We start from the raw sequence: 461,373 nt of genomic DNA on the forward strand, positions 1-461,373 counted from the left end.
CTTGAGCTTTTTTCTGGATAGACCTGAACTGATCAACATTTTTCACATTCGGCTGAAAGACAGCGACTCGTGCAAGACCTTTCTCCAGCAGCAATTCATTTACCATTTTATCATCGATATAGGCGTAAGCAAGGAGACGGCTGTACTGGTCGCGTTCGGATACATCGAATTCAAGTCTGACTGTATTATCCGTAAGCAACTTTGTTATAAACGCACTCGCCTCTGGCCCGAAGGGCTGTACAGGTTTTGTTTCAGGAGTGTCGATTAGAAGGAGCCGCACCTTTTCAGACTTTCCGTCTAATTTGACTGTAAAGGTATCACCATCAGTAACAGCGGTGACCTTTGCTTCAATGGCATTTGCATTCATAGACAAGCTGGCAAGTTCAGCATTCTTCTGAGTTGTTTCAGATTTAAGTACATAAGTGTCAAGAACTTCCGTGTGGTCATCAGTCTTATTAGTAGCTTGTTCCAAGGGAGAGGCTTTTGGAATTGCAATCACGAACAAAATAAAAAATATAATAAACATAACAGCAGAATACTTGGTAATTGTTTTTCGATTTCCCCAGCGAACAATGGTCGGCTTAAACATTCCAACGAACCAAAAAATAATTACAGCAAGTGATGCAAGAAGAAAGTTCATCCCTAAGGCTTCTCTCAAGGACATGCCTGTAAAAATAGCAATTTCTAATAAAGCGATGATTCCGATGGAAATCAGAAGCTTTTTTGATCTAAACATTAAAATCCCCCTTTGTACGTCTACCTTTTAAACTATCGGTAATTTACAATGATTTGTAAATACTGTAAGGATAAAAACTCTCCTAATTTAGAATCGTAAGTATTTCCACCATAAATCGGCAATATGCCTCCTCAAAAAAAACAGTGGCCTACGGTACACTGAATCTTGTAAAAGAAACCTTTGAGAGGGGTACAGAGGAATGAAAAAAACAAAGAACCTGGCGCTGGCGCTGGTCTCCATCATGCTCATGAGCTCACTTGCGGCGTGCGGAGGAAGTAACAACGGCGGCAACAAGGCTGCCGAAGGGAATTCAGGTAACAAGGGAGAAAGTACAGCAGCACCCGCAGCTGAAGGAGACAAGACAGAGCCAGCAGAGAAGGTCGAACTGTCGTTCTGGACGCTGGGCAACGTGAACTATGAAGAGCTGGCGGCTGCCTACACTAAGGAACACCCTAACGTAACCATTAAAATTCAGAATACCGGTGACCAGACGGCTCACCACAACAATCTGACCACAGCACTCTCGGCGGGTTCAGGCGCACCTGATATTTTCCAGCTTGAGATCGGTTTCATGGAACGCTTCCTGGGAGCCCAGGACAAATTCTACAACCTGAATGACCTCGGAGCCAAAGACATCCAGGCCAACTATCTCGACTGGAAATGGAAGCAGGCTTCCTCCATCGACGGCAGCTTCCAGCTTGGACTTCCGACGGATATCGGCCCTACAGTAGTCTACTACCGTACTGACCTGGCTGAAGCCGCCGGCTTGCCGGCCGATCCTGAGGGCTTCGGCGCAGCCATCGATACATGGGACAAATTCGCTACGGTAGCGAAAGCGTTCAAAGACAAGACAGGCAAGTATTTCTCCGACTTGACCGACCTGACGTACAATGCGCTTCGTGACCAGTCGGCGGACGAGATCTATTTCAGCAAAGCAGACGGCAGCTTCATCGGCGATACCAATCCGCAAGTGAAGAAAGCGTATGACTTTACCGTTAAAGGCATTCAAGAGGGCTGGATCAGCAATGTCATGCTCTGGTCGCCTGAATGGGGCCAAGGCATGAACGATGGATCGTTCGCTGTCGTGATGGGTCCGGCCTGGATGGCCGGCAATATCAAGAGCAACGCACCGGACTCCTCCGGCAAATGGAGAATTGCCCAGCTTCCTGAGGGCGCCGGCAACTGGGGCGGTTCGTTCATCACGCTGCCGAAGGAAGGCAAGCACTCCAAGGAAGCCTATGATTTCATCCAGTGGCTCGTGAACAAGGATAACCAGCTGGAATCCTTCAAGACCAAAGGCCTGATGCCTTCTATCCCTGCACTGTACGAAGATCCTGCGTTCGTGGATTTCAAGGATGACTTCTTCGGCGGACAGCAGACGGCGGTGGAATTCGGCAAAGCGGCTAACCGCGTGAAGCCGGTATACTACGGACCGCTGCATGACCAGACCGATACCTTCTTCAAGAATGCACTGAAGAACGTGCTGGAGAAGAAAGCCGATCCGGCCAAAGAGTGGGACGATGCTGTCAAACAGTCAAAAACGCTTGCAGAACGCGGCTAACCTGTAATATGCGGGGAACAGACTTCCCCAAATGTCCGGATTCACGGAGTAATCTCTCTGTGAATCCGGATTTAGATATGAATTCTCTGGAGGTGTGACATGGCTGAGCCCGTAATTACGAGTCCGCATGCCGAGAGCAAACGACCTTTCTTCACTGAACAAAGACGGAGCCGCATCACTGCGTATACTTTCATTTCACCGTTCTTTATTCTGTTCTCGATATTCGGACTATATCCAATTTTCTTCACATTCTATTTATCGTTCTTCAAGTGGGATGCCTTAGGTCCAATGAAATACGTCGGCTTCAAAAACTTCGAGCTGATCACCACGGACCCGACCTTCTGGATCTCCTTCAGCAACACGCTGATTATGGGGCTGATGGGTACTGTGCCGCAGGTTATGCTGGCGCTGCTTCTGGCGGTGCTGCTGCATTCGGGGATGACCCGGTTCAAGAAGACCTTCCGCATCCTCTATTTCATGCCGAATATCACTTCGATCGTGGCGGTTACACTGGTATTCAGTACGCTGTTCGGTAATAACGGGATGATCAACTGGCTGCTTAACGGAATCGGGTTAGAGAGCATGGCCTTCAATTCCGGCTGGTGGGGGGTCAAAATTGCCATCTCCACGATGGTCATGTGGCGCTGGACGGGCTACAATGCGATCCTGTTCCTCTCGGGCCTGCAGAGTATTCCGATGGATCTGTATGAATCGGCCAAAATCGACGGGGCCAACCGCAGACAGCAGCTTTTCTTCATTACACTGCCCCTGCTTAAGCCGTTCATTATCTTCGTATCCCTGCAATCCACCATTGGTGCGCTGCAGCTCTTCACAGAGCCTTATGTCTTCCTCGGCCAATCCGGCACCGGATCTACCCGGCAGGAAGGGATTACGATGGTTACTTATTTGTACAGTGAGGCCTTCCGCAACGGCTTCTTCGGTACAGCGGCGGCTACAGCGGTTCTGCTGTTCCTCGTTACGATTCTGTTCTCTGTCCTCAATATGCTGATCTCCAGAGGCGGCGGCAGACAGACTGGAGGGAAAAAAGCGTGAGCACACTGCGTATGTTCAGAAAAAAACCGGATGATCTCGGCTTCTTCGGCAAGCTGGGCTTCTATCTTCTGCTGATTCTCGGAGCACTGGTCTCCATCTTCCCGTTCTATTGGATGTTTGTGGTCGGGACCAATGACAAGGGAGCTGTGTTCCATGTACCGCCGCTGCTCACCATCGGAGACCAGTTCTTCGAGAACTTCAAGCGGGTGCTGGACAAATCGGACTTCTTCCAGGCGCTTGGCAACTCGCTGTTCGTCTCGTCCATGGTGACGGTCTCGGTCGTGTTCTTCTGTACGCTGGCCGGGTATGCTTTTGCCAAATATGAATTCCCCGGTAAAAACGTGCTGTTCGTATTCGTTATTGCCACCCTGATCGTTCCGCAGCAGCTCGGCGTACTGCCAACCTATGTCATTATGGCCAAGCTTCACTGGATCGACAGCTTCAAGGCGCTGATTGTTCCGGCTATGGTCAATGCCTTCGGCATCTTCTGGATGCGGCAGTACATCTCCTCGGCCGTGCCTACCGAGCTGATTGAAGCCGGACGTATTGACGGAGGAGGCCACTTCCGGATTTTCTGGAGGATTGCCGTTCCGGTCATTACACCCGCGATGGCTACCCTGGGTATTCTGAATTTCATGACGGTATGGAATGACTTCTTCTGGCCGCTGGTGGTCTTGAAGAACAAGGAGCATTTCACGATTCAGATTGCATTGCAGCAGCTGTTCACTACACGTGACGGTCTTGATTACGGGATGATTATGTCCGCTACCTTCACGGCCACGCTGCCGCTGCTGGTTGTCTTCCTGCTGTTCAGCCGCTGGGTCATTGCCGGACTGACTTCAGGTGCCATCAAGAGTTAACTGTCTGTGTATTCAATAAGTAAGAGGATTTACAGAATGCTGTGAAGAATAATAATCAAGTGGAAACGGTTTTGCCGTCCTTTACAAGGACGGCATTCGTTTCAGCGAGAAATAGAAGGATAAGTTATCGTGTGAAACCTATGAATTCTTCTATTTGGACAGAGACCGCAGGAGGAAGGGACCCGTCATGAAGCTCCGCCGCAAAATCTTGTTCGCTATTATTCTTCTTGTATTCATTCCCGTGATTGTCATGGGGATTGTGACGTATGTGAATTATTCGAATGCTATGGAGAAGAAATCAAGTAATTTCTACTGGATCTCCCTGCTGGAGACGGACCGCAAGCTGAAGTTCGCCCTCAGTGAGATTTCATCGATCACCAATTCAGCTATTACGCAGCCTGCGATCCAGCAGTCGCTGAAGCAGCAGAATTTCGTCCTCACCTATGACCGCAAGCAGGAAATCAACAACCTGCTGATTAACCATCCGATGATCACCTCGTTCAGCCTGTACGGGAAAGACCGGCTGCTGTACCAATACAATGCGCCGATGTCTTTTGCGGATATGCACAAGCAGGTCTGGTTCGGAGCCATGGAGGCTGCCGAAGGGCGTCCTGTCTGGTCCGGTCCCGGAGAGAACGGCTCGGCCAGCGGCGATAAGCCGGTGCTGGTCCATGCCAGAGTGATTAAGGACTATTATTCGCTGGAGGATATCGGCTATCTGGTTGTATATGTGAAGCCGGATCTGCTTGATCAGATTTTCTGGGAGGCTGCGACCCTGAAGAAAGGGGATATCCTGCTGGTCAACAAGCAGGGCAATATCGTCTTTAACAAGTCCGGGGAGCATATCGGGGAACGGACGGATTTTCCTTTTTTGCAGGAGAATTATAACCAGGAGCAGGACTATTACATTGACAATTATCAAGGGGAGCGGTCACTGATCACTTTCCTGCCTTCACATAACGCGGACTGGTATCTGGCGGCCATTACGCCGATGAACCTGATCTCCTCTGAATCGGTCTCCATCCGCAATATTGCGATTATTCTCGGCATGGTGTCGCTGCTGTCGGCCTTCCTGTTCGACCGTTATTTCATCCGCAGGCTTGTCCGCAGCATTAACAGCGCCGTGAACGGCATGAAGCGGGTCAAGCAGGGGATCTTCACCCCGATTCCGGTACCGCTGCGGGCCAATGATGAGAGCGATTCCCTGATTGACGGCTTCAACCGGATGAGCTCGCAGATCAATGAGCTGATTGACCAGGTCCAGACCGAGCAGGGACGCAAAAAGGAAGCGGAGATGCAGGCGCTGATGGCCCAGATCAACCCGCATTTCATCTATAATTCACTGGAATCGATCAACTCCATGGCGGTGTTGGCAGGCAACCGGGATATCAGCAAAATGGTCATCTCGCTCGGCCGGCTGCTGCGGATCAGCATCAGCCAGAATCAGGAGCTGATCCCGCTGCAGATGGAGTTCGAGCATGTCCGCCATTACCTGGATATCCAGAAGTTCCGGTTCGAGGACAAATTCTCCTATGAGCTGGACTTGCCGGAGCCGCTGAAATACGTGATGACCCAAAAGCTGATTGTTCAGCCGATTGTGGAGAACGCTTTGTATCATGCCATTGAGCAGATGGAGGAGCACGGGACCATTACAGTCACCGCCCAGGAGAACGGCAAGGATATTATCATTATTGTGAAGGATAACGGGCCGGGCTTCGATCTTGAGGTGCTGATGAGCCAGTGGAACAAGGAGCGGAGCAATCCCAAGAAATACAGCGACAGCGGGGTTGGGCTGAAAAATGTGCATGAGCGCCTGAACATCCGCTTCGGCAATCCCTATGGCATTCTGGTCTGCTCCTCACCGGGCTTCGGATCAGCCATCTGCATCCGGATTCCGAGGATACAGCCGTCATGAGAGGGAGAAGCCAAATGAAAGATCAGCGACATGTGCTCCGATGGTTGACCAACTGGGGATGGATTCTCCTCTATATTGTGCTGATGTCCGGCGCCGTATGGTTCATTATGCAGGAGGACCGGGAGCAGATTGAGGATACTTCGCCCGAGAAGATCACATTGACCTTCCGGCATTTCTGGATCAAGGAGCATGACCGGCCGCTGCTGGCGATCTTCGAGGAGGTTGTGCGCAGCTACCAGGAGAGCCATCCGAATGTGAAGGTGAACTTCGAGGGGCTGGACCAGAATATCCACCGGGAGCAGAAGCTCAAGAGTGAGATGGTAACCGGCACACCGCCCGATATGTTCGTTCTGTTCGGCGGAGCGGAGATCGAGCCCTACGTGCGTTCAGCCCGGCTGATGGATCTGACCGATTTCACTGCCCAGAACGGTCTCAGCAACCAGTTCAAGGATCTGCATCTCTGGACGTTCAACAATCATATCTACGGACTGCCTATCGAGGGCAATGCGGAACCGCTCTATTACAATAAAAAAATCTTCACCAAGCTAGGCATTAATACTCCGGCTACGTTGGCCGAGCTGGATACGGTGATGGCGAAGCTGAAGGCAGCGGGGTATATCCCGTTTGCGCTGGGGAACGAAGACCGCTGGCCTGCGGGGATATTCGCCCATTATCTGATGGACCGCTACGCCGGACCGGAGTTGATTCAGAAGCTGGTTACTGGCGAGGATATGTCGAGCTTCCAGAACAGCGGCTACCTGGAAGCGTTCCGGCATCTGAACAGATGGGTGAAGGCAGGCTATTTCAGTGAGGACTCTAATGATACCTCCACCGAGGGTGCGGTCCGTCTGTTCACTGAAGGCAGGGCAGCCATGTATCTGAACGGCAACTGGGATATCAATTTATTCTCGGGGGACAATGCCCCGGACGATTTCCAGAGCCGGGTTGGAGTCATTCCCTTCCCCGCGCGGGAGGCCGGCACAGAGCCGTCTATCGCCGGAGGGTATACGATTGGCATCGGGCTGTCTTCGAGCCTCACCGGAGCGAAGCGGACAGCGGCACTTGAATTGATGAAGGGCTTCTATACGAAAGAGATTCAGACGCGGATTGTCTATGAGGGTCTCCGAATTCCGTCGATGCGGATTGCATTTGACCCGGAGAAGACCGGACCGGTCTTTGCCCAGGTGATGGATATGATGGAGGAGAATGAGCAGAGCTTCGTCCCGTATGACAATCTGTTATCGCCTGAAGTGAAGAAGACCTTCCTCAGTGTCATCGAGGAGATGATTGACGGAGGGCTGCAGGCGGAGCAGGCCTTGCAGCAGCTGCAGGATGCGTCCAAGCAGTATTGGAATCTGATCCGGAGTTCTTCGGGTCAATAAGCCTGGGGGTGTAAGTGATGAAGGAGCAGCAGGAGAAATATAAGGTACTGCTCGTAGATGATGAGCCGATTATACTGCGCAGCCTGAAGGTTGCGATTCCATGGGATGAGCTGGGCCTGAGCATTGTGGGGGAAGCGAAGAACGGGGAGGCCGCCTTGCAGCAGATTCAGCAGACCGCACCACACATCATTATCAGCGACATCCGCATGCCGGTGATTGACGGGATCACGCTGATGAAGGAGGTTCTGCCGCGCAGCGCCAAGCTGATCTTCATTTTCATCAGCGGCTACGGGGAATTCGAATATGCCAGGGAGGCCCTGCGGCTGGGGGCCTTTGATTACTTGCTGAAGCCGATTGACCATGACGAACTGGTGGAGATGCTTAAGCGGGCCAGGGAGCGCCTGAACCGCCAGAAGGAGAACGAGCAGCTAATGCTCTCGGTGCAGACCCTGTCGCTGCTGGCCCGCGAGCGCATGCTGGCCGAATTCACGCTGGGCAATCCGCGGCCGCTGCAGCACCTTGCGTGGCTGGAGAACAGCGAGCTGGAGGGAGAATACTTCATGGCCGTGGTCCGTCTGGACGACTACGCGGCCTTGACGGCGCAATGGAGCGCCGAGGAGAAGCGTCTGTGGCTGTTTGCCGTGCGCAATATCCTGGAGGAGTGGTCGCTTACGAACGGGGCTTTGTCTATCTTCCCGTTCTATAACGGAGAATGGATTCTGCTCTTCCCGGCCAGCCTGAATGATGATAAGCGGGAACTCGGGGAGCAGCTTATAGCCGGAATCAAGCGCTACTCCAAGCTGAACTGCTCTGTCGGCATCAGCAGAAGCACCAGCGGGATTGATCAGCTTAGCACGGTATACCCGTTAGCCTCCCAGGCGCTGTACCAGCGCTTCTATTCCGGTCAGGCCGGTGTCTTCCTGGAAGAGGAGACAGCAGCGGCAGGCAACCGCGAGGTGCAGTATCCGAAGGAGCTGGAGCTGTCGCTGCTTGAGAGCATCCGTACTCTGAATATGGAGCGGATGCTGACTCTTTTTGACGAGATGTCCGTTTTCATTGAAGCCCAGAGCTTGCCCCAGCCGCTGGCGGAGCGCCTGATGATTGAGATGAGTGTGGTGCTATACCGGCAATTCGAACATCTGAATACACATAATGACTGGTCCATTGAAGGGCTGTTCAGCAAGCTGAACGGACTGGGCACGTTGCCGGACATGATGAATGTCCTGAAGACCACCTTCCGCGACTGGCTGGAGCAGAGTCATAAGACCGCAGCCCGGGAGGACGGACGGAGTATCATTGAGAAGGTCCAGCGGTACATTGAATCCAATTACCATAAGGATCTCAGCATCGAGGAGGTATCCGAGGTGGCCGATCTCAGCATCAGCCATTTCTGCACCCTGTTCAAGCAAATCTCCGGCTACACGTTCCTCGAATTCGTCACCCACTGCCGGATGGAGAACGCCAAATACATTCTGCGCAGCAGCAATGTGAAAGTGTATCAGGTCGCACCGCTGGTCGGCTATCAGGACCCGAGATACTTCACCCAGGTATTCAAAAAAGCGACCGGCAAGACGCCCACAGAGTACCGTGAGGAGCATGTGAAGCAGGCTTAGCAGACCGGCAGGCAAGAAGCTGAGTAAACGCAGGATATACATAAAGGCCGGATAAGGAATCGGCCTAAGAGTCTGAGCAACTAAGAATCTAAGCACCTAAGCGACTAAGCACCTAAGCTAGTGGGTGCTTTTTTTGTCGTTCAAGGCGTTAATGCTGATTAATTTGCTACATCCTTGAAGAGTGGGATTAATCAAGAAATCTGGTGACGGGCAGCGGCCGGAAGTCCAAATGCTCACCGCAGTGACGGCGAAGCTTCAAGTTCAAAACTTAAGTGCGTCTTATATAAGTGGAAAAACTCCAACTCTTTCAGCCGAAATCTTTGAAACCGGTGAAGCAGTTGGATAAACGACACTTACTGGAAGCGAAATTGGAGCTTTAGCGGAATGGGGTCGAATTAGATGACAAAAATCCACGTAATCTTCTTACGGAAAGAAAAACGGATTTATTAAGTGTATAAAATCCAACTAAGGTGGCGAACAGGGGCTGCTTTTCGTTCATCATTACTGCTTCTGTATTGGAACGATTAATCATGCTACTATAAGTAATCAATAGACGAATTATAATATTATCCTTAAATATATAGACAAATAAATAAAACATCTATATATTAATATACAGATTAGATGTTTATCTATTTAGTCTATTTTGAATGATGGAGGATGTTAACGTGTTAAGTAACAAGTATGTACGGACGATTATGCTGTCAAATGTGCTATTGCAGCTCGGGGTATGGGTGCGGAATTTTGCGATTCTGCTGTATGTGACGGAGATTACGCAGAATGATCCTTATTATGTCTCGCTCATTTCGGTGGCTGAATACGGCCCGTTGTTTCTGTTCGCCATCATCGGGGGAACCTTCGCAGACCGCTGGCGGCCCAAACGGACCATGATCGTAAGTGATCTGCTGTCCGCTTGCTCAGTCTTTGCTGTGTTGCTGGTGGTGCTGTCGGGCTCATGGAGGGCCTTACTGTTCGCAACGCTGGTATCTGCCATCCTGTCCCAGTTCTCACAGCCTTCGGCGATGAAGCTGCTTAAGCAGCATGTGCCTGAAGAGCAGCTGCAGAGTGTAATGGCCATGTTTCAGTCGCTTACAGCCTTCTTCATGGTCATTGGACCGGTGATCGGCACCTTCATCTATAGTCATTACGGCATTGAGGTCTCACTTGCTGTGATGGGCGGGATGTTCATCGGCTCGGCGCTCATTCTGGTCAAGCTGCCCGCTGAACGGAGGGAGGAGACCGGACAGGCCCGCAGCGGGTTCCTGGCGGAGATGATATCCGGACTGAATTATGTGCGTGCAAGCCGGGTACTGAAGAACCTTGGAGTAACGTTTGCCTTCGCGGGGCTTGCCGCCGGACTGGTTCAGCCGCTGGGTGTCTTCATCATTATGGAGAATCTGGGCAGAGACAAAGGCTTCCTGCAGTGGGTGATGATGGCGAATGGAGCGGCGATGCTGCTGGGTGGAATGTTTATTATGAGTAAAGGCAAAACTATGAAGCCGCAGACAATGTTATCCCTAGGCCTGCTGATCAGTGCGGCAGGAACGGTAGGGGTAGGCTGGTCGCATCACACAGCGCTCACGCTGGTGCTCCAGACGGTTAGCGGATTCTTTTACCCTTGTATTCATATCGGTATCAATACCCTGCTGCTCCGTCACACAGAGACTGCTTATATGGGCAGGGTGGGCGGCATTATGGGGCCGATGTTCATGGGCTTCATGGTGATCGGAATGTCTGTAGCCGGCTACGCCAAAGGCACGCTCTCCCTATCCGCAGTCTTCACCGGCAGCGGCATACTGTTCCTGATTGCGGTGCTGATTCTGCTGCCGCTGCTCAGAACGAAGGAGGCGGGCAGACAAGCACTCCAGAGCCGACTATGACATTTGTCATATAGCAGAGTTGATATTTATGACTTACGGGGATGACACTTCTTTCTTTATACTGGAAATATAAGAAGTATCCTTGAATGGATGCATCCGAGGAGGAACCGATCCCGATGACCAACAACCAGATACCCCAGCTCTCTACATTGAAGAAAAGCGTAGCACCTTACGAGAAAACAGACCTCAACACGAGCATAAAACAGCTCATTAATACGCTTGGGCCCCTGGTGCTATTATGGACCGCTGCTTACTTAAGCTTATCCGTGTCCTACTGGCTGACGCTGCTGTTCGCTATTCCGGCTGCCGGCTTTGTCATCCGCACCTTTATTATTTTTCATGACTGCTGTCATGGGTCGTTCTTCAAGAACCGCAAGGCCAATGATATTGTCGGCACCATCACCGGTGTGCTTACCCTGGTCCCTTACCGCCAGTGGAAGCACAGTCATTCGATTCATCACGCCGGAAGCAGCAATCTCGACAAAAGAGGCATCGGGGATATCTGGATCATGACGGTGGATGAATATGTGGCTGCCAAGCCGCTCCAGCGGCTCTATTACCGGATCTACCGTAACCCGCTGGTAATGTTCGTCATCGGACCGATTGCCGTATTCCTCATCCAGTACCGGTTCAATGCCAAAGGGGCAAGACGCAAGGAACGGATGAATACGTACCTGACCAATGTGTCCATTGTGGGTCTATATGCTGGAATTATTCTGCTCATAGGCTGGCAGGCGTTCCTGCTGGTACAGCTGCCGATTGTGTTCGTGTCCGGCTTCCTCGGCATCTGGCTGTTCTATGTACAGCACCAGTTCGAACATACTTACTTCGAGCATGATGAAGAGTGGAGCTACGTGAACGCCGCTGTAGAAGGAAGCTCTTACTATAAGCTGCCGAAGCTACTACAATGGATTACCGGCAATATCGGATTTCACCATGTGCATCACTTGAGTCCGAAGGTGCCGAATTATAATCTGGAATTGGCTCACAATGCCAGCCCGCCTTTGCAAAAGGCAACCACCATTACACTCAGCACCAGTCTCGAAGCGCTGAAATACCGTCTTTGGGATGAAGAGCATAAGGTCTTCCTCAGCTTCAAGCAGTTGAAGCAGCGCTTGCGGAAGAGTGAGCCTGCCGTGAAAGAGGGGCTGAAGGTAATCAAACCTGGGTTCCAGAGCGAATAGAAGCGGTAACATGATAACATGCAGAAAGACAGATCCGGGGAGCAGGATGCCGGGTCTGGTCTTTCTTTTTAGAATACACACAGGTTGTTTCGAAGGTAGTTGCCGGTCGGAGGCTGGTTTATGTTAAAATGGGGGTATAAACTTGCTGGCAAAAAGGATGGCTAACATGCAGAAGTGGCATCATATTTTTCATAAAAGTACGGGACTGAGCCCTTATGTATGGGTTGTTTTTTACATTCTTCCGTTCTATTTTATCTTCCGATCCTCCTCGGCGGACCGCTGGGTGTATGGCATCCTGATGATTATGGTCTTCTTCGCCTGCTACGTGCTGTCGTTTAAGTCCAGGGGCTGGGTGGTCTATTTCTGGACCAGTGTGCAGATGATAGTTTCTGTTACGATGACGCTGCTGTTCGGGTACATGTACTTTGCGCTGTTTTTGGCTTTTTTTATCGGGAATATTCAGAAAAGAGCGGCCTTCTTCACCCTCTATCCGATCCATCTGCTGACGACGATTGTAGCCATTAACTATGAGCTGATTATGCGCAATCCCGTATTCCTCTCGCAGCTGCCGTTCGTGCTGGTCAGTATTATTGCCGTGGTGCTGCTTCCGGTCACAACCTATAACCGCAACAGGCAGGATAAGCTGGAGGAACAGCTGGAGGATGCCAACAAACGGATCTCCGAGCTGGGCATTATGGAAGAGCGTCAGCGGATCTCCCGGGATCTGCATGATACGCTGGGACAACGCCTGTCACTGATCGGACTGAAGAGTGACCTGGCCGGCAAGCTGATCACCAAGAATCCGGCACAGGCCATGATCGAAATTAACGATGTCCGCGTAACCGCCCGCAGCGCGCTTAAGGAAGTCCGGGAGATGATCACACAGATGCGGGGCATCCGGGTTGAAGATGAGCTGGTGCGCATCCGGCAATTCCTCCAGGCGGCGGAGATCGGTTATATACTGGAGGGTGATCCCGTTCTGACTAATACCTCGCTGATTACCGAGAATGTGCTGAGCATGTGCATGAAGGAGGCGGTAACCAACGTGGTGAAGCATAGCGGCGCCTCGCTGTGCCGGATACAGATTGAATCTTCACGGACCGATCTGGTCATCAAGGTGAAGGACAACGGCGGAGGGATTGAAGGGACCAAGCTGTATCATAAGGGGCATGGCCTGCAGGGAATGCGGGAGCGGCTTGAGTTCGTGAACGGTTCGATGGAAGTGATCCAGGATGAAGGAACTACAGTAGTGATTAAGGTGCCGAATGCGTCGCAGCAGCCGGACATGGAGGTGAACGCGCAATGATATCAATCGTGATAGCTGAAGACCAGCGGATGCTGCTGGGAGCGCTGTCGGCGCTGCTGGACCTGGAGGAAGACATGAGGGTGGTCGGCAAGGCGGGCAACGGGGAAGAGGCTGTGAAGCTGGTGAAGCAGCTACAGCCGGATATCTGTATTATGGATATTGAAATGCCGGCTATGACGGGCCTGGAAGCGGCAGAAGCCCTGAAGGGGGCAGGCTGCAAAATCATGATTCTGACCACGTTTGCCCGGGCAGGGTACTTCGAGCGTGCGGTCAAGGCCGGAGTGGATGCCTATCTGCTTAAGGACAGTCCCAGCGAGGAGCTGGCGCTGTCGATCCGCAGTGTCATGGACGGCAAACGGATGTACGCGCCGGAGCTGATGGATGAAGCCTACAGCAAGGAAGCGAATCCGCTGACCGAGCGGGAGAAGGAAGTGCTGGGGCTGATCGCAGACGGCAAGAACACGAAGGAGATCGCCAGCCAGCTCTATATCACCACCGGAACGGTCCGCAACTATATCTCGGTCATTCTGGACAAGCTGGATGTGGGCAACCGGATTGAGGCGATTACGCGGTTTAAGGAGAAGGGCTGGTTCAAATAAAATATCCCTTCGGGGAAGCAGGAACGGCAGCTGTCTTTTAGGAGGGCTGGCCGTTTTTTTGTAAATATAAGAATTTATATGTTGCACACGATAACTTATCCTTATATTTCTCGCTGAAACGGTACCGTCATTTAAAAGGACGGCAAAGCCGTTTCCACTTGTCGGCTATAGAGTGTACATAAACCGCTTAGAACGGAGCTTGACCAGAAGCGAATCTAGGACCTATCACCCATTTTTCATCTGAAAGCGGTTACTCTATTGGATTGGACGCCAAGATTTGCTAAAATAAATGCAAACATATGATCTTATTTGTAGTCGTTTCATGTGAAGTTGGGTAATAAATACTTGTGCCCCGTACGCACGTTTATTCATTCTGCTTACATCCTAATTCAGCCGGGAGGAATCTAATTTGCCAGAGCTAACATCCACGTACGTCGATTCACTTGCACCCAATGCTGCTGCGATCAAGAACGGCCAGGGGCTGGTCCGCAAAAAGAGCTTTGTGGAGCTCCATCAGTCGGAGAACGGAGAGCTATTATTCGGAAAATGTGCCGGAAGCGGCAAAACGCCCTATGAGTGCTCAGTGGACTTCATCGTACAAGACAGCCCGGTCTTCCGCTGCAGCTGCCCCAGCCGCCAATTCCCCTGCAAGCACGCACTAGGTCTGCTGTATGCCTATACCGAAGGCCAGACGTTCACACCTGCCCCGGTTCCCGAGGACATCGCATCGAAGCGCGAGAAGGCGGAGAAGCGGGAAGAGAACAAGGTGAAGCAGGCGGCTGAAGGAGCAGAGTCCAAGCCGAATAAGGTTAACAAATCCGCCCTGAAGAAAAAAATCAACGCGCAGCTCGAAGGGCTTGACCTGCTGGAAAAGCTGGTACTCTCCTTCGTACGCAGCGGCCTGTCCACGATTGACAAGTCTGCGGCCAAGACGCTTCAGGGGCATGTGAAGCAGCTCGGGAACTATTATTTGTCCGGGGCGCAGATTGAGCTGCGCCGCTTCGCGAATCTGATGTTCAGCGGCAACGATCAGGAGCAGAACTATACATATGCGGTGGAGCAGCTGACACGGCTACACGCATTTATCAAGAAGGGCCGGGCGTATCTGCTGGCCCGGAGCGAGGACCCGGAGCTGGCGCTCGATCACGAATCCACGATTGATGAATGGCTGGGCCATGCCTGGCAGCTTAGCGAGCTGAAGGAATACGGGCTGGTGAAGGAGGGGGCAGAGCTGCTGCAGTTATCCTTCTACAGCTACAACGATGCGGCCCGTCAGGAGTTCGTAGACCTTGGCTTTTGGCTGGACCTCTCTGCGGAAGGCGGAGAGATCCGCCGGACCTTTAACTACCGCCCATACAAGGCGGCGAAGCTGATGCGCGAGGAAGACAGCTTCTTCGACATTGCCGTGGTTCCTCAACTGTATACTTATCCTGGGGATATGAATGCCCGTATCCGGTACGAGTCCATGTCTTCAAGACCGGTGCAGGGTACTGATCTTGAGCGGGCGGCCGCCAAGGCTCACCGTTCATATTCGGAGGTCTTCAAGAAGGTGAAGAACCAGATCAAGAACCCGCTGAGCGGCAAGCAGCCGGTCATGCTGCTGCATGCCGCAGCTCTGGGCGTCACAGAGAACGGCCAGTATGTTATGACTGACGGGGAAGGAACAAGGCTCCTTCTGGAGGATATTCCGTCGATGCCGCAGGGCACAGTGGAACTGCTGCCGTTCCTTCCGGCAGGCGCCCGCGAAGATTGTACAGTTCTGGTCATGTTCGAGCATGACCTGGACCAGGGACGTCTGCGTGCCCAGCCGCTAAGTGTCATTAAGGACGAAGAGATCGTTCGTCTGCTGTACTAGAGTAATTCAACATAATCCACAAACCTTTATTCATATGGGAGGACAATCCATGAGCACAGCGTTATTGCAGGAGCTGCATCAGGAATACAGAAGACTGTATATTGCCGGAAGTGAGCTGGCGGCCGAAGATTTCCGCCTGAAGCGGCTGCTTCCGCAATTTCAGCAGCTAGGCGAGCGGTCACCGGTCTTTAAGAAGCTAGGCGAGGGAATCACGGCACTGATTGAACCGGGGAGCCCGGACGGTCCTGCCCCGGGCATTCAATTGCAGGAGAATACCCTGCTGCTGGAGTCCGTTCTGTATACTCAGGGAACGACAACCGTGGATGGAACTCCCGGACCCTTGCCGGTTCGGAAGTTCACCCTGCAGACGAATCAGACTTACCGGAAGCTTGCGCCTGTGCTGGAAGCACTCACCACTACCGGAAGCGGCAGATATGAGATTGTAGTGGATGCGTATAAGGGTGGGGTCTTCCAGGATCTGCGATTGCTGCCGCTGGCGGTCTCTGCGCTGAACGACCCGTATGCGGAGCTGGCGGAATATGCGATGAATCATATTCTCCCGTCCTACGGGCCGGTCATTGCCAGCCACCTGCTGGAGAGTCTTAATCTCTCAGGGGGAAGAAGTGAGGTCCGCAAACTGGAGGTAATCTGGAAGGTCGGTGCAGACGAATACCTGGATAAGATCTTCCACGCTGCCGAGAGTGGAAGTGAGGAGGTCCGCGCTGCAGCCATCAGATGCCTGGGCGGTTATGAACAATTCACGCCCAACCTGCTGGAGTGGTCCACTGACAAGAAGAAAGCCATCCGCGAAGCGGCCTATGCGGCGCTGGCGGCAGGCGGTACGTTACAGGGAGGGGAACGGCTGGTTGAGGCATTCATCCAGAAGAAGGACCGCGAGATTCTGGGCAGAGTGCTGGCGGACGGGCATTCCGCAGAGGTGAGTGCCCGTCTGGCGGCATTATTCATGGAAGAGCTGCAGGCAGCCCCGCAGAAAAATGACGGCGTGAAGCTGACAGACAAGATATGGAATGAGCTTCTTCCCTTCCTTACCGCTCTTCGCCGGGTACGGAGTCAGCAGCTGGATGAAATCTACAGCTATATCCTTCAAGAGTATCCCCGGTTCTCGTCACTGGGCTGGATTCCGCTTTTGGACCACGCAGCCTTGTATAAAGAGAAAACTCCAGACGGTGCTGCTCTGGCAGAGCTTGCAGAGCTGGAGAAGCGGAGCGTGCGTTTCCTGCCGCATTATTTCCATGCCGCCCAGCAGTCTATAAGTCCGAAGGAGCTATTCGACCGGTTCGCCGGCGGAACCTTCTTGGATAAACTCAAAGCGCTTGTGGGTAAGGAAGCCAAGGATGCGGCTCAGCGCTCCCAGCTGCTGATTAATACCATTGAGGATCAGGTTGTGGATATCCGCCGGAGGAATTATGAAGTAGAGTGGGATGCAGCGGGAATCAGACAGCCTTACAGCAGGGAGATGCTTCCGGTTGAGGAGATTGCCGCAGCTTGGGACCCCCGCTGGCTGGACTGGTTCATCCAGCACAATGCTGTGAATCTGGCCAGTGCCTTTGCCCGGCCGGGTCACAAGGGCGTGCGGAACTTTCTGGTTGATAAGCTGCAAGACCTGTCCAAACGCCGTGCCAGTGATTTCATTCCCAACATCTTCAAGGGACTGGAAAGGGCCGGGATGCCTGAGCCGGAGCGTCTGGAACTGTTGATGAGTGCCCTGGAGACTAAGAGTCCTCATAACCCGTATACCTTCGAATTGTATATATTTAAAATGATGGAGCGCTTCCCTGCCAGCTATGCCAGCCGTGTGGAAGCGGTTATTCCCAACTATAGATATGAATGCAAGCAGCAGCTGGAATATGTGCTGGACAGCCTGCGGAGTGCCAAGAATACCTGACCCTTATAACAGCTACCCTGTTCCTCAAAGCCATACATTCTTAACTTTAGCTTTTCACAAAACAGTTGCAAGGAGAGGTGTACATGTCAACAGAACAAGATCAGCTTCAGGATTACATGCGTCTGCCTGCCGAAATCCTGTACCAGGATGAGTTGGAGGCTCTGCGCAAGGAGGACACCGGGCGTATTCCGGCCGGATGGCAGATGTCCCCGCGTTCAGTTCTCACGTTCATTACTGGCGGCAAGGCGGGCAAGACCGTGATTACGCCGAAATACATCGGCAACACCAGGCTGATCGAGATGGCGGTTGCCACGCTGGTCACTGACCGGGCGCTGCTGCTGATCGGGGAGCCGGGCACCGCGAAATCCTGGCTGTCCGAGAATCTGGCAGCGGCGATCTATGGCAACTCGGGCATGGTTGTACAAGGGACGGCGGGAACAAGCGAAGAGCATGTGCGCTATTCCTGGAACTATGCCATGCTCCTGGCGAACGGACCGACGCCGGAGGCGCTGGTTAAGAGCCCGATTATGCGGGCGATGGAAGACGGCGGTATTGCCCGGTTTGAAGAAATCTCCCGCTGTGCTTCCGAGGTACAGGACGCGCTGATCTCGATTCTGTCGGAGAAGACGATCTCTGTGCCGGAGCTGGGCAAGGAGACCAGTGCCCGCAAGGGCTTCTCGATTATTGCCACGGCAAATACCCGGGACCGCGGAGTCAATGAGATGTCCGCTGCCCTGAAGCGGCGCTTCAATATCATTGTGCTGCCTGCGCCATCAGACCTTGAGACGGAGCTGTCCATTGTGAAGAAGCGTGTCGGCGAGATTGCCTCCTCCTATGAGCTGCAGGCTGCTGTTCCGGCGGATGAAGCGCTGCTTAAGGTGGTCACCATCTTCCGCGAGCTGCGCAGCGGCATGACGCTCGACAAGAAGGAGAAGGTGAAGACTCCAGCCGGTGTAATCTCCACGGCAGAAGCCATCTCGCTGCTCACGAACAGCATGGCTCTGGCGGCAAGCTTCGGGAGCGGAGAACTGACCGACGAGGATCTGGCAGCGGGACTCCAAGGGGCGATCGTCAAGGATGACGACAAGGATAAGCTGGTGTGGAAGGAATATCTGGATAATGTAATGAAGAAAAAAGGAGCGGACTGGCGCGGACTCTATCAAGCCTGTAAGGAGATGAACGAGTGAGCAGGGCAGCGGTTGCCGGCGTTCATGTTTTCGGAGTCCGGCATCTGTCTCCGGGCGGTGCCAGGCATGTCCTGGAATACTTGAACGAGCTGCAACCGACCGCCGTGCTGATTGAGGGGCCGAGTGATGCAAGCGGAGAGATCCGCCATTTAACCCATGCGGTAACGAAGCCGCCGGTGGCTATTCTGGCCTTCACCGAGGATCTGCCCGTACGGACGGTGCTCTGGCCGTTCGCTGTGTATTCCCCGGAATTTCAGGGGATGAAATGGGCGCAGGAGCACGGGGCGGTGGCAGAGTTCATCGATCTGCCTTCCTCCATAACCTTAGGCTTACAGGATGCGTTACGGCAGGATACCGGCGCCCGTCCGGAGCTGAAGCCTGCGGCTGAGGAGCAGGGGGAGCCGGTCGAAGAGGAAGTCAGTGAGCCGGAGTCCGTATACAGCCGGATTGCCCGGCTTGCCGGTGAGCATGACTATGATATGTACTGGGAGCGTAATTACGAGCATAACGCCAGCAGCGGCGCATACCGCGCCGCGATTCTGGCCTTCTCTGCCCAGATGCGGGAGCTGTCGGAGTCCACGGAGCGTGCAGAGCAGCCGCGGGAATATGCTTATAACGCGTTGCGCGAATCTTATATGAGGCGGAGAATTAAGCTCAAGATTGAAGAAGGGCATCTGCCGGAGAAGATTGTTGTGATCTGCGGTGCATACCACGCTGCCGCACTGGCTGATCTCTCGGAGGGGATGAGCGATACGGAGCTTGCGTCATTGCCTACACGCTCTACCAAGCTGACGCTGATGCCGTATTCCTACTATAAGCTCTCCACTATGTCGGGTTACGGTGCGGGCAACGCGGCTCCACACTACTTCCAGATGATGTGGGAGCTGATGGCCTCAGGCCGCGCTGAGGAGCTGCCCCATCTCTATCTCTCCTCTGTGGCCCGGATGGTGCGCAGAGCAGGGACACACCGCTCCACGGCCGAAGTCATTGAAGCGGTGCGGCTGGCAGAGTCGCTGGCGGCGCTGCACGGCGGAAGCGCACCTACGCTGCGCGATCTGCGCGATGCCGCACAGACCTTGCTCGGCCATGGTGATCTGGCCGTTATCGCCGATTCGCTGGCCCGGGTGGATGTCGGTACGAATATCGGAAGGCTGGCCGATGGCGTCAGCCAGACGCCGATTCAGGATGACCTGAACCGGCTGCTGAAGCGCTACAAGCTGGAGAAGTACAGATCGACTGTAGCCAGCGACCTGACGCTGGATCTGCGCGAGAACCGCCGGGTGTCAAGCAGTGAAGCGGCTTATCTCGATCTGCACCGCTCGGTGCTGTTCCACCGGCTGGAGCTGCTCGGTATCCACTTCGCCCGGAATGTGCCGAGCGGCCAGTCCGGGGCGACCTGGGCAGAGCACTGGGTCCTCCAGTGGGCGCCGGAGGTAGAGATTGAGATCGTGGAGTCTACACTGCTGGGCGAGACCATTGAGGTGGCGGCAGCCTACGTGCTGCGCGAGAAGCTGCTGGAATGCAGCTCTATCGCTGAGGCCTCTGCGCTGATTGTCACCGCCTGCGAATGTGCCATGACCACGCAGATGGAGGAGAGCAGCCGTGTGCTGCAGCGCCTTGCGGTGGATAGCCGCGATGTCGTCTCGATTGCCACAGCGGCCAGAGAGCTGGCCAAGATCATTGGTTATGGCGACATCCGCAAGGTGGATACGGCCCCGTTCGTACCGCTGCTGGAGGAGCTGTTCCGCCGGGGCTGCCTGTTCCTGCTGGATGCCAGCGGCTGCAATGATGAAGCGGCGGCGCTGATGATCAGTGCAATGAGTGATCTGAACAACATCTCGCAGGAGCATAGCGAGATTGCAGATACGGCCTTGTGGCTGCAGGAGCTGCTGCAGCTGGCGCAGCGGGATGACCGCAACCCGCGGCTGTCGGGCTTCGCCTGCGCGATCCTGATGGAGCGTGGAGCCATCCCTGCCGGGGAAGTAGCGGCGGAGGTGTCGCGCCGCTTGTCTCCGGGGATACCGGCGGACCTCGGGGCAGGCTGGTTCGAAGGGTTGTCCATGCGTAACCGCTATGGTCTGTTGTCGCGAATGAGCCTGTGGGAGCAGCTAAATGACTATATCAACGCCTTGGAGGATGAGGAATTCAAGCGTGCGCTGGTCTTCCTGCGCCGGGCGTTCAGTACCTTCTCCCCGCGTGAGAAGACGATGATCGCTGAGCTGCTGGGTGAGCTGTGGGGCGTGAACACAGAGCAGGCCGCCGAGATTCTGACAGGAGAACTGAAGGAGGAGGAAGCCAAAATGCTGGATGATCTGAATGATTTTGACTTCGGGGATCTGTAGATGGGTGAAGAAGAGCTGAAGGAAGAGCTGAAGGAGGATAATCAGAACGGCGCCCTTACACGCTGGCGGCTGATTCTGGGGCAGGAAGCGGAAGAGGCCTTGCCCGGCTATGGCCAAGGCAGCGGCCGGACGCTAAGTGAGGAAGAGCTGATTATGGATGCGGCACTGGCGGCTATCTATAATGAGACAGGCGCAGGCAAGGCAGAAGGGAGTGCCGCTGCCGCATCGAAGGGCAGAGGTGCAGGCTCGGGACATGCTGCGATTAACCTGTCCAAGTGGCTCGGAGATGTGCGGAATTTTTTCCCGGAGGATGTGGTCTCGGTCATTCAGACCGATGCGATGGAGCGTAAGGGCTGGAAGCAGCTGCTCTTTGAGCCGGAGCTGCTGGCGGCAGTGAAGCCGGATATCCAGCTGGTGGGTACGCTGCTGGCACTCAAGGGCAAAATTCCGGAGAAAACCAAAGAAACCGCAAGGATGCTGGTCCAGGCGCTTGTGGATGAGCTGGTCAAGCTGCTGGAGACCGATATCCGCCGTGCGGTTACCGGAGCGCTTAATAAGCGGCAGCATTCCCCTTTGCCTTCACTAAGCGGACTGGACTGGAAACGGACGATTGAGCGCAATCTGAAGCACTACGATGCGGAGCGGCGGATGATTATCCCCGAGCGCTTCTTCTATTTCGACCGGGCCCGCCGCAGCAAGGAATGGACGGTCATTGTGGATATTGACCAGAGCGGCTCGATGGCCAGCTCTGTGATCTGGGCGTCGGTGATCGGCTCGATCTTCGCCAGTATCCCGGCGCTGAACACGCGTGTCGTTGCTTTTGACACCGAGGTGGTAGACTTGACGGAGCAATGTGCGAATGATCCTGTTGACATGCTCTTCGGCATCCAGCTCGGGGGCGGCACGGATATTCATAAGTCGGTGAAGTATTGCGAGCAGTTCATCGAGGAGCCGAAGAAGACGCTGTTCATTATCGTATCGGATCTGTACGAGAACGGCAATCAGGCCGGTCTGGTCCGGCGGATGCGCGAGCTGCGGGAATCCGGGGTGCGGACGATGACGCTGCTGGCCCTCTCCGATGAGGGTAAGCCTTCCTATGATGAACGGCTTGCCGCTCAGCTCGCCCGTGACGGAACCCCTTGTTTCGCCTGTACTCCGGCACTGCTGCCTGTCCTGGTGGAAGGGGCACTGAAGGGCCAGGAGCTAGGTGAATTGGCGAAGCGGCTGGGGATGACGCGGTAATTTTATTAGAAGAGGAAACACTTACTTTGTAATCACATATTGTGTAACATGCCGCTATCATTTATAATCGGTTATTAAAAAGCACCTTTCGCTAGGCGCTGCTTGAAAGGAAATGAATTTCTTATGTCGAGGAAGCTCAGAGCGGGTATTGTTGGCGGTACCGGTATGGTCGGCCAGCGTTTCATTGCACTTTTGGAGAATCATCCATGGTTTCAGGTAACGGCGATTGCGGCGAGCGCGAATTCAGCCGGCAAGTCCTATGAGGAGTCTGTTCAAGGCAGATGGAAGCTCTCTACCCCTATGCCGGAAGCAGTCAAAGGCATTATGGTTCAAGATGCCTCCAAGGTAGAGGAAGTGGCTGCGGATGTGGATCTGATCTTCTGCGCCGTAGATATGAAGAAGGAAGAGATCAAGGCGCTGGAAGAAGCTTATGCGCGTACCGGAACTCCGGTGATCTCCAACAATTCGGCACACCGCTGGACACCTGATGTTCCGATGGTGATTCCCGAGATTAACCCGGAGCATCTGGAGGTTATCGCCCAGCAGCGCAAACGTCTGGGGACAGAGACCGGCTTCATCGCCGTGAAACCGAACTGTTCCATTCAGAGCTATATGCCTACTCTGAATGCACTTCATGAGTTCAAGCCTTCCAAGGTGGTTGTAACCACTTATCAGGCGATTTCAGGTGCAGGCAAGACCTTCGCGGACTGGCCGGATATGGTGGATAACGTGATTCCTTTCATCGGCGGGGAAGAAGAGAAGAGCGAGCAGGAGCCGCTGCGGATCTGGGGTAAGGTAACCAGTGAAGGGATCGTGCCAAGCGAGCAGCCGGTAATCACCACACAGTGTATTCGTGTACCTGTGGCTGACGGCCATATGGCGGCTGTCTTTGCTTCCTTTGAGCAGAAGCCTTCCCGCGAGGAGATTCTGGAACGCTGGAACAGCTTCCAGGGACGTCCGCAGGAGCTCGGTCTGCCGAGTGCTCCTAAGCAGTTCATCACGTATTTTGAGGAAGAGAACCGTCCGCAGACCCGTCTGGACCGCGATATTGAGAACGGCATGGGCATCTCCGCAGGACGCCTGCGCGAGGATTCACTGTACGATTACAAATTCGTCAGCCTGTCCCACAATACGGTGAGAGGCGCTGCCGGCGGTGCGGTACTGATCGCCGAATTGCTTAAGGCCGAAGGATATATTCAGCCTAAATAAGCCACTCTATGCTCTTGGATAGATACCTGTTATGCAGCCTGCCGGAGGCTCTCCGCGCAGGCTGTTTGCAGTTGGACCTGACAATCCGCCCGAAATAATGGTAAGATAGAGTAATGTACGACGAAAACTGAATATTGACGGAGTGATATTGTGGCAAAAAGTAAAGGCGGCGGCACAGGTAGAGGAACAGGCAGCAAGGGCTGGACCCGCTGGAATAAGACGGCAAAACCCGTGAAGCCGGCCCGAAGCGGCCCTCCCGGAAGCCCAGGTGCCAAAGGAGCCAAACCGGCTAAGAGCAGCAGCGGCAGCAACAAAACCGGAGGCGCTAAATAAGCGGACATCTGCCCATTGATAATTACCAAATATAAGGGTTATAGGTTGGAGGCAACATCTGATGGCTATGTGAATCAGGTGTTCTTTCATATGTAGGACCTGAAAGCGGGTACTTCATGAGAATTAACAAATACATCAGTGAGACCGGTGTCTATCCGCGCAGAGAGACGAACCGGCTGATTGCCGCCGGAAGGATCACGATTAACGGGAAGGTCTGTACGCCTGGAGCAAGCGTGGAGCCTGGAGATACGGTAGCTGTAGACGGAATTACTGTGACTCCAGACCGGGAGGAGCGGGTCTACCTGGCGCTGAACAAGCCGGTAGGCATTACCTGTACAGCCGCCCGGCATGTGGAAGGGAATATCGTAGATTATATCAACTATCCCTCCCGGATTTTTGCCGTCGGCAGATTGGACAAGCACTCGGAAGGGCTGATTCTGCTGACCAATGACGGGTCGATTGTCAACCGGATGATGCGTTCCGAGCATAGTCATGAGAAGGAATACCGGGTGAGCGTGGATAAGCCGGTCACGGAAGACTTTTTGGCGGAGATGTCAGCGGGTATAGATATTCTGGAGACCCGGACCAAGCCATGCCTCACCCGGCGGATCTCGGATCAGGAGTTCATGATTATTCTGACCCAAGGGCTGAATCTGCAGATCCGCCGGATGTGCAAGGCGCTGGGCTACCGTGTGCTCCGCCTGGAGCGGATACGGATTATGCATATCACGCTCAGCGGTCTTCCGCAAGGGCAGTGGAGACGGCTGACGGAGGAAGAGCTCGCAGAGCTTCATGCCAGACTGGAAGATTAGGGGCAACTCACATACCAGTACGGCTTCCGAAGCGGGCTCCCGGACAGGTATACAGGAAGTCATGCTACCACGACACGACATTTAGGAGGATTACATGCGGATTATTAGCTTATTGATAGCCTTAGCGATCATAGCGGGTTGCTCAAGAACAGGGGATGGCGGATCAGCAGATCCGTCTGCAGCGCCAGCCGCTTCCCCGGCAGCGGATCTCTCAGCAGCACCTGGAGGGCATCAGGAGGAAGACGCGGCTGCCGCAGCGCTCGCGGAAGTGTCCCCTGAGATTGCAGATGAGTATTCGGGATTCGTACATATGGATGCGGTTCAGTTGAACGGGCAGATTTTTCAGGTGTATTACTGGAATAAGGGAGAGTTCAGCTATACACAGTTCGCCATCGTTAAGGAGGGCAAAATGGTCTTTGACAGCAAGAAGGCCGGGCTTACCCTGGAAGGCGGCGGCATTTGGAATGAGGAGGAGCAGCTCTGGGCTGAAGCCGTGGTGCAGAACAACCGGAATACCTTCTTGTTCAGTCTGATGGACAACCGTCCCGCGTACGCGTCTATTGTAGTCGAAGAGATCGACGGAACGATGCAGGTAACGGTTAACGATCTGTTCAGCGTGTATTATGAGGATGTGGATCAGGACGGGAGCGAGGATCTGCTGGCCAGCCCTTATCCGGGTCAATCCCCCCTGGGTCCGGCGCTGATGGGCATCTACCAGCTGGAAGGGACGAATTATGTGCCGGATAAGCTGCTAACCAAGCAATATGCGGTAGATCAGCTTCAGCTCAGTGAGCAGGAGTATAAAAACAATCCGTCCGAGCAGACGTTAGAGCAGCTGCTGAACGCCTATCTGATTCTCGGGCAGCGCAGTGTCGCGCTGACGCGGTTCGAAGAGTTCCATGAGTGGGCCGGACAGCTTGCCGGTGACGGCGGTTATGTGGACGAATATCAACGGCTGCTGCGCAGCACGGAGACGGCTGAACAAATCAGCGGCTGGATAGATAAGCTGAAGCCGCTGCGTTCTACGCGATAAGCCGGACTGATCGCGGACAAGAAGAGAAGGGATTTCCGGGGCAGGTGATGCTGCTCCGGGAATCTCTTTTTCATGTGCTGCGGCCGCACCTACTGGCTTATGAATCTTCCCGCTGAAACTGCTTGTTGTACAAATCCCGGTATACCCCATTCTCTGCCAGCAGGGAAGCGTGCTGCCCCGACTCCACAATCCTGCCATCCTGAACAACCAGAATATTGTCGGCAGCCATGATGGTAGAGAGACGGTGGGCGATGACCATGCTGGTCTTGCCCCGCAGCAATTCATGCATGGCTTGCTGGATGTAATATTCCGATACCGTGTCCAGCGACGAGGTGGCCTCGTCCATAATGATGATGGGCGGATTCTTGAGCAGCACGCGCGCGATGGACATCCGCTGCTTTTCACCGCCGGACAGCTTGATTCCCCGGTTGCCGACAACCGTGTTGTAGCCCTCAGGCAGCTTCAGAATGAAATCATGAATAAAAGCAGCTTCGCAGGCGGCCGTCAGCTCGGCTTCCGTGGCTTCAGCTTTGGCATAGAGCAGATTCTCGCGGATCGTCCCGTTGAATAGGTACGTGTCCTGGGTGACTAGGCCAATCTGTGAGCGAAGCGAATGCAGCGTGAACTCGCGGATGTCCTTGCCGCCGATACGGATCACGCCTGAATCCGGCTCATAGAGCCGGGGAATCAGGTTGGTAATGGTGGTTTTGCCTGCTCCGCTGGGTCCGACCAGGGCAGTCAGTGATCCGGCGACTGCCGTGAAGGAGATCCCGCTCAGAGCGGGCTTGTCCGGGGCGTAGGCGAAATTCACCTGCTCGAAGACGATGTCTTGTCCCTCAACCCGGATTGGAAGAGCCAGCTTAGCATCCACAATCAGCGGGTCCATATCAAAATAGTCAAAAATCCGTTCAAACAGCGCCACCGAACGGTTCACATCGACATAGAGATTGGTCATCTGCATAACTGGAATATACAATCTGCTCAGCAGTGCCACGAAGGTGATAATTGCTCCAATGCTCAGCTCTCCCTGGATGAATAGATAACCCCCGTACAGATAAATCAGCATCGGCCCAATACTGGTGAAGGTGGTAAGGACCAGCATAAACCAGCGGCCGGCCATCGATTCGCGGATTTGCAGCCGTGTCGCCTGGGCGTTTACGGTCTGAAAGCTTGCCAGTGCGGTGTCCTCTCTGGTGAACAGCTTCATAAGCATGTACCCGCTGAGGCTGAGCGTCTCTTCAATGATCTGATTCTGCTCCGAGATCTTCTCCTGCGTCTCTTTGGCCAGCTTCCAGCGGACATTGCCCATTTTGCGGGTCGGCACGATGAATAAGGGAATGACCAGGATGCCTAGCAGCGCAAGCTTCCAGTTCATGATGAACAGGGTTAACGCTGTGGAGATCAGAATGAACAGATTGCTGGCACAATTGACGATGGTGCTGTTGAAGACGCCCTGAATTCCGGCAATGTCACTGGTCATCCGGGTGATGACCTCGCCTTGCTTGACGCCTGAGTAGAACTGCAGCGGCATGCTCTGCAGATGGCGGTACATCTGGTTTTTCATATCATGGACAATATTCTGGGAGATAAAAGAGTTCAAATAATTCTGCAGCACACCGAGCAGTCCTGACAAAACCGTTGTAGCCAGCGAGGCGGCAACCAGCAGGAAGAGCAGCTGCAGATTCTTGTCCGGGAGCGCCCGGTCAATGATCTGCTGAATCAGGATAGGAGGGAGCAGCCCCAGCACTGCGGAGATGCACAGCACGGTCATCACCAGCAGCGTCTGCTTCCAGTACGGAGCGAAATATTTGACGATGCGTAATAGCAGCGCTTTGGATATATCCGGCTTCGCCTCCTCCTCATTGAACTTTAATTTGCCATGCCCGAAGCCTCCTCCGGGTCCCATGGCTCTGAAGCCTCTCGACAATAGGGTCACCAGCTTTGCTTGAATTTTAGGGATACTATATATGTAAAAATAATCCTGCAACATGTCTGTCATGGGCATTATACGCCTGGATTTTCCGGAAGTAAATGCTAAACTGGATAGGTTGGTATGAACCGGAGAACGAGATTGCAGCCTTAAGCTTGGGAGGAGAGAAGCAGAATGATTATTGTTGCACAGGGATATGAAAATAAAGGGCTCCGCTACACGGTGAGATCCGCCTCACCGCAAGATGCCCTCCAGTTGTCCGCGCTGAGGCTGAAGATCGAGGGGGAGACGGAGAATTTAGACCGGGTTCAGGGGGAAGCATTCATCGGCCCGGAGGGCTTCGGGTCGCTTATAGCGGCGGATACGGCCAGCGGCACGAACCTGTTCCTGGTTGCCGAGGTTCAGGACAGGCTGGCGGGCTTCGCCAGATGTGAAGGAAGGCCGCTTCGCAGGCTGGCCCATCAGGCCGAGTTCGGAGTCGGGGTGCTGCAGGAATTCTGGGGATATGGAATCGGCAGGAGCCTGCTGGAGCAGTCTATCGGCTGGGCGGATACCATCAGTCTGGATAAGCTGAGCTTGAAGGTTCTGGAGAGGAATGACAAGGCGATCCGGCTCTATGAGAGCCTTGGCTTCGAGGTCGAGGGTGTCCTGCGCAGAGACAAGCGGCTGGCAGACGGACAATTCTATTCTACTATTGTTATGGGCAGATTACGCGGGGACAGAGGGGGTAGCGTAAGCCAAATGTAATCGAAAAACCGATCATAATTGGACAGGGCGCGCCGCGTAAGCCAAATGTATGCGGAAAACCGAACACAATTGGACCGGGAGTGTCGCGTAAGCCAAATGTATGCGGAAAACCGAACACAATTGGACTTGGCGTGTCGCGTAGGCCAAATGTATGCGGAAAACCGAACACAATTGGACTTGGTGCGCCACGTAAGCGGAATGTATGCGGAAAACCGAATATAATTGGACCGGGCGCGCCACGTAAGCCGAATGTAATCGGAAAACCGAACACAATGGGTATGCGCCCTGGTTAATGCTATATGTCGTCACAAAGCAGACGGGTGGAAAAGTGAGGTACACCCTATGCGTGGCATGAGGCACCCGCATCGTTCCACCAACATTGTTCCACCCGCAGCGTGCCTGGTTTTAAATTATGAAGAAGGAGCGGTGACGAGCTGCGCGAATCTCCGCGTAGTCTCGCGTATATCCTCAGCTCCGGCAATGGCCGAGATGATGGAGAGACCATCCGCTCCCGCCCGGATTACCGGTGGGGCATTCTCCAGGGTGATGCCGCCGATTCCCACCACAGGAATGCTCAGGCCGCTTCGTCTTAGCTCTTCAATGACAGTAGTTCCCCGGACGGCCTGGGCATCATCCTTGGACGAGGTAGGATAGACAGGACCGACTCCGAGATAATCGGCGCCGTCCGCGATAGCCTGCCGGGCTTCCGTCAGATTATGTGCGGAGACTCCGATGATCTTATGCTCACCGAGCTGCTCCCGGATCAGCCGGGCAGGCAGATCATCCTGGCCGACATGAATGCCATCGGCATCCAGCGCAGCGGCAAGCTCCAGATCATCGTTCACGATGAACGGGATGTTATAGGCCCGGCAGATCTGCCGGAGCTGTTGCCCTAGACGGAGCAGTGCGGCACCCTTGAGCGCAGCGGGACCCTTTTCCCGGAACTGGAATAGAGTGATGCCCCCAGCGGCAGCAGCGGTTAAAGTGTCCTCCGGTGATTGGCGGCAGTTCACACTGCCCATAATGAAGTACAGCTTCAGCAGTCTGCGCATGTCCTCGCTATCTATCCGTGTCATAGCAGTATCCCCCTAGTTCTCATCCGGTTCCCATAAGCAAAATGATTCGTCGGCCCCTGCCCGGCCCCGATATTCAGACTATCCTCAATCGCCGCTTGAATGAAGGCCTTGGCGGTATGGACCGCTTCAGGCATGGAGCGGCCCAGCGCAAGACCCGCCGTCACCGCAGCCGAGAAGGTACAACCGGTTCCGTGAGTATGCTTCGTCGCAATCCGCGGGCTGGACATATACTGGAATTCCCGTCCGTCATAGAGCAGATCCACTGCCTCATCTCCTGAGGAGTCATGTCCGCCTTTCAAGATAATGTACTCGGGTCCCATCTGATGAAGCAGTCTAGCCGCCTGTTCCCGGTCTTCCCGGCCCTGAATCTTCATTCCTGTGAGCATCTCTGCTTCTGGAAGATTGGGGGTGATGGCAAGCGAGAGAGGAAGCAGGCTTGTAATCAGCGCCTGTACTGCCTCCTGGAGCAGCAGCTGTGAGCCGCCCTTGGCGACCATGACCGGATCGATCACCAGCTTTTGCTGCCAGCCGTACTGCTGTACTTTACCGGCAACTACGCGGATGATGTCACCACTGAACAGCATCCCAGTCTTGATGGCATCCGGCGGCAGATCACTGCCGATCGAATCCAGCTGGGCTGCAACGGTCTCCGGCTCCATCGGATAGACGCCCTGGACTCCTAATGTATTCTGGGCGGTGAGTGCAGTAAGTGCAGACATGCCGTACACTCCCAGCTCCTGAAACGTCTTCAAATCCGCCTGAATCCCGGCCCCGCCGCCGCTGTCAGAGCCGGCAATGGTCAACGCTTTGCGTATGCTAGTCATCTTGTTCTCTCCTTTGAGGTGCGCTTTCTAGGCTTCGAGCAGCTTCAGCCGTGAGCGGCTGCTGTATTGCTCCGGGGTCACTAGTGACAATTGATTCAGGAACAAGGTCTGGAAGCTGCCCGGACCTTGGGCTTCAGCCGCCTCAGCGGCAAGCTCTGCTGCCACGCCGTAGAAGGAGAGGGCCTCGGCCGCCGCCTCAAGCACCTCCCCGCCGCTTACGGCAAGAAATGCACCCACCACCGCACTGAGCAGACAGCCGGTTCCGGTTACCCGGGTCAGGATGGAATGCCCGTTGCTGGCGATATAAGTGCGCTTGCCGTCCGTGATGATGTCTTCCTTGCCGGTGATAATCACGACACAGTTCAGCTTCTGCGCTGCCTTATTCGCCAGAGCTACTACATCGCCTTCGCCGGCCCCGGCATCCACGCCTTTGCTAGCCCAGCTCTCCCCGGCCACATTGGCAACCTCGGCCACATTGCCGCGCAGCGCAGTAAGCTGTAGCTCACTGAGCAGCTTAGCTGTAACATCCGTGCGGTAGGCGGTAGCACCGGCTCCAACGGGATCAAGCACGAGCGGTACATGGTGGCGGTTCGCAGCCTTTCCGGCCTCGATCATGGAAGCAATGGCAGCTTCATTCAGTGTACCGATGTTCAGCACAACCGCGCCGGACATGGCGGCGACATCCGCTACTTCTTCAATGGCATCGGCCATGAACGGCGAAGCTCCCAGGGCCAGAAGCCCATTAGCTGTGAAGTTAGCAACTACGATATTCGTGATATTATGCACCAGCGGGTTCGTCTGGCGTACTTTGGACAGATAAGACATATGAATTCCTCCTGAAAGATGTAATTAAAAATTAATAAAAGCATTCTTAACATCCACTTCGGCAGCCAGCAGACCGTTCTCACTCAGCCACTGGTTCACCTTCTCCCATGATGCGCTGTCCTGATAGCCGAAGGGCTGGGAACCGGCATCCATCAGCGGCAGCAGGATCTCCAGACTGCGCTGCTCAATGGCTTCATCCAGCGGTGCGGTATCCTCCTGATGGGTAAGCAGCAGCTTCAGCGCTTCATCCGGGTGATCGGCAGTATACTGCTGGCCTTTTCTGATGGCATCCACGAATTTGTGATAAAAGCCCTGCGAATCCTGCAGTCCCTGCTCACTGGCGACCAGCACCAGCTCATAATAGTCCGGGACCCCGTAATCCACAGGATTGAAGGAGCGGACCGGATGGCCCTCCTGCTCTAGAATCAGCTGCTCATGGTTGATGAACCCGCCCATAATGCCATCCACCCGTCCGGTGGAGAGAGCAGGGATCAGCTCATAGCCGACATCCACCAGCTTGAGGGAGGAAGGGTCCCCGCCGTCGCTTTTGACCATCGTGCTCAGCATGGCTTCATACAACGGGACGGAGGAATATCCGGCTTGCTTGCCGGACAGCTCTCCCGGGCGGGTAATGCCGCTGTCTGCAGCTACGATGAGATGATTCAGCGGGTGGCGCACCAGCGCAGCAATCGACTTGACCGGAATCTGCTCCCCCCGTGCCATCAATACCTGCGGCTGGTAACTGAGTGCCAGGTCCACCTTTCCCGCAGCAACAAGCTTCAGCGCATCATTGGTATCGGCCGGCATCTGAATATCAACCTCCAGACCTTCCTCAGCGAAATAGCCTTCAGCCTCTGCCGCATACAAAAAAGAGTGGACAGCATTGGGATACCAGTCGAGCATAATCGTCAGCTTATGGACTGCGCCTTCGGCTCCAGTCCCAGCTTCAGAAGTGGCTGTAGTCCCCGCCGAAGAGCCGGAGGCCGCCGGACTGTTCGTATTGGTGCAGCCTGCCAGGACGGGCAGCATACTGAGCAGCAGAGCAGACAGTAGAACGGTTGGCCTTGAAATCGCATGGTGCAGATAACGGAAATAGCGGATAGTAGTCATGAATAATGTCCTCTTTTCTTCAGAATAATCTTCTCCAGTGCGGCGACAGCCAGAAACAGCAGGATACCGAGCACGGATAACAAGACAACAGCGGCGAACATCTTGGCACTCTGGAGATTCCCTGCCATTCTGCGGCTGAAATAGCCCAGCCCCTGGCTGCCTCCAAGCCATTCCCCGATGGTTGCACCGATCACACAGTACACAGCCGACAGCTTCAGTCCGGAGAAAAAAGAGGGCAGGGCCAGCGGAACGCCCACCTTCCCGAGAATCTGCCAGCGGTTCGCGCCATATGTCAGCAGCAGCTCCCGGTAGGCGTCCGTGTTCTTGGACAAGCCGTCATAGGTGCCGATGACCACCGGGAAGAAAGCGGTCAGGAAGACAACAGCGACCTTACTCCATAGGGTGTAGCCGAACCACATGATGAACAGGGGAGAGAGCGCGATCAGCGGAACCGTCTGGCTGATAATTAGCAGCGGATACAGCGCCTTGGCCAGCGGACTGAACAGGTGCATGGCGATTCCCAGAAGGCTGCCGCAGACCACAGACAATGCGAAGCCTGTGAGCACTTCAAGCAGTGTAGCCGGCAGATGCACCCCGAATAACAGGCGGCGTTCCTCCACCAAGGCCTTGCAGACCGCAGACGGAGCCGGAAGAATGAAGGGAGGAACCAGGCCCAGCCGGGCTACAGTCTCCCAGACTGCAAGCGTCAGCAGGGCGAGCAGGGCAGCCGGACCGTAATGCTGGAGCAATCTTCTAGGAGCGGCGGTTCTCATATAGCTTCAGCTCCAATTCCTGGCGCAGGGCGGCGAACTGCGGTAGATAGTTCAGACTGTGATGACGCGGACGGGGGAGACCAGCTGGGAATTCCTGCATCCCGCCGCCGCCACTGCCCGTCATTAGATAGATTCTGTCACTGAGCAGCAGAGCCTCCTCCAGATCATGGGTGATGAACAGCACCGTCTTGTCCAGCTCCGCCCATAACTCGAGCAGCCAGCGCTGTAGTGAGCGCTTCGTAATGGCATCGAGCGCCCCGAACGGCTCATCGAGCAGCAGCAGGTCATTCCCCGCCGCCACGGTGCGGAGGACCGCCACGCGCTGGCGCATCCCGCCGGACAGCTCCTGGGGATAAGCCCCTTCGGTTCCCTCTAGGCCGAAGCGTTGCAGCAGGGTACGAATCTCGGCCACGGCGGCCGCTTTGGGACGGCTGCGCTTGAGTTCCCAGGGCAGCAGACAATTGTCCATTACGGTCCGCCAAGGCAGGAGGAGATCCTGCTGCGGCATGTAGGCCACACTGCCCAGCCTCTTCGCTGCTGTAGCGGACTCGGCTCCGTTCAGCGTAATCCTGCCGTTGTCCGGCTCCAGCAGGCCGGCGATGATTTTGAACAAGGTGCTTTTACCGCATCCGCTTCCGCCTACAACAGAAATGAATTCGCCGCGCTGCACATTCATGGATAGCTCTGAGAAGACGGGTGTCCGGGACGAACCGGTCCCGAAAGCATAAGATAGATTGCTAATGTTGATCATAAGACTATGTACAAGCCTCCCCGGATTGAAATAGAACCTGCACGGAGCACAAAAAAGCCCCATTCATTCCCGGAGGCAATGAATGGGGCGGAAGGTACAGTCGGCTGCGGCCCTGTGACGGGAACCACTGATACATTCTGCTCCACTTCCCTCCGCTGGTATGATCCAGATCAGGTTCAAAGGGTCCGGAGCTTAAGCTCCGTCTCAGTCGGCCGACTCCCCTAGTGAATAATATTGCTATTGAATTCGTAATTGCTACTTAATATACCACAAATTCCCCTCTTGTAAAGAGCAGGCGGTCAGCGCTTCGCCAGACCGGTCACGAACAAGGTGACGATGCCCCGGGAGATGTCCAGTTTGGAGGAGTGGTGCCGCTTTTGCTCATACAGGTACAGATCTGGGCTGAGGACAGAGATTAAGGCCGTGGCCGCAAAGGCAGGATCAATGTCAATAATCTCACCGCCCTCCGCAGCACGCTGCAGCAGCTCTGTCATCATCACCCCCAGCCGCTGAAAAAAAGGATGCTCAAACTGGGTCAGCTGCTTCTTACCGGTGAACTCGGCTTTGATCATATTCAGCAGCTCAGCATACTGCTCAATGAAATCGGCAATCTGCTCAATGCTGCTCTGCAGCTGAGCGAGAGCCGGAGCTTCACCGGCACTGGCAGCCACCTGCTGCTCCAGCCCGGACAGGAATTGATCTGCGCTGCCCTTCAGCAGTGCAGAACAGATCTCACCCTTGTCCGTGAAGCGGCGGTACAGGGAGCCTTGTCCTATGCCTGCCCGCTTGGCAATGCTGTACATGCTGACTGCCTCAAGTCCGCTCTCGGTGAACAAATGGCGGGCAGCTTCAAGAATCCGCTGTACATAAGGATCGGCGGACTCGGGCGGAGCGGATTCTTTGGCTTGCGGAGCTGAGCGCGGGAGCTGTGCAGCATCGGTGTCTGGCTTTTTCATGAGAACCCCTTTCAGAAATAAATCAGCGATTTACAGAAAAATAAATAAAAGAATTGACACAACGGACAATTGTCCGTAGACTATGAATTGCACTTACGGACAGTTGTCCGTTCACTCATTATATAGAACAATCTGCCCGCAGGTCAATGTAGAACGCGGACAGCTCAGGAGGAGAAGAGACATGGATCAGACCTTGAAGCAGGAAGCCGATTTCCGGCTGTCCAGCATTCTGGTTCCGCTGCTGGCCATTATTGCCGGAGTATTTATGGTTGTGCTGGACAGTACGGCGATGAATGTAGCCTTGTCCAGGCTGGTGGTGGATTTCAAGACGGACCTGCATACGCTGCAGTGGGTAGTTACCGGATATATGCTGGCTCAGGCTTCAGTTATTCCGCTGTCAGGCTGGCTGTCTGACCGGTTCGGGGCCAAGACGGTCTTCCTGACGGCGGTAATTGTGTTTACGATAGGCTCGATTCTGTGCGCTACACCAAGCAGCGCCGAATGGCTGATTGTTTTTCGGGTCATTCAAGGACTTGGCGGCGGCTGTGTGCTCCCTGTCGGGATGGCCTATGTGTACAGACTGGCTCCCAAAAGTAAGGTTGGCGTTGTCATGGGGATTATGGGCATTCCCGTCCTGTTCGCACCCGCTATTGGTCCGGTATTGTCGGGCTGGCTGGTTGAATACCATTCCTGGCGCTGGATCTTCCTCATTAATATTCCGATTGGCATCATTGCTGTGCTGATCGGACTGCGCAAGCTGCCGAATGCGGCGAAGAACAGCGTGCCCGGCATGGATAAGCTCGGTATGGTTCTTGGCCCGCTGGCGTTTGCTTCGCTCACTTACGGGGTCAGCCAGGGCGCGCAGAGCTGGACCTCTGAGAAGACGCTGATCGGGCTGCTGCTGGGCGCTGTGGCGCTGATCGCTTTTGTCATCGCTGAACTGCGCTCCAAGACACCGCTGCTGGAGCTGCGGATTCTGAAATCCGTTGATTTCACGACAGGGATCATCGTGCAGTGGATTGCCCAGTTCGGCTTATATGGCGCGTTATTCCTGCTCCCGCAATTTCTGCAGCAGGCCCGCGGCTTCGGCGCATTTGATACCGGCCTGACGCTGCTGCCGCAAGCGATCGCTTCCGGGCTGATGATGCCGGTTGCCGGAATCCTGTTCGACCGGATCGGTGTGCGCTGGCTCGTGGTCTGCGGTCTCAGTCTGGTCTCCGGTGCGTTATTCCAGTATTCCCATGTGGATCTTACCACTCAGAGCCGCGACCTGATCCTTCCGCTGATCATGTGCGGGGCCGGAATGGGTATGATGATGATGCCGATGAATACGCATCTGCTCAACAAGGCACCAAGTCATCTGGTGAACCGGGTAACCTCGCTGACGAATTCGATGCAGCAGGTGATTACCTCGCTGGCCGTCTCGACGCTGGTTACGATTCTGACGGCAAGAACAACGGCGCGCGGTACCGAGATGCAGGAGGCCGCTGCCGCTGCCGGAAAGAGTACCGCAGGCGCTTCGCAGGATGCCTTGCTGCTGGCTAAGCAGACGGTATTGTCGCAGGGCTTCGCGGACACGTTCCACATTATGATGTTTGTCGCACTTGGCGGTGCGGTCCTTGGACTGCTGCTGCGCCGGGGCCGCCATTCCGGAGCTGAGCGTTCCAAGGAAAAGGCGGCCCCGGAAATCATGCACGTATAGCTATGCCCACACAGAAGCAGAGCTTGTAACATCCATAGAGCAGCGATTCTCCTTTTGCCGGAGGGTCGCTTTTTTTTGTTGATTTCTGTTCTGAATATCCTGATGCAGGAGCAGAATTTGGGGCAAGCTAAGCTATGGAAAATCAATACAATATAAATCCGATGTATATAATCGGAAAAAGTTATTGACGCAGGTAACACCCCGGTGTTACGATTCATTTTGCCACTAATTACGGTGCCTGAAGAGAAGAAGATACGAGAGGGGATTCATCGAATGAAAAAACTAAGTCTAACTATTATGCTGCTCCTGACCATGGTCACGGCTGCGGCTTGCGGAAGCAACAATACGGACAAGACAGCAACGGGCGGCAACACTCCGGCTGAACCTACGGCTGCGGCTACAGAGGGTGCAGCTTCCGGGGAGCAGAACAGCCTGGAAGCCGTCAAAGCCAGCGGCAAGCTGCGCATCGGAACCGAAGGGACCTACGCACCGTTCACCTTCCATGATGCAGACGGCAAGCTGACGGGCTTCGATGTCGAGATCGCCGAAGAAGTCACCAAGCGCCTGGGTGTGAAGCCGGAGTTCATTGAGACGCAGTGGGACGGGATTTTTGCCGGGATGGATGCGAAGCGCTTCGATGTGATTTTCAATGAAGTCTCTATCACCGATGAGCGCAAAGTGAAATATGATTTCTCCGATCCGTATATTGTCTCCAAGGCTGTGCTGATCGTGCCGGAGGATAATCAGGATATTAAGACATTTGCTGATCTCAAGGGTAAAAAAGCCGGCCAGTCGCTCACCAGCAACCTCGGCAAAATCGCCACAGACAACGGTGCCGAGATCGTATCTACCGAAGGCTTCAACCAGGCGATTGATCTGCTGCTCTCCGGACGGATTGACGCCACTGTCAATGACGGCTTGTCTTTCCTAGATCTGAAGAAGCAGAAGCCGGATGTCAAGATCAAGCAGGTGGATGAGATTGCCGAAGGCTCGCATAGTGCCGCAGTCTTCCTGAAAGGGAATGACGAGCTGGTGCAGGCTGTGAACGAAGCACTGACCGCTATGAAGAGCGACGGAACCTACCTTAAGATCTCCGAGAAGTACTTCGGCACTGACGTATCGAAATGATGGATGACCGCCAAATACAAATATTTCTCGATTCATTGCTGCCTCTGTTCAAAGCAGGGGTGGCTTTTACCCTTCCGTTAGCACTGGTATCATTCATCCTGGGCCTGCTGCTGGCTGTAATTACGGCACTTGCCCGGCTGTCCTCCTGGAGGCTTCCGAGGCTGATCGCCCGCTTCTACGTCTGGGTGATTCGGGGAACGCCGCTGCTGGTGCAGCTGTTTATTATTTTCTATGGACTGCCCGCCGCCGGGATTGTGCTTGATCCATTCATCGCTGCTGTCATCGGGTTCACGCTCAGTGTTGGGGCCTACTCCTCCGAGATTGTCCGGGCTGCCATCCTGTCTATCCACAAAGGCCAGTGGGAGGCCGCGTTCTCGGTGGGAATGAGCCGGAAGCAGGCTCTGCGCCGGGTGATATTGCCTCAAGCGGCCCGTGTGTCGGTTCCGCCGTTATCGAATTCTTTTATTAGCCTGGTTAAGGATACTTCGCTTGCGGCCAGTATTACTTATGTTGAGATTTTCCGAAAAGCCCAGCAGATTGTGGCGACCTCCTATGAACCCCTGCTGCTGTATTGCGAAGCGGCGTTGTTCTATCTGCTGTTCTGTTCCGTGTTATCGGCGCTGCAGAATTACTTGGAGAAGCGGCTGGACCGGTATTCGGCCAGTTAAGGTTAAGGAGGCATACGCATGATTGAAATACGCGATTTACATAAGTCCTTCGGGCCGCTTGCGGTGCTAAAAGGTGTGGATCTCGCCGTTGAACACGGCCAGGTCATGGTCATTATCGGACCTTCCGGCTCCGGCAAAACCACGCTGCTGCGCTGCTTCAACCTGCTGGAGACCCCTGACAAGGGCAGTCTTACGCTGAACACGATTAAGCTGGATTTCACCCCGGGCGCCAAAATTCCACAGCGTACCGTACTGTCCCTGCGCCAGCAGACAGGAATGGTGTTCCAGTCCTATAATCTGTTCCCGCATATGACGGCGATCGGCAATGTCATGGAGGGACAGATCACGGTACAAAAGCGTTCCAAGGAGGAAGCGCGCAGCAAGGCGCTGGCACTCTTGGACAAGGTGGGTCTGGCAGACAAGGCAGATGCGTATCCGCATCAGCTGTCCGGCGGCCAGCAGCAGCGTGTAGCGATAGCCCGCGCCATGGCGGTCTCGCCGGAGGTGCTGCTGTTCGATGAGCCGACCTCGGCGCTTGATCCTGAGCTGGTCGGCGAGGTGCTGAAGGTCATCAAGCAGCTGGCCCGGGAGGGGATGACGATGGTTATCGTCACCCATGAGATGAAATTCGCGGCCGATGTGGCCGACCGGATCATCCTGATGGATAACGGAGTCATTCTGGAGCAGGGAACCCCCCGGGAGGTGCTGGAGCAGACGAAGAACCCGCGCGCACTTCAATTCCTGAACCGGCTCAGCGGGGAAGAGTGATTGCGGGACGGAGTATATTAAGGCAGACCGGGAGGGGAGTCCTGGTCTGTCTTTTTATTGTTTTGTAGGAAATTATAGTTACTGTCCATTGCGGATATAGTGTACATGCGTAAAACCGAGTGCAAATGGCTGGTACAACAGTTCATGAGCTAATGTATGTGAAAAACAGTATACATTGTGCTCGCAAGCAGACATACGGTCTGAATATATGTGAAAAACAGCATACATTGTGCTCGCAAGCAGGCACACGGTCTGAATGTATGTGAAAAACAATATACATTGTGCCCGCAAGCAGGCATATAGACCAAATGTATATGAAAAACAGCATACATTGTGTTTACGCGAAGATGAGGTGGTAGGCGAACGTAAACGAAGAAGTGCACTTGAATCCGTGTTTGTAACTCCCCTCTTAAACAGCGGAGCGGGCGGAATGATTGTGGAGAAGCGGAGCGGTCGCCTTTGTATCCGGATTTCACCGATTAGGGGAATGAAAAAAATCTGGATGCAAGAGCGATTGGAACAACATTCCGTTTGCGGAGCGTGCTCCTAAGCGTCGCCGTAATTTATACTCCATTACAAATACAATAAAAAAACAAGACTGCCCCTAGCCGTAACGGCTTCCGGGACAGCCTATTATCTATCATACGCGGGGGAGCGGTATGAACGAATCCAACTTTCCTTTACTTCTGTGTGCCGCCATCGCTAACGGACTTCAAGTAGTCCAGCGTGTTATATAGCATTACTGCTGCTTCAGCGCGGGTAATATTGCTCTTCGGATTGAACTTGCCGCTGGCATCGAGGGCAGTGATCTTGTATTTCAGCGCCCGCTGAATGCTGCCCTGATAGGAAGGGTCCAGCGCGTCTGCATCTGTAAGTTCAACTGGGACAAGATTGATCATCGGCAGGTTACCGGCCTTTTCCAAGGCTTGAACCAGCATACTGGTATACAGCTCTTTGGTAATCGGCTTGGCCGGGTCGATATTGGCCGGGATATTCACACCATTATAATGGGCATTGATGAAGGCTTCGGCGTACCAGGCATTGTCTTTTACTTTGGAGAACAGCGCACTTGCCTGTGGTGCCTTATTGAAATCAATCGCTGCCAGGCTAAGCTGGAGACCGCCGGAGATAAACTGTATCCCTTGCGCTGTAGTTACTGTGGATGCCGGAAGAAATTGGGTGTCGGAGATGCCTTTGATCAGGCCCTGCTCCTTCAGAGAGTTGATCTTATCCTTACCGGTCACCTGGCCGATATCCTTGAAGCTGCTGCCAGCTGCGAAAATTTGTCCGCCAAGAGAGAAGGAAAGGAGGGTTACTGCTGTAATAGCTGCGATCGTGTTTTTTTTCATACTCATCTGAATTCCACCTCTATTATAGGGTTGGGCCGTTTGGCCTGTATCAACTCCTCTAACGTAATGAGATCAGAAAAGGTTGCAAGCGAATGAATCCCGTGCTACAGGTCCGGCCAGCTACATCATTTCCTGAAACAGCAGATTGCGGTAGGGGTACCGGCTGAATCGGGTCTTGAACAGCAGGGCTATTCCGCTTTCTTCAATCGTTACGGATTTCAGTGACGTTGTTCTCACATGGCTGCGGACCATCGCCCTTACCGCCCGGTTGTCCTTACGCCGGATGGCGGCAGCCATCGCTTCCGCGAAGCTCCGGTTAACCGCAAGCTCGTGGTACAACGGGATGATGGAACGCGCTATGCAGCGGTGGGCGTCTGTATTGAAGGTGAACTGGGCGGTTCCCGGCGGAATCGTCGTTCCGTTAGTATAGAAGGCAACAGGCAGCGGGAAAGGGAAAGAGATGAAATAACCGATCCCGTTCGTTCCGTAATTCTCCGCATCCGCAAGTGCGGGGATACTGTGGAGCAAGCTGCCCATCAGGTCCAGGTCGGCAGTGACAATCGCGGTTGTCCATTGCCTGGCATAACTGCGGTTTCCGGCAATTTTCCGGTAGAACGGCAGCATGGCCGCAGCTACGCTGCGCAGTACACGGGCTGTTACAAGCCGCTGCGTCTGCTTAGGTTGTACTTTCGCCATCCGGATCATCCTCACTTTTTTACATATTCGTTTCAATATAAGCACCTATAGGTTTCATGTGATCTTGATATAGAGTATGGGGATAGCGGGCACTTCGGAATGGGCGGACCCGGTTTCGGCAGAAATATTATCTGTGCGTGGAGCGGCAGAGGGGGGGCTATTACGGGCAAGTGGTGTTATACTGGTGTCAGGACTTTTCTTTGACGGGCAAGTTTGTTATGCTTATATCGTAACGATTACTAATTATTCTGCGGGAATTGTTCTGCTTCCGGAAAGGTGGGAACCCGGGTGAACCGAGTGGCAAATATCAGCCAGCAGTTTGCGGCTCATAATTATAAGCTTACACCACAGCGTGAGGCGATAGTGAGGGTGCTGCTGGATAATGAGAAGGATCATCTAAGCGTGGAAGAGGTATATATGCTGGTCAAGCGCAGTTACCCGCATTTGGGGCTGGCGACCGTCTACCGTACCTTGGAGCTGCTGTGTGAACTTCATATTGTGCAAAAAATGAATTTCGGCGACGGCGTCGCCCGTTATGATCTGCGCGACGACGATCATGTGCATATGCATCATCACCTGATCTGCAATGTATGCGGTAAGCTGGAAGAGATCAAGGATGATTGGCTGGTGGAGCTGGAGGCGCGGGTAGCCCGTGAATATGGCTTCAGTGTGACTGATCACCGGCTCGATTTCAAAGGCACCTATAATAGCTGTCAAAAGAACGGCTGCAAGGGCGACAAGGACTGCCGCGCCGTCTCATAAGCACAACTGCAACGCACAGAAGGCGCAGGGCTGAAGTTCAGCCTGCGCCTTCTTGCAAATATTAAGAAGTTACGGAATCTGCGAAATGCCGCTGCTAGGAGCGGTTCGGAACGAAGGACTTGATCCAGGTTCCGAAGCTGCCGGGATTGCGGGTCTGAACCAGGATCACCCCTTCGCCGCGGAACCGGCAGACCAGGGCCTCGCCGCTGGTTAAGCTGTTCAGCCAGCCGGAGGCTGCTTTTTCCACCTTGTAATCCATATAGTCCGGCCAAGCTACAAGGTGTCCGTTATCGATGATCATCTCTTCGCCCGGTCCGAGGTTAATGGCGTGAATCGCTCCGAAGGAGGAGAGGAAGACGGTGCCCCTGCCGCTGATTTCCAGAATGAAGAAGCCTTCGCCGGAGAACAGGCCGCGGGTCAGATTCTGCATCTTGGTATTGACCTGAATGCCTTGGGTTCCCGCCAGGAAGCCGTCCTTCTGTACGATCAGCTTGTACGACCCGTCCAGCTCAATGGCCTGTACATCCCCGATAGAACCGGGTGAGAGCAGCACCTCACTCTGTCCGCGCGTGGCGGTCAGCTCCTGGAAGAAGAATTTCTCCCCGCTCAGCATGCGGCCCAGGCCGCGCATAATTCCGCCGTCCACGGTGCCCCGCAGCTCCACATTCGGTGACATGGCGACCATCGCACCCATCTCCGCCTTAACGCTCTCGCCCGGCTCCAGCAGGACCTTAAGCATGGCGAAGGCGCCGTCATACAGCACATCATATTTCATAATAGTGTTCCTCCTCATTCTTCCGGTTGTATTCCTATGATCACAGGTATGTAGCTTGCTCCTCAAGGATACTGTAACAGGCTGTTCTACTGCAAGCCGCGCTTTAGGCAACAAGGAGCTAACATGCGGTAAGAGATGATTATAGTGAAGAGTACCGGGCAGCGATTAAGATATTGTGTTAAAATTGAACAGACAGTGCAGCCGCACTGAATATACGATTGACAAGGAGTGTCGCCGCTTATGGCACGGACAAGAACGCAGAAGGCGCTGCTTAAGGCAGAGCGCTCAGGCACATGGTGTGCAGAAAGAAACCGCAGACTCAATCAGGATTACGGGGCCATCTCCCAGCATGTCAGAGTTACACCCGGCAAACGCCAGCAACTGAATAAGGTCAAACACAAGGAGCGGATCTTCCATGATGGCGCTCCTTTTGCATGCCTGGGAGCAGCGGGGTAATACTTATACCTGTGCCCTGCTGTGAATACGGTACTCCTTGGGCGACATGCCGAACCGGCTGCGGAAAATCCGGTGGAAATAGGTATAGTTCGCAAAACCGCAGGTCTCGGAGACATGCTCCAGCGGCATGGGGCTGAACGTAATCTTTTCCCGGGCCATATCCAGCCGTACATCATTTACATATTTGACAATCGTGGTGCCGAAGGCTTCCTTGAACAGATGAACCGCCCGGGAGACCGAGATATCCACATGTGCGGCCACATCCTCCAGCCGGAAGGCGTAAGAGGCGTGTTCCTCAACGTACTGCTTCATCCGGTAAGCCAGATAAGCCTTCGGTGAGATCGCGGGCTGATCAATCATCAGCCGGTCAATCTCCATACATAGAATCTGCAGATAACAAGCAGAGATATCCGGAGAGGAGTCCGACAAGCGGCGCTGCTCCAGCACAAGCTGGCGGAAGAGGCCTAGAATATGATCACTCATCGGCAGGCGGAGTACCGCCGGACGCTGCTTGCGTCCCCACCATTCTTCAATCCACGGGCCGCTGCAAAAGATATGATAGTCACCGCTCTCGATCCTCGGCTTGCCGACGGGATAGACTTCCTTGTCGATACTCAAGTAGTAGGGATCATTCGGTGCGAACAGCATGAGATCACCGCTCTCAACGGTCGTAATGGCTCCGTTCTCCCTGGTGCGGCTGCGCCCTTCAGTCTGGAGCCGCAGCAGATAATATTGTACACCCTCGCTGCGTGACATATGAAATGGTTTGCGGTGGAAGGAGAATCCGGCGGATAGAATGTGGCAAGCGGCAGATGTTGTCATGTGTCCCTCCTAGTCTAATAAATGATAAGCAGATTGTTCATGTTTTAATCATATTATTCATTTTATTATATACGCTTTCATATTACCATGTAGCTAAGCAAAAAACATATAAATGATGTGGAGAAGGCCGTATTGCGGCGCTAATCGCTACATTTACAAACTCTGGAAGCAGTGGATGAAACCATGAGAACGCTGCGTTCTCCAATGTTTACAGCCCGTTTGTTCAGGTGATGCGCTTCAGGGAAGGTAACCGGGAGTGCGGCGGCAGCAAGAACAGGATAACTCCGGATCATATAAGGAGTGGGAATAACAATGCTTAAGGTTGGACTGCAGCTGTACACGCTGAGAGAAGAACTGGAACAGGATTTCGAGGGAACTATACGTAAGGTAGCCGAGCTGGGTTACAGCGGTGTGGAGTTCTTCCACTATTTCGGCCGTACGGCCGGGCAGGTGAAGGCGCTGCTTGAAGAGACAGGGCTTGTTGCTGTCGGAGCACACCGCCCGTACGATGCGATGCTGAATGATACGGAGCAGGAGATCACCTTCAATCTGGAGATCGGCAACCGCAATCTGATCGTGCCTTATCTGACAGAAGAACAACGGAACTGGCCGGAGGTAGCCGCGGGTCTGCGGACCATCGGCGAGAAATGCAAGGCTGCCGGTGCTGTTCTGTCTTATCATAATCATGATTTTGAATTCACGGAGAAGGTTGACGGCCAGCCGGCCTTTGATTATCTGTTCGAAGCGGTGCCTGCTGAGCAGCTTCAAGTGGAGATGGATACATGCTGGGTGTATTACGGCGGATATGATCCGGCAGAATATATCCGTAAGTATGCAGGCCGCCTGCCGATCATCCACCTCAAGGATCTGAAGAAGAAAGAAGACGGCTCACCGGAGACTGTAGTACTCGGCGAAGGTGAAGTGGATCTGGCTGCGATCATTGAAGCAGCAGCTAGCGCTGGTGTGGAATGGGCAGTGGTGGAGCAGGACTTCTGCAGCCGCTCGCCGCTTGGTAGTGTCGCTGACAGCTTGAACTGGATCAAAACATATGAGAATCAAGGAGGAAGTATTCATGTCTAACAAACTCAAAATTGCTATTATCGGTTGCGGTGGTATCGCAAACGGCAAACATATGCCAAGCCTTGCCCGTCAGGAGGATGCCGAAATGGTGGCATTCTGTGATATCGTGGAAGAACGTGCCCAGGAGGCTGCCAAGACTTACGGCTCGGAAGGCGCTGCCGTATTTACCGATTTCCGTGAGCTGCTGGCAACGGGCGGATTCGATATCGTGCATGTCTGCACGCCGAATGACAGCCATTCCGAGATTACGGTTGCTGCACTGGAAGCCGGCAATCATGTATTGTGTGAGAAGCCGATGGCCAAGACCACTGCACAGGCTAAGGAAATGCTGGATGCCGCTAAGCGTACTGGCAAGAAATTGTCCATCGCTTATCAGAACCGTTTCCGCGCAGACAGTGAATATCTGAAGGGGCTGTGTGAAGAAGGGGAGCTTGGCGATATCTATTACGGTAAGGCTATTGCGCTTCGCCGCCGCGCGGTTCCAACCTGGGGCGTGTTCCTGGATGAAGAGAAGCAGGGCGGAGGTCCGCTGATCGATATTGGTACCCATGCGCTGGATCTGACACTCTGGCTGATGAATAACTATAAGCCGCGTATGGTAGTAGGCTCCACTTTCCATAAGCTGGGCCAGAAGAAGAACGCCGCGAATGCCTTCGGTCCGTGGGACCCTGAGCAATTCAAGGTTGAAGATTCCGCCTTCGGCTTCATTACAATGGAGAACGGTGCTACAATTGTACTTGAATCCAGCTGGGCGCTGAATGTGTCCGAATTCGGTGAAGCCAAGACCATGCTTGCCGGAACGGAAGGCGGAGCGGATATGAAGGACGGGCTGCGTCTGAATGGCGAACGTGCCGGCCGCCTGTATGAGACCAAGGTGGACCTGTCCTCCGGCGGTGTCGCCTTCTACAGCGGAGCTGCAGAGAATGAAGCAGACCGTGAAGCCCGTCTGTGGCTGGAAGCCGTAAGAGAAGACAAGGACCCGGTGGTTCTGCCGGAGCAGGCCTTCGTAGTTACCCAGATTCTTGAAGCGGTGTATGAATCAGCACGTACCGGACGCGCCGTATATTTCGACGGAAGTTCTGACAACTAAGAGCTTCTCCGGGTCACGCGACTATCAGACAAACAGGAGTGGAATCCATGAGTTCAATCAAACATACTGTAGCCATCGTTGGTTACGGCGGAATGGGAAGCTACCATACCCAATTAATCAAAGAGAGTGACCGGGTGGTAGTGACCGGTGCCTTCGATCTGCTGGCAGAGCGGCGCGCCTTGGCTGAGGAAGCAGGCTACACTGCGTATTCCAGCTTTGAAGAATTGCTGGCAGATCCGGCTGTGGACATCGTTCTGATTGCTACACCGAATGATGTGCACAAGGACATCGCCCTTCAGGCTTTTCAGATGGGCAAGCATGTAGTCTGTGAGAAGCCGGTTGCCATGTCCTCGGCTGAATTCATCGAGATGCAGGCTGCTGCGGAGGCGGCCGGACGGGTGCTGATGGTGCACCAGAACAGACGCTGGGATGAGGATTTCCGCGTAATCAGGGAGATGTATGAGCGGGGGACGATTGGATCACTCTTTCAGATTGAATCCCGGGTGCATGGTGCCAACGGAATTCCCGGCGACTGGCGTCATGTGAAGGAGCAAGGCGGCGGGATGCTGCTGGACTGGGGTGTGCATCTGCTGGATCAGCTGTTGTTCATGATTGACAGCAAGGTGAGCAGTGTCAGCAGCAGTCTGAGCTTTATCCTCGGCAATAACGTGGATGACGGATTCGATGCGGTGCTGCAGTTCGAGAACGGCATCAGAGCCATCGTCGAGGTAGGGACCACCAATTTCATTACGATGCCAAGATGGTATGTGAAGGGCACCGGGGGAACCGCTATTATTGAAGACTGGTCGCTGAGAGGCAGAATTGTAGCCCCTAACCACGAATCGGAAAAGATTGAACCGACACCCATCCGCGCAGGTGTAGGCTTGACTAAGACGATGGCCCCGCCTTCAGAAGGCTCGACCGTACTTGAAGATCTGCCTGCGGCATTAGAGATGACCTCCAGCTTCTATGATAATCTGGCCTCTGTCATCGAAGGCACGGCGGAGCCGATTGTCAAAAATGCCGAGGTGCTTCGTGTGCTGAAGCTTATTGAGGCGATCTTCGAAGCAGCAGAGCGTAACGAGACGGTTAAGAATTTCGATATCTACGGAGCTTAAGCAGGCTTCAATACAACCTTAGGAGAGGTGGAATCTGCAAATGAAACTTGGAGTATTTATGGTGTTGTTCGGCGGCCGCAAGCTGGAGGATGCACTGGATTATGTGGTCTCCAAAGGACTGAAAGCCGTTGAGATCGGTACCGGAGGGTACCCTGGAAACAGCCACTGCAATCCCAAAGAGCTGCTGGAGAATGAAGCGGCCCTTCAGGAATTCAAGCACGCGATTGAATCCCGTGGCTTGATCATCAGCGCGCTAAGCTGCCACGGCAACCCGCTGCACCCGCAGAAGGAGCTGGCAGACAAGGATCACGAAGTATTTGTAGACACCGTGAAGCTTGCACAGAAGCTGGGCGTCAAGGTTGTGAATACCTTCTCCGGCTGTCCGGGCGATCATGAAGGCGCGAAATATCCGAACTGGCCGGTTGCCCCATGGCCGAATGATTACCAGGAGATTCTGGCCTGGCAGTGGGAGAACAAGGTCATTCCTTATTGGACAGAGCAGGCGGCCTTCGCCACTGCACATGATGTGAAGATTGGTCTTGAGCTGCACGGAGGCTTCTCGGTACACACTCCGGCTACCCTGCTGAGATTAAGAGAAGCTGCCGGGGATGCCATAGGGGCGAACCTTGACCCGAGCCATATGTGGTGGCAGGGAATTGATCCGGTACAGGCCATTCATATTCTCGGCCGTGAAGGTGCAATCCATCACTTCCACGCGAAAGATACCGTTATTGATCCGGTGAACGTCAACAAGCATGGCCTGACGGACATGCAGTCCTATACGAATATGCTGGACCGCGCCTGGCAGTTCCGTTCCGTAGGCTACGGACACGATGTCAAGGTCTGGGCAGATATGATGAGCGCACTGCGTCTGGTAGGCTACGACTTTGTAGTCAGCATTGAGCATGAAGACGGCCTGATGTCCATTGAAGAAGGCTTCTCCAAAGCGGTTGACAATCTCAAGCAGGTGCTGATCGAAGAGCCGCTGTCTGAGATGTGGTGGGTCTAACCGGTGGAGAGCTTCACTAAAGTCCAATTGAACGACTGGCAGCTTAGTCTCTTGACTGCCGCAGCCTTTGGGACAGATGTGCAGATCGCCAGCAGCAGGGAGTTGACTGCCGGATTCTTCAATACGGCTTATGACCTGGAGCTTAGCGACGGCCGCTCCGTCATTCTTAAGGTGGCTCCGGACCCGGAGACAGAGACTCTTAGCTACGAGAAGGATATCATGCGTGCTGAGGTGGAGGCTCTCCGGCTGGTACGTGCTGCTGGCGGTGTGCCTGTGCCGGAAGTGTACAGCTATGACGACAGTCTGCAGCTGGTTCCGTGTCCGTATTTTTTCATGGAGAAGATTGAAGGGCAGCCGTATAACGAGGTGAAGGAGAGTCTCACTGAGGAACAGCGGTATTCCATTGAATACGAGCTGGGTCAGTATCAGCGGAGAATCAATGCGATTGAAGGGCCGGCCTTCGGGCTGTTCGGCAAAGAGTCTGACGGGAGCGGGCTCACCTGGAGGGAGACCTTCCGGTCTATGCTGCTGAACCTGCTTCAGGATGCGGTCAGACTGGGTGCACGATTGCCCGCAGAACAGCAGGAAATAGAACAGGTGCTGGAGCTGTATCTGCCTGCTCTGGATGAAGTGACGCAGCCGCGCCTGGTGCACTGGGATCTGTGGAACGGCAACATCTTTGTAAGGGATGGGGTAATCGTATCCATCATTGACTGGGAGCGGGCGATGTGGGGCGATGTGCTGCTGGAGTATTATTTCCGGCATTTCGAGAGCTCGGCAGCGTTCTATGAAGGGTATGGGTCGGCTTTTGCCAGCCGGAATGAAGGGCTGCGTAAGCAGCTATATGACCTGTATCTGGACCTTATCATGCTTATAGAATGTTATTCGCGCCAGTACAAGGATGAGAATCATGTGAACTGGGCGCATGACAATCTCGCTGAGTCCTGGAAGCGGTTCTCGGCTCTGGTACTATAGGATACACAAGAGGCCGGATCTCTTCTGAGATTCCGGCCTCTTGAGATTGTGTACAACAGACCAGATGAATGTCAGTCAGCAATCAGTAGCTGCTGTTCCGGATGGCAACAACCGGGCTGATGTCAGCTTCATAGTCAACGCCACCGGATTCGAAGCCGAACAGCTGGAAGAACTCGCGTCTGTAACCGGCCAGATCGGAATATTCGTAGACGTTCTCCGTGCTTAGCATGGGCCAGATCCGGTCCACTTCCGTCTGCACAGCATGGCTCATCTCATGGTCATCTATTCGGATGCGCCCTTGCACATCTACCGGAGTCCCTTCAGGGTTGTACAGGAAACCGGTATACAGCCGGTAGGCTTGCTCAATACAGCCTTCGTGCACTCCCTGTTCCTTCATGACCTTGTAGAGTACTGAAATGTATAGCGGGACTACAGGAATCGCCGAGCTGGATTGGGTCACCAGACCCTTACTGACTGCCACATAGGCGCGGCCGCCAGTTCGTGATAATTCTGCATTCAGCTGTAAGGCTGTAGCTTCCAGATGGTCTTTAGCCCGGCCGATGGTGCCTTCGCGGTAGACAGCCTGTGTAAGCTCTGGACCTACATAGGAAAAGGCGAGAGTGACCGCATCTGCTGCCAGAACCCCGGAATCCCGGAGCGCTTCAATCCATAGCTGCCAGTCTTCTCCGCCCATCACATGAACAGTAGCATCGATTTCAGCTTCGGTGGCCGGTTCAATCTGTACGGTGCTTAGTTCTCCGGTATGGAAATTAACGGTTGTATTGGTATAAGGGCTGCCGATGGGCTTCAACACAGATTGATAAACTTCTCCGGTCTGCGGGTCTGTTCTGCGCGCCGAGGCTACACTGTAGATGACCAGATCAACCTGTCCAAGCTCACTGCGGATCAACTTGATGGTCCGTTCTTTTGTCTCAGCGGTAAAAGCGTCCCCGCACACGCTATAAGAGCGCAGGCCCGCCGTGTGGGCCATCTCCTCAAACGCTGCGGAATTATACCAGCCTGCGGAAGCGGTCCGTGTCTCGCTGGCTGTACTCGGTCTATAGACACCTACAGTGGCTGCTCCAGCACCGAAGGCTGCTGCAATTCTAGCGCCAAGCCCATAACCAGTTGAAGCGCCGATAACGAGCACATTGCGGGGACCTGTAAACCTTTTTTGATTCAGTACATAGGTCACTTGCTCCTGTACCTGCTGCGCACAGCCTGCCGGATGGGCAGTCGTGCAGATGAACCCGCGGGTTCTTGGTTTTATGATCATTTTAGTGTTACCTCGCTTTCCTGGGTGGTCCTAGGATATAATTTACTTTATCGAGTGTTATCCCCGCAAGCAGGACAGTGACAGCAGAGAACATACCGGATGACAACTTTCACGGCAAAGGGACGGATGTTATGATGTTGAACTGGCTTCAAATACATATGGACGTAATAAGCTTGCTGTGGCTGCTGCCTGTAGTCTTTATGTTTCATGATTTTGAAGAGATTCTTACAGTGGAGTCTTGGGGGAACAAACATGGACCGGCTGTTACCGCATCGCTTTCCCCCTCCTTGCGGAAGCGTATGGCACCTATGATGGGCATGACTACGAGGAATTTTGCCATGGATGTGCTCTTCGTGTATATTCTGATAGTAGGGGTAACCTTTGTTGCGGTATTTTTAGAGTTCTACTGGCTCTACTTAGCTGTCCTCGCTGCGCTGCTGCTGCATGTCTTCACACATTTGGCACAAAGTATGGTTCTGAAGCTGTATACCCCAGGTGTTGTGACAGCATTGCTTGTGATATTTCCGTATTCCTTGTATGCTTTTTACCGTCTGCTTCATGAGGGTGTTGTCAGTGAAGCTGACATAGGGTGGTCGCTGCTGCTCATGTTGATTCTAACACCGCCGCTTGTATGGGGATTGATGAAGAAGCGGACAAGGCATAAGCATAGCGAAGAATGATGATTTTTTACGGTGACGTTTTCAGAAAAATCTTGACGTAAGCCCCTAAAGGTAGATAAAATAATAGTATTGCGTGTTTTTTGGAATCACTATCATAACTTGAAAAGAAACAGAGAGGGTGACAGGATGGAGCGCCTTTTAGAGGTAAAAGACCTGGCTATATCATTCAGAACACGCGGAGGAGAAGTTCAAGCAATCCGTGGTGTCAGCTTTCATGTAAATAAAGGGGAGACACTGGCGATTGTTGGCGAATCCGGTTCCGGTAAGAGCGTAACCTCGCAAGCCGTCATGAAGCTGGTTCCTCAGCCTGCGGGCGAATATAAGCGTGGACAGATTCTGTTCGATGGACAAGATCTGATCGGCAAGAGTGAGAAGCAGATGCAAAAAATCCGCGGCAAAGAAATCGGAATGATCTTCCAAGATCCGATGACTTCACTCAACCCGATGATGAAGGTTGGCCGGCAGATTACGGAAGTGTTGTTCAAGCATGAGAATATCACGAAGGAAGCTGCCTACAAACGTGGCGTTGAATTGCTTAATCTGGTAGGTATTCCGTCACCGGAACGCCGTTTCCAGCAGTATCCGCATGAATTCAGCGGCGGGATGCGCCAACGTGTTGTAATCGCTATGGCACTGGCTGCTAACCCTAAGCTCCTGATTGCCGATGAGCCGACAACCGCGCTTGACGTAACGATTCAGGCACAGATCCTCGATCTGATGAAGGACCTGCAAAAGAAGATTGATACAGCGATCATTTTCATCACCCATGACCTTGGGGTTGTGGCAAGAATGGCTGACCGTGTAGCTGTAATGTATGCCGGACAGATCGTTGAAATGGGTACTGCAGAAGAGATCTTCTACGATCCAAGACATCCGTACACTTGGGGCCTGCTGGCTTCCATGCCAAGTCTGGAGAGCAAGGGCTCGATGCTTACAGCTATCCCGGGCACACCTCCCGACTTGATCAAGCCGCCTAAGGGAGATGCTTTCGCTCTGCGCAGCACGTATGCAATGGCGATTGACATGGAGAAGGAACCGCCAATGTACAAGGTATCGGACTCCCATCTTGTGAAGTCCTGGCTGATGCATCCGATGGCACCAGCGGTGGAGCCGCCGGATGTCGTGAAGAAGCAGCGCCGCGTGTTGAGCAATGCCTATCCAGAGCCGGTACTTGTCGGCAACAGCAGCGAATACTAAGTTTGATTAGATCAGCGTCAGGCCATAATCGGCCTGGCGTTTTTTTGTTATATGGGGGGATTATACTTCATATAAACATAAAACAAAACTAACTAATATAAATAAAAGTGTTGACTTAATCTCATTTGCCCAGCAAAATGTAAGGGTATACATAGGGAGGTTATGATGAGATGAGAAAAAGATCCTTAACGGCGTTGATATCCTTATCCCTACTGTCAGCATGCAGTGGAGGGAATCCGGAGGGGCTGCCGGAGTTCGGGAATGTATCTGTACACGATCCCTCTGTGATTAAGGTGGAGGATACGTATTACGTGTTCGGTTCGCATCTGGCCTCGGCCAAATCCAAGGACCTGATGTCGTGGACGCAGATTTCTTCCGGCGTGACGGATGATAACGTGCTGATACCGAATGTAACGGAGGAGCTTAGCGAGACGCTTAGCTGGGCCCAGTCGGATACGCTGTGGGCACCGGATGTCATTCAGTTGGCAGACGGCAAGTTCTACATGTATTACGATGCCTGCAAGGGGGATTTCCCGCTGTCGGCGCTAGGTATTGCCGTAGCCGATGAGATTGAAGGTCCTTACAAGAATAAAGGCATTATTCTGAAGTCGGGAATGTCCGGCATCGGGGATGATGGAGAGGTGTACGATGCCACGGAGAAGCCGAATGTGGTGGACCCTGATGTGTTTTTTGATAAAGACGGCAAGCTGTGGATGGTCTACGGCTCCTACTCGGGCGGGATCTTCATCCTGGAGCTGGACCCGGCTACGGGCTTCCCGCTGGAGGGCCAGGGCTACGGCAAGAAGCTGCTCGGAGGGAATCATTCGCGGATTGAAGGGCCGTATATGCTATACAGCCCGGAGACCGATTATTACTATCTGTTCCTCTCCTACGGAGGGCTTGGTGCGAATGGCGGCTATAATATCCGTGTAGCGCGTTCCAAGCATCCGGCTGGCCCGTTCGAGGACTCGGAAGGTAAGGCTATGCTGGATGCGCAGGGGACGCCTGGAGTGCTGTTCGATGATCCGGCCTACGCACCTTACGGCGTGAAGCTGATGGGGAATTATGAATTTGTGAATACAGCTGAAGAAGCCGCCGGATCAGGTACAGGCTATGTCTCCCCTGGACATAATTCGGCGTACTACGACGAGACAAGCGGGCAGTATTATCTGATCTTCCATACCCGGTTCCCGGGTCTTGGGGAGCAGCATGAGGTTCGGGTTCATCAGATGTTCATGAATGAAGCAGGCTGGCCTGTTGTCGCACCACACCGTTACGGAGGAGAGAAGATCGGCAAGTACACTGCCAAGGATGTGACGGGTGCTTACATGCTGGTGAACCACGGCAAGGAGATTACGGCTGAGCTGGCGGAGTCGCAGTTGGTGGAGCTGAACACAGACGGCACGATAAGCGGAGAAGTAACAGGTACATGGGCCTTGAGCAAGGATCATGTGGCGAAGCTGACGATAGAGGGTGCGGAGTATAGCGGGGTGTTCCTGCGGGAATGGAATGAAGCGGCCGCAAGCGAGGTAATGACCTTCACGGCACTTTCAGCAGAAGGCGTTGCAGTCTGGGGCAGCCATGTGTCACCGGAGAAAAAGTAACCTGATCCCGTGAACAGTCAAGTCACAGCCGGCATCCTGGCCTTAACCATTACAAACAGCGGACCTCCCTTAGAAAGGGAGATCCGCTGTTTGCTGTACATAGGAATTAGCTGCGATTATGCTTCATACTTGCGCAGAACGATTACAGCGTTGTGGCCGCCGAAGCCAAAGGAATTGGAGATCCCGATCTTCAGCTCCGCTTGGCGGGCTACGTTAGGGACATAATCCAGGTCGCAGTACTCATCCGGCTGCTCCAGATTAATCGTCGGCGGGATGAGCCCTTCCTGCAGGCTTTTGAGCAGGGCAATAGCTTCCAGACCGCCGGCTGCGCCGAGGGCATGTCCGGTCATCGATTTGTTCGCCGTGACGGGAATCCGGTAGGCCTGCTCTCCGAACAGCTTCTTGATCGCCAGGGTCTCCGAACGGTCTCCGACGATTGTGCTGGTCGCGTGCGCGCTGATGACATCTACTTCCCCAGGAGTAATTCCGGCCTCGCTGAGTGCCAGCTTCATTGCCTGATAGGCTCCTATCCCCTCAGGATGGGTGGCTACCATATGATAAGCGTCCGAGCTGGCGCCATATCCGGTAACCTCGCCATAGATGACGGCATCTCTGCGCAGGGCATGGGAGAGGGATTCGAGGATCACAATAGCTCCGCCCTCCGCAATGACAAATCCGTCCCTGTTCCGGTCAAAAGGCCGGCTGGCCCCCTGCGGCTCCCCGTTCCGGGTAGACAAAGCGGTCGCATTCCCGAAGCTGGCCAGGGCAATCTCGGTCACCGCCGCTTCCGCCCCTCCGGCGATGATTACATCGGCCCCGCCGTAACGGATCAGGCGGAAGGCTTCGCCAATGGCCGTATTCCCGATGGAACAGGCAGTCACCGGCGAGAGTGTAGGCCCCTGCGCCCCCAGCTTGATGCTGATCATGGCTGCCGCCATATTGGAGATCAGCATCGGGATCAGGGTAGGGCTTACCCGCTCCGGCCCCCGGGAACGCAGCAGTTCGCCCTGGTCCATCAATGTCTGGATACCGCCTACGCCGGAGCCTACATAGACGCCCAGCCGTTCCCGGTCCAGCTCCTCCAGCCGGAGACCGGAATGCGTCCAGGCTTCCTCTGCGGCAGCAAGCGCGAACTGGCTGAACCGGTCTATTCGCCGGGCTTCCTTGCGCCCGAATCTGGCATCCGGGTCGAAGGCCTGTACCGAGCCGGCAATCTTGGTTTTGAAGTGAGTGGTATCAAAAGAATCAATCGGCGTAATCCCCGATTCTCCTGCCGTAAGGCGGCTCCAGAACTGGTCCACGGTATTGCCAAGCGGGGAGATGATACCCATTCCTGTAATCACGACACGTTCCATCTGCTATTCCTCCTGTTAATCTGAATAAGCTTATTTTTTCATGTTGCTTATCCTATTACAAGTTGTAGTTTATACTAGTATAATTACTACTACAATAACAGACAGACGAACTGTAAGGCAGGAGGAAGCATGATGTCCAATCAGAACAGGCTTCAAGCATTATCAGAATTCCTGAAAGCAAGACGCGCGGCCATCACCCCGGCAGCGGCGGGCCTCCCGGAGGGCACCCGCAGGCGGACGCCCGGGCTCCGGCGCGAGGAAGTGGCGCAGCTCTCGGGAGTAAGCAGCACCTGGTATACCTGGCTGGAGCAAGGGCGGGATATTAAAGTGTCTCCATCCGTTCTTGATTGTATTGCTGCAGCACTTCAACTGACGAAGGATGAGCGGAGTTACTTGTTCGCTCTGGCGCTGGAGAACGGGCAGGGAGTCACGGACTATACCCAAGAGGAGCCTTCGGTGATTCATCCGTCTCTGCAGAAGATATTGCAGGAGCTGAAGACCTGCCCGACAATCATCTCGGACCGGCACTGCGGCATTGTGGGCTGGAATGAGGCAGCGGCACATGTGTTTCTTGATTTCGCCAAGTTGGCTCCGCAGCAGCGCAATATGATCTCACTGCTGTTCGAGCGCAAGGAGTTCAGGCGGCTGGCTGTGAATTGGGAGCAGTTCGTCCGGGGATACCTATCGATCTTCCGCGCCTACTACGGGCAATACCTGGAGGACCGCTGGTACGATGAATTCATTGCGGAGATGAAGGAGCGGCATCCTGAATTCAATCATTTATGGGAAGAGAGCCGGGTCAGCTCCGCGCCGGATGTTGTACTGGAATTCCGGCATGCCAAAGCCGGCAAAATGCTGTTCCATCTAACCTCCCTACAAGTACAAGGTGCAGCGGATCTGCGCTGTAGCATCTACACGCCAGCCGGTGACTCTGGTACAGAAGCCAAGCTGAAGCAGCTCATGGAACCTAAGTAATACAGGTGATAGAATTTTCTTATTGATTCATAAAAAACTATAAATATGCAATATAGATTTTGCAGTTTATACTCCTAATATGATGAATTTCTTCCTGCGGGACCGGAAAAGGGGTAAAGATATAATGGCTAAAGTAACGGGATTAGAAGGCGTAGTTGCCGGAGAGACAGCAATTGGATTGGTAGATGGGGAGAAAGGGTATCTGGTGTACCGCGGGTATTGGGCGAAGGAGCTTGCGGTGAGCAAAAGCTATGAGGAAGTTGCTTATTTGCTCTGGAACGGACATCTGCCTGATGCGGAGGAGCTGGCGCAGCTCAAGGTGCAGATGGCAGCGGAGAGAGCGATTCCTGAATATCTCTGCAAGATGCTTGATCTGTATCCGGCGTCTGTACCGCTGATGCTGGTATTACAAAGTGCAGTGGCTGCGCTTGGGGATGAGGAGAACGCTACCTGGCCGCCCACACTGAAGCAAGCCGTGCGGCTGACGGCAATGCTACCGGCGATCATAGCTTACCGGTACCGCAGGCTTCAGGGCTTGCCGCCGCTGAAATCGCTTCCTGAGCTTGGCCATGCCGCGAATTATCTGTATCTGCTCACAGGCAAGCTGCCTGAAGAGGCTCATGTAAAGGCGCTTAGCGCCTATATGATCCTGTGCATGGAGCATGGCATGAATGCCTCTACCTTCGCCGGGCGGGTGGTGCTGTCCACGGAATCGGATATGTGCGCGGCCGTAGCCGGATCGATCGGGGCCATGAAGGGTCCGCTGCATGGCGGCGCGCCGTATGAAGTGATATCGATGCTGGAGGAGATCGGGACGAAGGAACGCGCGGAGCCTTGGCTGAGAGAGAAGCTTGAGGCCGGGGAGAAGCTGATGGGCTTCGGGCACCGGATCTACAAGACCAAGGACCCGCGGGCGGAAGCCCTGCAGATTGCGACCCTTACGATGGTCGGCAAGGATGCTTCCTTTGATCTTGCGCTTCATGTGGAGGCTACAGCGATAGCGCTTCTGGAGGAATATAAGCCGGGCCGCCGCCTGTTCACCAATGTCGAGTTCTATGCTGCGGCTATTCTGAAGGCGCTGGAGCTGGCGCCTGAGATCTTCACGCCTACATTCACAGCGGGAAGAATTGTCGGCTGGACGGCCCATTTGCTGGAGCAGTCAGCCCATAACCGGATTTTCCGGCCACAATCTACTTATATCGGACCTATGCCTGAATCAGAGACTGCCTTGTAAAAGCACATACCATCCGCCCAAACGGCGCACAAAACATCTCCAGTAGCCTAACAGCCGGGGCCAACCCGCAGCGAGGCGCATGGGAAATTTCCCGGAACGTAAATAATGCCCTTTACACTTCCTGCTGGGAAGGGAAAGGGCTGAAAAGTTTGCGTTCATGTTACTAGGAGGACTTGATGATACTTATTGACCGGCTGTATTTGAAGCCCAGACAGGATACCAGCCTAAACCCACGTTCTGTGTGTTGTAAAGAACTAAATTTCCGTCATCTTGAACGATTAGCAGGTCACCCACGAGGTTGACTGGTACATTCCCTTGTCCGTACCACGCTGTAGCCCATGCATTATTGTCTGACGTCCAAAATGGAGTATTATTCCAATCCATTAACTTAAGTCTGCCATTATATTGATCAATGACGAGCTGGGATATTCTAAAGTCGCTGGTATTGGTGTGCCATATCATGGTGCGTTTGTGATTATTCCATAACTGTATATCTCCTGAAGGCATAAAATTCAGGATATATTTCATGTTGTTTGATACTAGCGGGCTCGCATTCCCAATAAATCTTTCGCGAACCGTGAGACGTTCTCCAAATGCAAATGTTGCAGAAGCAATAGGGAGCTGGATCATGAGCACCGCAAATAAAAGCAAAAAAATCTTTTTCATAATAGCCTCTTTTCTGGTATATTTTATCATTTTCTCATCAACTATATCATAAATTTTATATAAATGAGAGATTAATCTAAAGATTGTAAAATATATTTCTGAATTGAGAGATTCAATCAAATAAGCGGAATGGATCGTATTTGTCCTGAAACGACAAAAAGATGGACTCCCCGGAATAGCGAGAAGTCCAAAAATAGTCAACAGAGCATGAGGGGATACTCTTACATTAGATTAGAAATCAGAGGTTGCCACTTCGATGGTGCCGAAGACTGCACCGGCAGCTGTGCTGAGAAGTCCGGCGACAAGCAGGGCATGAACAGATAGAGTGAGACTGTTAAATGCAGGGATCAGATAAGTGACCACTGGAGCGTTGACGCGGTAAATAACGAGATCCACGGGGAACCCGGAATTGTTGTTTACCGTCACAGCTGCGTTGATGCCACCTGCCAGATTTTCATAGTAAGATTTACCTACAGAAGCCGGCAGATTGAAGAATTGTTGCGGTAATAGGATAGCCATTGTAATGTCCTCCTTTTCCTTGTGATAGGATAGTATATTCGGCAAAACTATGATTGCTGTAACGTATGCCATGGGAGATTCACACATTTCAATAGGATGCCGGCAGATTCATAGACAAATAGACAACCCGAATCTATGGTACACTGGATGTAATCTAGTGACAGGTAAGGGGAAATGACAACGATGAAGCTGGTGTCCTGGAATGTGAACGGTCTGAGAGCTTGTGTGAATAAAGGGTTTAGCGAGTATTTCCGGGAGGTTGACGCAGATATCTTCTGTGTGCAGGAGACGAAGCTTCAGGAGGGGCAGATTGTTCTGGATCACGGGGAGGAATATGCTCAGTACTGGAATTATGCGCTCAAAAAAGGATATTCGGGTACGGCTGTATTCACTAGAATCAAGCCGCTATCCGTACGATATGGACTGGAGCTGGAGACGGAGGATGAGGGGCGGATTATCACCCTGGAATTCCCTGATTTCTATCTGGTGAATGTGTATACGCCGAATGCCAAGCGAGATCTGTCGAGGCTGGATTACCGGATGGAGTGGGAGGACCGGTTCCGCGCCTACTTGCTGAAGCTGGATGAGCATAAGCCGGTTGTCGTGTGCGGAGATCTGAATGTGGCGCACCAGGAGATTGACCTGAAGAATGCGAGATCGAACCGGGGGAATTCAGGCTTCACCGACGAAGAACGCGGCAAAATGACCACGCTGCTCGCAGCCGGCTTCGTGGATACCTTCAGATGGTTCTATCCTGAGCAGGAGGGTGCCTACAGCTGGTGGTCCTACATGCCCAAGGTCAGAGAGAAGAATGTGGGCTGGCGGATCGATTATTTTCTCGCTTCAGAGCGCTTGACTCCGCGTCTGGTGGACGCTGGAATTGAATGTAATGTCCTTGGCAGCGATCATTGCCCTGTGGTCCTTCATCTGGCGGATACGGTGGAAGCATAGACAGAATGTATATCTATGATATAAAAAGAGGCGGTATCCCGGAGTTCGGGATACCGCCTCTTGTGGTTGTGTCAGCGGCTGAGCGGAGGCTAACCAGGTTATTCTGACGCGCTACCTGGCTCGAGCACCGGCGGTCGCCTGTGCTTCGTGGCCTGTTCGTAACTATACGCAATCCCTAGCAGCATAGCTTCACTATGGGCTGAGGCACAGAAGGTGATGCCCTGCGGTCCCTTGGTAAGATAGCCGCCCGGCGTAACAATACCTGAGTCGGTGTAGCCGGCCGGAACTGTAATCAGCGGATAACCTGCTCTTGCTGCTAGTTCACATCCATGATCTCCGGGGAAGAGGATCACATCCAGACTGTAATGCTCCAGGGCATAATCAATTCCCTGCTTACCGGCTAATGAACGGGAAGACTGCAGCTGCTCCAGATATTGTTGCTCAGTAATGTCATCCCCGGAGGAATTCAGCCATTCCAGTTTTCCTTGGCCGTATTTCAGCGCCTGTCCGCTATGCTGCTGGTTGAAATCAAGCAGCTGCTGCAGAGAATGCACAGGAGCCGACTCCGGCAGGCTTCCCAGATAGCGGTTCAAGCCGTGCTTGAACTCATATTGTAGAATCGTAGGGTTCCATTCAGCATTCTGATTCTGATTGGGCAGCTCCACAGGGTCGATAATCTCTGCCCCCAGCTCCCGCAGGACCGCTATGGCAGATTCCATCATGTTCAGCGCTTCAGTATCCAGATCACTATAATAGAAGCGCGGAATTCCGATCCGCTTGGCTGTTAGTGCATCTACTTCCAGCCCTGCCGAATAATCCAGGGCAGCAGAGGAGGAAGAGCCGTCGTTCCCGGCCATCACATGCAGCAGGAGTGCGGCGTCTTTGACGGTTCTGGCCATGGGACCGGCGCTGTCCTGGCTGCCGATTCCCGGTATAATTCCCTTATTGCTGACCAGTCCCCAAGTAGGCTTCAGGCCGACAAGGGAGTTGTGAGCCGCCGGGCTGATGATGGAGCCGGAGGTTTCCGTTCCTACGGCCACGGTGACAAGGTTAGCGGCAACCGCTGCCGCACTTCCCGAGCTGGAGCCGCCAATGAACAGCTCCCCGGGACCGTAGGGATTAAGTACCAGCCCGCCGCGTGCGCTGTATCCGGCCCACATGGTAGGCGACATGAAATTGGCCCATTCGGTCATATTGGCTTTGCCCAGAATCACTGCCCCGGCTGCCCTTAGCCGTGTGATAAGCTCAGCGTCTTCTGCTGCTATGCAATCGGCAAGCGCCAAGGCTCCTGCACTGGTGTGCAGCTGATCTGCTGTGCCGATGTTATCTTTGACCAAGACCGGAATACCGTGCAGCGGTCCCCGGATGCCCTGATCCCTTCGTTCCTGGTCGAGCCTCGCGGCAATCGCAAGAGCCTCTGGATTCACCTCCAGTACGGAGCGGAGCAGACCGTCCAACCTCTTGATCCGTTCCAAATACCAGCCTACCAGCAGCTCGGAGGTTAAGCTCCCTTGTGCCATTTGCTCCTGAATGCTGGTGATGTCTGCTTCTATTAACCACTCTTGCTCATCTTGAGCAGGAGACTTGCGGTTGTTGTCGTTATGATTCATAAGGTTATTCATAAGGATGTTGTACCTCTATTCATTGTTTGTCGTGTTGTCCACGGTCTCGCTTTCCGCTGCCTGATGCCGCTTCGGCCAGCTGATTACATTGCGGGTTCTGCTAAGCTCCTCGTAGAGGAGCGGACGGTCACGCTTAATCAGCCGCAGCACCAGATGGATGAAGAAGGCCAAATCTGCCAAGAGGATGACTATTTTCACAAGAGCAGCCAGCGCTGTGCCGATAGAGACGAAGAAGGAGGAGTCAGGCATCAGGGAATTCATTCCGCCTAAGACGCCATAGAGTAATCCATATCGTGCCCATACCCCCCAGGGTCTGGCCGGGCCGCCGTCTTCACTTCTAAGCCGGATACGCACGACCCATTTGCCGAAGGTGCGCCCGCCTGTGAGCAGAGGAATGCTCAGGAAATAGACGATACTAACTGCCCACAACGAAATACTCAACGAGAGCAGATTGAGGAGAATGGTCACCGCGAGCAGCAGGATGGAATCCAGCAGGAAAGCAAGGGCGCGGCGGGTGTAGGTCACTCTTTTGGCGGAAAGGTCCTCTTGGCTGTCAAGCTTCTCAATCCTCGGCAGCAGGCCGGAGATCCATAGGGAGAGCTTGAATCCGATCATGCCGCCCAGCGTATTCGTGATCATGTCATCGACATCGAAGATCCGGTAGGGGTGGTCGAAGAACCCGTAAATGCCTGTAATTTGCGTAATTTCGAACAACAGCGACAGCGCAAAGGACAGAATAATGCAGACCACCCAGCGCGTGCGGAAGTAGTAGCCCAGGAACATACCGAAGGGTACGGTCAGCAGTACATTGAAGGCCGCCAGCAGAAAATCCGCTCCGGTTAGCACATTAAGGTAGCTGGAAGGGTCGCTGCGCGTAATTGGCGTATTGTGCAGAATATCCTGGATGAACTGCAGCGGCACGAACTGGAGCATGCTCCCGGCGGGGGCTGCATTATGCCTAGAATCAGGCAAGGGAAGCAGGACCAGGAAGAATGCGTTAAGCAGGTACAGCAGTAGCAAATACAGCACCAAGGCCCGGATTTTATTGATATAACCGTGCCGGCGGTATTGCACGATCAGCAGCGGCAAGGTGAAGAACAGCGCCGCAACCGGAAAAGCCATGAATGCATAGGAAATCGGAAATAGATAAGTCTGGAACATGGGTTCACCTGCTGTCAGTATTTTGTCACAACGACTTCATTATAGAATTAAACCTAAACCGTCTCAACAGAATTAATCATTCTAACCGTTCTTTCCTGCATAGACATGTTAGGAGAGGAGCGTGAGGACTATATGGAAAAGAAGGTTCAACAGTATTACAAGCTCAAGGCGAAGCAGAAGGAGCTGGAAAAGGAGCTGGCCGGACTCCGGCAGGAGATCCTTGCCCATATCAATGAAGCGGGGCAGACCGAAGCATTGTTCGGCAGCTACAAGGTAAAACTGGTCACTCAAAACCGCAAGGAATATGATGACGACAAGCTCTATCAGACCCTGTCCGACCCCGAACTGTGGCGACTGCTCTCCCGGGCAGATCCGGCCAAGGTGGCCAGCCTGACTAAGCTGAAAGTGATCGCTGAAGAGAAAATCGCCCATACGTATGATGTGAAGACCATTCAGCTGTTGCAGGTGGATAAGCAGTAGAGCAGCGTTGCCGGAAGCTTAAGCGTTACATCATGCTCAGCTTCCGGTTGTATATAGAGCATAGATAGGTGCCATCTTCCCGGTCTTCCGCTATAATTATAAAGAGACAGTGAAGATATGGAGGAAGAGAAGAAATGAAGGATTTTGAGCAGATGCTGGAGAAATACGCAGAGCTGGTAGTCAAGGTCGGTGTGAATGTGCAGCCGGGACAAGTGCTGATGGTTCACGCCCCGCTGGAGACCGCGGAGCTTACCCGGCTGATTGTAGGCAAGGCCTATGACGCCGGAGCGAAATACGTGCTTGTAGACTGGGACGATGAAGCGGTCACACGCATCCGTTACGAGAAGGCTCCTGAGGAATCGTTCGGGTATTATCCGCAGTGGCATGCCGATATGCTGGAGGGATTCGCTGAAGAAGGCGGGGCTATATTACATATAAAGGTGCCGGACCCGGAATTATTCCGCGGGATCGATTCGGCCAAGGTCTCCACTGCCGTTAAGGCGGCTGCGGTTGCGCGCAAGAAGTACCAGGCCTACACCCGCAACAGTAGAATCAGCTGGTCGTTGATCAAGGCGCCGACACGTGCCTGGGCGGACAAGGTGTTCGCCGATCTGCCGGAGGAAGAACGGATCGATGCTATGTGGGAAGCGGTGTTCCAGATGAACCGTGTGAACAGCGAGGACCCGGTGGCTGCATGGCGCAGCCATATCGGAGAGCTGAAGCAGAGCCAGGACCGTATGAACGCCAAACGCTACAAAAGCCTGCATTACCGCGCTCCGGGCACAGATCTGCGTGTCGAGCTGCCGGAAGGCCATTTGTGGCGCGGCGGCGGTGGGGAGAATGCGCGCGGCGTCTATTTTGTAGCGAATATGCCTACAGAAGAGATCTATACGATGCCCCATCGCACCGGCGTAAATGGCACGGTCAAGAGTACGCTTCCGCTGAATCTGAACGGGCGGCTCGTCGACGGAATTACTGTTACCTTCACAAACGGCAAGGTTACAGCGTATGACGCTGAATCCGGCCGCGAGCACCTGACTTCCTTGCTGGATACGGATGAGGGAGCCTCATACCTCGGAGAAGTGGCGCTGGTGCCGCATGACTCGCCGATCTCCCGGCTGAACAGAGTATTCTATAACACCGGAATTGACGAGAATGCCTCCTGTCATTTCGCACTGGGCAGCGCATATCCGGTTAATATAGAAGGGGGCACCTCCATGACAAGCGAAGAGCTGCTGTCCAGAGGTGCCAATGTCAGCCTCACGCATGTCGATTTCATGGTCGGCTCCGATGCGCTTGATATTGACGGGGAACTGGCTGACGGCACGATCGAGCCGGTGTTCCGCAAGGGGAATTGGGTGCTCTAGGTGTGTCCTATCGAGAAGTGAAGTAATCTACAGAACTAAGTCATCCTAACGGATGAATAGGATTACCTTCGCACCAGTGCAATGTATACTGTTTTCCACATACATTCGGGCCATACGCCCGCTTGCGAACACAATGTATACTGTTTTCCACATACATTCTGGGCCATACGCCCGCGCGCAGCACAATATATACTGTTTTCCACATACATTCAGGCCGAGTGCCTGCTTGGGAGCACAACGTATGCTGTTTTTCACATACATTTGGTCCAACACACCTTCTCCACAGCAGCAGGAAACTATAGTTTCCTATATAACAAGAAAGGCCGCAATATTCCCGGCAGCGGGGATTGCGGCTTTTCTGTTGAAATATAAGAATTTATAGGTTTTACGCTATAAATTATTCTTCTATTTCTCGCTGAAACGGTACCGTCCTTTAAAAGGACGGCAAAGCCGTTTCCACTTGTTCATGAGGATTATGAAATAATTGCCGCAGACTAAAACTGTTTGCACAACCTCTCCGTCTAATTCATGTAAAAGTGATGGAGAGGAGAGGGAGAGATGACGATGTCCGGGGCAGAGATGAAGCGGGTAACTGACGCTGTGCCGCTTGAAGAGACAGATTTCGTCAAAGCGGTGATGGAGCACAGCGACCAGTTATATTCTATTGCCCACAGTTATCTGGGCAACCGTAATGACGCGCTGGAAGCGTTGCAGGAGACGACTTGCCGGGCGTGGATGAAGCGAAGGACCCTTAAGGACTCAGGCGCGTTCAAATCCTGGCTGATCAGGATTCTAATCTATGTCTGCATAGACGAGCAGCGCAGAAGGAAGAAGGCGGTTCCCACAGCGGCAGAACATATGCAGGAGGCCGTCATTCATAACAGTACCGAATCTATGGAAATGCAGTGGGCGCTCTCGCAGGTGAAGGTGAAATACCGCCATGTGCTGCTGCTCAAATATTATAACGACATGACCTTGGCCGAAATCGCAGTCCTTCTGGGCAAGCCGGAGGGAACCGTCAAAACCTGGCAGCACAAAGGGCTGAAGCAGCTTAGGACCATTATGAAGAACCGGGGTGAGTGGGATGGACAGTAGTAGGGAAGAGCAGGCGATGCTGACGGATGCGGCACGTATACACAAGGAAGCCGGAGCGGACGCCGGAGGCAATGAGATTAGACAAGCTGTTATAGCCGGAATCGAGCTCGGACGCAGGAGAAGCTGGCAGGGCAGATTCACCAAAGGCTCCTTCCTCGGATTAGCCGCAGCCGCGGTTGCCGCAATCATTCTGTTCCTCATTCCGGTCATTCATGATGCGGCACCTCGTGCTGCCGGACCTGCCGGAGAAGTGAACTGGGGCGGGCTGGAAATGTTCAAGCGGCTCTATTCTTCTGATTCAGAGGCACCTACACTGGATACGGCCATCCGGCACGGCTATATTCAGGAAATTAATCAAAGCGTAGCCAGCGGGGATTACCGGATTACCCTGAATGCGGTAACGGCAGATGAGAATAAAATCATCTTTTTGTATACAGCTAATGTCGCGGAAGGACAGGAGATCTATAGTGTTAACAGTGCGAGAATCAAGAATCCGGCAACCGGCTATGATCTTGAGAACGGGGGCGGGATCGGCGCCCATGCTAAAAACAATGGACACGATGATAAGCGTATTTTTTACGGGCGCGGCGCCATCCTTCTGGACAGGAGCAAGCCGTTCCCGGAGCAGCTGGAAGCGGATTTCCAGATTGCCTCAATGGATAAAGGGAAAATGAAAGATCTGGCGAAGGGTGTCAATGTAGCCGATGTGCATTATTCCCCGAGACTCAAGATCAGCTTCAAGCTTGACCCGAAATTCAAAAAGCAGCAGACAGTCATTGTCCGGCCGGGGGAGGATTTCATGCTGGAGGGGATTCAAGTGACGCTCGAGCAGGTTGAGCTCTCTCCCTTGATGATCCGCACTGTAGTCAAAATTAAAAACGAGTCTGAGATTACATGGGAGAACAGGAAAAAGATATCTGGCGCTGTACACAGGAATGAAATTCAGTCGACAGCCAAGTACGGAACCACCGAGATATGGTCACCGACAGGTACTGGAACCTATGAGGGCTTTGAACATTATTTCGGCAGCAATCTGCTGGATAAGCCGGAATCGATGAACATGATTATGAAGACCGGAGAAGGCAAGAATACCAAGGAGATTAACTTGCCAATCCTGCCGTGAATCCTTGCATGTGGAAAAGGCTGACTGCCGGTATGCCCGGCAGGTCAGCCTTTTTGGCGGTTGGGTTAGAGTGGCCTGTAATCCCCGGTTATTAAACCTGAAGGCAAGCTTATGGCCGTCAAAAGTCTCTCCGCTCCGCTCCGAATATTGGCCCTTCGTGTAGCGGGAGACGGTCTTCCGCCAAAATTTCTGTCCGGTTATATTCTTCGCCGCCGGATTCGTGAACAGCTCCCATTCACCCCGAAATTGTTCAAACACCAGCACCGCCGCCTGTTCCGCGATTCCCGACCCTCTGAAGGGCTGCAGCAGAAAGAAGTCGTTCACGAAATAATCAACGCCCTGCGCGCAGTGAGGAGGGGTGGCGATGAGGGCAAAGCCTGCCGGCATCGCATCAGCTTGAATTAGGAAAGGGGACAGAATGCCCGGCTTGTCCCACCAAATATTCTGCACCTCATACTGATCTGCCAGCGTGCGGTATTCGTCTGTATCCTCAAAGATACCATGCCGGTTAGGAAGATGCCCCTCTACAAGTCCGTAATGTCCCGACAGATCATGCAGATAGAGCGGGTACATATTTTTGATAATGTGGGCTTCATCCGGTCCGGTTAGCTTGATTGCGATATTCATTTCCAGCCTACTTTCTGTAATTATCTATAACGCCTACTCCCACTGTATACCGGGAATGAAGTCTTTTCATAGGCAAGTCTCTGTTATAAACTGAACTTTATCTATTCGCATCTTAAAAAAGCCGAAACTTCCGATATCGGAAATTCCGGCTTATTCTCTCTCTAAATTACTTCGCGGAGACCAGTGCTAAGTAGCTAACCGGACCAGTGGAGAGCTTGATTTTGGTTTTGCCGTCATTGCTGTACCGGTACAGGCAGTCGTTATCCAGACCGTTGATATAATACAAACCGGGAATATCGTCTGTAATTACAGAGTAATCGGACTCAACGCCCGTCATTTTGGTCAAGGATGAATCGGCATTCAGGACGTAAGCATCGGCTGCGGTGAACAATACGGTGGTGAGCGTCGTTCCGTTCTTAACCGTTCTGATATCTTGAACATTCGTCAGCGGCAGCGCCTTGGAGGAGGAGATTTTGCCGTTAGCCAGCGTGCTGATGTAGGCTTTGCCTTTGGAATCTGCATAGACCAGCTTATTCGCGGCAATCTCGCTGATGCTGATCACACTGTTCTGGCTGAGCTGCAGGATCTTTCCGTTCTTATCCATCAGGAAGCCCTTGCCGGTGTTATAGTCCAGCTCATCGCCGGTGGCATCCACTTTAATGCCTTTGTTGAACAGAAAATAATGGTCGGACCAGCTACCGGCAGTGGCGGCATTGGATTCAAGCGGGTTTTTGGCATTGGCTGCTTTGGGAGCACCACCGCTTAGAGGTAGAGTGTAGAGTACCATTGAGTTCAGAGAATACTCGGTTTCGGCAGGTTTGTTGTCAATCATAAGGTTAATACTTGTAGCATAAGGATGATAAAATTTGCTCTTCTGAATCGCTCCGCTGGCAATCCACTGAATGGCTCCACTCCCGTCGCGGGACCTCGAAGCAACCCAGGTAGTGTTGTTCTTCAGCGCATTATAGTAGATCCGCCCGCCTGATACGTCGAAGGTCCGGAAATTCACATCGGCATTGTCTGCGATAAGGGTAAGCTGTGAATCATCGTCAGCGTCGGCCAAGGTGCGGTAGATGTGTCCTGTATCATCCAGGAAGTACAGATAGGGACCCTCGAACAGGTAAAAGAGGATATTCCGGTCCCCGAGGAAGCTCGTAATTAAAGCATCGGGATCACTTAGGGACAGCCGCTGAATTCCCATACCGTCATCATAGTAAAAATACAGATATTTGCCGGTTGAGTCTAATCCGTTGCCGTCATAATTCTCAGCGATTTTCTGTGTCTCACTTCCATCTGTCGTTACACGGTATAGAACATCGTCAGAGACATAGTACACATATGATTTCGCAGAAGCAGCCGCTGTTGCCGTGTGTGACTGTCTGCCTCCCCCAACTGTACCGAGTGACGCTAGTAGCAGTACAAGCAGAAGGACACCTGTTTTTCTGGATAGTAAGTGTAAAGCCTTCATAGTCATTCTCCCCTTCAGCCAATGTGGTGAACATACAAAACAAATCCTGTTCTAATAAGATATCGGAGAAACGGGCAGTTTCAAATATACAGCTTAAGCCCTAAAAGGCTTGCATGAAAGAGAAAATGAAACGTTGCGCTAGGTCTCATGGTGCGGGTGCATCAATGCGATAAACAATAGATCAGGATGGCCTGCTGAAGATAGATCAGGCTTTTCTTGAACCCGAATCCGATAAAATAAGGCGAAGCAATCACCTCTTCACTGACCTCCTCATTGCGGAAAAAGGGAGGACAGGGGTTTAGCAGCGCCCCGGGTCTTGTCTGCTTCATCCGGTCCAGTGTAATCTGATAGGCGCCGATATACTCCGGCGTCAGGAAATCCTTGGGCAATGAATCGGTAAGAATCACATCGCTCTCCGGTAACACGCTGTCCAGGCTCGTATGAAAGGTATAGCCCGGGTGATTGCCGCTGGCCATCTCATGACCTGGCGTGCATACATGATGGAAGGATAGATTCAGGGCTTGCGCCGCCTCCAGCCAAGTTCTTGATATATTGCCGGGCGGTCCAACGAAGGTGTAGGTCAGCTCCCGGTAGTTGTCCCGGAGGGTGCGCAGAGCATACAGGTCAGCCATAATCTCGCAGGGATGATTATGTGCGGTCATTGCATTAATAACGGGAACAGAGGCGTGTGCAGACAGCTCCTCCAGTTTGCAGAGATCCGGGATTCTGGCAATGATGCCATCCCCCCAGTTCTCCAGGTAACGGACGATATCGCCCGGCGCTTCTTTCTTGTCGAGCGTCTCCGGCGGAAAGGTAATGCAGGCCCCGCCCAGATCACTGATGCCTTTCTCGAAGCTAACCCTTGTACGCAGACTGGTCTCCGGGAAGAAGAGAATCATCGTCTTACCTTCGAGCAGCGGTTCTGATTTTCGGAGACGAAGCCGGTCGGTTAATTCAAAGATATCCAGAATCTGCTCTGAAGTAAGCTGGTTGATATTCAAAAAATGCATCGATGTATCCCCCGGTAGATGAGAAATCAGCAATAATTGCCGGTTGAATAAATATACAATAATCAGGAATAGTATACAACCCATTTAATGTTAAAGAGTACATTCTACCAGCAGTTGAATCAGAGGGTATGCAGCCATTCAACCAGCAATTGATAGGATTGTGCATGCTGAAATGCTATGCTGTTTTCGACAGTGTGCACTGTACATTTTATAATCTCGGAGGGATATCATGCTCGACTTACGTAGAATTGGGGCTTATATTTCGCGGCTTCGCAAAGACCAGGACTGGACCCAGCTGGAGCTTGCCGATCAACTGAATGTAAGTCATCAGGCGGTATCGAAATGGGAGCGGGGCGACTCGCTGCCGGATATTGGAACACTTCCGCAGGTTGCGGGGTTATTCGGCCTAACCGTAGATGACATTTTGAATGCAGGAGATAACGCAGACCATCGGGAGCACCCGCACATGGGTCGGATCGTAGAGGAGATTGCAGAGAACAGGCCGGGCCAGGTTACAGAGCTGGTCAATGCCGGTAAGCTGGAGATGGAAGAGCTTGTAGAGGTAGCGCCTTTTGTAAAAGCAAGTGCCCTTAATAAGGTTACAGAGGGCATAGACAGCAGCGTCCTTACGCTAGAGGTAATTATGCGGCTGGCCCCGTTCCTGGGAAGAGATACATTGGATGAACTGGTTCGTCAGGCTGAACAGAAAGAAATAGCTTGGAATGTCATTTCTGGACTTGCCCCGTTCGTCAGCAGCACCACCTTAAGCCGGCTGGTCGATCAATCAGCAGACGGTTCGAGAGAGGTGAACAATCTTGTGGGCATCGCCCCGTTTCTGGAACGGGAACAGCTGGACCTGTTGGTGCAACAAGCCAGAGGAGAGAGCCCCAGCTGGCATTCCATTCAAGGGCTGGCTCCCTTTATTAGCAGAGAGACGTTAGGCAATCTAGTTGACCGGGTGGCAGACGGTACTGTCGATGGAAATCGGCTCACAGGCCTCGCTCCTTTTCTGGACAGAGGGAAGCTTGAGAAGTTGCTTGGTGAAGTCGAAGCGGATCAGCTCAGCCCGGATTTGTTGGCAAGCCTCGCTCCTTTCCTGGATCAAGGGACGTTAAGCAGAATGGTGACAGGCTTGTTGAATAAAGGGAAGTAGACAGCAAAAGGAAAATAGACAGGCAAAAAAACAGAGCACCGGCGTAACCGCCGCCATGCTCTGTTTTGCGTTAAATATGGGCAGTGATACTACAGCCCGAGCGTATTGCCCTTTTCCAGCCGCTGAATCTGCTGTTCCCCGTTATCTGCCAGCTCCCGGAACTGGGTAATGGTCTCCCGCATCTTGGGGAGCGCCTCCTGCTTGTAGGTGCTGATCGAATCCAGGGCAGAGAGAACGTCTGTGAAGGCCTGCTTCAGCGTATCGACCGAAATACTGGTTTCAAGCGATTGCTTATGAATGGCAGTACCCTGCTCCTTAAGCATTCTGGAGGTGCCGCTGATCAGATTGTCGGTGGTCTGGTTCAGCAGCTCGATTTTTTGGAGCACGATCTTCTGGTTGTACAAAGCGCTGGCTACTGTAACCGAAATTTTGAGCGCAGATACCGTGACATTCCGTGCTCTGTCGACTCCACGGATCAGTTCCTTGTTGTTGCGGATAACAACCTCAATGGCCATAATTCCCTGTTGATTAACCACGAGCATCTGCTGCAGATCCATGACCCGCTGGCGCAGCGGGAACAGCACTTCCTCCGTGATGAACCGCACCTTATCCTCATCTTCACCGCGCTGCTTGGCAGCTTCAATCTGCTTCTCAATCTCTTCGTCCATCAGGATGCCGAGCTGAATCTCCTTCTTAAGGCGCTTGGTCAGCTCCCGCAGGGTCTGTTGTTCAATCTCCAGTGTCGTATTGTCATTCTTCAGCACGGCTTTGCCTTTATCCAGAGATAGAATAATATCAGAGATGACGGCATCGGCCTTTTGATATTTGGCGAAATAATTACGCAGGGGGTGGAAAAACTTGCCGAGGAACCCGCTTTTGGCAAAATCGACCGCGCTAGGGTCCAGATCCTTGAGCTGCTGGTGCAGCTCGGTTAATCCCTTGGCGACCTGGCCGCCTTCATCCCCGGTCTTGGACAGATTGCCCACCGATACCTGAAGCAGGGAGTTCTTCTCCGACGAGGAGCGCATGGTGCCCATCCCGAAGCTGTCAATCGACTGCAGCACGGCCTTGCGTTTCTCCAGAGACTCGAAGTCCAGCTCCAGAATGCTGGAGACATTATTGATCGCCTGCTCCTTAAGCTGGGTGACTTCCTCCGGCTCCGGCTGGACCTGCTCCTCGATGACCGATTTCAGCTTCTCGGGGCTGGGAATTTCCATGGTGAATGACATATGAACCCTCCTTCAGAATATAAAGTCTACATTTGCACGTTGAGCAGGTTTCCGATTTTGTATACTACATCCTCTGTGTCAGCGTTGATATTGGCCGCCTCGTTGATGCTGGAGATGCTCTCCAGTGCCTTGATATTGGCGTTATATCCAATGGTGTATACCGGAATCTTGTAAGTCTCGATCAGGCCCCGGATATCATCCAGGGAATGGCCTTCGTTGGTCTCCCCGTCGCTAAGCACGAAGATCAGGGGCTTCATATCCGGGTTCACCGCCAGCTCATCCTTCAGCATCTTCATCGCAACCACCAACCCGTCGAAGGTAGCCGTGCCGCCCACAGGCTGAAGGCTGTTAATCGCGCCTACGAACATGGACTGCTGATTGGTGTCATATTTGCCGATGGGCAGATTGATGGTCACATCACTGGAATAGGAGACGAAGCCGATGCTGTTGTCCTTACCGAGGAATTTCTGGCCCTTCAGCAGGGACTCCTTCAGACGGTTCAGCGGCTCACCGGCCATGCTCCCCGAGACATCGGCTACGAATACTGCCGCAATCGGCTTGCTGCCGTTCTTTTTCTCCTTCCAGAGCTTCTGGGCCGAGGAGAGAATGGAGCCGTCAACCGGTGCCAGCTCGGAGACATAGTCCGTCAGGCCGTTGAAGCCCTTGTCCGCAGCCGTCTTCTGGTACTTATCCTGCTGGACGAATTCGCCGAACTTCTTGATGATCGCCAGCTTCTCCGGCGGCAGCTGCCCGAGTGCATACAGCGGGCTGTCATGTCTTACCCCGAACGGGGTGAACACATAGCCGCTGGTCAAATCCTTCGCATTGACGAAGGTCTGATACTCAAGGACGAAGGCATCCAGCATGCCGGATTTGGCCGCTTCCCGCATTTGCAGGGTGGTGGAGGCGATGAAGGGCACGTTGGCCTGGAACTTCTCGAAGCCTTGAACCGCCTTGTCTCCCAGCAGATCCGAACTGTCGAAGGTACTCAGTGCGGTGACCAGGAAGTTCAGACCCGTTGAGCTGGCAAAAGGATCGGTGTACCCCATCGCCAGCTCATTAGCCGCAATGGCATCGGTAATTGTCTTGACGTTGATCGAGCCGTATTTGTCGACCAGCTGATCGTATTTCTGCTTGCTCATTACCACTCCGGCCACGTTGCCGGTCAGACGCTTCGTAACCAGCTCGGCCTGCACGCCGCTGGCCTTGACCATTTCGCCCCATAGCTCATTAGAGGGAGTGAAGGCGTCAGGCACATATTTGCCGGACCGGATATAATCAGCGGCTGTGCCGGAAGCGATGTTGCGGATTTTGACTGAGGCGGGTTTGCCGTCTATTGTAATACCGGCAGCGTTGAAGTCTGCGGCGACCTCATTCAGCCAGCCGTCATTGCCTGTTCCTGACTTCTCCGTGGAGGAGAAAATCTCGACGAAGCTATCCGTGGTGCTCTCAATGGAGATGGGGAACTTGGAGATATCGGGCAACGAATCGCCGATGGATGCCGGATCAAGATCGATCTGCCCTTTTACAGGCTCAGCACTGGTCACGTTGATATCCTTATAGATGCGGTTCAGTCTTTTGTCGGCGTCTTCGGCAGAGATTTCTGTCTTGGATTTGCCCAGATTGGACGTTAAGGTAATTCCGAAATAGACAAGTGCGAAGACGGATGCGGCGATAATGCCGAGTATGAACAGTGTTTTGCCTTTCCTCATAGGTTCATCTCCCTTTCCTTACTGATAGAGTTTCGTCTGCCCGATCAGGGCGGTTAATTCCTGCATGCATGGCATTTCTTCCACATTGCTATAATCTGCGCTGCCCAGCTCGGTAATCTCCAGCAGCAGCTGATCCAGCTTCAACAGAATTTCCTCATTGGCCCCGAGGCAGCCTTTGACATAAGAGAGATATTCATTGTATAGCGCAGTTTTCTTCTGAATCAGGGAACTGGAGAACCGGCTTGACGCGTTATCGGCGCTGAATTTGGCGAACTCCGCGGCATCGAATACACTAAGCTTGTTCAGAAGCCCCCGGATATTCAGGTAGAAGAGCTTCTCAACCTCCATAATGACGGAATGAAACTTGCGGAAGCTGAGCTCAGCCGGATCGAACCTGCGGCCCAGCACCTGGAGCAGTGCGGTCTTCTTCTTCTCAATCCGCTCGATCTGGTCCAAGGCGAGGGAGATATCATCCTTCAGCACCTTCACATTCCGGTGACGGCCGAGGCCGGCAATGTAATCCTCCCGCGTCTCTAATTGCACGCTGACGGGCTTGGCAGCCGGGGGTTTGAAGAGCAAGGTGTAACTGCCGTATAGGACGACCAGCAGACTGATGATTAGCAGGGTTACTGCCGATGCCGTTTCCAGCGGGCTTCCGCCGATCTCGACACCTAGCAGGCCGGGAGATAGAACAATGACATTTAAGATTACAACTCCGGCAATCATGCCGAATAGCTTAACGGGCCCGGATCTGTTCAGGATCTACACCTCCTCCGTAGTAGTATATTTGGGGATAGCAGCTTGAATCACATGAAATGGGTTGGAATGAAGGCTATTACAGACTGCTACGTATCGAAACTTGTCAATGTTTCAAATTTTTACGATCGCGCCGGATTGAGGACGGGTCTTCACCATATGTAAGGCTCCTTTCGAATGAACTGCTGAATTGAGTTATATTTTATCATAATTTGGGAGAGGGGGGCTGTCTTTGTATTGTTCATTGGCTGGAGAATTGATTAACAAGAGGTCTATGTCCCTGAATTTCAAATTTAAAAGAATTAAGGGTTGACGCCAGCTCACTTGGCGTGTAACATATGAAGAGTCGTCAACCAGACAATACTTCATAACTCTATATTGTTCTCGTATAACCTCGCAGCCATTCAGATGTCACAGGGCGAGGGTTTCTACAGGAAGCCTACTCTTCCTAACTACGATGATAAGGACCATGAACCAGCGGTCCCTGTCCCGGAGTTAGGATTTTTTGCGTCTCTGCGGTCCTTGACCTTGACGCAGCAACATTCAGATCAGAAGATTCAGGAGGCATAACAGACATGAAAGATATGAAATATTTAATCTCCGTACTTGTAGGCGCTATGAGCTACGGCATTTTATCAACGATTGTTGTATTGGCCTACGGGCAAGGTTATAAGCTGGGAGAGGTGGTCGGCACTCAGCTCTTAACCGGCTGTATTCTCGCCTGGCTGCTTGCGTTATATACCAAACTCAGAGCGAACCGCAAGCCGCGCAGCACAGCGAACGTTACAGCGCCCGCCAAGGCGGTTCCCGCCCGGCTGACCTGGAAGCACAGACTGCTCTTGATGATGGCCGGTGCGCCAACCGTGGTTACGGGTCTGCTGTACTACCAGTCGCTCCGGTATATTCCGGCTTCGCTGGCGATTATCCTGCTGTTCCAGTTCACCTGGATCAGTGTGCTGATTCAGGCGGTAAGCAAACGTCAGCGCCCAGACAAAATCACGGTGCTGACGCTGATCCTGCTGTTCGGCGGAACCCTGCTGGCCGCAGGTATTCTGAATCAGGGAGCTGCCGAGTTTAACCTGCTGGGGCTGCTGCTGGGATTATTATCGGCAGTCAGCTATTCGATGTTCATTATCTTCAGCGGCAAAGCCGTTCCTTTGGCCCATCCGGCCTACCGGAGCGCCTGGATGGTCACTGGCGGCCTGGTGCTGCTGTGTATCCTGTTCCCGCCGACCTTCCTGTTTAACGGTATGCTATGGGGACCGCTGCTGCTGTTCGGCTTCCTGCTGGGCTTGTTCGGCGCCTTTATCCCGCCGCTGCTGTTCGCCATCGGGGTTCCGCATATCGGCGGAGGGATGGCCGGTATTCTGGGCGCCGTCGAACTGCCTGTGGCTGTCTTAATGTCCTCGTTCGTATTGCAAGAGCATGTAAGTCTTCTGCAATGGACCGGAGTGGTGCTGGTGCTGCTGGGAGTGGTATTGCCGGAGCTGTATAAGCTGCGGTGGGGTAATGCTCAGAGCGTGAGTTCGTCATCGGTCTGAGCTCAGGCGGAGAGAAGAGGAGTGTTCCCTGCGAATAGGGGGTACTCCTCTTTGCAGGTTGATAGATTATGTAAGCGCAAACATTTTTGTTGCCAAAAGTGAAATTCAGTGCTATTCTGAATTTGGGATTGTTACTGCAAAGGCAAAACCCAAAACATGGTCACGTGTTTTGGGTTTTGCCTTTCTTTATGTTAAGGGCCCTGCGGGACGCTGCAAGGAGCCTTGACCCGCCTAACATCCTGTAAGCAGTGCCAAATGAAATTCGGGGTAAAGGAGGGCAGCTTGGTTGATTATCGAGAAGATTTTCAATAACAATGCCATTATTGCCAAGGATTCAGGTAAGGATGAATTGGTTGTTATGGGACGCGGCATCGGCTTCAAGAAGAGCCCGGGCGATCCGGTGGATGTCTCTCTGATCGAGAAGACCTTTGTACTGAAGCGAAATGACGCGTCCGAGAAATTCAAGGCCTTAATGGCGGATGCCCCCGCCGAATATGTAGCCTTAAGCTATGACATTATCGAGTATGCCAAGCAGACGCTGAAGGCCCGGCTGAGCGATTATATCTATGTGACCCTGACGGATCATTTGACTCATGCGCTGAGGCTTCATGAACAGGGCATCCATAATGACAATCCGCTTCTCTGGGAGATTCAACGCTGTTATCCGAGGGAGTATGCCATCGGGCATCATGCCATGGGAATGATTGAGCAGTATACCCGTATCCGTCTGCCGGAGGATGAGGCCGGGAACATTGCACTTCATCTGATTAATGCGCAAATGAACAGCTCGGGCAGCAAGATTGCAGATCTTACCAGGCAGACCCAGCAGATTGATGACATCCTCAATATTGTTAAGTATTCCTATAACAACGAAATTGATGAGCATACCGTCAGCTACGAACGGTTCATCACCCATTTGCGTTATTTCTTCCAGCGTTCGCGCAAGCAGGAGCCGGTGGAGTCGGTGGACGATTTTCTGCTCAAGCAGGTGAGGATGAAATACAGGAAGGCGCATCACTGTGTGCTCAAAATTGAGAAGTATCTGGACCTGAAGCTCCTGGATGAAGAAATCCTGTATCTGACGATTCACATTCAGCGGGTAACGCAAAGACAAACTGAATAAAACCACTTGGATTGTTACTGGTCATGCAGGCGAAACCAAATCAGGCAGGAAGCTGCCGGGATGGTTTCGCCTTTTGCTTATCATTCATCAGGAAACGGGAGGACTTACTATGAAATATGAGGCACTAGCCAAGGATATTATCAAGCATGTCGGCGGCAAGGAGAATATCAACGGACTCAGCCATTGCGTGACTCGTCTGCGCTTCAAGCTGAAGAATGAGGCGGTCGCCAATACAGATGTGCTGAAGAACATGGACGGAATTGTAACGGTAATTCAGAGCGGCGGCCAGTATCAGGTCGTGATCGGCAATCATGTGTCTGAGGTCTATGCCCAGGTGATGACAGCGGGCGGATTGCAGGAAGGCGGATCAGAGACAGCCTCCGGTGAGAAAATGGGTCTGTTCAACAGCTTCATCGACATGATCTCCGGCGTATTCTCGCCGACCCTGGGTGTACTGGCTGCGACCGGGATGATTAAGGGCTTCACCGCCCTGTTCCTGACCGTGGGACTCCTTACCAAGGAGTCGGGGACTTACCAGATTCTGAATGCGCTCGGGGATTGCCTGTTCTATTTCTTCCCGATCTTCCTGGGGTATACCTCGGCTAAGAAATTCGGGGCCAATATCTTTATCGGGATGGCGATAGGCGCTACGCTGGTGTACCCGTCCTTTGGCACGATCACGGCGGCGGGCGAACCGCTGTACACGCTTTTTAGCGGAACGATCTTTGAATCGCCTGTGTACATTACCTTCCTGGGGATTCCGGTCATCCTGATGTCCTATACCTCCAGCGTTATTCCGATCATCATCTCGACTTATATTGGCTCCAAGCTGGAAGCCTTCTTCCGAAAAGTGACGCCGAGCGTGGTGCGTACCTTCCTCGTCCCATTCTTCACCCTGCTGGTCACCGTTCCGCTGGCGCTGATTGCAATCGGACCGGTCTCCACCTGGGCCGGACAGCTGCTGGGGCAGGGAACCTTGTTCCTCTACAACCTTAGTCCGGTTATTGAGGGGCTGCTGGTAGGCGCGTTCTGGCAGGTCTTTGTGATCTTCGGGCTGCACTGGGGTCTGGTGCCGATTGCCCTCAATAACATGGCTGTACTGAAATCCGATCCGATTCTGGCGGCTTCCTTCGGCGCTTCGTTTGCCCAGACCGGTGCTGTGCTGGCGATTATGCTGCGCACCAAGAATGCCAAGCTGAAGTCATTGTCGATTCCGGCTATTATCTCAGGGATCTTCGGAGTTACGGAGCCTGCCATTTACGGGATTACGCTGCCGCGCAAGAAGCCGTTCATCTTAAGCTGTGTCGCGGCGGCGGTCGGCGGCGGTATCGTCGGTCTGATGGGCACCAAAGGCTATATTCTCGGCGGTCTGGGGATCTTCGGTATCCCAAGCTACATTAGCCCTGACGGGATGGATAAAGGCTTCTACGGCGCGATTGCCGCCATTGTAATCAGCTTCATTCTCGGGTTCATTCTTGTCTTCTTCTCTGGGTTCAAGGATGAGGAAGCAGTGGACAGCAAGAGCGGCGGGACTGCCCGGAGCAATCTGGTGAAGCAGGAGACGGTGGGAAGTCCGCTGAAGGGCCAGATCAGAGCCTTGTCGGAGCTGACGGACGAAGCTTTTTCTACTGGCGCAATGGGCAAAGGGATAGCGATTGAACCGCTGGAAGGCAAGGTGTACTCTCCCGTTGACGGGGTACTGACCACCTTATTCGCCTCCGGCCATGCGATCGGCATCACCAGTGATAACGGGGTCGATATTCTGATTCATGTCGGGAAGGACACGGTCAAATTGAAGGGCAAACACTTCACCCCCCGGGCCAAGCAAGGAGATACCGTCACCAAAGGCCAGCTGCTCATGGAGTTCGACGTTGCCGCGATCAGAGAGGCGGGCTATACGCTGACTACGCCTGTGATCATCTCCAATTCCGGTGAGTATCTCGACGTTATTGAGACGGACCAGAAGAGCGTCGATTACCGGGAGAATCTGCTGACTGTCATGATCTAAACGTTATCCTAATTCAATCTCAGGAGGAACGAATATGAATAAGAACGTGAATGTAAGTGTGAACAACAGAAGTTTTCCGGCAAATTTCCTGTGGGGCGGGGCAACGGCTGCGAATCAGCTCGAAGGCGGGTTCGATGCGGGAGGCAAGGGGTTAAGCACAGCAGATGTCATGACCGCGGGAACGCATACGGTCTCCCGGAGAATTACTCCGGTGCTGGAAGCCGGGGCTAATTATCCGAGTCATGAAGCGGTTGATTTCTATCACCGGTACGAAGAGGATATCGCGCTGTTCGCCGAGATGGGCTTCAAGGTGTTCCGCATGTCCATCGCCTGGTCGCGAATCTTCCCGAACGGGGATGATGCCATGCCAAGTGAAGAAGGGCTGCAGTTCTATGACCGGGTGTTTGCCGAGCTGGCCAAGCACGGGATCGAACCGCTGGTGACGATCTCGCATTATGAAGCACCTTACCATCTGGCTGAAGCTTATAACGGATGGGCGGACCGCAGAATGATCGATTTCTACATCCGTTACTGCGAGGTGATCTTTAACCGCTACAAGCACAGCGTGAAGTATTGGCTGACCTTCAATGAGATCAACATCCTCACGATGCCGTTCGGGACATTCATGACCGGGGCGATGAAGCCGGAGGGTAATGCCGAGTTGACTGCGTCTGCGCAAACCGACAATGAGCAGCTAAGATACCAGGCGCTCCATCACCAGTTCATCGCCAGTGCCAGAGCCGTGAAGCTGGGACATGAGATTCATAAGGATTTTCAGATCGGCTGTATGATTGCCTACATGTGCTCTTACCCGCTGACCTGTAATCCCGAGGATGTACTGCTGGCCCAGCAAAAGGATAATCTGAGTAATTTCCTCTGCTCCGATGTTCAGGTGAGAGGCACTTATCCGGGCTTCGCGCTGCGATACTTCCAGGAGAAGCAGATTGAGCTGCAGATGGAGGCAGGTGACGGGCAGATACTTAAGGAAGGCTGTGTGGACTTCTACACCTTCAGCTACTATTCGTCCACCTGCGTGAGTGCAGCCCCGGATCAGGAGTCGGTTGGCGGCAATATGTCGCTGGGTCTGAAGAACCCGTATTTGCAGGCAAGCGCGTGGGAATGGCAGATTGACCCGCAAGGCCTGCGGTGGTCCCTGAATAATATCTACAACCGTTACGGACTGCCGATGATGGTGGTGGAGAACGGCCTTGGCGCAGTGGATACCTTAGAAGCAGATGGTTCAATTAAGGACAATTACCGGATCGAATATCTGCGGGAGCATGTCCGGGCGATGGGTGAGGCGCTGGCTGACGGCGTGGATTTGATCGGATACACCTCCTGGGGCTGCATCGATCTGGTCAGTGCAGGCACCGGAGAGATGAAGAAGCGCTACGGCTTCATCTATGTGGATAAGGATAACGAAGGCAAGGGTACTCTGGACCGCTCCCGCAAAGACAGCTTTTTCTGGTATCAAAGGGTAATCGCCAGTAATGGAGCTGAGTTGGAGTAATCCGCGTCTGCCGTCAGCTCACTTTTACAAATATCTGTCTGCTGTTTCAGTCTGTCATCCCTACGGTATATGATTATTAACAACCATTAAAGGGGATTTCCTATGATCATAAAAGGGATCGAGAACATGGACGGCGGCAATATAATGAGCCAGATTCAGCAAGGCGGCAAATTCGTGATCTACACGTATTGCTTCTCTGTTGTCCTGATGACGTTCAGACGTAGCTCGGGCATCTACTTTATCAAGGCGGGCGAGGGCTCCGTCAAAAAAGGCTTGAAGTACACCCTGCTGACGTTCCTAGTGGGCTGGTGGGGGATTCCCTGGGGGCCGATCTATTCCATCGGCGCGTTTATCACCAACTTCAAGGGCGGCAAGGATGTCACGAATGAAGTGTTAGCCGCCCTGTCGAACCAGAACGCTTCATAATAGAAGTACACATATGAGAAGCTGTCCCGCAAGCCGTGAAATATGGCTGGTTGGGACAGCTTTTTATTTTAAGAAGAGGTAGTCATCCGTGGTATCTTCACCGGAATAACCACTTAATTATCTATAGCACCTTATAATATGTTATAATGAATTTCTGATTTCATACTACTAAGCAGAATAGAGGTCGCCAAAGGATGAAAGTAAAAATTAACCGCAATGCAGCTAAGGTTCTAAAAGATATGCTGAACAGCCCGGATGCGGAAGGCAAGAAAATCCGCGTGGTCATCACCCAGAATCACGGAGATCACGGACACTATGATGTAGCGCTGGATACACCTACTGAGCACGATGAAGTGGTTGCTACAGATAAGGATATCGAGATTCTGCTGGATACCCGCGAACCGCTGCTCGACGGCGTCTGGATTCAGTATTTCTATGTCCCGCAGGAAGGCTTCTTCATCACCAATCCGTCTACCGGATTCCTGGAGAAATAAGCAGCAGATCACTATCATCTGTGTTGCCTTAGGGGCGGCACTGTCTGATTCAGCCTCACCCGGCTGTTCAGATGGTGCCGTTTTTTTGTTGTTAGATTTTCGGGAGATCCTGGAGGATGTGCAACCATGCTGCTCCATACAAGCGTGGTTAAAACAGAAAATATTTAGGTGGATATTTTCTTATATTGAGGTGGAGGTTTAAGAATGAAAGCATGAAGCTATGGAGCAGGGTAAGCACATTTAAATACGAATGTATGTTCCTTTTATTATATACATTTCCTGAATGATGGAATATAATTACATGCAAGAAGTCTGACACTTGATCCGGGAGGCGATAGAGATTTCTATACCGCATGATGAGGCTTTTAAAAAGCTACTGGAAAATTTTTACCAGGAATTCATTGAGCTGTTCTTTCCCGAGTTGGGCGCTATGCTCGACTATAGTGAAACCCGGTTTCTGATGCAGGAATTGCTGGTGGATATTGTCGGCGAGGAGGCGCGGGAGCTGGATCTGTTGTTGGAGACCCGCTACAAAGGGCTGGACGGTTACATTCTGATTCACCTGGAGCCGCAATCGTACAAGGATCATGAATTTCGTGACCGGATGTTTATTTATTTCAGCCGTTTATTCGAGCGTTACCGGAAAGACCATAAGCTGATCATCCCTATTGCGATCTTTACCTCGGATGAGATCAGGGAGGAACAGGACACGCTGGAGATGTCCATCCCGGAACATAACATTCTGCGCTTCCAGTTTCTTAAGGTGGAGCTGCGCAAGCAGAACTGGCGGCGGTTCATCGATTCAGATAATGCGGTGGCTGCTGCGTTATTGGCGAAGATGGGGTATACTACAAGAGAAGCGAGAGAAGTGCGCCGGGAATTCCTGCGGATGTTCATTAAGCTGAAGGCTCGGCTGGATCAGGGCCGATTGGCGCTGATTATGTCAGTAGCGGATCTGTACTTCAAGCCGGACCGGGCACAGGATGAGGAGATTCTAAGAGAATTAATTAATGAATACTCGGAGGAGGGAGGATTAATCATGGAACTCATGCCAGCCTGGAAGCGTTGGGGTTATGAAGAGGGCATAGCGGAAGGCATGGAGAAAGGCAAAGCAGAAGGAAAAGAAGAAGGCAAAGCAGAGACGATTCGTAAGCTGCTGCTCCACGGATTTTCTCCCGAGGCGGTATCCGAAGCCGTTGAATTGCCGCTAGATGAGATTAAGAAGCTGATGTGAATACAGACCCGGGCGTATGTTGCTCGGGTCCTTTTTTCTTATGGGCTATCTTACAGGAATATTATGTTATCCCGCCCTAAAAGTCGTTGCAAAAGTATGCATTATCGTTGAATGCCTATATTAGCGGGGCGAGTATTTTTTATTATACTGTTCTTGTAAGCGATTACACACATATAGCTGGGGGGAAATTCTAGTGAATAAGAAAAAAGCAATGACACTGATGTCCAGTATCCTGATGGTCTCTCTGCTTAGCGCGTGCGGAGGCGGCAACGGCAATGCCGGAGGGAACGCAGCGGAGCCGAAGGCCTCAGCTGCAGCAACGGAAGCTGCCGGAACCAATCAGCCCGCCGCAGATTCCGGCACTGTGGATACATCCCAGCCTGTTACCTTGAAGATGATCTTCGTAGGTCCGAAGCCGGTTGATTATGATCAGGTATTTGGGGAGATCAATAAGAAGCTCAAGGAGAAAATAAACGCTACACTGGAAGCCGAATTCCTGGACTGGTCCGACTGGGCGCAGAAATATCCGCTTAAGCTGGCGGCTAACGAGGACTTCGATCTGATCTATGCCGCCAACTGGGCAGGCTATAACGATCAGGCACTCAAGGGCGGGTTCCTGGAGCTGACGAACGAGCTGCTGGAGAAATATGCTCCGATGACCTGGAAGGCGATGCCTGAGGTAGCCTGGGGTCAGGCGAAGGTGAACGGCAAGCTGTATATGGTGCCTCAGAACCGTGGCGAAACCGTGGAGAAGCTGATTCTGTACCGCGAAGACCTGCGCAAGAAATATAACCTGCCGGAGATCAACAGCCCGGAGGCGTACGCCAACTATCTCAAGACTATATCCGGTAAAGAGAAGGGGGTTACCCCATTCGTACCGGAGACCGGAGACTGGAAGCTGCATAATCTGGACCGGATCCTGCTCAAACAGCAGAACGAATGGAATCTGTTCGACCTCGATCTGCCGATGGGCTTCAAGCTGGATGATCCGGCCGGCAAGGTATTCAACTTATATGAGACTCCTGAATTCAAGGAGCTTGTCTACTATTATAAAGATCTGGCCGAGAACAACGCCTGGTCGAAGAGCGCACTGAACAGCAAGCTGGATCATCAGCAGGAATTCAAGGCAGGCAAGGCAGCTTCCATCACCCACAATCTGGGTACGCTTGGCGCCTTGATGACCGATATGCGGGAGAAGAACTCCCCGTATGAGCTGGCTCTGGCCGATATTAACCCGGATAAGAAAAAATCCGTTGCCGTCTCTACCCAGAACGGTGTAGCGATTCACTCCACCTCCAAGCAGCCGGAACGTGCGCTGATGATGATTGATCTGCTCCAGAACGATAAGGAACTGCATGATCTGATCATGAACGGCATTAGTGCTGTACACTATAATCCGGTCGGCGAAGATAAATTCACGAACGCCGAGAAGAATGCCAACTACACCGGCTTCTCCAACTGGGGCTTCAACTCCCCGCTGAACCGGGATAATGCTTCCTTCCCTGATGAAGCGAACGCCCTGACTGACAAATGGGAAGGTGAAGTGTATCACTATCCGCTGGAGACCTTCGTCTTCGACAACAGCAAGGTGAAGACCGAAGTGGCCAATGTCGGCAATGTCATGCTGCAATACGGCATTCCGCTGGAATACGGAACGGTGAAGGATGTAGACGCGGGTCTGGCCAAGCTCCAGCAGCAGGTTAAGGCAGCCGGTATCGACACCATCATCGCAGAGGTTCAGCGTCAGATTGATGAATTCCTGGCGAACTCAGGCCAGTAAGCCAAGCATAGCATAGCTTCAAAAAAATGAGCAGGGTCGGCAAACGCCTCCTGCTCGTTTTTATTCGAACTCAGCTCTTGATGCGGGCTGGCGGGATACTCTGCGGATTGTTGAACACATTCCCGGGATCATATTTCGCCTTGACTCTGCGCAATCTGGCATAGTTCGTTCCATAATAGACCGGGCCGGAATGCTTGATGCCCTGGTCAGGCACGTTGATGTAGCTTCCCACGATGAACGGCTGCAGCTTGCGGCGGGTGTTGCGGACGTAGAATATATTTTTGGCGGCATCCGATTTCTTGATCCATGAGCTGTTCCACTCCACGTAGAATTTGGCCTTTCGCCAGTAGAAGGCAGTAGATTTAGGAGATTTACGGCTTACAGCCCCACCCCAGTTGAGGAAAAAGAACCCGGCGTCTTTCCCCTCCACCTTCTCCAGGAACTCACGCATCGGCTTGAATGCCTGATCCGGGAACGGTTTCCTTGCGAAGGCGCTGGAGAACTGGTTGCTGAAGCGCTGAGTCTGTACCGGATCGGGAGCTAACAAGAAGCTGACCACTTGCGGATAAGGCAGGGAACGGATCGTTTGGATCGTAGGGGTTCCTACATTTGTAATGGGCTTCAAGAGGCGGACAGCCTCAGCCTTAGATCCGAGGAATAGTCCCAGCATGCTGACATTTCCGCCTTTTTTGGGACCGATGGATAATTCGCTGCCCAGTCTGGTATTCACAGAGGGAGCCCAGCGCTGCCAGGTCTTAAGGACCTTCTCGAACTGGCCCCAGGGCCAGGTGATGCGGAATACCGTTGCTGTGGCAGGAGCCGGGCGTACTTTGAATTTGTAACGGGTGCACACGCCGAAATTGCCTCCGCCGCCGCCACGGGAAGCCCAGAGCAGATCGGCATTACTTTTCTTATTCGCAATAATAATTCTGCCCTTGGCATCGACCATTTCAAGCTCCACCAGATTATCGCTGACGAGCCCAAGGGTACGCTGAAGCGGGCCGATGCCGCCGCCCAGTGTAATGCCGCCGATTCCCACGGTAGGACTGTCCCCGAAAGGCGCCATATACCCCTTCCGGGCAAGCGTATGGGCGATTCTCCCCACTGTATTTCCGGCTCCGACGACGGCTGTCCCCGTTTTTTTGTTTAGCTTGATGCTGTTCATTTCACTGACATCAATGACGATTCCGCCGTTCACCTGGGACAGATTGACCTCCAGCGCATGTCTGCCGCCTCTGGGCCGGATGGGAATCCGGTGCTCGTTGGCCCATTTGATAGCATTGGCTACATCCTGAGTCTTCTGGGCGAACACGAATACTTTGGGGAATCGGTCGGTATGCGGGTCCCAATTTTTGCGCGCGGCCTCATAACCCGGATCACCTTTGTAGATGACGCGTCCGGTAAGCTTCGTTGCTGAGTTCACTGGTTTCCAGCTCCTTTTGAGCTAATATTGGCATACATGGAAATGGCTTTGACTAGGTTAATGTATGCAGGGCGTTAGTCTATGGCGTGGGCATAGTTGAAATTCATTGTGGAGAGCTTTCTGGGAACGGGACAATAATCTGGCGGTGCGGCTGTACAACTTAATATTTACATTTCGTGTAATGTATATATACTTAACTTTTGAAGGATTCATATCTCCGGGTTAACCGGCAAGGGAGGATATTACAGACATGAGATCAACCATTAGAGTAGGCATCGTCGGATACGGAAATTTGGGTAAAGGGGTACAGCAGGCCATTGAGCAGAACTCCGATATGGAGCTGGTAGCCATATTCACCCGCAGAGATCCGCAGCAGCTGACAGACATCACAGGAACGCGCACCGAGCACATCTCAGCCGCCGAGCAGTACATAGGCAAGATTGATGTAATGATTCTGTGCGGCGGTTCCGCAACAGATCTGCCGGAGCAGACTCCGCAGCTGGCCCGGTTATTCAATACGGTGGACAGCTTTGACACTCATGCCAAAATCCCTGATTTCTTCGCTGCGGTGGACAAGTCTGCCCGCGAAGGCGGCAGCGTAAGTGTGATCTCCACCGGCTGGGACCCGGGCATGTTCTCTATGAACCGGCTGCTGATGCAGTCCATCCTGCCGGTAGGCGAAGATTATACGTTCTGGGGTACAGGAGTCAGCCAGGGGCATTCAGATGCGATCCGCCGGGTTCCCGGTGTCAAGGCAGGCGTGCAATATACCGTGCCGGTCCAGGAGGTTATTGACAGCATTCGCGGAGGCGAGACCCCGCAGCTGTCCACCCGCGAGAAGCACCGCCGGGAATGCTACGTAGTGGCTGAAGCAGGAGCTGACCGCGATGCCATTACCCGGACGATTGTGGAGATGCCGAACTATTTCGCCGATTACGACACAACGGTTCAATTCATTACGGACGAGGAGCTTGCTGCTGAGCATTCAGGGATGCCGCATGGCGGCTTCGTCATCCGCAGCGGAGTGACCGGAGGAGGAAGCAAGCAGATCGCCGAATTCGGGCTGAAGCTGGACAGCAACCCGGAATTCACCGCCAGCGTCCTGGCTGCCTATGCCCGTGCTGCTGTGCGTCTGAAGCAGGAAGGCCAGACAGGAGCTAAGACGGTATTCGACATTCCGCTCGGCCACCTGTCCCCAAGATCGGCAGAAGAACTGCGGCGCGAGCTGCTGTAGGTTACAATGAGCGGGATAAATCCCGTTGGTGAGGCCGAGTACGGCTGAGGGAGAGTAATGAGGAGCACAAGTGGATCTGAATTCGCCATTCGTACGCGTAAGACCAACCGAGTGCGTTCAGCCTAATTATTAGCGAGCACACAGGATCACCAACCATTCATTTTCTAAACCTAAAGAAGAGGTGTCCCCAGCCGAATGGCTCAGGGACACCTCTTCTTGTATCAATTAGTCTATAACAGGTTACACGATACCCTGCGCCAGCATGGTATCGGCAACCTTCAGGAACCCGGCGATGTTGGCGCCGGCAACCAGGTTACCGGCGACGCCGTAATCCTCTGCTGCTTGAACAGTACTACTGTAGATATTTTTCATAATGACTTGCAGCTTCTCGTCCACCTCTTCGAAGGTCCAGGACAGACGCATGCTGTTCTGGCTCATCTCCAGGCCCGAGACCGCTACGCCGCCGGCATTGGCGGCCTTGGCAGGAGCAAACAGCACCTGGTTCTCCAGGAACAGCTCCACCGCTTGGAGAGTGGTCGGCATATTGGCACCTTCACCGATGGCCTTAACTCCGTTCAGAATCAGCGTCCGGGCGGATTCCAAATCCAGCTCGTTCTGCGTGGCACACGGCAGAGCGATGTCGCAAGGCAGGCTCCAGATTCCGCTACAGCCCTCAACATACTCGGCATGCGGGTGCTCCTTCACATATTCGCTGATGCGCAGGCGCTCTGTTTCCTTCAGTCTTTTGACGGTAGCCAGATTGATGCCCTGAGGATCATGAATGTAACCGTTCGAATCACTGCAGGCAATCACGTGGGCTCCCAGCTGCTGAGCCTTCTCAATAGCATAGATGGAGACATTCCCGGAACCGGAGATGACCACCTTGCTGTCCTTGAAGCTTGCTCCGTTCGATGACAGCATCTCTTGCACGAAGTATACACAGCCATAGCCGGTAGCTTCCTTGCGTGCCAGACTGCCGCCATAGAGCAGCCCTTTTCCGGTAAGAACACCGGCAGCATGCCCGCCGTGAATCCGTTTGTATTGGCCGAACATATAGCCGATCTCGCGCGCGCCTACACCGATATCCCCTGCAGGAACATCTGTATCCTGTCCAATGTGGCGGTACAATTCCGTCATGAAGCTCTGGGTGAAGCGCATAACCTCTTGATCCGATTTATCCTTGGGATCGAAGTCGCTGCCGCCCTTGCCGCCGCCCATGGGCAGGCCGGTCAGCGAGTTTTTGAAAATCTGCTCGAAGCCCAGAAACTTGATAATTCCGAGATAGACGGAAGGGTGGAAGCGCAGGCCGCCTTTGTAGGGACCGATGGCACTGTTGAATTGAATGCGGAAGCCGCGGTTAACCTGGGTATTACCGGCATCGTCCACCCAAGGGACACGGAAGGAGATGCTGCGCTCAGGCTCAACCAGCCGCTCGAGAATCCCGTGCTTCATATACTGCGGGTGGCGGGTCAGAACGGGGGTGATACTCTCCAGGAATTCCTGGACAGCCTGGTGAAATTCTGGCTCATGCGGGTCGCGCTTCTGGACCTCTGCATAGATCCGCTGCACGTATTGCACAGCCTCATTTGATACTTCTGACGTTAGTGTAGGAACGATGGACACTTTGGCAAGCACTCCCTGTCTGATTGTAATTCGGGCTATCCCGTATTAATTAGAATTTAAAAGAATTCTATAAAACCTGACATCAATTTGCCAATCAATTATTTTTGGCATAGTCATTAAGAAATTCTATGAACCTCACATAATATGCCAGCTATATGCGGCAGAATGTTAATAAACCTCTGGTCAATTCAGGATTGCAGTTCCCACTGAATAGGGTATATATAAATATTGGAAACAGCATAATGCATTGAGAGAGAGGCGTAAGCATATGCACTTATTATCTGTAGCAGAATTGGTAGATGTGGAGAACCACGCCTGGGAAGAGATCAGGGAGCTGCTGAGTCAGGGATCGCGCACCTACCGGCTGGAGGCGGCAGAAGCGGAACACGCGGTACAGACGCTGGTCCGCTTGCAGGTCAGCACGAAATCCTATCTGGGAGCGATAGCCTACGAGACAGGAGGAATCGTGTTCGAGCATGGCTGGATTACGCTGCTTGGCGCGGGAGCCGAAGGCATCTTCGGAAGCCTGACCTCATGGAATGGCCTGTCTACAGCGGACAATATTCCTCCCCTGCCGGGAATTCTAATTGTGGCCTATGATGCGGCCGGCGGCTTCTTCGGCCTGGATACGGGGCGGTTCGGGCAGACGGGTCATATCTATTATTATGCCCCGGATGTCCTGAAGTGGGAGACAACGGAGCTAACCTATTCGGGCTTCATCGGCTGGCTGGCAGAAGGGGACCTGGATCTGTTCTACGAAACATTCCGCTGGGTGGGCTGGGAAGAGGAGATCCAGCAGCTTGAACCGGGCCAAGTGATGGGCTATTACCCGCCGCTGTGGACGAAAGAAGGCAGCGGTTCTGCCAGCAGCAAAGCGCCGTTCTCTATTCTGGAGGCCTGGCATTCAGCGAGAAGTGCGGGCACGGAATGAAGAAGAGTAATAGAGCAGACGGAGCGGCAGCCGCCGGGAACAAACGCTTCTGTTTTGTCCAAGTCTTGTCCGTAAACTTTACAAACAGCATCGGAATAGATATAATTTAGGTATAACTTTCAGGGTTTGAAACAACAGAAAGGGGCCTAACGCCATTAGGCTCCTTTTGTATTTCCGGCCCATGTTAACAGGAGGGCGAAAGTCATTCACAAGGAAAAGATTATGGTATGTGTTCATTACGGCCCGCATGGCGAGCGTTTGATCCGGCGTGGAGTCCAGTTATCCGAGTTGATCGGGGCACCGCTGTATGTGCTCAATGTGGATAGTTCAGACAGTGATGAATATAATCAAAGCAAAGAAATGTATATGGCGGTCTGGAAGCGTCTGGCTGAAGAAGCCGGTGCTGAATTCATGGTGCGCAAGCGCCGCGGCCGCAAGACAACGGATGTGATCGTTGAAGCGGCAGAAGAACATGAAGTCACTCAGGTTATCATCGGGCAATCGGCCCAGACCTTATGGCAGGAGCTGACTAAACGCAACTTCGTCAATGAACTGATCAGCAAGATGAAGATGATGGATCTGCATGTAGTTGCAGTTCAGCGTATGCGCGCCGGTCTTGAAGAGACCCATGAAGAAGGGGTAACCGCTTATTTGGTGAAGAACGAGGGAATGTATCAGCTCAGCGATGAGCCGGAAGGTACAGACTTCATTAAAGGGAAATACTTCCACGAATTGCACACCGAGTTTGAGAATGGCTTGTTCAAAATTGAGCAAGATGGTAAAGCAAGATATTTGCATATCTGTGAAGGGAACTTGGCCGATCCGCTATAACCGGTCTTGTTGTCAGGAAGTAAGTACCAGTGTTCACAACCTATACCACTGAAGGGAAAAGGAGGCTTGCCTTTGCTGCATATAACCGTTCTTGTTCCGTTTCTTATGGCCCTGATGATAGCGCTTCTACGCGGGAGGGTACGCAAGCTCCATAGAGGATGGCTTGTACTGGCCGCACCGCTGATGTTATTTATCTACTTCTTTACCCGTATTCCGGTCATCAAGGGAGGGGATCTCGGATATGAAACATTGTCATGGATTCCTTCCCTTGGGATTGATCTGGTCTTCCATCTGGATGGATTAAGCCTGCTGTTCGCCTTGTTAATCACGGGAATGGGCACCCTGGTCTTTATCTATTCCATCTTTTATCTGGACAAACGCAAGGAAGAGCTGACTCCATTCTATGTGTATCTGCTGCTGTTCATGGGAGCTATGCTGGGAGTCGTCCTATCCGATAACCTGATGGTGTTATACGGATTCTGGGAGCTTACGAGTGTCTCATCCTTCCTTCTGATTGCCTACTGGCACCGGAGACAGAAATCACGCTACGGCGCGCAAAAGTCGATGCTGATCACTGTCTTCGGCGGTCTGGCGATGTTCGCAGGCTTCCTGATGCTGTATGTGATGACAGGTACCTTCAGCATCCGCGAGATCTGGAGCCAGGTGGGCGACATCAGCGGACAAACGCTGTTCATCCCCGCAATGCTGCTTATTCTGCTGGGTGCCTTCACCAAATCGGCCCAGTTTCCGTTCCACATCTGGCTGCCTGATGCAATGGAAGCGCCGACTCCGGTCAGTGCGTATCTGCATTCAGCAACCATGGTCAAAGCCGGTTTATATCTGGTAGCACGGTTCAGCCCGGTGTTTGCGGGGCAACATGAGTGGTTTTGGATAGTGTCGGGCGTCGGCCTGATCACCTTGATCTATGGATCGATCCAGGCGATGAAGCAGACGGACCTGAAGGCTCTGTTAGCTTATTCTACAATCAGCCAGCTCGGTCTGATTATGGGATTACTCGGCATGGGATCGGCAGCTTCCTTTTATACAGGGGAACAGGCTGTATTCTATACCGCCGCAACAACGGCAGCACTCTTTCATTTAATTAATCATGCCATATTCAAAGGTTCGCTCTTCATGGTGGTCGGAATTGTCGACCATGAGACGAATACCCGTGATCTGCGCAAGCTGGGGGGGCTGGTGTCTCTGATGCCGGTAACCTTCACATTAGCGCTGATCGGCAGCTTCTCAATGGCGGGTCTTCCGCCGTTTGCCGGATTCCTGAGCAAGGAAATGTTCTTCACGGCTGTGCTGAATATCAGACAGCTGGATATCTTCAGCCCCGGGGCCTTCTTTACCATATTCCCGGTGCTGGCGTGGATTGCAAGCATATTTACCTTTGCATACAGCATGATTATGGTCTTCCATACCTTCTTCGGCAAATATCAGCCGGAGAAGCTGGACAAAAAACCGCATGAAGCGCCCTTCGGCCTTCTGCTTCCGCCGGTAATCCTGGCACTGCTGGCCGTTATCACCGGCTTCTTCCCCAACATCTTGTCCAAGACACTGATCGTTCCGGGGATGAATGCCATTCATCCGGAGCTTGCAGCCAGCTCGCCTTTTTACGTCAACATCTATTTCTGGCACGGGTTCACCGCCGAGGTCTGGATGACGCTGGGCGTGATCCTTCTCGGGATTATCGTATACCGCGTATATGGCCGGTTCAGCCTTGTGGATAAGGAATGGCGCAGCGGCCTCACGCTGACACAGGTATATGACGGGAGTATCCGGCTCGTGGAGGGACTGTCCCGTGCGGTGACAGGGCTATACATGACCGGTTCGATGCGTCATTATCTGATGTATATTTTCACCCTGATTATCGCCGTAGTAGGCGGTACTATGCTGTATTCGGAGGGCATTACGTTTGGCCAGGGGAGCTACGCTCCAGTCACCTTCTTTGAAGTTGTTGCCGTACTGGTCCTGCTGACCGGTGCGCTCGCCATACCATTCGCGAAGTCCAGAGTCTCGGCGATTCTGCTTACCGGAATGGTCGGTTACATGGTGACGCTATTGTTCATCCTGTTCCGCGCACCCGATCTGGCCCTCACCCAGATGATTGTTGAGGTGGTCTCGGTCACGCTGTTCCTGCTCTGCTTCCGGCATCTGCCGAAGCTGAAGCGGGAGAAGGTCAAGCTGCGGGTCAAGGTGCCGAGGCTGATCATCGCCTTAGGCTTCGGGATTACGATGACGCTGGTGGCGCTGGCCGCGCTAGGCAGCAGTCCGTTCGAGTCTATCTCAACCTACTATGTGGAGAATAGTTACAAGCTTGGCGGCGGCAAGAACATTGTCAATGTGCTGCTGGTGGACTTCCGCGGCTTCGATACCATGTTCGAAATTACGGTGCTGGGTCTGGCGTCGCTGGCCATCTACTCGATGATCAAGCTGCAGCTGGAGCAGGATCATACGCCTGTTCTGACTAGAAACAAACCGGAGGAGAGCTCGCGCCGCTATACCCGCAGCAATGATGTATTGCTGCAATCTGTGGCAAAGGTAGCCTTCGTGATCATCATCACTTTCTCCCTGTATCTGTTCTTCGCGGGTCATAACCAGCCGGGCGGCGGCTTTATCGGAGCCCTGATGGCTGCTGCGGCGCTGGTGCTGATCGCGATTGCCTTCGGTACGGAGTTTGTGGAGAAGGTGCTGCCGGTCGATTACCGCAAGTTAATCGCAGTCGGGATTATGATTGCTTTTCTCACCGGAATCGGTTCCTTTGTCTTCGATGCTCCGTTCCTGACCCAGGCCTTCGGTTACTTTGAACTGCCGGTCATGGGCAAGACGGAGCTAACCACGGCGATGCTGTTCGATCTCGGAGTCTACCTCTCGGTGATTGGTGTCACGATGAATATTATCTTTACGATCGGGAGGGATAACTAATGGAGATCCTTATTGCCCTGGCGATCGGTGTCTTGTTTACCGTAGGTGTCTATCTGGTCCTGTCCAAAAGTCTGCTCCGCATCCTGCTCGGGACGACGCTGCTGACTCACGGCGTTCATCTGCTGCTGCTGACGATGGCGGGCCTGAAGACGGGCGCTTCACCTCTGCTTGGCGAGAAGGCGGACAGTTATGTCGATCCGCTGCCGCAGGCGCTTATCCTGACTTCCATTGTAATCAGCTTTGGGGTATCCGCGTTCTTCATCGTTCTGGCCTACCGGGCTTACCGCTCGGCGGGAACGGATGATGTGGAAGGAAGCAAGGGGGAGAGACCATGAACAACCTGCTGGTACTGCCTTTGCTGATCCCGGCCTTTACGGCGGTCATCCTGATTTTTCTCAAGGAACGAATTAAGCTGCAGCGTATCCTCAGTGCCATCAGTGTGCTGGTGAACATCGCAGTAGCGCTTATCATTATATACCAGGTCCATACGGATGGGATTCAGACGCTGTATATGGGAGGCTGGATTCCGCCTTACGGCATCGTCTTCGTAGCTGATATGTTCGCAGCGCTGCTCGTCTTGACGGCTGCGGTGGTAGGGGCAGCTTGCCTGTTCTTCTCTTTTGCAAGCATTGGTGAGGAGCGGGAGCGGTTCTACTACTATACATTCTTCCATTTCCTGCTCACCGGTGTGTTCGGCTCGTTCCTGACGGGTGACCTGTTCAACCTGTTTGTCTGCTTCGAGGTGCTGCTGGTTGCCTCCTACGCCATGATTGTTCTGGGTGGAACCCGGATACAGCTGCGCGAGACGCTCAAGTATATCCTTGTCAACGTAATTTCCTCCACCTTGTTCGTAGCGGCGATTGCTTATCTGTACGCAGCGACAGGCACGCTTAATATGGCTCATCTGGCCATCCGTGTCGGAGAGGCCGGGCAGGGTGGAGTCATGAATGTGATTGCCGTACTCCTGCTGCTGGTGTTCTCGCTCAAAGCAGGCCTGCTGCTGTTCTTCTGGCTGCCGGATTCGTACAGTGCTCCTCCGCAGGCGGTAAGGGCATTGTTCGGCGCACTGCTTACCAAGGTGGGGCTGTATGCCATCACCAGAACGTTCTCACTGATTTTTGTCCATGATATGGGCCTGACCCATTCGCTGATCGGCTGGATGGCAGGGGCCACTATGATTCTTGGAGCCATAGGGGCACTCGCCTATAATGATCTAAGCCGGATCTTTAATTATAATATTGTCATCAGTGTCGGCTTCATCGCTTTCGGTATCTCTGTGGCTACCCAGGATTCGCTGAGCGGGGTCGTATTCTATCTGATGCATGATATGGTTGCCAAGGCACTGCTGTTCTTCCTGGGCGGGCTGATTGTCGCAGCTTCGGGGACGGAGCAGCTGAGGCTGATGGGCGGTCTGATCCGCCGGTATCCGTGGACGGGCTGGATGTTCTTCGTCCTGACGCTGGCGCTGGTCGGCGTCCCTCCGCTTAGCGGTTTTGCCGGGAAGGTCATGATGGTCCGCAGCGGCTTCGGAGAGCAGCATACCGCGCTTGCGCTTATCGCTCTGGCTTCCAGCTTCGTCGTCTTGTATTCGCTGATCAAAGTCTTCCAGCAGGTATTCTGGGGAGGCGAGAAGAGCGATGAAGAAATCCGTCCTCTGCGCTACAAAGCTATGATGGTACCGGCTGCGGCGCTGTTTGTGCTCGTCATCCTGATGGGCATCGGCGCCGAGTGGGTGAACGGCTATGTGGGGCAGGCCGGCGCAGTCCTCGCTGATCCGGCAGCGTACATTAATGCTGTCATAAGGAGTAGATGAAGATGGCCTTTCAAATATTATTGAATCTCATGATCGCCTTCCTGTGGATGTTCCTGAATAATGACTGGACGGCCTCCGGCTTCATCATCGGTTATGTGCTGGGGGTGGCCGTGCTGGTGGTTATGCGGCGCTTCTTCGACGCACGGCTATATCTGGGCAAAATATGGGCGATTCTGAAGCTGGTGGCCTTGCTGCTGCGGGAGCTGGTGGCATCCAGTTATGTAGTGGTGAAGGCGGTTCTTCGCCCGAATCTCAATATTCGCCCGGCTATCCTGATGTACCATACGGAGCTGGAATCGGACTGGGAGGTGGCGGTGCTGATCACTATGCTCTGCCTTACGCCGGGTTCCGTCGTGCTGGAGGTGTCCAAAGACAACCGGACCTTATACATTCATGCCATGGACATACAGGATGTGAAGCAGTTCGATGCGAATATCCGTAATACCTTTGAACGCGCGATTCTGGAGGTGACCCGTTCATGATTCAATCGATTCTTATGGTGGCGCTGTCGATCATGGTCATCTCCATTGCTATCTGTGCCTGGAGGCTGGTCAAGGGGCCGTCACTGCCTGACCGGGTAGCCGCACTCGATACCATCGGTATCAATCTGCTGGCGATGGTCGCCGTCCTCTCGGTCCTGTTCAAGACGCAAGCCTATATAGAATATATTCTGCTGATTGGAATCCTCTCTTTTATCGGTACGATGGCCTTGGCCAGATATATCGAAAGGGGGGTGGTGTTTGAACATGGACCTGATCAAGACGGTCATTGAGTATGTGTTTGTCCTGCTGATTCTGACCGGAGCCTTGCTTAGCGCAGTCAGCTCTGTAGGTCTGATCCGCTTGCCCGATGTCTACTTAAGATCACATGCCGCCGCCAAAAGTGCTACGCTCGGTGTGCTCTGTGTACTCAGCGGCGCATTCCTCTATTTCGCCTTCTTCCTCGATTTCATCAGTGCGAAGCTGCTGCTTGGAATCGTGTTCGTATTCATGACTTCTCCGCTCTCCGCTCATCTGACCGGCCGGGCGGCTTACCGCTCCGGTGTTCCGCTCTGGAGCCGCCGCGTCCAGGATGATCTCAAGGAGGCGCTGGAGAAGGAGCAGGAACAGGTGAAGACCGATTCATCCTCATCATAGATTAGTATAAAAGCACAAACAGGGATGCTCAACGGCCGTAATTGGTCCGAGGGGCATCCCTGTTTGCTTACTGCTGAGCTTGCTGCGGAACAGTGTCTTTGTATGCCGTCTGTCTGCGGTACAGGTGCAGCAGCACATACGAGGCAACGAACGCTGCGGTTACCAGCCACAGCGGAATTCTCGGGTCGAGCTTGTATGCCCAGCCCCCGATAATACCCGCAGGTGCGGTGAATACCAGGATCAGGACCGACAGCATGGAGAAGACCTTGGCCCGCTTCTCATCATCAATAGCGTTCTGCACGGCTGCCTCCAGATAAGGCGAGCTGATCATCAGGCCTACGGCTGCCAGAATGGTGCTCAGCCCGATCCAGACGAAGCTCGCTGATGGGTATAGAACCAGCATGGCATTCGACAGAGCAGATAAGCCGAAGCCTGCCTTCATGGCTCGGCTTTCGCTCTGATCCGGGATTCTAGGCATCAAGAGCCACAGGGTCAGCAGCATGATGACAGAGGACACCGCCGGGAACATAGACAGGATGCCGCTGTCCAGCTGGATGTAATCTGCCAGATAGAGGTACAGGTAGGTGCTTTTCAGCGTAGCCTGGAAGTTGAACAGAATGTATACGCCGAAGATCAGCAGCAGATTGCGCTCAGCCCCCAAATCACGGAAGGCGCCGCCGTATTCAATCATACTCTCTCTAAGGCCGAGCTCCCGGGTCTCCTGCCTTTTGCGGATGCCTGCCTCGGTCTCCCGGGTAGTCAGATGACGGCCCACGAACTGGAAGGTCATGAAGAGGAAGGCCAGCACGTACATGATTCTCATGCCCGTGACCATTCCATACTGGTGGACAAGCAGACCGCCCAGCGGTGCGAACAGGCCTCCGATCACCCCGATGATCTGCAGTAATGTGAATACATAGGTCCGGTCAGAGGGTCGGGTATCTTCAACTATCAGGCAGTAAAAGGCGATATGCGGCACACGCTGGAAGCCGTTAATCACTGCAGCTGCGGCGAAAAACCACAGGTTCTGTGAGAAGGCCCATAACAAGGTGGCGAGGCTCCAGCTAAGCAGGTCAAAGTACAGAATAGCTCTTTTGCGTCCTAGCCGGTCTGTTAAGTATCCGCTGAGCAAAGAGGAGAATACCTGTACTAAGAGTCCGATGGTTGTTATCCAGCCGATGTTCAGCTCGGTCAATCCAAGCTCATACATGTACAGGGTGGCATAGGTAGAGAACATGCTGTAGGGAATCAGGAAAAAAGGCTCAAAGGTCAAGCAGCCCCGGCTGTTTCCCTCCAGCCGCGGAAAGAAAGGTTTTGCCATGATGAAATCCTCCAGGGAACCGTTTCAGGTCAGGTTATTTTCCATTATGGAATAGATGCTTTCTATATTGGAATTGTTTGTATGGCGACCGCGCGTTTAGAATGTAATCATGCCTTGGCGCCTTAGGTACATTTTATTTCCGAAGGAGAATGTGAAATTTGTTACAATGCAAGTTCAGGATGATGATTGAATTACATAGTCAATAAATGCCGAGATGCTGTCTGTATTCTGTTTATTCTTGGGATTCACCATGGCAAACGAGCTAAGAACCGGATCGGCCAGCGGCACGATGCTAAGCTTGGGATGATCCACATAACGGGCAATCTGATTCATTAGCAGGGTTACGCCGAGATTCTCGGCGACGAGCTCCATAATAGTCTCAATCCGGCTGTTGGTGAAGAGTACCTCAGGCGTGAAGCCGGCCTTGCGGCACTCTTCCACACAGGTAGTATATATACCCGAAGTCGAGTTAAGCAGAATGAATTTGTCGGTCTGCACCCGGGCCAGCTCCACGGAGGCTTGATCTGCCAGGGGATGATCCTTGGAGACCACCAGTACTAAGAAATCATCCACCAGCGGATGCACCTCGGAGAGCCCCTCGGGAATATAGTTAGTTCGCATGAACGCTACATCCACCTCGCCATTGCGGAGCATGGATACAATGATATCATTTTCTTTTTCAATCAGATGCAATTTGATATGCGGATACATTCCTGTAAACCCGGCTATGATTGAAGTCATGCCATATTGTGACATCACGGGAATGGTTGCAATGGATATATGGCCTGTTTCGAGCAGCTCATGCTTCTTCATGTTCGATATCATCTCATTGTAATTGGCCAGAATCTTCTCGGCATATAATACGAAGTCTTCTCCGGCAGGCGTCAGGCTGATCGTCCGTGTCCTTCGGTCGAACAGCAGGGTGTTCAGCTCGCCTTCCAGGGATTTGATCTGTTTGGATATCGCGGATTGGGTGATGCACAGCTCATCCGCTGCGCTGGAGAAGCTCAGATATTTACGAATTGTCAAAAAATATTGAAGCTGTGCAATAGTCATGAGTGATCATCCTATCTGAAGGTATAGTGGGTTCTGAAGTATAGTGGCGTATCGCGACCTTTATATATTAACAAAAATGGTTCCAAGAAGGAGTACAAATGAGAAAAAAGAATGTAAAGAAGATGCTGTCGGTTATGCTGTTGGTGTCATTGGTGATCTTATCTGTGGCAGGATGTTCAGGTACAAAAAATGAAGATAGTTCTAAAGATGCCGGGGGCATCACCTATAAGGCCGGAACCTATACAGGATCTGCGGACGGGAAAAACGGTGCGGTGCAGGTGGAAGTTACCTTCTCGGAGCATGCCATCGACGCTGTGAAGGTAGTGAATTTCAAGGAGACCGAAGGGGTCAGTGACGCATCCGTTACCAAGATTCCGAAGGCTATTGTCGATAACCAGTCCTTGAAGATTGATGCCGTCTCCGGGGCAACCGTCACCAGTGATGCGATCCTGGCCGCCGTCGCCGATTGCGTAACCCAAGCCGGTGCAGATCCGCTGGTTCTGAACAATGATGTGAAGAAAGTGGAATCGACCGAGGTAGAGGACTTGACGACAGATGTAGTCGTCATCGGCGGCGGAGCAGCAGGCATGTCCGCTTCCCTGCGTGCAGATGAGCTTGGACTGAAGACCATCCTGCTGGAGAAAATGACTTATATCGGCGGGGCCATCTCGATTAGCGGCGGCAATCAGGTGGTTGGACTTTCCAAGCTTCAGCAAGAAGCTGGAGTTACCGACGACAGTGCCGACAGCATCGTGACGGATTTCCTTGCCAACGGGGGCAATAAGAACGTTGCCGAGTTATTGAAGCTGTTCGCAGCCAACGTCGGGCAGACTACAGACTGGCTGAATCAATATGTGGGGATTAAATACGATATGGCAGGCGGATTGCATAAGCTGGCAGAGTACAGTCATGACCGGGAGCTTGCCTACGATCAGGGCGGACCCGGATTCGCCAAGCAGGCCCGCCAGAAGGTCGAAGAGTCGGGTGTGGAGCTGCACCTGGAGACCAGAGCAGAGAAGCTGGTTACAGATGATAGCGGGGCTGTTACAGGTGTCGTTGCCAAAGACGGCACCGGGAAGACCTACAATATTACAGCTAAGGCAGTGATTATGGCTACCGGAGGTTATGGTAATAATAAAGACCTGCTCTCCGATCAGTTAAAGACCGCTCTATACTATGGTCCGACCTCCTCGACTGGAGACGGAATTGTAATGGCCAAGGGTGAAGGCATCGATGCCGCAACCCGCCTGATGGAGTACGGGAAACGTTACCCCAATGGAGTTGAGGTATCTGAGGGAATTGCAAAATCTACCATTGTCGGCAATATCGCTGCATTCAAAAAGAGCGGAATTCTGGTGAATAGTGCCGGAGATAGAGTAGTGAATGAGAAATCCAGTAATCGCAGCATTCTGGAAGTGGAACTTACGCAACAGAATCAGATGCTATACTTGCTGATGGATCAGGCAACCTTCGATGTGTTCAAGACCAGTCTGGGCGAAGCAGGAATCTCAAAGGGTGATATTGAGACATGGCTGAAGAACAATGGTTCAACTAAGCCGTATTTCTTCCATGCCGAGACGGCTGAAGCGCTGGCAACGGCTGCCGGAATGGATGCTGGTGCGCTGCAGAACACCATTAACCGCTATAACGGCTTCGTTAAGGCCGGCAAGGATGAGGACTTCGGGCGTTCAGCGGATTACATGAAGGAAGCCATTGGATCAGGCCCTTACTATCTGGTAGAGCAGAAACCGCGTTTCGCTACAACCATGGGGGGATTGGTTGTGAACGCGGACTTTGAAGTCCTGAACACGAGCAGCCAGATTATCTCCGGACTCTATGCAGCAGGCGAGGTTGTTGGCGGTGTCATGGGAGATGACTCCCCCTCTGGCGCCAATAATGCCTGGGCATTGACCTCCGGGAAGCTGTCAGCAGAGGCAGTGGTTGATAAGCTTAAATAAGCCCGGCTGTCCCTATAGTGGAAAAGACCAAGGTGCCATGAGATAATATGTTATCCGAAAATTAGATAAGGTGGTTAACATGTTTATCATCATTGGGCTAGTATTCATTGCTTTATACGCGTTAATTGTCTTCTATATTGGCTGGAGCGGCTGGGGCTGGATCAAGCCGGTCGTCTCCGGACGGTTCAGGCTGTTCTACATCATTGCGCTGATCTTCCTGGCCAGCTCGCTGATCCTCTCCAGAGTGGTGGCGGGGTCAGCGGTCTTAAGCGTCATTGGCAGTTACTGGCTGGCCGTATTCAGCCTGCTGCTCATGCTGCTGCCGCTAGTGCACCTTATGGTCTGGCTCACGAAGCTGGTCAGGCTGCCACGCCGTGCCGTTCAGAAGTGGTCCGGTATTCTAACACTGGTGGCGCTGGTGAGCCTGCTCGGGTATGGAAGCTATAATGCATACAGCCCGGTTGTGCGTTCCTACGAGGTACAGATTGACAAGCCGGGTCCGGCCAGCGGTAAGCTTCATATCGTGATGGCTTCGGATATGCATTTCGGGTATTTATCCGGCAAACGCCATGCGGAGCGGATGGTACAGGAGATTAACGCCTTGCACCCCGATCTAATATTGCTCCCGGGCGATATCGTGGATGATGATGTCAGGCCGTATAAGGAGAAGGGACTCGGCGCTGTGCTGGCGAAGCTTGAAGCTCCGCTCGGAGTGTATGCTTCCCTGGGGAATCATGACCGGTTCAAGGGCGGGACGGAGGAGATCATCAGCCTGCTGAAGGAGAGTGGGATGCAGGTGCTCTATGATGAAGACGTCGAGGTCGGCGGCTGGCTGACGCTGATTGGACGGAAGGACTACAGCGATAAGGAGCGGGCCAAGCTGGCTGATCTGACCAAGGACATAGATCATTCCAAGCCGGTGTTCATGCTGGAGCATCAGCCGGTGGAGTTCGGGATTGCGCAGGAGCAGGGCGTTGACCTAATGGTCTCCGGCCATACCCACCGCGGGCAGATCGCGCCAGCCAACCTGATCACTTCCAGAGTGTTCGAGAATGACTGGGGCTATCTGCAGAAGGGGCAGCTTCATACCATCGTGTCTTCAGGCTATGGCTTCTGGGGTCCGCCGATCCGCATCGGGTCGCGCTCGGAGGTAGTGTCCATTCAAGTGCAGTTTTCTAACGTAGACCAGTAAGTTGACAGGGCTGACCCGAGACGGGTTAGCTCTTTTTTTGGATAAAGATTTACAAATACCTGTAGATCTGCTATATTGTACTGGTACAATAAGTACACTGTTCACGCAAGGAGGCAGCGTGTGGAGATCATCATCAGTAGTAACAGGAACAAGCCCATTTATGAGCAGATCACCTCGCAGATCAAAGGCAAGATTATGAGCGGAGAGCTTCAGGCAGGAGATCCCATACCTTCGATGCGTGCCTTGGCCAAATCCATTCAAGTCAGTGTCATCACCGTACAGAAGGCGTATGAGGATTTACAGCGCGACGGCTTCATTGAGACTACGGTTGGCCGGGGGAGCTTCGTTTCCGCCGTGAGCCAGGCCCTGTTTCAGGAAGAGCAGCAGAAGCAAGTGGAGGAGCATCTGATCACAGCGGCCGAGATCGCCCGCGCAAGCGGAATCAAACTGGAAAAGATGGTGGACATGCTGACTGTCTTTTATAAGGAGGGTAATCATGAATCTTAGTTTGGAAATCACCGGACTGACCAAGTCCTATGCCGACTCCGGCTTTATGCTGGATAATGTATCATTAGCAATTCCCAGCGGAACCATTATGGGGTTCGTGGGTGAGAATGGAGCAGGGAAGACGACAACAATCAAGTCTATTCTGAACACGGTTCAGATCGACAGCGGTACAATCCGGCTGCTGGGCAAGGAGATGAAGGATGAAGACACCGCCTTGCGCGAAGACATCGGCGTTGTTTTGGACTCGGCCAATTTTCCGGCGGTGCTGACTCCGGTGAAGCTGGGGAAGGTCATGCGCGGTATCTATAAGCAGTGGGATCAGGAGGTCTATGTGAAGCTCACGGAGAAGTTCGGCCTGCCTATGGACCGCAGGATCAACGGGTTCTCACGGGGCATGACGATGAAGCTTGCCATAGCCGCCGCCATGTCGCATCATCCCAAGCTGCTGATTCTCGATGAGGCTACCTCGGGACTCGACCCCATTACCAGAGAGGAGATTCTGGAGGTATTCCTGGAGTTCGTTGAGGACGAGCATCACGCCATACTGATGTCTTCTCATATCACAAGCGATCTGGAGAAGATCGCCGATTATATCACCTTTATTCATCAAGGGAAGATCATTCTGACTGCGATGAAAGATGAGCTGATCTATGACTACGGCGTGGCCCGCTGCACCAGCGACCAGTTCCGGCGTATTGCTGAAGGTGACAGGCTGGCTTACCGGGTGAAGGAGCATCAGACCGATGTGCTGGTGAAGGACAGAAGAGGCTTCGGGCAACAATACAGCGGGATTACGGTGGATCAGGTATCCATTGATGAAATTCTGCTGCTTCTGGTAAAGGGGGAGAACTAATATGCGCGGGCTGCTGTTAAATAATTATTACTCACTGCAAAATAACATCAAATCCTCCCTCGGCATTGCGCTGCTGCTGGCCCTGGTCTCATTTGTCGGGGTGGAACACTCGGTATTGAATGCCGTCATCGCCGCGCAGATTATGCTCTTTGTTGTGAGTATCGGGGCCTCCCTGCAGGCGGACGAGGCATCGAAATGGAACCGGTTTGAAATCACACTGCCGGTCAGAAGGAGAACGGTCATCCATGCCAAGTACCTGAGCTTCCTGATGCTGATTCTGATGGGAACGGCTGCAAGCCTGGTTACTATGGCGTTACTCTATGTAAGAGGGGTGGACACCTCGGACTGGAGCATGTCCAGAGGGTACACCTTCGGTTTAGCCTTATCGCTCTCCATTCTGGCGATCTATTATCCGGTCATTCTTAAATTCGGCATTGCCAAAAGCGAGCAGATGCTCATGGTATCGGTAGGGCTATCCATGGGCCTCCGGTTTCTGGTATGGATGCTGCTGAACCTGTATATGGACGATGTGAACTTTAATGGACCAGAGACCGGGTACGGCGCTTTATTGTTGGCGGTTCTTTTGTTCATTGCGTCTTATGTGGCGGCCGTGCGGATTCACCGGAATAAAGAATTCTGATCCTGCTGTAAGCCGGTGGCTTCCTCGGCTCTGCCGGCTCCGCATGATCTCTTTGTAGACTTCGATGGCGTATGCCCGGGACCGCTTCAGATCCACAATGGCATCTTCGGCGGGCAGGTGAACGTCCTTATCAGACCAGTCCGCGCGTTCCGGCAGCCAGGTACGAATATAGCTGCCGCCCGGATCATGGGTCTGGGATTGGGTGACCGGATTCATCACCCGGAAATAGGGAGAGGCATCGAAGCCGAGCGAAGAGCTCCACAGCCAGCCGCCACGGTTCTGGGCGTTGTCGTAATCGCTTAGCTTCAGCCGGAAATAACGCTCGCCATAGATGAAGGGACAGCCCAGATTCTTCGTCAGGAACATGGCCGTTATCATCCGCAGCCGGTTAGGCATCCAGCCGGTTGCGTTCAACTGGCGCATAGCTGCATCGATGACCGGAATGCCGCTCCTGCCCTGAGCCCAGGCCTCGAAGTGCTGTGTCCCCAGCACAGAGAGATCATATACATTCTCATAATTGAAGAAATCCCGGTCCAGCCGTGCTTGACCCAGATAGAAATCCCTCCAGGCTAACTGTCTCAGCCAATCTTCGCCGATACCCTCTTCTTCAGTAAGTCTGCTATATAGTTTCCGTGCCGAGATCGCTCCCGTATTCAAATGCCTGCTGATCCGGCTGGTGCGTTCATGTGCGTAATGATCCCGGTTGATCTTGTAATCCTGCAGGTCCGCGTGAAGGAAACTCTCGAGCACATGATCCGGGTTCATCTGCTCTGCAGCGGGAGCCAGCACTGTAAGCTCCCGGGCAATCGCTTCGGGAAGCTGGAAGGCGTCTGCGAGCTGCGGGTGAAGAGCAACGGTTCGCAGACTACTTAGCCCGGCAGCGTACGGTGGCTGGAACCGCTGCGCGAGAAAAGTACGCCAGCGGCGGTAGAAGGGAGTAAACACCTTGAACGGCTCACTCCGGCCGCACCAGTCCATGAATGCTTCCAGATCACAGAGCATGCTGTCATGCCGGGCATGGAACCGGAGGTTCAGCGCATAGGCGGTATCCTGCAGCAGCCGGTCTCTGGTGAGCGCATAAGGGGTATAATCCGCATGGATGCTGACTTCCTGGATAGGATGTACTCCGGCCAGACGCTGTAAGACCGCCTCCGGCTCTCCATATAGGAGATGTAGCAGCTTACCTTGTGTCGCATATTCCTGCTGAAGACGGGCAACATGCTGAAGGAAATTCTGTCCGCTATGCTCCAGATAACGCTTATTCCGGAGCAGGAACGGCTCCAGTATTAATACATGCAGCGAGTCTTCCTGCGCCGAAGCTATGGCATCGAAGGCCGGCAGATCAGAAGTCCGCAGGTCCTTGCGGTGTATGAATAGAATCATAGATGTAGTTCCTTTCCGATGCAGGTGTGATCTGTTAAATTCTAAACGGTATGGCTGGCAGATACAACTGGGTTAACCCCTGCATCTGGTGAAGGTTCATGGGATCGACTATTCCAAAATAAGGGAGCTGCCACTTCTGTGTTGCTAAAGCCTGTTTATTGGTTACAGTATCCCAGGCTGGATATACCCGTATCGCCATTTTTCCCGGTGTATGATTGGTTGCCAGCACGCCATGCATTTTCAGCAGGTCCTTCGGAAAGACAAACTGTCCAAGCTCCCCGCTGACAGGATGGAAGGTATTGATGACCAGCAAATCAGGGGCATCGGCATAGGAGAAGGCCTGGTTTTTACGCCCGGCATTTTTTTCCCACATCGCGACAAATTGACCGGTCTTCGTGGGGGTGATTTTGGCAACCCGAAACCGGACAGAAAGATCACCCAGTTGAAATAGACCGGCTCCATATTCGGCGTTCTGTGTTTCTTCACGTATGGAAGCGACAGTTAAGCGGGCCGGTGCGTACAATGCTTCATTTATATAAGCTAACGTGGTATGAAATTTATTCATAGTCTGGCCCTTCTTCCATGAAGATGATCATGCTGCTTCTACTACAGATACTATCAGGGAAATCGGCCAGAAGGAAATTTTCCGGTAATTGGCGAGGTTTTTTGTTAGAATAGGAGAGCTGCAGGATTTTACTCGACTAAAGGAGAGGTCTTATTTGTTGAAAAGAACGTTCACAATCATACTCTCGGCACTATTGCTGCTATCGGGCGGTATTACAGCATTTGCCGCAGAGCAAGGCAGCACTGGAGCAGGTGGAGCTACCCCATCCGGCATACCGTTGACCGGGCTGGAAGCTTTTGTAGATGATTATGTAAAAGAGTACATAGGAAAGCAGACCGTAGGTGCGTCCGTTGTCATGGTGAAGGATGGACAGGTCGTGCTGTCCAAGGGGTACGGCTACGCCGACGTAGAACAACAGATCCCCGTCTCTCCGGATACGGTCATGGAATGGGGCTCTATCAGCAAGCTCGCCGTATGGACATCCGTAATGCAACTGGCTGAGCAGGGCAAGCTGGATCTGAATGAAGATATCCGTAAGCTTTTGCCGGAGCATTTCCTGACCAAGCTGGAGTATGACGAGCCGATCACCATGCTGCATCTGATGAACCACAATGCCGGATTTGAAGAGTATATGTTCGATATGGCTTACCAGTCGCCTGAGGAAGTGCGGTCACTGGAAGAAGGTCTTAAGCTGGCTCAGCCGGCACAGATCTACAGACCGGGAGAGGTAGTCGCTTATTCGAACTACGGCAACTCACTGGCTGCCTATATTGTGGAGAGAATCAGCGGGCAGCCTTATCATGAATACGTCCAGCAGCATATTTTTGAGCCGCTGGGCATGAAGCATTCCATTGCTTATTCCGTGGTGGAAGACCGCCCGGAACTGCTGAAGCTCAAGGCCAAAGGGTATTTCTTCGCCGGACAAGGCTCCTTCAAACAAGGCTCATGGAATTATATGTCCATGTACCCGAACGGCGGAAATAACGGGACTGCGGAGGACCTGGCCAAGTTCGCCATGGCCTTCATGCCCGCAGCCGGAGAGCAATCCCCGCTGTTTCAGAAGTCAGGTACGCTGGATACGATGCTGACCCGGAGTCATTCTGCTGCAGAAGGCATGCCGGGCATCGCCCACGGGTTCTGGGAGTATCCCGGGGCACACCGGACGCTGGGACATGGCGGGAACACAATTGCTTTTGCTACCAACCTTATGCTTGTGCCTGAAGACCGGTTTGCTGTCGTGATTATGACGAACCAGGCGGGCGAATCCCACATTGTACATGGTCTGACCAAAGCGGTAGTGGGGCAGAGAGCGCAGACGGAGGCAGCGGTTCTGCCGGACGTGTCAGAGGTGGAAGGCCGGTTCGTCGCGGCGCGCCGTCCCGGCCATGGCTTCATGAAGCTGTTCCCATATCTGACGATGATGAAGCTTGAGCCTCAGGGAGCAGATCAGCTTAAGGTGTCACTTGCCGGGATGAGCGGAAGCTATAAGCAGGTTGAGCCTTACCTCTATGAGAAGACGGGCGGGGATTCAGGACTGGATGCCTGGCCGATGCTGTATGCCACAATGAAGGACGGGAAGGTAGAGGCTGTCTCGGTGTACACCTCCGATTATCTGCCGCTGTCTCCGGGCCGGTCCATGCCGTTACTAATTCTAAGTGCAGCACTTGCGGGACTGGCGATAATCTATTTCGTAATTGCTCCGTTTGTGTGGCTGGTACAGATGCTTCTGGGCAAAAGGAGAGCACAGCGTAACCGTCCTGCACCCCGATCCGCCAACCGGAAGCTGACGGCCGGACTGACCTTAACCGGTACCGGTCTGGTGGTGAACAATCTGGTGCTGGCCTTACGGATGCTTAGCAACAATGAACGTGCCTATGCGGAGGTGTATCCGCAGATTATAGTGAATATTGGGCTAACCGGACTGGCTGCACTGCTTATCGCTGCGCTGTTTCTAACCAGGAAGAGGCACCTGACTCCGTCGCCTGCTTCAACGGCCCGTTATCCTTGGTCTGTCATCGTGCCCATGGTGATGATGGCAATTCTGCTGGCCCAGCTTGTATTCTGGGAGTTCTACAGTTAAGTAGCATTCAAGTAGGTGATTGTATTTCCTGCAATAGAAAATGGATTACTGACCGTAAAATGAGATTCTATTGTATTGTATACAGTAGAATCTTGTATTCTGGGTGAAAACAGGCCTTTGTTCAACATTCAATTGTACGGAATACATTAGATTCTATTTCGAAGCCTTTTTTACAGCAATCCATATATTTAACTCTGACGCTCTACTAGCAGGAAATAGATGGATTTTATCCATTTACTGAAGGAGGCTGGAGCCCTGCGACGACAACAATTGGAAAAAGGGCACTTAATTCGTCTCCAAGAACGTCTAATAGCGAAAATGGATAGTAGCAGCTGCTGTTTATCCACTTATTTTCCTGAATTCAACAAACAAGTGAAAATTAAGATACGTTTTTCCACTTGTTTTAAATCCCACCCACAGGTGCGGCGATTATCTGCTCGTAGGGTATCGACAGAATACCTTTCATTCTCTGTACTAACTTCAAACGGCTAGGCCATCCTCCTAAGGACGGCCTAGCCGTTTCCACTTCTGCAATAAGAGCCATATTAGTATTTCGGTTGCTTAATGAAGGGGGATAGTACCTTCTGTGCAAAGGGACGAAGCCAAAAAGCTACAACGGTCGTTCCCGTCCATGAGCTGCGCTTATTCTGGAGATATTGATCGTTGATGATGTAGGTCCGGGTCGAAGCAGGGCTTCTCAGTCCCAGCCGTTCCCATTCAGCCGGATCATTGGACCCTCCAAGCCTGACCAGCATCGCCTCTTCCGCACGGTTGATCTTGCCCGGGATCTGATCGAACGCTCCGGTAATCTGTGTATGAAATTCATCGATCGGGCTGCGGCTGGCGATGCTCTCCAGGTGAATGCCTTCGCGGAGATAGGAGACGAAGGCCAGATGGTCAGCCCAGCATTCATCGATATAGAATAGCCGTACCCGCTGCTCCGCAGGGCTCATCGGCTGCTCGCCCAGCAGAATGCTGAGCCGCTCTGCGTAGAGAATCCGCCGCTGGTCCTCGATCATATCCGAATAACGGTTCAGCTCGTTATGGATATCGAAGTTCTGACTCATTACAATTTGCTGAATACTTGCGATTTTACGGCCAAGCGAAGGATCTTCAATAGCTTCCTGCTGTCTGAGCGCATGGGCTGGGGTAGGGGAGCTGAAGCGGCGCATCAGATCGTCTTCCAGACTGACATAGAAGACAGAAGCCCCCGGGTCGCCCTGGCGGCCGGAACGCCCGCGAAGCTGGTTGTCAATCCGTACGCTTTCGTTCACATGGGTGCCAATGACATATAAGCCGCCGAGCCGGGCGACAGCGTCTGCCTGTACCGGATCACCGCCGCCAAGCCGGATATCGACACCGCGTCCCGCCATATTCGTTGAGACCGTTACGGCGCCCAGTTCTCCGGCTCTGGCAATAATATCAGCTTCCTCAGCATCATTCTTCGCATTCAGCACCTGAGCGGGAACCCCGGCAGCCGCAAGCTCCGCAGCCAGCATATCCGATTCCTCAACGCTGGCGGTCCCGATCAGAATGGGACGGCCCTCCCTGTGAATAGAGGAGATGTCCTGCACGAGCGCCTGATATTTGGCTTCCTTGTGCGTGTAGATCCGGTGCGGGTAATCGGTCCGGATGTTCAGCCGGTTCGGCGGAATCTGTACCACCTGCAGAGCATAGATAACCTTGAATTCCATAGCGGAGGCACAGGCTGTAGCCGTCATTCCGCAGATTTCAGGATATAGGCTAATGAAGTGTTGAATAGTGATCGTACCGAGTATTTTCCCGCCTGCGGTCCATTTCAGTCCTTCCTTCGCTGTCAATGCCGCTTGCAGCCCGTCCGGCAAATAACGGTTCTCTGCCACGCGTCCTGTATACTCTTCGATCAGCTCGATAGCACCGCCACGGACGATATAATCAATATCCTTCGTTAATAAGGTCTCCACATGCAGTGCACAATTCAGTGAGGTTAGCAGCTGACTATTCCGGCTATCATAGAGATTACCGCATCCCAGCAACTCTTCTACTTTGGCAGCACCCGCATCGTTCAGGTATACGTTCCGCTGGAATTCGTCATAATCGTAATGCTCTCCAGCCAGCAGCTGCCGGGCCAGATCCGCGTATCGCATGCCGTCGCTATGGCTGACCTCAGATTCTCCGCTGATTACAAGCGGTACCCGCGCTTCATCAAGCAGCAAGGAATCGGCTTCGTCCACGATGACGTAGTGGAAAGGGCGGTGTACCGTAGCGGCTTCCGTGAGCGCAATGGTATCTCGCAAGTAATCGAACCCTGCTTCTTTTGCCGTAACATAGGTGATATCGCTCCTGTAGGCAGCCCGTTTCTCAGTCAGGCTCATGCCCGCTTGAACCGAATCCACCGATAGTCCCAGGAAGCGGTAAATGGGACCCATCCACTGCGCATCCCGCCGGGCCAGATAATCATTGAAGGTCAGCACATGAACGCCTTTGCCGGTCAGCGCATTCAGATAGGCCGGCATTACGGCTGAGAGGGTTTTGCCCTCGCCGGTGTGCTGCTCGATCAGCATTCGTTCATGCAGGGCGATCCCGGCCATGATCTGGACATCATAAGGCTGTAAGCCGAGTGTTCTTGAGGCAGCCTCACAGACTAATGAATAGGCATCGACAAGCAGTTCGTCCAGAGCTATGCCGGATTGGGCAGCTTGCTGGAGCCGGAAGGACTCCTCCTGAAGCTTGGTGTCATCCCATGCCTGCAAATTCCGTGTGCGGATTTGCTCCGTTTTGTCACGATAGGCTTTAAGCATATTCCGGTTATCGTATTCTCTGAAACGTTGCACGAATTTAGCGGCTATATTCATAGACAGTTCACTCCCCGTTCTCCCAACTACTAATATGAACGTCATCGGGCTACTTTACCTGTATATTATAGTCCATTACTGTTTCGGTTTACCAATGTATGGATTATAAGCTCCTGAGACAAGTATTAGCCGGATAGAAAAGGGGAGGGTAAGCGGCCTTTAGGCACTCAGCCCGCCGTCTACCGGCAGGATGACCCCTGTTACGAAGGATGCTTGATCACTAAGCAACCAGGCCGCAGCCTGTGCGACTTCTATGGGTTCAGCCGGACGCCGGAGGGGCGTCTTGGCACTGATTTGCTCGATAATCTCAGGATTGATGGAGACCCATTGTTGAATCATATCTGTCATAGTTGTGCCGGGGGCGATGGCATTGACCCGAATGCCCGCTGGTCCGTATTCGATGGCAAGCAAAAGTAATTAAAAAAACAAGCGGTCTTCAGACAAGGCGGATGGCCTTCCGAAGATCGCTTGTTTATGTGCAGAGCTTTTTACAATTAGCCTTTTACCCCGCCGACAACCATCCCTTTAACGAAATACTTCTGCAGGAACGGATAGACGATGATAATCGGTACACTCGCTACAATGGTCATCGTTGCACGGATAGAGGTCGGTGTAACAGTCGCTTTATTGCCCTGCGCGTTCGCAAAGGCATCGGCTGCCGAGGAGCTGGACATCGCGGTGTTGGATGTTGACAGCATCTTCATCAGCTCGTATTGCAGCGTACTCAGGCTTGGCGTGGAGGAGTTGTACAGGAAGACGTCAAACCATGAATTCCACTGATAGACCGCTACGAACAGGGAGACGGTAGCCAGCGCCGGAACGGTCAGCGGAAGCACAATGCGCGAGAAGGTGATGAAGTCGCCTGCGCCGTCGATTTTGGCCGATTCCATCAGTCCCTCAGGCAGTGCCTCAATGAAGGAGCGGATGACGATCATATTAAATACGCCGATGATGCCCGGAATGATATAGACCCAGAAGCTGTTCAGCATGTTCAGCTCTTTGATCAGCAGGTAGCCTGGAATCAGACCGCCGCTGAAGTACATGGTGAAAATAAACGTGACGGACACAAACTTCTTCAGCTTATATTCCGGACGGCTTACCGTATAGGCCAGCATCGCTGTACAGAATACGGAGACCACAGTGCCGATTACCGTCCGTGCTGCAGAGACAAACGTTGAAAAGAAGATGTTGGATTCACTGAATACATACTCGAAGTTGCGCAGCGTCCATTCACGAGGCCAGATATAAATATCCCCGCGGACAGAGTCATTCGCTTCATTGAACGATAGAGCAAACATATTCAGGAACGGATAGAGGGTAACAATGACCAAGAGAATCATGAAGATCGTATTGCATATATCGAAGATTCGGTCACCCAACGAAGAATTCCGGTATGAATTGGTTTTGGATTTAGCCATTACTTGTGTCCTCCTTTCTAATACAATCTGCTTTCGCCCATACGCTTGGCGATATTATTGGCTGCGATCAAGAAGATGAAGCTGACCAGCGTTTTGAACATACCTGCTGCGGTGGCTAGCCCGAAGTTATTCATCTGCATCCCGTACTTCAGTACGAAGATATCCAGATTCTCCGAGTAGTCGAGGTTCATCCCGTTACCTAACAGGTACTGCGCCTCGAAGCCGGACTCCAGAATATGGCCCAGGTTCATGATTAGAATCAGCACGATAACCGGCTTGATACCCGGCAGGGTAATATAGAACATTCTTTGCAGACGGGATGCCCCGTCAATCTCAGCCGCTTCATATTGAGAAGGGTCGATGGAGGTGATGGCTGCCAGATAGATGATGGTATTCCAGCCGACATTCTTCCAGACCTCCGTAACCCCGAGTATTCCCCAGAAGTACTTGCCTTCGCCCAGCCACAGAATTGGATGATCAATAAGCTGCGCTTTGACCAGCAGCACATTGATGATCCCTTCCGGTGCCAGTGCCATTTGTACAATATTGGCCGCTACGACCCAGGAAATGAAGTAAGGCAGGTAACTGATCGTCTGCACGGTGCGTTTGAAGAATACATTGCGCAGTTCATTCAGCAGCAGGGCCAGAACAATAGCCGTTACAAAACCCAGTACCAGGTTAATAGAGCTCATAACCAGAGTATTACGAAGTACGCGATAGAACTGCTGTTCCTGGAACAGGAACTTGAAATTGTCCCAGCCGACCCACTTCTGGTCGAACAGATCCTTGGCTGGCTTGAATTTCTGGAAAGCAATCGTCCATCCCCATAGCGGGAGGTATTTGAATACAATCACCCATAACAGAAAGGGCAATGACATCAGCATCAGCATTTTCTGTTTAGATAGCTCTTTAAAAAAGGTTTTGAAGCGCGAAGTGCCGGTATTATTCGATTTTGCCAACTGCACAGCGGTTTTTCCCACCTGTACCGTCCCCTTTCCAAGCTCCATATTCTCTATTTGCTAACAAGTGTAAGTGTAGAAGGGAAAAGTGAAGGCGAGCTTCACTTTTCCCGGTTCATCATGCTGCATCTGGGAAGCGGACGCTTACCATTTGCCGTCGATGCGGTCCTTGATCTTGTTAGTCATGAATTCTTCGTAGCCCTTAGCATCGAGCTTGTTGTATTCGGCCAGGTATTCACTCCAGACCTTTTCAAATTGGCCAGGGGCAGCAAGCACCATACGAGGATAGTACTTCTGCTGCAAATCGCCGGCTCTCTGGCTGAAGAGCTGCTCAGGGGAGCCCGGTTCTTTCTCAATACTCCAGGCAGGGTACCATGGACGCTCTACCGGCTCGGCATAGAAGTCGGAGAAGGTCTTCAGGTTGTATGCCTTCAGCAGTGTTTTGTCGCCTTCTGTGTAGTTGATAGCTGCAACTTCCGGCTGGTTGAACGGAACGTGGGCGTTGCCGTCATCATACACGGAGTTGTCGCCATAACGCGGCCATTCATAATCGAAATAAGCGAAGCCAAATTTACGTTTGAAATCATTGTCGTTGCGGTTTGTCAGCTGTTCTTCGCTCATCACCATACGGCCTTCAGCGTTCTTAGTGTAAGTTTCGCCTTCAATGCCCCACTCTACAAGCTTCTGGTTCTCGTCGGTCAGCAGGTTGTCAAAATACTTGATGATGCGGACCGGATCCTTCGCGCTGACAGAGATGCCCAGCCCGCGGTTGTTCACGAAGGACGGAGGATCAACATAAGCGTCTTTAATGCCTTCGTCAAATACGATAGGAAGGGCAACGTAACGCAGGTCGTCATTACCGGCGGATCTCAGGTTGTTTGTGGCATCGTTGATCTGCCAGGAATAGTTGACATATCCGAGTACACGGCCGGAGGTCAGCTTGGCCAGATACTGGTCTTTGTTCGCTGTGAATGTCTCAGGGTCAACCAGACCCTTGCCGTTCATTTCGTTCAATTTGGCCAGCCAGCGCTTCTCATCTTCGGTTCCCTGATACAGCTTGGCTTCATGAGACTCCATGTCCACCAGGACGCCGCCTTCATTCGGATAACCGGCCAGATGCATTGGCTGGTTGGTGATGGTGAAGAATTCACCGGCTGTACCGGCGAAGGTAGCGAAGCCGATGGTGTCTTTACCATCCACCTTAGGGTACTTGGCCTGGTATTTCTCAATCAGGTCAAAGTACTGGTCAAGCGTTTTCACTTCCGGGTAACCGAACTCCTTAAGGACGCGTCTCTGCATCCAGAAGGTGCTGCTAGGGTCCGGGGGTGACAAGTATCCGTTTACATTTGCAGTGAAGGGAAGGATATAGATGTTGCCGTCTTCATTGGTGATCTTGTTCATATAATCGCCGTAGACACGCTTGATATTAGGGCCATACTTCTCAATCAGATCATTGAGCGGAATGTATGCACCGGCATCGAGCAGCTTGGCCAGCTCGCCGACTGGAGAGATGACATCTGGATAGTCGCCTCCGGCAATCATAACCCCGGACTTGGTGCTTCCATCGCCAACTACGTATTCCATTTTCCAGTCTACACCTGTCTGTTCCTGAAGCTTCTTACCGATGGTAGTATCACTGGCCATGGTATCCTTGTTGGCCCCGAAGCCGAAGTAAGTGAACGTTACCGGCTCAGTGCTTACCTCGCCGTCGTTGCCGCTGGCACTGTTCTTGTTCCCGTTGTTACCGCCCGAGCAGCCGGCAATGAGGAGGGCTGAAGCCATAACAGCAGCCAGTCCGGTTTGGAACCATTTCTTTGTACGCATTTCATATCCCCTTTCTTTACTTTGTGCTATTGAACAACCTCATTATAAAAGAAAGCGTTTAACTTTGTTACAGGGCAAACCTTAGATCAGTCTTTGAATAATTAAGGTATACCCTATATTTATTTGTTCTCCAGAGGCAGACGCAGCAAAATGCGGGTTCCCGCTCCGGGCTCGCTCGTGATGGAGAAGGTGAACGATTCCCCGTAGGTGATCCTCAGCCGGGTGATTACATTCTTCATCCCGATTGAATCACCCATGGCAGACTCATCCTCCAGGTAATGCATAAGCTCACTGATTTTCGCCTGGTCCATGCCCACGCCGTTATCTGCAATGACGAAGACAATCTGCCCTTTCTCCTGGGCGATCTGGATGTTGATATACCCGATGCCCGCTATATTCTCAATCCCGTGAATACTGGCGTTCTCCACATACGGAAGGAAGGCCATCTTCGGAATTTCAATGCTCAGCAGCGACTGGTCCACCTCGATGTGATATTCAAGCTTGTTGTCGAAGCGGTATTTCTGAATCTCCAGGAAGCTCTCGATTAATTCAAGCTCCTCGCGGATCGTAACGAAGCTGCTCTTCCACATGATTGATTTGCGGAAAATCTTCGCCATGTTCTGAATCGTCCGGGCCGTCTGGGTCTCGCCCTTCATCATACTGCGCATCCGGATCGTCTCCAGCGCATTGAACAGGAAGTGAGGGTTGATCTGGCTGTGCAGCGCATGCAGCTGAGCCTGCCGCTGCCGCAGCTCAAGCTCCTTCTTCTGTATTTCTGCAACATATACATCATTGATCAGGTTCTCAATACGTTTACTCATCCGGTTGAACTCGACGGTAAGCTCACCGATCTCATCCCGCTCCAGGTGGTAGGGGATCAGTCCGAAATTTTTGTCTTTTACAGACTTCATATGCTTCAGAATGTTCTTAATACGCGTGTGGATAGAACGGGACATGATCATAATTACAATGGTGGGAACCAGGAAGTTAATGCCGGCAAACCACAGGATAAATTGCCCGGATTGTCTGACATCTGACAAAATAAGGGTCTCATCCAGGACGCCGTAAATCGACCAGCCGCTTAGGTAACGGTTATTCTGGTAAGTCTTGTCGATCACAATCGCCTGCTTTGGCTTGGGAATCTCAGTTGGGGTCAGGGTGTGCGCCGCAGTAATCAGCCCGCTGGGCTGACCGCTGGAGAGACGGCCGAAGCGGGCCTGGCCCGACGGGTCGAGAATATAGAAATCACCGCTGAAGCTGGAAAGATCCAGAATCTGCCGGATATAGTTCATGTTCAGGTCAATTTTCAGGACATGCTCATACGTCTCCAGCCTGCGGTCAGTGAGCCGCTGGATCACGCTGATGCTGTCGGGCGTCACATAGAGATGGGGGTGTGTGTTGCTGAATTGGCTGATCTCTTTATACCAGTCCTGCTGACGCATACTGTCCTCCAGCTTAATGATATGGGCTGAGGCCAGAACGGTTGGATTGTCGGTCATAATCACCGAGGAGCTCAGCACCTTGTTCTCTTTGTCAGTCCGGTTGAACAGATTCGATATGGCGTTCAGCGACTCCACATAGCGGTCCGTTGAAGCATAGGTGGTATTCAGATGCTGGATCAGCTGCCGGTCAATGGAGTAGAGGTAGGATATGCCTGCTGCATCTTCAATTACGGTCCTCAGCTCAGCCTGCAGCAGATTCATCGCCTGCTCGGCATCTGCGGTCTTCTGATTCTTGATATTGGCGGTGGTCACCTGATAGAACATTACATTGGTCAGGATGATCGGAATGAACACGCATACAATGTAGATGACAATCAGCTTGCTTCTAAGCTTCATATGATTCAGACGGAAGTTGAACACGGCAGGGAGCCTCCTTATTTACTGCCCAATCATCATATTGCGATAATCAGTCGGCGTCATATTCTCAAGCTTTTCAAACTGGGTGGCAAAATAATCCGCATTCTGGAAGCCGACCAGCTCCGCGATTTCGTACATCCGTTTCTTGGTCTGCCGCAGCAGGCGCTTGGCCTCCTCAATCCGCAGGGTCAGCAGGTATTCATTGAAATACACACCGTAGGTTTTGCGGAATAACTGTCCAAGATAGACCGGATTCATATCGAAATCGGCGGCAATACCCTTGAGGTAGATATTTTCACGGTAATGCCCGTCGATGTATTTTTTGATTTTTTCAATATTGCCTTCGCTCTTGCCGCCGCGCTTCTCTGCGATATATTCTGCGGCTTCGGCGATAAACTGCTGGAATACCTGCTTCAGCTGCTTCAAATTACGGTATTTCAGCGGCCAGTTGAGCAGCTCGGTCATCCATTGCAGTGCGTTCTCGTCACCTTCAAGCTGCCGGATAATGTTGATGATGGCAATCATGCTGCGCCGGATCGTGTTCGTCACCGCCCCGGGGGCGAAGTGGCGCTCCTGGAACATGGTGAAAATAGCATCCACAGTTGAGCTGTAACCCTTGTTGTCATTGGCTTCGACCTCGTAAATCAGCTTGCTGTGCAATCCTTCATCGATATCGAAATAGTATAAGGGCAGCTCCAGCAGCTCGTCCGCCATATAAATGCCCTCGAAGCCGGCGGCAAAACGGTACTGGAGGCATTGCTCCGCACTGGCCCCGGAAGCTACAATCTGATTGAGATGGCTTACCTTCCGGCCAACGAACAAAGCGATGCTTGTTCCAAGCTCCCGCTCCAGTGTATCCAGCATCGTACGGTAGCCTCCCCACGGGGAAGGATGGGGTTCATCCACCCACTGGCCGGGCAAGATCATCCCGTATTGATTGTTCGTGCGTACATGAAGAAGCAGAGTCTGAGCCTCTTGGCGGAAATAACGCAGCAGAGAGTTCTTAAGGGCAGGCAGATAATCGACTTCTCCGGCAGGAAGCTGATCCTGCATTTCTGCGATGAGGTACGTATAGGAAGAGGTGAGAGGCAGCTCCAGCGCATAGGCGATCCGTCCCATGACCTGATCATCGGGCTGCGTCTGCAGCAGGCTTTCGATGACCGTCTCGACCAAGGGCTTCTCCCGGGTGATGGAGAGGAGCTGCTTTTTGTTCAGCATATGGGCGATTTTGCCAAGCGCAACCGTAAGCTCCTGTTCGTCAACCGGCTTGAGGATATAATCCGACACATTGTACCGGAAGGCTTGCTGGGCATAGGAGAAGTCGGCATATCCGCTCAAAATAATAAAAATCGGCTCCTGCACAAGCTCCGTCTTCACTTTCTTGATCAGTCCCAGCCCGTCCAGCACGGGCATACGGATATCGGCAATCACCAGCTCCGGGTTCAATTGTTCAATCAGGGTAAGCGCTTGCTCCCCGTTCTCGGCTTCACCGCAAATTTCGAATTGCGGCGAGCATTCACTCAGAATCCGGATCAAGCCCTTCCGCACAAAAACTTCATCATCTACAATCAGCACCTTATACAATGGACTTCCTCCTTGAGGTTATTCTGGATTGCTTGGTCTTGTTCCATCCTCGGTCAAGCCGCAGTGTGATCATTATAAGCTAATTCCCTGACAGAATTCGAGTGGAAACGACTTTTTATTCTAGCACCTGCTGGAAAATCCTTTCAACACGAAGAGCCTGCATCGTTAGACACAGGCTCTCCGGTATTGTATTTTCCGCTTAATCTCCGGACTTATTTGTCATTCTGCCGGAGATGCGGGGGCTGGGGATGCACATGCTGTACCAGATCAGCAGCCCGGGTCTGTACATTCGCCAGTTCAGCTGAATATTCATCCGCCCACAGGTCTCCTCTGGCCAGGCGTTCCTTCAAATCCTGGGTGAGGGCAGCGGCGACCAGATCCATCAGCTTCTGCGTACTGGTTCCGCTTGTGCCTGCCAGTTCGGCAAGGGATTGTCCGCTGCCGAGACCGGAGGCAAGCTGGCTGGTGCTGATTCCCAGCAGTCCGGCGAGTTCCGAGCGGTCAAGACTTTCCAGCCCAGGCCCGAGCGGCGGCAAATCAGCCGTATCTGCCGGTGCTGAACCGGGCACCGGCGGCTTCGGCCGGGTCTGGTTCAGCAGGGACGCCGCACGCTTGGAGACTTCACTGAGGCGGCTCTTATACACGCTCTCGGTGATACGTCCATCCTTATATTCCTGGCTGAGTCTGGCCTCTATTGCATTTGCGGCGAGCTGGAGCAGCTTCTGAGAGTCCACGTTCTGCTGCTTGGCAATTGCGCTAAGCGAGCTTCCTGATTCAAGCGCTGTGCGCAGCCCGCTGGCCGACAGGCCAAGCGCGGCCAGCAGGTCGCTGGTCTCGATGCCGCCGAGACCCGGACCGCCTAAGCCGGGGCCGCCGGGTGGTCCGGCTGGCGGGCTTAGCGGCTCTGTACCGGCAGGCGGAAGGCCAGCTTCAGGAGCCGGAAGCAGCGGGGCTGGACTCGAAACACTAGTAGCCGATGGGGAAGAGGCGGCGAAGGCGCTCAGCCCGCCAGTACTTAGGATGAGTGCTGCCGTCAAGGTGCCTGCAAGCAGCTTGCCTGCTTTTGGAGTGAATAGATTACGTGGTGAAGTCATCGTAGAATCATCCTTTCCCGCTAGGGGTAATGTATGGCTTGCGACTTACTCTATACTCCCAGTGTGAAAATACGGAGAAAGGGCAACTGCATTGTTTTCACCAGATTTTCACTGGAATGTGGTATCTTGATATATTGACAAATGTACAGGACACAAGCACCTGATGAGAGGGAGGGGAGGACCCCATGAAGATCTTGCTCGCGGAAGATGATACCCGGCTGGGTGAACTGATCGTACATATGATTAAGAAGAAAGCGGCATACACCGTTGAATGGGTCAATTCCGGGGATGAGGCGTATGATCTCGCCAGTGTCTCCGGCTATGATGTGCTGGTGCTGGACTGGATGCTGCCGGAGCGGGATGGCCGGGAGGTGTGCCGTCAGCTGCGTCAGGATGGATATCCCGGGGCTATCCTGATGCTGACGGCCAGGGATTCGCTGGAGGACCGGATTCGCGGACTCGATGCGGGTGCGGATGATTATCTGGTCAAGCCGTTCGAAATTGATGAATTGCTGGCCCGGCTCCGGGCCTTGGGCCGACGGACCTTCCTCCCGCTGGAGAATGACACATGCCGGATCGGAGAGCTGGTGCTGGACCGGAACAGCCACCGGATTGCGGCAGGGATGCAGGAGGTTCAGCTTACGCCCAGAGAGTATCAGCTCCTGGATCTGCTCCTGAAGAACCAGGGCACGGTGCTTGCCCGCGAGGTGATCCTGGACCGGATCTGGGGGATGGAATCTGAGGTTACGCTCAAGACCATCGATGCTACGGTCAAGCTGCTCCGTAAGAAGCTGGCACTCTTGGACGGAGAACAGCAGCACATTCACAGCATCCGGGGAGTGGGGTATAGCTTTGAAATTTAATGTTTTTCGTTCCGGAGCCAGCCGCTCCGGCAATGACTTGTTCGCACGCACCCAAAAGCGCCTTACCTGGCGGTACAGTGCGGTGATGAGCGTATTTCTGCTATTGTCCTTCCTTATCATCTATCTGCTTCTGCATCTTCTGATCTGGAATAACCAGAAGGAGCGGCTTCATTCTCTGCTGGATGCCGAGGTGAAGCAGCTGCAAGGACCTATGTTCGATGAACTGCTGCAGGGTAGGGACCATGGGCCGGGGAATCAGGAATTTACGCTCAGTGCGGATCAGTCATTCTACGTGATCTTGAATACGGAGGGCGGTCTGCTGGGCAGCGGCGAGATTCAGCCGGGACTGAAGGAGCAGGTGCTGAAGCTGGCAGATTCCGGGGCGGCCAAGACAGCGGAGGGACTTGCGATAGTGGAGCTGGTGCAGGGGCCAGGCCTGCTGCATAAGGGGAATGATCCCAAGGACAGCCCGCAGGCTGCTTATCTGCTCGGCAGCCGGGTCTTCGAGCGTAAGGGGCAGCCTGCGGGCATCCTGTATGCCGGTAAAGATGTCACCTTCCAGCAGCAGTTATTCCGCTGGCTTCTCGGCGTATTGGCCGCCATCGCAGCGGCATTCATCCTGCTGGCCGCCGTCTTCAGCCGGGTGATGTCGCGGCAGGCGATGGTGCCGGTCCGCGAGGCGTACGACCGGCAGAAGCACTTCGCGGCGGACGCCTCGCATGAGCTCCGCACGCCGCTGAGCGTGATGCTGTCCTCCATCGAGACGCTGAAGCTGGAGGACAGCATCAATGAACAGGCGTTCACCCGTCATGTGGTGGACGGGATGTATTCGGAGGTCCAGCGGATGACTGCGCTGACCCGTGACCTGCTCCTGCTGGCCCGCAGTGATGCCGGGCTGCTGGAGCAGGTCCTCCGGCGCTTCGACCTTGCGCCGGTCCTGGCCCTTACGCTCTCCGGCCTGGGCGTGCTGGCCGAAGCGAAGCAGATCCGGCTTACCCTCGAAGCTCCGGCGGAGCTTCCGGTGAAGCAGGATCAGGAGAAGCTGGTGCAGCTCATGGTCATTCTGCTGGAGAATGCCATCAAGTTCACACCCGCAGGCGGCCGTGTCATTCTGCGGGCTGCGCTCATTCAGAAGAACAGCAGCACGTGGCTGGCGCTGGAGGTACAGGATACAGGCGTGGGTATTCCTGCGGAAGACCTGAGCCGGATCTTCGAGCGCTTCTACCGCCCTGACCAGTCGCGTTCGCGGGAGGCCGGGGGCCACGGGCTGGGGCTTGCCATTGCCAAGGAGCTGGTAGACACGCTTGGCGGCAGCATACGGGCTGAGAACTGCCCTGGCGGAGGCAGCGTGTTCCGTGTGGAGCTGCGGAGCTGAAGCGGTAGTACGGACACGAACAGAATGTATGCGGAATACCGAACACATTTCGACTTTTAGGCGAATTCTGCTTCTATCTTGCCGTATATGGGAGCATCTGTCCGAACATCTGCGAACCTGCCTGCTGAGTCAGCCTCTTCTACGCTGAGCGCAGCTCACCCGATGTAAGTCCGGATGCTCCGCATTGGGTGAGCCGGGTCTTTCCCGTATAATAGTAGACGTTACGCCGGAAGTCACATCTGAGATTACCCCGGCGTATGAACTCTAAGCATCAGGAAGGGAATGAAGAAACGTTGACTTATACGAAACTGTTGGAACGAAAAGGCGAAATTCTCAAGCGAACCGTGGAAACCTGGATCATGAAAGAGAATCGTGACGGACTGGACCGTCAAGAAGCCCATATCTACAGGAATATGGTCAAAGAGCTTCATCAGAACGAGCAGGAATTGAATGTGGCACGTGTGGAAGAACTGGATAAGAGCCCGGATTCGGACACAGAAGGAGCAGCTTCAACAGCTTCAGCCCAGAGAGAGCTTGTATCGCAGGGTGTGTGAAACCGATAGCCTATGAAGCTGTCTCACTAAATAATATTACAATGGAAAAAGCCGCCCGGCTTCGCTTGATGCGAAGGAAGGGCGGCTTTTGGATGTCTTATACTAATGTTCGTAATCCTACAGCCTAACAACCCGCCGATACACCAGGCAATCCAGCAGATCCTCCCATGTAAGCTCGCTCTCATAAGGATCGCGGAAAGCGGTCGCGGTTGGGAGATACCCTAGAGCAACACCTTGGCCGCCGTGCAGATTGCAGCCGCCGTCGCCGCCTTTGCCAGTTATGCCGTCCGGCGTGAGGACCAGCTCCTTTTTGTAAGGATCGCCGGGGAAGCATAGGCCGAACGCATTCGGCAGCTCCAGCGGATACGGGTCCTCAGCATTAGCCACACTTGAACCGTACACATGTCTGAGCCGCATGGTTTCGTCAATCTCGTCGCCCCACGGGAACAGCGTTCGTGCACCTGCGCCGTACAGATACTCCCATTCGTCCTCAGTCGGCAGGGTGAAGCCCTCCGGCAGCTCCGACTCGCACCATTCTTCGAACGATTCGCTGTCGTCGAACAGGAACACTACGATCTGTTCCCCGTCCCGTTCGAGCCGGAAATACTGGGAGTACTCATAGCTGGTGTGCGGCCCCTGACGGAACTCTTCGATAGCTTCGAGCACATCCTCATCTTCTTCCGGGTCCAGCCGGTCCAGCGGACATTCGTACCAGCCTGCCGAAGCAGGCTGGCGCTGCACGAGCAATGGCCCGATCACAGCTTCGCGGACGGGAGACATCTCGGCATACATATGTACCTCTGAGCGGCCCAGGGTCACCGTGTCGCCCGGCACGTACACGTATTCACTGCCCTCATATACGAAGACACCCGTTTCTATGAACTGGCCGTAACGTTCGAACCTCTCTAACCGCAGCCACTTGAAGCCAGCGGGCAGCTGTTTAAGCACTCCCTGCATCGCGTGCCTTTTCTCTTCAACCGTTAATTGCCCCCATGCGGCACGGTCCCATGCTATCATGTCATACTCTCCTCCCGGGAATAGGCATTGTCAGCCTGATTACTGTCATTGTAATGGACAGCCCCGGGTACTGGCAAACGCGCCGGGAATGCGGCCGGACACACCGGTTAGATAGCATCCATTTATAACCTGTCCTTATTGTCTAGGTGGTCATATAATAATTCAGGTTGGAACATTAATACATAGTAAAAGAGGGATAGGAGTTATGAATTCAAAACGATTGAAATTTTTCACCGCAGGCTTTGCGCTATTACTGGCGGCACAGGTACTGCTTCCTGGACGCTCATCGGCGGCAAAAGTCATGGAACAGCTCCCGAAGCCGGAATGGAGCTATACGCTGCCGGAGGGCATTACCTTCTGGGGCACTATAGACACCTTACAGAGTAAGAATCGGATGTTCATTCCGCTGGTCAAGACCGTAACCGTAGCCCCTTCCAAGACGAAGTCTTCGGGCATGTTGTACGCATCCATTGACCGCATTAACGGTTCTGCCAACTGGGTATATGACTATTCGGACATGGCCAACGACAAGCCGTTTACTGCTAATGGATTTTATTCTGCCAGTAACGGCTACAGCTATTTCTATAAAATGTGGGGCGGCAAACCCTATGATCTTACCGTAGTTGATCCGAACGGCAAACGGAAATGGACCAAAACCATAACCGGGTCCTACTCGCCGGTGGTGCTGGATAATGGAAATATTGTGATTCGAACCTTGGTTAGCGGCAATGTAGCTTCTCGTGGTATTACCGAGTACAGTCAGGACGGGAAGCAGTTACGCAAGCTTAAGCTAACCGGCAAATGGGCCTCAGGGGTGATTGATGTGCTGCCGAACGGCTATGTGGTACATAAGGAGCTGGATACAAACAGAGTCAGCGTATACCGGAGTCTGGATGCTCTGACGAAACCGCTGGCTGCCTACACCGCTCCAAAAGCAGTTAAATATCCTGATTTCCAGGTGTATCCGCTTCGCGGCGGTTCGTTCCTGATTAAGATGAGCAGTAGCGATACCTGGCTGTTATTCGGCTATGACGCTAACGGCACCAAGAAGTGGGTGCGTCCTGTGAACAAGATGGATCGGATCGATACGACCGGCAACAACTATCTGATCCAGAGCGACAACGTCTACAAATTGTACAGCAAAGACAACCAATTACTCGGCAAGCAGCAGATCGGTGAAGCCGGGGACCGCGAATGGTACTGCCGGATAACACCATCGGGCGAGATTACGGTCGAGAAGCAGTACCAATGGCAGGAGCGTCCGGCTGTCGTTGATCCTGAGACCTTTGAGGGGGATATTGCCAAGGAGGATTTCTATGTGCTGGACCCGGCGAACCTGCAGATCAAATATCATCTCTCCACAAGCTGGCACGACTACGAAACCGGGCATAATTACATTTATGCGGGAGGCGGGGAGCTGTACATCACGAGGAGCTATGCGCCTAAGACGATTACCAAGTACATGTTAAAATAGCACCGAGCCAGGCTTAGACCCCCGCATGACAAAAAGATCGCCAAGTGAATCTCTTACTTGGCGATCTTTTTGCATACCCCGTTACTCCAGCTTGAACTGCCGCAGTTCTTCCTCCAGCCTCTGTGAGATTTCGCTCAGCTCTCTGGACAGTTCAGCTACCTGCTCAATACTGCCGAGCTGCTCCTGTGTATTGGCACTTACCTCTTCAGTGGAGGCAGAATTCTCCTCGGTCGTCGAAGAGATGACCTCAATCGCCTGCAGAATCTCATCCTTGTGCTTGTGGACAATCGAGGTGTTATTGCTGATCTGCAGCATCCGTACCTTCAGCTCCTCCAGGTCACTGTTCAAGCTGAAGAAGACCTGCTTCGCATTCTCGACAGATTTGGCATTCTCCTCCGCAATCGTAAGGCCAAGAGTAGTGTGTTCTACGGATAGGCTTGTTTTTTCCTCAATAGCGCTGACCTTCTTGTAGATTTCTTCAGTAGCCCGGGCTGTTTGCTCGGCAAGCTTACGCACCTCACCAGCCACCACCGCGAAGCCTCTGCCATGTTCACCTGCCCGTGCCGCTTCAATGGAAGCATTAAGGGCGAGCAGATTGGTCTGTGTCGCTATTTGATTCACTGTGCCTACGATACCCGAAATCTCATGACGGCTCAGATCAATATCCTCAATGAGCGATGACATCGCTTGTGTAGATCGGCGATTGTCTTCTGCAGCTTTGGAGAGTTGCTCCACCAAGTCAAGACCGGAACTGCTGAGCTCTGCTGAGGTCTGTACCATGGTTCCTACAGTCTGGGCATCACTGGTGATTTCGTCAATTTGATCAGATAATGCACCGGTTTTGTGGAGAATGCTCTCGGATTCAGCGGACTGGTAGTTGGTAGCATTCGCAATTTCATTAATGGCCGTAGCCGTTTCGTTCATGGTTATCGCGGTTTTGGTAGAGATGGCTTGCAGGTTCTGGGAGGATTGGGTCAGCACCTGAGTCGTATTATGGATCACCTGAATCATGCCCTGAATCTTCTGGACCATGCCCGCAATGCCATGAGCAATCTGTCCGATTTCATTGCGAGAGGCATCATTGAGCTGAACCGTCAGGTCTCCGTCTGCAATCCGTTGGATAGCGGCCAGCAGTTTTGGAATGGAGCGTAACAGGTAGCGCAGTGTGAGATAACAGATGAACACCAGGAGCAAAGCGGCAACAGCAAAACCGGTGATGGTCGTCCGGGTGAAGGACGTCAGCTCGCTAAGCGCCTCTTGCCGGGTAATGGTTAAGCCTACAGACCATCCGGTATCCTTGCTGGTGGCATAGCCGATATAACGGGGGTTGCCATTATCATCAATGAGCGATACGCCGGATTCGCCGTTAATCATTTTTTTACCGATGGCGCCTAGATCGCCCGGACTCTCTGTGATTTTCTCCTTCAGTACCTTGGCTTCATCCGGGTGGTAGAGAATATCGCCAGAGCGGGTAGCCAGAATGGAGAACCCGGTGCTTCCCAAGGAGTAGCTCTGCATGATCTGCGGGATGTCATCGAAAGCAATATCTGCGGCAATGAAGCCGATCATTTGGCTGCTCTCATTCAGAATCGGATAGAAAATGCCCATCAGCATTTTGCCGCTAATGACGTCGGCGTAAGGTTCAGAATAGTAGAGACCCTTGGATTCGGATACAGGCTTGAAGTAGGGGCGGGCGCGGATATCAAAGTCCGATTTAGAGGTCAGACCGTCATTTTGGAGGAAATATCCCTTCCCGGATAACCCGGCCACCCAGGCATCGGCGAAGGAGGGTTCAGACTTTACAATGTCCGCCAGTGTGGCGAGTGCTTCTGCGGCGTGGGGGGAAGTGGTGATTTGATCTGCTGTTGTGCTCTCAATATATTTTTGAAAAATCGAGTTGGTGGACATTTGTTTAACCAGTGAGCCCTTCTCCTTGAACAGAGCATCGAACTGGCTGACAATTCCCTGCGTTTTGGTCATCAGCATCGACTCTTGCTGGCTTACTAGAATGCTTCGGGTGCTGGAATAGAAGAAGGTACCCAGGATCGAGAAGACGACAAGAATAATGACTAGCAGCACAATGGCCAATGTGTTGGCGATGCTGGTTGAACGGACTGGCCGTTTTTGAATTAGCTGTGACATAGGTCATCTCCCGGATATGTATTAGAGCGAAAGCTCTTAAATAATATGTCGGAATATGGCGGATATTCTTGTAGAGTGAAGGATGTTATTTCACAGAAAAAACCGGCTGGGAAAAGGTTCCAAGCCGGTGCGTAGTCTATAAGCCCGTTCTAATTAAAGGATAGGACATCCGCCGCAATAGTCATGATCCGCTCTGAGCTTATAGGCCAGACAGCAGGTAGCCTTAACAGATATCGTATCATGCGGAGGGTGGGGGTCCGTCCGGAACTTGGGGGTGATACGGAACGGATTGCTGCGAAGTCCGAATACCTCCGGGGTCAACTCCCAGAGTGCAGCTTGGAATTGCCCGTGGATCTGGGTGCGGCTGTACTCACTGGGAGCGTCAAGAGCATCCTCTTCGATAAAAGTATACAACTGATTATAGACATGCTTCCACAGCATCACCGCTTTGGTCTGTGAAGCCTCGGCAAGCGCAGAAATAATTGGTCTGACCTCGTTAGTGTAGAACAACCCAAGCTCATCTATGATCTCACTTCCATTCCCGTTCCGGTCATAGATACCCTCCCGGTGGTTATGGATAGGGAAGGCGAATTCGGGATATCCCTCCGTACGGATGAGCTGCACAGACAGGTTATTCAGTCGCAAGGCATGAGCCAGCGGGTCTGCGGCTGTGAGCAGTGCGTATTTGGCTCCGCAGATCCCGGCGATCCATGTGCAGAAGATGGCTGCCGCTATACGTTTATCCTCAGTCCCAAGCATGGAAGCATAAGTGGTAAGCAGATGCTCAGCATGTGCGGGCATACATAATTCGGTCAGTCGTAAAGTAACCACTGCGTTCTCAATAGCTTCCGGGGAGATGTAGTAACGTTCAGCTCTCTGGAACCTGCCAGTATCGCACATCCTGAAATCCCCTTTATTTCGACTTGCCTTCAAAGGCCTCTAGAACCACGTCAACCGCATAGCGGTTTGCCATTGGAGACATGCCCACGTTAAACCAATCCTTGTCCCCCATCGTAATGACCTGATTCTTTTTAACCGCGTTCATATTCTTCCATAAAGGGCTCGCCAGCATATCTTCATAGGTTTGCTTAATCTCAGCATTATCCTCTTGGTTCAACTGAATAATAAGGTGGTCAGGGTTGTACTCCGGTAATTTCTCCAGAGAGATGGACGGAGACTGCTCGGGGAAATTCGGAATCATCTCCAGACCAAGGGTGGTATGAATGAACTTTCCGCGGTCCACCTGATCTCCATTGAGGACGAGGCTATTCTGCATAACCCTCACATACAACACGGTTTCGTTGCCAACCAGCTCGTCAAGCTTCAGCTTGGCCTTGGCCTCATAGTCTTCCAGCTCCTGTATAACCTTCTCGGCAGCTTCCTTCTTGTCCAGCACTGCGGCGATGTCCTTCAGTTCATCGCGCCAGTCCTGACGCTCGGGCAGCAGAACCGTCGGTGCGATTCCGGATAACTGGTCATAATCCTTGCCTGCCCACCATGCAGGAGCAAGAATAAGATCTGGATTGGAAGACAGTATCATTTCAAAATTCGGAGTTTTGGCAATGCCCATCTTCAGCGTATCCTTGAAAGGCTCTTGCAGATAGGTTGGGAATTCTTCCTGGTAGTTCTGCACAGCAACGGGTGTAACGCCTAACGCTTGCAGAAACTCCGGGTAGACTACGGATAGGCCGACGACTCTGGTCGGATGGGCCGGGATCTTAATTTCGCCCTTCTCACTGTTTACCAGACGAAAGTCCGCTTCTGTTGAAGCTTCTACCTCGGCCTGTCCCGCGTTATTAGAGCAAGCTGCCATTACCAGTACTAGCAGAGCGGCCGTGAAGAATGCAATTCCTGTTCTTATCTGTCGCATGAATTCTATAACCTCCTGAGTTTCGATACCTTGTATCTCACATGAGAGTGAGAATCAATATCACTGTTAGGAGTATAAAACAATCCCTTGGATTCGACTATAGATGATCGCGCCAATATTTCATATCCGATTGCGCCACAGAGATGGCGCGAGGTCAAGAATCAGCTCCTGTGTGAACGGGGTATACTCTGTCCAGGGGAAGGGAGGGAGAAGCTCAACGCGCGAATATCCGGCGGGATCAGGCAGCTTCCACAACTCCTGATGCTGGATTTCTGACCAAATGGCCTGAGAGGCGGCATCCCCGTCTACGATCAACAATAGCTTGTCCGCATCCGCAGACTTCAGTTCCGCAAGTGTCAAGGTCTGACGGCTTAGCTTGCGGTTAACAAGGGGAGCGGGGATGAAATGCAGATCATCGTAGAACACCTCGGCCAAGCTTCGGTTAGACAATACGGTGAGGGTCTGACCGGATATTCGGGCGATAAGCAGCTTGCCCCTGGTAAGCTTATAATCCAACTCTGCACGGACTGTTTCCGCCTTACGTTCATAGGTGCCTAACCAAGCCGCTGCCTCCTTCGACTTGCCAAGAGATTGTCCGATGAAGCTTAATTCCGTCCGCCAATCCATTTGGAGCCGGGGAACAAGCGAAGTGGGGGCAAGCTCTTGAAGCTGCTGCTGCATGGCGGGACTTAGCGCTTGCTCCAGTCCCAGAATATAATCAGGGCGGAGGGAAGCAAGCTGCTGGATGCGGATAGCGTCATCTTGGTCAAGCGGCAGAACCGCATCTGTCTCATATTTACGGCGGTAATATTCAGTCCAGGGATGGTCAGCCGGTGCGGCGCAGGGAATAATATTCAGCGTAAGCAACGCCCCAATCAGGCTGCCGTGGTAGGCAACGATCTTCAGCTTGGCATTGCGCATGAAGGTGGCCGGAGCTACACCGGTAATTTGCTTGAACTTGCGCCGGAAGTAAGGAACATCCTTGTAACCGACATAAGCGGCGATATCCTTTAATTCATAATTCGAATGCGGAAGCATAAGACTTCTTGCTTGTCTGATCCGGTATTCGGTCAGGTATTCGATGGCGCTAAGACCATATTTGTGCTTGAACAGCCGGATGAAATGCCTTACGCTAATGCCTGCCTCGCCCGCCAGCAGGGTGATCGAAAGCTCTTCACGGTAATGCTGCTCTATATAGGCCTTGACCCGTTCCATAATCGTATCGGTATCGTCTGGCTCGGACTGCCTGGCATCGCTGAGCAGACTGTACAGCAGCTCATAGAATCTGCTCTGGGCAAGCAGCTGCTGTAAGGGGTCTGTACTGCCAAGGGAAGCGGTGATAGCCTCACAGTGTTTGCTGTATGTAACAGTTGAAGACATCGCTGTTTCTCCTTCCAGGGAGAAGGGGAGCTGGGGCTCCGTTGAGCTTATCCGGCCCGGTTGTACAGGCAGATTCCGCTGGCTAAATACATCAAACCGCAAAATGTATATATTCGGTTCGTCTGAACCGTCCAGGCAGGCTTCGATTAATTGCCCCGGCAGGCAGACAAAGGCAGCTCCCGCTCTGAGTTCGCCATACTTGCCGTCCACAGTGATCCAGCCCCGGCCCGAAACTGGAATCAGGAGCAGATGAGATTCAAGGAATTGCAGTCGGAGTGAACACCCTCCCGTGAGACTGCTGTTCTGCTCGCTGCTCCGAAGCCTGAACCACATCTGATCAAGCTGTCCGAAGGCTCCCGCAGGCGGGATTCCATCCTTACTGTTCATTCTTTGCACCCCGTTTGCTATTGTGCGCTTATTTCTTACATTACTGGAGCATCGTCTGCTTACTGGCCAGTCGTTCGGCAATATCCTCCGCTTGCAGGATAGAGGTATACGGGTCTGAGCTTAGGTATTGATGAATATCCAGCTCATACACCTGGCCGTTACGTACTGCATCCAGTTCGCTCCATATCCCGGGAAGGGTCTCGTCAGATGCGCCTACTGTTTTCATCACCAGCAGATAATCACCTACATACTGCCCGAATACCTCGGAGCTGATTTCAATGCTCTCCTTATTCTGATCAAAGAGCTCCGTCTTTACTTTCTCAGCAGGAGTCAGTCCAAGCAGCTCGTAGACGGCCTTGCCGCCCCGGTTTGCACTTTTGCCTACAATACCCACACTTTTTAACCAGTTAAAATCCGTTATCGTGAAGGTTGCGCCAGCCGGTACAGCGGCCTGTGCTTTGGCACGGGCGGCCTGGGTCCGCTCCCCGAAGGACTTGTTCCACTTCTCAGCTTCTTCCTGACGGTTAAGAATCTCTCCCATTGCGCTGACCTCTGCCTGCATGGAGTCATAATCATCGGCTATGAATACGACAGTAGGGGCGATTCTGGAATAAGCTTCATAAGCCTCCTGGTTCCAGGTAATGATCAGGTCCGGATTAAGCTCAATGATCTTCTCCAAGGATACCTCGTTATGGTTGCCGATATCTTCTACACCTTCAAGCGGCTTGCGCAGGAATTCCCCGTAGTCCAGCAAACTGCCCGGAACGCCTACCGGTGTCAACCCAACAGCCAGTACATCGCCAATGTTCCAGTCCACAACCACCCGGGAAGGGTGTGCAGGGACCTCCACATCTCCTTTTACAGTTGAGAGAATACGCTTATCCTGTGAATGGTCGGCTGTATTCCCTGGACGGCTGGAATTCTGCTTAGAGCATCCTGTGAGCAATATAGCCATTGCCAGCATACACAATAAGGCTATGTAGTACAAATTGAACCTTTTGATAATGTTCGACCCTCTTTCTTATTGAGAACTATTATCACTATAGAAGGTGGTCTCTATTTACACAATGACCAATCAGGAACATTCGGCATACCTGTTTCGGAACATGGGAGGCATTGCACTGAGAATCATTATCATATACTATGGGGACAGATGATAACGAATCTTGAAGTGTTCAAGTATTGAGACTGGAGTTTTCTTATGAATATAGAGGGGTATATTGAGCTTTGGGATAATCAGGCGGTCCGTCTGCTGGATATCCGTCAATCAGGCATGGAACCGGGAAGGGAATACAGAGAGCAGCGGCTGTCCTCCCATACCTTTATTTTGGTGCAGGGACGGGGACAGCTGTGGTTGGATGAGACGCCTCATGCATTGGATGGCTGGTATGTATTGCACGGAAGTAAAGGCGCCGTTGTGCGCATGAAGGCTGACACGGGGATTGAGCTGTACTCAATCATGTATATGCTGGCTGAGACTGAGGGGGAGGTGCAGGAACCTCTGGATGAGCAGCTTCCCGGCATAACCTTACAGTGTGAATATGGGTTGAAGCCGCATTATCCGCTCCCGCTACTGGAGCTTGCTTCCAGGCTGCATGAGAAGTGGGGAAATATAGCTTTTCTTGAACGGATTCAAGTCACGGCGATATTCTACCAGTGGCTCTACGAGCTGCTGCAGCAGATGCAGCAGCAGGAGATCAGCATCTTTGGTCCTGACCGTACCCGTCTGGCTGTTCGATATATGCAGGATCATTACGGTACACCCCTGACTGTAGCACATGTTGCTGCTGTGACCCATTGCAGTCCGAGATTATTAACCAGACTGTTTAAGAGCAAGCTGCAGACAAGCCCCGGGCAGGTACTGGCGCGTATTCGTCTGAATAGAGCCTATGAGCTGCTGCATACGGAAGCAACCTTGCAGGAAATCGGAGAGCGGGTAGGTTATGCCAACGCCTATGCCTTTAGCCGTTTTTTCAAGAAGCACGAGGGTGTATCTCCCGATTATTACAGGCGGCAGATCAGCGATTGTGAAAGAGAAGGCATACAGGACGGGATAACCCTGCAACCGCGCACTATACAGATGGCCCATGAGCCCCTTATAGAACAGACAAGAGGGAGTACTTCCCCTATGGCGGGTATCGGGCACAAAAGAAGAAATATACAAACGGTGATGGGTGAGATTATTATTCCGGACAAGCCTGAGCGGGTAGTTATAGATTGGAGCCTGGGAGAAGTACTGGCTCTGGGTCTGACACCTGTGGGAGCCCCGCATACCTTGTTGGACAGCAACCGGCTGCTTGGGCAGTATATAGGTTCTGAGGTACAAGATATCGGCAACCACAACCGGGTATCTATAGAGAAGGTGCTTGAACTTGAACCTGATCTGATCATTACCTGGGACAAGACAGCCTTTGCTTCCTTTGCGAGGATAGCTCCTACAGTAGTCTTTCAGAGTGATCATTTCCGTTCGGCCGGGGAAGGGATCGCCGCTATGGGGCATATTCTGAACCGCGCTCAGGAAGCGGCGAAGTGGAGTGCCGAATATGAGACACGGGCAGCTTATGTGCGGAATGCGATATTGCGGCAATGTCCGGAACGGCGGACATTCACTGTGATTGACCCGAATTGGAGTCAGGAGATTCGGGTTATAGGCAATGCAGCCACCCGGGGCGGGAGAGCTGCCTATGAAGTGCTGGGGCTGCAGCCGCCATGGAAAGTGTGGCAGGAGCTGTTCGAGCAAGGACATGAGTCGATTTGGATTGATCGGCAGGACATTGCCCAATACACGGAGGATTATCTGCTGGTTCTAAGAAGCAAACAGAGTGGGAGGGAGGGGCACATGCCGGATATGACTGAACTTCACCGAGCAGCCGGCTGCGGGATCATAGAGCTGCAATGGGAGAACTACTTCTTGTCCGACCCGCTCTCGGCTCTGTTGCAGGCAGAGGAAATGACCAAGCTGATTGCTCAAGCGGATCAAGGATAAATGAAGAGAGTTATACAAATATGTAAGCTTATTAGTTATAGAGGTGCTTTTATGGAGTGGTCAGAAAGAATACGATTATGGAATCATGTGCCTGTGAAAGTGTTGGATATCCGTCATGTGATCATGCAGCCGGGAGAGAAGCTTCAGAGTTATACTTTGCCTTCAAGTGCGTTTGTGTTCACGAATCAGGGAGACGCCAAAGTCATGCTGGACGGGTACGGGAGCGCATCAGACGGAACCGGATCTGGCTGAACAGATCGCCCGTTATATCCGGGAATATTATCGCCAGCCCCTCTCTATGACAGCTATGGCTGAGCTGTGCTTGGAGGCGAAGGAGGAACCTTGGGCAAGCTGATCTATCAGGATTTCGGTTTTGCAATGCCTGAACAATTCAAGCCCTATGCGAATGGGGGAACGGTACTGTCCATGGAGATGCTGGTGGACAAGCCGGCTGGATCTGAAGCTGCCCCGGAAATGGAGACATCAGACTTTGAAATGATGATTTTTTTGACAAAAGACACTCTCCTCAGAACAATGAGAAGAGTGTCTTTGAGTTACCGGCTTCCCCTCATAACGAATCGGGTTTCTTCTGGTGCAATGAACTCGTGAATGATGTGACGGAAGGATTCGTGATTATCATAGCTGTTGTACATGCGCCAGGCCAGTGTGTGGGAGCTGCCGAAAAATAACCGCTCAAACTGGATTTGTCGCCCGCCGAATGCACCCGCTCCGAGTTCCCAAGCAAGCCGGAATAAAGCGTTTCGGAACCACGCCTCCGAAGCCGTACCCTTCAAATACTGACTGAGGTATGCACCAGCGCTTGTATCGAAGTCGGACTCCGAGAGGATCATGATGAGACCGCTTGAACTGAGATGTTGAACCATTTCAATCAGGTCCGGATAAAACTCCGAAAAGTGAACGGACGAAGCCAAAAGTGGACCTTTGTCTGGAACGAGATATCCGAATTTGTCCGGGGAAGCGCCTATTTCAGAAGCGAGTCTTAAGGCTTTGAAGGTCTCCAAATAGGTTATCGTTCTGGAAATAGGCTGAATAGTATGGGGCTCAGGGATAACGTTTTGTTCTTCCGCCAAAGATTCCAGCAACCCGAGAAAGAACTCTGTTTTTGCAATATAGCGGGTGATGATTTGATGGGCCAGATGCGTATGGAAGTGACTCTCGCCGAACAATCGGGAACAGTACATTTCATCTCCGTAATAAAATACACGGTCATGAGGGATAAGAACGCGGTCAAATATGACTAGGGTATCCATTTCTTCATATCTTGAGCTTAACGGATGGTCGTAGGCAGATGAGGCTGCGTAGCTTTCACGGCAAAAAAAAGTCATCCCTTGCAGATCATTAGGCACGCCGAAGGCAAACGCGAACGGATTATCATCATCCACAAACGAAGGGGAAGGCGTTGGGAATACAAGCATTTCATCGCATGTAGCCCCTTGTGTTGCCATCATAAAAGCACCGGTTACAATCATCCCTTCAGCATTGATTTCAACGACTTTAGCAGCGATAGAATCCTCTGTAGCATCAATCTGGCCGGATATTTTGCTTGCTTGAGGCTGGATGAAGGCATGGGATAAGGTAATGTCATGATCCCGGCAGTAAGCATAGTACTTCCTGAGGTTCTCAGCATATTTCGGATTCAGCTCCTCAAGGATATCGGCAGCTGTAAACAGAGACATGAGGGCTGTATTCATATAATCCGGAGAACGTCCTAAAAACCCATGATGGCAGTTGGACCAGAGTTCAATCATTTTTCTGCGGCGCTGTAAATCCTCAGCATTCTTGGGTGGAAGAAAAGATAGACCGACAGGCTCTCCTGTATCGGGTGAAGGGTAGGTCATCTGTGCTAAATAACGCTCATCACACTGCATGTTGTACATTTCGGCTTGGGTTTGTATGAGACCTTGAAATGCGGGATGCTTGGATAAAGGGCCTTCGATCCGTGTTCCTTTGTAAAAAATATTGATATTTTGCCGGTCGATACGTTCGATGTATTGGCTACCTGTTTTAATAGGCACACGGTTCACCTCTTTAAAAGACAGCTTTCACTAAAAAGCCGTGATATTGCTTTTAATATACGTAACCATGATCCGCTTTGTACATTGTCCGTAGATCGTGTGAGAGAGCCCTAATCCATCTGCAATTTCAGTGAGCCCGAATATGTTGTAAAGCATTCTTTTACCGCCTGCTCCAAAAAAGTTATAATTTCGTTAATGCTCCATTCTAGATAGAAAAGGTGAATCACGCTATGAATCCATTTATGAGAAAAGTCAATGTTCCTTACGTCAAATTCCGCAAAGCCAACACCCTCCGAAATGACTCGACCCAGCATGATTGGCAGCACTGGGCGGGCTACCGGGCTCAGATTCAGCAAGTTCTGGAACAAACGCTGGAACATAACCGCTGCGGGCGCGGGCATATTTTACTGCTCGGGGCCGGGAACGGAAACGATGTGCCCATTTCGTATATCGAGTCTATATTTGAACGGATCACGATCGTCGATATTGATGAAAAAGCGCTGGACCGTTTTCTGGCCAAGTCGGCACACCCGGAAAAATACGAACGGGCAATCATTGATCTGACCGGAGTAGGAACGGAAGTGTCTTCACCGGATGACTTGAAAGCAAAGGTTGACGATTTGCTGCCCAACGTGGATTTTTCGCCGTTGAATCCTCCTTTTGACGTGGTCATGAATTTATGCTTCACGACGCAGCTCATTTCCGCCTTTTTTTACCGGAAGAAAAACAAGGTTGCCCATAAACCGGAATTCAGCGCTCAGCTGGATCGGCTGCTTGAACGGATTCATATCAACATCTTTCAATCTTTGCAGGGCCTCCTGGCACCGGGCGGGGTGATTGTCCATTTAACCGATACTCTGCTGCTGCAGCGCATATCAGCAACCGGTTATACCAGCCCGGCCACTGTGAAGACTCTGGAGCTGACGGGAGGAAATCTCCGTGAAAACTTGGACCTGATTTACGGGCATCTGCCGGAGATGGCGCAACAAGGCTTGTGCTTGCCGGGGGCATTTGTCCACGTTCATCCGCAAATTATGCGGTTGTATAAAGTTGAATTAAGGTTTTCGTTGCTGTGGGAGTTCGTCCATGATGAATACGAAGACAGGGATTACTTTGTGAGTGCGCATGTGCTGACCAAACTGTAGTAGAAGGTAGCCGGACCGGTCATAGGTAGAACTGACGAAGGGGAGTGGGGCTGCTAACCCGGAACGTTTGCAAGTTGTTGACAGGAAAGCCCAAAGAGGGCTGGGACAGGTCACTGCCTTTTAACCTGTCCCAGCCCCCAAACCTGTGTCCGACGAAGCTTCTCGGTTCTGATCGGTTGCTTAGCTTTCGATGATAATGCTTTCCAGCTTGAGATTAACCGGGTTTGCGAGCGTATCTCCAACGGGGCATTTGCTTTCCAGGAATCGTACAAATTCTTCAACCTGTTCTTTGGGTGAATCTGTTTTAATACGGAAGGTATACCGAATTTCTGAATAGCCCGGACGCACCTCCGACTTGTTGAAAAAGCCATCCAGATCAAGATCGCCTTCTACATCCACGAAGAAATCCTTGAGGTTCACGCCGAATTTAGGCGCATACACTCTGGCCACGATAGACTGGCATGCTCCCAGCGAGGCCAGCAAAGCTTCGACCGGATTCATACCGGTATCAGTTCCGCCCAAGCTTTTGGGCTCGTCAATAATAAATTCAAAGTTTCGGGATGCTACTTTCACTTGGACTCCGTCTTGCAAATGCGCAGATGCTTTAAAGGTTTGGAGAGCCGTCATTTTAAAAATCTCCTTCTATGGTTAGTTTATAATAAATTAAATCATACTTTTCCGCTGTGATTATTTTAAATTTAACTTGTCATATTGTCAATCCTCAAATTACCAACTTGTCGATCTCTGGAACAGCGTGCGCGAAAATGCCGAAAAAGGGCCGTGAGCAGCCTGCCTTCCGGCAACCTGTCACAGCCCCAAAACTCAAATCCGATGCGGTCAATCGGCTTTTACTCGTCTCCTGTGGCCACCGGGTTATCTTCATAGCTAATCCAGTCACTCCAGCTTCCCGCATACAGCCGCACATTCGTATATCCGGCCTTTTCTAGCGCCAGTACATTCGGGCAGGCTGTTACACCGGAGCCGCAGTAGACGATGATCTCACGGTCTTTGTCCAGTCCGGCAAAATGTTCTTCAAGCTGCTCCGCACTCTTGAAGCTACCGTCGAGATTTTGCGTGTCTTTCCAGAAGTAGTTGACCGCACCAGGGATATGCCCGCCGACCGGGTCCAGGGTCTCATTCTGGCCGTGATAGCGGTCATTGGCCCGGGAATCGATCAGCACGGGAAGAGCAGGCACGGCATCCGCAACGTTGACGTCACTCTCAGACTCAGCGCCAGCATTATTAACTGTCTTCTCCGATACCTCGCGCACCTCCTCAACTCCCGCCAGCATCTGCGGCTGAACATTAGCTGTAAAGGTACTAGGCACCCGCACCGGCTGATGATCCGTCACCGGATATTTACCCTCTTTCCACTGGCTGAAGCCGCCCTCCAGAATGAATACCTGCTCATGCCCCAGGTAACGCAGCAGCCACCACAGACGGGCGGCGTTCATGCCGTTCTCATCGTCGTAGGCGACAATGCGAGTATCATTACCGATTCCGAGTTTGCTGAGCCGTGCAGCCAGCACTTCAGGGTCAGGCAGGGGATGGCGACCGCCATGCTCGCTCACCGGAGAGGACAGATCCAGTTTCAGATCCAGATAGATCGCGCCCGGAATATGCTCTTGTTGATAGCTGTCTCTGCCGGCCTTAGGCTGGCCTAATGTGAACCGGCAGTCTACGATGGTCTGTTCCGGCTCGTAGAGTCTGGCGAGCAGCCAGCGTTTGCTAACGGTTGCGTCCATATGTATCCCATCCTTTGCTTGTATTGTATGGATTACATTATAGCGGATAATCAGGCATTCCGCATATTATTGAAGTGGTGCAAGCATAGGCTTATCAGGTCAGGAGTGATCGTGATAGTGAGCGGGCTGCTATTCTGTACAGTTTTACCAGAAACAAAAAAAGCTCAGGACTCGCCTGAGCAATGAAATGAAGTTAACTAAGGACGGGACCGATGATGTTCCAGTCTCCGAATGGATATACCTGATCAAACACTATGAATCCGGCTGCATCCCGGGCTACTGCGTATAGCGAGATGTCGTTCACGAATCCGGGAGCACCAGGTGAAGAAACGGTGATACTGTAATTGGCCACTGTCGTTGGTATGATGAGCGTAACCACACCATTTGGAGCGGCAATCCCGAACGTTGTTGTGAAATTCAGAGTTTCAGCTATCCCCTCCGGGCCGGAATCTGCGACACTGTAAGCATTGACTACAATAGGTTCCAGCCTTGCAACGGTTGTGTTGGTGATTCGAAGCTCGACGAATTGCGATATTACTGTTCCGGTAGGCTCAAGGTTGGGCACTGCACCGATAGTATAAATTGGCATTTGGAAGTCCTCCTTTTCTCTTGATACAGTAATATATGTAAATCTGATAGTTTGTTTTGTATAATTGTCTTTTGCAGCTAAAAAAGGCGACTGGATCAGAGGCTAGCGAACCGCCCCAATCCTAGTAGATTTGACATAGCCGTACCCGGATTCTACAATTGCTTCTGAACCTAATAGAAAGGGGCATAAGCCTACGGAAGCTATATTGAGTCAGGTCTGGCCTGAATGGAAGGGCACGCTGCGCAAGCGGAGCGGAGGATGGAATAATACAACGTATTTCGTGGAGAGCGGGGAACGCCGCGCTGTGCTGCGTATCTATGACACCCATAAGGACAGGAACAAAATAGAATTTGAACATACGGTGCTGCTGAAGCTGGCCGCTGAGGGTCTGCCGTTCAGTACACCTCTTCCGATCCGTACTGCCAGTGGAGAGACCTTGGTTCAACTTGAAGAGAGCGGGAAATTCGCTTGCTTGTTTGCTTATATTAAAGGGGAATCCCCGTCCGGGCAAGCTGCCGATTACTATGAGTCTTTTGGAGAAGCGGCAGGCATCTTGTCCGCTGCACTGGCTGAGATAGATACGGGCATCCCGTCCGTATACCGTCCATACTACGAGCTGCGGACCTCCTATCCGCTATGCACCCGTGAAGCGCTGCATGGTCTGGTGACGGACCCGCCCGAGTCTCTGAAGGAGCTGCTGCCGGAGCTGACCCTATTAGTGGATGCCTACGACAATGTGGCTGACTCGCTGGAACAGCTTCAGAGCCTGCCGCATCAGCTGGTGCACGGCGATCTGAATGCTTCCAACCTGCTGGTGGATGAAGCGGATACGGCCCGGGTGACGGCGCTGCTGGATTTTGAATTCTGCACCCGGGATGTACGGGTTATGGATGCTGCTGTAATCCTGTCGGCCTTGCTCAGTCATGAGGACTCGGAACGGATCATCCATGATTTCTGGCGGGGTTATAACCGCAGGGTTACGCTGACTCCCGAGGAACTGGCGGCGATTCCGGTGCTCATGCTCCTGCGCAAGATAGACGTATTCCTGCATTTCGCCACCCGTTACTGGGAAGGGACCGATGAGGTGAATGTCCTGCAACAGCAGGTCCGTGAGCTGGCGGCAGAGGTAGCTGCGATGTAGGCCGGAAGCTGCATGGAACTTGCACTGCCTTCAAGCTTCCCTACAGGAAAAGCTGCTGATTATGTATTCTTTTCATGAGCTCTCTGCTGGATCGGACGACTTCAGGCTGATGATTGTGAGTACCCCAGCAGATATCGCCGAGGGCCATTTTGATGCAGCATATTTGTATTTCAGCAGACTGGTCCTTAAGCACTTCAAGTCCATACCCTGCAAAATAAGCATCTCTGGCTGATGGATGATCTATGAAATATCTGGCGAACAGAATGGAGAAGTTGTCCACAGCCAGCCCCCACAGCATATTCTCGAAGTCAATCATTCCTGTCAAAATACCCTGGTCATCCACCAGCCAGTTGCCTGGTGTGGAGTCCCAGCTAATAGGAACAGGTCTGCTGTGCCGGAATACATGAGCGTTCTGAAGTGCCCAATCGGTTAAAGAGATTTCAGAAGATTGCAGCAGATCTTCCTCCATACATCGCGCTGTAACTTCCCTAATGGAACTAGAAACATAATTTACCGGGTCCTCATTATGGGATAACTCGATTGGATTTCCATTTATATCAGGGCGGCCGAACCAATCGCCAATCTGTGAATCATGCAGTACTTTTGTTAATTCACCTGCCTTACGGTAAGCGGCTTCCACAGCCAGGGGACTTAGTTCAGTATCCCTCATGATTAATCCATCCATGGATGTGATTAATATGGCTTGCCAACCTTCGCCTTCGTAAGAAGCGATGAACTCTGGTACATACGGCTTCAAGTGACCTACCCAATGCAGATAGGCATAAACCTCAGGATGCCATCTCTGTTTGCGGCTGTAGGTTTTTAAGTAATAACATTTAGAGTCCTGATCGGATTGCAGCTTCCAGACCCCGGTTCTCACACTATTCAGTCTGTAGTTTCTCAAGACCTGAAAGCTGCCAATGTCGGACTGAACCTGCTCATACAACGCTGTTGGATGGATATCCAGTGGCTTCATATTCTGTTGGTCCTCCTCGCGGAATGCTAGTTTTCACAGTATATACTGCCGGCCCGGTGATCTGGTCTGAAGATACTATTGAATTTGATTAGCTAAGTCTATAAAGGCGGAGACCTCTAATTTATTAGTGTGGATCGGATCTAGATTTCCGTTGATATAATATACAAATCGCGCCAAAAATCCGTTCTCCCCCTCCCACCAGATGGATTGAGTAGTTTCGTCTTCGTCATAGTATGCTTCTTTTCCATTATCAAGTTCTAAGCGTTGCTTGCCTTGGGTGGAAATTTTCTCTGGTGCACTCATAACCTTGCTCAGGATGTATCTTATTTCTTGCAGGGTCTGCTTGTTTTTATAATGAAAAACATACTGTTGTAGCACATACGGGTTATCAACTGCGATTTCAGTACGAACTTCATTGATCTCAAACGGAAAAAGATGTGGTTCATTGAAGCTGTAATTCATGTTTATGATTCGCTCTCCGGTTGGGTTGCTACATCCACTCATCAGAAAAATAGATACCAGAATGGAAAAGCAAATACTCCGCATGATCTCACCCCCTATAACTTTAACGAAAAAGGAATCATTTAGTTGTGCTAAAAAGTACGTTGATCATGATAATCCAATACTAAACAGGGCACTCTCCGGCTGGGCGATACCAGAGGGTGCCCTGTTTCACGTGCCTATTCTGTTAGATTAAGCGGTAGCCTGGAGGAAGTTCCCCGCTGCTGCGGATACGGCGGATCTGGTCCAGCGTCAGTCTCTGGTTGGTAGAGATGATCGATTCTACGTCATTGCCGGAGATGAAGTCATCCAGATCACGGATACTGTGGTTGCCGCGAAGCACGCGGAAGCTGCCTCTGAACCGGGTTCTGCTGAACAGGACGAGCGTAGCATTGCTACTGGTGGAGAAGAAGCGGAGGCTTTCGATGCCATCCAGAATATTGTCCGTATCGCGGATACCGAGATTGCCTCTGTAGATTCTGCTTCTTCCCCGGAAGTTTTCTTCGCTGTACACCGTTAGTCTTGGATAAGTCTGAGAGATATGAACCTCTTTATTCATGTGTATTCCTCCTTGGAGCGGTTTTTGGCAAAAGCAGCACGTACTGCCAGCTGCAATACTATTCTATGTATGCTGATAGAGATTGGTATGGTTAGAACCCCTGCACGAATAGCCTGTTTAATAGTGCTTCAGGAAATTTTTCACAAACCTGCTTTACAAATCGAAACACCTAGTGTACTATTTAACTAACACACCAATACAACATTGAAAATACACATGTTCCAGCTTAGCAACAACCCGTGGAATTAATACTCCACCTATACCGATCCGCACAAGGAGGCTGTCATGAATTCAACCGCTCATAATGTTCAGGAGCCGTCAGGCCCTGCGCAAGAACAAACCGTACTGGAAATGCAGGGCGTCAGCAAATTGATAAAAGGGAAGGCCATTGTAGATAATCTAAGCTTCAAGATCCATAAGGGAGAGATTGTCGGGCTGCTGGGACCGAATGGCGCCGGCAAAACGACCACCATCCGGATGATGACCGGACTGATCCGCATGAGCGGAGGGGATGTTCTGATTCATGGACACAGCATCCGGAAGGAATTCAAGCAGGCGATCTCACAGATCGGGGCGATCATTGAGAATCCTGAGTTCTATCCGCATATGACCGGGTACGACAACCTGCTGCAATATTTACGCATGAGTGATGGAGCCGGGGTATCACGGATCAAGGAGGTCGTGGAGCTGGTGGGGCTGCAGGAGGCGATGAACAAGAAGGTTCGGGCCTACTCCCTCGGTATGCGCCAGCGTCTGGGGATTGCTCAGGCCTTGCTCCACTCGCCGAAGCTGCTCATTCTGGATGAGCCGACTAACGGGCTGGACCCCGCCGGCATCCGGGAGATGCGCGACTATATGCGGAGAATAGCAGAGGTAGAGGGCATTGCCATTCTAATCTCGAGTCATATGCTGGCCGAGATTGAACAGATCTGCCACCGCGCGGTGGTCATTCAGAACGGCAAGCTTGTAACGGTGACACAGCTTACGGAAGCACCAGAGGCGCAGAGTGAGGTAGCGCTTGCCATCCGGGTAGACAAGATTGAAGCTGCACGGACTGTGGCCGGAGCCTTGCAGGGCGTCAAGGTAACTGGAGCGGATGAAGCCCATTCCGAGCTGCATGTACAGCTGCCGGATGGATCCGTACCGGAGCTGGTGGCGGCGCTTAGCGAAGCCAAGGTCGGGATATACCGGATCACTGAGAATAGACAAAGTCTGGAAGAGGATTTCCTGAAATGGACAGGGGGCAACCGCATTGCGTAAATTTAATCTGCTTGTGCTGAATGAATGGCTCAAAATATCGAAGAAACGCAGCAATATCATTCCTTATGTCATCCTGCTGGTGCTGTCGCTGGCAGTGGGCTATATGACTCGTACATTTGCCGCAGATATGTATGCTTCAGCGGCAGATTTTACAGCGGATTCCCTTCAGCCCAGAGGCATTGGTCAGCTTCTGGCCATTCTGGTGATCGTCGGGACGGCGGGGATTGTATCCAGGGAATACAGCCAGGGGACGATCAAATTTCTGCTGATCCGTGCCCGCAGCCGCACGGCGATTCTGGCCTCCAAATATGTAACTGTACTACTCTATACACTTAGCATGCAGGTAGTTGCGACGGTGGGGCTTTTCCTCTCAGGAGCGGTCTTCTTCGGACTCAGCGGAGGGGAAGCGGGAATCGGTGAGATCCTAACTTCGCTGCTGTATTCAACTGTGTACTGCACCGTCTACGCTACGATCGGCTTCATGCTGGGGATTCTGACGAAATCGACTGGCGTAACCATTGGAGCAACCATCTTCGCGACCACCATCGACAAGCTGGTCATTTCCCGTGAGTTCTACAAATATGTACTGTTCCCTAATCTTAATCTCGCAGCCTACAAGGATGGCGGTGCACCGATGCAGGGAATGACACTAACCTTCTCCATTATCCTGCTGTGCATCTACATGACGCTGTTCCTGCTTGCAGGCTTCGCCGTCTTCAGACGCAGGGATGTTGCTTGATGGGGATCGAATTCGATAATAACCAGCCGATTTATCTCCAGATCATGAATTACATCAAGGGAGAGATTATCACCGGTAAGCTGAAGCCTGGAGATAAGATCCCCTCTGTCCGAGAATTGGCCGCTGAACTGCAAATTAACCCGAATACCGTGCAAAGAACATTTCAGGAACTGGAGCGTGAGACCATCGTGGAGACCCGCCGCGGCATGGGCAGATATGTGACCGGAAGCGAAGAGACGATTCTGACTGTCAAGAAGGAGATGGCACAGGATGTGCTGGACCGTTTTATCCGCGGAATGCAGGAGCTAGGCTTCCAGGGCGAAGATATACTAACTGCAGTAGCAGAGAACATTCACCAGCGGGACCAAGAACAGGGGGAGTAAGAAGAGTGGACGATATACTTGACATTCAGAATGTAAGCAAACAGTTTGGCCCCAGACAGGCGCTGAACCAGGTCTCCTTCAAGCTGGGCAGCGGCACCATCACCGGCCTTCTGGGAAGTAACGGCAGCGGCAAAAGCACGCTCATGAAGCTGATCGCCGGACTCGCCTGGCCCGCCTCGGGCCGGATCTCAGTCCTCGGGATGCCCGTGGGCGTAGAGAGCAAGAAGCTCGTCTCCTTCATGCCGGATGTGCCGGTCACGGAGTCATGGATGAATATCGGGGATGCGCTGAGATTCCAGCAGGATTTCTACCCGGATTTCGATCAGGCCAAGGCACTGCGGATGCTGGATTTCATGAAGCTGCGTGCAGCGGATAAGGTGCGGACGTTATCCAAAGGGATGAACGAACGCCTGCAGCTGACATTAGCGCTCTCCCGCCGGGCCAGATTATACCTGCTCGATGAGCCGATTGGAGGCGTTGATCCGGTGGCACGGACCAAGATTCTGAATGCGCTGATGGAGTTCTATGAGGAGGACAGCAGTATTCTGCTCTCTACTCATCTGGTGACGGATATCGAACGGATCTTTGATGAGGTGATTTTCCTGAAGGAGGGGGAGATTGTGCTGCATCGTCCGGTGGAGGAGCTTAGACAAGAGCATGGGAAGAGTGTAGATGAGCTGTTCAGAGAGGTGTTTGCCGAATGCTGAAGCTATTAAAATATGATCTTAAACGCCGACAAGAACGCATTCTCGTCTTCATCGTCATTGCGTTGCTCGCTCAGGCCGGACTGTGGATCTCCAGTGCAAAGATAGACACGGGCTTGGCTTCCCTGAATCTGGTTATTTACTGCATCCTGGCCATCGCGATGATATTTATAGCGGTCACCGGATATTTCCGTAATCTTAAATCCTATCAGCGGCGGCTTCTGCCGGTTACAGCACTGCAGACGGTCCTGACTCCCATGCTGCTGGCGCTGCTGTTGATTGGGGTGGTCATCCTCCTCGGCCTGGCCCATCTGGGAATCCTCAAGCTGCTGAACACGGTGGATTTACTGCCCGGCAATCTATGGACGGTTGGCTTCCGGGCATTGCTTCAATCGATCTGGTCTACCTTATTTCTAATGGTGATGGTGATGTTCTCCTTTACAGTAGCCTATAGTCTGCGTATGAAGTGGAGAGTATGGCTTGGCATCGGCCTTCTGGTCCTGCTGCAGAACGGAATAGGTTATCTGGAGAAGCTGCTCTTTGACACCTACTTCATTGGTCTGGATATTGCCTTTAACTTCGAGATTTACACTGGAGAGCCCCAATCCGGCAGTGAATTTATTATACCATACCTTCCGGTTGATCTAAGGGCGCTGCTGTTTGAAGTGGCGGTGGTCTGCCTGATGATCTATGGAATGGTGGCGCTGGTGAAGAGAAGAATCGAAGTATAAAGCGAAGTGTAGCAGAGGGATAGCGCATCGTTCATAGTTCACGCAAGCAAGGCTCCTAATCAGCCTTGCTTGCGTTTGTGTGCATTATTGGGGATAGGATGGACTATAAGCCTTGCGCGCTTCTTCCGCTGGTCCAGAGCTCCAGCTCCCGCAGCAGCTGTTCTTCCTCTTCTTCCTGCAGGTCCAGTCTTACCCCGTACTGGTATTGCCCCAGACCGAACATCCAGCCCCAACGGACACTGCCTTCGTACTGCAGCTTCTCTTCCGCCAGCTGAAAATGAATAATCAGCTTCGTATCCCCTGCGGTGAAGCGGAGGTTCAGCGACGTGCGGACCTTGCAGCCGGAGCGGCTAAGGTCAAGCAGAATACCTTCAGTCAATTTTCCCGCTCCCGGTCCCGAATTACTGGCGGGAATCTCAAGCCAGCAATCGATGGGCTGGTTCATTACATATCGGAATGGTTCTTTTCTGCTGGAGTCATCCATCATTTACCTCCGCTATTTTATTTGCTATTATATCGAAACGGCTACACTTGGACAATCTCCTAAAGTAGTATATTTAAAGAATTATATAGTATCTGTTATACCATACCTTTGCTCCAATACCCAGATAAAGAGGTGCTTAAACTATGTATCAATACCATAATGAAACCTTTAATGAGCATAATTTTGATTACGCAGCATTGCAGGATGGAGAAATAAACGGCTGCACCTTTGAGCGCTGCTCCTTTCGGGGAGCTTCAATGGAAGAGATGACCTCCACCGGCTGCCGGTTTGTCGATTGCGATTTCACCGGTGCCCTGCTGAATGCTTCGCTGCACACGGATGGCGCATTCACCAACTGCAAGTTCACCGGAGCGAATCTATTCGTGGCGAAGTTCGAGAACTGCAAGATGGTCGGATCGGATTTCGCCAATGCCTATATGGACGGAATCACACTTAGCGGAGGGGACTGGGCCTATACGAATCTGCGCCATCTGAATCTCAGCAGGCAGGATCTGCGGGGCATCCGGTTCACCGAGGCAGACATGCAGGGCTGCGATTTGCAAAAGGCGGATCTACGCGGGGCGGATTTAAGCCGGGTTCAGCTCGCTCAGTGCAAGCTTGCAGGGGCAGATCTGCGTGACGCCAAGCTGGAGGGGATTGACCTGAAGAGCCTGGAGCTCAAAGGAGTGCGGCTGGAAGTGGAGCAGGCCGTGCTGCTGGCCCGTTCTATGGGAGCGAAGGTAGGGTAACGACTCAAGAAAAAACGGCTGGTGCCTGAAGCTGTATTATATTTCTGCCGGACTCTTCCGATAAAGAAATATCGACCCAGTTCGACATGTTGCCGCAAGATATCTTCAGTGGTCGGAAGCATGAACAAGGTCATCGGAAGAGGAGAGTGTACATGTCATTAAGTCTTCGCACTTTATTTTCAGCTGCATTTGCGGTTATTATCATTCTGCTCACGGCTATTCTCAGCTATGTGATCGGCAACCGCTCCACCACTTCTGTGGAAGTCAGTATCGGCAGCTCCCTGGCCGCAGAGGCCAATCAAATGTCCGAGAAGCTTGATCAGTTCATGTGGTCACGTTCCGGTGAAATAGAAGTTTTGAGTAAGCTGAATGCTTTTCAGGAACCCGTTGAACAAGCAGAGGCCGGCAGATTGCTGAATCAGCTGAAGAAGAGTCTGCCGGTATTCACCTGGGTGGGCTTCCTGGATAAGACAGGGAATGTGGTTGCTTCCACGGATCAGATCTTGCAAGGAACGAATATCAGCCAGAGGCCTGTCTTTCAGCAGGCACTTAAGGGAACCTTCGTCGGGGATGTCCACGATGCGGTGCTGCTATCTAAGCTGCTGCAGAGTAAGACGGGGGAAGCCCTGCAGTTTGTTGATGTGAGTGTGCCGGTCATGGACAAGCAAGGACAGACAAGCGGCGTGCTGGCGGCACATCTTAGCTGGGAGTGGTCACGTGAGGTCGAGGCCTCCATTGTGAATCCGCTCAAGGAACGGCTTAAGGGTGTGGAAGTGTTCGTGGTCAGTAAGAAGGACGACACCATTCTATTGGGGCCAGAAGCGCTCACCGGCAAAAGAATGACGGCTGCGGTCCTGCAGCAGGCCCGCAGCGGTAAGAGCTCATACGCGATCGAACAGGATCGGGGCCGTGACTCCTATTTAACGGGATACGCCTATGGTGATGGCTACATGAACTACCCGGGCCTTGGCTGGACGGTCATTATCCGTCAGCCGGCAGACATCGCTTTTGCTTCAGTCCATCAGCTTGAACGCTTCATCCTGATCAGCGGTCTGCTGACCGCTGCGGCCTTCGCACTAATCGGCTGGCTGCTGGCCGGATGGATCAGCCGACCGTTGAGGGATATCACCCGTACAGCCGACCTGCTCAGCTCCGGTGCCGATGTGGAGATCCCGGCCTCTACCCGGTTCAAGGATGTGGCGATTCTGTCGGCCTCCCTGCGGAGCCTGGTGAACAACCTGACCAAGACAGAGACCAAGCTGAGCTATATGTCGGATATGGCGCTGCATGATAAGCTTACCGGCTTGCCCAACCGGGCAGCACTGGATGAGTTTTTGGCCCATGCGGTCAGTAAGGCCAAGCAGAAGCGGACGACACTAAGCTTTTTGTACATGGATCTGGACGGCTTCAAAAAAGTGAATGACAGCTTCGGCCATGCGGTTGGAGATGCCCTGCTACAGGAGGTGGCCTTCCGGCTGATGGATTGTACGCGGGACAATGAGATCGTTGCCCGGCTGGGCGGTGATGAATTCGTGATTATTCTGAATACCTCGGCGGGCAAACCGATGAAGGAAGCGGAGGTGGTGGCTTCGCGGATTATCAGCAAGATCAACCAGCCGATTCTGATTAAAGGCGAGGAGCTTCGTGTAGGCTGCAGCGTAGGTGCTGCTGTATGGACTCCGGACGGCGGAGATACGATCGAGACCCTGCGGCTCGCAGACGAAGCATTGTATATCTCCAAGCGGAGCGGGAAGAACCGGATTACCTTCGAGGCGGCATCTTAGCATCAGCAATCAACAGCAGACAGAAACAACAAACAACCTTTTATCGGCAGGACGGGGATGCTTCTCTTGTGCCGGAAAAAAGGTTGTTTGACGTTATCTCATTACGTTCAGCGTAACCGCTTACGTGGATTAGACCATCTCTTTATCCACAGAAATCCTTCGTCGTCCCGGAAAAACTTGATGCCTATCCAGCTCAGTGGTGTCCAAATTTCCTTGAAATAATATGAAGGCATAGTAAATTAGTCCCTCCGATATAGTTAATTATTACTAGTTTAAGCCAGGATGGAAGATTTAACAATACTTTTTTTTACATATAAATCCCATATTGTGCGTTCGCCCAGTTTTTTTGGGACTACAGGCATATGATGTAGAGGGATCAAAGCTGGGCATGTGCGTAAGAAAGGAGGGCTCCAGATGAGTGGAGGTCTGAGAACGTCAACGGCTACGATACTGGTGTTGTTTATTTTGCTGATTATTATCCTTAGCGTATTTTAGTGGAAGGGAATATAGTGGGTTATTGAAACAGTGCCGGTGCATCCGCTCCGGCGCTGTTTGCGTGCGTATAAGCTGCAGCTCACTTCCATATACATCATAACAGGGATAAGCACAGGCAGTTTGGCAGGGCGGGGCATTTAATATAGTAGGAAAGGAAGTGAAGCAATGACGAACTCCGAATTTATCGCCCGGATCGCTTCTTTCGCAGTAGCGGATATGCAGCGCACCCGTATCGCAGCTTCGCTGACGATTGCCCAGGCAGCGCTGGAATCCGGCTGGGGAACGAGCGGCTTGACGCTGAAGGCAGGCAATCTGTTCGGTATCAAGGGCAGCGGGCCTGCGGGCAGCCTGGCGCTTCCGACAACGGAATACAGGAACGGCCAAGCTGTACAGGTGACTGCTCAGTTCCGTTCCTATCATAACTGGGGAGAATCTATAGCGGATCATTCCGCACTGATTACCGGGGGAGTGTCCTGGAACCCCAAGCTGTACAACAAGGCTATTGGAGTCGACGGCAAAACAGCCGCCCGCGAGATTGCTGCTGCAGGCTACGCAACGGACCCGGGTTATGCGTCCAAGCTGATTCAGATTATGGATTCATATAACCTGTATCAATATGACGAGCTGAAGGAGGATGAAGAGATGTCAGCTGAAGATAAACAAAAAATTGCGGCGCTGGAAATCGAGCTGCGGGAACTGAAGGAGCTGCTGGCAGGGCTGTCTGTCAGCAGAGATACACTGAAGGCCGGGGTTCAAGAGCAAGGCCAGGCCATTAAAGGTGTCGCGGAGCGGCTGGCGGTCATTGAGGGCCGCACAGTAATGAATGTGCCGGCCTGGGCTGAGCCTGCGGTACAGGCCGCGTCTGCAGCCGGTCTGCTGGATACGCCGTCAGGAGCCAGCTATGATTTCTACCGGATGCTGACAGTATTGAACCGCGCCGGTCTTCTGGTTACAAGCAAGGGGGTGTAGCCGTTATGTACAATGATGCACTTAACAATGTACTAGCTTTTGCATCCGTATTGGCGGTATTCGTTATGGCGCTGGTCCAGTTCGTCAAGAACAGCGTTAATCTTCCGCGCAACGTGGTTCCTGCGGTGGGGCTGGCCATCGGCCTGCTGGTAGGAGCGGCTGCGTACCCTTTTACAGACATGAATCTCATTCTTCGTCTATGGGCCGGAGGCTTAGCCGGATTATCGGCAACGGGGCTGTTTGAACTGGCGTTCAATAAGCGGAGCGGGACTACCAAAGAAGATTAGTAGAGCGGCGGCTTCAAGCGGTAATATAAGATGGGGAATAAGTAATGGTGATATCATCCAAGCGATTTAGAAGGAACGCGAATATATTAATTAAGAAGAAAGGAGGTGCTTGATATGGGAACTTATGTTGATGGAAGAACCTCGCAGAATGCTAGTTTTGCTAACTCTATTGCAATACCTATCCTAGTAATTAATACTCCGCAGCTGTTCGGGCAAATTGGGCTGATCACTGCAGGGGTAGGCACGAACCCTCGCGTAATACTAAAAGGAACCATTTCGTTGCAGCTTCCGCTTGCGCTGCTAGGCATAACTGTAACAATTGTTAGAGGAACACTACCAACTGACCCGCTGGTCTATTCCGCCACCTCTACCTTCAATCTTAGTGTTCTGGCTCCACAGATTATCACATTCTCTGCAGATGATTTCCTTCCGACAATTACTCCGCAGTTAACGTATACTGCGTTTGTCAGTTCGAACCTTCTGGGTACAGTCCGTGTAGGTCCGGAGAGCTTCGATGGAATTCTGGTATCCGATTAAGCAATAGCATGGGACATCCTGGGCTGCCCGCAAGGAGGGCGGGCAGGATGCCCTTGTACATACGCCCCAAATTATGTCCGTTTCGCCCAATCTGATGAGGCAACCGGCTCATATGCTGTTCTGTAGTCAACATTATGAAGGAGGTAATCTCATGGGTGCAGATTGCGGATACGGTGGCAATGTAGGCGGCGTGAATACGTGTGGAGTAGGTCCCTGGACATCTACAGGTGCGATTCTGGTTCTTTATATCCTGCTCGTTATTATTCTGAGTGCCTGCTTCTACTAGGAGATCCAATCAGTCAGCGCAGTCCCGGCAATCCGGGACTGCGCTTGTTGCAGATGCAGGATGGACAAGCTATGCTGCATGACGGTAAATTTAAATTCGCCTTGCCCCGAATGGATGTGCGATAATAGAGGTCATTGTCTTCAGGGCAATTAGTGCTGGCATGAAAGAGGTGTACGATGGAAGAGAAGGAAAAGATATATGCCATCCTCAAGCGGATTGAAGCGGAACAGGCGGTTAATCAGGAGGTAATGGAACTCGAAGCCGAGGCCTTCGCCGATATTATGGAGGAGCTTATCGACAGCCGGATGGTGGAGAATATTAAGATCTCCCGGTCAGGCAGCGGGATCGTGACAGTCAGAACTACTGACATCAAATTGACCCGGCGTGGTCATGATTTTATTTTATTGAAGGAGTCCGGCCGAATTTGATCGGAAAATAGATGTCATTACCCGGCACTGTAAGAGGCCGGGCTATTTTTGTTGACTAGGGTCCCTGCTTGATGAATCAACGCTTAAGGCTATTTATTGCTGTATTTTTGCAGAATCCCTTTCTTCTCAAACAACAGATAGACGCGGTCCAGAATCGTTGCCAGTTCTGCCCGGGTAACAGGGGCGAGCGGTCTGTAGTATCCACGGGAATCGGCTGTAATAATCCTTTGGGAGTCCATCGCTGCAATGGCGTAAACCGGCAGAAAGGTGAAATCTCCAATTAGCGAGATAGATCCATTTTGGTATGTATAAAAAATCGCTGGGGAGAGCTCATCCCCGGGTATGTATGTATCCCATCTGGTGCCGGCCCTTGCTCTTTCTGTATCCATGTATTGATCCATAGCATTCTGAGTATTGAATTTTCTCAAGGGAATATCCTTGAATTTACTTAACCGCTGGTATAACTCTTTGTCAGGATCATCGGTATTCGTACCCTTGTCGAAATCTTCAGCGAATAATTGGTAGAGCATAGACGTTAGCTTGAGTCGTGTCAGCCGGGCTTCAGGTTGGAAGGTATACTTGCCTGTTGAAGGGTTTTGGGAAATCCCGCCGCCGCTGACCGCAGAGGAATTGTATAGCTCAGATATTTCTTTGTAGGCCCAGTGATCTTTGGGGACATCAAGGTAGCTGGTGACTTTTTGTTCATAAAATAAGGGCTTTACATTGGGTCGGTATTTATCGAATAGACGGTAGAGCATAACGGAGAACTCGGCCTTGGTAACCGTTGCTTCAGGTTTAAAGGTGCCGTCGGAATACCCTTTTAGCACATCGTTATCCGTCATGAAAAGAATGGATTCCATCGCCCAGGAATATTTCTGCTCGTTGACATCGGAGTACAAGCTTTGCGCACTTGCGGATGAAGACGGGGCAGAGCTGAGAAGCATCATGCTGATGACGGGGAAAAGGATTGTTTTTTTGAACATGGGACCTCCTGATCAATTGAATTCTTATGATGAATGCGGGAGCCCTAAGCTCCCTTACCCTAATGAACGGTATCACCATCATTCCTGAATTGTCAATAAATACGGGAGGTCCCATGCCGGAGACATAAGGAGGTTTACTTGGTTGTAATCTCCGACAACGCCTTGTCCATCTGCGTTTCATTCGATTGTACGGCTTCGCTGTCCACAGCATCAATTCCGCGGAAGACATTCTTAGTGTTCTGATAAAAGTCAAAGGCAAACTTCTTAATAGCCTCACCGTCAGGGTGATTGCGCTCAACAACGGTAGCCTTGAACAGGTTCGTCAGCATGTATCCGGCATCCTCGCTATGCGCGAGATAATTCCCGGCGGTGTACTCCTCCACGATCTGGGATTCAAAATCCTTAAGCTCCACAGCCGACGGAGTGTACGATTTCGCCAAAACTTCCGCGGCATCTGCTTTTTGCGTGGCCTCCGTATCCGTAGTCGCGATTTGCTGGATCGCAGATTCCCAGTTCACGGACGCCTTCCCGGTGGAGGGTTCAGTGGCTGGTGCTGACGTGGGTTGCGCTGCTGTCGGCTGTGCTGTCCCGGCGGGAGTTGGGGTGGCCTGATTAGCCGAAGTGTTGCAGCCTGCGGTCAGTCCAATGGCACCGCTGAATAGGATGACTAGGGCGAGGGACGACATCTTTTTATACAAGGACTTCTTCATAGCGGTTCCTCCTGAATCTATCTGATATTCCTATACTATATATGTAACCTTGTCCGGACGGATTGAATTTATTCGCTAATGTGACTAATAGATATGTATATTTGTCAAGATCGACAAGGTCAAATGATGTAGAATAATAAATTGGATTCTGGTACAATCTATATATTAAGTTTGAAGGAGCGGAGCACATGGATAATGACCTGGTACAATTATTGCGGTCCGTTATTCGGGAAGAGTTAGTTCCTGTTAAGGCGGAATTAGGAACCGTCAACGAGCGTTTGGATCGAATAGAGACAGAGCAGCAGAACATGAAACAAGATCAGCAAACAATGAAACAAGATCAGCAGACAATAAAACAAGATCTGCAAACAATGATGCAAGATCAGGAACAGATTAAACGTGCTGTGCTGGAAACAAACGAGCGGCTCATCAACGTGGAGTCTTTATTGGAGAATCAGCACAGAATTATCGAACTTCTCTCAGCGCGCTCCATTGAGCAGGAAGCCAAGCTGAAGCGGATTATATAACTATATACACAGCAAGCCCACGTATCTTGATTTCAAGGCGGGGGCTTTTTTTGCGTAAAACAAAAATCGAGGCTCCCTTTCGGGAGCCTCTTTCATGGGAGAGGAGAAACCGGACGAAGAGCTTATGGGGAAACGTAAGCCTGCTCCGCGGTTGTCTACGACATTTTGTGATGTCGATAATTACAGGATGACCCGGATGCGGGAGTTTTATACATTTTCTTGCGAATATTCTTCTGCTCCGCATTGTGACAAAGTCGGACAATCTTTTTATTTCATGGAATAATTGTGGTACTATAGGCTTGGACTTATGCCCTGTAACGGCATAGTAATGTAGAGACAAAAGCTAAAAAGCAGGTGGATGATCGGTGAGAGTCATATCGGGAAGTGCAAAAGGCAGGCCGCTTAAAAGTGTTCCAGGCAATGGCACACGGCCTACTACCGATAAAGTAAAGGAAGCGTTATTCAGTATGATCGGGCCTTATTTTGAAGGAGGTACAGTGCTTGATCTGTATGCCGGTACTGGAGGGCTGGGAATTGAAGCCCTAAGCAGAGGGATGGAAGCTGCGGTGTTTGTGGACATGGAGCAGAAGGCGATTGACACGGTGCGTGCCAACCTGAAGGCGGCCCGGCTGGAAGCGCAGGCTGAGGTCTACCGCAATGATGCGGGAAGAGCGCTTGGTGCACTCGGGAAGCGGGGGAGAGCATTTGATCTTGTTTTTCTGGACCCGCCTTACCGTATGAAGCATGGAGACGAGCTGATGGTTACGCTGGCGGACAAGCTGCTGCTGAACCCTGATGCAGTGATCGTGCTGGAGCATGAATCGGGGTATACCTATCCCGAGGATATACCGGGGTTCGTGAGAACGAAGCAATCTGTCTATGGAGAGGTTACGATTTCTATCTACAGGTATGAAGCTGTTCTTCCAGAGGCTGCCGCAAGCGGCAAGGAGGTTAATGATGAGTCTGCAAATTAGAAAAGAACGTGTCGCTATCTATCCAGGAACCTTCGATCCGGTTACGCTGGGACATATGGATATTATTCACCGGGCCGCCAAGCAGTTCGACAGGCTGATTGTGGCGGTGCTGAACAACCTGAGCAAGAATCCGTTGTTCTCGGTCGAGGAACGGACAGAGCTTCTGCGTCAGGCGACAGCAGATATACCGAATGTTGAAGTGGACAGCTTCCGTGATCTCCTGGTTAACTATGTGAGGCAAAAGGATGCGCAGGTTATTGTCCGGGGAATCCGGACCGTTACGGATTTTGAATATGAGCTGCAGAATGCTTCCATTAATCATAACCTTGACCCTGAAGCGGAAACTATATTTATGATGACTAATCCGAGATACTCCTACCTTAGCTCCAGTGTGGTGAAGGAGATTGCCCACTTCGGCGGGAAGGTCTCGGATTTTGTAACCCCTGAGGTGGAGCAGGCCATGAAGCTGAAGTTCAGCCGGATGGACGGCGGCTCGAAGTAAACAGCTTCACGGCAGCAGACAGCAACAGCAGCAGCATAACAAGCACGGCCATAAGTCCCAGAATCTGTGGTGCCAGAGTCCATATTCTCAGCGAAGTGCCTATGTCTTGCAGCTGTACGGCCGGGGGTGAGCCGGCTAGAACCGGCAGCACCGTAGACTGAATATGGAGCAGCGGTGTCCACAGCAGGAGCGTGAACGCAAAGGCAAATAGTCCATGCAGCAGCCTGACTGCGGTGAACGGAAGGAAGCGGACATTCGCTGCCTTCAGCACAGTCAGTGCCTGGAGCTGGGCGCAAATGCCGCTCCAGGCCAAGCCGGCCGACAGCAGTGCCGGGCCAAGAAGACCGCCGATGACGAAGCCTTCGAGCCCTGCTGTGGCTGAAGTCATTGACTGGGCTCCGAGATGAATCTCAAGCATGCTTGCTGTAACCAGATTCGGCAGCCATGGCAACAGTCTGGTAACAATACTTACAACAACTGCGAACATAATCATATAGCCGCCTACAATCATCAGGCTCTGTACGGCGGAGGATACGGATTCACCGAGCACCTTGCCGAAGCCCCGTCCATCCCTTGACCGGGCATCCGCTGCTGCCTGATGGATACGCCGGGGCAAGGATGCTTTTTTGCTGCGGGGGCGGCTGCCCGTCAGGCTGGAATCACTTTCTTGCGGAACTTGCGGAAGAGCTTGCGGAAGCGGAATAGGTGAGGTTATCTTACGGGAGCCATTGAAGCAGGCGGATAGAATACCTGCGGCTATCCCTGACAGCCAGTGGATGGCCAGCAGGGCATACCCGGCGGCTGGACTGTGCAGGAAGGCTGTCCCGACTACAATAAGCAGTGTGACCGGACTGGCATAATGCACGATAGCCGCCAGCCGTCCGGCCTCCTTGTCCGTAATGTCCCCCTGCTTGTGCAGTTGCATCACTCCTCCGGCTCCTGCCGGGAAGCCGGCGGTAAGGCCGAGCACCAGCGTCCAGCCGCCCGCCCCGGGAAGCCGGAAGCACCGCTTCATCAGCGGCTCCAGCAGGACGCCGATACCATGCACGAAGCCGGATGCGTTCAGCATCTCTGAGAGGATCAGGAAGGGCAGCAGCGCCGGAAAGACCAGGGTCCACCAGAGCGTAAGGCCCGTAAGTGAAGCCTTGAATGAGGCTTCAGGTGCTATGATTATTGCTATAGCTAGCAGAATGGCTGCAGCCCCGGGTATAAATGAAGCTGAACCCGACAGGAAGCGTCTGGATCTAAAGTTTATCATTAGAGTTATCCCCTCTTCATAGCTTAGGACATGGGCAGATCTTGTTATCAATTTATGCAGGGGAGACAACCATCATGCCACAGCCGGAGTGAAGCTCCAGGCTAAGGTACCACATTCTAAGTGCCGGGGCATCATCCGCAGGAAAGAAGGGGAAGAGACTTGAGGCAGTACAAACGCCGGGTAGGCATCCGCGCTTCAGCCTATTTATTTTCATTCGTGGTCATTCTCTATGTTGTCGTCTTTATGAACACGCCTTACATTGTATATCAGCCGGGAAGCGCCTCCGAGGTGGCACCGATGATCAAGGTTGAGAATGCCGATCCGCAGGAGCAAGGAACCTTCATGATGACCACGGTCTCTGCAAGCTATGCGAATGTGGCTCTTCTAATCGCCTCTGTGTTCAACTCGAATGCCGAGGTAGTATTGAAAGAAACCCGTCTGCAGGATAAGACGGAGCAGGAGTATGCGGCGGAGCAGGTGTTCTATATGAATAGTTCGCAGTCCTATGCCGTGCAGGCGGCCTATCATGCGGCAGGTGTACCTTATGAGGATGTCGTGGATTATCTGTATGTGTTCTCGGTACCAGAGACTGCTAATCAGGACCGGTTCAAGCCGGGGGACAAAATCATCAGTGTAGGCGGACAAAAGGCAGCCGATCCGGCCGCGCTGTCCAAATTGCTGTCGGTTCATCAGATTGGAGATAGCGTGGAGGTATCGCTCCAGCGTGACGGCAAAGAGATCAAGGAGCAGGTCAAGCTGGTGGGGGTCAAGGATAAAGAAGCTGCGGTTGCCCGGCCGGGCTTTGGAGTCGTTATTGGTGCGGTTCAAAAAGTGGAGCCTAAGCAGGAAGGCAAAGCCGTCAGCTTCGTGGATACTAACGTGGGCGGACCCTCTGCCGGTCTGATGTTCACCATGGAAATCTACAACCGGCTTACGCCGGGGGATCTCACCAAAGGCCGGAAGGTAGCAGGCACGGGTACGATCGATCCCGAGGGGAACGTGGGGCCAATCGGCGGTGTGAAGCATAAGATTGTAGCTGCCGACCGTAAGGGGGCGGAGATCTTCTTCGTTCCGCTTAAGAACTACGACGAGGCCAAGGCAAAAGCGGATCAGATCGGCACGAATATGAAGCTGGTTCCTGTCTCAACCCTACCCGATGCCCTGAAATACATGGAGGAGCTGCCGGTCATTAAATCCTGACCGGCGGCTCAAGATAATCACTGTACAGATCGCTGCGCAGCGGGTCGGCATAAGCCCCGGCGAACACAGCAGCCGCCTGGAGGTCACGCTCCAGCATGGGATGGGTGCACCGGGCAGGGCTTGTAATCACCGGAAGCGCCGCTGTCTGCTTCATCTGCTTCAGCAGCTCCCGGCCGCTCTCGCGGAAGCCAAGAACTCTTATGTAGCCGGGACCCCGGGAGAGGACGGAGGGGGACAGCTCTGCTTTGCTGTGGTTCAGCAGGGTGTGAAGCAGCAGACGCTGGAGCCGGGTAAGGGTATACCGTCTGCTCTTAAGCTCCTGCAGCAGGCCGCCGACTGTGAACTTGTCCAGCTGATGCAGGACGCGGAGCAGCCGGTTCTCCAGGCCCTCGTTCATATCCTGCAGCGTGTGCAGCTCCGCAGCGGAGCGCGTATAGAGCACATGGCGCAGCGGACCGGCGAAGTCTTCTAGCAGTACCGGGCCCCGGCCTGCGTCACGCTCCCGCTCCAGGATGGACAGGGCATACTCCGGCATGTAAGCCGCCGGTGATCCGCCCTCCTGCAGCAGCCTGCGGATGGCTGTTGCACTCGCAATGGCCGACCCGCCCTCCAGCGGGTCGTGGAAGCCCGCGCCGGTACGCGGCACGGTCAAGGGCCTGATCGCGCTGCCCAGCCGCCGTAGCGCGATCAGGTAGTGCAGGCCGAGGCTGTTGTTGGGCTGCCGCAGCAGCGCCTCGGCTTCTTCAGGGCTCCCGTTCCACCCGGGAGCCCCCTTCCAGGCCGCCGCCGCCGCTGCGCTGTAGGCGGCGGGGAATCCCGCGCCCTCAGAGAGGCGCGCGCGGATCTCCTCCTTAAGCGCACTGCTCTCTTCGGCCAGGAAGCCGGCCAGAGGCAGCAGCACGCCCAAAGTGCCTGCTTCGGAGCCAAAGCACAGGCTGTCGACGACGCCGGTCGCCTCCAGCAGGGACACCGCTCCGAAGGCGAACCATTCCGCCGGCTGGACGGCGTACGCCACCGGCAGCTCAATGACCAGATCGGCGCCCATGTGCAGCGCCATCTCGGTACGGGCGCGCTTGCTGACCGCCGCCGGCTCGCCGCGCTGGGTGAACGGTCCGCTCATAATGACAACGGAGCGGTCCGCTCCCGATATTCTTTTGGCCTCGGTGAAATGATGGACATGCCCGTTATGTAAAGGGTTATATTCGGCTATAATACCTACAGTTGCCACAGTTGCTTCACGCCCCATTCTGGAAGATATATTGTATATCATAAATTGTCACGCTCCCTGAAACAATATAAAGGGAAAATGGTTGACAAACTCAGGGAATAATAGGTATAATAAATTTTGTTTGTTTGGAGTGATAACGATGAACATTCACTTTCGCAAATTAGCGAATGCCGACGAGCCTCTGGTCCTCCACGAAGTTGTGGATGTCAGCGGGGTTGTCACAGGGCGCAAGGATATACTTGCTGTTGCACCACTCTCAGTAGACCTTAAAGCGCTGCCCGCGGGAACCGATAGTGTGAACGTGGTGGGAACACTGAACGGAGAAGTGGACATGTTATGTTCACGTTGTCTCGGTGAGGTCAAGAGTAAGCTGAATATTCCTTTCGCTGAGACCTTCAAGTGGCTTAAGCAGCCAATTCTTCCGGAAGATGAAGATGAGGAACTCATTTACATCAAAGATGAGATTGTGGATCTTATCCCGTATGTGGAAGAAAATTTCGTACTGCACTTACCGGATTCGGTATTGTGCAAGGCAGACTGTCTTGGTCTTTGTCAGAAATGCGGACAGAACTTGAACGAAGGCACCTGCAGTTGCGACAACACAGTGATCGATCCAAGACTCGCTGCGTTGAAAGGATTCTTTACCAAGCAAGATGACTAAGAACAAATCCCAAGGAATTGGGTTACAACAAAATCAGGAGGTGTCTAACAATGGCAGTACCACAACGCAGAACGTCCAAGACTCGCCGTGACAAGCGTCGTACTCACTTTAAACTGGTTGTTCCAGGTATGGTGAAATGCGAACAATGCGGAGAGCTGAAGCTTGCTCACCACGTATGTAAAGTTTGCGGAACATACAAAGCAAGAGAAATCATCAAACAATAGTTTGCACATAAGAGTAGCACTTCATCTGCCGGTGGAGTGCTATTTTTATGTGAAAATAAAGCTGGGGCAGAGCTTATATGCCTTGCGCTGCGCGGGTTTTCAGGCGCTTTTCAAGCCAAAGCTTTATTTTTGCGCCGGCATGCTTTATACTACATATTAGTACCTGGTTCTAATTGATAAGGTAGAACAGAGAGATATGATTACAGCGGCCACTCTTACGGGCCGGAAAGCTGCACATCAGGCCTGTGCCGGGAGGTGAGCCGCTATCGAGCGGATGTCCAAGAAGGAACGTCAGCAGCAGCTGCTGGCTATAATAGAAGGGAACCCGTTTGTAACGGACCGGGAATTGACCCGCCAGCTGAAGGTGAGTATCCAGACGATCCGGCTGGACCGGCTGGAGCTGGGGATTCCCGAGCTGCGTGAGCGGATGAAGCAGATGGCGGAGCATTCCTATGATCAGGTGCGTTCCCTGCCAGCCGATGAAGTGGTCGGTGATATTGTGGATCTGCAGCTGGACAAGAGCGGGATTTCGATCTTCGAGATCCGCGGTGAGCATGTGTTCTCCCGCAACGGGATTGCCCGTGGCCACTACGTCTTCGGCCAGGCGAATTCGCTGGCAGTAGCCATAATTAATGATGAGATTGCCTTAACGGCTTCTGCCGACATCCGGTTTGTGCGCATGGTCCGGCTGGGTGAGAAATGCATTGCCAAGGCGCAGGTGCGCTCACTTGCGGGCCGGAACGGCAAGGCTGAAGTGGATGTATTTACATATGTCGGAGAAGAGCTGGTATTTCAAGGCCATTTTATAGTGTATCGTTCAGCAACTGAAGAGTACAGCGAAGGGGGAAACCGGAGTGCGGATCGCCATTGATGCCATGGGCGGGGATAATGCTCCTGAATGTAATGTGGAAGGCGCGCTGGCAGCGGCTGCGGAGTGGAATGACATAGAGATCATACTGGTCGGTGATGAAGCGCGGCTTGAGCCGCTGCTGAAGACTAAGCCTTCTAACGTTACCGTACGTCATGCCGGGGATGTGATCGGTTCGGATGAAGAGCCTGTGAAGGCAGTCCGCCGCAAAAAGGACTCATCCATGGTCGTGGCCGGACGGATGGTCCGCGAGGGTGAGGCCGATGCCATGATCTCCTCAGGGAATACCGGAGCATTAATGACTACAGGACTTCTGGTAGTCGGAAGAATGGAAGGGATCGAACGGCCTGCGCTGGCTCCGATGATTCCGACGCTGGATGATGTCGGTGTGCTGGCCCTGGATCTTGGCGCCAATATGGATGCCAAGCCGCAGCATCTGGCACAGTATGCCCTGATTGGCAGCATATACCGCAACAAAGTGCACGGCATTGCGAAGCCCCGGGTAGGCCTGCTGAACGTCGGGACGGAGCCGGGCAAGGGGAATGAATTGACCAAGGAAGCCTATCCGCTCCTGGAGGCGCTGCAGGGCATTCATTTTGTCGGCAATGTAGAAGCGCGGGATGTGCTCACCGGAAGCTGCGATGTGCTGGTCTGTGACGGCTTCGCCGGTAATATACTTCTGAAGACGCTGGAAGGAACAGCCGGCGCGATGTTCTCTCTGCTGAAGGAGCAGTTCAGCAAATCCCTTAAGACGAAGCTGGGGGCGGCGATCCTGATGCCGGAGCTTAGAAGCCTGAAGGGCAAGATGGATTATAAGGAACATGGCGGAGCGCCGCTGCTTGGTCTTAGCGGCCTGGTAGTCAAGGGGCATGGTTCGTCCGACGGCAATGCGGTGAAGAATGCGGTAAGACAGGCACGGATTGCCCTGAAGGCGGATCTGGTGCCTAGTATATCGAAGGAAATTAGCGGGAAGTGAGTGAAGACATGAGACAATTACGTCCGGTAGGAATTATTGGGACTGGGAAATATGTGCCTGAGAGAATATTAACCAACAGCGATCTGGAGAAGATCGTCGAAACGAATGATGAATGGATTGTCAGCCGCACAGGAATCAGGGAACGGCATATTGCGGCCCCGGAGCAGGCTACCTCTGATCTGGCCTATGAAGCGGCCCTGAAGGCACTGGAATCCGCAGGCATGAAGGCCGAGGAGCTCGATCTGATTATTGTCGCTACAGTTACACCTGACAGTGCTTTCCCATCCACTGCCTGCATTCTTCAGGACAAGCTGGGGGCCAAGAACGCAGCCGCCTTTGACCTGTCGGCAGCCTGCTCCGGATTCGTCTACAGTCTGGCTACAGCCACGGGCTTTATCCAGAATGGAATGTATAACAATGCGCTGGTGATCGGTGCAGATACGTTGTCGCGCATTACAGATTATACAGACCGCAATACCTGCGTGCTGTTCGGTGACGGTGCCGGTGCGGTAATCGTCGGCGAGGTTCCGGAAGGACGCGGCTTCCAGTCCTTCGATCTTGGAGCGGAAGGCTCTGGAGGCAGCCTGCTTAATCTGGAAGCGGGCGGCTCACGTCTCCCGGCTTCCCAGCAGACCGTAGAAGACAAGAAGCACTTCATCTATATGAATGGCCGCGAGGTCTTCAAGTTCGCAGTTCGCGTCATGGGATCGGCTACGGAGCGTGTGCTTACCAAGGCGGGATTGTCTAAGGAGAATATCGACTTGTTCGTGCCGCATCAGGCCAACATCCGGATTATTCAATCCGCTATGCAGCGTCTGGATCTGCCGCCGGAGAAGGTTGTAGTCAACGTTGATAAATACGCGAATACCTCCGCTGCCTCCATTCCGCTGGCTCTTGTAGAAGCAGCCGAGGAAGGCCGGATGAAGGCAGGCGATGCAGTGCTTATGGTCGGCTTCGGCGGCGGACTTACCTGGGGCGCTTCTGTGCTGATCTGGTAAGAATCGGGGCATTAATAATAGTGACGCAGCAGCCCAATCCGGGGAATATCCGGGCTCGCTGCAGTTAAAGGGAAGGAGCTGTATACCTCATGAGCAAAATCGCATTTGTCTTTCCCGGTCAGGGTGCACAGGCAATCGGTATGGGTAAGGATGTATATGAAGCATTGCCTCAGAGCCGTGCAGTCTTTGAAAAGGGTGACGAGGTGCTTGGGTTTCCGCTGAGCGGGCTTGTATTTGAAGGGCCGGACAGCGAGCTTAAGCAGACGGTGAACACGCAGCCGGCACTGGTTACAGCCAGTGTGGCTTATCTGGAAGCGCTAAGCGGCCTCCAGGTTACGCCGGATTATGTGGCAGGCCACAGTCTTGGCGAATATAGCGCTCTTGTGGCAGCCGGTGTGCTGTCCTATGAAGATGCTGTAAGGCTGGTCCGCCTGCGCGGACAATTCATGGAAGAAGCAGTTCCTGGAGGACAGGGGGCTATGGCAGCGGTGCTTGGAGCAGACCGTGAGGCGCTTACGGAATTATGCCGCAGTATTACAGCAGCGGGTACTCCCGTTGAACTGGCGAATGTCAATTGTCCGGGACAGATTGTGGTGTCCGGTTCCGTAGCTGGTGTAGATGAGGTGGTCCAGCGTGTGAAGGAAGCCGGTGGCAAACGGGCGATTCCGCTGGAGGTTAGCGGGCCGTTCCACTCCTCATTAATGAAGGGTGCGGCTGAGCGGCTGGCTGCTGAGCTCGAGAAGGTAACCTTCAATGCTCCTGCTATGCCGGTAGTGGTCAATGTCACCGCTGCTCCGGTGACAGACCCTGAAGAAATCCGCAAGCTGCTGGTAGAACAGGTATATTCTCCGGTACTCTGGCAGGATAGCGTGGAATGGCTCATTGGCGCAGGTGTAGATACTTTTGTAGAGATTGGCTCCGGCAGTGTGCTGGCTGGCCTGATCCGCAAGATTGACAGGAAGGTCAAGGTTGTGAATATCAACAGTCTGGAGAGCGTGCAGGCTGGCTGGTAAGCAGCTTGGCCTAACCGCAGCCGCATGATTATCGAAGGGGGACAACATAGCATGTTTGCAGCACTAAAAGGTCAGACCGCCCTTGTAACCGGAGGGTCCCGGGGGATCGGCCGCAGCATTGCCTTGGCACTCGCTGCTCATGGCGTGAAGGTCGCGGTGAACTATTCCGGCAGCCTTCAGGCGGCTGAAGAGACCGTGGCCCGGATTCACGAGCTGGGCTCGGAAGGAATCGCTCTGCAGGGGAATGTCGGCCGCAGCAGTGACGCCGAGAACCTGGTCAAAGAGGTTATCCAGACCTGGGGGAAAATCGATATCCTGGTGAACAATGCGGGCATTACCCGGGACAATCTGATCATGCGTATGAAAGAGGAAGAATTCGATCAGGTCATCGAGACGAATCTGAAGGGCGTCTTCAACTGCCTGAAGGCAGTAACCCGCCCGATGATGAAGCAGCGTTATGGCCGGATCATCAATATTTCCTCGGTTGTGGGCGTGACGGGGAATCCCGGACAGGTGAATTATACCGCTGCCAAGGCAGGGGTAATCGGCATGACGAAGTCTGCGGCCCGCGAGCTGTCTTCACGTGGAATCACAGTGAACTGCATCGCGCCAGGCTTCATTGATACCGACATGACCCGCGAGTTGTCCGATGAGGTTCGCAGCGAGCTGATCAAGGGGATTCCCTTGGGAGAGCTTGGGCGGGCGGAGGACATTGCGAATGCGGCGGTATTCCTGGCTTCAGAAGGGGCAGCTTACATGACAGGCCAGACGCTTCATGTGGATGGCGGAATGTACATGTAAGGCTTCGCAGGGCGTTAGATCGTTACGGGTGAAGATGGACAGAGGCGGCCAGGGCAGCGTTTTTTATGCTCTATGGTATTTTGACTTCATATCTCGTATAATACCAAAAGAGGAGGTGAACCGGATGTCCGATGTATTGGAGCGTGTAACACGCATTGTCATCGACCGCTTAGGTGCCGATGAAGCAGAGGTAACATTAGAAGCGTCTTTCAAAGATGATTTAGGTGCTGATTCTCTTGATGTTGTAGAATTGGTAATGGAATTGGAAGATGAATTCGACATGGAAATCTCTGATGAAGATGCAGAGAGAATTACGACCGTGGGTGAAGTTGTGAAGTACATACAATCTCATACCTAGAGTCATATGATTGAGGGTCCCGTTCCTGCCAGGGCGGGACTTCTCCTCATTTTACAGTTCTTTCAGTTAAGCTTCCGTGAAGAGATGTATGAGCATCTTTATGAAGATAATAACAGAACCGCAGATTAACTAATCCTGCGGCGACTGCAGTTTATATAGACATCTGGTATGTTTGCGTTTACACATTGTAGAGGTACACAGCCTATAGACGGGGTGATTATGTTTGAATCATAGAGTAGTTGTAACTGGTATGGGTGTAATGACTTCGCTGGGTAAGGATCTTGAGACGTTCTGGGATAGCCTCATGAGCGGCAAGTCCGGAGTATCCCTGGTTGAAGCTTTTGATGTCAGTGAATATCCAACAAGAATTGCTTCCTCGGTCAAGGATTTCGATGCGGAAGCACGCTTCGGCCGCAAGGAAGCTCGCAAGATGGACCGGTTCGTACAATTCGCAGTTGCTGCCGGTGAAGATGCGCTGAAGGACAGCGGACTTACGATCGGTGAAGATATCGATGCAGAGCGGATCGGGGTATCTGTCGGCTCTGGAATCGGCGGCCTCGGCACATGGGAAGATAACCACAACCTGCTGCTCGAAAAAGGCCCGAAGCGGGTCAGCCCGTTCTTCATTCCGATGATGATTGCCAACATGGGCTCCGGCCAGCTGTCGATCAATCTCGGGGCCAAGGGACCGAATACAACGACAGTGACTGCTTGTGCAACAGGCAGCCATTCCATCGGAGAATCCTTCCGTCTGATCCAGCGCGGTGATGCGGATGCGATGATCTGCGGCGGTGCGGAAGCCACCATTCGTCCTACAGGAATGGCAGGCTTTTGTGCAATGAGAGCCATGTCTACCCGCAATGACGAGCCGGATAAGGCCAGCCGCCCGTTTGATGTGGACCGTGACGGCTTTGTCATGGGCGAGGGTGCGGGAATCCTGATTCTCGAATCCCTGGAACATGCCGAGAAGCGCGGAGCCAAGATCTATGCCGAAGTCATCGGATACGGTCTCAGCGCCGATGCCCACCACATGACGGAGCCTGATCCTGACGGTGCAGCACGCTGCATGAAGATGGCGATCCGTGATGCCGGTATTAATCCTGAGGATATCGACTACATCAATGCGCATGGTACATCTACACCGGTAGGCGATAAATCTGAGACAGCCGCTGTGAAGAAGGCGCTCGGAGAGCATGCGTACAAGGTTGCGATCAGCTCAACCAAATCGATGACAGGCCACTTGCTTGGCGCTGCCGGCGGGGTGGAAGCGATTATCTGCGGGCTGTCCCTGCAGAAGGGTATGATTGCCCCTACCATCAATTTGGACAACCCTGACCCGGATTGCGATTTGGACTATGTTCCGAATGTGCCACGTCAGGCGGAGCTGAATATCGCGATGTCGAATTCCTTCGGATTCGGGGGACATAACGCGACCGTTATTCTCAAAAAATATAATAAGTAAGGGGAGACAGTGCAGTGAAAGGAGACCTGAAGCAGTTACAAAGCCAACTTCAAATCCAATTTCACGATCCTGTACTTCTGAAGCAGGCTTTCACCCATGCATCTTATGTGAACGAACACCGGTTCAATCAGCATCAGGACAACGAGCGCCTGGAGTTCCTGGGTGATGCGGTGCTTGAGCTGACGGTGTCCGAATATCTGTATAATCTGCTCCCGGACAGGCCCGAGGGAGAATTGACCAAGCTGCGTGCTGCGATTGTCTGTGAGCCGTCGCTGGTCCGGTTCGCCGAGACCTTGGGCTTCGGGCGGTATGTACTGCTGGGAAAAGGGGAAGAGCTTACGGGCGGACGTACCCGCCCGGCTCTGCTGGCTGATGTGTTCGAAGCCTTCGTGGGAGCGCTCTATCTCGATCAGGGACTGGAGACGGCCCGGAGATTCCTGGATAATCACGTATTTCCGCTGGTGGAAACCGATGGTAAGCTGCAAATGCAGATGAGCGACTTCAAGACAGAGCTTCAGGAACTGATACAGCATCATGGGATGGGTACGCTGGAATATCGGATTATTGAAGAACGCGGACCGGCGCATGAGCGTGAGTTCGTCTCAGAAGTATATATGGCCAGCCGTTCACTCGGCAGCGGCAGCGGCCGCTCCAAGAAGGAAGCGGAGCAGCAGGCAGCGGCGGCGGCATTATTGCTACTGAAGGAAGATGGTGCCTGAAGGCACAGATGAACATCTGAAATGCGGAGTAGAGCAGCAATGGTCTGAATGCCGGCGGTTCGGCGGAAGTCAGACTTTTGCTGCTCTTTTTCGAAAGATCAGAAATGATATGTTTTGGGGTAAATATCGAAGCAGGTGCACCACTTTATGGGGTTGTTTTGGCAAGGAAACACTATGGTATAATGGGTCAGAGGTGAGTAGCGAGTTATGTTTCTGAAACGGATTGAATTAGCAGGCTTCAAATCATTTGCCGACAAAACAGAGATGGAATTTGTGCGCGGAATAACGGCTGTAGTCGGCCCAAACGGCAGCGGCAAAAGTAACATATCCGACGGCATCCGCTGGGTGCTTGGGGAGCAGAGTGCCAAATCCCTGCGCGGCGGCAAGATGGAGGATATTATATTTGCCGGAAGTGATGCCCGCAAGGCGGTCAACTACGGTGAGGTCTCGCTGACGCTGGATAATGAGGATCATGTGCTGCCGCTGGATTTCAGCGAGGTGACCGTGACCCGGCGTGTCCACCGCAGCGGCGACAGTGAATATCTGATCAATAAGCAGGCCTGCAGGCTGAAGGATATTACGGAGCTGTTCATGGATACCGGTATCGGCCGTGAAGCTTATTCGATTATCGGACAAGGCCGGATTGAAGAGATTCTCAGTACCCGTTCGGAAGACCGGAGGGGGATCTTTGAAGAGGCTTCAGGTATTGTTAAATATAAGTCACGCAAAAAGGATGCCGGCCGCAAGCTTGATGAGACCGAGCAGAATTTGCTGCGGATTCATGACCTGATCAGCGAGCTGGAGGATCAGGTGGGACCGCTGAAGGACCAGTCCGAGAAGGCGATAAGATACAAGGAGCTGCGGGAGCAGCTAAAGCATCTGGAGATTTCGGTATATGTGCATCAGATCGAAGGCATACATACATCCTGGCAGGAGGGCAACGCCCGCCTGGAGGTGCTTAAGACGGAGCAGCTGGAGCTGTCCACTATAGTCTCTGCCCATGATGCCAAGCTGGAGAGCGGCCGGGCGGAGCTGCGTAATTTGGAGCAGGAAGTGGAGAAGCTGCAGGAACAGCTGCTGCGCAGCAGCGAAGCCAACGAGAAGAGCGAAGGCTACGGAGAGCTGCTGAAGGAGCGCCGCAGGAATCTGGAGCAGAACCGGGAACAGCTCATGCAGACTCTGGGTTCTGTAGGCGAACGCTCTGAGGGGCGGCAGCGTGAGCTGGCGGAGCTGGAGCATAAGCTGAAGCAGACCCGGCAGACGCTTGCGGAGCTGCGGGCACAGCTGGCGGATGAGGAATCGAAGCTGCAGGGTGTGGCCGGAGGCATCAGCCAGAGCAAGGAAGAGAAGCTGAAGAGCGCTCTGCTTGAGCTGATGAACCTGATGGCCCAGGCGCGCAACGAGATCCGCTATGCGGATCAGCAGAAGGAGAGCCTGGAGCGGCGGATGAGCCGCAGCCAGGAGGAGAGCGGCAAGTGGACAGCGCGGCTGGAGGAGCTGGTCTCTGCACAGAGCGGGCTGAAGGATAAGATTGCCGCGCTAGGCAAGGAAATCGGGCTGCTGCGCGGCGCATACATTACGGAGAGCGAGCAGACCGGCAAACGGCAGAAGCTGCTCGAAGAGACGCAGAGCGGCCTGCGAAAATGGGAGCAGAAGCGCGAAGCCCAGGTGTCCCGGCATGAGACGATGAAGGAAATGCAGGATGATTTTGACGGCTTCATGCTTGGGGTCAAAGAGGTGCTGAAGGGCGCGCGCAAAGGACAGCTAAGCGGTGTACACGGGGCAGTTGCCGAATTGATCTCCGTTCCCGAGAAGCTGGAAATGGCGATTGAGACCGCCATGGGCGCTTCCTTGCAGCATGTGGTTATGGAGAATGAAGCGGTGTCCCGGCAGGCGATTGCTTTCCTGAAGCAGCGTCAGCTCGGACGGGCGACCTTCCTCCCGCTTGATGTGATCCGGCCCCGGCAGATTACCGGCAGTGACCGCAGCATGGTTCAAGGTGCTGAAGGGTTTGTCGGTATCGCCTCGGAGCTGGTCGGCTATGAAGACAAGTATGGAAGCATTATCGGAAGCCTGCTCGGCAATGTCGTAATCGCTGAGAGTCTGGAGCAGGCGAACCGCATTGCGGCCAAATGCCAATACCGCTACAGAGTGGTTACGCTGGAAGGCGATGTGGTGAATGCAGGCGGCTCAATGACGGGCGGCAGCCAGCATAAAAAGAACAACAGCCTGCTTAGCCGCAAGCGTCAGCTTGACCAGCTCTCCGGCGAGATTGAAGAGAGCGAGCAGCAGATTGCCAAGCTGAAGCAGGGGATCAGCCGCTTGCGCGCTGAACAGGACAAAGGCTCCCAGAAGCTGGAGCAGCTGCGGCATGACGGTGATGAGAAGCGGCTGGAGGAACAGCGCGTATCCGGCGATCTGAAGCAGCTGGAGCAGGAGCTGCGGCATGTGCAGGAGCAAGTCGAGGGCGCGGGCGCGGAGCGCAGCGGCTTCGAGCAGGAGGTACGCGGGCTGGATGAGGCCCGCAAGCAGGCGGAAGCAGAGCTGTCCCGGCTGGAGAAGGAAGAGCAGGAGGCGCACGCAGCAATCCGCAGTGCCGAGTCGGACCGCAAGGCGAATGAATCGGCCAAGGAAGAGCTGCAGGGCAAGCTGACCGGGATGAAGGTCACGGAGGGCAAGCTGGATCAGGAGATCTTCTCGCTGGAGGAGCAGCTGCGCCGGATGAGGCAGGACGCCGGCTCCCAGGAGAAGGAGCTGCGCCAGAGCCGCAGCCTGCTTATGACCATCGAGCAGGATCTGGAAGAGAATGCACGGGAGACCGTGAAGCAGAAGGAAGAGGTCAACAGTCTGAGGCTGAGCAAGGAAGATACGTCTGCGAGGCTTGACCTGGCCCGTGCCGACCGCGCGGCGATCTCGCGCAAGCTGGAGCTGGCCGAAGGCGAGACCAAAGACCAGCGTCAGGCGCTCCGGGCGGTCGAAGACAAGCTCCGTTCCACGGAGGTTGCCGTTGGCCGGCTGGATGTAGAACTGGACAATATCCTCCGCAAGCTGAGCGATGACTACGAGCTGAGCTACGAGCTGGCGAAGCAGCGTTATCCGGTGCCGGAGGATGTGCCTGCGGCACAGCTGGAGGTGCAGCGTCTGAAGCGCAGCATCTCCGGTCTGGGCGAGGTCAACCTTGGCGCGATTGAAGAGTATCAGCGGGTGCATGAGCGGTATACTTTTCTAAGCGGGCAAAAGGATGATCTGGTGGAAGCCAAAACAACGCTGTATCATGTCATCCATGAGATGGAAGAGGAGATGTCGAAGCGCTTCAAGCAGACCTTCGATGCCATCCGCCGCGAGTTCGGCACGGTGTTCACGAAGCTGTTCGGCGGCGGCCGGGCAGATCTGCAGCTGCTGGACCCTGAGCATATGCTTGATACAGGGATTGATATCGTTGCCCAGCCGCCGGGCAAGAAGCTGCAGAATCTCCAGCTTCTCTCCGGCGGAGAACGCGCCTTAACCGCGATGGCTCTGCTGTTCGCCATTCTGCAGGTCAAGCCGGTGCCGTTCTGCGTGCTGGATGAAGTGGAAGCGGCGCTGGATGAAGCCAATGTGGTGCGCTTCGCCCAGTACCTGCGCGAGTTCTCGGAGCAGACGCAGTTCATCGTAGTGACCCACCGCAAGGGAACGATGGAGGAAGCAGACGTACTCTACGGCGTTACGATGGAGGAAGGCGGCGTGTCCAAGCTCGTATCCGTGCGGCTGGAGGATGAAGAGGCAGAGATAGCTTAATTAGATGCAGGATTCATGAAGTGATCCTTATAACCCTTTAGGAGGAAGCATAAGCATATGAGTTTTTTCAAAAAACTGAAAGACAGCATTTCCGGTAAAACGGAAAGCGTAACGAAACAGTTCCGCGACGGTCTGGAGAAAACACGCAAGGGCTTCGTTGAGAAGGTCTCGGATCTGATTATCCGCCGCAAAAAGATAGATGAAGAATTCTATGAGGAGCTGGAAGAGATTCTGATCGGTGCTGATGTCGGCGTGAATACGGTCATGAATCTGGTAGAGGAGCTGCGTGCCGAAGTGAAGCAGAAGCGGATCGAGGACGCGGCAGAGCTTCAGCCGATTCTCTCCCGCAAGCTGATGGAGCTGCTGCGCGGAGATGATGACAACAGTCTGAACGAGAATCCGGATGGCATTACCGTGATCCTGTTCGTCGGCGTGAACGGAGTCGGGAAGACGACGACCATCGGCAAGCTGGCGCACCGCTACAAGCAGGAAGGCAAGAAGGTTCTGCTGGCGGCAGGCGACACCTTCCGTGCCGGAGCCATTGAGCAGCTTGAGGTGTGGGGCAAGCGTGCCGGAGTGGATGTGATCAAGCAGCAGTCGGGATCGGACCCGGCAGCGGTGATGTTCGATGCGGTTCAGGCTGCCAAGCAGCGCAGTGTGGATGTGCTGATCTGCGATACAGCAGGCCGGCTGCAGAACAAGAGCAATCTGATGGAAGAGCTGAACAAGATCTTCCGTGTCATTCAGCGCGAGATTCCAAGCGCGCCGCATGAGGTGCTTATGGTGCTGGATGCCACCACCGGGCAGAATGCGCTCACCCAGGCCAAGCTGTTCGGCGAGAAGAGCGGCGTGACCGGCCTGGTACTGACGAAGCTGGACGGTACGGCGAAGGGCGGAATCGTGGTAGCGATTCGCCAGGAAATGAACCTGCCTGTGAAGCTGGTTGGTCTGGGCGAGAAAATGGAAGATCTCCAGCCGTTCGATTCCGACCAGTTCGTGCATGCCCTGTTCGCAGGCATGATCTCGGAAGAAGCAGATTCGGAAGAATAACCACAACAATAGATAGCTGCGAAGCAACCTCCCTTTGGAATGAAATATTCCCGGGGAGGTTTTTTGTTGAACGGATTGGACCCGCTGAGAGGGGAGGGGAAGAGGAAAAAGTTGGACTTTCTCCACTTGCTGATGAAAGAAAGGTCTCTGTTAGGGCAGGAGTTGGAAAAACAACACTTAATTGAGTGCATTTCAGCCCATGTGGCTGATACTAACACTAGCAGTTGTAGTTTTTCCGCTTGCTTTCCCCTATCCCTCAGAAATCGAAGAATTAAGATACGTTTGTCCACCTGTTGTTGCGGGGCTGCCGCTTCTTGGCTTCCCGCGCAGAATCCCCCGCCACGGACATATCCTCCTCTGCCGAAAGGAGCCTCCACCAGTACATACCATCCTTCGGCTTACTCCCCTTTTGGCATTTCAAAGAACACGAAGAAATTATATTAAAAATACATCATATGAAAAATTCATAATAGTACTGCTTGTCAGCATCCCCGCATACAATTGGATGTGGAATCATCATGCAGCACCCCGAAAAGCAAGTTTAAGAGAAAGGAAGCGATTCCAAAGCGGCAGGATAGTTCAAAAACTCCATTTTGCTGTTATATATATTGACATGGATAATATCATTTACGTATTATGAAGGTAGTAAATCATATTTTCGTGGTGAACTTCTAAATTTTGAACTTATTTGTCAAGAAACATAACACATTATACTGATCCGAGAGGAGTCGGGCTCATGTCCAAACTAGATCCTTTGCCCGGTCTGTCTCCGTATCCGCTGCAGCATTTCTATGATGAGATGTATGCGGATGAACGGAACGTCCGGCCTCATTACAAGCATGTGAACCGCATGTTTTCCGGGATGAGCCCCGAAGAGCTGCAAGAGAAGCAGAAGCTGATGCAGCGTCGGATGATGGAAGAAGGCATTACCTTTACACTGTACAACCCGGCACAGGATCAGCCTATGGAGCGGACGATTCCCTTCGATATGATTCCGCGCATTATCCCCAAGGGGGAATGGGGACGGCTGGAGGCGGGCATCGTGCAGCGGATTACCGCACTGAATCTGTTCATTCATGATATTTACCATGAGCAATACATCGTGAAGGACGGTATAGTGCCGAGGCGGATGATTATTTCGAACTGTTATTTCCGGCCGGAAATGACCGGACTCCGTGTACCCGGCGGTGCGTATATCACCACTTCAGGGATCGATCTGATCCGCCATCATGACGGCGAGTATTATGTGCTTGAGGATAATCTGCGTACACCCTCTGGCTTCTCGTATCTGTTCAAAGGCAGATCGCTCATGAATCAGCTTTTTCCTGAGTTGTCGTTTGCCAGCTCGATCCGCGATGTGGATCACAGTCTGAACCGTTTTCTCTCCGTGCTGCGCAGCCTGTCCCCGTCCCGGACCAAAGACCCGGTCATTGCCCTGCTGACACCGGGGGAATACAATTCGGCTTATTATGAGCATGCTTTTCTGGCGCAGCAGATGGGCATTCATCTGGTTGAGGGCCGCGACCTGGTTGCGCAGGACCACAAAATCTACCTGAAGGTGATGAACGGTCTGCGCAAGGTCGATGTGCTGTACCGCCGCCTGGATGATGATTTCATTGATCCGCTTGCTTTTCAGCCCAGCTCGCTGCTGGGGGTTGCAGGTCTGATGAATGCCTACCGGGCGGGGAATATCGCGATTGCCAATGCGCCCGGAACCGGGGTAGCCGATGACAAGGCCATGTATGTGTATGTGCCGGATATGATCCGCTATTACCTTAATGAAGAGCCGATTCTGGGCAATGTGCCGACCTATCTGCTGTCACGGCCGCAAGAGCGCCAGTATGTGCTGGACCATCTGTCTGAAATGGTGGTGAAGGAGACGTCTCTCTCCGGGGGCTACGGCATGCTGATCGGGAGTGAGGCGACGAAGGAGGAACTCATAGACTTCCGGCTCAAAATACTGGCCGAACCCGAGCGTTATATCGCCCAGCCGATTATGTCGCTGTCCCGTGCACCGGTCTTGTCAGAAGGCAGTATGGCTCCGCGGCATATCGATCTGAGGGCATTTGTGCTGATGGGGGCTGACCGCAAGCCGCATGTCATTCCAGGGGGCTTGACCCGGGTAGCGATGCGCGTAGGCTCGCTGGTCGTGAACTCCTCCCAAGGCGGCGGAGTGAAGGATACCTGGGTAATGGCCTAGAGACTATCTACGTTAAAGGGGTGGCTAGAATGCTGAATCGCAATGCGGAGGCTCTATTCTGGATCGGCCGTTATATTGAACGGGCTGAGAATCACGCCCGGCTGATCGACGTACATTACCATATCCAGCAGGAAGAGGATTTCAAGGAAGAGGGCCACAAGTGGTCGCGCCTGATTGACGCGCTTGGGGTACGGAGTGAATATCTGCGGCAGTTCGAAAGCTTCAGCGAGCAGGATGTATTATCCTTCATTACGCTGGATCTGGGGAATACCAATTCTCTATTCTCCTGTGTGCATCAGGCCAGGAATAATCTGCGCACCCTGCGCCAGCATCTGCCGAGTGAGCTGTGGGATATTGTCAACGGCTTCAACCTGTGGCTGGGGGAGCAGTCGGTAGCGGATATCATGCGCGGTCCCCATCAATTCTATCAGCAGGTCAAGGAACGGGCGGCGATGTTCCTTGGCGCGGAGCAATCGGTAATGCTCCGGGGCAATGAATGGCATTTCATCGAGAGCGGCCGGTTTCTGGAGCGGGCGGAGAATACGACGCGTATCCTGCAGACCGTCACCGTATCCTGCAAGTCGAAGGATATCAATTCTATCTATACCCAGCTTCAGGCCGTGCTGAAATCGGTGAGCGGATATCAGTCCTTCCGCCGGTATTATGCTGATGATATGTCGCCGGAGTGCATCCTGGAATTCCTGATCGTGAACCCGCTGTTCCCCCGTTCGATCCGCTTCTCGTTCCACAAGCTGGAGGAGCATCTGGCCAAGCTGGAGCTGGACACTACAGAGAAGGGCTCGGGGCATGAGAAGGTGATCCGGCAGGCGGGCAAGATCAAGGCGGAGCTGGATTATATGGAGAAGGACGAGATGTCCGGGGACCTGACCCTGGATGTGCTGGAGTCACTGATGATATCCTGTCAGAGGCTCGGCCGAACGATGGACGGTGCTTTTTTTCGCCGTGAAGGAGTCTCGGTATGAAAATACAGATCAACCATACAACCACCTACAGCTACCCCGAGCCGGTGACGGACAGTGTCAATGAGATCCGGCTGACGCCGCGCACGAACTACCGGCAATCCTGCTATCACCATGAGGTGGAGGTGCACCCGCCAGCCAATCTGCTAACCTATGAGGATTTCTTCGGCAACCGGGTCCATGCCTATTCGGTGAATAAGCCGCACACGGAAATGGTGATTCACACCAAAGCGACCGTGGTCACGCTCGACAAGGCGCAGGGCACGGATCTGCCGCATATTCCGCTGGAGGAGCAGGTGAAGCTGCTGAATGACGAGAAATTTCAGAACCGGTATATAGAGTTTATTCTGCCTACCCGGTACACCGAGGTGACGCCGGAGCTGGTGGAATTTGCATCGCAGCATCCTTTTGAGGATGCAGAGGATATGTATGAATGGACCCGGAAGCTGTCGTCCACCATCTATGAGCAGTTTACGTACGATCCTGAGGCGACAAGCGTCAATACTACGGTAAAAAGAGCACTGATGCTCAAGCGCGGAGTCTGCCAGGACTATGCGCATCTGATGATTGCGGTCTGCCGCAGTGTCGGCTTGCCATCGCGGTATGTGAGCGGGTACCATTTTGTCGGGGATCTGCAGGGGGGCAATGCGAACTTCGAACAGGCCTCCCATGCCTGGGTGGAGACACATATTCCGGGTACGGGCTGGCTGGGCTTCGATCCGACCAATAATGTTGAAGTGAACTGGCGGTATATCAAGCTTGGACATGGACGGGATTATAAGGATATCGTTCCGGTCAAAGGCGTATACCGCGGAGCAGCGGGCACGCTTACGGTTAAGGTGGATGTACGGCAGCTGGAAAATTAAATGAGCCAGAGCAGGCCCCCGCAGATGTGGGGTTTTTGCTGTTGCAGACAAGATATGCAGGGGCTTATCAAGCGGATAGGCTGTGCATGTTGCACTGAGCTTGTGCAATTTTTTGCATAACATGATTATAATCAAGCATCATTTGGGTAATCTTGAAACAGAGCCATTACATGCAGAATGGTATTCACGGAAGGAGAGTGTACATATGAGCCCCAATATAGCAAAAAAGCAGCGTTTTCAAGGGAAAACAGCCATAATCACAGGTGCGGGCTCGGGAATCGGCAGAGCGGCAGCAATTCAGCTGGCACGTGAAGGTGCGAATGTCGCCTTGTTCGATCTGGTGAACGAACGTACTTCAATCCTTGAACAGAAATTGAATAAGCTGCGCAGGGATTGCGCGTTAGCTATTGATGTGGATACTTCGGATGCCGGCCGGATGGAGGAAGCGGTGCGCAGAACCGTGGAGCATTTCGGAGGTCTGGATATTGTGTTCGCCAATGCTGGCATTAACGGAGTGGTCGGGCCGATAGAGGAGCTGAGCGTGGATGATTGGGAGAAGACGTTGTCTGTCAACCTCACTGGCACCTTCCTGACCCTGAAATACACCATTCCCCATCTGAAGGAGAAGGGCAAAGGCAGTATTATTATTACCAGCTCGATCAACGGCAACAGCAGATTTACCAGCTTCGGCTGGTCACCATATAGTACTACTAAGGCCGGTCAGGTCGCTTTTGCCAAGATGGCTGCACTGGAGCTGGCCAAGTTCAAAATCCGCGTCAATGTCATTTGCCCGGGAGCGATTGCCACGAATATCGACGAGAGCACGGAGTGGAACGATGATGTGGAGTCCATTGTCATTCCAATTGAATTCCCTGAAGGAGCACAGCCGCTGGCAGACGGACCGGGCAAGCCGGAGAATGTCGCCGATCTGGTCGCGTTCCTGGCCTCGGATGAATCCATTCATATTACCGGCTCGCAGATTGTGATTGACGGTGCGGAGTCGCTGCTGTCTTAAGTTCATTCTCCAGGAAAAGGTGATTCCATGAACCAAGAAGTGACGGATTACATTGCTCAGATCAAGCTGCCCTGGCAATCGGAGATAGGCTCCAAGCTGCGTGAGGTCATTCACGAGGCTATACCGGAGGTAGCGGAACGAATTCAGTATGGCAAACCGCATTTTCTCAAAAACGGGAAATATGCCGCTGTCCTCTCTACCGCCAAAGGCTGGGTGAGCTTCTCCATCTTCAACGCAGCAGCGCTGGAAGTGCCTGAAGGCCAATTCGAAGCGGGGAGCGGGGATCGTCTCACAACCAAGCTGACGGAGGGCAAGGCTGTTGATTATGAACTGCTGTCTACCTTGCTGAAGCAGGCTTCTGCTGCATTGTAAGAACTGATAAATAGCGATCCTCCGGGATATAGAGACACTGCCATGATTGGCGGTGTTTTTCTTTTGCTATAAACAATCTAATTAGATGGTTGTAAAATAACAAACGAAATGATAATATGTCTATATAAAAGTAAACAAAGGGTGTGGTGGTCCAGTTGGAAGAAGAGAATGAAGCAGTGCGGATATCGGAGAAATTCTGGATTGCGTCCATTGCAGAATTGAAGCAGGGCTATAATGTGGAGACGGAAGAGCGGACGGAAAAGTATTATTGTCTGGTCTGCGGAGCTGCCTTCGAGAAGGGCTTGATCTATAAGGATGAAGGGCAGTATTACGAAGCGGAGAAGTTCGCAGCTCTGCATGTGGACAGGGTTCATGGCGGGATGTTCCATTGGCTGCTGACGCTGGACAAGAAGCTCAGCGGGTTAACCGAATTGCAGAAGGGGCTGCTGCAGGCCTTCCGCCAAAGTCTTAGCGATGCAGAAGCAGCCAAGGAGCTGGGGATCGGCAGCACCTCCACGGTGCGTAACCACCGGTTCACGCTTCGCGAGAAGGTGAAGCAGGCCAAGCTGTTTTTGGCGGTTATGGAGCTGGCGGAGGAGAAGCCGGGAGCTTCATCGCCTTTTGTGAGTATTCCGCGTACGGCTGTGATGGTTGATGAACGGTTCGCGATTACCGAGCAGGAGAACGCCGAGATTCTGGGCACCTATTTCAAACAGGGGCCGGACGGCCCGTTGTCAGAGTTCCCTAAGCGGCAGAAGCGGAAGGCGGCTATCCTGCGCCATTTGCTGCAGCGTTTTGAGACCGGGCGCAAGTATAGTGAGAAGGAAATCAATGCGGTGCTCGAAGCCGCTTACCCCGATTACGTGACGCTCCGGCGGTATCTGATCGATTACGGGCTGCTGGACCGTGAAGAAGACGGAAGCAGCTACTGGGTGAAATTATAACGGAGAGAAGAAGGGGAGAGAAGTAATGACGGATAAAACCAGACGCAAGGAATTGGGATATAATTACGCACACTCGCACAGGCCGATGGGGGTATACCGGATTGTGAACACCGGCAATGACAAAATGTATGTGGGAAGCAGCCTGAATCTGGACGGGGTCTGGAATAAGCATAAGTTCATGCTGGATATCAAAGGCCATGACAACAAGGCGCTGCAGGAAGACTGGAATGAACGGGGTGAAGCCGGCTTCCGCTTCGAGGTGCTGGAGCAGATTAAGCCGGAGGAGGATTTCGTGGCCGATGTACAGGAGCTGAAGAAGTACCGTAAGATGCTGCCGGACATGGAGAGTAAGTGGCTGGAGCAGTTGTCTCCTTACGGGGAGCGCGGATATCATAAGCAGAAATAGCTTTCTGCCTGGTGATAAGAAGCGATAACTTACAGGCAAACCGGGAATGAATTTCAGCAGCACCCGTGCTAAAATAAGGACAAAGCTGTAGCAGAATGTGCCGTTTGGAATGTAAAAGGGCAACGGGGCGCTGATGAAAGGAACGGTGTGGATGGCTATATTATCTTGGCTTGCAGAACAGAGAATTCAGGAAGCGATGCGCAGCGGAGAGTTCTCCAATCTGCCGGGGCACGGTAAGCCGCTTGCGCTGGAGGATCTCTCCGGCGTACCGGAGGAATTGCGGATGTCCTACAAGATTATGAAGAACGCCGGGCTGTTGCCGGAGGAAGTGACGTTGCGGGCAGAGTGCGTAACGCTCGAAGAGCTGCTGGTGGCTTGCCACCGCAGCGGCAGCAGCACTGCCGGGGAACGCAAGGAGCTGGAGGGCAAGCTCTCGCTGAAGCGGTTGCGTCTTCAGATGCTTTTGCAGGAACGGGGTCTGGAAAGCAATGCTGCATATGCAGATTACGGGGACGCGATCGGGCAGCGGCTGACCGGGGTGGAACGGGATGGTAGGGAGTAGTGGGTGAGGAAACGGGTGAGTAGACGAGTATTGAAGTAAGTATGAGACCTCCGGTTCATGGAACCGGGGGTTTTTGTGCAGAGATTAGGTGGGAGTGTATTGTTGAACGGGGCATCTATCTTGCAGAAGCAATGAACTGCTTGATATCTGGAATGAATTCGCCGATGATAGGGAGATGGAGATTTAACTTAACTTTTAGCAGATGATGGAGAGATGAAATGAAGCAGCTTCCGATTATGCAGGTGCTCCCTGACCTGAAGAGAATTCTGACAGACCGTGCAGCGGCCGTTCTGATTGCCGAACCTGGAGCGGGGAAGACAACGGCGGTGCCGCCTGCTTTTTTGGAGGAGCCTTGGCTGACCGGTAAAACCATTCTGATGCTGGAGCCCAGACGCCTGGCAGCGCGTTCGGCCGCAGCTTATATGGCGTCCTGTCTGGGGGAGAGTGTGGGTCAGACCGTAGGCTATCGCATGCGGATGGATACCAAGGTGGGGCGGAATACACGCATTGTTGTTGTGACGGAAGGCGTGCTGACGCGAATGCTCCAGAGCGATCCTTCGCTGGGGGATGTGGGTCTTGTGATCTTCGATGAGTTCCATGAGCGAAGTCTGCATGCGGATCTTGGACTGGCACTGGCGCTTGAAGCGCAGAGTGTGCTGCGCGAGGATCTGCGCATTCTGGTGATGTCGGCGACCCTGGACGGAGAACGCGTAGCTTCTCTGCTGGGCGAAGCGCCGGTCGTCCGTTGTCCGGGCCGGACGTATCCGGTGGAGACGGTCTATGTGCTGGAGGCAGGCAATGCTACCCCTGAGAAATCCGCAGCCGCCGCTGTCCGGCGCGCGCTTGCTGAGCAGCCGGGGGATGTGCTAGTCTTTCTGCCCGGCGAGCGGGAGATCCGCCGGACGGAGCAGGAGCTGGCATCAGGAAGTCTGCCGCCGGGAACGGTGCTGCGGCCGCTCTATGGCCAACTGCCGCAGCCGCAGCAGGATGCGGCGGTGGCTCCTGCAGTGGAAGGCGAACGGAAGGTCGTACTGGCAACCTCCATTGCCGAGACGAGTCTGACAATCGAAGGGGTACGCTCGGTGATTGACACGGGGCTTCGCCGGACGCAGGTATTCTCTGCGCGTACCGGCATGCCGCGCTTAACGACGGTGCCGGTCTCGAAGGCCTCGGCCGATCAGCGGCGCGGCCGGGCAGGCCGCACAGCACCAGGCGTCTGCTACAGGCTATGGAGCCGAGAGGCGCATGATCATCTGCCGGACGACAACGTGCCGGAGATCATGGAGACCGACCTGGCGCAGCTCGCCCTGGAGCTGGCGCTGTGGGGCGTGCGCGATCCGGGAGCGCTCGCCTGGCTGGATGCGCCGCCTGCCGCGCCTTACGCGCAGGCCTCGGCGCTGCTGCGCCAGCTCGGTGCGCTGGACGCCGGCGGCGCCATTACGCCGCACGGCCGCAGCATGGCCGTGCTTGGCGCGCACCCGCGCATCGCGCATATGCTGCTGCGCGCGGCAGACCTTGCAGCTGCGCCGCTCGCCGCCAGGCTCGCTGCGCTGCTGCAGGAGCGGGACCTCTTCCGGGGTCCCGCGGCTCTAGATAGCGACCTCACGCTTCGCGTGGAGGCGCTGCTCGGGTTCGAGCGCTCCGCCAGTAGCGGCGGAGCGGACCCGGCGGCCTTGCGCGCGGTGCAGCGCGAGAGCCGCAGCTTCCTGGCGCAGCTGCAGGCAGCGCCGGGAGAAGGGCCCGGCGACATCAGCCGCAGCGGCCTGCTGCTGTCGTTCGCCTATCCCGACCGGATCGGGCAGGAGCGCGGCAATGGCGCGTTCCTGCTCTCCGGCGGCCGGGGGGCGGCGATGCGCGAGGGGCAGCCGCTGGCGCGCTCGCCCTACATCGTGGCACCCGGCGTGGATGACCGTGCCGGGCAGAGCCGGATTATGCTTGCCGCAGCGCTCTCCGAGCAGGACCTGCTGAAGCATCATGCGGACAGCCTTCTTGAGGAGCGCGAAGTCTACTGGGACAGTGAGAGCGGAAGCGTGAAGGCGCGAAGAGTGACCCGGCTGGGGGCGCTCATTCTGAAGCAGACGACCCATGAGCGGGCTACTTCCGAGGAGACAGAGAGCGTACTGCTGAAGGTGATCGCGGCGGAAGGGCTACAGCTGCTGCCTTGGGAGAAGGGAACCCTCCAGCTGCGGCAGCGGATGGAATTCATGCACTCGCAGCGGGCCGACTGGCCCGATATGTCGGATGAGGCGTTGAAGGATACATTGGAGGAATGGCTGGCACCCTTTATACAAGGGATGCGGAATCTCCGTGATTTACAGCGGGTGAAGCTGGCGCAGGCGCTGGAGGGGATGCTGGACTGGAACAGCCGCCAGCAGCTGAACAAGGAGGCGCCGACGCATATTAAGGTACCGAGCGGTTCGCGGGTTCCCTTGGATTACAGTAATCCCGGGGCGCCGGTACTGGCAGTTAGGCTGCAGGAGATGTTCGGGCAGACGGATACTCCGCGGATCGGCGGAGGGAAGGTCCCGGTGCTGCTGCACCTGCTGTCTCCGGCGAGAAGGCCGATGCAGATCACCTCAGATCTGGCCAGCTTCTGGCAGAACACTTATTTCGAGGTGAAAAAAGATCTGAAAGGCCGTTATCCCAAGCACTACTGGCCGGATAATCCGCTGGAGGCAGTGCCGACCAACCGTACCCGTCCTACCAAATAGAATGAGAGGGGTATCAGGTATTAATTCATCCGGTGATGCTTTTCCTGTTTGGGCACCGCGTGAACGGGTAATAGAGTAGCGAACAACAATTACGAAGGAGGGCTTCAAGTGACAGAGAAAATTATTGGCGTATTCGATACGGAACAAGAAGCAACCAGAGCAATTGAAAGTTTGCAGAGTCAAGGCTTCACGAACGATGAGATTTCAGTAATTACGAAGGATCGAGATGACCTGAAACACATCTCCGAGGATACAGGAACGATGGCGCCGGAAGGCGTTGCTACAGGTGCGGCCACCGGCGGCGTAGTGGGCGGAATTACCGGACTGCTAGCCGGGATCGGTGCGCTGGCCATTCCGGGAATTGGTCCAATCCTTGCCGCAGGCCCAATCGCAGCTACGTTAACAGGGGCTGCCATTGGAGTAGGAGCAGGCGGTCTGGTGGGCGGATTAATCGGACTCGGCATTCCCGAGGATGAGGCCAGAGATTACGAAGGTTACATCGACAGCGGCAAAATTCTCGTCCTGGTCGATGACAACGGCCGTGGAAGAGATATCCATACCGTATTCCGGGGCAACCGTTCACTCAACTCCGGCCGGTACGACAGCCTGTATCCGGAGGATACGCTGGCTGACCGCGGAGCAACTAACCCTGATCTGGTCCCTAGGGACACGACGGTTGGCAATACCTTGGGCAACAGAGGCTCGATGAATGCAGACCGTGACCCGGACCTCTACAACCGCGGCAAAATCTAAAAATTATAGCAGGCTTAAGCCCGCTCCTATAGCATACTTAAGAACTGCCTGCGGCGAACATGCCCGGGCAGTTCTTTGTGCTTGATTTTGTGCTGATTAAATTAATTGTGCTAGAGGATGATTCTGGTCATGATCAGATCTGTTTGCTCCTCGTCACCCATATAGAAAGAATGAGTTCCTGTCTGTACGAAATTCAATTTTGTATAAAAGGCAACTGCGTTTCCGTTTTGTTCCCAAACCCCCAGCCAGAGCTTCCTCTTATTCTTTTCGGCCGCGATTTCCACCGCTTTCTCAATCAGCTGTTTCCCTAGCCCCAGCCTATGAAAGGGTCTTCTAATATAGATCCGTTCCACTTCAAGCGAGTCCTTGTCCATATGTTCAGTTTGGGCATCATCGGCGTTAACCTTCAGGTACCCGGCAATTTCTTCATTATAATAGATGAAATAAAATTCAGAATGGCGGTTGGCACATTCTTTTTTTAATTGCTCTGTATGAAAGGATCTTTTCAAATAAGCTTCCATAGCTTCTGGTGAATTTTGATTTTTGAAGGTGTCCGTAAACGTTTCGATACTGATTTTTTGCAAGGTCTCCAGATCGCCGGAAGAGCATCTCTTTATCAATATAGTCATCAATAATTCTCCTTTTGTATAATTAATAATCCCTTGTAAATCAATAGTCTCGTTTGTTTCCCTTTTTTACATATTCCCAGTCTTTTTCCACATTGGACCTGACTCTTTGCAGGAGTTTTACCAGGGTTTCTGCCTCACTTCCGGAGAAGCCGGACAGCGCTACGCTACTAGAATAATCGTTCTCCCTTTTGAGCAGAGGGTAGACGGCCTGCCCTTTGTCTGTAGGAATCAGCCTCTTGATTTTTTTGTTATGCCGATCTTCATTTTTTTCAATAAAACCGTTAATCTCAAGCTTCTGTATAGCACGGGCAGCCGTTGTCCGGTCCACCTTAATCATTTCAGCCAGCTTCTCCTGGATCATCCCCGGATGCTCACAGATCCGCATCAGATACAAATATTGCCCCCTGGTAAGGTCGTATTGCTTAAATTCGATATTGCTGATCGAGTCCAGTGACCGGGCAATCATTCCAACCTCGCGTAGAATCTCCTTCATAATCACAGCCCCATTGAGCATGTATTTTCCAAGCCTATAGTTTTAAAATAATACATGATTTTTGTTGCAATTACAACAAAATAAATCTACAACACCAAGCAATCAAACAACATGCGTACCTCCCCCCTCAAGATCAATGTATTGCCGCACTCAGAACGGCCCTTCTATACATAAGAGTGATCTTCTGTGAGGAGGGCGAGGAGCGAAGTTATTTATGTCATTTCATCATATGAAAAATTCATAATAACAACCCCAAAATATTAATAATAGACATATTTCATCCACAATAACCTTTATTCTGCATAGGTAATAAGCAACGGGTGTCAGGCGCCGAAAGTTAAAGTCGCACTCTATTAATATAATTTCATTATATGAAAAATTCACAATAGAGTACATGAAAACACCAGCCGTATCTACTTATACCATCTAACCGTCTCACCATATGCGTACCTATCTTCTTCAAAACGGAAAAAGTAAACCTAAACTCCGCACCGGAAAAATGAAACTATAAAATATAACTTGTTGTGAAAACTGGGAAATAGAGTTTATACTAGAGTTGTAGCTGGAAATGCTACCCACATCATTTGACTGCCGGAATTAAGTGACAAGGGGCTATGGCTGTTCTTCTCTAAGGATTCTAACAAAAAAACACCCCGGGAGGTGTCTTATGGCGTTTATGATTGCTCAGCGGGCGTTTATAAAGGTATATCTGATTACAATGGTGGAGCAACACAAGGGGTATGGTTATCAGATGCTGGAGGATTTGCGCAGAGATTTCAAAGCTCATGGCTATTCGCCTCCCCAAAGTGAAATTTACCGCGCTCTGCATGAGTTGGTGCAGCAAGGGATACTTTACCGTACCAAGCAGCTTAAGGGGAGCGATCCGAAGGTCGATTTTCAGGAGATTGTCCTGTATCACTTCACTTCGGACGGGGAGGAGAAGGCCAAACTATATAAGAAGCAGGTGAAGGCCGATCTGGACCGTTGTCTTGGTATTCTTAATAAGGCAGTAGCAGACAACTTCTGATGGGAGATCCACGAGCTGGCGGGCTCATGCATATCGATCTGGCCACGTTCCGGCGGACTCATCTATATCAGTCTATCCAGAAGCCTCACAAGTCGTGAACAGCCGGCTCAGGAATCCTCATCTTCAGAATCCTGGCCCGGCGGGGTTACCGGCGAGCTTGCGCTGCCATAATCCTCGACGGCTTCCCAGGCACCGGCGTCATCAAATCTTCCGCTATTCTGCTGACGTCCTTCGCCTGCACCGGCTGGCGGCGGGGTCATAACCTCTTCTTCCACAGGGCGTGCGCCGGTGTCACGGCTGGTTGGGGCATGCTCCACGGTATAGCGGGTGTAGGGGATGGCCTCAAGCCGCTCATAAGGAATCTCTTGCTTGCTGGCTTCGCAGATGCCGTACGTTCCGTTATCCATCCGCGCAAGAGCAGCTTCGATCTCCGTTAATTCTTCGGATAGCGAGGTGTTGATGGACAGGTCGCGGCTGCGTTCAAACGTCTCTGTTCCTGTATCGGCGGGATGGTTATCGACCGAAGAGAGCTCGCCCGTTGAGAGGATAAGGGAATCGCCAAGCAGGCTGTCTTCTGCTCCATTGCCGGAGAAATGCTGTTCCAGTTCAGCCTTGCGTTCTTCAAGCGAGGCTCTAAGCTTAGTCAATTGGTCTTTGGTTAAGTGGCTCATCTGTCATCTTCCTTTCAGCTTGATTAGTAGTTATACTGTCGTAATCTTTCCTTACCCTAATGTGTTATAGGGCAATCAGCAGGCATCCCTATGCTGAATTGTAACTTTAGTGATATTTTCATGCTGCTTTCACCCTGTTATAATAATACCTGCCGGATGAATGCAGCATACACTTGGAGGTTATGAAATGGACGAACATATGAAACGGCGGCTGGATAAGCAGAGAAAGCTGTTCAGCCAGCTCGGTATTACACTTGATGCACTTACCATTCATGAAAAGGAATTCAGTATGAAGCTTCGCGGCTATGATGCCGAAGAGGTGGATACGTTCCTGGACAGCGTCATTAAGGATTATGAACGGTTCTATGCTACCATAGCGGATCTGATGGATAAATGGCAGGAGCAGCAGATTGAGATGAAAGAGCTGAAGGCAGAGGTGAAGACCGCAACCACTCCGGCCCCTGTGCCGATTATTAAGGGCATTGATCCGCAGGATCTCGAAGATATTATCATCAAGCTGGAAGCCAATGTGCGTCAGCTCAAGGACAGATTGCCCATTCCCCGCACGGAGGGGTATTTGTAAGCCCTGTGCAGCCACAGCGTGAGAGACAACAATATGCAGCATAAGTATAACTCTGGACGGGGGTAGGACCATTGCCGGAGAAGCATGCTTGGAGCTTGAAGATCCGCGGCAAAATCGCACTTGGATATGTCATCATATTATTAATGCTGGGGCTATTTCTGATTATAGTCTCTGGCCGGATTAACAGCCTGGAGAAAGAAACCGTGTTCTTGAGCGATCATGATATAGAAGTTCATGAACTTACATATCAAATTGAGAAAAATGTACTCGATATGGAGACTGGACAGCGGGGATATGTCCTTACCGATGATGAGTCCTATCTGGCACCGTATAATGACGGGCTGGTGCAGTGGAGGATTAATGCAGCGAAGCTGAATAATCTCATTGCCGATAACCCGAAGCAGGTACGGAATCTGGACACGATTACGGATAATATCGAGAAGTGGGTCGATGTTGCCGGACAGCATGTGGTTGAGCTGAAGAAGAATGGTCATACGGAAGCGGTCAACGCTTTTTTTCGCAACGATACGGGAAAAAATCTCGTCGATACGATCCGTTCCCAGTCCGATTACTTCCGTGACATCGAACGTACGCTCACGAACGACCGGATCAGCAACCTGAAGGACAGCAATCATAAGCTGCTGATTACCATGTACATATTGTGGGGATTGGTGGTCGTACTTGCGCTGCTCATCACTTATCTGCTCTCGGCCAGCATTGTGAATCCGTTGCACAGCGTCATACAGGCCATCAACAGTATTGCCTCCGGCGGTAACCGCTCGGAGCGCATTAAGGTGAAGACGCTGGATGAAATCTATGACCTGGGCGAAGCGACGAACGGGCTGCTGGATAACGTGCAGCGGGAGCAGTGGACGAGTGAACAGCTCACCTCAATGTCGATTGCCCTGCAAGAGACCATTGATATGCCTTCGCTGTGCAGAATTTTTGTCAGCCGGTTGTCGGTTATGCTGGAAATGCAGTATGCCAGTATATACGTCGTGAATAACGAGGAACTGTTCGAGCGCATCTATTCCTATGCAGGCGCAGAGAATAAGGAAGAACGCATCGGGCCCGAGGTTATTCAGCCGGGAGTAGGCCTGGCAGGTCAATGTGCGCTGGATCAGCGGATGAATGTGATTGAGCAATTGCCTGATGACTATATCTCCATCAGCTCCGCTCTGGGCAGAACGCCGCCGAGGTTCGCTGTGATTGCTCCGATTATTTTTGAGAACAAGACTGTTGCTGTACTGGAGATTGCTGCGCTGACCCGTTGGGCGCCTTACCATTTCGAGCTGCTGAAGGAATTGCTGGACATGATGGGGGTTACCGTGAATTCGGTGAAGACCCGGATGGAGATCCAGAGGCTTCTGCATAAATCACAGGTGATGAACGAAGAGCTTCAGGTTCAATCCGAAGAGCTGCAGACTCAGTCCGAGGAGATGCAGATGCAGACGGAGGAGCTTCAGAGTCAGACCAGCGAGCTGCTAACCGTGAACAAGGAGCTTGAGAATCAGAAATATGTAGCCGAGAATGCAGCGATCGAGCTGGAGCGGTACAATGAACAGCTGGAACAGAGCTCGCGCTACAAGTCTGAATTCCTGGCCAATATGTCGCATGAGCTGCGGACACCGCTGAACAGTATGCTGATTCTCTCACAGCTGCTGACGGAAAACCGCAATCATACGTTAACCGAGGAAGAACTGGGCTATGCCTCTGTCATTTACAATTCCGGAAGTGATCTGCTTAGTATGATTAACGATATTCTGGATCTTTCCAAGGTGGAAGCGGGCAAAATGCTGGTGGAAATGGATGCCGTCAATCTCACCGAGCTGCCTTCGCTGCTGCAGGGTTATTTCGGCAAGCTTGCAGAAGCGCAGAATGTGGAGTTTAACGTAACTCTGAACCCTGAGGTTCCGGATCTGTTTTTCACCGATGAGATGCGCCTGCACCAGATTCTGCGGAATCTGCTGTCCAATGCCTTCAAATTCACGGAGCAGGGCTCTGTTACCATGGAGATTACCAAGCTGGCGGAATATTCAGATCAGAGTTACATAGCAGAGGGGCCGGTACTGGCCTTTGCTGTCCAGGATACCGGAATCGGCATCTCTGAAGAGAACCGTGAGCTGATCTTCGAGGCCTTCCGCCAAGTGGACGGAACGACTGCCCGCAAATTCGGGGGAACTGGTCTGGGCTTGTCCATCTCCCAGCAATTGGCTCAGCTGCTGGGCGGGCATATCAGCCTGGAGAGCGAAGAGGGCAAGGGCAGTACATTCACCTTGTATCTCCCTTGCCGTGAACTGGACAGTGAAGAAGAACCGTTCCATCCGGCGGAGCTGGCTCAGACTGCAGCCGGGGCGGAGCACTCCAGAACCGTTCATGATACAGGGCAGCCGGGTAATAGCGGGGACTCCCTGTTCGAGAAAGAATACGCCATGCTGCAAGGCAGAACTGTCCTGATTGTGGATGATGATATGCGCAATATTTATGCCTTGCAGAAGGGTCTGGAGCCCTACGGAATGATCATCATTACCGCTCAGACAGGGTATGAATGTCTTCAAGTGGTTAGAGAGCAGCCGGAGGTGGATATCGTGCTACTGGATATTATGATGCCGGTTCTGGATGGATATGACACGCTGTCTATTATCCGTGAGGAGATGCATCTCACCGACCTCCCGATTATTGCGGTCTCTGCCAAGACGATGAAGGAAGACCGTGAGCGTTGCCTGGCCGCCGGAGCCACTGATTTCATCAGCAAGCCGGTATTGATACAGGACGTCATTACACGAATGTGCCGGTACATTTGACTTTTCCAAAAACCCATTGACGGGAATACAAGGTATGCTTTATGATGGGTTCATAAATGATCATTTATATGCAGTGGCGTGTTACCTTAACAGGGCATGAGCCAAGATTCGTACTCAATACTTTGAGTCCAGTCTTGGCTCTTTTTTGTGCAAAAAATCAGGATATGGGCGGAAAGGAGGGGGAACTTGGCGAGGGACACTGAACAATTTCAGGTGCTGCGGGTGATTGGGAATAATGTCGTAATGGTAGAGGGCGGCAAGAAGAGCAAGGAATATGTAATTATCGGCAAGGGCATCGGGTTTGCGCTTAAGGATACGGGTGTTATTGATTCGGATGATCCCCGGATTGAAAAGCTGTTTCGGCTGGAGGACCGGGAGGAATGGAGTCAGTATCAGATTCTGCTGGAGGACATTGATCCCAAGGTCATGAGGATTACGGATGAGATTATCTCTGATATCGCCCGTGAGTTTCCCGGCAAGTTAAACGACAAGATCTATTTGGCGCTCCCCAGCCATATCCAATTCACCATTTTCCGCTTGCGCAGCGGGATGGACATTGTGAATCCATTCCTGGAGGAGACCCGGATGACGTTCCCCAAGGAATTTGAGATCGCTTCCAAGGCGGCGGGGAAGATCAGCGAAGGCTTTGAAGTGCAGATTCCTGAGGACGAGGTCGGTTTCCTTACTTACCACGTCTATTCTGCGGTCAGCAATGTGCCGGTGGGCCAGCTTGTGAAGGCCTCCAACATTGTCAGTGAGCTGATGGAGATGATCCGCAGTGAACGCAAGATCCGCTTTGAGCAGGGCAGTATGAATCATGTCCGGCTGATGGTTCACTTGAGATTCTCGATTGAACGGATTCTGCAGGGTTCGCTCATCGACAATCCTTTTGTGAAGCATATCAAGAAGGAATACAAGGATGAATACAAGCTCGCGCAAAGGATGGGCAAAGTCATGCAAGGCAAGCTCAGTGTAGACGTACCCGAAGAAGAAATCTGCTTCCTGGCTATGCATCTGCACCGGCTGTTCCAGACCATAGAGAAGAATAAATAGCAGCAGCAAGGAGTGACTTTTATGTTTTCGAGATGGAAAGCTAAAAAAGAAGAGAAACCTACTGAGGCGGTAACCCGCCTGGAGATATACGCTCCGGTCAGCGGACAGTCCGTACCGTTAACGGAAGTGCCGGATGAGACCTTTGCCGGTGGGCATATGGGCCAAGGCATCGCCATAGAACCTATAGAGGGACGTTTAACGGCCCCTTTTGACGGAAAAATTGCGCATGTGGTCAAAACCAATCACGCTCTAATCCTGGAGCATGCCTCTGGTCTGCAACTGCTGATGCACATCGGAATTGATACGGTCAGCTTACGGGGCGAAGGCTTCATCAGCCATATTGCCACCGGAGATGAAGTGCAGGCAGGGCAGACGCTGATCGAATTTGATCTGGAGGCAATCCGCGCTGCGGGTTATCGTACGATCACTCCGGTAATTGTAACGGGCAACGGGGAGGACACCCCGGAAGTGGATTGCCATTACGGCCAGGTTACGGCAGGAACAAGCAGTGTTCTTACAACAGCAGTAGCTTCACAGCCTTAGAACATACATGTACTTAATATGAAACCAGGGGGATGATTTCATTATGTTGGCTTTTCTACAAAAGTTAGGGAAATCTCTGATGCTTCCAGTCGCAACTTTACCGGCGGCAGCGATTCTGCAAGGGTTCGGACTGATTAATTATGAGAAGGATTTCCATCTGGGCAGTACCGTAGGGGGATTCCTCAACCAGTATGTGGCTCCTTTCCTGAATGCCGGTGCGGGCGCAATCTTCGGTAATCTGGCGCTGATTTTTGCAATTGGGGTAGCGATCGGGTTCGCAGGGGATGCGGTTGCCGCGCTGTCTGCCCTCATTGCTTATCAGGTGCTGGACAGTATTCTTAAGGTGCTTCCAGCCCAAATGCCGTTCATTGCCGATGATGTGAAGCTCAATATGGGCGTGCTGGGCGGGATCTTTGCCGGAGCCTGGGCTGCGTACTTATACAAGAAATATCATACTATCAAAATGCCCGACTGGCTTGGCTTCTTCGCAGGCAAACGGTTCGTACCTATTATTACCGCTATAACCACTATGATTCTTGCTGTGCTGATCGGCATGATCTGGAGCCCGATTCAGGATGTCATCAGTAACTTCGGTACCTGGGTTGTCGGTCTCGGCGGGGCAGGGGCATTCGTATTCGGGACAGCTAACCGTCTGCTGCTTCCGTTCGGCCTGCATCATGTAATCAACGCCATCGCGTGGTTCCAGCTCGGTGATTTCACGAACGCTGCAGGGGATATTGTTCACGGAGATCTGACGCGCTTCTTCGCCGGAGATAAGACTGCGGGAATGTTCATGACAGGCTTCTTCCCGATTATGATGTTCGCTATGCCGGGTGCAGCCCTGGCGTTCATTCATACTGCTAAACCGGAGAAGCGCAAAATGGTCGCATCCATCTTCATCGGATCGGCGATTGCTTCCTTCCTGACAGGGATTACGGAGCCGCTGGAATTCTCCTTTATGTTCATCGCACCGCTGCTGTATCTGGTACACGCTTTGCTTACAGGTTTTGCCGGCTTCCTGATGTATGTGTTGGATGTGAAGCTAGGGTTCGGATTCTCTGCCGGGCTCATTGACTACCTGCTTAACATGAAGCTCTCCACCAATGCGTGGGTGCTGATTCCGGTTGGTCTTGGCTTCTTCGTCCTCTATTATGTGCTGTTCCGGTTCATTATCGTCAAGTTCAACCTCAAAACTCCTGGACGCGAGGATGAGACGGAGGATGAGGTCATTGAACTGTCCAACGGCGGGGCGACCGTGTCTGCTTCTTCCAGAGCCGCCAAGATTCTGGAGAACATCGGCGGTCCTGCGAACATCCGTAGCATTGACGCTTGTATCACCCGCTTGCGCCTTAACGTGAATGATGACAAGGCGGTTAAGGATTCCGCGCTCAAGCAGCTTGGTGCATCGGGAGTCATGCGGCTTGGTCAGGGTGCCGTACAGATTGTGTTCGGACCACAGTCCGAGCAGCTGAAGGATGATATTAAGAAGCTGATGTAGCTTGAAGCTTGTTAGCACAGCAGAATAGGGAATTCCATGCAGGCATCCTTCACAGGATGTCTGTTTTTTTGTGCGCAGACTATTGCAATATCTACAATACCGAGTATAATACTTGGTATAAAGAAAAAAGGAGTCGGTCCCTTTGTCTATAGATGATTATCTGGATTTGCTGAATTATGCCAAGGCAATTAACGATGAACAGTGGCAGGCTGATCTCCTGGAGCAATTGAAGAACTATGAGGCGCTTGTCGAAGAAAAGAAACAAGTGGATAGCGTGAGAGCGCTATGGACGCGGTTCGATGATATTAACGGACTGCTGATGCAATTATTCGAGAAGCTGAGAGAGCATGAGGATACACCGGATAGCGCTCTGTGGAAAGAGCGGATTTGGGAGCTGAAGATGGAGCGGATTCACGTGGCCAAGCAGCTTCAAGCGCGGTATATCAAGATTAGATAGAGAAGTAATAATCGGAGATATGAAGAGGTAGATATAGAGATAATATAGTTTTACTAAAAAATGGCATGCAGTTAGTCTGCTCAGCCATGACATGCACAGTAAAGGTGAATTTCGCAGATTCACTCTCAAGGGCTTGCCGTCGTGTACTTGGACTTACTTGGACATTTCCATTCCATTACGCATCATGGTCATGCACATGGTCATCATTTCATCGCACTGCTGCATTTGAGTCATCATCTTGTCCATATCCATGTTCATCATGCCCATTTCGTTCATGCTTTCCATGCACATCTTCATGTTCTTCATCTTCGACATCATGTCTTCCATACACATGTTCATCATCATTTCCATACATTTCTGTTCCATCCTTAGCTCCACCTTTCAATTTATAATAGTTTACACCTAATAAACTACTATATTTTATTGGTGAGATCAACCTTTTTATGGATATACACCAGATATCAGTCCTACCGCGTGCGGGAGGGCTATTTCTGTGCGTTTGTATAGGCTCTTCTGTGCTTTGCTCATTCGTCCGCTTGCTCCTTATCGTCCGACGTTGATCACCTTGCGGGTCCAGGACGGTTCGCTGCCTGCCGCACGCAGCAGGCAGTCGGCACAGGCAGCATAAGGCAGCGCCTGGAGCGGATGGATGCGGGCCGATGGGCCTGCCGTATAATTAGAAGAACTCTCTGCGTATTTAAGCACGGATGCCCGTACGATTACCCAGTCTAATCCGCTGCGCATTACTGCTTGTTCAGCGGCTGCCTTATCCTCAATCGCTTTGCGGAACATGCGGCGCATCAAGCGGACAGCCCAGCGGTTGACGAGTGACAACTCCCTTCCGTCACTCAGATTAATCCCGCTCTGCATCACCAGCCGCTGAACTCCATGATGCCGACAGGCTGCAAGGATATTTGGAATTCCTTCTGACATGACGGTACCCGGCGAGAAGTTCGCTGCCATGACATTTTTGCCTGCCTTAAGATTTACAAGGCCCTTCTTGCCGGCAGCATCCGGGGAGAAGTTGCTTGGAGGACCAATACAGCTGATGACCGCTTCGCTTCCGGCGAGGGCCAGGATCATGCTGGATCTGTCGAATACATCCCCTTGCCGGATAGTGAGCCCCGCTGCAGGGGAGAGCGCCTCCGGTCTGCGTACCACAGCTATCACCTCGTGTCCCGCTGCAAGTGCCAGCTCCATTACTTTTCTTCCAGTTCCTCCAGTGGCTCCGATAATTGCAATTTTCATTATAATATTCTCCTTTAAATGCACAGTCGTGAATTAATAAGCATGTATGTATAATAATAAGCAGAACAAGAATCGATACAAGTCTTAAAAAGCCTGATTCTGTGCATTAATTCACGACTTCAACGGAATTGTGCAGTAATCTGCAGGAAAGCTGGTGAGGATAGAGTGTTAAAGATCGACCGGAGAATACGCAAGTCCCAGGAAGCCCTAAAAAAGGCTGTTATTGAGCTGATGCTGGAAAAGGATTTTGATCAAATTACAATACAGGACATTGCTGATAGAGCGGATGTCAGCCGTAGAACCCTTTATCTTCACTACACAGATAAATTTGATCTTCTGGACAAGCTCATAGAAGAGCATATCAGCAATATACGCGAAATCTGCGAAAGTTCAGACGATGCCGCCGGATATACCGAAATGGGATTGGTGTGGTTTGAATATTTTGAGAAGCATTCGATGTTCTTCTCTGTTTTGCTGGGGAGTAAAGGCAGCGTGTTTTTCCGCGGGCGGTTTCTTGAATTCTTCCTCGGCGAGCTGGAGAAGGATAACAGCCTGTCTGGAGGGAGCGACAAGGATTCAGCCAACATCAGAAACGTGGACATCCAGTTTCTGGGATCGGCGATCGTTGGGGTAGTGGAATGGTGGTTCAAGAATGGACAGCCGCTCCCTCCAGACGTAATGGCGCAGCGGATCGGGAACTTGCTGGAGAGAAATCTTGAGGCAAGGTGATACAAATCCGCCTTAGCCTTCGTCTTACTTATAGCTGCAGCGGATAAGGAGGATTTACCTAATGAATATTCCGGAATCAGACCCATACAAATTAATCTTTTATGAGCATTACCCGAGTGTGCGCCGCAAGCTGGCGGCACTTGTGAGGGACGAGAGTGCTGCCGATGATCTGGCGCAGGAGGTTTTTATCAGACTCTACAGAAATCCGCCGGATGATCCCGCGGCTCTGGGGGCGTGGCTGCATAGAGTGCTAACACGGATCGGATATGATTATCTGAACCAGCGGGTGAGAGAGCGGCGTCTGATCAACAAACAGGAGCTGTTATATGATGCGGGTGCTTCTGCTCCTACGGGGGAAGAAGTAGTCCTCAGCAAGCTGGATCAGGAAGATGTGCGGAGCTGGCTGGAGGATCTTCCCGAACGGGACCGGCAGGCCCTGCTGCTTAAGTATTCGGGCTACAGCTATGCAGAGATCGCCGGGGAGCTGGGAGTGAGGCCGCCAGTAGTCGGAACCCTGTTAAGCCGGGCGACAGCCAAACTGAAACACCATGCGGTGAAATCCATTCCGCAAGAATAATGAGATCCGGGAGGAAAGAAACCATGAATAGAGCAAACGGGCAGATACAGCCCCAGAGCACAGATGAGGCCTGGGCTAAATTACAGGAGAAGCTGGAAGACGAGCCGGTCAATCCGGTGTGGGCTACATGGGGCAAGCAAGAGACCCCTATAGAGGAACAGACTGTCAAGGCTGATAGATCAGATAGAACAGAACCGGAAGCAGATGTTGTGCTTCAGGCAGCTAAGGCGGGTAACCTTGCAGCAGCGGAGCCAGTGCAGAATACAGGGCGGAAGTCACGCCGGCCTATGATGAGCCGCAGCCGCAAGTGGGCCGCTGCGGCAGCGGGCGTAGCGATTTTCGCAGCAATTCTGGCTACTCCGGTAGGGAATACAGCCATGGCAGCCTTGCTGAACCAGTTCAAGATGCAGGAGGCTACTGTTGTTGAAGAAGGCGATCTGCGGGATATGTTCTATCAGATAATTCAGAATGGCAATGGCAATATTGAGCAATCCCTTGAGGCCTTCGGTGACATCTCCATCACCAATGGTGAGATGAAGGAGAATGTTCCGCTCAAGGATATCCAAGGCTTGCTGGGCTACGAGCCGCTGAAGGGGGCCGTTATGGATTCAGTCAAGTTTGTTCAGGTCAGCGGGTCCCATGATATCACACTGAACCTGAAGGTGGATGAAGTGAACAAGGCACTGAAACGCCTGGGCTCGGACAATCTGCTGCCTGCATCTGTAGATGGCAAGCCGATTACGCTTCATATCCCAGAGCAGGTGTATTATGATCTGGGCACCGGTCAGCACTGGGGATCCTTATCACAGATGAATACACCTGTCGTTACCGTAGATCCTTCTGTGGATCTGGACGAAGCGATTGATGCGGTCGTGAACTTCCCGCTGATTCCAGATAATCTGAGAAGCAGCCTGCAAAAGAGCCGGATCTTGTCCGGAGATCTGCCGATGCCGCTGATTAAGGGCAGTCATGATGAACAGATTACGGTGGCCGGTACGCAGGTCATTCTTTCTGAAATGAAGTTCAGTAACAGCAGCAGCTACACGGCTGTCTGGGTGCAGAAGGGGCAGGTTCTGCAGCTTACCGGCGGAGACCTCTATCCTGAGCGCGAGCAGTTCATTCAGAAGGTACAGGAGTTGATCACACAATGAGCAGTATCCCTGCGATTGATGCGAACGCCTTGACCAAAGCTTATCCGAACGGGCGCGGTTGCCGGGATGTTACCTTGACTGTGGGGAAAGGGGAAGCCTTCGGCTTCCTCGGCCCCAATGGTGCCGGCAAGAGTACTTTTGTCAAAATGCTGGTTGGACTCATCTCACCAACAGGCGGCCATGCTTCCATCCTGGGCCATCCGCTGGGCTCTATGGAAGCCAAAATGAAAATTGGCTATCTGCCGGAGCTGTACCGCTACCAGGATTGGCTGACCGGTGAAGAGGTGGTCAGGCTTCATGCCAAGCTGTGCCGGATTCCGAAATCCGTCATGGATCAGAGAATCCCTCACCTCTTGCAGGAGGTAGGTATCGGGCTGCGCGGAAGGGACCGGGTTAAGCATTATTCCAAGGGAATGCAGCAGCGGCTGGGTCTTGCGTGTGCGCTGGTGAATGACCCGGAGATTCTGTTCCTGGATGAACCCTCTTCAGCCCTTGATCCCATCGGGAGAATGGAAGTGCGGAAGATTCTGCAGCGGCTGAAGGACCGGGGAATTACTATTTTTCTCAACTCTCATTTACTTGAGGATGTTGAAGTGCTGTGCGACCGGATGGCTCTGCTGAGTAACGGAGCGGTCCTGCGGCACGGCAAAGTAGCGGAGATGCTGAACAAACGGACAAGCTGGCATTTCAAAGTGGGCGGATACACGCCTTTTTTGCTGTCCTGGCTTAATGAGCATACAGGGCTATCCATCCGGCAATCCGTGCCTGCGGCGGGTAAATCGGGCTATGATCCGGCACAGGAGGAGTCAGATTCAAGCGTCGTGTGGCTGGAGGCGGAGCTGGATCATGAGGAACAGGCAGGCTGGCTGAACGGGCTGATGGTGGAGCAAGGGATGACGCTGTACCAGGTAAGCCGCCAGACTGAACGGCTGGAGGACTGGTTCATGGATGCGGTAGCCGGGCTCAGTCATAGGGGGGAGAAGGAATGAGAACCATATTAGCAATGACCTGGAAAGAAATGCTGCGCAAAAAAGTGATGCTGCTAACCCTCCTGCTTACCCTGGTGTTCCTGATTGCCTTCTGGTTTGTGGCCGATACCGTAGGAACGAACGATCAAGGGGCCGGAACGCTGGGAAATGGCAGCGGGTTGTTCATGCAGTACATGAACGGCGCTTTTATTCTGAGTCTGGGCTTCTTCTTCGGCGCGTTCGTTATTGCCTTTCTGGCGATCTTCAGCTCTTTCTCGGTGATTGCTGGTGAAGCGGAGCAGGGGGTCATGCAGGCTCTGTTACCCCGGCCGCTGCCGCGCTGGAAATGGTATCTTGGCCGCTGGCTGGGCTTTGTCACGCTGGGAACGATCTATGCCCTCATTCTGTTCACTGCAATTCTGCTGATTACAAGTGCCCACGCGAATGTTCCCAGAGATGCAGTCGTGCTTGCGAAGTCATTCCTGCTGTTCGCCTCTGTAGTTCCCTTGTTAATCTCCGTATCCATGCTGGGTTCAGGACTATTCTCGGCGCTTGGCAACGGTGTGTTCATGACAATGCTCTACGGGGCGGGATTTCTCGGAGGGATGGTAGATAAGCTTAGCGGTTCGCTGAGACTGGAGGACGACGGACTGAAGGTGCTGAATAATCTGACCGGAATGATCTCGATGATTATGCCCGCAGATACCTTGCAGCGCCGGATGACTGTCGAGCTGTTCAGCTTACAGGATATGAATGGTATGTTATCGATGGATAGCGGGGCGCTTAGTCTGATGAATTTCAATTCATTTCCGTCTAATACCTTTGTCGTATACGCTGCAATCTACACTGTGGTTATCTTTGGGCTGGGGCTTCTGCGCTTTCAGCGTAAGGATCTGTAGGAATCGACCATGCTTATTATAAAATCAAACAAAGCAGCGCCCCGAAGGTTCCTGTTCAGGAGCTTCAAGGGCGCTGCTTCGCGTGCCGTGCGGGAATCATTTGGTCACGCCGATCTCGATCCAATCCGTAGACCAGTTACCGATCTCTCCAAGAATGGGAGCCAGGGCCGTACCTTTATCGGTTAACGAATATTCAATTCGTACGGGCATCTCAGGATATACAGTGCGCTGTATGATCCCTTCCGTCTCCATCTCCTTCAACCGGTCTGACAAAACCTTGCCGCTAAGGTTGGACAAACAATGCTCAATTTCTCCGAACCGCCGCGGACCATCCATCAGGACGAACACGATCAGGGCGACCCACCGCTTACTCAGCACATCCACCGCTTTCTCAAACCGGGGGCACATCTCAAAATCATTCATAAGGATCACCTCAGCATTCATTATATCATAAACTTACAATAAGTAATTATAAATATTTAAATATATATTATAACTTGACGAAGTTATATTACAATGATAAACTAACTTACAAATAGTTACTAAGAAGCGTACGCTATCAAACTTTTAGGACGGTGCTCTTATGATCAACCCAGATATCCTATCTATACTACAGAACAAAATCAACCGGATTCCTATGGAAAACTCCACGAATATATTGGTCGGACCTATTACCCTGCCTGTCAATCTGGACGGGGAGACGATCACCTTCAAATGGTACAGCTGGCTGAATGTGACGGACGAAGAGCTTCAGCGCGCTGAAGGCAAGGAGGCTACCGAGCTGCTCATCAGCCGGTTGTCATCGATGAAGCTTGCGGATGGACAGCAGTCCAGTGTCCTGGTCTACGGAGATTTCGAGCATTCCGAGGATGCGCTGATCCGGATGCACAGCATTTGCCATACCGGGGATATCTTCGGCAGCAAGCGCTGCGATTGCGGCTTCCAGCTGCACCAGTCGATGAAGATGATTGCCCAGCATGGCGCCGGGGCCCTCTTTTATCTGGCGAATCATGAAGGAAGAGGGATTGGCTTGTTCAGCAAAGCAATGGCATATCTTCTTCAGGAAGAAGGGTATGATACAGTAGAGGCCAATCTGGAGCTTGGGTTCGCCGATGATTCCAGAGATTACACAGATGCGATTAGTGTGCTTCAGCATTTGCGCAGCCATCCGGTGACTCTGATCACCAACAATCCGAAGAAGCTGGAAGCACTACGGGCTGCCGGAATGAATACAGTGAAGCGGGTGCCGCTATGGGGCGACGTATCGGCCTTCAATGAGAAGTACCTGCGGACCAAGGTGGCCCGTTCCGGACATCTGGAGGCTGTGCCGGGTGCAGAGTTTTTTGAGGGAAGAGTGGCTAAATAAGCAGGCTGGACGGATATGCATCCGTTCCATTATAATGGGGTACTGAACCCAATACTTAGCTTAGTGAGGTAACCTATGAATGCTATACAAGTGCAGGACTTGCGCAAGACCTTCAAAGTCCAAAAAAACCGCGAGGGCCTCAAAGGGGCCTTCGCTGATTTGTTTAAGCGGCAATATTCCGAAGTAACAGCAGTGAAGGACATCTCGTTCAGCATTCCCGAAGGTGAAATCTGCGGATATATTGGGGAGAACGGGGCAGGGAAGTCTACTACGATCAAAATGCTTACCGGAATTCTTGTCCCTACCGCCGGCAGTCTGACTGTCGGCGGCTTCGTGCCGTACGAGGAGCGCGAGAAGTTCGTGCAGAACATCGGCGTTGTCTTCGGTCAGCGGAGCCAGCTCTGGTGGGATATCGGTGTGATTGAGTCGTTCCAGCTACTGCGCAAGGTATACCGCGTGTCCGAGCAGGACTTCAAAAAACGGCTGGATGAGCTGGTGGAACGCCTGGAGCTTCAGGATCTGCTGAACCGTCCGGTCCGCAAATTAAGCCTGGGCCAGCGTATGCGCTGCGAGCTTGTAGCGGCACTGCTGCACAATCCGTCCATTCTGTTCCTGGATGAACCCACGATTGGACTGGATATTGTTGTGAAGTCGGAGATCCGCGAATTCCTGAAGGATATGAACCGGGAGCATGGCACAACCATCCTGCTGACGACTCATGATCTGCAGGATATCGAAGCGCTCTGTTCGCGGGTCATCATGCTGGATGACGGGCGGATTATCTATGACGGAGGTCTGGATGATCTGAAGCAGCGCTGGGGAACCGGGCGTGAGGTGCAATTCCAGTTCGGAACAGCCACGAAGCTGCAGCAGCTGATCGGCTGGACGGAAGGCATGCCGGTGACCTGGACCGCAGAGAATGAGCTGGCGGCGAAGGTCTGGATTCCGCTGGAGCTGAATGTATCGGATGTGCTGGGCCGGGTCGTCGGACAGGCCGATATTACAGACATCAAAATCATCGAAACAAACACGGATGACATCGTCCGCAGTATTTATCAGTCAGGCTCGGCAGAGAAGCCGGAGGAGCGGATCGCCGCTCTCAGCGATGAGAAAGAGGTTATCCATGTCTGAGAAGCTGGCAACGGCAGTTCCCTCCTCCGGCGGTTCTCCGGGCGGCTCCCGGGAGAATGGGCGGAGGCTGCTGCTTGGCGCTTATTTTGATTTTATCCGTATCCGGTTCCTGACGATGCTTGCTTACCGGGTGAATTACTATTCGGGGATTCTGATCTACACGCTCAATATCGGGGTGAACTATTTCACCTGGAGAGCGATCTATGGCGATGGTGAATCGCTCGGCGGCTTTACCGGGGCGCAGATGACCACGTATGTGGCGGTGTCCTGGATGGCGCGTGCCTTCTACTTCAATAATCTGGACCGGGAGATCTCCACGGATATCCGTGATGGAAGCATCGCGATCCAGTTCATCCGGCCTTATAATTATGTTCTGGTCAAAATGATGCAGGGCCTCGGCGAAGGCCTGTTCCGCTTCATGATGCTGATGATCCCGGGCATGGTGATTGCCATTCTGCTGTTTCCGGTACAGCTGCCTACGGAGCCTTCGGCTTGGGCCGGGTTCCTGGTCATGCTGTTCTTCAGCTTCCTGATCAGCTCGCAGATTAATATTATCACAGGCCTGTCTGCCTTCTTCGTGGAGAACAATGAGGGGATGATGCGCATGAAGCGTGTTGTCGTCGATCTGTTCTCGGGGCTGATTGTGCCGATTACCTTATTCCCGGACTGGTTGTCCTCCGTGCTGAAAGTTCTTCCCTTCCAAGCGATTACCTATCTGCCGGGCTCAGTATTTACAGGCCGGGTGCAGGGGGTAGGCATCTGGAATGTGCTGGGTATCCAGGTCATCTGGTTCCTGATTCTGCTCATTCCGATTGTCTGGCTAAATCACGCAGCGCGTCAGCGGCTGTTCGTGCAGGGGGGTTAAGCTGAGCTATGTACTACCTGGGCTTATTGATTGAATACCTGAAGAATTATATGAAAACACGGTTAACCTACCGCGCGGATTTCTGGGTGGAGGTCATCTCCGACCTGCTGTTCCAGGCGACGAACTTTATCTTCATCCTGGTCATCTTCATGCATACTGACAGCCTGGGCGGCTGGAATCAGAACGAAGTGGTGTTCGTCTACGGCTTCTTCATGGTTCCGTTCGGCGTGTTCAGCTGCTTCGTCAATATGTGGGGCTTCAGTGAGCGGTATATTGTCAAAGGCGAAATGGACCGCATCCTGACCCGTCCGGCACATAACCTGTTCCAGATCTTCCTGGAGAATGTGGACCCGCCATCCCTGTTCGGCTCCTTCATCGGGCTGATTGTCATGGCGATCAGCGGCAGCAATCTGGGCCTGCCGTTTGAATGGTGGACCCTGCCGATGCTGATTCTTCTGACGCTCAGCGCTGTAGCCATTTATACAGGGATCTATACGACACTGACCTCGTTGTCGTTCTATTCGGATGCGCCTACAGGCATTCTGCCGCTGATGTATAACATCCAGACGTACGGACGTTATCCGGTAACGATCTACAACCGGGCGATTCAGGTGCTGCTTACCTGGATTATCCCGTTTGCTTTTGTCGGGATCTATCCGGCAGCCTTGTTCCTGCACCGCGATGAGATGCGGACGATGGCCCTGCTGACCCCGCTGGTCGGCGTGGTCTTCCTCAGCATCGGCCTGATGGCCTGGAGCTTCGGCGTCAAGCGGTACAAGGGTGCCGGTTCTTAAGAGAATGGAATGAAATAGATATACAGTGAGGGTTGTCCCGCAGCTTCTGAATTGGCTGCCGGGGCAGCCCTCTTTGTCAATAAAATAACAGCAATCGCTATCCGCAGGATGTTCGCTTTCAAGTGAAACGTACTATCCAGATGCTCGGAAAATGCTACTTATCTAAATGCTGAAAGCGCATAATAAGAGAAGAGAGGTACAGCATTCTAATAGGGAAAGAAGGATGGGACAGAATGGATAAATACATAGTCGGCATTGACCTGGGCGGAACCAATATCAAGGCAGGCCTTTTTGATAAGCATTTCACAGCCCTGGAGGAGTTGTCGATACCCACAGAAGCGCAGAAGGGTCCGGCACATGTGCTGGAGCGGATCAGGCTTGCTGTTACACAGCTAAGTGCAGGAAGCGGAATTTACGAGTCGCAGATTGCCTGTATGGGAATGGGAATCCCTGGTCTGCTCGACCCGGAGGAGGGCCTGTCGGTCTTCTCACCGAATTTTCCCGGCTGGGAGCAGGTCCATGTGGTCAACGAAATGAAGCCTTACTACGACTTCGAGGTCTACATAGATAACGATGTGCGGGTTAATCTCTACGGAGAATGGCACCATGGTGCCGGACAAGGGCATAAGCATCTGATACTGCTCACACTCGGGACCGGTCTCGGCTCCGGGATGGTTCATGACGGCAAGGTGCTGTATGGGACAACCTTCAGCGCAGGTGAAATCGGGCATATGAATATGTACCGGCAGGGACGTCCCTGCCGCTGCGGAAGCTCTGGATGCCTGGGGAGGTATGTATCTGCGGTGGGGATGGTGAATACCTTCAAGGAGAAGCTGGAGGCAGGTAGGGTCAGCCTGATTCAGACCTGGACCAAGCAGACCCAGAAGCAGATTACGGCGCAGATGATCTCAGAGGCTTATGATCTTGGAGACCCCTTGGCCATTGAGGTTATGCATGAGACGGGGGAGCTGCTGGGATACGGGCTGGCGAATGTGATTAATCTGCTGAACCCGGAGCTGGTTATTATCGGGGGCGGCATGGCCGCAGCAGGAGACCGTCTCCTGAACAGTGTCCGCGATACTGTAAATGCCCATGCGCTGAAGCTGTCCGCAAGCCGGTGCCGGATTGTTCAGGCTGAACTGGGCAGCCGTGCAGGTACGCTGGGTGCGGCTGTATATGCTTATCAGAAACAGAAGCATGTACAACTAGACCATTCTAATTGAGCGGAAATTCGCGTGCTACTGGCCGCACCTGCCTGATGCAAAACTATTGATTTTCAATAATTCACCATATGTCCATATAAAAGCTTGAAATCGACATTAATCGTCAAATTAACCCAATGAATACAGGAACTTGAAGGCGGTATACTGGGTACAGTGGCATATTTACTGGTATATATATCCTGCATCTCTTGAGGAAGCAACATGGATATTCCGGTTCATCATGACTGCGAACCATACTCACGGGCAGATTGAATGGACCGTCATGCAGCTTGCTGAAGGTATTCATGCGTTCGTTAAGGAGCCGTTAATGTTATGAATCTCGTAATTGGAGGCAATGGCGGTCTGGGCCATTCCATCACACAGAATTACTGTCACGGGGCAGACTGGTGAAGGCTACCTACCACCGTTCCAGCCAGGCTTTACACAGGCTGAGAGGCCCGCTGTTGACCCTGGCGGCAGTAGATGTAAGGAATGAGAAGGTGCTTGCTGAAGCGCTGAATGGGGTAACAACCGTCTATTTCTGCCTTAATGTACCGTATCAGGATTGGTACTCTGTCATGCCAGAGGCGCTGGAGCGGGTAACCCGTCAGCTTAAGTCCGGCCAGACCCTGGTATTTCCGGGCAATATCTACGGTTACGGCAAGCTCCAATATCTTCCGGCGGATGAACGCCATCCGAAGGAGGCACGAACCCGCAAGGGGAAGCTGCGGAATCAACTGGAGGAGCTGCTGAAGACGGAGGCTGAACGGCGGGGATTCCGTTACGTGATTCCGCGATATCCGAATTACTACGGTCCCAATGTCACGAACCGCTTATTCGGACCGATCTTTAGCGGAGCCCTCCAGGCAAAGACGATTAAGTGGCCGGTGAAGCTGGACGTTCCGCATGATCTGGTCTATATCCGGGATGCGGCCAGAGCAGCTGTATTGCTGGCGGAGAGCGGTGAGCAGGGGGAGTGGCATGTGTCCGGCTCCGGAGCTATTGAGGGGCGGCAATTTCTGATGAATATCCACCATGCGGCTGGCAGTCCGGGAAAGTGCTGTGCGGTGCCGAGCTGGGCAGTCGGATTAGCCGGTGTGTTCAATAAGGAAATAAGCGAATTCCATGAGCTTCTATACGAATTCGAGTATCCGCTTCTGCTGAATGATAATAAATTCATGATGCGGTTCCCCGAATACAATCCGACATCGTATAAGAGGGCCATTAGGGAAACCATAGAATGGTTCCGTGAAGAGCTGGGTTAGCGGATGAAGCCAAGGGAAATGAGCAGCAGTGCTTTTTCATGACAAGCTTGCAGAATTGTACGCCGTCCCGGGTAGCATGATATGCTATAGGCAGTAATACACGGGAGGTAATATGATGACACGTGACATACAACATATGCCTTATGGCTATGACCCGCCAGCCAGTGAGCGTAAGGGAACGCTGATCTTCTATGATTCGTTCGAGCATATATCGGATATGGAGCTGCTTAAGGCGGCGGAGACGGCAGTGGAGCGCAAGTTCACGAAGCTGGTGCTCTACCCGCTGCATGAAGAAACCGTCCGGCGGATGACGAAGGAGCCGGTGAAGGCCTGGTATAAGCGGGATGACCGGCTGCATGCGTGGAAAAAAGAGCAGGGACAGTCCTTCATCACCGTAGAGAGCCTCGAAGGTAAGCGTAAGAAGTATACCCCGCTGGATTCGGCACTGCGTCATATCAGCGACATTTACCCCGCGCCTTATTTTCTCTATCTGACTCCAGATATGGCGAATCTGTTCGCCTCCTTCTCCTCCTTCGAGGAGTGGATCGTCAAGCTGCGTCTGCTGCTCTCCGAAGCGCCGGCTGAGGTCCATCCGCGCCTCGAGAAGTTCCGTCACCGCTGGGATGTGGCAGGCAGGGAACGCTGAACGGGCTACACCTTAGTCCGTCTCATTCCGGCAGGCGCTTCCCAAGGCCTGATTCTTAATATGGATGGGGGCGCAGGCCAGCCAAGCCTTGACAGTAGTGTTCTACTGCTGCAAGGACTGGCTGGCCTGTTCTGTACAAGGGGTAGAGGTATGCAGCAGGAAGGAAATCCCGGATTATTTGTGAAGCCCGGCCTGCTTGCGTCTGTAAGTGTACATTCTCCACTGATAATGAATGAAGCAGCCGATGCAGAAGCCGAGAATGGCAACCGTTGCTGCGATTCCGACCATCATGGTGAAGATATATCCGGTGATCGTCCATCCGGCCAGAAAGCTGACCAGTCCGCCCGCCAGACAGAAGACGGCAATCTTCTGGTTGAATTGCTGCTGCTCCGGGTCTTCAAGCACATAGGCGGAGCGCGGTTTCGTCAGCAGCGGACTGCAGAGCCTGATGACAGGATTATATCCGAAGATTAGACCTGATAATCCGGCAGCAAGCGGGAAGGCGAGAATCCAGTGGAGACCTGTGAGCAAGGCCAGTAATACAGATATGACAATGAAGGCCTGATTGAGCTTCACTAGCGGGCGGGGAATTCCCTGCATTGCAGGCTTTTGACTCATTGTAATCACACCTTTCACATTGGAATAATTAATTTTAATTCGATTATAGCGGCAGAACGGATGCGTGGCAATCCTTAAGTCTTATGAACCAACAGTGAAAATTAAAATTTAATATTATTATCCATTGACAGGAGGAGTTTTTTTGTGGTTTTATTATGTAGACCAATTGTTATAATGGTTGGATCGTCAAGATAAGGAAGTGTAGAGCTTGTCGAACAAGCCTAATGCACGCGAAGCCATTGTGGATACGGCTTCCAGGTTGTTTTTTACACAGGGGTACCATGCTACCGGACTGAATCAGATCATTAAAGACAGCGAATCGCCCAAGGGTTCCTTGTATTATTATTTTCCCCACGGCAAAGAGGAGCTGGCCCTGACCTGCATTAACCGGACTAGTGAAGAGGTAGCCCGTTTATTGCGCCATTATATGGAGAGTGAAGCGGTGCCGGCTCAGGCTGTGCAGAATTTCATCATGTCTATGGCAAATGAGGCGGAGAAATCCTCTTTTGAAGGACTGGTTCCGTTCAGCTTCTGGGTAGCCGTGGAGACCTCCTGTGTCAGCCATGAGCTGCGCACTGCTTGCCAGTGTGTCTTCAGGGATTGGCAGGATATTATTGCGAAGCGTCTGATCCGGGAGGGGGTACAGGAGGAAACGGCAGAGTGCAAAGCTTCGGTGGTGGTCTCCTTGTTCGAGGGGGCGCTGCTGCAGGCGTTGACCTGCAGAAATATTCAACCGCTGGAAGCAGCAGCAGAGTGCATTCCGGCAATACTGGCTTAACCGTAATACGCAAGACCCTAGAGAGATATACACAGATACCAGGAGGATACGAGAGTGAATGCAACTATGACTGACAAGGGTTCAAGTAAGCCCCGGCAATTCAAGACTTTACCCATTCTGATCTCCCTGCTGATTGCCGGCTTCATCGGCATGTTCAGTGAGACCGCCCTAAATGTAGCTTTAAGTGATCTTATGAATGTCCTGCAAATTACACCATCGACGGCGCAGTGGCTGACTACCGCCTATCTGCTGACGCTGGGCATTCTGGTTCCGATCTCAGGGATGCTGCTGCAGTGGTTCACCACAAGACAGTTGTTCGTCGCTGCCTTATGCTTCTCTATTCTGGGCACGTTCCTTGCGGCGATTTCGCCGAATTTCGAGTTTCTGCTCACTGCGAGAGTGGTGCAGGCGATGGGAACCGCGCTGCTTCTGCCGCTGATGTTCAATACGATTCTAATCATCATTCCCGCTGAGAAAAGAGGGGCGGCGATGGGACTTATCGGCTTGGTAATCATGGTAGCTCCGGCGATTGGACCTACGATTGCCGGTCTGCTGATTGAGAGCCTGAGCTGGCACTGGATCTTCTGGCTGTCCCTGCCGTTCCTGGTAATGGCTCTAATTAGCGGAATTCTCTTCATGCAGAACGTCACGGAAGTGACGAAGCCTAAGATTGATGTCCTGTCCATTATTCTGTCCTCCTTCGGCTTCGGCGGTATTGTCTACGGCTTCAGCAGTGCCGGTGAAGCGGAAGGCTGGGGAAGTCCTAAGGTTATTATCGCCATCGTGATCGGTGCGATTGCCCTTATTCTGTTCTGTATCCGCCAGTTGACGATGAAGCAGCCTATGATTGATCTGCGCGCCTTCAAGTTCCCGATGTTCGTGGTTGGGGTACTGATGGTCTTCATCTGTATGATGGTTATTCTCTCCTCGATGCTGATTCTTCCTATGTATCTGCAGCAGGGACAAGGGTATTCAGCCTTCAAGGCAGGATTACTGCTGCTGCCGGGTGGAATCATCAACGGGCTGATGTCGCCGGTCATGGGACGTCTGTTCGACAAATACGGTCCGAAATGGCTGGTTATCCCAGGGCTGGCGCTCGTCGCCGTCTCCTTGTGGTTCTTCTCGGGAATTACAGCTACTTCGACCGTTGTCTTCGTGATCGTGCTTCACAGTGTGCTGATGATCGGAATCTCCATGATTATGATGCCTGCACAGACGAATGGTATCAATCAGCTTCCGCTGGAATACTATCCGCATGGTACAGCCATTATGAATACACTTCAGCAGGTAGCGGGTGCGATTGGTACAGCGCTGGCGGTAAGCATCATGACCTCCGGCTCCAAAAGCTACATGCAGACCGTCACTAACCCGGCTGATCCGCTGAACATCGGCGCTGCCTTCACTCATGGAGTGCAGAATGCCTTCATCTTCGGGATGGTCATGGCTATTATAGGTCTGGTGATTGCGTTCTTCCTTAAGCGTGTCATCGTATCGCACAAGACTCAGGCTTCTATGCATTAATTATCATGGAATTGAATAAGAACCTCTCCTTGCTAAAATGGGCAACCATTTGGCGGGAGAGGTTTTTTTGTGCGTGTTAATGTATGGAGGCGGATGCCGGAAAGGCTGGACTTCATTTGGTTAATACTGTATATTAAGCATAGATTAACGATGTATAGGCAAAACAAACAGGAGGAAATGCCGATGAAGGTCAGCAAAGAAATGCTGAAGGGGAGCACGGGGACGATGATCCTCACTCTGCTGCTGGACAGGCCGCTGTATGGGTATGAGCTGATTAAGGAGCTGGAGCAGCGCTCGCAGGGAGTTTTTGCCTTGAAGGAGGGTACGCTCTACCCGATTCTTCATGCGATGGAGAGTGAACGCTGGGTGGAAGCGTATTGGATGGAGGTAGACGGACGCAGACGCAAGTATTACCGGCTACTGGATGAGGGCAAGCACAAGCTGCAGGAGAAGAAAGCGGAATGGGCGCTGTTCAAGGGTGCCATGGATACCGTTCTGGGGGAGGGCAGCGGCTGATGGAACCAAATCAGAAGGTGTTAAACCGCTATTTGAATAAGGTGTGCGCCGAAGTAAAGGCTAAAGGAATGCACGATGAGATCCGGGAGGAGCTGAGCGGACATTTCGCCGACCTGATGACGGAGAGGCAGCAGCAGGGGGCATCCGAAGAAGAGGCGCAGCAGTATGCAATTGCACAATTGGGTGATCCGCAGGCCATCGGCCGGGATCTGCACCAGATTCACAAGCCCAGGATTCCTTGGTCGCTGCTGGCGGGTGTTATTCTGTTGTCGGCGGTAAGTCTGCTGGGGATGGCAGCTGTGGAAGCGGGGTTTGGGGATTATTACAAGTTTCCTGATGCCCTTATGCTGCGGCAGGGTATGTTCATTGTTCTTGGGATCGCGGTAATGGCTATCATGTATTTTATCAATTTCAAGCAATTGCAGCGGGCTTCGGGGTGGATCTATGGCGGAGCGCTGCTGTTGATTGCCGTCGGTATGTGGTTTAATCCGAATATGATAAACGGCACGAGGCGTTATGCTTTCATTCTGGGCTTCCCGTTCGATCTCATTGGATATAGTCCTTATCTCTTTATAGTCGGACTGGCAGGGCTCTTGAAAAGACCCGGGGTGCAGAATGCTTCAGGCAGCCGGATTAGAAACTGGAAGGAGGTAGGCTTGCTGCTGCTGCCTGCGGCCATCTATCTTGTCATACCTTCTTTTGCCGAACTGGTTGTATATCTGGCGGTTGCTTTACCATTATATGTGTGGATTACCCGGAGATGGGGCAGAGCGGTGGTTGTTGCCGCAAGCTGTGTATCTGGCCTTGCCCTCTATGTTTGGAGTGAAACGTATTTGCGCGACCGGTTCAACAGATACTTATTTATCAATGATGCGGAGAATGGCGTAGGTTTTCTTAACCGGATGATTCACAGCACCCTGACCTCCGCAGGCTGGGGAGGACAAGGTATTGTCGAGTTAGCAGAAGATAAGCGTTTGCCCTATCCGTATACAGATTTTTTCCCTGTGTACCTGGTTCAGAGCTTCGGCTGGGCCGGCGGCCTGCTGCTGCTTGTGCTGGTCTGCTGGTTTGTGCTCAGAATGTTATCCTCTGCACGCACCGTAAGCGATACCTATGGACGGGCACTGATTCTGGCACTGGCTCTGATGCTCTCCATCCGTCTAATCTATGGCCTGACTATTCTCACCGGCAGAATGCCGCTGATCTCCATACCGTTCCCGTTTTTGAGCTACGGCCAGCATGTGTTCATTGAATTCGCGGCTCTCGGGCTGCTGATGGGGGTCTACAGGCGCAAAGATATGCTCCCAGCGGGGCAAGCTCCATCTTCGCTATAGACGCTCCCTGGGGCTGCACCGTATACTGGAAGGGTAAATATGGGATGAGGCAGGTGAGGAGTAAACATTGTGAATAAGCTGCGATATAGAGGCACAAGACTGGGATTACTGTTAGGCGCAATAATTGTAAGCGGGGCTGTGTTTCTGGGCGCCATGACAACGGCAACAGCAGCACCCGTGACTCCTGAGACACCGTTTACACCAAGCACAGTTGTGAAGAAAAACAATCTCCCCGGCGGTTTTGTCTATCTGGATGAGGTTATTCCCTCGGCGCAATATGAGATCCGTTACTATAGTGAGAATAATTTTACCGGCACCAGGGTGGATGGATATAAGGCCCCGCTCGCGATCTTCTCAAAGAACGCCGCTGCTGCGCTAAAGAAGGTTAGCGAAGATCTGGAACAGAAAGGCTATATCCTGAGAGTCTATGACGCTTACCGTCCGCAGCAAGCCGTTAATCACTTCGTGCGCTGGTCACAAGACGCCGGTGATCTGAAGATGAAGGCGCAGTATTATCCGAAGCTGGACAAGCGGAATCTGTTCAAGCTGGGCTTCATCGCCAAGAAATCCGGGCATTCCCGGGGTAGCACGATCGACCTGACGCTGGCTCAGAAGAGTACAGGCAAGCTGGTGGATATGGGCAGTTCTTATGATTTTTTCGGCGAAATCTCTTACTATAATACGAATCTCATCAGCAGTACCCAACATGCGAACCGGAAGCTGCTGAAGGATGCGATGGTGAAGCAGGGCTTCAAGCCGTACGCCAAGGAATGGTGGCATTTCACACTGATCAAGGAGCCTTACCCGAAGCAATATTTCAACTTCAAAGTGGAGTAGAGCTGTTCCAAAGCAGTATAGAACGGTTAATGGATTATGCAAGGTTAATCTCTGAAGCATGCGTGCATAATATTCGAATATAGGAAAGGTGGGATCGATTTGTTCAAAAGAATCGTAGCCGTATTCCTTAGTGTAATGTTATTTGCAGCAGGAGCAGGTGTATTGACCAGTAATAACGTTAGTGCCGCCGGAAGCTTGAGGATTATCGTGAACAGTCAGGAATTGCAGACGGGTGAGACATCGGCCTATACCAACGGACCGGACGTCATGCTCCCGCTGCGGGAGACGGTAGAGGCCCTCAAATATAAGGTCACCTTCAGCGGAGCTACCGGGACGTTCCTGCTGGAACGGTTCCAGGAGAGTGTTCAGTTCAGATTATCCGGTAAGGAGCTTGTGCTGGACGGCAAGAACAAAGTACCGTTTACAGGCGGCTTTGAGTTAAAACAAAAAAAAGCGTACGCGCCGCTGTCTTTTTTTGCAGCGATCGGGTTGGTTACTTCTTATAATCCGGAAACCGCTCAGGTTGAAGTATACACACGGGAGGTAATGGCAAGTGCCGTAGCAGGTCTGCTGGCAGCTGGTAACTATCCGGCACTGAAGGAGCGGTATTACGCCAAGGACGCAGAACCCGCTGCTCTTCCGGTTCTCCAGCAGAGCTGGGAAGGGATTAACATGCTGGCGGGCAGTTACCGCGGAGTGAAATCGACCACCAGCACACAGCAGGATGGAGTAATCACGATTGTGAGTGTATTGTCCTTCACCAAAGCGGAGGCCGTACTGACTCTGGAACTGGGCGCTTCAGGCAAGCTCACCAAGCTAACTCTAACGCCGGTCCAGGCAGCCAGTGAAGTATTGGCCGGCCCGGCCCCATCCTAGATTCTCATAAGACATAACTCTGCTCCCAAGGGAGAATTCCACGGCTTAAGTATAGCTGCAGGAATTCTCCCTTTAACTTTCTGTTGACAGAACGCCGGAAAGAGAGTAATTTTAAATTCGAATTAAACAATGTTTAAATCGTTGATTAGATCAATGATTAAGATTCTGTGACAGAGGAGGGCGACAAGCTGCATTATGGTTAAATTGGGCAACAAAGCTGATTCTTCAGATAAAGATACGAAGCAACTTATCCTCGATGCCACGGTTGCGCTGATCCGTGAGGACGGATTCCAATGCATTACCCTGCGCAGTATCGCGGCAAGAGCTGAGACCAATCTGGCCCTGGTGAACTACCACTATGGCTCCAAGGAGAAGCTGTTCGGCGATGCTGTGAAGCAGCTCGTGGCGACCTTTGACGATGCTTTTAAGGCACTGGAGGACACTTCGTTGCCGCCGAAGGAGCGCATGAAGCTGTTTTTTACCCGTTACATTATGAATCTTAGCCGTTATCCCGGGATGGCCCGGCAGATGCTGGATCAGAGACACCATATTATGGGCTCCCACGATGAATATGCGAAATATTCCAAGCTGATGAGAATTGAACGGATTCTTGATGCACTTGCCGAGATTACCGGAGAGCAGGACCGTGACAAGCTGATGACGATGACGATGCAGATCTACGGGGCCATCGTATTTCCGGTGATTATGGTGAGCAGTCTCCCCAAGGAGCGTGAGGATCTTCAGCAGATCTTCAAGCTGGCCCCGCTGGAGGAGCAGATTGACGGGTTGTTTGAGCTGTATTTTCACAAGTATAACTAATCATGAATAGAGAAAAGAGTGGACAAGAGAATGTCAAAACCTATGAATCCAAGTAACACCGCCGCCGCAGAGGCGCCGTTCTCGCTGAGAGCTATAATTCCATCATTGCTGGCGATTATTGTCGGCATGATCATGGTTATTCTGGACAGCACCGCAGTCAATGTGGCCGTTCCGAATCTGGTGCAGTATTTCGATACGGACCTGAAGACTGTTCAATGGGCGATTACCGGCTACACGCTTGCGCTCGCTGCTGTAATTCCGCTGGCAGGCTATATGACCGACCGGTTCGGGTCCAAGCAGGTATTCCTAACGACCATTGCCATGTTCGTGCTTGGCTCTGTGTTATGCTCGGTAGCTCAGACTTCGGGGCAGCTTGTCTTGTTCCGCGTCATTCAAGGTCTTGGCGGCGGCATGGTCGCTCCGATCGGGATGGCGATGGTCTTCAGACTCGCTCCGGCAGAACGCAGAGGCTCGATCATGGGGATGCTCGGTATTCCAATGCTGCTGGCTCCGGCCCTTGGCCCGATCCTCGCAGGTTATCTGGTGGAGTATGTGAGCTGGCACTGGATTTTCCTGATTAACCTGCCTATCGGTATTGTAGGTATTATTCTTGGCCTTAAGTATTTGCCGGTGACCGAGAAAAAGGGAAGAGCCCACCTCGATATCCTCGGAATCATTCTGGCTCCGCTCGCGTTCTCGATGCTGGCTTATGGCGTCAATCAGGGCGGCGGAGAGAGCTGGACTTCAACCGGGGCTATCCTAGGCTTGTCGGTTGGGGGAGCCGCGTTGATCGTCTTTGTCATTGTTGAACTGCTGCAAAAGCATCCGCTGCTGGAGCTGCGCGTCTTCCGTTCCTCGGACTTTACGCGCGGGATTATTCTGTCCTGGGTCACACAGGCGGCATTGTTCGGCTCCATGCTGTTCGTTCCGCTGTACCTCCAGCAGATCCGCAATTACACACCGCTGGAGACCGGGCTGATCCTGCTTCCGCAGGCGCTGGCTTCCGGAGTAGGGATGCCGCTGGGCGGCCGATTGTTCGACCGGATCGGAGCGCGTCCGCTAGTGTTCGTAGGTCTCAGTATTATATCGACGGCACTGTTCCTGCTCTCAGGAGTTACAGTAGACACCAGCCTTCCTGTTATTATACTGTCTCTGGTCATGATGGGCCTGGGAATGGGTCTGTCGATGATGCCGGTCAACACCCATGTTCTGAACTCTGCGCCGCGTGAATGGGTGAACCGGGTTACCCCGCTTACCGCCGCTGCCCAGCAGGTTGTGGTATCGTTCGCTGTTGCCGGCATGACCGGGTACCTGACCAGCCAGATTGCGGTGCATATGGGTAAAATGACGGCCGGAAGCAATCCGCTTGCCGCTGCCGTACAGGGCTTCGGGGATGTCTTCTTCCTCTCGGGCTGCATCGCCGTGGCCGGAGTGGTCCTCAGTCTGATTCTGCGCCGTCCGAAGACAGCAGGCGCTGCACCTTCTCCTGAAGAACAGCAGACAGATGCCGCTATGATGATGGGGCATTAATCGGTCACAGCTGTTATAGGCGACACATGTTATAGACTAACAAAGAACGTCCCTGACTGCCGGTTGGCAGGGGGACGTTTTTTTGTGCTTTTTGAACGCTCAGGTGGGGATAAGAGATATAGAGGGGCCATGGGTGCGAGCCGGATGTATGTGGAAAACTGAATACAATGTGCGGGTGAGGGGGTGCATGGGAGGATGCTGGACCAGCTCAAGGCTGAAGGTAGAAGAATGAAGAGCACTAGTGCCCCTGAATTCGCGGGATGTGGGCGAAAGGAGCAAATGAAGAGCACTAGTGCCCCTGAATTTGCGGGATGTGGGCGAAAGGAGCAAATGAAGAGCACTAGTGCCCCTGAATTTGCGGGATGTGGGCAAAAGGAGCAAATGAAGAGCACTAGTGCCCCTGAATTCGCGGGATGTGGGCGAAAGGAGCAAATGAAGAGCACTAGTGCCCCTGAATTCGTAGGATGCCCCAAAAGTGGACGGATGTCTAAGATGTTTGTTCCATTTCCACTCAATCTAGCAGAAGAAGAGCTACAGATGCGCCCGCCGCTTCTTCAGCATCCTTGCCGGAGGAACCATATGCAGCTTGCCCAGCAGCTCAGAGGCCAGAATGCCCAGCAGCACAAGGGCGGCACCGGTGTAGCCCTGGAGCGAAAGCTGTTCGTGTACGAACAAGTAGCCGAAGAAGGCAGCGAATACCGGCTCAAGGGCGAAGATCAGACCAGTGCGGGTCGGTGTAGTATACTTCTGGGCCACCGGCTGCAGGATGAACCCGCAGGCGCTGCACAAGATCCCCAGAGCCAGAATCGCGATCCAGCCCGGGAGGGTGGACGGTAGCGAAGGCGTCTCGAAGATAGCAGATAGAATCAGGGCATAGCCCCCGGCGAAGCCGAGCTGCAGAATGCCGATATTCAGTGAGTCGCAGGTCTTAACCGCCCGGCTCGTCACGAGAATCTGCACCGCATAGAATACTGCTGACAGAATGCAGAGGAGATCACCAGGCTGGATTTGCAGCGAGCCGTTAAGCGTAAGCAACCCGATGCCGCTGATGGCGAGCACAGTGCCGAAGATTTGCGGGGGCGCGACTTTTTTTCTAAACACCAGAACCTCAAGCATAGGAACAAAGACAACGGTCAACGCAACCAGGAATCCGGCATTAGAGGTCGTGGTCGTCTTCAGCCCGAAGGTGATGCAGGTGAATACGCCAAGCAGCAGGAAGCCGAGCAAGGCTCCGTATTTCAAGGTTCTGGCATCCACACTGCGCAGCCGTTTGCGGAACAGTAGTCCCGCCAGGATGAATGCAAGCCCGAAGCGCAATGAAATCAGATTGAATTCTCCCAGTGTACCCAGTCCCAGCTTCATGAACAGGTAGGAGGAGCCCCAGAACAGTGTTACTACAATGAGCATTAGCTCGGCCTTAAGCGGCTTCATTCAGTCATCATCCTTCTTTATTTCAAGTGAGTATAGTATAATACGCTCGAATACATAAGGTAACTGAATGTTTATCATAGGATACATGAGAAATTGTCATGCTAAATGAGGGGGCTGGACATGAGTCTGATTAAGTACGAGGTGTTCTTGAAAGTGGTGGAGCTGGGCAGTCTTACGAAGGCAGCGGAGGCGCTGGGCTTTACCCAATCCGGCATCAGCCATACGATCAGCAGTCTGGAGCAGGAGTTCGGGTTCCCGCTGCTCGTGCGCAGCCGATCGGGCGTGAAGCTGACGGTGAACGGGGAGCAGGTGCTTCAGCCGATCCGGGAGATTCTGAATTGGAATGAGCAGCTTAAGCAGCAGGTAACGGATATTCACGGCCTGGAGACGGGGACGATCACGATCGGCACCTTCACCAGTGTCTCTGTGCATTGGCTGCCGGATATCATCAAGCAGTTCCGTGAGGAATATCCGTACATTGAGTTCAAGCTGATGGAGGGTGGTTATCTGGAGATTGAGCAGTGGATCGAGGCTGGGGTGGTTGATTGCGGCTTCCTCTCATTGCCGACAAGGGAGCGGTTCGAGGTCATTCCGCTGAAGCAGGACCGGATGCTGGCGATCCTCCCGCTCGGCCATCCGCTGAGTAAGGCCCCTTATATGCCGCTGGCCCAGATCGCCTACGAGGACTTCATCATTCCGAAGCCCGGCTCGGATTATGATGTGCAGCGGGTGCTGGAGAAGGCCGGGATTAAGCCGAACATCAAGTTCTCGGCCGGGGACGATTACGCCATTATTGCCATGGTGGAAAAAGGCCTGGGCATCAGCATCCTTCCAGAGCTGGTCACCCGGTTCCAGTATGAGCGTGTAGCCATGCTTGAGCTGGAGGAGCGGAGCTTCCGTTCCCTGGGCATCGCAGTCAACTCGATGAAATATGCTTCACCTGCCACGCGGCGATTCTTACAGCATGTGCAGCACTGGTCTTCCAGCCAAGGAGCCATTTAACTTGCTGAAAAAGCGAAAAAAAGGCATGTTTTCAAAATAGAAAACATGCCTTTTTGCCAATACGTATCCGCGTATCATTCGCTTAATTTGCGCCCTTCATGGTCGAGAAACAACAGCTCGTAGTATTTTTTGGGACGCCCCTTACTGTTGTCCCTCTTTTCAAATACCGTTTGTACTTGTTTACTTTCCTCAATTTTGTTAAGAATTCGGTTTGCACCTTTAACGGTCATGGACAGGCACTGTGCAACATCCTCAGAGGATAGCTTATTGGTTCGCATGATTTCTGCATAAGATATGATTTTTTGCAAATTGATGTTGTTGATTCCGATGGTTTTGGCTAACGCAAGGATTTCCGGGTCCCCCTGCTCGGAGAACTGGATGACATTCATGCTCCGCATGGGGCCGGCAACCTTCTGATTCTCGTCTATAAAAAAGCTGCTGCTGCCCGTATAGGCTTCCGCCTGTCTGTGAGCCTTGGTGGCGTTGACGTTCGCTTGAAAATATTCATGCCCCGAGCCCCAGCCGATCTTTACCTTGCCCTGTATACGCTCCTCCAGATACTCCAGCAGGGAACAGTTATGAGCGTTAGAGGTGATCCTCATGAAATGGCCGAAGGTGGTGTACAGTCTGACATAGCCTTCTGAGATTTGGGCCGTGTCTGCCATATTCACGCTACGCAGAAAATGGCCGACAAGGACTTTCAGCTCATGAAGCTCCTCTTCGGAGAAGTGCTGCTCATTTTGGACCGATAAGCACGCAACCACTGCCCTCTGGTTCTTAAGCTTGAGAATGGTAATCTCGTTGATGATCTCGCTGATGGTTTCTTTAACGCTCTCCAAAGTGGGCCGAATTAAGATATATTTGACGCCGTGCTTTTGGAGTTCCGGAACAAAGTGGCCGAAGGCCGTGATGGACAGATCTATTTTCTTGTCTTCCCATAGCGTGATATGGTTCTCCAGCATGGTCTCCACCCGCTCCAGCAGATTTCCGCTGTTCACGGGCTTTCCTTCATGAGTCAGGTATTGCTGGAATTCGCTGAAAGACTCGATGATATACGCATAATCCACATAGATCCGGGAGATATCAAGTCCAGGCTCTGTAACCAGCAACCGGAAAAGCTCCCTGTACAGCAAGTTCTCATCATCATGCAAAATGTGAACAGGTACCTTGTCATCCAGGTATTCCTTGTCAATGGCCTCGTAAAGCATCCTCCCGCTGATCACAAATCCATCCACCGAATCCAGGTTTTTGAGATAGATGTCCGTTGTTTCCCGGAAATTGCTGATGGTAAGGAAGCGGAACTGGCATAGGGGCCGCATTTCTTCTTCAATGGCGCGGAAATAATCCATATGGGACTCTGGCGTGATAATACCCAGCTTGATTGTCATAATAGATTCCTTTCATGAACAGTTCAATCAAAAGAGTTATATCACAATAAATGTGATATTACAATGTTCCGGCAGCCTCTGAAATAATGTTCTTAAAATGTCTTAATATCTCTTGACAGGGTATAAAAATGCCAGTACGATAAAAGTGTTCTTAAAAAGTCTTAAAATGAAAAGGAGGGAATGCCCGCACTGTTCTTACGTTCATTCAATTTATGCTTTGGGAGATGTTCATTGTGAGTGAAGAAGCTGAAGACTTAATGAGTATGGCTCATCAGCTGCAGGACAAAATGGTCATGTACAGACATCATCTTCATACGGTTCCTGAGCTTGATCTAAGTTTGCCCAAGACAACGGCCTACGTGAAAGAGGCGCTGGAATCGATGGGGCTTAAGCCCACTCTCGTCGGGGAATCTGGGCTAACAGTTACCATTGGCGGACAGCATGAAGGGAAGGTGGTTCTGATCCGAGCGGATATGGACGGGCTGCCGATTCAAGAAGAAACGGATTTGTCTTACGCATCGTTGAGCGGAAACATGCATGCTTGCGGTCATGACATGCACACTTCCATGCTGCTGGGAGCGGCGGAGATTCTGAAGGCGAGCGAACAGCAGCTTCGCGGGACAGTTAAGCTGATGTTCCAGCCGGGTGAAGAGACGCTGCACGGGGCACAGATGATGCTGGAAAATGGGATTCTCGACAATCCCAAGGTGGATGCAGCCATGATGCTTCACGTGTTGACCGGAATGCCGCTGCCTCTGGGACAATTTGTAGTACCTGAGGAAGGTGGAGCGATTTCAGCTTCGTCGGATTGGTTCGAAATCATCATCCGGGGGAGGGGCTCACATGGCGCTATGCCCGAGGCCGCAGTGGACCCTTTGAATGTGGCTGCTCATCTTCATCTGGCACTGCAGGGTATCCTTAGCCGGGAAATCTCGCCGATTGATAATGCAGTCCTTACCATTGGCGTGATGGAAGGCGGAACTACGAACAACGTGATTCCCGATACGGCCAGATTGAAGGGCAGTGTACGCACCTTTAACGCCGCATTGCGGGATAAAGTGGAAGCCCGTATCCGCGCAATTACCGCAGGGATCGGAGAAACTTTTCAGGCCAAGGTGGAAGTGATCTATACGCGGGGTTGTCCTGAGGTGAAGACGGATGGCGGACTTAATAGGCAAATGAAAGCTTCAATTGCAAATACCTTTGGCGACGGCTCCTATATCGGTATCACTGAGCTGGTACCCGGCGGGAAATTAATGGGCTCGGAAGACTTCGCCTTTGTCTCACAGGCGGTGCCAAGTACCACGGTGTTTCTTAACGCAGGCAATACCGAAGAAGGTTATAGTTACCCTGTACACCATCCTAAGACGATGTTCTCGGATGAGGTGCTTCATAGAGGGGCTGCGGCTTATGCAGCTTTTGCCAGAGACTGGCTTGAACGAAACAGTTAAGCTCTAAACCAAACTTAGGAGGAATTACAATGACAGAGAGACGTATGATTGGACCCACCAAATTCGAAGAGTACTCGGAGAAATACAAGGAATTCCTGTTAATGACCCGCCGTGACGGAATCCTTGAAGTGCGTCTTCACACGGGTGGAGATTCGTACACGCACAATTGGGAAGCTCATACCGCCTGGTCTCATGCCTGGTCAGATATTGGCCGTGACCCTGAGAACGAAGTCATGATTATTACGGGAACCGGGGATAAATGGCTGATTGGCGACCCTGAGGTCTGGAATACGAAATTCATGGACTGGCCGAAGCAAAAGAAGCTCGAACAGTATCATGAATCGCTGAGACTGCTTGAAAATCTGATCTTCTGCATTGACATTCCGACCATCGGGGCGGTAAACGGTCCGGGAACGCACTGTGAGCTCGCAACGCTCTGCGATATTACCATTTGTACGGAAGACGCGGACTTTTTCGATCCGCATTATCTGGGAGGCACGCCTCCGGGAGATGGAATGCTGCTCACACTGCAGAGCATGATCGGGTTCAAGAAAGCAGCCTACTACGCCTACACCGGCAAGAATATCAATGGTCAGACCGCACTAGATCTGGGTATCGTTAGTGAAGTCCTGCCCCGTGAAAAGCTTCTTCCGCGCGCATGGGAGCTGGCGGAGATGATCATGCAGGCACCGCGTTCAACAAGACATCTGTCTCACTCCATTATCTCCCGGCCATGGAAGCAGGCTCTGGTCGCCGATCAGGGATTCCAGCTTGCCCACCAGATGTACGATATGGCCATTGATGAAGAAGGAGCGCTGGAGCGGCTGAAGAAAATGCAGGGACGCCTGATGGGCAACGATGTTCAATAGAAAGATGACGGGACCTACCCGGCTCGAAGAGTACTCGGAGAAGTATAAGGACTTATTCCTCATGACCCGCCGCGGCGGCATCCTCGAAGTGCGTATGCACACTAACGGGGGACCGTTACAATTCGACTGGCCGGTCCAAGCCGCATATGGTCATGTATGGTCAGATATTGGCCGTGATCCTGAGAATGAGGTCATGATTCTAACAGGGACAGGAGAGCTGTGGCAGACCGGCACTCCTGAAGTCTGGAATACGAAATTCATGGATTGGCCGAATCGCCGGAAGCTGGAAATGTACCATGAATCACTCCGGATGATTGAAAATATGGTTCATTGCCTGGATATCCCCACGATTGGGGCGATCAATGGCACAGGCGCACACTGGCAATTGGGAACGCTCTGTGATATTACCATCTGTACGGAAGACACGGCCGTTTTCGATGCCCATTATCTGGGTGGTGTTCCGCCCGGAGATGGAATCGTCCTGGCACTTCAAAGGATACTTGGAACCAAGAAAGCGGCATACTATGCATACACGGGGATGAACATTACTGCAGAGGAGGCACTAGACCTCGGTCTGGTCAGTGAGGTATTGCCTCGTGAACAGCTTCTTCCACGGGCATGGGAGCTGGCAGAGCTGATCATGCAGGCCCCCCGCTCTACAAGGCATCTTACGCATTCGATTGTGGCGCACCCGTGGAAACAAGCTTTGGCAGAGAATCAAGGTCTTCAGCTTACTCACCAATTGGTTGACATGGCGATTGATGAAGAGGGGATTCATGAACGGCTGATGAAGCTTAAGGAACGTTTTCAGAGGAATGACAACTGAGAAGGGATAAGGGTGCTATGAGATCGTTGACTGAGCTATTTAAGATTGGCAGCGGACCGTCCAGCTCCCATACCATGGGACCGGAGAAAGCGGCCGGAATCTTCAAAGCAGAAAATGAAGACGCAGACCAGTTCAAGGCACGGATCTATGGTTCCCTTGCCAAAACAGGTAAAGGCCATATGACGGACAAGGCTATTATTCGGGCACTCTATCCCGTCCGGACGGAGGTTCAATTTGTTCCGCAGCCTGACTTTGATTTGCTTCATCCCAATACAATGGACTTGTTCGCTTACAAAGACGGTCAGCAAACAGCCTCCATGCGTGTTGCCAGTATCGGCGGCGGGGAGATCGTGATTGATGGGCGGGAGGAGACGCGGGGACCTGATGTCTACCCGGAGAACAGCTTTGCCGAGATCAGTGCCTATTGTAAAGCGAATCATATCCGCTTAAGCGATTACGTCGAGCAGCGTGAAGGCCTACAGATCTGGGAGTTCCTCCAAGGCATCTGGGAAGCGATGAAGCGGTCGATCGACGAAGGACTGTCTGTCACAGGTATTCTGGAGGGCGGCCTGAATGTCGAGCGCAAGGCGAAATATCTGTATCATCAGGGGACTGTGGATGAGAGCCCGGAGACGCGGGAGAACCGGATCGTCAGCGCGTACGCTTTTGCCGTCAATGAACAGAATGCGGCTGCCGGTACAGTCGTAACGGCTCCAACCTGCGGGGCCTGCGGTGTTGTACCCGCCTCGCTCCGTTATATGCAGGAGAAGCTGCAGGTCCCGGACGAACAGATTCTCCGGGCGCTGGCCGTCGGCGGGCTCATTGGCAATCTGGTCAAGCATAACGCCTCGATCAGCGGCGCTCAGTGCGGCTGCCAGGCGGAGGTGGGCACGGCTTGCTCTATGGCAGCGGCTGCACTGGCTGAACTGTCCGGGATGGAGATCGACCAGATTGAGTATGCGGCGGAGGTGGCCATGGAGCACCACCTGGGGTTAACGTGCGATCCGATTAACGGACTGGTTCAGATCCCTTGCATTGAGCGGAATGCGGTCGGTGCGATGCGGGCAATCCATGCGCTGAGTCTGGCCAAATTCTTGTCGGGTACCCGTAAAATATCCTTTGATCTGGTTGTTCAGACCATGTATCAGACAGGCTTAGATATGAACAGCAGGTACCGTGAAACTTCGGAAGGCGGGCTTGCTAAGTTCTACAACATGGGCAGTTAACTGAAAATGATATCGCTATATACGAGGAACGTCCCTTGCTGCCGGTTGGCAATAGGGGCGTTTTTTTACTGTATAGGAAACTATAGTTTCCTGCTGCTGTGAAAAAGGTGAGTGTAGATTTGTGGACAAGACTTCTTGGAATGATTCGTAGAGAGGCTTTAATGCAAAATGCGACTGAAGGCTGGATGTATGTGAAAAACAACATACATTCGGTGCGACCCCCTTATCCCGGAGTCCTCCGTATAAAATCAGCACTTGTCGTAGATATGCTCTTTATTTCGCTTTTTCTCTCGGCCAGAAGAAGCGGGAGCGGTCTTCTAGGGTCAAGACCCATTCCGCAAAGGTAGCTGGCGGCATGTTCCGAAGGCTTGTATGCATTCTGCGATTGTTGTAGAAGTCCATGTACCGGTCCACGGCTTCATAGGCCTCTTCGAACGTCTCGAAGGCCTCTTTGCGGAACAAATCCCGATCGATATTACTGTGGAACGATTCAATAAAAGCATTTAAATCCGGCGTTCGAGGCGGAATGCGTTCATGGGTCATTTCCCAGCTTTCACACATGTCGCCAAACAGATGGCTGACGAACTGTGGACCATTGTCGGTGCGGATCACCGGGCGTGCGCTGTCAGGGGCGCAGTGTTGCTCCATGGCGCGTCCCAGCGTCTGGCAGGCGTGCTTGGCTTCACACGACGATCCGCGGTGGTAGCCGACGATGACACGGGTAAAGACATCGATAATACTCAGGACAAAGAAATGCCTGCCCTGGCCCGCCACGTAACCGTACTTAATGTCCATCTGCCAGAGCTGACCCGCCCCTGTAATGACCCGGTTCTCCGGCAGCTTCCGAGGATGCTTAAAACGCTTGTGACGCTGCGGCTGTAGGATATCCAGCGCCTGACACAGCCGGTAGCTTTTCTTGTGATTGAGCCTCAGCCCGTGCTGGTTCCACAAGCACTTGGCCAGCAGTTTGTACCCGTACACGTGCTCCTCTCCAGCGATTAATTCCAGCAGCCATTCCTGGATTTCCTCGTCGCTAATCTTCTCTCCAGACTCGGTCAGGGAATAGCCGGGTACGGGTCTTCCGCGCCCCTGGGGTACGGCCTGTACATCCTGCTTCTTGCGTTTCTTACGGTCGTAATACGTAGACTCTGCTAGCCCCACGAGACGTAGTACCAACGCTGCGGTATTCCCCTGCTTAATGAACATGTCGGCTACCTCGATTTTTTCGGATAAGCAGGGGTTGGCTTTTTTAGCAGTTCACGCAGAATCTCGATCTCTAACTCCTTTTCGCCGAGGATCTTGACGGCCTTCTCGTATTTCTGCTCCACGTCCAGGAGGCGCTTCAGTTCCTCCACCTGCTCCTGGGGATACGGATGATCTTGTTCCCCATGGGCCTCTCGGTAGTCCCTCACCCACTGATTCACCGTCGATGGGGTCACCCCATACTTGCGGGCAACCACCGCTGCCTTAATGCCAGACAACACCTCTTGCGCTGCCTTCTCTCTTGTTCCTGTTAAGTGTCCCATACCGTTCATCCTCCTCCTATATCTAGTCTACATTTTTGTGGGGGAGGACTCCAACTTCTTTAGGGGGCTGTGGAGCATTGTATTCGCAAGCAGTCACACGGCCTGAATGTATGTGAAAAACAGCATACATTGTGCTCGTATGCAGACATATGGACCAAATGTATGTGAAAAACAGTATACATTGTGTTCGCAAGCAGACGTATGGTCCAAACGTATGTGAAAAACAATATACATTGTGTTTGCGCCAGGTTTATCTTATTCACCCGTTAGGGTGATTTTGTTCCTTTGCGGGAGATCTGTAGGGCGGACCCCACTGTATGACAAGAAGGGATTTGACTTAAGCGCGGCCTGAATGAGAAAATGTATGCGTGTACATCGAGTAGTCTAATCAGTGAGGAGGCACCAAATGAAACAGCTACGCATTGGAATGATAGGTTATAAATTCATGGGCAAGGCCCACAGCAACGCTTACCGCAGTCTGCCGATGTTCTTCCCCAAGGCAGTTAAGCCGCAAATGTCGGTCATTTGCGGACGTAATGAGGAAGCGGTTACAGAGGCGGCAGCACAGCTTGGCTGGTCAGACAGTGTGACTGACTGGAAGGAGCTGATCGCACGCAGCGATATTGATCTGGTCGATATTAATGCGCCAAGCAATGCCCATAAAGAGATTGCCCTGGCGGCTGCGGCCGCAGGCAAGCATATCTTCTGCGAGAAGCCGCTGGCGCTGAATCTGGAGGATTCCCGCGAGATGCTGGAGGCTGCTGAAAAGGCTGGAATTGCGCATATGATTGGCTTCAACTACCGTTTCTCCCCGGCGGTGCGGCTGGCGAAGCGTCTGATCGAGAGCGGCCGGCTGGGCACAATCTATCACTTCCGCGCGTGGTTCCTGCAGGACTGGATTCTAGATCCGGAATTCCCGCTGGTCTGGCGGCTGCAAAAGGAAATTGCCGGCTCGGGGTCACATGGTGATCTGGGGGCGCATCTGATTGACCTGGCCCACTTCCTCGTAGGAGATGTGGAGGAGGTTATCGGCATGAGCGAGACCTTCGTCAAGGAGCGGCCGCTGGCAACGGAGATGACCGGGCTTAGTGCCAAGGCAGGCAAGGATGCGCCGCGCGGTCCGGTAACCGTGGACGATGCGACGCTGTTCCTGGCCCGCTTCGCGAATGGTGCGCTGGGCAGCTTCGAGGCGACACGCTTCGCCGCTGGACACCGCTCGACCAATTCCTTCGAGATCAACGGCAGCCTGGGCAGTGTGAAGTTTGATTTTGAACGGATGAACGAGCTGGAGGTCTATCTGACCTCGGATGACGAGGATGTGCAGGGCTTCCGCCGGGTGCTTGCCACCGATCCGTCCCATGACTATGCGGAGGCCTGGTGGCCGCCGGGCCACACCATCGGATTCGAGCATACCTTCATCCATGAGATGCTGGAGCTGTCGAATGCCATTGAGGAAGGCCGTCAGCCGGAGCCGAACTTCAATGATGGCGTGAAATGCCAGGCGGTGCTTGAAGCGGTCGAGCGTTCGATTGAACAGCGGCGCTGGGTGCAGGTATCAGAGATGTAAGGGAAGACAGGGAAACACCGCCGGCGCTTGATGGCCTGCGGTGTTTTTTTGAATGTCAGGGAGGCGATGGGGCGTTAGCCAAATGTGTGTGAAAAACCGACCACAATTGGACTGTGAGTGGCGTGCGGGTCAAATGTAGTCGAAAAACCGATCACAATTGGACTGTGAGTGGTGTGCGGTCCAAATGTAGTCGGAAAACCGACCACAATTGGACCGAGAGCGGTGTGCGGGCCAAATGTAGTCGGAAAACCGGCCACAATTGGACTGTGAGTGGCGTGCGCGCCACGTAAGCCTGATGGTTGGCCGGAGCACCCACTTGGATTTACTCTTGTTTCCGTGCCTGGGAAGGGGTTAGACCCTTGTACTGCTTGTACAGCTTGGTGAAGTAATTCGGATTGTCGCAGCCGACCCGGCCTGAGATCTCGGTAATCGTCAGATTGGTCTCCAGCAACAGCCGCTGTGCCTCATCCATTCTGCAGAAATTCACATAGTCGATGAACGTCCGCCCGGTGAGCTTCTTGAAGGTTTTGCAGAAATGAAAAGGGTTCAGATTCACGAACCTGGCAGCAGCCTCAATCGACATCTTCTGATCTGCATGGTTCTCCAGGTGTTCCAGCAGCGGCTTGAAGCGCTCCCGGTAGATCGAATGGCGTTCGCTGTGCTCCCGCTCGCTGCGCTGCCGGGCCGGGAAGGCCCGGGACATCAGGGTGAAGAACAGGTGCAGCTGATTCTTCACCACGAGCTGAAAAGCCGGCTGCTTCGCCTCCACTTCGGCAATCACCCGCTCCAGCAAATGATAATACGCGGCGCATTCAGGCTGCTGGGCGGCAGGCATAACCGGGAACTGATTCAGATTATTGAGGTACGGAGCAACAAATTGCTCATGCTGGGAATCCTGGTTCCGGTCCTTGAACAGCGAGGCATGGAATACAATCGAGACATATGACAGGTCACCGCTGCACTGGCTATAGCCGACATGAAGCCCTCCGGACGGCACCATCAGGACATCCCCCGGCCCGGCCTCATAAGGCTTGCTGTCCACATGAAAAATGGCGTGTCCTTCGCGCATAATGATGATCTCGAAATGCTCATGCCAGTGCAGAAACAGGATATTCTGTTCAGGCGACACCTCCCGGCAGGTGTTGAAGAACAGACGGAACGGATACGTTTTCTCTTCCAGCCTTGGATATTCCTTAAGTTCCTTCGGATAGGTCATGCTTGGTTCAACTCCCGCAAGATTCAGCTAGTTTAGCACAAGATAAGTAGAGATTTTGCCCAATATGAGCGATATACTAGGAATGTTGCATTAACTATAAACCAATATTGGAGTGGCATACAAGATGCAGGATACATTAAGAATCGGAACACTGGTTGGAGGCGGGGATGCGCTCAGAGTCATTCCGCAGATTATAGGGCATGGATTCGAATCCTTCAGCTTAACCTTTTGGCAAACTACAGGAACTACTGATTTGGCAGAAACAGCGGCACGGGTGCGTGAACTGGCTGCAGAGCATGATTTCACAATTTCTTCAGTCGGCATATTCGGGAATCCGCTTACAGGAACAGGCGACAATGCGGATACGGTGGCCAGCTGGGAACGGCTGATCGACCATGCCCATTTGTTCGGTACCGATCTGGTCTCCGGCTTCACCGGACGTCTGCCCGGCGTATCTATAGATGAGTCGATTCCGAAGTTCGCTGAGGTGTTCGGTGAGCTGTCGAAGCGGGCGGCGGAGCGCGGAGTCAAGATCGCTTTTGAGAATTGCTCGATGGATGGGAACTGGCAGGCAGGGGACTGGAATATTGCGCATAACCCTACAGCCTGGGAGAAAATGTTCAACGCGGTCAATGCCGATAATCTCGGCCTGGAATGGGAGCCCTGCCACCAGATGGTGCAGCTGATTGACCCGATCCCGCAGCTGCGCAAATGGACGGACAAGATCTTCCATGTCCACGGCAAAGACGCAACTATCGCTTGGGATATTATTAAGGAATACGGAATCCACGGGCCTAAGCCGTATGTATGGCACCGGACGCCGGGCTTCGGGGATACGAACTGGACAGATGTGATCTCGATTCTCCGTCAAGCTGGATACAAGGGCACGATTGATATTGAAGGCTGGCATGACCCTGTCTATCGTGACGATCTGGAGATGACCGGTCAGGTTCATGCACTGAATTATCTCAAAACCTGCCGGGGCGGCAGCTTCATCCCGAACCCGGTGTAACTGGAGGAAAGAGTGATGACAGCAGGACATCGTGTGGTTGTGGCGGGCTGCGGGGCAATGGCTAATGAGTGGATTACCTATGCACTGAAGCATACTGATGAAATAGAGATTGTAGCGCTCGTGGATATCCGCCGGGAGTCCGCTCAGGCCATGGCAGAGAAGCATGGGCTTACTTGTCCGGTATTTACTGATGTGAAACAGGCGATTGCCGATACAGCGGCTAATCTGGTATTTGATGTGACAGTGCCGGCCAGCCATTACAATATTGCCAGCAGTGCGCTTGAGGCTGGTTGCCATGTGTTCGCGGAAAAGCCGCTGGCGGAGACGATGGAGCAGTGCAATTCGATCGTTAGCATCGCTGAACGTACCGGCAGGAGCCATGCGGTGATGCAGAACCGCCGGTATGATCCGCGCATCCGCTCTTTGCGGGAGCTGATCACTTCAGGGGCTATAGGGCGGACAGGCTCAATCAGCGCGAATTTCTTCCTGGCTCCGCATTTCGGCGGCTTCCGGGATGCGATGGATAGCCCACTGCTGCTGGATATGGCGATCCACACCTTCGATCAGGCCCGCTACATCAGCGGCGCTGATCCGGTAAGTGTGTATTGCCAGGAGTTCAATCCGCCGGGATCGTGGTATGCAGGGAATGCGGCGGCGGTCTGTATTTTTGAAATGTCGGACGGCTCCGTGTTCTGTTATCAGGGCTCCTGGTGTGCGGAAGGCGCGCCTACGTCCTGGGAAGCTTCTTGGCGGGTTCAAGGTGAAAAGGGTGCTGCGATCTGGGATGGCCGGGATCAGCCGTTTGCCGAGGTGATTAGTGCCGGGAGTGAACACTCCGGCCAGTTCCTCCATGAATTCGAGCGGGTGGAAGCGCCGGAGGTACAGATGGAGGAGACCTTCCATCAGGGCTGTCTCGATGAAATGTTCCGTTCGCTGGCCGAGGGCCGTCCGGCCGAGACGGATTGCCGCGATAACCGCTACAGCATGGCCATGGTGCTGGGCGCTCTGGAGAGTGCGCGGACTGGCCGCAAGCTTAGTATTGCCGAATTCATAGAGGAGGGTTGAGCTGGCGGGGAGTAAGGCGTAAGGGGATTTTAGCAGAAGAAGCAAAATGGAATGCAAAAAGGCATGGGGAAAGCCCCATGCCTTTTCTTTTACCGCCGTCTTCTCAATTCTGGTTATTTATCCGTCCCCAGTAACAAGTTCACAACCGTATCCAGCTGCTGCTCCAAAGAATAGGGGTCCTCCATGACGAATTCATCATGATAATTATCCCCGTATAAAAATACTTTGCCCTTCTTCACAGCAGGTACACTTTTCCATATATCACTTTCCATTGCTTGGTTCGTAATCTCAGCATCGCCATTATAGACAAAAATATAATCACCTAAGTATTCAGGAAGCACCTCAAGCGAGATTGATTCGAACCCCTCTTTCATATGTAAGGCACTTTCTGTTGGAGGCAGCTGCAGCATTTCGTAGATAGTGGAGGAACCATAATTTCCGCCCGTTGCTGCTAACACATATACTGTTTTTTCGGCAAACTGAACGATGGATACCGTCTCCCCTTCCTTGATGACGTTAGATACCTTTGACCTTGCTTCAACAACCTTCTGTTCGTATTCCTCAATCCAATTCTCAGCCTGCTGTTCTTTTCCGAATATCGAGGCTACTCGTCTGAATTTATCAAGTGGCCCGGCTGTTGACAACTCTTCCCAGTATGGCAGAAAAACAGTGGTGCCGATCTTCTCATATTGGTCAACGTAATCTTCGATGGAACCGATAATGAGGTCTGGCTCCAGCATGGTCAATTTCTCCAGATTCATCGGGAATTCCCCTAAATCTTCGATCGTATCGAGTGTTTCTTGTGGAATCTCCGCCTTGTCCATCCAGCCTTCGTCGAGCATGAATGTTCTTGCCCCGATAGGGACAATGCCCAGCTTCAATAAATGACCCATATATTGGTCTGCCGCGACTTTTACCGGCTCTGCGGGTACTTCAATGTCTCCTCTTGGCGTGGATACGATCCGCGTCTTCGGACTTTCTTCTGAGGCAATCGGAGTTGCCTGATTAACTTTATTGTTTGCGTTGCTTGAATTCTTCGCCGCTGTGTTCGTGCCGTTGGAGCAAGCGCTGAGCAGCAGGGAGCCGCACAGCAGGATTGCAGCCATGGCTACAGATCTGGTTGGTTTTGATGTAAACATATGTATTTCCCCTTTGTCCGTATTATGATAATGATTATCATTATTAATATACAGATCAGTAACATTATCAGAAATAGAGGATGTGGGGAAGTTTAATGGACTTTCAGCAACTTTGTGCTGCAGCAGCTCGCTATTTCTATGATAAGCAGGGGCTACACCCTTACGCTTTTTATAAATCCTGCTGAAATAATACACGTCTTTATACCCGACACTCGCCGCAATCTCCCCGACTGAAGCATTAGTTGTCATTAGAAGCTCTGATGCAAGGTCAAGCCGGTAGCGGATTAAGTAATCAATCGGACTGACGCCTGTATGCTCTTTAAATAAGGATGACAAGTGATAAGCGCTGAAATTGAACACTTCCGCAAGTGAGTCTAAGGTAACGGGTTCCGCATAATTCTCCCGGATATAAGTGATTACCTGCACTGCAACAGAAGTTGTTCTGACCTCGGTCTCATGCTCTTGCAGGCGCAATTCCTTTAACGTCAGATGAACGAATTGGTAAAAAAGTGCTTTTACATGAAGACGCTCTTCCGGCTGATCCCATTTCTGATGCATCTGCTGAATTTTGTTATAGAGTAAAAGCGGAGCCTCAGGGCTAAAGCAATACTGCTCTTGAAGAGGATTCGCTTCATGGAGCAAGGCTTTGTAGTAAATGATATAGTAAATAAATTTATCTTTTATGGGAACGATGCTTAGGATGGCCCCTTTGCCGCTATGTAAAAGTTGAAATCCTGTCCAAGCAAATTCAGCCTGGTCTGACTGAACTTGTGCGCTTCCTTGTACCGATAGCAAAAATATATTGGCAGGTATTATAAATGGAGGAAGAACTTCGCCTTGGGCTAACTCCTTCTGCCGGATATCCACCAGTGTAATTGCAGCCTGATCCCAAAGTAATAATTGATTGCTGATGTGCATGATGCGATATTCCCCTCCGTTATCTGTCTACTCCTCATTTTAAATGATAACTATTATCAATGACAGTCTGAATAATACTTGTTATATTAAAAGTCACATAACTCCATATCTTTCTAACATCGCTGTATTCCAGATTCTTGCAATGAAGATTAGAATAAATAGCAGATAGTGGATGTGACTAACAAGGGGTGATCTCGATGGATGAGCGGTTAAGAGTTGTGATTGGGAGCGGCGGAAGTCTGCATAACCAGGGGTGGCTGCATACGGAGGAGAGGGAGCTTAATCTTTTGCAAGAAGAACAGTGGGCTGTCAGGTTCAAGAAAAACTCCATACAAGCAATCCTTGCGGAGCATGTCTGGGAGCATCTGACGTATGAGGAGGGGATACAGGCGGCAAAAATCTGCTATCCTTATCTGGCATCTGGCGGGTATATCCGCTGTGCTGTGCCGGATGGGTATTTTCCGGATGAAGCTTATCAGAAAATTGTACAGGTCGGAGGACCGGGTCCCCTGGATCATCCCGCGGCGTCCCACCGCATCGTACATAATTACAATACCCTGCGAGGCATGTTCACAGCTGCCGGATTTCAGGTCAAACTGCTGGAGTATTGCGATGCATCCGGGAAGTTTCATTATAACTACTGGGATGAAGGCGGAGGGTTTATCTACCGCTCCAGGCGCTTCGACCACCGAAATACAGAGGGAAGATTAGGCTTTGTCTCGCTGATTGTAGATGCCGTTAAGAGATGACACATATTGTCCGTACCTTGAAAAAAGGCTGATCCCCGCAGCACGACTCGCTACGCAGAGATCAGCCTGTCCTTCTTTCAATCAACCCGCCCGGGCTAGAAGCCGCGGTATTGCGGTTCTTCCTTTTCAAGCTGGGTAACGCGTCCTTCTACCTGCTGAACAATCTGCTGAGTCTGCTCGGCGGCATTGGTGAACAGGGTCTTGGCATCCTCGTTTTGAGTCTCCATGGCGAATTGCTCCAGGCTGGCCTGGGCGCTTTTTAGCGAAGCTACGCACGTCTTGACTTGTGAGGCGACAGTCATCGGTATACCCTCCTCCATATCTTAGAAATGGATCATCATCCACGGACTCTAGTATCTGCATTCCTGCAGCTCATATTCTGGAAAATCACTCCAGCCTCATCAGAGCATAATCAACCCGCACGAAATCTTTTGGTTAATTCACCCCTGGTTTGACAAATACTGAAGCAGAATGCCTGAGCACACAGAGCATGAAATATCACAATACAGGGGGTTATTCGAATGCCTGAAGCGCTGGAGGTTGTCTTGCGGACCTTGTTTGCTGTGGTCGTAATGTTTTTTCTAACCAAGATACTCGGCAAACGGCAGGTTTCGCAGCTGTCTTTTTTTGAATATATTACGGGAATTACGGTGGGGAGCTTGGCTGCTTATATCTCGCTGGACACGGATAAGACCTGGCATCTGGGCCTGATTGCCTTAGGCGTCTGGGTTGCCTGCTCGCTGGGCATCGAATATCTGCAAATTAAGAGTAAGAAGGCCCGGGATTTCATTGACTTCAAATCGACGGTGCTGATTAAGGACGGCAAGATTCTCGAGAATAATATGAAAAAAGAGCGTCTGAGCGTCGACGAGCTGCTGGAGGAGCTGCGTAAAAAGGATGTCTTCAAGGTAGCCGATGTGGAATTTGCGATTATGGAATCGGATGGTGCGATTAACGTGCTGTTGACCAAGGAGAATCAGCCCTTCACCCCCAAGGATCTGGGGATAAAGGTCGCACCGGAGAAGGAGACGCTCGCTGTGATTATGGATGGTGAGATTCTGGACGAGCCTCTGGATACGCTGAGTCTGTCCCGGAAGTGGCTGCAGACCGAGCTGGAAAAGCTGAATCTGACCGTGAAGGATGTCTTCCTCGGGCAGGTAGACTCTTATGGTGAGCTTACCGTGGATCTCTATGCTGACAAAGTCAAGGTGCCGCAGCCGCAGGATAAGCCTCAGCTGTATGCGCTGCTGAAGAAATGTGAAGCCGATCTGGAGCTGTTCGGTCTGTCCACCAAGAACAAAGCGGCGAAGCAAATGTACGGAAATTGTTCAGAGCAATTGCAGGAGCTGCTGCAGAAGCTGAAGCCTTTTATCCAGAACTGACAGCATGAGCAGTTTCACAAGCAGGAGCCGGTGATCCGGCTTCTTTAGCATGTCCGGGCATAAATCCAGGAACGAGCTGGAATACTAAGGCAGAATTCCCACTACCGGAAGGAGGCTGCCAGATTGCCTGATCAGGATATGCTGGAGCTAATCAAGGAGCAGCTGACAGATTGCAGCGATGCGGTCTACCAGTCTATTAATGTCTACGGGCATTCCTGTATGCTGATCTATATTCCTTCCATCGTGGATACCCTAAGCCTGCAGGAATTTGTCGCCACGCCCCTGAAGGCAGAAGCCAATGCGGAGCCGCACTGGGCGGATTTCATGGAACGTCTGGATCACGGATCTGCATTCGCGATTCCTTATATCAAGGCCTATCATCCCGGCCGGGTGGTGGAGCTGATCGTCAGCGGGAATCCTGTACTCAGCATCGCAGGTTTGCCGTATGTGTATTATTTTGAGATTGCCCACTATCAGAAAAGGGCGGTGTCCGAATCACAGAACGAGCTGGTGGTGATCGGTCCGCAGGAAGCTTTTATCGAGGATATTCAGACGAATCTCTCGCTGCTGCGCCACAAGATCAAGCATGCGGATCTGAAGACCAAGCATTTCGCTATCGGCAAATACACTAAGACCGATGTATATCTGGTCTATCTCGAGGGGCTCTGCAAGCCGGAAATTCTGGCGGAAATGGAACAGAAGCTGGGCAGTCTCGATGTGGACGGAATTCTGGGCATCAGCTATCTGGCGGAGCATATGTCCCGGGAGCAATTCTCCCCTTTTCCGATCTATCAATATACGGAACGCCCTGACTCTGTCGCCGCCTCGCTCATGGAAGGCAGAGTCGGCATTCTGCAGGACGGCACACCGTCCGCTTTGCTGGCGCCGGTCACTTTTTTTGCGCTGCTGCAATCCTCCGAGGATTATTACCAGAGCTTTTATGCGGGCAGCTGGATCCGGCTTGTCCGCCTCTTTTTCTCGCTGATCTCGATGATACTGCCGTCATTATATGTCGCCATTACAACCTTTCACTCACAGATCATTCCCTCTGATCTGTTGATAACGATAGCTGCGGCCCGCGAGAATATCCCGTTCACTGCCCTGACGGAGGCGCTGATTATGGAGCTTACGTTCGAAGCCCTGCGTGAAGCCGGGACCCGTATTCCGAAGCCAGTGGGTCAGACTGTCTCCATTATCGGAGGTATCGTTATCGGACAGGCGGCGGTCCAGGCGGGAATTGTCTCGGCACCGATGGTCATTGTAGTGTCCATTACCGGGATCGCTTCGTACATCATTCCGCATCTGGAGCTTGGACTGACTTTCAGGCTGCTGCGCTTTGTGCTGCTCATTCTGGGCGGAACCTTGGGACTGATTGGTGTCTTTATTGCGGTATTTATGATCTATGGGCATTTAGCCCATCTCCGGTCATTTGGCTCACCCTACCTGCAGCCGCTGGCGCCGCTTGTTTTTGAAGACTGGAGAGATACCTTGTTTCGCGTCCCCTCTCAGTATATGAATAAGCGGAGCAGCTCTTTTACCGACAGCAAAAATAAAAGGAGGCAGAAGCCATGAGAGCCGTCAAGCTGGGCTTGGCACTGCTGCTGCTCTTCAATCTGACCGGCTGCTGGTCCAAAACAGAGCTTGATAAATTGACCTTTATCTATGGAATATTCATTGACCAAGGGAAGGAGCCGGGTACCGTTGAAGTCACAATCAGCTCGCCTCTGCCGAACCGTCTGATGTCAGGGACCCAGGGAGGGAGCGGCGCGTCTGACGGCAAGGCATATTCAATGATCACCAAGACAGCCAAAACTATACCGGAAGCAGTAATCCTGATTCAGAAGGATCTGTCCCGCAAGATTGAGATTTCCCATATCAAGATTGTTGTCGTGGGGAAGGAGTATGCAAGGGAAGGCATTGGGGAAATGCTTGAATGGTTCAAAAGGCAGCCGGAGATCCCCCTGGGAACCTTCATCATGGCTGCACCCGGCAAAGCCAGCGAGATTCCCAAATTGTCTCCGATCTTCGAACAGTTACCGGATCAGGTACTCAGCAATATTGCCCAAGAAAACCTCCTGTTCAGCACTACGATCAGAGACTGCATGCTCTCGGAGGCCTCGCATGTGGGGTATGCCATGGATTATTTATCCTTTGGACTAAAGAGTGATAACGCTGAGAAGAAGGAGGAGTACTGGGTTGGGGTCGGCGGCGTAATGCTGTTCCAGGAGTTGAAGATGAGAGGTCTGATGAATGTCAGTGAGGGCAGAGCCTTGGCCTGGGCTGCTGGGAATCTCGCCGGACAAATCGCGTTCCCGGTATATTCGATAGACTGGGATGATGACGGCTCAGGAGCTGCAAATGCAATCTTCCTCAGGAACACCGCAGCTTCCTCCGTAAGCATGACCCCGGAAGGTCCGTTGTTTCATGTGAAAATAAAAGGACACGCCAGCATCACCTACTTCAAGGATTCCGAGCACCGCGATGCGAACAAGCTCAGCCCCCTGCTGCTGAGCAAGCTTGAACAGAAGGTGGCCGGAGAAATCACGGCTGCCCTTGACCGTATTCGGCAGGAGGGTGTGGATGTGCTGCATTTGGGTATGCTGGTGGAATGGAATTATCCGGCGGAATGGAAGAAGCTGCGGGAGCGCTGGAAAGACTACTATACCTCGGAAGCCCGGATTAAGGTGACCGCGAAATTCGTTATCGAGGATTTCGGTTCAGAAAAATAAGGGGAAGAACATTATGCAGACATCGAAATGGCAAATCACCAGGTTCTCAATCGTATATCTGGGCTCCCAGAGTACCATGTTTCTAGTTCCCGGCCTCATTGAATCCTCCGGCTATCAGGGGTGGATCGGGATTGTGGCTGGCTGTGCCCTGGCGCTGATTCCGCTGTTCTTCACCGTTCAGCTCGGGAAGCTGAAGCCCGGGACGGGCTGGGTGGATTTCGGAGCAGAGATTACGGGGAAGTGGATGCACCGGGTTATAGTCCTTCTGCTGCTATGCTGGTGTGTTTACTATGCTTCGTATGATATCGAGAATTTTGTTCTGTTCTTCGGATCTAACTATCTGCGCGGAACACCGCCGCTGCTGATTCAGCTCCTTATAGGACTGGTCATTATGTACACGGCTCATCTCGGAGTCACCTCTATAGTGTATATGTCTGACGGCATATCGATTATTTTCGTAGGTTCGACGATGCTGAGCATCTATCTGTTCATCCAGCATGCCAATTACGCCATTCTCCCGGCGTTTCTCCATTACCATGATCCGTTCATCGCCTTCAAGGACTCGTTAACCGTCATGTCCTGGCTGGGGGAATGGGTGGTGTTCCTGTTTGTTGCCCCGGAGCTCAAAATCAGCAAGAGCACCATGAAAAAGCTGGCTCTTGGGGGCATGTGCGTCATGCTGACGATTCTGCTGGGCTGGGTGATGACCTTGCTGAATTTCGGAGCCTATCTGGGCAAAGAGCTGACGTTCCCCTATCTGCAGCTCGTCCGGAGCTCGTCCAACAACGAGCTTCTGGGCAATTCCGATCCCCTGCTGATCGGAATCTGGTCCGCCTCTATGTTCATTCACAGTTCATTTCTGATCTATGTAGCGAGTAAATGTGCTGCATATCTTATCGGCCAGAGAGCGAAGAAGCTGCTGATTCCCGGCCTGACAGTCTGCTCTGTGACGATTGCCTATCTCTATTCCAGAAATCTGGCCCGGTATGATCACGACTATTACTCCTTCAATATGGCTCTTGTGTGGCTGATTGTAGAGTTTATTCCGATGTACTATTTCTTTGCGTTAATGCTCCGGAAGAAGCGGCAGCCGCAGGCATAAGCCAGGGCTGCAATTTCCGCTATTATATAATGTAGGCGCTTTCTGGTATGATTAGTTTATATGTACATACCTTTTTATGGAATAGGATGGTGTTATTATTCATGAATCTTCAAGAAGCAACCGCTCTAATTGAATCGATCCGAAGCAATCTGGCAAAAGTTATCGTAGGCAAAGAGAGCGGTGTGAACCTGCTGCTGACCGCTTTGCTGGCCAATGGTCATGTGCTGCTGGAGGATGTGCCGGGTACCGGAAAGACCCTGCTCGCCAAAACATTGGCCCGCTCCCTGGACTGCACGTTCAAGCGGATTCAGTTCACGCCCGACCTGCTGCCGTCTGACTTAAGCGGCATCAATTACTATAACCAGAAGAGCGGCGAATTTCAATTCCGTCCCGGTCCGGTATTTGCCAGCATTCTGCTTGCGGATGAGATCAACCGGGCTACGCCGCGCACCCAGTCCAGCCTGCTGGAGTGTATGGAGGAGCGGCAGATTACAATTGACGGCGTGACACATGAGCTGGAGCGGCCGTTCCTGGTCATTGCTACCCAGAATCCGGTGGACAGCCAGGGGACCTTTCCGCTGCCGGAAGCGCAGCTGGACCGGTTCCTGATGCGGATTACCAGCGGGTATCCGACATTTGAGGAAGGGGTACATATCCTCCAGAGATTCCGCCAGAATAACCCGCTGGAGGATACCGCTGCGGTGGCCACAGCCCGGCAGATTCAGGACATTCAACGTCTGGCTGCGGAGGTTACTGTCAGTGACGAGCTGCTCGCTTATATGATGCGCGTGGTTGAGGCTACCCGTACCTCCCCGGCGGTCCGGCTGGGAGCAAGCCCCAGGGCAGCTTTCGCCTTGCTGCGCGCTTCGCAGGGATACGCACTGATCCAGGGCAGAAGCTACTGTATCCCGGATGATATCAAAGAGGTTGCGGTCCCTGTGCTGGCGCACCGGCTGATTCTTCAGCGCGGTCCCGGAGTCCGTGAAGGCCAGTCTGCAGAGGTAGTGCTTCAGGTGCTGCGTGAAATTGAGGTCCCGGCTGAACCTGCTGTCCTGTCCAGAGGCGGAAGGGTGGAGTGATCCATGTCGCTGCCGTGGTTCATTGCAAGCACGTTCATCCTGCTGGTCCTGATCTCGCTGGTCTATGACCGGCATGCGCTGAAGAAGGTCAGCTATACCCGTTACTTCTCTGCCAAAGCGGTGTACGCCGGTGAACAGGTAGAGATGGTTGAGGAGATCATGAACAAGAAGCTGCTGCCGCTGCCGTGGTTGCGGCTGGAATCCAGCATAGCTAAGGGGCTTGAATTCGGTAACCAGGAGAATCTGGGCATCAGCAGCGGAGAGATTTCCCAGAATCATGTCAGCCTGTTCTTCCTGAGGTCTTTTCGCCATATCAAACGGCGGCATAATATCACTTGCAGGGAGCGGGGGCTGTTCGTCCTGGAGACGGCAACCATGACTACCGGCGATCTGTTCGGACTGAGCCGCAGCGCCAAGACCTTCCCGCTTCATCTGGAGCTGCTGGTCTACCCCGGATTGCTGCGTTTCCATGACCTTCCGTTGCCGGTTCACAGCTGGCTTGGAGAGCTGCCGGTCAAGCGCTGGATTGTCGAAGATCCGTTCCTGACCGCCGGTACAAGAGAATACAGCGCCGGGGATTCTCTGGCGAGCATTAACTGGAAAGCGACAGCCCGTACGGGAAGTATGCAGGTGCATCAAAAGGATTACACCGCCGATTCCCGGCTGGTCATCTGCCTGAACGTGGAGACGAGTGAGTCCATGTGGAGAACGGTTACCGATGTGCAGCGTATAGAGCTGGGAATCCGCTATGCGGCGACTGTAGCCGAGTATGCGATCAGCCACGGGATTGAGGTCCGGCTGCTCAGCAATGGAAGATTGGAGGGGAGCGGGGCGAGAGATTCGGTGGACACCTGGTCCATTGTTCATACCGAGGAGTTCCTTGGCCTGCTGGCCAGACTGAATCTGGACCGGACCGTGCCGATGAGCAGGCTGATGGAGATTGAAGCGGACAAGGGGGAGGCAGATAAGGATTATCTGATCATTACCTGTCACCGGGGGGCAGAGCTTCAGCTGGCAACCTCAGGCTTAAGCTTCCTCGGAAACGGTGTAGAGTGGCTGGATATTCCTTCTGAAGGGGGCGGTGAGCTATGACTTCCCGAATCCCGGATGCCTTCAAAGAAAATTACGCCATATGGATGGCAGCCTTCATCGAATGGCTGCTGCTGCTCCCGGTATGGCTGGTGCTCCAGACTTATTTCCAGCCGGAGGCCGAGGCGCTGCGCTGGATCTATCTGCTGCCGGTACTGGCCGCAGCTGGTGTGCTGCTGCGAGAGATATGCAACCGCCGCTGGAAGCAGCTGCTCGCGGCGCTAATTCTCGGAGCTATATCTGCGGCGTTAACCGGTACGCTGACACTTATAGGTCTTCCGCTGGCAGCCGGAGCGGCTGTGTCTGCCTTCCTTGGCATGACAGCGGCCACACGGGTGAACCGGCTGTGGCTGTATATCAGCGGGATCATGCTGTATTTTGTCGCTTCGATTGCCTTCTCGCGCATCCCCGGTCTCCAGCCGAGTGCACCGGTGCTCACCTGGAGCGGCAGCTTGTGCCTGATCCTGGCACTGCTGGCTACGAACAGCACCCACCTGCGTTATAGCTCCTTGAACGGAGGTGCAGGAAATCTGCCTCAAGGACTGCGGCGGCATAACCGGACGTTCGTGGTCGGCTTCATTATCCTGGCAGCATTGCTTGCAGCGGGGGGCGGTAGGGCGGTTGGGATGCTGCTGTGGAATATAACACGGGCATTCTTCGCCTGGCTCAGCCGGTTATCCTCCGGTTCCGAGGAGGCACCGCCGGCAGAAGCACCGCCTGAGGCCATCCCTGCCATGCCGGCAGCGGAGCCGGGTGAACCGGGCTTGCTGTCGATGATTCTAAATATAGGCTTCTATATTCTAGGAGCGGCAGCCATTCTTGCGGTACTGTATTTTATCCTTCGTTGGTTGTACAGGAATACAGGAGGCATCCTGCGCAGAGCGATGGACAGGCTGCTGTCCCTGCTGCGCAGAGAGACTCCTGCGGCTGCCGGGTATCAGGATGAGGAGACCAGCCTGTTCAACTGGGAGCAGACCGTTCAGGACTTCCGCCAATACGTGCGTTCCAAGCTGACACCAGCCAGCCGACGGGACCGCTGGGAGGGGATGGACGGAAGCCGTGAGCGCATCCGCTGGCTCTACCGGCACTGGCTGCGGGCCAGACATGCGGAAGGGTATGAGGTGAAGCCCTACCTGACCCCGCAGGAGACAGCAGCTGATGTAGCCGCCTGGTCGCAAGGCCAGAAGCGTTCGAGCAAGCACTCTGTCGGAGATGCCTCTGTCAATGACCGTCTGCTGGGCCTATACCACAGGGCCCGTTATACCGAGGAGGAGCTGCCTGAACTTACTGGCGCTGAGGCGGCGGCGCTTAAGGAGCAGCTGAAGCTGTAGCTGAATCATCACGTTCAGCGAACACTGGAAAGGAGCGGCAGGCATGACCCCTTATCTGCGAGGTGAGCTGGCTAAAGAGGCTCAGATTAATATGGAGACGCTCAGATTCTATGAGAAAAACGGGCTGATTCCGCTGCCGCAGCGTTCAGCAGGCGGGTATCGGCTGTATCCGGAGGAGACGCTCCTCCGGATCGCTTTTATCCGTAATACCAAGAGCTGCGGGTTCACGCTTAAGGAGATTAAGAAAGCACTTGATAAATCGGCAGACCGCAGCATTGGCATCAGTGATTTCGCCCAAGTCATTGAGCGGAAGATCGCCGCTGTCGATCTGGAGATTGCCCGGCGGAACGAGACACGCAGACAGCTTGAAGCACTGAAGTCCGGCCTTCTGGTTCAGGACAGGCACCCGGGCGTGCAGGATACGCTTAATATGTTGAACATGAATGATTAATCTGTTGCCACCTGTAATTCTGCCGGGATTGCCGCTTGACTCTGTACATTGCTACAGGGTTTATAGTATGGGCATCCCAGGATAACAGGAGGAATTACATGTATGTTGTATCCGAGCATTACCCCAATTGAACAGTTGCAGGCCATTACAGCTTATCTGAAAAGCAATAATAGTTACTCCAGAAGCCCGGTTCAGGAGATCCGTGCGGCGGCTCTCGAAGCTTCCAGGCAATTACCCTTTCTTGAAGGCGTGAAGGTTGAACCGGTTGAGGTGGAGACCTTCAGCGGAGAGTGGGTCAGAGCGGAGGAGAAAAGTCTACAAGGTGAAGGACAATCGCAACCCGCGGAGAACAAGGTAATTCTTTATTATCACGGCGGAGGGTTTGTGTCTGGCAGCTGCGAGATCTATAGGGATCTGGCAGCCCGTCTATCTGAAGCAGCGGGGGGAATTGCCATTTTAACTGTGGAGTACCGGCTTGCACCGGAGTTCTGCTTCCCTGCAGCCAATGAGGATTGCCTTGCAGCGTACCACTGGCTACTGGAACGGGGCGTTCTTGCGGGGAATATTATAGTCTGCGGAGAGTCCGTCGGAGCCACGCTTGCGCTGATGACATTAATTACGCTGCGGGACCAGGGGGATAAGCTCCCTGCCGGTGCATGCCTGCTATCTCCCCATGCCGACCTTATTCATTTGGACGGGGAGTCTTATGACAGCCGTGCGGGAACGGACCCGACAGGAAGCCGGGAAGCGAATCAGAGAATGATTGAGGAATATATGGGGGACTATGGCGGTGCATGGCCTGCAATATTATCACCATTAAGAATGGATCTCCGGGGCTTGCCGCCCCTGCTCATACAGGCGGGAGATCATGAGGTGCTGCTGAGTGATGCAGAGCGCTTGGCTGAACAGGCAAAGGCGGCGGGCATCACTGTAGAACTTCAAATCTGGAAGAACATGTGGTGCGCCTTTCAGCTGATGGCTGCCATGCTTCCTGAAGCGCAGCAGGCTATCGGGAACATAGGCAGCTTCATTAAGAGAGTATTGCAGCTGGAGGGCAGGCAAGATTAGCACCCGTAGCCTGAAAGCAATCGTACAGCGTATCCAGCGGACGGGGTCAGAACAGCAGACGCAACAGCATCAGCGTCACAATACCGGTCAATACGGTGGCCAGCAGGCTGCGGGTCTTGACGGCTACCCAGAAAGTGGGGAGGGCGGCGATTAGCTCCACATTGGTGGACAGGACTGCGAACCTGCCGCCGGTTACGAGCAGTTCTTGGGCAACCAGCGCAGCCATGACAGCAATCGGCACATAGCTCAGCCAGCGCATGCCCCATTCCGGGATCGTGATCCGGCTTAGCAGCATCAGTGGAAGGACACGGGGAATGAAGGTAACGAGCGCGGCACCGAGAATGATTATGGCAATTTCCAGTCTTATTTCCATTGTTCCATCACCACTCCAATCGTTGAGGCTACCAATGCGGCAGCTATGACGCCCATACTGGGCGACCAAAGCACAGAGACGAGCACGGCAACAACAACAGCCGCTAAGCCGACAGTGATATCCAGTCTATACTTGCGCCGTCCCATAATGGTCAGGACCAGCAGGCCAATGAACATAGCCGGCAGGGCGAAATCCAGTCCCCACTTCTCGGGGCTGGATATCCATTGACCGAGAATAGCGCCGGCGATATTAGCCAGGAACCAGTTCAGATAAGCGGTAATATTCAGGCCGTGCATCCATCTCTCGCTGATCTGCTTCCTTGCGGCGCTCTTCTGAATAGCTACGCCGAAGGTCTCATCTGTAAGAAGTGAGCCGATCAGCAGGTTGCGCAGCGGAGTCAGATGCCGGAAGTACGGCGACAATGCTGCGCTTAACAGCAGATGCCGCAGGTTAACCAGCAGAATCGTAATGACAATACCGGAGGCGCTGCTCCCGGCGGCAATCATGCCAGCGGCAATAAACTGGGCCGAACCGGCGTACAGGATGATAGAGATCATGGCGATTTCGGCAAGGGTCAGCCCCGCTGTTTTCTCCACAACGCCTGCGGCGAACCCGATGCTGAGATAACCGAGCAGAGTGGGGAGGCAGTCCTTGACCCCTTGCCAGAACGTATCACTGCTCTCCGGCACACTTGGGCTATCTGTAACCAGGCTGCCGCCGGATAGCGGCTCCTGATGAATGGATTCTGGCTTCATGGGCATGCTCCTTCTGGTTCATGGAATAGCTACTATCGCCGATAATAAATACATTGTATTAATATCTAATAATTCATAGCGAATTGCAAGGGAATATTAGCTGTAACTGTAAAAAGGGTTCCGCCGTCCGCAGAGCGATCTGCGGCAGCGGAACCCTTTTGGAGTTCGTGGTTATTTCAAGACGAGTACGCCGAACCCTTCCATCGTATAGCTCCCTGACAGGGTCTGGCCGCTTAAGAGATCCGTCTTGGCTGTCTTAAGCACAATCTGTGCCGGTTCTTCGCTGTAGTTGAGCAGGAAAGCGATACCTGTAGAGACGTCTTCCCCCGTAGCACGAATCTGCAACTCAACCTCTGGCGGCAGCTCCGCCCAATCGGCGGCTGGCGAGACCAGCCCCAGACTGCCAAGCATCTGCAGCACAGCAGGCTCATTGAACACGGCGCCGTAATACCATACTTCGCCTTGGCCCCTGGTGTTGCGGGTTACCGCCGGTTTGCCGGCATAGTAGTCGGTCGCATAGGTTGCCATGACCTCCACACTGTCCTCTTCGACATGCAGGATGTCATTGAAGGCATCTGCACCGGTCAGCGCCTCAGGATCATGGTTCCAGCGGATGGAGGTAGGCTTGCGCGTTCCTTTGACCAGCGTGAATTCTTCCACGGTTACCCCGCACATCTCCTGCGCCGCTCCGGGAAAAGGCCGCATGTAGCATTGTCCGGTAATATCCTTGTAGCCTGTGCGGCAGCCGAAGACCAGCTTCCCGCCTTGCTGTACATACTGGTCCAGCAGAGCCGCCGTATCATCGGTCATAATCGCCGGATGCGGGTAGACCAGCACTTCATAACGGGCAAGCTCTGCAAGGGTGGTATGGCTGCGCAGGTACAGAACGTCATTCGGAATATGCTTCCGCTGCAGAGCCTTGAACCATTCCTTGTTGCTCTGCCACATGAACGGGCCGTGCCAGACATCATATTCCCCGTCCCACTCATTGTCATAATCACGCACGATAGCAACGCTCGCCTGAGTCCGGCTGCCGATGAACTGCTGCCCGATGCTTGCCAGCTCCCGGCCGATCTGCTCCGCTTCCCTTACCCGCCGATTAGGCTGGTTATGGTAGTCGTTCAAGCCGTGCCAATAGATCTCATTGCCCATGGTGGCGGTCCGCCAGCGGAAATAGAGCAGCATGTCAGCGCCGTGGGCGACGGACTGGTAGGTCCACAGCCGCATCTGTCCCGGCTTCGGTGAAGGCATGTCCAGCCGGTTGACCCAGCCCCCCGGACCGGATTGCTGCTCCATGACACAGAAGTTGCTGCTGACCGAACGTACGGCCGACAGGGACAGTCCCCAGCCGCGGTCAAGCATCGGGTTCACCTCGGCTGGATCGAAGCCGATGGTAGAGAACTGCGGATACGAGTCATAGCTGAAGAAATCCAGCAGCTCGTCATTCAGCTCATGGCTGTCCAGATGTCCGAACAGCCCGTTGGTGGTAACCCACTGATTAGGAGCCAATTCCCGGAGGATATCTGCCTGGATTTTGGCAAAATGGATGGTGTTATCGGAGATGAAGCGCTTCTCATCCAGAGCCTGGTGCGGATTCGGCTGATTCGGTGAAGGAGTAGGCCGGGTGAGGCAGACCTGTGACCAGCTCGTATAGGTCTGATTCCAGAACACCGTGCCCCAAGCCTGATTGAGCTTGTCCAAGGTGGCATACTTCTTCTGCAGCCAGAGGCGGAAGGCCTGATGATCACTCTCCGAGTAGAATACATTGATCTCACAGTTCAGCTCGTTGTCAATCTGCCAGCCGACGACGCCCGGATGATTGCCGTAATGTTCAGCAAGCTTGGTTACGATACGCGCACAAAGCTCACGGTATTTGGGACTGCTGTAATTGTAATGGCGGCGCATGCCGTGCTGTAGCGTCACACCTTCATAAGTAACATTCAAGGCCTCAGGATACTTCTCTGTAAGCCAGGCAGGCGGGGTAGCCGTAGGCGTTCCCAGAATGACCTTCAGCCCGTAGCTGTGTGCCATGTCGACCGCACGGTCAAACAGATCGTATTGAAACACGCCTTCTTCCGGTTCAAAAATGGACCAGGCGAACTCAGCCAGACGTACAATGGTGAATCCGGTTTCAACCATACGCCGGTAATCGTCAGCCCACATGGATTCAGGCCAGTGCTCGGGATAATAGCAGACGCCCAGTTCAAATCGTTCTGCTGCAACAGGTTTCTTCATGTTAACCTCCAAGTGTAAAAATGTGCTTTCATTAAGCTACCAATCTATTGTATTATCAGCAGTGTATCCACTTATATAACAGAATATTGCTATTATATCATTATATTGCGTGCTTGATTCAGCGCAGGGCAGGAGGAGATTCACATGAGAAAACACTGGGTTCTGCCGCAGCCTGCTTATGCCCACTATGTATGTTATCCGGAGATGCTGGGGCATTACAGCGACTTCCCGGAGCATGCAGAGCGCAGAAGTGAGGGGTTCCTGAACAGCTATAATCTCCACATGGTTTTCGGGGGAGAAGGGTATGTATTTCAGGGAGGGGAGCGGATATCCATGAGGCGGGGCAGCGGGTTTCTTTTTCCCAGAGGGGCTTATCAGCAGTACGGTTCTGATCCCGGAGCTGCCTGGGATGTGCGCTGGATGCACTTCGCCACGGCGATGCCTCTGCCTATGCTGGAGGAGGCGGATCAGTCACGCGGCTACTTCTTCACCTTCGATCCCGGCACCGGTTATGAAGCGCTCTTCGAGGAAATGTACCGGCTCAGTGCAGGCTATGAGACCCGGAGTGAACCGCGCCTCTCCACACTGCTCTATGAGATTCTGGTTACGCTGATGCAGAACACCGAGCCGCTCCACGGCTCCGTTCCGCTGGAGATCCGGCATTCCATCCGGCTTACCGCCGACAGGATCTATAGTGAGTGTGAGCGGCCCTGGACGCTGGAGTCTATGGCCAGACTTGCCGGTTATAGCAGCTACCACTTTCTCCGCCTGTTCCGCAGCATTATGGGCAAGACGCCGAACCGGTATTTGAGCGATTGCCGGATGGCCCGGGCCAAGCTGCTGCTGGCCTCCACCAAGCTGTCCGTTGCGCAAATTGCACTGCAGAGCGGCTTTCAACAATCCAGTTATTTCATCAAGGTGTTCAGACAGCTCGAAGGGATGCCGCCGAACCAATACAGACGTTCCTTCAACTCATAGAATCAAGCCATTTTAGGACCAAGTATTAAGAAAGTTTGTTACATTTATGGCAGAATTCACGCCGCGATAGCCTTGGTTAGGTGACAAAAAGTTACAAATGGAAACAAAGGGTTACAAAGTGGATACAAATTCCACGCGCCAAGCAACTATACTATTGCTAGTAAATACATCTGGAGGGAAATAAATGAGAAAGTATAGAGTTACATATGCTGCATTGCTGGTGAGTTCACTCGTTGCCGGCCAGGTGGCTGGCAGCATCACTGCGCCTGCTGCACATGCAGCCCCGGCGGCGAAGGCCCCCGCAGTATCCGCTCCGGCGGCATTCAAGTTCAATTCCGTTCCCATGGGTGCCGGAGTGACCGCAGTACTAGAGAATATCAACATATGGAGCCAGTCCAGCGGAAACATCTTGTCATACACACTTAAATATACGAATTCCGGCAATTCAAGCGCAAGCCTAATGCATTATTTCTCACGCGTTGTCACTCCGGGAGGATCAGTACTTCCAGGTAATCCCTTAGGTGCAGATGCCCTGAAGAAGAAAGTCGGCGCCAAAGAAAGCCTTAGCGTGACTTACTATGTAAATGTGGGACAAACCTCTTCTTTGCAGGGGATTAAAATCTCGATGCTGGTCTGGGATGCCAAGACGAAGGGGTATCTGAAGCAGACGGGATCTTTTGGAGTGCCCGCTAATTATTCAACTACGGCTGCAGTTGGAACAAGCCTGAGTACAGTCATGAACGACATTCCCGTCGCGGCCAGTGCAGACTCCCTCCAGCTCTATAAATACAGCGGCAAGGTCTATGCCAAAGTAGGGGTCAGTCTGACCAACAAGGGCAATAAAGTCCTCAGTGATCCGGGCTATTCGGCTTATCTGGTATCTGCGAGCGGCACCTCCTTCGAGCTGGCGCTGAGCGGCACACAGGCGGATTACAAGATTCAACCGCAGGAGAAACGGAGCATTTATTATATTACGGAAATCCCGGCCTATCTTAAAACAGATAATATGAAGCTGCAATTCACGCAGAGGGACGAGACCACGAAGCTGGAGCTGGCTAAATCCTCTTATAAGCTTCCCGTAGCAAGCTCGCCTAATCTGGTAGTGGGCAGCGGGGTAGTCAAAAAGATTGTAGTCAATAACAACACGGTAGAAACGCTGCTCCGCAATGCCAATGTGTACGCACAGGATGCAGATGCGGTATGGACGTTCCAGATGCAGCTTAAGAATACCGGCAACAAGGCGGTAACCCTGCCAAGCTACGACCTGGCGGTCAAATCGGTGAAGGGCAAGGTTTTTCCGGTGAATTCCAAAGGTGTAAGCGGAGTCACCCTCAAGCCGCTAGAGACCAAAATTGTACCGCTTACGGTCCGCGTACCGCTTGAAGTGGATCAATCCGGATTGCAGCTGATGATGATCGAATCGGTAGGCGCCGAGAGCACAAGTGTACCTGATCCGGGCGGAACCGGCGAGACAACCGGAAATACCGGGAATACTGGAACTCCGTCCACTGCGGCTCCTGCAACACCGACTGCCAAAATGATTTTCCCGGTAGCCTACTTCGTCATTCCATATGCACTACGTACGGAAGTCACGTCCGGCCAGGAGTATATGACCACGAATTCATACGGCTCCTTCTCGTACAGCATACAGTCTCTTCAGCGTTACCCTTGGAGAGATGATGATATCGTAGCTGCCAGACTGAGAATCACCAACACCCAGAACGTGTCTCTTACGCTGCCTGAGCTGAAGGGTACCATTAAGCTGGACAAAGAAAACCTGCCTGTGACTACAGAGCTGTATATGGACAATAAGGATTCTTCTGTCCTTGCGCCAGGGAAGTCCGTGGAGCTGTATGTACTCGGCAAAATCGCCTATACCTCTGAGTTTCAGAATATGCGGATTGCCCTGAACGGCACACAGAATTCAGAGACCGTTCCGTTCCTGGATGTCAGCGTCAACAACTCGATTAACAGTATTCCGACCATCGAGAAAGACAAGAGCTACACCATTAGCGGCAAAGGCAAAACAGCCAGTGTACAGGAGAACCGGACAACGATCTATCAAGGGGAGAGCCACAATCTGGTATACACAGAGCTCTATCTTAGCAGTGAAGAGAAAAGACAGAGCAAAATGGCCCGCCTCCAGGCTTATTATAAGACCAAGGACGGCCAGTATTTCGAAGCGGGCACCAGCCAGTCGGAGAACAGCGCGTCTCCGGGTGCCAAGCAGCTCGTGGTCCTGTGGGCCAAGGTGCCTAAGGCTACAGACCTCGCGGATGTCTTACTCTACCTCGGTTCCGGTATCAAAGAGGGTAAGCTGATCGAGGCCAAGGAGGAAGCGACCGGATTCGTCAATGTGGCAGCGCTGCAGCTGAATCCGCAGGCTAACGTACCGAAGAATACGCTGGAATCAACGGCATTATATCCTTATACGATTTCTGTTCTGACCTCTGAAGGCAAGCGGGTGAAGTCATCCGATACCTTGGATATTACTATGAACTACAGCCTGAGGAAGGATAACCTCTACGATGCAGGTGTGCTGGAGCATAAGCTGATTCTGCAGATTACCGATCCGTTCGGCATCGCTACCGAGAAGGTTCTTACACTGGGCACAGACCTGATTGAAGGGACGAACAACCAGTATTCCTTCTCCCTCAGCAGACCCGTGTACAAGACGATGGACGGCGGCGCTTATAAGTTAGCCTTCTATGATGAATTCCAGGGTGAACGTCTGATGCTGGGCAGCCAGGCCTTTGGAGTCACCAACGTGGTTCCGAACAAGACACAGGAATAATCTTCATTCGCTCAACTAAAACATTCTTATATTTTTATAAAAGGAGCAGCTTCCATGTTGCGTGTTGAAGATATTACGCATTCGTACAAAAGCGGTAATGAATGGACCTCCGTTCTTCATGAAATCAATTTTTCCGTCAAAAAAGGAGAGATGGTTGCCCTGCTGGGCAGTTCAGGTTCCGGGAAGTCAACGCTTCTCAACCTGATGGCCGGCTTGATGAAGCCCACGGAAGGTCATATCTACATTGCTGATCAGGACATTGTGAAAATGGGCGAGAATAAGCTGGCTGAGTTCCGCCGCAAGAATATCGGATTTATCTTTCAGGCCTATGAGCTGATTACCAGCCTGACGGTCCGCGAGAACGTGGAGCTGCCGCTGGTCTTCCAGTCAGTCTCTCCCAGGGCACGCAAGGCCAAGGCGCTGGCGCTGCTGGAGCAGGTGGGAATTCCCGACAAGGCGGATCTCTTCCCCTCGCAGCTCTCCGGAGGACAGCAGCAGCGGGTCAGTATCGCCCGGTCGCTGATCACAGAGCCGTCGGTCATCTTCGCCGATGAACCGACGGGGAATCTGGATTCCAAGACTGAAGAAGAAATTATCGGTATTCTGCTGAACCTGAACCGGACGATGAAGACGACTTTTATCGTCGTTACTCATGAATACAAGGTGGCTGAACAAATGCAGCGGATTTTCACGCTGAAGGACGGCTTCCTGGTCACTGAATCGCAGGCAAAACCGCAAGCAGATATAAAACTGCAAAAAGAACCGCAGCTTGAGACGCAGACAGAAGTACAGGTTGAAGAGCAAATCGCTGAGGAAGCTGAACCGCAGACCATGGTAGAGGTTGAAGAACAATTAGCTGCAGGAGCTGAACGGGAAGATGTAGAGCCAGTACCGCAGACAGCAGGAGCGGATGAAGATCTGCCGGCTGAGGAACCTGAACACCAGACCGCTGAGGAAGCTGATCCTGCAGAGGGAGGGAAGCCGTGAAGATCAGAGACATTTCACGGATGGCCTGGGAACAGGTCAAACGGCGCAAGGTGGTTACAGGTCTATGTATGACCGGGATATCCATCGGCTGCGCAGCAATTATCGTGGCTTTGAGTGTAGGCCAATCTGCACAGGTCTATGTAACGGAACAAGTTAATGCCAACTTCAAAATGGATGAAATCATGGTCTCGCCCGGCGGAGGAATTCCGTCGGCAGGCGGACAGAGCGCAGGCGGTAACGGTAGCAGTGTATCGGGAGGGGGAGACGAGAACCCCGATCAGGGCAAGCTGACCGATCAGAAGCTGGAGATTATCCGCGGGCTGAACCATGTGAAGGCGGCTTCGCCTTTTCAGGAGGTCGGATATTTCCAGATGGTAACGGTAGACAACAAGATCTCGGATGTGAAGATTGTGGTCACTGATCTCCAGAAGCTGACAGCCTATGATCATAAGTTCAAGCAGGGCGGGGCGAACGACCAGATAGGAACGATAGTGCTCAATCACGGGGCTACGCTGGGCCTGATCGACCAGGAGACCCGGCAGAAGCTGTTCGAGCAGATGAGCAGCGGGACGTATAACCCCGAGCTGTACGAGCAGTATGATAAACTGTCCACTGTGCCGACTGAATTGTACCGTAAGCAGGTCCAGATTCAGGCTCAGGATTACAGTTCTACTTCACAGACAATCAAGCTTAGCTCGCCGCTCCAGGTCGGCGGCATTCTGGCAAGTCCTAAGGGAATGGATGATCAGCGGGCCTCTTTTGACCAGACTATGTATATGTCGCCGGAGACTGCCCAGCAGCTGGCCAAGGAGCTGACCTTCGATAATTCCACCACCAGTGTGGTCAATCTCCCGCCGGAAGGAACCTACAACTCGCTTACGGTCAAAGTAGACGATGTGGCGAACATTAAGCCGGTGGAGCAGATGCTTCAGAAGCTGTCACTGAACGCTCAAGATAATCTGTACCAGCAGGAGATGCTGAAGGAGCAATTTGATATGATCAAAATGGCGGCGCTCGGTATCGGGGTGTTCATCCTGATCATCGCTTCCATCTCCATCATAGTGGCCATGACCATGTCCACCCATCAGCGGCGGCGCCAGATTGGGATTATGAAGGTCCTCGGGGCCAACATGGGACAGATCCGTAATATGTTCATTACCGAAGCTGCACTTTTAGGGCTGCTCGGAGGCATGCTGGGTGTCGCTTTCTCCTATTTAATTGTCATGGCGCTCAACAAGCTGGTAGGCAGTGCAGGGGACGGGATGAATTTCTTCATTCCGACGACGAATCTGCCGATCGGGATATCCTTTGCCATTATGACCGGCGTGCTGTCGGGGATCTATCCGGCGATCAGCGCTTCCAGAACCGATGCATTAACTGCTATTAAACGAGACTAACCCTAAGCTAGAAAGGAAGCCGAAACAATGAAGAGGACTCTAAAGAAGAGCCTGAAATGGATCATAATCTTAGGTATCATCGGAACTGCCGGTTATTTCGGATATACCAAATTCTTCAAGGCTGATGATACCGCTGATCTCCCGCCTGAACCGATGCAGGTAATCAGCTTCCCGGTAACGGAAGAGACGTTAACCAGCTCCGTACAGATCAAAGGCAGATCGCAATACCAGAAGGAGACGCTGGTGTATGCCCCCTTTGCTTCCAAGGTGACTGCCTGGAAGGTGGAGAACGGGGCACAGGTGAAGAAGGGCCAGGTGCTCTTCACTCTGGATCAGAGCACACTCCGTAATGAGATTGCCACGGCGGAGGCAGCCGCCCGCAAGGCGAAGCTGGAGGGGGAACTGAATGCTTTTGTCGCGCAGCAGGAGGATGATTCTTCGGCCCCGGCCGGTACGGAAGCGGAACGGCTGAAGGCCCTGGCTGCCCAGGAAACCGCCCGTCTGAGCGATGAGCTGAACCAGGTGAATGCCGAAATTCAAGCCAAAGAGCTTACGGAGAAGAAGGCGAAGCTGAACACTGCGGTATTCCATGCACCGGAGAACGGCATCTTCCTCTTCGACAGCAGCACAGAACGGCCGCAGACTGTCACCGATAATCAGTACATCGGCAAGATTGTGGACACCAACAAGGTAGAGTTCATAGCACAGGTCGGGGAGCAGGATATCTTCCGCATCAAAAAGGGCATGAAGGTGAAGGTGAAGATGACGGCCGTAAAAGATCTGGTCCTGGACGGGGAGGTAACCGATGTGGCCAAGTTCGCCACGACGACCACCGGACAGAACACAGCCGGCCAGCTTCCGCAATTCGAGGTGGTCATCTCCATGCAGCCGGACGAGCATTTGATGGGCGGCCTTAGCCTGAGCGGAGACGTCGAGACCTCACGCAAAGAGAAGGCGGTAGTTGTATCCAATATCGCCGTCATCCGTGAAGGGGATCTGGCCTTCGTTATGGTGGACAAAGGAAACGGCCAATACGAACGCAAAGAGATCAAGACTGGAATGGAAACAACCGATAAAACAGAGGTGCTGTCGGGACTGAAGGCAGGAGACACGGTGGTTCTGCAGTAGTTGACAGCAGATGATGGGCCCAAACCGTATATAGCCCCAAACCTGGTTGATTGCCGGGTTTGGGGCTTTTTGAATAGAAAGTATAGGCGTGAGTGGCGCGCGGCGGATCATCTAAGTGGAAATAGTACATCTAATTTATGGTCGCAGGAACAATTACTTATAGCAGTTGGATAAATAACACTTAATCAGACCGAATTCTGTTGAGATTATGGGACTTGGTGGATTAAATGTACTTTTTCCAACTGCTTCCCCACAGCGCATGGTTTCGGCTTAATTAAGTGCCTTTTTTCCAACTCTGACGGTTCATCCCACGGGTTAGTGGAGTAATCTCCCCCTAAGTATATAAATGGTTGAGAGTGTACCGATTCCGCGTGTTAACTACTTGTTCTGCTGATACGGCTTACGCCAATCCTTGATATCACTGTTCAGTCCGGTGAGATCAGGCAAGGGCACCGCTTCGTCCGTTAACTGATACTTGGCCTTCAGCGCCAGAATACGGTAGACACTCTCATCAATCCGGGCTTCGGAGATGCTGCCGTTCTTGACGCTGTCCAGCAGCGCGGCGCGAACGGCTTGTTCATTCTTGTATTCATGGGCGACCAGCAGGATATCGCTTCCAGCCAATACGGATTCTACTGCCGCAGCTGGGAGGCTGTAATTCTTAATGATTGCGCCCATGGTCATGTCATCCGTAATGACTACCCCTTCGTATCCCATCAGCCCGCGGAGCTGCTGGCCGATAATCACTTGGGACAGGGAGGCGGGCTTGTCCGGGTCGAGCTTCGGATATAGAATATGGGCCACCATTACAGCATCGGCCTTCTCCCGGATCGCTGCCTGGAATGGGAGCCATTCCAGTTCTGCCAGTTGGGTCTCCGTCTTGTTGATGACTGGCAGCTCCAGGTGTGAGTCTACCGAGGTATCGCCATGGCCAGGATAATGCTTGACCACGGGAATAACGCCTTCACGCTCGAGCCCCTGCATCTCGGCAATGCCGAGCCGGGTGACCAGCTCTGCGCTGCTGCCGAAGGAACGGTCACCAATTACCGGATTATCCGGGTTGCTGTTGATGTCGAGCACCGGCGCGAAGTCCATATTGAAGCCGGAGGATTTCACTGCCCGGGCAAGCAGTTCGCCCATCGCTCCGGCAGCGGCGGTATCATCTCCGCTGCCGACAGCAGCGTTCGATGGGAAGGTGGCATAGTCATCGGGGAGACGGCTGACCTTGCCGCCTTCCTGATCGACACTCATGAACAGCGGTGCGGGATTCCCCGCATTGCTCTGCTTCAGAGCGTTGGTCAGCTGCACCAGCTCCTTCAGGCTGCCGACATTATTAGAATACAGAATGATTCCGCCGACCTTATCTTCGGCAATCATCTTCAGGGCTTCTGCTCCTGCCGCTTTGCCTTGGATGCCGACCAGCAGCATCTGCCCGATCTTCTCCTCCAGGGTCATTCCGGCGAGCTTCCGGGAGACCGGGTCAGGAGTCGCCGAAGCCTCAGGTGACGGGGTCACTGGGGCATCGGTTGCCGCAGGCACAGGCGTCTGTGCGGCAGCCGGAGAGGCTGGCACCGCTGCCTGGGAGGAACCTGCGTTTGTCAGTTGTGCTGAATTTCCATTCCCCTCACAGCCGCTTGCCAGCAGCAGAGAGGCGGAGGCAGCGAGCAGGAGGAGAGCGCGGCGGGGGGAAGTATTGTTTATTTTTTGACGGCTGAACCATTTCATAGGGGGAATCTTCCTTTCGATTGCGGTTTGGCGGATAAGGATGATAGAATGAATAAGACATTACATATGAACTGCTTCAAGCATAATCAATACTATAGGATGAGGTGACCTGTCAATGAAAGAGCAATTAATGAACACGCTTAATGAACAAATGAATTTCGAATTCTATTCTGCTCATGTCTATCTTGCGATGGCTGCGTATTGTTCCGGTGAGAGCCTGGACGGATTCGCCAATTTCTTTCTGGTGCAGGCTGAAGAAGAACGGTTCCATGCCATGAAGATCTACAAATTCCTGAATGACCGCGATTACCGTGCCACCCTTGCGGCGATGCCTGAACCGAACAATGAGTATAGCTCCATGCTGGATGCATTCGAGCATGCCTTCGCCCATGAGCAGCAGAACACGAAGAAATTCTATCATCTGGCGGATCTGGCCCTGGATGAACGGGAGCATGCGACGATCTATTTCCTGAAATGGTTCATCGATGAGCAGGTGGAAGAAGAGGCACTCTTCAGCAACATTATCGCCAAGCTCAAACGGATCGAAACCGACAGCAATGCCTTCTATATGCTGGATGCAGAATTTGCAGGACGTTCATTTACACCGCCAGCGGAGTAGAGGACAGCTAGGGTAACCATTCATACGCAAGCTTAGCGGCATTCTCCTGAAGAGGGGGAAGCCGCTTTTTTGTGTGCAAATATAAGAAATTATATGTTTCACACGATAACTTATCCTTCTATTTCTCGCTGAAACGGTACCGTCCTTGAGAGGACGGGAACGCCGTTTCTGCTTGGCCGACCTAAGGTCCCCATATACTTAGACTACGTTTTGCGAGAAAAGTTACACGGCCTGTCAGCAGCAGATAGACTGCAAAGTTGAACAAGGGCAAAGAATGTAGGGAGCCGCAACTTACTTCCGGGTTGCCAACTCTATTTAGCGGGGTTAACTCTTGCGCTGTCCGGCAACACTGTTTCTCTAGACCCACCCGTAAGTCAGCGTGTAGTATGGAACAATACTAATCTTTGGAGGTCCTTTTTCTTGGAAAATTACAGCGATATCAAACAAAGTGAAAAAGGAGCATGGCTAAGTCTTTTAGCATACATACTCTTATCTGCAGTCAAATTATTCATAGGAACGGTGTCAGGCTCTCAGGCACTCCTGGCTGACGGGCTGAATAACAGCACCGACATTATTGCTTCCCTGGCCATTCTGACCGGACTCAGGATTTCCCGCAGACCCCCGGATTCGAACCATGGCTATGGTCATTTCAGAGCAGAGACAGTTGCCGCACTGGTCGCCTCTTTTATCATGATTGCTGTAGGCTTCCAAGTGCTCTATCAGGGTGTGAATAAATTCATCCAGCCTGTGCTGGAGACCCCTGATCTGATTGCCGCATGGACGGCAGCTGCCTGTGCTGTGGTTATGATCGCAGTATACCGGTACAACATCAGGCTTGCCCGCAAGCTCAACAGCAATGCCATGCATGCAGTGGCACAGGATAACCGTTCGGATGCGCTGGTCAGCATGGGAGCCTTCGTCGGTATTATCGGCTCACAGTTCGGCATTCCCTGGTTAGATCCGCTCACAGCTACGATTGTCGGATTGCTGATCTGCAAGACGGCCTGGGATATTTTCCGCAAAGCTACACATGACCTCACCGACGGCTTCGATGCCGGTAAGCTGGAACTGATGAAGCAGACGGTAGCTGAGATTGAAGGTGTGGAGTCGATTAAGGATATCAAAGCCCGTATTCACGGTAATAATGTGCTGGTCGATACTACAGTACTGGTGGATTCCAGTCTGAATGTGGTGCAGAGTCACGATATTACGGAGGAGATCGAAGATCAGCTTAAGGACCGTCATCAGGTCGCTACCGTACTTGTCCATATCGAACCGATGTGATCAACAGGTGTACAACAAGAATAGGTTATATGAATTGCCTTGCCTTCGGGTGGGGTGATTTTTTTGTACTGTATTTTAGGAAAAGCGTTCATCTTTCTAGCCCAAACTTGCCCGCATTCCATTACCATGTATATAATAACAATATGTTATTAACAACCGAATCCTATTAATCGATTCAAGACAAGGAGAATATCCATGCCAAATCAACCCGTAACCGACTCTAACGGCTTGAACGAGGAGCAATTCCTGCAGAATTATAATGCGGGCAACTACGAACGTCCGTCTGTCACCGTCGATATGCTGATTTTCACCGTGATGGAGCGGGAGCAGAATAACTACCGCAAGCTGGCGGATAAGTCCTTACAGCTCTTGCTGATTCAGCGCGGGGAGCATCCTTTTCTGGGACAGTGGGCCTTGCCGGGAGGGTTCGTAGGGATCAGTGAGAGCGTAGAGGAAGCAGCCCGCCGGGAGCTGTACAGCGAAACTAATATCGATAATATCTACATGGAGCAGCTGTATACCTGGGGCGAGGTAGACCGTGATCCGCGGATGAGGGTGATCAGCTGCTCCTACATGGCGCTCGTGGACCGCAAGGCTCTGGACGTACAGGCAGGGGATGATGCAGCCGCAGCTGCCTGGTTCGATGTCTCGTACCACATTCTGGAGACCCGCCGCGAGGTGCTGGAGCAGGACGTCCGTCAGGAGACACTGGTGGAGATTATACTGGAGAGTGAGCAGGAGAAGCTAAGCGGGGTGGTCAAGCTTACCGAGACTATTCAAGGGCATGTCCGACAGGTCAGCCGTGAGATCGTGCGCAGCGCGGGGTTTTCTTTTGACCATCTGCTCATGGTGCAGTATGCCATCGAACGTCTGCGCGGCAAGGCGGAATATACCGATATTATCTTCAATCTCATGCCGCCGTTGTTCACCTTGTCCGAGCTGCAGCGTGTGTATGAGATTATCCTCGGCAAAGAGCTGCTCGCCGCCGCCTTCCGACGCAAAATCGCAGAGCGGGTCATCGAGACGGATCAGAGCACCCGGGATGCCGGACACCGTCCCTCGAAGCTGTACCGGTATAACCGGGAATGGAATTTATTTTGAGAATGCCCTTCTGTCCGGCAACGCTGCCTTGTGATGTTCTTAATAGAACTTTCATAGGGAAAAGCAGACAATTAGTTATATTTTGACTATTGTGTTTATGGCAAAGGACAGGGTGAGCCTATGATTAGCTGGAAGGATTCGTATGATATCGGAGTAGAAAAGATTGATTGTCAGCACAGGCAGCTGCTGGTGAAGCTGAACGACTTTTTTGACGCTTGCAGCAACCAGCAGGGCAAAGAAAAGATCGAAGAGACGCTGAGGTTCCTCAAGGATTACACCGTGGAGCATTTCGGCAGTGAAGAGCAGTTAATGAAGGACATCGACTTCCCGGAGCTGACGGAGCATCAGAAGACACACGCTGAATTCGTGCAGACGGTGTTGGAACTGGAGGAGACGATTAAGACCAAGGGCGTATCCGTATTATCCACGATCAAGCTGAACCGGACGCTGACGGATTGGCTGATCAATCATATTCACAAATGCGACAAGCTAATCGGTGAATGCATCGCTGCCAAAGGTAACCGGGCGGGCTAACTGAATGATCGGGAACAAGGAAATGCTGTAAGGCATTTCTTTTTTTATATTAGCTGCTTGGACCGGATGCGCCGCGTAGGCCGAATGTAATCGAAAAACCGATCATAATTGGACTGTAAGCTCTACGTAAGCCGAATGTAATCGAAAAACCGATCATAATTGGACTGTAAGCTCTACGTAGGCCAAATGTAATCGAAAAACCGATCATAATTGGACTGTAAGCTCTACGTAGGCCAAATGTAATCGAAAAACCGATCACATTTCTATAAGAGTTACCAAAATACTTCAATGAACCCTATTGCCTGTTGATATTATCATAGTATTCATTGTGTTTAAGGGGGGAGGATCATCATGGAATGCCTCGGCTGCAGAATCGCGAACGGGCTTGAGCCTGACCTGAATATCGTCTATGAGAATGAATATATCACCTGTGTACTCGATATCGAGCCCTTCAATGAAGGCCATACCCTGATTCTGCCGAAAAAGCACTATTGGGACGTCGATGAGATGGATGCGAAGACTGCACATGCTGTTATGGAGGCTTCACAAAAGCTCTCCGCGCTGCTCAAATCTCTTTACCAGCCGGACGGGATCAGAATTATTGCAGACGGCGGTAAATTCAATGATCTGACCCACTATCATATGCATGTGCTTCCCCGGTATGAGGGGGACGGGCTACTGTGGGGAGAACCGCTGCACCCGGACGGAGCAGGGGAACGGCTGGGCGAGACGAGACGGAGAATGGTCGAAGGATTGGTGGAGAAAGAACCGATGCTAAAAAAAGCGATGGACACCCTGGAGTTTCTAAGTCAGGATGCGGCAGCGCGAATGGCTTATAATGCCCGGATGAAGGCGCTGAGCGATGAACATTCCCGTATTGAAGGAGCCAAGTCCGAGACGAGCAAAGAAATTGCCATTAAACTTCTGGAGCGCGGCATAGACCTGCAAACCATTTCCGAAGCCACCGGCTTATTGCTTGAAGAAATTAAGGAACTGAGACAATAAGCGAAAACACACATTCCTTCAACGGCAGCCGCAGGGCTGTCTTTCTTTTTTGTCCAAGGGGAACTCAGGTTTATCACAGGTTGACGGCACAGTTTATACCTGGTGAATACTTTGTGTTATGATTTGAAGTAGATCGTATAGAAACTTACTTTAAGGGAGTGGAATGAAGTGAAAAACATGCGGATGCTGGCCGGGGCTGCGGTCATGGTGCTGGTGCTTGGACTGGTGAATGTCTACATTGGATGGCATCTGTCCGTATTGCTCCAGGCATGGCTGCCGGGGATGAATACTGCTGCGTACTGGACTATCTTTCTTGTCATTTCCTTCTCTTATATGATTGGCCGGGTGCCGCTGCCGCAGGCGCTGAGACCGGTAGGCAGGTTGTTCAAGGTGATTGGCTCTTATTATCTGGCTTGTATGGAGTTCGCCGTGATCATGCTGCCGCTGACCGATCTGCTCTATGGTGTGCTGGCGCTCGCAGGCGTGGGACTCTCCGCATTCGTAACGGAAGCCGGGACTACAGTGCTGGTATTGCTCGCTGTCTTCCTGGTCTGGGGATCGCGCAATGCCTGGAGTACTGTGGTGCGGACCCACCGGCTTAAGGTGGAAAAATCCATCGGAACCAGCGTTCCGCTGACGGTAGCAGTAGCCTCCGACCTCCATCTGGGCAACATTGTCGGCAACCGCCATCTGCGAAGAATGGTCATGGAGATGAACGCGATGAACCCGGATATCATTCTGCTGGCCGGGGATGTGCTGGATGACAGCATTGAGCCTTTTCTCCGCAATGGGATGGAGCAGCAGCTGAAGCAGCTGACGGCACGTTATGGAGTCTACGCCGTGCTGGGGAATCACGAATACTACGGCGGCTCGATTGCGCAGTATACCGAGGTTATGCGGAGTGTTGGCATTCAGGTGTTACAGGATGAAGTGGTGGAGACGTCGGGAGTCTACGTGGTCGGGCGCAAAGACAAGACTGCCGAGCACATGGAGGGTGGACGGCTCAGCGTGGAGACTCTTCTACAGGGAGTGGACCGCAGCAAGCCGATCCTGATGATGGATCATCAGCCGACTGGCTTCGGGATCGCTTCGGAGGCTGGAGTGGATGTGCTGCTGTCTGGACATACCCACCGGGGGCAGATTGCACCGAATCACTGGATTACCCGGCGGTTGTTCGAACTGGATTGGGGCTACCTGCTCAAAAACAAGCTGCATGTCATTGTCTCCTCCGGCTACGGAACCTGGGGACCGCCGATCCGCCTGGCCAGCCGCTCAGAGCTGATTAAGCTGGAACTTGTGCTGGATGGCAGCATGAGCTTTGGTGCAGACAAGGTGTCACCTGCGGCTAAGCCTGTTTTGATCTAACGGAAACCTGCATGTGGCAGGATTGAACCCTCTACCTTCCTTAGGGAAGATAGGGGTTTTTTTCGGGTTATGGAGGAGTTATTCATTTTCTTTTGACATTCCTGCCGGAATCCGCTAATCTATCTGTAGAAATAGTTAAGCTATTAACTAAATGGAGTTGACGACTGCTAATGGATGATTTACAAAAGATTGTGCTTGAGCTGCCGCTTGAAAATGAGGTTTTTTTCGCCTTGGTGGGAGCGACAGCGGGCACTGTGGCCGTCTCCGAGAAATACTGGCAGGCGCAGGGGCTGAACGGGGCAAGAATCCGCGTACTGGTTGAGATTGCGAAGCACGGGGGATCGATTCTGCCCTCACTGCTTGCTGAGCGAATCGCGGTAACCAAAGCCAACATCAGCCTGCTGCTGACTCCGCTGGAGAAGGATGGCTATATTACGCGGGCGGCTCACGCACAGGATGGCCGTAAGACAGTCATTTCGCTGACTGAAGCAGGTAAGCGCCTGCTGCTGGAGCAGCTGCCGGGGAACCGGAAAGCCGTTGCGGCGGTAATGAACCGGCTGGATGAGCCGGAGCTGCAGCTGCTGCTGGAGCTGCTGAATAAGCTGAGCAGAGGATAGAAGGTGTGGAATGTTCCGCATGCCGGGAGGCTGCCCGCAGACAGAGATTATATATAGCAGATGGAATATGACGGTGGATATGTGAAGAAATCTGATTCCAATAAGGAAAGGATGTTATCGCCTATGACGACAATATTGATTACGGGAGCAAACGGGCAACTGGGAAGTCTAATTCTGGAGAATCTGCGTAGCCGCATCCCTGTAGGGCAGATCATTGCCGGAGTAAGAAGTGTTGAGCAAGCTACTTTTATCCGGGAGCAGGGAATTGAAGTCCGCAAGGTGGATTATGATCTGCTGGAAACACTGAATGAAGCTTTTCGCGGGATTTCCCGGCTCCTGCTGATCTCCAGCTCGCATACGGATGACAATGTTCGTCTGTCCCAGCATAAGCGGGTGATTGATGCGGCTAAACGAAGCGGTGTGAGGCATATCCTATATACTGGTTTTGCATTCTCAGGGCGGAGAACAGATCAGAGCAAGCCGGATAATGTGCATACATTGACGGAACAGGCGATTATAGAGTCCGGGCTGGAATATACCTTTTTGCGCAATGCTCTTTATATTGATTTCGTAGGGGTGCTGGGGCTGAAGGAAGCCCTCTCCAGCGGAGAGCTGGTGACGGCACCGGGAGAATGGAAGTTTAACTCGGTAGGCCGACGGGATCTTGCATTGGCTGCTGCTGCTGTGCTGGCCGAAGAGGGAGCAGGCAACCGGATCTATGAATTGACCGCTCCGCAGACCTGGGATTTTGGCGATCTGGCCGAAGTTCTGACAGAGGTTGCCGGCAAGCCGGTGGTGCACCGTCAGGATGACGGAATTCAGCACTGGATCTATGCTTTTATGAGCAAGCTGGATACGGCTTCCACCTCCGGGGATTTGGAGCGGCTTATGGGCAGACCGGTCACCCCCTTGCGGGACAGCATTCTGCCTTTTATAGTGTAGGACGTACTGACCTAAGTGAGCTTGTTGGTTTGGAGTCCTATTGTTTTGAGCAGGGTTTGTTGCTAGTATGATGACATTGATCAGGCAAGCCGGAGGGAGCGTATGTAAGTTGAAAAAGATACTGGTAGCCGACGACGATGTTCATATCCGCACGCTGCTGCGGCATGTTCTTACCAGAGAAGGATATCAATCGATAGAAGCCGGAGACGGGCTGGAAGCGGCGGCACGCATGAAGGAGCAGACGGTCGATCTGGCGGTGGTGGATGTGATGATGCCGCATATGGACGGATTGGAGCTGTGTGCATACATAAGGGAGAACTATGACATTCCCGTCATTCTGCTAACGGCCCGTCAGCAGCTCAGTGATAAGGAGCAGGGTTATCTGCACGGGACGGATGATTATGTGACCAAGCCTTTTGAACCGGAGGAGCTGATCTTTCGCATCAAGGCCTTGTTCCGCCGTTATTCCATAGCTTCAGATGACCGGATTCGCCTGAATTCGCTGGTGATCGACCGTAAGAATTACGAGATCAGTGACGGGACAGAGGTGCTGCTGCTGCCCGTGAAGGAATTCGAACTGCTGGCCCAGCTGGCCCAATATCCGGGACGCCTGTTCACGCGTGGTGAGCTGATTGAGCTGGTCTGGGGAGCGGACTACGAAGGGGACGAGCGGACGGTGGATGTGCATATCAAGCGCCTGCGTCAGCGGTTCAGTGAATACCAGAATGATTTTATCATCCGCACGGTCCGGGGAATTGGCTACAAAGTGGACATGGTGACCTCATGAGATCGCTCTATGTACGGATGAGTATTATCTTCTGCTCGGTGATTATGATCAGCAGCGTGCTGGGATTTCTGGTCTCCAACCTGTATTACCAATCCCAGGTCAAGCCGAAGAATGATGCTAAGCTGACCCGGATGGCCATAGGTTTGCAGCAGTTCATTGAGGATCACCCGGATGCTGTGGAAGAATATCTCCTGAGCACGGCTTCTCTGGGGTACAAAATGTATCTGGTCAATGCCGATGGAGAGGAACGCTTCTACGGCCTGCCTTTCCGCAAAAATGACCTCAAGGAGGAAGCGCTGCGCAGTGTGCTGGCCGGAGAGATTTACCATGGGGTGGGTAATTTCCCCGGCCAGCTGTTCGTGACAGGGTTCTTTGATAACCAGCTCAGCAATTCCATTGGGGTGCCGGTCCATATTAACGGGGAGACCTATGCCTTGTTCATGCGTCCGGATGCCCAGGTGCAGTTCGGGGAGCTGCGGATCTTTTTTGTCGTGATTATCGGGGTCATTATTCTGCTAAGCCTGTGGTTCATGCTGATTACTGTATTTCATGTGGTGCGGCCGATCACCCGGTTAACCGAGGCCACGCTCCTTATCTCCAAAGGGCGCTACGACATTAAGCTCTACACCGCACGCCGCGACGAGATCGGCCAACTGGCTTCCCACTTCATGACGATGAGCCGTGAGCTGGAACGCACAAACCGGGCAAGACAGGAGTTTGTCGCCAATGTCTCGCATGAGATTGAGTCGCCACTAACCTCTATTCAGGGCTTCGCCCATGCGCTCCAGGACGGTACTCTGCCGGAAGCCCAGCGTCTGGAGTATCTGTCCATTATCGGGGATGAGAGCCGGCGGTTGTCCATGCTCAGCACACAACTGCTCACCTTGTCCTCACTGGATTACGATGAGAATGCCCTGCAGAAGAGAAGCTTCGATCTGCGCGCCCAACTGCGCCAGGTCATTCAGATTATGGAATGGCATCTTACGGAGAAAGAGCTTGCGGTGCGGTTGCATGCCGGAGACATCACGCTTGCGGGCGATTCCAATCTGCTCTATCAGGTGTGGATGAATCTGGTGACGAATGCGATCAAATACACCCCGGCGGGCGGGACCCTTAGTATCGCAGCCCATGTGGAGGGCCAGCAATGTATTGTGACGGTGACTGACAACGGTGCAGGCATTCCGGCGGAGCAGCTGCCGATGATCTTCGACCGGTTCTACAAGGTGGATCAGTCGCGATCCCGTGAGCCGGGTAGCAGCGGGCTGGGGCTGGCCATTGCCCAAAAGATCGTCCAGGCGCATGGCGGAACCATCGAGGTGACGAGCACAGTAGGAGAAGGGACCACGTTCACTGTCACTCTGCCCTGCCACCCTAACGATATAGATTGATTAGTCCTTCATAAAATAGATGAAAGCAACGGAGGGGAATTTGGAACTGTAGGAGCGATAGCGTACGCCTTTGTTACCGGATTTCTACCACGGATAGTGGTATAAATCAAGAAATCCGGGAACAACAGCGGCCGGAAGTCCAATATTCACCGCAGTTGCGTCTGCCATCTGTTTTTGGAAGCGGCTATGTTCAATCTATATAGTGTAATTCTTTATTCATACTCCGTTCATCTTCACTCTCTAAACTGTGGATATACAGATTAGAAGGAGTGGTTATATGTTCTTGGCAATTCGGGAGATGAGGCACTCCAAAGCACGCTACAGTCTCATTATGGTGATTATGCTGCTGGTCTCGTTCCTGGTGCTGTTCGTCACCGGCCTGGCTAGAGGTCTTGCTTATGCCAACATTTCGGCGCTGAAAAATATGCCCGCCAATTACTTTGCCGTGCAGAGCGATGCGGATCATACCTTCAGGCGTTCACAGTTAACGGATACGGAGCTTGCGGCTGCCCGGTCAGTAGCCGGAGAGGCGAACGCGACTCCGCTGGGGGTACAGACTAGTACAATTACAGCTGCCGGTGCGGATGTGAAGGCGGATATTACTTTTTTTGCCGTAGATATGACGGGCATGCTGGCTCCTGAAGTAACGGAAGGCGCCGGATTCACCAATGAGGTTCAAGGCAGCGCGGTTGCAGACTCCAAGCTGGAACAGTCCGGCGTTACCATTGGCAGTACGATCCGTGATCAGGCTTCCGGCATGAGCTGGACGGTTACCGGCTTCGTGAAGGACAGCTCCTACAGCCATACTCCGGTGGTCTATATCAATCAGCTGGACTGGCAGGCGATGAAGCAAGGAACGGTTCAGGGAGGCGGAGGTTCAGGCAAGGCCAATGCCCCGTACAATGTAATCGCGCTGGATGTAACGGCGGCTCAAGCTGGGCAGATTGCAGATCAGCTACAGTCCGTAGAGGTAATTACGCAAAAACAGGCGATCGCCAGTGTTCCCGGTTACTCCGCCGAGCAGAATTCGCTGCTGATGATGATTGTGTTCCTGTTCGTGATTGCCGCAGTAGTTCTTGCTGTATTCTTCTATGTCATTACGATCCAGAAGACCAGCCAATTCGGTATCCTGAAGGCGATGGGGACCAAGATGTCCTATCTGGCCTGGAGTGTAATCGGTCAAGTGATGCTGCTGTCTGTCGCCAGTCTGGTGCTGGGCATATTGCTTACGCTTGGGATGAATATGGGCCTGCCCGACACGATGCCGTTTGAGCTGGACGGACAGACGATGGCGATGACCAGTCTGCTGTTCATAGGGATGTCCCTGCTGGGCTCGTTAATTTCGGTAGCAAGAGTAGCTAAGGTGGATGCCTTGGAAGCGATAGGGAGGACTGGAGCATGAGTGCGAAATTAGTGATGAAGCAGGTAACCAAGACTTACGGGGATGGGGACGGGGCGATGACCGTTCTGAACCATCTGGACCTTACGGTGAACGAAGGCGAATTCATAGCAGTACTGGGGCCATCCGGCTCCGGGAAAAGCACGTTTCTCTCCGCAGCTGGTGCGCTGCTTACGCCCACCAGCGGAGAAATCCTCCTCGACGGCGAGTCGCTGCGTGACAAGGACAAGGGGGAATTGACCGAGCTGCGGCTGAAAAAAATCGGCTTCATGTTCCAAAGTGCGCAGCTGCTGCCGTTCCTGAAGGTAGAGGAGCAGCTGCTCTATGTAGCGAAGCTGGCTAAGCTCAGCCCGAAGGAAGCGAAGGTGCGTGCCGCCTATCTGCTGAAGCGTCTGGAGATCTGGGAACGCCGCAACCATTACCCCGAACAGCTGTCCGGGGGCGAGAAGCAGCGGGTGGCGATTGCCCGGGCGTGGATGAACAAGCCGGCCATTCTGTTCGCAGACGAGCCTACAGCCAGCCTGGATTACAGCCGTGGCCGGGAAGTGGTACGGATGATAGCCGACGAGGTGCGGAGCGAAGGCAAGGCTGCTGTAATGGTTACTCATGACGAACGAATGCTGGACTGGTGCGACCGGGTGCTGCATCTGGAGGATGGCGTGCTGGTTGAAGCGCATAGCCTTAATTAATTGGAACTGAACCCTGGGGACGGGGTTCAGTTTTTTTGATTGCCGGTTTCCCGCTGCAGAATGCCTTCACACGCCCGAGTAGGCCATAAACCCGCCGTCTACGGGAATGGTTACCCCGGTTACGAACCCGGACATGCGCTCATCGGCCAGCCAGAGCAAGGTGCCGAGCAGATCCTCCGGTGTGCCGAAGCGGCGCATCGGGGTCTGGGAGATGATTTTGAGCGAACGTTCGGTTAGTTCACCGTTCGGGTCCTTCAGCAGCTGTTCATTCTGTGCAGTGACGAAGAAGCCGGGGGCGATGGCATTCACCCGTATGCCGGACTCTGCCAGATGAACCGCAAGCCACTGTGTGAAGTTGTTGATGCCTGCCTTGGCCGCACTGTAAGCCGGAACCTTAGTCAGTGGCGATGCGGCGCTCATGGAGGAGATGTTGATTACCGCTGCTCCGGGGCGTCCGAGCATCTGCTTGGCGAAGATTTGGGTTGGAATTAATGTTCCGGTCAGATTGAGGTCAAGGACCGTTCGGAACCCGCTCACGGACAGATCGAAGAAGGAGACGACATCGGGGTTCTCAAGGTCTCCCGGCTCTAAGGTCTCCTTGGTGGTGATCGCAGAAGGCTGATTCCCCCCGGCTCCATTGATCAACAAGTCGCAGAGACCCCAGTGCTTGCGGATCTCATCCGCTGCCTGCCGGACACTCCCGGCATCCATAACATCGCAGGCCAAGGCCAGGGACTGGCCGCCGCCGGAAGTGATCTGTGCAGCCAGAGCGGCCCCTTTGGCCTCCGTACGGTTCAGGATGGCGACCTTCATGCCTTGACGGGCCAATTCCAGCGCCATAGCGCTGCAGAGGGCTCCGGCTCCTCCGGTAATTACAGCGGTCTTGCCTGCCAGTGCAGGCTGTAATGCCAACTCGGACATAGTGATCCAACCCTTCTTGGTGAAAATATGATCGTGCGTCAGGTTATATCAGTCTGCGGATCTTTGCTTATAATATTGCGGATATTTCTCCATCAGCATCTCCTGGTCGGCGATCGTCAGGGCCATATGCTCCTGCATAAGCTGATCCCCTTGCTGAATATTATGCTGCTCAATGGCTTCATATAGACCATAATGCTGCCGGTACAGATGCTCCCAGTTGTGATCTGCCGTGAGCTTGAGCATCCGGCTGCGGTTCAGATGAACCTTGATCTGCTGGATGACCTCCCAGGTATTCTTTTTATTGCAGCCCATGAAAATCACATGATGGAACTCTTCGTCCAGCATGAACATTTCCTTATAGTCCTGATCCTCGATGCAGAGCTTCTGCTTGTCCAGATTAGCCTTCAGATCGATAAGATTCCTGGCCTGGAAGTCGCTGCAAGCTTCCCTGATAACCGCCCGCTCCAGATGCTCGCGCATGAAGCGGGCTTCTTCCACGAGCTCGGAATCAATCAGGGAGACCACCGTTCCCCGCTGGGGGTATACGGCAAGCAGGCCCTCCTGGGCCAGACGGACAAAAGCCTCACGGACCGGAGTGCGGCTGACACTGAACTTCAGCGAAATCTCCTTCTCCGAAATCCCGGTTCCGGGCGGCAGCTCCAGCAGCAGAATCTGATTCTTCAGTGAACGATACACGATGTCCCTTGTGGAGAGTGCTTGTGTACCGATAGTGTATTCCATCGTGTAACCCTCCTGTTAATGATTAATGTAAGCACTACCATACTACCATACTTGTATGGTAGTATGGTAGTGCGAATGGGCAGAAGCGCCTGCTGTCCGCTTCAGGACGGTATCCGTGGCCCGTCAATATCATACACGAGAGGCTGGATAACAATATGAGTACCTCATCTTTTATTCATGACGACTGGCTGCTGTTAAGTCCAACTGCACAGAGACTGTATCACGATTATGCCGCTGCAATGCCGATTTATGATTTCCACAGTCATCTGAATCCGCAGGAGATCAGCAGTAACCGCAGGTTCCGCAATATTGCTGATCTCGCCTTATCTGGGGACCATTACAAGTGGCGGGCGCTCCGCTGGCTGGGCGTTGACGAACAGCTCATTACCGGGAATGCGCCGGACAAGGACAAGTTCATGGTCTGGGCGCGTTCCCTGCCTGAGATGGTGGGCAATCCGCTCTACCACTGGACTCATCTGGAGTTGAAGCGCTACTTCGGGATCGACGAGCTGCTCTCCGGGGAGACTGCGGACAGTGTGTGGGAACGCTGCAATGAGCAGCTCCAGGGAGATGAACTGACTACGCAGGGGATTCTCAAAAAACTCAATGTCGATGTGGTCTGCACAACGGATGATCCCATTGATTCACTGGAGCATCATATTCAGATTAAGAAGGACAATGTGCTTCAGACGGTGGTTGCCCCGACCTTCAGACCGGACCGGGTGCTGAATATCCGTGATGAAGGATTCACCGGATACGTGGGCCTGCTTGGTGAGGCGAGCGGTATTGAGATCCACGATTACTCCGGATTCCTCCAGGCTGTGACCGCGCGGATCGATTATTTCCATCAGCATGGCTGCCGGCTGTCGGATCAGGCATTCGGTGAGCTGCCGCATGCCCAGTCTACAGAGCATGAAGCGGCCTACATATTCGCCCGGGCCTTCAAAGGGGAAGAGATCAGCCCGCACGAGGAACAGAAGTTCCAGAGCCATACGCTGATCAAATTAGGCCGGCTCTATCATGAGCGGGGCTGGAGCATGCAGCTGCATATCGGAGCACTGCGCAACAACAACGCACGGATGTTCAGTGCCATCGGCAAGGACAGCGGCTTCGATTCGATTCTGGATTTCAATATGGCCCGCAGTCTCAACGCGCTGCTGAATGAGCTGGATGCCAGCGGACAGCTGCCGAAGACCATTGTCTATACGCTGAACCCTTCGCAATACGAGATGATCGCTACCGCAATCGGTAACTTCCAGGGCGATGGCATCAAGGGCAAGGTGCAGATGGGTTCCGGCTGGTGGTTCCATGATCAGAAGGAGGGTATGCTGCAGCAATTGAAGGCGCTATCCAGCATCGGCCTGATCAGCCCTTTTGTCGGCATGCTGACTGACTCCAGAAGCTTCCTCTCCTTCACGCGTCATGAATACTTCCGGCGCATTCTCTGCAACCTGTTCGGCACGTGGATGGAAGAGGGGGACCTGCCGCGAGACTATGCCTTGATCGGCCGGACCATTGAGAATATATGCTACAACAATGCGGATGCGTATTTCGGGATCAAGTAGAGAGCAGGAGCGCAGCATACCATTCATGGGTTGGAAAAGCACAAGTGGAAACGGCTTTGCCGTCCTTTTAAAGGACGGTACCGTTTCGGCAAGAAATAGAAGGATCATTCATAGCGTGAAACCTATAAATTCTTATATTTTCAAAAAATCAGCAGGCTTCTTAAAGAGGCATGCTGATTTTTTGTTTCTTGAGGAAACTATGATTTTCCTCTGTTGTGGATAAGTGGTACGCAGGCATGTGGCCCGAATGTATGTGGAAAACAGCATACATTATGCTGATGCGCAGGCATGTGACCCGAATGTATATGGAAAACAGCATACATTTGCTGGCGCGCAGGCATGTGGCCCGAATGTATATGGAAAACAGCATACATTATGCTGATGCGCAGGGGCGTGGCCCGAATGCTCCACAGCCCCCTAAAGAAGTTGGAGTCCTCCCCCACAAAAATGTAGACTAGATATAGGAGGAGGATGAACGGTATGGGACACTTAACAGGAACAAGAGAGAAGGCAGCGCAAGAGGTGTTGTCTGGCATTAAGGCAGCGGTGGTTGCCCGCAAGTATGGGGTGACCCCATCGACGGTGAATCAGTGGGTGAGGGACTACCGAGAGGCCCATGGGGAACAAGATCATCCGTATCCCCAGGAGCAGGTGGAGGAACTGAAGCGCCTCCTGGACGTGGAGCAGAAATACGAGAAGGCCGTCAAGATCCTCGGCGAAAAGGAGTTAGAGATCGAGATTCTGCGTGAACTGCTAAAAAAGCCAACCCCTGCTTATCCGAAAAAATCGAGGTAGCCGACATGTTCATTAAGCAGGGGAATACCGCAGCGTTGGTACTACGTCTCGTGGGGCTAGCAGAGTCTACGTATTACGACCGTAAGAAACGCAAGAAGCAGGATGTACAGGCCGTACCCCAGGGGCGCGGAAGACCCGTACCCGGCTATTCCCTGACCGAGTCTGGAGAGAAGATTAGCGACGAGGAAATCCAGGAATGGCTGCTGGAATTAATCGCTGGAGAGGAGCACGTGTACGGGTACAAACTGCTGGCCAAGTGCTTGTGGAACCAGCACGGGCTGAGGCTCAATCACAAGAAAAGCTACCGGCTGTGTCAGGCGCTGGATATCCTACAGCCGCAGCGTCACAAGCGTTTTAAGCATCCTCGGAAGCTGCCGGAGAACCGGGTCATTACAGGGGCGGGTCAGCTCTGGCAGATGGACATTAAGTACGGTTACGTGGCGGGCCAGGGCAGGCATTTCTTTGTCCTGAGTATTATCGATGTCTTTACCCGTGTCATCGTCGGCTACCACCGCGGATCGTCGTGTGAAGCCAAGCACGCCTGCCAGACGCTGGGACGCGCCATGGAGCAACACTGCGCCCCTGACAGCGCACGCCCGGTGATCCGCACCGACAATGGTCCACAGTTCGTCAGCCATCTGTTTGGCGACATGTGTGAAAGCTGGGAAATGACCCATGAACGCATTCCGCCTCGAACGCCGGATTTAAATGCTTTTATTGAATCGTTCCACAGTAATATCGATCGGGATTTGTTCCGCAAAGAGGCCTTCGAGACGTTCGAAGAGGCCTATGAAGCCGTGGACCGGTACATGGACTTCTACAACAATCGCAGAATGCATACAAGCCTTCGGAACATGCCGCCAGCTACCTTTGCGGAATGGGTCTTGACCCTAGAAGACCGCTCCCGCTTCTTCTGGCCGAGAGAAAAAGCGAAATAAAGAGCATATCTACGACAAGTACCGATTTTATACGGAGGACTCCGGGATAAGGGGGTCGCACCGAATGTATGCGGAAAACAGCATACATTATGCTGATGCGCAGGGGCGTGGCCCGAATGTATGCGGAAAACAGCATACATTATGCTGATGCGCAGGCATGTGGCCCGAATGTATGTGGAAAATAGCATACATTATGCTGGTACGCAGGCATGTGGCCCGAATGTATGCGGAAAACAGCATACATTATGCAGACGTGCAGGCATGTGGCCCGAATGTATATGGAAAACAGCATACATTATGCTGATGCGCAGGCATGCGGCCCGAATGTATGCGAAAAACAGCATACATTGTGCTGATGCGCAGGGGCGTGGCCCGAATGTATGCGGAAAACAGCATATATTCGGTGCTGGTGCGTATTTGTTCTGGCACCTTCCGGTGCATTCTACCGCGTACTGCTCCGGTAAGCAGACGGAGATACGCCGGTGGACTTCTTGAACACCTTGGAGAAGTGGGCCAGCTCCATGCCGACCTGCTCGGCGATACTGGAGATGCTGAAATCGGTGTAGGAGAGCTGCCTCTTCGCGAGCTCCATCCGTTTCAGCTGGACGTACTGCATCGGCGGAACGCCGATGAACTTCTTGAAGTAGGGAATGAAATAGTTCGGGTGCAGATGGACCCGCTCTGCCAGCTCCTCGACCGTCAGCGGCCGCATTAACCGTTGATCGATGTAGCCCAGCACATTCGCCAGCTTGCCCTGGTCGCTCGTATGTGTCAGATCGTCAAGGAAATTGCTATAGCCCCCCGATTCCAGACAGAGGGACAGCAGCGTAAGCAGCGCGGCCTGCGTCCGCAGGGTAGCGAGGAAGCCGGTATCCTGGAACCATTCAATCATCTCCGCGAACATCGTCCGGGTGGCCTCCGGATCAGGCACATCACAGATGTAGAGCTTATTCGCCGAATGAAACAGCGGCCATTCCCCAATCTGCGCATCGAAGTGGCAATAGTAGCGTGTATAAGGATCATCACGTGAAGTATCCGTGGTCTGGGTGGAACCTGCGGGCATAATCATCAGCTGTCCGGGTCTCGGATAGTACGCCACTCCGTTGATAATCACCTTGCCTTCGCCGGAATCAATATAATACAGCCGGTTGAAGGCAGGGGTCTCATTCGTCCGGTTCCATCCCGGATATCTGCTGGTTAACTGGGCATGGGTAACGGTAACCGTCAGGTTGTGCAGCAGGCGTCCGGTCAAATTGCCGTTCGCAATCATATTCATGTCAGGGCTCCTCCATTAAGGATATAAATCTATTATAACGCTTCCATTTATCCAATACATCTTATTATTATACAAATATACCTTAATTACAGTCATGTTCACCACCGGCAAATAGGGTTATCCTCATAACATAAACTGTTTCAGGAAGGGAATGGGAGATGGATAAGGTACGTTATGGAATTATTGGCGTTGGGGGTATGGGGCGGACCCATGCACAGAGTCTGCTGAGTGATATTAAGGGGGCCGAGCTAACGGCCGTCTGCGACATCAGCCCTGAGCGGCTGGAATGGGCAGAGGAGCATTTGCCGGATCATGTGCAGCGCTTTCTGTCGCCGGAGGAGCTGTTCAAGTCCGGGATCATTGATGCGGTGATGATTGCCACCCCGCATTATGATCATCCGCCACTGGCGATTGAAGCGCTGGGCTATGGGCTGCATGTTCTGATCGAGAAGCCTGCCGGTGTCTATACGAAGGCAGTACAGGAAATGAATGACGCCGCAGCGAAGTCTGACCGCAAATTCGGCATTATGTATAACCAGCGGACGAATCCGCTCTATCAGAAGCTGAGAGAATTGATTCAGTCCGGGGAGCTGGGAGAGATCCGGCGCACGAATTGGATTATCACCAATTGGTACCGCTCTCAGAGCTACTATGATTCCGGCGGCTGGCGGGCGACCTGGGGCGGGGAAGGCGGCGGAGTGCTGCTGAACCAGGACCCGCACCAGCTTGATCTCTGGCAGTGGACTACCGGAATGATGCCTAAGCGGGTACGCGCTTTTTGCCAGTTCGGGAAGTACCGGAATATTGAGGTTGAGGATGATGTGACCGCCTACGTGGAGTATGAGAATGGAGCAACCGGGCTGTTTATCACGACTACAGGGGAAGCGCCGGGGACGAACCGGTTCGAGATTACAGGCGACAACGGTAAAATCGTCATCGAAGACGGCACGCTGACCTTCTTCCGCCTTCGCACCCCTGAGCCGAAGTTCAATGCGGAATATACCGGGGGCTTCGGAGCGCCGGAATGCTGGAAATGCGAGATTCCGGTGGACTCCGGGAATGGAGAGCAGCATAAGGGGATTCTGCGCAACTTCACCAATGCGATTCTGCATGACGAGCCGCTATTGGCTCCGGGGGAAGAGGGCATTCACGGGCTGACCCTGTCCAATGCCATGTATCTGTCTGCGTGGACCGACAACTGGGTGGACCTGCCGATCGACAGCGAGCTGTTCTATGAGAAGCTGATGGAGCAGGTGGAGAATTCGACTTTTCAGAAAGCTCCGGTCAGCCAGAAAGCCCTTGATGTATCGGGTACCCACTAGATTAACTTTACTCTCTTACGCCAATTAAACTTATCTAGGAGTGGATGAATACAATGAACCGTTCAACGATTGCCGCCCAAATGTATACCCTGCGTGAATATACCCAGACGCCGGAAGCCTTACGGGAGAGCCTGCGGAAGGTGAGCAGCATCGGGTACCAGGCTGTGCAGATCTCCGGGATCGGTCCTATGGACCCTAGGCTGGTGAAGGAATATGCCGATGAATTTAATCTGAAAATATGTGCGACACACGTTCCCTGGGACCGGCTGGTGAATGATCTGGATGCGCTCGCCGCCGAACATAAGCTGTGGGACTGCAAATACATCGGTCTTGGCTCGCTGCCTGCGGAATATCAGACCAGCCAGGAGGGCTACCGCACCTTTGCCAAGCTGGCTTCCGGCATTGCACGTACACTTAAGGAAGAGTATGGTCTGCAATTCGTTTATCATAATCATGATTTTGAATTTGAACGTTTTGACGGTCTGACCGGTATGGATGTGCTGCTGCAGGACAGTGATCCGGAGGTCTTCGGGTTCGAGCTGGATCTGTACTGGGTTCAGGCGGGGGGCGGAGATCCTGTAGAGTGGATTCACAAGGTGGAAGGCAGAATGCAGGCCGTGCATTTCAAGGATATGACTATTCTGAACCGTAAGGCAGTGTTTGCCGAGATCGGCGAAGGCAATATGAACTATGGAGCGATTATTGATGCCTGCCGCAAGACGGGGGTGGAATGGCATATCGTGGAGCAGGATGTGTGCCAGCGTGATCCGTTCGAGAGCCTGGAGATCAGCCTCCGGCATCTGCACTCCAGATTGGAGGTGCAAGCATGAGCCGCAAGGATGGAATGATGCATGCTCCGGTACATGAGGCGAAGCCTGTCGTGGGACCGGGTGAATTCGTAATTGCTGCGCTGGCACTGGATCATGGGCATATCTACGGGATGTGCAACGGGCTGGTGGAGGCGGGAGCCGAGCTGAAGTGGGTATACGATCCTGACCCCGAGAAGGTAAAAGCATTCCTGAACAAGTATCCCGGCGTCAAAGCCGCACGCTCTGCTGAAGAGATTCTTGAAGATCCTGAGGTCCGGCTCGTAGCAGCAGCGGCCGTTCCTTCGGAGCGCGGTCCGCTCGGTCTGCGGGTGATGGCACACGGGAAGGATTATTTCACGGACAAATCTCCGTTCACTTCTCTGGACCAGCTCGCGGCAGCACGCCTTCAAGTGGAGCAGACGGGGCGGAAATACATGACGTATTACAGTGAGAGACTGCATGTAGAGAGCGCTGTCTATGCCGGTCAGCTGGTGCAGCAGGGGGCGATTGGCCGTGTGCTTCAGGTGATGGGACTGGGGCCGCACCGGTTAAATGCACCCAGCCGGCCGGAATGGTTCTTCCAGCGTGACAAATACGGCGGCATTCTCTGTGACATCGGCAGCCATCAGATTGAACAGTTCCTCTTCTACGCGGGCTGCCGTGATGCCAAGGTACTTCACAGCAAGGTCGCCAACTACAACAATCCGGCTTACCCGGAGCTGGAGGATTACGGGGATGCTACGCTGGTTGGGGACAACGGGGCTACACAGTATTTTCGCGTGGACTGGTTCACTCCGTCAGGACTCGGAACCTGGGGCGATGGCCGGACGATCATTCTCGGCACGGAAGGCTATATTGAACTGCGCAAATACAGCGATATCGGCCGCTCCAGCACACCGGACCATGTCTACTGGGTAGACGGCGAGGGAGAGCATTATGAGCATGTGGCCGGGAAGATCGGCTTCCCGTTCTTCGGTGAGCTGATTCTGGACTGCCTGGAACGGACGGAGAAGGCGATGACGCAGGAGCATGCGTTCAAGGCTGCTGAGCTGTGTCTGGAGGCGCAGCGTCAAGCGGTGAATCTGACCCCGGATACGCTCAAATAGTTGCATTACAGCTATCAGAAGATCGGAAGGTGGTTAAGATGAATACCAATGGAGCAGCGATTATCGGCTGCGGGGCGATTGCCCCGCTGCATGCCAGAGCCATTGCTTCCATCCAGAATGCGCGGCTGGTAGCCGTGGTGGACAGTGACCCTGTTCAGGCAGCACAGTCTGCTCAGGATTACGAATGTGAAGGCCTGACGGATTACAGGGAGCTGCTGGAGAGGGCAGATATCGGCATCGTCCATCTCTGCACGCCGCATCATCTGCATGCCGGAATGGCGGTAGAGCTGCTGAAGGCCGGCAAGCATGTGTTAACCGAGAAGCCTATGGCGCTGGATGTGCCTTCGGCCCGCTTGATGCAGGAGGCGGCAGAGCATGCTGCGGGACAACTGGGTGTAGTGTTCCAGAACCGCTATAATGAACCTTCGGTGCGGATCAGACAAGTGATCGATTCCGGCAGCCTGGGCAATCTCCTCTGTATGAAGGGCCTGGTAACCTGGACCCGGACTGAGGAGTACTACACGAACAGTCCATGGAGAGGCCGCTGGTCTACGGAAGGCGGAGGGGTATTGATCAATCAGGCTATCCATACCCTGGATCTGCTGCAATGGTTCGGCGGTGACATCGCTGCCGTGAAAGGGAGTGTCAGCACCGATGTGTTGAACGATGTCATTGAGGTCGAGGACAGCGCACATGCGTGTATCGACTTCAAAAACAAGGCGCGCGGACTTTTCTACGGAACCAATGCGTATCAGGCCAATTCGCCGGTGGAGCTGGAGCTGGTCTTCGAGCAAGGGACCCTGCAGCAGCGCCGTGACAGTCTCTATCTGTGGAAAGAGGGTGAGGAGACGCTGCTCTGCGAGCCGCAGAGCATCAGCAGCGGCGGGAAATCGTACTGGGGCACCGGGCACTCACGGTTAATTCATGACTTCTACACCCACATCCGTGAAGGCCGCAGGTTCTGGATTGACGGTGCTGAGGGCATCAAAGCGCTCACGCTGATTGCAGAGATCTACAAGTCCTCGGGCAGCCGGAATCTGGTCCCTCAGCTCTAGCATTCATCAACCGGCTGATGCCGGAATAGGCTGTCTCTTAGGCAGAGTTCTGCTTAAGGGATGGCCTTATTTGAAATATAGAAGTTATATGTTTCATACGATAACTTATCCTTCTATTTCTCGCTGAAACGGTACCGTCCTTTAAAAGGACGGCAAAGCCGTTTCCACTTGTGTTAGCCGCTACAGCTTAATCGCAAGCCAGCAGGCTTCAATGGTCTGCTGAATCTGCTGCTCGTTAAGCGGATATTTTCCGTCCAGGTATCCTTTGATGACAGCAATTAATATCCCGTAGATCAGCTGGTAGCACAGACAGACATTCATTTCCCGGATGATTCCCTGCCGCTGGCCTTCTTCAATGATGGAGAATATCTCTAAGGTTGAGGGGGCCAGCGTGTTCCGCAAGTCCTCGGAAATATAGGGCGAGGAGCAATAGTTCTCTGTGAAATCAACCTCTTTGGGGTATTGAAGCGAATAGTTGGCCGTATTCTTCAGAAGGCTCTTCACACGCTCATAGATGGTTAAGCCGGGATCATAGCCGTTCATGACGAACTCATTTTTATGTATGCGGACTTTATGGTACAACTCATTGACCAGCTGCCCCTTGTTCTCGAAATAATGATAGAATGTGCTGGAGCCTACATTGGCCCTCTTAAATATTTTGGCAAAAGTAACAGATTGTAAGCCTTCTTCAGTAATTAAATCAAGGGTTGCCTGAAGAATATCATCGCGTTTACCCATCATTACACCTCACTAGCGGAAAAATCATTCTATAAAATAGTACAACCCCTGCAAGGAATTGTCAATTAACAGAATTTGTATTCCACTTCCAAGTATCAAAAAGATAGATTTTGTGGTGAAATAGACAATAGAAAAACTATATTTTAGTCATTATTCTGCAAAAAGGAATTTCCATTCCGAACATACTTGAAGTTTAATTATTCTCTTTCTGAACTATCAATAGAATAAATATTCTATTTCTTAAGTTTATCTAAGGGCAATCAGTACTAGCGATCAAATTGACTTTCAGATCGTTAGGCTTTATCTTCAGTACAGGGTTTACCTAGAGTCAGCAGAAGAGAGACAGGGAGTGGGAGTGTGGCTATGGAACAGGCAATGTTTGCCGGAGGCTGCTTCTGGTGTATGGTTACACCGTTCGAAGAGCTTCCCGGTATTCACGGAATCGTATCAGGTTACGCCGGAGGTACGGTAGAGAACCCTACTTATGAGCAGGTGAAGACCGGTACAACCGGTCACTATGAGGTAGTGCAGATCACTTATGACCCTGAATTGTTCCCTTATGAGCGCCTGCTTGCGCTATTCTGGCCGCAGATTGACCCGACGGATGACGGCGGACAGTTTCAGGACCGGGGAACGCAGTACCGCACGGCGGTATTCTATTATACGGAAGAGCAGCGGCTGGCTGCACTTGCTTCCCGGGAGCAGGTGGCAGTCAGCGGCAGATTCGAGCTTCCGGTGGTGACGGAGATTCTGCCTGCGCCGGTATTCTATCCGGCAGAAGACTATCATCAGGACTATCATAAGAAGAATCCGAAGCATTATAAAGAGGACCGTGAGCAATCCGGACGGGATACCTTTATTTCGCAGCACTGGCACAAGTGATTCGTGAATATCCGTTAGAAAAAGCCTGTGATTACCCGGCATCTGGGAATTGCGGGCTTTTTACTATTTTCGCAGTATCCTGTGGGTTAAGCTATAGATCATTATGCCAAAAACCAAAATATGGGAACCTAAATCCGAAATTCCGTGCCTACTCAATTGCCGATTGTGCAACTATAATCATATTTGTAAACGGATACAAGCATTGGTAATTCTGGTTTTGATGCAGCGGGAAGAGAGAGGAGGGAACAGGGGATAGAATAAGCAGCTCAGCGAAATACAGAATGCTCTATAGCTCCTGTAGTTGAAGGGAAGTGCTGCAATGCCAATATTATTCAGGAGGAATCTAAGAATGTCCAAAAAATGGCTAATGACGATGCTTGCGTTCGTGCTTCTGCTCTCTTGCCTGCCCTTGTTCAATTCCAAAGCAGCCGCAGCTGATTATACCCAAGGGGTAGATCTGTCGGGAACCTCAGCTACCATCTGGTTCAAATCTACGGTCAGTACCAGCTGGACCGATGTGCATTACAAGGTGAACTCGGGAACCCAGCTAAACTACCGAATGACTTATAACAACAGTAAAGCGCGTTATGAGCAGGTGGTTACAGGTGTCGCCAGCGGCACAGCACTCTCGTACTTCTTCACCTACAACAATGGGACTCCGGCTTATGATACCGGCTGGTTCAACTACACTGCGGGAACCGCGCCCACTGCAGCGCCGACTACTCCGCCTTCCGGGTCTTCCGGTTCGATCTATTCTATCGCTGCCTCTTCTATTCCGACACCGCCGGGAGGCTCCGTGTCTGTCAAAGTCATGAATGGAACGGGAGGCGCTTACCCCGATAACCAGGTCTATTGGGGCGTCATCGGCATCAACCCGGCCAACGGCAAATGGAGTTATCTGGATCTTAGCGGCAATCTCATTCCGATCTCGAATGCGCTGAATAATGCTTCCGGCCATCTGACCAAGAACGGGGTCAACTATGCCAATATTTATCATACGGTTAGCCAGACCAACTGGGTAACGCTGCCCAAAATTACCTCCGGCCGCATGTTCCTAAGTGTTGGCACGCCGTTGTATATTAAGACCTATGACGACGGCTTTGCCGGACCGGATATCGATAATCCAACCGATCCTAACCGTAATCTCTATTTCGACTTCGTTGAATTCACGGTGGATGCTACAGGCTACCATGGCAATACGACCCGTGTAGATGCCTTCGGCTTCCCGATCCAGCATCGGCTGGTCGGCTTGTCCGGCGGTTATGACAAGACGGTAGGCGAGCTGGAATCGGAAACACGTGCAGGAATTTTCACCAAATACCAGAATGAAGTTCCGTCCGCGTTCAAATCACTTGCAACCGATCAGGCGCCTTACCGGATTATTGCTCCAGTCCATGGATCGTTCAAGGCCGGCGGTGCCAACGCGAATTACTTTGCAGGCTATTCCAGCTACAGCACCCAGGATATTCTGCGCAATGACGGTTCGTTAATCGATGCCGCCACTTCCGCTGCGATCAACCGCCATGTGTACACCACTAGTAACTGGAACAACGTAGCGAACTATTACAATGCGGCTCCCGCCAACTTTTATGCGAAATTCTGGCATGACCATAGCATCAGCGGACTGGCTTACGGCTTCCCGTATGATGATGTCAACGGCCAGGCAGCTTATCTTGAAGTCGGCGACCCTAAAGGCCTGATTATCCGCGTGGCCTGGTAAGCATAGAGCCGATGGCTTCCAGCAGCTCAGCTTCCTCAATCATCAGCAAATGAGAGCTATCGCATATAGAGCCGGTCCTGAATATAAGCAGGCAACCGGCTCTTTCACATGTCTATTCAATCCAAAGAGACTAAAAAGGCTAATCTATAGAAAATAAACAGGAAGAAAGGTATGATAGATAGCAATTGCACACGAAGGGAGCATCCGGGAGAGATGAAGGACAGCTTGAAGCACATCTTATTTGATCTGGACGGCACATTGACTGACCCCAAGGAAGGCATTACCAAAAGCGTGGAGTATGCGCTTAACCAATTCGGTATCAAGGTGGAGCATCCTGACCTGCTGATTCCATACATAGGTCCGCCGCTATATGATTCTTTTATCGAAATTCAGGGCTTCACGGCGGAGGTAGCGGCACAGGCTGTGGAGTTCTACCGGGAGCGTTACCGGACGCTGGGGATGTTCGAGAACCATGTGATTTCAGGCATTCCAGAGCTGCTGGAGAGCTTGAGAGCCAAGGGGTTCGAGCTGTATGTGGCGACCTCCAAGCCTATTGTATTCGCTGAGCAGATCCTCCGGCATTATGAGCTGGACGGGTTCTTCAAGTATGCGGCAGGCAGCAATCTGGACGGGACACGCTCGAAGAAGCGCGAGGTGATTCAGCATGTACTGGACGAGAATGATCTTGTTGCTTCGCAGTCGCTGATGATCGGGGACCGGGAGCATGACATTATCGGGGCAAAAGCCTGTGGCGTAACCTCCATAGGGGTTCTGTTCGGCTATGGATCGGAGGAGGAGCTATCGGCTGCCGGAGCAGACTCTATTGCGCATACGGTGGAAGAAGTGGGGGATATCATCCTGCGGTTGCAACGGAATGAACTAGGTGGGTAAGGCCCATGGGCTGAGGGATTAAGGGACTAAAAGATTAAAGAATTAAGCGGTCAAGCGTGAAGCGGATTTTATGTTTTTTTCTGCGCGCTATTGACTTCTGGCGAAGACCGTGCGTATTATGTAACCAGCAACACTATAACCAAGGCAATGACCAGAGACAGGATATCCCGTGAGGACTGACCAGAGAGAGAAGTGCAAGGTGAGAGCTTCTTACAGAGACCAGCCGGATGTTACCCCTCTATAGCCGTGACACTGAACCCTCCTGCTGTTAGCGAGGCTGTAAATGTCACCGCCCCATCCCCGTTAACGGATGCCATGAGGATTGTACTGATCACGTTTCCGCCGAACAGCCGGGGGTGAAGTGACGTATAGTCGAATTAGGGTGGAACCACGAGCTTAAGACGCACTCGTCCCTTTCCGGGATGAGATGCGTTTTTTTGTGTTCACATATACTAATTATTCACTGAAGAAATGGAGGCCATAATCATGGAGATTCAAGTGCAGCTGCCGGATGGAGCAAATAGGAGGTATTCGCGTAACACCACAATTGCGCAGATTGCGGAGTCGATTAGCGTAAGTCTGAGGAAGAATGCAGTAGCCGGAAAAATCGATGGCAGACTCGTTGATCTTGATTGTCCGGTTGAAGCGGACAGCCTCGTGGAGATCGTGTCAGCAGACAGCAGCGACGGGCTGATGATTCACAGACACAGTACAGCCCACGTGATGGCCCAGGCAATCAAACGGATCTATGGAGAACGGAACGTGAAGCTGGGCATTGGTCCGGTGATCGAGGACGGCTTCTATTACGATATAGATATTGAACAGCCACTGTCCAGCGAGGATCTTGCTGCGATTGAGCGGGAGATGGGGAAGATCATTAAGGAGAACCTGCCGATCCGGCGCAGGGTGGTCAGCCGGGCGGAAGCGGTGAAGTATTTTGAACAGCTGGAAGAGCCGCTGAAGCTGGAGCTGCTCCGGGATCTGCCGGAGGACGCGGTCATCAGCCTGTATGAGCAAGGCGAATTCACGGACCTGTGCCGGGGGCCGCATCTGCCCTCCACTGGCCGGATTAAGGCGTTCAAGCTGCTAAGTGTAGCAGGTGCCTACTGGCGCGGAGATGCTGACAATCAGGTGCTTCAGCGGATATACGGCACGGCTTTCCTGAGCACAGCTCTACTTGAGGAGCATCTGCACCTGCTGGAGGAAGCGAAGAAACGGGATCACCGCAAGCTGGGCAAGGAGCTGGGCTTGTTCATGTTCTCCGAGGAAGCGCCGGGCATGCCGTTCTACCTGGCCAAAGGGATGCTGATCCGCACAGCGCTGGAGGATTTCTCCCGCAGGCTGCAGCGCGCGGACGGGTACGAGGAGGTCCGCTCGCCGCTGATGATGAACCGCCGTCTGTGGGAGCAATCCGGGCACTGGGATCATTACAAGGATGAGATGTATTTCACGAAGGTGGATGAGACAGACTTTGCGCTGAAGCCGATGAACTGTCCAGGACACATGCTGATCTACAAGAACAGCCGCCGTTCCTACCGGGATCTGCCGATCCGCATTGCGGAATACGGCCAGGTTCACCGCCATGAATCCTCCGGTGCGTTGAACGGGATGATGCGGGTCCGTACTTTTTGCCAGGATGATGCCCATTTGTTCGTGCTGCCGGAGCAGATTGAATCTGAGATTACACGGGTGCTGGAGCTGATCGATCAGTTCTATTCGATCTTCGGATTCGAGTACACGGTCGAGCTGTCTACACGCCCGGAGGACTATATGGGTTCCGAAGAGCTCTGGGATCAGGCGGAAGAGTCGCTGGAGCGGGTGCTGAAGAAGAATGGAATCGAATACCGGGTGAATGCGGGAGATGGCGCTTTTTACGGACCGAAGATTGATTTCCATGTCCTCGATGCCCTGAAGCGGAGCTGGCAATGCGGTACGATTCAACTGGATTTCCAGATGCCTGAGAAGTTCGACCTGACTTACATTGGCGAAGATAACAACAAGCATCGTCCGGTTGTCATCCATCGTGCGGTGTTCGGCTCTATTGACCGGTTCATGGGTATTCTTACAGAGCACTATAGCGGAGCATTTCCGCTGTGGCTGTCTCCGGTGCAGGTCAAGCTGCTGCCAGTCTCTGTGGTTCATGACGAGTATGCCGAGCAGGTCAGAAGACAGCTGGCAACAGCCGGACTGCGGGTGGAGGTAGATTCCCGGAATGAGAAGCTGGGCTACAGAATCCGTGAAGCTCAGCTGGAGAAAATCCCTTATATGCTGGTACTGGGAGATCAGGAGCAGAATGACGGAACAATCTCGGTACGAAGCCGTGCGGAGAACACATTATTCACACTGAGCGCCCAGGAGTTCATTCAGCAACTGACAGCTAAGATTGACGGTTGGGAATAAATCGCTTCATATATAATAGTTGAAAAGCATAACAGGTAAAAAGATATAGGGGGAAGTCAGTTGACAGTAATAGAAGCAGGCCAGCTTGCAGGTGGCGTAATCCGGCTTGTGCCTTTGACGGCGGAGCATAAGTCTGAGCTTACGAAGTTGCTGCACAATCCGCTGATCTGGGAGTATACCTGGAGACGGATCAGCTCAGAGGAAGAGGCAGGACAACTGGTGGATGCGGCTCTGGCGAATGGGGCGGTGGGCAAGGAAATCCCTTATGTGATGGTGGAGCAGGCATCCGGCCGGATCGTAGGGACCACGCGGTTGATGCATTTGGACCGTAAGCATCGTAATGCAGAGATCGGCTGCACCTGGATCTCACCGGATTACTGGAGGACTGCGGTGAATACGGAGTCGAAGCTGCTTTTGCTGCAATATGCCTTCGAAGTGCTGGGCCTGATCCGGGTGGACTTCTCCATTGTCAGTCACAATCTGCGCTCCCAGCGGGCCATTGAGCGGATTGGAGCGGTCCGGGAGGGCATCCTGCGCAAGCATAGGATCACCGCTCAAGGCGCTGTTATGGACAATGTGCTGTACAGCATTATCGATGAGGAATGGCCTGTGGTGAAGAAGAATCTGCAATATCTGGTGAATGAGAAATACAAATAGCTGTGTGCTATGATGTGGTATGAAGTAGCTTTAAAATATAGAGGGGGCCCAGCGCGGGCGCCTCTATTTTTTTGCAAATAGCCATATCTATGAAACATTGATATAATAGAATGACATGAGAATAGAAACATACATTCCCATTATCTCGGGGTTCTGAGCATGAACAAACCGTCTATAACTGTGTATGTTCCGGCCCAACCTTCACCCTGCGGTGCGGATTTGGGTTTATGTTATGTTGTAGGGAAATTATGAAGTGATGGCGAGGTTGGCAAGAGCATGAACTGGAATGATTTCGGAGAACGGAACAAGCGGCTGAACCCCTTGTGGAGTCTCGGTGCAGGCATGAATCTGGGTGAGCTGCAGCCGTATAAGGAAATGATTGCGCTTAGTGTGCTGCTGCAGGTCTATTATCTGGAGCTGGAATCGAATGAACAGCGGGCCCGGGAGGACCTGGTGGATCTTGCTTGGAGCTCACTTGAGCGCTTCGGCATAGAGAAGCTCGGCAGCCCGGAATCGGTCGAACGGCTGGTAGACGGACTGCTGTGGAGCGGCAGCGGCGGGGATTTCGAGTCCCATTATTACGATGACCACACCCGGCAGATCGGGGTCCAGAAATACAAGTATTTCACTGTGGACGAGGATGCTACGCGTATCAGCTGGGAGGAGAACGGGACGACCATTTACCGGCTCTCCGAGTATGCGATGGAGCTGATCTTCATGAGCCACGAGATTATCGATGAGTTCCAGGTCAGCATCAAGCTGCTGGAGATTCAGATGCATATCAAGCATGGACGGGTTACCCGGGCGATGCAGGATGTGAATGAGTTGATCTCCCGCGTGCGCAAAATGACCCAGCAGCAGCAGGAATACCGCAATGCCCTGCGCCGTAATCCGAAGCATATCTTCAGCGAATACGGCACCCAGCGGCATGAGCGACTGGAGGAGATCCACCAGCAATTTGACGAGGAACGCAAGCATTTCGATAATATCCATCGCTCGCTGGCCCGGCTGGCCAATGATGAGAAGGATGTCATTGATTTTAATGAGCTGCGTCAGCTCTCCGAGCGGGTAGAGCTGTCCCGTCGGGTGCATGACGAGCTGGCCGAGGTTGTGCTGAGCATCTTCGAAGCAGAGACGAATCTGCGGCTGAACTTCCCGGAATTATTCTGGGGAGCAGCGGGCTTTAACTTCCGCACTCATGTGTGGGAGGAATGGGTGAAGCCCGAAGGACTGCGGGATGGGGATAGCCTGGAGACGCTGATCAGCGGGCTGTTCTCGCCCAGCCAGGATTTCATCTATCCGCTGGCCTGGGCCTGGGAAGAGCAGGAGGTTGGCTTCCTTGCGGAGGATACGCCGGATGTGACGGAGGAAGCTGGGGAAGACGAGGACATCCATTATGTGCCCAGAGGTATTCCCTGGACCGAGGTATGCGAGCTGTGGCTGCCGGTCATAGCCGGAGTGGCTGCGCACGGCAGCTTCACCTTCACTGCCGAGGTGTTCACGGAGCAGGAGCAACGGCGCTGGGCGGATTGCCCGGATGCCGTGGATTTGTGGGTGCAATTTTTCCATACCGTAATTACTGTCGAGGAACAGGAACCAGAGGGCCACGGGGTGGCAGACGAATGCCAGAAGCTGCTTCAGCGGCTGATGCTGGATCACCCGGAGCTTGCGGTGCTGCGCGGCGCAAGGCTGCTGACCACCATCTCTGCACAGCAGCAGGGCAGCATCCGTATCCCCGGCCTTGAGATCAGCCCTTATACCATTACTATAGTAGAGAGAAGTGAGATGATTCGGATATGAGTTATTCCCTAGAGCAAGTTCAGCAGGCTTCCCGGCTGTTCTTCGACCTGCTTAAGCGCAAGGTGATTCCGCTGGATGATCCCGCTGCCGCCGAATGTCTGCAGGATACCGCCGCTTATGACGCCTTGCAATACGTAGCCAAAGAAGCCGGCTGCCGGATTATGAATTCCGGTCACCGCCTGCACCTGCTCGTGAGTCCGATCGGCTCCGGATTCGCCAGCAACTTCACTCAGCTGCGCAATAAGTATTCACGGATTGAGCGTAAGACGCATCTACATATCATTAACGTTATTATCCTCGTCTTTCTGGCGGAGATGGACCAGGATGAGCAGCACTTCAAGCCGGGACAGGACAGCATGTCCTATATTCAGTTGTCGGATCAGGTATCCGAGCTGTTCCAAGGCTGGATCGGCATGGATGAAGACGGCAGCTTCAGCAAGCAGTGGCGGCTGGATATCCAGGCGATGCACAGAGTGTGGACCAGCCTCTATATGCAGACCCGCAGCCAGGAGGAGGGCGATTCGCTAACCCGCGGCGCAGGCTCACGGATTGGCCTCATCCACGAAGGGATGAAGCTGCTGGAGGAGGAGCATCTGGTGTTCATTTCCGAGAATGAGAAGCGGATTTTCCCAAGGGAAGAGCTGTACGAGCGGATGCGTTATCTCTACCACGATGTGGACCGGTACAAAGAGCTGAAGGCTCTGGTTGGCCGCACACTCAGCGAACAGGAAGGTGAAGCCCATGCCGCGCATTGAGCGAATCCGCATCGCCGGACTGAAATACGAGAAGATGCTGAAGAAATATGAGGATATGATCCTTGATCTCTGTAATGAAGAAGGCCCGGCCAATACCCTGATTACGCTGATGAACGGCGGGGGGAAGGGCGTGCTGCTGCAGTCGATTTTCCAGTTGCTGATGCCTAGAGCCGCCTGGGGTAAGGATAATGAGAACCAGGTCGAGGCCTTCTTCCATAATCACAAAAAACAGCTGAAGCCCTACACCTTCCACGTGGCGATCGAATGGCGGCTCGACGATAAGGAGCGGACGGAGTATGTCACCACCGGGATCGCGATGACTGCTCAACATTCCATGGACCAGCTTGAGATCAAAGTGGATTATCTCCTATACGCGCTGCTGAAATATGAGGAGACGGCTGAGCTTACACTATCCACCCTGCCCTTATATGATCATGAGCTGAATACGCCTGCGAGCTTCGAAGCGATTCAGCAGTTTGTGCGGGAACGGCGGGGTGAGATTAATGTCTACGGCAGCAGCAGCTCCGATCTGAAGAAATACTATGCCTACCTGGCTGACCATGATATCCATATTGATGAATGGCGCAATATGCGCAGAATCAACGGGGAAGAGGGCGGCATCAAGGGCTATTTTCAGAAAAATGACGCATTCACCAATCATAATCTTTTTGAGCGGCTGATTATTCCAGAGATTGGTTCCAGTCTTGGGGGAAGTATGCGCGAGGATGAAGGCTCGCTTCAGCGGATGTTCGTGGATACCGCTACGGTTGCACAGCGGCTGCCGATGCTGGAGCAGCGGGAGCGGGCTTTTGCCGAGTTCACCTCTCTTGCGGCTCCTCTGTATGAAGCGGTGAAACTCGGAACGGAGGCGGACCTCAGCTTCCAGGAGACCGAGAGGCTAGGAGCGCAGCTCTATACCGTTATTCATGATGAACTGAAGCAGGCGGAAGACAAGCGCCGCAGAACGGCGGATGAGCTGGCCGGACATTATCTGGAAGCGAAGACGCTCAGATTCGAGAGCGATAATCTGAAGTACCTGCGGCTGAAGGAAGAGCATGACGGCAAGCAGGAGCACTTCAGAGTGGTCTCTGACAATCAGACACGGGCCAAGCAGCGTCTGGAAGAATCCAAGCAGCGGGAGAAGTCGCTGGAGGTTGCCCATTATCTGGCCCGGCGCAAGCTGCAGCTCCGCCAGATGGAGCAGTGGCAGAAGGAGATTGAAGCCATCGAAGGGTCGCTTGCGATGAAGGAGCGCCAAGAGGTGATTCAAGGGGCCAAGCAGGAGCTGCGGGTACAGTGGGAGCAGGTCTACCGGCTATGGCAGGCGAAGAGCCTGTTCTACAGCGGACAGCAGCATTCCCATGCAGCGGAAGAACAGATTCTGCGCAAGGGCAGGGAGGAATTACTGCTGGAGCTTGGCAGGCTGGATGGGAAGCTGCAAGAATTAACAGCCATGATCCGTCAATATACGGAGGAGCTGGGTGTGTTCGCTTCCCGCCACGGACAGGAAGCCGCCCACTCACCGGCAGCCGCCCTACAGCGGACGCTGATTGCGGCCAGAGGGCTGACTGAGCAGATTGAGGCCTTGAACGAACAGCGTAAGACCGCTGAAGACCAGAAGCTGCTCCTGCATACGCAGCATACCCGGCTGGCTGAGAAGCTGCAGGGGGCCGAGGCCCAGGCAGAGGAGCTGAGCGGACGCATCGAAGCCCAGATGAACAAGGAATCACAGCTCTGGTCACAGCTCGTAGTGCTGCTGGGGATGTATGAGGAGCATCAGCAGCTGGGCGCGACAGCTCTATTTGAAGCGAAGCCTCTAATCCAGGAGCGGTTCATCCGCAGACTGGAGGATACCGAGCAGCAGACGAGGCGGCTACGGCGGGATTATTATCAGCAGCTATTGGATGTCGAGCTGCAGCAGGAAACCTACTGGCTGCCTAACCATGATATCGTAACGGTGAAGGATACGCTGGATGCCCTCAAGATTAGCTCCATGACCGGCACCATGTATCTGAACGATCAGCCTTATCTGGTCCGCGAGGAGGAACTGGAACGTCATCCGCTGCTTCCTTACGGCCTGATTGTCACGAAGCGTGAAGCGGCTAAGCTCCAGCCGGAGCTGCTTAAGGAGCTCCTGCTTAAGGCTCCGGTCCCGATCTTCGTGCGCGAGGAGATGGCGGAGGGCGGTACAGACGCCTTCCTGCTGCTGGCGCATCAAGGGCCGCAGATGGTCTTGCAGCCGGATCATTTCCAGGAGTGGAAGCGGAGGATGGCCTCCAGACTCCGTGAGCAGGAGGAGGAGCTTCAGGCGGAGGAAACGTATCTTGCCAAGCTGAGATCCGCCCGGCAGGAATATGAACGCCTGCATCAGGGCGAGCATACCGCAAGTCTGCGGATTAGACAGAAGAGTGCGGAGACCCTGCTGCAGGAGCTTCGCACCCAGCTGAATGAAATGAACGCAGAACAGGCACGCTATGAGGAGGTTCTGGCTGGAATTTCCAGAGACCTGTCAGCCTGCGAAGCAGATAAGTCCGAGCAGGAGGCACGGGCGGCGGCGCTGCGGGAGTGGAATGAGCGGAGCCGGAAGCACGAGCAGAATTATACAGACAAGCACAAGTCTGTGGAGCAGAAGAATAATCTCAGCAAAGAGATTGCGGTTAAGGACCAGCAGCTCGCCCGGCTGAAGGCGGAGATGGACAGCCTCGCCTTGCAGCGCGAGAAATGGATCGGGGATGCCCGCTATTCTGTATTCCCGCGGCTGCAGAACTGGTTCCCGGACATAGAGTTCCCCGGTGAATTTGGGGGTGCAAAGGTTCAGGGTGCTGATGCTGAGGCGGATGTTAAGGCAGATGAAGCTGCTGCCGATGAAGTACTAAATGAGACGGTACAGGACAAGCTGCTGCAGCTGCTCAGTACAGTTGAGAGTCTTCAGCAGTCGCTAAGCCAGAATGAGCTGGAGATCCGCACAAGAACAGCCCAGATCAAGGCAGCTAGAGAACAGCTGGCTGAGCTGGAAGCTGCTGTGCAGCAGGTAGATGCCGGATGGCCGTCTGCCCCTGAGCCGCAGGAGTCACCGGATATGATTCAGTCCGCCAGAGTCCGACAGAAGAGCGACACGATGATTCTGGACGAGGACTATCAGCAGCTCCGTGATTCCTTCATCCGCTGCCAGACCGAGCTTGACAGCCTGCGCAAAGAGCTGGGCAAGTCCGAGAAGGCGATCAAGGAGAAGCATGAGCGGACGGTAGAGCTGTGGCATGAGCCGCTGGAACAGAAGGAAGAAGAGATCAGTCTGCGGGTCCGGGAGAATGAGCATCTGCTGAATACCAGTAAGCAGGTGCTGGCTTCTATGGATCAATGGCTGCTCGTTCTCGGCAATCAGAGCCGGATCATGGCTACCCATGTCGAGCACCGTGTGCCGCTCCGGGAGGTGCCGGAAGAATTGCCGCTGAATGTGCGGGAGAGCTGCGAGACGCTGGTGGAGGATTGGCTGCAGCGCAGCAAGACCAGCCGCAGCCAGCGGGCGGAGATCTCCCGTAAGGTGAAGGAAGAGAAGACTGAGCTAAGCGGCAAGGTGGCCAAGTCCGGCTGGAATGCGGAGCTTGAGACCAAGATTCAGGAACGCCTGAACAATGTTCACTGGGACGATTTCGCTATCGCCTTGCAGGTGCTGGATTCCATGCTTCAGAGCTCGCGTGATCAGATGGAGAGCATCCGCAGCGATAAAGAGGATATGGAGCTGTCCCGCAAGCTGTGGGTAGGCCGGGCAACCAAGCGTGTGGTGCAGATCGTTGATATTCTGAAGCGGATGGAACGCCGGATGATCATTCACAATGAGAACGGCCATGCCTTCCCGCTGGTTAAGCTGAATTACAGGAATATTAACGTTCCACGGACGACCGATGACATCGAACCGCTGGTCAGCGAGTACTTCAACCGCTGCATCAGCAGCCTGCTGGAGCGGTTCCCGAAGATGGAGCAGGTTCCGGCTTCAGCTGTCAGAGAGCTGATTAACGATGGACGCATGGTGTATGCTGCACTGCAGAACCGCTTCCCGGTGTTGCAGGTGTATAAGCCGGTGACGGAGAATTACTTCCTGTATGCCGCTCCCGAGGACTATCATTATTCCGATTGGGAGGTCATCAACCGCGGCGCGCTGGATGAGGCGGTGGGCAGCGGCGGACAGCGTCAGTCTGTTCAATTGCTAGTGGCGATGATGATTATGACTCACAAGCGCGTTAACCGGGAAAACAAAGGCTGGACGGTCTTCCTGTACGATAACCCGTTCGGTGAGATGGTCTCGAATAACGTGCTCGATCCGGTCTTCGAGATCTCGAAGGCGCTGAAGTTCCAGTGGCTGATCGTCACGCCGCCGGAGCTGGTCAAGAATGATGTCAGCATCCGCTTCGGCGTGTACTGGCAGCTGTATTTTGGCGGAGATAAAGGGGATGCCCTGGATTCGACCCTGATCAAAGGCGGGCGCAAGCTGATCCCTGCTTCATTATTCTAGTTAATCTAACCAATCCAATAGACAGGTGGTAGTGTGATTATGATGAACTTAAAATCGGCAACGAAATTAGCTAACGGTGTAGAAATGCCATGGTTCGGGCTGGGTGTCTTCAAGGTACAAGAGGGCCAGGAGGTTATTGATTCGGTCAAAGCAGCCATCAAGGCCGGTTATAGAAGTATTGATACGGCATCCGTCTATGGAAATGAAGAAGGGGTCGGACAGGCTATCCGTGAATCGGGAGTTGCGCGTGAGGAGCTGTTCATCACCACCAAGGTATGGAATACAGAGCAGGGCTATGATTCTACGCTGGCTGCATTTGACCAGAGCTTAAGCAAGCTGGGACTGGATTATGCCGATCTGTATCTGGTACACTGGCCGATCCGGGCCAAATACAAAGACACCTGGCGCGCACTTGAGAAGCTGTATGCGGACGGTAAAGTCCGTGCCATCGGAGTATCCAACTTCCAGATCGATCATCTGGAGGATCTGCTGGCCGACGCCACCGTGAAGCCGATGGTCAACCAGGTGGAGCTGCATCCGCTGCTTAACCAGCAGGAGCTCCGCGAATATTGCAAGGCACAGGGCATTCAGATTGAAGCCTGGGCCCCGCTGGCCCAAGGGCATCTGCTAGACAATGAGGTACTGGCTGATATTGCAGCCCGACACAACAAAACACTGCCGCAGATCATCCTGCGCTGGGATCTGCAGAACGGAATCGTGACGATTCCGAAGTCGGTCAAGGAGGAGCGGATTATTGCGAATGCCGATATTTTTGACTTCGAGCTGTCTGAAGAGGAGATCAGCCGGATCAACGGCCTGAACCGCGATCAGCGCTTCGGCTCTCACCCGGACCGGTTCAACAACGAGTAAAGGGCCCGGCGGTCTCTTTCGAATATTTGCTAGATTCGGACATACACATAAGAGAGATGGAACTATAAGTCCATCCTATGCGTAACCGATATAGTAATAGAAGAGAATTGAGAAGCCGGAGGGGTAACTATGAATCGTAAAAGTATACAAGCAGCACTTACCGCCATCCTGATGATTGTGCTTCTGCTGCCGCTGGCACCCGGGCGGGCGGAGGCTGCTGTTCCGAAACATTCAGAATCATTCTATGTGAATGACTTTGCAGGCGTAATTGATGAGAAGACAGAGAATTACATGGTCAACTATGGGGTGAAGCTCTATCAGGAGACCGGGGCACAGGTAGTGCTGGTCACCGTGGATTCGACGAACGGTGTCTCTATGGAGAAATATGCGACCTCGCTGTTCAATTCATGGGGAGTCGGCTCAGCAGACAAGAATAATGGACTGCTGCTGCTGCTCTCCATTAAGGACGATGATTACTGGGCGGTTCCCGGCAAGGGACTGGAGACAGAGCTGAACAGTGGTGTGATCTCGAAGATTCTCTCGGCATCGCTGGAGCCGGACTTCGCTGCCAAGAAGTATAGCGCCGGTGCTTATAAAACCTATGGCTCCTTCATTCAGAAGCTCGGCGGAAGCTACTCGGAAACGCTAGGCACCCGAAGCTATGTGTCGGACAATGCCGGAATCTTCCCGCAAGTTACCAAGGATTATCTGAACCAGTCGAGTAACCGTTACGCGGCTACCACCGGGAGCGGAATCTATGTGGTAACTGTTAAGAATACTGGCGGCAAGAGCCTGCAGGATTACACCTATGCGAAGTTCGCCGGGGTTGCTGCCGGTCCCAGAGATGTGATGCTGGTGCTGGATATCGGCGGGGATAACTATCATGTGCTACAGGGCAAGTCGATCGACAGAGTGCTGACGAATGAGCGGATCAGCGGGATTCTGAATACAGTGCTGGAGCCTAAATTCGCGGCAAAAGATTACGCTGGCGGTGCAACCGGGACGGCGAATGCCTTCTACAGCTTCTTCCTGGCCCGTGCAGATGCTGCTTCGGGACAAGCCGCAGGCAACTCCACATCTACAGCAGCCTCCACCGTCAGCAAAGCACCTGTGAAGGCAAAAGAACCTGTGGAGCTGGTGCCTGTCTCCAGATCGAAGGGGATGATGATTCTCGGGATTTTCCTGGTTGTTGTCGCGCTAATCAGTCTCGCGGCTGCCGCGCGCAACCGTTATGTTGCCCGTTACGGGATACGGCTGAATCCGCATAACCCTCGCAATATCCGGCGATATGGCGTCTGGACCGGCCAGCCCGGCTATGGCTACAGCCAGAGAAGAAGATACCGGCGGCCGCACCATCACTCCTCCTCGGGGAGCGGCTCATCCAGCTCCAGCAGCTTCTGGGGCAGTAACTCCGGGGGCGGCGGTTCTTCGAGCGGAGGGGGATCGGGGCGGTATTCCTCCTCTCATAGAGAATCGAACAGTGGAGGAGGGGGTTCTTCCAGCGGTGGCGGCTCTGGCCGGCACTCCTCTGGCTCTTCCGGTGGTGGAGGAAATTCCGGCGGTGGCGGCAGCGCAAGCAGCGGTGGCGGCGTGGGCAGACACCGGTGAGCCGGACACACTAACCCGTTAAGGGTTAGGTATTGTTCATCCACATTCTGAAGTGTAACACGCATAGAATGGACAAGAAGGGGAAGCCGTGCAGGGATGCGCGGCTTCTTTTCACAGCTATTATGTGGTTAAGTAAGCAGCGTAACACGAGTTGAGAGGAATTATGGTACGAGTTAAGAGGAATGCAGATTGTACACGTACTTACGGAGGGCATGCAGCAAATAGATGTATTCCGTGCAGCTAAATGACGGTGTAAATCTGGATTTGTAAGCTTAAATGTATTATGTACAACTATAATTGGTCGAAAGCCCTCTTTTACCGAATAAGGGTGAATTTAAATGTACAAAGTGCAATTAAGTCAATCCCGGCGCAATAATGGACCGTTTTAATTGTCAAAGTACACTTAGGGGATAGGCACAGTGCAACTGGAAAGGAAGGATTGATTTTATGAGTACAACTATAAGGGTCCGCCGGATGAAGTCCGAAGACATTACATGGATACATGAAGGGCTGGCCCCGCATGATGTCAGCAAACCGTTAACGTATATTGAACAGTGTTGGAAGGAAAACGAAGGGGAGAAGCGGCTTACGCTATTAGCCTTCCATGAGAATCTGTTTGCAGGCTGGGGACATATCGTGTATACCTCACACTATCCTTATTTTGCAGAGAATCATATTCCTGAGATCCAGAATCTTGATGTGATTCCTACCTTACGGAAATGCGGCATTGGCAGTGTGTTGATTGACGCTCTCGAAGCAGAAGCATTCGCCAGATTTGACACAATTGGCATTGGTTTCGGATTATATGACAGCTACGGTACGGCCCAAAGGCTGTACACCAAACGCGGCTACATTCCGGATGGCCGGGGACTCATGTATGACAACAAGCCTGTGGTTCCTGGAAGTCAGGTGCGGGTGGATGATGAGCTTACTCTATACTTGACCAAATCAAGGTAGAGCACGAATTACCATTACTATAGCGGCAGTCAGGGATATTAATGTCCGGGCTGCCGCTATTAGGTTTCTTTAAATTTCAGCATCATAGCGTGCCAAAAATTCAGAAACTATTTCAGGATTTGTCATAAGCGCCACTGATTCATTCTCTAATTCCTCAGCCAGCTCATCGTCGGTCATGGATACAAAGAAGGTAATGTCCTCTTTGGTTTGATTATATTTTGTGAATACATCGTCCTTGGTTTCATTAACAGCCTTGGCAATGATTTTGACCATTTCATCTTTATATTGGTATACATTATCCTCTGCATATAAAAAACGGCTGATATGATTGAAATGCGAATGCTCACCATATTGAAATTCGGAAATTGCCCATTTGTAATAAAGCTCTGTTTCAGCATCATCACATAAACCTTCACTTGTCATATCGGCAATATGTCTGGCAAGTGATTGCTCAGTATTGACAGCAAGGAACAGAGTGACAAAGTCGCTATCGGTCCCGACTGCGCAGACATATACCTTCTCATGTGCTACTTCGGCCAATATAGCTTCAAGGTCAGCCACCAAGCCCTCGCGAATCCGTTGTTCAAATTCAGTAAGAAAAGCGTTCATTAAAACCCTCCTTATATTACGATTAAGTATAACTTCACTTATAGAATAGTGGCGTTGCGTATAGGAATGCAAGCACCTGTCCTTATTTCCGGTTTGCGTCCGTAAGCGCATTCTCCCGGATCGTATTCAACTCCTCCACACTGAACAATCCGGCCCGGTACAGATTAACGAACTCGTCCGACACACTCTGGTCAAAAATAATCATATCATCAGTGTTCACCGTGACTGTGACGCCATAATCATAGAGCTTGCGGATGGGATGTGACGCATAATTGGCCACCCGGGAAAGCAGAACATTGCTGGTAGGGCAGATGTTAAGCTGAATATGATGGTCGGCAAGCCACTTCATCGTCTCTGGTGATTGTGCGGCTGCGATGCCATGCTGAACCTGATCGAGCTCCAGTTCCTCCACAGCTTGTTTTACCAGATCAGATGTACCAAACTCCCCAACATGCGCTTTGAGAATTAGCCCTTGTTGCTTCGCCATGCGGAACACCTGCTTAAATCCGGGAACGGCAAACTCATCGCCAAAGATATCGAGGGATTTAAAGTAGTTATGCTCCAGATATTGTTCGAGCATCTCAATGGTTTCTTGAATCGGCGTATGGGTGAGAAAAGCAAGCTCCGGGACAAAATGAATCTCTGGCGCAAACCGCTGGTGAATGCCCTGGATGGTCTGAATCAGTGTTGCTATAGAGCCGTCAAACCACTCTTCTTCACCCATCGTCACACTCATATGCAGCAATTGAACACCGTCTGACTTCGCTTGAACAAAGGACGCCTCAATACGCTTCTCATAACCGATTCGCCCAGTTAGTAAAGGCTTGATATAGCGGGCATTCCACAGGTTCATCTCCCCAAGATCCTTATATGTTGGACATTCCGGTATAGCCGTACCGCACCAGGCACTTATATATCGTTTGTTGCCTCCCCGGGTGATATGGTTGTGCAGATCGCCTTTAGGTATTTGCCGGATGCTGTCCAGATTGTTCTGCTCCAAGGCTGTGATGAATTGCTGTTTCATGCCGCTGTCCTCCTATGTTTTAATTGGGCCGGCCTGCGCTTATATGAACTAGTTTACAGTTTCTGGACAGAGTTAAACAAACTGAAACTTTTAAATCAGAGATTTCGTCTATCATGGAAGTTGTGAGTTTATAGACTTAACCATTATCGGTATGTTAGGGAGGATTTCAGAAGTGAGCTCTTTACCACAACGTTCTACTGTACGTAAGAAGAAGAAACCGGCGCCGAAGCGCAAGAAAAGAGGTTTCTTCCGCACACTCTTCAGGGTGTTCATGGTCTGTTTCATTCTGGTTATAGCAGCCGGAGGCTGGCTCTATTTTGCACCGTCGGCCCAGAATACGCGCTTCCTGATCGCAGATACGCTGATTACGACTCAACACCGGCACTGGGCCAAATATATTATCGGCGAAGAGGAATTGAAGCACCGCGTCAGCGATTATACCAAGCGCTTCGAGGAGATGGGCGACGAGGTAGACACCCATGAGATCAAGCCTGAGCCTCTAAAGGAAGCTGAGCATACACCGCTGGTCCAGGTTGAAGAGGTTTCGGGCAGCGGCTACAGCGGCTATGTCATGATTGTGAACGACCCCAAGAAGGTGCGCCTGGGTGTGCCTAGCAAAATCGGCTCCGGGGAAAAGGTATCCAGCATGGTGGCGCGGACCGGGGCTATCGCCGGGGTGAACGGCGGCGGCTTCGCCGATCCGAACTGGAAGGGCAATGGCTTCAAGCCGATCGGGCTGGTGATCTCGCAAGGGAAGCTGTTCTACAATGGACTGGGCGGCAAGAAATCCACACAGATTGTCGGCATCGATAAGGAAGGCAAAATGGTCGCCGGTAACTACACTCTGGATCAGCTCAGCAAGATGGGGGTGCAGGAGGCGGTTTCTTTTCAGCCACGGATTATTGTGAACGGTAAAGGCCAGATTAAGAATGCCGCCGAAGGCTGGGGCATCGCGCCAAGAACAGCTATGGGCCAAAGGGCAGACGGTGCGCTCATCTTCGTAGTGATTGACGGGCGGCAGCCGGGCTACAGCATCGGGGCGAACCTGTATGATGTGCAGCAGATTATGCTGAAGCATGGGGCGGTCATCGCGGCCAATCTGGACGGGGGATCTTCGACGGTGCTGGTGAAGGACAATGAGATTGTCAACAAGCCCTCTTCGCAGTATGGGGAGCGTTACTTGCCGACGGCATTCCTGGTATTCGATGACCCCGAGAACGCGAAGATCAAGAATATCTGGGAAGGGCTGGACCCGGCCAAGATCGACGCAGGCAAGAAGCGCACCCAGTAACATACGCTAGGTTCCCTGCTTCATAATCAATAGTAGATCAGACGCGGCAGGTGTGCTAGGATAACAAGTAAATTCTTATTTTGCTGAACCTGCCAGGTGAAGTCCATGATCGGAGGGGGAAAGGTTTGACTTTGCAGCAGCTCCGCTACGCAATTGAGATTGCGAACAGCGGCTCTATGAATGAAGCGGCCAAACGGCTATTTGTGTCGCAGCCCAGCCTCTCGAATGCTATCAAGGAGCTGGAGAACGAGCTTGGCATCACGATTTTCGAACGGAATAACCGTGGGATCAGCATCTCGGCGGAAGGCATGGAATTCCTGGGCTATGCCCGGCAGATTATTGAGCAGACTGAATTCATGGAGAACCGCTATACCGGCAAGAAGCGCAGCCCGATCTATTTCTCGGTATCTACACAGCATTATGCGTTTGTTACGGATGCTTTTGTGAAGCTGATGAAGGAGAGCAAGGTGCAGGAATACAATTTTAGCCTGAGAGAGAAGCAGACCTATGAGATCATCGAGGATGTGCGTACCCTGCGCAGCGACATCGGGATTCTGTATATCAACGAGAGCAACTACAAGATCATGAACAAGCTGTTCAGTGACGGGAACCTGAAGTTCACCCCGCTGTTCAATACGAATCCGCATGTATATGTGCGGGAAGGGCATGTTTTGGCTGCAAAAGAGAGAATTACGGCCGAGGACATTCATCCATATCCTTACATTACTTTTGAGCAGGGTGATAACAACTCGCTGCATTTCTCGGAGGAGATGCTTAGCTTCACGCAGATTGAGAAGAATATTAAGGTGACTGACCGGGCCACACTGACTCATTTGCTGCTCGGAAGTGATTCGTATACCGTGGGGACCGGGATTATGGCCTCTGAGCTGGATGATGCGGGGCTGATTACGATCCCTTTTGACAGCAAGGAAGTGTTCTCTGTCGGCTGGATTGCCCACAAGGACCGCAAACCGAGTGAGATTATGTCTACATATATTGATATTCTGAATGATCTGGTGTCGGGTAATGTTTTCGAGCTTGAATCTTTCTTACTATAAGAGCAGGAGGGACGTATGAGCAGTCCAGTGATCGGATCGACAAGAAATGCACCGCCCTTCCGTTACGACATTGTCGGGAGCTTCCTGCGTACAGAGGAGATCAAGAATGCACGCAGCCTGCATGCGGAAGGTGAACTAACCGCGGGACAGTTGGCGGAGATTGAGAATATAGAGATTGGAAAGCTGCTGCAGCAGGAGAAGGCGCTTGGGCTGAAGGCTGTGACCGATGGCGAATTCCGCCGCTCCTGGTGGCATCTGGACTTCTTCCTGGGGATTGAGGGTACTGGAAAGATCACTCTTGGCGGTACTCCCGGCGCTTCCAAGGAGCAGACGAACCGGGCGGAGAGCTTCAGAATTACCGGTAAAATCGCCTTCGGGGACCATCCCATGGTCGCGGAATTCCGTACCTTGCAGCAGATGGCCGGAGAGACGCTGGCCAAAATGACGATTCCTTCACCCTCTTTGTTCCATTTCGTGCAGGAGTATAACGGAAACGAGATTTATTCCGATACCGAAACGCTGTACGGAGATATCATTCAGGTGTACCGGACGGCGATTCAGGCCTTCTATGATGCCGGTTGCCGTTATCTGCAGCTGGATGATACCACCTGGGGGACGCTGTGCAGCGGCAGACATCGTGCTCATCTGCGCAGCAGGGGCGTTGACCCGGATCAGTTGGCAAAAGATTACGTCCGGCTGATTAATGAGAGCATTGCCAGCCGCCCGGCGGACATGACCATTGCCCTGCATGTATGCCGGGGCAATCTCCGCTCCACCTGGTTCGCCGCCGGCGGGTACGGGCCGGTCGCCGAGGAGCTTTTCTCGAATACGAACGTGGACGCGTTCTTCCTCGAATACGACAATGAACGCTCCGGCGACTTCGAGCCGCTGCGCTTCATCCGGGACCAATTCGTTGTACTGGGACTGGTGACAACCAAGCATGGCGGCCTGGAGAGCAAGGAGCAGCTCATCGCGCGGATCGAAGAAGCTGCACAGTACGTAGACATCAACAAACTGTGTCTTAGCACACAATGCGGCTTCGCCTCTTCGGAGGAAGGCAATATTTTGACGGAAGAAGAGCAGTGGGATAAGCTGCGGCTGGTGATTGAGACGGCGAATGAGGTTTGGGTGTAAGTGAGTGGGGAGGATTGCCGGGGGCGATCCTCCTTTTTGCGGGGATCGCCAGGCTACGGGCGGAGGATAGATGGATTTTCTCCACTTGCTGATGATATGTATGGCTGTGCCGGGGCAGCAGTTGGATAAACGACACTTAATTTCTCCCATATTCCGCCATAGTGGTATATCCCGATCCAGTAGTTGCTGTTTTTCCACTTGTTTACCTGAAACTATTAGAAACGAGGGAAATAAGATACGTTATTCCATTTGTTTGCTGCGGATGGCTTGTGTTCTGTGTGATTGCAGTTGTAGATCAATAGAACGTTATAAGGCGTGCATCTAATCACAAGTAGCCCTCCGAAGAGCACTGATCGTTTGGCCATATGAGCCGAGGCATTCGATTCTAATAGTCGCATAGACCTGAATCGTGATTTTTTACTGTTACTGTTACATACTGTTGAGAGCGTTTTCTATTTTTACTCCAAACTCTGTTTCGTTTAGCTTGGGTGTTCGAGTTTTTGAATCGACGAGAGGGTAATACAGAATTAAATATTTTCCAGATTGGTAGACAATTGGTGCGTGGGAACTAAGAAGCTGAATACTTTCTTCAAAATGCTTTAATCCACTTTCTTGTTTCTCCTCCGATCCGAGAGTGTAAACTTTTATAATTTCCTCATTACTCAGTTTATAGCTAACAGGTTTAATACCCTCAAGAATGTAGTCGTCAGGTGATTCAATTTGTGTAATGTTTTTTTCAAGGGACATTATGGCTTCATTCACGTTAGAATATTTTTGTTGAGAAGAACAAGCAATAAGAAATAAAAAGCTAATGAAGGTGAAGAATAGATTTTTTTTCATGAATAATCCTCCTTTTTTGTTCAGGACACCGATAAGAAGAGACTTGACCCACCTAATGCAGAAGTTATTAACAAAACTGAGCTTGCTATGTATTCCTTATGATTTTATCAAAAATAGCGAAGAAAAGTATGGCATGGGCTTAGGGTGATGAATTTTCTGGAGTTCTGTCTTTGGTTCGAGATGCTCAAGCGAAATCCCTGACAGCTATTAAAGGTTATTTTAAACTTAGTAATTGACACATTCTCCCTCCCGCAGTATTATTGCACATAATAACTTACAGCAACAAGCGATGAAGAGAAGAGTAAGCAGGCGGCAGCGTTTACAGAGAGCTCCAGAGTGGTGAAAGGGAGCAGCGAAGCGCCTGATCTGAAAAAAGTCTCCGAGCTGCATAGGGAATTGGGCACAAGTGTCCAAGGATGGTATGCCGGGTTCTCCCGTTACAGAGATAGGGTATAAGCGTCATGGCCGTACCCGAAGAGGCGGATCAGGCAACTTGTCCGTGAACAGAGGTGGTACCACGAAGCTTATCCAAGCTCTCGTCCTCAAGATATTGATCTTGAGGGCGGGAGCTTTTTTGCGTTCACAGGCGGGCGGCTCCGAGCGCAGTCAAGCAGGCTCCAAGTAAGATTCATACTATCAGTAGAGGTGATTCATTGTGCATTGGGCAGAAAAAATTGCAAACCGGTTAATCGCGGAGCATCCGCAGCGGCAGACGTATGTATGTGCATCTGGGATCAGTCCGTCCGGGTCCGTTCATATCGGGAATTTCCGCGAGGTGGTAACGACTGCATTTGTGGCGAAGGCGCTGCGGCGGGCGGGGAAGGAGGTGCGGTTTATTTTCTCGTGGGATGACTTCGACCGGTTTCGTAAAGTTCCGGCCCATATCGATCCCGGCTTCGCTCAGTATATTGGGCTGCCATATTCGAAGGTGCCTTGTCCGTATGGCTGTCATGCTTCGTATGCGGCACATTTCGAGTCGGAATTCGAGCAGGCGCTCCAGGTATTTGAGATTGAGCCGGAGTTCATTTATCAGAGCCGGGAATACCAGTCAGGCCGTTATTATCCGCAAATTCTGCACGCCCTGCGCCGCCGGGGAGAGATTTACGATATCCTGATGTCGTTCAAGACAGGTGGGAGTTCAGCGGATGAGCGGGCGGCATTCTATCCCATCCATCTCTATTGCGGGCAATGCGGCAAAGACTCGACCACCATTCTGGACTACGACGACACGGCGGAGACCGTGGCTTACCACTGCGGCTGTGGTCATTGCGATACTGTACATATTCCGCAGGCGGACAATATCAAGCTGCACTGGAAAATCGACTGGCCGATGCGCTGGCAGCAGGAGCAGGTCGTATTCGAGCCGGGAGGCCGGGATCATTCGTCAGAGACAGGAAGCTATAATGTGGCTGCGGTAATCGCAGAGCAGATCTACGGGTATTCGCCGCCCATGTATGAGCCATATGAATTCATCAGTATTAAAGGCAGTTTCGCCAAAATGTCCAGCTCCTCCGGGCACAATTACACTCCAGATGATCTGCTAGAGGTCTATGCCCCTGAGAACATCCTGTTCCTGTTCGCCAAATACCAGCCGAATGCCGCCTTTCATATCGGGCTGGATGAGGATGTGCTGCGCAACTATGCGGAGTTCGAGCGGTATGCTGCGGGAGCACGGGCAGGCAGGCTAACGGGCGATCTTGCAGGTGCGCTGGAGCTGTCTCTGCGAAGCGACTCCCCGGTGAGTGCTGGAAGCAACGTTAGCTTCGGCCAGGTAGCCAGTCTGCTTCCCTTAATCAACTTCGACAGGGGAAGGCTCCGGGAGATGTTCAACAGAAATAATGTGGAGATTGATGAACTCCGGCTTCAGAGGGTGGCGGACCGTGCGGAATACTGGATTAGGAACTGGATGCCGCACAAGCTGGTGACGATCCAAGCTTCGCCCAACTATGCATATTATCACTCCCTTACTGGAGAACTGAGATGGCTGCGGAGCTTGTGCAGTCTGCTGCGGAGCAGGGAGCTGGACGAGACGCAGCGGATGACCGAAATCTACGCCATTTGCCATCATGAAGACAAAAAGACGATGCGCATCCAACAAAAAAGACTGTTCACCATCATCTATCAGCTGGTGCTTGGTGCAGAGGAGGGGCCTCGTCTGCCTTGGCTGATTCAGGCAGCCGGAACGGAGCGGATGCTGAATTTGCTCGAATTGTGAAGGAGTGTGGACTGCCCTTTACGGGATAGATCGAACAGAGGTATAATATACAAGACTGTTTTTAATCAAATGTTGGAAAGCGAGCGGTAACGATATGGGTCGTAAATGGAATAATATTAAGGAAAAGAAAGCATCCAAGGATGCGAATACAAGTAAGGTCTACGCCAAGTTCGGGGTAGAAATCTATGTTGCAGCGAAGAAGGGCGAGCCTGATCCGGAATCCAACCGGGCGCTGAAGGTCGTTCTGGAGCGTGCCAAGACCTACAATGTACCGAAGGCGATTATTGACCGTGCCCTGGAGAAAGCCAAGGGTAGCGGCGATGAGACTTACGTTGAGCTGCGCTATGAAGGCTTCGGTCCAAGCGGCTCGATGATTGTAGTCGATGCGCTGACGAATAACGTCAACCGCACGGCTCCGCTGGTCCGTTCCACGTTCAGCAAGAACGGCGGCAACATGGGCGTCAGCGGATCGGTTACGTATATGTTCGATCCGACAGCGGTAATCGGGGTAGAAGGCAAATCAGCGGATGAGGTGATGGAGCTGCTGATTGAAGCAGATCTGGATGTCCGCGATGTGCTGGAAGAGGACGAGGCGGTCATCGTGTATGCTGAGCCGGATCAGTTCCATGCGGTTCAGGAAGCCTTCCGCAGCGCGGGAATCACGGAATTCACCGTAGCGGAGCTGACACTGCTCCCGCAGAACTACGTAGCTATTCCTGAAGATGCACAGGCACAGTTCGAGAAGCTGATCGATGCGCTCGAAGAATTGGACGATGTGCAGCAGGTCTACCACAACGTGGATTCTGAAGAATAGAATAGCGGTAACTTGAATAAGCGGGCAAGCCGATTTCCAGGCTTGTCCGCTTATTCTTTCGGGAGTGAGAATGGAGAGGAAGAATTGGAATGGAAGTCTTTCGATTAGTCAGTGTGGTTCATGTTTTTCTGATTAAGGACGGACAAGTCCTGCTGCTGAGACGGAAGAATACGGGACATCATGACGGGGAGTATGGATTGCCTGCCGGGAAGCTGGATGGCGGCGAGCCGCTGCATACCGCCGCCATCCGCGAGGTCCGGGAAGAATGCGGTGCGGTTATAGCTCCCGCCAATCTTACCCTGATCGGAACGATGCACCTGCGGACCTCCGGGGATGAGCGGGTGGATTTCTTTTTCAGGGCGGAGCAGTGGACCGGAGAGATCCACAACATGGAGCCGGACAAATGCGATGAGGTAAGCTGGTTCCCGGTGGATGCGCTGCCGGAGAATATCATCCCGTTCGTACAGGAGGCCTGGAATACATTCAGGAACGGCGTCTGGTATGCCGCTCACGGATGGAATTAGATTAGAGTAGCGGGGGGGATGGCGCAGTAATGGAAGACTGGACGCTCAGTATGGTTCTTATATTGGTGGTATGCGGATTTCTGGCCGGATTAATTGATTCTGTAGTGGGCGGCGGCGGACTGATCGCGATTCCGGCGTTGCTGGCGGTAGGGATTCCGCTTCCGCTGCTGCTGGGCAGCAGTAAATTGGCCGGTTCGATGTGCTCGCTGACCAGCACCGCCTCGTTCGTGCGTTCCGGCAAAATCAATTTCAAGCTGGTGCGGACGCTGATCCCGCTGTCGATCATTGGAGCGATGGCCGGAACGCTGACTGTCCGTCAGGTGCCTTCCGAGTTCCTGAAGCCGCTGGTGATCGTGATGCTGGTGGTCATTACAATCTACACCTTGTTCAAAAAAGCCTGGGGAGACGTCTCCACCTTCTCTGCCAGCAACGGTAAATTACGTCTGGCGGGAAGCATGGCAGCGCTCATAATCGGCTTCTATGACGGGTTCTTCGGCCCGGGAACGGGGTCGTTTCTGATTTTCGCTTTTCTGATGATGGGGTTTGAATTTGTCACCGCCGCAGGCAACGCCAAAATCCTGAATTTCGCCAGCAACATCACAAGCCTGCTTACATTCATTGCCCTGGGCTCTGTCAGTTACACCCACGGGCTGATTCTGGGGATTCCGATGGTGATTGGAGCCATTGTCGGCTCCCGGATGGCGATCCGCAAAGGGGCAGCGTATATTCGGCCGTTATTCATTACAGTCACTGTCATATTGATCGGCAAGCAAATATGGGATACGATGCATTAAGCACAACTAATGGAGTGGATGAGATGGAGATCAAGCTTATACATAAGGAAGAAGTCTGGAAGCTTAGGCATGAAGTCATGTGGCCCGAGCGGGAGCCGGATTATATTAAGCTGGCAGATGACGATCAAGGCAAGCATTACGGGCTGTATGTGGGGGATCGTCTGGTTTCTGTGTTATCCCTGTTCGTCAACGGCACAGATGCGCAGTTCCGCAAATTCGCTACCCTGGAGCTGGAGCAGGGCCAGAGCTATGGCAGCAAGCTGCTGAAGACGGTTCTTGCGGAAGCGGAGCTGGCGGGGGTGCGGCGGATTTTCTGTAATGCCAGAACGTACAAGGCAGGCTTTTACAAGAAATTCGGCATGCAGAGAACGGATGAAGTGTTCAGCAAAGGCGGCAAGGATTACGTGGTCATGGAGAAGTTCTTCGGACCTGCAACGGATGCGAATGGGGGAGCTTAAGGGATGACCAAGAAGCTATATTATGATTCAGCTTATATTCAAGAATGGAGTACCGTGATCACTTCCGCGATAGAGCGTGAAGACGGGAGCTATGTGACGCTTGCGGAGACGGCCTTCTACCCGCACGGCGGCGGACAGCCATGCGATACGGGAACCATCGGCGGAATTAATGTACTGGATGTGGTGCTGGAGGATCAGGAGGTACTGCATAAAGTAGCGCAGCTTCCCGGGCAGACTGAAGTAGACTGCGCCATCGACTGGAGCCGGAGATTCGACCATATGCAGCAGCACAGCGGCCAGCATCTGCTATCGGCGGTATTCCGCGAGCTGTATCAGGCACTGACACTGAGCTTCCACCTGGGCAGCGATTATGCCACGATTGATCTTGATCTGGGGGAACTATCTGCGGCGCAGCTGGCGGAGGCTGAACAGGAGGTGAACCGTCAGATCTATCTGAACCGCGCAATTACCAGCTACTTCGTGACCGCAGAGGAAATGGCCAAGCTGCCGCTGGTGAAGCTTCCTAAGGTAACGGAGGACATCCGGATTGTCGAGATTGAAGGTGTAGAGCATAACGCCTGCGGCGGCACCCATGTGTCTTCGACAGGGGAGATTGGGATGATCAAGCTGCTGCGGTCCGAGAAGCAGAAGGGCAATATCAGGATTACCTTCAAATGCGGGAGCCGGGCGCTTGCGGAATTCAACGATCAAATGCAAATCCTGAGTCTGTTGTCGGCCAAATTCAATACGAACAAGGACGAAATTATGGACCGGATCAGCAAATGGGAGCAGGAGCAGAAGCTGCTGGTAGCAGAGCTGGCTGCCGTGAAGGAGCAGAACGACAGCTATCTGGCCCGGGACCTGTTAGCTTCTATGGAAGAGGGCAGCCGGGTGCTCACGCATATGTCGGACGGGAGAACGCTTAAGGATCTGCAGAGTCTGGCTGCGAAGCTGACGGCGCTGACCGACCTTCCGGTGCTGCTGCTGAGTGCGGCGGAGAATAAGGCGGTACTCGCGCATAGCGGATCTGCGGATTTCTCGTGTGGCACCTTCTTCAAGGCTCACTTGGGCGGATACCAGGGCAAGGGCGGGGGCAGCGACAAGCTGGCTCAGGCTGGATTCCCGGCATGGGAAGACGCACTGGCATTTTACAATTTTGCTAAAGGGCAATTCTGAGGCAGGGCAGTTAAGGAGCTATGGAGCGTTTATTCCGTAGCTCTTTTTGCTGTTTTCATAGGGTAAGCAAGGATTGGACCGACTTAAGGATTATTTAACATTTGAAGTCTTATAATCAGGACAGAGCTTGACGAAGGGAGAAAATTAACGTGTTCCTGACTATTCTAAAAAAGGATTTGCGGCGTAAAAAGGTGATGAATACCGTTCTGCTGATCCTCATCATCCTGGCCTCCACACTAGCTGCAAGCAGCTCCAGCCTGATGTATTCCACCTCCAGCGCCTTGGGCAGTTTCATCGAAGCCAGCAAGGTGGCGGATCTTAATATCACGCTGGCCAATGACCCTGGCTATAACTCGGCAGTAGAAGACTGGGTCAAGCAGGAAAAGAAGGTGGAGACAGCTTATACAGAACGGCAGCTCAATCTCTTACTGAATCAGGTTACGATGCCTGAAGGCCGCAAGAGCTTCTCGGGAAATGTAAGCTTCGTGCTGTCCGCCATTCCTGAGCAGGTGAACCTGGTCTTCGGTGAAGACAATGAGCGATATTCGCTTCGCCCAGGGGAGATCGGTCTTCCGGCCAGCCTGATGCTAAGCAGCGGTATCGTACCGGGAGAGCAGCTGAAGCTTACGTTCGGTGAGATTACGAGAACGTTCACGGTGAACGGTTACTTCAAGGATGCGTTCATGGGGGCAGATCTGCTGGGACTAAAGCGCCTCATGTTGTCAGCAGAGGATTTCAAGGAAATAGAGAAGCTGGTGCCCGAAGATAAACGGATGAATCTATGGAGCTTCGTGGCGGCACCGGGTGTAGCGTCTACTGAGATATCATCTTCTTTTGCGAACAGTGATCTGCCTATCAGCTTCGAGGTGGATAAGGCGCTGGTCAAGATGACTTATATGACGGACCGGATGATCTCAGCCATGATGTTTGCAATTAGCGTGTTTCTGATCTTCATTGCTTTTCTGACCCTGCGCTTCACCATTGTCTCCACCCTGCAGGATGAATACAAGGAGATTGGCGTTATGAAGGCCATCGGGTTCAGGAACCGGGCGATCAAGCAGCTCTACCTGACAAAATATACAGGGCTGGCCTGTCTCGGCGGCGTTCTTGGACTCGGCATCAGTCTCCCATTGACTGCGCTGATGTCCCGCAAAACCTCGCAGTATATGATTTTACCCGGAGGCAGCACCAATATAATGATCTCGGCGCTTAGCACGGTGGTTATGATCGCATTCATTCTGCTGTTCTGCTTACTCTGCATGCGCAAGATTAACAAGGCATCGGCCATCGATGCAATCCGGCAAGGCCAGACCGGTGAACGCTTCAAGGCGTCCCGGCGCATTCTTTTACATAAAATCCGTTTCATCCCGCCCCCGTTCTTCCTCGCGCTGAGCGATGTGCTGAACCGGCTCAAGAGCTACACTTCGCTGATCCTGACGCTGATCCTAAGCTCCGCGATCATTCTGATCCCGGTCAATCTGACCAATACCATTGTAACGCCTAAGTTCCTGGAATATTTAGGTACAATTGGTGCGGATTTTTATAGCTCAACCGTCGTGGCAGAGAAACCCGTTGAGAAGATCCAACAGGACAAGGCACTCCTGTCCAAGCGGCTGAAGGATCAGGGCTTCGAGGTCACGCTTACAGCGAATTATACGGTAAGTACCAAATATATCTCCGATAACGGGCAAGCCAACCGGCGGATTAACGGCCAGAAGAATGATCAGAACGGATCTGTTGAGATTCTGGAAGGGACAGCCCCGCTCCTGAAGAATGAAATTGCGATTACAACCATCATGTCCGAGAAATACGGGAAGCGGGTGGGCGATAATATTACTTTTGAAATCGGCGGGGTTCAGGGGACCTTCATGATCAGCGGACTGTTTCAAAGTATCTCCAACGAAGGGTACGCGGTCTGGATTGCACGGGACTATGAGCTGAAGACAATACCCGCTTACATGTTCTCCGGCGAACTCCATGCCCCGGAGCAAGCGAAGGCAGGGATGATGAAGGAAATTCAGCAGCAATTCCCGGAACAAGGCTTCAAAACCTCGTTTGAACTGCTGGGAGAGATCACGGGCGGCTTCATGGGCCAGCTTCACAGCATCAATGGGCTGCTTACGGCTATCATCTGCCTCATTACGTTCTTCATCACCAGCCTGTTCGTCCGATTGATGATTGCGAAGGAGGTTCACGGCATTGCTGTCATGAAAAGCATCGGCTTCACGAATGCCGCGATCCGGCGGTGGCAGGCGCTGCGCATTCTGATTATTATGTCCGTCTCGCTGGTGTTGGGCGTAATCGCTGCGAACACCCTAGGCAGCCGCCTGCTGGGTCTCATTTTCCGGATCTTCGGACTGACCAGCCTCCAGTTAAATATTCTTCCGCTCCAGGTCTATCTACTGTATCCGCTGCTGATCCTTGCCGTGGTCATGCTGGCAGTGTACACCAGCTGCGGCCAGATCAAGCGTGTGCAGATATGGAATATGAATAAGGAATAGGCTTATATTTTAAAAGAAAAGAAGGAGTGGCGAAATGGCAGCAGTACTGGAAGTAACCAACCTATGTAAGACCTATATCGTCAATAAAAGTCAGAATAACGTGCTGCGGAATATCAATTTCTCGCTTCATGCCGGGGAGTTCGTGTCTGTCATGGGGCCGTCCGGTTCGGGCAAGTCTACGCTGCTCTATACCGTCAGCGGGATGGACCGCCTTACGGCGGGCGAGGTGGTCTTTGACGGGGAGAGTCTCTCGCAGCTCTCTGAGAAGGGCATGGCTGAACTGCGGCTGCACAAAATGGGCTTCATCTTCCAGCAGATGCATATGCTGAGCAATCTCTCGGTTTATGATAATATTATTCTATCAGGCTATGAGTCGCTGAGCGGCAAGAGAGGCGGACAGGGACGCAGCCGCAGCGAGGTGAATCAATATGCCGATGAGCTGATGCGGAAGCTGAACATTATGGAGACAGCGGGCCATGACATTACAGAGGTGTCCGGCGGACAGCTGCAGCGGGCCTGCATCTGCCGGGCGCTCATCAACAAGCCGGCTATGCTGTTCGCGGATGAGCCGACAGGTGCGCTCAATTCCAAAGCCGCACAGGAGGTCATGTCCGAGCTCTGCCGGATCAACCGGGAAGGAACAACGCTGATGGTGGTTACTCACGATGTGAAGGTAGCCGCGCAGAGTGATAAGGTGCTGTATATGGTAGATGGCAATATTCAGGGTGAGCATGTGCTGGGCAAATATATACCGGAGCAAGGTCCGAGGGAACGTGAACGCAGCCTGACCGGTTGGCTGATGGAGATGGGCTGGTAGGAAGCTGCAAGCAGCAGGAGGAGAGAGCCGTGGCGGATATTCTGATCATTGAGGATAATGCGGAGCTGGCGGAGGTGATGAAGGATTTTTTGCAGGTGGAAGGATATTCTGTATGCAGTATGGCCTCTGCGGAAGAGGGCTTGGCTTATTTGGAGACGAATGCCGTCAAGCTGCTGCTGCTCGATATTATGCTGCCGGGGCTGGACGGCTTCGCCGTATGCAGAATCGCCAGGGAGAAGTTCAATCTGCCGATTCTGATCATGAGCGCACGCCACGGGGATGAGAGCAAGATTATCGGGCTTGAGCTGGGTGCGGACGATTACCTGGAGAAGCCCTTCTCGGCTCCTCTGCTGACGGCGAAGGTCAAGGCGCACCTTCGGCGGAGCTATGAGATGAACGAGAACAAGCTGCTGCTGACGGATGGCGAACTTACAGTGAATCAGACCGCAAGAGTAGTATATAGAAGCGGCCAGCCGCTAGGGATGACAGCCAAAGAGTACGAGCTGTTGGTCTTGCTGATGAGCAACAAGGGCAAAGCGCTTCGCAAGGAGTGGCTGTTCCAGCAGGTATGGGGGGCAGACAGCTTCAGTGAGCCGTCCACGTTGACCGTACATATGAACAAGCTGCGGGACAAAATCGAACATAACCCCAAAGATCCAAGGCGCATCGTTACCATCTGGGGAGTGGGATATAAATATGAAGGCATTTAACAGGCTGATGCTCTGGGCGTTACTTCTCGGGCTGACGTTCATAGCGGCTCTTAATGGATATGTATCCTCCAGGGAGACAGGGACGGCCGGGAAGGCTTACCGGATAGAGATAGGCCGTATCTATGAGCAGGTGCAGCGAGGAATTCCTCCGGAGGAACTGCTGCCTGATCTGAACAGGTATACCTACGTGAACGGCTTAAGCTGGATCGGGAAGGAGGCGGGGCCGGATGAGGTTCAGCGCTTTTTTGCCGGTATCGGGGTGGAGGACAGCAATGAATTCATGGTCAAGCCCTTGTATGCGGATCAGCAAATCGCAGGATACTTAAGGTTCTCTTACCGGATGCCCGGGTCGGATGTTCATGCGTTTCTAGTTCTGGATCTGTTCCTGCTGGCGACGCTTGGAGCCGTGATGGTGCTGCTGTTCTACATCCGTAAGCAGATTCTGCGGCCGTTCCATACTCTGCAGGAGTTGCCTTATGAGTTATCCAGGGGCCAGCTGAGCATAGGTATGAAGGAGCACCGTAGCCGGTACTTCGGCCGGTTCGTGTGGGGGCTGGACCTGCTGCGGCAGACACTGGATGCCCAGAAAGAGACGAATCTCCGCCTGGAAAAGGACCGCCAGACGCTGATCGCGTCCCTCTCGCATGAGCTTAAAACCCCAGTCGCCACGATCAGGCTCTACGCCAGCGCCCTGGCGGACGGCCTCTATGACAGCGAAGTCAAGCGGCAATCGGCCGCCCGGCTGATTGGTCAGCAAGCAGAACAAATGGAGCAGCTGATCGGCGATATCATCACCGCTTCCGTCTCTTCTCTGCAGAATATAGAGGTGGCCCCGGGAGAGTTCTATCTCAGCGGGCTGGTCGGCAAGGTCATCCGTAACCATAAGGAGCGGCTGGAGCTGCTGAAGGTGGAGCTCACGGCAGGTGCTTATCAGGACAAGCTGCTGCTTGGAGACGAAGAACGGCTGCATGAGGTGCTGAATAATCTCATTGAGAATGCCATTAAGTATGGAGACGGCAGGTCGATCTCTATTACCTTCCGCGAGGAGGATTACCGCCAGCTGATTGTGATCGAGAATTCGGGAGAGCCGCTGCTCCTGAGCGAGCTGCCCCATATCTTCACCAGCTTCTGGCGCGGGTCCAATGCGGACGGCAAGCCGGGCAATGGCCTCGGCCTCTTCATCTGCAAGCAGCTGCTGCAGAAGATGGGCGGCGATATCTTCGCGGAGCCGCTTGAGCGGGGTATGCGGTTTGTACTGGTGCTGCGGTATTGAAGTGAGATACATACATGGAGGGAAGCGTAATGAATGAGCTGAATAAGCTTTTGGAGCTGCAACCTGAGGATTTTGCTGCAGTTTATGATTTTTATGCCGGTAAAAAGCATCACCTTCCCGCCTTATCCGTCCTGCTGGAGAATTATCCCGGGCGGGTATTTGCTGATTATACGGAAGCGCCGACACTGGCTGTGGTATGGGCTACGGGGAGATGGATGTATGCTGCCGGAGATATCAGTACTGAGATCAACCGGCTGAAGCTGATGGTTTTTTTGCAGACGGTAGTCGTACCTGATTGCCAGCAGAGGCAAGAGAAATGGTTCGAGATCTATACGGATGATAGTGATTCATGGACGGAACTGTTGACGCTTGAGATTGCCGGGCTGAGCGTAGACAGACATATGGAGTCGGTCTATGAGTTCAATAGCGAACGATTTGTTCAGCTAAAAAACAGGCGTGCTGCTATCCCCTTGGATGGAGATCTATCTGTCGCCTACGAGGAATTTCCCGTGCTCACCCATAAGGGGTCTGTACGAGAGGACAGGTTCATTGGGCTGACAACCACTGGTGCTGTAGTGAAGATCAGGGATGAAGTGGTCTCTATTTGCAAAAATAACGGCTTCAGCGTGAATAACAGGTACTTCATTGATGTAGATACTTATGCAGAATCGGAGCGCGGGAAGGGCTATGCTACACTCGCCGCTGTATCGTTAATTAGTCACTATCTCGTTCAGGGAATGCTTCCTTTATGGGAAACAACTCATGAAAATGTGGCTTCACATAAGCTGGCGCTGAGGCTTGGCTTCGAGCCGGTGGAGAGTTATCCGGTATTTGCTTTTGTCATGGAAGGATAATACCTATTAACGTAGAGGAGCGGTATTGATGAAGAGGTTAGCAATCCTTACAGTCGGTAAAACGCATAGCGGGAAGACCACATTTGGTAGAGAATTAGAGCGGCGCTTACCTGAATCGGTTGTTATTGACCGGGATGATGTTGCTGAATTCATCAATACCCGGTACGAAAGTCTGCTGCCCAAGCAAGGGGCGAATACGCTCAAGGACGCTCTGACCCGAACGTTAGTGGATTATGCCGTCCATGAATCGGAGAAGCACATCATCATGTGTAACAATAACTCCAATAGGGAAGGCCGACTGCGAATGCTGGATTGGTTTCACCAGAAGGGATTGGTTAGTGTGCTGGTATATTTCAATCTGCCCGATGAGCTGCTGTATTCGCGTATAGCGAGTAGTGAACGGAGCACAGCTATCCTTAGAAAATCAAAGAGCTTCGATGTAGTGCTGACCCGGCAAATCGCAGATTTACAGAAGGGGCAGGCTGAGCCGCCAACGGAGAGGGAGTCGGAGTATCTGTTTGTAATCAACGACAGCGATGAAGTACCCGGCACGATTCAGAAGATCGTCCAGATCGCAGGCGGGAAGTCCATATGAATGTTCGTTCGCCGCAAGGACGACCATGCTTCAAGTTCAATCCGGCTGCCAACTGGACCTGACCGCCCAAACCCTTCATAATAAGAAGAGTTGTGAACGGTTCCACACAAACTCATAAACGGAGGTTCATAGAATGAAATACCGCGAACTGGGAAACACGGGTCTGTCTGTCAGTGAGGTCAGCTTTGGCACTTGGGCGATTGGCGGGGACTGGGGGAATAGCAAGGATGAGGACGGGCTGAGAGGCTTGCAGGCGGCGATGGAGCAGGGCGTGAATTTCTTCGATACGGCAGATGTCTATGGCGGAGGCCATGCGGAGGAGCTGCTCGCCAAGGCGACCCGGGGCAAGCAGGATGAGATACATATCGCCACGAAGTTCTGCCGCGCCGGTGATATCCATGACCCGGAGAATTACTCCGCGCGCCGGATCAGTGAATACTGTGAGCAGAGTCTGCGGCGTCTGGAGCGGGAAGCGATTGATCTGTATCAGATCCATTGTCCGCCGATTGAGATTCTGCGTGATGGCAGTGTGTTCTCGGCGCTGGACCAGTTGAAGGCTGAGGGTAAAATCCGCCACTACGGCGTCAGCGTAGAGACCATCGAAGAGGGCTTGCTCTGCCTGGAGCATCCTGGTGTTGCGGCACTCCAGGTGATCTTCAATCTGTTCCGCCAGCAGCCGGCACAGGAGCTGTTACCGCAGGCTGCGGCCAAGGGTGCGGGAATTCTGGTGCGCCTGCCGCTGGCCAGCGGTCTCTTGACGGGCAAGTTCACAGCGTCCAGTACCTTCCAGGAGAACGACCACCGCAGGTTCAACGCGAACGGGGAGCAGTTCAATGTGGGCGAGACCTTTGCCGGACTGCCTTTTGGTAAGGGGGTAGAGCTGGCGCAGAAGCTGGAGTGGATCGCTGAAGGACGCGGCAATATGGCACGGGCCTCCATGCGCTGGATTCTGGACCATCCGGCTGTCAGCTGTGTGATTCCGGGCTTCAAGAATGAGGCTCAGGTGAACGATAATCTGGCCACACTGGATGTACCCTCCTTCAGCCCAGGGGATATGGAGCGCCTGGCTGCCTTTTACCATTCAGAGGTGGTTCCGCATATCCGTGGAGAGGTGTAGCGGTACTGTATGAATATAACTGTCGGACTGCTCGCCCATGTAGATGCCGGGAAGACGACCTTCGCCGAGCAGCTGCTCTACCATACCGAAGCCATCCGCAGCAGGGGGCGTGTGGACCATCAGGATACGTTCCTGGATACCCATGAGATTGAAAAAGCACGCGGGATTACCGTCTTCGCCGATCAGGCGGAGTTCACCTATAAGGATGCCCGCTATTTCCTGCTGGATACGCCGGGCCATGTCGATTTCTCCCCGGAGATGGAGCGTTGTCTGCAAGTGCTGGACTATGCAGTGGTGATTCTCAGCGCGGTGGAAGGTGTAGAGAGTCACACCGAAACGCTCTGGCAGCTGCTGCGCCAGCACCGGATTCCGACCCTGTTCTTCATTAACAAAACCGACCGTGCAGGCAGTGATCCTGAACGGGTCCTGGAAGAGATCCGTCAGCTGCTTAGCGGCGATGCCTTGCTGTTGCCGGAGCAGCCGGAAGCAGCATGGACCGAGGAGATGAAATCGTTCCTTGCCGAACGCGACGAGACGCTGCTGGAACCTTATCTTGAAGGCACGCTGACGGACAGCGATTGCCGTAGTGCGCTGAGGTCTATGGTGAAGTGCGGAGAGATTTTTCCGTGTATGCAGGGCTCTGCGCTGCTGGATCAGGGCGTGGGTGAATTTCTGGAGGTTCTGGATGCGCTCACGTTCACGGAGTACGATTATACGCTGCCTTTTGCCGGGAGGGTCTACAAGATCCGCCACGATGCCAGAGGTACCCGCATCACCTACATCAAAGCCCTTCAAGGCGTGCTGAAGAGCCGTGAGTTCTTGACGTATGGACCTGAATCAGAACAAATATCCGAACGGATTACCGGAATCCGCAAGTACAACGGTACTGCTTATAGTGCTGCGGACTGGGCTGCCGCCGGGGAGCTGTTCGCCGTTGTCGGCCTAAGCTCCGTGCTTCCGGGTGCGGGAGTGGGCGCACTTCAGGACGCGCAGGGCAGCGGACTTATTCCCACCTTGAAATCCAAGGTGCTCTTCAAGCCGCCCGTGCACCTGAAGGAGCTGATGCATGCCTTCGGACAGCTCGGCGCGGAAGATCCGTCACTGAATGTAAGCTGGGATGAAGATCTTCAGGAGCTGCATATTCAAGTGATGGGCGGGATACAGCTTGAAATTCTTGAGCAGATTGTGGCGGAGCGGTTTCAGCTTAAGATCTCTTTTGGCGCGCCGGAGATTCTCTATAAGGAGACTATTGCCGGTACGGTCTATGGCTGCGGGCATTTCGAGCCGTTGGGCCACTACGCCGAGGTTCATCTGATGCTTGAGGCCGGGGAACGCGGGAGCGGGATCACCTTCATTAACCGCTGCCACCCGGATGATCTGGCGGCAGGCTATCAGCATCAGATTGAGCAGCATCTGCTGGAGAGCGGCCATCACGGCCTATTGACCGGTTCCCCGCTGACGGATCTGAAGATCACCCTGCTTACGGGAAGGGCGCATAATAAGCATACGAGCGGCGGCGATTTCCGGGAAGCGGCTTACCGCGCGTTGCGCCAGGGGCTGGAGCAGGCAGAGAATCTGCTGCTGGAGCCGGTCTACGACCTGAAAATCCGGATAGATCCGGACGATGTGGGAAAGGTTATGAGTGATATCCAGCAGGCTGGAGGCCGCTTCAATCCCCCGGATATTACACCGTCCAAGGCCGTAATTACCGGCACAGTTCCGGCGGCAAGCTTCATGAATTACGGAGTGAGACTGGCAGCGATGACGCAGGGCAAGGGATCGATGTCGCTAAGAGTAGCAGGATATGAGCCCTGCCATCAGAGCAAGACGGTGGTGGAGCAGCGGAATTATAATAAAAATGCAGATCCGTCCTACTCCTCGGCGTCTATTTTTTGTGCCAAGGGGGAGGGATATGCTGTAACCTGGGAAGAGGCCGGACAGCATATGCATATTCAAGCAGCAAGCAGGAACGGGTACACGGTTCTTAAGAGAGCAGTACCGTTTCAGCGTGAAGTAGAAGGAAAGGTGCAGAATGACAATGACTAATGTAATAGATAAGGTAGCCTGGATTTACGTCGTAGACGGCAAGGTGCTGGGCGCGCGATCCAAAGGTAAAGACACTTATTATTTTCCCGGCGGCAAGCGGGAGCCCGGCGAGAGTGATGCAGAGACTCTGATCCGTGAGATTGAGGAGGAGCTGTCGGTGCAGATCCTGCCGGAGACGATTGCAGAGTTCGGAAGCTTCGAAGCTCCGGCCCATGGCAAAGCGGAAGGCGTGCTCGTGCGGATGACCTGCCTTACCGCAGATTTCACAGGCGAGCTTGCCCCGGCTTCGGAGATTGAAGAGCTGGCCTGGTTAACCTATAAGGACATAGACCGGGTATCGGCGGTCAGCGTCATCATCATGGACAAGCTGCGGGAGATGAGCCTCATCTCCTGAATATAGAAGAGAAAGTAAGCCCGTTTTGAGCCGGAACCCGGCCTGAAACGGGCTTGTTGTCTCTTTAGCAGGGCGATGCAGGCGGCGAGGCGAGTACACTTTTACCGAATAGGACATATGTCCTTCCACAATCCGGCGAACTGGCTTTTAATAAGTACAGAGAAGCAAATAGAGGAGAGAGACAGATGAAAGGAATACTATTCGCATTTTTGGCCGGGGCCTGCATTACACTTCAGGGGGTAGCCAATGCCAGAATCAGTCAGGATATCGGCACGTGGCAGGCGGCCACCATTACCCAGCTTACCGGATTCATTATGGCGTTAGCGATAGCGCTGGTGGTACGGGACGGGAAAAAGCAAGGCTTCCGCAAGGTACATCCGCTATACATCAGCGGCGGGGGTCTGGCCGCCTTCGTGATTTTCAGCGAGGTGACTGCGATTCAGAACATCGGGGTTACGCTGACGATCTCGGCGCTGCTGATTGCCCAGCTCTGCCTGACGTTTATCATTGAGATCCGGGGCTGGTTCGGAGTCGTCCGGCAGAAGATGAAGCTGCCGCAGTTTATCGGCATCGGGATGATGATTCTCGGGGTAGTCGTACTGAAGTTCTAAACGAAGGGGGCAAGAGATATGTTAACAGGGTTATTACTTGCACTGATCGCGGGCGCGCTGGTCAGTTTACAGAATATTTTCAACGCCAAGGTTAATGAGCACACAGGCTCCTGGTCAACAACTACACTGGTGCTGGGTATGGGCTTCGCCGCCTCGCTCGTCATGGGGCTGATTATGGAAGGGAAGAATATGTTCACGCTGCAGCACATGCAGCCCTGGTACTGGTTAAGCGGAATGATCGGCGTGGGGGTCGTGATCTGCCTGGTCCAGGCCACCAGAATCCTTGGCGCCACCTATGCCATCTCGATTGTACTAACTGCCCAGCTCGGCTTCGCCTTGCTCTGGGATTCACTGGGCTGGCTGGGCCTGGCAAAGGTTCCGTTCTCGTTCAACCAGCTGATCGGCGTGCTTATTATCGTAGGCGGGATATTGGTGTTCAAGCTGGGTGGCAAAAGTGATGCCAGAGAGCCCGCCGGGAACTCAGGTTCCGGCAAGCCGCAGGGAGCGCTGCATACGGATTAACGGAAGTATTTGCATTAACGGAAAAGAGCGTGCACCGCAGGAATGCGGATGGCACGCTTTTTTGGGATGTGTGCGGAAAACCGAATACAATGGGGAGCTGCTACTGGTGCGCGAACGGGATACTAGCCAAGGGTGTAATCAGGTGCAATATTGCACCTGATTACACCGAATACCCTTACACCACTTCACTCTCAACCCTGCCCGAGTGAAGCGACCCTTCTGCCCGCCAGTGTGTGTTGCCAGCGCTGGTAAGTCTCCCAAGCCCGCCCGTTGTCCAGCAGAGGCTTGCAGGTATAGACGCCTTCCTCAATAGAATTCACACGCCCGGCGGCATGCAGTCTGGCAGCGGCATTAAGCAGCGTCTGGTTGTAGTAGGCCATGTGCCCGCCGCCTTGCAGGACCTCCTCTGCTATACGGAGCTGCCGCAGAGCCGTCCACTCCTGCTCCTCAGGCAGTGTCACCTCCAGGCCAAGCGAGTCGGGGTCGATGATATCCAGCTCCGCCGCACCGTCCTGAATCCGGTATACGCGGTTCGGCCGGTCAATGTACAGATCCTCCGAGCCTTCCACGCCCTGCACCACCAGCCCGCGCTGATAGCCGAGCTTCACTATGAGCCGGGAGATTCGGTCGAATACCGTATTATGGAATATCCCGAATACAATAAACGGTGAACAGGAATAGTCGATCAGCTTCTCAGCCGTATTGAAAATCGTCCGCATCCCAATGTCCTCACGTAGTCCGCGAAGCTCCCCCAGCGGCGGGCACCACTGCTCCGACTTCACGAACAGAACCCCGCTGGCTTCGGCGGCATGAACCGTGTCGCTGCGGCGTAGTCCGGCTACATCCACTCCGCTGGCCTGGATAATATCCTGTAGCGTAATGCCCCATTTGGGCGGCAAGCCCGCTGAACCATGCAGGGTAACCGGCAGACCTGCGGCTGACAGCAGAAAGGCCGTGGGGAAGGTAGCGATGAAGGAATGCACTCTCCCGTCATACGGACCGGCGCAGTCGATTCCCTGGTGAACAGGCTCACGGAAGGCGTATTTACGGCAGACTGCCACAAAAGCCTCCAGCTCCTCCAGGCTCTCCAGCTTCATTCGCTCTGCGATCAGGAACGCGCCGATCTGGACCGGTGAAGCAGCCCGGGTGAGTATGGCTTCCGCCGCATATTCGGCTTCTCCGTAGCTTAAATCCTTCGCACCGCGTTTGCCGCGGGCAACTTCCTTGAGAATATTAATCATAGGGTGTTCTCCTTAAGTTTGATTCTGCAGCATCTGGTAGACCTTGACGATGGAGGTAGCTACATCGACGATCCGTTTGCGTTCATTCATCGCCTGCTTGCGCAGCAGGTCATAGGCTTCCGATTCGCTGATATTCTTGGCCTTGGACAGAATGCCTTTGGCCATATCGATCCATTTGCGTTCTTCGATCCGGGAGAGCAGCTGCTCCCGTTCCTTCAGCCATTGCTTGCGCTCGAAGCATTGCCTGGCACTGAAATGCAGCGTCCAGTGAATCTCCGGCGGCTTCATGGCGGGGGACAGAATACCGTCCACAATGATATCGTCGCCGCAGGCAGAGACGGAGAGGTTAGCGGTATGCGGGGTACACCACCAGATTACCGGCGCAACCTTATGCCGCACCAGCAGGGTTCTCCAGTGGCTGATATCCGTCACCGGAAGATTGAGGATGAAGGCGTCGGCATCGCCGATGAACGGAGCGGCCTGCTCCGGTGACGCTGCGGTTCCAACTACATAGCCGCAAGAGCTTAAGATGTGATCAGGCCCATCAGAGGAGCGCGCTTCTGCGGGATTCTCTGTTCCAGCAGGTTCTATTACGAGCAGGGAATGCATGGGGGACGACGCTCCTTTTACCTAAGAATAGAGACATCTTGTATAATTGCAGATAATCCAATTACAGGATAGACTATGTTATATTATATAACACTAATTCAGCGTTATTGTCGATAAATTAAATTAATTAAATTTTATATGTCATAATTATTGACGTATCGTAGACGGCTGTAGTATAGTCGTTTTAACAAATTCAACAATTCACGAATACAACGATGTATTCGGCTGAAGCGGCAATGGCGCCTGCTCTCACTTATATCGCTTACGGGAAATGTATCTTTTCCGGGCGGAGTGAAGCGGGCTATTTCTGTTGTGCACCTGGAGAGGAGAGAGATACAGATGACAGTGAAGCGTAAAAAACTGATATTAGTCGGCAATGGGATGGCGGGGGTCAGAGCCATTGAGCATCTGCTCAAATTGGCGCCGGAGGCCTACGAGATTACGATTTTTGGCACAGAGCCTTATCCTAACTATAACCGCATCATGCTGTCTTCTGTTCTGGCAGGCGGGGCAAGTCTGGATGAAATCATCATTAATGATCTCGAATGGTACCGTAGCTTCAATATTACCTTGTATACGGGACACACAGTAACTTCTATTGATACTACTGCACGTACAGTCTATACGGATAAAGGAGTTACCGCCGCGTATGACGAGCTGATTCTGGCTACCGGCTCCAATCCCTTCATGCTGCCGATTCCCGGAACGGAGAAGGAGGGCGTCATTGCCTTCCGTGACATCAAGGATACTCAAATCATGCAGGACGTCTCACAAAAATACAGCAAGGCGCTTGTTATCGGCGGCGGTCTACTTGGACTGGAGGCGGCCAGAGGGCTGCTGTATCTGGGGATGGACGTCTCGGTGGTTCACATCCACGAATATATTATGGAGCGTCAGTTAGACGAGGCCGCTTCCCGGATGCTACGGGGGGAGCTGGAGGCTCAAGGTATGAAGTTCCTATTGAAGAAGCAGTCGGAAGCCATTCTCGGCAAAAAGAGAGTCAAAGGCCTGCTGTTCGCAGACGGCGAGATGGCGGAGGCCGATCTGATCGTGATGGCGGTCGGCATCAAGCCGAATGTGGAACTGGCCCGCAGCAGCGGGATTGAGGTGAACCGGGGCATCGTGGTGAACGATTATATGGAGACCAGCCTGCCCGGCGTTTACGCCGTCGGGGAATGTGCAGAGCATCGCGGCATTGCCTACGGCCTGGTAGCCCCGCTGTATGAGCAAGGCGCTGTGTTGGCCAAAAGACTGGCAGGCGCTTCCACGGAGGGATACGCCGGTTCGGTGACTTCGACGAAGCTGAAGGTGTCCGGCGTCGATGTTTTCTCGGCAGGACAGTATAACGAGCAGCCCGCAACGAAAGCGCTCCGCTTCCAAGATGAGACGGAAGGAATCTACAAGAAGCTGGTCATCCAGGAGGATAAGCTGATCGGTGCCGTGCTGTTCGGCGATACGAATGACGGCGCGCAGCTCTTCTCGATGATCAAGAAAGGCGAGAATATCAAGGGGCGCGAGAAAGAGCTGCTGCTCGGCATTCCGGCCGATGCGCTGGCTGCGCCCAAGGGCAACCGGCTGGAAGGGATGCCCGATGACGAGATCATCTGCGGCTGCAACGGAGTAACGAAGGGAACCATTGCCGAAGCGATTACCGCCGGCGGCTGCACCAGTGTCGGACAGATCAAAGCCTGCACCAAAGCTTCCGCCTCCTGCGGCGGCTGCAAGCCATTGGTAGAGGGACTGCTCCAGCTCTACGCGGGAGAGGCTGCCGTTACGGTCAAAGAGGGCATCTGCGGCTGCACGACGCTGGGCCGGGATGAGATTGTCGCCGAGATCAGGCGGATGAAGCTGACCACGGTGAAGGAAGTCATGCATGTATTGTCCTGGAGCAACGAGGAAGGCTGCCCGAAATGCCGCCCTTCACTGAACTATTACCTGGGCATGCTCTGGCCGGAGGAATACATGGATGAGAATGAATCCAGATATACGAATGAGCGCTACCATGCCAATATCCAGAAGGACGGAACTTATTCTGTGGTGCCGAGAATCTACGGCGGGGTCACTTCTCCGGCGGAGCTGATCAAGATAGCGGAGGTCGCGGTGAAATACGATGTGCCGCTGGTCAAATTCACCGGCGGGCAGCGTCTGGATCTGCTGGGTGTGAAGAAGGAGGATCTGCCGAAGATGTGGGAGGAGCTGGATATGCCTTCCGGCCATGCCTACGGCAAGACGCTGCGCACCGTAAAGACCTGCGTAGGCTCCACCTTCTGCCGGTTCGGGACCCAGGATGCGCTGGGGATGGGAATTCGGCTGGAGAAGGCTTTTGAACGGCTGAATGCGCCGGGGAAGGTGAAGTTGGCTGTATCCGGGTGTCCGCGCAACTGTGCGGAAGCGACAATCAAGGACTTCGGGGTGGTGGCGATTGACGGCGGCTGGGAGCTGCATGTCGGTGGTAACGGCGGCGTTCATGTCCGGGCGACCGATCTGCTCTGCGTGGTGAAGACCGATGATGAGGTCCTGGAATGGGCAAGTGCGTTCCTGCAATACTACCGCGAGCAAGCCGGATGGAATGAACGGACCGCACAGTGGATCGAGCGCGTGGGTCTGGACAGCATCAAGCAGGCGCTGGAATCACCGGAGGAACGGGCGGCGCTGGTGGAGAGAATTCAGAAGACGCTCAGCCTGACTACCGATCCATGGAAGCAGATTGTGAATACCCCGGAGTTGCGCAAAAATTTCGAACCGATCTCTTTGCCAGAGACGGTATAAGGAGGCCCCCAGGATGACAATGACGAAACTGCTGATCGGCAACCTGAATGATGTGGATCTGAAAGGATCACGAACAATACGGATAGATCACTTGGAGATTGCCTTGTTCCGGCTAAGCAGCGGAGAGGTGCTGGCGGTGGAGAACCGTTGTCCGCACAAGGGCGGCCTGCTCTCAGAGGGTATGGTCTGCGGCTCCAAGGTGCACTGCCCGCTCCATGACTGGCGGATCGAGCTGCATACAGGCGAGGTGCAGGCCCCCGATACGGGTCATGTGACCACCTATGAGGTGGAGGTCGATCACGCCACAGGCAGCTTGTACTTAACGATCTAATTCATTCATACAGGGACAGTATAAAGGGGGATTCATAATGGACTATGTCAAACCAGGCGAAGTGCTGGGCTCCATGATTGAAGCGGGAAAAACCAAAGCAGAACTGGGCATCATGCAGCTCATTGTCCGCGGCAGTCTCGGCGGTGCGATTCTGGCATGCGCCACCACACTGGCCTTCACCGCAGCGGCACAGACCAAGATCCCTATGGTGAGCGCGATTCTTTTTCCGGTAGGCTTCGTAATGATTATTCTCCTCGGACTGGAGCTGGTTACCGGAAGCTTCGCCTTGATTCCGCTGGCCGTGCTGGAGAAGCAGACCACCATCGGGCGCATGCTGGGGAATTATTTCTGGGTCATTATGGGGCATTTGATCGGGTGTGCCATCTATGCCGCATTATACGGGCTGACGATTACGAAGATGGGGACCGATCTGTCGAACCCCATGGTGCAGACGCTGATTACGGCAAGTGAAGGGAAGACGATTGCTTATCAGAGCCTGGGGGCAGAGGGGCTCGCGCTGGCCTTCATCAAGGCGATGCTCTGCAATTGGATGGTTACGCTGGGTGTAGTGATGGCGATGACCTCGAAATCCACCTCCGGCAAAATCCTCGCCATGTGGCTCCCCATCCTGACCTTCTTCGGACAGGGCTTCGAGCACACGGTTGTCAATTTCTTCGTCATTCCGGCGGGGATGATGCTTGGAGCGAATGTGACGATGGCGGACTGGTGGGTCTGGAACGGCATTCCGGTGCTGCTCGGCAACTTCGCGGGCGGTCTGCTATTCACGGGCCTGCTATTCTACTTATCGCAAAAAGGCAGCAGGTCGCAAAAAGGCAGCAAACCCGGAGCAACTGCGGCAGCAGAGCTTCCGGGACGCGGAGAGGCGGGGCTCGCGGGCACACCTGCCCTGGAGAAAAGCGTATGAAGCAGGGCAGCATATCTATTGTAGGCGCAGGTCCGGGTGATCCCGAGCTGATTACATTGAAGGCGCTGCGGCGCATTCAATGTGCCGATGTGATTCTGTACGACCGGCTGGTGAATGAGGAGCTTCTGGACTATGCCCGAGGCGATGCCGTGCGCATCTACTGCGGCAAAGCGCCGGGTCTGCATTCGATGCCGCAGGAGACGACAGAGCGGCTGATGATCCGCCATGCCGCAGCTGGAAGTCATGTAGTCCGGCTGAAGGGCGGCGACCCGTTCGTGTTCGGCAGGGGCGGGGAAGAAGCGTTGTCCGCAGCTGCAGCCGGTATTCCCTATGAGGTGATTCCGGGAATCACCTCGGCGGTGGGCGCAGCCGCTTCTGCCGGCATTCCACTGACTCACCGCTGTGTGGCGGCCTCCTTCGCCATCGTGACTGGCAGCCGCTGCCAGACCCAAGATTCGCCGCTGCGTTGGGATGCGCTGGCCCATGGTGTGGATACGCTTGTGATTTATATGGGCGTAAGCAAGCTGGGGGAGATCTGCAAGGAACTGCTGATACACGGCAAGGATCCGCAGACCCCGGTTGCATTAATTGAGAACGGAACAACGGTGCGCGAACGGATCGTGACCGGCACGCTTGGCAATATCGACAAGGTTGCCACCGCGATGAAGATCAGCAATCCGGCCATGATCATTATCGGTGAGGTGGTCCAGGTCAGAGCGGAGCTGCTGAATCTGGAGGAAGCCGTACGTTCGCAGATCGGGTGAAGCAGAATAGGGCAGGCGTTGACATCTCCGGGCGGTAGGCCAGGTTATGGCAGCGCCTGTTTCTGTGTTATATTCAAGGGGAAGTATTCATCGCTGATGTGTCATGTGCGCTGAAAGTTATATTTTCACATTCACAGTGACTGCTGTCACACGGGTCTGCGCAGATTAGAGACTATACTTGTCGCCTACAGATACAGCATAACGGACAGGTTGTCCTGAAGGGAGAAATTACAGATGCAGATTGAACTTAATGCAATGACCCGCGAACGGCTGGAGCAGAGTCTGGCCGGGAAGCCCGGGCAATTCAAAATGTTCTACGATACGGAGGACTGCGGCTGTAATGGCATACTGGTCATCCGGGTAGTCAGCGAGCCTTCGCCAACGGATATTGTGTTTCAGACCGAGCCGTTCACCTTCCTGTGTGACCGCCAGCAGGAATTGCTGTTCGATGACGTGATGCGCCTCGAAGCAGAGGCCGGGTATCCGGCCTACAAACTAACGAGTGATTCCACCTTGTTCGGGAGCAATATCAGGGTGCAGGATGCACGGAGCTAAAGCAATAAATGTAGTTTAAGAAAAGAGGCCATCTTCCCGTAGCATGCGGGGGATGGCCTTTGCTAATAAGCCGTCCATCCGCCGTCTGCGGTAATGACTGCCCCATTCACAAAGCCTGCTTCCTCTGAAGCCAGAAACAAGGCGAGTTGTGCGATTTCTGCGGGCTGGCCCATCCGTGGATTAAGCGCCATGCCCGGCTGTGTACGTTCCATGCCAAAAGGATTGATATGGGTCATGGTTGAACCAATATTGGTCTCCACACCGCCCGGCGCAATCGCATTACAGCGGATTCCCTTGGCAGCATACATGAATCCTGTATTCTTCGTAAAGCCGATAACTGCATGCTTCGAGGCTGTATAAGCCGCCCCGGCACGGGCACCGAACAGACCGCCTACCGAGGCGACGTTAATGATAACACCCTGTTGTTTTTCCAGGAAAATAGGCAGTACCTTACGCGTAGCACGCATCACCGAAGTTGTATTAACGGCGAGAACCCGCTCCCAGCTCTCATCCTCAATATCACCCGCCGGTTCAAAGTTATCCATGATCCCCGCATTATTTACCAGAATATCTATCGTGCCGTAGGTGTTGACTGTACTGTCGATCAGATTCTGGATGTCAGACTCGTCTGCAACATTGGCTTGTACCGCTAGGGCTTCCCCGCCGCCAGCTTTAATGTCACCGGCCACCGTCTCCGCAGCCTCCAAATGAATATCCGCCACTACGACCTTGGCCCCTTCCTTCGCATACAGGACGGCAATCGCCTTCCCCATCCCGGATGCCGCCCCGGTTACTACAGCTACTTTGTTGTGAAGTCTCATATATGTACCTCCGTGTATAGTTATCTTTCTCTGGTCTAGTATCTTTTGCTTCATAGTGTTTTATGCGCCCGGTTGACGCTATCCTTCGCGAAGGCTTAACATATGGGCTATACAACAGGGAAGAGGATGGAGTCTATGATTACGGCCGGACTAGATATCGGAACCACATCCATCTCCGGGCTGCTCTATGATCTGGAGAAACGTACGATTCTATATAGTATTACGGAAGCACAAGCGAGCCTGCCTTTCAGCCTGAATCAGGAATGGGAGCGGCTGCAGGACCCGGAACTGATTGTGAAGCAGGTGGAACACATACTTGACCGTCTGCTGGCGCAGCAGCCGGAAGTAGCAGGAATTGGCCTAACCGGGCAGATGCATGGGATTGTCTATTTGGATACAAATGGCAGAGCAATAGGTCCGCTGTATACCTGGCAGGATGGACGGGCGGGACAGCTCACCGGAAGGACGGGCAGTCCTACCTATGCGCAGCAGCTCAGCAATATTACCGGGTACACTGTAGCTCCCGGCTATGGACTCGCCACCCATTACTATAATGTGTCCGGGCAGCTTGTCCTTGAGCATGCAGTCGGCTTCTGCACGATTGCGGACTATATTGCGATGAGGCTGGCGAACAGTGATGTGCCGCGGATCGATGCAACGCAGGCAGCGGGAATCGGGGGCTTCAGTCTGGGGACAGGGGATTTCGATAGAACTGCGATTAGTCTCGCCGGGATCGACCCTTCGTTTTTGCCGCAGGTCGTCCCCTCCGGGACGGCAATCGGTAGCACGGCACAAGGCATTCCCGTATACACCTCGCTCGGGGATAATCAGGCCAGTTTCCTAGGCAGTGTGCCGCGGCCCGGAGAAACTCTGCTGCTGAACATCGGCACAGGGAGCCAGCTCTCGGCCTGGTTGCCTGACTGCGCCAAAGCTCCTTCTGCAATGGAGGTACGACCGTTCCCTGGCGGCGGGGTGCTGATGGTTGGCGCAGCCCTGAGCGGCGGCAAGTCTTATGCCCTGCTGGAGGGATTCTTCCGGCAGCTGGTCACCGCATACACGGGAGAAGCGCCGACAGATGTCTATTCCCTGATGTCCAGGTTGCTTAATGAAGAGGTGCTGGGAAGCGGAATCACAGGGCTTACGGTGAACACACAGTTCCTGGGGACAAGGACAGACCCGGAGAAGCGCGGCAGTGTGAAGGGGATCACGCTGGAGAATTTTACTCCCGGCGGGCTGGCCCATGCTTTTTTGCAAGGGATGGTAGATGAACTGCACGGCTTCCTGGCAGATCTGGAACAGCAGGGCGCGGGCACATTCAGCTGTCTTATAGGCTCAGGCAATGCTCTGCGGGCGAATCCGGTGTTGTGCGCCAAGGCCGAAGCGGCCTTCGGGCTACCGCTTGAGCTTGGTGAACATGCTGAGGAAGCGGCGGTGGGAGCGGCGCTCTGTGCCGCTGTCGGCGGCGGGGAGATCGCAAGCTTCAGAGAAGCTGGTGCTTATCTTAGAGCAGAGCCTAGCTGAGTTAACGGGAAGGGGGCTGTCTCAAAAGTGATTTTCTCTGAGGCGGCGATAGCCCTTTGCAGAAATCTCCCGAAGCTCCGGTTGTTCTTCAGTTGTCGCTTAAACAACAGCGATGGGAACAACGTTCTGTTTGCGGAGCGTCCACCCAAGTGCTAACGTAGATTCTTCCCATTCTCCCCACCTTCCCTGACACCGTCTGTCAGGGGAGTTTTACTATAATAGGCTATATCAAATAGTGATGGGAGAGTTGCAATTATGCACAACAGACAAGCTTATCTATATGTATTCAATACGATTTCAGACTGGGAATACGGGTATTTAGCCGCAGAACTGAACACAGGCCGATTTCTTTTTCCAGCTAATGGGCTCGTTAGAACAGGGATGAACAAGGAATATTGTAACATCTATCATTGACAAAAAATATTTTTTATGCTATAATTTACATATTAATAGTTTGTGTATATAATAAGGTTCTCCTGGCCAGGGGAATCTTATTTTTGCATGGAGGAATCACGAATGAAGCAGAACAAGTCCAGCATGACTGCCTTAGTGGCCGCTTTTGGCCGTGCGTATCACAGTCAATTTGACAGTCCAAAGATCTTCAATGATGATGTGGCACAAAAGCTGATATCACCGCAGGAATTCGCGGATATCCGCAGGAATATGGTCCAGGGGATTGCGTTCTTCAATCCCGAGATCGCGGAGAGGTACCCGGATGATCCTGAATCCATCTTGAGATGGATTGTCCAGGTTCAGTTATCCCCCACACCGCTGGCACGTGCTGCCTACTGTGAGGCTATTGTGCTGCATGAGCTGAGTCTCGGGCTGAAGCAGTATGTGATTCTTGGGGCGGGGCTGGACAGCTTTGCCTACCGTTATCCTACGCTTATGGAGCGGCTCACGATTTTTGAAGTCGATGCTCCTGCTACCCAGGCATCCAAGCAGCAGAGGCTTAAGGACGCACAGCTTGAGGTTCCGGGCAATCTTCATCTCGTCCCCATGGACTTCACGGGCGAATTCACGTATTCCAGTCTGCTTAATCGGGGATTCGATCCCGAAGCTAAGACCTTGTTCAGCCTGCTGGGGGTATCCTACTACCTTACCAAGGAGGAGAATACCCGCCTGATTAAGGAGCTGCTCGCAAAGGTTCCCTCAGGTAGCTCTATCGTTCTGGATTATGCAGATGAGTATCTAATGGAAGAGCAGGGCGTGTCCGGCCGGGTGGCCAAAATGGTGCAAATGGCTGCTGCCAGCGGCGAGCCCATGCAATCCTGGTTCAGCTATTCGGAGATAGAGGAGCTGCTGGCCGGGGCCGGGCTGCTGGTCTACGAGCACCTGTCTCCGGTTGAGATCAACGAGAGGTTTTTCAGCGGCCGGAGTGATGCTCTAAGCGCTTTTGAGACGATCCATTATGTTCATGCGGTTAAGCAGTAGGTTCCTCTCCATAAATAAAAGCTTCCACCTCCGCTACCGCGACATTCCGGTCGGGATGGGAATTGTCGATCTGCGCCACCTGTGCAGGCGGGAGCGGCCAGGCTACGGTACGGGGGCCTAGAGAAGCGCTGAAGTTCTCCCAATGGGCGAACTTCCAGGTGTCGAGCGCGGAATGCCTGCCTTCAAGCCGTTCACGGAACATGGCTGCATCCGCAAGTCCTACCAGGACTACCTTGACCTCGACTTCCTCCAGTGTGCGCCCGATGCGCGCCAGTTCGCGGCCGATCCACTCCGGATCGGCCGCTTCTTTGGTAAAGGGACCCACCACGTAGATATCGCTGGACAGACCGATATTATCCAGCGCTGCATCCATAGTAATGCGATAGCCGAGGTCGCGGCATAGTCTTTTATACTCATCAGAATCCCTGTCGTCAGGATCAAGCCCATGCATAGTCATGATCGCGGTTGCTGCCGGACGCAGCAGAATGTCCATATCGAACACTGCCGCCGGACGCCGGGCTGCAACAGCCTTGGCTAGTGTGGTTTTGCCCGCCCCTCCGGGCCCGAGGAAAAATACCAGCTTGTTCATCTGTCTCACTCCTTATCCTGCTTGCAAATCCCAGTATAGCAGGCGAATCGTTCAGGGGGAAGGAGCCAAACCGGAGAGGGTGGCCTAGCTATTGCGAGTGAATGACAGCAATCAGCAGCAAATGATATGATAGGTTCACTAAACATCGAAGCAGGAAACGAAACAGATAGAGGTTAAGAGGAGGACAACGATATGATTACCATCCGTCCCATTGAGCGCAGGGATAATGCGGCCATTGAGGGGATTATCAGGGAATGCCTGATTGAATTCGGCGGCAACCGCGAAGGCTTGGCTTGGGCAGATGACAGCCTGCAAGACTTATATACCTATTACAACAGTGCGGCGAACCGGGCTTACTGGATAGTGGAAGTGGACGGGCAGGTGCTGGGCGGCTGCGGGATTGCGGCTTTTGACGAAGCACAGCAGATCTGTGAATTGCAGAAAATGTACCTGTCCGCAGCCATCCGCGGCCAAGGCGTTGCAGCAAAGCTGCTGGATAATGCGCTTGCCTTCGCTAAGCAGCATTACCGCAAGTGTTACCTGGAGACGCTGTTGACGATGCAGGCCGCTGGCCGTTTCTATGTCAAGCACGGATTCGGCCAGATGGATGGTCCGCTGGCCGGTTCCGAGCATTATGCGTGTGATGCTTGGTATATTCGAGAGTTACATATCTGATTGCTGTGGAAATATGGACACTATGAAGAATTCACTTCGGAATCCATTCTGGAGAAGGAAGCAGGGATCATAGTGTCTTCCACGAAGCTAGTATTTAACGAAGATGAAGTCAGGCGCCTGCAGTCGAAAATTGGCCAGGTGAGTCAGGACACCAACCGGTTATATCTTCAATTGAAGGGCCAGTCCAGTAACTGGGGCGGCATTCCCATGGGCGACCATCTGGTCAGGGCCCAGGTGATGATTAATGAATTAACCGTAGAAGCGGAGAAATTAGAGGATATCATCCGTGTCGCCTTGAGAGGCGTATCGGAGCTGCAGGAAGAGAATAAGCGGGAGGCGGATAAGCTGACAGGCCAATTTAATCTGTTGCTCGCGGCTTTCGGCAGCTTGGGGCTGCAACCAGCCGCCGGACGGGTCTCCATCCCTGAATTTGTGCAGCGAAGTGCGACGAATCTCATCACTTCGATTGCCGCTTTATCGGGAAAAGATGAACTCAGCAGGGACCCGATGGTGCAGCAGCTCAGGAATGTCATTCAGACCTCAGGCCTGCTGACCGTAGCGAGTATAGCTGCACATAGTAAACTGAACGATATCTTGGCGGCGCGCAATGAGATCGCCAAGGCACAGATGGCCTTCAAAGTGTATCAGGCGTTCGGAAATCAGGTACAGATGGAGGCTGTCCACGCTCAGGCCGAAGAGGCCCGGCAGAAGCTGGCTTCTCTAGGCGTAGCCAAGATCTACTATGAAGCCGGTAAGGATCTGAGCGCCTATTATAAGCAACCGGCGATCACCGCCTGTGAGTATGATCCGTCGATTACGGCGGGCAAGGTTCCGTTACTACATAACGAAGAATATTTACTGCTCCTGCGGCTGGCGATGGAGAAAACCGCCGCCGGAGCATATGCGCGGAGCCAGCTTGTGGCGAAGCGGCAGGAAATTCAGATCGCAGCGGCTCTTAAGGAGGTTCAAGAGCAGATCGAAGCAGAGCGGCGGTTGAACGGGCCGCCGCTCATGCTGCCGGACGGCACGCCAATTACCGCAGACAACAAGGAAAATGAGACCACCTGGGACTTTTATCAGGCCAAAGTCTATGTGCCGAATGAATATCTCACCCCCATGTACACCAGTTATCTGGGGTGGCTGGATAACACGTACGGCCTCACGAAATGGGAGAGCAAGGTACGTCAGTCGGGAGATGTAGTGCTGGCTTTTACCGAAGGATTGGTGAAAGAGGTCGTCATGGGCGTGGCGGATACGGCAACCTTTGCCTTCAAGCTAGTTGTGGACCCGGTTAAAACCACCACAGAAATGAAGCAGCAGGCGCAATATCTGATTGACCATCCCGAAGTGCTGGTGAAAGCGGCGAAGATGGCGTATCATCAGTTTGACGAGGGCACCCCGGAAGAGAAGGCGAAGATGCTGGGTGCGGTCGCTTCGATTCTGGTTCCTGGACTCCAGGTCACCAAAGCAGGCAAAGCGGGGAAAGTCCTAGGCGAGGTAGAAGACGCCGTCAGCCAAGCGGCGAAGGATGCCCTGCAAGGGATTAAGCAAAAGCTCCCGGATCTGGGACGTGCAGTGCAAACGCCGGAAGGATTTGTTTTCAAGATAGGAGAGATCCCCGATACGCCAGCCTTGCCGAAGACGCCGGTGCAGCAGCGGTTTATGGATGGGTTGGAGGGGAAGGGGAACTTTGACCTGACAGAACCTACACGTTCTCCGGGAGGAAAACCTAAGGGCAAATATGAAAAGCCTGACCCTAACGAACCGAATCCAATTACTTTCCAGAATCAAGCGGCAGATTTATTAGCAAACAAAGGCTATGAGATTGAAATGTTGCCCAACACAAAGGGGGGAAATGGGTATGGAATTAAACAAACCTCTAACCCTGACTTCCTTATTAATGGTAATGCTTTTGATTGTTATTCTCCAGAGACGCTTAAGGTTAGGAATATTTGGGCGACCGTAGAAAAAAAGACCGAAGAGCAAGCGAGTCGAATTGTTATGAATTTAGACGGATATAAGGGTTCGTTGGATGAACTTTATGAACAGTTCAAGAATTATGAAATTCCTACATTGGATGAATTAATTATTATTAAGGATGGACAGATAACGAGATTAAAACCTTAGAAAAGGAGAGAAAATCATGTTTTGTAATTTTTATTTCGGAGGGTTTTCTAATTTCAGTGAATTAAAGAATTCAATAACAAGACTGTTTCAAGATGTTGATATAATAGAAACTGATGATACTCTCACAGTTTCTAGCGATGGCTTTACACTTTCCATCAAGGAGGGTGGGCATGGCACAATGTTTGCAAGTGAGGATTATGATATTACATTAAAATTTAGTTGCTATATTGATATTTTAGTTTCCCATACGAATTGGGCATATGATCTAATGGTCTTCATTGGGAAATTCCTTAACCAAATGGATGGAGACTGCATTCTTGAATTAAATGATAAGTCAATACTATTGCGAAAGAATAATGTAATAACTGTCGATGATAAGAAGTTGAACGGAACGGTTCACTTTCCTTTTTTTGCGATGGGCTTGAGTTATCAGATTGGAGATATAGCTTAGGAAGTGTACTTGAATCTGCGATGTAATATCCGTATAAAGATGCATGCAATCCCTATAAATTAAGCAGGTCACTAATGGTTAGATACCACCATAAGTGACCTGTTTTTGTTGTCTTAATTCTAGTCCATCCTGCTCAATGATCAGTTTCATAGAATCACCTATCTTTTCCGTAGAAATAGCTCTTAAAGAGTGCTCTGCATTAAACCTATAATGAGTGTGTATTGCAGCGAGGGGAGGGCGGGAAAGGGATCTCAATAGTTGTAATCGCTATCATTAGAGGGCTGTGAATATCACTGTGTGTCGTTCCACATCAGATTAAGGAGGAATAGAATGCGCAACAAGTCTGTTACATGGTCGCTTGTAATTACGCTGCTCATCTCAACGCTATTCATGGCGGCTGGACCGCTTACCCGTTCGTCGGCAGCGGGCGGACCGAATCTGGTACTTAACAAAACCATTACCGCCAGCGGGCAATCCCAGAATTATACGCCGGATAACGTTAAGGACAGTAATCAGAATACGTATTGGGAGAGCGCAAATGATGCTTTTCCCCAGTGGATTCAGGTCGATCTGGGTACGCTCACCAGTATAGACCAGCTTGTGCTGAAGCTTCCGGCAAGCTGGGAGACCCGGACGCAGACGCTGGCTGTTCAGGGAAGTACGAACGGCTCTACCTTCACGGATATCGTTGCTTCGACCGCATATGTCTTCAACCCTGCGGTGGGGAACAACAGTGTCACGGCAAACTTCAATGCTGCCAGCACACGTTATGTCCGTCTGCTGTTCAGTGCGAATACGGCATGGCCTGCGGGCCAATTGTCTGAGCTTGAAATCTACGGTGCGAGCACCCCAACCGCTGCGCCAACAGCCAGCCCTACTGCATCACCGGTTTCAGCGGGCACCTATGAAGCAGAGGCTGCTGCATTATCCGGCGGAGCGCAAGTGAACACGGACCATGCCGGATACTCCGGCACAGGTTTTGTGGACAACTATCTGGCCCAAGGTCCAGCCACCACCTTCACGGTAAATGTGCCTGCGGCGGGTACACGGAACGTTACGCTGAAGTATGCCAATGCAAGTGGAAGCGACAAGACGATCAGTATCTACGTGAACGGAGTTAAGCAGCGCCAGACCACCTTGCCGAACCTGGCGAACTGGGACACCTGGAGCACGAAGGCTGAAGCCCTCCCGCTGAATGCTGGCAATAATAGCATTGCTTACAAATACGATGCGGGGGATACGGGCAACGTTAATTTGGATCTAATTACGGTAGCATCTGCAATCATTGCTACACCTGTACCTACATCTACAGTAGCTCCAACAACTGCCCCTACACCAACGCCAACGCCGGTAACTACCCCTGCCCCTACAGCTACGGTGGCACCAACTTCCGCACCAACACCAGCACCGACAGCAACACCGGTGCCTACACCAACGGTGTCCCCTGGAGGGAACATCGCCATTGGTAAGGCGATCAGCGCCTCCTCCAGCACGCAGAATTTCGTTGCCGCGAATGCGAACGACAATAACACGGCAACTTACTGGGAAGGCAGCGGGAATCCAAGCGCCCTTACGCTCGACCTTGGAGCCAATCATAATATCACTTCAATTGTGCTGAAGCTGAATCCGGCGACCGAGTGGGGAACACGAACCCAGAATATACAAGTCCTGGGGCACAATCAGAATACAACCACCTTCAGTAGCCTCGTTTCAGCTCAGACCTATACCTTCAATCCGGCTTCGGGCAACTCGGTGACCATCCCAGTGACGGCAACCGTTAAGCGGGTACAGCTTGCCATTAATACGAATTCCGGCGCACCGGCCGGACAAATTGCCGAATTCCAGGTCTACGGCACGCCGGCTGCGAACCCGGATCTGACGATCACCGGCATGAGCTGGACGCCTGCTTCTCCGGTGGAGACAGGCAGTGTAACTCTGAATGCAACGGTAAAAAACATTGGCAATGCCGCGGCGGCAGCCACCACTGTCAATTTCTACTTGAACAACGAGCTGGCGGGTTCGGCACCCGTTGCGGCTTTGGCTGCAGGGGCTTCAGCTACAGTCTCCTTGAATGCCGGAACGCTAACAGCCGGAACTTATCCGCTTAGTGCCAAGGTAGATGAAGCGGGCCAGATTATTGAGCAGAACGAAAGCAACAACAGCTATACGAATTCTTCGCCGCTGGTAATTGCTCCAGTCTCCAGCTCCGACCTTGTCGGGACGACTTCCTGGTCACCGGGGACACCGGCTGCGGGAAACAATGTATCTTTCACAGTTAATGTCAAGAATCAAGGCAATGTTGCTTCCGCAGGCGGTGCCCATGGCATCACAGTAGCCCTGAAGAACGCCGCAGGCTCGACAGTGCAGACCTTCACGGGTTCATACAGTGGCGTGATTGCTGCCGGGGCTTCTGTCAATGTGTCGCTTCCCGGCACATGGAGTGCAGTGAACGGCAATTACACCGTCACTACGACCATTGCAGTAGATGCTAATGAGGTAACAACGAAGCAGGCCAACAACGTGAACACTGTGAATCTGGTTGTATATGCTTTGCGCGGCGCAAGTGTTCCGTACAGCCGATATGATACACAGGATGCGACCCGCGGAGGAGCTGCGGTGGTGAAGTCCGCTCCCAATTTCGATCAGACGCTGATTGCCTCCGAAGCTTCGGGACAGAGTTATGTGGCCTTACCGTCTAACGGTGCATATGCACAGTGGACAGTGAGAGCGGGGCAAGGCGGTGCCGGAGTCACCATGAGATTCACGATGCCGGATTCGGCAGACGGAATGGGTCTTACCGGTGCGCTTGACGTATATGTGAATGGAACCAAGGCCAAGACCATTCCGCTCACCTCCTATTATGCCTGGCAATACTTTTCTGGAGATCAGCCGGGTGATGCGCCAAGTGCTGGACGTCCGCTATTCCGGTTCGATGAAGTTCACTGGAAGATGGACACCCCTCTGCAGCCCGGAGACACCATCCGTATCCAGAAGAACAACGGAGACAGTCTTGAATACGGGGTGGATTTCCTGGAGATTGAACCTGTACCGGTAGCCATCGCCCGTCCGGCCAACTCGGTATCGGTCACCGATTACGGCGCAGTGGCAGGAGACGGGCAGGATGATCTGGCCGCCTTCAACAGTGCGGTTACAGCCGCCGTCTCCAGCGGGAAATCACTCTACATTCCAGCTGGAACTTTTAATCTGAGCAGCATGTGGGTCATTGGCTCGGTCAGCAACATGATCAACAACTTCACAGTCACCGGTGCAGGCTATTGGCACACCAATCTGCAATTTACGAATCCCAATGCGGCTGGCGGGGGCATCTCCTTCCGCGTCCAGGGCAAGCTGGATTTCAGCAACTTGTATATGAACTCGAATCTGCGGTCCCGCTACAATCAGAATGCCATCTACAAAGGCCTGATGGATAACTTCGGCAACAATTCGGTCATCCATGACGTATGGATTGAGCATTTTGAATGCGGTATGTGGGTGGGGGATTATGCGCGGACACCGGCGATTTTTGCGAACAATCTGCTTGTAGAGAACAGCCGCATCCGCAACAATCTGGCAGACGGCATCAACTTCTCCCAGGGGACCAGCAATTCTACTGTCCGCAATACCAATGTGCGCAATAACGGGGACGACGGACTGGCTGTCTGGCCGAGCAATACGTTCGGGGCGCCGGATGGGGTGAATAACACCTTTTCGTATAATACAATTGAGAATAACTGGCGTGCTGGCGCTATCGGCATCTTCGGGGGCAGCGGTCACAAGGCGGATCACAACTACATTATCGACACGGTGGGCGGCTCCGGTATCCGGCTGAATACGACCTTCCCGGGGGCGCATTTCAACAGCAATACGGGGATGATTTTCTCGGATACGACGATTATTAACAGCGGCACCAGCCGTGACTTGTATGACGGGGAACGCGGCGCAATTGATCTCGAAGCTTCGAGTGACCCGATCAAGAACGTTACCTTCACCAACATCGACATCATCAACACCCAGCGCGATGCGATCCAATTCGGATACGGCGGCGGCTTCTCAGGTATCGTATTTAACAACATTAACATTAACGGCACCGGTCTCGATGGAGTAACCACTTCACGATTCTCCGGTGCCCATAAGGGAGCGGCTATCTACACGTATACCGGCAACGGCTCGGCGACCTTCAACAACCTGACGACCAGCAATATTGCGTATCCAAGCTTGTATTTTATTCAGAGCGGGTTTGGGCTGTTGATTCAGTAGCCAAGAGATTGACAGGGGAGGGGCCTAAGTGGCTCCTCTTTTTGTGTAATCTTTTCATAGTAATTTCATATTTGCTTTCGATCTTTTGCGACAGCAATACAGCATCTCTGCATGTTATTCTATTCATTAAGTACATAATGACTTTACAAAGGGGAAACGTTGATGAAAAGGTTGCTTTATATCATTTTGGCAGTAGGTTTAATGATGAGTGTAACGCTCACGGGAGGGGCAGGTACTTCATCTGCTGCACAAGCTAATAAGGTATTGCGTATCGGTCTGGGAAGTCTTCCTGATCAGCTTGATCCGGCAGCAGCTGCGGATGACAGCACAGTGACGGTTCTCAAAGGGTTATTTGAAGGACTGGTCCGGTTGAATGCGGCTGGTCAGGCCGTTCCGGCAATAGCAAAATCATGGACCCTCTCGAAGGATGGCAGAACGTATACCTTTGCGCTTCGCGGGGATGCGAAATGGAGCAACGGGCAGCAGGTGCTGGCCTCGGACTTCGAGTATGCCTGGAAGCGGGCGCTGGCTCCGGAAGCCAAGAATGTCTACGCTTTTAATATGTACATGATTAATAATGCGCAGAACTACAACGAGGGACTTCTGAAGGATACCTCCAAAATCGGCGTAAAGGCGTTGAATAACACCACACTACAGGTCACATTAAAGGAGAAAACCTCCTATTTCATCCAACTGCTCGCAGAGAGTATCTATTTTCCGGTGTTCGCTAAGACTGCGAAGGCTAACAACCAATGGGCAACAGACCTTAAGTCTATGGTAACCAATGGTCCCTTCAAGCTCAAGACATGGAAGAGTAACGAGATTTCTATAGTTAAAAATCCTGCTTATTATGCGGCCCAAGAAATTAAGCTGCCGGAGGTACGTCTGCTGCTGCCTGAGAATCCGACAGTCGCTTATATGAACAAGGAGGTTGACTGGGTTGGAGGCGGAGGGGTGGAATCAGTGGATTATACATCCTTAGATAGCGCATCTTACCGCGACCTGCATGAAGGGCCGTATGCTTCCACCTATTTTTATCAATTCAATCTGACTAAGCCGCCGTTTGACAATCTGAAGATCCGCCAGGCATTGGCGATGGCGATTGACCGCGAAGCCTTGCGTTACGGCAATCCGGCGTTTGGATTTGTGCCGCCAAGTATTCATGGGACCCAGTTGAATTTCCGCACAGAGATGTCGGATAAGATGTACTTTCATGAGGATGTGGCGGCGGCCAAGCAATTACTGAAGGAAGGCATGAGAGAAGCGGGACTCACCAAGTTCCCCAGCTTCACTATTATCGTGAATGAATATATCAATCATGACGTTATCGCAAGTAAAGTGATCAAGGACTGGCAAAAGAACTTAGGCATTGAAGCAAGTGTAGAAATCCAAAGCTTCGAGGAACTGCTGGATAATCGTATACATCAGAACTATGCTATAGCAAGAGCGGGATGGAGCGCTGATTTCAATGATCCGGCCTCGATGCTGGAGCTGTTCAGTTCACAGAATGTCTCCAATGATACAGGGTGGAGCAATACAGTGTATGACCGTTATATGCAGCAAGCCCGGCAGGCGGCCGACCCCGGCACGCGTATGCAGATCTATGCCACGGCCGAACAGCTGCTCATGGATCAAATGGCAGTTATTCCGCTGTTTTACACTGTGACTGATTATTTGAGTCATCCGAATATCAAAAATGTATATGTTGACTATGACGGGTCCATAGCTTTCACAAGAGGCTCGTGGCGGTGAAAAGCATTTAGAATACAAGGATCAGGAGGCCATGAGCAGATTGCTGCTTGTGGCTTCTTTCTTTTGGCCCGGAAGCTCTTCACCAATCGTTCAAAATCAAGCCGTGTCCGTACAGACAACAGCGCATATCTATGTTAATATACGTTATGAATGAATATAATAAAATTCATTCATGATCTGGGCTGGTATCAAGAGAACTACTATTTTGCATTCTATTCTGGAGGGACTATCATGAAGAAGGTCATCGCAATCATCGGCAATCAGCAGAAGAACAATACGTACAGAGCGGTCCGTGAGTTTGAAGCACAGCTCCGAACCTACGGGGAGATTGAGTTTGAGTATATTTTCCTCAAGGACTATAGGCTGGAGTTCTGCCGGGGCTGCAAAACCTGTTTCAGTAAGGGCGAAGAATATTGTCCGCTCAAAGATGACAGGGATGTGCTGATCGAGAAGCTGGAGCGTGCGGACGGTGTGATTATGGCGACTCCCAATTACGCCTTCCATGTCTCGGCATCGATGAAGAATCTGCTGGACCGGCTGGCGTATGTGTTCCATCGGCCGCAGTTCTTTGGCAAGACGTATACGTCGATCGTCAATCAGGGGATTCACGGCGGGAATGCGATTGTCAAATATCTTAGCAGCATGGGAGAGAATCTGGGTTTCCAGGTTACCCAAGGGTGTGTGCTTAGTACGATGGAGCCAGTTACCCCGGCAGCCGCGCAGAAGAATGCAGTGAGAATCCGCAAGTCTGCGGCCCGCTTCTACAAAGGACTGATGCGTCCGGCACCGCCGGCTCCCACATTGTTCCGCTTGCTGATGTTCCGGCTGTCCCGGACCAGTATTCAGCATATGCTGGATGAGCGGTCGAAGGATTACCGGCATTACCGGGCTAACGGCTGGTTTGAAGCGGCGTATTATTATCCGGTCTCTCTGGGTCCTGTCAAGAGCTTGGCCGGGCATCTGTTCGACAGAATCGGTAAAAGAATGGCTAAACGCGCTTAATGATGAATGAACACAAATATATTCATTCACGACGAGGGGTTTAAGAGGAGGGTCAACATGAAAAAGAAGTGGAAACGCAACCTGCTGCTGGTGTGCCTAACCGTGATTCTCGTGGGACTAATCGGCTCAGGCGCGGCATTGCTGTATACAGAAAAAGAGCGCCGTGAAGCGCGGAATGTAGAGATCGATCAAGTGAACTTCAACAAGCTGCATGCAGGTGAGTATACAGGTGAATATGCTGGCGGAATGTATAAATGGAGGGCGAATAAGGTGCTGGTTACCGTCACAGCGCATAAAGTTACAGCGATCCAGCTCCTGGAGCATGCGGAGAATCAGCCTGCGGCGTCGGCAGATGAATTGTTCGGCAGAGTGATCCAGGCTCAATCGCTTCAGGTAGACAGTATCAGCGGTGCTACGCTAACAAGTAAAGCCTATCTCAAGGCCATCGAGAATGCTCTTCACAAGAGCGTTGAAATGTAACAAATATTTTGCAATACTAGCAATACCATTATGAGATCCTTACGCGAAAAAAAACCAAAGGAGCAACATCCATATGCATACTGATTCATTATCCGCCATCGCGGCGGGATACCGCCATTCTGTTCTGCTCTTGCCGGACGGAACCGCGCGGGCTTGCGGCGAAAATACATACGGGCAATGCGAGGTAAGCGGCTGGCGTAATATAATTGCGGTTGCAGCGGGTAATGCTCATACAGGGAATTCGCATACAGTAGGGCTAAGATCGGATGGAACGGTGATCGCTGCAGGCTGGAATAAGCATAATCAATGCAACGTGGACGATTGGCACGATATCGTTGCGGTTGCGGCAGGCTGGCGGCGTACGGTCGGGCTGAAGACAGACGGAACAGTGGTTGCGGCGGGAAGAAACAACGAGGGTCAATGTGAAGTCAGTGGCTGGTCGGATATCGTTGCGGTTACCGCAGGAGACTGGCACACAGTTGGACTCAAGGCCGATGGTACGGCTATTACGGCGGGGAACAACCGCTATGGGCAGCGGAATGTGAATGGCTGGCAGGAGCTGAAGATGATCTCAGCGGGTTATCTTCATACGGCCGGACTTAGAGTAGACGGTACAGCAGTAGCTACAGGTCTGAACAAGCGCGGACAGGGTGAAGTAGGCGGTTGGCGCAAGATTAAGGCCATCACGGCTGGCAGTCATCATACGGTAGGTCTTCAATGGGATGGTACGGTGACGGCTACAGGCTGGAATGATTACGGGCAATGCGAGGTAAGCGGCTGGACGGATATCGTTGCCATTGCGGCAGGCTGCACCCACACGCTCGGTCTACAGAAGGATGGCACAGTGGTTACGGCGGGGAGTAATGCGTATGGGCAATGTGATACAGCGCTGCTGCAAGGTCGATCATCTTAATGCAATCTTAATGCCACAGCCGAATCCGTAATACTATGCTCATTATGCACATGCTATACTAACGCTACAGTGTACAATGGCTGGCCTATAGATGGGCTTAGAGGGAAGGAAACCTTTAGATGATAGGGGAAAATACAGCGAAGAAGCGGCGCGGAAGGCTGAGGATATTCTTCGGTTATGTACCGGGAGCAGGGAAGACCCGGGCGATGCTGGAGGCTGCCCATACGGAGCAGAAAAACGGCCAACAGGTGCTGGCAGGCTACATTGAAGCCCATGACAGAGCAGATATAGCGGAGCTTATTAACGGATTGGAGCTGTTGCCGCCGCTGGACATTCCTGTAAACGGGACCACCCGGCGGGAATTCGATCTGGACCAGGCGATCCGCAGGAGGCCGGACTTGATTTTACTGGATGAGCTGGCCCACATCAATGCTCCGGGTGTACGCCACAAGCGGCGGGTTCAGGATATGGAGGAGCTGCTGCGCGCGGGAATAGATGTCTACACTACGGTTAGTATAGAACAGCTGGAAAGTATGAGCGATGTTGTAGCATCCACGACCGGAATGGCTGAGCCAGCGCGTATTCCCGACAGTGTGTTCGAGCGTGCGGACCAGATCGAGTTCATTGATATCAGTCCGGACATTTGGCTGAAGCGTCTGCATGAGGGGCGAATCTTTTCCACGGAGCAGCTCCGGCAGGAGGCCGGTGATCTGTACACTCCCCAGAAGCTAATCGCTTTGCGGGAATTGGCTCAACGGTACAGGGCGGATCAATTCAAACGTTATGAGGGCAGGTTAGGGGAACGGGCAGTGGAAGCCAACTTGTACAGCAGAGAACATATCCTGGTCTGCCTGTCGTCGGCAATATCCAACAAGAAGGTCATCCGCACAGCGGCGAGAATGGCCGAAGATTTGCAGGGGGAATTCACTGCTCTCTACGTGGAGACCTCTCGAACGAAAGAGTTAACGGCAAGGAACAAGTCGGAGCTGCGGGAGAATCTGCGGCTGGCCGAACAGCTTAATGCGCAGGTTGCCACTGTCTACGGGGAGGATGTGCCGGCACAGATCGCCGAATATGCCAAAACCAGCCGGGTCTCCAAAATCATCCTGGGCCGGTCGCAGAATCGCAGCCGCTGGTCCGTCGGTTCGGGTTTTGTAGATAAACTGACGGCTGCTGCCCCGAATATCGACATCTATATCATCCCGGATCAAGAGTCTGCCTTGCAATCCAAAATTCCGCAATATGCCAGACCTCCGCTTCTCACCCTGGCTGATACGGGCAAAACCCTGGGGATTCTGCTGGTCTGCACGATCATCGGGTTGTGGTTCAAGGTGCTCGGCTTCAGTGAAGCGAACATTATCACCGTCTATATTCTGGGTGTTCTATTGGATGCGATGGTTACAAAAGGACGGCTGTACAGCGCGGTGACATCGATTTTGAGCGTGCTGGTCTTTAACTATTTTTTCACTGAGCCATATTTCTCGCTTCAGGCCTATGACTCGGGGTATCCGGTGACCTTCCTCGTGATGCTGGCCGCCTCGTTCATCACCAGTACGTTGACGTTGCGGGTGAAAGAGCAGGCCAGAGAATCGGCACAAAAAGCCTACCGCACCGAGGTGCTCCTGGAGACCAGCCGGAAGCTGCAGCAGGCCAAAGACACGCCCGCCATTCTGAGCGAGACCGCGCTGCAAATGCTCAAACTGCTGGACCGGAGCATCATCATCTATGAGGTTGTGGACGATGGGCTCTCGGAGCCGCTGCTGTACAACAAGGATGGAAGTACGATTGACGCTCAAAAGGCTAAGCTGGAAGCGGAACGCGAGGTAGCGGAATGGGTGCTGCGGAACAACAAACGGGCCGGAGCGTCTACCGATACCTTCTCGGCGGCCCATTGTCTGTATCATGCGGTGCGAAGCGGCGATACGGTGTTTGCAGTAGCAGGAATTGTGATGCAGCAGGAAGAGCCGCTGGAGGTGTTCGAGTCAAGTCTGATGATTGCCATGCTAGGCGAATGCGCCCTCGCGCTGGAGAAAGACAAGCTGAATGAGCTGCAAAAAGAAAGCTCCCTGCAAATCCGGCAGGAACAGCTGCGTGCCAATCTGCTGCGCGGAATCTCGCATGATCTGCGTACGCCGCTTACCAGTATTTCCGGTAACGCGGGCATCCTGATCGGCAATTCGGCGGTGCTGAGCGAGGAGCAGAAGCAGGAGCTGTACAACGATATTTATGACGATTCGATCTGGCTGATCAATCTGGTGGAGAATCTGCTGTCGATTACGCGGATTGATAATGGCGCGCTTCATTTGAACTTTCAGGCGGAGCTGCTGGAGGAAGTGATCGCGGAAGCGCTGCTGCATGTGAACCGCAACAAGGAGGATCATGTGATCCGGGTGGTGCTCGAAGAGGAACTGCTGATGGCCCGGATGGATTCACGGCTGATCATTCAGGTGATCATCAACCTGGTGGATAATGCGATTAAGTACAGCGGGTCGGGTTCACATATTACCCTATCCGCCAGACAGGAGAAGGGGCTAGTAGTGGTCGAGGTCGCTGACGATGGGCCGGGGATATCCCCGGAAGCGAAGGCCAAGGTGTTCGAAATGTTCTATACGGCGGACAATGTGCGGGGAGATGGCAGGCGCGGTCTGGGCCTGGGCCTTGCGCTCTGCAAATCAATTATTCATGCCCATGGCGGGCATATTGAAGTACAAGATCATGCACCGCAGGGAACGGTCTTCCGCTTCACCCTGCTGGCAGAGGAGGTGAATGTCCATGAATAAACCCATGATTCTGGTCGTCGAAGACGACAAGCCGATCCGCAAGCTGATTACCACAACTCTGGAGACTCAGGGCTATAAATACCATACCGCAGAGACGGGGGAGGCATCCATCCTGGAGGCCGTATCCAGTCAGCCGGACCTGATGATCCTGGACCTCGGTCTGCCCGATATGGACGGTGTGGATATTATCCGGAAGATCCGGGCGTGGTCGAACCTTCCGATCATCGTGGTCAGTGCCCGCAGCGAGGACCGCGACAAGATCGAAGCGCTGGATGCCGGAGCCGATGATTATCTGACCAAGCCTTTCAGCGTGGAGGAGCTGCTCGCCCGGCTGCGGGTCAGTCTGCGGCGAATCCGGGGGGACAGCGAGAAGCTGATGAAGGATTCGGCCTTTTTTGCGAACGGAAATCTGCGGATTGACTATGCTGCGGGCTGTGTCTGGCTGGACAATGATGAGATCCACCTGACGCCGATTGAGTATAAGCTGCTGTGTCTGCTGGCGAAGAATGTCGGCAAGGTCCTGACCCATAATTATATCCTGCATGAAATCTGGGGCAGTCCTACGTATGATATTCCGGCGCTCCGTGTGTTCATGGCTACGCTCCGCAAGAAGATTGAGCGCAGCCCTTCCCAGCCCAAGGTGATCCAGACCCATATCGGTGTGGGCTACCGGATGCTGCAGGCGGGAGACGACAGCCGAGTGATTTGAAACGGCTTACGGAAGCCGTATAGCGTGTTTCATAGTGTTCCTAACCATGCCTTTGCAGGCATGGTTTTTTGCCGTTCCGGCGGATGATGCGAGAGCAGCTGGAGCAGCGTTCCGGCGGTATTTTAACGTAATCTTAATCTGTAGAACCAAACCCTAATCCTGAACTAATGGCGGGAGTGGTACGCTGAATTCTGAAGTTAACATACTGGAGAGAAGGCATGGAGATGGATGTGTGGATGAGAAATATCGGATGGGTGACGGTGCTGACGGCGCTGCTGGTGCTGATCAAGCGGCATTATGACCGGATCTATCTGCTGCAAGAGTGCACCTATGAGAATAGCGGGGTGTACGCTGCGGCATACCAGTTTGCCTGCGGGGCTTCGGCACGTAAGGTCAGTGAGCTGCTTGTGACCAGCTTCGAATTCGATCGTCAGGAGACGGAAGTGATCCTTGCCTGGGCGCTCCCGCACCGGATGGAGGCGGACGGAGGTTATGGTGCTTTTATCGGGGCGGTCAACAGGGTGCTGGGTGAAGAGATTTACCATTCCTCCTGAAGTCTTAATACAATCTTAATGCGCCTGAGGAAACCCTTACCCTGAACTAATGGGAGAAATGATACGCTAGACCGGAAGTTACAAGAGAGAGATTACCATAAGGTGAGGAGTGGCAAAGACGATGATGGATGTGTATATGACGGCAATGCTGGCAGCGATATTCACGGTATTCTATGCGTTTGTACAATGGTGCAGCCGTGTGACCGATGAGCAAGGGGGGACGGAGTAATGGCGGTTGTCCTCGCAGCTACTGCGCTGCTGTTTCTGTATTTGGGCTATGCTTTGATTCATCCTGAGAAATTCTAAGGTGGGGCTGTTCAAGCTGACTGAGAATCTAAGTTATGGATCATCCGTGCCTGCGGAGAACATTTGACTTCCGGCCGCTGTTGTCTCCAAATTTCTTGATTTGTATCGCTAATTGCGGATGAAATCCGGAGACAAAGGCGGTCGCTTCCGCTCCTACAGTTCCAAATTTCCCCTCCGGCACTCTATCCATAAAGATCAATTCAAAATTCAGCTTGTACAGGAAAGGGTAGGGCAGAAGAAAGACAAAGACTGAAAATGATAGTTATATTAAAAGGAGGGCCATCCGTGGGGATTGTGCAGATTGTAGTCGTCATCTTAATACTGGTACTGCTGGTGAAGCCGGTGGGCACTTATCTATATCATGTATTCTCGAATGAACCGAACCGGACAGACCGGGTATTTGGTACCGCGGAGAAAGGAATTTATCGTCTGATCGGGCTGAAGCAGCGGGGCGGGATGTCCTGGAAGAAATATGCGCTCAGCTTCATCGTAACGAACCTTGTACTGGTGGTATTCAGTTATCTCTTCCTGCGGCTGCAAAATGGGCTTCCGCTCAACCCGGGCGGGATTGGCAATATGGAAGAGACGCTTACCTTCAACACGGTGATCAGCTTCATCACCAATACGAATCTGCAGCATTACAGCGGGGAGACGGGCGTGTCCTACTTCTCACAGATGGCGGTCATGACGATGCTGATGTTCACCTCGGCGGCCAGCGGCTTCTCGGTCGCGGTTGCTTTTGTCAGAGGGATTACAGGCCGCCGCTCGGTGGGGAACTTCTTCGAGGACTTCGTCAAAGCGCATATCCGGATCTTCATTCCGCTGGCACTGCTTGTAACACTGGCGCTTGTAGCGCTTCATGTGCCGCAGACCCTGAAGCCTACGCTGGAAGTCACTACGCTTGAAGGGCAGACCCAGCAGATTGCTATCGGTCCGGTGGCCTCCCTGGAGTCCATTAAGCACATCGGCACGAACGGCGGGGGCTTCTTCGGAGCCAACTCTGCGCATCCTTTTGAGAATCCGGGTCCGCTGAGCAATGTGCTGGAGATCCTCTCCATGTGGCTGCTGCCCGCATCTCTGCCGTATATGTACGGGAAGTTCGCCGGGAACAAGCGGCAGGGTTGGATGATCTTTGGCGCGATGATGACGCTGTTCGTGGTATTGCTCGGAGTGAATTACGCTGCGGAAAGTGCGGGCAACCCGGCGATTAACGCCATGGGGATAGATGCTTCACAGGGCAGTATGGAGGGAAAAGAGGTCCGGTTCGGCATCGCACAGTCGGCGCTGTTCACCACCGTTACAACGGCGGCAACCACCGGCAGTGTGAACAATATGCATGATACGCTGACGCCGCTCGGCAGTATTACCCCGCTGACCCTCATGATGCTGAATAACGTGTTCGGCGGCAAAGGGGTCGGGCTGATCAATATGCTCATGTATGCAATCCTCGGCGTGTTCCTCTGCGGGCTGATGGTGGGCCGGACGCCGGAGTTCCTGGGCCGCAAGATTGAAGCGCGGGAGATGAAGCTGATCGCCATCGCCATTTTGATTCATCCGCTGATTATTCTGGTGCCGACGGCGGGGGCTTTTCTGACAGAGCTCGGTAAAGGCAGTATCAGTAACCCCGGCTTCCACGGAATGACCCAGGTGCTGTATGAATACGTATCGTCTGCGGCCAATAACGGCTCGGGCTTCGAAGGACTGGCGGATAATACTTCCTTCTGGAATATCACCACCGGGGTGGTCATGCTGCTGGGCCGGTATGTCTCGATGATCGCTATGCTGGCGGTTGCCGGTTCCCTGCTGCGCAAGAAGCCGGTGCCGGAGACCATTGGAACCTTCCGCACAGACAACGGCCTGTTCACCGGCATCCTGATCGGTACGGTGCTGATTATCGGCGCGCTGACCTTCCTGCCGGTGATTGTCCTCGGTCCGGTTGCAGAATATTTGACTTTACGGTAGGGAGAGGGAGAGACGAGAATGAGTACTGTACACAGAAAGAAGCTGCTGACGGGTCCCATCCTGCTAAGTGCTGCCAAGGATAGTCTGGTGAAGCTGAACCCGGTGACGCTAATGAAGAATCCGGTCATGTTCGTCGTGGAGGTTGGGACGGTTATCGTATTGCTTATGGTGCTGGCGCCGGGGTATTTCCATGCGGAGCACGCGGTAGGCTTCAATATTACCGTGTTCTTCATCCTGCTGTTTACCGTGCTGTTTGCTAACTTCGCAGAAGCGCTGGCGGAGGGCCGGGGTAAGGCACAAGCCGATTCGCTCAAAAAAACCAAGCAGGACATCACCGCCAATAAGCTGGCGGGATCAGGGGTCAAGCAAGTACCGGCCTCTGAGCTGCGCAAAGGCGATATCGTAGTCGTCAGCCAGGGCGAACTGATTCCCGGCGACGGGGAAGTGACCGAGGGGCTGGCTTCTGTGGACGAATCGGCCATCACCGGGGAGTCGGCTCCGGTCATTAAGGAAGCCGGAGGCGACTTCGGCTCCGTGACCGGCGGTACCCGGGTAGTCAGCGACCAGATCAAGGTGCGGATCACCAGTGATCCGGGAGAATCGTTCCTGGACCGGATGATCTCGCTGGTCGAAGGGGCGAAGCGCCAGAAGACACCGAATGAGATTGCCCTGAACACGCTGCTGATCAGCCTCACGATTATTTTCCTGATTGTCGTAGTCACCCTGCGTCCCATCGCGGATTATATCGGGGTGAAGCTGGAGATTCCGGTCATGATCGCACTGCTCGTCTGCCTGATTCCGACCACCATCGGCGGACTGCTGTCGGCCATCGGGATTGCGGGAATGGACCGGGTGACACAGTTCAACGTCCTGGCGATGTCCGGGAAGGCGGTGGAAGCTGCCGGGGATATCAACACGATGATTCTGGATAAGACGGGGACGATTACCTTCGGCAACCGGATGGCCAGTGAGTTCGTTGCGGTAGGCGAAGCAACTGTAGCCGAGCTTGCAGCCTGGGCGGCGGTCAGCTCGCTGAAGGATGAGACGCCCGAAGGGCGCTCTGTCCTGGAGCTGGCGAAGAAGCTGGAGCTTCAGTATGAGAGCAGCCTCGCGGACGGCGGGGAGTTCATTGAGTTCAAGGCAGAGACCCGGATGAGCGGGATAGATCTGCGGGACGGACGCTCTGTGCGCAAGGGAGCGGTCGACTCCGTGAAGAAGTGGGTGCTGTCGCAAGGCGGTGCCGTACCGGCCGATCTGGACAGCAACTCGGATGCTATCGCCCGGCTGGGCGGCACTCCGCTCGCGGTTGCTGTAGATAACCGGATCTTCGGGCTAATCTATCTGAAGGATACCGTCAAGCCCGGGATGAAGGAGCGCTTCGACGAGCTGCGCAGCATGGGGATCAAGACGATTATGTGTACCGGGGATAACCCGCTGACCGCCGCTACGATTGCCCGTGAAGCCGGGGTCGATGATTTTATAGCTGAGAGTACTCCGGAGGATAAAATTGCGGTGATCCGCCGGGAGCAGAACGAGGGTAAGCTGGTCGCCATGACCGGGGATGGAACGAACGACGCTCCCGCGCTGGCTCAGGCCGATGTCGGGCTGGCGATGAACAGCGGGACAACTGCAGCCAAGGAAGCGGCCAATATGGTCGATCTGGATTCTGATCCGTCCAAGATCATCGAGGTTGTAGCCATCGGGAAGCAGCTCCTTATGACGCGCGGGGCGCTGACCACCTTCAGCATCGCTAACGATATTGCCAAGTATTTTGCGATCATTCCGGCGATGTTCACGCTCGCTATTCCTGAGATGGAAGCCCTGAACATCATGAGTCTAGGGTCCCCAAGCTCCGCTATTATTTCGGCGCTGATCTTCAACGCGATTATCATCCCGCTGCTGATTCCGCTCGCGATGCGCGGGGTCTCCTATAAGCCGATGAGTTCGACCAGACTACTGACGCGCAACATTGTCATCTATGGTCTGGGCGGAGTCGCTGTTCCATTCGCCGGCATTAAGCTGATTGATATGCTCGTCAGTATATGGATCTAGGGGTCCGGCAGACGATTGAATATATAAGGAGGGCGTAATCATCATGACACAATCTACACATGAGACAACCGGAGAGCAGGTCTCCGCTTCACCAGCAGCTTTTGTCTTCACTACAGTGAGGTTAAGCATCGTATTCATTATTCTCTGCGGAATGATCTATCCGCTGGCTTCCACCGCGCTTGCCCAGGTGCTGATGCCTGCCCAGGCGAACGGCAGCCTGCTGAAGGATGCTTCCGGGAAAGTCGTCGGTTCTGCGCTGATCGGGCAGAGCTTCACGAACCAGGCTATGTTCCAGAGCCGTGTATCCAGTATCGGATACAAAGCCGAAGCCTCGGGATCGAATAACTATGGCCCATCGAATCCCGATATGCTGCAGCGCACGAAGGATTCCATTGCCCAGTGGAAGCTGGACAATCCCGGCGTCCCTGTAAGTCAGCTCCCTGTGGATCTGATTACGAATTCCGGATCGGGTCTTGATCCGCATATTTCTCCGGCTGCGGCGCTCGTGCAGGTTCCCCGGATCAGCAAGCTGACCGGCATTCCGGCAGATACCCTTGAAGCGCTGGTGAAAGAGCATACCGAAGGGCGTGATCTGGGGCTTTTCGGAGAGAAACGGGTGAATGTGCTGAAGCTGAATCTGGCGCTGACGGAGATGGCGAAATAAGCTGACTCCGCACAGACTGCTTCCTCTAGTTGTGAGTTGTGAGAATAGAAAGAAGGTGAGTCGGTGGCGCCCTATAAACGCAAGTCTCCTGAGGAGATTCTATATTCTATCTATCAGCTCCAGCGGGGGCGGCTGAAGATCATCATCGGCTCGGTCAGCGGCTCCGGCAAAACCTATCATATGCTGGAGGAAGGCAAGCTGCTGAAGCAACAGGGAATCGATGTGGTGATCAGTGCGGTCTCCACAATGGGCCGGGCGGAGACGGTCCAGCAGCTTGGCGATCTGGAGCGCGTGCCCAGCATTCACTGGCTGAAGGACGGCAAGGAGGAGAAGGATCTGCCGCTTGAGGCGCTGGTGGAGCGTAATCCTGAGGTGCTGCTGGTCGATGGTCTGGCCCACCGCAACCGTCCGGAGGCCCGCTTCCCAACCAGGCTTGCGGACATCCGTTATCTGATGGATCAGGGAATCAGCGTAATCACGACTATTAATGTCTATGAGCTGGCCGGTGTGGGCGAGCAGATCTATGAAATGACCGGCATCCGTGCGGAGTGCACCGTGCCGCTCAATACACTGGAGCTCGCCGATGAGGTTAGGCTGATCGATGTGTCGCCGGAGACGATTCTCAAGCGGCTGGAGGAGGGGGTGCTTGGAGAAGGTGCGCATCCGGCACTATCCCTCAGGGGGAACCTTGGCGTTCTCCGTGAGGTGTCGCTGCGGCTGATGGCCGAAGGGGTCAATGATTCCCTGGAAAAGCATCGCGAGGCCGAAGGACTGATCGGCCCTTCGGGTGCAACAGAGCGGATTCTGGTATCCGCGCAGTATCATTGGAACGGTTCCCTCTATATCAGAAGGGGACAGCAGATTGCCAAACGGCTGAACGGAGACCTGCTAATCGTTACGTTCCTCCTGCGCGGACGTCCCCTGACCAAGGATCAGCAGGTATTCAAGCGCTCCATCCGCAAGCTGACCGAGCGGATTCAGGCCCGGTTCGAGGAGCTGGAGCTGCTGCGTCTGCGGATGCTGCCCGCCATGCTTGTGCGCTATGCCATACAGAACAATGTCACCAGAATTGTGATGGGGCATTCGCAGAAAAGCCGCTGGCAGGAGAAGTGGCAAGGCTCCATTGCCAGCCGTGTCCTGCGGCGGACGCGGAATATTGATGTGTTCCTGATGGCTGACCGTGCCGAGCAGGAGGGAGAACGGGTTCTGCCGGTCCGTCCCGCCGTGAAGATGGCGGCAGAACCGTTCCACCGGCTGACCGGCCGGGAGCTGGAGCGGCGGATCGAGGACATTCGCCGGGGCACCTTCAAGGTGTATATCGGCGCAGCCCCCGGCGTAGGCAAAACCTACAAAATGCTCCAGGAAGGCAATCTGCTGCTGGGCAGGGGCATCGATGTGGTCATCGGGCTGCTGGAGACCCATGGGAGAGAGGAAACCGGCAAGCAGGTGGGCAAGTTAACGATGATTCCTAGAGCGCGGATTGCCTACCAGTCCACCGAGCTTACGGAGATGGATACAGCGGCCATTATCGCCCGCCGTCCCGAGGTGGTGCTGGTGGATGAGCTGGCCCACACCAATGTCCCCGGCAGCCTCACCAAGAAGCGGTATGAGGATGTGATCAAGCTGCTGGAGAACGGGATCTCTGTCATTACCACGGTTAATGTACAGCATTTGGAGAGCCTGAACGATGCTGTGGAGCAGTTAACCGGTGTGCGTGTGCGCGAGACGGTGCCGGATGCCATCCTGCGGATGGCGAGTGAGGTGGAGCTGATTGATGTGACTCCGCAGATGCTACAGCAGCGGATGCGGGAAGGGAAGATCTATGCGCAGGAGAAGGTCAATCAGGCGCTGGAGTCTTTTTTCAGAATTGGCAATCTGATCGCGCTGCGTGAACTGGCCCTGCGCGAGATTGCCGATGATGTGGATGAGCGGCTGGAGGCCTGGGAGCGTGAGCCTGCCTTACGCGGACCCTGGAGCAGACGGGAAGTGATCTTCGTCTGTGTAGACACAGGACCGCAGGCTGAACGGCTGGTCCGCCGCGGCTTCCGCATTGCACACCGCCTGAAGGCGGAGTGGCATGTTCACTACGTGCACTGTGCCCGCATGAAGACGGCGGAGGAGCAGAAGCGGCTGGATACGCTGAGGGCTCTGACCGAGCGGCTGGGCGGGGTAATGGACATTACGGAGGCAGGAAGCCGCAAGCATCTCTATAAGCATCTGCTCCAGCGGATGAATGATATGCAGACTACGCAGGTAATCATCGGCCAGTCCCGCAGACCCTTTCTGCGCAGCCTGTTCTCAATGAGCTTCGTTCAATATCTGCTGCGGCATGCCCGGCATATGGATATGCTGATCGTGGCCGTTCATACGCAGATAATGGAATGAAGCGGCTCTGCGGCATAGGAGTGGTACGGATAATGTACAATTTACACGGGTTTGTTCAGTAATTGACATCCTTGGCACCATTGGCAATTGCGCTAGTAGAGTCCCCGCTGCTAACCTAATGAACAGATGTTCATTTAACAAGCCCACAGAATATTGCGTTTGGCTTCCAGGTAAACGGCGGGACGCGTGAGGAAGACGGGCGCGTAATTGTTATTAGCGGTGGCGGCAAGATGGTGCTGGGCAGTCTGGAGGGTGAGGTTCCGTTCAAGACGGAGCTTGCAGAAGCCTTCCATAAGACGAAGTATAAGCTGGATTATTCGCAGGATATTAACGCCTGGCTCCCTAAGTCACATTGTTTCAATTATCCCGGTGATGTCGGTCATTTATCTCTATGATTTTGATTTGACAAAAGCAAGCAAAGACTCCGCCCGCTGGAAACAGGCGGTTGCCGTAATGGATGAAGGGTTCCGCGTGCTCTCCACGCTTGGCCTACCCGTTAACCCCGCCTCCCTGGTTAACGGGGCGAAGAAGCACCCGGCACTGCTCGCCCAAGGGTTCAGATTGTTACAAAAGCTGCCCTTCATGAAGCTGATTGATGGCTCATTCAGCGAGATTGCGGCGCTCTATCAAGCCTTTGAACCTCTGATGCAGCAAGCCCGTCTGTCCACACCAGCCTGGGATGACTTCAAGCAGCAGACGATGCGGAAATATGCCCTGGAGCAGGCCTAGGATGAACGAGTGCACGGAGTACAGATGAACATATGAACAGATCAACTCCTCCAAAAGAACAGCTCAGGAAGCTCCGCTAAGGCGGAGTTTGCTGGGCTGTTTTTGCTAATTAAGTAAATCACTATGGTTTTCTTATGTGGATGCTAAAAACCACATGCAATGTGCAGGTACGAGGGCGCCCGGGCCCAATGTATGCTAAAAACCACACACAATATGCTGGTACGAGGGCGCCGGGCCCAATGTATGCTAAAAACCACACACAATATGCTGGTACGAGGGCGCCCGGGCCCAATGTATGCCGAAAACCACACACAATGTGTCGGCCTGAAGTTGTGTGAGCATGCTGCTGCCCAAAAGGAGCAAATGAGCGGCAGCCAGTGCAGCAACATTTTCCCATGAATTCGCCAGATGCCGCTATCAACATAACATACATAATGTTCCATTCTAGTTATAAAGCCTTGTAATTTAACGTGTTAAAGAGATATGCTTATTACCATGTGGATACAAATACAACAGAAGGAGTGGACTACCTATGACTATTATCGATACTATTCAAACGAGAAGAACGATTAAAGCCTTCCGGCCAGACCCGATTAAGGAGGAGGAGCTGAATACTTGGCTGGAGGCTGCCAGCTATGCTCCGAACCACCGGATGAATGAGCCGTGGGAGCTGTTGTTCATTGGACCGCAGACCCGTGCAGCGCTGAACCATAAGACAGATTTTGGCGGTGCTCCCGTGCTGATTGGAGTCTTATCCAAATCTGCCGCTACCACAATGGAACGTGAAGAGAACATCATGGCCGTGTCCTGCTATATCCAGAATTTCATGCTGGCAGCCCATGAGGCAGGAGCTGGTGTGTTCTGGTCATCACTCGGCGGTACAGCCAAGGGCCGCGAGGTGCTAGGTGTTCCTCAAGAACAGGATGTTATTGCGGTGCTTGCCGTAGGGTATCCTTCGGAAGTGCCTGCTGCCAAACAGCGAACACCAATGACTGATAAAATCACATATTTACCCTAAACGGACGAACAGATGCAACAACTGATGAGATGAAGGTGAACTGAATGTGGAAGCTCAGGGGCTTCATGAAGCCGTACGCCCTCTGGAGCGTGCTTGCCCCGCTGTTAATGGTAGTTGAAGTAGTGATGGACCTGCTGCAGCCTGCACTTATGGCCAGCATTGTGGATAAAGGCCTGATGAAGAATGATTTATCGCATATCCTTTCAACAGGCGGAATGATGATTGGAATCGCTATCATCGGGATGACTGGGGGTGTGGGCTGTGCGATATGTGCAAGTATCGCCTCACAGAATTTCGGGAATGATCTGCGAATCAAGCTGTTTGAGCATATCCAGACCTTCTCGAACCGCAATCTGGATCGGCTGAAGACCGGCTCGCTGATCACCCGGCTGACGAACGATGTCGTGCAGCTCCAGACCTTCGTGCAGATGATTCTGCGGAGCTTCGTGCGGTCACCGCTGCTGCTGATCGGCAGTCTGGTCATGGCGGTCCGGATCAGCCCGTCCTTGGCGCTAATCCTGCTGGCTGCGGTTCCGCTGCTGTTCATCCTGCTGTTTGTGCTGATCCGGCTTTCTTTTCCGTTATTTGCCCGGATGCAGGAGAAGCTGGATGGGGTGAGCAATGTACTGCAGGAGAATCTCACCGGCATTCGTGTAATCAAAGCCTTCGTCCGTGGAGACCATGAGCAGAAGCGCTTCGATACCGCAAATACCGGCTATACGGATACCGGAATCCGGGCGATCCGTCTGATGGCGCTGAATATGCCGCTTATGATGCTGATTCTGAATGCCAGCATTATTGCCGTGCTCTGGTTCGGGGGCCTACAGAACTGGAACGGGGCGCTGCCCGTTGGTGAACTAATTGCCTTCATTAACTATGTTACTCAATTGCTCATGTCGATGATGATGCTGAGCACGATGCTTGCCTTCGTATCACGGGCTAAGGTGTCGGGGGACCGTGTGAATGAAGTTTTCGCCGCCACAAGTGAAATTACCGAAGCGCCTGCGGCGGACCAAGCAGCCATTACGCTCGGACGGATTGAGTTCAGCAAGGTCTCCTTCGCCTATAACCGCGGGGATGAAAATCTTGTGCTGGAGGACATCAGCTTTGCAGCCAGCCCCGGGGAGACGATCGCTATTCTGGGGGCTACCGGAGCAGGGAAGTCTACCCTGGTTAGTCTGATTCCAAGATTCTATGAGGTCTTGTCCGGTGCCGTTCTGATCGACGGAACAGACATCCGGGAGATTAGCCTGGAGCATCTGCGGAGCCGGATCGGCTTCGTAATGCAGCAGTCCCTGCTGTTCAGCGGCAGTATCAGGGATAATATCCGTTACGGACGGCCGGAAGCAACAGATGAAGAAGTGGAGCAGGCGGCTGTGGCCGCAGAAGCACATGGATTCATTACAGCTATGCCGCAAGGCTACGACACGCAGCTCGGACAACGCGGGGTGAACCTGTCAGGCGGACAAAAGCAGCGTCTGTCCATTGCACGCGCGCTGTTAATTAAGCCGGCCATTCTGATCCTGGATGACAGCACCAGCGCTCTGGATGCGGTTACCGAAGCAAGCATCCGCCTGCTGCTGAAGACGGAGCTTCAGGACTCTACTGTCGTTATGATTGCCCAGCGTGTGTCTTCCATTATAGATGCCGACCGGATTCTGATTCTGGAGAACGGCCGGATCGCCGCACAGGGTACGCATACCGAGCTGATGGCAGGCAGCGAGATCTACCGGGACATCCGTCACTCCCAGTTGAAGGAAGAGGAGGAGCCCTATGTCCAGTCAACGTAAAAGGGAGCAGGCTCCCGGCGGACCTGGAGTGTTAGGCGGCGGGCCTCCCGGCCGTGTTGGCGTAACACCCAAGGTACGTCCGAAGAATAGCAAGGCAACGATCCTCCGCATCTGGTCCTATCTGAACCGTCAGCGGACAGGGCTGATTATGGTCTATGTATTCACGATTCTGAATGCTGTCCTCGCCCTGATCGGACCCTACCTGCTAGGAAAAGCCATTGATACCGCGATCCTCCCGCAGGATTATAGTCTGCTGGTCCGGTTCTGTCTCCTTCTGGGCGGCATTTATCTGCTGGGCAGCGCCGTCTCGTGGGTCCAGGCTTATGTGATGACCTCCGTCTCCCAGCGCACGGTGTACGAGCTGCGGCGGGATCTGTTCGCCAAATACCAGGAGCTGCCGGTCAGCTTCTTCGATACCCATGCTAACGGTGAGCTGATGAGCCGTGCAACCAATGACATTGACAACGTCTCCAACTCGCTGAATCAGAGTGTAACCCAGCTGCTGAACAGTCTGATTACACTTAGCGGCTCTCTGGTCATTATGCTGATGCTGAATGTGCCGTTGACTGGAGTTGCTCTGGTAACCATTCCGCTGGTCGTGCTGGCGAGCCGCCGGATTACCGGCTTAAGCCGGATCTACTTCAAGGATCAGCAGCAGCATCTGGGTGAGCTGAACGGCTTCATTGAAGAAGCGGTCAGCGGCCAGAAGGTGATTAAGCAATACCGCAGAGAACAGGCGGAGGTCACCAGATTCCGCCGAATAAGCGGGGAGCTTAACCAAGCTAGCATTAAGGCGCAGATCGTATCCGGCCTGGTAGGACCAGTAATGAACCTGATTAACAATCTGAACTTCGCGCTGATTGCCGGAATTGGCGGCTGGATGGCTTATCATGAGCTGGTTACCGTGGGGGTCATCGTCAGTATGCTGAATTATGCCAAGCAGTTCGGCCGCCCCATCTCCGACCTTGCGAACCAATATAATCTGATCCAATCGGCAATCGCCGGAGCGGAGCGCGTATTTGAAGTGATGGATATGTCCTCCGAGTACAGCGGGGAGCAGCCGCAGGAGCTGGATCGGATTCGCGGGGAAGTTGTTTTCCGGGATGTAGTGTTCGGCTATAAGCCGGGCGCGCCTATTCTGAACGGTGTAAGCTTCACCGCACAGCCAGGCGAGACGATCGCCCTGGTCGGGCCGACCGGAGCGGGGAAGACGACCATTGTCAACCTGCTGACGCGCTTCTATGAAGTGAGCGGCGGTGAGGTGCTGATCGACGGCAGGGATATCCGGGAGCTGGGTAAAAACGGGCTGCGCCGCCAGCTCGGCATGGTGCTGCAGGACGCCCATGTCTTCTCGGGGACCATCCGTGAGAATATCCGGTTCGGCCGTCTGGAGGCCACGGACCGTGAAGTGGAAGAGGCGGCCAATCTAGCCAACGTCAGCGGCTTCATAGCGCGAATGCCGCAGGGGTACGACACGCTGCTGGGCACGGACGGGACCACCTTGAGCCACGGCCAGCGCCAGCTGTTGACCATTGCCCGCGCCATCCTGGCCGATCCGGCCATCCTCATTCTGGATGAGGCAACGAGCAGTGTGGATACCCGGACAGAGATGCATATTCAGCAGGCTATGCGGACACTGATGAAGGGCCGCACCAGCTTCGTGATCGCCCACCGGCTCAGCACCATTCAGGATGCTGACCGGATTCTGGTCATCCAAGGCGGACAGATCGCCGAGCAAGGTAACCACAGCCAGCTCCTTGCGCTGCAAGGGATATATGCCGAGCTGTATAACAGCCAGTTTAAGCAAGCCTTTGAAGCCGGGTAACCAAGGCGGCGAATGCCGAATATTGTATCTTAAAGTTATAATTACAGGAAAACAGCGATCCTCCTTTTATAAGAGAATTGCTGTTTTTCGTTTTTTGCTTCAGCCGCTATTGAATTTGTGACCGTTCATGTTATCGCGTTCTTTCAAATGTTCATATTATTGGTTACAAAGTGCAACAATGCACCATATCCAGCTAGGCGCAGATAGAATTCCTGCACAGAATACAACAATGCGCATGACCCAGCACCGCGCTGATGGAATTCCTGCGCTAATTACAACAATCTGCGCTCCTCAGCTGTGAATCTAACCGAATTCCTGCAATAAATACAACAATGTGCATGATCTGAGCTCAAACGAACAGAGTTCCTGCAAAAAGTACAACATTTATATTCAGTGAAGTGTTCAGTAGGCGTTCAGTGGGGCGTTCAGTGGGGCGTTCATTGAGGCGTTCAGTGCGGCTATTTCTTTTTCAGATTTGTGTTGCATGAGAACACTAATCTTTTTCAGTATGTTTTAAGTGCACTCGCACCTTACACTCAAACAGCGGAGCGGGCGGAACGATTGTGAAAAAGCGAAGCGTTCGCCTTTGTGTCCGGATTTTCACCGCAAAGGGGAATGAAAAAAATCTGGACACAACAGCGATTGTAACAACGTTCCGTTTGCGCAGCGTTCACCCAAGCTAAGACGTATATCATACTCGAAACCAAGGGCCTTCCATGTAACTCCAACATGCTTTTCAGAACACACTTTCCACTTAATTTTCAGCCAATTTCACAACAGGACACATAAAGGACATAACACTCGACTATGCTGAGAGGTATAAACGGGTTGAAAGCAGGGAGTACATTGAAGAAAAAGTTACTGCTTGTCGAAGACGAGCTGCGTATCCGTGAGCTGGTGTCGGATTACTTCATACAGGACGGCTGGGAGGTGCGCGAAGCCGATAATGGGCAGGACGCGCTCCTGTGGTTCGATTCGCTTGAGCCGGATCTGCTGATTCTGGATATTATGATGCCCAAAATGGACGGATTTCAGGTATGCCGGGAGATCCGCAAGAAATCGGCGACCCCGATCATTCTGCTGACCGCCAAATCCGCCGATGACGACAAAATACACGGCTTCGAGCTGGGAGCCGATGATTATGTAACCAAACCATTCAGTCCCAAGGTGCTGGTGGCCCGGGCTGCCGCGTTGATGAAACGGGTTGAAGGCGCACATCAGCCAGAATCCGGGGTAGTGAGATTCGGCTCGGCCATCTTCAACGCCATGGCGCACCGTCTAGAGGTGGAAGGCGCCGATGTCGAGCTAACCCCGAAGGAATATGATCTCCTGTGGCTGCTGATCCGCAACAAGGGCCATGTGGTCTCGCGGGATACCATCCTCAGCCGGGTGTGGGGAATTGAATTCGAGGGGGACTCCCGGGTCGTGGACAGCCATATCAAGAAACTGCGCAGCAAGCTGGGGTATGAATCCCGCCACATCCGCACAGTCATTGGAACCGGCTATAGATTCGAGGATGAAGAATGAAAAGATGGGGAATTACCTTCAAGCTGTTCGTGATGACCGTGATCTTCTTCGTCTGTTTCTACGGGATGGTAATCCTCAGCCAGTTCCTGCTGTTCGACCGCTTCTACCAGACGCAGAAGGAGTCCCGTGTAGAGAAGCATCTTAAGAGCTTCGGGACAAGCTACACCAAAGAAGCCTGGGGCAGAACCCGCACTTCCCGCGAGCTGGTCCGGTTCATGCTGCGCAATAAGACACAGATGGTCATTCTGAAGCTGGACGGGCGGATGAAGTCGGAAGATCCGTTCCGCATGAAGCTGATTGACGATAAAGGCCAGACTCAGGTGATCCCCATGTCCCTGTTCATGAATCAGTTCGGGGATATGCTCCGGTCGGCCCATTTGAAAGAGAATGATCGGGTTACCATCCAGGGAGAGCTTGTCACTGGGGAGAATGACCTCGGCAATCAGTTTTTCCCGCTCACGATTATCAAACAGGGGTTCCAGCCGGTAGGCGAGGAGGCGGAGCTGGGCAACACAAGCATTACCGGGACGATTACCGAGCTGGTCCTGCCGGATCTGAAAATATGGAACCCGCGCCAGGGCATCCTTTTCGAGGCCATCGAGGACTGGTTCCCGTTAAATACGGGGCAGCTGGAGAGCCTAGGCAAGCTGAATATGGTCAAGGAAGAGTGGACGGCTCCCTGGAGCGGTATCCGCAATTCCGTGATGATTCTGCCCGTGAAGCAGGCCAGCGGGGAGATTGAGCTGTTGTTCTCAGTGACCTCGCTGCAGGATGTTAAGGATTCCAATGAAGCGCTGCGCTGGTTCTTTTTATACTTAGGGCTTGGCGGGTTCGTGCTGATTCTGGTCCTCTCGCTGTTCTATTCCAAGATGGTGACCCGGCCCTTGATCAAGCTCAATAATACGGCCAAACGAATGGTAGCGCTCGATTTCACCGGCCATGCCTCCATCCGCCAGAAGGATGAGCTGGGCAATCTGTCCAGAAGCATGTTCACCTTGTCCCAAAGTCTGGACACTGCACTGGGCGAGCTCCGGGAGACGAATCAGCAGCTGGTGGAGGAGATGGAGCAGAAGAAGAAGCTGGAGCAGATGCAGCAGGACTTTTTTGCCAGTGCCTCCCATGAGCTGAAGACGCCGCTTAGCATTATCAAGGGCTTCGCCGAGGGTCTGGAGGATGGGGTGAGCGCCGGCAAGCAGGATCATTACATCAAGGTCATTATCGAAGAGGCCGACAAGATGGAGTTCCTGGTAAAAGATATGCTGGACCTGGCCCGGCTGGAGTCCGGCACGATCAAGCTGCGCAAAAGCTCCTTCATGCTGAGCGAAATGACGGAGAAGGTGACCGATAAACTGGTGCATTCCCTCCAGAATAAGCAGCTGGATGTGGTCATTATTCCGGCGAATGAATTGCCCGTATATGCGGATGCTACATGGATTGAACAGGTGCTCAGCAATCTGCTGACCAACGCAATCCGTCATGCGGAAGAGGGCAGTACGATAACCGTCACCTTGGAGAGTTCACCCAAGAAGCTGCTGTTCACCATACACAACAAAGGGGAGCGAATCCCCGAGGATCAGCTGGCGCATATCTGGGAGCGGTTCTACCGGATCGAGGCTTCACGCAGCCGTCTGACGGGCGGGACCGGACTCGGATTATCCATTGCGAAGCAGATTTTAGATATGCATGGCTGCCGGTATGCAGTGATAAACACCTCGGACGGCGTCTGTTTTAGTGTAACCTTTGGAGGCTGAGCCGCCCATTACTAACTTGTCAGGAAAGGAGTGAACAGCATGAAATGGAGCTGGCTGCCTTCAATGTGCACACTGGGAAACCTGGGCTTCGGATCAATTTCCCTGCTATTCACGATTGAAGAACGTTATGATCTTGCTTTATTAATGATACTGCTGGCTGCGATATGCGATGTTATGGACGGACTGCTCGCCCGGATGCTGCATTGCACCAGTGATTTCGGCAAACAACTGGACTCTTTGGCGGATATTATTTCTTTTGGCATCGCTCCCGCCTTCCTAATTCTGTTATACCGGCTGGAGAACGTGCAGTGGGTCGGACCTGTCGCTGCGGTCGCATTCCTGATCTGCGGGGCGCTGCGGCTGGCCAGATTCAATATCTCGGCTCCTTCCAAGGGCTTCGTGGGCATGCCGATTACGGCAGCCGGATTGCTTCTGTCGATGACCACACTTATAGGTGAGCGGTTGAAGCCGGAAATGGTCATTTTAATTATGGGACTGTTGTCTATACTGATGATAAGCAGGGTTCCGTTCCCTTCGTTCAAAAAATTCGGTAACAGGAAGTGATTGTTCATGCCATGGGTCATCGAGATGATCTCACAATACGGTTATATAGCTATATTCGCGCTGCTGGCGCTGGGGCTTGTCGGACTTCCCGTTCCCGATGAGCTGCTGACGCTGTTCGTTGGCTATCTATCCTCTACCATGGTGCTGGATTTTTCACTTTCGGTTCTGGTCTGTTTCATAGGTTCGATTACAGGCATGCTGATCAGCTATACCATCGGTCTCCGAGTGGGGCAGCCTGTCGTGGACCGGTACGGGAAATGGGTAGGCCTGACGCCCAAAAGGTTCGCCTATGTCAAACGCTGGTTTTTCCGGTTCGGCAACTGGACGATATTCATCGCTTATTTTGTTCCGGGCATCCGGCATGTGACAAGCTACATCTCCGGCATCAGTGCCATGTCCTTCCGAAAATACTTAATGGTCACCCTGGCTGGTGCCTTTATCTGGTCACTCCTGTTTGTCTCGATCGGTTATCTGATCGGTTCGAGGCTAACCTTTGCTTGAGTTAAGTAATAATCTTTTATAATCAAACAGGAACTTACAGCGGCTTAACGTTCTGTTATATACTGCAAGTAGTATTTATTGCTATGAAGCTAGGAATTATAGCGATCCGAGGAGGTATGACTGTAATGCCCGAATTACAAGAGATCGAGATTGAAGAATATGTGCCGGCTAAGCATGCCGCTTCCATTGCCGAGATGTGGAACAGAAGCGCAGAGAGCTGGGGCGGAGACGGCGCGTACCGGACAGAGGAAAGTGTGCTGCGGGAACACGAGAACAGCCCCATGCTCAAGTTGTTCCTGGCGGTAAGCGGCTCAGAGGTCATCGGATACTGCAGCTTCTCTCACTATAAAGAGGATACCGGGGCGCTCTATATCGCTCTGCTCAACGTGAGACCGGATTACCATGGACGCAAGGTGGGCAAGGCGCTGGTAAGGCGTTCGATTGAAGAGACGATTAAGCTGGGCTGGCCGCGGCTGGATCTCTATACGTGGCCCGGTAATGTCAAGGCGGTGCCTACGTATAAGAAAAGTGGGTTCTTCTGGGAGAACCGGGATGACACGACTCATCTGATGAACTTCATTCCCTCGGTGCTCCAGACTGGAGCGGTGAAGTCTTATTTCGAGAAGATAGACTGGTATAACGACAGCATCCGTGAGATCAAGGTGGAGCCTGATGGTCATGGGGAAAACGGCTTCGACTATTTTACATATGAATGGCTGAAGGATGGCCTGTCGCTGAAAATGGAATATGAGCGGACAGGTCGCGGCCTGCGCCTCATTGAGACGGAGGATTACCGGATACAGGTAACGATTCCTGCGCAGCATGAGCTGCCGTTTGGAGCGGAATACCCTGTCATTTATGAAGCCGTTAATAAAAGCGGGAAGCCCTTGTCGCTCCAGATTAGCGGTAAAAGCAATGCGCAAATCCGCTTGGAGCTGGAAGCTGCTCAGGATATCGAATCCGAGGCGCGGATCGAAGGCCGCTTCTTCATCCATCCGGTGGAGGAGGAGCAGGATCTCTATCAGACCCATCCTGTGGTGGAGGCAGAACTGCTCATTAACGGCCTGCCTGCCGTATTCAAGCTGGGCATTAAGCCAAAGTTCCCGGTCAAGGTGAAGCTCCAGGTACCGGACAGAACGCTTTTCGCGGGCGAAGAGGTGGAGCTGGATGTGACGGTGGAGAATGAGTACAGCAAGGACACCGTGTTCAGCTTCGAGCTGCCGGAGGACGAGATTCTGTCGTTCAGTCAAAAGCATTACACCGTTGAGGTTCCTGCCAAGAGCCGGAGGACCGTTACCGCAGCGGCCCGGCTGCTTGGGTACGGAATTTGGCACCATTCGGTGAGCATCCGCAGTACAGAAGAAGGAGCGGATTCAGCTATACTGGAGCAGGAGCTGAGCCTGGTCTTCACCGGAGCAGAGACGGTCTTCGGCGGCCCGACCGATAAGGACTGGATCATCAGCAATGGCCGCTACTCCGCCGTTCTGAACAAAACGAACCATTGGCTTACTTTTTTTGAGAACCGTAAATACCTCATGAACCTGCCTTATCCGAAGCTTGGACTGCCTTATACGAATGAATTCAAAAAATTCTCAGCGCTGGATGTGAAGATCTCCAGGGATCAAGAGGCTATCGTGCTTGAGGCCACTTATGAGGTCGGCATCCGGAAGGGCTTGCTGCTGACGATGGTTGTGAAGCTGTTCAGCAACGGTATAGTCTCCCGTTATTTCAGAATCGACAACCCGCAGGCTACCGTTCAGGAGGAAGAACTGTTCCTGAGGGACAGCTTCCGCTTCAACCTGCATGGAGGCGTCATCCCTTACCGCGGCCAATATATAGATCTGAGCGCAGGGGTTGAAGCCTCCGGCATGGATTACTGGGAAGCGCAGGAATTCACGGAGAACTGGATGTTCGCTGCGGATGAAGGCTTCTCCAGAGGGATTAGCTGGCCGTCAGAGCTTAAGCTGATTCAGGACTCGTGGATGCATGCTGTGGAGCATTCTCTGGGACGGATTCCCGCCGGCGGGCAGAAGGAAACGCAGCCGCTGCGGATCGCTCTGGGAACCTGGGACCATTGGCAGGATTTCCGTGCTTATGCGCTGCAAAGCGGTAACAGCAATGCTGAGGAACTGACCACTACAGAGCAGCTGGAGCTGAGCCTGAATAATGGGAATCCGTTCATAAGCGGAGAGACTAAGCTTCTCCTTCAGGAGCAGAAGAAGAGCTATCTGGTGGGTGAGATTCGGATCTCTTCCGAAGCAGGCAGCATGGAGGAAGCGCGGTTAACGGTTCAAGAGGAAGAGAAGCTCAGAGAAGCGGCTCTGCCGCTGACAGTACCGGCAGGCGCTGCCCCGGATGTGCTGACCCTGCATCTGGATATGGACAGTTATGTGCAGGATCAATCCTTCCTGGTCTTGCCTGTCGCGGATGAACGTGTCCGGCAGGAGAGACTTGTAGCAGAAGGGGCGCAGGTACTGGCTGTAGACAACGGGATACTGCGGATACAGGCCAGCCCTGACTTTGCACCAGGATTATTCTCGCTTGCCTATCAGGGCGAGGAATGGCTGGAATCTTCTTTTCCGCAGCCTATAGCGAAATCCTGGTGGAATCCTTGGGTGGGCGGAATCGTAACCAGTGTGGGCGACATTGCCTTGCGCAGCTTCATGGAGGAGCCGTTAACGGATGATTTCGCCGAACTGAACGATAATAAGGGGAACCGCTGGTCGGGTATCCGGATGAGCGTCACCATTCAGAAGAATGATAAATACAAAGGACTCGTACTGCATCAATATTACATGCTGCTGCCAGGCGTTCCGGTGCTTGCCTCTACGGTACATGTGGAGCAGAATACAGGCGGCCCGCTATGCCCATTGAAGCTTGAGACTTCAACCTTCTATACTGCCGCCTCAGGCATACAGGATGGAAGAGGATATCTGAAGAACAGCAAGGGTCAAGAGCTGGTATATAAGGCAGGGAGAATACAGTCAGGAGCTAAAAGTTCAAATGGGCTTCTGCAACTGGGTTCTGAGGAGCGGAAGCAACGCTTGACGTTAATTGCAGCACCTGATTCCTCACCTTCTCTTATGGTTAATGCTGTTGCAATATTATCGTATGCGGAAGAGTACCTGCATCTGCAGGATGGCAAAGAGCAGTTCAGCAAGCCGCAATTCTATCTGATCTCGGATCTCCAGGTACCTGAGCAGGCCTATGGCGATCTGCTGTCGATCCGGTTCAAGAAGTGAGTCAGAGAAAGGAAGCTTCTATGAAAATCATTGACGCACATGTGCATTATTCCAATATTGCAGCTTTCCACGAAACGGCGCAGACCTTGGCGCATATCGATTATACCGGCAAGGGACTCCAGGAGGAGTTCCGCCGCAGCGGTGTCATTGCCGGTGTCGGCATGGGAGTGACCGAGACGGTTGCCGGAGCTTTTCCCGATTCCGCTGCCCTGAATCCTATGCTGCTTGACCTGAGCGAGACACTGCCGGACAATCTGTTCACCTGCGTGGGCATTAATCCGCTTACCCTTCATCTGGAGGGGCAGCTTGAAGCACTGGAGCAATCGCTGCAGCGCTCCGATGTCGTTGGCATCAAGCTGTACGCCGGGTATTACCACTTAAATGTGGGGGATGAGATCTATGATCCGGTCTATAAGCTGGCTGCCGCTTACGGCCTCCCGGTGGTCATTCATGGAGGATTGACTTATGCGGACCAGGGATTGTTGAAGTATTCCCATCCGCTGTCCATGGAGGAGACCTTCCTGAAGCACCGGGAGATTACCTTCATGCTCTGCCACCTGGGCGATCCTTGGGTGATGGACACCGCAGCCCTGCTGGAGAAGAACCCTAACCTGTACACAGATCTATCCGGCTGGATTGTCGGCGATCAGGCCAAGGTGGACCGGCTGCTGACCGAGCAGACCTATACCGATCATTTCCGCCGGGCGCTGGTGTTCGCCGAGAAATACGACCGGCTGGTCTTCGGCACCGACTGGCCGCTGGTCCCGCTGGACGCCTACATTCCCTTCGTGAAGCACCTGGTGCCGGAAGCTTATCATGAGGATGTCTTTTATAATAATTCACTCCGCGTGTTCCCTAAGCTTGCGGAGCGGATCAGAGAACTGAATCTATAATGAGATGGGCTGCAAACTTCCCCCGGAATGGTATTCCGGGGGTTTTTAGTTTCGTTTCCACTTGTTGAGTGGGGGCGGGTTACTACTTCTGATGGACGACCTGTGGTAAGCTGAGAGTAGACAGTATCAGCTTTAACACTGTAAGAATGAACCTCAGGGGTGTTAAAGTCTGAGCATGAACGAGCTGATATTGGGGTGGGCGGAGGAAGAATCCATTCTGTTCGTAGCGAATCATTAGCGATAAGTGTATTTTGTACAACTAAAAACAGGGAAACGAAAGGCTTTCCTCTTCTAAGTGTATTTTGTACAACTATATTTGCCGGGATGGGCGAAAATCCAGGTAGAGAAGCATTTTATTTGCACGAAATACAACTAAACGGAGATTTGGCGGCGCATCAGACGTTTTAGTTGTATAAATTGCATTTAAGCCTACCCTTTGCATCCTAATTGGGGTGGAGTAAACCCTCAGCAGCGATTAGTTAAAGTAATTTTCATAAGTTGAAATCTCATGAGCTAGTAGTTTGTAGCCCGTTAAGCAATCAATTGTTGCTAGAAGTTGAGAGGGAGGGGTATTATGCCATACATACAGGTACACGATCTTGAAATGTTCTATGAACAGATGGGCACCGGAGAACCGGTAATCTTCCTGCACAGTCATTATTCCCGCAGCATGCTGGCCTTCGGGAGCCAGGTTCTGGACTTCCAGAGCCATTACAGTTGTTACTTCCCTGATCTTAGAGGGCATGGCAGGACCCGCTGCCGGGATCTGGACTGGTCTACTCCACGAATAGCTGAGGATGTGGCCGGATTCATGGATAGGATGAACATTGAACGGGCACATCTTATTGGATATAGTATGGGCGCGGGCGTAGGGCTGTACCTGGCGGTGAATCATCCGGGACGGATTGCTACGCTTACTACGATTGGAACCAGCGGATTCTGTGAACCGGCTGGAGCCGGAGAATACGAGCCTGAACAGCTGCTGGCGAATCAGCAGCAAGCCTTCATTAATCAGATGATCGAGAGGCATCAGGAGGCCCATCAGGGGAATTGGCAATACTATCTGCGGCAAACGGTGCAGGACTGGATCAGATACCCGGATCTCACGGAGGAGCAACTGGGCAGTATAACCTGCCCGGCACTGCTAATTTCAGGGGAACATGACCCGTTCGCGGGAGAGGATAGAACGGTGAAGCTCGCTTCCCTGCTTACGGATGCAAGGACGCTGATCGTTCAGGGAGCAGGGCACCGCCCGCATATGTTAAGGGAACAGCCCATTCTGGTGAACGATACGATTCTTGAATTCCTTGCACAGAACCCTATCCACTAACACAAGGGGATGTACACATCCAGAAAGGAGTTACAGATGAAGAAAGTCATCGTGATCGGAGCAGGGATTCTCGGAGCCTCGGCAGCTTACCAGTTAGCAGTGATGGGCGCAGAGGTGCTGATTATAGACCGTCAAGACCCTGGACAAGCTACGGATGCAGCAGCAGGCATCATCTGTCCCTGGCTGTCGCAGCGGCGCAATCAGGCCTGGTACCGGCTGGCGAAGGCGGGGGCGCGGTTCTATCCTGAGCTGATTAGCCAGCTTAAGGAAGGCGGCGAAGCGCATACCGGTTATGCCAGGGTTGGAGCGCTTAGTATACATACGGATGAGAGCAAGCTTGACAGAATAGAAGAGCGGGTACGGATGCGGCTGGCAGATGCCCCGGAGATCGGAGTCATCACGCGGCTTAGCGCAGGGCAGACCCGTGAACGCTTCCCGCTGCTGGCGGAAGGATATGCCTCGGTTCATATTAGTGGAGCTGCCCGAGTGGATGGCCGCGCTTTGCGGGACGCTCTGCTTCATTCTGCGCAGCAGCAGGGGGCGGTCATGATTAGCGGTGACGCTGCGCTTGCCTTTGAACCGGGCCGGGTCACCGGAGTCAACGCAGGAGGACACTATTATCCGGCGGATGAAGTTATTATCTGTGCAGGCGCATGGGCGAACCCGCTGCTCCGGCCGCTGGGCATGGACTTTAAGGTGAGCTACCAGAAGGGACAGATCATGCATTTGCAGGTATCTGACCATCAAGATACGGAAGTCTGGCCGGTGGTGATCCCGCCAAGCGATCAATATCTGCTCGCTTTTGCCCGGCAGCAGATTGTTATCGGAGCTACTCATGAGAATGACGTAGAAGGATATAATACCAGTGTGACCGCCGGCGGGATGCAGGAGATTCTGACTAAAGGACTGGAAGTAGCGCCTGGACTGGCGGACGGTACTTATAGTGAAGTGAGGGTCGGCTTCCGTCCGTTCACTCCTGGATTTCTGCCGGTCATAGGGGCGGTCCCCGGGTGGAGCGGAGTCCTTGCGGCCAATGGTCTGGGAGCCTCAGGACTTACGATGGGGCCGTATATCGGTTATCAGCTGGCGAAGCTGGCGCTCGGCAGAGAGCCTGATCTGGAGCTGGACGATTATAGCCTTCAGAGAGCCATAACGGGCGGATGATTACGAATACATTTCCTTCATTGGAACATTATGATTCAATTCGGCTTGCCGGATGAATTTTTGTTTGACAGAAGTGAAGGTCTGATCCATAATACAATCCATACTAAACATATATGATTTATAGGAAGGGTGGATCACACGTGATTAATTTAAAAGCTTCTATGAGAAAAACAGCAGGGCTGGGCACACTTGCGGTATTGTTCGTATCGCTGCTTGCCGGCTGCTCCGGGTCTGCCAATCCTGCGGATTCCAATAATGGGGCTAAGGCCAGTACGGCTCCAGCGGCAACAGAAAGTGCAAGCACAACAGAGCCTGTAACTGGAGGCACCTTCGTGTATGGCCGCCCGGCTTCCGTAACGTCGTTTGATCTGCATAACCAGATTACATCGAATAACGCATTCGCGATTGATAAAGTGTTTGAGTCACTGGTTGCTTTTGACAGCAAGGGTGAAATTACGGATCAGCTCGCAGCCTCGCATACGATCAGCGAAGACGGCTTAACTTATACGTTCGTACTCCGCGACGGCCTGAAGTTCTCGAACGGTACGCCGGTGACCGCAGAGGATGCGGTATTCTCCCTCCAGCGGCATCTGAAGGTTGGCGGTCCCCTGGCCATCTCGGCCAAGGTAGATACGGTGAAGGCACAGGATGAGAAGACACTCGTAATCACGCTAAAAGAACCCTACACCCCGTTCATCTCGGAGTTATCGAACTTCTCGAACGGGATCATCCCGAATAACTTCGGCGGAGTGAGCGAAGAGGAATTCTTCAAGAAGCCGGTAGGGACCGGGCCATTCGTGATCGAGACATGGGACCCGGCAGGTGATGTGACCTTCACCAAGAATACTAACTACTGGAAGGAAGGTAAGCCTTATATCGACAAGCTCGTCTATAAGCTGATCCAGGACGACAGTCAGGCCATTAACCAGCTTAAAGCCGGGGCAGTGAATGCAGTTGAAGCCCTGTCACTACAGAATGCGGGCGAGATCAAGGACGGTGCAGACACCACAGTAGTAACGAACGGCAGCTGGGTGACAGAACAGCTCTTCTTCAACACACTGGATAAGCACTTCTCCGATGTGCATGTCCGCCGGGCACTGGCACTGGCGCTTGACCGTGACGGACTGACCAAGGCCTTGACCTTCGGCTATGCACAGACTGCGACTTCGCTGCTGCCAACTACGATTCCTTACAATGCCAATGATAAGATCAAGGCACTGAGCTTCGATCCGGCGGCAGCCAAGGCAGAGCTGGCCAAATCGGCCTTCCCTGACGGGTTCTCCACCAAGCTGCTGGTTGCTTCCGGCAACAGCACCCGGGCTCAGGAAGCCCAGATTATCCAGGCCGCCGGTCAGGCGATCGGGATCAAGATTGAGATTGAATCGGTGGAGCTGGCTACCTTCCGCGAACGCTTTTTCGCTTATGATTTCGCGGCGATGCTGAACAGCGGTCAGGCGGATTCCCCGGAAGCGAACTCGATCTTGGCGTTCCAGACCGACCCGGAAGGCTTCAGCAAATCGTACTGGACGCATTACACGAATGAGAAGGTAACCAAGCTGCTGTATGAAGGCCAGAAGACAGCTGATGGTGAAGGACGGGCTACGATCTACACCGAGCTTTTACAGACGCTTGCCGATGAAGTTCCTTACATTCCGCTGTACTATCCGGATATCCTGATCGGCGCGCGGTCTTCTGTAGACGGACTTGTGGTTCTGCCTAACGGCAGCATCCGTCTGGAAGATGTCCGACTAGCTAAATGATGAAATCCAAGCTGACCCTAAGCGGTGCAGCTGGAAACAACGGTTCTTACAAGTGGCTGGCTTTAGCCCTTGTAAGAGCCTTACTTGTTATCCTCTGCGTAATGACGGCGGTCTTTTTCCTGATCCGAATTGTACCCGGCGACCCCGCCAAAATGATTCTCGGTGAATACAGCACACCTGAAGCGCTTAAGAATATGCACCACACACTGGGACTGGATCTCTCCTTATGGGATCAGTTCACCCGGTTCGTGAAGCTGCTGTTCACTCAGGGAGATACCGGAAACTCTATTATTGCCGGTACCTCGTCAAGAGAGCTGATTGCAGAGCGTGCTCCGGTCACACTATTGCTGATTGTAATTGCTTCGGTGCTTGCGGTAATTGTAGCCCTTCTGCTGGCAACGGTTGCTGCCACCCACAAGGACAAGCTGCTCGACCATCTGATCCGCATTATTCCAGCGGTCACCCTCGGGATGCCGGTCTTCTGGGTTGGGATTCTGTTCATTCTGTTCTTTAGTGTGCGGCTGGGCTGGTTCCCCGTAGGGGGAATCGGGGAGGGATGGTCGGGTACTCTCCATAGTCTGGTGCTTCCGGCGGTCACGATTGCTTTTTCACAGATTCCTACGCTGGTCCGCTCGCTGCGTGCGCAAATGCTGGAGGTGCTGGAATCCGAATTCGTGGTCACTCTCCGTGCAGCTGGAATCCCGTCCAGAGTCATCCTGTTCAAGCATGTGCTGCGCAATTCGGCATTGCCGACCCTAATGCTGCTGGGAGTCAATGTGTCCTACCTGATCGGGGGAACGCTCGTTGTGGAGCAGGTCTTCGGGATCAAGGGGATCGGCAGCCTGCTGTTCACCTCCATCTCGAATAGAGATTTTCCGGTGATTCAGGGGATTGCGCTCTATTGTGCGCTGGCTGTTGTGATTATCAGTCTGCTAATCGAAATTATCTCCGGGTGGCTTGATCCCAGAACGAAGGGGAAATCATGAATACTACACAGATAGATACAACCCTGCCGGACCTCGGGAAGCCCGCAAGTGGACTCCGAAGAGTACTTAATACCCCGTCACTGCTGATCGGGATCATTATGTTCGCGGTACTTATATTGCTCGCTATATTCATCCCTTACTTAAGTCCCTACAACCCGACGGAGCAGAATCTGAGCGCCTTCCTTCAGCCGCCTTCCGCAGCCCACTGGCTCGGTACCGACCAGCTTGGCCGTGATTTGTTCACCAGACTGCTCTATGCCGCCCGGACGGATCTGACGATCATGGTGCTGGCTGAGATGATTCCGTTCTGCACGGGCGTCATGCTGGGCATGATCTCGGGGTACTATGGCAAATGGACCGATAGAATTATATCGCTGATCACGGACACTTTTATTGCTTTCCCGTTCTATCTGATCGTCATTATCGTGGCCTTCGCCAGCGGGGCAGGGGGGCGCGGAATCTATATCACCTTCATTCTGGTAGGCTGGATTGTATTCGCCCGTGTGGTCAGAGGACTTAGCGCTTCCTTCCGGAAGCAGGAATGGATCGCCTCGGCGCAGACGCTTGGTCTGCCCGGATACCGCATCCTTCTGCGCCATCTTCTGCCGAATGTATTGCCGCAAGCCGTTGTCGTGCTGATGACGGATATGATAGGACTCCTGGTAGCCATTGTTACGCTAGGTTATCTGGGAATAGGGATTGCCCCGCCTACGCCGGATTGGGGAACGATGATCGCAGACGGACAGCCCTTCATTACCACAGCCTGGTGGCTGTCGGCGGTTCCCGGCTTCGCAGTCGTGTATACGGGAATTGCGTTGTCTCTCCTGGGAGACGGACTGGCCGATATCTGGAGGAGAAAAGGATGACAACACAACCTGTACTTGAACTCGAAGAATTGACACTCGCGGCCCCGTCCACAGAAATTCTGGTCAACAGCATCAGCTTCTCCCTTGAACGCGGCGAAAGCCTGGGACTAGTCGGCGAATCCGGCTCCGGCAAATCGCTGACACTGCGGGCCATTCTCGGCTTGCTTCCGCGCGGTGTGGAGCAGACCGGGGGAGAGGTCCGCAGCAAGGTAAGCAGTGCCATGGTGTTCCAGGACCCCAGAGGGGCCCTGGACCCGCTCTGTCCGGTAGTGAAGCAGCTGACCGAGGTTGTCTATTACAGACAGAGAACCAGTCTGAAGGCTGCGCGGCGCATCGCCCTGGAACTGCTTGAGCGGCTGGGTCTTCCAGCGTCGCTGAAGACAAAAGACCGCTACCCGGGGCAGCTCTCCGGCGGCCAGTGCCAGCGTGTCGTCATTGCTCTGGCGCTGGCCTGCAAGCCGGGCATTCTGCTCTGTGATGAGCCGACCACTGCGCTGGATGTGACGGTTCAGCGCCAGATTATAGATACGATTACGAGTCTGCAGCAGGAGCTGGGCTTCGCTATGGTCTTTGTGACCCACAACCTGGCGATTGCCGCCAATCTCTGCTCCAGACTGGTTGTAATGAAGCAGGGCCGGATCATTGAGCAAGGCGAGACGAATAGCCTGCTGCGGCATCCGGCTGAGGCTTATACACAGATGTTAATGGATTCGGTGCTTCCTCTGCCGGAGCTGGAAGGAGGCGGGATCTCATGGAAGTAGCACTGCAGGTGCAGGATGTAACCGTCCGTTATGGCGGGTTCACCGCCCTCGATCAGATCCGGCTGGAGCTTGCGCGGCATACCACACTGGGGCTTGTCGGTGAGTCCGGCTCCGGGAAGTCTACGCTGGCCCGGGTCATTGCCGGACTGATCACTCCGGATGAAGGACAGCTTCTGCTGGGTGCGGAGCCGTTAGGCAAGAAGCGGAGCAAGGCGCAGCATAAACAGATTCAGATGATCTTTCAGAACCCGGATTCTTCGCTGAATCCTCGGCATACTGTCCGGCAGATTCTGGCGGAAGCCTTGCTGTTCCACCGGATTGTAGAGCGTTCGCAGGTTGAGCGCAGAAGTAAGGAGCTGCTTAGCCGGGTGCAGCTGGATGCCAAATCTCTGGACAGATATCCGCATGAATTCTCCGGAGGTCAGCGCCAGCGGATCGCCATTGCCCGCGCGCTTAGCGTGGAGCCTAGTCTGCTGATCGCCGATGAGCCTACCAGCGCACTGGATGTCTCAGTGCAGCGCAGCGTGCTGGAGCTATTCCATACGCTGCAAGCCGAGCTTAATCTGACGATGCTGTTCATCTCCCATGATCTGGGAGTCATTCATGCCGTCAGCGATACCGTCGCTGTGATGCGCCAGGGGCAGCTGGTCGAGGTGAATTCGAAGGATGAATTCTTCGTCCGGCCCCAGCATGAATACAGCCGGGAGCTATTGTCTGCGGTGCCCAAGATGCCGCAATATTGAACATTCATACCATCAGGAGGATTATATGAACCGTCAAATTACAGGATTCGTACCACTCACGCTATCTGAACTGGACACATTAACACAGCAGCTATCCCGGCTATTAGGGACACAGCATCCTCCGGTAATCATTCCGGGGGAGGCGATTCTAGGCATTGAGGCGGTAGCAGCAGGAATTGCTGCGCCGGGACGTACGATTCTGAACGTAGTGACCGGACCTTACGGCAGCTTGTTCGGGGAATGGCTTACGCGCGGCGGGGCTACCGTTAAGGAAGTGAAGGTTCCCTTCGACCAGGTGGTTACAGTAGAGGAGGTGGCCGCAGCGATTGAGAAGCATCAGCCGGTTGCGATTTCTTTGGTACAGGCAGAGGTGGTTACAGGCGGCTCGAACCCTGCGGAGGAGATCTTCAAGCTGGCCCGCAGGCATGACCTGATTACGGTAACGGATTCCGTGTCGGCTGTCGGGGGAGAGGCGCTGTCTGTGGATGAGTGGGCGGTGGATTTCGCTGTAATGGGTGCGCAAAAAGCGCTCGCCGGTCCTAACGGAATCAGCGCGGTCAGTATTTCTCCCCGCGGCTGGGCCTTCCTGGAGTCGAACGAACGGGCTCCGCGCAATTCCATTCTGTCCTTGCTGGATCTGCAGCCGTCCCCGGACGGAGCAGCGCCGCTCCGCGTCCCGCCGAATATCCCGGTCCTGGAAGCCAGAGCTCTAATCGAAGCCCTGGAGGCTGTTGCCGAAGAGGGACTTTCACAGGTTATCCAGCGGCATCAACGGGCAGCGGTCTCTGCTGTCGCCGGGATCTCGGAGCTTGGGCTTGCGCCTTGGCAGAAGGACAGCAGACATTATTCTACGCTGACTACGACTGTTCGGATAGATGAGCAGCCGCTTTTGCTGATCAAGCAGCCTATCGGTATCGTTGCTCCCGGGGACGGAGAATTATTCGGTCAATTGCTGCGGATCAATCATTTCGGAACGAATGCCAGCCGGGAGAGTGTCGAAGCAGCGGTGCAGACGCTGGCCAGACTGCTGAAGCTGGATGCTGAACCGGCAGTGCAGGCCGTCCGCCAGGTCTGGGGGGAAGCGGAATGATCCTCAAGCAGCCGCAATTTCAGGCATACACTGGAATCCATATTGCAGGTATCCAAGGGAAACGCTTCGATATCGAGATTACGAACGGGCGGTTCACCTCAGTGGCAGAAGCGGGTTTGCAGCCGGGACAGGCGGAAGGCTCCAGGCAGCAGCAGCTATGGATCAGTCCGGGCATTCTGGATCTGCACACCCATCTGGCCTGGACCGACTTCGACCATGACGACCAGCTCCGCCGGGACTCCCGCGAGATTGAGGTCATGCAGGCGGAGGCCTTCGCCGCTACCTTGCGGACGGGAGTAACTACAGCCCGCGATGCCGGCGGTATTCTGCCTGCCACGATCCGGCATCTCGTGAAGTATTACCAGCAGCCGCTGCGGGTAGAGACCAGCAGTGAAATGCTGGGAGCTTCCGATGCCAAGGGGATTAAGCATCTGGAGAACCGCCTGACGGAGATCTACGCGACCGGGGCAGGCTGGGTCAAAATCATGGCAACCGGCGGTCTTGGCGCACCTACCGAGAAGGTTACGGAGCCGAATTTCTCCGGGGAGGAATTCGCCTTCATCGTCCGTCATGCCCATGCGAACGGGAAGAAGGTATTGGTGCATACCTGGGGCGGGGTGACGATTGACTGGTCCATTCAGGCCGGTGTGGAATCTATTGAACACGGGATGTTCATGACCTGGGATCAGGCCGGGAGACTTGCCGAATCCGGCGTGGCTTACGTGCCGACCACTTCAATCTACCGGATCGCCGCCGATCCGAAGGGAGTGCTGGCGCTAAGTCCGCTCATCTGTGAACGGGCCGCCCGGGCCGCCGATGCTCACGCCATCGCGCTCGGATATGCCAGGGAGGCAGGGGTGCGACTGGGCTTCGGCACCGATTATGCTACGCCTGCGCTGCATGGCTACAACCTGCAGGAATTAGACACGCTGCTGGACTACGGCCTGAGCCGGGCGGAAGCGTGGCGGTCAGCTACAGAAGACGCAGCCGGGATTCTCGGAAGCGGACATGAGCTGGGCCGGATTGCGGAAGGCTATATTGCCGATGCCGTCATCTACGCCGCCGATCCTTATCAGGCCAAGAATGCGGATCAACTGCGCACAAGCATTGTTACGGTCATTACTGGAGCGCAGGAAGAGGATTTGGTGTAGCAGGATTGTTGTATACGAAGGGGGCTGTCCCAAAAGTCATGAAATGCTGCTTGGGATAGCTCTTTATTTTGGATTAGAATCAACGTGAGCACTTGGGTGAACGCTCCGCAAACAGAACGTTGTTCCAATCGCTGTTGTGTCCAGATTTCTTTTATTCCCCCTTAGCGGTGAAAATCCGGACACAAAGGCGAACGCTTCGCTTTTCCACAATCATTCTGCCCGCTCCGCTGTTTAAGCGAAAATTGATTCTTCCATCCTTAAAAAGCAAACAAAGAAATCGCTCATTTTGGTAAATGGAGGTACCACCCAACCATTCCCAAAGGAGCGATTTCTTTGTACATTCAATATTTCATAAACCAACTTTGCTTACCTATTGACCCATACCCATTAACCATTCACAGCTCAGTATACTGCTTAACCGCTTGATCCAGGTAGGCTGCTACCTCAGGGCTCTTTTTATTTCCGGCAGCATCGAGCAGCGGCATCAGCTGGGCCAGAATATTCAGCACCTTATTGTCACCCGGCCCCTCCATCAGGGCTTGGTCGTAGGCCCGGCGCAGCTCAGGGTCGAGTTCATTCGTGTCGTAATCGTAGGCTGGGGTGTTATCCGAGCCGAGCAGTACTAGTGGAACCGTATAAGACATTTCATTGCGGATGGCCGCGGTCCGGTTCGACTTCGGATAATCTTGGACGTAATCGCTCATGATGGCCGCTCTGCCGATCAATTCATCCCAAGTGATCACGATACCCGCATCGAAGGTAGACGGCTTGTTGCTCTCCGTTGCCATGATATCAATATACGCGGCGATATCCTTGCTGATATAGGGTTTGAATACCTTGAAACCTTCATAATGCATAACCGCGTAATACATACCTTCGCTGGTCTCCAGCTTGTAGCCTTTCTCCCAGATTTCCTCCATCAGCTTGCGCACCGCAGGTGCTTTAACCCGCTTTTGAATCTCCGTATAGGTCATATCGTTGTTAATTTGGGCGTCCATTAGTGCCTTTTGCACAGCATCTGTATATAGCTTCTCAGAGAACCGCTCAAGCCCCGCCTTCTGGGCATTTTCCAATTGAAGGGTCATTACCGTGCCGTACCAGGATCCAACTTTGGAGATATGGTTCATAAGATATTTGCGTGCCTGTGCGAGGCTTGCGGGATTGCTGGTATATTTGCGGAACTGGTTGTAGACCGCCTGGGCATCAGCTGTGGATGCCGACGCTGCAGCTACGGGCTGTCCACCAACGCCTGCAAACACTGTACCGCATGCCAGAGTCAGAGCTGTACCTAGCAGCACCGCTCTTGCTGTTTTTGCTAAATAATTTGGTAATGTTCTCATTATGTACCTCCTGTGGGATAAGATGCTTTCTGCAACGCCTATATAAATTGAACTTAAGGATTTAAGTTAAGGGAAAAGTGGCGGAGGGGAATTTTGGAACTGGAGGAGCGGTAGCGACCGCCTGAAAGCTTTCCGTAGGAAAGCTCGCTATCTACAGCATCAGCAGTCTGCGGATTTCTACCGTTAAAAACGGGATAAATCATGAAATCTGCTGACAACAGCGGCCGGAAGTCCAAAACTTCTCTGGAGTCACGGCACATCCCAAAACATAAAAGCCATTAGTTCAATCTATCCTATTTATTTGGACAGATCCGGAATGGATGAATCGGGCGAACCATATGAAATAACGCTTGACTTGGAACGCATTTCATAACCTATAGTTCAGTGGAAGACTAGACAAAGGGGAGAAGAGGATATGAATCAGACCAGCAGAAAGATTATTTTCATCGATATTGACGGAACGCTTCTCATGGAGAATGGAATAGTCCCGGAATCGGCAGTGCAGGCATGCCAGCAGGCACGGAAGAACGGGCATTTGCTGTACCTGTGCACCGGGCGCTCCAAGGCTGAAATCTATGATTATATCTGGGAGATCGGGTTCGACGGGCTGATTGGAGCGGCCGGCGGATATGTGGAGAGCGGTGGCGAAATGCTTTATCATAAAAAAGTGACCCCGGAGGATGCGAAGCATTTGATTGATTATTTTAACGCGAACGGGGTCGATTTCATTCTGGAATCCAATACGGCGCTTCACGGCAGCCGCCATTTACAGCCTCATCTGGAACGCAGAATCTATGGAGACTTGCTGAATGACCCCGAGGCTCAGGAGAGAAAACGGCAGTCACCCCATCCCTATATTGCAACACTAACTTATGGGGACGAGGAGTTATATCTGGATGACGTTAATAAGATATGCTTCTTGGAGAGCAGCCTGCCCTTTGATCAGATTCAGAAGGAGTTACAGGATCGCTTCACGGCAATTCAGTGCTCCATCCCGATCTTCGGGGAGAACAGCGGGGAGCTGATGATGCCTGGTGTTCATAAGGCTGCGGCTATTGCCGATGTCCTGCAGCATTTGAAGATCCCCCTGGAGGACAGTATGGCGATTGGCGACGGACTTAACGATCTGGAGATGCTGGAATATGTCCAGGTGGGGATTGCCATGGGCAATGCCCGCGAGCCGCTCAAAGCAATTGCCGATGATATTACCGATTCTATTGAGAACGATGGACTATATAATTGCTTCCTGAAGCACGGAGTGATCTGACTAACGGGTTGATCTCCGGGAAGACTCGTGTTAAAATGCACTTAATTAAGCGATTGGAGTTGAAGAGTATCGTGCGGACATTTCTTGCGTAATGTGACCAATAAACAAGCGTTATTTGTGGCGCGCAATTTATGGTTGATATGCAGGAAGGGTCTGCCTCTTTTCACTCTGGTCCAAATATCCTTATTCAAGTCTGCCTGGAGGTAAGTGTCCGGGGGAACAGATTTGCTGTGTTTATTTGAGCTGCTGGAGGAGAACCTTCTTGCAGCTTTTATTTTTGTAAATACAGGAGGATACGTGTATGTCTTTGATTAATGTGAGCAAGCTGACTTTTGCCTATGAGGGCACTTACGAACATATTTTTGAGAATGTGAGCTTTCAGCTGGATACAGATTGGAAATTGGGCTTCACCGGACGCAACGGCCGCGGCAAAACAACCTTCCTGAACCTGCTGCTTGGCAAATATGAGTACAGCGGGACGATATCCGCGCAGGTGGGCTTCGAGTATTTCCCGTTTGCGGTGGCTGACCCTGCGGCTCTGACCGTGGATGTCATGCAGGAGATCGACCCGGAGATGGAGCACTGGAAGCTCATGCGCGAGCTGTCGCTGCTGCGGGTGTCCGAAGATACGCTCTACCGGTCGTTTGAATCGCTGTCGAACGGGGAGCAGACGAAGGTGCTGCTGGCCGCTCTGTTCGTGCGCGAGAACCAGTTCCTGCTCATAGACGAGCCGACGAACCATCTGGATGCGAAGGGCCGGAAGCTGGTCAGTGACTATCTGCGTACGAAGAGCGGGTATATTCTGGTGTCGCATGACCGTGCTTTTCTCGATAACTGTGTGGACCATATCTTGTCGATTAACAAGACCAATATTGAGATCCAGAAGGGCAACTTCAGCAGCTGGTGGGAGAATAAGTCCAGACAGGATCAGTTCGAGCTGGCGGAGGATGAGAAGCTGCGGAAGGACATCAAGCGCTTATCGGACTCTGCCAAAAGAACGGGCGGCTGGGCGCATGAAGTCGAGAAATCTAAGAATGGCACCCGGAGCTCCGGCAACAAATTAGATAAAGGCTACGTCGGCCACAAGGCCGCCAAGATGATGAAGCGTGCCAAGTCGATTCAGCAGCGGCAGGAATCCGCCATCGCGGAGAAGTCGAAGCTGCTGCGTAATCTGGAGAGCGCGGACAGTCTGAAGATTGCACAGCTTCCTTATCATAAGCAGCAATTGGTGGAGCTGGAGGAGGATCTGTCGATCCGCTATGACGACAAAACGGTATGCTCCGGTGTTAGCTTCGCTCTGGAACAGGGGGACCGGATATCCCTCTCCGGCAGCAACGGCTCAGGCAAATCAAGCATTCTGAAGCTGATCTGCGGCGAGGACATAAGCTATACCGGTTACTTCGCGCGGGACAGTCAATTGTCTATCTCTTATGTATCCCAGGATACTTCGCAGCTCAAGGGCAGCCTGAGTGACTATGCGCGAGAGCAGGGGATCGACGAGAGCCTGTTCAAGTCGATTCTGCGGAAGCTCGATTTCTCACGGCTGCAATTCGAGAAGGATATGTCCACGTACAGCGGCGGGCAGAAGAAAAAGGTGCTGATTGCCGCCAGCCTCAGCGAGCAGGTGCATCTGCACATCTGGGATGAGCCGCTGAACTTCATCGATGTCATCTCCCGGATGCAGATCGAGGAGCTGCTGCTGGAATATACACCGACGATCCTGTTCGTGGAGCATGACCGCGAATTCTGCGCGAATATTGCAACTAAGCAGGTTGTACTCGACTAAGCAGGTATCAAATCTGTACCGGAAGCTCAAATTGTTCCTTCAACCGCTTGATGTCGGCCCGCGGGGGAGCGCCAAACATACGGGAATATTCCCGGCTGAACTGTGAGGCGCTCTCGTAGCCGACCCGGAAGGCAACATCTGCTGCATCTGCAGACTCGGCTAATAGCAGGCGGCGAGCCTCCTGCAGGCGCAGCTGCTTCTGGAACTGGATCGGGCTCATAGCCGTAACTTCCTTGAAATTGCGGTGGAATGCGGAGACGCTCATATTGGCGATATCGGCCAGCTCGTCGATCCGCAGAGCCTGTTCGCTATGGCTGACAATCTGCTCAATTGCTTCCCTGATCCGGTAAGTGCTGCTGCCTTCCATGGCAATCTGGGCCAGCGTTACTCCATATGGTCCCTGCAGCAGTTTATACAGAATTTCCTTAGTATATAGAGGGGCAAGGAACGGGATGTCTTTGGGAGTATTGAGTAACCGCGCCAGACGGAGAAGCGCATCCAGCAGATCCGTGTCGATGTGTCCGACGAATAAGGCACGCCGGGCATTCTCCCGGGGGAGAATCTGCAGCTGCGATTCATGGAGGACCTCCAGAATCTGGTTTTGCGTGAATTCCATTTTGAAGCTTAAATAGGGAACCTCCGGGGACGCCTTAATCACTTGTCCCACTACCGGCAGGTTCATTGAAGCCACCAGGAAATCAGAAGAGGTATATACAAAATGCTCCTGAGCCAGCATAATCTCCTTCACGCCTTGGGTAATGAAGCAGAAACACGGGTTATACACCCGGTAAGCAGGCTCACTCGCCTGGGAGTAACGGATGAATTGCAGTGCAGGCACGGCCGTTTCATGAGCGCCGTCCCGGCCGGTATGCCGCTCAATCAGCCGGCACAGCTCAAGCTTTTGCGTTGCGATTGCTTCGGTCACTTGAGAGCCTCCTTAGGTTCATATGGTTTCATTATAGGGCATATCCGGCGGGAGTGTTAATGAGAACGGTAGGATTAGGCAATCATTCGCGACTATTGTGATAACGCTAATCCATTATCTGTTGCACAATAAGAGAGACTGATATATACACTATTCTCAGGAAAGCAGGGAACAAGCGAATGGATTATACAAAAATGGGCAACACCGGCCTTGATGTCTCCAGACTGTGCCTGGGCTGTATGAGCTTTGGCGATGCCAAGCGCTGGGTGCACCCTTGGGTGCTGGATGAAGAGCAGAGCCGGACGATGATCCGTACCGCACTGGACCTGGGCATTAATTTCTTCGATACGGCCAATGTCTATTCTGACGGCACGAGTGAAGAAATGCTCGGACGGGCTTTGAAGGACATGACTGCCAGGGATGAGGTGGTGATTGCGACCAAAGTATTCTTCCCTATGCGAACCGGACCGAACGGCGGGGGCTTGTCCCGCAAAGCGATTATGAGCGAGATCGACCACAGCCTGAAGCGGCTGGGAACTGATTACGTTGATCTGTACCAGATTCACCGCTGGGATTATACTACGCCGATTGAAGAAACGATGGAAGCCCTGCATGATGTGGTGAAGGCGGGAAAAGCCCGCTACATTGGCGCTTCCGCCATGTATGCCTGGCAGTTCCAGAAGGCGCTGCATGTTGCTGATATGAACGGCTGGACCCGGTTCGTCTCCATGCAGAACCATCTGAATCTCATCTATCGTGAAGAGGAACGTGAGATGCTCCCGCTCTGTAAGGAAGAGGGCATTGCGGTCATCCCCTACAGCCCCTTGGCTTCCGGCCGGCTAACCCGGGACTGGGCGGAATCTACGCTGCGCTCGGAAACGGATCAGGTACAGAGATCCAAATACGATGCTACAGCCGATAAGGACCGCCTGATTGTCGAGCAGGTAGCTGCCATTGCGGCGGAGCGCGGAGTTCCGCGCATCCATGTTGCACTGGCCTGGCTGCTGCAGAAACAGCCGGTCACTGCGCCGATTATCGGGGCGACGAAGCTGTCGCATATTACCGATGCGGTGGGAGCGTTATCCCTTCAGCTGACAGCTGAAGAGATTGCCCGGCTGGAAGAGCACTACGTGCCGCATGCTATCGTTGGTGCGCTTTGAAAATTTCCATTCAGTAGACAGCTGAATCAGCTCCATCCATTGAGCGCGTGCCGGTATGATCCGGCATGCGCTTTTTGCTGGAGCAGGAAACAGCCCTGCTCAGGGAGAAACTAACAGGAAGCCGGGAAATGCTACCGGAGCGTTTGATTAAGGATTTGACTGGAAGCTGGATGCACAGTGATGAACTGCTGGATTCATGGCGACATCTGGCCGCAAGAGTATAGAGATTACCATTACTAGGAGTGATAATTGTGCTGTCAAAGATCAGCCTTGAAGGCGAATGGAAGCTGCAGCTGGAAGAGAAGGGGCAAGGACTGGTGCTACCTTTTACCGATGTAATTATGCTGCCGGGAACTACCTCCTTCGCCCGTAAAGGGCCGAAGAATACCGAGATTCTCGTAGGCGCACTAACGGATGAATATCTGTACGAAGGACCGATCTGGTACTCCAGAGAGGTTGTGATTCCGGAAGAACTGGCAGGTAAGCACTGCTGCTTATATCTGGAACGTACAAGGCTTACCACCCTCTGGCTGGACGGTCAGGAGATCGGCAGCCGCGACAGCTTGAATACTCCGCATGTATATGAGCTGCCGCAGCTGCAGCCCGGGAGTCATACACTTATTATCCGGGTGGACAACACCGGCTATCCGACCAAAGGCGGGCATATGACCTCGCCGGACACCCAGACCAACTGGAACGGAATTACCGGGCGGATGGAGCTGCAGTTCTATGGGGAAGCCCGGATTAGCGGCATCCGGCTGAAGTCTGATCTGCCTGCACGTTCGGTGCAGATCTCGGCAACGCTGGAGAGCATGCAAGGTGCTACACTCGCGGTATCTGCTAATAGCTTCAATAGTGAGATAACACATTCCGTAGAGGAACAGGAATATGTCATCACACCGGGTCTGTTCACTATAGACTATGCACTGGGTCCCGAGGCGCTGCTGTGGAGTGAATTCACTCCCCATCTGTATACTGTCAGCCTTGTTCTCAAGGGCAGCGATGGAATTACCGTGGACCGGCAGGAGGTGATCTTTGGGCTCAAGTCATTCCGGGCTGAGGGGGACAAGTTCACCATTAATGGGGAAAAGACTTTTCTGCGCGGCAAGCATGACGGCCTGATCTTCCCGCTCACCGGCTATGCTCCGACCGATGTGGAGGAATGGGTACGAATCCTGGGGATCTCCAAGTCTTACGGGATCAATCATTACCGCTTCCACACCTGCTGCCCCCCGGAGGCTGCGTTCACCGCTGCCGATCTGCTCGGGATCTACATGCAGCCGGAGCTTCCGTTCTGGGGAACCATTACTGTAGATACCGATGAAGGGCATAATCAGGCAGAGCAGGACTATCTGATCAGCGAAGGATACGCCATCCTGCGGGAATTCGGCAATCATCCTTCCTTCGTCATGATGTCGCTAGGCAATGAGTTATGGGGCAGCAAGGAGCGGATTGATTCGTTCCTTGCAGATTATAAAGCGTTCGATGACCGTCCGCTCTACACCCAAGGCTCCAATAATCATCAATGGGTGCCGGAGGTGCTGGAGCATGACGATTTCTTCAGCGGTGTGCGCTTCACCCGGGACAGGCTGTTCAGAGGCTCCTATGCCATGTGCGATGCTCCGCTTGGTCATGTCCAGACTTCGCTGCCAAGTACAATGAAGGATTACGACGATCAGATTATTCCGCCGGGCTTCGGGAATGGTGAAGGAGTGTCCGTCGAGGCAGGCGGCGAGATCCTGATCCAGTACGGTACCGAATCCAAGGCTGTACAATCCGGCAGTGAGTCCGGTGAATGGATACCACAGGTTCCGGTAATCTCGCATGAGATTGGACAATATGCAACGTTTCCGAATTTTGCGGAAATTGAGAAATATACCGGTTCGCTCAAAGCGGAGAATTTCATTATCTTCCGGGAACGGCTGGAGAGCAAGGGGCTTGGCCATCTGGCCGATGCATACTTCAAAAGCTCAGGCCAGCTCGCTGTCGCTTGCTACAAGGAAGAGCTTGAGGCTGCCTTCCGTTCCCGCCGGCTTGCAGGGTTCCAGCTTCTGGATCTCCAGGACTTCAGCGGCCAAGGTACAGCATTGGTAGGTGTTCTGGATGCCTTCATGGATTCCAAGGGGCTGATTAGCCCGGAAGAGTGGCGGACCTTCTGTAATGATACCGTGCTGCTGGCAAGATTCCCTAAGTATAACTACGCCGCCGGGGAGACCTTCGAGGCCCATGTGGAGCTGAGCTGCTTCCGCAGCGGTATGCCGGATGCCATCGAGCTTCGCTGGGAGCTTGCGGTTGAAGGGGGAGTTCGGACAACGGGCTCAGCCGGAGCCTTTATTCCTGCCGGAACCCATTACATTGACATTTGCGATCTGGCGATTGAGCTTCCGGCGGTTGACCGGATGAGCCGTGCGGAGCTGGCGCTCCGGGTCCAAGGAACCGATATCCGTAAAAGCTACGACTTGTGGATATATCCTGAGCAGAGGGATAACCCGCTTGAAGCTGAAGGCATCCATGTGTTCACAGAGCTGTCTGAGAAGGCAGTCACCCTGCTGGAGCAAGGCGGCAACGTGCTGCTGATGCCGGAGCCGGAGTCGGTTCAGAACGGAATCGAAGGCTATTATTGCACGGATTTCTGGTGCTACCCGATGTTCCGTTCGATCTCGGAGAGCATGAACCGGCCGGTTCCCATCGGTACGATGGGCCTGCTGATCGATAACGGGCATCCGGTGCTGCGCGATTTCCCGAGTGAAGCGCATTCCACCTACCCGTGGTGGACCATCGCCCAGCATTCCAAATCGCTTATCATGGATGAGGCGGACCGCAGCTGGAATCCCATCGTACAGACCATCGATAATTTCGAGCGTAATCACAAGCTGAGTTTCCTCACAGAGTGCCGCGTAGGTAACGGTAATCTGCTGCTGTGTGTACTGGATGCCGCTAAGGTGAGCCGGACCACTGAAGGCAGACAATTCTTGACCAGCATAGGCGGTTATATGAATTCTGCTGATTTCCAGCCGCAATACCAGGCAACCATTGAAGAGCTTCGGGCATTGATTCGTTAAAAGACTGGGTAGAGCTGTCCCACAGCCGTGAAGCGGCTGCTTGGGGCGGCTCTTTAGAATGCGGAAGCCTCGTTTGAAGCTAATATTCGGAGATAGGTGTATTCCGTGCAATTAAAACTAGCAAAAAGGAAGGCATTCTGCTTCTAACTGTAGTTTGTATAACTAAAATTGCCCGAATGAGCGAAAACCCGGCTGTGAGGGAATTTTAAATGTACCTTCTACAACTAAACATACTATCGGTAGAAAATCGGATGCTTTAGCTGTACAGATTGCAATTAAGCCCAACTGTGTACCTTTACCAGACGCTCGGCAAACCCTCAGCTTGTAGTGGGTTAATGTGTTAATGGGTTATTGTATTACTCGCAAGGCTAAATCTGCTACCTCCCTAGTTTCCCGAATATACTCCATGAACCTTCTGGAGGCGGGGGACAGATAATGGTCCCGCCGCCATTGCAGGCCCACCTCCCATTCCCAGCCCGGTTCCTGGATGGGAATCCAGACCAGACCGTCAAGCATCAGTCCGAGCGTCTGCGGAAGTACGGAGACGCCGAGCCCGGCTTTGATGAAGCCGGCCACAGTAATCAGATCCTCTGCATAATAGGTGGGTGCCAGTTCGAAATTAGTATTTTGGAAGAGGGAGGTAATGGTGTCCCTGAGTCCGCAATTCGTCTTCAGTCCCACAAACGGCTCACCCGACAGCTCGAACAGACTCAATGAGGAACGCGAGGCGAACCGGTGGGAACTGGAGACCACAATATAAATCGGTAATCTGCGAAACACCATCCATTCCTTATTCTCCGCCGTAGTCTCTCTGGACGTAATCAGCATATCCGAGGTCCCGTTATCCAGCGCTTCGTCGATATCCCCGTGATTCCCCTGATACAGATCAAACCGCACCTTCGGATGGTCTGCCTGATAGTCTCTGATAAGCGATGGAATCAGGTCCACGCCAAGAATATTCAGATAAGACAGATGGACGGTTCCGCTCTCCGCATTGGCCGACTCCTCAATCTCCCGCACCCCATTCCCGATACTGCGCAGCGCTTCTTCGACCCGTGAACTGAACATAACCCCATAGCGGTTCAACTGGACATTGCGGCCCTTACGCTCGAATAAAGGAACCCCCAGCTCACTTTCCAATTTGGAAATCGCATGGCTCAAGGCAGGCTGCGTAATTCGCAGCGCTTTGGACGCTGAGGTCATATGCTCAAGCCGGGCTACGGTCAGAAAGTACTCCAATTGTGTAAGCTCCATGCAGGCAGCCTCCTTTATATATTAATATTATTCATGACTTTAATGAAAATAATAAATTAGACGCTCATATTAATCAAGTCTAATATATACATATAGACCTTAGGGCGGCTGGACTTCCAGCCTATCCTGAGGAATCCCTATTGAAATGAGGCTGTAACGATGGCTGTAACTTATGCTAGCCCGCTGACAGAATACGAAGGTAAAAGAATCTTGGTAACAGGCGGTACCAAGGGGATGGGACAGGCAATCGCTGCCCGATTCACAGCGGCAGGCGCTGAAGTTATGACTACTGCCCGGACACTTCCGACGGAAGGGCCCGCTTCGGATTTGTTCGTCCAGGCCGATCTGTCCACGCCCGAAGGCGTGGAGCGAGTCATTGCCGCAGTCAAGGCCCGGTTCGGGCGGATCGACATTCTGGTGAATAACGCTGGCGGCAGCTCAACACCAGCGGGGGGATTTCTCGCAGCATCCGATGAACACTGGATGGATGCGCTGAATCTGAACCTGCTGGCAGCTGTGCGGCTGGACCGGGGGCTGATCCCGCTCATGCTGGAGCAAGGCAAGGGAGTCATCATCCACATCTCTTCCATTCAAAGAGTGCTGCCGCTGATCGAATCGACCATCCCCTATGCAGCCGCCAAAGCTGCGTTAAGCAGTTACAGCAAGAGCTTATCTAAGGAATTCTCTCCGAAGGGCATCCGGGTGAACCGGGTTGCGCCGGGCTTCATTCAAACCACAGCAAGCGAGGACTTCCTAAAGAGTATTGCGGAGGTAACAGGCAGTGTGGAAAGTGCACTGCAGTCGGTAATGGACGCGCTGGGCGGCATACCTATCGGACGCCCCGGCTTCCCTGAGGAGGTGGGCGAGCTGGTAGCCTTCCTTGCTTCCGACCGCGCAGCCTCCATTACGGGTGCTGAGTACGTGATTGACGGGGGAACCGTACCTACGGTGTAAGGTGAAGCTTCACGGTTAAGCTCTGCCTAAACTAACCTCTACTATTAGGACAGTCCGTTAAGCCATTCATTGGCTGAGCGGGCTGTTCCTTTTTCTTTTATTTGTTTTGGAACTATTAAGAAGGTTTTACAAACGAAAAGCAAAAAGAAGCGGAGGGGAAATTTGGAACTGGAGGAGCGAATGCGACCGCCTTTGTGTTTGGATTTCTACCGCGAGTAGCGATTATATTCAGGAAATCCAAACACAACAGCGGCCGGAAGTCCAAATGTTCACCGCAGCGACGACCAAGCTTCGAGTTGTAATGTCAGTTGTAATAATTCTTTATCTTTTCTTTAGATTTGGTTTAGACTGGATTAAGAATGGCAGGCTATAGTTACAAAGAGTGCGGCTTGCATGACAAGATAGAGGGGGATTCACCATGTATACCATTCTCATAGCCGATGACGAATCGGAGATTGTTGAGCTTCTGCAGCTGTATCTGGAGAAGGAATATAACATTTTGACGGCAGAGAACGGAATCGAAGCCTTGAAGCTGATGCAGAATAACAAGATTGACCTGGCGATACTAGACATTATGATGCCGGGGATGGACGGGCTGCAGCTGCTGAAGCGGATTCGGGAGCATGAGCATTTCCCCGTATTGTTTCTGTCCGCCAAGAGCCAATATCATGACAAAATCCTGGGGCTGGAGCTTGGAGCGGATGACTACATCGCTAAGCCTTTTAATCCGCTGGAGATTGTGGCGCGTGCCGGGGCCATGCTGCGGCGGGTGCATCAGTTTGATGCCAAGGCACCGGAGGAGGAGAAGCCAAGTGAGCAGATCGTGCTCGGCAGGCTGACGCTGGACCGGAGTACCTGTCAGGTTGAGGTAGCCGGGGAGGCCGTCGCTCTGACCTCTACCGAATATAAAATCCTGGAGCTGCTGATGCAGCAGCCGGGCCGTGTTTTTACACGCAAGAAGATCTATGAGACCGTCTGGGAAGATTTCTACGTCTATGAGGACAACAGCATTATGGTGCACATCAGCAACATCCGCGACAAGATCGAACGAGATTCCAAGAGACCGGAATACCTGAAGACGATCAGGGGATTGGGGTACAAAATTGAAGCACCCGTGGAAAAGTAGAGATAACCGCCCGCTGCAGACGTCGCTGACCATCGACTTCCTGCTGTTCAACTGTATGCTGCTGATGCTGGTGTTAGTGGTCTATCTATTCGTACAAAAGGATATTGCTGAGGTTATCCGGGAGCAAATGACGCCTGACCCCAATCTGTCTGTGGAAGCCGGGGCATACCGGGAGGAGCTGGGCCAAGGGCCGGAGAGTGAGCGTCTGCTGAAGAGCGGAGGCTGGCTGGAGCTGCTGGATTCCGGCAAGCGGGTGATCCGTGTTGTTGGCGAGAGGCAGGATGAGATTCAGGTTTATGACGAGGACAGCCTGTTTCAGGGACTGGAGAACCGCAGCGACCAGCCCTTTTATTATTCTATTACAAGCGTAACGGAGCAGGACAGCGGGGCAGCCTGGATGTTGCTTAAGATTCCCCGCGATGTAATCAATGTCTCTATTAATAACGAGTTTCTAGTCTCCTATCTGAATCATTCGGTGTTCTTTTATGTATTCCTGGTCAGCGGGTTGATTCTGCTGCTGATTTTTGTATACAGCTATTGGGTCTCCAGACGGATCAAGAAGCCGCTGCGGGTGCTGAATCTAGGCTTGAACCGTATGATGGAAGGGCATTACAATACCCGAATCGCTCTCTATGCAGAGACGGAGTTCCTGCGGATCGGCCATAGCTTTAACTACATGGCTGATGTGATTGAGAAGACCACCGAGGAGAAGCGTCTCGCCGAGAAAAGCAAGCAGCGGCTGATGGTCGATCTGTCACATGACCTGAAGACCCCGATTACCAGCATCCAGGGATACGCGCAGGCCCTTATCGAAGGACGCGTTACCGACCCGGAGCGGCAGACGAAATATTTGAATTACATCTACACCAAGTCCGTGCAGGTCACGAAGCTCATTACGCATATGCTGGATCTGCTTAAGCTGGACTCACCGGATTTCATCCTGCGTATAGAGCGCCTTGAGCTGGGCGACCATCTGCGGGAGATTATTGCTGATACCTATGGCGAGATTGAGCAAAAAGAATTCGAGCTTCACCTGCAGGTGCCCGAAGAAGAGGTCTATGCCCGTTATGATCCCGAGCTGTTCGCCAGTGTCATTAATAATCTAATTTCTAATGCTCTGGCCTATAATCCCGAAGGGACGCGCATCCGGGTATCCGTGATTCCCGAGGATACACAGATCAGGATCGAGATTGCGGACAATGGAGTCGGCATTCCGAAGGAGCTGTGGACTACGATCTTTGATCCGTTTGTGCGGGGAGATGAAGCCCGGACAACGGCAAGCGGGGGTACCGGTCTGGGCTTGTCCATTGCCAAGAAGAACGTAGAGAAGATGGAGGGCACGCTGCTACTGGAGAGTAGGGAAGGGGAGCCGACGGTATTTGTGATCCGTATTCCGAAGTAGCGAACGGCTGAAGGAATACAGATAAGTGATTTTATATAGAGGAAATAATTAACTTCTTGTCGAATGTACTGATCTGGAAGATTCCGGCACCTTGCCGGGACACCTAACTTACATCGGGGGAAGGAATTAGAACATCTATGAAAAAACTTGCATTACTGCTCACCACTCTGCTGCTTGCGCTCGGACTGGTCTATCCGGGAGGCGCCGGACAGGCAGCCGCCGCAGCCGCACCAGTGTACACGGAGATTGCTACGTTTGTCGAAGGCAACCTGCTTATTTCGCCAGCCAAATCTGTACTCGTGAATGGCTCTGCCTATGTTCCGGTTAAGCTGGCCGGGCAGATCCCGGGCTTCACTGTGGCGGCAGATGCCACTGGCGTAACGCTCACAGGCAGCAAAGGAAGCGCCAAGCTGAACAAGGATAACTCTATTTTGTACAAAAGCACCAATTACGTAGCCTTCAAAACCCTGCTCAAGCTCGGAGCGATTGACGGCAAATATGCCTCCAGCGCCATAGCGTTGTTCGTTTGGAGTACAGAGGACGGCAAGAATAAGAGCAACAGTATGCTCTACGCGATCAGCAAGCTGCCTGGAACGATGGGCATTGTGCTTGGCAAAAAGGTCTACTTATATGGACATCCGGGAAGCCATTGGGTGAAAAGTGTACAGTATGTTGATGACAACAACCAGAACTTTGTGATGCAAAATGAAGCCGGAACCGAGTGGGTTCTGGACTTGAACGATTTTGTGGACAATACTATGTACACCATGGAGAATATTGATTATTTGAAGTATTACTATAATGGACTAACGGTGTGGACCCGGAACGCCATGATCAGCGATAGTCCGTTCAAGAACTTTGAGAAAGCAACCATCGCCAATTTCCGCCCGAACCCGGCCAATGGTAATTTAGAAATGATCATCCGCCGGGCCAACGGGCAGGAGGTTCCGCTCAAGATTGAACCTCGTGATGACCCTAGTGAGTATGTCGAAGAGGTACTGTTTTTCAAGAATCCGCAAACGAAGTTCAAGATCAGCGATAAAATGTGGTCAGCCATCCGTGAAGAGCGGGCGGTCAGCGGCATGACGATCACAGAGCTTCTGCTCTCCTGGGGAGACCCGGACGAAGTTTATGACGGGTATGTAGTGTACGGCCACCAATACGTCTATTTCATCAATGATAAGGTCTTCTCTATAGTTAATCTTTAATTCTTAGCATCTCCAGGCTTGCTTAAGGAATTCTTAGAGTTCCTTGGGCAGGCTCTTTTTTTCATGTATAATAAATGCACTGGAACCAGCTATTCTTTTACACTCTAGGAGGACATTATGCAGCTCATTCAACCCCAAGCTATTCAGACTCGGATCGACGATTTCGTCTCTGAGGATCTATATATCCATCTAGAACTTACAAACGGAGCCTACGCCAGCCATTTCGACAGCTCCCGTGCTCCGGGCTCGGTGTTCATCAGCAATGCCGAGATCCGTTACACGAACGGCTCCATCTCAGGGACAGGACCCTACCGGGTGGGCTTGAAGACAGAGAAGGGCTGGATCTATGCAGAAGGCCTGACCCATGTGGATGAGCAGGATAACGAGCGGCTGATTCTGGCCGGACATGACAGTATGGGCAAGCTGATCGTGGCGTTGCAGCTTAGCCGGAGCCCTTTTTAATGATACTGGAGGAGTAAGCAGACATGAATAATAAATCTATGGACCATGCAAGAATCCTGGTGGTACTTCCCCATCCTGACGATGAAGCCTACTTCGTATCCGGGACGCTGGCGATGTATATCGCAGCAGGTGCAGAGGTGACCTATGCCTGTCTGACACTGGGAGAGATGGGCCGGAATATGGGCGTTCCGCTCATTGCGAACCGCACGACCTTGCCAGCCATCCGCCAAGCGGAGCTCGAAGCTTCCTGTAAGGCCATTGGGATTCAAGACCTGAGGATGCTGGGCTTCCATGACAAAATGATTGAGTTCGAAGACCCGGCGCTTCTGGATCAGCGGATGGAATCGCTCGTGAAGGAGCTTACCCCGTCGCTGGTGATTACGTTCTACCCCGGATATAGCGTGCACCCGGATCATGATGCCACTGGTGCTGCGGTGATCCGTACAATGGCCCGGCTGCCCGCAGCGGAACGTCCGGTTGTACATAGTGTGGCTTTCTCGAACGGCCATCAGCAGCGGATTGGAGCAGCCGATGTAGTCATCGATGTAACGCCTTTTATCACTGTCAAAATCAACTCCATTCTGGCGCACCGCACCCAGTTCCAGGAGGAGAAGGTGCTTGGAAGCCTTAAACCCACCGATGCAGCAATCCGCAGCAAGTATGGTACGGAACGCTTCTGGACCTACCGGTTCCCAGAATGCAAGGAACAGCCAGAGGAAGAGGCATTGTGCTGTAAGTGAACAATTATAATGTATACTATAGACCGGATTGGAGATATAGAGATGACAGAACAACGGGTATACATCCGCTACCCTAAGGCGGGAGATGCTACGGAGCTGACGGGGATGTATTTGCGTAACCGTGAATTTTTTGAAGAACATTCACCGGAGATCAGCGGGGATTTCTATACAGAGGAGTACCAGCGGGACAAGCTTGCGCAGTATGAAGAGTTCAGGGCAGCGGATGAGAGATACGACTTCCTGGTCATTCACAAGGCTGACCGCCGGATTATCGGTACTGTCAGTCTGTCTTTTGTGGTGCGGGGACCGCTGCAGAGCTGTATGATCGGGTACAGTCTGGACAAGGACTATAACGGAAAAGGCTATATGACGGAGGCGGTGCAGCAGGTCGTGCGCTATGCCTTCGAGGAGCTGAAGTTCCACCGGATTACTGGGGAAGCCTCACCGGATAATCCCGGCTCCATCCGTGTGCTGGAGAATGCAGGCTTCCATAAGGAAGGCATTGCCCGTCTGAATGTGAAGATCCGCGGGGTGTGGAAGGACCACCAGATTCTCGCAATTATCAACCCGGCCGATATCAGTTAACGGAGTTAACACTAACGGATTAGTAGCTTAAATATTAACATTGTGGAGGATCACCAATGAGCCAGCGTTTACGAATTACCCGTTCCATGCAGGAAGAGAATGCAGAGCAGGCGCTAGCCTTAGAGGAATGCAAGCAATACTTTGCCGATAAATCCGGCTTCAGCTATTCCGGGGTCTACACCGTACAAGGTGCGGAGAGCACGATGTCGATTGATGGAGATTTTTTCATGTGGAGCCATGAGGGGACGGAGTATCCGTTCCGTCTGTATATGGGCGATCTGTACGTTGCCTTGTCAACGGAGGCTATTGTACCCGTGATCCTTGAGATTGCCACGGACCTGCGGGCCGATGTGGTTGAGGGGTAGGCTGAGTAAAGTTCGGATTAAGCTGTTTTTTACACATTCTGTATGCTCCCCGGATGTTATATTGATCCAGTACATATAAGAACTGGGGGAACCAGAATGAATACATATCAGAGCAGAGTACAAGAGCTTCACACGATGCTGACCCGCTTTATGGAGAATGGACCGTTTACCGGATTGCAGGTGGGGATCGTTAGTGAGGACAAGATTCTTTTTACAGGAGAGTATGGCAGCGCTAATGTGTCTACAGGGGAGCCAGTGGTTAACAGCACTCTTTTTCACCAGGCATCCGTCTCCAAGACCTTCGTAGTTACGGCTGTGATGCAATTGGCAGAGCGTGGGCAGGTAGAGCTGGACTCACCTATAGTGAGCTATCTTCCGTATTTCAAAATGAATGATGAACGCTATCATCAGATTACGGTCAGACAATTGTTGAATCACACCTCCGGGATGCCGGATGAGGAGGATTATGCCTGGGACCGGCCTGAATATGATGAAGAGAGTCTTGAGAGGTATGTCAGAGGAATCTGCCATCTCGGCCTGTTGAGTGATCCGGGTACTCATTTTGCATACAGTAATATCGCTTATGAAATTCTTGGAGATCTGATTGCCAAGGTTAGCGGCCTCAGCTTCGAGGAGTATATGCGGCAGCATCTTCTGGAGCCTGCTGGGATGAGCACGAGTTCTTTTCTGAAAATGGAGGTTGAACAGGTGCTGGCTGCGCCCCATGTGCTGAGGAGCTCTGCAGGGTACGAGCCATACGTTAGTGAAGTGTTCCCTTACAATAGAGCGCATGCTCCCAGCTCCACACTGTATACCAATGCGCAGGAGATGTGCCAATATATGCTGATGCAGCTCGGTCAGGGCAAAGCTAAGGATAGATATAACGCCTTACAGCCCGGCAGTTATGATCAGATGTGGAACCCTACTATGGCTACAGGCTGGGGGCCGGAGCATGAAGCTGTGGGGCTGGGCTGGTTCCTGGGCCACTATAATGGCTCACGGATACTCTCGCATTCCGGCTGGGATACCGGATTCCTTAGTGAGCTGATTCTGCTGCCGGATGAGAATCTCGGCATCTCTGTAATGACCAACTGTGACCATGTGTGGCTGGGCAGTGTGACCCGTCCTATTCTGGATCTGCTGCTGGGCATGGAGGTCCGCCAGCTTAAGCAGTCGATGGTACACCATCTTGCCAAGACCGTTGTCACGAGCGGCGCAGGTGAGGCCATTAACGAATACCAGCGTATCCGGCGCTTAGAGCAGGATAAGTATTATGAAGCGGATTTTGAATTTATGCGGATTGCTGATACCTTAAGTTATGGCGGCCACCGGGAGGGAGCAATACGCATTCTTACCTGCGCTGCTACAATATACCCGGACAGTGAAGCCGTTGCAGGCAAGCTGCAGCAGCTTTTGGACGAAGCCTAGATTTTTCAGTGGGGTAAGACCCGTCTTCCAAGCGCTCCCTAGCGGTCATCAAGACTGTGAAGGGAGTCTTTGGGCTTGCGGGAACGCCGCCGGGACATGAACAGCAGACACAGGGCAATCACGGTGAGGATCATTCCCAGCAGCCGGAATCCGCTGAAGCTGAACTGGTCGCCCATAATGATTCCGATGAGCAGGGAGGAGAGGATCGTCCCGAAATATCTGGAGGTGCTGAATAAGCCGGAGGTTACGCCGATGATCTCTTTTGGCGAGTGGTTGAACAAGGCGGCTTGCATGGCGACGTTGTTCAGTCCGTTGCTGATTCCGAAGGCAGCCAGGGCCAGGATGATGCTGATTACAGGCGATGCCGGATTCAGCATCACGATCCATAGCGACCCGATGGTCATGAGGATTGCCGAACCTGCCTGCGCGGGCTGGGGCCCTGAGGCATTGATCCATCTTCCGGCGATTGGAGAAACGGCGAGTGAGCATAGACCCAGACTTAACATCAGAAGCCCGGTGTGGAATTCACTGACCTGACGAACGAGCTGCAAATAAGATGGAAGACCGAAGAAGACAGAATAAAATAATAGATTAACCAGCATGAATTCGACATTGACACGGATCAGCCCGGGATACGCGGCGAAGGTACGCAGAGGAATGAAGGGCATGGCTGTTTTTAACTCATGCCTTACGAAGACTGCAAGCAGGATGAACCCGGACAGGCCGATGATTACATTGAATAGGGAGACATGACCGGAGGACTTGGCCGACAGCATCTGCGCAAGTACAGCCACCAGCCCCACAGTGAACAACAGGATTCCAGGCACATCCATCCGGCTCATCCATTGCCGCAAGGACGGCTTGGGTAATAAGGCTGCGGACGGCTTATCTTGCGGGATGGTTCTCCAGGCTAACAGGAAGCTCGCCATTACAAACGGCAGGTTGATGTAGAAAATGGAAGACCAGCCCCACACATGGATCAAGACCCCGCCGATGAACGGTCCTGCCGCTGCCGCTCCTGATGTAAACATCGACAGCACGGACAGAGCAGAGGCTTGCTTGTCTGTAATATTCACCCGGATGATAGCCATCCCTACAGCCACCACCATACTGGTTCCGATAGATTGGATAATCCGCAGAACAACGAGTCCCCCGAAGCCCGGAGACCAAGGGGCGAGCAGGGAGGCTGCGAATACGATTACCAGTCCGGCCAGGAATATTCTCCTGCGGCCGAAGATATCGCTGGCTCTGCCCATGACAGGCTGGGCAACAGCGCTGCCAATATAGAACGAGAAAATGATCCAGGAAACCACAGTGAACTCAAGCCCGAACACATGCTGTAACCTGGGGATCGCCACAGCTACCATCGAAGAGTTAAGCGGGTTAAGCATGATTCCCAGCCCAACGGATATCATTAACCACCAGTTGCGTGCATTCATTGTTATTCCCCCTCAAGTGCTGTACAGTTATCGTACAGGATATGAGTTATTTACTCCAACGCATTTCATGTTATGATTTCATAGACTTGAGGGAATGAATGGAGGCGGGATATGGAGCTTCTTCAATTGCAGTATTTCATCGCGGTTGCCCGCCTGGAGCATATGACCGAGGCTGCACACAGGCTGCATGTTACCCAATCCTCACTGAGCAAGACCATTCAGCGGCTTGAGGAGGATCTCGGAGTTCCATTGTTCGACCGGAGCGGGAGGAAGCTGCGTTTGAACGAGCCGGGACGCCGATTTCTTCAACGTGCAGAGAAGGCGCTGTTCGAATTGGAGCAGGGGAGGCAGGAGCTTAAGGACCTGTCCAGCCTGGAGTCCAGCAACCTTGAATTAGCGGTAACCACCGCGAGTACCTTGCCCGGTATTCTCCGGGAGTTTCGCCTCAAGCTGCCGGACATCCATTTTCACGTACAAATGCTGCCCATGCAGGAGATGATTCCCCTTCTTCAGAGGGGAGAAGTTGATTTCTGCTTGTCCTCTCCTCCGGTCAGAGGGGAAGAGCTGGAATGTCAGGTGGTCTGTAACGATCACATCTACCTTGCCGTTCCAGCCGCTCACCCTCTGGCGGACCGCAAGAGCCTCGCCTTGATAGAGCTTAAGAATGAGTGGTTTGTGGGTGTCAAACAAGGTTACGGGATTCGAGATTTGGTGGATTCCGTCTGCCAGGCTTCAGGATTCCTGCCACGCTATGTGTATGAGGGAGACGAACCGGCCCGCTTGATTGACCTGGTGGAAGCCGGAATCGGCTTAGCCTTCATCCCGGGTACGGCGAGGAATGCGCAGGAGCATATCCGTCTGATTCCGCTGGAAGACGAGGGACTGGTCAGGGAAATCGCCTTGTTATGGCATAAGAACCGCTATATTTCACAGGCGGGCCTGATTTTCCGCGAGGTTGTTATCGAATATTTCGCTAAGCTATAATGTCACCGGGAGGAATGAACCTATGAACGACACACAGATTACAGAACACAAGCGCATACTGGTGGTGTTCCCGCATCCTGACGATGAGGCTTTTACAGCGGCTGGCACACTGGCGAAGTATATTGAGCAAGGCTCAGAAGTAACCTATGCCTGCCTGACGCTTGGGGAGATGGGGCGGAATATGGGGATTCCTCCATTCGCGAACCGGGTAACCTTACCGGAGATCCGCCGGGAGGAGCTGCGTGCTTCCTGTCAAGCTATCGGGATACAGGACTTAAGAATGATGGGCTTCCACGATAAAATGATCGAATTCGACGACCCGCGCCTGCTGGAGGATACGATGCTGTCCCTGCTTCGGGAGCTGACGCCGTCCCTAGTGATTACTTTCTATCCCGGCTACAGCGTGCATCCGGATCACGATGCTACCGGAGCAGCGGTTATCCGGGCAGTCCACCGCCTGCCTGCCGCTGATCGGCCGGTTGTCCACTGTTGCGCCTTCTCCATCGGCCATGAGGAGCATATCGGACTATCGGATGTGCATGTCGATGTCACCGCATACTTGGACAAGAAGATGGCTTCTATCCAGGCACACCGTTCGCAATTCCAGGCGGCGGAGCTTGTCGGCAATCAGGAGCTGACGGCGGAGGAGATTCAGCTCCGCTTCGGGCAGGAAGCCTTCTGGACCTACCCCATGAACACACAACACTAAGAGAAGGCAGGAATCACCTATGAATCTAATGAATCAAAAAGATAGAATGCTTGCAGGATTACCCTATAAAGCATGGCTGGACGGATTAACCGAAGAACGGACAGCCGCCAGGCTGCTGGTTCACCAGCTCAATTCACTTTCTCCAGACGCTCATGAGGAGAGAGACGGGCTGATCCGTAAGCTTTTGGGCGAAACGGGGGAGCTTGTGCATATTGAGACTCCCTTCCGCTGCGATTATGGATCGAATATCACTGTAGGGAATAATTTCTATGCCAATTTCAACTGTACGATTCTCGATGTAGGCAAGGTGGTCATCGGCGAGAATGTCATGTTCGCTCCGAATGTATCGCTTTACACAGCAGGACATCCTGTCCATCCCGATTCCCGGAATTCAGGCTATGAATACGGGATTGCCATCACCATCGGCAACAATGTGTGGATCGGCGGCAATGTCATTGTGAATCCGGGGGTAACCATCGGGAATAATGTAGTTATCGGAGCGGGGAGCGTAGTGACCAAGGATATCCCGGATAATGTGATCGCCGTAGGCAGCCCGTGCAGAATTGTCCGTGAGATCACGGAGGAAGACCGGAAATTCTATTACAAGGATAGAGAATTTGACGTCACGGACTACGTGTAGAATCGCTGCTATACCGTCCTTAAGGGACAGAATTCGTTCTAAATAAGCACATAAGTAGCCCTCAGCGGCCCATGCACCCCGACGACAAGCTTCATTTCGATATCGGCGGAATTGGAGGGACCGGAGATGAAGTTAATCGATGAACCCACCGGTTCCCCGTCCTGAATTCTCCGGTTAAGCGCTGCGGCGGCATCCGTGGAGCGGAGCACCAGCTTCTCACGTTCAACCACCGCAATATAATGGGCGGGCAAGAAATGGAGCGACCGGCCCTGATCGGGGCGGCTCTCCAGAACAACCGTTCCAGATTCCGCAAGTGCACAGTCGGCGAAGACTATGGCTGTATTCGCCGATTCAGCACGCCTGATATTCTCCGCCCGTCCCGCAGCTTCTTCCCATACGGCAGCATCCGGGAAAGCCAGCCCGTACTCCCTGAACCGGGGATCACCGGAAGTCATCACGTTCCCGCCGCCATTTGCCTCTATCAGATCATCTAACGTTCTCTGCAACAGCTCCCGTGTCGATTCAATTACCTGGGTGTGGATGAAGAAGCACTGTTCCTTAAGAATCTCCACCAGATCGTCCGTAGTAAGCGGGCCGTAGCTGTCAGGAATGAACTCCCGGATTGCAGGACGCTGAACCTCAGTCCTCCGTTCCCGGCCCAGCGTGGCGGCAATCGTATTAAGAAAAGCCTCCTTATTCGTGTTTCTGTTCGTGCTCGTGTTGGTGGTTGCTGTCATTGCTCTGCGCCTCCTTTCCGTTGCTCCAGCCATGCCCGGAAGCTGTCCTTCTGCTTGACGGGCTGCTTCAGGTCGCGGGAACGAATCCAGCCCTGAAGCAAGGCTGGTCCTCTTACAATACGGCCCTGCTTGCTCATCATCCGGCTTGCAGAGTGGGCGAACCGCAGGGTTTTGCCGAACAGGGCAGGGGAAGAGAGTAGCTTGGCGGCGGCCTTCATCTGGATCCGGTCGGCAGCGCCGGTCCTCTTCTGCTTCACAATATTCTGGCGGTGCATAATGAGCTGCTCATGCAGCGGGATTTTTACCGGACAGACATCTGTACACGCCCCGCACAGGCTGGAAGCATACGGCAGCTCCTTATAATCGTCATAACCGCCAAGCAGCGGGGTGATGACCGCCCCAATCGGCCCCGGATAGATCGATCCGTAAGCATGGCCGCCGATATGGCGGTAGATCGGGCAGACGTTCAGACATGCACCGCAGCGGATACACTGCAGCGCTTCGTTGAATTCACTTCCGAGAATATCGGACCGCCCGTTATCGACGACTACCAGATGGAATTCCTCAGGGCCGTCTGTCTCACCGGCGGAGGACGGTCCCATTACTGTGATATAGCTGGTCAGTTTCTGTCCGACAGCGCTGCGGCAGAGCAGATTATCCAGCACCTCCATCTCCTCCAGAGTCGGCACAATCCGCTCCATGCCCATTACCGCGATATGCGTCTTGGGAATGGCAGCCGTAAGATCGCCATTGCCCTCATTGGTGACGAGATTAATCGCTCCGAGATTGGCTATGGCGAAGTTGCAGCCTGTAATTCCGACCTCCGCTTCCAGGAACTTCTGCCGCAGGACCGTGCGGGCAAATCCGGCCAGATTCTCTGGAGTTTCATCGCCTGTATAACCAAGCTTCTCTGTGAATACCCGCTTGATTTGCCTCCGGTCCTTATGCAAGGCGGGAGCCACGATATGCGAGGGCGGGTCCCAATCATCCATCTGGAGGATATATTCTCCAAGATCCGTCTCCGTCAGCTCACAGCCTGCTTCAAGCAGAACGCGGTTTAGCTCTATTTCTTCCGTGACCATGGATTTCGATTTGACGATCTTCGTGGCTTGTTTGCGCACAATAACATCCCGGATATAAGAGCTGGCTTCTTCTTTGGTCGCTGCAAAATAGATATGCCCGCCCTGTCGCTCAATATTTCCGGCAAGCTGCTCCAGATAATAATCCAGATTCTCCATAGTATGCTGGCGGATAAGCTGGCCTACATTCCGCCACTGCTCCCAGTCACCGAGCGCAGTGGCCGCAGACAGACGTCTTGTCTTGAGACTGTCCTGCGCCGAACCTACGGCACTGCGCATGAAGGAATCCCCAAGCCCATCCGTCGTCCGTTCGCTGAAATTACGTGAATCCGTCTGCAGGCTCAAGTCCGGCTTCCCCCTTTGCTAACTATAGGCTGATGTTGATTCAATACCTCTGCAATATGCATGATCCGTACAGGCTCACCCTTACGTGACAGGCGTCCTCCGATATTCAGCAGGCAGCCCATGTCTGCACTGATCAGGATATCTGCTCCGGTATCCAGCACACAGCCGCATTTCTCATCGGCCATTTGCTCCGAGATTTCAGGCATCTTCACCGCAAAGGTTCCGCCGAACCCGCAGCAGTTATCGCTGTTCTTGAGCGGCTCAAGCTTCAGTCCCTTCACCTGCTCCAGCAGCTGGAAGGGGGTTTCCTTCTCTCCCAGCAGCCTCGTCATATGGCAGGAGCGGTGGTAAGTAGCTGTTCCTTCGAGCGTGGCACCGACATCGGTGATACCCAGTACTTTTACAATGAACTGGGTAAGTTCATAGGATTTTTCTTTTAGAGCAACCGCTTTCAATTCCCAATCCGGGTCGCCCCGGAAGATCTTCGGATATTCATGAAACATAGCGATGCAGGAGCCGGACGGTCCTACGACATAATCCGAAGCCTCGAAGGCCAGTATCATGTTCTGCATAGCCAGCTTGGATTCCTGCAGATAACCGCTGTTGTAGGTAGGCTGGCCGCAGCAGACCTGTGAAGCGGGATAATCGATCTCGCAGCCAAGCCGCTCCAGGACCTCCACCATGGCAATCCCGACATTCGGGCTCATAAGGTCTACCAAACAAGTAGAAAAAATACTGACTCGCACTCCTACCCCTCCCATCAATGAAAACCTATATCCCCAGCTTAACTCAATAAGTCAATGAAAAACAACACAAAAACAAATAAAAAATGTGAATCTTATTGACAATAAATATTGATAGCGTTTACACTATGATTGGGTAATTGGGATAATGGAATAATCTACCTTGAGGGGGATGGACAGTGACCAAGCATTTGATGTATATCGACGGCCAATTTACGGAATCCGAAGGCAAAGAGTGGATGGATGTTACCAATCCGGCAACCGATGAAGTGATCTCACAGGTGCCCAAGGCTACAAGGAATGATGTCATACGTGCCATTGATGCAGCAGAGCAGGCCCAGGCAGCGTGGGAGGAGACTCCGGCGGTAGAGCGCGGCAAGTATTTGCATGCGATTGCTGACGGTATTCGGGCAGAGGCGGACAGCATCGCCAGGCTGATCTCGGAGGAAGTCGGCAAGACCCTGGAATTATCCACCGTAGAGGTTCATTTCACTGCGGATTATTTGGACTATATGGCGGAATGGGCACGGCGTTATGAAGGGGAGATCGTGCAGAGCGACCGTGATAATGAGCATATTTTTGTATTCAAAAGAGCAATTGGCGTCACCACAGGCATTCTGCCCTGGAACTTCCCGTTCTTCCTGATCGCGAGAAAAATGGCCCCGGCGCTCATCACCGGCAACACGATTGTCGTGAAGCCCAGCGCGGAATCTCCGAACAATGCCATGGCGTTCAGCCGGATCGTGGATCAGGCTGGATTACCTAAGGGGGTATTCAACCTTATTACTGGCAGAGGGGCGGAAGTGGGCAACGAGCTGTCCAGTAATGCCAAGGTAGGCATGGTTAGTCTTACAGGCAGCGTACCGGCAGGGCAGAAGGTAATGGAGGCGGCGGCTGAGAATATCATCAAGGTCAGTCTGGAGCTGGGCGGCAAAGCGCCTGCCATCGTCATGAAGGATGCCGATCTGGGGCTGGCTGTTCAGGCGATTGTGGCTTCCCGGGTCATTAATACAGGCCAGGTCTGCAACTGTGCGGAGCGTGTCTATGTCCATGAAGATATTAAGGAGGAGTTCACTACGCGGCTGGTTGAAGCGATGAAGGCCGTGAAGTACGGAGACCCGCTCAAGGACACAGACATCCAGATGGGACCGCTCATCAACAAGGCCGCGCAGGAATCGGTACAGCAGAAGGTGGACCGGGCTGTTCAAGAAGGGGCTAAGATTGCCCTGGGCGGTAAAAAAGTAGAAGGAACAGGCAGCTTCTTCGAGCCGACAGTGATCACAGATGCTACGAATGATATGGAGATTGTGCAGGATGAAATTTTCGGTCCGGTCATTCCAGTCATTTCATTCTCTACCCTGGATGAGGCGATTGCTCTTGCCAATGACAGTGAATTTGGCTTAACCTCATCGCTGTACACCCAGAATCTGAATGTCGCCATGAAAGTAATCAAGCGGCTGAAATACGGGGAGACGTACATCAACCGCGAGAATTTCGAAGCGATGCAGGGCTTCCATGCAGGCTGGAGAAAATCCGGCATCGGCGGCGCTGACGGCAAGCACGGCTTGAACGAATACCTCCAGACGCATGTCGTCTACCTGCAATATGACAAGTCAGTTAACTGAATGACCTCATAATGTAAGCATATAAGCATATAAGCATAAAAGAGAAATGCTCCCATGCAGTTTGGGGGCATTTTTTGCGTGTGAATATAAGAAGTTATAGGTTCATCCGCAATTGAGCAGATTTACAAACGATTTCACAGATATGGGGGCCTTCGGATTTGGGAGCCCGGTGCTATCATTGGTAATGAAACGGCAGGTATTGTAGATTGTAAGCGCATTAACGGGATGGCGCCAGAGCCGCTCTTGGTTAGTGGCAGCGCCAAATTACCAGGGTCTGGGGGAACGGAAGAAGCGATGAGAGAAATTCTGTTGAACGAATTGAACTGGGAAGTCAAAGGATATTGGCCTTGGGTGCCGCTGAAGGGTACAAGCATGGAGCTTGGCCAGGAATTAATGGGGGTGACCGACTGGATGCCGGCAACGGTGCCGGGGGGAGTTCATTACGATCTCTACAGACAGGGCTGGATTGCCAATCCCTATGAGGACTTGAACAGCTTGAGCTGCGAATGGGTAGAGAATCGCTGGTGGGTGTACCGTATGACCTTGAAACGACCGGAGTTGAAGGGGTCCCGAGTTGAGCTGGTCTTTCTGGGGCTTGATTATGAAGCAGCGGTATACGCTGATCATATCCTGCTTGGGGAGCATAAAGGAATGTTTGATCCGGCTGTGTACGATGTTACAGAGCTGCTATCCGTTAGGGAGAAGCTTGAGATCTCCGTGCTTCTGAAGCAGGCGCCCGATGAAATGGGGCAAATCGGCAAAACCTCGGCCACCTTCACACAGAAGAGCCGTTTCAATTATAAGTGGGATTTCTCTACCCGGCTGGTTAACGTTGGAATCTGGGATGATGTGCTGCTAAGGATACATGAGGATTACTCGTGGGGCGAAATGTCCATCACAACCCATACTAATTTTGAAGAGGACGGCAGCCGTCAGGTGACTGGCAGTATTGAAATACAGGCAGCCGTCCCGTCCACAGCTGGAGCAGAACCTGCCCGGATACTGACGGCGAATATTACCTGCTCTGATCCCGGAGGTAATCTGCTGTTGATGCAGACGCATTCCGTCTGTGCTGGAGCGGTGCTCAAGACCACACTTGATATCCTTGAACCTGAGCTATGGTATCCGAACGGTTACGGGGCGCAGCCGCTCTACTGTCTTGAACTGAAGCTGCTGGATGAAGACGGGAAGGAACTGGATACGCGGGTTATACGAACCGGAATCCGCAAGCTTGACTATATCCGCAATGTTGACAGTCCTGACAATGCGCTGCCCTATACAGTGGTCATCAACGGCCGCCGGATCTATATGAAAGGGGTGAATATGACCCCTCTGGACCATCTCTACGGAAATATAACAGTCGAACAGTATCAGCTTATGGTCCGTCTCATGAAGGCGGCTCATGTCAATCTTGTCCGGGTATGGGGCGGGGGGATCATTGAGAAGCAGGTCTTCTACGACCTATGCGATGCGAACGGCATTATGGTCTGGCAGGAATTCATCCAGTCGAGCTCGGGGATTGACAATATTCCTTCCAAGCAGCCGGAGTTCCTTGAGCTGCTGCACCAGTCCGCCCGCTCAGCACTCAAGGCGAAGCGTAATCATGTCGCCATGACGATATGGAGCGGCGGCAATGAATTAATGAGCGAGCCGAATAAGCCTTCGGACTTAAGCGATTCCAATCTGGCAATGCTGAAGGAACTCGTTGAGCAGTATGATCCGCAGCGGCTGTTCCTGCCAACCTCGGCTTCCGGTCCGGTGGAGTATATTAGCGAGACCAAGGGGCAGGGGCATGATGTACACGGTCACTGGAAGTACATGGGCAACCCGTATCATTATGAGCTATATGGCAGCAACGATAATCTGCTGCACAGTGAATTTGGGGTGGACGGTCTGAGTTCACTCAAGAGTCTGGAGAAATTCCTGGGCGCAGCGCACCGCCAGCCGGTCTCCATGGAGAACAGTGCAGTCTGGAGACATCACGGGGAGTGGTGGGATACGCTGAGCCGGGATGAAGAAATATTCGGCAGTCTGACAGACCTGGCACAATTCTCCGCCTGCAGCCAGTGGATTCAGGCGGAAGGAATCCGCTTCGTGCTGGAGGCCAACCGGCGGCGCAAGTTCCGGAACAGCGGAAGTATTGTCTGGCAGCTCAACGAACCCTGGCCGAACGTGTCCTGTACCAATGTGGTTGATTATTATGGTGAACCGAAGATGGCTTACCACTGGATGAAACAGGCCTTCCGTCCACTGCATGTATCACTGGACTACCGGAGTCTGCTGCTCACACCGGGTACCGGTTTCCAGGGAGATGTATACGTACATGGCTGGGAAGGGGAATCGTGTGAAGCTGATGCGGAGGTCCTGGATTCGGCGGGCCGGAGCCTGCACCGGCAGCATTTCATAACCCAAGGAGACAGAGACCGGGCAGTCTGCGCCGGGACCCTGAAGTTCACAGTACCTGAGCTGGAGGACCAGTTATATTTCGTCAGATTGTCCTTTATGAACCGTGAAGAAGAACCGCAGCAGAATGTATATGTATTCTCTACCGCCAGGGAGCATCTGTACGCACCAGCGTTAGCGCTTACAGGCGGCAATCTTCAGGTGCGCCAGGAGAATAGATGGCTGCCCGCTGTTACCGGAGAGCTGAGTCTGCAAGCCTGCTTCATGGTAGCTAATACAGGCAGTGAAGCGTTGCTGCATGTACATGCGGAAGAGAAGGGAAACCGCTACTGGATGGAAACAGACGAGCAGTTCCTGACCTTGTTCCCTGGTGAGGCAAGAATGGTGACGGTGACCTGCACGCCGAGACAGGCGGGAGGATTCCTGGCCGGGAAGAATCACAGCATCTCCGGGGACCTGCCGGTTATACAGTTCAAATCGTTCCTGGCTGTCCAGGGCACAAGCAAACCGGACGGGGGGCAGGAGAATCGTGAATAGACCATTATGTTATGTTCCAGGGCCATTCGTACCGCTAAGCCGGTATGTTCAAGCGGGCGGGCATGAGCCCGTTACCGTTCCGGTAAGCCGGGCAGTGGCGGACTATCTAAGACGGCATCGCTCTATTCTGAAGCTGGCCTGTCAGCGCAGCGGCGAGGTGACCTACCTTAATGCACGGTGGTCCACACTTTATGAAGATACCGTTGAAGCTGAAGCAGCAGCCCGGAACAGCAATACAGCGGAAGGCGTGTTCGTACTTGTCAGCCCGCTGCTTACCAATATGTTCCCGGTAGTATCGCACTGGGATAACGATTCAGCAGAGGGCGGAGGCAGGTTCCGCTATGGAGGAACAGACGGCATTGGAACGCTGCGCATGGACGAAGCGGGCGAGCAGGTTATTTCCGAGCATGTAAGGCTCTATAACAGCGACACCGACAGCCCTTATGTATATAACACGGAAGATTATGAGCTGTTTGGTGAGGGTGAATTGGAGCGAACACTGAGAACTCCGCAATTCGAGCACTACATCGGGGACCGTTACAGTCTCTATGCCGTCGATGATCTGGTCGCCGTATCCTTGAGTGACCGTATGCTCAAGACCTTCGGATATCCAGTGGTCTTCGTTAATGAATCCAGGGAGGAAGGGGCGCTAATAGGTGATGCACCTGTATTTCAGCTAATCAGCAACAGGCTGCTGAATTCGGAGAACCGGTATAGCCTGGCTTCCTATATTCTCCCGCCTTATTGGAATCCGGCGAACGCCAAGAGGTATCCGCTGTTGTTCAATGGTTATTATGACGCCAATGAGAACACCTTCAGTACTGTGGGACCTTCATTTCTGGAGATCATAGGCAAGACGCTGGCCGGTACGGGCCAAGGCGTGGTTGGCATTCTCTGGAACGGCGGAGGCTACATCGGAAGCCGCTCCCTGCAAGGCTCAATCTATGGTGGGATCGGGGCGGCAATTGCCAGCGCCCAGGACCGTTATGGCGGTGATGCAGACCAGGTAGTGGCTGTGGGAGGTTCGCGCGGCGGATTGACTGCACTGCTGGCCGGAGGCAACCCGCACCGGCTGCCTTACCGGGTACGTTACACACTGTGCTATGCACCGCCGCTCATCCTTAACGGACTTATCCGAGAGTATGCGGAAGGCGCCTGTCCGCTGATCTGGCATGTAGCAGAGGTGGACACCGGTTACCGTGATATTTGGAAGCAAAATTGGCGGCATCCGGTGACAGGAAGTACCGCAATTGAGACTCTTCTGTGGACACTTACAGGTGAAAGTGACTCCGGCCTTCTGAAGGAAACTGCCGGACTCGAATCCGGGTTCTTCCTGCAAGGGCTGAAGGCGAGCGGTACGAAGCTGCTGATCAATCACGGTACACATGATGCCTTCACTCTCAGCCGGTTCAGCTTTGCTTTTGCCGCATTGGTCCGAAGCTATGGCATTCCGCTGCGTCATGAGATCGGCTACCGCTTCGGCCATAACAACTGTACGGATCTCTACGAGCAGGCGGCCCTATGCCTGAAGGCTTTGCTGCAGGATCAGGAGCTTGACTTCACAGGAACGGTGCATTACCGCAGACGCAGTCCGGCTGCAGGAGAATGGGAACAGGCTGAACGGTTTAGCCCGGCCCGTCAGCCGGTTTTTCTGGAGGCGCCGAAGATTATACCCGCAGGCAGTCCGGTAGCTTGGACACTGTATGGAGAGCAAGGCATGGAATACCGGCTGGAGCTGGAGAGCCTGGATCAGCAGGCATGGGAACAGAACAAGCAGGTGATCCGTAACAAGCGCATCACGCTTGCGACCGGGAGATTGCCGGACAAGCGCCATCCCCTTGAAGTCTGCTCGTGGCAGGAGGGGATAAGCCCATCCACTGACGCGTTAAGTGCAGGTTATTATCTGTATGGGCTGTCCTACAGGCTGAGAGGTGAATTGGACTGGACTGAGGTCTCACCTTCCCGGGTGCCGCAGCCTGGTGTAGAGCCGCAGTCGGTTCTCCGCATTCTGGAGGAGCAGCCCAATCCGGCAAGCGAGGCCTTCCGCGCGGAAGCGGCTGTGCTGTGCATCAGCTCCGGGCTGTCTGAAGCCTGAGCAGGAAGCTTAACCGGTACAGAAGGTATACCAACTATACAACGCCTGACCGGAGTGAATTACGGTTCCGGGAGGAAGGAAGGACAGGAGCATGATTGGAAGAATCAATGAAGCAAAGCCTTTTATCGCAAAGAAAAAGAACGGGAATCCTCTGCGGCGACTGCTCAGAGATTGGTCCTCCTGGATATTAATAGTGCCAACGGTGTTAGTCTTTTTCTTTTTTTCCTGGCAACCTCTCGTCAAGGGGATTGTGCTCTCTTTCTTCAACACCGAGGGTTATAATGCTGTAAGCTTTGCCGGATTGCAGAACTACAAGGATGTTATTCAGAATTCGGCATTTCAGCAGACACTGGTCAATTCATTTATGTATGTGATCTGGTCGCTGCTGATCGGCTTTGCCGTCCCGATTGTAGTCGCTGTTGTAATTAATGAACTCAGACACGGGAAGTCCTTTTTCCGCTTCTCCGTCTTTTTTCCCAGTATGGTTCCCGGTATTGCGGCTTCCATGTTATGGATGTTCCTGTTTGAGCCCGGGCAGGGCGGTTTGCTGAACAGTATGCTGAGTGCCTTGGGCTTCCCGGTACAGCAATGGCTCCAGGACCCGAAGATGACCATAATGCTGATCATATTCACCATCACCTGGCGGAACTTCGGAGGGACGGTGCTGCTCTATCTGGCAAGCCTTCAGAGTATCAATCATGATCTGTATGAAGCAGCTTCGATCGACGGTGCCAATGTATGGCGGCGCTTCAGAAGCATTACCCTTCCGCAAATTTCCAGCATGATCGGACTGATGATGATTCTGCAGATCAGCGGGGTATTTCAGATCTTCAATGAACCGCTGGTCATGACCGAGGGCGGACCGAATAATGCTTCCATGACGCTGATGCTGCAAAGCTATTATTATGCATTCCGCAGTTTCGAGGCAGGCCATTCCATGGCGCTGGGGGTTATTACTTTTCTTGTCCTGATGGTGCTTACCGTTATTTATTTCAGGCTGGATAAGAAATTGAACAGGGAGTAGAAGCCATGAAAACCAATGAAGCTTACGGCATTATCGGCAATATTGAATACAGATCACCCTGGGTGCGCCTGTTGTACTGGAGCTTGTTCCTTCTGATGATTGCGCTCGCCGCCGTCTGTATCCTGCCTCCAGTCTGGATCATGGTCTCAAGCCTTAAGGACATTAAGGAGTTCTATGCGATTCCGCCTACCTTAATCCCCCGCACCTTCAATCTCAGCAAGCTGTGGGAGACCTGGCAGGAGTTCAATTTCCTCAGTTACTATCTGAATACAGCTTACCTGGCTGCCGGTTCTGTGCTGTTCTGTCTCACCTTTAACGGGCTGGCCGGATATTTCTTCTCCAAGCTGAAGCCGCGCGGGAGCGCGCTGCTGTTCGTGCTGATTGTATGGACGATGATGGTTCCGAATACGGTGGGCATGGTGCCGCTGTTCAAGAACCTGATTGATTTCCCGCTGCTGCATGTGAATCTAACTAATACCTTCTGGCCGATGTGGTTTATGGCTGCCGTGAATCCGGTGGTGATACTGATCTTCAAGAACTTTTTCGACTCCATTCCCCAGGCGCTGCTGGAAGCGGCCAAGATCGACGGGGCGAGCACTATCGGCATCTTCATCCGGGTGATTCTTCCGCTCAGCGGCCCGGTTATGGCCACGATTACGATTCTTACGATGAATAGTGTATGGCAGGATTTCTTCTGGCCTTTCATGGTATTGAAGGATAAATCGACCTGGTCGGTCATTGTGGCTATCTATAATTTGAAAGCAACATTACCGCAGGACATTCAGTTTATTGCCCTGACGTTCGCCATCCTGCCGCCGATTGTGCTGTTTATTTTTTTCCAAAGGTACATCATGAACGGGCAAGCCTTCGGCGGCAGCATTAAAGGGTAATGTCACCCGATCACAAACCATTTCACAGTTTTGCCCCGTAGGGCGCTCTAAAGGACGCATGGTAAGATGATCTCAGCATTAAAGAAAGCGCTTTACAAAAAGCAAAATTGCTATAAGAATAATTATAGGGGGAATTACTTTGAGAATGGCACACCACAAGAAAATAACCGCAACCCTGGCGCTCACCCTGCTTACGGCCGCCGGACTGGCCGGCTGCGGCGGCTCCAATGAAGGACAAACAGGCGGGAGCGGAAATGCAGCAGCCGGCAAACAGGTAACGATTAAGGTCAGCAACTGGCCGAAGCCGAATGAGGAAGCCAAGATCGCCCAGTATGAACAGCTCATGGCGAAGATGAAAACCAATTATCCGAACATTACGGTGGACAAGGATGAATGGGGCTATGACGTCAGCTCATTCCTGCCCAAAGCGGCGAGCGGCCAGCTTCCAACGGTATACGAGACCTTTTTCACCGAAACAAGCAAAATCATCAAGGCTAATTACGCAGCGGATATCACGGACACGATGAAGAAGTATGGATATGACAAGGCCATTAACCCGGATCTTCTGAAAATGGTGACCAAGGACGGCAAGTATTACGGGATTCCGAAGGACGGTTATGTCATCGGCATGCTCTACAATGTGAATCTCTTCAAGGAAGCGGGCCTTCTAGATGACAAGGGGATTCCGAAGTTCCCCAAGACGTATGAGGAGCTGGCGGAAACGGCGCAGATCATCAAGCAAAAGACCGGCAAAGCCGGAATGTTCCTGCCGACGAAGAGCGGCCAGGGCGGCTGGATGTTCATGAACATTGCCTGGGCCTACGGTGCGGAATTCGAGAAGCAGGTTGACGGCAAATGGCAGGCGGTATTCAATTCTCCTGAGGCTGCCGCGGCGCTGCAATATGTGAAGGATCTGAAGTGGAAATACAATGTGCTGCCAGATAACAATCTGGTGGATGTCACCAATGACATGTTCCGTATGCTGGGAACCGATCAGGTTGCCATGAGCTTCGGCACCAACGACTGGCCTCCGGTCATCCAGCAGCAGACCAAGATGTCCAAGGACAATATTGCCATGTCAGCACTTCCTGTAGGTCCGATCGGAGAACCTGTTACCCTGCTGGGGGGCGGCCTGTATATGTTCTCGCCGAATGTAACCCCGGAGCAGATTGATGCCGGCTTCAAATGGCTGAAGACCTATGGATTCACACCCGAATCCTCAGAGGAGGCTCTGACCGGCTGGGATATCGAGAAGAAGACACTCAGCGATCAGGGGCTGATCATCGGCCCTTACGGGCTGCGGATCTGGACCGATGAGAAGCGTATTGGGGAGGAACAGAAAATTCTCGACAAATACAACAACGTGAATCTGGACATGTTCCGTGATTATATGGACAACGGCAGTAAGGGGATGCGGGCGGAGGAGCCCATCAATGCCCAGGAATTGTATCAGAAGCTGGATGTCGTGCTGCAATCCGTGCTAACCGACAAGAATGCAGATCCGCAGAAGATCCTGGATAAGGCGGCGGAAGAATTCCAGCGGGATTATCTCGATAAAGTCAAATAAAATGCAGTCAAACACCGCCGTCCTTCTGAAGGGCGGCGATGCCGTTTATATGAAGGTGAAGGGAGATGCGGATAACATGGCGGCAAAAGAATGGGGAGACTGGAGCGCCCGCTGGATCTGGTTGCAGGAAGAGCAAGGAGCTATGGACAAGGATGCGCGGCATGAGCGGGTATATTTCCGCAGAGTGTTTGAGCTGCCAGCCGGTACAGGGACGGCGTACAGTTTGAATATGGCGATTACCGGAGACAGCCGCTACAGGTTGTTCGTCAATGGCCAGCGCCAATGGGCGGGGCCTTGCAAGGGGCATGAACATGTACAATATTATGACGAATTCAGCCTGGAGGGCATCCTGCAGCCGGGGATCAATGTAATTGCTGTTACAGTGGTTCATTATGCCGGGACCGCTCCCTTTGAAATGGGGGAAGACGGTCCTTTATCCGTATGGCGTTCGGAGCAAGGCGGTTTGCTAGTAGAAGCGGAGATTACAGCGGACGGGCAGCTTGTGCAGGAACTGCCTACGGATACTTCCTGGAAAGCTATCCGGGATCTCAGCTACCGGCTCCGCCCGTTTCCGATGATGCGCTGGATGGGCGGATTGGAAGAGGCCGCCGGGGACACGGCACTCCGGGACTGGACGCTGCCGGAATATGATGACAGTGCCTGGAGTGCTGCCCGGATAGTACAGCCGGTAAGGGATGACTACGGTCAACTGACCCCCTGGCAGCTGGCCCGGCGTCCGGTTCCGCTGCTGTATGAGCAGGAACAATGCTTCTGGAAGCTGATGCGCAGCAGCTGCGGGGAGGGAAAGGCCCTCTTCACGGCCGGGCATCGTCTGGAGCTGCGCGATGGAGCCAGCAGCACTGTCCCTTCTATTGCAGGGCCTGCTGCTGAAGGTGTACTTGTCCAGGCGGGACAGCAGCTCTGGCTGGAGCTGGATGCAGGCGAGCTGACCACAGGTTATCTGCAGCTTAAGCTCCAGGGCGGAGGAGGCAGTCTCATTACACTCCAATACGCAGAATGCTATGAAGAAGAGACAGGGGATGAGGAAGTCCGCCGCAAAGCCGTCCGTGATGATATGAGGGAGCAGGTATTGCGGGGCGGTTACGACAGCTATCAGCCAGCCGGTTACGGTACAGAAGACCAGCCTGAAGTATATGAGCCTTTCTGGTTCCGTACCTTCCGTTACGTGCGGCTGGAGGTTCATGCCGGACATGAACCGCTGAGGATAACCGGAATCAACTACAGGGAGACCGGATATCCGCTCCAGCTGCAAGGGAGCTTTCACTGCTCGGATGAACGGTATAACCGTCTCTGGGAGCTGAGTGTACGGACGCTCAGCCGCTGTATGCACGAGACCTATGAGGACACTCCCTATTATGAACAGCTGCAATACACAATGGATACCAGGCTGATGATGGAATTTACGTACCTGCTGTCAGGAGACGACAGGCTGGCCCTCAGGGCCATGGAGGACTACAGAGCTTCGCAGCTGCCAAACGGGATGCTGCAAAGCCGCTATCCCTCAGTGCTGCCGCAGGTCATTCCATCCTTCTCCTTGTACTGGATCGGAATGATTCATGACCACTACAGGGTCTTCAGGGATCTGACGCTGGTGAAGCATTACCGGACGGCTATGCTGTCCGTGCTGGACTGGTTCGATCAGCGCTTGACGCCGGAAGGACTGGTTGACCGGACTCCGCGCCAGTACTGGAATTATTACGACTGGGTAGAAGAATGGCCGCTTGGCGCTCCGGATTGCACGAATGAGGCACCTGCCACTCTGATGAGTCTAATGTATGCTTTTGCACTGGGACAAGCGGCCCAGCTGCTGGAAGCGAGCGGCTGGACACAGATTGCCGCAGAACTGCGCCAGCGCAAGGCTGCAGTCAACGCTGCGGTATTGGATAACTGCCGCCAAGCGGACGGTCCGCTCTTCCGCGACAGCCCGGAGGCAGGACCAGAGGTACAGCTCAGCCAGCACACGCAGGTCTGGGCAGTGCTTGCCGGTACTGTGTCTGCTGCGGAGGGAGAGGCTCTGCTGCAAACGGTATTGACCGATACGTCAATGGCTAAGCTCTCGCTGCCGATGAGTTATTATCTGTTCCGCGCGCTGGAGCTTAGCGGAATGTATGACCGGTCTTACGGGCTATGGGTACGCTGGATGAAGCAGCTGGAGCTGGGGCTGACCACACTTCCCGAGATCGACTCTGCGGATACCAGAAGCGACTGCCATGCCTGGAGCGCACTGCCGATTACTGAATTCACCAGAGGGATATTGGGGGTCCGGCAGGACATAGATGGCATTATTTTGCAGCCTCATTGCGGAGAGCTACAATACGCCAGCGGAGCCGTAAGCACAGAACAGGGCCTTATCACCGTGAGCTGGGAGATTACTACAGAGGAAGGCGTCGAAGTGTTCCGCTTGGAAGCCGTCTGGACACCCGGCTCAGCCATTACTGTTATTCTGCCGAATGGAGAGGTTCAGAAGAGTGACACAGGCCGGATAGAGATCGACATTAGGGGCTTTAACTGCTAGTATAGCATCAGACTTTATACGGTAAATTGAATCAGTAAGCTCGAACCACCTACTATTGTGTTCCGTTTTCCGATTACATTCGGCTTACGCGGCGCTCCCAGTCCAATTGTGATCGGTTTTTCGATTACATTTGGCCTACGCAGCGCTCCCAGTCCAATTGTGATCGGTTTTTCGATTACATTTGGCCTACGCAGCGCTCCCAGTCCAATTGTGATCGGTTTTTCGATTACATTCGGCTTACGCGGTGCACCCAGTCCAATTGTGATCGGTTTTTCGATTACATTCGGCTTACGCGGTGCACCCAGTCCAATTGTGATCGGTTTTTCGATTACATTCGGCTTACGCGGTGCACCCAGTCCAATTGTGATCGGTTTTTCTTCGCTCCAGCATAATGAGCACGATTTTTCGCATACATCTGGCTCAATGACTTCACTCTTATAGTCCTTCAGGCCTCATCGCGCCCACTCTACCTTTTTAAATCTGACTCTGCATTAGTATATGGTCAGATTTAAACTAGTGGCAGGCTTAATTGTACTTCGTACAACTAGAACGCCTGATTTCAAACCAATTATTCGTTTAGATGTATTTCGTACATTTAAATTATCACTGTACCTTGATTCTCACACCTTCGGGCTGATTTAGTTGCACAGACTACAGGTATACGCTGCTCTTATGCCTTATGGCTGGTTTTAATTGTACATTCTACAGCTATCGTTGAATTGGGTCTTATTTCAGCTTGATTTACTCTAACACCGGAAGGGGATGGGAAGCCCTATGTTCAGATCGTTCGGCCGCAACATCCGCCTGGTCCTGGTGTTGTTCATTACGGTCTATATCTCTGCTTCAAGCTTCATTCTGTACCGCAATATGGAGCACAGGAGCATGGATATGCTCAGGCAGCTGTCTGTCCAGTACACCGGCCAGCAGCATAAGAATACACTGCTGTTCATGAACTGGCTGGAAGAGACCTCCAAGCTGATTTCCAATAATCAGGTGGTGCAGCAAGCGCTGAAGAAACCAGCGTATGACGGGGCAATTTCCCCGATACTGGAAGGTATACGTTCTTCCAGCAGTGATATACTCGGCATTTACATTTGGGGTGAAGCAGGCGTGGCTTATTCTTCCAGCAATGTGTCGGGACTGCTCCCGTTCACCGAGATTAAGAAGGACCCGGGAATGCAGCAATTCCTGGGAGATCGTGAGCAGACCTTACGCTGGACAGTCCTGAACCGCGAACAACTGATGAATGCGCCTACAGATCTGCGTGACCGTCTGCTGCTTGAAGTGAAAATTCAGGAAGCGGGAGGACGGGTCCTCGGTCTGCTCTCCCTTGAAGTGGAGATTGGCAAGCTGTACAGCTTCTACCTGTCAGACAAGAATTCGATCTACGGGGAGAATGAGGTCTACCTGCTGAAGGAAGACGGGAAGCTGCTGATGGCAGCGGACATGCCTCCGGTGCGCCTTCAGGAAATCGGAGCAGCGCTGGCCACACCGGGAAAGAGCAGCCTGAACGAAACGGACTTCATGGTGCGCGAAACAGCCGGTGGCCTAATTCTGCTCTACCCGCTGCCCGATTCGGCTGATCAGATTGTCACCTATATCTCTGCGGACGGCATGAAGGCAGAGCTCCAGGCGTTCAAATATATAATGCTGGCATTGAACATCGCAGTATTCATATTGTTCTGGCTGCTGATCTCTATGCTGAGCAGCAGTATTGTGAATCCGTTGAACCAGCTGTACCTGAAGATCAATTCAACGATGAAGGAGTAGGCGACACAAAAGAAATCCAGCTTCGATCCAAGCACATGCATTACGGCGAACCGTATCGCAAGTAGGGGTGAGTTTTTTGCTGACTTTTTCGTGCAGAAATTGCAAGGTATTCATTTTTTATTTCCGATAAAATAACCTTGAAGGGAGGGAATACGATGGATTGGTTGGACTAGGATGAATAAGCTTTTTGCGTTTTTTCATCTTCCTCCATGTTTTCACGCGGTAAATGAAATGTAATTATTGTCTGCCAATTGAGGAAGGAGGATAAATTCATGTTTACCTATATAGGAAATGGTGCGTATTGTTATTCCAATTCCACTTCCATGCTTCTTGACACTGTCGGGGAAAGAATACCCGCGGAATCTATTGAAGTCTTGTCTGGCGTTGGACTTGGAGCGCTCTGGTTCAAAGAGGACAACATGGTATTCTTTTCGAACGGAGTTCCACATATCGGAGTAAGCAAGGCACTGGATATACTGGGATTCACCATTACCGAACATTCAAGCATAGATAGTTCAAATATTGAAGGAATACTTACAACTGCAATCAAACAACATCCAGTATTGCTAGGACCGTTGGATATGGGTTATTTAAGATATATGCCTAATCATAGTTATCTACATGGCTGCGATCATTATGTGCTGGCTTTTGGGATAGAGAATGGAGTGGTTAGACTCCATGACCCTGCAGGATATCCTTATGCAATGCTTCCAATGGAAGACTTGATAAAAGCAAGTAAAACAAGTCATCTTCAATACCGATTGTATCCACATGATATGACCTATCATTACTGGTGTGCCCCCAAACGAGTTAAGCACCCGAGTCATCAGGAAATATGCGTTGAGGCTATCCGGTATTTCAGACAAGTTTATAACGATATAGAAAAACAATACTCGGAACGTAACTGGTTAATAGGAAGTGATGCCATAGCAGAGTTAAAGAGATATATTCTGGGTGGCGATATTAACCCTAGTTTGCTGGGTCATTTGACACATTTTGCGTTTCAGGTAGGGGCAAGACGTGCATTGAACTTTAGCGAATTCTTCCGAGGTGAGTATGGTGGTTTAGCCGAAATTAAGCTGTTGCAGTCAGAAGTGTATGGCAGGTGCCACTCGCTGGCGGTAAACAGTGATTGGCTTATGATAGGTGAAGCTTTAAGTCATTTAGCAGAGCTAGAAATTAAGTTTCAAGAAGCTATATTCACCTAAAACCAGAGGCATTTAAATTTTGAGAATCATGACGATCTACAAAGATAGTTGGAAAATATCTTTAAAAAAAGAGCCATCCTTTGCGGGATGGCTCTTAAACCTTGCCCCTTCAGCTATCGTGGTGAACCTTAACGCTGGGCAAGGTTCCCCCCTACCGAATAGGTACTGCTAAAACAACATGCAACAATTGATTCACTTTAAGGTGTTTCGTGATGCAGCCGCTATCCTCTAATAAATCAATGAGCTTGGGGAATTGGATATAATTCTCCTGAATAGCGAGCAGCATTTGGTCACTCGTCAGATGATGCAGGGCAAAACTCGAAACAATAAAATCAAATTTCCCGTCAAGGTACGGCAATGCCAGGAAATTGCCGCACTGCCCTGATATCATTTAGACAATTCCTTCTTCAAGCGGATGGTCACGGTGGTGCCTTGCCCGGGAGTGCTGGAGATGCTGAGTCCGTATTGGGGACCATATTCCAGCTTAATCCGTTCGTCCACATTACGCAGACCGTATCCGCTCTGAAACAGCACATCCTCTTTGGCCTGGCTGAGTGTGGCCCCATTTGCGAATCCGACGCCGTCATCGGTCACCGTGAACCGGATCTCTTCCCCCAGGAGCTCGCCCTTAATCCAGATCCGGCCTGCGCCGCGCTTCTCGCTGATGCCATGTTTTATCGCATTCTCGGCAATAGGCTGGAGAATCAGCTTCAATATGCGGACGCCTTGCAGAGATTCATCCATCTCATATTCAACTCCGAACTTATCCGGGAACCGCATTTGTTCGACCGTCACGAAGCTCTGCACCAGACGGATTTCCTCTTCGACCGTGACGAACTTGTCCCCTTTATGCAGGCTGATCCGAAAAAAGGTGGCCAGGGAGGAAATCAGCCGTTCAATGTCCGGCTGCTTTTTCAGCCGGGCAATCCAGGCAATCGCATCCAAGGTATTGTATAGAAAATGAGGATTAATCTGCGATTGAAGCGCAGTTAGTTCGGCCTTGCGCTGCTTTTCCTTCTCCTCATCCTTCTCCAGCATCAATTGGCTGATCCGCTCCACCATTTGGTAATAGCTGTTCTCCAGTTGGCTAATCTCATCAACTTGTCCCCGCGGGTCATAGACAGCAGCCAGATCTTTTTTGCCAAAGAGCCCCAGCTTCTTCTTCAAATTCAGCAGCGGGCGGGTAATCTGCGCTGCCAGATAGAAGGACAGCAGTAGCAGTACAATGAAGGTTACACTGGCGAACAGGAGCGCATTGCGGTTGCCCTTGACGATTCCCGCGAACAGCTTGTGGCTGGAGATCACGCTGGTGAATTCCCAGCTGACCCCAAGGCTCGCCAGCCGGGGATTCAGCGGATAGGTCGCAATGATATAAGTGTTGCCATTCTCCGACCAGGTGCGGTAGCCTTCTTCCTTACCCGGACGAATCGGGGCGCTCTCCTCCAGATAATTGCCCAGCAGCCGTTTGTCCGGATGGGAAACAATCCGGTTGCCGGACGTCAGGAAGGAGTAGCCGATGCCTGTGAAGCTGGAGGAATACAGCGCCGCCAAGGCCGACTCTCTGACATAAATAATCACGACACCGATATTCTGCCCCGTATTGAAGTTGCGGAACTGCTGTCCGAAGGGAATGTAGGCATTGCCTTCGCCATCGCGTTTGATCTCACCGACCACAGGCATACTGCTCTCCTGAATACGCTTGATGAACAGGGCCTCAGGTACCTCCAGCATCTGCTGCTTGGTCTGGTAAGAATAGAGCACATTGTCATTGGTATGGATGATAACATTGCCTGCCAGGTCATTATCGGCCAGCATATCGTCAATAATGGTTCCAATCCGCAATTCCTTGTCTGCCGCCGGGAGGTGGTCATTATTGATGATCTGATAGATATCACTGTTCACCAGAAACCGCAGGAACAGCATCTGGATGTCATCGGCCATCAGCTCCACGCTCAGTCCAATCTGGCGCTGCGTCTGAACGACATGGCGGTACAAGTCTTTTTGCAGATAGGTATAGGAGTAGAAATTGAAAATAACCAGCATCAGCACCAGATGCAGAGACAAGCCCGCTAACAGAATAATCACAATCCGGCCATTGATCTTGAACCGCCGCAGCCGGGAATTCATCCATTTCTCCAAATTCGGCTTAACCATAGGTTTTCGCATATTCACTTGGCGGGATACCGGTCATTTTTTTGAAGATCTGGCTGAAATACTTGGAATCGGTAAAGCCGACCTGATTGCCCACCTCATAGACCCGGTACATCGGATTACGCAGCATACGCTTGGCTTCCTCGATGCGGTATTCCGTCAGACATTCGTAGAAGGTCTTATTCAGATCCTTGCGGAACAGATGCATCAGATGGGTCGGACTCACAAATACCGCCGAAGCGACCCGTTCAACGGTAATATTCCCGGCATAATGCTCCCGGATAAAAGCGAGCGCTTCCCTGATTTCACGCCGGCAGCGCATTCCGGCCTCTTCCTCGGCATACAGCACGCGTTCAACACCAGTTAAGGCCCGCTGTGCGGCAAGTACAGCCTGCCGGTACGAGTCTGCGATTCTGTGCCAATCTCCTTCAGGCTTGCCAATACCTATACAGAGCGGCTGCCCGAAGTGCTGCTGGCTCCATTCGGACAGCTGTTTGCCCAAGCTGCGGGCAGCATCACCGGCAGTGTTGATATCTCTGGTTCTGAGTACCATAACCCACTCCAGATGGCTGTCCCGGAAGAGGCAAAGCTGCTCCAAAGAATGCGCTTCCACGAAGTCCGCTGCGGCATCCTCCAGTGCTCCCGTTGCCTCGGCCGTCCGCTCCATGCCATTGTCGGGAGGGAAGGCGAGAGATAGAGGCATGACAGCCTCTCCAGGTGCGAGCTCAAGGTTCAATAGCTTCAGCTTACCGGCTACAAATGCCTCATCCTGCAATTGGCCGTGCAGCAGATCCTGCCAGAATTGCTTGGAGATCGAAGCGATTTCCCCGTTCAGCTGGGAATACCGCTTGGAATGCAGCTTCTTCTCCAGAATTTCTGTGCCGACACAGCGTACCGTATCTGCGAGTTCTTCTATATTAATGGGCTTCAGCAAATAAGTGGAAGCTCCATAACGGAGAGCTGCCTGCGCATATTGAAATTCATCATAGCCGCTAAGGACGACAATGCCCACCAGCATGTCCTGTTCGCGGATTTGCTCTATAAGCTCCAGACCATTCATGAACGGCATGCGGATATCCGTAATAATCACATCCGGGCGGTGCTGGAGGGCGAGCTCCAGGCCTTCTTCGCCATTGCTGGCTTCTCCAATGATCTCAACGCCGTATTCTGCCCAATCTATAGTTTGTGTGATGCCCATACGTACCAGGTATTCGTCATCGACTACAAGCGCTTTCAACATTAGCTTTCACCCCGTAGTAGTTTACTGTGTCTTACAGTCAGTATAAACATGAATTGTCTTTTAGAGTAGCCGTAAATAATCAGGTGGTCAGGATCGCAAACCGTTTCACAGGATTCCATCCTAACTTTCGTAAAATACACTGTGATAGACTTTAAGCGTGAATAAGCAGTAAGCGCTTTTATAGATGAAAGACTATCGAAATTGAACGCTTCAGGAGGAGTTACGTCATGCAAGATCCATTTGTTCCATTCGGGTTTCAATATTACCGTTCCCCAACCCCCTTCAAGGACCAATGGGAACAAGACCTCGGCAATATAGCCGGGCAGGGGTTCAATTGTGTGAAGTATTGGGTGCAGTGGCGGTCCAGCGTCTCCAGGGAAGGGACATTCGTGTTCGATGATATTCAGGAGTTGATGGATATAGCTCACCGGAATGGATTGAAGGTCATTTTGAATGTGATTTTCGATGTGGCTCCGGCCTGGTTCTACAGAAAATATCCGGATTCCAAAATGGTCACAGCTGACGGTTCCATTCTGGAGCCAAGAGCGATTAACTGCCGCCAGATTGGCGGAGCGCCAGGACCTTGCTATCATCATGCGCCAGCCGCTGCGGAGAAGGCACGCTTTCTGGAGGAGACCGTCAAGGCCTTCAAAGATCATCCGGCGCTTTGGGTCTGGGATTTGTGGAATGAGCCGGAGCTGACTACGGGGATTAAGCGTGAGCTGTCTTTTGACAACCAGGTCTGTTATTGCAAGCATTCGATTCCGGCATTTCATGACTGGCTGATCCATAAATATGGTTCTCTGGAAGCACTCAACGAATCGTGGCAGCGGACTTACGGGGACTGGGAGGAAGTGGAGGCACCGCGGGGTCAAGGCGTCTTCAACGATCTGATAGATTGGCGGCTGTTCATGTCGGACACCCTGACGGAGGAGCTGCGGAGCCGGGTACAAGTGGTGAAGTTGCTGGATGTGCAGCATCCGGTTATGGCTCATACGGTACCGGCGCCAATCTTCAATATGATTACAGCCGGTTCGGATGACTTCAAGCTGGCAGAGCCCTGTGATCTGACAGGCAACAGCCTGGGGTCTTCGGCGTGGTCGGCTGATCTGCTGATCTCGGCTGCCAAGGGCAAACCGATTATTAACTCGGAAATTCACGCGCTGCCGGGCAATACAGCGATGAAGCCGCGCCAGCCGGATCTTCTGGAGATGAAACGGCATATTCTGACCCCGCTTGCCCGCGGCATCACCGGATATCTGTTCTGGCAATACAGGCCAGAGATATTGGGTCAGGAAGCTCCGGCCTGGGGCAGTGTCTATCTGGACGGCAGCGCTACGCCCTGGTACAAGGACATGGCACAGCTTAACAAGCTGGTACAGGACAACAAGCGGGAGCTGATGCTGGCCAAACGCCGCGGGGACGGGATTGCCATTCTGTTCAGCCCGGAGAATCAGATTGCCAACTTCGCAGCGCATGATCATCTGGATACCTACAACGACTCCATACAAGGCGCCCATAAGCTGCTGCATGAGCTTAATTATAAAGTAGAGTTCCTGCATGAGTCTGATGTTACAGAGGAGTCACTGAAGCCATACCGCTGCCTGTGGATGCCTTATCCGCTCTACCTGAGCCGCAAATTGTGCGCCATCCTGCGTGTGTGGGTGGAGAACGGCGGAATTCTGATCTCGGAATGCTCCTTCGGTGCTCTTCAGGCGGAGAATGGCTGTCACAGCTATAACGTTCCGGGATACGGATTCGATCAAGTGTTCGGCGTCCGCGAGACCTGGATTCACTCTGCCGAGAATCTGGATCACAGCTATCATCAGGTTGCCTTCGAATCCCGGACGGCGATTCCGCTGCGGAATGTGATGGGGCAAAGCGGGGAAGAAGAGCCTGCCGCTAGCGATCTGGCTCATGGCTCCTATTACAAATCGGATATCGGGCTGGAAGAACATGTGAAGGTGCTGTCCCAATTTACCGAAGACCTCATGCCTGCCTTAACCTGCGCCGATTACGGCACCGGACGCGCTGTGTGGGTAGGCACTTTGCTTGCGGCTGCCTATTGGAAGGATGAGCATCCCGGTACGCTTCAGCTGGTACGGGATCTGCTGCAGCAGGAGCTGAAGCTGGAGACTTATGTGCAAGCAAGCGGTAAAGTCCGTGCGGATCTGTCCGAATGGGGCGAAGGAACGGACCGGGGCGCATTTCTATATGTGCACAATGAAGGGCAAGAAGAGACCACGACTGAAATTAAGCTGCGTGCTGTGTATACCTCAGCCGAACCCTGGTTCATCGGCGGCCACGCGGAAATTCGGCCGACGGACAGGAAGGAGCCTGCAACAACCCACCTGACTGTACAGATGCAAGCCGGGGATATTCAGGTATTCCGCTTAACTTAGGGCGGCAGAGGTACTGAAAGATATTATAGAGCCGGCCGGTGCGATCAGGCCGAAGGGAGTGTATTGGTGTGAAGTTATTAGATTATGTTAATCCCATGCAGGGAACAGAATCGGATTTCCGGTATTCCAACGGCAACACGCTGCCGCTTACAGCGATGCCGTTCGGTATGGCAGCCTGGTGCCCGCAAACTCATGAAGCGGGCGGCACCTGGTTCTTCCATCCCCGTCACCGCCACCTGGAGGGCATCCGCCTGACCCATCAGCCCAGTCCCTGGATCGGGGACTATGGACATCTGACGCTGTTACCGCAGAGCGGGCCGCTGCTGCTCAGCCCCGGCGCACGCTCCTCCTCCTTCAAACCTGGGGAGATGCAGGTCTCCCCCCATTATTTCAGTGTACACTTGCAGCGTTACCGGACCCGGCTGGAGTTGACACCGACCGAACGCTGTGCCGCTCTGAGAATAACTTATGATGAGCCGCACCAGAGCAGGATGATTATAGCTCCGCTGAAGGGGGAGTCACATCTTGTCTTCCAGCCGGAGACACGCAGAATTACCGGCTATACCAGAGGCCATACCGCCGGGGTTCCCGATAATTTCGCCATGTATTTCGTCTTCCAGTTCGATACAGACCTGATCATGGAGGAGTCGGGAATCTTCGATGGAGAGTATCAGCCGTTAGGGACGTATGAGGGAACAGGAGAACGGCTCGGTGCCTATGCAGGATTAGCCCTGCCGGAATCCGGCGTAGCAGGGGTCAAGTGCGGCACCTCCTTCATCAGCGGGGAGCAGGCTCTGTTGAATCTGGAACGGGAGATTGGTGACCGGAGCTTCGGGGAGATCTTAAGCACAGCAGAGGCAAGCTGGGAAGAGCGGCTCAGCCTGATTACGGCAGAAAGCGCAGATGAAGAGAATCTCCGCACCTTTTACAGCTGCATGTACAGGGTCTGCCTGTTCCCCAGAACATGGCATGAATATAACGAGCAGAGCGAACAGATCCATTACAGCCCATTTAACGGCAGCATTTGCCAAGGTCCCATGTATTCAGATATCGGTCTGTGGGATGTATACCGTACGAGCCTCCCGCTGTACAGCGTTCTGTTCCCAACTCTACTGGGCGAGATTATGCAGGCCTGGACGCTGGCTTATGAAGAGAACGGCTGGCTGCCGAAGTGGCTGTCTCCGGGTGAGCGCAGTGCGATGCCCGGGACGCTGATTGATGCGGCAGCTGCGGATGCCATTGTCAAGGGAATCGGAGGCTTCAATGCGGAGCTGCTATATGAAGGCCTGCTGAAGCACGCAGATCATCCAGCTGCGGATGAGAGACTGGGCAGACGCGGACTTGAATTATATTTACAGTATGGCTATCTGCCTCATGACCGGTTCCATGAAAGTGTAAGCAATACACTCGATTATGTATACGGGGATTTCTGTATTGCCCAGATTGCCAGAACACTTGGCAAGATGGACGACTATGAGCGCTTCATGAGCCGTGCGCAGAATTACAAGCGCTTATTTGATCCGGAAGTCGGATTCATGAGAGGCCGTAACGAGGACGGCACCTGGCAAGAGGCCTTTGATCCTCTGCAATGGGGCGATCCCTTCTGTGAGGGCGGTGCCTGGCAGGGGAGCTGGGCGGTCCCCCATGACTTCCCGGGGCTGGCCGGACTGATGGGCGGAGAGCAGGCATTCGTCCGCAAGCTGGACCAGCTAATGGCTGAAGAACCGGTATTCAAAGTAGGCTCCTATGGACAGGAAATTCATGAAATGTCGGAGATGGCTTCGGCCGGACTCGGGCAATTCGCCATCAGCAATCAGCCCAGCTTCCACATCCCTTATCTATTCTCCAGACTCGGGGCGTTGCCCACAACACAGTACTGGGTCCGCAAAACGATGGCCGGACAGTTCAGCAGCAGGATGGACGGGTTGCCCGGCGATGAGGATAACGGCAGCATGGGGGCCTGGTATATTTGGAGTGCCCTCGGCCTGTATCCGTTAAGTCCCGGAATTCCTGAGTACGTACTCGGCAGCCCCCTGTTTGACAAGGTTACCATCCAGCTTGACAACGGGCGGCAATGGGTCATTGAAGCGGAGAATAATAGTCCCGCCAATGTATATAGTGCATCGGTTCACTGGAACGGTAAGCCATGGGAGCATCACTCCTTGCCGCATGACGAGATTATGAGAGGCGGAGTGTTAAGCTTCAATATGGTTCCGGGGCCTGCCCCGCTATAAGAACCAGTCAAGGCAGTCCGGATATTCCAGGCTGCCTTTGTTCTACCTTATAGACCCTTCCAGCTAAGGAAGGAAGAACCAGACACTGCTGTCAAATCGTGAAATGGCAAACCATTTCGCAGGTTTCACTCCTGTCTTTTCACGAGCAATATGTCTAATATCGAAGATGTTGAAAGCGCTTAACAGAAAATCGGAGAGGAGAGATCAACCCATGGCTCAAAGGTTTCATTCCAAAAGGAAAGTGCTCGCCGCTGTTCTGGCTGCATTGATCGCCGGAAGCCTGATAATGATTGGAGCAATGAGCACGGCAACGCCCGATGAAGCAGCTCCGCTTCTGATCGTCAATGGTCAGGAGGCCACCACCGCTGAGTTCAACTGGCATCTTCAGCTGAACCGGGCGCTTACTGCCGATTACTTCATGCAGACTTATAATGCCGGTTATTCGGAGGACTTCTGGTTGACCGATTATTCCGGCGAGATTCCGCTGCAACGATGGATCAGGGACGCTCAGACTCAGCTATTGACCAAGCAAGCAGAGCTGCAGCTTGCAGAGGAAGCTGGAGTGATATCAGACATCAGCTTTGAGGCATTCCTGATTGGAATGGAGCGCGAAAATATACGGCGGAGTCAGGCGGCAGTGAACAAGGAGGTGGTGTATGGTCCTAAGCATCTGGATGGACAGGCTTACTACAGCTATTACATGAGTAATCTTGAGGATGCAACGATTGATGCGATGCGCCGTAATGGCTCCATCGTCATCACTGCTGAACAGGAGAGACTGGAATATGAAGCCAATCTGGCTGCGAAATATTCCAGGCAGGGAACTATCCATCTGGAATGGGTTACGCTGCCCTACGGACCGGAATCCGAATACAAAAATCAGAGCGGGGCCATGGACAGAATGAAAGACCTCCAGGCAACAGTACTGGCCGGAACAGAATCGAACGGAACCGAACTTACCGGAACAACTCTCCGTGAACAGGCGGACAAGCTTGGGGTCTATGCCCGCGAGCTAACCGTTACCAGCACCTCACGGCGGACAGCAGCGCTGGAGAATCCAATGGTGTTACTTGCTGCGGAGCAGCTTGCACAGGGACAGATGAGTAGCTTGATTGCGGAGAACGGGGCTGTCCACCTCCTGTACTGCCTGTCCGAAGCTGAGCCGGAAGTTCTGCCGTTCGATCAGGTTAAGGATAAGATTGCACAGGATCTGGCACAGCAGAAGTTCAGAGCTCTTGTGGATCACAAGCGGTCCGAAGCCGTCGTGGAGTGGAATAAGCAAATGGCTGAGGATCTGGCACAGCAGGCGATTCAATAACAATCTAAGGAGGAATTACGCAATAATGTTGAAAAAACTGATAATAACCATACTTGCGCTGGTGATGATCTGCACGGCGATGCTCCCCGCAATGGGTGTTTCTGCCCATACAGAAGAGACGGTGACCAATGAGTTCTCGGCCCTTCCGGCAGAGGAGTTACGCTCGGAGAATTGGGTGATTGACAGCAGCAACCCTCAGTTCTTCAGCGGAGATGCTGACAGAATGGTCAGAACCTCAATGGATGCCGGATATGCAGTCTATCCAATGACAGGCATCCAATCGTTCTCGCTTCAAACGTATTATTTCTCCGGCTCAACCGCCGTAGTCAAGTTCTACGGATCAGAGGATGCCGCAGATTGGACGGAGCTTCCGGCCGTCAATGACAGCCCGGCGGCGACCGGTTCGGGCTGGTACGGAACCATGTATACACCGTCAGGAGCACTGCCGGATGGTGTTAATTACCTCAAAATTGAAGTCAGCGGCGATCTCGATACCTGGATGACGCAGCTCGGCAGCCTTAATCTCTCCAATGTATCCTTAGCTCCGCTAACGTTGAACGATGAGCTGGACGATGTCTCACAGCTCTCCGCATACAGCGATAACTGGACCATGGATACGAGCAATCCCGATTATTTTGGCGGAGATGCTTCCCGGGCGGTAAGAACGGCAGAATCTGCTGAATTTATCGTATACCATCTGCATAACCTGCAGTCCTTCAAAGCCCGCCTGCATTCCTTTGCCGGCTCCAGCGGGAGCATCAAGTTCTACGGTTCGGCGGATGCCTCAGTCTGGGCGGAGCTATCCGCTGTTCAAGATGCTCCCCAGTCCACAGGTGACGGAGCTTGGACAGGAAGCAATTATACGCCTGCAGCGGTTATTCCACCCGGTATTCATTATCTGAAAATCGAACTAAGTGACGATTCCGCTCCCTGGCAGATGCAGCTAGGCTCGGTCTCCTTATCCAATAGAGTGCAGGGAGGCGGCGGAAGCAGCGGAGGAGACGGGGATTATTATGTCGATGCCCTTACAGGCAGCGACAGTAATGACGGGCGAACACCGGAGACGGCGTGGAAGACGTTTAGCGTAGTCAATCAGACTACCTTTGAAGCCGGGGACCGGATCTTGCTGAAGAAGGGCGGCATCTGGAACGAACAATTATATCCCAAAGGCAGTGGAACGGACGAGAAACTGATCACTATCGGTGCATACGGCACCGGAAGCAAGCCGGTTATTAATGGCGGTGGTATGGCCGGCGGGGCCGTATATTTACGCAATGCCTCGAATTGGATGATCCAGGATCTGGAGGTTACCAACTATGCCTCCGAGAGGGGAACGGTCTACCGCGAAGGGATTATGGTAGAGAACGCCAATGGAGGAATCTTAAGAAATATACACATTAAGGATAACTATGTGCATGATGTATCCAGCAGCTTCCGCTATCCTACCGTATCCGGGGCCGAAGGAGGTCCGCATGCGTTCGGCGGCATCTCTGTCTATGTTGGAGGAACAACGGGTACTGACAAGTTCGACGGGGTATGGATCGAAGGCAACACGGTGGAACGGATCGGGCGTACCGGGATTGTGGTATGGGATCAGCGGTTCAACGGAACGGATTATGCTAGTGTCAATGTCACCATCCGCGGGAACTATGTTAAGCAGGCGGACAGTGACGGGATTCTCACCTTTGGTGTGAATGGGGGATTGATTGAACATAACATTGCAGAGGAAGGAGGGAACTATTCCGAGGAAGGTGAATTTAACGGCTCCGCCGCGATCTGGCCGACCCGGGGCCGGAATAACGTTGTACAGTTCAATGAGTCCTTCAACACGAACAAGCCGGAAGGCGACGGCCAGGGCTTCAATCTGGATATTGATACCATAGACAGTGTGGTTCAATATAATTACAGCCATGGCAACAAAGGCGGATTCATGCTTTTCGTCGATGCGCGTTTGACTCCGGGGGTGCTGACAGGCTCCTCTAACAATGTGGTGCGCTACAATATCAGCCAAAATGATCTGACGCACACCTTCAACTTCGCGGGCGGGGTTACGCCGGATACACAAATCTATAATAATACAATCTATATCGGAGCAGGGCAGAACACCAGAATTATCGACCATGAATGGGATGACGGCGGCAATATCAACGCTCCCTATTCCTTCAAGAATAATCTGGTCTACAACCTTGGACAGGGAGGATATAATCTGCCGGGGGTGAACGGCACCTTCGATCATAATCTGCTGTATGGCAACCATCCTGCAAGTGAGCCGGAGAATGCTAATTCCATCACAGCGAATCCGCTGCTTGTCGCCCAAGGCAGCGGCGGTACCGGCTGGAATACAGTGGACGGCTACAAGCTGAGAGACAACTCGCCTGCACTCGGGGCCGGAGCTGTTATTGCCGACAATGGCGGACTGGATTACTGGGGCAATGCCGTGTCAGCGGATGCTCCGCCGAATATCGGAGCGTATAACGGTCCCGGACTTGATCCGGCAACGCTGCCTGAAGCACCCATAGATGATCTGAGGCTGTATTATGAAGGCCTGAAGATTGTCCCGCATATTAAGGACGGAAGCGGCGGCGGGATATCGCTTCAGCTTCAATTCACGAACAGTTCGGCCGCAGACCCTCTGGTCATTAAGAAGATTACCTGGTCTATCGGTGAAGGCAAAGAGCAGATTACCGGCAGCGAATCGAAGTTGCCTGAGATCGCACCGGGCAGCCAATTCCCTTATTCCATTCCACTGCCGGGATTCTCTGAAGGCGTGAAGTATCCTCTGGAGCTGACCGTTGATCTGGAGGGTTACGAGGATGTCCACGTGAAGCGGAATATAGATATTAACCGGATGCCGAACCAGTCGGACACAAGCACTCCGGCGCTGATTGATCTTGCGGACGGAACGCCCCTACTGACGGATTACACTGGTGTTGATGATCTCAGTGGAACCGCGCAGCTGCGCTGGGATAAAGATCAATTGTATTTGACAGCCGATATCCGTGATGATGTCTTCACTCATAAGGCTTCCGGGATTAATATCTGGCAGAATGACAGCATCCAGTTCAGCCTTGCTCCCGGTGTACCGGGAGACAGCCAGTCCTGGTATGAATACGGGATCTCTCAGACACCGGAGGGTCCGCAGATTTACCGCTGGCTGTCCATGAAGGGGGCTGCCACTGGAGTATTGACCACAGGAACGCTCAAGGTGACCAGAGATGAGCAGAATAAGGTAACCTCCTATGCCCTGGCACTGCCCTGGAGCGAAGTCAGCCCGGTCCGGCCAGCGGCGGGTGAAGTCTTAAGCTTCTCGATGCTGGTCAATGATAATGACGGAGCAGGCCGCAAGGGTTATATCGAATGGGGCTCAGGCATTGGCGGTGTGAAGGACCCGACTCTATTCCGCACCTTTCAGCTGATGAATACCAGCGGGGAAGAAGAGCCGGAGCTGAGCAGCAATGCCGATTTGAGCCGGTTGAGTATTGACGGTACAGATATCTCAGGGTTCGGGCAGGATAAGCTGAATTACACCATCAGCCTCCCTTTTTCCAAGACTGAGGTGAATGTAACGGGGACGCCTGCTCATGCCGGGGCCACCGTGACAGTAACAGGCGGGAGCGGGCTTCAGGTAGGAGACAACAGGATTGATGTCAAAGTGACTGCTGCCGACGGAACTACTTCCAAGACTTACACCGTAAATGCGGTTCGGAGGGGGGACAACGCGGGGACGGATACGCCTGAACCTACGCCCGGCAACAATAACGGCAACAATAATAATAACAGCGGCGGAAGCAGTGAAGGTACTCCCGGCACAGTAGGTGGTGAGATCATTACTCATTCACCGGGACTCCTTCAGGTACAAGCTGAACCGGGAGCCGATGGAATCATTCACGCGCAACTTCGGGACGGAGAGATCCGGCAAGCCATGGATGGTGTGCAGAGCGGAGCACTGGTGCTTAAGCTGGCAGCAGAGAATGCTAAGACCAAAGGAAGTGCTTTTCAACTACCGGTTAAAGAGCTGAAGGATCATGTAACCTCGCTGACCATACAAGCTGGCGGAGTGACCTTAACGATTCCCGTGGCTTCTCTGGTAGATAGTATTCCTGAGGGTTCCCAAAAGCTGGAGCTTTCCGTTCATGTTGCAGATGCTTCACAGCAGCCCGCGGACATGAATAAGCAATGGGCAACGTATTCCTTACACCGGGTCTCTCTGACCGTGGACGGACAGCAAATAGAAAGACTACGCGGGTCTGCATCCATGAAGGTATCCGTTGCACACAACTTGAAGCCGGGAGAAGCGTCGCATCAAGCTATCGCCTATTCCGTCACTGGTGGAGGGCAAACCGAAGTGATTAAGAACTCTAAATATGTAGCAGGAGCAGGCGGCATTACATTTACAACACCAAATTTCGGCCTCTATGTCACTGCCAATGCAGGGGTTCACTTCTCCGATACGGACTCTAGTAACTCCATCATCCTGGAGGCATTGGCTGCTCGTGGCCTGGTTCGCGGTACAGGGGAGGGCAAATATGAACCTGACCGGCAGATCACAAGGGCAGAATTCATTCAACTGCTGGTATCCGCACTGGAACTTCAAGGAGGGAATAACCAAGGGGAGTTCAAGGATGTCACTCCAGGTGCCTGGTACTACCAAGCCGTTACTACGGCTCAGGCTTTAGGTGTTGTTAACGGGCGGAGCGAGGACTTCTTCGGTGCAATGGAGCCGGTTACCCGCCAGGAGATCGCTGTTATGTTGTTCCGCGCTATGCGTCTGAACGGACCGCAGCCGGAGGCTTCCAGCCCTGCCGCGTCCTTTACGGATCACAAGCAAATCGGAGCGTACGCTCTGGAAGCAGTTAACTATCTGCGGCAGACAGGTATCATCAAGGGCTATGGTGACGGTACTTACAAACCGCAGGGTTTGACCACGCGTGAAGAGGCTGCAGCGGTAATATACAGAATCATGGGATTGTGATTTCATTCTAGTGGAGGCTGCCGGGATTTCCCGGCGGTCTTTTACTGCTTCAGTTCAATTTGATAATCTCTAGACGGATTGCAGCTATACATTTGACTAACCACTACATTGTGTAGTAGATTATAACTACTACGTAGTGTAGTAATCGAACGTTATGGACGCATAACGAAATGAAGAGGTGTTCACGGTGAACAAGATTCAGAAGCTATCGGATACAGAATTAGAGTTAATGGAAGCCATTTGGGCGAGTACGCCGCCAGTCACTTCAACGGAGCTGCTGAACCTGTTCGCGCATAAGGGAAGGGACTGGAAGGCGCAGACGATATCTACCTTTTTGTCACGGTTAGTGGATAAGGGGTTTCTGACGGCTACCCGGCATGGGCGGCTGAACAAATATGTGCCCGGCATTTCGCCTGAGGACTATAAGCTGGTGGAGACTCAGCATGTCCTGGACGGGCTGTATCAGGGTTCGGTCAAGAATCTGATCTCTGCCATGTATGACGGCGACAAGCTGTCGGACCAAGATATTGACGAGCTGAAGCAATGGTTCTCGGAAAAGTAGGTGATGACGATGAACACTCTGCTGAATCTTCTGATTTCACTAACCGTTGCCGGAAGTGTAGTAACCATCAGCATCTGCGCACTGGGGAGGTTATCGACCGGACAATTCCCGGCCCCATGGCGTTACGGACTCATTAAGCTGGCCTTAGTCTTTTATTTATTCCCTATAGCTCTGATTCTGCCGTGGTTATCCCAACACCTAAGCGCGCCGCGCGTAGCCACAAGTGTACAGAATCTCCAGAGTGGGGGGCTAACTGGGGATGTAGCGGAATCTCTGCAGCCTGCAGCATTAACTTTAACAACAAGTACCGCCTATATTTTGCTGGGCATTTGGGCAGCGGGAGCCATCATTTTTGCCGCCTGGCAAGGGTATGCGTACCGCAGGTTTACCAGAGTACTTAAGCGTAACCGTACCATGGTACCGGAGAATAGTGAACCAGCCAAGATGCTAAGGAGCATCAAGGAGGAGCTTGGCCTCACATGTAGCGTGAAGCTCGCATACAGTTCTGTCGCACGCAGTCCTTTTCTGGCCGGTCTATGGAGACCGTCGATCTATTTGCCTATAAATAGTCATGCCAATCTGGATATGGAGATGGTCCTGCGCCATGAATTGGTTCATCTGAAGCGGAAGGATCTGTGGATCAAGGCTGCACTGCTTGTAGTCCGTACATTACATTGGTACAACCCGCTAGTTCACACGGTTCGTCATGAGCTTCATACCTGGAGCGAGCTGACCTGTGATCAGGAAGTGGTGCAAGAGATGTCTCATGCCGACCGCAAACGTTACGGCGGGACGATTCTGAATGTCATGGCAGGGCCCACCAGTCAACCCGGAGCTTTCTACGCCTCATTATCCGGTGACGGCAAACAATTACAAAGGAGATTAACCCATATGCTTAACGTCAAAAAACTAAACAGACAGACCCTCTTCCTATCGGTTACCGCAGCCCTATTAATTGCAGGGATCGGCACCTCTACGGCGGCATTGGCCTCCAAGGTGACACCGCAAGTAGTCGCCGACTCGGAGTATACTTCTTCTGATAATGCCGCTTCCGAGATTGCGGCTTCTACAGTGCCCGAAGGTAAAATAACCGAGCCAGCCAAAGTATCTGGAACCCAGCCTGCCGAGAGCAGCACCATCCCCGCCCAGAAATATAAAGCAGGACAACTTGTTGCCGGGCCAGCTGAATCTGATGATTCTGCAACGGTTCCCGCTGAGCAGTCTCCAGGATCTGCTCGAGCAGAGATAATTGCCCAACCGCTGCCTGAGCTTCTACCAGCCCCTGCTGAAGGTGCTCCTGTAACCGTGCCAAAAGCAAGCACTGCCCAATCTGGTTCCGGGCTTGTCCCTGCACCAGCCCCTGCCCAGGAAGAGGCCATCGCAGAGGCGCTTCCTGAGCTAGTGCCGGCCCCGGCTCCTGCTGAGAATGTTACAGCACCGGCAAAGTAACATTCCCGGCACTAAGGCCTGCCGGTATATCTTCACAGCCAGGGGCAGCTTCCCAAGCGGAGGCTGCCCCTGTTTTTTTCACAAACACGTTCTAATCCCTTAAAGGTCTAAAGAATTCACGGATGTCATTCGCCAGCGGCCCCGGATCTTCCATCGCTGTGAAGTGTCCGAAGAGAAGAAATATCATGATCAATGTTATGATACTTACGATTTATTCGAGCCAGGCTCCTGGCTGCACAAACCCGTTGCTACAGTCATTAATCTTATTAATCAGTATAAGGATCAAGAATACATAAGCATACTGGATCTGGGAGCTGGGGTTGGCCGGAACTGCATTCCGATCGCCGAATCGATTAAGCATAGGAACGGAATAGTTGTATGCGTAGACCTGCTGGAATCAGCCATAGCGAAGCTGAAAAGTTACAGTCAGCAGTTCGGTGTCGAGTCTTACATTGTACCCATTCTATCTGATATTGAACACTTTTCTATCAAACCAAATGAATATGATATTATCGTAGCCGTATCTTCATTGGAACATGTGAGGTCGGCACAGGTACTGGAGCAGAAACTGAGTGAAATGAATTCCGGGACAAGAGCAGGCGGGGCGAATTGCATTATTATCGCGTCCAATATCCGGGAAATGCTTCTAGAGAATAAGCAAGAGCTGGACCCCATGTTTGAAGTGAATCTGTCTACTGAGAGAATGATTGACCTTTTGAAACAGCAGTTTGCCGGATGGAAGATAGAGCAGCTGATCGTAAAACCCTTAGCATTTGAGATTAACAGAAACGGGCAGCCCGTCAAGCTGACCTCTGATTGCATAAGCTTTGTAGCCACAAAAAGCTGATCTTATAGAGATCGGCTTTTTTGATTAGTATGAGAGTAAATTGAAGTTTTCCTCCCCGCCTGTGACCACACGCACCACATCTTCTGCGGAATCGGCTACATTAAGAGTAGGCCAAACGAAAGCTTTCACAAACTTCCGGAATTTGATTTGAATCCTCCTTTTTAAGCAGCTGGCGTAATAGAATGAGGTTGCTGATAAGGATTATCAATTAAATATTGGAGGCTAACACAAATGAGTACACAAACCAGACAAATCGCCGAGGGCATCCACTGGGTAGGCAAAATAGACAACCGTGAGGTCCCGTTCCACCGCTTGATTCTCGCCAAAGGCACCACCTATAATTCCTATCTCCTCAAAACCGGCAAGCCGACCGTAATCGATACGGTGGATATGGAATTCGGCCGCGAATATGCCGAGTGTCTCGTCGGAATGATTGATCTCATGGATATTCATTACATCGTCATTAACCATACTGAGCCTGACCACTCCGGCGGACTTGCGGCTCTTGCAGCACAGGCCCTGAATGCTACGATTGTCTGCACCGAGATCGCTGTACCGGAGCTGCAGGAGATGTATAAGCTGCATAGCCGCAACTTCCTGGTGGTGAAGGACGGGGACACGCTGGATATCGGCGGCAAAACCCTGCTGTTCAAAGAAACGCCGTACCTCCACACCGCAGAGACGATGATTACATACTGTGTGGAAGACAAGATCCTGTTCCCCTGCGATATTTTCAGTACGCATGTGGCAGCTGAGCATCTGTTCAGCGATGAAGCAGGCTTCGATATCACTGAAGATTACAAAGGCTATTATGCAGCGATTATCCACCCGCACAGAAGATATGTAAGAACGCTGCTGGAAGCCGTGAAGGATCTGGAGATCCGTATGATTGCACCCTCTCACGGGTTCCTGATCCGCGAGGACATTCCAAAGTTCATCGGGCTGTACGCTACAATGAGCCGGGAGACCACCCAGGGCAAGAAGGCTGTCATTGTCTATACCACCATCAAGAACAGTACGAAGAAGATGGCTGCGATCATTGAGAATTGCCTGAAGGAGAACAATATTGAGACAGAAGTCTGGAACGCAGATAAAAGCAGCACCGCAGACATCCTGCGCAGCATCGAATCAGCAGACGCCGTCTTCATCGGCAGCTCCACGAAGTATGCGGATATGATCGGGAACCTGGAGGAGGTGCTGAAGGGTATGCAGGAGATGAATCTGGAAGGTAAGCTTGCTACGGCGTTCGGCTCCTACGGCTGGAGCGGAGAAGCGATCGAGGTCATTCAGGATTATCTGAACGGAACGAACATGACTGTACAGAGCACCTCTGAGGTTATCAAAACCACGGGCATGACCCATGTGGAATTCCCCGTCCGGGTGAGATTCTCCCCAAGAGAGCCTGAGAAGGTCCAGAAGATTAAGCATGCCACCGAATTTGTCTCGGATCTGCTGCTCAGTTCAATCTAGGGAGGAGGAAGCGAACATGACGAAGCATTACGTAATCGTTGGGGGCGGTGTAACCGCCGTCCATGCCGCCAAAGCGATCCGCGATCAGGACGCGGACTCGGAAATCTCGATCATCGGGGAAGAGAGCGGCCTGCCGTATAACCGGATCAAGCTGACCAAGGGCCTGTTCACCGACCTGCACAGCGAGAAGGTTCTGATTAAGAAGGAGAAATGGTACAGCGATAACCGCATCACCGTACAGTCGTCCACCCGCATTGTGTCCATCCACCCGGAGCGCCAGACGGTAGAGACAGAGAGCGGCCAGTGTGTGGAATACCATAAGCTGCTGCTCTGCATGGGAGCGAAGAACCGCGCATTAACCATCCAGGGTGCCGGACTTGCCAATGTACACAGCATCCGGGAGCTGGCTGACGCAGACCGGCTGAAAGACAGCCTTAAGGAAGGCAGCCGCGTAACCATCATTGGCGGAGGGGTGCAGGGAATTGAGACCGCCTGGGCGCTTCACGAAGCAGGGTATACGGTGACTGTGGTTGAATACACACCTGCCCTGATGGGCAGACAGCTCGACAGCTACTCTTCCAAGCATCTGCAAGAGACCCTTGAGCAATCCGGGGTGAAGGTGATTCTTCAAGCGGGTGTGGCTTCCATAGAGGGGACAGAGTATGTCACCGGGGTTACGCTGAATGACGGCACGAGCTTCCCGTGTGACCATGTGGTCTACTCCATTGGGATTGTTCCGAATACTGCTCTGGTTGACGGCTCGGAGATTGAGGTCCGCAGCGGCATTATTGTGGATGAACATCTGCAGACGAGTGCTCCGAATATCTATGCAGCGGGTGACGTTGCAGAGTTCGGCGGGCTGGTGGAAGGCCTGTGGGGCGGAGCGATGGAACAGGGCAAGATCGCAGGGAGCAATATGGCTGAAGCCCGGAGTGTATACCGCAGAGCGGTTCCGGTGACCTTGTTCAATGCGTTCGGGGTGTCCTTGTTCTCCATCGGCAACACCGATGAGCGGAATTGCGATGAGTCGGTATGCGGTGAAGAGAATGGGGCGTATACACGAATTTTTGTGAAGGATCATGTCATGGTCGGGGCGTTGTCCTGGCAGGGCGCTGCGGCTTCGCTGACTTACAAGGCGGCTGTTGAGCAAGGCGTCCGGCTGATCGGAAGTGCTGACGGCAAGAGCATCGAAGACATTATAGCGGAAGCGCAGTCTGTTCTGAACTGATTAACTACTAAGGATATAGGAGCTGATTACGATGACAAAATATATCTGTACCCCTTGCGGCTACATCTACAACCCGGCGGTAGGCGATCCTGATGAGGATGTAGCTGCCGGCACAGCGTTCGAGGATCTGCCGGAGGATTGGGTCTGCCCGGTCTGCGGAGAGGATACCAGCCATTTCGTGCCCGTTGAGGAAAAGAACACAATTGCCCATTAGAGGTTTAAGGCTACACATTTCACATCACAGGGGGAACGGTATGAAAGAGCATTCCTGCCAGCACGCCGCAGAACCTTGTACACGCAAGGTACCGATTTTTGCCGCGCTGACCGATGAGGATCTTACCCGGATCAGCGCCATGATTAAGCACCGCAAATTCACCAAGGGCCAGCCACTAATTCTCGAAGGCGCGCCGTCCGATACGCTATACATTATTCAGCAGGGACATGTGAAATTATCCAAGATCACGCCCGAAGGGAAGGAACAGATTTTACATATCCTGACGAACGGGGATTTCTTCGGGGAACTTAGTATCTTTAACAGCGACGAGCTTAGCAACTTCAGTGCCTATGCGCTGAAAGACACCAATATCTGCCTGCTGACCCGCAGCGATATGGAGCAGTTAATGACCGAGAACCCCGACATCTCCCTGCGCCTGCTCTCAAGCGTAACCAAACGCCTTGCCCACACCGAGAATCTGGCACAGAGTCTGGCGACCAAGGACCCGGAAATCCGGATCGCGTATATGATCATGGAGCTGAGTGAGAAATACGGCAAGCCGCGCGGCGGACGCGTACATATCGACCTGCCGCTGTCCCGCGAAGAGCTGGCCAGTTATGTCGGAGTGACCCGGGAGACGATCAGCAGGAAGTTCTCCCGATTCGAGGACTCCGGCCTGATCAAGCTGATCGGCAACAAGCAGATGGTCGTCATGGACCCGGCTGGTGTGGAGCGGTTCATGGGAATATAAGGGGAGTTGAATATAGGCTAAGCGGCATTTCTACCGTCCGGTGATGGGGAATGCCGCTTTTTTAGCATGGATAGCCGCTTCCTATGATAAATCTTAAGGCAATGTTAAGGTTACCCGTGTTTAACTGAAAGGTAGGGCCGCCATAATGGGCTTACAGCCCTGCAGGAGGAGAGGTGAAATGATGAACCAAACGATTCTGATTGTGGATGATGAGAAGGAGATCCGGGAGCTTTTGCGCTTGTATGTTGAAAAGGATGGATATACCGTGATCCAGGCCGGGAACGGAAGGGAAGCACTGAAGCAGGCTGCAGCTGCACGGGTTGATCTGGCGGTCATCGACATTATGATGCCGGAGCTTGATGGCTATCAGCTCATTAAGGGCTTGAGAGAGCACAGCAATCTGCCCATTATCGTTGTCAGTGCCAAGACAGAGAATCACGAGAAAATTCTGGGGCTTGACCTTGGTGCGGATGATTATGTGACTAAGCCATTTGACCCGCTTGAGGTGCTTGCCCGAATCAAAGCCCAATTACGCCGCTATAGCGGTGGTGCAGCGGATTCCGCAGCGGCGGTGCTGACGGCTGGGGAACTGTGTATGGATATTTCTGTTTGCAGTCTCCGCTTGGGCAGCGCCGCAATCCATCTTACCGCTACAGAATACAACATGATGAAGCTGTTCATGCAAAGTCCAGGACGCGTCTACACCAAACAGCAGCTGTATGAGGCGGCATGGCAGGAGACGGCTATCGTGGATGATAATACGGTGATGGTGGCTATCAGTAAGCTGCGCGCCAAGCTTCCCGGCGGCAGCGGGGTGTCCATTGGAACTGTGCGGGGATTAGGGTATCGGCTGGAGGTGCATCCATGAAGAACAAGCGCAGCTTCAGAAGAGTCATCATGCGCAGATTCATAGGCTACACCTTCGGCATTGCGCTGACGCTCCTGGTTCTGGAGCTATTGTACGGTCTGTTGACATGGAAGAACGGGATGAACTTCGCGGAGCTGGCCTCTTCCCCGCTGGCCAAGGGAACGGAATCGCTTCAGATCACGCTGTCCGTGATCTGGATTCTTATTACAGCCGCCGTGTATTTTATCGGGATTGTCCTGTTCGGGCACGGGATCAACAGGAAGCTTATGGAGCCTGTAAGGAAGATGGAAGAAGGGTTCAAGGCGGTGACCTCGGGCCATTTGAATACCAGGCTGGATTTTGAGACGGAAACGGAATTTGGAGAAATGCGGGATGCGTTCAACTATATGGCCCAAAGGCTGAAGAATGCCGAAGAACAGCGGATGAGCATGGAGAATGAGCGGATGCAGCTGTTCTCGCATATTGCCCATGATCTGAGAACTCCCATGACTACGATTTCAGGCTATGCAGGGGCCTTGGCAGGCGGGTTGGTTGAGGAACCGGACAAACAGCGGGAATACCATCTGTCGATCCAAGCGAAATCGGGACAGATGAACCAATTGATTGACCAGCTGCTGGCCTACTCCAAGCTGGGTGCGCCTGAATACAAGCTGAAGCTGGCGAAGGTTGATCTTGTGGAACTGCTTCGGGTATCTTGCGCTGCTTTGTTTGGTGAAATCGAAAGCAAACGGATGAGCTTAGAACTGCAATTACCGGACCAGCCCGTATTTTATATAGCAGACCCGCTGGAAATTAGCCGGGCTATCGGCAATCTGCTGACTAATGCAATCCGCCATAACCCGTCAGGCAGCCTGTTATTCGTAGGACTGACGGATGAGCCCAGCCGGATTAGAATCCATATTGCCGATAATGGAGCAGCGATCCCGGAGGCCATCACCGGAAATCTCTTCGATCCGTTTGTCTCCGGCGACACTTCAAGAACCAACAGCAGTGGAACCGGGCTAGGACTGGCTATTGTGCACAAGGTGATGGAACAGCATTCCGGGGGAGTTAGCGTAATAGACGCAGTCTCACCCTATACCAAGGAGTTCGTCCTCATTTTCCCCAAAGGTTAAACCTGTAAGGTCACAAATAGACGGAGGAGTGACATGTATCTAAAATTAATTAAAAATGATCTGCGCAAAAGCAAGCTGATTACCGGCACGATTATGGCGTTCATCCTCGTTGCCGCTATGCTAACCTCGCTCGCCGCATCGCTTACAGTGAATCTGTCCGGCGCGATCGATAACATGCTTCTATCAACGAAGGCGCTCCATTTCATGCAGATGCATACAGGAAACGTTGATATGGACCAGTTGCGGCGCTTCGCAGACACGAATGGAAGTGTTGAGGAATATCAGGTGCAGGAGTTCCTAAATATTGAGGGTGCAGAGATAGTGATCGGGAACGATTCGCTTGCAGGAAGCATTCAGGACAACGGTCTTTCCGTACAGGGCAAGAAATTCGACTACCTGCTGGACTTAAACGGTAAGGTGATCCATCCTGCTGACGGTGAAATCTATATTCCTGTCTATTACAGGCAGGAAGGGAACGCAGCACTAGGAGATACACTGACGATCCACGGTATTTCCTTCCACGTTGCCGGGTTTTTGCGGGATTCGACTATGAACGCGGCACTGGTAAGCTCCAAAAGGTTCCTGGTCAGCCAGACGGATTTCGAGAGGGTCCGTGAGTTCGGACAATTGGAGCACCTGATTGAATTCCGGCTGTCTGAGGGGGTTAACTATCCCGCTTTTGAGACAGCGTATCTGGATGCGGGTCTCCCGGCCAACGGTCCGCCTGCGATCACGTACAATCAGGTGAAGATGATTAACGGCATTACGGACGGCATTATGATTGCTGTGCTGGTGTTAATCGGCATGCTGGTCATTCTCGTGGCGTTCTTATGTATCCGCTTCACGCTATTGGCAACGGTCGAAGAGGATTACAAGGAAATAGGCGTACTGAAGGCCATCGGGATGCGGGTAACACAGATCAAGAAGCTGTACCTTGCGAAATACGGCGTAATCGCAGGTGTAGCTTGTATGCTGGGTTTTCTGGCTTCTCTGCCGCTCCAGATCCCTTTTATGCACAATATTCGTCTGTATATGGGTGATAGCGGGAGCCGGTTTCCCGGCTTGCTCAGCGGACTTGCCGGGGCGGTGCTCATCTTCGCGGTGGTCATGCTATATGTGAATGGTGTGCTGCGGCGCTTCCGTAACATCTCCCCTGCTCAGGCGGTGAGGTTCGGCGCATCGCGGGAATCCTCGAAACCGGGCAGAAGCTTCCGGCTGAGTCACAACAGGCTGTTCACCCGGAATATCTTTCTAGGCATCAAGGATGTGCTGTCCCGTAAGAAGCTGTATGTCACCATGACGATGGTGATCGTCATCTCCTCATTCATTATGATTGTGCCTTACAATATCAGCAATACTATCTCTGCCCCCGGCTTCATCACCAATATGGGTATGGGCATCAGTGACCTTAATATCGGAGTGCTGCGGACACAGGTGGAGGATGTCCCGGGGAAGGCGGCGGAGGTTGCAGCCAGGCTGGCGGAAGATAAGAACGTTGAGAAATATGCTATGTTCACCAGCCGGATGCTAGAGAGGAGAACGGATGACGGAACGCCAGAGAAGCTGCGGGTGACCTTCGGGGACTATTCCGCTTTTCCGGTTACGTACTCCAAAGGCCGTGCACCGCAAGCGGAAGCGGAGATCGCCGTCTCGGTACTGAATGCGGAAGACCTTGAAATGAATGTTGGGGATGAAATCGTTGTTATCGCTGACGGTACGGAAAAGCACCTGAAGGTGTGCGGAATTTACTCCGATGTCACGAATGGCGGGCGAACAGCTCAGGCTAATTTCAAGATGAATCACGGGGAAATTCTAAGCGCCTCAATTGCGGTTACGTTCCGTGACCGTCAGAGTGTTCAGGCGGCCATATCACTGTACCGGGAACAATTCCCCTTTGCCAAAATTACCGGGATCGACGAGACCATCGGGCAGATGCTTGGTCCTATGCGCAAGGCTATACAAAAGGCATCCATCGTCGCAACTCTGGCAACCGCCCTGCTCACACTGCTGGTAACAACGCTATTCATGAAGTTACTGGTGGCGAAGGACCGTTATTCCATTGCCATCTTGAAATCCATAGGCTTCACTAGCAGGGATATTCGCAGACAATATCTTACACGCTCCGTTACCGTGCTGGGGATGGGTGTCATCACCGGCACGCTATTGGCAAATACGCTCGGAGAGCTTGCCGGTGTGGCGATCGTGTCGTCCTTCGGCGCGTCAGCCTTCCATTTCGAGGTAAATCCGTGGTTTGTCTATCTTTTTTCGCCCCTGCTGATTACAGGCTGTGTCGTTGCAGCTACCAGGTTAGGCAGTTCCGGCATCCAGGCTTTGCAAATTTCCGGGCATATCAAGGAGGATTAGCAGATGAACAGCATCATTACAGGTACCCATATTGTGAAAACTTACGGTAAGGGTGCAGAGCAAGCCATGGCATTGAATGGAGTAGACGTAGATATAACAGAAGGTGAATTTGTTGCCGTAATGGGGCCCTCAGGCTCAGGCAAAACCACACTGCTGTTCGCACTCAGCGGCATGGATGAGATTACTGAGGGAACCGTGAAATTTGGCGATACTGAACTAGCCGGGCTCCGGGGAAATGCGCTTGCCGATCTTCGCCGGACCCGCATGGGCTTTATTTTTCAACAGCCCACGATGCTGAGGAACCTGAATCTGCTGGATAATATCATGCTTCCCGCCGTGCAGGACAGCAAGAGAAATACAGTGGAACTCTTGCTAAAAGCGAGAGACCTAATGATCCAGACAGGCATTGCCGGGCTGGAAAACAGGGATACTACTGAGGTATCTGGCGGGCAGCTCCAGCGGGCCGGGATCTGCCGCGCACTAATCAATACGCCGGAGATTCTGTTTGCCGATGAGCCAACCGGTGCGCTGAACTCGAAGACCGCGGAGGAAATCATGGAGCTGCTGGCAGGCATCAACCAAGGGGGCACAGCCATCATGCTTGTGACCCATGATGCGAAAGTCGCCGCCAGGGCGGACAGGGTTCTTTTTACGAGGGACGGGAATATCGTTTCCGAACTGATACTGCCAAAGTTCAGCGGCGGGGAGCTGGAAGCGAGAGGGGAGAAGGTGCTTGCCCGGATGGCGGCTACGGGCATTTAGTTTCAGCATCTTCACGTGGAATGGACGGAATTTCCCCCGCTGCTGGAACCTTACAAATACCTGACGCATATTGTATGGTTATAAGCCTATCAGGCTGCAACGGGAAAGGAAGTGGGTGTATGGCTGCGGGGATATTAAGATATTTTGCAGACGGGAATACGGCTCTTGGCTACTTCAGTTTGTTCGAATCGAATCTTCAAGGACTCCGGCGGATCTTCATCTTGAAAGGCGGTCCCGGTACCGGCAAATCCTCGCTGATGAAAGCAATCGGCGCGGAATGGGCGGAGCGGGGATACGCTATTGAGCTGATCCATTGTTCATCCGATAAGGATTCCATTGACGGGGTCATTATTCCGGCGCTTGGCGTGGGCATTGTTGACGGGACGGCGCCCCATGTGATAGAGTCCAAGGCTCCCGGAGCAGCCCGGGAATACGTGAACCTGGGGGAAGCGTGGGACTCGGTAGCGCTTATCGGCCAAAGGGAGATCATTGAGGAGCTTAACCGGAAGGCTGCGGATGCCTATGCGGCAGCGTACAGCAGATTTGCGGAGGCCCTGAGCATTCATGACGAATGGGAAAAGATTTACTTCGAGCATATGGACTTCGGCCAGGCGGATCAATTAACGGCCCGGATGCTGGAACAGTTGTTTGGCGAAGCGCAGCTTCAGAGGCATGCTGATGTGAAGCACCGGTTTTTGGGCGCAGCAACGCCGGCAGGATCGGTTGACTTTGTACCTAATTTGACCGAAGGGCTATCCAGACGCTTCTTCCTCAAAGGCCGGGCCGGAACAGGCAAATCAACCATACTCCGCAAAATCGCCGCCGAGGCGGAGAAGAGGGGCTTTGATACGGAAATCTATCATTGCGGATTCGATCCCCACAGTCTGGATATGGTTATTGTGCGTGAGCTTGATTTTGCGGTCTTTGACAGCACCAGCCCGCATGAATATTATCCGGAGCGGGAAGGAGACGTAATCATCGATACGTATGAAGCTGTTATTGCACCGGGAACGGATGAGCGCCTCGCCGGACCGCTGGAGGAAATAAGCGCACAATATAAGGCCACAATGAAAACGGCAATAGCCGCTCTGGCAGAGGCCAAGGTGCACCGGGATGAATTAAAGGAAATTTATATCGCAGCAATGGATTTTAGCATGGTGGATGCGGCCAGGAACCGGATTTCCGCTGAACTGGCAAGTATGCTGGCTTAGCACTTACAATGATCCGAACCAGCTTTGGGGCTTACTCGGCGGAGGTACTTGCCATCCGTAGAGTAAGCCCCAAGGCTTATTAAGGGTGCGGTGCCTTTTGCCCGGAATACGCGGTTGCGCAGCATCCGGAAGAATTATAGACTTCAATATGTAACAGTGTGAGAAATTATAACGACTACAATTATGGAGGAGAGAACAGCGATGAGTACTTACGAAATGGCTTCCTTTAATATCCGTCTGGATATTCCGTCAGACGAAGAGAACGGCTGGGCGTTCCGCAAGGAGCATATGCTGCGCCTGATTAGGCATTACCGCTGGGACGTGTTCGGACTGCAGGAGGCGCGGGGCAATCAGCTGCGGGATCTGGCGGCACTTGAGGATTATGAGGTGGAAGGCATCAGCCGTGATCATGATCCTGAGAGTGAACACTGTCCGATCTTTTATAACAAGTCGGTATTCACCAAGGAAGCCGGAGGCACTTTCTGGCTGTCGGAGACGCCGGAGGTTCCGTCCAAGTCCTGGGGCTCTGATTACAACCGGATCTGCACCTGGGTGAGGCTGCAGGACACAAGAAACGGGAATAGGATTCACTTTGTGAATACCCATCTGGACCATATCAGTGAGGAGGCCAGATACCGCGGTGCGCTGAAGATTCTGGACTGGATTCGTAATCAGGGCGGGAATCTGCCGGTTGTACTGACAGGGGATTTCAATGCTATACCGGACGAACGATGCTACCGGGAGATTACAGCGCAGCTGACCGATACCCGCAGAGCGGTTGATGCCCATTATGGCCCCTGGGGGACATTCACCGGTTTCCGCTACGATATTCCGTGGGATGAACTTGAGGAGATCGATTATATTTTTACGGACAAGCAGGTGAAGATACTGAAGACCCGGACGGTAACCGACAGCTTCGACCGCAAATACCCTTCGGATCATTATCCTGTTACCGCAACTCTGGAAATCTAACGGGGCGAAACTTAGCGCAGTGACTCGGGGCTTGCAGAGCCTGTTCCCCTAACACAAAGAAACCGGACCTCAAGGAGGCTGGTTTCTTTGCGTTACATGGAGATATGGGGGCAGTGGATTGTTTAGGCGATAAATGTCTGATACGATAGATAAGCTTCATGATGGAAGCCCAAACACTCTGAGGAGTCACGGCTAGCCCATTTTGAATAGAGTATCTTATTATCACACACAAATGGGGACAACAGCATGATGAGGATATTCAGACATAAGGGTTATTTTATCGGAGTGCACATTGTATTGTGTATTTCCTTGTTCTCCACACTGTACGCGTATTCTCCGGTCATCCGTGTGAAGGTGAAGGAGATGATCGAGCCGGCGGACAAAGTCTATACGATTGCCCATCGCGGCGCATCCGGTTATGCTCCCGAGAACACGATACCGGCCTTTGAGCTGGCACGTGAGATGGGTGCCGACTCGATTGAGCTCGATATTCATTTGACCAAGGACCTGATTCCTGTTGTGATTCATGACGAGACGGTTAACCGTACCACGAGCGGCAAAGGTTTTGTGAAAAATATGACCCTGAAGCAGATCAGGCAGCTCGATGCAGGCTCTTGGTTCAATCAGGACTACCCGATGTTCGCCAGAGATCTATACACAGGGCTTACCGTCCCAACGCTTGAAGAAGTATTCGAGACATTCGGCAAGGACATCAACTATATGATCGAAATCAAGGAGCCTGCATCGAAGTTCGGGATCGAAGCGATCCTGAATGATACGATATTGAAATATGATCTCGCCAAAAGGGTGTCCGTTCACTCCTTCAGCGCAGCCAGTCTGCGGCAGCTTCATGCGATTAACCCGGATATTCCGCTATACCAGCTGGTATGGAATGATTATGCGGCTACGAGGGTGACTCAGTCCTATCTGGATACCGTGAAGACCTATGCCGTAGGCATCAGCCCGAATTTCCAGGGAATCAGCGGGGCTTATGTGGCTCAAGTGAAGCGGGCGGGGCTCAAGATCATCCCGTATACGGTGAACTACCAGCTCAATATGGATAAAGCTTACTCCTGGGGAGTAGACGGAGTGCATACGAATTATCCCGACCGCTTCCTTGAAGTGATTGCCGCCAACAGGGCAAATGCCAAATGGTAGGAGTGGATCTCTCACATTTAGGTGGAAAAACAGTATATTAAGTACCCTTTTTCCAACTGTTCCCTGGAGAGGGCTGTTTTGTTCAGGAGCAGGTGGAGAAAATCATCTATTTCTGGAAGCACCTAATTCCAGCTTCTCAAATTTAGTGAATTCATACAGCTTCGTCGCTTAAAATGCACTCAACACGATATTCCGCAGCTTGCGTGTAATGGGCAGGGTACCGGAGTCCTTTCTCTGGATCATGAACAGGATGGTCAGACGTTCCAGCGGACAATTGGCAAAATAAGCTCCCAGCCAGCCGTCCCAGCCGTATTCTCCCAGGCTGCCGAGCCCTCCGGCTTGACCCGGATCGGTCAGGATGCGCATCTGATTGCCGTAGCTATAGCCTTGCAGCGAATGCCAGGGATTGAAGCCTTGCTGCTGCGGGCTGGTCAAGCTGGCCGAGGTCATAAACTGAACGGTGCGGGGCTTCAGCAGCTGCACCCCGTTCAAGCTGCCCTGATTGATCAGCATGGTGGTGAATTTGGCAGCATCCTCAATCGTCGAGACCAGCCCGGCCCCGCCTGCTTCATAAGCCGCCTCCCGGTCCATATGATGATTAACGCCCAGAGGACTCTCCGAAAAGGGTATCAATCCGCCTTCACCATCATCCTGGTAGACAGAGGCCAGCCCCTCTCTCTTGTCTTCGGGCAGCCAAAAGCCGGTATCGTTCATTTGCAGCGGACCGAAGATCTCCTGCTGCAGGAATTCGCCGTACCGCATGCCGCTGACGACTTCAACTAATGCACCGAGAACATCCGCAGAGGTTCCATACTGCCAGGATGTTCCCGGGTCGAAGGCCAGCGGGCCTTCGCCCAGCCGGTTAGCGAATTCTAGGGTGCTCATCGGGTTCGTTCCAAGCAGGCGGTTGTTCAGTTCCTGGTACAACGCCTCCGCATACTGACCAGCCAGGTCGGCTCCTCCGTAGACCAGACCGGAGGTCATGTTCAGCAGGTCGTTAATATCAACCTCACGAGTTACGGGTACAAGCTCCCCGTTTTTCCCCACCTTCTGATTTTTAAATCCAGGTATGTACTGGCTGACCGGATCGAACAGGTCGATCTCCCCGCGCTCCATGAGCAGCATAACGGCTGCGGCAGTAACCGGCTTCGTCATCGAGTAGAGGCGGAAGATCGAATCTCTGGACATTTTGCGTCCAGCTTCAATATCGGCATAGCCGTCTTCGTGATACCAGCTTTCTTGTCCGTCCTGAATCACCATGAAGTTCGCACCGGCGATTTCCTTATTGGCAATGCTTGCGCTCAGCGCTTTGGTGATTAGACGGGTAGTGTTTGAATCCAGCATCTCTAGGTCTCCTTTGGTATGATCCGTTATCTATATTCCAGGGTGAATAGCATTTCACATAGAGAATATTATACGTCTTTCAGAGTGAAATGTAAGCGCATTTCAGTGAAAAAATTGAATAAGTATAGTTTTTCGTTGCTTCGCTTAATTTAATGTTACCTTCCTGGTCATCTATACTAACGGTGAGACTAATACAGGGAGGGAATATTTTGAAAAAGAGAACAAGATGGCTTGCGGCGGTTCTTACTTTTACAATGCTAATCATGTCGCTGACTGCACTTGGATTACCGGCACAAGCTGGAGCGGTTCCGATTCCGCAATCCTTCGCTAAGGGCGCAGATGTCAGCTGGCTGCCGCAAATGGAAGCTGAGGGCTACAAATTCTATAACGATCAGGGAGACGAAGAGGACCTTCTCCAGATTCTAAAAGATCACGGAATCGATTCGATACGCCTCCGGGCTTTTGTCAATCCATCCGATGATCCGATCAACGGCCATAACAGCATCGAAGAGATGGTTACGCTGGCCTCCCGTGTAAGCGCTCTCGGTTTCAGGGTGATGGTCGATCTGCACTACAGTGATTCCTGGGCCGATCCCGGGAAGCAGGTTACTCCGGCCGCCTGGGCCAGTGATAATCTGGAGCAGCTCAAAGCACATGTCTCAGAGTACACCACAGAGGTGATGCAAGCGCTGAAGACTGCGGGGGTAACCCCCGAGTGGGTGCAGATTGGCAATGAGATTAATAACGGGATGATGCATCCGCTGGGCAGCTATAGCAATACTGCGAATCTGGTGGAATTGATCCAGGCGGGATCACATGCGGCCAAGGCTCTTTTTCCTGAGACCAAAATCATTATTCATAGAGCCAACGGGGCAGACACCGGTGTAGATCCGTTCTATGCAGGTCTGGTCGAGGCAGGGCTTAAAGACAGTGATTATGACATTATCGGGTTATCTTATTACCCGGATTCTATCTACACTTCTTCTATTAATGAACTATCCTCCAACATGAATCTTCTGGCTGCAAAATATGGCAAGGAGGTCATGGTCGTCGAGGTTGGCGGCGATGTGAGCAAGAATGTGGATAATGTATACAACATGCTAGTTGCTGTGCAGGATGGCGTGAAGGCTGTACCTGGAGGCCAGGGAACAGGTGTGTTCTATTGGGCACCCGAGGGCGTCTACTTCGGCTATGGGCTGTCTGCCTGGAACCCGGACGGGAAGCCTTCCTTCGCGATGGATGCTTTTATCGACGGTGCTTCGGCAATCAACCGGGTACCAGTTCAGTCTGTAAAAGTTGAGAAGCAGACCGCTATCCTAGAAGTAGGCGGAACCGGCAGCGTTAAGGCAACAATCAGCCCGGCGAATGCAACCTATAAGGGGCTAACCTTCACCAGCTCTGATGAAGCCATCGTCAAGGTAGACAAGTATAAAGGAACCATCTCCGGGCTTGCTGCCGGGACCTCTACAGTAACTGCGGTTACGTATGACGGCGGATTTACAGATTCAACGGAGATCACAGTCTCGCCAAGCACAAGCTTCATTCAGAATCCAGGCTTCGAGGACGGGCTGAACGGCTGGACCGTAAGCGGCGATAGCGCGGCGGTCAATGTGGAGTCAGATGCCCATTCCGGTTCGGCTGCACTGCACTACTGGAGCTCAGGGGCTGCGGAATTCCAAATCTCCCAGACGGTCACCGGACTTGAAAATGGTACCTATCAGTTATCCGCTTGGGTCTCGGGCGGGGGAGGGGAAGAAACGGCAGAGATTTTTGCGGGTAATCAGAAGCAGCCGTTCGTCAACACAGGCTGGCAGCAATGGAGTAATCCAACCATCGATACCGTTGAAGTTACAGATGGAACGCTGACACTAGGCGCTAATCTGAAATACGCTGGAGACAAGTGGGGGAATATTGATGATTTCAAGCTGGTCAAAAAAGCCGGATCTGTCAGCACCAATAATCTCACGGTGAACGGCTCTAAGTCCGACTGGTATCTGAGCGGCACTAAGCCCGCTACCTTCGGAGACAGCAATGCTTCAGGCGGCTTCGATTACGGGGATGACAAGCCGATTAACTTCAGCCTTACTCATGAAATGACCGGACTGGAGCCCGGAACCTATACCCTCCAGGCCAAAATCTTCGGGGACAAGGGTGAACCTTCTCCCGGTTCGGTAATGTATGTGATCTCCGAGGGGCAGACGTATTCGGTGCCGGTTACCTATTCAGGCAGCGCCTGGCTGAAGCCCCGGACTCTGACGCTAAAGCATGTGCACATTGGGGAAGACGGCAGCGCATCGCTGGGCTTCAAAGTCCTCACAGACTCGGATAATCATTACGGCTATCTGCAAGAGGTGACCTTCGTGCGCAATAGCACAACTACACCTGAGGTTCCTAGCGAACCAAGTGAACCGAGTGAACCGGTAACACCTCCAGTAACGGAGCCTGTAACACCCCCGGTCACAGAGCCGGTGACACCTCCGGAAGAGAATCCCGCGCCAAGTGCGGAAGCCAGCCCGGCACCAAGCCCGACTACGGCACCAGGAACGGGCTCCGGTTCAGGCTGGACAGCTCCGCTGGCAACAGCACAAGCTTCAGCTGCACCACAAGCTACGCCGCAGCCGGAGATTCTGACTGTAACTGAGCCGAAGGTGAATGCCCAGAACCAGATTGTGATTCCAATGGCTGAAGGGCAGAGCGAAGTAAGAATTCCCGCTGACGCTGTGGCCCTTAAGGGAATAGCCGCTCTGAAGGTGGAAGGCAAGACAGTGGCTGTAGAGATTCCAGGCAAGGTTGCTCAGCAGCTTCAAGCGTTGGCAGGACAGCAGCAGAAGGGCTCGATGATGTCTATCCTGCTTGAGCCAAGGTCCCCAGAGCAGAAGACAGCCTGGATACTTCAGGCTAATAAGAAGAGTGAAGCTGAACTGAGAACAGCCGGAGAAATGTTCAATCTCAGGCTGTCTGTGCTGAATCAGCAGGGAGTTAAGACTCCGCTGGTCTCGTTCGCGGAACCTGTTACACTTCGCTTGAAGGTTCAGGAGAACGGGAACCCGATGCTTGCAGGTGTCTATGCGGCCGCAGACGATGGAACGCTTGAATATGCAGGCGGAACCTGGGAATCGTCCGTATTGACTGCACAGATACGGCAATCCGGCAATTATGCTGTACTGGAGTATGACAAGAGCTTTGCAGATGTGACTCCGGCGGATTGGGCCTACTCAGTGATAAAAGAGATGGCTGCCAAGCATATTATCGAGGGCGACCGGGAAGGACGCTTCGCACCGAAGAGAGAAGTAACCCGGGCCGAATTCGTTACGATGCTTGTCCGTGCCCTTGGGCTGAAGGCGGAAGGCCTGCGTTCGTTCGCTGACGTAGACAGCAGCAAGTGGTATTCGGGCGATGTGGCCGCCGCTTTTGCAGCCGGAATCGTCAAAGGGGACTCTGCCGGCAAGTTCGCCCCCGAGTCGCGTATTTCGCGGCAAGAGATGGCAACGCTGCTTGTGAGAGCCTACGAGCTGCGCTCTGGAAGCAAGGCGCCGGCAGGTTCCTTGCCTGCTTTTGCCGATGCCGCCAAGATTGACAGCTGGGCTAAGGACGCCGTGAGTGCCGCCGGTTCACTGGGTTTCATCACGGGGACTCCGGACGGATTCTTCAAGCCCCAGGCCAATGCGACGCGCGCAGAGTGTGCGAAGGTATTGAGTTTGCTGCTTAATCTGTAAGCCGAAGGATTAGAGAGAAGTAGAAGTAGAGCAGCGATTCTCCTGGTTTGGGGGCGCTGCTCTTTTTACTGGCATGGGAAAGTTCGATTACGAAGGAGCCGGGCCGCATGTAGGCGGAAAACCGAACACATTGGGGCGAGGGAGGGCGAACGTGCCAAATGTAGTCGGAAAACCGATTACAATGGGTCGCGGCGAACGCAACAGTAGGGGGCCGTGCGCTTCCTAAGTACAAAAAAGATCTACTCTAGCTTGCAGCTCCTCCCTTACTTCATCCGGCATTTCCTTCACCTTAAGGTCATCGCCCAAGAATAACAGCCAATTCGTGAACTCCTTCAGCTCCTCCGTGCGGTTCGCCTCGACTTCCATTTTCAGGATAGCGGTAGTTTGGTAGGGGTCAGTATAGGACAGCGCCACCCTGAACGGGTGATATTTCCGGTATTGGGCAATGGCGCGGGGACCGAGCTCCAGAACAAGGTTGTTCTTCACTTGCTGCTTGCTCAGCTTCTCCTTAATTTTTTTGGCGCTTGGCCTGTCGGAGCCCGGGTAGGGGATGACATCCGTTAGCTGATCAACCGGGATGATCCGTTTCCTGGAGGCGTGCAGGTCGAAGCCCTCGATGAGCCACAGGCTTTTCTCCTGGTAGAGACGTAAAAGATACACAGCATAAGAGATATCCTTCTGGTCTTCCCGGCAGGTGATGAACAGATAACGGTCCGCCAGCAGGAGCCGGATCAGCTTGTCCAGCATAGGGTGGGGGAGATCGGACAGGTCCAGCAGATCAGGATTGCCCGGGTGGGTGCCCTCGAACAGCAGGATCTGATTGAGTAGAACAAGATCCTCCTGCTGATTCTCCGAGATGAGCCCCAGTAATTTCTCCGTCAGCGACTGGCGGCTCTTGAGATAAGGAAGCTGGCCGTTTCTTGTCGCCATGAAGGCAATGAACAGCGCTTTGACCTCATTATCCGTGAACCGGACCACGGGAAGAAGAGAGTTACGCATAACGGAATACCCGCCATCCCGGCCCACCTCTGCAACCAGCGGCATCCCGAGCGCCTCGATCTCCCGGATATCCCGCTGGGCGGTCGAACGCGAAATATTGAATTCCCGCATGATTTCCGTCAGGGTAAAATGGGCACGATTGTTAATGTACCGCATGATGATGTTGATCCGTTCTACTTTTTTCATCGCGGCTCCTAAACAGGTTCATTTTTTGACATGGTTCAAGGTTATCATATACATAGCAGGTGAGGAACACAAATATGAATAAAGGCGGGATATAACAATGGCAGGGTATACTATTGAAGAAAAAGACAGCTTTACGGTGATTGGTCTGGGCGTTGATCTTAAGAGTGATTACACGGACTATGCCGGTATTTATAAGGAGAAGATGGATTTTTGGCAGGCGGTTAGTGAAGATGGCAGGCTCGACTTGTTAAAAGGGATTGCGGCGAATGACTATGTGTTTGTGGTGAACGAAGCGGTGAACGGCAAGATGATGCATTATGCCGGGGTAATGGCAGGTGCAGCCGCACAGATTCCGCAGGAAGCCCGGGTGATTCAATTCCCGAAGGGGGAATACCTCGTAGTGGCAGGCGAAGGAGCGACAACGGAGGAATTAAGCAATACTTTGACGGGCTTGGCCTTCGGACAAGCTTTGCCGCAAGCAGAAGGATACGCCTACGTGGGCGGGCCGAATACGGCTGTGGAGATGGGCAGCCGGGACGGCTCGCTGTATGGTGAAATGTGGATTCCTGTAGTCAGAAATTAAAAATGTAATGGAGGATAAGTAACTATGCCATATACAGTGGATTTCAAAGAAGTGTCTGTGCAAGGTCTGGAGTCATCGCCTGTTGCTGAAGCGCTGGCGGGATTACGTGCGAATGAGGCGCGTTATTTCATGAACAAGTATAAGCATGAATTCACAGTCGTTCCGGCCAGTGAAAGCCAGGAGACGTTGGATTACGTCAACGGGATTCTGAGCAAGGAGCGGGGTCTTGAGTTTGCTGCCAAGCCACTCCAAACGTCGCAGTTTCAGGTGGAGAATATCAGGTTCGCCTACGTTTTCTATGAGGATGGCCTTGCGCTTAACGTAATGTACACGGTGGATGATCCCAAGAAGCGGGCGGTCGGGTTCAAGCTCTCCGAGGGGATGGAAGTTCCGGCGGAGCTGGCGGACAAGTTCAAGTTCGCGCGGCAAAAGTCGAAGCTGGCTGGAACGATCCGGGGTTCGTTTTTTGTGATTAAGGGCGAGTACTAATAAAAATCCCCACAAAGTGAAGTTAAGCTTCGGAGTCTATTCAGAACCTTTGCGGGGGCCCCAAAACCATATACATTCTTGAACGGCCATAAGGGGCTGCCAATCTGGCAGCCCCTTGTATCGTTCAAATCTCCTCCGCTGTATACGTCTTCTGGGTGCGGAGGACCGGGAAGAACCGGTACATCCAGAGCACGGTAATAATCAGGGTACCAACTCCGCCGATCACGGTTGCAGGCACGGCTCCGACCAGCCCGGCCATCGTGCCGGACTCGAATTCGCCAAGCTGGTTCGAGGTACCGATGAATAACGAATTCACTGCGTTCACCCGGCCCTGCATCTCCTGCGGCGTATTGACCTGCACCAGTGTCGAGCGGATAACGACACTCACGACATCCGAGCCGCCGATCAGAACGAGCGCGAACAAGGACAGCCAGAAGCTGTGGGAGATGCCGAACAGCATCGTGGCCAGGGCGAAGACGACCAGCGAGGCGAATAGCATCCGGCCGATGGCCCGTTCCACCGAATAGCGGGTCAGGATGAGTGAGACGATGATCGCGCCTACCGCCGGGGCGGAGCGCAGCAGGCCAAGACCGAGCGAGCCGGTCTTCAGAATATCCTCGGCGAAGATCGGCAGCAATGCCGTGGCCCCGCCAAGAAGTACAGCGAACAAGTCCAGCGAGATTGTACCCAGGATAATCTTGCGGGCGAAGACAAACCGCAGGCCGCTGAGGAAGGTGTCCATGCTGACCGCGTCCAGCTTCTTGACGAAATGAACAGTCTTGACGAAGAAGATCAGCACCGTAGATACCAGCAGGGCGGCAAGCGAGGCGATATAGGCGGCAGCCGTACCCCAGACTACGAGAACACCCCCGAGGGACGGGCCGACGATCATTGCCGTCTGCATAGCAGACGCAGACCAGGCCGCTGCCTTAGGTAACTGCTCACGGTCCACGATATCGGGGACCAGCGCCGCCGAGGCCGGACTCTCGAAGGTACGGCACGCGCCAAGGATTGCTGCGGCTGCCAGCAGGTGGACTGCGCTGAGCCAGCCTTCGATGCTGCCGAGGACAAGCAGCAGCACGATGAGGCACTCTGTAAGCTGGCACAGGAACACAATGGTTCGGCGGTCATAGCGGTCTGCCGTCTGTCCGGCAGGCAATGTCAGCAGGAGCATGGGCAGGAATTGGGCCAGCCCGACCAGTCCAAGCTGATAGGCGCTGCCGGTCAGCGCATACATCTGCCAGCCAATCGCCACCGACAGCATCTGGAAGGCGCTGGTGGAGAAGATCCGCGCGATCCACAGGCGCAGGAATGAGCGGTTATGCAGTACAGACGAGCGTGGAGTATTCGCATTCGATGTATTCAGTGTATTCAATGGGTGTCATCCTCCAAGCGATTAGAATCGGGTTCAGATTCGGGGGCCGGCTTCCGCCCGCGCATCTCCGGGTGTTCCTGGAATATTAAGGCGTAATTCTTGCCGTAACGCGCCTCCAGCTCCGCGGCGAAATCCTGCTCTATGCGCATCATCACGACATCGTGATAATAAGACGTCTGAAGCACATCCAGCACAGCCGGATGGTTGCTCTCCAGCGCCGAAGCCTGCGAATGGCGGGTGAAGCTGCCCAGAAGCGAGGTCTCCTTATCCAGCAGGAGCGAGAAGTTCCGGGCGGCCTTCGGCCCGCCTGCCGGAACACTATGCACAGTGACACGCGACAGCGCTGTAGGTATGTCACCTATCACCATCAGGTGGACGGCAATGCCCCGTTCTTCGGCGGCAAGCAGTGTGTCTTCTATCCGGTGCAGATCCTCCGCCCAGATATCTGCCAGAATCTCTGCGCTGGCATTGGCAGCAAGCCGCTTTACCGCCAGATTCACCTGAGCATCTCCCTTCCAGTTGCTGAAGAAGGGCGGTACAGCAGGCAGGTGGCCCAATTCGTTCTCCAGTAGGTGGGCGGTGCGCTCAAATTCCGCCTGAAGCAGCTTAACGACCTGCCGGACCGGAATGGCAGCGAAGGTCACCGGCTCGCCTTCGACTGTCCGGCAGACTCCTTTATCGACCAGACTGCGCAGCGCGGCGTATACATTGGACCGGGACACGGACACCTGCTTGGCGACCTCATAGCCCGAGGAGGGCGGCTGGCCGTGTAGCGCCAGGTAGCAGCGGGCTTCCAGATCGGATAAGCCGAGCTTGCGTAATGCTTCAATCATGGGTGAACCGCCTTTCTGTGAAAGTAAGTATTGCTTCGTTGTATGTAGAAGTATTTCAAAATACTACTCCGATCTCAAAGTGCTGTCAAGCAGCAATTCGCGTCCGTCCGCAGCACCGATCGTCTCACAAAAATGATTACAGTCGGGTGAAATCAGGTAATAACTCTCAAGACGGCTTTAAAAGCCGATATGCAAGAGAGTCTCGACTATAAACCAATGACAGGATGAGGACTTATGCGAAAAGCAATTCTGACTACCATGCTCATCTCCAGTCTGTTAATGGCTGGCTGCGGCAATAACGGGGCGGCAAATGGCGGTACGGCGGCTACTCCAGAGACCGGACAAGCAGCGACGGCAAGCCCTGAGGTTACACCCGAGGTTACGCCGGAGCCGGCAGCTGAGGCTACCGCAGAGCCTGCACCGGATGCAACGGCACAGGCACCAGCGCAGACGACCGCACCGGAAGCCACGCCGAAGGCCAGTGCGGCGGGGGATTCGCAGCGGCAGACGTATTTTGATAAGCTGGATAAGATTGAAGAGGGCCTTAGCGATCTGAAGGCAATGTCAGACAGTGGGGTCATGACTGATATGAAGGAAGCCGCTTCCAAGGAGCATGAGCGCTGGGACAAGGCGCTGAATGAAATCTACCAGGCGCTTAAAGTGCAGCTTCCCGAAGCCGATATGGCGAAACTGAAAGAGGAGCAGCTAAGCTGGATCAAGGAACGGGATAAGGCCGCAGAGGAAGCGGCTGCCAAGTATAAAGGCGGAACGATGGAGGGGCTGGAGTACGCGGCGACCTTGGCTTCCGTGACGAAGGAACGTTGTTATAAGCTGGTGGAGTTGTATATGAAGTAATCAGAGAGCGCAGTGACTCTCCAATGGGGAGGTCCGCTGCGCTGTTTTTTTGACGTTAGTTTGATTAATGAATGGATTAGGGGTTACCCGTTATAAAAGTCGATTCTAGGCTGAAAGTGCTTTTTTTTGAGCAGAACGGATCCCTATTATTTGTTACGCTCCATATGAATGTTACCAGGAAAGGAGGCGGGAGCGCTCAAGCTCAAGCTGGAAGACAACTAGGAGAGCATCTGCACAAGTTTCCCCTGATTTCTAAATTGATTTTAGAATAATAGGAGGAGTTAAGCCCATGGGTAGAAAAAAGAGGTCTGTTCAGAAATCATTGCTCACATTCTTATTATCCTGTCTGCTGGTCTTACCGCTTGCTCTCCCGCCCGCACCGGCACATGCAGCTTCTACCGGAAATCTTCCTCCCAGGCAGGCAGAATATCTGGACCGTGGCTTGGTGGCGGTTCTGACCGATGGCGGCGTCTTTGTGAGCTGGAGGTACTTGAATACGGATTCGGATGAAATCGCTTACAACGTCTATAAGAACGGGATGAAGGTGAACCCGGCACCGATCGTAGACTCTACCAACTATGTGGATACGACGGGTGCGGACAGCTCGCAATATCAGATTTCTACGATTGTTGCCGGGAAGGAGGAAATGCAGCCGGAGCGGGCGGCAGTGTGGCATAACTCTTATCTGCCGATTCCGCTGGATAAGCCTGCTGATGGCCGGACCAAAGACGGGGGGACGTATTCCTATTATGCCGGAGATGCCTCTGTTGGGGATCTGGACGGGGACGGGGAATATGAGATCGTTTTCTTGTGGAGTCCCAGCAATTCTAAGGATAATTCACAAGCAGGCTATACCGGGAACGTCTACATCGATGCGGTCAAAATGGACGGGACCAAGCTCTGGCGCATTGATCTTGGCGTGAACATCCGGGCCGGGGCGCACTATACGCAGCTGATGGTGTATGACCTGGACGGCAACGGCAAAGCCGAGGTGGTGGTCAAAACGGCAGACGGCACCAAAGACGGTCAGGGTACAGTCATCGGTGACGGCACCAAGGATTACCGCAATGACGGCGGATATATCCTGGACGGGCCGGAATATTTAACGCTGTTCGACGGCCAGACCGGCGCTGCGGTGTCCACCGTTGACTATGACCCGCCAAGGGGCAACGTCAGCTCGTGGGGAGACGGATACGGCAACCGCGTCGACCGGTTCCTGGCCGGGATTGCATACCTGGACGGCGTGAAGCCAAGCGTTGTGATGGCCCGTGGCTATTATACAAGAACAACACTTACCGCATACGACTACACGAATGGCGCATTGGTGAAGCGCTGGAACTTTGACACGAACGAAGCTGGCGCGCAATATGAAGCACAGGGCAATCACAACCTCAGTGTGCTGGATGCAGACGGTGACGGCCGGGATGAGATCATGTACGGTGCGCTGTCGATTGATGATGACGGCACGCTGCTCTACAGCACCGGACTTGGACATGGAGATGCGATGCACGCCGGGAAGCTTGATCCGAACCGGGAAGGGTATCAGGTTGTCAGTGTGCATGAGCATAAGGATGCTGCTTACGGGCTGGAGATGCGCGATGCTGCTACAGGAGAGATCCTTTGGGGACAATTCACCGGCAAAGATACCGGGCGGGGAATGTCAGCAGATATCGATCCGGAGCATCCCGGTTATGAGTCTTGGGCATCCACGATTGTGAATGGTCAGATGGACCCGTTATCCCGCGGCTACGCAGCGGACGGTGAGGTGATTTATGAACAGAATGAAGTGCCGCGAAGTGCGAATTTTGCGATCTGGTGGGACGGGGATCTTCAGCGGGAGCTGTTCGACCACGACTGGAACAACACTACCGCGCAAGGCATTCCGCTGATTTATAAGTGGGATTACCGCAATAAGCAGCTGAAGGAGATTCTCCGGGCAGCCGGTTCATTGACCAATAATCATACCAAAGGCAACCCGGCCCTTCAGGCGGATCTCCTGGGCGATTGGCGCGAGGAGCTGCTGCTGCGCAGCGAAGACAGCTCGGAGTATAGACTCTATACCACTACGATTCCTACAACCTACAGAATTCCGACGTTTATGCAAGATCCGGTGTACCGGCTGGGGATTGCATGGCAGAACGTGGCGTACAACCAGCCGCCGCACACAGGCTTCTATCTAGGGACGGAGGCCACTGCATTCCCTAAAGCGAATCTGGCACTGACCGGCGCGCCGCAACCGCTGGAGCAGCTCTACCACTTCGGGTTCGGTACGGAGCCGCCAGCAGGAACAACTTCTGTGCAGGCTACCCCTTACACGGAGGGAGCGGGATATGGTTTCGAGAGCATAAGCGGAATCACCCTGGGCGCGAGCCACGCTTCCCTGCCGGAGAACACCAAGTTTGCGGTGGACCTGCCGGATGCCAATTACAAGGTGACGCTCAAGCTGGGCAGCGGAGACAGAGACTCAAGTGTAGGGGTCAAATCTGAATTTGTGCAAAAGCTGGCGCTCACCCAAGTTCATGCCGGAACGCCGCTGCTCTACTCCTATGACATTGCAGTGATGGACGGCCAGTTAGAGTTTATTTTCTCCGGCACGGCTGCCGATGTGCAAGAGATTAAGATCGAGAAATACCCGCAGAAGGTCCCGGGAAGCGGAACAACCATCTATATGGCTGGTGACTCGACGATGCAGTCCTACAGCGGAATGCAGGCTCCGCAGGAAGGCTGGGGCCAGCAATTCAGTAAATACTTCAGCAGCGGAGTAACGGTCCAGAATGATGCCATCGGCGGCAGAAGCAGCAAGTCGTTCATGGTGGATGGCCGTCTGGATAGTATCCTGCAGCGGATCAGACCGGGCGATTATTTCTTCATCTCCTTCGGCCACAACGATGCCAGCGCGGGCATTCCTGACCGTTATGCCTCTCCGGCAGATTATGCAGCGTACTTGACCCGCTACGTGAACGGAGCGAAGCAGCGCGGGGCCACTCCGGTTCTGTTAACGCCGGTAGGACGCAGGGATTTCAATACGATCACTCAAGAATTCAATGTAAGCTTTCCGGAATACGTGAAGGCGGCAAAAGAAACAGCGGCTGCGCTGAACGTGCCGCTGATCGATCTGAGCCAGCTCAGCATTGCGGAGTATAACCGTGTCGGCCTGGCCGCTACGGAGAAGCTTTTCCTGTATGCCAATCCTGGCGAGTACCCGAAATACCCGAACGGTGTCAGCGATAATACCCATTTCAGCACGTATGGCGCACAGGTCATTGCCGGTCTGGTGGCGGGCGCAGTGAAGGAGATGAACCTCAGCATCTCCCCGTTCGTGATTGATCCCGGTATTACCGAGCCGGAGCCAGAGCCGGAGGTGCAGCAATATGCGGAGGACTTCGAGGGTGACCCGGCCGCAGCACAATATTCGATGGTGAATGCTACTGGCATTGCCGGAACTATGGCGGGGACGGTTACAGAAGAGAACGGGAACAAGGTATTGTCTGTGACGGGTTCCGGCTCCGGCAACCGCGCTAAGGTATTCCGCCTGTTCGATGCGGTGAACGGCGACATTGTGAATGTCGGTTTCAATTGGCATTCTGGCAACGTCAGCGCTGTCCCGTCGGAGGGGCATTTAAGTCTGCAGGATGCCAGTGAGAATATTATTTTC

General features: G+C 52.9%; 400 protein-coding genes, 3 pseudogenes, 1 riboswitch and 1 other annotated feature (2 of these 405 cut by a window edge). Of the genes and pseudogenes, 304 read left to right on the plus strand and 99 right to left on the minus strand.

The window, feature by feature from the left end:
• On the minus strand, positions 1-736 hold the 5' portion of the coding sequence (locus tag NST69_RS12505; protein WP_342549456.1) for a thermonuclease family protein. It extends 347 nt beyond the left edge of the window; 736 of the gene's 1,083 nt are visible here — the first part of the coding sequence; the start codon lies at positions 734-736; its stop codon lies off the left edge, out of view.
• A 199-nt stretch (positions 737-935) separates the two neighbouring features.
• Here NST69_RS12505 and NST69_RS12510 point away from each other — a divergent pair, with 199 nt between their 5' ends.
• The 19 genes from NST69_RS12510 (at position 936) to NST69_RS12600 (ending at position 26,008) form a co-directional block, all read left to right on the plus strand.
• Positions 936-2,297, plus strand: a complete 1,362-nt coding sequence (locus NST69_RS12510; RefSeq protein ID WP_339256159.1) for an extracellular solute-binding protein — start codon at positions 936-938, stop codon at positions 2,295-2,297.
• A gap of 99 nt (positions 2,298-2,396) precedes the next feature.
• Entirely contained in the window at positions 2,397-3,350 is a 954-nt protein-coding gene (locus NST69_RS12515; protein ID WP_036729218.1) for a sugar ABC transporter permease, read from the plus strand.
• Positions 3,347-4,210 carry a carbohydrate ABC transporter permease gene (locus NST69_RS12520; protein WP_036729216.1) on the plus strand — a complete coding sequence of 288 codons (864 nt, stop codon included), beginning with the start codon at positions 3,347-3,349 and terminating at the stop codon, positions 4,208-4,210. Before NST69_RS12515 ends, NST69_RS12520 begins: the two co-directional genes overlap by 4 nt.
• A 187-nt stretch (positions 4,211-4,397) precedes the next feature.
• Complete coding sequence (locus NST69_RS12525) at positions 4,398-6,125, plus strand: sensor histidine kinase (protein ID WP_036729213.1); 1,728 nt, start codon at positions 4,398-4,400, stop codon at positions 6,123-6,125.
• Positions 6,126-6,139: 14 nt separating this feature from the next.
• A complete protein-coding gene (locus tag NST69_RS12530; protein WP_036729212.1) occupies positions 6,140-7,507 on the plus strand; it encodes an extracellular solute-binding protein in 1,368 nt (455 codons plus the stop codon).
• A 17-nt stretch (positions 7,508-7,524) separates the two neighbouring features.
• A complete protein-coding gene (locus NST69_RS12535; RefSeq protein ID WP_342549457.1) occupies positions 7,525-9,120 on the plus strand; it encodes a response regulator in 1,596 nt (531 codons plus the stop codon).
• Positions 9,121-9,788: 668 nt separating this feature from the next.
• Positions 9,789-11,000, plus strand: coding sequence for an MFS transporter (locus NST69_RS12540; RefSeq protein WP_342549458.1), 1,212 nt, complete (start codon positions 9,789-9,791; stop codon positions 10,998-11,000).
• A 116-nt stretch (positions 11,001-11,116) separates the two neighbouring features.
• On the plus strand, positions 11,117-12,184 hold the full coding sequence (locus NST69_RS12545) for a fatty acid desaturase (protein WP_076074548.1): 1,068 nt from the start codon (positions 11,117-11,119) through the stop codon (positions 12,182-12,184).
• A gap of 166 nt (positions 12,185-12,350) precedes the next feature.
• Positions 12,351-13,490, plus strand: coding sequence for a sensor histidine kinase (locus NST69_RS12550; RefSeq protein ID WP_340953395.1), 1,140 nt, complete (start codon positions 12,351-12,353; stop codon positions 13,488-13,490).
• Complete coding sequence (locus NST69_RS12555) at positions 13,487-14,089, plus strand: response regulator transcription factor (protein WP_076074553.1); 603 nt, start codon at positions 13,487-13,489, stop codon at positions 14,087-14,089. Before NST69_RS12550 ends, NST69_RS12555 begins: the two co-directional genes overlap by 4 nt.
• A gap of 409 nt (positions 14,090-14,498) precedes the next feature.
• The gene (locus NST69_RS12560; protein WP_342549459.1) at positions 14,499-15,944 is read left to right on the plus strand and encodes an SWIM zinc finger family protein; all 1,446 of its coding nucleotides are present in this window, start codon (positions 14,499-14,501) and stop codon (positions 15,942-15,944) included.
• A 49-nt stretch (positions 15,945-15,993) separates the two neighbouring features.
• On the plus strand, positions 15,994-17,850 hold the full coding sequence (locus tag NST69_RS12565; protein ID WP_342549460.1) for a HEAT repeat domain-containing protein: 1,857 nt from the start codon (positions 15,994-15,996) through the stop codon (positions 17,848-17,850).
• Between the two features lie 83 nt (positions 17,851-17,933).
• Positions 17,934-19,037 carry an AAA family ATPase gene (locus NST69_RS12570; protein WP_076074576.1) on the plus strand — a complete coding sequence of 368 codons (1,104 nt, stop codon included), beginning with the start codon at positions 17,934-17,936 and terminating at the stop codon, positions 19,035-19,037.
• Entirely contained in the window at positions 19,034-21,379 is a 2,346-nt protein-coding gene (locus NST69_RS12575) for a DUF5682 family protein (RefSeq protein ID WP_342549461.1), read from the plus strand. The genes NST69_RS12570 and NST69_RS12575 overlap by 4 nt, the downstream gene beginning before the upstream one ends.
• On the plus strand, positions 21,380-22,621 hold the full coding sequence (locus tag NST69_RS12580) for a VWA domain-containing protein (RefSeq protein WP_051478324.1): 1,242 nt from the start codon (positions 21,380-21,382) through the stop codon (positions 22,619-22,621). It abuts the gene before it with no gap.
• 123 nt (positions 22,622-22,744) lie between these two features.
• Positions 22,745-23,830, plus strand: coding sequence for an aspartate-semialdehyde dehydrogenase (gene asd, locus NST69_RS12585; protein WP_209873247.1), 1,086 nt, complete (start codon positions 22,745-22,747; stop codon positions 23,828-23,830).
• Between the two features lie 147 nt (positions 23,831-23,977).
• Complete coding sequence (locus NST69_RS12590; protein WP_036729188.1) at positions 23,978-24,163, plus strand: DUF3934 family protein; 186 nt, start codon at positions 23,978-23,980, stop codon at positions 24,161-24,163.
• A gap of 116 nt (positions 24,164-24,279) precedes the next feature.
• Positions 24,280-24,975, plus strand: a complete 696-nt coding sequence (locus tag NST69_RS12595) for a pseudouridine synthase (RefSeq protein ID WP_342549462.1) — start codon at positions 24,280-24,282, stop codon at positions 24,973-24,975.
• A 94-nt stretch (positions 24,976-25,069) separates the two neighbouring features.
• Positions 25,070-26,008 carry a hypothetical protein gene (locus tag NST69_RS12600; RefSeq protein ID WP_342549463.1) on the plus strand — a complete coding sequence of 313 codons (939 nt, stop codon included), beginning with the start codon at positions 25,070-25,072 and terminating at the stop codon, positions 26,006-26,008.
• Between the two features lie 97 nt (positions 26,009-26,105).
• Here NST69_RS12600 and NST69_RS12605 read toward each other — a convergent pair whose 3' ends face one another.
• Positions 26,106-27,914, minus strand: a complete 1,809-nt coding sequence (locus NST69_RS12605) for an ABC transporter ATP-binding protein (RefSeq protein ID WP_342549464.1) — start codon at positions 27,912-27,914, stop codon at positions 26,106-26,108.
• 198 nt (positions 27,915-28,112) lie between these two features.
• Between NST69_RS12605 and NST69_RS12610 the strand changes: the two genes are divergently transcribed.
• Positions 28,113-28,685 carry a GNAT family N-acetyltransferase gene (locus tag NST69_RS12610; RefSeq protein ID WP_342549465.1) on the plus strand — a complete coding sequence of 191 codons (573 nt, stop codon included), beginning with the start codon at positions 28,113-28,115 and terminating at the stop codon, positions 28,683-28,685.
• Between the two features lie 410 nt (positions 28,686-29,095).
• Here NST69_RS12610 and thiE read toward each other — a convergent pair whose 3' ends face one another.
• The 7 genes from thiE to NST69_RS12645 form a co-directional block, all read right to left on the minus strand.
• Positions 29,096-29,761 carry a thiamine phosphate synthase gene (thiE, locus tag NST69_RS12615; protein WP_342549466.1) on the minus strand — a complete coding sequence of 222 codons (666 nt, stop codon included), beginning with the start codon at positions 29,759-29,761 and terminating at the stop codon, positions 29,096-29,098.
• Positions 29,758-30,585: a bifunctional hydroxymethylpyrimidine kinase/phosphomethylpyrimidine kinase gene (thiD, locus tag NST69_RS12620; RefSeq protein WP_342549467.1), complete on the minus strand. Its 828-nt coding sequence runs from the start codon at positions 30,583-30,585 to the stop codon at positions 29,758-29,760. Before thiD ends, thiE begins: the two co-directional genes overlap by 4 nt.
• 27 nt (positions 30,586-30,612) lie before the next feature.
• Complete coding sequence (thiM, locus tag NST69_RS12625) at positions 30,613-31,416, minus strand: hydroxyethylthiazole kinase (protein ID WP_342550169.1); 804 nt, start codon at positions 31,414-31,416, stop codon at positions 30,613-30,615.
• An 18-nt stretch (positions 31,417-31,434) separates the two neighbouring features.
• Entirely contained in the window at positions 31,435-32,520 is a 1,086-nt protein-coding gene (locus NST69_RS12630) for an ABC transporter substrate-binding protein (protein WP_342549468.1), read from the minus strand.
• A complete protein-coding gene (locus NST69_RS12635; protein WP_342549469.1) occupies positions 32,517-33,293 on the minus strand; it encodes an ABC transporter permease in 777 nt (258 codons plus the stop codon). Before NST69_RS12635 ends, NST69_RS12630 begins: the two co-directional genes overlap by 4 nt.
• Positions 33,274-34,044, minus strand: coding sequence for an ABC transporter ATP-binding protein (locus tag NST69_RS12640; protein ID WP_342549470.1), 771 nt, complete (start codon positions 34,042-34,044; stop codon positions 33,274-33,276). The genes NST69_RS12635 and NST69_RS12640 overlap by 20 nt, the downstream gene beginning before the upstream one ends.
• Positions 34,045-34,174: 130 nt before the next feature.
• A riboswitch (TPP riboswitch) is annotated at positions 34,175-34,277 on the minus strand.
• 66 nt (positions 34,278-34,343) lie between these two features.
• Complete coding sequence (locus NST69_RS12645) at positions 34,344-35,000, minus strand: TetR/AcrR family transcriptional regulator (protein ID WP_342549471.1); 657 nt, start codon at positions 34,998-35,000, stop codon at positions 34,344-34,346.
• A gap of 181 nt (positions 35,001-35,181) precedes the next feature.
• Here NST69_RS12645 and NST69_RS12650 point away from each other — a divergent pair, with 181 nt between their 5' ends.
• From NST69_RS12650 to NST69_RS12665, 4 genes are all read left to right on the plus strand, one after another.
• Positions 35,182-36,702, plus strand: a complete 1,521-nt coding sequence (locus NST69_RS12650) for a DHA2 family efflux MFS transporter permease subunit (protein ID WP_339313968.1) — start codon at positions 35,182-35,184, stop codon at positions 36,700-36,702.
• 273 nt (positions 36,703-36,975) lie between these two features.
• Positions 36,976-37,830: an amino acid ABC transporter substrate-binding protein gene (locus NST69_RS12655; protein ID WP_036729159.1), complete on the plus strand. Its 855-nt coding sequence runs from the start codon at positions 36,976-36,978 to the stop codon at positions 37,828-37,830.
• Positions 37,830-38,498: an amino acid ABC transporter permease gene (locus NST69_RS12660; RefSeq protein ID WP_036729156.1), complete on the plus strand. Its 669-nt coding sequence runs from the start codon at positions 37,830-37,832 to the stop codon at positions 38,496-38,498. The genes NST69_RS12655 and NST69_RS12660 overlap by 1 nt, the downstream gene beginning before the upstream one ends.
• A gap of 18 nt (positions 38,499-38,516) precedes the next feature.
• Positions 38,517-39,266, plus strand: coding sequence for an amino acid ABC transporter ATP-binding protein (locus NST69_RS12665; protein ID WP_036729154.1), 750 nt, complete (start codon positions 38,517-38,519; stop codon positions 39,264-39,266).
• A gap of 680 nt (positions 39,267-39,946) precedes the next feature.
• On the opposite strand, the gene NST69_RS12670 is transcribed toward NST69_RS12665, so the two are convergent.
• Positions 39,947-40,621 carry an S-layer homology domain-containing protein gene (locus NST69_RS12670; RefSeq protein ID WP_342549472.1) on the minus strand — a complete coding sequence of 225 codons (675 nt, stop codon included), beginning with the start codon at positions 40,619-40,621 and terminating at the stop codon, positions 39,947-39,949.
• Between the two features lie 114 nt (positions 40,622-40,735).
• Positions 40,736-41,311, minus strand: a complete 576-nt coding sequence (locus NST69_RS12675; protein WP_342549473.1) for a hypothetical protein — start codon at positions 41,309-41,311, stop codon at positions 40,736-40,738.
• 288 nt (positions 41,312-41,599) lie between these two features.
• Here NST69_RS12675 and NST69_RS12680 point away from each other — a divergent pair, with 288 nt between their 5' ends.
• Positions 41,600-42,073 carry a transcriptional repressor gene (locus NST69_RS12680; protein WP_036729146.1) on the plus strand — a complete coding sequence of 158 codons (474 nt, stop codon included), beginning with the start codon at positions 41,600-41,602 and terminating at the stop codon, positions 42,071-42,073.
• A gap of 94 nt (positions 42,074-42,167) precedes the next feature.
• Here the strand turns inward: NST69_RS12680 and NST69_RS12685 are convergent, their stop codons facing one another.
• Entirely contained in the window at positions 42,168-42,848 is a 681-nt protein-coding gene (locus NST69_RS12685) for a TIGR00266 family protein (RefSeq protein ID WP_036729143.1), read from the minus strand.
• A 240-nt stretch (positions 42,849-43,088) separates the two neighbouring features.
• On the opposite strand from NST69_RS12685, the gene NST69_RS12690 reads away from it, so the two are divergent.
• Positions 43,089-43,304 (plus strand): hypothetical protein, encoded by a 216-nt coding sequence (locus NST69_RS12690; protein WP_036729140.1) that lies wholly within the window; start codon positions 43,089-43,091, stop codon positions 43,302-43,304.
• Positions 43,305-43,307: 3 nt separating this feature from the next.
• Here NST69_RS12690 and NST69_RS12695 read toward each other — a convergent pair whose 3' ends face one another.
• Positions 43,308-44,126, minus strand: coding sequence for a helix-turn-helix domain-containing protein (locus NST69_RS12695; RefSeq protein WP_036729137.1), 819 nt, complete (start codon positions 44,124-44,126; stop codon positions 43,308-43,310).
• Between the two features lie 312 nt (positions 44,127-44,438).
• Here NST69_RS12695 and NST69_RS12700 point away from each other — a divergent pair, with 312 nt between their 5' ends.
• From NST69_RS12700 to NST69_RS12720, 5 genes are read left to right on the plus strand one after another with little or no spacing between them, the layout of a single operon-like run.
• On the plus strand, positions 44,439-45,206 hold the full coding sequence (locus tag NST69_RS12700) for a sugar phosphate isomerase/epimerase (protein ID WP_036729134.1): 768 nt from the start codon (positions 44,439-44,441) through the stop codon (positions 45,204-45,206).
• Positions 45,199-46,296 (plus strand): Gfo/Idh/MocA family oxidoreductase, encoded by a 1,098-nt coding sequence (locus NST69_RS12705; RefSeq protein ID WP_036729132.1) that lies wholly within the window; start codon positions 45,199-45,201, stop codon positions 46,294-46,296. The genes NST69_RS12700 and NST69_RS12705 overlap by 8 nt, the downstream gene beginning before the upstream one ends.
• 47 nt (positions 46,297-46,343) lie before the next feature.
• Positions 46,344-47,414, plus strand: coding sequence for a Gfo/Idh/MocA family oxidoreductase (locus NST69_RS12710; RefSeq protein WP_342549474.1), 1,071 nt, complete (start codon positions 46,344-46,346; stop codon positions 47,412-47,414).
• 40 nt (positions 47,415-47,454) lie between these two features.
• Positions 47,455-48,423: a sugar phosphate isomerase/epimerase gene (locus NST69_RS12715; protein ID WP_036729128.1), complete on the plus strand. Its 969-nt coding sequence runs from the start codon at positions 47,455-47,457 to the stop codon at positions 48,421-48,423.
• Between the two features lie 3 nt (positions 48,424-48,426).
• Positions 48,427-49,398, plus strand: a complete 972-nt coding sequence (locus NST69_RS12720) for an aminoglycoside phosphotransferase family protein (protein ID WP_209873295.1) — start codon at positions 48,427-48,429, stop codon at positions 49,396-49,398.
• An 82-nt stretch (positions 49,399-49,480) separates the two neighbouring features.
• Here the strand turns inward: NST69_RS12720 and fabV are convergent, their stop codons facing one another.
• Entirely contained in the window at positions 49,481-50,674 is a 1,194-nt protein-coding gene (gene fabV / locus NST69_RS12725; protein WP_342549475.1) for an enoyl-ACP reductase FabV, read from the minus strand.
• Between the two features lie 77 nt (positions 50,675-50,751).
• On the opposite strand from fabV, the gene NST69_RS12730 reads away from it, so the two are divergent.
• The 3 genes from NST69_RS12730 (at position 50,752) to NST69_RS12740 (ending at position 54,155) form a co-directional block, all read left to right on the plus strand.
• Positions 50,752-51,354 (plus strand): HXXEE domain-containing protein, encoded by a 603-nt coding sequence (locus NST69_RS12730; protein WP_051478321.1) that lies wholly within the window; start codon positions 50,752-50,754, stop codon positions 51,352-51,354.
• 126 nt (positions 51,355-51,480) lie between these two features.
• Positions 51,481-52,551: an ABC transporter ATP-binding protein gene (locus NST69_RS12735; RefSeq protein WP_036729120.1), complete on the plus strand. Its 1,071-nt coding sequence runs from the start codon at positions 51,481-51,483 to the stop codon at positions 52,549-52,551.
• Between the two features lie 170 nt (positions 52,552-52,721).
• The gene (locus NST69_RS12740; RefSeq protein ID WP_342549476.1) at positions 52,722-54,155 is read left to right on the plus strand and encodes a glycoside hydrolase family 43 protein; all 1,434 of its coding nucleotides are present in this window, start codon (positions 52,722-52,724) and stop codon (positions 54,153-54,155) included.
• Between the two features lie 116 nt (positions 54,156-54,271).
• Here the strand turns inward: NST69_RS12740 and fabF (NST69_RS12745) are convergent, their stop codons facing one another.
• Positions 54,272-55,510, minus strand: coding sequence for a beta-ketoacyl-ACP synthase II (gene fabF / locus NST69_RS12745; RefSeq protein ID WP_342549477.1), 1,239 nt, complete (start codon positions 55,508-55,510; stop codon positions 54,272-54,274).
• 132 nt (positions 55,511-55,642) lie between these two features.
• Here fabF (NST69_RS12745) and NST69_RS12750 point away from each other — a divergent pair, with 132 nt between their 5' ends.
• Both NST69_RS12750 and NST69_RS12755 read left to right on the plus strand, forming a co-directional pair.
• Positions 55,643-56,485 (plus strand): helix-turn-helix transcriptional regulator, encoded by an 843-nt coding sequence (locus NST69_RS12750; protein WP_340953360.1) that lies wholly within the window; start codon positions 55,643-55,645, stop codon positions 56,483-56,485.
• Positions 56,486-56,609: 124 nt separating this feature from the next.
• Positions 56,610-57,719: a citrate synthase/methylcitrate synthase gene (locus tag NST69_RS12755; RefSeq protein ID WP_342549479.1), complete on the plus strand. Its 1,110-nt coding sequence runs from the start codon at positions 56,610-56,612 to the stop codon at positions 57,717-57,719.
• A gap of 183 nt (positions 57,720-57,902) precedes the next feature.
• Here the strand turns inward: NST69_RS12755 and NST69_RS12760 are convergent, their stop codons facing one another.
• Positions 57,903-58,385, minus strand: a complete 483-nt coding sequence (locus NST69_RS12760; RefSeq protein WP_339256221.1) for a hypothetical protein — start codon at positions 58,383-58,385, stop codon at positions 57,903-57,905.
• Between the two features lie 231 nt (positions 58,386-58,616).
• Positions 58,617-58,904, minus strand: a complete 288-nt coding sequence (locus NST69_RS12765) for a hypothetical protein (RefSeq protein WP_036694360.1) — start codon at positions 58,902-58,904, stop codon at positions 58,617-58,619.
• A 183-nt stretch (positions 58,905-59,087) separates the two neighbouring features.
• Here NST69_RS12765 and NST69_RS12770 point away from each other — a divergent pair, with 183 nt between their 5' ends.
• Positions 59,088-59,855, plus strand: a complete 768-nt coding sequence (locus NST69_RS12770; protein ID WP_342549481.1) for an exodeoxyribonuclease III — start codon at positions 59,088-59,090, stop codon at positions 59,853-59,855.
• Positions 59,856-59,953: 98 nt separating this feature from the next.
• Here the strand turns inward: NST69_RS12770 and NST69_RS12775 are convergent, their stop codons facing one another.
• Together NST69_RS12775 and NST69_RS12780 are read right to left on the minus strand one after the other, a co-directional pair.
• A complete protein-coding gene (locus NST69_RS12775; protein ID WP_342549482.1) occupies positions 59,954-61,477 on the minus strand; it encodes an amidase family protein in 1,524 nt (507 codons plus the stop codon).
• Positions 61,478-61,492: 15 nt separating this feature from the next.
• Positions 61,493-62,638 carry a VanZ family protein gene (locus NST69_RS12780; RefSeq protein ID WP_342549483.1) on the minus strand — a complete coding sequence of 382 codons (1,146 nt, stop codon included), beginning with the start codon at positions 62,636-62,638 and terminating at the stop codon, positions 61,493-61,495.
• Positions 62,639-62,770: 132 nt separating this feature from the next.
• Here NST69_RS12780 and NST69_RS12785 point away from each other — a divergent pair, with 132 nt between their 5' ends.
• From NST69_RS12785 to NST69_RS12800, 4 genes are all read left to right on the plus strand, one after another.
• Positions 62,771-63,118 (plus strand): hypothetical protein, encoded by a 348-nt coding sequence (locus tag NST69_RS12785; protein WP_342549484.1) that lies wholly within the window; start codon positions 62,771-62,773, stop codon positions 63,116-63,118.
• A gap of 134 nt (positions 63,119-63,252) precedes the next feature.
• Positions 63,253-64,485, plus strand: a complete 1,233-nt coding sequence (locus NST69_RS12790; RefSeq protein WP_036729096.1) for an aminopeptidase — start codon at positions 63,253-63,255, stop codon at positions 64,483-64,485.
• Positions 64,486-65,043: 558 nt separating this feature from the next.
• Positions 65,044-65,580 (plus strand): sigma-70 family RNA polymerase sigma factor, encoded by a 537-nt coding sequence (locus NST69_RS12795; RefSeq protein ID WP_342549485.1) that lies wholly within the window; start codon positions 65,044-65,046, stop codon positions 65,578-65,580.
• Positions 65,570-66,703, plus strand: coding sequence for a DUF4179 domain-containing protein (locus NST69_RS12800; protein ID WP_342549486.1), 1,134 nt, complete (start codon positions 65,570-65,572; stop codon positions 66,701-66,703). Before NST69_RS12795 ends, NST69_RS12800 begins: the two co-directional genes overlap by 11 nt.
• Before the next feature lie 793 nt (positions 66,704-67,496).
• Here NST69_RS12800 and NST69_RS12805 read toward each other — a convergent pair.
• Complete coding sequence (locus NST69_RS12805; protein WP_342549487.1) at positions 67,497-68,798, minus strand: DUF5050 domain-containing protein; 1,302 nt, start codon at positions 68,796-68,798, stop codon at positions 67,497-67,499.
• Positions 68,799-68,959: 161 nt separating this feature from the next.
• Entirely contained in the window at positions 68,960-69,808 is an 849-nt protein-coding gene (locus NST69_RS12810) for an ornithine carbamoyltransferase (RefSeq protein WP_342549488.1), read from the minus strand.
• A gap of 229 nt (positions 69,809-70,037) precedes the next feature.
• Between NST69_RS12810 and NST69_RS12815 the strand changes: the two genes are divergently transcribed.
• Positions 70,038-70,961, plus strand: a complete 924-nt coding sequence (locus NST69_RS12815; protein WP_342549489.1) for a helix-turn-helix transcriptional regulator — start codon at positions 70,038-70,040, stop codon at positions 70,959-70,961.
• An 89-nt stretch (positions 70,962-71,050) separates the two neighbouring features.
• Here NST69_RS12815 and NST69_RS12820 read toward each other — a convergent pair whose 3' ends face one another.
• From NST69_RS12820 to NST69_RS12830, 3 genes are read right to left on the minus strand one after another with little or no spacing between them, the layout of a single operon-like run.
• On the minus strand, positions 71,051-72,190 hold the full coding sequence (locus tag NST69_RS12820) for a toxic anion resistance protein (RefSeq protein WP_342549490.1): 1,140 nt from the start codon (positions 72,188-72,190) through the stop codon (positions 71,051-71,053).
• Between the two features lie 26 nt (positions 72,191-72,216).
• Positions 72,217-73,902 carry a VWA domain-containing protein gene (locus tag NST69_RS12825; protein ID WP_036729085.1) on the minus strand — a complete coding sequence of 562 codons (1,686 nt, stop codon included), beginning with the start codon at positions 73,900-73,902 and terminating at the stop codon, positions 72,217-72,219.
• An 18-nt stretch (positions 73,903-73,920) separates the two neighbouring features.
• Positions 73,921-74,628 (minus strand): hypothetical protein, encoded by a 708-nt coding sequence (locus tag NST69_RS12830; protein WP_342549491.1) that lies wholly within the window; start codon positions 74,626-74,628, stop codon positions 73,921-73,923.
• Positions 74,629-75,242: 614 nt separating this feature from the next.
• Here NST69_RS12830 and NST69_RS12835 point away from each other — a divergent pair.
• The 8 genes from NST69_RS12835 (at position 75,243) to NST69_RS12870 (ending at position 84,774) form a co-directional block, all read left to right on the plus strand.
• Positions 75,243-76,199, plus strand: coding sequence for a DMT family transporter (locus tag NST69_RS12835; RefSeq protein ID WP_342550170.1), 957 nt, complete (start codon positions 75,243-75,245; stop codon positions 76,197-76,199).
• 286 nt (positions 76,200-76,485) lie between these two features.
• A complete protein-coding gene (locus NST69_RS12840) occupies positions 76,486-77,322 on the plus strand; it encodes a PRD domain-containing protein (protein ID WP_342549492.1) in 837 nt (278 codons plus the stop codon).
• Positions 77,323-77,431: 109 nt separating this feature from the next.
• Positions 77,432-79,330, plus strand: a complete 1,899-nt coding sequence (locus NST69_RS12845; protein ID WP_339313994.1) for a beta-glucoside-specific PTS transporter subunit IIABC — start codon at positions 77,432-77,434, stop codon at positions 79,328-79,330.
• 34 nt (positions 79,331-79,364) lie between these two features.
• The gene (locus tag NST69_RS12850) at positions 79,365-80,840 is read left to right on the plus strand and encodes a 6-phospho-beta-glucosidase (RefSeq protein ID WP_342549493.1); all 1,476 of its coding nucleotides are present in this window, start codon (positions 79,365-79,367) and stop codon (positions 80,838-80,840) included.
• A 102-nt stretch (positions 80,841-80,942) separates the two neighbouring features.
• Entirely contained in the window at positions 80,943-81,266 is a 324-nt protein-coding gene (locus tag NST69_RS12855; protein ID WP_339256254.1) for a hypothetical protein, read from the plus strand.
• A 194-nt stretch (positions 81,267-81,460) separates the two neighbouring features.
• Positions 81,461-81,760, plus strand: coding sequence for an iron-sulfur cluster assembly accessory protein (locus tag NST69_RS12860; protein WP_342549494.1), 300 nt, complete (start codon positions 81,461-81,463; stop codon positions 81,758-81,760).
• Between the two features lie 319 nt (positions 81,761-82,079).
• Positions 82,080-82,994: an Rpn family recombination-promoting nuclease/putative transposase gene (locus tag NST69_RS12865; protein WP_342549495.1), complete on the plus strand. Its 915-nt coding sequence runs from the start codon at positions 82,080-82,082 to the stop codon at positions 82,992-82,994.
• 193 nt (positions 82,995-83,187) lie between these two features.
• Positions 83,188-84,774: an ABC transporter substrate-binding protein gene (locus NST69_RS12870; RefSeq protein ID WP_342549496.1), complete on the plus strand. Its 1,587-nt coding sequence runs from the start codon at positions 83,188-83,190 to the stop codon at positions 84,772-84,774.
• 70 nt (positions 84,775-84,844) lie between these two features.
• On the opposite strand, the gene NST69_RS12875 is transcribed toward NST69_RS12870, so the two are convergent.
• The gene (locus NST69_RS12875) at positions 84,845-86,197 is read right to left on the minus strand and encodes an FAD-binding oxidoreductase (RefSeq protein WP_340953325.1); all 1,353 of its coding nucleotides are present in this window, start codon (positions 86,195-86,197) and stop codon (positions 84,845-84,847) included.
• 250 nt (positions 86,198-86,447) lie between these two features.
• Between NST69_RS12875 and NST69_RS12880 the strand changes: the two genes are divergently transcribed.
• On the plus strand, positions 86,448-87,431 hold the full coding sequence (locus NST69_RS12880; RefSeq protein WP_340953324.1) for a diaminopimelate dehydrogenase: 984 nt from the start codon (positions 86,448-86,450) through the stop codon (positions 87,429-87,431).
• A gap of 240 nt (positions 87,432-87,671) precedes the next feature.
• Here the strand turns inward: NST69_RS12880 and gdhA are convergent, their stop codons facing one another.
• Positions 87,672-89,048 (minus strand): NADP-specific glutamate dehydrogenase, encoded by a 1,377-nt coding sequence (gene gdhA / locus NST69_RS12885; protein ID WP_339257461.1) that lies wholly within the window; start codon positions 89,046-89,048, stop codon positions 87,672-87,674.
• A 274-nt stretch (positions 89,049-89,322) separates the two neighbouring features.
• On the opposite strand from gdhA, the gene NST69_RS12890 reads away from it, so the two are divergent.
• The 8 genes from NST69_RS12890 to mnhG all read left to right on the plus strand — a co-directional run bounded on the left by NST69_RS12890 (position 89,323) and on the right by mnhG (position 96,696).
• Positions 89,323-89,985, plus strand: a complete 663-nt coding sequence (locus NST69_RS12890) for a DUF2625 family protein (protein ID WP_342549497.1) — start codon at positions 89,323-89,325, stop codon at positions 89,983-89,985.
• 222 nt (positions 89,986-90,207) lie between these two features.
• A complete protein-coding gene (locus tag NST69_RS12895; protein ID WP_076077653.1) occupies positions 90,208-90,816 on the plus strand; it encodes a hypothetical protein in 609 nt (202 codons plus the stop codon).
• 66 nt (positions 90,817-90,882) lie between these two features.
• Positions 90,883-93,747 (plus strand): Na+/H+ antiporter subunit A, encoded by a 2,865-nt coding sequence (locus NST69_RS12900; RefSeq protein ID WP_342549498.1) that lies wholly within the window; start codon positions 90,883-90,885, stop codon positions 93,745-93,747.
• Positions 93,747-94,082 (plus strand): Na(+)/H(+) antiporter subunit C, encoded by a 336-nt coding sequence (locus tag NST69_RS12905; protein WP_036729053.1) that lies wholly within the window; start codon positions 93,747-93,749, stop codon positions 94,080-94,082. Before NST69_RS12900 ends, NST69_RS12905 begins: the two co-directional genes overlap by 1 nt.
• A complete protein-coding gene (locus NST69_RS12910; RefSeq protein WP_342549499.1) occupies positions 94,079-95,560 on the plus strand; it encodes a Na+/H+ antiporter subunit D in 1,482 nt (493 codons plus the stop codon). The genes NST69_RS12905 and NST69_RS12910 overlap by 4 nt, the downstream gene beginning before the upstream one ends.
• Positions 95,561-95,562: 2 nt before the next feature.
• A complete protein-coding gene (locus NST69_RS12915; RefSeq protein WP_342549500.1) occupies positions 95,563-96,042 on the plus strand; it encodes a Na+/H+ antiporter subunit E in 480 nt (159 codons plus the stop codon).
• Positions 96,039-96,332, plus strand: coding sequence for a Na(+)/H(+) antiporter subunit F1 (locus NST69_RS12920; protein ID WP_209873390.1), 294 nt, complete (start codon positions 96,039-96,041; stop codon positions 96,330-96,332). Before NST69_RS12915 ends, NST69_RS12920 begins: the two co-directional genes overlap by 4 nt.
• Complete coding sequence (mnhG, locus tag NST69_RS12925; RefSeq protein ID WP_076077665.1) at positions 96,307-96,696, plus strand: monovalent cation/H(+) antiporter subunit G; 390 nt, start codon at positions 96,307-96,309, stop codon at positions 96,694-96,696. Before NST69_RS12920 ends, mnhG begins: the two co-directional genes overlap by 26 nt.
• A gap of 67 nt (positions 96,697-96,763) precedes the next feature.
• Here the strand turns inward: mnhG and NST69_RS12930 are convergent, their stop codons facing one another.
• Together NST69_RS12930 and NST69_RS12935 are read right to left on the minus strand one after the other, a co-directional pair.
• A complete protein-coding gene (locus NST69_RS12930; protein WP_342549501.1) occupies positions 96,764-98,017 on the minus strand; it encodes an MFS transporter in 1,254 nt (417 codons plus the stop codon).
• Positions 98,018-98,191: 174 nt separating this feature from the next.
• Positions 98,192-99,073, minus strand: a complete 882-nt coding sequence (locus NST69_RS12935; RefSeq protein WP_342549502.1) for a LysR family transcriptional regulator — start codon at positions 99,071-99,073, stop codon at positions 98,192-98,194.
• A gap of 98 nt (positions 99,074-99,171) precedes the next feature.
• Between NST69_RS12935 and NST69_RS12940 the strand changes: the two genes are divergently transcribed.
• The 5 genes from NST69_RS12940 (at position 99,172) to NST69_RS12960 (ending at position 104,223) form a co-directional block, all read left to right on the plus strand.
• Positions 99,172-101,031: an FAD-dependent oxidoreductase gene (locus NST69_RS12940; RefSeq protein WP_342549503.1), complete on the plus strand. Its 1,860-nt coding sequence runs from the start codon at positions 99,172-99,174 to the stop codon at positions 101,029-101,031.
• 79 nt (positions 101,032-101,110) lie between these two features.
• Positions 101,111-102,223 carry a metallophosphoesterase gene (locus NST69_RS12945; RefSeq protein ID WP_340953314.1) on the plus strand — a complete coding sequence of 371 codons (1,113 nt, stop codon included), beginning with the start codon at positions 101,111-101,113 and terminating at the stop codon, positions 102,221-102,223.
• A gap of 120 nt (positions 102,224-102,343) precedes the next feature.
• Positions 102,344-102,730 carry a GntR family transcriptional regulator gene (locus tag NST69_RS12950; RefSeq protein ID WP_036729029.1) on the plus strand — a complete coding sequence of 129 codons (387 nt, stop codon included), beginning with the start codon at positions 102,344-102,346 and terminating at the stop codon, positions 102,728-102,730.
• Positions 102,720-103,583, plus strand: coding sequence for an ABC transporter ATP-binding protein (locus NST69_RS12955; protein WP_036729026.1), 864 nt, complete (start codon positions 102,720-102,722; stop codon positions 103,581-103,583). The genes NST69_RS12950 and NST69_RS12955 overlap by 11 nt, the downstream gene beginning before the upstream one ends.
• A gap of 1 nt (position 103,584) precedes the next feature.
• Positions 103,585-104,223 carry an ABC-2 transporter permease gene (locus NST69_RS12960; protein ID WP_036729023.1) on the plus strand — a complete coding sequence of 213 codons (639 nt, stop codon included), beginning with the start codon at positions 103,585-103,587 and terminating at the stop codon, positions 104,221-104,223.
• Here the strand turns inward: NST69_RS12960 and NST69_RS12965 are convergent.
• Positions 104,149-105,606, minus strand: coding sequence for a deoxyribodipyrimidine photo-lyase (locus tag NST69_RS12965; protein WP_342549504.1), 1,458 nt, complete (start codon positions 105,604-105,606; stop codon positions 104,149-104,151). The two genes, NST69_RS12960 and NST69_RS12965, sit on opposite strands and share 75 nt — an antisense overlap.
• Positions 105,607-105,640: 34 nt before the next feature.
• Complete coding sequence (locus NST69_RS12970; protein ID WP_342549505.1) at positions 105,641-106,171, minus strand: MepB family protein; 531 nt, start codon at positions 106,169-106,171, stop codon at positions 105,641-105,643.
• Positions 106,172-106,325: 154 nt separating this feature from the next.
• Here NST69_RS12970 and NST69_RS12975 point away from each other — a divergent pair, with 154 nt between their 5' ends.
• Complete coding sequence (locus NST69_RS12975; protein WP_342549506.1) at positions 106,326-108,251, plus strand: serine hydrolase domain-containing protein; 1,926 nt, start codon at positions 106,326-106,328, stop codon at positions 108,249-108,251.
• A 545-nt stretch (positions 108,252-108,796) separates the two neighbouring features.
• Here the strand turns inward: NST69_RS12975 and NST69_RS12980 are convergent.
• The 8 genes from NST69_RS12980 to NST69_RS13015 form a co-directional block, all read right to left on the minus strand.
• Complete coding sequence (locus NST69_RS12980) at positions 108,797-111,085, minus strand: DEAD/DEAH box helicase (protein ID WP_342549507.1); 2,289 nt, start codon at positions 111,083-111,085, stop codon at positions 108,797-108,799.
• Positions 111,086-111,244: 159 nt separating this feature from the next.
• A complete protein-coding gene (locus NST69_RS12985; RefSeq protein ID WP_339256292.1) occupies positions 111,245-111,496 on the minus strand; it encodes an SDR family oxidoreductase in 252 nt (83 codons plus the stop codon).
• A gap of 83 nt (positions 111,497-111,579) precedes the next feature.
• Positions 111,580-112,503 (minus strand): carbohydrate ABC transporter permease, encoded by a 924-nt coding sequence (locus tag NST69_RS12990; protein WP_036729010.1) that lies wholly within the window; start codon positions 112,501-112,503, stop codon positions 111,580-111,582.
• Between the two features lie 17 nt (positions 112,504-112,520).
• The gene (locus NST69_RS12995; protein WP_342549508.1) at positions 112,521-113,483 is read right to left on the minus strand and encodes an ABC transporter permease subunit; all 963 of its coding nucleotides are present in this window, start codon (positions 113,481-113,483) and stop codon (positions 112,521-112,523) included.
• A 123-nt stretch (positions 113,484-113,606) separates the two neighbouring features.
• The gene (locus NST69_RS13000; protein ID WP_342549509.1) at positions 113,607-115,286 is read right to left on the minus strand and encodes an ABC transporter substrate-binding protein; all 1,680 of its coding nucleotides are present in this window, start codon (positions 115,284-115,286) and stop codon (positions 113,607-113,609) included.
• 119 nt (positions 115,287-115,405) lie between these two features.
• Positions 115,406-117,148, minus strand: coding sequence for a sensor histidine kinase (locus NST69_RS13005; RefSeq protein WP_342549510.1), 1,743 nt, complete (start codon positions 117,146-117,148; stop codon positions 115,406-115,408).
• A gap of 18 nt (positions 117,149-117,166) precedes the next feature.
• Positions 117,167-118,720: a response regulator gene (locus NST69_RS13010; RefSeq protein WP_342550171.1), complete on the minus strand. Its 1,554-nt coding sequence runs from the start codon at positions 118,718-118,720 to the stop codon at positions 117,167-117,169.
• Between the two features lie 221 nt (positions 118,721-118,941).
• Positions 118,942-119,823, minus strand: coding sequence for a hypothetical protein (locus NST69_RS13015; protein WP_342549511.1), 882 nt, complete (start codon positions 119,821-119,823; stop codon positions 118,942-118,944).
• A 185-nt stretch (positions 119,824-120,008) separates the two neighbouring features.
• On the opposite strand from NST69_RS13015, the gene NST69_RS13020 reads away from it, so the two are divergent.
• The 3 genes from NST69_RS13020 to NST69_RS13030 all read left to right on the plus strand — a co-directional run bounded on the left by NST69_RS13020 (position 120,009) and on the right by NST69_RS13030 (position 122,615).
• On the plus strand, positions 120,009-120,686 hold the full coding sequence (locus tag NST69_RS13020; protein WP_342549512.1) for a response regulator transcription factor: 678 nt from the start codon (positions 120,009-120,011) through the stop codon (positions 120,684-120,686).
• Entirely contained in the window at positions 120,676-122,061 is a 1,386-nt protein-coding gene (locus tag NST69_RS13025; RefSeq protein ID WP_342549513.1) for an ATP-binding protein, read from the plus strand. The genes NST69_RS13020 and NST69_RS13025 overlap by 11 nt, the downstream gene beginning before the upstream one ends.
• Positions 122,062-122,420: 359 nt before the next feature.
• Complete coding sequence (locus NST69_RS13030) at positions 122,421-122,615, plus strand: hypothetical protein (RefSeq protein WP_340953299.1); 195 nt, start codon at positions 122,421-122,423, stop codon at positions 122,613-122,615.
• A 117-nt stretch (positions 122,616-122,732) separates the two neighbouring features.
• Here NST69_RS13030 and NST69_RS13035 read toward each other — a convergent pair whose 3' ends face one another.
• The gene (locus NST69_RS13035) at positions 122,733-123,632 is read right to left on the minus strand and encodes a hypothetical protein (protein ID WP_342549515.1); all 900 of its coding nucleotides are present in this window, start codon (positions 123,630-123,632) and stop codon (positions 122,733-122,735) included.
• Between the two features lie 205 nt (positions 123,633-123,837).
• Here NST69_RS13035 and NST69_RS13040 point away from each other — a divergent pair, with 205 nt between their 5' ends.
• Positions 123,838-125,106, plus strand: coding sequence for a hypothetical protein (locus tag NST69_RS13040; protein WP_342549516.1), 1,269 nt, complete (start codon positions 123,838-123,840; stop codon positions 125,104-125,106).
• Positions 125,107-125,187: 81 nt separating this feature from the next.
• On the opposite strand, the gene NST69_RS13045 is transcribed toward NST69_RS13040, so the two are convergent.
• The 5 genes from NST69_RS13045 to NST69_RS13065 form a co-directional block, all read right to left on the minus strand.
• On the minus strand, positions 125,188-127,248 hold the full coding sequence (locus NST69_RS13045; RefSeq protein WP_342549518.1) for a methyl-accepting chemotaxis protein: 2,061 nt from the start codon (positions 127,246-127,248) through the stop codon (positions 125,188-125,190).
• A gap of 153 nt (positions 127,249-127,401) precedes the next feature.
• Positions 127,402-128,148 carry a (2Fe-2S)-binding protein gene (locus NST69_RS13050; RefSeq protein WP_342549519.1) on the minus strand — a complete coding sequence of 249 codons (747 nt, stop codon included), beginning with the start codon at positions 128,146-128,148 and terminating at the stop codon, positions 127,402-127,404.
• A 13-nt stretch (positions 128,149-128,161) separates the two neighbouring features.
• Positions 128,162-129,118 (minus strand): ABC transporter substrate-binding protein, encoded by a 957-nt coding sequence (locus NST69_RS13055; protein ID WP_339314023.1) that lies wholly within the window; start codon positions 129,116-129,118, stop codon positions 128,162-128,164.
• A 120-nt stretch (positions 129,119-129,238) separates the two neighbouring features.
• Positions 129,239-130,885: a helix-turn-helix domain-containing protein gene (locus tag NST69_RS13060; RefSeq protein ID WP_342549520.1), complete on the minus strand. Its 1,647-nt coding sequence runs from the start codon at positions 130,883-130,885 to the stop codon at positions 129,239-129,241.
• A 40-nt stretch (positions 130,886-130,925) separates the two neighbouring features.
• Positions 130,926-131,735, minus strand: a complete 810-nt coding sequence (locus NST69_RS13065; protein ID WP_342549521.1) for an ABC transporter substrate-binding protein — start codon at positions 131,733-131,735, stop codon at positions 130,926-130,928.
• A gap of 351 nt (positions 131,736-132,086) precedes the next feature.
• Between NST69_RS13065 and NST69_RS13070 the strand changes: the two genes are divergently transcribed.
• From NST69_RS13070 to NST69_RS13080, 3 genes are all read left to right on the plus strand, one after another.
• Positions 132,087-133,871 carry a helix-turn-helix domain-containing protein gene (locus NST69_RS13070; RefSeq protein ID WP_339314026.1) on the plus strand — a complete coding sequence of 595 codons (1,785 nt, stop codon included), beginning with the start codon at positions 132,087-132,089 and terminating at the stop codon, positions 133,869-133,871.
• 51 nt (positions 133,872-133,922) lie between these two features.
• The gene (locus NST69_RS13075; protein WP_339314027.1) at positions 133,923-134,123 is read left to right on the plus strand and encodes a hypothetical protein; all 201 of its coding nucleotides are present in this window, start codon (positions 133,923-133,925) and stop codon (positions 134,121-134,123) included.
• Between the two features lie 90 nt (positions 134,124-134,213).
• A complete protein-coding gene (locus tag NST69_RS13080; protein WP_342549522.1) occupies positions 134,214-134,480 on the plus strand; it encodes a hypothetical protein in 267 nt (88 codons plus the stop codon).
• Here the strand turns inward: NST69_RS13080 and NST69_RS13085 are convergent.
• Positions 134,426-135,907, minus strand: a complete 1,482-nt coding sequence (locus NST69_RS13085; RefSeq protein ID WP_342549523.1) for a 4-hydroxyphenylacetate 3-hydroxylase N-terminal domain-containing protein — start codon at positions 135,905-135,907, stop codon at positions 134,426-134,428. The genes NST69_RS13080 and NST69_RS13085 overlap by 55 nt on opposite strands.
• 230 nt (positions 135,908-136,137) lie before the next feature.
• Between NST69_RS13085 and NST69_RS13090 the strand changes: the two genes are divergently transcribed.
• Positions 136,138-137,052, plus strand: coding sequence for a hypothetical protein (locus tag NST69_RS13090; RefSeq protein ID WP_342549524.1), 915 nt, complete (start codon positions 136,138-136,140; stop codon positions 137,050-137,052).
• 180 nt (positions 137,053-137,232) lie between these two features.
• Here the strand turns inward: NST69_RS13090 and NST69_RS13095 are convergent, their stop codons facing one another.
• The 3 genes from NST69_RS13095 to NST69_RS13105 all read right to left on the minus strand — a co-directional run bounded on the left by NST69_RS13095 (position 137,233) and on the right by NST69_RS13105 (position 139,386).
• Complete coding sequence (locus NST69_RS13095; protein WP_036728968.1) at positions 137,233-137,679, minus strand: OsmC family protein; 447 nt, start codon at positions 137,677-137,679, stop codon at positions 137,233-137,235.
• 221 nt (positions 137,680-137,900) lie between these two features.
• A complete protein-coding gene (locus NST69_RS13100; RefSeq protein ID WP_342549526.1) occupies positions 137,901-138,797 on the minus strand; it encodes a sulfurtransferase in 897 nt (298 codons plus the stop codon).
• Positions 138,798-138,990: 193 nt separating this feature from the next.
• Positions 138,991-139,386: a hypothetical protein gene (locus NST69_RS13105; protein ID WP_036728963.1), complete on the minus strand. Its 396-nt coding sequence runs from the start codon at positions 139,384-139,386 to the stop codon at positions 138,991-138,993.
• 205 nt (positions 139,387-139,591) lie between these two features.
• Here NST69_RS13105 and NST69_RS13110 point away from each other — a divergent pair, with 205 nt between their 5' ends.
• Positions 139,592-140,527, plus strand: a complete 936-nt coding sequence (locus NST69_RS13110) for a phosphotransferase (protein WP_342549528.1) — start codon at positions 139,592-139,594, stop codon at positions 140,525-140,527.
• Positions 140,528-140,567: 40 nt separating this feature from the next.
• Here the strand turns inward: NST69_RS13110 and NST69_RS13115 are convergent, their stop codons facing one another.
• The 3 genes from NST69_RS13115 to NST69_RS13125 form a co-directional block, all read right to left on the minus strand.
• A complete protein-coding gene (locus NST69_RS13115) occupies positions 140,568-141,503 on the minus strand; it encodes an aminoglycoside phosphotransferase family protein (protein ID WP_342549529.1) in 936 nt (311 codons plus the stop codon).
• 75 nt (positions 141,504-141,578) lie between these two features.
• The gene (locus tag NST69_RS13120; protein WP_036728957.1) at positions 141,579-142,049 is read right to left on the minus strand and encodes a hypothetical protein; all 471 of its coding nucleotides are present in this window, start codon (positions 142,047-142,049) and stop codon (positions 141,579-141,581) included.
• 142 nt (positions 142,050-142,191) lie between these two features.
• A complete protein-coding gene (locus NST69_RS13125; RefSeq protein ID WP_036728954.1) occupies positions 142,192-142,563 on the minus strand; it encodes a hypothetical protein in 372 nt (123 codons plus the stop codon).
• Positions 142,564-142,848: 285 nt separating this feature from the next.
• Here NST69_RS13125 and NST69_RS13130 point away from each other — a divergent pair, with 285 nt between their 5' ends.
• Genes NST69_RS13130 through NST69_RS13150 form a run of 5 tightly spaced genes read left to right on the plus strand, consistent with a single transcriptional unit; the run spans position 142,849 to position 146,380 of the window.
• The gene (locus NST69_RS13130; protein WP_342549531.1) at positions 142,849-143,823 is read left to right on the plus strand and encodes an ABC transporter ATP-binding protein; all 975 of its coding nucleotides are present in this window, start codon (positions 142,849-142,851) and stop codon (positions 143,821-143,823) included.
• On the plus strand, positions 143,816-144,562 hold the full coding sequence (locus NST69_RS13135; RefSeq protein WP_209873505.1) for an ABC transporter permease: 747 nt from the start codon (positions 143,816-143,818) through the stop codon (positions 144,560-144,562). The genes NST69_RS13130 and NST69_RS13135 overlap by 8 nt, the downstream gene beginning before the upstream one ends.
• Positions 144,562-144,945, plus strand: coding sequence for a GntR family transcriptional regulator (locus NST69_RS13140; RefSeq protein ID WP_076077758.1), 384 nt, complete (start codon positions 144,562-144,564; stop codon positions 144,943-144,945). The genes NST69_RS13135 and NST69_RS13140 overlap by 1 nt, the downstream gene beginning before the upstream one ends.
• 5 nt (positions 144,946-144,950) lie before the next feature.
• Positions 144,951-145,652, plus strand: coding sequence for an ABC transporter ATP-binding protein (locus tag NST69_RS13145; protein ID WP_339256342.1), 702 nt, complete (start codon positions 144,951-144,953; stop codon positions 145,650-145,652).
• Positions 145,646-146,380, plus strand: coding sequence for a hypothetical protein (locus NST69_RS13150; protein ID WP_036728937.1), 735 nt, complete (start codon positions 145,646-145,648; stop codon positions 146,378-146,380). Before NST69_RS13145 ends, NST69_RS13150 begins: the two co-directional genes overlap by 7 nt.
• 103 nt (positions 146,381-146,483) lie before the next feature.
• Here NST69_RS13150 and NST69_RS13155 read toward each other — a convergent pair whose 3' ends face one another.
• Complete coding sequence (locus tag NST69_RS13155) at positions 146,484-146,759, minus strand: PilZ domain-containing protein (RefSeq protein WP_340953279.1); 276 nt, start codon at positions 146,757-146,759, stop codon at positions 146,484-146,486.
• Positions 146,760-147,007: 248 nt separating this feature from the next.
• Between NST69_RS13155 and NST69_RS13160 the strand changes: the two genes are divergently transcribed.
• From NST69_RS13160 to NST69_RS13195, 8 genes are all read left to right on the plus strand, one after another.
• Positions 147,008-147,613, plus strand: a complete 606-nt coding sequence (locus NST69_RS13160; RefSeq protein ID WP_342549533.1) for a pentapeptide repeat-containing protein — start codon at positions 147,008-147,010, stop codon at positions 147,611-147,613.
• Between the two features lie 152 nt (positions 147,614-147,765).
• Positions 147,766-149,397, plus strand: a complete 1,632-nt coding sequence (locus NST69_RS13165) for a diguanylate cyclase (protein ID WP_339256348.1) — start codon at positions 147,766-147,768, stop codon at positions 149,395-149,397.
• Positions 149,398-149,811: 414 nt separating this feature from the next.
• Positions 149,812-149,892 (plus strand): YjcZ family sporulation protein, encoded by an 81-nt coding sequence (locus NST69_RS13170; RefSeq protein WP_245368211.1) that lies wholly within the window; start codon positions 149,812-149,814, stop codon positions 149,890-149,892.
• 165 nt (positions 149,893-150,057) lie between these two features.
• Positions 150,058-150,861 (plus strand): glucosaminidase domain-containing protein, encoded by an 804-nt coding sequence (locus NST69_RS13175; RefSeq protein ID WP_342549535.1) that lies wholly within the window; start codon positions 150,058-150,060, stop codon positions 150,859-150,861.
• 5 nt (positions 150,862-150,866) lie between these two features.
• Positions 150,867-151,148 carry a holin gene (locus NST69_RS13180; RefSeq protein WP_036728921.1) on the plus strand — a complete coding sequence of 94 codons (282 nt, stop codon included), beginning with the start codon at positions 150,867-150,869 and terminating at the stop codon, positions 151,146-151,148.
• Between the two features lie 114 nt (positions 151,149-151,262).
• Complete coding sequence (locus NST69_RS13185) at positions 151,263-151,685, plus strand: hypothetical protein (protein WP_340953275.1); 423 nt, start codon at positions 151,263-151,265, stop codon at positions 151,683-151,685.
• Between the two features lie 151 nt (positions 151,686-151,836).
• Positions 151,837-151,971, plus strand: coding sequence for a hypothetical protein (locus NST69_RS13190; protein ID WP_268748465.1), 135 nt, complete (start codon positions 151,837-151,839; stop codon positions 151,969-151,971).
• Positions 151,972-152,147: 176 nt separating this feature from the next.
• Entirely contained in the window at positions 152,148-152,399 is a 252-nt protein-coding gene (locus NST69_RS13195) for a hypothetical protein (protein WP_036728915.1), read from the plus strand.
• A gap of 89 nt (positions 152,400-152,488) precedes the next feature.
• Here NST69_RS13195 and NST69_RS13200 read toward each other — a convergent pair whose 3' ends face one another.
• Together NST69_RS13200 and NST69_RS13205 are read right to left on the minus strand one after the other, a co-directional pair.
• Positions 152,489-153,382: an S-layer homology domain-containing protein gene (locus tag NST69_RS13200; protein ID WP_339256355.1), complete on the minus strand. Its 894-nt coding sequence runs from the start codon at positions 153,380-153,382 to the stop codon at positions 152,489-152,491.
• 134 nt (positions 153,383-153,516) lie between these two features.
• Entirely contained in the window at positions 153,517-154,092 is a 576-nt protein-coding gene (locus NST69_RS13205) for a hypothetical protein (protein WP_339314037.1), read from the minus strand.
• Positions 154,093-154,280: 188 nt separating this feature from the next.
• Between NST69_RS13205 and NST69_RS13210 the strand changes: the two genes are divergently transcribed.
• The 3 genes from NST69_RS13210 (at position 154,281) to coaD (ending at position 156,095) form a co-directional block, all read left to right on the plus strand.
• Complete coding sequence (locus tag NST69_RS13210) at positions 154,281-154,619, plus strand: hypothetical protein (protein ID WP_342549536.1); 339 nt, start codon at positions 154,281-154,283, stop codon at positions 154,617-154,619.
• A gap of 365 nt (positions 154,620-154,984) precedes the next feature.
• Positions 154,985-155,593, plus strand: coding sequence for a 16S rRNA (guanine(966)-N(2))-methyltransferase RsmD (rsmD, locus tag NST69_RS13215; protein ID WP_342549537.1), 609 nt, complete (start codon positions 154,985-154,987; stop codon positions 155,591-155,593).
• Positions 155,577-156,095, plus strand: a complete 519-nt coding sequence (gene coaD, locus NST69_RS13220) for a pantetheine-phosphate adenylyltransferase (protein ID WP_339256363.1) — start codon at positions 155,577-155,579, stop codon at positions 156,093-156,095. Before rsmD ends, coaD begins: the two co-directional genes overlap by 17 nt.
• On the opposite strand, the gene NST69_RS13225 is transcribed toward coaD, so the two are convergent.
• Positions 156,067-157,353 (minus strand): nucleoside recognition domain-containing protein, encoded by a 1,287-nt coding sequence (locus tag NST69_RS13225; RefSeq protein WP_342549538.1) that lies wholly within the window; start codon positions 157,351-157,353, stop codon positions 156,067-156,069. The two genes, coaD and NST69_RS13225, sit on opposite strands and share 29 nt — an antisense overlap.
• A gap of 159 nt (positions 157,354-157,512) precedes the next feature.
• Here NST69_RS13225 and NST69_RS13230 point away from each other — a divergent pair, with 159 nt between their 5' ends.
• Positions 157,513-158,553 (plus strand): SepM family pheromone-processing serine protease, encoded by a 1,041-nt coding sequence (locus tag NST69_RS13230; RefSeq protein WP_036728900.1) that lies wholly within the window; start codon positions 157,513-157,515, stop codon positions 158,551-158,553.
• Here the strand turns inward: NST69_RS13230 and NST69_RS13235 are convergent.
• Positions 158,543-159,781 (minus strand): nucleotidyltransferase family protein, encoded by a 1,239-nt coding sequence (locus NST69_RS13235; RefSeq protein ID WP_342550172.1) that lies wholly within the window; start codon positions 159,779-159,781, stop codon positions 158,543-158,545. The genes NST69_RS13230 and NST69_RS13235 overlap by 11 nt on opposite strands.
• A gap of 139 nt (positions 159,782-159,920) precedes the next feature.
• Here NST69_RS13235 and NST69_RS13240 point away from each other — a divergent pair, with 139 nt between their 5' ends.
• The 22 genes from NST69_RS13240 to NST69_RS13345 all read left to right on the plus strand — a co-directional run bounded on the left by NST69_RS13240 (position 159,921) and on the right by NST69_RS13345 (position 183,497).
• Positions 159,921-160,442, plus strand: coding sequence for a DUF177 domain-containing protein (locus tag NST69_RS13240; RefSeq protein WP_036728896.1), 522 nt, complete (start codon positions 159,921-159,923; stop codon positions 160,440-160,442).
• A gap of 50 nt (positions 160,443-160,492) precedes the next feature.
• Positions 160,493-160,666 (plus strand): 50S ribosomal protein L32, encoded by a 174-nt coding sequence (gene rpmF / locus NST69_RS13245; protein ID WP_019911234.1) that lies wholly within the window; start codon positions 160,493-160,495, stop codon positions 160,664-160,666.
• 274 nt (positions 160,667-160,940) lie between these two features.
• Complete coding sequence (gene fapR, locus NST69_RS13250; RefSeq protein WP_339256371.1) at positions 160,941-161,537, plus strand: transcription factor FapR; 597 nt, start codon at positions 160,941-160,943, stop codon at positions 161,535-161,537.
• Entirely contained in the window at positions 161,521-162,510 is a 990-nt protein-coding gene (gene plsX, locus NST69_RS13255) for a phosphate acyltransferase PlsX (protein ID WP_036728890.1), read from the plus strand. Before fapR ends, plsX begins: the two co-directional genes overlap by 17 nt.
• An 8-nt stretch (positions 162,511-162,518) precedes the next feature.
• Complete coding sequence (locus tag NST69_RS13260) at positions 162,519-163,508, plus strand: beta-ketoacyl-ACP synthase III (protein ID WP_155991613.1); 990 nt, start codon at positions 162,519-162,521, stop codon at positions 163,506-163,508.
• 89 nt (positions 163,509-163,597) lie between these two features.
• Positions 163,598-164,521, plus strand: coding sequence for an ACP S-malonyltransferase (gene fabD, locus NST69_RS13265; RefSeq protein ID WP_342549556.1), 924 nt, complete (start codon positions 163,598-163,600; stop codon positions 164,519-164,521).
• Positions 164,522-164,572: 51 nt separating this feature from the next.
• Positions 164,573-165,322: a 3-oxoacyl-[acyl-carrier-protein] reductase gene (gene fabG / locus NST69_RS13270; RefSeq protein ID WP_036728883.1), complete on the plus strand. Its 750-nt coding sequence runs from the start codon at positions 164,573-164,575 to the stop codon at positions 165,320-165,322.
• A 124-nt stretch (positions 165,323-165,446) separates the two neighbouring features.
• Positions 165,447-165,680: an acyl carrier protein gene (acpP, locus tag NST69_RS13275; protein ID WP_036694165.1), complete on the plus strand. Its 234-nt coding sequence runs from the start codon at positions 165,447-165,449 to the stop codon at positions 165,678-165,680.
• 223 nt (positions 165,681-165,903) lie between these two features.
• Positions 165,904-167,142, plus strand: coding sequence for a beta-ketoacyl-ACP synthase II (gene fabF / locus NST69_RS13280; protein WP_342549557.1), 1,239 nt, complete (start codon positions 165,904-165,906; stop codon positions 167,140-167,142).
• 14 nt (positions 167,143-167,156) lie between these two features.
• The gene (gene rnc / locus NST69_RS13285) at positions 167,157-167,861 is read left to right on the plus strand and encodes a ribonuclease III (protein ID WP_036728876.1); all 705 of its coding nucleotides are present in this window, start codon (positions 167,157-167,159) and stop codon (positions 167,859-167,861) included.
• A 207-nt stretch (positions 167,862-168,068) separates the two neighbouring features.
• Entirely contained in the window at positions 168,069-171,638 is a 3,570-nt protein-coding gene (smc, locus tag NST69_RS13290; RefSeq protein WP_036728873.1) for a chromosome segregation protein SMC, read from the plus strand.
• 57 nt (positions 171,639-171,695) lie between these two features.
• On the plus strand, positions 171,696-172,688 hold the full coding sequence (ftsY, locus tag NST69_RS13295) for a signal recognition particle-docking protein FtsY (RefSeq protein WP_036728871.1): 993 nt from the start codon (positions 171,696-171,698) through the stop codon (positions 172,686-172,688).
• 736 nt (positions 172,689-173,424) lie between these two features.
• Positions 173,425-174,888 carry a circularly permuted type 2 ATP-grasp protein gene (locus NST69_RS13300; protein ID WP_342549558.1) on the plus strand — a complete coding sequence of 488 codons (1,464 nt, stop codon included), beginning with the start codon at positions 173,425-173,427 and terminating at the stop codon, positions 174,886-174,888.
• Positions 174,889-174,917: 29 nt separating this feature from the next.
• The gene (locus NST69_RS13305; RefSeq protein WP_339256384.1) at positions 174,918-175,871 is read left to right on the plus strand and encodes an alpha-E domain-containing protein; all 954 of its coding nucleotides are present in this window, start codon (positions 174,918-174,920) and stop codon (positions 175,869-175,871) included.
• Positions 175,868-176,734, plus strand: coding sequence for a transglutaminase family protein (locus tag NST69_RS13310; protein ID WP_076077821.1), 867 nt, complete (start codon positions 175,868-175,870; stop codon positions 176,732-176,734). The genes NST69_RS13305 and NST69_RS13310 overlap by 4 nt, the downstream gene beginning before the upstream one ends.
• Before the next feature lie 205 nt (positions 176,735-176,939).
• The gene (locus NST69_RS13315; protein ID WP_036728859.1) at positions 176,940-177,749 is read left to right on the plus strand and encodes an SDR family NAD(P)-dependent oxidoreductase; all 810 of its coding nucleotides are present in this window, start codon (positions 176,940-176,942) and stop codon (positions 177,747-177,749) included.
• A gap of 27 nt (positions 177,750-177,776) precedes the next feature.
• Positions 177,777-178,121 (plus strand): DUF1801 domain-containing protein, encoded by a 345-nt coding sequence (locus NST69_RS13320; protein WP_036728856.1) that lies wholly within the window; start codon positions 177,777-177,779, stop codon positions 178,119-178,121.
• Between the two features lie 155 nt (positions 178,122-178,276).
• Positions 178,277-179,065: a DUF2087 domain-containing protein gene (locus NST69_RS13325; RefSeq protein ID WP_342549559.1), complete on the plus strand. Its 789-nt coding sequence runs from the start codon at positions 178,277-178,279 to the stop codon at positions 179,063-179,065.
• A gap of 25 nt (positions 179,066-179,090) precedes the next feature.
• Positions 179,091-179,471, plus strand: a complete 381-nt coding sequence (locus tag NST69_RS13330) for a GIY-YIG nuclease family protein (RefSeq protein WP_036728853.1) — start codon at positions 179,091-179,093, stop codon at positions 179,469-179,471.
• Positions 179,472-179,622: 151 nt separating this feature from the next.
• Entirely contained in the window at positions 179,623-180,033 is a 411-nt protein-coding gene (locus NST69_RS13335) for a DnaJ family domain-containing protein (protein WP_339256387.1), read from the plus strand.
• Between the two features lie 218 nt (positions 180,034-180,251).
• Complete coding sequence (gene hrpB, locus NST69_RS13340) at positions 180,252-182,744, plus strand: ATP-dependent helicase HrpB (RefSeq protein ID WP_339256389.1); 2,493 nt, start codon at positions 180,252-180,254, stop codon at positions 182,742-182,744.
• 108 nt (positions 182,745-182,852) lie between these two features.
• Positions 182,853-183,497: a general stress protein gene (locus NST69_RS13345; protein WP_342549560.1), complete on the plus strand. Its 645-nt coding sequence runs from the start codon at positions 182,853-182,855 to the stop codon at positions 183,495-183,497.
• Between the two features lie 110 nt (positions 183,498-183,607).
• Here the strand turns inward: NST69_RS13345 and NST69_RS13350 are convergent, their stop codons facing one another.
• Both NST69_RS13350 and NST69_RS13355 read right to left on the minus strand, forming a co-directional pair.
• Positions 183,608-184,126 carry a GNAT family N-acetyltransferase gene (locus NST69_RS13350; protein WP_342549561.1) on the minus strand — a complete coding sequence of 173 codons (519 nt, stop codon included), beginning with the start codon at positions 184,124-184,126 and terminating at the stop codon, positions 183,608-183,610.
• A gap of 40 nt (positions 184,127-184,166) precedes the next feature.
• Positions 184,167-184,619 carry a MarR family transcriptional regulator gene (locus tag NST69_RS13355; RefSeq protein ID WP_342549562.1) on the minus strand — a complete coding sequence of 151 codons (453 nt, stop codon included), beginning with the start codon at positions 184,617-184,619 and terminating at the stop codon, positions 184,167-184,169.
• A 667-nt stretch (positions 184,620-185,286) separates the two neighbouring features.
• Between NST69_RS13355 and NST69_RS13360 the strand changes: the two genes are divergently transcribed.
• Positions 185,287-185,646, plus strand: a complete 360-nt coding sequence (locus NST69_RS13360; protein ID WP_036694148.1) for a helix-turn-helix transcriptional regulator — start codon at positions 185,287-185,289, stop codon at positions 185,644-185,646.
• A gap of 107 nt (positions 185,647-185,753) precedes the next feature.
• Here NST69_RS13360 and NST69_RS13365 read toward each other — a convergent pair whose 3' ends face one another.
• Positions 185,754-186,317 (minus strand): TraR/DksA C4-type zinc finger protein, encoded by a 564-nt coding sequence (locus NST69_RS13365; RefSeq protein WP_339314052.1) that lies wholly within the window; start codon positions 186,315-186,317, stop codon positions 185,754-185,756.
• Between the two features lie 187 nt (positions 186,318-186,504).
• On the opposite strand from NST69_RS13365, the gene NST69_RS13370 reads away from it, so the two are divergent.
• From NST69_RS13370 to NST69_RS13395, 6 genes are all read left to right on the plus strand, one after another.
• Entirely contained in the window at positions 186,505-186,900 is a 396-nt protein-coding gene (locus NST69_RS13370; RefSeq protein ID WP_339314053.1) for a DivIVA domain-containing protein, read from the plus strand.
• 71 nt (positions 186,901-186,971) lie between these two features.
• Complete coding sequence (locus NST69_RS13375; RefSeq protein WP_342549564.1) at positions 186,972-189,704, plus strand: CHASE3 domain-containing protein; 2,733 nt, start codon at positions 186,972-186,974, stop codon at positions 189,702-189,704.
• Positions 189,705-189,890: 186 nt separating this feature from the next.
• The gene (locus NST69_RS13380) at positions 189,891-190,757 is read left to right on the plus strand and encodes a PRD domain-containing protein (RefSeq protein ID WP_036728836.1); all 867 of its coding nucleotides are present in this window, start codon (positions 189,891-189,893) and stop codon (positions 190,755-190,757) included.
• A 21-nt stretch (positions 190,758-190,778) separates the two neighbouring features.
• Positions 190,779-191,300, plus strand: a complete 522-nt coding sequence (locus tag NST69_RS13385; protein ID WP_339256400.1) for a PTS glucose transporter subunit IIA — start codon at positions 190,779-190,781, stop codon at positions 191,298-191,300.
• Between the two features lie 43 nt (positions 191,301-191,343).
• Positions 191,344-192,798, plus strand: a complete 1,455-nt coding sequence (gene nagE, locus NST69_RS13390; protein ID WP_342549566.1) for an N-acetylglucosamine-specific PTS transporter subunit IIBC — start codon at positions 191,344-191,346, stop codon at positions 192,796-192,798.
• 142 nt (positions 192,799-192,940) lie between these two features.
• Entirely contained in the window at positions 192,941-193,255 is a 315-nt protein-coding gene (locus NST69_RS13395) for a hypothetical protein (RefSeq protein WP_342549568.1), read from the plus strand.
• Positions 193,256-193,408: 153 nt separating this feature from the next.
• On the opposite strand, the gene NST69_RS13400 is transcribed toward NST69_RS13395, so the two are convergent.
• Both NST69_RS13400 and NST69_RS13405 read right to left on the minus strand, forming a co-directional pair.
• A complete protein-coding gene (locus NST69_RS13400) occupies positions 193,409-193,621 on the minus strand; it encodes a hypothetical protein (RefSeq protein WP_339256404.1) in 213 nt (70 codons plus the stop codon).
• A 177-nt stretch (positions 193,622-193,798) separates the two neighbouring features.
• Positions 193,799-194,503: an NAD(P)H-binding protein gene (locus NST69_RS13405; RefSeq protein WP_342549571.1), complete on the minus strand. Its 705-nt coding sequence runs from the start codon at positions 194,501-194,503 to the stop codon at positions 193,799-193,801.
• 165 nt (positions 194,504-194,668) lie between these two features.
• Between NST69_RS13405 and NST69_RS13410 the strand changes: the two genes are divergently transcribed.
• From NST69_RS13410 to NST69_RS13430, 5 genes are all read left to right on the plus strand, one after another.
• Positions 194,669-195,232, plus strand: a complete 564-nt coding sequence (locus tag NST69_RS13410; protein WP_342549572.1) for a TetR/AcrR family transcriptional regulator — start codon at positions 194,669-194,671, stop codon at positions 195,230-195,232.
• Positions 195,233-195,293: 61 nt separating this feature from the next.
• Positions 195,294-195,809, plus strand: a complete 516-nt coding sequence (locus NST69_RS13415; protein WP_036694132.1) for a sigma-70 family RNA polymerase sigma factor — start codon at positions 195,294-195,296, stop codon at positions 195,807-195,809.
• 23 nt (positions 195,810-195,832) lie between these two features.
• Complete coding sequence (locus NST69_RS13420; protein WP_342549575.1) at positions 195,833-196,960, plus strand: hypothetical protein; 1,128 nt, start codon at positions 195,833-195,835, stop codon at positions 196,958-196,960.
• The gene (locus NST69_RS13425; protein WP_342549577.1) at positions 196,957-197,949 is read left to right on the plus strand and encodes an ABC transporter ATP-binding protein; all 993 of its coding nucleotides are present in this window, start codon (positions 196,957-196,959) and stop codon (positions 197,947-197,949) included. Before NST69_RS13420 ends, NST69_RS13425 begins: the two co-directional genes overlap by 4 nt.
• Positions 197,946-198,827 carry an ABC transporter permease subunit gene (locus tag NST69_RS13430; RefSeq protein ID WP_076077863.1) on the plus strand — a complete coding sequence of 294 codons (882 nt, stop codon included), beginning with the start codon at positions 197,946-197,948 and terminating at the stop codon, positions 198,825-198,827. Before NST69_RS13425 ends, NST69_RS13430 begins: the two co-directional genes overlap by 4 nt.
• Before the next feature lie 96 nt (positions 198,828-198,923).
• On the opposite strand, the gene NST69_RS13435 is transcribed toward NST69_RS13430, so the two are convergent.
• Entirely contained in the window at positions 198,924-199,250 is a 327-nt protein-coding gene (locus NST69_RS13435; protein ID WP_036728810.1) for a helix-turn-helix domain-containing protein, read from the minus strand.
• Between the two features lie 160 nt (positions 199,251-199,410).
• Between NST69_RS13435 and NST69_RS13440 the strand changes: the two genes are divergently transcribed.
• The 7 genes from NST69_RS13440 to NST69_RS13470 all read left to right on the plus strand — a co-directional run bounded on the left by NST69_RS13440 (position 199,411) and on the right by NST69_RS13470 (position 206,096).
• A complete protein-coding gene (locus NST69_RS13440; protein WP_340953248.1) occupies positions 199,411-200,193 on the plus strand; it encodes a GTP cyclohydrolase II in 783 nt (260 codons plus the stop codon).
• A gap of 75 nt (positions 200,194-200,268) precedes the next feature.
• A complete protein-coding gene (locus NST69_RS13445; protein ID WP_036728804.1) occupies positions 200,269-201,324 on the plus strand; it encodes an ABC transporter ATP-binding protein in 1,056 nt (351 codons plus the stop codon).
• Positions 201,325-201,394: 70 nt separating this feature from the next.
• Positions 201,395-202,189, plus strand: coding sequence for an ABC-2 family transporter protein (locus NST69_RS13450; RefSeq protein ID WP_036730060.1), 795 nt, complete (start codon positions 201,395-201,397; stop codon positions 202,187-202,189).
• Between the two features lie 8 nt (positions 202,190-202,197).
• Positions 202,198-202,983, plus strand: a complete 786-nt coding sequence (locus tag NST69_RS13455) for an ABC-2 family transporter protein (protein ID WP_340941048.1) — start codon at positions 202,198-202,200, stop codon at positions 202,981-202,983.
• A gap of 233 nt (positions 202,984-203,216) precedes the next feature.
• The gene (locus NST69_RS13460; protein WP_339256418.1) at positions 203,217-204,206 is read left to right on the plus strand and encodes an ROK family protein; all 990 of its coding nucleotides are present in this window, start codon (positions 203,217-203,219) and stop codon (positions 204,204-204,206) included.
• Positions 204,207-204,574: 368 nt separating this feature from the next.
• Entirely contained in the window at positions 204,575-205,450 is an 876-nt protein-coding gene (locus tag NST69_RS13465) for an NAD-dependent epimerase/dehydratase family protein (RefSeq protein ID WP_342550173.1), read from the plus strand.
• 115 nt (positions 205,451-205,565) lie between these two features.
• Positions 205,566-206,096: a hypothetical protein gene (locus NST69_RS13470; RefSeq protein WP_339257469.1), complete on the plus strand. Its 531-nt coding sequence runs from the start codon at positions 205,566-205,568 to the stop codon at positions 206,094-206,096.
• A gap of 174 nt (positions 206,097-206,270) precedes the next feature.
• Here NST69_RS13470 and NST69_RS13475 read toward each other — a convergent pair whose 3' ends face one another.
• Complete coding sequence (locus tag NST69_RS13475; RefSeq protein WP_342549584.1) at positions 206,271-206,714, minus strand: DUF4395 domain-containing protein; 444 nt, start codon at positions 206,712-206,714, stop codon at positions 206,271-206,273.
• Positions 206,715-206,922: 208 nt separating this feature from the next.
• On the opposite strand from NST69_RS13475, the gene NST69_RS13480 reads away from it, so the two are divergent.
• The 8 genes from NST69_RS13480 to NST69_RS13515 all read left to right on the plus strand — a co-directional run bounded on the left by NST69_RS13480 (position 206,923) and on the right by NST69_RS13515 (position 214,925).
• Positions 206,923-207,492: a TetR/AcrR family transcriptional regulator gene (locus tag NST69_RS13480; protein ID WP_036728785.1), complete on the plus strand. Its 570-nt coding sequence runs from the start codon at positions 206,923-206,925 to the stop codon at positions 207,490-207,492.
• A gap of 66 nt (positions 207,493-207,558) precedes the next feature.
• Positions 207,559-209,013 (plus strand): DHA2 family efflux MFS transporter permease subunit, encoded by a 1,455-nt coding sequence (locus NST69_RS13485; RefSeq protein ID WP_209871028.1) that lies wholly within the window; start codon positions 207,559-207,561, stop codon positions 209,011-209,013.
• A 183-nt stretch (positions 209,014-209,196) separates the two neighbouring features.
• The gene (locus NST69_RS13490) at positions 209,197-209,529 is read left to right on the plus strand and encodes a PadR family transcriptional regulator (protein WP_036694109.1); all 333 of its coding nucleotides are present in this window, start codon (positions 209,197-209,199) and stop codon (positions 209,527-209,529) included.
• Positions 209,529-210,863 (plus strand): FtsW/RodA/SpoVE family cell cycle protein, encoded by a 1,335-nt coding sequence (locus NST69_RS13495; RefSeq protein WP_342549585.1) that lies wholly within the window; start codon positions 209,529-209,531, stop codon positions 210,861-210,863. The genes NST69_RS13490 and NST69_RS13495 overlap by 1 nt, the downstream gene beginning before the upstream one ends.
• 69 nt (positions 210,864-210,932) lie before the next feature.
• On the plus strand, positions 210,933-211,700 hold the full coding sequence (locus NST69_RS13500) for a M15 family metallopeptidase (protein WP_342549586.1): 768 nt from the start codon (positions 210,933-210,935) through the stop codon (positions 211,698-211,700).
• Between the two features lie 99 nt (positions 211,701-211,799).
• The gene (locus NST69_RS13505; protein WP_342549587.1) at positions 211,800-212,576 is read left to right on the plus strand and encodes a stalk domain-containing protein; all 777 of its coding nucleotides are present in this window, start codon (positions 211,800-211,802) and stop codon (positions 212,574-212,576) included.
• Positions 212,577-212,771: 195 nt separating this feature from the next.
• Positions 212,772-213,395 (plus strand): TetR/AcrR family transcriptional regulator, encoded by a 624-nt coding sequence (locus tag NST69_RS13510; protein ID WP_036728776.1) that lies wholly within the window; start codon positions 212,772-212,774, stop codon positions 213,393-213,395.
• Between the two features lie 42 nt (positions 213,396-213,437).
• Positions 213,438-214,925 carry a DHA2 family efflux MFS transporter permease subunit gene (locus tag NST69_RS13515; RefSeq protein WP_036728772.1) on the plus strand — a complete coding sequence of 496 codons (1,488 nt, stop codon included), beginning with the start codon at positions 213,438-213,440 and terminating at the stop codon, positions 214,923-214,925.
• Positions 214,926-215,456: 531 nt separating this feature from the next.
• Here the strand turns inward: NST69_RS13515 and NST69_RS13520 are convergent.
• On the minus strand, positions 215,457-216,356 hold the full coding sequence (locus NST69_RS13520) for a DMT family transporter (RefSeq protein WP_340953240.1): 900 nt from the start codon (positions 216,354-216,356) through the stop codon (positions 215,457-215,459).
• 120 nt (positions 216,357-216,476) lie between these two features.
• Between NST69_RS13520 and NST69_RS13525 the strand changes: the two genes are divergently transcribed.
• The gene (locus tag NST69_RS13525; protein ID WP_076077906.1) at positions 216,477-217,358 is read left to right on the plus strand and encodes a LysR family transcriptional regulator; all 882 of its coding nucleotides are present in this window, start codon (positions 216,477-216,479) and stop codon (positions 217,356-217,358) included.
• Between the two features lie 74 nt (positions 217,359-217,432).
• Here the strand turns inward: NST69_RS13525 and NST69_RS13530 are convergent, their stop codons facing one another.
• Positions 217,433-218,746, minus strand: coding sequence for a transcriptional regulator (locus NST69_RS13530; protein WP_340953237.1), 1,314 nt, complete (start codon positions 218,744-218,746; stop codon positions 217,433-217,435).
• Between the two features lie 224 nt (positions 218,747-218,970).
• On the opposite strand from NST69_RS13530, the gene NST69_RS13535 reads away from it, so the two are divergent.
• The 4 genes from NST69_RS13535 to NST69_RS13550 are packed head-to-tail and all read left to right on the plus strand — an operon-like array spanning position 218,971 to position 223,118.
• Positions 218,971-220,197: a M20 family metallopeptidase gene (locus NST69_RS13535; RefSeq protein ID WP_340953236.1), complete on the plus strand. Its 1,227-nt coding sequence runs from the start codon at positions 218,971-218,973 to the stop codon at positions 220,195-220,197.
• Between the two features lie 29 nt (positions 220,198-220,226).
• Entirely contained in the window at positions 220,227-221,066 is an 840-nt protein-coding gene (locus NST69_RS13540) for an enoyl-CoA hydratase/isomerase family protein (protein WP_036728762.1), read from the plus strand.
• Positions 221,056-221,892: an enoyl-CoA hydratase/isomerase family protein gene (locus NST69_RS13545; protein ID WP_340953233.1), complete on the plus strand. Its 837-nt coding sequence runs from the start codon at positions 221,056-221,058 to the stop codon at positions 221,890-221,892. Before NST69_RS13540 ends, NST69_RS13545 begins: the two co-directional genes overlap by 11 nt.
• Positions 221,893-221,909: 17 nt before the next feature.
• Positions 221,910-223,118: an L-serine ammonia-lyase, iron-sulfur-dependent, subunit alpha gene (locus NST69_RS13550; protein WP_340953232.1), complete on the plus strand. Its 1,209-nt coding sequence runs from the start codon at positions 221,910-221,912 to the stop codon at positions 223,116-223,118.
• A gap of 273 nt (positions 223,119-223,391) precedes the next feature.
• On the opposite strand, the gene NST69_RS13555 is transcribed toward NST69_RS13550, so the two are convergent.
• Together NST69_RS13555 and NST69_RS13560 are read right to left on the minus strand one after the other, a co-directional pair.
• Complete coding sequence (locus NST69_RS13555) at positions 223,392-224,324, minus strand: IS3 family transposase (protein ID WP_340957263.1); 933 nt, start codon at positions 224,322-224,324, stop codon at positions 223,392-223,394.
• A 5-nt stretch (positions 224,325-224,329) separates the two neighbouring features.
• Positions 224,330-224,644 (minus strand): helix-turn-helix domain-containing protein, encoded by a 315-nt coding sequence (locus NST69_RS13560; protein WP_339313306.1) that lies wholly within the window; start codon positions 224,642-224,644, stop codon positions 224,330-224,332.
• Between the two features lie 406 nt (positions 224,645-225,050).
• Between NST69_RS13560 and NST69_RS13565 the strand changes: the two genes are divergently transcribed.
• Positions 225,051-226,211, plus strand: coding sequence for a Gfo/Idh/MocA family oxidoreductase (locus tag NST69_RS13565; protein ID WP_342549589.1), 1,161 nt, complete (start codon positions 225,051-225,053; stop codon positions 226,209-226,211).
• A gap of 322 nt (positions 226,212-226,533) precedes the next feature.
• On the opposite strand, the gene NST69_RS13570 is transcribed toward NST69_RS13565, so the two are convergent.
• The gene (locus NST69_RS13570; RefSeq protein WP_340953228.1) at positions 226,534-227,427 is read right to left on the minus strand and encodes an AraC family transcriptional regulator; all 894 of its coding nucleotides are present in this window, start codon (positions 227,425-227,427) and stop codon (positions 226,534-226,536) included.
• A 124-nt stretch (positions 227,428-227,551) separates the two neighbouring features.
• Here NST69_RS13570 and NST69_RS13575 point away from each other — a divergent pair, with 124 nt between their 5' ends.
• Both NST69_RS13575 and NST69_RS13580 read left to right on the plus strand, forming a co-directional pair.
• The gene (locus NST69_RS13575; RefSeq protein ID WP_342549590.1) at positions 227,552-228,439 is read left to right on the plus strand and encodes a sugar phosphate isomerase/epimerase; all 888 of its coding nucleotides are present in this window, start codon (positions 227,552-227,554) and stop codon (positions 228,437-228,439) included.
• 15 nt (positions 228,440-228,454) lie between these two features.
• Positions 228,455-229,504 carry a Gfo/Idh/MocA family oxidoreductase gene (locus NST69_RS13580; protein ID WP_340953226.1) on the plus strand — a complete coding sequence of 350 codons (1,050 nt, stop codon included), beginning with the start codon at positions 228,455-228,457 and terminating at the stop codon, positions 229,502-229,504.
• A 113-nt stretch (positions 229,505-229,617) separates the two neighbouring features.
• Here NST69_RS13580 and NST69_RS13585 read toward each other — a convergent pair whose 3' ends face one another.
• Positions 229,618-231,561: an AraC family transcriptional regulator gene (locus tag NST69_RS13585; protein ID WP_342549591.1), complete on the minus strand. Its 1,944-nt coding sequence runs from the start codon at positions 231,559-231,561 to the stop codon at positions 229,618-229,620.
• A gap of 197 nt (positions 231,562-231,758) precedes the next feature.
• On the opposite strand from NST69_RS13585, the gene NST69_RS13590 reads away from it, so the two are divergent.
• Entirely contained in the window at positions 231,759-232,310 is a 552-nt protein-coding gene (locus NST69_RS13590; RefSeq protein WP_342549592.1) for an SAM-dependent methyltransferase, read from the plus strand.
• Between the two features lie 95 nt (positions 232,311-232,405).
• Here the strand turns inward: NST69_RS13590 and NST69_RS13595 are convergent, their stop codons facing one another.
• A complete protein-coding gene (locus NST69_RS13595; protein ID WP_342549593.1) occupies positions 232,406-232,612 on the minus strand; it encodes a DUF1657 domain-containing protein in 207 nt (68 codons plus the stop codon).
• A 219-nt stretch (positions 232,613-232,831) separates the two neighbouring features.
• On the opposite strand from NST69_RS13595, the gene NST69_RS13600 reads away from it, so the two are divergent.
• From NST69_RS13600 to NST69_RS13640, 9 genes are all read left to right on the plus strand, one after another.
• Positions 232,832-233,692, plus strand: coding sequence for a DUF421 domain-containing protein (locus NST69_RS13600; RefSeq protein ID WP_342549594.1), 861 nt, complete (start codon positions 232,832-232,834; stop codon positions 233,690-233,692).
• 123 nt (positions 233,693-233,815) lie between these two features.
• Positions 233,816-235,264 carry a spore germination protein gene (locus NST69_RS13605; protein WP_342549595.1) on the plus strand — a complete coding sequence of 483 codons (1,449 nt, stop codon included), beginning with the start codon at positions 233,816-233,818 and terminating at the stop codon, positions 235,262-235,264.
• The gene (locus tag NST69_RS13610) at positions 235,261-236,421 is read left to right on the plus strand and encodes a Ger(x)C family spore germination protein (protein WP_342549596.1); all 1,161 of its coding nucleotides are present in this window, start codon (positions 235,261-235,263) and stop codon (positions 236,419-236,421) included. The genes NST69_RS13605 and NST69_RS13610 overlap by 4 nt, the downstream gene beginning before the upstream one ends.
• 13 nt (positions 236,422-236,434) lie before the next feature.
• Entirely contained in the window at positions 236,435-237,523 is a 1,089-nt protein-coding gene (locus tag NST69_RS13615) for a GerAB/ArcD/ProY family transporter (protein WP_342549597.1), read from the plus strand.
• Positions 237,524-237,624: 101 nt separating this feature from the next.
• Positions 237,625-238,602: an AAA family ATPase gene (locus NST69_RS13620; protein WP_036728725.1), complete on the plus strand. Its 978-nt coding sequence runs from the start codon at positions 237,625-237,627 to the stop codon at positions 238,600-238,602.
• A gap of 3 nt (positions 238,603-238,605) precedes the next feature.
• The gene (locus tag NST69_RS13625) at positions 238,606-239,694 is read left to right on the plus strand and encodes a DUF58 domain-containing protein (RefSeq protein WP_342549598.1); all 1,089 of its coding nucleotides are present in this window, start codon (positions 238,606-238,608) and stop codon (positions 239,692-239,694) included.
• Positions 239,691-241,022, plus strand: a complete 1,332-nt coding sequence (locus NST69_RS13630) for a hypothetical protein (protein ID WP_342549600.1) — start codon at positions 239,691-239,693, stop codon at positions 241,020-241,022. Before NST69_RS13625 ends, NST69_RS13630 begins: the two co-directional genes overlap by 4 nt.
• A gap of 43 nt (positions 241,023-241,065) precedes the next feature.
• Positions 241,066-241,473 carry a MerR family transcriptional regulator gene (locus NST69_RS13635; RefSeq protein ID WP_342549602.1) on the plus strand — a complete coding sequence of 136 codons (408 nt, stop codon included), beginning with the start codon at positions 241,066-241,068 and terminating at the stop codon, positions 241,471-241,473.
• A 102-nt stretch (positions 241,474-241,575) separates the two neighbouring features.
• Positions 241,576-242,541 carry an alpha/beta hydrolase gene (locus NST69_RS13640; protein WP_342549603.1) on the plus strand — a complete coding sequence of 322 codons (966 nt, stop codon included), beginning with the start codon at positions 241,576-241,578 and terminating at the stop codon, positions 242,539-242,541.
• Positions 242,542-242,587: 46 nt separating this feature from the next.
• Here NST69_RS13640 and NST69_RS13645 read toward each other — a convergent pair whose 3' ends face one another.
• The 3 genes from NST69_RS13645 to NST69_RS13655 all read right to left on the minus strand — a co-directional run bounded on the left by NST69_RS13645 (position 242,588) and on the right by NST69_RS13655 (position 245,904).
• A complete protein-coding gene (locus tag NST69_RS13645; RefSeq protein ID WP_339256466.1) occupies positions 242,588-242,914 on the minus strand; it encodes an AzlD domain-containing protein in 327 nt (108 codons plus the stop codon).
• On the minus strand, positions 242,905-243,669 hold the full coding sequence (locus tag NST69_RS13650) for an AzlC family ABC transporter permease (protein WP_083684804.1): 765 nt from the start codon (positions 243,667-243,669) through the stop codon (positions 242,905-242,907). Before NST69_RS13650 ends, NST69_RS13645 begins: the two co-directional genes overlap by 10 nt.
• A gap of 171 nt (positions 243,670-243,840) precedes the next feature.
• The gene (locus tag NST69_RS13655; RefSeq protein WP_342549606.1) at positions 243,841-245,904 is read right to left on the minus strand and encodes a beta-galactosidase; all 2,064 of its coding nucleotides are present in this window, start codon (positions 245,902-245,904) and stop codon (positions 243,841-243,843) included.
• Between the two features lie 144 nt (positions 245,905-246,048).
• Here NST69_RS13655 and NST69_RS13660 point away from each other — a divergent pair, with 144 nt between their 5' ends.
• The 5 genes and pseudogenes from NST69_RS13660 to NST69_RS13680 all read left to right on the plus strand — a co-directional run bounded on the left by NST69_RS13660 (position 246,049) and on the right by NST69_RS13680 (position 253,188).
• A complete protein-coding gene (locus tag NST69_RS13660; RefSeq protein ID WP_036728714.1) occupies positions 246,049-246,882 on the plus strand; it encodes an AraC family transcriptional regulator in 834 nt (277 codons plus the stop codon).
• A 184-nt stretch (positions 246,883-247,066) separates the two neighbouring features.
• Positions 247,067-249,676 carry a hypothetical protein gene (locus tag NST69_RS13665; protein ID WP_342549607.1) on the plus strand — a complete coding sequence of 870 codons (2,610 nt, stop codon included), beginning with the start codon at positions 247,067-247,069 and terminating at the stop codon, positions 249,674-249,676.
• Positions 249,677-249,730: 54 nt separating this feature from the next.
• Positions 249,731-250,393, plus strand: a pseudogene (locus NST69_RS13670) (ABC transporter ATP-binding protein); the annotation flags it as partial.
• A 266-nt stretch (positions 250,394-250,659) separates the two neighbouring features.
• Complete coding sequence (locus NST69_RS13675) at positions 250,660-252,060, plus strand: ABC transporter permease (protein ID WP_342549608.1); 1,401 nt, start codon at positions 250,660-250,662, stop codon at positions 252,058-252,060.
• Positions 252,061-252,087: 27 nt separating this feature from the next.
• Positions 252,088-253,188 (plus strand): efflux RND transporter periplasmic adaptor subunit, encoded by a 1,101-nt coding sequence (locus tag NST69_RS13680; RefSeq protein ID WP_342549609.1) that lies wholly within the window; start codon positions 252,088-252,090, stop codon positions 253,186-253,188.
• A gap of 378 nt (positions 253,189-253,566) precedes the next feature.
• On the opposite strand, the gene nagZ is transcribed toward NST69_RS13680, so the two are convergent.
• Positions 253,567-254,913, minus strand: a complete 1,347-nt coding sequence (nagZ, locus tag NST69_RS13685) for a beta-N-acetylhexosaminidase (protein WP_342549612.1) — start codon at positions 254,911-254,913, stop codon at positions 253,567-253,569.
• 115 nt (positions 254,914-255,028) lie between these two features.
• Here nagZ and NST69_RS13690 point away from each other — a divergent pair, with 115 nt between their 5' ends.
• The 12 genes and pseudogenes from NST69_RS13690 (at position 255,029) to NST69_RS13745 (ending at position 266,643) form a co-directional block, all read left to right on the plus strand.
• Complete coding sequence (locus NST69_RS13690) at positions 255,029-255,532, plus strand: ferritin (RefSeq protein WP_036728710.1); 504 nt, start codon at positions 255,029-255,031, stop codon at positions 255,530-255,532.
• A gap of 420 nt (positions 255,533-255,952) precedes the next feature.
• Positions 255,953-256,816 (plus strand): cation diffusion facilitator family transporter, encoded by an 864-nt coding sequence (locus NST69_RS13695; protein ID WP_340979326.1) that lies wholly within the window; start codon positions 255,953-255,955, stop codon positions 256,814-256,816.
• 195 nt (positions 256,817-257,011) lie between these two features.
• Entirely contained in the window at positions 257,012-257,917 is a 906-nt protein-coding gene (locus tag NST69_RS13700) for an NUDIX domain-containing protein (protein WP_036728705.1), read from the plus strand.
• A gap of 120 nt (positions 257,918-258,037) precedes the next feature.
• Positions 258,038-258,451 carry a bacteriohemerythrin gene (locus NST69_RS13705; RefSeq protein WP_081751292.1) on the plus strand — a complete coding sequence of 138 codons (414 nt, stop codon included), beginning with the start codon at positions 258,038-258,040 and terminating at the stop codon, positions 258,449-258,451.
• A 351-nt stretch (positions 258,452-258,802) separates the two neighbouring features.
• A pseudogene (locus tag NST69_RS13710) lies at positions 258,803-259,123 on the plus strand (HIT family protein); the annotation flags it as partial.
• Positions 259,124-259,633: 510 nt separating this feature from the next.
• Positions 259,634-260,821 (plus strand): metallophosphoesterase, encoded by a 1,188-nt coding sequence (locus tag NST69_RS13715; protein WP_342550174.1) that lies wholly within the window; start codon positions 259,634-259,636, stop codon positions 260,819-260,821.
• 170 nt (positions 260,822-260,991) lie between these two features.
• On the plus strand, positions 260,992-261,438 hold the full coding sequence (locus NST69_RS13720) for a MarR family transcriptional regulator (RefSeq protein WP_342549613.1): 447 nt from the start codon (positions 260,992-260,994) through the stop codon (positions 261,436-261,438).
• Between the two features lie 123 nt (positions 261,439-261,561).
• Positions 261,562-262,380 carry an SDR family oxidoreductase gene (locus NST69_RS13725; protein WP_342549614.1) on the plus strand — a complete coding sequence of 273 codons (819 nt, stop codon included), beginning with the start codon at positions 261,562-261,564 and terminating at the stop codon, positions 262,378-262,380.
• A 109-nt stretch (positions 262,381-262,489) separates the two neighbouring features.
• Positions 262,490-263,167, plus strand: coding sequence for a response regulator transcription factor (locus tag NST69_RS13730; protein WP_342549615.1), 678 nt, complete (start codon positions 262,490-262,492; stop codon positions 263,165-263,167).
• Entirely contained in the window at positions 263,164-264,555 is a 1,392-nt protein-coding gene (locus NST69_RS13735; protein ID WP_342549616.1) for a HAMP domain-containing sensor histidine kinase, read from the plus strand. The genes NST69_RS13730 and NST69_RS13735 overlap by 4 nt, the downstream gene beginning before the upstream one ends.
• A gap of 277 nt (positions 264,556-264,832) precedes the next feature.
• Positions 264,833-265,957 carry an ABC transporter permease gene (locus tag NST69_RS13740; protein ID WP_340953191.1) on the plus strand — a complete coding sequence of 375 codons (1,125 nt, stop codon included), beginning with the start codon at positions 264,833-264,835 and terminating at the stop codon, positions 265,955-265,957.
• Positions 265,954-266,643 carry an ABC transporter ATP-binding protein gene (locus tag NST69_RS13745; protein WP_036728687.1) on the plus strand — a complete coding sequence of 230 codons (690 nt, stop codon included), beginning with the start codon at positions 265,954-265,956 and terminating at the stop codon, positions 266,641-266,643. The genes NST69_RS13740 and NST69_RS13745 overlap by 4 nt, the downstream gene beginning before the upstream one ends.
• A gap of 66 nt (positions 266,644-266,709) precedes the next feature.
• Here NST69_RS13745 and NST69_RS13750 read toward each other — a convergent pair whose 3' ends face one another.
• The gene (locus tag NST69_RS13750; protein WP_342549617.1) at positions 266,710-267,564 is read right to left on the minus strand and encodes an SDR family oxidoreductase; all 855 of its coding nucleotides are present in this window, start codon (positions 267,562-267,564) and stop codon (positions 266,710-266,712) included.
• A gap of 48 nt (positions 267,565-267,612) precedes the next feature.
• Entirely contained in the window at positions 267,613-268,305 is a 693-nt protein-coding gene (locus NST69_RS13755) for a GntR family transcriptional regulator (RefSeq protein WP_342549618.1), read from the minus strand.
• Between the two features lie 155 nt (positions 268,306-268,460).
• On the opposite strand from NST69_RS13755, the gene uxaC reads away from it, so the two are divergent.
• From uxaC to NST69_RS13770, 3 genes are all read left to right on the plus strand, one after another.
• On the plus strand, positions 268,461-269,870 hold the full coding sequence (gene uxaC, locus NST69_RS13760; protein ID WP_342549619.1) for a glucuronate isomerase: 1,410 nt from the start codon (positions 268,461-268,463) through the stop codon (positions 269,868-269,870).
• Positions 269,871-270,350: 480 nt separating this feature from the next.
• Positions 270,351-270,665, plus strand: coding sequence for a helix-turn-helix domain-containing protein (locus tag NST69_RS13765; protein WP_339313306.1), 315 nt, complete (start codon positions 270,351-270,353; stop codon positions 270,663-270,665).
• A gap of 5 nt (positions 270,666-270,670) precedes the next feature.
• Entirely contained in the window at positions 270,671-271,603 is a 933-nt protein-coding gene (locus NST69_RS13770; protein ID WP_340957263.1) for an IS3 family transposase, read from the plus strand.
• Between the two features lie 442 nt (positions 271,604-272,045).
• Here the strand turns inward: NST69_RS13770 and NST69_RS13775 are convergent, their stop codons facing one another.
• A complete protein-coding gene (locus NST69_RS13775; RefSeq protein WP_327196478.1) occupies positions 272,046-272,879 on the minus strand; it encodes an AraC family transcriptional regulator in 834 nt (277 codons plus the stop codon).
• A gap of 158 nt (positions 272,880-273,037) precedes the next feature.
• On the opposite strand from NST69_RS13775, the gene NST69_RS13780 reads away from it, so the two are divergent.
• Genes NST69_RS13780 through NST69_RS13795 form a run of 4 tightly spaced genes read left to right on the plus strand, consistent with a single transcriptional unit; the run spans position 273,038 to position 277,171 of the window.
• Positions 273,038-274,201, plus strand: coding sequence for a Gfo/Idh/MocA family oxidoreductase (locus tag NST69_RS13780; protein ID WP_209870389.1), 1,164 nt, complete (start codon positions 273,038-273,040; stop codon positions 274,199-274,201).
• A 53-nt stretch (positions 274,202-274,254) separates the two neighbouring features.
• Entirely contained in the window at positions 274,255-275,031 is a 777-nt protein-coding gene (locus NST69_RS13785) for a sugar phosphate isomerase/epimerase (protein ID WP_209870392.1), read from the plus strand.
• On the plus strand, positions 275,028-276,116 hold the full coding sequence (locus NST69_RS13790; RefSeq protein WP_339314097.1) for a Gfo/Idh/MocA family oxidoreductase: 1,089 nt from the start codon (positions 275,028-275,030) through the stop codon (positions 276,114-276,116). Before NST69_RS13785 ends, NST69_RS13790 begins: the two co-directional genes overlap by 4 nt.
• Positions 276,117-276,154: 38 nt before the next feature.
• Positions 276,155-277,171 (plus strand): Gfo/Idh/MocA family oxidoreductase, encoded by a 1,017-nt coding sequence (locus NST69_RS13795; protein ID WP_342549621.1) that lies wholly within the window; start codon positions 276,155-276,157, stop codon positions 277,169-277,171.
• A gap of 180 nt (positions 277,172-277,351) precedes the next feature.
• Here NST69_RS13795 and NST69_RS13800 read toward each other — a convergent pair whose 3' ends face one another.
• A complete protein-coding gene (locus NST69_RS13800) occupies positions 277,352-277,912 on the minus strand; it encodes a TetR/AcrR family transcriptional regulator (protein WP_342549623.1) in 561 nt (186 codons plus the stop codon).
• A 360-nt stretch (positions 277,913-278,272) separates the two neighbouring features.
• Between NST69_RS13800 and msrA the strand changes: the two genes are divergently transcribed.
• The 11 genes from msrA to NST69_RS13855 all read left to right on the plus strand — a co-directional run bounded on the left by msrA (position 278,273) and on the right by NST69_RS13855 (position 294,959).
• Positions 278,273-278,791, plus strand: coding sequence for a peptide-methionine (S)-S-oxide reductase MsrA (gene msrA, locus NST69_RS13805; RefSeq protein WP_036728665.1), 519 nt, complete (start codon positions 278,273-278,275; stop codon positions 278,789-278,791).
• Between the two features lie 349 nt (positions 278,792-279,140).
• The gene (locus tag NST69_RS13810; protein ID WP_342549624.1) at positions 279,141-280,511 is read left to right on the plus strand and encodes a glycoside hydrolase family 64 protein; all 1,371 of its coding nucleotides are present in this window, start codon (positions 279,141-279,143) and stop codon (positions 280,509-280,511) included.
• Positions 280,512-280,682: 171 nt separating this feature from the next.
• Complete coding sequence (locus NST69_RS13815) at positions 280,683-281,402, plus strand: HAD family hydrolase (RefSeq protein ID WP_342549625.1); 720 nt, start codon at positions 280,683-280,685, stop codon at positions 281,400-281,402.
• Positions 281,403-281,888: 486 nt separating this feature from the next.
• Positions 281,889-283,802 (plus strand): threonine--tRNA ligase, encoded by a 1,914-nt coding sequence (gene thrS / locus NST69_RS13820; RefSeq protein ID WP_342549626.1) that lies wholly within the window; start codon positions 281,889-281,891, stop codon positions 283,800-283,802.
• A gap of 60 nt (positions 283,803-283,862) precedes the next feature.
• Positions 283,863-284,459, plus strand: a complete 597-nt coding sequence (locus NST69_RS13825) for a GNAT family protein (protein WP_342549627.1) — start codon at positions 283,863-283,865, stop codon at positions 284,457-284,459.
• Positions 284,460-284,735: 276 nt separating this feature from the next.
• Positions 284,736-286,259, plus strand: coding sequence for a hypothetical protein (locus NST69_RS13830; protein WP_342549629.1), 1,524 nt, complete (start codon positions 284,736-284,738; stop codon positions 286,257-286,259).
• Positions 286,256-287,014, plus strand: coding sequence for a DUF6063 family protein (locus tag NST69_RS13835; protein WP_036728653.1), 759 nt, complete (start codon positions 286,256-286,258; stop codon positions 287,012-287,014). The genes NST69_RS13830 and NST69_RS13835 overlap by 4 nt, the downstream gene beginning before the upstream one ends.
• Entirely contained in the window at positions 287,001-291,524 is a 4,524-nt protein-coding gene (locus tag NST69_RS13840) for a hypothetical protein (protein WP_342549631.1), read from the plus strand. The genes NST69_RS13835 and NST69_RS13840 overlap by 14 nt, the downstream gene beginning before the upstream one ends.
• A gap of 36 nt (positions 291,525-291,560) precedes the next feature.
• The gene (locus tag NST69_RS13845) at positions 291,561-292,394 is read left to right on the plus strand and encodes an aldo/keto reductase (RefSeq protein WP_342550175.1); all 834 of its coding nucleotides are present in this window, start codon (positions 291,561-291,563) and stop codon (positions 292,392-292,394) included.
• A gap of 129 nt (positions 292,395-292,523) precedes the next feature.
• Positions 292,524-294,002: a TPM domain-containing protein gene (locus NST69_RS13850; protein WP_342549632.1), complete on the plus strand. Its 1,479-nt coding sequence runs from the start codon at positions 292,524-292,526 to the stop codon at positions 294,000-294,002.
• 447 nt (positions 294,003-294,449) lie between these two features.
• Positions 294,450-294,959 (plus strand): GNAT family N-acetyltransferase, encoded by a 510-nt coding sequence (locus NST69_RS13855; protein WP_342549633.1) that lies wholly within the window; start codon positions 294,450-294,452, stop codon positions 294,957-294,959.
• 69 nt (positions 294,960-295,028) lie between these two features.
• Here the strand turns inward: NST69_RS13855 and NST69_RS13860 are convergent, their stop codons facing one another.
• Complete coding sequence (locus tag NST69_RS13860) at positions 295,029-295,568, minus strand: DUF4303 domain-containing protein (RefSeq protein ID WP_342549634.1); 540 nt, start codon at positions 295,566-295,568, stop codon at positions 295,029-295,031.
• A gap of 82 nt (positions 295,569-295,650) precedes the next feature.
• Positions 295,651-296,592 (minus strand): hypothetical protein, encoded by a 942-nt coding sequence (locus tag NST69_RS13865; protein ID WP_342549636.1) that lies wholly within the window; start codon positions 296,590-296,592, stop codon positions 295,651-295,653.
• A 151-nt stretch (positions 296,593-296,743) separates the two neighbouring features.
• On the opposite strand from NST69_RS13865, the gene NST69_RS13870 reads away from it, so the two are divergent.
• The 3 genes from NST69_RS13870 to NST69_RS13880 all read left to right on the plus strand — a co-directional run bounded on the left by NST69_RS13870 (position 296,744) and on the right by NST69_RS13880 (position 300,075).
• The gene (locus tag NST69_RS13870; protein ID WP_342549637.1) at positions 296,744-297,883 is read left to right on the plus strand and encodes a phosphodiester glycosidase family protein; all 1,140 of its coding nucleotides are present in this window, start codon (positions 296,744-296,746) and stop codon (positions 297,881-297,883) included.
• Positions 297,884-298,008: 125 nt separating this feature from the next.
• Positions 298,009-298,941, plus strand: coding sequence for a LysR family transcriptional regulator (locus NST69_RS13875; protein ID WP_339314112.1), 933 nt, complete (start codon positions 298,009-298,011; stop codon positions 298,939-298,941).
• A gap of 15 nt (positions 298,942-298,956) precedes the next feature.
• Positions 298,957-300,075, plus strand: a complete 1,119-nt coding sequence (locus NST69_RS13880) for a 5-methyltetrahydropteroyltriglutamate--homocysteine S-methyltransferase (RefSeq protein ID WP_342549638.1) — start codon at positions 298,957-298,959, stop codon at positions 300,073-300,075.
• A gap of 429 nt (positions 300,076-300,504) precedes the next feature.
• On the opposite strand, the gene NST69_RS13885 is transcribed toward NST69_RS13880, so the two are convergent.
• Entirely contained in the window at positions 300,505-300,915 is a 411-nt protein-coding gene (locus tag NST69_RS13885; RefSeq protein ID WP_342549639.1) for a hypothetical protein, read from the minus strand.
• Between the two features lie 280 nt (positions 300,916-301,195).
• Positions 301,196-301,462: a binding site (T-box leader), on the plus strand.
• Between the two features lie 108 nt (positions 301,463-301,570).
• On the opposite strand from NST69_RS13885, the gene lysS reads away from it, so the two are divergent.
• The 17 genes from lysS (at position 301,571) to NST69_RS13970 (ending at position 318,336) form a co-directional block, all read left to right on the plus strand.
• Complete coding sequence (gene lysS, locus NST69_RS13890) at positions 301,571-303,130, plus strand: lysine--tRNA ligase (RefSeq protein WP_342549640.1); 1,560 nt, start codon at positions 301,571-301,573, stop codon at positions 303,128-303,130.
• A gap of 94 nt (positions 303,131-303,224) precedes the next feature.
• Entirely contained in the window at positions 303,225-303,944 is a 720-nt protein-coding gene (locus NST69_RS13895; protein WP_076078109.1) for a YebC/PmpR family DNA-binding transcriptional regulator, read from the plus strand.
• Positions 303,945-304,033: 89 nt separating this feature from the next.
• On the plus strand, positions 304,034-304,468 hold the full coding sequence (locus tag NST69_RS13900; protein ID WP_342549641.1) for an NUDIX domain-containing protein: 435 nt from the start codon (positions 304,034-304,036) through the stop codon (positions 304,466-304,468).
• Positions 304,469-304,497: 29 nt separating this feature from the next.
• Positions 304,498-305,262 carry a TSUP family transporter gene (locus tag NST69_RS13905; RefSeq protein WP_036728626.1) on the plus strand — a complete coding sequence of 255 codons (765 nt, stop codon included), beginning with the start codon at positions 304,498-304,500 and terminating at the stop codon, positions 305,260-305,262.
• Positions 305,263-305,285: 23 nt separating this feature from the next.
• Positions 305,286-305,720 carry a GNAT family N-acetyltransferase gene (locus NST69_RS13910; RefSeq protein WP_342549643.1) on the plus strand — a complete coding sequence of 145 codons (435 nt, stop codon included), beginning with the start codon at positions 305,286-305,288 and terminating at the stop codon, positions 305,718-305,720.
• Positions 305,721-305,723: 3 nt separating this feature from the next.
• A complete protein-coding gene (locus NST69_RS13915; RefSeq protein ID WP_342549644.1) occupies positions 305,724-306,896 on the plus strand; it encodes an alanyl-tRNA editing protein in 1,173 nt (390 codons plus the stop codon).
• A gap of 149 nt (positions 306,897-307,045) precedes the next feature.
• Entirely contained in the window at positions 307,046-309,397 is a 2,352-nt protein-coding gene (locus tag NST69_RS13920; protein ID WP_342549646.1) for an FtsX-like permease family protein, read from the plus strand.
• 34 nt (positions 309,398-309,431) lie between these two features.
• Positions 309,432-310,214 carry an ABC transporter ATP-binding protein gene (locus tag NST69_RS13925; protein WP_340953147.1) on the plus strand — a complete coding sequence of 261 codons (783 nt, stop codon included), beginning with the start codon at positions 309,432-309,434 and terminating at the stop codon, positions 310,212-310,214.
• A gap of 29 nt (positions 310,215-310,243) precedes the next feature.
• A complete protein-coding gene (locus NST69_RS13930) occupies positions 310,244-310,924 on the plus strand; it encodes a response regulator transcription factor (protein WP_036728619.1) in 681 nt (226 codons plus the stop codon).
• On the plus strand, positions 310,911-312,197 hold the full coding sequence (locus NST69_RS13935) for a HAMP domain-containing sensor histidine kinase (RefSeq protein ID WP_342549647.1): 1,287 nt from the start codon (positions 310,911-310,913) through the stop codon (positions 312,195-312,197). The genes NST69_RS13930 and NST69_RS13935 overlap by 14 nt, the downstream gene beginning before the upstream one ends.
• A gap of 29 nt (positions 312,198-312,226) precedes the next feature.
• Positions 312,227-313,051 (plus strand): GNAT family N-acetyltransferase, encoded by an 825-nt coding sequence (locus tag NST69_RS13940; protein WP_342549648.1) that lies wholly within the window; start codon positions 312,227-312,229, stop codon positions 313,049-313,051.
• Between the two features lie 28 nt (positions 313,052-313,079).
• Positions 313,080-313,646 carry an ATP-binding protein gene (locus NST69_RS13945; RefSeq protein WP_342549649.1) on the plus strand — a complete coding sequence of 189 codons (567 nt, stop codon included), beginning with the start codon at positions 313,080-313,082 and terminating at the stop codon, positions 313,644-313,646.
• 133 nt (positions 313,647-313,779) lie between these two features.
• Positions 313,780-314,763, plus strand: a complete 984-nt coding sequence (locus tag NST69_RS13950; protein WP_342549650.1) for an aldo/keto reductase — start codon at positions 313,780-313,782, stop codon at positions 314,761-314,763.
• A gap of 9 nt (positions 314,764-314,772) precedes the next feature.
• Positions 314,773-316,809 (plus strand): translation factor GTPase family protein, encoded by a 2,037-nt coding sequence (locus NST69_RS13955; RefSeq protein ID WP_342549651.1) that lies wholly within the window; start codon positions 314,773-314,775, stop codon positions 316,807-316,809.
• On the plus strand, positions 316,802-317,203 hold the full coding sequence (locus tag NST69_RS13960; RefSeq protein WP_342549652.1) for an NUDIX domain-containing protein: 402 nt from the start codon (positions 316,802-316,804) through the stop codon (positions 317,201-317,203). Before NST69_RS13955 ends, NST69_RS13960 begins: the two co-directional genes overlap by 8 nt.
• 185 nt (positions 317,204-317,388) lie before the next feature.
• On the plus strand, positions 317,389-317,814 hold the full coding sequence (locus NST69_RS13965) for a DMT family transporter (protein WP_342549653.1): 426 nt from the start codon (positions 317,389-317,391) through the stop codon (positions 317,812-317,814).
• 18 nt (positions 317,815-317,832) lie between these two features.
• A complete protein-coding gene (locus tag NST69_RS13970; protein WP_342549654.1) occupies positions 317,833-318,336 on the plus strand; it encodes a DMT family transporter in 504 nt (167 codons plus the stop codon).
• 191 nt (positions 318,337-318,527) lie between these two features.
• Here the strand turns inward: NST69_RS13970 and NST69_RS13975 are convergent, their stop codons facing one another.
• Positions 318,528-319,577 (minus strand): anthranilate phosphoribosyltransferase, encoded by a 1,050-nt coding sequence (locus NST69_RS13975; RefSeq protein WP_342549656.1) that lies wholly within the window; start codon positions 319,575-319,577, stop codon positions 318,528-318,530.
• Between the two features lie 12 nt (positions 319,578-319,589).
• The gene (locus tag NST69_RS13980; RefSeq protein ID WP_342549657.1) at positions 319,590-320,186 is read right to left on the minus strand and encodes an ANTAR domain-containing protein; all 597 of its coding nucleotides are present in this window, start codon (positions 320,184-320,186) and stop codon (positions 319,590-319,592) included.
• A gap of 339 nt (positions 320,187-320,525) precedes the next feature.
• Here NST69_RS13980 and nirB point away from each other — a divergent pair, with 339 nt between their 5' ends.
• The 5 genes from nirB (at position 320,526) to NST69_RS14005 (ending at position 325,530) form a co-directional block, all read left to right on the plus strand.
• Positions 320,526-322,955 (plus strand): nitrite reductase large subunit NirB, encoded by a 2,430-nt coding sequence (gene nirB, locus NST69_RS13985; RefSeq protein ID WP_342549658.1) that lies wholly within the window; start codon positions 320,526-320,528, stop codon positions 322,953-322,955.
• 19 nt (positions 322,956-322,974) lie between these two features.
• Positions 322,975-323,286, plus strand: a complete 312-nt coding sequence (gene nirD / locus NST69_RS13990; RefSeq protein ID WP_339257479.1) for a nitrite reductase small subunit NirD — start codon at positions 322,975-322,977, stop codon at positions 323,284-323,286.
• A gap of 37 nt (positions 323,287-323,323) precedes the next feature.
• Entirely contained in the window at positions 323,324-324,211 is an 888-nt protein-coding gene (locus tag NST69_RS13995) for a formate/nitrite transporter family protein (RefSeq protein WP_342549659.1), read from the plus strand.
• On the plus strand, positions 324,208-324,975 hold the full coding sequence (gene cobA / locus NST69_RS14000; RefSeq protein ID WP_342549660.1) for a uroporphyrinogen-III C-methyltransferase: 768 nt from the start codon (positions 324,208-324,210) through the stop codon (positions 324,973-324,975). Before NST69_RS13995 ends, cobA begins: the two co-directional genes overlap by 4 nt.
• 234 nt (positions 324,976-325,209) lie before the next feature.
• Positions 325,210-325,530 (plus strand): iron-sulfur cluster biosynthesis family protein, encoded by a 321-nt coding sequence (locus NST69_RS14005; RefSeq protein WP_339314124.1) that lies wholly within the window; start codon positions 325,210-325,212, stop codon positions 325,528-325,530.
• Positions 325,531-325,592: 62 nt separating this feature from the next.
• Here the strand turns inward: NST69_RS14005 and NST69_RS14010 are convergent, their stop codons facing one another.
• Entirely contained in the window at positions 325,593-326,351 is a 759-nt protein-coding gene (locus tag NST69_RS14010; protein WP_342549661.1) for an SDR family oxidoreductase, read from the minus strand.
• A 135-nt stretch (positions 326,352-326,486) separates the two neighbouring features.
• Here NST69_RS14010 and NST69_RS14015 point away from each other — a divergent pair, with 135 nt between their 5' ends.
• From NST69_RS14015 to NST69_RS14025, 3 genes and pseudogenes are all read left to right on the plus strand, one after another.
• The gene (locus tag NST69_RS14015; RefSeq protein WP_342549662.1) at positions 326,487-327,872 is read left to right on the plus strand and encodes an FGGY family carbohydrate kinase; all 1,386 of its coding nucleotides are present in this window, start codon (positions 326,487-326,489) and stop codon (positions 327,870-327,872) included.
• Positions 327,873-328,127: 255 nt separating this feature from the next.
• Positions 328,128-328,220, plus strand: a pseudogene (locus NST69_RS14020) (glutamine amidotransferase); the annotation flags it as partial.
• 168 nt (positions 328,221-328,388) lie between these two features.
• Positions 328,389-329,306 carry a class I SAM-dependent methyltransferase gene (locus NST69_RS14025; protein WP_342549663.1) on the plus strand — a complete coding sequence of 306 codons (918 nt, stop codon included), beginning with the start codon at positions 328,389-328,391 and terminating at the stop codon, positions 329,304-329,306.
• Here NST69_RS14025 and NST69_RS14030 read toward each other — a convergent pair.
• A complete protein-coding gene (locus tag NST69_RS14030; RefSeq protein ID WP_342549664.1) occupies positions 329,296-329,895 on the minus strand; it encodes a hypothetical protein in 600 nt (199 codons plus the stop codon). The genes NST69_RS14025 and NST69_RS14030 overlap by 11 nt on opposite strands.
• A gap of 192 nt (positions 329,896-330,087) precedes the next feature.
• Here NST69_RS14030 and NST69_RS14035 point away from each other — a divergent pair, with 192 nt between their 5' ends.
• The 35 genes from NST69_RS14035 to NST69_RS14205 all read left to right on the plus strand — a co-directional run bounded on the left by NST69_RS14035 (position 330,088) and on the right by NST69_RS14205 (position 376,655).
• Complete coding sequence (locus NST69_RS14035) at positions 330,088-330,570, plus strand: GNAT family N-acetyltransferase (RefSeq protein ID WP_342549665.1); 483 nt, start codon at positions 330,088-330,090, stop codon at positions 330,568-330,570.
• Positions 330,571-332,697, plus strand: coding sequence for a hypothetical protein (locus tag NST69_RS14040; RefSeq protein ID WP_342549666.1), 2,127 nt, complete (start codon positions 330,571-330,573; stop codon positions 332,695-332,697). It begins immediately after the preceding gene.
• A 16-nt stretch (positions 332,698-332,713) separates the two neighbouring features.
• A complete protein-coding gene (locus NST69_RS14045; protein WP_340953113.1) occupies positions 332,714-333,148 on the plus strand; it encodes a hypothetical protein in 435 nt (144 codons plus the stop codon).
• Positions 333,149-333,478: 330 nt separating this feature from the next.
• Positions 333,479-337,405: a discoidin domain-containing protein gene (locus NST69_RS14050; RefSeq protein ID WP_342549667.1), complete on the plus strand. Its 3,927-nt coding sequence runs from the start codon at positions 333,479-333,481 to the stop codon at positions 337,403-337,405.
• A 162-nt stretch (positions 337,406-337,567) separates the two neighbouring features.
• Complete coding sequence (locus tag NST69_RS14055) at positions 337,568-339,157, plus strand: peptide ABC transporter substrate-binding protein (RefSeq protein ID WP_342549668.1); 1,590 nt, start codon at positions 337,568-337,570, stop codon at positions 339,155-339,157.
• Between the two features lie 231 nt (positions 339,158-339,388).
• On the plus strand, positions 339,389-340,159 hold the full coding sequence (locus NST69_RS14060) for an NAD(P)H-dependent oxidoreductase (protein ID WP_342549669.1): 771 nt from the start codon (positions 339,389-339,391) through the stop codon (positions 340,157-340,159).
• Positions 340,160-340,216: 57 nt separating this feature from the next.
• Entirely contained in the window at positions 340,217-340,639 is a 423-nt protein-coding gene (locus NST69_RS14065) for an FMN-binding protein (RefSeq protein WP_209870546.1), read from the plus strand.
• Between the two features lie 73 nt (positions 340,640-340,712).
• Positions 340,713-341,552, plus strand: coding sequence for a chromosome condensation regulator (locus NST69_RS14070; RefSeq protein ID WP_342549672.1), 840 nt, complete (start codon positions 340,713-340,715; stop codon positions 341,550-341,552).
• Positions 341,553-341,671: 119 nt separating this feature from the next.
• Complete coding sequence (locus NST69_RS14075; protein WP_339314138.1) at positions 341,672-344,332, plus strand: sensor histidine kinase KdpD; 2,661 nt, start codon at positions 341,672-341,674, stop codon at positions 344,330-344,332.
• Positions 344,325-345,041: a response regulator transcription factor gene (locus NST69_RS14080; RefSeq protein ID WP_036728515.1), complete on the plus strand. Its 717-nt coding sequence runs from the start codon at positions 344,325-344,327 to the stop codon at positions 345,039-345,041. The genes NST69_RS14075 and NST69_RS14080 overlap by 8 nt, the downstream gene beginning before the upstream one ends.
• 218 nt (positions 345,042-345,259) lie before the next feature.
• A complete protein-coding gene (locus NST69_RS14085) occupies positions 345,260-345,595 on the plus strand; it encodes a hypothetical protein (protein ID WP_342549673.1) in 336 nt (111 codons plus the stop codon).
• A 591-nt stretch (positions 345,596-346,186) separates the two neighbouring features.
• Positions 346,187-347,863: a potassium-transporting ATPase subunit KdpA gene (gene kdpA, locus NST69_RS14090; RefSeq protein ID WP_342549674.1), complete on the plus strand. Its 1,677-nt coding sequence runs from the start codon at positions 346,187-346,189 to the stop codon at positions 347,861-347,863.
• 18 nt (positions 347,864-347,881) lie between these two features.
• A complete protein-coding gene (gene kdpB / locus NST69_RS14095; RefSeq protein WP_342549675.1) occupies positions 347,882-349,915 on the plus strand; it encodes a potassium-transporting ATPase subunit KdpB in 2,034 nt (677 codons plus the stop codon).
• A 43-nt stretch (positions 349,916-349,958) separates the two neighbouring features.
• Positions 349,959-350,579, plus strand: coding sequence for a potassium-transporting ATPase subunit KdpC (kdpC, locus tag NST69_RS14100; protein WP_339314142.1), 621 nt, complete (start codon positions 349,959-349,961; stop codon positions 350,577-350,579).
• A gap of 63 nt (positions 350,580-350,642) precedes the next feature.
• The gene (locus NST69_RS14105; RefSeq protein ID WP_342549677.1) at positions 350,643-352,964 is read left to right on the plus strand and encodes a universal stress protein; all 2,322 of its coding nucleotides are present in this window, start codon (positions 350,643-350,645) and stop codon (positions 352,962-352,964) included.
• Between the two features lie 230 nt (positions 352,965-353,194).
• On the plus strand, positions 353,195-353,359 hold the full coding sequence (locus NST69_RS14110) for a hypothetical protein (protein WP_342549678.1): 165 nt from the start codon (positions 353,195-353,197) through the stop codon (positions 353,357-353,359).
• Positions 353,360-353,417: 58 nt separating this feature from the next.
• Positions 353,418-353,693, plus strand: coding sequence for a hypothetical protein (locus tag NST69_RS14115; protein WP_342549679.1), 276 nt, complete (start codon positions 353,418-353,420; stop codon positions 353,691-353,693).
• A 532-nt stretch (positions 353,694-354,225) separates the two neighbouring features.
• On the plus strand, positions 354,226-354,711 hold the full coding sequence (locus NST69_RS14120; RefSeq protein ID WP_036728502.1) for a nitroreductase family protein: 486 nt from the start codon (positions 354,226-354,228) through the stop codon (positions 354,709-354,711).
• Positions 354,712-354,755: 44 nt separating this feature from the next.
• The gene (locus tag NST69_RS14125) at positions 354,756-356,501 is read left to right on the plus strand and encodes an ABC transporter ATP-binding protein (RefSeq protein ID WP_036728499.1); all 1,746 of its coding nucleotides are present in this window, start codon (positions 354,756-354,758) and stop codon (positions 356,499-356,501) included.
• Complete coding sequence (locus tag NST69_RS14130; RefSeq protein WP_342549681.1) at positions 356,485-358,326, plus strand: ABC transporter ATP-binding protein; 1,842 nt, start codon at positions 356,485-356,487, stop codon at positions 358,324-358,326. Before NST69_RS14125 ends, NST69_RS14130 begins: the two co-directional genes overlap by 17 nt.
• Positions 358,327-359,172: 846 nt before the next feature.
• Positions 359,173-359,853: a response regulator transcription factor gene (locus NST69_RS14135; RefSeq protein WP_342549682.1), complete on the plus strand. Its 681-nt coding sequence runs from the start codon at positions 359,173-359,175 to the stop codon at positions 359,851-359,853.
• Positions 359,850-361,604 (plus strand): HAMP domain-containing sensor histidine kinase, encoded by a 1,755-nt coding sequence (locus NST69_RS14140; protein WP_342549683.1) that lies wholly within the window; start codon positions 359,850-359,852, stop codon positions 361,602-361,604. Before NST69_RS14135 ends, NST69_RS14140 begins: the two co-directional genes overlap by 4 nt.
• 39 nt (positions 361,605-361,643) lie before the next feature.
• Positions 361,644-362,168, plus strand: coding sequence for a CDP-diacylglycerol--serine O-phosphatidyltransferase (gene pssA / locus NST69_RS14145; RefSeq protein WP_076075653.1), 525 nt, complete (start codon positions 361,644-361,646; stop codon positions 362,166-362,168).
• A gap of 6 nt (positions 362,169-362,174) precedes the next feature.
• Positions 362,175-362,669, plus strand: coding sequence for a DedA family protein (locus tag NST69_RS14150; protein WP_036728489.1), 495 nt, complete (start codon positions 362,175-362,177; stop codon positions 362,667-362,669).
• A 125-nt stretch (positions 362,670-362,794) separates the two neighbouring features.
• Positions 362,795-365,911 (plus strand): GNAT family N-acetyltransferase, encoded by a 3,117-nt coding sequence (locus NST69_RS14155; RefSeq protein WP_342549685.1) that lies wholly within the window; start codon positions 362,795-362,797, stop codon positions 365,909-365,911.
• A gap of 20 nt (positions 365,912-365,931) precedes the next feature.
• Complete coding sequence (locus NST69_RS14160; RefSeq protein ID WP_342549687.1) at positions 365,932-366,804, plus strand: amidohydrolase family protein; 873 nt, start codon at positions 365,932-365,934, stop codon at positions 366,802-366,804.
• A 574-nt stretch (positions 366,805-367,378) separates the two neighbouring features.
• A complete protein-coding gene (locus NST69_RS14165) occupies positions 367,379-368,134 on the plus strand; it encodes an alpha/beta hydrolase (RefSeq protein WP_342549689.1) in 756 nt (251 codons plus the stop codon).
• A 36-nt stretch (positions 368,135-368,170) separates the two neighbouring features.
• The gene (locus tag NST69_RS14170; RefSeq protein ID WP_342549690.1) at positions 368,171-369,298 is read left to right on the plus strand and encodes an FAD-dependent oxidoreductase; all 1,128 of its coding nucleotides are present in this window, start codon (positions 368,171-368,173) and stop codon (positions 369,296-369,298) included.
• 140 nt (positions 369,299-369,438) lie between these two features.
• Positions 369,439-371,058: an ABC transporter substrate-binding protein gene (locus tag NST69_RS14175; RefSeq protein WP_342549692.1), complete on the plus strand. Its 1,620-nt coding sequence runs from the start codon at positions 369,439-369,441 to the stop codon at positions 371,056-371,058.
• Positions 371,055-372,044 (plus strand): ABC transporter permease, encoded by a 990-nt coding sequence (locus NST69_RS14180; RefSeq protein WP_342549694.1) that lies wholly within the window; start codon positions 371,055-371,057, stop codon positions 372,042-372,044. The genes NST69_RS14175 and NST69_RS14180 overlap by 4 nt, the downstream gene beginning before the upstream one ends.
• Positions 372,041-372,910, plus strand: coding sequence for an ABC transporter permease (locus NST69_RS14185; RefSeq protein WP_342549696.1), 870 nt, complete (start codon positions 372,041-372,043; stop codon positions 372,908-372,910). Before NST69_RS14180 ends, NST69_RS14185 begins: the two co-directional genes overlap by 4 nt.
• Positions 372,907-373,671, plus strand: a complete 765-nt coding sequence (locus tag NST69_RS14190) for an ABC transporter ATP-binding protein (RefSeq protein WP_342549698.1) — start codon at positions 372,907-372,909, stop codon at positions 373,669-373,671. The genes NST69_RS14185 and NST69_RS14190 overlap by 4 nt, the downstream gene beginning before the upstream one ends.
• Positions 373,662-374,414 carry an ATP-binding cassette domain-containing protein gene (locus NST69_RS14195; protein ID WP_342549699.1) on the plus strand — a complete coding sequence of 251 codons (753 nt, stop codon included), beginning with the start codon at positions 373,662-373,664 and terminating at the stop codon, positions 374,412-374,414. The genes NST69_RS14190 and NST69_RS14195 overlap by 10 nt, the downstream gene beginning before the upstream one ends.
• Before the next feature lie 25 nt (positions 374,415-374,439).
• The gene (locus tag NST69_RS14200; protein ID WP_342549700.1) at positions 374,440-375,504 is read left to right on the plus strand and encodes an aminotransferase class V-fold PLP-dependent enzyme; all 1,065 of its coding nucleotides are present in this window, start codon (positions 374,440-374,442) and stop codon (positions 375,502-375,504) included.
• On the plus strand, positions 375,501-376,655 hold the full coding sequence (locus NST69_RS14205; protein ID WP_342549701.1) for an amidohydrolase family protein: 1,155 nt from the start codon (positions 375,501-375,503) through the stop codon (positions 376,653-376,655). Before NST69_RS14200 ends, NST69_RS14205 begins: the two co-directional genes overlap by 4 nt.
• Before the next feature lie 395 nt (positions 376,656-377,050).
• Here NST69_RS14205 and NST69_RS14210 read toward each other — a convergent pair whose 3' ends face one another.
• Positions 377,051-377,995 (minus strand): hypothetical protein, encoded by a 945-nt coding sequence (locus NST69_RS14210; protein ID WP_342549703.1) that lies wholly within the window; start codon positions 377,993-377,995, stop codon positions 377,051-377,053.
• Between the two features lie 415 nt (positions 377,996-378,410).
• Here NST69_RS14210 and NST69_RS14215 point away from each other — a divergent pair, with 415 nt between their 5' ends.
• Positions 378,411-379,262, plus strand: a complete 852-nt coding sequence (locus NST69_RS14215) for an HAD family hydrolase (protein ID WP_342549704.1) — start codon at positions 378,411-378,413, stop codon at positions 379,260-379,262.
• Positions 379,263-379,563: 301 nt separating this feature from the next.
• Positions 379,564-381,048: an Lsa family ABC-F type ribosomal protection protein gene (locus NST69_RS14220; RefSeq protein WP_342549705.1), complete on the plus strand. Its 1,485-nt coding sequence runs from the start codon at positions 379,564-379,566 to the stop codon at positions 381,046-381,048.
• Between the two features lie 7 nt (positions 381,049-381,055).
• On the opposite strand, the gene NST69_RS14225 is transcribed toward NST69_RS14220, so the two are convergent.
• Positions 381,056-381,973, minus strand: a complete 918-nt coding sequence (locus NST69_RS14225; protein WP_340953024.1) for an AraC family transcriptional regulator — start codon at positions 381,971-381,973, stop codon at positions 381,056-381,058.
• Between the two features lie 179 nt (positions 381,974-382,152).
• Between NST69_RS14225 and NST69_RS14230 the strand changes: the two genes are divergently transcribed.
• Together NST69_RS14230 and NST69_RS14235 are read left to right on the plus strand one after the other, a co-directional pair.
• A complete protein-coding gene (locus tag NST69_RS14230) occupies positions 382,153-383,133 on the plus strand; it encodes an aldo/keto reductase (protein WP_342549706.1) in 981 nt (326 codons plus the stop codon).
• A 251-nt stretch (positions 383,134-383,384) separates the two neighbouring features.
• Positions 383,385-386,195: a glycoside hydrolase family 2 TIM barrel-domain containing protein gene (locus NST69_RS14235; protein ID WP_342549707.1), complete on the plus strand. Its 2,811-nt coding sequence runs from the start codon at positions 383,385-383,387 to the stop codon at positions 386,193-386,195.
• A 348-nt stretch (positions 386,196-386,543) separates the two neighbouring features.
• Here NST69_RS14235 and NST69_RS14240 read toward each other — a convergent pair whose 3' ends face one another.
• Positions 386,544-387,449, minus strand: a complete 906-nt coding sequence (locus tag NST69_RS14240; protein WP_209870639.1) for a LysR family transcriptional regulator — start codon at positions 387,447-387,449, stop codon at positions 386,544-386,546.
• A gap of 159 nt (positions 387,450-387,608) precedes the next feature.
• Between NST69_RS14240 and NST69_RS14245 the strand changes: the two genes are divergently transcribed.
• The 9 genes from NST69_RS14245 (at position 387,609) to NST69_RS14285 (ending at position 395,719) form a co-directional block, all read left to right on the plus strand.
• Complete coding sequence (locus NST69_RS14245) at positions 387,609-388,403, plus strand: SDR family oxidoreductase (protein ID WP_209870641.1); 795 nt, start codon at positions 387,609-387,611, stop codon at positions 388,401-388,403.
• A 418-nt stretch (positions 388,404-388,821) separates the two neighbouring features.
• Positions 388,822-389,529 (plus strand): response regulator transcription factor, encoded by a 708-nt coding sequence (locus tag NST69_RS14250; RefSeq protein ID WP_076075611.1) that lies wholly within the window; start codon positions 388,822-388,824, stop codon positions 389,527-389,529.
• The gene (locus NST69_RS14255) at positions 389,507-390,931 is read left to right on the plus strand and encodes a HAMP domain-containing sensor histidine kinase (protein ID WP_342549715.1); all 1,425 of its coding nucleotides are present in this window, start codon (positions 389,507-389,509) and stop codon (positions 390,929-390,931) included. The genes NST69_RS14250 and NST69_RS14255 overlap by 23 nt, the downstream gene beginning before the upstream one ends.
• A 137-nt stretch (positions 390,932-391,068) precedes the next feature.
• Positions 391,069-392,139 (plus strand): hypothetical protein, encoded by a 1,071-nt coding sequence (locus NST69_RS14260; protein WP_342549717.1) that lies wholly within the window; start codon positions 391,069-391,071, stop codon positions 392,137-392,139.
• 117 nt (positions 392,140-392,256) lie between these two features.
• Entirely contained in the window at positions 392,257-392,601 is a 345-nt protein-coding gene (locus tag NST69_RS14265) for a YojF family protein (protein WP_076075603.1), read from the plus strand.
• Between the two features lie 23 nt (positions 392,602-392,624).
• The gene (gene bshB2, locus NST69_RS14270; protein ID WP_342549719.1) at positions 392,625-393,341 is read left to right on the plus strand and encodes a bacillithiol biosynthesis deacetylase BshB2; all 717 of its coding nucleotides are present in this window, start codon (positions 392,625-392,627) and stop codon (positions 393,339-393,341) included.
• Between the two features lie 42 nt (positions 393,342-393,383).
• Positions 393,384-393,926 (plus strand): GNAT family protein, encoded by a 543-nt coding sequence (locus tag NST69_RS14275; RefSeq protein WP_342549721.1) that lies wholly within the window; start codon positions 393,384-393,386, stop codon positions 393,924-393,926.
• 56 nt (positions 393,927-393,982) lie between these two features.
• Entirely contained in the window at positions 393,983-394,291 is a 309-nt protein-coding gene (locus NST69_RS14280; RefSeq protein ID WP_339256680.1) for a hypothetical protein, read from the plus strand.
• Between the two features lie 96 nt (positions 394,292-394,387).
• Positions 394,388-395,719, plus strand: coding sequence for a serine hydrolase domain-containing protein (locus tag NST69_RS14285; protein ID WP_342549724.1), 1,332 nt, complete (start codon positions 394,388-394,390; stop codon positions 395,717-395,719).
• Between the two features lie 38 nt (positions 395,720-395,757).
• Here NST69_RS14285 and NST69_RS14290 read toward each other — a convergent pair whose 3' ends face one another.
• Entirely contained in the window at positions 395,758-397,158 is a 1,401-nt protein-coding gene (locus tag NST69_RS14290) for an MFS transporter (protein ID WP_342549726.1), read from the minus strand.
• A gap of 111 nt (positions 397,159-397,269) precedes the next feature.
• Here NST69_RS14290 and NST69_RS14295 point away from each other — a divergent pair, with 111 nt between their 5' ends.
• The 3 genes from NST69_RS14295 to NST69_RS14305 are packed head-to-tail and all read left to right on the plus strand — an operon-like array spanning position 397,270 to position 399,491.
• Complete coding sequence (locus NST69_RS14295; protein WP_342549728.1) at positions 397,270-398,142, plus strand: LysR family transcriptional regulator; 873 nt, start codon at positions 397,270-397,272, stop codon at positions 398,140-398,142.
• Between the two features lie 22 nt (positions 398,143-398,164).
• Positions 398,165-398,851 (plus strand): bacillithiol biosynthesis deacetylase BshB2, encoded by a 687-nt coding sequence (gene bshB2, locus NST69_RS14300; protein WP_342549730.1) that lies wholly within the window; start codon positions 398,165-398,167, stop codon positions 398,849-398,851.
• A gap of 28 nt (positions 398,852-398,879) precedes the next feature.
• Positions 398,880-399,491, plus strand: a complete 612-nt coding sequence (locus NST69_RS14305) for a sugar O-acetyltransferase (RefSeq protein WP_340980848.1) — start codon at positions 398,880-398,882, stop codon at positions 399,489-399,491.
• Between the two features lie 38 nt (positions 399,492-399,529).
• Here NST69_RS14305 and NST69_RS14310 read toward each other — a convergent pair whose 3' ends face one another.
• Genes NST69_RS14310 through NST69_RS14320 form a run of 3 tightly spaced genes read right to left on the minus strand, consistent with a single transcriptional unit; the run spans position 399,530 to position 402,398 of the window.
• Entirely contained in the window at positions 399,530-400,228 is a 699-nt protein-coding gene (locus NST69_RS14310) for a lactate utilization protein C (protein ID WP_342549732.1), read from the minus strand.
• Complete coding sequence (locus NST69_RS14315) at positions 400,225-401,652, minus strand: LutB/LldF family L-lactate oxidation iron-sulfur protein (RefSeq protein ID WP_342549735.1); 1,428 nt, start codon at positions 401,650-401,652, stop codon at positions 400,225-400,227. Before NST69_RS14315 ends, NST69_RS14310 begins: the two co-directional genes overlap by 4 nt.
• Positions 401,649-402,398 (minus strand): (Fe-S)-binding protein, encoded by a 750-nt coding sequence (locus tag NST69_RS14320; protein WP_342549737.1) that lies wholly within the window; start codon positions 402,396-402,398, stop codon positions 401,649-401,651. Before NST69_RS14320 ends, NST69_RS14315 begins: the two co-directional genes overlap by 4 nt.
• Before the next feature lie 176 nt (positions 402,399-402,574).
• Between NST69_RS14320 and aldA the strand changes: the two genes are divergently transcribed.
• From aldA to NST69_RS14365, 9 genes are all read left to right on the plus strand, one after another.
• A complete protein-coding gene (aldA, locus tag NST69_RS14325) occupies positions 402,575-404,020 on the plus strand; it encodes an aldehyde dehydrogenase (protein WP_342549740.1) in 1,446 nt (481 codons plus the stop codon).
• Between the two features lie 294 nt (positions 404,021-404,314).
• On the plus strand, positions 404,315-406,960 hold the full coding sequence (locus tag NST69_RS14330; protein ID WP_342549741.1) for a glycoside hydrolase family 2 TIM barrel-domain containing protein: 2,646 nt from the start codon (positions 404,315-404,317) through the stop codon (positions 406,958-406,960).
• On the plus strand, positions 406,953-409,055 hold the full coding sequence (locus tag NST69_RS14335) for a hypothetical protein (RefSeq protein ID WP_342549743.1): 2,103 nt from the start codon (positions 406,953-406,955) through the stop codon (positions 409,053-409,055). Before NST69_RS14330 ends, NST69_RS14335 begins: the two co-directional genes overlap by 8 nt.
• 91 nt (positions 409,056-409,146) lie before the next feature.
• The gene (locus NST69_RS14340; RefSeq protein WP_081751282.1) at positions 409,147-410,079 is read left to right on the plus strand and encodes a sugar ABC transporter permease; all 933 of its coding nucleotides are present in this window, start codon (positions 409,147-409,149) and stop codon (positions 410,077-410,079) included.
• 5 nt (positions 410,080-410,084) lie between these two features.
• Complete coding sequence (locus NST69_RS14345; protein ID WP_036728412.1) at positions 410,085-410,969, plus strand: carbohydrate ABC transporter permease; 885 nt, start codon at positions 410,085-410,087, stop codon at positions 410,967-410,969.
• 139 nt (positions 410,970-411,108) lie between these two features.
• Positions 411,109-412,536, plus strand: coding sequence for an extracellular solute-binding protein (locus NST69_RS14350; RefSeq protein ID WP_155991609.1), 1,428 nt, complete (start codon positions 411,109-411,111; stop codon positions 412,534-412,536).
• Positions 412,537-412,612: 76 nt separating this feature from the next.
• The gene (locus NST69_RS14355) at positions 412,613-415,072 is read left to right on the plus strand and encodes a family 78 glycoside hydrolase catalytic domain (protein WP_342549747.1); all 2,460 of its coding nucleotides are present in this window, start codon (positions 412,613-412,615) and stop codon (positions 415,070-415,072) included.
• 774 nt (positions 415,073-415,846) lie between these two features.
• Complete coding sequence (locus NST69_RS14360; RefSeq protein ID WP_339256710.1) at positions 415,847-416,842, plus strand: hypothetical protein; 996 nt, start codon at positions 415,847-415,849, stop codon at positions 416,840-416,842.
• A gap of 272 nt (positions 416,843-417,114) precedes the next feature.
• A complete protein-coding gene (locus NST69_RS14365) occupies positions 417,115-418,050 on the plus strand; it encodes a hypothetical protein (RefSeq protein WP_209870697.1) in 936 nt (311 codons plus the stop codon).
• Positions 418,051-418,201: 151 nt separating this feature from the next.
• Here the strand turns inward: NST69_RS14365 and NST69_RS14370 are convergent, their stop codons facing one another.
• The 3 genes from NST69_RS14370 to NST69_RS14380 are packed head-to-tail and all read right to left on the minus strand — an operon-like array spanning position 418,202 to position 421,441.
• Positions 418,202-418,441, minus strand: coding sequence for a class I SAM-dependent methyltransferase (locus NST69_RS14370; protein ID WP_036726115.1), 240 nt, complete (start codon positions 418,439-418,441; stop codon positions 418,202-418,204).
• Positions 418,438-420,177: a sensor histidine kinase gene (locus NST69_RS14375; RefSeq protein WP_342549752.1), complete on the minus strand. Its 1,740-nt coding sequence runs from the start codon at positions 420,175-420,177 to the stop codon at positions 418,438-418,440. The genes NST69_RS14370 and NST69_RS14375 overlap by 4 nt, the downstream gene beginning before the upstream one ends.
• Before the next feature lie 19 nt (positions 420,178-420,196).
• Complete coding sequence (locus NST69_RS14380; RefSeq protein WP_036726116.1) at positions 420,197-421,441, minus strand: response regulator; 1,245 nt, start codon at positions 421,439-421,441, stop codon at positions 420,197-420,199.
• Between the two features lie 227 nt (positions 421,442-421,668).
• On the opposite strand from NST69_RS14380, the gene NST69_RS14385 reads away from it, so the two are divergent.
• From NST69_RS14385 to NST69_RS14470, 18 genes are all read left to right on the plus strand, one after another.
• Positions 421,669-423,843: an alpha-amylase family protein gene (locus NST69_RS14385; RefSeq protein ID WP_342549755.1), complete on the plus strand. Its 2,175-nt coding sequence runs from the start codon at positions 421,669-421,671 to the stop codon at positions 423,841-423,843.
• Positions 423,844-423,911: 68 nt separating this feature from the next.
• Positions 423,912-426,077: a GH92 family glycosyl hydrolase gene (locus NST69_RS14390; RefSeq protein ID WP_342549757.1), complete on the plus strand. Its 2,166-nt coding sequence runs from the start codon at positions 423,912-423,914 to the stop codon at positions 426,075-426,077.
• Between the two features lie 211 nt (positions 426,078-426,288).
• The gene (locus tag NST69_RS14395; RefSeq protein WP_342549759.1) at positions 426,289-427,395 is read left to right on the plus strand and encodes a hypothetical protein; all 1,107 of its coding nucleotides are present in this window, start codon (positions 426,289-426,291) and stop codon (positions 427,393-427,395) included.
• Positions 427,396-427,420: 25 nt separating this feature from the next.
• A complete protein-coding gene (locus tag NST69_RS14400) occupies positions 427,421-432,367 on the plus strand; it encodes an S-layer homology domain-containing protein (protein ID WP_342549761.1) in 4,947 nt (1,648 codons plus the stop codon).
• A gap of 187 nt (positions 432,368-432,554) precedes the next feature.
• A complete protein-coding gene (locus NST69_RS14405) occupies positions 432,555-432,929 on the plus strand; it encodes a BlaI/MecI/CopY family transcriptional regulator (protein WP_209870719.1) in 375 nt (124 codons plus the stop codon).
• A 3-nt stretch (positions 432,930-432,932) separates the two neighbouring features.
• Positions 432,933-434,378: a M56 family metallopeptidase gene (locus tag NST69_RS14410; protein WP_342549763.1), complete on the plus strand. Its 1,446-nt coding sequence runs from the start codon at positions 432,933-432,935 to the stop codon at positions 434,376-434,378.
• Between the two features lie 163 nt (positions 434,379-434,541).
• The gene (locus NST69_RS14415) at positions 434,542-435,225 is read left to right on the plus strand and encodes a class I SAM-dependent methyltransferase (protein WP_342549766.1); all 684 of its coding nucleotides are present in this window, start codon (positions 434,542-434,544) and stop codon (positions 435,223-435,225) included.
• Positions 435,226-435,456: 231 nt separating this feature from the next.
• Positions 435,457-436,695 carry an FprA family A-type flavoprotein gene (locus tag NST69_RS14420; protein WP_342549768.1) on the plus strand — a complete coding sequence of 413 codons (1,239 nt, stop codon included), beginning with the start codon at positions 435,457-435,459 and terminating at the stop codon, positions 436,693-436,695.
• 16 nt (positions 436,696-436,711) lie between these two features.
• Positions 436,712-437,923 (plus strand): FAD-dependent oxidoreductase, encoded by a 1,212-nt coding sequence (locus tag NST69_RS14425; protein WP_342549770.1) that lies wholly within the window; start codon positions 436,712-436,714, stop codon positions 437,921-437,923.
• A gap of 31 nt (positions 437,924-437,954) precedes the next feature.
• The gene (gene rd, locus NST69_RS14430) at positions 437,955-438,137 is read left to right on the plus strand and encodes a rubredoxin (protein WP_036726126.1); all 183 of its coding nucleotides are present in this window, start codon (positions 437,955-437,957) and stop codon (positions 438,135-438,137) included.
• Between the two features lie 40 nt (positions 438,138-438,177).
• Complete coding sequence (locus NST69_RS14435) at positions 438,178-438,888, plus strand: Crp/Fnr family transcriptional regulator (protein WP_036726127.1); 711 nt, start codon at positions 438,178-438,180, stop codon at positions 438,886-438,888.
• A 178-nt stretch (positions 438,889-439,066) separates the two neighbouring features.
• Positions 439,067-439,756 (plus strand): response regulator transcription factor, encoded by a 690-nt coding sequence (locus NST69_RS14440; protein ID WP_327196455.1) that lies wholly within the window; start codon positions 439,067-439,069, stop codon positions 439,754-439,756.
• Positions 439,753-440,871, plus strand: a complete 1,119-nt coding sequence (locus NST69_RS14445) for a HAMP domain-containing sensor histidine kinase (RefSeq protein ID WP_342549773.1) — start codon at positions 439,753-439,755, stop codon at positions 440,869-440,871. The genes NST69_RS14440 and NST69_RS14445 overlap by 4 nt, the downstream gene beginning before the upstream one ends.
• 33 nt (positions 440,872-440,904) lie before the next feature.
• Positions 440,905-443,235 (plus strand): ABC transporter permease, encoded by a 2,331-nt coding sequence (locus tag NST69_RS14450; protein WP_342549775.1) that lies wholly within the window; start codon positions 440,905-440,907, stop codon positions 443,233-443,235.
• A 3-nt stretch (positions 443,236-443,238) separates the two neighbouring features.
• Positions 443,239-443,997, plus strand: coding sequence for an ABC transporter ATP-binding protein (locus NST69_RS14455; RefSeq protein WP_036726132.1), 759 nt, complete (start codon positions 443,239-443,241; stop codon positions 443,995-443,997).
• A 119-nt stretch (positions 443,998-444,116) separates the two neighbouring features.
• Complete coding sequence (locus NST69_RS14460) at positions 444,117-445,208, plus strand: PRK06851 family protein (protein WP_036726133.1); 1,092 nt, start codon at positions 444,117-444,119, stop codon at positions 445,206-445,208.
• 201 nt (positions 445,209-445,409) lie between these two features.
• The gene (locus NST69_RS14465; RefSeq protein WP_036727059.1) at positions 445,410-446,180 is read left to right on the plus strand and encodes an endonuclease/exonuclease/phosphatase family protein; all 771 of its coding nucleotides are present in this window, start codon (positions 445,410-445,412) and stop codon (positions 446,178-446,180) included.
• Between the two features lie 246 nt (positions 446,181-446,426).
• Positions 446,427-447,338, plus strand: a complete 912-nt coding sequence (locus NST69_RS14470; RefSeq protein ID WP_342549782.1) for a glycerophosphodiester phosphodiesterase family protein — start codon at positions 446,427-446,429, stop codon at positions 447,336-447,338.
• 168 nt (positions 447,339-447,506) lie between these two features.
• Here NST69_RS14470 and NST69_RS14475 read toward each other — a convergent pair whose 3' ends face one another.
• Positions 447,507-448,682, minus strand: coding sequence for a serine hydrolase domain-containing protein (locus NST69_RS14475; RefSeq protein ID WP_051478148.1), 1,176 nt, complete (start codon positions 448,680-448,682; stop codon positions 447,507-447,509).
• Positions 448,683-448,891: 209 nt separating this feature from the next.
• On the opposite strand from NST69_RS14475, the gene NST69_RS14480 reads away from it, so the two are divergent.
• A complete protein-coding gene (locus tag NST69_RS14480; RefSeq protein ID WP_063830928.1) occupies positions 448,892-452,398 on the plus strand; it encodes a glycosyl hydrolase 53 family protein in 3,507 nt (1,168 codons plus the stop codon).
• Between the two features lie 222 nt (positions 452,399-452,620).
• On the opposite strand, the gene NST69_RS14485 is transcribed toward NST69_RS14480, so the two are convergent.
• The gene (locus tag NST69_RS14485) at positions 452,621-453,583 is read right to left on the minus strand and encodes an HTH domain-containing protein (RefSeq protein ID WP_342549785.1); all 963 of its coding nucleotides are present in this window, start codon (positions 453,581-453,583) and stop codon (positions 452,621-452,623) included.
• Between the two features lie 97 nt (positions 453,584-453,680).
• Here NST69_RS14485 and NST69_RS14490 point away from each other — a divergent pair, with 97 nt between their 5' ends.
• Positions 453,681-454,166, plus strand: a complete 486-nt coding sequence (locus NST69_RS14490) for a GyrI-like domain-containing protein (protein WP_036727056.1) — start codon at positions 453,681-453,683, stop codon at positions 454,164-454,166.
• Between the two features lie 24 nt (positions 454,167-454,190).
• Positions 454,191-454,655, plus strand: a complete 465-nt coding sequence (locus NST69_RS14495) for a phage tail protein (RefSeq protein ID WP_036727054.1) — start codon at positions 454,191-454,193, stop codon at positions 454,653-454,655.
• Between the two features lie 124 nt (positions 454,656-454,779).
• On the opposite strand, the gene NST69_RS14500 is transcribed toward NST69_RS14495, so the two are convergent.
• Together NST69_RS14500 and NST69_RS14505 are read right to left on the minus strand one after the other, a co-directional pair.
• On the minus strand, positions 454,780-456,030 hold the full coding sequence (locus tag NST69_RS14500; protein WP_155991533.1) for an MFS transporter: 1,251 nt from the start codon (positions 456,028-456,030) through the stop codon (positions 454,780-454,782).
• Positions 456,027-456,863, minus strand: a complete 837-nt coding sequence (locus NST69_RS14505) for a helix-turn-helix domain-containing protein (protein WP_342549788.1) — start codon at positions 456,861-456,863, stop codon at positions 456,027-456,029. Before NST69_RS14505 ends, NST69_RS14500 begins: the two co-directional genes overlap by 4 nt.
• A gap of 234 nt (positions 456,864-457,097) precedes the next feature.
• On the opposite strand from NST69_RS14505, the gene NST69_RS14510 reads away from it, so the two are divergent.
• Positions 457,098-457,718: a lysozyme inhibitor LprI family protein gene (locus NST69_RS14510; protein WP_051478147.1), complete on the plus strand. Its 621-nt coding sequence runs from the start codon at positions 457,098-457,100 to the stop codon at positions 457,716-457,718.
• Positions 457,719-458,007: 289 nt separating this feature from the next.
• Positions 458,008-461,373: the 5' portion of a GDSL-type esterase/lipase family protein gene (locus tag NST69_RS14515; protein ID WP_342549789.1), read on the plus strand. The gene runs 3,030 nt beyond the window's last position; the window shows 3,366 of its 6,396 coding nt (coding positions 1-3,366); the start codon lies at positions 458,008-458,010; its stop codon lies beyond the right edge, outside the window.

Source organism: Paenibacillus sp. FSL P2-0089, from assembly GCF_038595095.1.
GTDB classification, from domain to species: domain Bacteria; phylum Bacillota; class Bacilli; order Paenibacillales; family Paenibacillaceae; genus Paenibacillus_AQ; species Paenibacillus_AQ silagei.

What these genes read in the sequence shown, in the direction of transcription:
- NST69_RS12510 (WP_339256159.1), top strand. Translation starts at nt 936, where the DNA reads ATGAAAAAAACAAAGAACCTGGCGCTGGCGCTGGTCTCCATCATGCTC.
- NST69_RS12515 (WP_036729218.1), top strand. Translation starts at nt 2,397, where the DNA reads ATGGCTGAGCCCGTAATTACGAGTCCGCATGCCGAGAGCAAACGACCT.
- NST69_RS12525 (WP_036729213.1), top strand. Translation starts at nt 4,398, where the DNA reads ATGAAGCTCCGCCGCAAAATCTTGTTCGCTATTATTCTTCTTGTATTC.
- NST69_RS12530 (WP_036729212.1), top strand. Translation starts at nt 6,140, where the DNA reads ATGAAAGATCAGCGACATGTGCTCCGATGGTTGACCAACTGGGGATGG.
- NST69_RS12535 (WP_342549457.1), top strand. Translation starts at nt 7,525, where the DNA reads ATGAAGGAGCAGCAGGAGAAATATAAGGTACTGCTCGTAGATGATGAG.
- NST69_RS12545 (WP_076074548.1), top strand. Translation starts at nt 11,117, where the DNA reads ATGACCAACAACCAGATACCCCAGCTCTCTACATTGAAGAAAAGCGTA.
- NST69_RS12550 (WP_340953395.1), top strand. Translation starts at nt 12,351, where the DNA reads ATGCAGAAGTGGCATCATATTTTTCATAAAAGTACGGGACTGAGCCCT.
- NST69_RS12555 (WP_076074553.1), top strand. Translation starts at nt 13,487, where the DNA reads ATGATATCAATCGTGATAGCTGAAGACCAGCGGATGCTGCTGGGAGCG.
- NST69_RS12565 (WP_342549460.1), top strand. Translation starts at nt 15,994, where the DNA reads ATGAGCACAGCGTTATTGCAGGAGCTGCATCAGGAATACAGAAGACTG.
- NST69_RS12570 (WP_076074576.1), top strand. Translation starts at nt 17,934, where the DNA reads ATGTCAACAGAACAAGATCAGCTTCAGGATTACATGCGTCTGCCTGCC.
- NST69_RS12580 (WP_051478324.1), top strand. Translation starts at nt 21,380, where the DNA reads ATGGGTGAAGAAGAGCTGAAGGAAGAGCTGAAGGAGGATAATCAGAAC.
- asd (WP_209873247.1), top strand. Translation starts at nt 22,745, where the DNA reads ATGTCGAGGAAGCTCAGAGCGGGTATTGTTGGCGGTACCGGTATGGTC.
- NST69_RS12595 (WP_342549462.1), top strand. Translation starts at nt 24,280, where the DNA reads ATGAGAATTAACAAATACATCAGTGAGACCGGTGTCTATCCGCGCAGA.
- NST69_RS12600 (WP_342549463.1), top strand. Translation starts at nt 25,070, where the DNA reads ATGCGGATTATTAGCTTATTGATAGCCTTAGCGATCATAGCGGGTTGC.
- NST69_RS12605 (WP_342549464.1), bottom strand. Translation starts at nt 27,914, where the DNA reads ATGGGACCCGGAGGAGGCTTCGGGCATGGCAAATTAAAGTTCAATGAG.
- NST69_RS12610 (WP_342549465.1), top strand. Translation starts at nt 28,113, where the DNA reads ATGATTATTGTTGCACAGGGATATGAAAATAAAGGGCTCCGCTACACG.
- thiE (WP_342549466.1), bottom strand. Translation starts at nt 29,761, where the DNA reads ATGACACGGATAGATAGCGAGGACATGCGCAGACTGCTGAAGCTGTAC.
- thiD (WP_342549467.1), bottom strand. Translation starts at nt 30,585, where the DNA reads ATGACTAGCATACGCAAAGCGTTGACCATTGCCGGCTCTGACAGCGGC.
- NST69_RS12630 (WP_342549468.1), bottom strand. Translation starts at nt 32,520, where the DNA reads ATGACTACTATCCGCTATTTCCGTTATCTGCACCATGCGATTTCAAGG.
- NST69_RS12635 (WP_342549469.1), bottom strand. Translation starts at nt 33,293, where the DNA reads ATGAGAACCGCCGCTCCTAGAAGATTGCTCCAGCATTACGGTCCGGCT.
- NST69_RS12640 (WP_342549470.1), bottom strand. Translation starts at nt 34,044, where the DNA reads ATGATCAACATTAGCAATCTATCTTATGCTTTCGGGACCGGTTCGTCC.
- NST69_RS12645 (WP_342549471.1), bottom strand. Translation starts at nt 35,000, where the DNA reads ATGAAAAAGCCAGACACCGATGCTGCACAGCTCCCGCGCTCAGCTCCG.
- NST69_RS12650 (WP_339313968.1), top strand. Translation starts at nt 35,182, where the DNA reads ATGGATCAGACCTTGAAGCAGGAAGCCGATTTCCGGCTGTCCAGCATT.
- NST69_RS12655 (WP_036729159.1), top strand. Translation starts at nt 36,976, where the DNA reads ATGAAAAAACTAAGTCTAACTATTATGCTGCTCCTGACCATGGTCACG.
- NST69_RS12660 (WP_036729156.1), top strand. Translation starts at nt 37,830, where the DNA reads ATGGATGACCGCCAAATACAAATATTTCTCGATTCATTGCTGCCTCTG.
- NST69_RS12665 (WP_036729154.1), top strand. Translation starts at nt 38,517, where the DNA reads ATGATTGAAATACGCGATTTACATAAGTCCTTCGGGCCGCTTGCGGTG.
- NST69_RS12670 (WP_342549472.1), bottom strand. Translation starts at nt 40,621, where the DNA reads ATGAGTATGAAAAAAAACACGATCGCAGCTATTACAGCAGTAACCCTC.
- NST69_RS12675 (WP_342549473.1), bottom strand. Translation starts at nt 41,311, where the DNA reads ATGGCGAAAGTACAACCTAAGCAGACGCAGCGGCTTGTAACAGCCCGT.
- NST69_RS12685 (WP_036729143.1), bottom strand. Translation starts at nt 42,848, where the DNA reads ATGAAATATGATGTGCTGTATGACGGCGCCTTCGCCATGCTTAAGGTC.
- NST69_RS12690 (WP_036729140.1), top strand. Translation starts at nt 43,089, where the DNA reads ATGGCACGGACAAGAACGCAGAAGGCGCTGCTTAAGGCAGAGCGCTCA.
- NST69_RS12695 (WP_036729137.1), bottom strand. Translation starts at nt 44,126, where the DNA reads ATGACAACATCTGCCGCTTGCCACATTCTATCCGCCGGATTCTCCTTC.
- NST69_RS12700 (WP_036729134.1), top strand. Translation starts at nt 44,439, where the DNA reads ATGCTTAAGGTTGGACTGCAGCTGTACACGCTGAGAGAAGAACTGGAA.
- NST69_RS12705 (WP_036729132.1), top strand. Translation starts at nt 45,199, where the DNA reads ATGTCTAACAAACTCAAAATTGCTATTATCGGTTGCGGTGGTATCGCA.
- NST69_RS12710 (WP_342549474.1), top strand. Translation starts at nt 46,344, where the DNA reads ATGAGTTCAATCAAACATACTGTAGCCATCGTTGGTTACGGCGGAATG.
- NST69_RS12715 (WP_036729128.1), top strand. Translation starts at nt 47,455, where the DNA reads ATGAAACTTGGAGTATTTATGGTGTTGTTCGGCGGCCGCAAGCTGGAG.
- fabV (WP_342549475.1), bottom strand. Translation starts at nt 50,674, where the DNA reads ATGATCATAAAACCAAGAACCCGCGGGTTCATCTGCACGACTGCCCAT.
- NST69_RS12735 (WP_036729120.1), top strand. Translation starts at nt 51,481, where the DNA reads ATGGAGCGCCTTTTAGAGGTAAAAGACCTGGCTATATCATTCAGAACA.
- NST69_RS12740 (WP_342549476.1), top strand. Translation starts at nt 52,722, where the DNA reads ATGAGAAAAAGATCCTTAACGGCGTTGATATCCTTATCCCTACTGTCA.
- fabF (WP_342549477.1), bottom strand. Translation starts at nt 55,510, where the DNA reads ATGGAACGTGTCGTGATTACAGGAATGGGTATCATCTCCCCGCTTGGC.
- NST69_RS12750 (WP_340953360.1), top strand. Translation starts at nt 55,643, where the DNA reads ATGTCCAATCAGAACAGGCTTCAAGCATTATCAGAATTCCTGAAAGCA.
- NST69_RS12755 (WP_342549479.1), top strand. Translation starts at nt 56,610, where the DNA reads ATGGCTAAAGTAACGGGATTAGAAGGCGTAGTTGCCGGAGAGACAGCA.
- NST69_RS12760 (WP_339256221.1), bottom strand. Translation starts at nt 58,385, where the DNA reads ATGAAAAAGATTTTTTTGCTTTTATTTGCGGTGCTCATGATCCAGCTC.
- NST69_RS12765 (WP_036694360.1), bottom strand. Translation starts at nt 58,904, where the DNA reads ATGGCTATCCTATTACCGCAACAATTCTTCAATCTGCCGGCTTCTGTA.
- NST69_RS12770 (WP_342549481.1), top strand. Translation starts at nt 59,088, where the DNA reads ATGAAGCTGGTGTCCTGGAATGTGAACGGTCTGAGAGCTTGTGTGAAT.
- NST69_RS12775 (WP_342549482.1), bottom strand. Translation starts at nt 61,477, where the DNA reads ATGAATAACCTTATGAATCATAACGACAACAACCGCAAGTCTCCTGCT.
- NST69_RS12780 (WP_342549483.1), bottom strand. Translation starts at nt 62,638, where the DNA reads ATGTTCCAGACTTATCTATTTCCGATTTCCTATGCATTCATGGCTTTT.
- NST69_RS12785 (WP_342549484.1), top strand. Translation starts at nt 62,771, where the DNA reads ATGGAAAAGAAGGTTCAACAGTATTACAAGCTCAAGGCGAAGCAGAAG.
- NST69_RS12790 (WP_036729096.1), top strand. Translation starts at nt 63,253, where the DNA reads ATGAAGGATTTTGAGCAGATGCTGGAGAAATACGCAGAGCTGGTAGTC.
- NST69_RS12795 (WP_342549485.1), top strand. Translation starts at nt 65,044, where the DNA reads ATGACGATGTCCGGGGCAGAGATGAAGCGGGTAACTGACGCTGTGCCG.
- NST69_RS12800 (WP_342549486.1), top strand. Translation starts at nt 65,570, where the DNA reads ATGGACAGTAGTAGGGAAGAGCAGGCGATGCTGACGGATGCGGCACGT.
- NST69_RS12805 (WP_342549487.1), bottom strand. Translation starts at nt 68,798, where the DNA reads ATGAAGGCTTTACACTTACTATCCAGAAAAACAGGTGTCCTTCTGCTT.
- NST69_RS12810 (WP_342549488.1), bottom strand. Translation starts at nt 69,808, where the DNA reads ATGCATTTTTTGAATATCAACCAGCTTACTTCAGAGCAGATTCTGGAT.
- NST69_RS12815 (WP_342549489.1), top strand. Translation starts at nt 70,038, where the DNA reads ATGCTCGACTTACGTAGAATTGGGGCTTATATTTCGCGGCTTCGCAAA.
- NST69_RS12820 (WP_342549490.1), bottom strand. Translation starts at nt 72,190, where the DNA reads ATGTCATTCACCATGGAAATTCCCAGCCCCGAGAAGCTGAAATCGGTC.
- NST69_RS12825 (WP_036729085.1), bottom strand. Translation starts at nt 73,902, where the DNA reads ATGAGGAAAGGCAAAACACTGTTCATACTCGGCATTATCGCCGCATCC.
- NST69_RS12830 (WP_342549491.1), bottom strand. Translation starts at nt 74,628, where the DNA reads ATGATTGCCGGAGTTGTAATCTTAAATGTCATTGTTCTATCTCCCGGC.
- NST69_RS12835 (WP_342550170.1), top strand. Translation starts at nt 75,243, where the DNA reads ATGAAATATTTAATCTCCGTACTTGTAGGCGCTATGAGCTACGGCATT.
- NST69_RS12845 (WP_339313994.1), top strand. Translation starts at nt 77,432, where the DNA reads ATGAAATATGAGGCACTAGCCAAGGATATTATCAAGCATGTCGGCGGC.
- NST69_RS12850 (WP_342549493.1), top strand. Translation starts at nt 79,365, where the DNA reads ATGAATAAGAACGTGAATGTAAGTGTGAACAACAGAAGTTTTCCGGCA.
- NST69_RS12855 (WP_339256254.1), top strand. Translation starts at nt 80,943, where the DNA reads ATGATCATAAAAGGGATCGAGAACATGGACGGCGGCAATATAATGAGC.
- NST69_RS12860 (WP_342549494.1), top strand. Translation starts at nt 81,461, where the DNA reads ATGAAAGTAAAAATTAACCGCAATGCAGCTAAGGTTCTAAAAGATATG.
- NST69_RS12880 (WP_340953324.1), top strand. Translation starts at nt 86,448, where the DNA reads ATGAGATCAACCATTAGAGTAGGCATCGTCGGATACGGAAATTTGGGT.
- NST69_RS12890 (WP_342549497.1), top strand. Translation starts at nt 89,323, where the DNA reads ATGCACTTATTATCTGTAGCAGAATTGGTAGATGTGGAGAACCACGCC.
- NST69_RS12895 (WP_076077653.1), top strand. Translation starts at nt 90,208, where the DNA reads ATGGTATGTGTTCATTACGGCCCGCATGGCGAGCGTTTGATCCGGCGT.
- NST69_RS12905 (WP_036729053.1), top strand. Translation starts at nt 93,747, where the DNA reads ATGGAGATCCTTATTGCCCTGGCGATCGGTGTCTTGTTTACCGTAGGT.
- NST69_RS12910 (WP_342549499.1), top strand. Translation starts at nt 94,079, where the DNA reads ATGAACAACCTGCTGGTACTGCCTTTGCTGATCCCGGCCTTTACGGCG.
- NST69_RS12915 (WP_342549500.1), top strand. Translation starts at nt 95,563, where the DNA reads ATGGCCTTTCAAATATTATTGAATCTCATGATCGCCTTCCTGTGGATG.
- NST69_RS12920 (WP_209873390.1), top strand. Translation starts at nt 96,039, where the DNA reads ATGATTCAATCGATTCTTATGGTGGCGCTGTCGATCATGGTCATCTCC.
- mnhG (WP_076077665.1), top strand. Translation starts at nt 96,307, where the DNA reads ATGGACCTGATCAAGACGGTCATTGAGTATGTGTTTGTCCTGCTGATT.
- NST69_RS12930 (WP_342549501.1), bottom strand. Translation starts at nt 98,017, where the DNA reads ATGGCAAAACCTTTCTTTCCGCGGCTGGAGGGAAACAGCCGGGGCTGC.
- NST69_RS12935 (WP_342549502.1), bottom strand. Translation starts at nt 99,073, where the DNA reads ATGACTATTGCACAGCTTCAATATTTTTTGACAATTCGTAAATATCTG.
- NST69_RS12940 (WP_342549503.1), top strand. Translation starts at nt 99,172, where the DNA reads ATGAGAAAAAAGAATGTAAAGAAGATGCTGTCGGTTATGCTGTTGGTG.
- NST69_RS12945 (WP_340953314.1), top strand. Translation starts at nt 101,111, where the DNA reads ATGTTTATCATCATTGGGCTAGTATTCATTGCTTTATACGCGTTAATT.
- NST69_RS12955 (WP_036729026.1), top strand. Translation starts at nt 102,720, where the DNA reads ATGAATCTTAGTTTGGAAATCACCGGACTGACCAAGTCCTATGCCGAC.
- NST69_RS12960 (WP_036729023.1), top strand. Translation starts at nt 103,585, where the DNA reads ATGCGCGGGCTGCTGTTAAATAATTATTACTCACTGCAAAATAACATC.
- NST69_RS12965 (WP_342549504.1), bottom strand. Translation starts at nt 105,606, where the DNA reads ATGATTCTATTCATACACCGCAAGGACCTGCGGACTTCTGATCTGCCG.
- NST69_RS12970 (WP_342549505.1), bottom strand. Translation starts at nt 106,171, where the DNA reads ATGAATAAATTTCATACCACGTTAGCTTATATAAATGAAGCATTGTAC.
- NST69_RS12980 (WP_342549507.1), bottom strand. Translation starts at nt 111,085, where the DNA reads ATGAATATAGCCGCTAAATTCGTGCAACGTTTCAGAGAATACGATAAC.
- NST69_RS12990 (WP_036729010.1), bottom strand. Translation starts at nt 112,503, where the DNA reads ATGGCTAAATCCAAAACCAATTCATACCGGAATTCTTCGTTGGGTGAC.
- NST69_RS13000 (WP_342549509.1), bottom strand. Translation starts at nt 115,286, where the DNA reads ATGCGTACAAAGAAATGGTTCCAAACCGGACTGGCTGCTGTTATGGCT.
- NST69_RS13015 (WP_342549511.1), bottom strand. Translation starts at nt 119,823, where the DNA reads ATGACTTCACCACGTAATCTATTCACTCCAAAAGCAGGCAAGCTGCTT.
- NST69_RS13020 (WP_342549512.1), top strand. Translation starts at nt 120,009, where the DNA reads ATGAAGATCTTGCTCGCGGAAGATGATACCCGGCTGGGTGAACTGATC.
- NST69_RS13030 (WP_340953299.1), top strand. Translation starts at nt 122,421, where the DNA reads ATGAAAGAGAATCGTGACGGACTGGACCGTCAAGAAGCCCATATCTAC.
- NST69_RS13035 (WP_342549515.1), bottom strand. Translation starts at nt 123,632, where the DNA reads ATGATAGCATGGGACCGTGCCGCATGGGGGCAATTAACGGTTGAAGAG.
- NST69_RS13040 (WP_342549516.1), top strand. Translation starts at nt 123,838, where the DNA reads ATGAATTCAAAACGATTGAAATTTTTCACCGCAGGCTTTGCGCTATTA.
- NST69_RS13045 (WP_342549518.1), bottom strand. Translation starts at nt 127,248, where the DNA reads ATGTCACAGCTAATTCAAAAACGGCCAGTCCGTTCAACCAGCATCGCC.
- NST69_RS13050 (WP_342549519.1), bottom strand. Translation starts at nt 128,148, where the DNA reads ATGTGCGATACTGGCAGGTTCCAGAGAGCTGAACGTTACTACATCTCC.
- NST69_RS13055 (WP_339314023.1), bottom strand. Translation starts at nt 129,118, where the DNA reads ATGCGACAGATAAGAACAGGAATTGCATTCTTCACGGCCGCTCTGCTA.
- NST69_RS13060 (WP_342549520.1), bottom strand. Translation starts at nt 130,885, where the DNA reads ATGAACAGTAAGGATGGAATCCCGCCTGCGGGAGCCTTCGGACAGCTT.
- NST69_RS13070 (WP_339314026.1), top strand. Translation starts at nt 132,087, where the DNA reads ATGAATATAGAGGGGTATATTGAGCTTTGGGATAATCAGGCGGTCCGT.
- NST69_RS13075 (WP_339314027.1), top strand. Translation starts at nt 133,923, where the DNA reads ATGGAGTGGTCAGAAAGAATACGATTATGGAATCATGTGCCTGTGAAA.
- NST69_RS13090 (WP_342549524.1), top strand. Translation starts at nt 136,138, where the DNA reads ATGAATCCATTTATGAGAAAAGTCAATGTTCCTTACGTCAAATTCCGC.
- NST69_RS13095 (WP_036728968.1), bottom strand. Translation starts at nt 137,679, where the DNA reads ATGACGGCTCTCCAAACCTTTAAAGCATCTGCGCATTTGCAAGACGGA.
- NST69_RS13100 (WP_342549526.1), bottom strand. Translation starts at nt 138,797, where the DNA reads ATGGACGCAACCGTTAGCAAACGCTGGCTGCTCGCCAGACTCTACGAG.
- NST69_RS13105 (WP_036728963.1), bottom strand. Translation starts at nt 139,386, where the DNA reads ATGCCAATTTATACTATCGGTGCAGTGCCCAACCTTGAGCCTACCGGA.
- NST69_RS13115 (WP_342549529.1), bottom strand. Translation starts at nt 141,503, where the DNA reads ATGAAGCCACTGGATATCCATCCAACAGCGTTGTATGAGCAGGTTCAG.
- NST69_RS13120 (WP_036728957.1), bottom strand. Translation starts at nt 142,049, where the DNA reads ATGCGGAGTATTTGCTTTTCCATTCTGGTATCTATTTTTCTGATGAGT.
- NST69_RS13125 (WP_036728954.1), bottom strand. Translation starts at nt 142,563, where the DNA reads ATGAATAAAGAGGTTCATATCTCTCAGACTTATCCAAGACTAACGGTG.
- NST69_RS13130 (WP_342549531.1), top strand. Translation starts at nt 142,849, where the DNA reads ATGAATTCAACCGCTCATAATGTTCAGGAGCCGTCAGGCCCTGCGCAA.
- NST69_RS13140 (WP_076077758.1), top strand. Translation starts at nt 144,562, where the DNA reads ATGGGGATCGAATTCGATAATAACCAGCCGATTTATCTCCAGATCATG.
- NST69_RS13150 (WP_036728937.1), top strand. Translation starts at nt 145,646, where the DNA reads ATGCTGAAGCTATTAAAATATGATCTTAAACGCCGACAAGAACGCATT.
- NST69_RS13160 (WP_342549533.1), top strand. Translation starts at nt 147,008, where the DNA reads ATGTATCAATACCATAATGAAACCTTTAATGAGCATAATTTTGATTAC.
- NST69_RS13165 (WP_339256348.1), top strand. Translation starts at nt 147,766, where the DNA reads ATGTCATTAAGTCTTCGCACTTTATTTTCAGCTGCATTTGCGGTTATT.
- NST69_RS13170 (WP_245368211.1), top strand. Translation starts at nt 149,812, where the DNA reads ATGAGTGGAGGTCTGAGAACGTCAACGGCTACGATACTGGTGTTGTTT.
- NST69_RS13175 (WP_342549535.1), top strand. Translation starts at nt 150,058, where the DNA reads ATGACGAACTCCGAATTTATCGCCCGGATCGCTTCTTTCGCAGTAGCG.
- NST69_RS13180 (WP_036728921.1), top strand. Translation starts at nt 150,867, where the DNA reads ATGTACAATGATGCACTTAACAATGTACTAGCTTTTGCATCCGTATTG.
- NST69_RS13185 (WP_340953275.1), top strand. Translation starts at nt 151,263, where the DNA reads ATGGGAACTTATGTTGATGGAAGAACCTCGCAGAATGCTAGTTTTGCT.
- NST69_RS13190 (WP_268748465.1), top strand. Translation starts at nt 151,837, where the DNA reads ATGGGTGCAGATTGCGGATACGGTGGCAATGTAGGCGGCGTGAATACG.
- NST69_RS13195 (WP_036728915.1), top strand. Translation starts at nt 152,148, where the DNA reads ATGGAAGAGAAGGAAAAGATATATGCCATCCTCAAGCGGATTGAAGCG.
- NST69_RS13200 (WP_339256355.1), bottom strand. Translation starts at nt 153,382, where the DNA reads ATGTTCAAAAAAACAATCCTTTTCCCCGTCATCAGCATGATGCTTCTC.
- NST69_RS13205 (WP_339314037.1), bottom strand. Translation starts at nt 154,092, where the DNA reads ATGAAGAAGTCCTTGTATAAAAAGATGTCGTCCCTCGCCCTAGTCATC.
- NST69_RS13210 (WP_342549536.1), top strand. Translation starts at nt 154,281, where the DNA reads ATGGATAATGACCTGGTACAATTATTGCGGTCCGTTATTCGGGAAGAG.
- coaD (WP_339256363.1), top strand. Translation starts at nt 155,577, where the DNA reads ATGAGTCTGCAAATTAGAAAAGAACGTGTCGCTATCTATCCAGGAACC.
- NST69_RS13225 (WP_342549538.1), bottom strand. Translation starts at nt 157,353, where the DNA reads ATGATAAACTTTAGATCCAGACGCTTCCTGTCGGGTTCAGCTTCATTT.
- NST69_RS13240 (WP_036728896.1), top strand. Translation starts at nt 159,921, where the DNA reads ATGAACATTCACTTTCGCAAATTAGCGAATGCCGACGAGCCTCTGGTC.
- rpmF (WP_019911234.1), top strand. Translation starts at nt 160,493, where the DNA reads ATGGCAGTACCACAACGCAGAACGTCCAAGACTCGCCGTGACAAGCGT.
- fapR (WP_339256371.1), top strand. Translation starts at nt 160,941, where the DNA reads ATGTCCAAGAAGGAACGTCAGCAGCAGCTGCTGGCTATAATAGAAGGG.
- NST69_RS13260 (WP_155991613.1), top strand. Translation starts at nt 162,519, where the DNA reads ATGAGACAATTACGTCCGGTAGGAATTATTGGGACTGGGAAATATGTG.
- fabD (WP_342549556.1), top strand. Translation starts at nt 163,598, where the DNA reads ATGAGCAAAATCGCATTTGTCTTTCCCGGTCAGGGTGCACAGGCAATC.
- fabG (WP_036728883.1), top strand. Translation starts at nt 164,573, where the DNA reads ATGTTTGCAGCACTAAAAGGTCAGACCGCCCTTGTAACCGGAGGGTCC.
- acpP (WP_036694165.1), top strand. Translation starts at nt 165,447, where the DNA reads ATGTCCGATGTATTGGAGCGTGTAACACGCATTGTCATCGACCGCTTA.
- smc (WP_036728873.1), top strand. Translation starts at nt 168,069, where the DNA reads ATGTTTCTGAAACGGATTGAATTAGCAGGCTTCAAATCATTTGCCGAC.
- ftsY (WP_036728871.1), top strand. Translation starts at nt 171,696, where the DNA reads ATGAGTTTTTTCAAAAAACTGAAAGACAGCATTTCCGGTAAAACGGAA.
- NST69_RS13300 (WP_342549558.1), top strand. Translation starts at nt 173,425, where the DNA reads ATGTCCAAACTAGATCCTTTGCCCGGTCTGTCTCCGTATCCGCTGCAG.
- NST69_RS13305 (WP_339256384.1), top strand. Translation starts at nt 174,918, where the DNA reads ATGCTGAATCGCAATGCGGAGGCTCTATTCTGGATCGGCCGTTATATT.
- NST69_RS13310 (WP_076077821.1), top strand. Translation starts at nt 175,868, where the DNA reads ATGAAAATACAGATCAACCATACAACCACCTACAGCTACCCCGAGCCG.
- NST69_RS13315 (WP_036728859.1), top strand. Translation starts at nt 176,940, where the DNA reads ATGAGCCCCAATATAGCAAAAAAGCAGCGTTTTCAAGGGAAAACAGCC.
- NST69_RS13320 (WP_036728856.1), top strand. Translation starts at nt 177,777, where the DNA reads ATGAACCAAGAAGTGACGGATTACATTGCTCAGATCAAGCTGCCCTGG.
- NST69_RS13330 (WP_036728853.1), top strand. Translation starts at nt 179,091, where the DNA reads ATGACGGATAAAACCAGACGCAAGGAATTGGGATATAATTACGCACAC.
- NST69_RS13335 (WP_339256387.1), top strand. Translation starts at nt 179,623, where the DNA reads ATGGCTATATTATCTTGGCTTGCAGAACAGAGAATTCAGGAAGCGATG.
- hrpB (WP_339256389.1), top strand. Translation starts at nt 180,252, where the DNA reads ATGAAGCAGCTTCCGATTATGCAGGTGCTCCCTGACCTGAAGAGAATT.
- NST69_RS13350 (WP_342549561.1), bottom strand. Translation starts at nt 184,126, where the DNA reads ATGACTATATTGATAAAGAGATGCTCTTCCGGCGATCTGGAGACCTTG.
- NST69_RS13355 (WP_342549562.1), bottom strand. Translation starts at nt 184,619, where the DNA reads ATGAAGGAGATTCTACGCGAGGTTGGAATGATTGCCCGGTCACTGGAC.
- NST69_RS13360 (WP_036694148.1), top strand. Translation starts at nt 185,287, where the DNA reads ATGGCGTTTATGATTGCTCAGCGGGCGTTTATAAAGGTATATCTGATT.
- NST69_RS13365 (WP_339314052.1), bottom strand. Translation starts at nt 186,317, where the DNA reads ATGAGCCACTTAACCAAAGACCAATTGACTAAGCTTAGAGCCTCGCTT.
- NST69_RS13370 (WP_339314053.1), top strand. Translation starts at nt 186,505, where the DNA reads ATGGACGAACATATGAAACGGCGGCTGGATAAGCAGAGAAAGCTGTTC.
- NST69_RS13385 (WP_339256400.1), top strand. Translation starts at nt 190,779, where the DNA reads ATGTTTTCGAGATGGAAAGCTAAAAAAGAAGAGAAACCTACTGAGGCG.
- nagE (WP_342549566.1), top strand. Translation starts at nt 191,344, where the DNA reads ATGTTGGCTTTTCTACAAAAGTTAGGGAAATCTCTGATGCTTCCAGTC.
- NST69_RS13400 (WP_339256404.1), bottom strand. Translation starts at nt 193,621, where the DNA reads ATGGAACAGAAATGTATGGAAATGATGATGAACATGTGTATGGAAGAC.
- NST69_RS13405 (WP_342549571.1), bottom strand. Translation starts at nt 194,503, where the DNA reads ATGAAAATTGCAATTATCGGAGCCACTGGAGGAACTGGAAGAAAAGTA.
- NST69_RS13415 (WP_036694132.1), top strand. Translation starts at nt 195,294, where the DNA reads ATGAATATTCCGGAATCAGACCCATACAAATTAATCTTTTATGAGCAT.
- NST69_RS13420 (WP_342549575.1), top strand. Translation starts at nt 195,833, where the DNA reads ATGAATAGAGCAAACGGGCAGATACAGCCCCAGAGCACAGATGAGGCC.
- NST69_RS13425 (WP_342549577.1), top strand. Translation starts at nt 196,957, where the DNA reads ATGAGCAGTATCCCTGCGATTGATGCGAACGCCTTGACCAAAGCTTAT.
- NST69_RS13430 (WP_076077863.1), top strand. Translation starts at nt 197,946, where the DNA reads ATGAGAACCATATTAGCAATGACCTGGAAAGAAATGCTGCGCAAAAAA.
- NST69_RS13435 (WP_036728810.1), bottom strand. Translation starts at nt 199,250, where the DNA reads ATGAATGATTTTGAGATGTGCCCCCGGTTTGAGAAAGCGGTGGATGTG.
- NST69_RS13440 (WP_340953248.1), top strand. Translation starts at nt 199,411, where the DNA reads ATGATCAACCCAGATATCCTATCTATACTACAGAACAAAATCAACCGG.
- NST69_RS13445 (WP_036728804.1), top strand. Translation starts at nt 200,269, where the DNA reads ATGAATGCTATACAAGTGCAGGACTTGCGCAAGACCTTCAAAGTCCAA.
- NST69_RS13455 (WP_340941048.1), top strand. Translation starts at nt 202,198, where the DNA reads ATGTACTACCTGGGCTTATTGATTGAATACCTGAAGAATTATATGAAA.
- NST69_RS13460 (WP_339256418.1), top strand. Translation starts at nt 203,217, where the DNA reads ATGGATAAATACATAGTCGGCATTGACCTGGGCGGAACCAATATCAAG.
- NST69_RS13470 (WP_339257469.1), top strand. Translation starts at nt 205,566, where the DNA reads ATGACACGTGACATACAACATATGCCTTATGGCTATGACCCGCCAGCC.
- NST69_RS13475 (WP_342549584.1), bottom strand. Translation starts at nt 206,714, where the DNA reads ATGAGTCAAAAGCCTGCAATGCAGGGAATTCCCCGCCCGCTAGTGAAG.
- NST69_RS13485 (WP_209871028.1), top strand. Translation starts at nt 207,559, where the DNA reads ATGACTGACAAGGGTTCAAGTAAGCCCCGGCAATTCAAGACTTTACCC.
- NST69_RS13490 (WP_036694109.1), top strand. Translation starts at nt 209,197, where the DNA reads ATGAAGGTCAGCAAAGAAATGCTGAAGGGGAGCACGGGGACGATGATC.
- NST69_RS13495 (WP_342549585.1), top strand. Translation starts at nt 209,529, where the DNA reads ATGGAACCAAATCAGAAGGTGTTAAACCGCTATTTGAATAAGGTGTGC.
- NST69_RS13510 (WP_036728776.1), top strand. Translation starts at nt 212,772, where the DNA reads ATGGTTAAATTGGGCAACAAAGCTGATTCTTCAGATAAAGATACGAAG.
- NST69_RS13515 (WP_036728772.1), top strand. Translation starts at nt 213,438, where the DNA reads ATGAATCCAAGTAACACCGCCGCCGCAGAGGCGCCGTTCTCGCTGAGA.
- NST69_RS13520 (WP_340953240.1), bottom strand. Translation starts at nt 216,356, where the DNA reads ATGAAGCCGCTTAAGGCCGAGCTAATGCTCATTGTAGTAACACTGTTC.
- NST69_RS13525 (WP_076077906.1), top strand. Translation starts at nt 216,477, where the DNA reads ATGAGTCTGATTAAGTACGAGGTGTTCTTGAAAGTGGTGGAGCTGGGC.
- NST69_RS13530 (WP_340953237.1), bottom strand. Translation starts at nt 218,746, where the DNA reads ATGACAATCAAGCTGGGTATTATCACGCCAGAGTCCCATATGGATTAT.
- NST69_RS13535 (WP_340953236.1), top strand. Translation starts at nt 218,971, where the DNA reads ATGTTCATTGTGAGTGAAGAAGCTGAAGACTTAATGAGTATGGCTCAT.
- NST69_RS13540 (WP_036728762.1), top strand. Translation starts at nt 220,227, where the DNA reads ATGACAGAGAGACGTATGATTGGACCCACCAAATTCGAAGAGTACTCG.
- NST69_RS13545 (WP_340953233.1), top strand. Translation starts at nt 221,056, where the DNA reads ATGTTCAATAGAAAGATGACGGGACCTACCCGGCTCGAAGAGTACTCG.
- NST69_RS13550 (WP_340953232.1), top strand. Translation starts at nt 221,910, where the DNA reads ATGAGATCGTTGACTGAGCTATTTAAGATTGGCAGCGGACCGTCCAGC.
- NST69_RS13555 (WP_340957263.1), bottom strand. Translation starts at nt 224,324, where the DNA reads ATGTTCATTAAGCAGGGGAATACCGCAGCGTTGGTACTACGTCTCGTG.
- NST69_RS13560 (WP_339313306.1), bottom strand. Translation starts at nt 224,644, where the DNA reads ATGGGACACTTAACAGGAACAAGAGAGAAGGCAGCGCAAGAGGTGTTG.
- NST69_RS13565 (WP_342549589.1), top strand. Translation starts at nt 225,051, where the DNA reads ATGAAACAGCTACGCATTGGAATGATAGGTTATAAATTCATGGGCAAG.
- NST69_RS13570 (WP_340953228.1), bottom strand. Translation starts at nt 227,427, where the DNA reads ATGACCTATCCGAAGGAACTTAAGGAATATCCAAGGCTGGAAGAGAAA.
- NST69_RS13575 (WP_342549590.1), top strand. Translation starts at nt 227,552, where the DNA reads ATGCAGGATACATTAAGAATCGGAACACTGGTTGGAGGCGGGGATGCG.
- NST69_RS13580 (WP_340953226.1), top strand. Translation starts at nt 228,455, where the DNA reads ATGACAGCAGGACATCGTGTGGTTGTGGCGGGCTGCGGGGCAATGGCT.
- NST69_RS13585 (WP_342549591.1), bottom strand. Translation starts at nt 231,561, where the DNA reads ATGCACATCAGCAATCAATTATTACTTTGGGATCAGGCTGCAATTACA.
- NST69_RS13590 (WP_342549592.1), top strand. Translation starts at nt 231,759, where the DNA reads ATGGATGAGCGGTTAAGAGTTGTGATTGGGAGCGGCGGAAGTCTGCAT.
- NST69_RS13595 (WP_342549593.1), bottom strand. Translation starts at nt 232,612, where the DNA reads ATGACTGTCGCCTCACAAGTCAAGACGTGCGTAGCTTCGCTAAAAAGC.
- NST69_RS13600 (WP_342549594.1), top strand. Translation starts at nt 232,832, where the DNA reads ATGCCTGAAGCGCTGGAGGTTGTCTTGCGGACCTTGTTTGCTGTGGTC.
- NST69_RS13610 (WP_342549596.1), top strand. Translation starts at nt 235,261, where the DNA reads ATGAGAGCCGTCAAGCTGGGCTTGGCACTGCTGCTGCTCTTCAATCTG.
- NST69_RS13615 (WP_342549597.1), top strand. Translation starts at nt 236,435, where the DNA reads ATGCAGACATCGAAATGGCAAATCACCAGGTTCTCAATCGTATATCTG.
- NST69_RS13620 (WP_036728725.1), top strand. Translation starts at nt 237,625, where the DNA reads ATGAATCTTCAAGAAGCAACCGCTCTAATTGAATCGATCCGAAGCAAT.
- NST69_RS13625 (WP_342549598.1), top strand. Translation starts at nt 238,606, where the DNA reads ATGTCGCTGCCGTGGTTCATTGCAAGCACGTTCATCCTGCTGGTCCTG.
- NST69_RS13630 (WP_342549600.1), top strand. Translation starts at nt 239,691, where the DNA reads ATGACTTCCCGAATCCCGGATGCCTTCAAAGAAAATTACGCCATATGG.
- NST69_RS13635 (WP_342549602.1), top strand. Translation starts at nt 241,066, where the DNA reads ATGACCCCTTATCTGCGAGGTGAGCTGGCTAAAGAGGCTCAGATTAAT.
- NST69_RS13640 (WP_342549603.1), top strand. Translation starts at nt 241,576, where the DNA reads ATGTTGTATCCGAGCATTACCCCAATTGAACAGTTGCAGGCCATTACA.
- NST69_RS13645 (WP_339256466.1), bottom strand. Translation starts at nt 242,914, where the DNA reads ATGGAAATAAGACTGGAAATTGCCATAATCATTCTCGGTGCCGCGCTC.
- NST69_RS13650 (WP_083684804.1), bottom strand. Translation starts at nt 243,669, where the DNA reads ATGAAGCCAGAATCCATTCATCAGGAGCCGCTATCCGGCGGCAGCCTG.
- NST69_RS13655 (WP_342549606.1), bottom strand. Translation starts at nt 245,904, where the DNA reads ATGAAGAAACCTGTTGCAGCAGAACGATTTGAACTGGGCGTCTGCTAT.
- NST69_RS13660 (WP_036728714.1), top strand. Translation starts at nt 246,049, where the DNA reads ATGAGAAAACACTGGGTTCTGCCGCAGCCTGCTTATGCCCACTATGTA.
- NST69_RS13665 (WP_342549607.1), top strand. Translation starts at nt 247,067, where the DNA reads ATGAGAAAGTATAGAGTTACATATGCTGCATTGCTGGTGAGTTCACTC.
- NST69_RS13680 (WP_342549609.1), top strand. Translation starts at nt 252,088, where the DNA reads ATGAAGAGGACTCTAAAGAAGAGCCTGAAATGGATCATAATCTTAGGT.
- nagZ (WP_342549612.1), bottom strand. Translation starts at nt 254,913, where the DNA reads ATGAAATGGTTCAGCCGTCAAAAAATAAACAATACTTCCCCCCGCCGC.
- NST69_RS13690 (WP_036728710.1), top strand. Translation starts at nt 255,029, where the DNA reads ATGAAAGAGCAATTAATGAACACGCTTAATGAACAAATGAATTTCGAA.
- NST69_RS13700 (WP_036728705.1), top strand. Translation starts at nt 257,012, where the DNA reads ATGCCAAATCAACCCGTAACCGACTCTAACGGCTTGAACGAGGAGCAA.
- NST69_RS13705 (WP_081751292.1), top strand. Translation starts at nt 258,038, where the DNA reads ATGATTAGCTGGAAGGATTCGTATGATATCGGAGTAGAAAAGATTGAT.
- NST69_RS13715 (WP_342550174.1), top strand. Translation starts at nt 259,634, where the DNA reads ATGCGGATGCTGGCCGGGGCTGCGGTCATGGTGCTGGTGCTTGGACTG.
- NST69_RS13720 (WP_342549613.1), top strand. Translation starts at nt 260,992, where the DNA reads ATGGATGATTTACAAAAGATTGTGCTTGAGCTGCCGCTTGAAAATGAG.
- NST69_RS13725 (WP_342549614.1), top strand. Translation starts at nt 261,562, where the DNA reads ATGACGACAATATTGATTACGGGAGCAAACGGGCAACTGGGAAGTCTA.
- NST69_RS13735 (WP_342549616.1), top strand. Translation starts at nt 263,164, where the DNA reads ATGAGATCGCTCTATGTACGGATGAGTATTATCTTCTGCTCGGTGATT.
- NST69_RS13740 (WP_340953191.1), top strand. Translation starts at nt 264,833, where the DNA reads ATGTTCTTGGCAATTCGGGAGATGAGGCACTCCAAAGCACGCTACAGT.
- NST69_RS13745 (WP_036728687.1), top strand. Translation starts at nt 265,954, where the DNA reads ATGAGTGCGAAATTAGTGATGAAGCAGGTAACCAAGACTTACGGGGAT.
- NST69_RS13750 (WP_342549617.1), bottom strand. Translation starts at nt 267,564, where the DNA reads ATGTCCGAGTTGGCATTACAGCCTGCACTGGCAGGCAAGACCGCTGTA.
- NST69_RS13755 (WP_342549618.1), bottom strand. Translation starts at nt 268,305, where the DNA reads ATGGAATACACTATCGGTACACAAGCACTCTCCACAAGGGACATCGTG.
- uxaC (WP_342549619.1), top strand. Translation starts at nt 268,461, where the DNA reads ATGAGTACCTCATCTTTTATTCATGACGACTGGCTGCTGTTAAGTCCA.
- NST69_RS13765 (WP_339313306.1), top strand. Translation starts at nt 270,351, where the DNA reads ATGGGACACTTAACAGGAACAAGAGAGAAGGCAGCGCAAGAGGTGTTG.
- NST69_RS13770 (WP_340957263.1), top strand. Translation starts at nt 270,671, where the DNA reads ATGTTCATTAAGCAGGGGAATACCGCAGCGTTGGTACTACGTCTCGTG.
- NST69_RS13775 (WP_327196478.1), bottom strand. Translation starts at nt 272,879, where the DNA reads ATGAATATGATTGCGAACGGCAATTTGACCGGACGCCTGCTGCACAAC.
- NST69_RS13780 (WP_209870389.1), top strand. Translation starts at nt 273,038, where the DNA reads ATGGATAAGGTACGTTATGGAATTATTGGCGTTGGGGGTATGGGGCGG.
- NST69_RS13785 (WP_209870392.1), top strand. Translation starts at nt 274,255, where the DNA reads ATGAACCGTTCAACGATTGCCGCCCAAATGTATACCCTGCGTGAATAT.
- NST69_RS13790 (WP_339314097.1), top strand. Translation starts at nt 275,028, where the DNA reads ATGAGCCGCAAGGATGGAATGATGCATGCTCCGGTACATGAGGCGAAG.
- NST69_RS13795 (WP_342549621.1), top strand. Translation starts at nt 276,155, where the DNA reads ATGAATACCAATGGAGCAGCGATTATCGGCTGCGGGGCGATTGCCCCG.
- NST69_RS13800 (WP_342549623.1), bottom strand. Translation starts at nt 277,912, where the DNA reads ATGATGGGTAAACGCGATGATATTCTTCAGGCAACCCTTGATTTAATT.
- msrA (WP_036728665.1), top strand. Translation starts at nt 278,273, where the DNA reads ATGGAACAGGCAATGTTTGCCGGAGGCTGCTTCTGGTGTATGGTTACA.
- NST69_RS13810 (WP_342549624.1), top strand. Translation starts at nt 279,141, where the DNA reads ATGTCCAAAAAATGGCTAATGACGATGCTTGCGTTCGTGCTTCTGCTC.
- NST69_RS13815 (WP_342549625.1), top strand. Translation starts at nt 280,683, where the DNA reads ATGATAGATAGCAATTGCACACGAAGGGAGCATCCGGGAGAGATGAAG.
- thrS (WP_342549626.1), top strand. Translation starts at nt 281,889, where the DNA reads ATGGAGATTCAAGTGCAGCTGCCGGATGGAGCAAATAGGAGGTATTCG.
- NST69_RS13830 (WP_342549629.1), top strand. Translation starts at nt 284,736, where the DNA reads ATGAACTGGAATGATTTCGGAGAACGGAACAAGCGGCTGAACCCCTTG.
- NST69_RS13835 (WP_036728653.1), top strand. Translation starts at nt 286,256, where the DNA reads ATGAGTTATTCCCTAGAGCAAGTTCAGCAGGCTTCCCGGCTGTTCTTC.
- NST69_RS13840 (WP_342549631.1), top strand. Translation starts at nt 287,001, where the DNA reads ATGCCGCGCATTGAGCGAATCCGCATCGCCGGACTGAAATACGAGAAG.
- NST69_RS13850 (WP_342549632.1), top strand. Translation starts at nt 292,524, where the DNA reads ATGAATCGTAAAAGTATACAAGCAGCACTTACCGCCATCCTGATGATT.
- NST69_RS13855 (WP_342549633.1), top strand. Translation starts at nt 294,450, where the DNA reads ATGAGTACAACTATAAGGGTCCGCCGGATGAAGTCCGAAGACATTACA.
- NST69_RS13860 (WP_342549634.1), bottom strand. Translation starts at nt 295,568, where the DNA reads ATGAACGCTTTTCTTACTGAATTTGAACAACGGATTCGCGAGGGCTTG.
- NST69_RS13865 (WP_342549636.1), bottom strand. Translation starts at nt 296,592, where the DNA reads ATGAAACAGCAATTCATCACAGCCTTGGAGCAGAACAATCTGGACAGC.
- NST69_RS13870 (WP_342549637.1), top strand. Translation starts at nt 296,744, where the DNA reads ATGTTAGGGAGGATTTCAGAAGTGAGCTCTTTACCACAACGTTCTACT.
- NST69_RS13880 (WP_342549638.1), top strand. Translation starts at nt 298,957, where the DNA reads ATGAGCAGTCCAGTGATCGGATCGACAAGAAATGCACCGCCCTTCCGT.
- NST69_RS13885 (WP_342549639.1), bottom strand. Translation starts at nt 300,915, where the DNA reads ATGAAAAAAAATCTATTCTTCACCTTCATTAGCTTTTTATTTCTTATT.
- NST69_RS13895 (WP_076078109.1), top strand. Translation starts at nt 303,225, where the DNA reads ATGGGTCGTAAATGGAATAATATTAAGGAAAAGAAAGCATCCAAGGAT.
- NST69_RS13900 (WP_342549641.1), top strand. Translation starts at nt 304,034, where the DNA reads ATGGAAGTCTTTCGATTAGTCAGTGTGGTTCATGTTTTTCTGATTAAG.
- NST69_RS13905 (WP_036728626.1), top strand. Translation starts at nt 304,498, where the DNA reads ATGGAAGACTGGACGCTCAGTATGGTTCTTATATTGGTGGTATGCGGA.
- NST69_RS13910 (WP_342549643.1), top strand. Translation starts at nt 305,286, where the DNA reads ATGGAGATCAAGCTTATACATAAGGAAGAAGTCTGGAAGCTTAGGCAT.
- NST69_RS13915 (WP_342549644.1), top strand. Translation starts at nt 305,724, where the DNA reads ATGACCAAGAAGCTATATTATGATTCAGCTTATATTCAAGAATGGAGT.
- NST69_RS13925 (WP_340953147.1), top strand. Translation starts at nt 309,432, where the DNA reads ATGGCAGCAGTACTGGAAGTAACCAACCTATGTAAGACCTATATCGTC.
- NST69_RS13935 (WP_342549647.1), top strand. Translation starts at nt 310,911, where the DNA reads ATGAAGGCATTTAACAGGCTGATGCTCTGGGCGTTACTTCTCGGGCTG.
- NST69_RS13940 (WP_342549648.1), top strand. Translation starts at nt 312,227, where the DNA reads ATGAATGAGCTGAATAAGCTTTTGGAGCTGCAACCTGAGGATTTTGCT.
- NST69_RS13945 (WP_342549649.1), top strand. Translation starts at nt 313,080, where the DNA reads ATGAAGAGGTTAGCAATCCTTACAGTCGGTAAAACGCATAGCGGGAAG.
- NST69_RS13950 (WP_342549650.1), top strand. Translation starts at nt 313,780, where the DNA reads ATGAAATACCGCGAACTGGGAAACACGGGTCTGTCTGTCAGTGAGGTC.
- NST69_RS13955 (WP_342549651.1), top strand. Translation starts at nt 314,773, where the DNA reads ATGAATATAACTGTCGGACTGCTCGCCCATGTAGATGCCGGGAAGACG.
- NST69_RS13960 (WP_342549652.1), top strand. Translation starts at nt 316,802, where the DNA reads ATGACTAATGTAATAGATAAGGTAGCCTGGATTTACGTCGTAGACGGC.
- NST69_RS13965 (WP_342549653.1), top strand. Translation starts at nt 317,389, where the DNA reads ATGAAAGGAATACTATTCGCATTTTTGGCCGGGGCCTGCATTACACTT.
- NST69_RS13970 (WP_342549654.1), top strand. Translation starts at nt 317,833, where the DNA reads ATGTTAACAGGGTTATTACTTGCACTGATCGCGGGCGCGCTGGTCAGT.
- NST69_RS13975 (WP_342549656.1), bottom strand. Translation starts at nt 319,577, where the DNA reads ATGATTAATATTCTCAAGGAAGTTGCCCGCGGCAAACGCGGTGCGAAG.
- NST69_RS13980 (WP_342549657.1), bottom strand. Translation starts at nt 320,186, where the DNA reads ATGCATTCCCTGCTCGTAATAGAACCTGCTGGAACAGAGAATCCCGCA.
- nirB (WP_342549658.1), top strand. Translation starts at nt 320,526, where the DNA reads ATGACAGTGAAGCGTAAAAAACTGATATTAGTCGGCAATGGGATGGCG.
- nirD (WP_339257479.1), top strand. Translation starts at nt 322,975, where the DNA reads ATGACGAAACTGCTGATCGGCAACCTGAATGATGTGGATCTGAAAGGA.
- NST69_RS13995 (WP_342549659.1), top strand. Translation starts at nt 323,324, where the DNA reads ATGGACTATGTCAAACCAGGCGAAGTGCTGGGCTCCATGATTGAAGCG.
- cobA (WP_342549660.1), top strand. Translation starts at nt 324,208, where the DNA reads ATGAAGCAGGGCAGCATATCTATTGTAGGCGCAGGTCCGGGTGATCCC.
- NST69_RS14005 (WP_339314124.1), top strand. Translation starts at nt 325,210, where the DNA reads ATGCAGATTGAACTTAATGCAATGACCCGCGAACGGCTGGAGCAGAGT.
- NST69_RS14010 (WP_342549661.1), bottom strand. Translation starts at nt 326,351, where the DNA reads ATGAGACTTCACAACAAAGTAGCTGTAGTAACCGGGGCGGCATCCGGG.
- NST69_RS14015 (WP_342549662.1), top strand. Translation starts at nt 326,487, where the DNA reads ATGATTACGGCCGGACTAGATATCGGAACCACATCCATCTCCGGGCTG.
- NST69_RS14025 (WP_342549663.1), top strand. Translation starts at nt 328,389, where the DNA reads ATGAAGCAGAACAAGTCCAGCATGACTGCCTTAGTGGCCGCTTTTGGC.
- NST69_RS14030 (WP_342549664.1), bottom strand. Translation starts at nt 329,895, where the DNA reads ATGAACAAGCTGGTATTTTTCCTCGGGCCCGGAGGGGCGGGCAAAACC.
- NST69_RS14035 (WP_342549665.1), top strand. Translation starts at nt 330,088, where the DNA reads ATGATTACCATCCGTCCCATTGAGCGCAGGGATAATGCGGCCATTGAG.
- NST69_RS14045 (WP_340953113.1), top strand. Translation starts at nt 332,714, where the DNA reads ATGTTTTGTAATTTTTATTTCGGAGGGTTTTCTAATTTCAGTGAATTA.
- NST69_RS14050 (WP_342549667.1), top strand. Translation starts at nt 333,479, where the DNA reads ATGCGCAACAAGTCTGTTACATGGTCGCTTGTAATTACGCTGCTCATC.
- NST69_RS14055 (WP_342549668.1), top strand. Translation starts at nt 337,568, where the DNA reads ATGAAAAGGTTGCTTTATATCATTTTGGCAGTAGGTTTAATGATGAGT.
- NST69_RS14060 (WP_342549669.1), top strand. Translation starts at nt 339,389, where the DNA reads ATGAAGAAGGTCATCGCAATCATCGGCAATCAGCAGAAGAACAATACG.
- NST69_RS14065 (WP_209870546.1), top strand. Translation starts at nt 340,217, where the DNA reads ATGAAAAAGAAGTGGAAACGCAACCTGCTGCTGGTGTGCCTAACCGTG.
- NST69_RS14070 (WP_342549672.1), top strand. Translation starts at nt 340,713, where the DNA reads ATGCATACTGATTCATTATCCGCCATCGCGGCGGGATACCGCCATTCT.
- NST69_RS14075 (WP_339314138.1), top strand. Translation starts at nt 341,672, where the DNA reads ATGATAGGGGAAAATACAGCGAAGAAGCGGCGCGGAAGGCTGAGGATA.
- NST69_RS14080 (WP_036728515.1), top strand. Translation starts at nt 344,325, where the DNA reads ATGAATAAACCCATGATTCTGGTCGTCGAAGACGACAAGCCGATCCGC.
- NST69_RS14085 (WP_342549673.1), top strand. Translation starts at nt 345,260, where the DNA reads ATGGAGATGGATGTGTGGATGAGAAATATCGGATGGGTGACGGTGCTG.
- kdpB (WP_342549675.1), top strand. Translation starts at nt 347,882, where the DNA reads ATGAGTACTGTACACAGAAAGAAGCTGCTGACGGGTCCCATCCTGCTA.
- kdpC (WP_339314142.1), top strand. Translation starts at nt 349,959, where the DNA reads ATGACACAATCTACACATGAGACAACCGGAGAGCAGGTCTCCGCTTCA.
- NST69_RS14110 (WP_342549678.1), top strand. Translation starts at nt 353,195, where the DNA reads ATGGTGCTGGGCAGTCTGGAGGGTGAGGTTCCGTTCAAGACGGAGCTT.
- NST69_RS14115 (WP_342549679.1), top strand. Translation starts at nt 353,418, where the DNA reads ATGGATGAAGGGTTCCGCGTGCTCTCCACGCTTGGCCTACCCGTTAAC.
- NST69_RS14120 (WP_036728502.1), top strand. Translation starts at nt 354,226, where the DNA reads ATGACTATTATCGATACTATTCAAACGAGAAGAACGATTAAAGCCTTC.
- NST69_RS14125 (WP_036728499.1), top strand. Translation starts at nt 354,756, where the DNA reads ATGTGGAAGCTCAGGGGCTTCATGAAGCCGTACGCCCTCTGGAGCGTG.
- NST69_RS14130 (WP_342549681.1), top strand. Translation starts at nt 356,485, where the DNA reads ATGTCCAGTCAACGTAAAAGGGAGCAGGCTCCCGGCGGACCTGGAGTG.
- NST69_RS14140 (WP_342549683.1), top strand. Translation starts at nt 359,850, where the DNA reads ATGAAAAGATGGGGAATTACCTTCAAGCTGTTCGTGATGACCGTGATC.
- pssA (WP_076075653.1), top strand. Translation starts at nt 361,644, where the DNA reads ATGAAATGGAGCTGGCTGCCTTCAATGTGCACACTGGGAAACCTGGGC.
- NST69_RS14150 (WP_036728489.1), top strand. Translation starts at nt 362,175, where the DNA reads ATGCCATGGGTCATCGAGATGATCTCACAATACGGTTATATAGCTATA.
- NST69_RS14155 (WP_342549685.1), top strand. Translation starts at nt 362,795, where the DNA reads ATGCCCGAATTACAAGAGATCGAGATTGAAGAATATGTGCCGGCTAAG.
- NST69_RS14160 (WP_342549687.1), top strand. Translation starts at nt 365,932, where the DNA reads ATGAAAATCATTGACGCACATGTGCATTATTCCAATATTGCAGCTTTC.
- NST69_RS14165 (WP_342549689.1), top strand. Translation starts at nt 367,379, where the DNA reads ATGCCATACATACAGGTACACGATCTTGAAATGTTCTATGAACAGATG.
- NST69_RS14170 (WP_342549690.1), top strand. Translation starts at nt 368,171, where the DNA reads ATGAAGAAAGTCATCGTGATCGGAGCAGGGATTCTCGGAGCCTCGGCA.
- NST69_RS14180 (WP_342549694.1), top strand. Translation starts at nt 371,055, where the DNA reads ATGATGAAATCCAAGCTGACCCTAAGCGGTGCAGCTGGAAACAACGGT.
- NST69_RS14185 (WP_342549696.1), top strand. Translation starts at nt 372,041, where the DNA reads ATGAATACTACACAGATAGATACAACCCTGCCGGACCTCGGGAAGCCC.
- NST69_RS14190 (WP_342549698.1), top strand. Translation starts at nt 372,907, where the DNA reads ATGACAACACAACCTGTACTTGAACTCGAAGAATTGACACTCGCGGCC.
- NST69_RS14195 (WP_342549699.1), top strand. Translation starts at nt 373,662, where the DNA reads ATGGAAGTAGCACTGCAGGTGCAGGATGTAACCGTCCGTTATGGCGGG.
- NST69_RS14200 (WP_342549700.1), top strand. Translation starts at nt 374,440, where the DNA reads ATGAACCGTCAAATTACAGGATTCGTACCACTCACGCTATCTGAACTG.
- NST69_RS14205 (WP_342549701.1), top strand. Translation starts at nt 375,501, where the DNA reads ATGATCCTCAAGCAGCCGCAATTTCAGGCATACACTGGAATCCATATT.
- NST69_RS14210 (WP_342549703.1), bottom strand. Translation starts at nt 377,995, where the DNA reads ATGAGAACATTACCAAATTATTTAGCAAAAACAGCAAGAGCGGTGCTG.
- NST69_RS14215 (WP_342549704.1), top strand. Translation starts at nt 378,411, where the DNA reads ATGAATCAGACCAGCAGAAAGATTATTTTCATCGATATTGACGGAACG.
- NST69_RS14220 (WP_342549705.1), top strand. Translation starts at nt 379,564, where the DNA reads ATGTCTTTGATTAATGTGAGCAAGCTGACTTTTGCCTATGAGGGCACT.
- NST69_RS14230 (WP_342549706.1), top strand. Translation starts at nt 382,153, where the DNA reads ATGGATTATACAAAAATGGGCAACACCGGCCTTGATGTCTCCAGACTG.
- NST69_RS14240 (WP_209870639.1), bottom strand. Translation starts at nt 387,449, where the DNA reads ATGGAGCTTACACAATTGGAGTACTTTCTGACCGTAGCCCGGCTTGAG.
- NST69_RS14245 (WP_209870641.1), top strand. Translation starts at nt 387,609, where the DNA reads ATGGCTGTAACTTATGCTAGCCCGCTGACAGAATACGAAGGTAAAAGA.
- NST69_RS14250 (WP_076075611.1), top strand. Translation starts at nt 388,822, where the DNA reads ATGTATACCATTCTCATAGCCGATGACGAATCGGAGATTGTTGAGCTT.
- NST69_RS14260 (WP_342549717.1), top strand. Translation starts at nt 391,069, where the DNA reads ATGAAAAAACTTGCATTACTGCTCACCACTCTGCTGCTTGCGCTCGGA.
- NST69_RS14265 (WP_076075603.1), top strand. Translation starts at nt 392,257, where the DNA reads ATGCAGCTCATTCAACCCCAAGCTATTCAGACTCGGATCGACGATTTC.
- bshB2 (WP_342549719.1), top strand. Translation starts at nt 392,625, where the DNA reads ATGAATAATAAATCTATGGACCATGCAAGAATCCTGGTGGTACTTCCC.
- NST69_RS14275 (WP_342549721.1), top strand. Translation starts at nt 393,384, where the DNA reads ATGACAGAACAACGGGTATACATCCGCTACCCTAAGGCGGGAGATGCT.
- NST69_RS14280 (WP_339256680.1), top strand. Translation starts at nt 393,983, where the DNA reads ATGAGCCAGCGTTTACGAATTACCCGTTCCATGCAGGAAGAGAATGCA.
- NST69_RS14285 (WP_342549724.1), top strand. Translation starts at nt 394,388, where the DNA reads ATGAATACATATCAGAGCAGAGTACAAGAGCTTCACACGATGCTGACC.
- NST69_RS14290 (WP_342549726.1), bottom strand. Translation starts at nt 397,158, where the DNA reads ATGAATGCACGCAACTGGTGGTTAATGATATCCGTTGGGCTGGGAATC.
- NST69_RS14295 (WP_342549728.1), top strand. Translation starts at nt 397,270, where the DNA reads ATGGAGCTTCTTCAATTGCAGTATTTCATCGCGGTTGCCCGCCTGGAG.
- bshB2 (WP_342549730.1), top strand. Translation starts at nt 398,165, where the DNA reads ATGAACGACACACAGATTACAGAACACAAGCGCATACTGGTGGTGTTC.
- NST69_RS14305 (WP_340980848.1), top strand. Translation starts at nt 398,880, where the DNA reads ATGAATCAAAAAGATAGAATGCTTGCAGGATTACCCTATAAAGCATGG.
- NST69_RS14310 (WP_342549732.1), bottom strand. Translation starts at nt 400,228, where the DNA reads ATGACAGCAACCACCAACACGAGCACGAACAGAAACACGAATAAGGAG.
- NST69_RS14330 (WP_342549741.1), top strand. Translation starts at nt 404,315, where the DNA reads ATGAGAGAAATTCTGTTGAACGAATTGAACTGGGAAGTCAAAGGATAT.
- NST69_RS14340 (WP_081751282.1), top strand. Translation starts at nt 409,147, where the DNA reads ATGATTGGAAGAATCAATGAAGCAAAGCCTTTTATCGCAAAGAAAAAG.
- NST69_RS14345 (WP_036728412.1), top strand. Translation starts at nt 410,085, where the DNA reads ATGAAAACCAATGAAGCTTACGGCATTATCGGCAATATTGAATACAGA.
- NST69_RS14355 (WP_342549747.1), top strand. Translation starts at nt 412,613, where the DNA reads ATGGCGGCAAAAGAATGGGGAGACTGGAGCGCCCGCTGGATCTGGTTG.
- NST69_RS14360 (WP_339256710.1), top strand. Translation starts at nt 415,847, where the DNA reads ATGTTCAGATCGTTCGGCCGCAACATCCGCCTGGTCCTGGTGTTGTTC.
- NST69_RS14365 (WP_209870697.1), top strand. Translation starts at nt 417,115, where the DNA reads ATGTTTACCTATATAGGAAATGGTGCGTATTGTTATTCCAATTCCACT.
- NST69_RS14370 (WP_036726115.1), bottom strand. Translation starts at nt 418,441, where the DNA reads ATGATATCAGGGCAGTGCGGCAATTTCCTGGCATTGCCGTACCTTGAC.
- NST69_RS14375 (WP_342549752.1), bottom strand. Translation starts at nt 420,177, where the DNA reads ATGAATTCCCGGCTGCGGCGGTTCAAGATCAATGGCCGGATTGTGATT.
- NST69_RS14380 (WP_036726116.1), bottom strand. Translation starts at nt 421,441, where the DNA reads ATGTTGAAAGCGCTTGTAGTCGATGACGAATACCTGGTACGTATGGGC.
- NST69_RS14385 (WP_342549755.1), top strand. Translation starts at nt 421,669, where the DNA reads ATGCAAGATCCATTTGTTCCATTCGGGTTTCAATATTACCGTTCCCCA.
- NST69_RS14395 (WP_342549759.1), top strand. Translation starts at nt 426,289, where the DNA reads ATGGCTCAAAGGTTTCATTCCAAAAGGAAAGTGCTCGCCGCTGTTCTG.
- NST69_RS14400 (WP_342549761.1), top strand. Translation starts at nt 427,421, where the DNA reads ATGTTGAAAAAACTGATAATAACCATACTTGCGCTGGTGATGATCTGC.
- NST69_RS14410 (WP_342549763.1), top strand. Translation starts at nt 432,933, where the DNA reads ATGACGATGAACACTCTGCTGAATCTTCTGATTTCACTAACCGTTGCC.
- NST69_RS14420 (WP_342549768.1), top strand. Translation starts at nt 435,457, where the DNA reads ATGAGTACACAAACCAGACAAATCGCCGAGGGCATCCACTGGGTAGGC.
- NST69_RS14425 (WP_342549770.1), top strand. Translation starts at nt 436,712, where the DNA reads ATGACGAAGCATTACGTAATCGTTGGGGGCGGTGTAACCGCCGTCCAT.
- rd (WP_036726126.1), top strand. Translation starts at nt 437,955, where the DNA reads ATGACAAAATATATCTGTACCCCTTGCGGCTACATCTACAACCCGGCG.
- NST69_RS14435 (WP_036726127.1), top strand. Translation starts at nt 438,178, where the DNA reads ATGAAAGAGCATTCCTGCCAGCACGCCGCAGAACCTTGTACACGCAAG.
- NST69_RS14440 (WP_327196455.1), top strand. Translation starts at nt 439,067, where the DNA reads ATGATGAACCAAACGATTCTGATTGTGGATGATGAGAAGGAGATCCGG.
- NST69_RS14445 (WP_342549773.1), top strand. Translation starts at nt 439,753, where the DNA reads ATGAAGAACAAGCGCAGCTTCAGAAGAGTCATCATGCGCAGATTCATA.
- NST69_RS14450 (WP_342549775.1), top strand. Translation starts at nt 440,905, where the DNA reads ATGTATCTAAAATTAATTAAAAATGATCTGCGCAAAAGCAAGCTGATT.
- NST69_RS14455 (WP_036726132.1), top strand. Translation starts at nt 443,239, where the DNA reads ATGAACAGCATCATTACAGGTACCCATATTGTGAAAACTTACGGTAAG.
- NST69_RS14460 (WP_036726133.1), top strand. Translation starts at nt 444,117, where the DNA reads ATGGCTGCGGGGATATTAAGATATTTTGCAGACGGGAATACGGCTCTT.
- NST69_RS14465 (WP_036727059.1), top strand. Translation starts at nt 445,410, where the DNA reads ATGAGTACTTACGAAATGGCTTCCTTTAATATCCGTCTGGATATTCCG.
- NST69_RS14470 (WP_342549782.1), top strand. Translation starts at nt 446,427, where the DNA reads ATGATGAGGATATTCAGACATAAGGGTTATTTTATCGGAGTGCACATT.
- NST69_RS14475 (WP_051478148.1), bottom strand. Translation starts at nt 448,682, where the DNA reads ATGCTGGATTCAAACACTACCCGTCTAATCACCAAAGCGCTGAGCGCA.
- NST69_RS14485 (WP_342549785.1), bottom strand. Translation starts at nt 453,583, where the DNA reads ATGAAAAAAGTAGAACGGATCAACATCATCATGCGGTACATTAACAAT.
- NST69_RS14490 (WP_036727056.1), top strand. Translation starts at nt 453,681, where the DNA reads ATGGCAGGGTATACTATTGAAGAAAAAGACAGCTTTACGGTGATTGGT.
- NST69_RS14495 (WP_036727054.1), top strand. Translation starts at nt 454,191, where the DNA reads ATGCCATATACAGTGGATTTCAAAGAAGTGTCTGTGCAAGGTCTGGAG.
- NST69_RS14505 (WP_342549788.1), bottom strand. Translation starts at nt 456,863, where the DNA reads ATGATTGAAGCATTACGCAAGCTCGGCTTATCCGATCTGGAAGCCCGC.
- NST69_RS14510 (WP_051478147.1), top strand. Translation starts at nt 457,098, where the DNA reads ATGCGAAAAGCAATTCTGACTACCATGCTCATCTCCAGTCTGTTAATG.